This window comes from Octadecabacter sp. R77987 (assembly GCF_042466115.1).
Taxonomy (GTDB): Bacteria; Pseudomonadota; Alphaproteobacteria; order Rhodobacterales; family Rhodobacteraceae; genus SW4.
In genome coordinates, this window is sequence record NZ_JAXHBQ010000001.1 from 623,209 (window position 1) to 1,082,322 (window position 459,114).

Annotated in this window: 444 protein-coding genes, 9 tRNA genes, 13 pseudogenes and 1 riboswitch (2 of these 467 cut by a window edge); of the genes and pseudogenes, 198 read left to right on the forward strand and 268 right to left on the reverse strand. The window is 60.7% G+C overall.

What is annotated here, in order from left to right; translation table 11 throughout:
* Positions 1–4: the start of a DUF3971 domain-containing protein gene (locus SJY21_RS03105; RefSeq protein ID WP_377506050.1), read on the reverse strand. The gene continues 3,272 nt to the left of window position 1, outside the view; only the first 4 of its 3,276 coding nucleotides appear in the window; the start codon lies at positions 2–4; the stop codon falls past the left edge of the window.
* Between the two features lie 105 nt (positions 5–109).
* On the opposite strand from SJY21_RS03105, the gene bcp reads away from it, so the two are divergent.
* The 6 genes from bcp (at position 110) to SJY21_RS03135 (ending at position 5,318) form a co-directional block, all read left to right on the forward strand.
* On the forward strand, positions 110–583 hold the full coding sequence (bcp, locus tag SJY21_RS03110) for a thioredoxin-dependent thiol peroxidase (protein WP_377506053.1): 474 nt from the start codon (positions 110–112) through the stop codon (positions 581–583).
* A 48-nt stretch (positions 584–631) separates the two neighbouring features.
* Entirely contained in the window at positions 632–1,756 is a 1,125-nt protein-coding gene (locus SJY21_RS03115) for a trans-sulfuration enzyme family protein (protein ID WP_377506056.1), read from the forward strand.
* 16 nt (positions 1,757–1,772) lie between these two features.
* Complete coding sequence (locus SJY21_RS03120; RefSeq protein ID WP_377513130.1) at positions 1,773–2,576, forward strand: ferritin-like domain-containing protein; 804 nt, start codon at positions 1,773–1,775, stop codon at positions 2,574–2,576.
* A 188-nt stretch (positions 2,577–2,764) separates the two neighbouring features.
* Positions 2,765–4,084, forward strand: coding sequence for a DUF5930 domain-containing protein (locus SJY21_RS03125; RefSeq protein ID WP_377506059.1), 1,320 nt, complete (start codon positions 2,765–2,767; stop codon positions 4,082–4,084).
* Positions 4,074–4,574: a polymer-forming cytoskeletal protein gene (locus SJY21_RS03130; protein ID WP_377506062.1), complete on the forward strand. Its 501-nt coding sequence runs from the start codon at positions 4,074–4,076 to the stop codon at positions 4,572–4,574. The genes SJY21_RS03125 and SJY21_RS03130 overlap by 11 nt, the downstream gene beginning before the upstream one ends.
* Before the next feature lie 66 nt (positions 4,575–4,640).
* Positions 4,641–5,318 (forward strand): DUF4336 domain-containing protein, encoded by a 678-nt coding sequence (locus SJY21_RS03135; protein ID WP_377506065.1) that lies wholly within the window; start codon positions 4,641–4,643, stop codon positions 5,316–5,318.
* Here SJY21_RS03135 and SJY21_RS03140 read toward each other — a convergent pair.
* From SJY21_RS03140 to SJY21_RS03150, 3 genes are all read right to left on the reverse strand, one after another.
* A complete protein-coding gene (locus tag SJY21_RS03140) occupies positions 5,315–6,097 on the reverse strand; it encodes a DUF2189 domain-containing protein (RefSeq protein WP_377506068.1) in 783 nt (260 codons plus the stop codon). The two genes, SJY21_RS03135 and SJY21_RS03140, sit on opposite strands and share 4 nt — an antisense overlap.
* A 151-nt stretch (positions 6,098–6,248) precedes the next feature.
* The gene (gene prfB / locus SJY21_RS03145) at positions 6,249–7,376 is read right to left on the reverse strand and encodes a peptide chain release factor 2 (RefSeq protein WP_377506071.1); all 1,128 of its coding nucleotides are present in this window, start codon (positions 7,374–7,376) and stop codon (positions 6,249–6,251) included.
* 68 nt (positions 7,377–7,444) lie between these two features.
* Complete coding sequence (locus SJY21_RS03150) at positions 7,445–9,964, reverse strand: penicillin-binding protein 1A (RefSeq protein WP_377506074.1); 2,520 nt, start codon at positions 9,962–9,964, stop codon at positions 7,445–7,447.
* Positions 9,965–10,116: 152 nt separating this feature from the next.
* Between SJY21_RS03150 and SJY21_RS03155 the strand changes: the two genes are divergently transcribed.
* Complete coding sequence (locus SJY21_RS03155) at positions 10,117–10,731, forward strand: class I SAM-dependent methyltransferase (RefSeq protein WP_377506077.1); 615 nt, start codon at positions 10,117–10,119, stop codon at positions 10,729–10,731.
* Here the strand turns inward: SJY21_RS03155 and SJY21_RS03160 are convergent.
* A complete protein-coding gene (locus tag SJY21_RS03160) occupies positions 10,725–11,957 on the reverse strand; it encodes an N-acetylmuramoyl-L-alanine amidase (RefSeq protein ID WP_377506079.1) in 1,233 nt (410 codons plus the stop codon). The genes SJY21_RS03155 and SJY21_RS03160 overlap by 7 nt on opposite strands.
* 31 nt (positions 11,958–11,988) lie before the next feature.
* The gene (locus SJY21_RS03165) at positions 11,989–13,140 is read right to left on the reverse strand and encodes a pyridoxal phosphate-dependent aminotransferase (protein ID WP_377506082.1); all 1,152 of its coding nucleotides are present in this window, start codon (positions 13,138–13,140) and stop codon (positions 11,989–11,991) included.
* Between the two features lie 78 nt (positions 13,141–13,218).
* Between SJY21_RS03165 and SJY21_RS03170 the strand changes: the two genes are divergently transcribed.
* From SJY21_RS03170 to SJY21_RS03180, 3 genes are all read left to right on the forward strand, one after another.
* A complete protein-coding gene (locus SJY21_RS03170; RefSeq protein WP_377506085.1) occupies positions 13,219–14,538 on the forward strand; it encodes a M48 family metalloprotease in 1,320 nt (439 codons plus the stop codon).
* A gap of 13 nt (positions 14,539–14,551) precedes the next feature.
* Complete coding sequence (locus SJY21_RS03175) at positions 14,552–15,295, forward strand: DsbA family protein (RefSeq protein ID WP_377506088.1); 744 nt, start codon at positions 14,552–14,554, stop codon at positions 15,293–15,295.
* 63 nt (positions 15,296–15,358) lie between these two features.
* Complete coding sequence (locus SJY21_RS03180; RefSeq protein WP_377506091.1) at positions 15,359–16,123, forward strand: MBL fold metallo-hydrolase; 765 nt, start codon at positions 15,359–15,361, stop codon at positions 16,121–16,123.
* On the opposite strand, the gene SJY21_RS03185 is transcribed toward SJY21_RS03180, so the two are convergent.
* From SJY21_RS03185 to hemA (SJY21_RS03200), 4 genes are all read right to left on the reverse strand, one after another.
* On the reverse strand, positions 16,120–17,412 hold the full coding sequence (locus SJY21_RS03185; RefSeq protein ID WP_377506094.1) for a sensor histidine kinase: 1,293 nt from the start codon (positions 17,410–17,412) through the stop codon (positions 16,120–16,122). The two genes, SJY21_RS03180 and SJY21_RS03185, sit on opposite strands and share 4 nt — an antisense overlap.
* Positions 17,413–17,416: 4 nt before the next feature.
* A complete protein-coding gene (ispG, locus tag SJY21_RS03190; protein WP_377506097.1) occupies positions 17,417–18,541 on the reverse strand; it encodes a flavodoxin-dependent (E)-4-hydroxy-3-methylbut-2-enyl-diphosphate synthase in 1,125 nt (374 codons plus the stop codon).
* A 78-nt stretch (positions 18,542–18,619) separates the two neighbouring features.
* Positions 18,620–19,831 (reverse strand): helix-turn-helix domain-containing protein, encoded by a 1,212-nt coding sequence (locus tag SJY21_RS03195; protein WP_377506100.1) that lies wholly within the window; start codon positions 19,829–19,831, stop codon positions 18,620–18,622.
* A gap of 115 nt (positions 19,832–19,946) precedes the next feature.
* A complete protein-coding gene (gene hemA, locus SJY21_RS03200) occupies positions 19,947–21,170 on the reverse strand; it encodes a 5-aminolevulinate synthase (protein ID WP_377506103.1) in 1,224 nt (407 codons plus the stop codon).
* A gap of 290 nt (positions 21,171–21,460) precedes the next feature.
* On the opposite strand from hemA (SJY21_RS03200), the gene SJY21_RS03205 reads away from it, so the two are divergent.
* Positions 21,461–22,834, forward strand: a complete 1,374-nt coding sequence (locus SJY21_RS03205; RefSeq protein ID WP_377506106.1) for a dipeptidase — start codon at positions 21,461–21,463, stop codon at positions 22,832–22,834.
* Positions 22,831–24,138, forward strand: a complete 1,308-nt coding sequence (locus SJY21_RS03210) for a S41 family peptidase (RefSeq protein ID WP_377506109.1) — start codon at positions 22,831–22,833, stop codon at positions 24,136–24,138. Before SJY21_RS03205 ends, SJY21_RS03210 begins: the two co-directional genes overlap by 4 nt.
* Here the strand turns inward: SJY21_RS03210 and SJY21_RS03215 are convergent.
* From SJY21_RS03215 to SJY21_RS03225, 3 genes are all read right to left on the reverse strand, one after another.
* Positions 24,135–24,353 carry an RND transporter gene (locus SJY21_RS03215; protein WP_377506112.1) on the reverse strand — a complete coding sequence of 73 codons (219 nt, stop codon included), beginning with the start codon at positions 24,351–24,353 and terminating at the stop codon, positions 24,135–24,137. The two genes, SJY21_RS03210 and SJY21_RS03215, sit on opposite strands and share 4 nt — an antisense overlap.
* 197 nt (positions 24,354–24,550) lie before the next feature.
* Positions 24,551–24,627 (reverse strand) — tRNA-Asp (locus tag SJY21_RS03220).
* A gap of 32 nt (positions 24,628–24,659) precedes the next feature.
* Positions 24,660–24,736: transfer RNA gene (locus SJY21_RS03225), tRNA-Asp, on the reverse strand.
* 223 nt (positions 24,737–24,959) lie between these two features.
* Here SJY21_RS03225 and SJY21_RS03230 point away from each other — a divergent pair.
* Positions 24,960–25,721, forward strand: a complete 762-nt coding sequence (locus tag SJY21_RS03230) for a polysaccharide deacetylase family protein (protein WP_377506115.1) — start codon at positions 24,960–24,962, stop codon at positions 25,719–25,721.
* On the opposite strand, the gene SJY21_RS03235 is transcribed toward SJY21_RS03230, so the two are convergent.
* From SJY21_RS03235 to SJY21_RS03255, 5 genes are all read right to left on the reverse strand, one after another.
* A complete protein-coding gene (locus tag SJY21_RS03235; protein WP_377506118.1) occupies positions 25,718–26,656 on the reverse strand; it encodes a pirin family protein in 939 nt (312 codons plus the stop codon). The genes SJY21_RS03230 and SJY21_RS03235 overlap by 4 nt on opposite strands.
* 189 nt (positions 26,657–26,845) lie before the next feature.
* Positions 26,846–26,921, reverse strand: a tRNA-Val gene (locus SJY21_RS03240).
* 25 nt (positions 26,922–26,946) lie between these two features.
* A complete protein-coding gene (locus tag SJY21_RS03245) occupies positions 26,947–27,543 on the reverse strand; it encodes a histidine phosphatase family protein (protein WP_377506121.1) in 597 nt (198 codons plus the stop codon).
* 164 nt (positions 27,544–27,707) lie between these two features.
* Positions 27,708–27,782: transfer RNA gene (locus SJY21_RS03250), tRNA-Val, on the reverse strand.
* 19 nt (positions 27,783–27,801) lie between these two features.
* A complete protein-coding gene (locus SJY21_RS03255) occupies positions 27,802–28,266 on the reverse strand; it encodes an HU family DNA-binding protein (protein WP_377506124.1) in 465 nt (154 codons plus the stop codon).
* A 168-nt stretch (positions 28,267–28,434) separates the two neighbouring features.
* Between SJY21_RS03255 and SJY21_RS03260 the strand changes: the two genes are divergently transcribed.
* Positions 28,435–28,623 (forward strand): hypothetical protein, encoded by a 189-nt coding sequence (locus tag SJY21_RS03260; RefSeq protein ID WP_377506127.1) that lies wholly within the window; start codon positions 28,435–28,437, stop codon positions 28,621–28,623.
* 55 nt (positions 28,624–28,678) lie between these two features.
* Here SJY21_RS03260 and lon read toward each other — a convergent pair.
* Positions 28,679–31,091: pseudogene (gene lon, locus SJY21_RS03265) on the reverse strand (endopeptidase La).
* Positions 31,092–31,529: 438 nt separating this feature from the next.
* Between lon and SJY21_RS03270 the strand changes: the two are divergent.
* Positions 31,530–33,728 (forward strand): glycosyltransferase family 2 protein, encoded by a 2,199-nt coding sequence (locus SJY21_RS03270; RefSeq protein ID WP_377506130.1) that lies wholly within the window; start codon positions 31,530–31,532, stop codon positions 33,726–33,728.
* 87 nt (positions 33,729–33,815) lie between these two features.
* Complete coding sequence (locus SJY21_RS03275; RefSeq protein WP_377506133.1) at positions 33,816–34,178, forward strand: DUF1304 domain-containing protein; 363 nt, start codon at positions 33,816–33,818, stop codon at positions 34,176–34,178.
* Here SJY21_RS03275 and SJY21_RS03280 read toward each other — a convergent pair.
* Positions 34,175–34,561 carry an ester cyclase gene (locus SJY21_RS03280; RefSeq protein ID WP_377506136.1) on the reverse strand — a complete coding sequence of 129 codons (387 nt, stop codon included), beginning with the start codon at positions 34,559–34,561 and terminating at the stop codon, positions 34,175–34,177. The two genes, SJY21_RS03275 and SJY21_RS03280, sit on opposite strands and share 4 nt — an antisense overlap.
* A gap of 141 nt (positions 34,562–34,702) precedes the next feature.
* Between SJY21_RS03280 and SJY21_RS03285 the strand changes: the two genes are divergently transcribed.
* Positions 34,703–35,563, forward strand: a complete 861-nt coding sequence (locus SJY21_RS03285) for a hypothetical protein (RefSeq protein WP_377506139.1) — start codon at positions 34,703–34,705, stop codon at positions 35,561–35,563.
* On the opposite strand, the pseudogene tgt reads toward SJY21_RS03285, so the two are convergent.
* A pseudogene (gene tgt / locus SJY21_RS03290) lies at positions 35,560–36,691 on the reverse strand (tRNA guanosine(34) transglycosylase Tgt). The gene SJY21_RS03285 and the pseudogene tgt overlap by 4 nt on opposite strands.
* Before the next feature lie 106 nt (positions 36,692–36,797).
* Here tgt and SJY21_RS03295 point away from each other — a divergent pair.
* The 3 genes from SJY21_RS03295 to SJY21_RS03305 all read left to right on the forward strand — a co-directional run bounded on the left by SJY21_RS03295 (position 36,798) and on the right by SJY21_RS03305 (position 40,054).
* Entirely contained in the window at positions 36,798–37,160 is a 363-nt protein-coding gene (locus tag SJY21_RS03295) for an SUF system Fe-S cluster assembly protein (RefSeq protein WP_377506142.1), read from the forward strand.
* 86 nt (positions 37,161–37,246) lie between these two features.
* Positions 37,247–38,911 carry a DUF1800 domain-containing protein gene (locus SJY21_RS03300; RefSeq protein ID WP_377506145.1) on the forward strand — a complete coding sequence of 555 codons (1,665 nt, stop codon included), beginning with the start codon at positions 37,247–37,249 and terminating at the stop codon, positions 38,909–38,911.
* A 9-nt stretch (positions 38,912–38,920) separates the two neighbouring features.
* The gene (locus SJY21_RS03305) at positions 38,921–40,054 is read left to right on the forward strand and encodes a DUF1501 domain-containing protein (protein WP_377506148.1); all 1,134 of its coding nucleotides are present in this window, start codon (positions 38,921–38,923) and stop codon (positions 40,052–40,054) included.
* On the opposite strand, the gene SJY21_RS03310 is transcribed toward SJY21_RS03305, so the two are convergent.
* Positions 40,047–40,811 carry a GNAT family N-acetyltransferase gene (locus SJY21_RS03310; RefSeq protein ID WP_377506151.1) on the reverse strand — a complete coding sequence of 255 codons (765 nt, stop codon included), beginning with the start codon at positions 40,809–40,811 and terminating at the stop codon, positions 40,047–40,049. The genes SJY21_RS03305 and SJY21_RS03310 overlap by 8 nt on opposite strands.
* A gap of 40 nt (positions 40,812–40,851) precedes the next feature.
* On the reverse strand, positions 40,852–41,325 hold the full coding sequence (locus SJY21_RS03315; RefSeq protein WP_377506154.1) for an outer membrane protein assembly factor BamE: 474 nt from the start codon (positions 41,323–41,325) through the stop codon (positions 40,852–40,854).
* A gap of 82 nt (positions 41,326–41,407) precedes the next feature.
* On the opposite strand from SJY21_RS03315, the gene SJY21_RS03320 reads away from it, so the two are divergent.
* From SJY21_RS03320 to SJY21_RS03355, 8 genes and pseudogenes are all read left to right on the forward strand, one after another.
* Entirely contained in the window at positions 41,408–41,953 is a 546-nt protein-coding gene (locus SJY21_RS03320; RefSeq protein ID WP_377506157.1) for a YceD family protein, read from the forward strand.
* A 173-nt stretch (positions 41,954–42,126) separates the two neighbouring features.
* On the forward strand, positions 42,127–42,333 hold the full coding sequence (rpmF, locus tag SJY21_RS03325; protein ID WP_377506160.1) for a 50S ribosomal protein L32: 207 nt from the start codon (positions 42,127–42,129) through the stop codon (positions 42,331–42,333).
* A gap of 4 nt (positions 42,334–42,337) precedes the next feature.
* Positions 42,338–43,478: pseudogene (plsX, locus tag SJY21_RS03330) on the forward strand (phosphate acyltransferase PlsX).
* The gene (locus tag SJY21_RS03335; protein WP_377506163.1) at positions 43,475–44,446 is read left to right on the forward strand and encodes a beta-ketoacyl-ACP synthase III; all 972 of its coding nucleotides are present in this window, start codon (positions 43,475–43,477) and stop codon (positions 44,444–44,446) included. Before plsX ends, SJY21_RS03335 begins: the two are co-directional and overlap by 4 nt.
* A gap of 94 nt (positions 44,447–44,540) precedes the next feature.
* Positions 44,541–44,843 carry an integration host factor subunit alpha gene (gene ihfA, locus SJY21_RS03340; protein WP_377506166.1) on the forward strand — a complete coding sequence of 101 codons (303 nt, stop codon included), beginning with the start codon at positions 44,541–44,543 and terminating at the stop codon, positions 44,841–44,843.
* An 11-nt stretch (positions 44,844–44,854) separates the two neighbouring features.
* On the forward strand, positions 44,855–45,478 hold the full coding sequence (locus tag SJY21_RS03345; RefSeq protein WP_377506169.1) for a MerR family transcriptional regulator: 624 nt from the start codon (positions 44,855–44,857) through the stop codon (positions 45,476–45,478).
* An 81-nt stretch (positions 45,479–45,559) separates the two neighbouring features.
* Positions 45,560–45,636, forward strand: a tRNA-Pro gene (locus tag SJY21_RS03350).
* Positions 45,637–45,706: 70 nt separating this feature from the next.
* A complete protein-coding gene (locus SJY21_RS03355; protein ID WP_377506172.1) occupies positions 45,707–46,786 on the forward strand; it encodes a 2'-deoxycytidine 5'-triphosphate deaminase in 1,080 nt (359 codons plus the stop codon).
* On the opposite strand, the gene SJY21_RS03360 is transcribed toward SJY21_RS03355, so the two are convergent.
* From SJY21_RS03360 to SJY21_RS03395, 8 genes are all read right to left on the reverse strand, one after another.
* The gene (locus SJY21_RS03360) at positions 46,783–48,201 is read right to left on the reverse strand and encodes a GGDEF domain-containing protein (protein ID WP_377506175.1); all 1,419 of its coding nucleotides are present in this window, start codon (positions 48,199–48,201) and stop codon (positions 46,783–46,785) included. The genes SJY21_RS03355 and SJY21_RS03360 overlap by 4 nt on opposite strands.
* A gap of 63 nt (positions 48,202–48,264) precedes the next feature.
* Entirely contained in the window at positions 48,265–48,468 is a 204-nt protein-coding gene (locus SJY21_RS03365; protein ID WP_377506178.1) for a hypothetical protein, read from the reverse strand.
* 100 nt (positions 48,469–48,568) lie between these two features.
* On the reverse strand, positions 48,569–49,201 hold the full coding sequence (gene scpB, locus SJY21_RS03370) for an SMC-Scp complex subunit ScpB (RefSeq protein WP_377506181.1): 633 nt from the start codon (positions 49,199–49,201) through the stop codon (positions 48,569–48,571).
* Complete coding sequence (locus SJY21_RS03375; RefSeq protein ID WP_377506184.1) at positions 49,194–49,982, reverse strand: segregation and condensation protein A; 789 nt, start codon at positions 49,980–49,982, stop codon at positions 49,194–49,196. The genes scpB and SJY21_RS03375 overlap by 8 nt, the downstream gene beginning before the upstream one ends.
* Positions 49,975–50,979, reverse strand: a complete 1,005-nt coding sequence (gene nagZ / locus SJY21_RS03380; protein ID WP_377506187.1) for a beta-N-acetylhexosaminidase — start codon at positions 50,977–50,979, stop codon at positions 49,975–49,977. The genes SJY21_RS03375 and nagZ overlap by 8 nt, the downstream gene beginning before the upstream one ends.
* Positions 50,980–51,984 carry an SPOR domain-containing protein gene (locus SJY21_RS03385; protein ID WP_377506190.1) on the reverse strand — a complete coding sequence of 335 codons (1,005 nt, stop codon included), beginning with the start codon at positions 51,982–51,984 and terminating at the stop codon, positions 50,980–50,982.
* Positions 51,985–52,062: 78 nt separating this feature from the next.
* Entirely contained in the window at positions 52,063–53,805 is a 1,743-nt protein-coding gene (gene argS, locus SJY21_RS03390; RefSeq protein ID WP_377506193.1) for an arginine--tRNA ligase, read from the reverse strand.
* Positions 53,806–53,876: 71 nt separating this feature from the next.
* Positions 53,877–55,013, reverse strand: coding sequence for a deoxyguanosinetriphosphate triphosphohydrolase (locus SJY21_RS03395; protein ID WP_377506195.1), 1,137 nt, complete (start codon positions 55,011–55,013; stop codon positions 53,877–53,879).
* 92 nt (positions 55,014–55,105) lie between these two features.
* Between SJY21_RS03395 and SJY21_RS03400 the strand changes: the two genes are divergently transcribed.
* From SJY21_RS03400 to xth, 3 genes are all read left to right on the forward strand, one after another.
* Positions 55,106–55,432 (forward strand): HesB/IscA family protein, encoded by a 327-nt coding sequence (locus SJY21_RS03400; protein ID WP_377513132.1) that lies wholly within the window; start codon positions 55,106–55,108, stop codon positions 55,430–55,432.
* A 240-nt stretch (positions 55,433–55,672) separates the two neighbouring features.
* Entirely contained in the window at positions 55,673–56,014 is a 342-nt protein-coding gene (locus SJY21_RS03405; protein WP_377506198.1) for a hypothetical protein, read from the forward strand.
* Between the two features lie 106 nt (positions 56,015–56,120).
* Complete coding sequence (xth, locus tag SJY21_RS03410) at positions 56,121–56,921, forward strand: exodeoxyribonuclease III (RefSeq protein ID WP_377506201.1); 801 nt, start codon at positions 56,121–56,123, stop codon at positions 56,919–56,921.
* Here the strand turns inward: xth and SJY21_RS03415 are convergent.
* Entirely contained in the window at positions 56,918–58,063 is a 1,146-nt protein-coding gene (locus tag SJY21_RS03415) for an FAD-dependent monooxygenase (RefSeq protein ID WP_377506204.1), read from the reverse strand. The two genes, xth and SJY21_RS03415, sit on opposite strands and share 4 nt — an antisense overlap.
* A gap of 1 nt (position 58,064) precedes the next feature.
* On the reverse strand, positions 58,065–58,487 hold the full coding sequence (gene dksA / locus SJY21_RS03420) for an RNA polymerase-binding protein DksA (RefSeq protein WP_377513134.1): 423 nt from the start codon (positions 58,485–58,487) through the stop codon (positions 58,065–58,067).
* A 190-nt stretch (positions 58,488–58,677) separates the two neighbouring features.
* On the opposite strand from dksA, the pseudogene SJY21_RS03425 reads away from it, so the two are divergent.
* The 9 genes and pseudogenes from SJY21_RS03425 to SJY21_RS03465 all read left to right on the forward strand — a co-directional run bounded on the left by SJY21_RS03425 (position 58,678) and on the right by SJY21_RS03465 (position 66,094).
* Positions 58,678–59,516, forward strand: a pseudogene (locus tag SJY21_RS03425) (AAA family ATPase).
* A 369-nt stretch (positions 59,517–59,885) separates the two neighbouring features.
* On the forward strand, positions 59,886–61,250 hold the full coding sequence (locus SJY21_RS03430; protein WP_377506207.1) for a DUF2927 domain-containing protein: 1,365 nt from the start codon (positions 59,886–59,888) through the stop codon (positions 61,248–61,250).
* 11 nt (positions 61,251–61,261) lie between these two features.
* On the forward strand, positions 61,262–61,432 hold the full coding sequence (locus SJY21_RS03435) for a hypothetical protein (RefSeq protein WP_377506209.1): 171 nt from the start codon (positions 61,262–61,264) through the stop codon (positions 61,430–61,432).
* A gap of 4 nt (positions 61,433–61,436) precedes the next feature.
* Positions 61,437–62,621: a VWA domain-containing protein gene (locus tag SJY21_RS03440; RefSeq protein WP_377506211.1), complete on the forward strand. Its 1,185-nt coding sequence runs from the start codon at positions 61,437–61,439 to the stop codon at positions 62,619–62,621.
* The gene (locus tag SJY21_RS03445; RefSeq protein ID WP_377506213.1) at positions 62,618–62,977 is read left to right on the forward strand and encodes a hypothetical protein; all 360 of its coding nucleotides are present in this window, start codon (positions 62,618–62,620) and stop codon (positions 62,975–62,977) included. The genes SJY21_RS03440 and SJY21_RS03445 overlap by 4 nt, the downstream gene beginning before the upstream one ends.
* On the forward strand, positions 62,961–63,566 hold the full coding sequence (locus SJY21_RS03450; protein WP_377506215.1) for a DedA family protein: 606 nt from the start codon (positions 62,961–62,963) through the stop codon (positions 63,564–63,566). The genes SJY21_RS03445 and SJY21_RS03450 overlap by 17 nt, the downstream gene beginning before the upstream one ends.
* Positions 63,567–63,571: 5 nt before the next feature.
* The gene (locus tag SJY21_RS03455; RefSeq protein WP_377506217.1) at positions 63,572–64,195 is read left to right on the forward strand and encodes an MOSC domain-containing protein; all 624 of its coding nucleotides are present in this window, start codon (positions 63,572–63,574) and stop codon (positions 64,193–64,195) included.
* 31 nt (positions 64,196–64,226) lie between these two features.
* A complete protein-coding gene (locus tag SJY21_RS03460) occupies positions 64,227–65,372 on the forward strand; it encodes a M24 family metallopeptidase (RefSeq protein ID WP_377506221.1) in 1,146 nt (381 codons plus the stop codon).
* A gap of 35 nt (positions 65,373–65,407) precedes the next feature.
* A complete protein-coding gene (locus SJY21_RS03465) occupies positions 65,408–66,094 on the forward strand; it encodes a M48 family metallopeptidase (protein WP_377506224.1) in 687 nt (228 codons plus the stop codon).
* Here SJY21_RS03465 and SJY21_RS03470 read toward each other — a convergent pair.
* Genes SJY21_RS03470 through SJY21_RS03480 form a run of 3 tightly spaced genes read right to left on the reverse strand, consistent with a single transcriptional unit; the run spans position 66,084 to position 68,499 of the window.
* Complete coding sequence (locus SJY21_RS03470; protein ID WP_377506227.1) at positions 66,084–66,626, reverse strand: RSP_2648 family PIN domain-containing protein; 543 nt, start codon at positions 66,624–66,626, stop codon at positions 66,084–66,086. The genes SJY21_RS03465 and SJY21_RS03470 overlap by 11 nt on opposite strands.
* On the reverse strand, positions 66,623–67,819 hold the full coding sequence (locus SJY21_RS03475; protein ID WP_377506230.1) for an RSP_2647 family RNA methyltransferase: 1,197 nt from the start codon (positions 67,817–67,819) through the stop codon (positions 66,623–66,625). Before SJY21_RS03475 ends, SJY21_RS03470 begins: the two co-directional genes overlap by 4 nt.
* 41 nt (positions 67,820–67,860) lie before the next feature.
* A complete protein-coding gene (locus SJY21_RS03480) occupies positions 67,861–68,499 on the reverse strand; it encodes a DUF6778 family protein (protein ID WP_377506233.1) in 639 nt (212 codons plus the stop codon).
* A gap of 233 nt (positions 68,500–68,732) precedes the next feature.
* Between SJY21_RS03480 and edd the strand changes: the two genes are divergently transcribed.
* Complete coding sequence (gene edd / locus SJY21_RS03485) at positions 68,733–70,535, forward strand: phosphogluconate dehydratase (RefSeq protein WP_377506236.1); 1,803 nt, start codon at positions 68,733–68,735, stop codon at positions 70,533–70,535.
* Positions 70,536–70,609: 74 nt separating this feature from the next.
* Positions 70,610–71,251, forward strand: a complete 642-nt coding sequence (eda, locus tag SJY21_RS03490; protein ID WP_377506239.1) for a bifunctional 4-hydroxy-2-oxoglutarate aldolase/2-dehydro-3-deoxy-phosphogluconate aldolase — start codon at positions 70,610–70,612, stop codon at positions 71,249–71,251.
* Here eda and SJY21_RS03495 read toward each other — a convergent pair.
* Positions 71,248–71,520, reverse strand: coding sequence for a hypothetical protein (locus SJY21_RS03495; RefSeq protein WP_377506242.1), 273 nt, complete (start codon positions 71,518–71,520; stop codon positions 71,248–71,250). The genes eda and SJY21_RS03495 overlap by 4 nt on opposite strands.
* Positions 71,510–74,284: a glutamine-synthetase adenylyltransferase gene (locus SJY21_RS03500; protein ID WP_377506245.1), complete on the reverse strand. Its 2,775-nt coding sequence runs from the start codon at positions 74,282–74,284 to the stop codon at positions 71,510–71,512. Before SJY21_RS03500 ends, SJY21_RS03495 begins: the two co-directional genes overlap by 11 nt.
* Positions 74,285–74,364: 80 nt before the next feature.
* Between SJY21_RS03500 and SJY21_RS03505 the strand changes: the two genes are divergently transcribed.
* The 5 genes from SJY21_RS03505 to SJY21_RS03525 all read left to right on the forward strand — a co-directional run bounded on the left by SJY21_RS03505 (position 74,365) and on the right by SJY21_RS03525 (position 77,523).
* Complete coding sequence (locus tag SJY21_RS03505; protein WP_377506247.1) at positions 74,365–74,988, forward strand: transglycosylase domain-containing protein; 624 nt, start codon at positions 74,365–74,367, stop codon at positions 74,986–74,988.
* Positions 74,989–75,093: 105 nt separating this feature from the next.
* Positions 75,094–75,546, forward strand: coding sequence for a DUF2852 domain-containing protein (locus SJY21_RS03510; RefSeq protein WP_377506250.1), 453 nt, complete (start codon positions 75,094–75,096; stop codon positions 75,544–75,546).
* A 70-nt stretch (positions 75,547–75,616) separates the two neighbouring features.
* Entirely contained in the window at positions 75,617–76,078 is a 462-nt protein-coding gene (locus SJY21_RS03515) for a DUF2852 domain-containing protein (RefSeq protein WP_377506253.1), read from the forward strand.
* An 86-nt stretch (positions 76,079–76,164) separates the two neighbouring features.
* Complete coding sequence (locus tag SJY21_RS03520; RefSeq protein WP_377506256.1) at positions 76,165–76,617, forward strand: RDD family protein; 453 nt, start codon at positions 76,165–76,167, stop codon at positions 76,615–76,617.
* A 75-nt stretch (positions 76,618–76,692) separates the two neighbouring features.
* Positions 76,693–77,523, forward strand: coding sequence for an arginyltransferase (locus tag SJY21_RS03525; protein WP_377506259.1), 831 nt, complete (start codon positions 76,693–76,695; stop codon positions 77,521–77,523).
* Positions 77,524–77,725: 202 nt separating this feature from the next.
* Here the strand turns inward: SJY21_RS03525 and SJY21_RS03530 are convergent, their stop codons facing one another.
* The 6 genes from SJY21_RS03530 to SJY21_RS03555 all read right to left on the reverse strand — a co-directional run bounded on the left by SJY21_RS03530 (position 77,726) and on the right by SJY21_RS03555 (position 86,456).
* The gene (locus SJY21_RS03530; RefSeq protein ID WP_377506262.1) at positions 77,726–80,077 is read right to left on the reverse strand and encodes a TRAP transporter large permease subunit; all 2,352 of its coding nucleotides are present in this window, start codon (positions 80,075–80,077) and stop codon (positions 77,726–77,728) included.
* Positions 80,078–80,095: 18 nt separating this feature from the next.
* Positions 80,096–81,085 carry a TRAP transporter small permease subunit gene (locus tag SJY21_RS03535; protein ID WP_377506265.1) on the reverse strand — a complete coding sequence of 330 codons (990 nt, stop codon included), beginning with the start codon at positions 81,083–81,085 and terminating at the stop codon, positions 80,096–80,098.
* A 117-nt stretch (positions 81,086–81,202) separates the two neighbouring features.
* Positions 81,203–82,285, reverse strand: a complete 1,083-nt coding sequence (locus tag SJY21_RS03540) for a TRAP transporter substrate-binding protein (RefSeq protein WP_377506268.1) — start codon at positions 82,283–82,285, stop codon at positions 81,203–81,205.
* 296 nt (positions 82,286–82,581) lie between these two features.
* The gene (locus tag SJY21_RS03545) at positions 82,582–84,414 is read right to left on the reverse strand and encodes a calcium-binding protein (protein ID WP_377506271.1); all 1,833 of its coding nucleotides are present in this window, start codon (positions 84,412–84,414) and stop codon (positions 82,582–82,584) included.
* 176 nt (positions 84,415–84,590) lie between these two features.
* Positions 84,591–85,634, reverse strand: a complete 1,044-nt coding sequence (locus SJY21_RS03550) for a calcium-binding protein (RefSeq protein WP_377506274.1) — start codon at positions 85,632–85,634, stop codon at positions 84,591–84,593.
* Positions 85,635–85,652: 18 nt separating this feature from the next.
* Positions 85,653–86,456, reverse strand: coding sequence for a hypothetical protein (locus SJY21_RS03555; RefSeq protein ID WP_377506277.1), 804 nt, complete (start codon positions 86,454–86,456; stop codon positions 85,653–85,655).
* A 436-nt stretch (positions 86,457–86,892) separates the two neighbouring features.
* On the opposite strand from SJY21_RS03555, the gene SJY21_RS03560 reads away from it, so the two are divergent.
* Genes SJY21_RS03560 through ilvN form a run of 3 tightly spaced genes read left to right on the forward strand, consistent with a single transcriptional unit; the run spans position 86,893 to position 89,519 of the window.
* Positions 86,893–88,644 (forward strand): acetolactate synthase 3 large subunit, encoded by a 1,752-nt coding sequence (locus SJY21_RS03560; RefSeq protein WP_377506280.1) that lies wholly within the window; start codon positions 86,893–86,895, stop codon positions 88,642–88,644.
* Entirely contained in the window at positions 88,641–88,937 is a 297-nt protein-coding gene (locus SJY21_RS03565; protein WP_377506283.1) for a hypothetical protein, read from the forward strand. Before SJY21_RS03560 ends, SJY21_RS03565 begins: the two co-directional genes overlap by 4 nt.
* A 12-nt stretch (positions 88,938–88,949) precedes the next feature.
* Positions 88,950–89,519: an acetolactate synthase small subunit gene (gene ilvN / locus SJY21_RS03570; protein ID WP_377506286.1), complete on the forward strand. Its 570-nt coding sequence runs from the start codon at positions 88,950–88,952 to the stop codon at positions 89,517–89,519.
* A gap of 43 nt (positions 89,520–89,562) precedes the next feature.
* Here the strand turns inward: ilvN and SJY21_RS03575 are convergent, their stop codons facing one another.
* Positions 89,563–89,814, reverse strand: coding sequence for a hypothetical protein (locus SJY21_RS03575; protein WP_377506289.1), 252 nt, complete (start codon positions 89,812–89,814; stop codon positions 89,563–89,565).
* 319 nt (positions 89,815–90,133) lie between these two features.
* On the opposite strand from SJY21_RS03575, the gene SJY21_RS03580 reads away from it, so the two are divergent.
* The 3 genes from SJY21_RS03580 to SJY21_RS03590 all read left to right on the forward strand — a co-directional run bounded on the left by SJY21_RS03580 (position 90,134) and on the right by SJY21_RS03590 (position 92,730).
* Entirely contained in the window at positions 90,134–91,294 is a 1,161-nt protein-coding gene (locus SJY21_RS03580; protein ID WP_377506291.1) for an aromatic ring-hydroxylating dioxygenase subunit alpha, read from the forward strand.
* Positions 91,291–91,500, forward strand: coding sequence for a hypothetical protein (locus SJY21_RS03585; protein WP_377506294.1), 210 nt, complete (start codon positions 91,291–91,293; stop codon positions 91,498–91,500). The genes SJY21_RS03580 and SJY21_RS03585 overlap by 4 nt, the downstream gene beginning before the upstream one ends.
* Before the next feature lie 285 nt (positions 91,501–91,785).
* Entirely contained in the window at positions 91,786–92,730 is a 945-nt protein-coding gene (locus SJY21_RS03590) for a nucleoside hydrolase (protein WP_377506297.1), read from the forward strand.
* Positions 92,731–92,885: 155 nt separating this feature from the next.
* Here the strand turns inward: SJY21_RS03590 and SJY21_RS03595 are convergent, their stop codons facing one another.
* Positions 92,886–93,920 carry a LacI family DNA-binding transcriptional regulator gene (locus SJY21_RS03595; protein WP_377506300.1) on the reverse strand — a complete coding sequence of 345 codons (1,035 nt, stop codon included), beginning with the start codon at positions 93,918–93,920 and terminating at the stop codon, positions 92,886–92,888.
* Positions 93,921–94,000: 80 nt separating this feature from the next.
* Between SJY21_RS03595 and SJY21_RS03600 the strand changes: the two genes are divergently transcribed.
* Positions 94,001–95,182, forward strand: coding sequence for a phytanoyl-CoA dioxygenase family protein (locus tag SJY21_RS03600; RefSeq protein ID WP_377506303.1), 1,182 nt, complete (start codon positions 94,001–94,003; stop codon positions 95,180–95,182).
* Positions 95,183–95,389: 207 nt separating this feature from the next.
* On the opposite strand, the gene SJY21_RS03605 is transcribed toward SJY21_RS03600, so the two are convergent.
* Positions 95,390–96,232 carry a hypothetical protein gene (locus SJY21_RS03605; protein WP_377506306.1) on the reverse strand — a complete coding sequence of 281 codons (843 nt, stop codon included), beginning with the start codon at positions 96,230–96,232 and terminating at the stop codon, positions 95,390–95,392.
* A gap of 157 nt (positions 96,233–96,389) precedes the next feature.
* Here SJY21_RS03605 and SJY21_RS03610 point away from each other — a divergent pair, with 157 nt between their 5' ends.
* A complete protein-coding gene (locus SJY21_RS03610; protein ID WP_377506309.1) occupies positions 96,390–96,785 on the forward strand; it encodes a GNAT family N-acetyltransferase in 396 nt (131 codons plus the stop codon).
* Positions 96,786–96,856: 71 nt separating this feature from the next.
* The gene (locus SJY21_RS03615; RefSeq protein ID WP_377506312.1) at positions 96,857–98,248 is read left to right on the forward strand and encodes a YdiU family protein; all 1,392 of its coding nucleotides are present in this window, start codon (positions 96,857–96,859) and stop codon (positions 98,246–98,248) included.
* A gap of 60 nt (positions 98,249–98,308) precedes the next feature.
* Here the strand turns inward: SJY21_RS03615 and SJY21_RS03620 are convergent, their stop codons facing one another.
* The 3 genes from SJY21_RS03620 to SJY21_RS03630 form a co-directional block, all read right to left on the reverse strand.
* Positions 98,309–99,265, reverse strand: coding sequence for a DUF3179 domain-containing protein (locus SJY21_RS03620; RefSeq protein WP_377506315.1), 957 nt, complete (start codon positions 99,263–99,265; stop codon positions 98,309–98,311).
* An 85-nt stretch (positions 99,266–99,350) separates the two neighbouring features.
* Positions 99,351–100,037, reverse strand: coding sequence for a peptidylprolyl isomerase (locus SJY21_RS03625; protein WP_377506318.1), 687 nt, complete (start codon positions 100,035–100,037; stop codon positions 99,351–99,353).
* The gene (locus tag SJY21_RS03630; protein WP_377506321.1) at positions 100,030–100,536 is read right to left on the reverse strand and encodes a peptidylprolyl isomerase; all 507 of its coding nucleotides are present in this window, start codon (positions 100,534–100,536) and stop codon (positions 100,030–100,032) included. The genes SJY21_RS03625 and SJY21_RS03630 overlap by 8 nt, the downstream gene beginning before the upstream one ends.
* 127 nt (positions 100,537–100,663) lie before the next feature.
* Here SJY21_RS03630 and SJY21_RS03635 point away from each other — a divergent pair, with 127 nt between their 5' ends.
* Both SJY21_RS03635 and SJY21_RS03640 read left to right on the forward strand, forming a co-directional pair.
* Positions 100,664–101,839 (forward strand): phosphoglycerate kinase, encoded by a 1,176-nt coding sequence (locus SJY21_RS03635; protein ID WP_377506324.1) that lies wholly within the window; start codon positions 100,664–100,666, stop codon positions 101,837–101,839.
* Positions 101,840–101,923: 84 nt separating this feature from the next.
* The gene (locus SJY21_RS03640) at positions 101,924–102,817 is read left to right on the forward strand and encodes a fructose bisphosphate aldolase (RefSeq protein ID WP_377506327.1); all 894 of its coding nucleotides are present in this window, start codon (positions 101,924–101,926) and stop codon (positions 102,815–102,817) included.
* Positions 102,818–102,912: 95 nt separating this feature from the next.
* Here SJY21_RS03640 and SJY21_RS03645 read toward each other — a convergent pair whose 3' ends face one another.
* Positions 102,913–103,866 carry a helix-turn-helix domain-containing protein gene (locus tag SJY21_RS03645; RefSeq protein WP_377506330.1) on the reverse strand — a complete coding sequence of 318 codons (954 nt, stop codon included), beginning with the start codon at positions 103,864–103,866 and terminating at the stop codon, positions 102,913–102,915.
* A gap of 333 nt (positions 103,867–104,199) precedes the next feature.
* On the opposite strand from SJY21_RS03645, the gene SJY21_RS03650 reads away from it, so the two are divergent.
* Positions 104,200–104,829: a hypothetical protein gene (locus tag SJY21_RS03650; RefSeq protein ID WP_377506333.1), complete on the forward strand. Its 630-nt coding sequence runs from the start codon at positions 104,200–104,202 to the stop codon at positions 104,827–104,829.
* Between the two features lie 191 nt (positions 104,830–105,020).
* Here the strand turns inward: SJY21_RS03650 and SJY21_RS03655 are convergent, their stop codons facing one another.
* A complete protein-coding gene (locus SJY21_RS03655; RefSeq protein WP_377506336.1) occupies positions 105,021–105,857 on the reverse strand; it encodes a YdiY family protein in 837 nt (278 codons plus the stop codon).
* 131 nt (positions 105,858–105,988) lie between these two features.
* On the reverse strand, positions 105,989–106,924 hold the full coding sequence (locus SJY21_RS03660; protein ID WP_377506339.1) for a LysR family transcriptional regulator: 936 nt from the start codon (positions 106,922–106,924) through the stop codon (positions 105,989–105,991).
* A gap of 109 nt (positions 106,925–107,033) precedes the next feature.
* Between SJY21_RS03660 and SJY21_RS03665 the strand changes: the two genes are divergently transcribed.
* Positions 107,034–107,333, forward strand: a complete 300-nt coding sequence (locus tag SJY21_RS03665; RefSeq protein WP_377506342.1) for a septum formation initiator family protein — start codon at positions 107,034–107,036, stop codon at positions 107,331–107,333.
* Here SJY21_RS03665 and SJY21_RS03670 read toward each other — a convergent pair.
* Positions 107,323–107,814: a GNAT family N-acetyltransferase gene (locus SJY21_RS03670; RefSeq protein WP_377506345.1), complete on the reverse strand. Its 492-nt coding sequence runs from the start codon at positions 107,812–107,814 to the stop codon at positions 107,323–107,325. The two genes, SJY21_RS03665 and SJY21_RS03670, sit on opposite strands and share 11 nt — an antisense overlap.
* A 153-nt stretch (positions 107,815–107,967) precedes the next feature.
* Here SJY21_RS03670 and pdhA point away from each other — a divergent pair, with 153 nt between their 5' ends.
* From pdhA to SJY21_RS03690, 4 genes are all read left to right on the forward strand, one after another.
* Positions 107,968–108,978: a pyruvate dehydrogenase (acetyl-transferring) E1 component subunit alpha gene (gene pdhA, locus SJY21_RS03675; RefSeq protein ID WP_377506348.1), complete on the forward strand. Its 1,011-nt coding sequence runs from the start codon at positions 107,968–107,970 to the stop codon at positions 108,976–108,978.
* Positions 108,979–108,981: 3 nt separating this feature from the next.
* The gene (locus SJY21_RS03680; RefSeq protein WP_377506351.1) at positions 108,982–110,355 is read left to right on the forward strand and encodes a pyruvate dehydrogenase complex E1 component subunit beta; all 1,374 of its coding nucleotides are present in this window, start codon (positions 108,982–108,984) and stop codon (positions 110,353–110,355) included.
* A gap of 12 nt (positions 110,356–110,367) precedes the next feature.
* Complete coding sequence (locus SJY21_RS03685; protein WP_377506354.1) at positions 110,368–111,675, forward strand: pyruvate dehydrogenase complex dihydrolipoamide acetyltransferase; 1,308 nt, start codon at positions 110,368–110,370, stop codon at positions 111,673–111,675.
* A 120-nt stretch (positions 111,676–111,795) separates the two neighbouring features.
* A complete protein-coding gene (locus SJY21_RS03690; protein ID WP_377506357.1) occupies positions 111,796–112,131 on the forward strand; it encodes a carboxymuconolactone decarboxylase family protein in 336 nt (111 codons plus the stop codon).
* Between the two features lie 14 nt (positions 112,132–112,145).
* Here SJY21_RS03690 and SJY21_RS03695 read toward each other — a convergent pair whose 3' ends face one another.
* Positions 112,146–112,322 carry a hypothetical protein gene (locus SJY21_RS03695; protein ID WP_377506360.1) on the reverse strand — a complete coding sequence of 59 codons (177 nt, stop codon included), beginning with the start codon at positions 112,320–112,322 and terminating at the stop codon, positions 112,146–112,148.
* On the reverse strand, positions 112,319–113,146 hold the full coding sequence (gene cysE / locus SJY21_RS03700; RefSeq protein WP_377506363.1) for a serine O-acetyltransferase: 828 nt from the start codon (positions 113,144–113,146) through the stop codon (positions 112,319–112,321). The genes SJY21_RS03695 and cysE overlap by 4 nt, the downstream gene beginning before the upstream one ends.
* A gap of 85 nt (positions 113,147–113,231) precedes the next feature.
* On the opposite strand from cysE, the gene SJY21_RS03705 reads away from it, so the two are divergent.
* On the forward strand, positions 113,232–113,570 hold the full coding sequence (locus SJY21_RS03705) for a TraR/DksA family transcriptional regulator (RefSeq protein WP_377506366.1): 339 nt from the start codon (positions 113,232–113,234) through the stop codon (positions 113,568–113,570).
* A 136-nt stretch (positions 113,571–113,706) separates the two neighbouring features.
* Positions 113,707–113,895, forward strand: coding sequence for a hypothetical protein (locus SJY21_RS03710; protein WP_377506369.1), 189 nt, complete (start codon positions 113,707–113,709; stop codon positions 113,893–113,895).
* Here SJY21_RS03710 and SJY21_RS03715 read toward each other — a convergent pair.
* The 22 genes and pseudogenes from SJY21_RS03715 to fabD all read right to left on the reverse strand — a co-directional run bounded on the left by SJY21_RS03715 (position 113,853) and on the right by fabD (position 133,176).
* Positions 113,853–117,759: pseudogene (locus tag SJY21_RS03715) on the reverse strand (glycoside hydrolase/phage tail family protein). The gene SJY21_RS03710 and the pseudogene SJY21_RS03715 overlap by 43 nt on opposite strands.
* A gap of 3 nt (positions 117,760–117,762) precedes the next feature.
* Positions 117,763–118,191, reverse strand: coding sequence for a peptidase (locus SJY21_RS03720; RefSeq protein WP_377506372.1), 429 nt, complete (start codon positions 118,189–118,191; stop codon positions 117,763–117,765).
* Complete coding sequence (locus SJY21_RS03725; RefSeq protein WP_377506374.1) at positions 118,188–119,066, reverse strand: DUF2163 domain-containing protein; 879 nt, start codon at positions 119,064–119,066, stop codon at positions 118,188–118,190. Before SJY21_RS03725 ends, SJY21_RS03720 begins: the two co-directional genes overlap by 4 nt.
* Positions 119,063–119,695 (reverse strand): TIGR02217 family protein, encoded by a 633-nt coding sequence (locus tag SJY21_RS03730; protein ID WP_377506377.1) that lies wholly within the window; start codon positions 119,693–119,695, stop codon positions 119,063–119,065. Before SJY21_RS03730 ends, SJY21_RS03725 begins: the two co-directional genes overlap by 4 nt.
* Positions 119,696–119,706: 11 nt before the next feature.
* Complete coding sequence (locus tag SJY21_RS03735) at positions 119,707–120,369, reverse strand: phage tail tape measure protein (RefSeq protein WP_377506380.1); 663 nt, start codon at positions 120,367–120,369, stop codon at positions 119,707–119,709.
* A complete protein-coding gene (locus tag SJY21_RS03740) occupies positions 120,356–120,559 on the reverse strand; it encodes a rcc01693 family protein (RefSeq protein WP_377506383.1) in 204 nt (67 codons plus the stop codon). The genes SJY21_RS03735 and SJY21_RS03740 overlap by 14 nt, the downstream gene beginning before the upstream one ends.
* A complete protein-coding gene (locus tag SJY21_RS03745; protein ID WP_377506386.1) occupies positions 120,556–120,870 on the reverse strand; it encodes a gene transfer agent family protein in 315 nt (104 codons plus the stop codon). The genes SJY21_RS03740 and SJY21_RS03745 overlap by 4 nt, the downstream gene beginning before the upstream one ends.
* Complete coding sequence (locus tag SJY21_RS03750) at positions 120,870–121,286, reverse strand: phage major tail protein, TP901-1 family (protein ID WP_377506389.1); 417 nt, start codon at positions 121,284–121,286, stop codon at positions 120,870–120,872. Before SJY21_RS03750 ends, SJY21_RS03745 begins: the two co-directional genes overlap by 1 nt.
* A gap of 30 nt (positions 121,287–121,316) precedes the next feature.
* Positions 121,317–121,727, reverse strand: a complete 411-nt coding sequence (locus SJY21_RS03755; protein WP_377506392.1) for a DUF3168 domain-containing protein — start codon at positions 121,725–121,727, stop codon at positions 121,317–121,319.
* Positions 121,724–122,062, reverse strand: a complete 339-nt coding sequence (locus SJY21_RS03760; protein ID WP_377506394.1) for a head-tail adaptor protein — start codon at positions 122,060–122,062, stop codon at positions 121,724–121,726. Before SJY21_RS03760 ends, SJY21_RS03755 begins: the two co-directional genes overlap by 4 nt.
* The gene (locus tag SJY21_RS03765; RefSeq protein ID WP_377506397.1) at positions 122,059–122,658 is read right to left on the reverse strand and encodes a hypothetical protein; all 600 of its coding nucleotides are present in this window, start codon (positions 122,656–122,658) and stop codon (positions 122,059–122,061) included. Before SJY21_RS03765 ends, SJY21_RS03760 begins: the two co-directional genes overlap by 4 nt.
* Before the next feature lie 164 nt (positions 122,659–122,822).
* Positions 122,823–124,016, reverse strand: coding sequence for a phage major capsid protein (locus SJY21_RS03770; protein WP_377506400.1), 1,194 nt, complete (start codon positions 124,014–124,016; stop codon positions 122,823–122,825).
* A 30-nt stretch (positions 124,017–124,046) separates the two neighbouring features.
* The gene (locus SJY21_RS03775; RefSeq protein WP_377513136.1) at positions 124,047–124,598 is read right to left on the reverse strand and encodes an HK97 family phage prohead protease; all 552 of its coding nucleotides are present in this window, start codon (positions 124,596–124,598) and stop codon (positions 124,047–124,049) included.
* Positions 124,599–124,611: 13 nt separating this feature from the next.
* Positions 124,612–124,845 carry a hypothetical protein gene (locus SJY21_RS03780; RefSeq protein ID WP_377506403.1) on the reverse strand — a complete coding sequence of 78 codons (234 nt, stop codon included), beginning with the start codon at positions 124,843–124,845 and terminating at the stop codon, positions 124,612–124,614.
* Complete coding sequence (locus tag SJY21_RS03785; protein ID WP_377506406.1) at positions 124,835–126,022, reverse strand: phage portal protein; 1,188 nt, start codon at positions 126,020–126,022, stop codon at positions 124,835–124,837. The genes SJY21_RS03780 and SJY21_RS03785 overlap by 11 nt, the downstream gene beginning before the upstream one ends.
* 668 nt (positions 126,023–126,690) lie before the next feature.
* A complete protein-coding gene (locus tag SJY21_RS03790; protein WP_377513138.1) occupies positions 126,691–128,037 on the reverse strand; it encodes a DNA-packaging protein in 1,347 nt (448 codons plus the stop codon).
* Complete coding sequence (locus SJY21_RS03795) at positions 127,964–128,311, reverse strand: hypothetical protein (protein WP_377506409.1); 348 nt, start codon at positions 128,309–128,311, stop codon at positions 127,964–127,966. The genes SJY21_RS03790 and SJY21_RS03795 overlap by 74 nt, the downstream gene beginning before the upstream one ends.
* Before the next feature lie 184 nt (positions 128,312–128,495).
* Positions 128,496–129,656, reverse strand: a complete 1,161-nt coding sequence (gene mltG, locus SJY21_RS03800; RefSeq protein WP_377506412.1) for an endolytic transglycosylase MltG — start codon at positions 129,654–129,656, stop codon at positions 128,496–128,498.
* Entirely contained in the window at positions 129,657–130,916 is a 1,260-nt protein-coding gene (gene fabF / locus SJY21_RS03805; protein ID WP_377506415.1) for a beta-ketoacyl-ACP synthase II, read from the reverse strand.
* Positions 130,917–131,066: 150 nt separating this feature from the next.
* A complete protein-coding gene (locus SJY21_RS03810; RefSeq protein WP_377506418.1) occupies positions 131,067–131,300 on the reverse strand; it encodes an acyl carrier protein in 234 nt (77 codons plus the stop codon).
* 179 nt (positions 131,301–131,479) lie between these two features.
* Complete coding sequence (gene fabG, locus SJY21_RS03815; RefSeq protein WP_377506421.1) at positions 131,480–132,217, reverse strand: 3-oxoacyl-[acyl-carrier-protein] reductase; 738 nt, start codon at positions 132,215–132,217, stop codon at positions 131,480–131,482.
* A gap of 26 nt (positions 132,218–132,243) precedes the next feature.
* Positions 132,244–133,176, reverse strand: coding sequence for an ACP S-malonyltransferase (gene fabD / locus SJY21_RS03820; protein WP_377506424.1), 933 nt, complete (start codon positions 133,174–133,176; stop codon positions 132,244–132,246).
* Positions 133,177–133,325: 149 nt separating this feature from the next.
* On the opposite strand from fabD, the gene SJY21_RS03825 reads away from it, so the two are divergent.
* Positions 133,326–134,522, forward strand: a complete 1,197-nt coding sequence (locus tag SJY21_RS03825; RefSeq protein ID WP_377506427.1) for a cytochrome b/b6 domain-containing protein — start codon at positions 133,326–133,328, stop codon at positions 134,520–134,522.
* Between the two features lie 53 nt (positions 134,523–134,575).
* On the opposite strand, the gene SJY21_RS03830 is transcribed toward SJY21_RS03825, so the two are convergent.
* Positions 134,576–135,157, reverse strand: a complete 582-nt coding sequence (locus SJY21_RS03830; protein ID WP_377506430.1) for a YceI family protein — start codon at positions 135,155–135,157, stop codon at positions 134,576–134,578.
* Between the two features lie 573 nt (positions 135,158–135,730).
* Positions 135,731–136,363, reverse strand: coding sequence for a hypothetical protein (locus SJY21_RS03835; RefSeq protein ID WP_377506433.1), 633 nt, complete (start codon positions 136,361–136,363; stop codon positions 135,731–135,733).
* Between the two features lie 269 nt (positions 136,364–136,632).
* On the opposite strand from SJY21_RS03835, the gene rpsF reads away from it, so the two are divergent.
* The 4 genes from rpsF (at position 136,633) to SJY21_RS03855 (ending at position 140,261) form a co-directional block, all read left to right on the forward strand.
* Positions 136,633–136,986 (forward strand): 30S ribosomal protein S6, encoded by a 354-nt coding sequence (rpsF, locus tag SJY21_RS03840; RefSeq protein ID WP_377513140.1) that lies wholly within the window; start codon positions 136,633–136,635, stop codon positions 136,984–136,986.
* A gap of 26 nt (positions 136,987–137,012) precedes the next feature.
* The gene (rpsR, locus tag SJY21_RS03845; protein ID WP_093993249.1) at positions 137,013–137,240 is read left to right on the forward strand and encodes a 30S ribosomal protein S18; all 228 of its coding nucleotides are present in this window, start codon (positions 137,013–137,015) and stop codon (positions 137,238–137,240) included.
* An 11-nt stretch (positions 137,241–137,251) separates the two neighbouring features.
* Positions 137,252–137,890 carry a 50S ribosomal protein L9 gene (gene rplI, locus SJY21_RS03850; RefSeq protein WP_377506437.1) on the forward strand — a complete coding sequence of 213 codons (639 nt, stop codon included), beginning with the start codon at positions 137,252–137,254 and terminating at the stop codon, positions 137,888–137,890.
* Positions 137,891–138,302: 412 nt separating this feature from the next.
* Complete coding sequence (locus SJY21_RS03855) at positions 138,303–140,261, forward strand: bifunctional 2',3'-cyclic-nucleotide 2'-phosphodiesterase/3'-nucleotidase (protein WP_377506440.1); 1,959 nt, start codon at positions 138,303–138,305, stop codon at positions 140,259–140,261.
* A 246-nt stretch (positions 140,262–140,507) separates the two neighbouring features.
* On the opposite strand, the gene SJY21_RS03860 is transcribed toward SJY21_RS03855, so the two are convergent.
* Positions 140,508–140,984: a hypothetical protein gene (locus SJY21_RS03860; protein WP_377506443.1), complete on the reverse strand. Its 477-nt coding sequence runs from the start codon at positions 140,982–140,984 to the stop codon at positions 140,508–140,510.
* 276 nt (positions 140,985–141,260) lie between these two features.
* A complete protein-coding gene (locus SJY21_RS03865; RefSeq protein WP_377506446.1) occupies positions 141,261–141,737 on the reverse strand; it encodes a GbsR/MarR family transcriptional regulator in 477 nt (158 codons plus the stop codon).
* Between the two features lie 94 nt (positions 141,738–141,831).
* Here SJY21_RS03865 and SJY21_RS03870 point away from each other — a divergent pair, with 94 nt between their 5' ends.
* From SJY21_RS03870 to SJY21_RS03885, 4 genes are all read left to right on the forward strand, one after another.
* Positions 141,832–142,539, forward strand: coding sequence for an ABC transporter ATP-binding protein (locus SJY21_RS03870; RefSeq protein WP_377506449.1), 708 nt, complete (start codon positions 141,832–141,834; stop codon positions 142,537–142,539).
* Positions 142,536–144,899: an ABC transporter permease gene (locus tag SJY21_RS03875; RefSeq protein WP_377506452.1), complete on the forward strand. Its 2,364-nt coding sequence runs from the start codon at positions 142,536–142,538 to the stop codon at positions 144,897–144,899. Before SJY21_RS03870 ends, SJY21_RS03875 begins: the two co-directional genes overlap by 4 nt.
* A gap of 5 nt (positions 144,900–144,904) precedes the next feature.
* Entirely contained in the window at positions 144,905–146,137 is a 1,233-nt protein-coding gene (locus tag SJY21_RS03880; RefSeq protein WP_377506455.1) for an efflux RND transporter periplasmic adaptor subunit, read from the forward strand.
* Between the two features lie 275 nt (positions 146,138–146,412).
* A complete protein-coding gene (locus SJY21_RS03885) occupies positions 146,413–147,060 on the forward strand; it encodes a hypothetical protein (RefSeq protein ID WP_377506458.1) in 648 nt (215 codons plus the stop codon).
* 449 nt (positions 147,061–147,509) lie between these two features.
* On the opposite strand, the gene tig is transcribed toward SJY21_RS03885, so the two are convergent.
* From tig to SJY21_RS03900, 3 genes are all read right to left on the reverse strand, one after another.
* Positions 147,510–148,841 carry a trigger factor gene (gene tig / locus SJY21_RS03890; RefSeq protein WP_377506461.1) on the reverse strand — a complete coding sequence of 444 codons (1,332 nt, stop codon included), beginning with the start codon at positions 148,839–148,841 and terminating at the stop codon, positions 147,510–147,512.
* A 24-nt stretch (positions 148,842–148,865) separates the two neighbouring features.
* Positions 148,866–148,950 (reverse strand) — tRNA-Leu (locus SJY21_RS03895).
* A gap of 89 nt (positions 148,951–149,039) precedes the next feature.
* On the reverse strand, positions 149,040–150,092 hold the full coding sequence (locus tag SJY21_RS03900) for a Hint domain-containing protein (protein WP_377506464.1): 1,053 nt from the start codon (positions 150,090–150,092) through the stop codon (positions 149,040–149,042).
* A 202-nt stretch (positions 150,093–150,294) separates the two neighbouring features.
* Here SJY21_RS03900 and SJY21_RS03905 point away from each other — a divergent pair, with 202 nt between their 5' ends.
* Positions 150,295–150,762 carry a Hint domain-containing protein gene (locus SJY21_RS03905; RefSeq protein WP_377506467.1) on the forward strand — a complete coding sequence of 156 codons (468 nt, stop codon included), beginning with the start codon at positions 150,295–150,297 and terminating at the stop codon, positions 150,760–150,762.
* Between the two features lie 83 nt (positions 150,763–150,845).
* Here the strand turns inward: SJY21_RS03905 and SJY21_RS03910 are convergent, their stop codons facing one another.
* Positions 150,846–152,393 carry an NAD(P)H-hydrate dehydratase gene (locus SJY21_RS03910; protein ID WP_377506470.1) on the reverse strand — a complete coding sequence of 516 codons (1,548 nt, stop codon included), beginning with the start codon at positions 152,391–152,393 and terminating at the stop codon, positions 150,846–150,848.
* Between the two features lie 201 nt (positions 152,394–152,594).
* Between SJY21_RS03910 and SJY21_RS03915 the strand changes: the two genes are divergently transcribed.
* Positions 152,595–152,933 (forward strand): P-II family nitrogen regulator, encoded by a 339-nt coding sequence (locus SJY21_RS03915; RefSeq protein WP_148055727.1) that lies wholly within the window; start codon positions 152,595–152,597, stop codon positions 152,931–152,933.
* 36 nt (positions 152,934–152,969) lie between these two features.
* Positions 152,970–154,376: a type I glutamate--ammonia ligase gene (gene glnA, locus SJY21_RS03920; protein ID WP_377506473.1), complete on the forward strand. Its 1,407-nt coding sequence runs from the start codon at positions 152,970–152,972 to the stop codon at positions 154,374–154,376.
* A gap of 242 nt (positions 154,377–154,618) precedes the next feature.
* Here the strand turns inward: glnA and SJY21_RS03925 are convergent, their stop codons facing one another.
* Positions 154,619–155,314 (reverse strand): DUF3445 domain-containing protein, encoded by a 696-nt coding sequence (locus SJY21_RS03925; RefSeq protein ID WP_377506476.1) that lies wholly within the window; start codon positions 155,312–155,314, stop codon positions 154,619–154,621.
* A gap of 123 nt (positions 155,315–155,437) precedes the next feature.
* Between SJY21_RS03925 and dddP the strand changes: the two genes are divergently transcribed.
* Complete coding sequence (gene dddP / locus SJY21_RS03930) at positions 155,438–156,778, forward strand: dimethylsulfonioproprionate lyase DddP (protein WP_377506479.1); 1,341 nt, start codon at positions 155,438–155,440, stop codon at positions 156,776–156,778.
* Here dddP and SJY21_RS03935 read toward each other — a convergent pair.
* Positions 156,775–157,644 carry an endonuclease/exonuclease/phosphatase family protein gene (locus tag SJY21_RS03935; RefSeq protein WP_377506482.1) on the reverse strand — a complete coding sequence of 290 codons (870 nt, stop codon included), beginning with the start codon at positions 157,642–157,644 and terminating at the stop codon, positions 156,775–156,777. The genes dddP and SJY21_RS03935 overlap by 4 nt on opposite strands.
* Before the next feature lie 91 nt (positions 157,645–157,735).
* On the opposite strand from SJY21_RS03935, the gene SJY21_RS03940 reads away from it, so the two are divergent.
* Entirely contained in the window at positions 157,736–158,950 is a 1,215-nt protein-coding gene (locus SJY21_RS03940; protein ID WP_377506485.1) for an alpha/beta fold hydrolase, read from the forward strand.
* A 154-nt stretch (positions 158,951–159,104) separates the two neighbouring features.
* Here SJY21_RS03940 and SJY21_RS03945 read toward each other — a convergent pair whose 3' ends face one another.
* Both SJY21_RS03945 and SJY21_RS03950 read right to left on the reverse strand, forming a co-directional pair.
* On the reverse strand, positions 159,105–159,713 hold the full coding sequence (locus tag SJY21_RS03945; RefSeq protein WP_377506488.1) for a biotin transporter BioY: 609 nt from the start codon (positions 159,711–159,713) through the stop codon (positions 159,105–159,107).
* A gap of 67 nt (positions 159,714–159,780) precedes the next feature.
* A complete protein-coding gene (locus SJY21_RS03950) occupies positions 159,781–160,179 on the reverse strand; it encodes a DUF6314 family protein (RefSeq protein WP_377506491.1) in 399 nt (132 codons plus the stop codon).
* Between the two features lie 95 nt (positions 160,180–160,274).
* Between SJY21_RS03950 and purB the strand changes: the two genes are divergently transcribed.
* Positions 160,275–161,579, forward strand: coding sequence for an adenylosuccinate lyase (purB, locus tag SJY21_RS03955; protein WP_377506494.1), 1,305 nt, complete (start codon positions 160,275–160,277; stop codon positions 161,577–161,579).
* A gap of 55 nt (positions 161,580–161,634) precedes the next feature.
* On the opposite strand, the gene SJY21_RS03960 is transcribed toward purB, so the two are convergent.
* Both SJY21_RS03960 and SJY21_RS03965 read right to left on the reverse strand, forming a co-directional pair.
* Positions 161,635–162,282, reverse strand: coding sequence for an acyl-homoserine-lactone synthase (locus SJY21_RS03960; RefSeq protein ID WP_377506497.1), 648 nt, complete (start codon positions 162,280–162,282; stop codon positions 161,635–161,637).
* 115 nt (positions 162,283–162,397) lie between these two features.
* Positions 162,398–163,006, reverse strand: a complete 609-nt coding sequence (locus tag SJY21_RS03965) for an autoinducer binding domain-containing protein (protein ID WP_377506500.1) — start codon at positions 163,004–163,006, stop codon at positions 162,398–162,400.
* A gap of 146 nt (positions 163,007–163,152) precedes the next feature.
* Between SJY21_RS03965 and SJY21_RS03970 the strand changes: the two genes are divergently transcribed.
* Positions 163,153–163,644 carry an autoinducer binding domain-containing protein gene (locus tag SJY21_RS03970; RefSeq protein ID WP_377506503.1) on the forward strand — a complete coding sequence of 164 codons (492 nt, stop codon included), beginning with the start codon at positions 163,153–163,155 and terminating at the stop codon, positions 163,642–163,644.
* Positions 163,645–163,715: 71 nt separating this feature from the next.
* Positions 163,716–164,741, forward strand: coding sequence for a FliG C-terminal domain-containing protein (locus SJY21_RS03975; protein WP_377506506.1), 1,026 nt, complete (start codon positions 163,716–163,718; stop codon positions 164,739–164,741).
* Here SJY21_RS03975 and SJY21_RS03980 read toward each other — a convergent pair.
* Complete coding sequence (locus SJY21_RS03980) at positions 164,738–165,433, reverse strand: DUF1223 domain-containing protein (protein ID WP_377506509.1); 696 nt, start codon at positions 165,431–165,433, stop codon at positions 164,738–164,740. The two genes, SJY21_RS03975 and SJY21_RS03980, sit on opposite strands and share 4 nt — an antisense overlap.
* 250 nt (positions 165,434–165,683) lie before the next feature.
* On the opposite strand from SJY21_RS03980, the gene acnA reads away from it, so the two are divergent.
* The gene (gene acnA, locus SJY21_RS03985) at positions 165,684–168,452 is read left to right on the forward strand and encodes an aconitate hydratase AcnA (protein ID WP_377506512.1); all 2,769 of its coding nucleotides are present in this window, start codon (positions 165,684–165,686) and stop codon (positions 168,450–168,452) included.
* A gap of 95 nt (positions 168,453–168,547) precedes the next feature.
* Here acnA and SJY21_RS03990 read toward each other — a convergent pair whose 3' ends face one another.
* From SJY21_RS03990 to yajC, 12 genes are all read right to left on the reverse strand, one after another.
* A complete protein-coding gene (locus SJY21_RS03990; protein WP_377506515.1) occupies positions 168,548–169,906 on the reverse strand; it encodes a phosphomannomutase in 1,359 nt (452 codons plus the stop codon).
* Positions 169,903–170,439 (reverse strand): DsbE family thiol:disulfide interchange protein, encoded by a 537-nt coding sequence (locus SJY21_RS03995; protein WP_377506518.1) that lies wholly within the window; start codon positions 170,437–170,439, stop codon positions 169,903–169,905. The genes SJY21_RS03990 and SJY21_RS03995 overlap by 4 nt, the downstream gene beginning before the upstream one ends.
* Positions 170,432–170,632, reverse strand: a complete 201-nt coding sequence (gene ccmD / locus SJY21_RS04000; protein WP_377506521.1) for a heme exporter protein CcmD — start codon at positions 170,630–170,632, stop codon at positions 170,432–170,434. The genes SJY21_RS03995 and ccmD overlap by 8 nt, the downstream gene beginning before the upstream one ends.
* Positions 170,632–171,447 (reverse strand): heme ABC transporter permease CcmC, encoded by an 816-nt coding sequence (gene ccmC, locus SJY21_RS04005; RefSeq protein ID WP_377506523.1) that lies wholly within the window; start codon positions 171,445–171,447, stop codon positions 170,632–170,634. The genes ccmD and ccmC overlap by 1 nt, the downstream gene beginning before the upstream one ends.
* Positions 171,448–171,488: 41 nt before the next feature.
* Positions 171,489–172,145: a heme exporter protein CcmB gene (gene ccmB, locus SJY21_RS04010; RefSeq protein WP_377506526.1), complete on the reverse strand. Its 657-nt coding sequence runs from the start codon at positions 172,143–172,145 to the stop codon at positions 171,489–171,491.
* On the reverse strand, positions 172,142–172,756 hold the full coding sequence (gene ccmA / locus SJY21_RS04015; RefSeq protein WP_377513141.1) for a heme ABC exporter ATP-binding protein CcmA: 615 nt from the start codon (positions 172,754–172,756) through the stop codon (positions 172,142–172,144). The genes ccmB and ccmA overlap by 4 nt, the downstream gene beginning before the upstream one ends.
* 45 nt (positions 172,757–172,801) lie before the next feature.
* On the reverse strand, positions 172,802–173,155 hold the full coding sequence (locus SJY21_RS04020; RefSeq protein ID WP_377506529.1) for an Mth938-like domain-containing protein: 354 nt from the start codon (positions 173,153–173,155) through the stop codon (positions 172,802–172,804).
* Positions 173,156–173,159: 4 nt separating this feature from the next.
* Entirely contained in the window at positions 173,160–173,885 is a 726-nt protein-coding gene (locus SJY21_RS04025) for a TSUP family transporter (RefSeq protein WP_377506532.1), read from the reverse strand.
* 67 nt (positions 173,886–173,952) lie between these two features.
* Positions 173,953–174,927 (reverse strand): protein translocase subunit SecF, encoded by a 975-nt coding sequence (secF, locus tag SJY21_RS04030; RefSeq protein ID WP_377506535.1) that lies wholly within the window; start codon positions 174,925–174,927, stop codon positions 173,953–173,955.
* 4 nt (positions 174,928–174,931) lie between these two features.
* A complete protein-coding gene (gene secD / locus SJY21_RS04035; protein ID WP_377506538.1) occupies positions 174,932–176,593 on the reverse strand; it encodes a protein translocase subunit SecD in 1,662 nt (553 codons plus the stop codon).
* An 11-nt stretch (positions 176,594–176,604) separates the two neighbouring features.
* Positions 176,605–177,375 carry a hypothetical protein gene (locus tag SJY21_RS04040; protein WP_377506541.1) on the reverse strand — a complete coding sequence of 257 codons (771 nt, stop codon included), beginning with the start codon at positions 177,373–177,375 and terminating at the stop codon, positions 176,605–176,607.
* A gap of 17 nt (positions 177,376–177,392) precedes the next feature.
* On the reverse strand, positions 177,393–177,680 hold the full coding sequence (gene yajC, locus SJY21_RS04045; protein WP_377506544.1) for a preprotein translocase subunit YajC: 288 nt from the start codon (positions 177,678–177,680) through the stop codon (positions 177,393–177,395).
* A 169-nt stretch (positions 177,681–177,849) separates the two neighbouring features.
* Between yajC and serS the strand changes: the two genes are divergently transcribed.
* Positions 177,850–179,142: a serine--tRNA ligase gene (gene serS / locus SJY21_RS04050; protein WP_377506547.1), complete on the forward strand. Its 1,293-nt coding sequence runs from the start codon at positions 177,850–177,852 to the stop codon at positions 179,140–179,142.
* Here serS and SJY21_RS04055 read toward each other — a convergent pair.
* A complete protein-coding gene (locus SJY21_RS04055; RefSeq protein ID WP_377506550.1) occupies positions 179,139–180,365 on the reverse strand; it encodes a DUF2235 domain-containing protein in 1,227 nt (408 codons plus the stop codon). The genes serS and SJY21_RS04055 overlap by 4 nt on opposite strands.
* A 104-nt stretch (positions 180,366–180,469) precedes the next feature.
* Here SJY21_RS04055 and SJY21_RS04060 point away from each other — a divergent pair, with 104 nt between their 5' ends.
* Positions 180,470–181,171: a hypothetical protein gene (locus SJY21_RS04060; protein ID WP_377506553.1), complete on the forward strand. Its 702-nt coding sequence runs from the start codon at positions 180,470–180,472 to the stop codon at positions 181,169–181,171.
* Here the strand turns inward: SJY21_RS04060 and der are convergent.
* From der to SJY21_RS04075, 3 genes are read right to left on the reverse strand one after another with little or no spacing between them, the layout of a single operon-like run.
* Positions 181,168–182,628: a ribosome biogenesis GTPase Der gene (gene der / locus SJY21_RS04065; RefSeq protein ID WP_377506556.1), complete on the reverse strand. Its 1,461-nt coding sequence runs from the start codon at positions 182,626–182,628 to the stop codon at positions 181,168–181,170. The two genes, SJY21_RS04060 and der, sit on opposite strands and share 4 nt — an antisense overlap.
* 49 nt (positions 182,629–182,677) lie before the next feature.
* Positions 182,678–183,991, reverse strand: a complete 1,314-nt coding sequence (locus SJY21_RS04070) for a PQQ-binding-like beta-propeller repeat protein (RefSeq protein ID WP_377506559.1) — start codon at positions 183,989–183,991, stop codon at positions 182,678–182,680.
* Positions 183,992–184,014: 23 nt separating this feature from the next.
* The gene (locus SJY21_RS04075; protein ID WP_377506562.1) at positions 184,015–184,683 is read right to left on the reverse strand and encodes a hypothetical protein; all 669 of its coding nucleotides are present in this window, start codon (positions 184,681–184,683) and stop codon (positions 184,015–184,017) included.
* A gap of 211 nt (positions 184,684–184,894) precedes the next feature.
* Here SJY21_RS04075 and SJY21_RS04080 point away from each other — a divergent pair, with 211 nt between their 5' ends.
* Entirely contained in the window at positions 184,895–186,112 is a 1,218-nt protein-coding gene (locus SJY21_RS04080) for an efflux RND transporter periplasmic adaptor subunit (protein ID WP_377506565.1), read from the forward strand.
* A complete protein-coding gene (locus SJY21_RS04085) occupies positions 186,109–189,792 on the forward strand; it encodes an efflux RND transporter permease subunit (RefSeq protein ID WP_377506568.1) in 3,684 nt (1,227 codons plus the stop codon). Before SJY21_RS04080 ends, SJY21_RS04085 begins: the two co-directional genes overlap by 4 nt.
* A 4-nt stretch (positions 189,793–189,796) precedes the next feature.
* Here SJY21_RS04085 and SJY21_RS04090 read toward each other — a convergent pair whose 3' ends face one another.
* Together SJY21_RS04090 and SJY21_RS04095 are read right to left on the reverse strand one after the other, a co-directional pair.
* The gene (locus SJY21_RS04090; protein WP_377506571.1) at positions 189,797–190,126 is read right to left on the reverse strand and encodes a hypothetical protein; all 330 of its coding nucleotides are present in this window, start codon (positions 190,124–190,126) and stop codon (positions 189,797–189,799) included.
* Positions 190,123–190,422, reverse strand: a complete 300-nt coding sequence (locus tag SJY21_RS04095; protein WP_377506574.1) for a hypothetical protein — start codon at positions 190,420–190,422, stop codon at positions 190,123–190,125. Before SJY21_RS04095 ends, SJY21_RS04090 begins: the two co-directional genes overlap by 4 nt.
* Positions 190,423–190,573: 151 nt before the next feature.
* Between SJY21_RS04095 and SJY21_RS04100 the strand changes: the two are divergent.
* Positions 190,574–190,739: pseudogene (locus SJY21_RS04100) on the forward strand (DUF1328 domain-containing protein).
* A gap of 46 nt (positions 190,740–190,785) precedes the next feature.
* Here SJY21_RS04100 and SJY21_RS04105 read toward each other — a convergent pair.
* Together SJY21_RS04105 and SJY21_RS04110 are read right to left on the reverse strand one after the other, a co-directional pair.
* Positions 190,786–191,973: a multidrug effflux MFS transporter gene (locus SJY21_RS04105; RefSeq protein ID WP_377506577.1), complete on the reverse strand. Its 1,188-nt coding sequence runs from the start codon at positions 191,971–191,973 to the stop codon at positions 190,786–190,788.
* A 60-nt stretch (positions 191,974–192,033) separates the two neighbouring features.
* The gene (locus tag SJY21_RS04110) at positions 192,034–193,857 is read right to left on the reverse strand and encodes an ABCB family ABC transporter ATP-binding protein/permease (RefSeq protein WP_377506580.1); all 1,824 of its coding nucleotides are present in this window, start codon (positions 193,855–193,857) and stop codon (positions 192,034–192,036) included.
* A gap of 139 nt (positions 193,858–193,996) precedes the next feature.
* Here SJY21_RS04110 and SJY21_RS04115 point away from each other — a divergent pair, with 139 nt between their 5' ends.
* Both SJY21_RS04115 and SJY21_RS04120 read left to right on the forward strand, forming a co-directional pair.
* Positions 193,997–195,199, forward strand: a complete 1,203-nt coding sequence (locus SJY21_RS04115; protein WP_377506584.1) for an acyl-CoA dehydrogenase — start codon at positions 193,997–193,999, stop codon at positions 195,197–195,199.
* 66 nt (positions 195,200–195,265) lie between these two features.
* Positions 195,266–196,222, forward strand: coding sequence for a phosphoadenosine phosphosulfate reductase (locus tag SJY21_RS04120; RefSeq protein WP_377506586.1), 957 nt, complete (start codon positions 195,266–195,268; stop codon positions 196,220–196,222).
* Here the strand turns inward: SJY21_RS04120 and SJY21_RS04125 are convergent.
* Entirely contained in the window at positions 196,199–196,480 is a 282-nt protein-coding gene (locus SJY21_RS04125) for a hypothetical protein (RefSeq protein WP_377506589.1), read from the reverse strand. The two genes, SJY21_RS04120 and SJY21_RS04125, sit on opposite strands and share 24 nt — an antisense overlap.
* A 105-nt stretch (positions 196,481–196,585) precedes the next feature.
* Here SJY21_RS04125 and pyrC point away from each other — a divergent pair, with 105 nt between their 5' ends.
* From pyrC to SJY21_RS04230, 21 genes and pseudogenes are all read left to right on the forward strand, one after another.
* Positions 196,586–197,638, forward strand: coding sequence for a dihydroorotase (gene pyrC / locus SJY21_RS04130; RefSeq protein WP_377506591.1), 1,053 nt, complete (start codon positions 196,586–196,588; stop codon positions 197,636–197,638).
* 18 nt (positions 197,639–197,656) lie between these two features.
* Complete coding sequence (locus tag SJY21_RS04135) at positions 197,657–198,337, forward strand: orotate phosphoribosyltransferase (RefSeq protein ID WP_377506594.1); 681 nt, start codon at positions 197,657–197,659, stop codon at positions 198,335–198,337.
* A 194-nt stretch (positions 198,338–198,531) separates the two neighbouring features.
* Positions 198,532–200,022, forward strand: a complete 1,491-nt coding sequence (locus SJY21_RS04140; protein WP_377506597.1) for a replicative DNA helicase — start codon at positions 198,532–198,534, stop codon at positions 200,020–200,022.
* A gap of 59 nt (positions 200,023–200,081) precedes the next feature.
* On the forward strand, positions 200,082–201,356 hold the full coding sequence (locus tag SJY21_RS04145) for a hypothetical protein (RefSeq protein ID WP_377506600.1): 1,275 nt from the start codon (positions 200,082–200,084) through the stop codon (positions 201,354–201,356).
* Positions 201,353–202,156 (forward strand): hypothetical protein, encoded by an 804-nt coding sequence (locus SJY21_RS04150; RefSeq protein ID WP_377506603.1) that lies wholly within the window; start codon positions 201,353–201,355, stop codon positions 202,154–202,156. The genes SJY21_RS04145 and SJY21_RS04150 overlap by 4 nt, the downstream gene beginning before the upstream one ends.
* Positions 202,157–202,225: 69 nt before the next feature.
* Positions 202,226–202,585: a MerR family transcriptional regulator gene (locus SJY21_RS04155; RefSeq protein ID WP_377506606.1), complete on the forward strand. Its 360-nt coding sequence runs from the start codon at positions 202,226–202,228 to the stop codon at positions 202,583–202,585.
* Between the two features lie 4 nt (positions 202,586–202,589).
* Positions 202,590–203,588, forward strand: a complete 999-nt coding sequence (locus tag SJY21_RS04160) for an aldo/keto reductase (RefSeq protein ID WP_377506609.1) — start codon at positions 202,590–202,592, stop codon at positions 203,586–203,588.
* Between the two features lie 54 nt (positions 203,589–203,642).
* Positions 203,643–204,680 (forward strand): alanine racemase, encoded by a 1,038-nt coding sequence (alr, locus tag SJY21_RS04165; protein ID WP_377506612.1) that lies wholly within the window; start codon positions 203,643–203,645, stop codon positions 204,678–204,680.
* Entirely contained in the window at positions 204,677–205,453 is a 777-nt protein-coding gene (locus SJY21_RS04170) for an MlaE family ABC transporter permease (RefSeq protein ID WP_377506615.1), read from the forward strand. The genes alr and SJY21_RS04170 overlap by 4 nt, the downstream gene beginning before the upstream one ends.
* Complete coding sequence (locus SJY21_RS04175; RefSeq protein ID WP_377506618.1) at positions 205,450–206,196, forward strand: ABC transporter ATP-binding protein; 747 nt, start codon at positions 205,450–205,452, stop codon at positions 206,194–206,196. Before SJY21_RS04170 ends, SJY21_RS04175 begins: the two co-directional genes overlap by 4 nt.
* 354 nt (positions 206,197–206,550) lie before the next feature.
* A complete protein-coding gene (locus tag SJY21_RS04180; RefSeq protein ID WP_377506621.1) occupies positions 206,551–207,309 on the forward strand; it encodes a DNA repair protein in 759 nt (252 codons plus the stop codon).
* 39 nt (positions 207,310–207,348) lie between these two features.
* Positions 207,349–207,792, forward strand: coding sequence for a paraquat-inducible protein A (locus tag SJY21_RS04185; protein WP_377506624.1), 444 nt, complete (start codon positions 207,349–207,351; stop codon positions 207,790–207,792).
* 79 nt (positions 207,793–207,871) lie between these two features.
* Positions 207,872–209,238: pseudogene (radA, locus tag SJY21_RS04190) on the forward strand (DNA repair protein RadA).
* A gap of 20 nt (positions 209,239–209,258) precedes the next feature.
* Positions 209,259–209,819, forward strand: coding sequence for a CvpA family protein (locus SJY21_RS04195; RefSeq protein ID WP_377506627.1), 561 nt, complete (start codon positions 209,259–209,261; stop codon positions 209,817–209,819).
* Positions 209,820–209,938: 119 nt separating this feature from the next.
* On the forward strand, positions 209,939–211,396 hold the full coding sequence (gene purF / locus SJY21_RS04200) for an amidophosphoribosyltransferase (RefSeq protein ID WP_377513143.1): 1,458 nt from the start codon (positions 209,939–209,941) through the stop codon (positions 211,394–211,396).
* Positions 211,397–211,490: 94 nt separating this feature from the next.
* Entirely contained in the window at positions 211,491–211,748 is a 258-nt protein-coding gene (locus SJY21_RS04205; RefSeq protein WP_377506630.1) for a hypothetical protein, read from the forward strand.
* A 41-nt stretch (positions 211,749–211,789) separates the two neighbouring features.
* The gene (locus SJY21_RS04210) at positions 211,790–212,404 is read left to right on the forward strand and encodes a hypothetical protein (protein WP_377506633.1); all 615 of its coding nucleotides are present in this window, start codon (positions 211,790–211,792) and stop codon (positions 212,402–212,404) included.
* Positions 212,401–213,045 carry an SDR family NAD(P)-dependent oxidoreductase gene (locus SJY21_RS04215; protein ID WP_377506636.1) on the forward strand — a complete coding sequence of 215 codons (645 nt, stop codon included), beginning with the start codon at positions 212,401–212,403 and terminating at the stop codon, positions 213,043–213,045. Before SJY21_RS04210 ends, SJY21_RS04215 begins: the two co-directional genes overlap by 4 nt.
* A 99-nt stretch (positions 213,046–213,144) precedes the next feature.
* Positions 213,145–213,930: a 5'/3'-nucleotidase SurE gene (gene surE / locus SJY21_RS04220; RefSeq protein WP_377506639.1), complete on the forward strand. Its 786-nt coding sequence runs from the start codon at positions 213,145–213,147 to the stop codon at positions 213,928–213,930.
* A 20-nt stretch (positions 213,931–213,950) separates the two neighbouring features.
* Positions 213,951–214,568 carry a protein-L-isoaspartate(D-aspartate) O-methyltransferase gene (locus SJY21_RS04225; protein WP_377513145.1) on the forward strand — a complete coding sequence of 206 codons (618 nt, stop codon included), beginning with the start codon at positions 213,951–213,953 and terminating at the stop codon, positions 214,566–214,568.
* A gap of 53 nt (positions 214,569–214,621) precedes the next feature.
* A complete protein-coding gene (locus SJY21_RS04230) occupies positions 214,622–215,818 on the forward strand; it encodes a peptidoglycan DD-metalloendopeptidase family protein (protein WP_377506642.1) in 1,197 nt (398 codons plus the stop codon).
* Here SJY21_RS04230 and SJY21_RS04235 read toward each other — a convergent pair.
* Genes SJY21_RS04235 through SJY21_RS04250 form a run of 4 tightly spaced genes read right to left on the reverse strand, consistent with a single transcriptional unit; the run spans position 215,815 to position 218,344 of the window.
* Positions 215,815–216,654 carry an ATP-binding protein gene (locus SJY21_RS04235; protein ID WP_377506645.1) on the reverse strand — a complete coding sequence of 280 codons (840 nt, stop codon included), beginning with the start codon at positions 216,652–216,654 and terminating at the stop codon, positions 215,815–215,817. The two genes, SJY21_RS04230 and SJY21_RS04235, sit on opposite strands and share 4 nt — an antisense overlap.
* On the reverse strand, positions 216,651–217,541 hold the full coding sequence (tatC, locus tag SJY21_RS04240; RefSeq protein WP_377506648.1) for a twin-arginine translocase subunit TatC: 891 nt from the start codon (positions 217,539–217,541) through the stop codon (positions 216,651–216,653). Before tatC ends, SJY21_RS04235 begins: the two co-directional genes overlap by 4 nt.
* A complete protein-coding gene (gene tatB / locus SJY21_RS04245) occupies positions 217,538–218,101 on the reverse strand; it encodes a Sec-independent protein translocase protein TatB (RefSeq protein WP_377506651.1) in 564 nt (187 codons plus the stop codon). The genes tatC and tatB overlap by 4 nt, the downstream gene beginning before the upstream one ends.
* A 30-nt stretch (positions 218,102–218,131) precedes the next feature.
* Complete coding sequence (locus tag SJY21_RS04250; protein ID WP_377506654.1) at positions 218,132–218,344, reverse strand: twin-arginine translocase TatA/TatE family subunit; 213 nt, start codon at positions 218,342–218,344, stop codon at positions 218,132–218,134.
* 192 nt (positions 218,345–218,536) lie between these two features.
* On the opposite strand from SJY21_RS04250, the gene SJY21_RS04255 reads away from it, so the two are divergent.
* Positions 218,537–219,187, forward strand: a complete 651-nt coding sequence (locus SJY21_RS04255; RefSeq protein WP_377506657.1) for a helix-turn-helix transcriptional regulator — start codon at positions 218,537–218,539, stop codon at positions 219,185–219,187.
* Here SJY21_RS04255 and SJY21_RS04260 read toward each other — a convergent pair.
* Both SJY21_RS04260 and SJY21_RS04265 read right to left on the reverse strand, forming a co-directional pair.
* Positions 219,184–220,263 (reverse strand): ABC transporter ATP-binding protein, encoded by a 1,080-nt coding sequence (locus tag SJY21_RS04260; RefSeq protein WP_377506660.1) that lies wholly within the window; start codon positions 220,261–220,263, stop codon positions 219,184–219,186. The genes SJY21_RS04255 and SJY21_RS04260 overlap by 4 nt on opposite strands.
* A gap of 76 nt (positions 220,264–220,339) precedes the next feature.
* Positions 220,340–221,119: an SDR family oxidoreductase gene (locus tag SJY21_RS04265; RefSeq protein ID WP_377506663.1), complete on the reverse strand. Its 780-nt coding sequence runs from the start codon at positions 221,117–221,119 to the stop codon at positions 220,340–220,342.
* A 152-nt stretch (positions 221,120–221,271) separates the two neighbouring features.
* Here SJY21_RS04265 and SJY21_RS04270 point away from each other — a divergent pair, with 152 nt between their 5' ends.
* From SJY21_RS04270 to SJY21_RS04285, 4 genes are all read left to right on the forward strand, one after another.
* Complete coding sequence (locus tag SJY21_RS04270) at positions 221,272–222,267, forward strand: Hint domain-containing protein (RefSeq protein ID WP_377506666.1); 996 nt, start codon at positions 221,272–221,274, stop codon at positions 222,265–222,267.
* Positions 222,268–222,307: 40 nt separating this feature from the next.
* Positions 222,308–223,903 (forward strand): peptide chain release factor 3, encoded by a 1,596-nt coding sequence (locus SJY21_RS04275; protein ID WP_377506669.1) that lies wholly within the window; start codon positions 222,308–222,310, stop codon positions 223,901–223,903.
* Positions 223,903–224,517, forward strand: coding sequence for a hypothetical protein (locus SJY21_RS04280; protein WP_377506673.1), 615 nt, complete (start codon positions 223,903–223,905; stop codon positions 224,515–224,517). The genes SJY21_RS04275 and SJY21_RS04280 overlap by 1 nt, the downstream gene beginning before the upstream one ends.
* 137 nt (positions 224,518–224,654) lie before the next feature.
* Positions 224,655–226,085: a DEAD/DEAH box helicase gene (locus tag SJY21_RS04285; RefSeq protein ID WP_377506676.1), complete on the forward strand. Its 1,431-nt coding sequence runs from the start codon at positions 224,655–224,657 to the stop codon at positions 226,083–226,085.
* 124 nt (positions 226,086–226,209) lie between these two features.
* On the opposite strand, the gene SJY21_RS04290 is transcribed toward SJY21_RS04285, so the two are convergent.
* The 36 genes from SJY21_RS04290 to SJY21_RS04465 form a co-directional block, all read right to left on the reverse strand.
* Complete coding sequence (locus tag SJY21_RS04290) at positions 226,210–227,877, reverse strand: ribonuclease J (protein ID WP_377506679.1); 1,668 nt, start codon at positions 227,875–227,877, stop codon at positions 226,210–226,212.
* Positions 227,874–228,647, reverse strand: a complete 774-nt coding sequence (locus SJY21_RS04295; RefSeq protein WP_377506682.1) for a type III pantothenate kinase — start codon at positions 228,645–228,647, stop codon at positions 227,874–227,876. The genes SJY21_RS04290 and SJY21_RS04295 overlap by 4 nt, the downstream gene beginning before the upstream one ends.
* A gap of 11 nt (positions 228,648–228,658) precedes the next feature.
* On the reverse strand, positions 228,659–229,444 hold the full coding sequence (locus SJY21_RS04300) for a biotin--[acetyl-CoA-carboxylase] ligase (RefSeq protein ID WP_377506685.1): 786 nt from the start codon (positions 229,442–229,444) through the stop codon (positions 228,659–228,661).
* Positions 229,434–230,873 (reverse strand): NADH-quinone oxidoreductase subunit NuoN, encoded by a 1,440-nt coding sequence (gene nuoN, locus SJY21_RS04305; RefSeq protein WP_377506688.1) that lies wholly within the window; start codon positions 230,871–230,873, stop codon positions 229,434–229,436. Before nuoN ends, SJY21_RS04300 begins: the two co-directional genes overlap by 11 nt.
* Before the next feature lie 12 nt (positions 230,874–230,885).
* Positions 230,886–232,427, reverse strand: coding sequence for an NADH-quinone oxidoreductase subunit M (locus tag SJY21_RS04310; RefSeq protein WP_377506691.1), 1,542 nt, complete (start codon positions 232,425–232,427; stop codon positions 230,886–230,888).
* Positions 232,427–234,529 (reverse strand): NADH-quinone oxidoreductase subunit L, encoded by a 2,103-nt coding sequence (gene nuoL / locus SJY21_RS04315; protein WP_377506694.1) that lies wholly within the window; start codon positions 234,527–234,529, stop codon positions 232,427–232,429. Before nuoL ends, SJY21_RS04310 begins: the two co-directional genes overlap by 1 nt.
* Before the next feature lie 4 nt (positions 234,530–234,533).
* Positions 234,534–234,839: an NADH-quinone oxidoreductase subunit NuoK gene (nuoK, locus tag SJY21_RS04320; protein WP_148055801.1), complete on the reverse strand. Its 306-nt coding sequence runs from the start codon at positions 234,837–234,839 to the stop codon at positions 234,534–234,536.
* Entirely contained in the window at positions 234,836–235,246 is a 411-nt protein-coding gene (locus SJY21_RS04325) for a hypothetical protein (RefSeq protein WP_377506697.1), read from the reverse strand. Before SJY21_RS04325 ends, nuoK begins: the two co-directional genes overlap by 4 nt.
* 160 nt (positions 235,247–235,406) lie before the next feature.
* Positions 235,407–235,838: a hypothetical protein gene (locus SJY21_RS04330; protein ID WP_377506700.1), complete on the reverse strand. Its 432-nt coding sequence runs from the start codon at positions 235,836–235,838 to the stop codon at positions 235,407–235,409.
* Positions 235,835–236,440 (reverse strand): NADH-quinone oxidoreductase subunit J, encoded by a 606-nt coding sequence (locus SJY21_RS04335; protein ID WP_377506702.1) that lies wholly within the window; start codon positions 236,438–236,440, stop codon positions 235,835–235,837. The genes SJY21_RS04330 and SJY21_RS04335 overlap by 4 nt, the downstream gene beginning before the upstream one ends.
* On the reverse strand, positions 236,437–236,835 hold the full coding sequence (locus SJY21_RS04340) for a carboxymuconolactone decarboxylase family protein (RefSeq protein ID WP_377506705.1): 399 nt from the start codon (positions 236,833–236,835) through the stop codon (positions 236,437–236,439). Before SJY21_RS04340 ends, SJY21_RS04335 begins: the two co-directional genes overlap by 4 nt.
* Positions 236,832–237,326, reverse strand: a complete 495-nt coding sequence (nuoI, locus tag SJY21_RS04345; RefSeq protein ID WP_377506708.1) for an NADH-quinone oxidoreductase subunit NuoI — start codon at positions 237,324–237,326, stop codon at positions 236,832–236,834. Before nuoI ends, SJY21_RS04340 begins: the two co-directional genes overlap by 4 nt.
* A gap of 1 nt (position 237,327) precedes the next feature.
* A complete protein-coding gene (gene nuoH, locus SJY21_RS04350; protein ID WP_377506711.1) occupies positions 237,328–238,368 on the reverse strand; it encodes an NADH-quinone oxidoreductase subunit NuoH in 1,041 nt (346 codons plus the stop codon).
* A gap of 12 nt (positions 238,369–238,380) precedes the next feature.
* Positions 238,381–238,773 (reverse strand): hypothetical protein, encoded by a 393-nt coding sequence (locus tag SJY21_RS04355; protein WP_377506713.1) that lies wholly within the window; start codon positions 238,771–238,773, stop codon positions 238,381–238,383.
* Positions 238,770–240,791 carry an NADH-quinone oxidoreductase subunit NuoG gene (gene nuoG, locus SJY21_RS04360; protein WP_377506716.1) on the reverse strand — a complete coding sequence of 674 codons (2,022 nt, stop codon included), beginning with the start codon at positions 240,789–240,791 and terminating at the stop codon, positions 238,770–238,772. Before nuoG ends, SJY21_RS04355 begins: the two co-directional genes overlap by 4 nt.
* A 143-nt stretch (positions 240,792–240,934) precedes the next feature.
* Positions 240,935–241,330 (reverse strand): DUF5333 domain-containing protein, encoded by a 396-nt coding sequence (locus SJY21_RS04365; RefSeq protein WP_377506719.1) that lies wholly within the window; start codon positions 241,328–241,330, stop codon positions 240,935–240,937.
* Between the two features lie 99 nt (positions 241,331–241,429).
* Positions 241,430–241,918, reverse strand: coding sequence for a DUF3291 domain-containing protein (locus SJY21_RS04370; protein WP_377506722.1), 489 nt, complete (start codon positions 241,916–241,918; stop codon positions 241,430–241,432).
* A 9-nt stretch (positions 241,919–241,927) separates the two neighbouring features.
* On the reverse strand, positions 241,928–242,425 hold the full coding sequence (locus tag SJY21_RS04375; RefSeq protein ID WP_377506725.1) for a hypothetical protein: 498 nt from the start codon (positions 242,423–242,425) through the stop codon (positions 241,928–241,930).
* The gene (gene nuoF, locus SJY21_RS04380) at positions 242,422–243,705 is read right to left on the reverse strand and encodes an NADH-quinone oxidoreductase subunit NuoF (protein WP_377506728.1); all 1,284 of its coding nucleotides are present in this window, start codon (positions 243,703–243,705) and stop codon (positions 242,422–242,424) included. The genes SJY21_RS04375 and nuoF overlap by 4 nt, the downstream gene beginning before the upstream one ends.
* A gap of 36 nt (positions 243,706–243,741) precedes the next feature.
* Entirely contained in the window at positions 243,742–243,957 is a 216-nt protein-coding gene (locus tag SJY21_RS04385; protein WP_377506731.1) for a DUF5337 domain-containing protein, read from the reverse strand.
* Between the two features lie 63 nt (positions 243,958–244,020).
* Positions 244,021–244,911: a hypothetical protein gene (locus SJY21_RS04390; RefSeq protein ID WP_377506734.1), complete on the reverse strand. Its 891-nt coding sequence runs from the start codon at positions 244,909–244,911 to the stop codon at positions 244,021–244,023.
* 162 nt (positions 244,912–245,073) lie between these two features.
* Entirely contained in the window at positions 245,074–246,192 is a 1,119-nt protein-coding gene (locus SJY21_RS04395; RefSeq protein ID WP_377506737.1) for an NADH-quinone oxidoreductase subunit E, read from the reverse strand.
* A gap of 67 nt (positions 246,193–246,259) precedes the next feature.
* Positions 246,260–247,501 carry an NADH-quinone oxidoreductase subunit D gene (locus SJY21_RS04400; RefSeq protein WP_377506740.1) on the reverse strand — a complete coding sequence of 414 codons (1,242 nt, stop codon included), beginning with the start codon at positions 247,499–247,501 and terminating at the stop codon, positions 246,260–246,262.
* Positions 247,498–248,109, reverse strand: coding sequence for an NADH-quinone oxidoreductase subunit C (locus SJY21_RS04405; RefSeq protein WP_377506743.1), 612 nt, complete (start codon positions 248,107–248,109; stop codon positions 247,498–247,500). The genes SJY21_RS04400 and SJY21_RS04405 overlap by 4 nt, the downstream gene beginning before the upstream one ends.
* Before the next feature lie 24 nt (positions 248,110–248,133).
* Positions 248,134–248,667: an NADH-quinone oxidoreductase subunit B family protein gene (locus SJY21_RS04410; protein WP_148055816.1), complete on the reverse strand. Its 534-nt coding sequence runs from the start codon at positions 248,665–248,667 to the stop codon at positions 248,134–248,136.
* On the reverse strand, positions 248,658–249,023 hold the full coding sequence (locus SJY21_RS04415) for an NADH-quinone oxidoreductase subunit A (RefSeq protein WP_377506746.1): 366 nt from the start codon (positions 249,021–249,023) through the stop codon (positions 248,658–248,660). The genes SJY21_RS04410 and SJY21_RS04415 overlap by 10 nt, the downstream gene beginning before the upstream one ends.
* 110 nt (positions 249,024–249,133) lie before the next feature.
* A complete protein-coding gene (locus tag SJY21_RS04420; protein ID WP_377506749.1) occupies positions 249,134–249,628 on the reverse strand; it encodes a hypothetical protein in 495 nt (164 codons plus the stop codon).
* Complete coding sequence (locus tag SJY21_RS04425; RefSeq protein ID WP_377506752.1) at positions 249,625–250,290, reverse strand: glutathione S-transferase family protein; 666 nt, start codon at positions 250,288–250,290, stop codon at positions 249,625–249,627. Before SJY21_RS04425 ends, SJY21_RS04420 begins: the two co-directional genes overlap by 4 nt.
* Positions 250,287–252,200: an acetyl/propionyl/methylcrotonyl-CoA carboxylase subunit alpha gene (locus SJY21_RS04430; protein WP_377506755.1), complete on the reverse strand. Its 1,914-nt coding sequence runs from the start codon at positions 252,198–252,200 to the stop codon at positions 250,287–250,289. The genes SJY21_RS04425 and SJY21_RS04430 overlap by 4 nt, the downstream gene beginning before the upstream one ends.
* Positions 252,200–252,649, reverse strand: coding sequence for a hypothetical protein (locus SJY21_RS04435; RefSeq protein WP_377506758.1), 450 nt, complete (start codon positions 252,647–252,649; stop codon positions 252,200–252,202). Before SJY21_RS04435 ends, SJY21_RS04430 begins: the two co-directional genes overlap by 1 nt.
* Positions 252,649–254,199 (reverse strand): carboxyl transferase domain-containing protein, encoded by a 1,551-nt coding sequence (locus SJY21_RS04440; RefSeq protein WP_377506761.1) that lies wholly within the window; start codon positions 254,197–254,199, stop codon positions 252,649–252,651. Before SJY21_RS04440 ends, SJY21_RS04435 begins: the two co-directional genes overlap by 1 nt.
* Positions 254,196–254,906: a flavodoxin family protein gene (locus tag SJY21_RS04445; RefSeq protein ID WP_377506764.1), complete on the reverse strand. Its 711-nt coding sequence runs from the start codon at positions 254,904–254,906 to the stop codon at positions 254,196–254,198. The genes SJY21_RS04440 and SJY21_RS04445 overlap by 4 nt, the downstream gene beginning before the upstream one ends.
* A 3-nt stretch (positions 254,907–254,909) precedes the next feature.
* The gene (locus tag SJY21_RS04450; RefSeq protein ID WP_377506767.1) at positions 254,910–255,416 is read right to left on the reverse strand and encodes a lysozyme inhibitor LprI family protein; all 507 of its coding nucleotides are present in this window, start codon (positions 255,414–255,416) and stop codon (positions 254,910–254,912) included.
* A gap of 16 nt (positions 255,417–255,432) precedes the next feature.
* A complete protein-coding gene (locus SJY21_RS04455; protein ID WP_377506770.1) occupies positions 255,433–255,924 on the reverse strand; it encodes a lysozyme inhibitor LprI family protein in 492 nt (163 codons plus the stop codon).
* Between the two features lie 30 nt (positions 255,925–255,954).
* Entirely contained in the window at positions 255,955–257,118 is a 1,164-nt protein-coding gene (locus SJY21_RS04460; RefSeq protein WP_377506773.1) for an isovaleryl-CoA dehydrogenase, read from the reverse strand.
* A gap of 77 nt (positions 257,119–257,195) precedes the next feature.
* Positions 257,196–257,456 carry a hypothetical protein gene (locus tag SJY21_RS04465; protein ID WP_377506776.1) on the reverse strand — a complete coding sequence of 87 codons (261 nt, stop codon included), beginning with the start codon at positions 257,454–257,456 and terminating at the stop codon, positions 257,196–257,198.
* Between the two features lie 118 nt (positions 257,457–257,574).
* Here SJY21_RS04465 and SJY21_RS04470 point away from each other — a divergent pair, with 118 nt between their 5' ends.
* Both SJY21_RS04470 and SJY21_RS04475 read left to right on the forward strand, forming a co-directional pair.
* The gene (locus SJY21_RS04470; protein ID WP_377506779.1) at positions 257,575–258,243 is read left to right on the forward strand and encodes a helix-turn-helix transcriptional regulator; all 669 of its coding nucleotides are present in this window, start codon (positions 257,575–257,577) and stop codon (positions 258,241–258,243) included.
* Between the two features lie 214 nt (positions 258,244–258,457).
* Entirely contained in the window at positions 258,458–260,287 is a 1,830-nt protein-coding gene (locus SJY21_RS04475) for a calcium-binding protein (RefSeq protein WP_377506782.1), read from the forward strand.
* Here SJY21_RS04475 and SJY21_RS04480 read toward each other — a convergent pair.
* On the reverse strand, positions 260,284–261,483 hold the full coding sequence (locus SJY21_RS04480) for a DegT/DnrJ/EryC1/StrS family aminotransferase (RefSeq protein WP_377506785.1): 1,200 nt from the start codon (positions 261,481–261,483) through the stop codon (positions 260,284–260,286). The genes SJY21_RS04475 and SJY21_RS04480 overlap by 4 nt on opposite strands.
* A 93-nt stretch (positions 261,484–261,576) precedes the next feature.
* On the opposite strand from SJY21_RS04480, the gene SJY21_RS04485 reads away from it, so the two are divergent.
* Together SJY21_RS04485 and SJY21_RS04490 are read left to right on the forward strand one after the other, a co-directional pair.
* A complete protein-coding gene (locus SJY21_RS04485) occupies positions 261,577–262,356 on the forward strand; it encodes an MmgE/PrpD family protein (RefSeq protein WP_377506788.1) in 780 nt (259 codons plus the stop codon).
* Positions 262,357–262,363: 7 nt separating this feature from the next.
* Entirely contained in the window at positions 262,364–262,885 is a 522-nt protein-coding gene (locus tag SJY21_RS04490) for a hypothetical protein (protein WP_377506791.1), read from the forward strand.
* Here the strand turns inward: SJY21_RS04490 and SJY21_RS04495 are convergent.
* Positions 262,867–263,529, reverse strand: coding sequence for an HAD-IA family hydrolase (locus tag SJY21_RS04495; RefSeq protein WP_377506794.1), 663 nt, complete (start codon positions 263,527–263,529; stop codon positions 262,867–262,869). The genes SJY21_RS04490 and SJY21_RS04495 overlap by 19 nt on opposite strands.
* A 121-nt stretch (positions 263,530–263,650) precedes the next feature.
* Between SJY21_RS04495 and glmU the strand changes: the two genes are divergently transcribed.
* The 5 genes from glmU to SJY21_RS04520 all read left to right on the forward strand — a co-directional run bounded on the left by glmU (position 263,651) and on the right by SJY21_RS04520 (position 268,794).
* Positions 263,651–265,003: a bifunctional UDP-N-acetylglucosamine diphosphorylase/glucosamine-1-phosphate N-acetyltransferase GlmU gene (gene glmU, locus SJY21_RS04500; RefSeq protein ID WP_377506797.1), complete on the forward strand. Its 1,353-nt coding sequence runs from the start codon at positions 263,651–263,653 to the stop codon at positions 265,001–265,003.
* A gap of 2 nt (positions 265,004–265,005) precedes the next feature.
* The gene (gene glmS, locus SJY21_RS04505) at positions 265,006–266,826 is read left to right on the forward strand and encodes a glutamine--fructose-6-phosphate transaminase (isomerizing) (protein WP_377506800.1); all 1,821 of its coding nucleotides are present in this window, start codon (positions 265,006–265,008) and stop codon (positions 266,824–266,826) included.
* The gene (locus SJY21_RS04510) at positions 266,823–267,392 is read left to right on the forward strand and encodes a GNAT family N-acetyltransferase (protein ID WP_377506802.1); all 570 of its coding nucleotides are present in this window, start codon (positions 266,823–266,825) and stop codon (positions 267,390–267,392) included. The genes glmS and SJY21_RS04510 overlap by 4 nt, the downstream gene beginning before the upstream one ends.
* Entirely contained in the window at positions 267,389–268,072 is a 684-nt protein-coding gene (locus SJY21_RS04515) for a DNA alkylation repair protein (RefSeq protein WP_377506805.1), read from the forward strand. The genes SJY21_RS04510 and SJY21_RS04515 overlap by 4 nt, the downstream gene beginning before the upstream one ends.
* An 89-nt stretch (positions 268,073–268,161) precedes the next feature.
* Complete coding sequence (locus SJY21_RS04520) at positions 268,162–268,794, forward strand: nucleoside/nucleotide kinase family protein (protein WP_377506807.1); 633 nt, start codon at positions 268,162–268,164, stop codon at positions 268,792–268,794.
* Here the strand turns inward: SJY21_RS04520 and SJY21_RS04525 are convergent.
* Genes SJY21_RS04525 through SJY21_RS04535 form a run of 3 tightly spaced genes read right to left on the reverse strand, consistent with a single transcriptional unit; the run spans position 268,791 to position 271,705 of the window.
* The gene (locus SJY21_RS04525; protein ID WP_377513147.1) at positions 268,791–270,104 is read right to left on the reverse strand and encodes a TRAP transporter large permease; all 1,314 of its coding nucleotides are present in this window, start codon (positions 270,102–270,104) and stop codon (positions 268,791–268,793) included. The genes SJY21_RS04520 and SJY21_RS04525 overlap by 4 nt on opposite strands.
* Positions 270,101–270,649 (reverse strand): TRAP transporter small permease subunit, encoded by a 549-nt coding sequence (locus SJY21_RS04530; protein ID WP_377506810.1) that lies wholly within the window; start codon positions 270,647–270,649, stop codon positions 270,101–270,103. The genes SJY21_RS04525 and SJY21_RS04530 overlap by 4 nt, the downstream gene beginning before the upstream one ends.
* A gap of 21 nt (positions 270,650–270,670) precedes the next feature.
* Positions 270,671–271,705 (reverse strand): TRAP transporter substrate-binding protein, encoded by a 1,035-nt coding sequence (locus SJY21_RS04535; protein ID WP_377506813.1) that lies wholly within the window; start codon positions 271,703–271,705, stop codon positions 270,671–270,673.
* A gap of 178 nt (positions 271,706–271,883) precedes the next feature.
* Between SJY21_RS04535 and SJY21_RS04540 the strand changes: the two genes are divergently transcribed.
* The 6 genes from SJY21_RS04540 (at position 271,884) to SJY21_RS04565 (ending at position 277,923) form a co-directional block, all read left to right on the forward strand.
* A complete protein-coding gene (locus SJY21_RS04540; protein ID WP_377506816.1) occupies positions 271,884–272,543 on the forward strand; it encodes a Crp/Fnr family transcriptional regulator in 660 nt (219 codons plus the stop codon).
* A 59-nt stretch (positions 272,544–272,602) separates the two neighbouring features.
* A complete protein-coding gene (locus SJY21_RS04545; RefSeq protein ID WP_377506819.1) occupies positions 272,603–273,112 on the forward strand; it encodes a YeeE/YedE family protein in 510 nt (169 codons plus the stop codon).
* A 4-nt stretch (positions 273,113–273,116) separates the two neighbouring features.
* Positions 273,117–273,557, forward strand: coding sequence for a DUF6691 family protein (locus SJY21_RS04550; protein ID WP_377506822.1), 441 nt, complete (start codon positions 273,117–273,119; stop codon positions 273,555–273,557).
* Between the two features lie 12 nt (positions 273,558–273,569).
* Positions 273,570–274,454 (forward strand): MBL fold metallo-hydrolase, encoded by an 885-nt coding sequence (locus tag SJY21_RS04555; protein WP_377506825.1) that lies wholly within the window; start codon positions 273,570–273,572, stop codon positions 274,452–274,454.
* Positions 274,455–274,465: 11 nt separating this feature from the next.
* Entirely contained in the window at positions 274,466–276,139 is a 1,674-nt protein-coding gene (locus tag SJY21_RS04560; protein WP_377506828.1) for a TIGR01244 family sulfur transferase, read from the forward strand.
* A 62-nt stretch (positions 276,140–276,201) separates the two neighbouring features.
* Positions 276,202–277,923, forward strand: coding sequence for a SulP family inorganic anion transporter (locus tag SJY21_RS04565; protein ID WP_377506831.1), 1,722 nt, complete (start codon positions 276,202–276,204; stop codon positions 277,921–277,923).
* Between the two features lie 46 nt (positions 277,924–277,969).
* Here the strand turns inward: SJY21_RS04565 and ade are convergent, their stop codons facing one another.
* The 6 genes from ade to SJY21_RS04595 are packed head-to-tail and all read right to left on the reverse strand — an operon-like array spanning position 277,970 to position 285,012.
* Positions 277,970–279,664, reverse strand: a complete 1,695-nt coding sequence (gene ade / locus SJY21_RS04570; RefSeq protein WP_377506833.1) for an adenine deaminase — start codon at positions 279,662–279,664, stop codon at positions 277,970–277,972.
* A gap of 8 nt (positions 279,665–279,672) precedes the next feature.
* Entirely contained in the window at positions 279,673–281,019 is a 1,347-nt protein-coding gene (locus SJY21_RS04575) for a glutamine synthetase family protein (protein ID WP_377506836.1), read from the reverse strand.
* Complete coding sequence (locus SJY21_RS04580) at positions 281,012–281,830, reverse strand: ABC transporter permease (protein ID WP_377506839.1); 819 nt, start codon at positions 281,828–281,830, stop codon at positions 281,012–281,014. Before SJY21_RS04580 ends, SJY21_RS04575 begins: the two co-directional genes overlap by 8 nt.
* Entirely contained in the window at positions 281,827–282,723 is an 897-nt protein-coding gene (locus SJY21_RS04585; protein ID WP_377506842.1) for an ABC transporter permease subunit, read from the reverse strand. Before SJY21_RS04585 ends, SJY21_RS04580 begins: the two co-directional genes overlap by 4 nt.
* 9 nt (positions 282,724–282,732) lie before the next feature.
* Positions 282,733–283,869 carry an ABC transporter ATP-binding protein gene (locus tag SJY21_RS04590; RefSeq protein ID WP_377506845.1) on the reverse strand — a complete coding sequence of 379 codons (1,137 nt, stop codon included), beginning with the start codon at positions 283,867–283,869 and terminating at the stop codon, positions 282,733–282,735.
* A gap of 57 nt (positions 283,870–283,926) precedes the next feature.
* On the reverse strand, positions 283,927–285,012 hold the full coding sequence (locus SJY21_RS04595; RefSeq protein WP_377506848.1) for a polyamine ABC transporter substrate-binding protein: 1,086 nt from the start codon (positions 285,010–285,012) through the stop codon (positions 283,927–283,929).
* A gap of 98 nt (positions 285,013–285,110) precedes the next feature.
* Between SJY21_RS04595 and SJY21_RS04600 the strand changes: the two genes are divergently transcribed.
* The 5 genes from SJY21_RS04600 to SJY21_RS04620 all read left to right on the forward strand — a co-directional run bounded on the left by SJY21_RS04600 (position 285,111) and on the right by SJY21_RS04620 (position 291,258).
* A complete protein-coding gene (locus tag SJY21_RS04600) occupies positions 285,111–285,827 on the forward strand; it encodes a GntR family transcriptional regulator (protein WP_377506851.1) in 717 nt (238 codons plus the stop codon).
* A gap of 141 nt (positions 285,828–285,968) precedes the next feature.
* On the forward strand, positions 285,969–287,363 hold the full coding sequence (locus tag SJY21_RS04605; protein WP_377506854.1) for an aspartate aminotransferase family protein: 1,395 nt from the start codon (positions 285,969–285,971) through the stop codon (positions 287,361–287,363).
* Positions 287,364–288,671 carry an NAD(P)/FAD-dependent oxidoreductase gene (locus tag SJY21_RS04610; protein WP_377506857.1) on the forward strand — a complete coding sequence of 436 codons (1,308 nt, stop codon included), beginning with the start codon at positions 287,364–287,366 and terminating at the stop codon, positions 288,669–288,671.
* Positions 288,672–288,681: 10 nt separating this feature from the next.
* Positions 288,682–290,112, forward strand: coding sequence for an aldehyde dehydrogenase family protein (locus tag SJY21_RS04615; protein WP_377506860.1), 1,431 nt, complete (start codon positions 288,682–288,684; stop codon positions 290,110–290,112).
* A gap of 9 nt (positions 290,113–290,121) precedes the next feature.
* The gene (locus SJY21_RS04620) at positions 290,122–291,258 is read left to right on the forward strand and encodes a hypothetical protein (protein ID WP_377506863.1); all 1,137 of its coding nucleotides are present in this window, start codon (positions 290,122–290,124) and stop codon (positions 291,256–291,258) included.
* Here the strand turns inward: SJY21_RS04620 and SJY21_RS04625 are convergent.
* Genes SJY21_RS04625 through SJY21_RS04650 form a run of 6 tightly spaced genes read right to left on the reverse strand, consistent with a single transcriptional unit; the run spans position 291,243 to position 297,315 of the window.
* Positions 291,243–292,214: a Rieske 2Fe-2S domain-containing protein gene (locus tag SJY21_RS04625; RefSeq protein WP_377506865.1), complete on the reverse strand. Its 972-nt coding sequence runs from the start codon at positions 292,212–292,214 to the stop codon at positions 291,243–291,245. The genes SJY21_RS04620 and SJY21_RS04625 overlap by 16 nt on opposite strands.
* Positions 292,211–293,314 carry a GNAT family N-acetyltransferase gene (locus tag SJY21_RS04630; protein WP_377506868.1) on the reverse strand — a complete coding sequence of 368 codons (1,104 nt, stop codon included), beginning with the start codon at positions 293,312–293,314 and terminating at the stop codon, positions 292,211–292,213. The genes SJY21_RS04625 and SJY21_RS04630 overlap by 4 nt, the downstream gene beginning before the upstream one ends.
* On the reverse strand, positions 293,314–294,546 hold the full coding sequence (locus SJY21_RS04635) for a CoF synthetase (protein ID WP_377506871.1): 1,233 nt from the start codon (positions 294,544–294,546) through the stop codon (positions 293,314–293,316). Before SJY21_RS04635 ends, SJY21_RS04630 begins: the two co-directional genes overlap by 1 nt.
* On the reverse strand, positions 294,546–295,352 hold the full coding sequence (locus SJY21_RS04640; protein ID WP_377506874.1) for an MBL fold metallo-hydrolase: 807 nt from the start codon (positions 295,350–295,352) through the stop codon (positions 294,546–294,548). The genes SJY21_RS04635 and SJY21_RS04640 overlap by 1 nt, the downstream gene beginning before the upstream one ends.
* Positions 295,349–296,308, reverse strand: coding sequence for an NAD-dependent epimerase/dehydratase family protein (locus SJY21_RS04645; RefSeq protein ID WP_377506877.1), 960 nt, complete (start codon positions 296,306–296,308; stop codon positions 295,349–295,351). Before SJY21_RS04645 ends, SJY21_RS04640 begins: the two co-directional genes overlap by 4 nt.
* Positions 296,308–297,315 (reverse strand): 3-oxoacyl-ACP synthase III family protein, encoded by a 1,008-nt coding sequence (locus SJY21_RS04650; RefSeq protein ID WP_377506880.1) that lies wholly within the window; start codon positions 297,313–297,315, stop codon positions 296,308–296,310. The genes SJY21_RS04645 and SJY21_RS04650 overlap by 1 nt, the downstream gene beginning before the upstream one ends.
* A gap of 208 nt (positions 297,316–297,523) precedes the next feature.
* On the opposite strand from SJY21_RS04650, the gene SJY21_RS04655 reads away from it, so the two are divergent.
* Positions 297,524–299,398 (forward strand): alpha-amylase family glycosyl hydrolase, encoded by a 1,875-nt coding sequence (locus SJY21_RS04655; protein WP_377506882.1) that lies wholly within the window; start codon positions 297,524–297,526, stop codon positions 299,396–299,398.
* Here SJY21_RS04655 and SJY21_RS04660 read toward each other — a convergent pair.
* The 7 genes from SJY21_RS04660 to SJY21_RS04690 form a co-directional block, all read right to left on the reverse strand.
* Positions 299,395–301,017 carry an alpha-D-glucose phosphate-specific phosphoglucomutase gene (locus tag SJY21_RS04660; RefSeq protein ID WP_377506885.1) on the reverse strand — a complete coding sequence of 541 codons (1,623 nt, stop codon included), beginning with the start codon at positions 301,015–301,017 and terminating at the stop codon, positions 299,395–299,397. The two genes, SJY21_RS04655 and SJY21_RS04660, sit on opposite strands and share 4 nt — an antisense overlap.
* Before the next feature lies 1 nt (position 301,018).
* Positions 301,019–303,100: a glycogen debranching protein GlgX gene (glgX, locus tag SJY21_RS04665; RefSeq protein ID WP_377506888.1), complete on the reverse strand. Its 2,082-nt coding sequence runs from the start codon at positions 303,098–303,100 to the stop codon at positions 301,019–301,021.
* Entirely contained in the window at positions 303,097–304,530 is a 1,434-nt protein-coding gene (gene glgA, locus SJY21_RS04670) for a glycogen synthase GlgA (RefSeq protein WP_377513149.1), read from the reverse strand. Before glgA ends, glgX begins: the two co-directional genes overlap by 4 nt.
* Position 304,531: 1 nt before the next feature.
* Entirely contained in the window at positions 304,532–305,791 is a 1,260-nt protein-coding gene (glgC, locus tag SJY21_RS04675; RefSeq protein WP_377506891.1) for a glucose-1-phosphate adenylyltransferase, read from the reverse strand.
* Between the two features lie 35 nt (positions 305,792–305,826).
* Positions 305,827–308,010 (reverse strand): 1,4-alpha-glucan branching protein GlgB, encoded by a 2,184-nt coding sequence (gene glgB, locus SJY21_RS04680; protein ID WP_377506894.1) that lies wholly within the window; start codon positions 308,008–308,010, stop codon positions 305,827–305,829.
* Between the two features lie 11 nt (positions 308,011–308,021).
* The gene (locus SJY21_RS04685) at positions 308,022–310,436 is read right to left on the reverse strand and encodes a glycogen/starch/alpha-glucan phosphorylase (protein WP_377506897.1); all 2,415 of its coding nucleotides are present in this window, start codon (positions 310,434–310,436) and stop codon (positions 308,022–308,024) included.
* Between the two features lie 108 nt (positions 310,437–310,544).
* Complete coding sequence (locus SJY21_RS04690; RefSeq protein ID WP_377506900.1) at positions 310,545–312,155, reverse strand: alpha-amylase family glycosyl hydrolase; 1,611 nt, start codon at positions 312,153–312,155, stop codon at positions 310,545–310,547.
* A gap of 217 nt (positions 312,156–312,372) precedes the next feature.
* Between SJY21_RS04690 and SJY21_RS04695 the strand changes: the two genes are divergently transcribed.
* A complete protein-coding gene (locus SJY21_RS04695) occupies positions 312,373–313,281 on the forward strand; it encodes an MBL fold metallo-hydrolase (RefSeq protein WP_377506903.1) in 909 nt (302 codons plus the stop codon).
* Here SJY21_RS04695 and SJY21_RS04700 read toward each other — a convergent pair.
* From SJY21_RS04700 to SJY21_RS04765, 14 genes and pseudogenes are all read right to left on the reverse strand, one after another.
* On the reverse strand, positions 313,278–314,342 hold the full coding sequence (locus SJY21_RS04700) for a YeeE/YedE family protein (protein WP_377506906.1): 1,065 nt from the start codon (positions 314,340–314,342) through the stop codon (positions 313,278–313,280). The two genes, SJY21_RS04695 and SJY21_RS04700, sit on opposite strands and share 4 nt — an antisense overlap.
* A 64-nt stretch (positions 314,343–314,406) precedes the next feature.
* Entirely contained in the window at positions 314,407–315,630 is a 1,224-nt protein-coding gene (gene hemA, locus SJY21_RS04705; RefSeq protein WP_377506909.1) for a 5-aminolevulinate synthase, read from the reverse strand.
* 8 nt (positions 315,631–315,638) lie between these two features.
* Positions 315,639–316,070 carry a DUF302 domain-containing protein gene (locus tag SJY21_RS04710; protein WP_377506912.1) on the reverse strand — a complete coding sequence of 144 codons (432 nt, stop codon included), beginning with the start codon at positions 316,068–316,070 and terminating at the stop codon, positions 315,639–315,641.
* A gap of 79 nt (positions 316,071–316,149) precedes the next feature.
* A complete protein-coding gene (locus tag SJY21_RS04715) occupies positions 316,150–317,415 on the reverse strand; it encodes an FCSD flavin-binding domain-containing protein (RefSeq protein ID WP_377506915.1) in 1,266 nt (421 codons plus the stop codon).
* A 24-nt stretch (positions 317,416–317,439) separates the two neighbouring features.
* Positions 317,440–318,147 carry a c-type cytochrome gene (locus SJY21_RS04720; protein ID WP_377506918.1) on the reverse strand — a complete coding sequence of 236 codons (708 nt, stop codon included), beginning with the start codon at positions 318,145–318,147 and terminating at the stop codon, positions 317,440–317,442.
* Complete coding sequence (locus tag SJY21_RS04725; RefSeq protein WP_377506921.1) at positions 318,144–319,415, reverse strand: c-type cytochrome; 1,272 nt, start codon at positions 319,413–319,415, stop codon at positions 318,144–318,146. The genes SJY21_RS04720 and SJY21_RS04725 overlap by 4 nt, the downstream gene beginning before the upstream one ends.
* The gene (gene soxC / locus SJY21_RS04730) at positions 319,399–320,664 is read right to left on the reverse strand and encodes a sulfite dehydrogenase (protein ID WP_377506924.1); all 1,266 of its coding nucleotides are present in this window, start codon (positions 320,662–320,664) and stop codon (positions 319,399–319,401) included. The genes SJY21_RS04725 and soxC overlap by 17 nt, the downstream gene beginning before the upstream one ends.
* Before the next feature lie 14 nt (positions 320,665–320,678).
* On the reverse strand, positions 320,679–322,382 hold the full coding sequence (gene soxB / locus SJY21_RS04735; RefSeq protein ID WP_377506927.1) for a thiosulfohydrolase SoxB: 1,704 nt from the start codon (positions 322,380–322,382) through the stop codon (positions 320,679–320,681).
* A 98-nt stretch (positions 322,383–322,480) separates the two neighbouring features.
* Positions 322,481–323,338 (reverse strand): sulfur oxidation c-type cytochrome SoxA, encoded by an 858-nt coding sequence (gene soxA, locus SJY21_RS04740; protein WP_377506930.1) that lies wholly within the window; start codon positions 323,336–323,338, stop codon positions 322,481–322,483.
* Positions 323,339–323,363: 25 nt separating this feature from the next.
* Positions 323,364–323,693: a thiosulfate oxidation carrier complex protein SoxZ gene (gene soxZ / locus SJY21_RS04745; protein ID WP_377506933.1), complete on the reverse strand. Its 330-nt coding sequence runs from the start codon at positions 323,691–323,693 to the stop codon at positions 323,364–323,366.
* A gap of 15 nt (positions 323,694–323,708) precedes the next feature.
* Positions 323,709–324,125, reverse strand: coding sequence for a thiosulfate oxidation carrier protein SoxY (gene soxY, locus SJY21_RS04750; RefSeq protein ID WP_377506936.1), 417 nt, complete (start codon positions 324,123–324,125; stop codon positions 323,709–323,711).
* Between the two features lie 27 nt (positions 324,126–324,152).
* On the reverse strand, positions 324,153–324,626 hold the full coding sequence (gene soxX, locus SJY21_RS04755; protein ID WP_377506939.1) for a sulfur oxidation c-type cytochrome SoxX: 474 nt from the start codon (positions 324,624–324,626) through the stop codon (positions 324,153–324,155).
* Positions 324,627–324,734: 108 nt separating this feature from the next.
* Positions 324,735–325,299 (reverse strand): annotated as a pseudogene (locus SJY21_RS04760) (thioredoxin family protein).
* A gap of 13 nt (positions 325,300–325,312) precedes the next feature.
* On the reverse strand, positions 325,313–326,050 hold the full coding sequence (locus SJY21_RS04765; RefSeq protein ID WP_377506942.1) for a cytochrome c biogenesis CcdA family protein: 738 nt from the start codon (positions 326,048–326,050) through the stop codon (positions 325,313–325,315).
* Positions 326,051–326,096: 46 nt separating this feature from the next.
* Here SJY21_RS04765 and SJY21_RS04770 point away from each other — a divergent pair, with 46 nt between their 5' ends.
* From SJY21_RS04770 to SJY21_RS04780, 3 genes are all read left to right on the forward strand, one after another.
* Positions 326,097–326,504: a hypothetical protein gene (locus tag SJY21_RS04770; protein WP_377506945.1), complete on the forward strand. Its 408-nt coding sequence runs from the start codon at positions 326,097–326,099 to the stop codon at positions 326,502–326,504.
* Positions 326,505–326,595: 91 nt separating this feature from the next.
* Positions 326,596–326,931, forward strand: coding sequence for an ArsR/SmtB family transcription factor (locus SJY21_RS04775; RefSeq protein WP_377506948.1), 336 nt, complete (start codon positions 326,596–326,598; stop codon positions 326,929–326,931).
* 48 nt (positions 326,932–326,979) lie between these two features.
* On the forward strand, positions 326,980–328,035 hold the full coding sequence (locus SJY21_RS04780) for a YeeE/YedE family protein (RefSeq protein ID WP_377506951.1): 1,056 nt from the start codon (positions 326,980–326,982) through the stop codon (positions 328,033–328,035).
* Here SJY21_RS04780 and SJY21_RS04785 read toward each other — a convergent pair.
* The 9 genes from SJY21_RS04785 to SJY21_RS04825 are packed head-to-tail and all read right to left on the reverse strand — an operon-like array spanning position 328,032 to position 334,907.
* Positions 328,032–328,424 carry a CBS domain-containing protein gene (locus tag SJY21_RS04785; RefSeq protein ID WP_377506954.1) on the reverse strand — a complete coding sequence of 131 codons (393 nt, stop codon included), beginning with the start codon at positions 328,422–328,424 and terminating at the stop codon, positions 328,032–328,034. The genes SJY21_RS04780 and SJY21_RS04785 overlap by 4 nt on opposite strands.
* Positions 328,421–328,594: a hypothetical protein gene (locus SJY21_RS04790; RefSeq protein ID WP_377506957.1), complete on the reverse strand. Its 174-nt coding sequence runs from the start codon at positions 328,592–328,594 to the stop codon at positions 328,421–328,423. Before SJY21_RS04790 ends, SJY21_RS04785 begins: the two co-directional genes overlap by 4 nt.
* A 16-nt stretch (positions 328,595–328,610) precedes the next feature.
* Positions 328,611–329,585: an FAD:protein FMN transferase gene (locus tag SJY21_RS04795; RefSeq protein WP_377506960.1), complete on the reverse strand. Its 975-nt coding sequence runs from the start codon at positions 329,583–329,585 to the stop codon at positions 328,611–328,613.
* Positions 329,586–329,588: 3 nt separating this feature from the next.
* On the reverse strand, positions 329,589–330,812 hold the full coding sequence (gene nqrF, locus SJY21_RS04800; protein WP_377506963.1) for an NADH:ubiquinone reductase (Na(+)-transporting) subunit F: 1,224 nt from the start codon (positions 330,810–330,812) through the stop codon (positions 329,589–329,591).
* A complete protein-coding gene (nqrE, locus tag SJY21_RS04805) occupies positions 330,809–331,423 on the reverse strand; it encodes an NADH:ubiquinone reductase (Na(+)-transporting) subunit E (RefSeq protein WP_377506966.1) in 615 nt (204 codons plus the stop codon). The genes nqrF and nqrE overlap by 4 nt, the downstream gene beginning before the upstream one ends.
* Positions 331,420–332,082, reverse strand: coding sequence for an NADH:ubiquinone reductase (Na(+)-transporting) subunit D (locus tag SJY21_RS04810; RefSeq protein ID WP_377506969.1), 663 nt, complete (start codon positions 332,080–332,082; stop codon positions 331,420–331,422). The genes nqrE and SJY21_RS04810 overlap by 4 nt, the downstream gene beginning before the upstream one ends.
* The gene (gene nqrC, locus SJY21_RS04815; protein ID WP_377506972.1) at positions 332,082–332,876 is read right to left on the reverse strand and encodes an NADH:ubiquinone reductase (Na(+)-transporting) subunit C; all 795 of its coding nucleotides are present in this window, start codon (positions 332,874–332,876) and stop codon (positions 332,082–332,084) included. The genes SJY21_RS04810 and nqrC overlap by 1 nt, the downstream gene beginning before the upstream one ends.
* Entirely contained in the window at positions 332,863–333,648 is a 786-nt protein-coding gene (locus SJY21_RS04820; RefSeq protein WP_377506975.1) for an RnfABCDGE type electron transport complex subunit D, read from the reverse strand. Before SJY21_RS04820 ends, nqrC begins: the two co-directional genes overlap by 14 nt.
* Positions 333,645–334,907, reverse strand: a complete 1,263-nt coding sequence (locus tag SJY21_RS04825) for a Na(+)-translocating NADH-quinone reductase subunit A (RefSeq protein ID WP_377506978.1) — start codon at positions 334,905–334,907, stop codon at positions 333,645–333,647. Before SJY21_RS04825 ends, SJY21_RS04820 begins: the two co-directional genes overlap by 4 nt.
* Positions 334,908–335,036: 129 nt before the next feature.
* On the opposite strand from SJY21_RS04825, the gene SJY21_RS04830 reads away from it, so the two are divergent.
* Both SJY21_RS04830 and SJY21_RS04835 read left to right on the forward strand, forming a co-directional pair.
* A complete protein-coding gene (locus tag SJY21_RS04830) occupies positions 335,037–336,215 on the forward strand; it encodes a cytochrome C (RefSeq protein ID WP_377506981.1) in 1,179 nt (392 codons plus the stop codon).
* Between the two features lie 61 nt (positions 336,216–336,276).
* A complete protein-coding gene (locus SJY21_RS04835) occupies positions 336,277–337,434 on the forward strand; it encodes a cation:proton antiporter (protein ID WP_377506984.1) in 1,158 nt (385 codons plus the stop codon).
* On the opposite strand, the gene SJY21_RS04840 is transcribed toward SJY21_RS04835, so the two are convergent.
* Positions 337,427–338,341, reverse strand: coding sequence for a bile acid:sodium symporter family protein (locus tag SJY21_RS04840; protein ID WP_377506987.1), 915 nt, complete (start codon positions 338,339–338,341; stop codon positions 337,427–337,429). The two genes, SJY21_RS04835 and SJY21_RS04840, sit on opposite strands and share 8 nt — an antisense overlap.
* Positions 338,342–338,479: 138 nt before the next feature.
* Between SJY21_RS04840 and SJY21_RS04845 the strand changes: the two genes are divergently transcribed.
* Positions 338,480–339,328 (forward strand): hypothetical protein, encoded by an 849-nt coding sequence (locus SJY21_RS04845; RefSeq protein ID WP_377506990.1) that lies wholly within the window; start codon positions 338,480–338,482, stop codon positions 339,326–339,328.
* A gap of 6 nt (positions 339,329–339,334) precedes the next feature.
* Here the strand turns inward: SJY21_RS04845 and SJY21_RS04850 are convergent, their stop codons facing one another.
* Positions 339,335–339,856, reverse strand: a complete 522-nt coding sequence (locus tag SJY21_RS04850; protein ID WP_377506993.1) for a hypothetical protein — start codon at positions 339,854–339,856, stop codon at positions 339,335–339,337.
* Entirely contained in the window at positions 339,837–340,535 is a 699-nt protein-coding gene (locus SJY21_RS04855) for a response regulator transcription factor (protein ID WP_377506996.1), read from the reverse strand. The genes SJY21_RS04850 and SJY21_RS04855 overlap by 20 nt, the downstream gene beginning before the upstream one ends.
* A gap of 805 nt (positions 340,536–341,340) precedes the next feature.
* Here SJY21_RS04855 and SJY21_RS04860 point away from each other — a divergent pair.
* From SJY21_RS04860 to SJY21_RS04875, 4 genes are all read left to right on the forward strand, one after another.
* Positions 341,341–343,056 carry a hypothetical protein gene (locus tag SJY21_RS04860; RefSeq protein WP_377506999.1) on the forward strand — a complete coding sequence of 572 codons (1,716 nt, stop codon included), beginning with the start codon at positions 341,341–341,343 and terminating at the stop codon, positions 343,054–343,056.
* A 168-nt stretch (positions 343,057–343,224) separates the two neighbouring features.
* Positions 343,225–345,240: a type I secretion protein ATPase gene (locus SJY21_RS04865; protein WP_377507002.1), complete on the forward strand. Its 2,016-nt coding sequence runs from the start codon at positions 343,225–343,227 to the stop codon at positions 345,238–345,240.
* Positions 345,241–345,256: 16 nt separating this feature from the next.
* Positions 345,257–347,311, forward strand: coding sequence for a type I secretion system permease/ATPase (locus SJY21_RS04870; RefSeq protein ID WP_377507005.1), 2,055 nt, complete (start codon positions 345,257–345,259; stop codon positions 347,309–347,311).
* A gap of 1 nt (position 347,312) precedes the next feature.
* Positions 347,313–348,653 carry an HlyD family type I secretion periplasmic adaptor subunit gene (locus SJY21_RS04875; protein WP_377507008.1) on the forward strand — a complete coding sequence of 447 codons (1,341 nt, stop codon included), beginning with the start codon at positions 347,313–347,315 and terminating at the stop codon, positions 348,651–348,653.
* Between the two features lie 73 nt (positions 348,654–348,726).
* Here SJY21_RS04875 and SJY21_RS04880 read toward each other — a convergent pair.
* Positions 348,727–348,816 (reverse strand) — tRNA-Ser (locus SJY21_RS04880).
* Between the two features lie 224 nt (positions 348,817–349,040).
* On the opposite strand from SJY21_RS04880, the gene SJY21_RS04885 reads away from it, so the two are divergent.
* Genes SJY21_RS04885 through SJY21_RS04915 form a run of 7 tightly spaced genes read left to right on the forward strand, consistent with a single transcriptional unit; the run spans position 349,041 to position 355,436 of the window.
* On the forward strand, positions 349,041–349,922 hold the full coding sequence (locus SJY21_RS04885) for an SPOR domain-containing protein (RefSeq protein WP_377507011.1): 882 nt from the start codon (positions 349,041–349,043) through the stop codon (positions 349,920–349,922).
* Between the two features lie 22 nt (positions 349,923–349,944).
* Complete coding sequence (locus SJY21_RS04890) at positions 349,945–351,126, forward strand: D-alanyl-D-alanine carboxypeptidase family protein (RefSeq protein WP_377507014.1); 1,182 nt, start codon at positions 349,945–349,947, stop codon at positions 351,124–351,126.
* A 5-nt stretch (positions 351,127–351,131) separates the two neighbouring features.
* The gene (gene tmk / locus SJY21_RS04895; protein ID WP_377507017.1) at positions 351,132–351,758 is read left to right on the forward strand and encodes a dTMP kinase; all 627 of its coding nucleotides are present in this window, start codon (positions 351,132–351,134) and stop codon (positions 351,756–351,758) included.
* The gene (locus SJY21_RS04900; RefSeq protein ID WP_377507020.1) at positions 351,755–352,906 is read left to right on the forward strand and encodes a DNA polymerase III subunit delta'; all 1,152 of its coding nucleotides are present in this window, start codon (positions 351,755–351,757) and stop codon (positions 352,904–352,906) included. Before tmk ends, SJY21_RS04900 begins: the two co-directional genes overlap by 4 nt.
* An 8-nt stretch (positions 352,907–352,914) precedes the next feature.
* The gene (locus SJY21_RS04905) at positions 352,915–353,709 is read left to right on the forward strand and encodes a TatD family hydrolase (RefSeq protein ID WP_377507023.1); all 795 of its coding nucleotides are present in this window, start codon (positions 352,915–352,917) and stop codon (positions 353,707–353,709) included.
* Positions 353,709–354,506 (forward strand): MBL fold metallo-hydrolase, encoded by a 798-nt coding sequence (locus tag SJY21_RS04910; protein ID WP_377507026.1) that lies wholly within the window; start codon positions 353,709–353,711, stop codon positions 354,504–354,506. Before SJY21_RS04905 ends, SJY21_RS04910 begins: the two co-directional genes overlap by 1 nt.
* Positions 354,507–355,436 (forward strand): AEC family transporter, encoded by a 930-nt coding sequence (locus SJY21_RS04915; protein ID WP_377507029.1) that lies wholly within the window; start codon positions 354,507–354,509, stop codon positions 355,434–355,436. It begins immediately after the preceding gene.
* Here SJY21_RS04915 and SJY21_RS04920 read toward each other — a convergent pair.
* The 4 genes and pseudogenes from SJY21_RS04920 to SJY21_RS04935 form a co-directional block, all read right to left on the reverse strand.
* Positions 355,433–356,287, reverse strand: a pseudogene (locus SJY21_RS04920) (ABC transporter permease); the annotation flags it as partial. The gene SJY21_RS04915 and the pseudogene SJY21_RS04920 sit on opposite strands and share 4 nt — an antisense overlap.
* Positions 356,288–356,302: 15 nt before the next feature.
* On the reverse strand, positions 356,303–357,583 hold the full coding sequence (locus SJY21_RS04925) for an ABC transporter permease (protein WP_377507032.1): 1,281 nt from the start codon (positions 357,581–357,583) through the stop codon (positions 356,303–356,305).
* Between the two features lie 123 nt (positions 357,584–357,706).
* Positions 357,707–358,810, reverse strand: coding sequence for an extracellular solute-binding protein (locus SJY21_RS04930; protein ID WP_377507035.1), 1,104 nt, complete (start codon positions 358,808–358,810; stop codon positions 357,707–357,709).
* Between the two features lie 85 nt (positions 358,811–358,895).
* Complete coding sequence (locus SJY21_RS04935; protein ID WP_377507038.1) at positions 358,896–359,996, reverse strand: ABC transporter ATP-binding protein; 1,101 nt, start codon at positions 359,994–359,996, stop codon at positions 358,896–358,898.
* Positions 359,997–360,555: 559 nt separating this feature from the next.
* Between SJY21_RS04935 and SJY21_RS04940 the strand changes: the two genes are divergently transcribed.
* Positions 360,556–361,332 carry a hypothetical protein gene (locus SJY21_RS04940; protein WP_377507041.1) on the forward strand — a complete coding sequence of 259 codons (777 nt, stop codon included), beginning with the start codon at positions 360,556–360,558 and terminating at the stop codon, positions 361,330–361,332.
* Positions 361,333–361,409: 77 nt separating this feature from the next.
* Here SJY21_RS04940 and SJY21_RS04945 read toward each other — a convergent pair.
* Positions 361,410–361,496: transfer RNA gene (locus tag SJY21_RS04945), tRNA-Leu, on the reverse strand.
* 65 nt (positions 361,497–361,561) lie between these two features.
* Entirely contained in the window at positions 361,562–362,056 is a 495-nt protein-coding gene (locus SJY21_RS04950; protein WP_377507043.1) for a DUF2306 domain-containing protein, read from the reverse strand.
* A 98-nt stretch (positions 362,057–362,154) separates the two neighbouring features.
* On the opposite strand from SJY21_RS04950, the gene SJY21_RS04955 reads away from it, so the two are divergent.
* From SJY21_RS04955 to SJY21_RS04990, 8 genes are all read left to right on the forward strand, one after another.
* The gene (locus SJY21_RS04955; protein WP_377507046.1) at positions 362,155–362,922 is read left to right on the forward strand and encodes a LytTR family transcriptional regulator DNA-binding domain-containing protein; all 768 of its coding nucleotides are present in this window, start codon (positions 362,155–362,157) and stop codon (positions 362,920–362,922) included.
* A 6-nt stretch (positions 362,923–362,928) separates the two neighbouring features.
* Positions 362,929–363,591 carry a lipoyl(octanoyl) transferase LipB gene (lipB, locus tag SJY21_RS04960; RefSeq protein ID WP_377507048.1) on the forward strand — a complete coding sequence of 221 codons (663 nt, stop codon included), beginning with the start codon at positions 362,929–362,931 and terminating at the stop codon, positions 363,589–363,591.
* A 79-nt stretch (positions 363,592–363,670) separates the two neighbouring features.
* The gene (locus SJY21_RS04965) at positions 363,671–364,210 is read left to right on the forward strand and encodes a hypothetical protein (protein WP_377507051.1); all 540 of its coding nucleotides are present in this window, start codon (positions 363,671–363,673) and stop codon (positions 364,208–364,210) included.
* 49 nt (positions 364,211–364,259) lie between these two features.
* Positions 364,260–365,321 carry a hypothetical protein gene (locus tag SJY21_RS04970; RefSeq protein ID WP_377507054.1) on the forward strand — a complete coding sequence of 354 codons (1,062 nt, stop codon included), beginning with the start codon at positions 364,260–364,262 and terminating at the stop codon, positions 365,319–365,321.
* Between the two features lie 260 nt (positions 365,322–365,581).
* The gene (gene ctaD / locus SJY21_RS04975) at positions 365,582–367,255 is read left to right on the forward strand and encodes a cytochrome c oxidase subunit I (protein WP_377507057.1); all 1,674 of its coding nucleotides are present in this window, start codon (positions 365,582–365,584) and stop codon (positions 367,253–367,255) included.
* Between the two features lie 70 nt (positions 367,256–367,325).
* Complete coding sequence (locus tag SJY21_RS04980) at positions 367,326–367,880, forward strand: hypothetical protein (protein ID WP_377507060.1); 555 nt, start codon at positions 367,326–367,328, stop codon at positions 367,878–367,880.
* Positions 367,880–368,374, forward strand: a complete 495-nt coding sequence (locus SJY21_RS04985; RefSeq protein ID WP_377507062.1) for a DUF2244 domain-containing protein — start codon at positions 367,880–367,882, stop codon at positions 368,372–368,374. The genes SJY21_RS04980 and SJY21_RS04985 overlap by 1 nt, the downstream gene beginning before the upstream one ends.
* 104 nt (positions 368,375–368,478) lie before the next feature.
* Complete coding sequence (locus SJY21_RS04990; RefSeq protein WP_377507065.1) at positions 368,479–369,387, forward strand: DMT family transporter; 909 nt, start codon at positions 368,479–368,481, stop codon at positions 369,385–369,387.
* Here the strand turns inward: SJY21_RS04990 and SJY21_RS04995 are convergent.
* Positions 369,368–369,826, reverse strand: a complete 459-nt coding sequence (locus SJY21_RS04995; RefSeq protein ID WP_377507068.1) for a GatB/YqeY domain-containing protein — start codon at positions 369,824–369,826, stop codon at positions 369,368–369,370. The two genes, SJY21_RS04990 and SJY21_RS04995, sit on opposite strands and share 20 nt — an antisense overlap.
* A gap of 189 nt (positions 369,827–370,015) precedes the next feature.
* On the opposite strand from SJY21_RS04995, the gene carA reads away from it, so the two are divergent.
* Positions 370,016–371,173 (forward strand): glutamine-hydrolyzing carbamoyl-phosphate synthase small subunit, encoded by a 1,158-nt coding sequence (gene carA, locus SJY21_RS05000; protein WP_377507071.1) that lies wholly within the window; start codon positions 370,016–370,018, stop codon positions 371,171–371,173.
* An 82-nt stretch (positions 371,174–371,255) separates the two neighbouring features.
* A complete protein-coding gene (locus tag SJY21_RS05005; RefSeq protein ID WP_377507074.1) occupies positions 371,256–373,190 on the forward strand; it encodes a glycosyltransferase in 1,935 nt (644 codons plus the stop codon).
* Here SJY21_RS05005 and SJY21_RS05010 read toward each other — a convergent pair.
* Positions 373,144–373,797 (reverse strand): GntR family transcriptional regulator, encoded by a 654-nt coding sequence (locus tag SJY21_RS05010; protein ID WP_377507077.1) that lies wholly within the window; start codon positions 373,795–373,797, stop codon positions 373,144–373,146. The two genes, SJY21_RS05005 and SJY21_RS05010, sit on opposite strands and share 47 nt — an antisense overlap.
* 101 nt (positions 373,798–373,898) lie before the next feature.
* On the opposite strand from SJY21_RS05010, the gene SJY21_RS05015 reads away from it, so the two are divergent.
* Positions 373,899–374,543, forward strand: a complete 645-nt coding sequence (locus tag SJY21_RS05015) for a pyrimidine 5'-nucleotidase (protein WP_377507080.1) — start codon at positions 373,899–373,901, stop codon at positions 374,541–374,543.
* A gap of 41 nt (positions 374,544–374,584) precedes the next feature.
* A complete protein-coding gene (locus SJY21_RS05020) occupies positions 374,585–375,796 on the forward strand; it encodes a UbiH/UbiF family hydroxylase (RefSeq protein ID WP_377507083.1) in 1,212 nt (403 codons plus the stop codon).
* Here SJY21_RS05020 and SJY21_RS05025 read toward each other — a convergent pair.
* The 3 genes from SJY21_RS05025 to SJY21_RS05035 all read right to left on the reverse strand — a co-directional run bounded on the left by SJY21_RS05025 (position 375,784) and on the right by SJY21_RS05035 (position 377,874).
* On the reverse strand, positions 375,784–376,902 hold the full coding sequence (locus tag SJY21_RS05025) for an aminotransferase class V-fold PLP-dependent enzyme (RefSeq protein WP_377507086.1): 1,119 nt from the start codon (positions 376,900–376,902) through the stop codon (positions 375,784–375,786). The genes SJY21_RS05020 and SJY21_RS05025 overlap by 13 nt on opposite strands.
* 64 nt (positions 376,903–376,966) lie before the next feature.
* Positions 376,967–377,422 carry an Lrp/AsnC family transcriptional regulator gene (locus tag SJY21_RS05030; RefSeq protein ID WP_377507089.1) on the reverse strand — a complete coding sequence of 152 codons (456 nt, stop codon included), beginning with the start codon at positions 377,420–377,422 and terminating at the stop codon, positions 376,967–376,969.
* On the reverse strand, positions 377,419–377,874 hold the full coding sequence (locus tag SJY21_RS05035) for an Lrp/AsnC family transcriptional regulator (RefSeq protein ID WP_377507092.1): 456 nt from the start codon (positions 377,872–377,874) through the stop codon (positions 377,419–377,421). The genes SJY21_RS05030 and SJY21_RS05035 overlap by 4 nt, the downstream gene beginning before the upstream one ends.
* Before the next feature lie 132 nt (positions 377,875–378,006).
* Between SJY21_RS05035 and ilvC the strand changes: the two genes are divergently transcribed.
* Together ilvC and SJY21_RS05045 are read left to right on the forward strand one after the other, a co-directional pair.
* Entirely contained in the window at positions 378,007–379,029 is a 1,023-nt protein-coding gene (gene ilvC, locus SJY21_RS05040) for a ketol-acid reductoisomerase (RefSeq protein WP_377507095.1), read from the forward strand.
* A gap of 357 nt (positions 379,030–379,386) precedes the next feature.
* A complete protein-coding gene (locus SJY21_RS05045) occupies positions 379,387–380,286 on the forward strand; it encodes a DMT family transporter (protein ID WP_377507097.1) in 900 nt (299 codons plus the stop codon).
* On the opposite strand, the gene glmM is transcribed toward SJY21_RS05045, so the two are convergent.
* The 8 genes and pseudogenes from glmM to SJY21_RS05085 all read right to left on the reverse strand — a co-directional run bounded on the left by glmM (position 380,283) and on the right by SJY21_RS05085 (position 390,908).
* Entirely contained in the window at positions 380,283–381,632 is a 1,350-nt protein-coding gene (gene glmM / locus SJY21_RS05050) for a phosphoglucosamine mutase (protein ID WP_377507100.1), read from the reverse strand. The two genes, SJY21_RS05045 and glmM, sit on opposite strands and share 4 nt — an antisense overlap.
* On the reverse strand, positions 381,625–382,641 hold the full coding sequence (gene folP / locus SJY21_RS05055) for a dihydropteroate synthase (RefSeq protein ID WP_377507103.1): 1,017 nt from the start codon (positions 382,639–382,641) through the stop codon (positions 381,625–381,627). The genes glmM and folP overlap by 8 nt, the downstream gene beginning before the upstream one ends.
* Positions 382,638–383,565, reverse strand: a pseudogene (locus SJY21_RS05060) (dihydroneopterin aldolase). Before SJY21_RS05060 ends, folP begins: the two are co-directional and overlap by 4 nt.
* Positions 383,566–383,658: 93 nt before the next feature.
* Positions 383,659–384,336 carry a cell wall hydrolase gene (locus tag SJY21_RS05065; protein WP_377513151.1) on the reverse strand — a complete coding sequence of 226 codons (678 nt, stop codon included), beginning with the start codon at positions 384,334–384,336 and terminating at the stop codon, positions 383,659–383,661.
* Positions 384,337–384,514: 178 nt separating this feature from the next.
* Positions 384,515–387,094, reverse strand: a complete 2,580-nt coding sequence (locus SJY21_RS05070) for a putative PEP-binding protein (protein WP_377507106.1) — start codon at positions 387,092–387,094, stop codon at positions 384,515–384,517.
* Positions 387,095–387,124: 30 nt separating this feature from the next.
* Positions 387,125–389,458 carry a glycine--tRNA ligase subunit beta gene (glyS, locus tag SJY21_RS05075; protein WP_377507109.1) on the reverse strand — a complete coding sequence of 778 codons (2,334 nt, stop codon included), beginning with the start codon at positions 389,456–389,458 and terminating at the stop codon, positions 387,125–387,127.
* On the reverse strand, positions 389,458–389,955 hold the full coding sequence (locus SJY21_RS05080) for a DUF6446 family protein (RefSeq protein WP_377507112.1): 498 nt from the start codon (positions 389,953–389,955) through the stop codon (positions 389,458–389,460). Before SJY21_RS05080 ends, glyS begins: the two co-directional genes overlap by 1 nt.
* A 32-nt stretch (positions 389,956–389,987) precedes the next feature.
* Positions 389,988–390,908 (reverse strand): glycine--tRNA ligase subunit alpha, encoded by a 921-nt coding sequence (locus tag SJY21_RS05085; protein WP_377507115.1) that lies wholly within the window; start codon positions 390,906–390,908, stop codon positions 389,988–389,990.
* Positions 390,909–391,189: 281 nt separating this feature from the next.
* On the opposite strand from SJY21_RS05085, the gene SJY21_RS05090 reads away from it, so the two are divergent.
* On the forward strand, positions 391,190–392,899 hold the full coding sequence (locus SJY21_RS05090) for a trypsin-like peptidase domain-containing protein (RefSeq protein WP_377507118.1): 1,710 nt from the start codon (positions 391,190–391,192) through the stop codon (positions 392,897–392,899).
* A 23-nt stretch (positions 392,900–392,922) separates the two neighbouring features.
* On the opposite strand, the gene SJY21_RS05095 is transcribed toward SJY21_RS05090, so the two are convergent.
* Positions 392,923–394,521: a 5-guanidino-2-oxopentanoate decarboxylase gene (locus SJY21_RS05095; protein WP_377507121.1), complete on the reverse strand. Its 1,599-nt coding sequence runs from the start codon at positions 394,519–394,521 to the stop codon at positions 392,923–392,925.
* Complete coding sequence (locus SJY21_RS05100) at positions 394,521–395,969, reverse strand: TrkH family potassium uptake protein (RefSeq protein WP_377507124.1); 1,449 nt, start codon at positions 395,967–395,969, stop codon at positions 394,521–394,523. The genes SJY21_RS05095 and SJY21_RS05100 overlap by 1 nt, the downstream gene beginning before the upstream one ends.
* Before the next feature lie 133 nt (positions 395,970–396,102).
* Between SJY21_RS05100 and SJY21_RS05105 the strand changes: the two genes are divergently transcribed.
* Positions 396,103–397,140, forward strand: a complete 1,038-nt coding sequence (locus SJY21_RS05105) for a GSCFA domain-containing protein (RefSeq protein WP_377507127.1) — start codon at positions 396,103–396,105, stop codon at positions 397,138–397,140.
* Entirely contained in the window at positions 397,137–397,943 is an 807-nt protein-coding gene (locus SJY21_RS05110) for a hypothetical protein (RefSeq protein ID WP_377507130.1), read from the forward strand. Before SJY21_RS05105 ends, SJY21_RS05110 begins: the two co-directional genes overlap by 4 nt.
* Here the strand turns inward: SJY21_RS05110 and folE2 are convergent.
* The 7 genes from folE2 to SJY21_RS05145 form a co-directional block, all read right to left on the reverse strand.
* Complete coding sequence (gene folE2 / locus SJY21_RS05115) at positions 397,940–399,043, reverse strand: GTP cyclohydrolase FolE2 (protein ID WP_377513153.1); 1,104 nt, start codon at positions 399,041–399,043, stop codon at positions 397,940–397,942. The two genes, SJY21_RS05110 and folE2, sit on opposite strands and share 4 nt — an antisense overlap.
* A gap of 153 nt (positions 399,044–399,196) precedes the next feature.
* A complete protein-coding gene (locus tag SJY21_RS05120; protein ID WP_377507133.1) occupies positions 399,197–400,375 on the reverse strand; it encodes an aminotransferase class V-fold PLP-dependent enzyme in 1,179 nt (392 codons plus the stop codon).
* A gap of 47 nt (positions 400,376–400,422) precedes the next feature.
* Positions 400,423–400,500: riboswitch (SAM riboswitch) on the reverse strand.
* Positions 400,501–400,532: 32 nt separating this feature from the next.
* Positions 400,533–401,144, reverse strand: coding sequence for an inner membrane-spanning protein YciB (locus tag SJY21_RS05125; protein WP_377507136.1), 612 nt, complete (start codon positions 401,142–401,144; stop codon positions 400,533–400,535).
* 9 nt (positions 401,145–401,153) lie between these two features.
* On the reverse strand, positions 401,154–402,056 hold the full coding sequence (locus SJY21_RS05130; RefSeq protein WP_377507139.1) for an EamA family transporter: 903 nt from the start codon (positions 402,054–402,056) through the stop codon (positions 401,154–401,156).
* A gap of 6 nt (positions 402,057–402,062) precedes the next feature.
* Positions 402,063–402,965: a hypothetical protein gene (locus SJY21_RS05135; protein WP_377507142.1), complete on the reverse strand. Its 903-nt coding sequence runs from the start codon at positions 402,963–402,965 to the stop codon at positions 402,063–402,065.
* Positions 402,962–404,242, reverse strand: a complete 1,281-nt coding sequence (gene ftsY, locus SJY21_RS05140) for a signal recognition particle-docking protein FtsY (RefSeq protein WP_377513155.1) — start codon at positions 404,240–404,242, stop codon at positions 402,962–402,964. Before ftsY ends, SJY21_RS05135 begins: the two co-directional genes overlap by 4 nt.
* Positions 404,243–404,710: 468 nt before the next feature.
* Positions 404,711–405,355, reverse strand: coding sequence for a lysoplasmalogenase family protein (locus SJY21_RS05145; protein WP_377507145.1), 645 nt, complete (start codon positions 405,353–405,355; stop codon positions 404,711–404,713).
* 83 nt (positions 405,356–405,438) lie between these two features.
* Between SJY21_RS05145 and SJY21_RS05150 the strand changes: the two genes are divergently transcribed.
* The gene (locus SJY21_RS05150; protein WP_377507148.1) at positions 405,439–406,470 is read left to right on the forward strand and encodes an alkane 1-monooxygenase; all 1,032 of its coding nucleotides are present in this window, start codon (positions 405,439–405,441) and stop codon (positions 406,468–406,470) included.
* On the opposite strand, the gene xseA is transcribed toward SJY21_RS05150, so the two are convergent.
* On the reverse strand, positions 406,467–408,014 hold the full coding sequence (gene xseA / locus SJY21_RS05155; protein ID WP_377507151.1) for an exodeoxyribonuclease VII large subunit: 1,548 nt from the start codon (positions 408,012–408,014) through the stop codon (positions 406,467–406,469). The two genes, SJY21_RS05150 and xseA, sit on opposite strands and share 4 nt — an antisense overlap.
* Positions 408,015–408,082: 68 nt before the next feature.
* Between xseA and purD the strand changes: the two genes are divergently transcribed.
* On the forward strand, positions 408,083–409,345 hold the full coding sequence (gene purD, locus SJY21_RS05160; protein ID WP_377507154.1) for a phosphoribosylamine--glycine ligase: 1,263 nt from the start codon (positions 408,083–408,085) through the stop codon (positions 409,343–409,345).
* A 142-nt stretch (positions 409,346–409,487) separates the two neighbouring features.
* Here the strand turns inward: purD and SJY21_RS05165 are convergent, their stop codons facing one another.
* From SJY21_RS05165 to SJY21_RS05185, 5 genes are all read right to left on the reverse strand, one after another.
* The gene (locus SJY21_RS05165; protein WP_377507156.1) at positions 409,488–409,997 is read right to left on the reverse strand and encodes a CarD family transcriptional regulator; all 510 of its coding nucleotides are present in this window, start codon (positions 409,995–409,997) and stop codon (positions 409,488–409,490) included.
* Between the two features lie 239 nt (positions 409,998–410,236).
* Positions 410,237–410,572: a ferredoxin FdxA gene (fdxA, locus tag SJY21_RS05170; protein ID WP_377507159.1), complete on the reverse strand. Its 336-nt coding sequence runs from the start codon at positions 410,570–410,572 to the stop codon at positions 410,237–410,239.
* A gap of 46 nt (positions 410,573–410,618) precedes the next feature.
* Positions 410,619–411,029, reverse strand: coding sequence for an RNA-binding S4 domain-containing protein (locus tag SJY21_RS05175; RefSeq protein ID WP_377507162.1), 411 nt, complete (start codon positions 411,027–411,029; stop codon positions 410,619–410,621).
* On the reverse strand, positions 411,026–413,812 hold the full coding sequence (locus SJY21_RS05180; protein ID WP_377513157.1) for a helicase-related protein: 2,787 nt from the start codon (positions 413,810–413,812) through the stop codon (positions 411,026–411,028). Before SJY21_RS05180 ends, SJY21_RS05175 begins: the two co-directional genes overlap by 4 nt.
* Before the next feature lie 20 nt (positions 413,813–413,832).
* Positions 413,833–414,405, reverse strand: coding sequence for a tetratricopeptide repeat protein (locus tag SJY21_RS05185; protein ID WP_377507165.1), 573 nt, complete (start codon positions 414,403–414,405; stop codon positions 413,833–413,835).
* 53 nt (positions 414,406–414,458) lie between these two features.
* On the opposite strand from SJY21_RS05185, the gene SJY21_RS05190 reads away from it, so the two are divergent.
* Together SJY21_RS05190 and SJY21_RS05195 are read left to right on the forward strand one after the other, a co-directional pair.
* The gene (locus SJY21_RS05190; RefSeq protein ID WP_377507168.1) at positions 414,459–414,749 is read left to right on the forward strand and encodes an SCP2 sterol-binding domain-containing protein; all 291 of its coding nucleotides are present in this window, start codon (positions 414,459–414,461) and stop codon (positions 414,747–414,749) included.
* Positions 414,750–414,754: 5 nt separating this feature from the next.
* Entirely contained in the window at positions 414,755–415,702 is a 948-nt protein-coding gene (locus SJY21_RS05195) for an alpha/beta hydrolase (RefSeq protein WP_377507171.1), read from the forward strand.
* Here SJY21_RS05195 and SJY21_RS05200 read toward each other — a convergent pair.
* Entirely contained in the window at positions 415,681–416,448 is a 768-nt protein-coding gene (locus SJY21_RS05200; protein ID WP_377507174.1) for an HpcH/HpaI aldolase/citrate lyase family protein, read from the reverse strand. The genes SJY21_RS05195 and SJY21_RS05200 overlap by 22 nt on opposite strands.
* A gap of 110 nt (positions 416,449–416,558) precedes the next feature.
* Here SJY21_RS05200 and SJY21_RS05205 point away from each other — a divergent pair, with 110 nt between their 5' ends.
* The 3 genes from SJY21_RS05205 to SJY21_RS05215 all read left to right on the forward strand — a co-directional run bounded on the left by SJY21_RS05205 (position 416,559) and on the right by SJY21_RS05215 (position 420,137).
* Positions 416,559–417,428 (forward strand): amidohydrolase family protein, encoded by an 870-nt coding sequence (locus SJY21_RS05205; protein WP_377507177.1) that lies wholly within the window; start codon positions 416,559–416,561, stop codon positions 417,426–417,428.
* A gap of 97 nt (positions 417,429–417,525) precedes the next feature.
* Positions 417,526–419,337, forward strand: coding sequence for a M3 family oligoendopeptidase (locus tag SJY21_RS05210; protein ID WP_377507180.1), 1,812 nt, complete (start codon positions 417,526–417,528; stop codon positions 419,335–419,337).
* 584 nt (positions 419,338–419,921) lie between these two features.
* The gene (locus SJY21_RS05215) at positions 419,922–420,137 is read left to right on the forward strand and encodes a hypothetical protein (protein WP_377507183.1); all 216 of its coding nucleotides are present in this window, start codon (positions 419,922–419,924) and stop codon (positions 420,135–420,137) included.
* Positions 420,138–420,169: 32 nt separating this feature from the next.
* Here the strand turns inward: SJY21_RS05215 and SJY21_RS05220 are convergent, their stop codons facing one another.
* The 5 genes from SJY21_RS05220 to SJY21_RS05240 form a co-directional block, all read right to left on the reverse strand.
* Positions 420,170–420,436: a DUF4389 domain-containing protein gene (locus SJY21_RS05220; protein WP_377507186.1), complete on the reverse strand. Its 267-nt coding sequence runs from the start codon at positions 420,434–420,436 to the stop codon at positions 420,170–420,172.
* Entirely contained in the window at positions 420,429–421,412 is a 984-nt protein-coding gene (locus SJY21_RS05225; RefSeq protein ID WP_377507189.1) for a Gfo/Idh/MocA family protein, read from the reverse strand. The genes SJY21_RS05220 and SJY21_RS05225 overlap by 8 nt, the downstream gene beginning before the upstream one ends.
* Before the next feature lie 64 nt (positions 421,413–421,476).
* Entirely contained in the window at positions 421,477–421,746 is a 270-nt protein-coding gene (locus SJY21_RS05230) for a DksA/TraR family C4-type zinc finger protein (RefSeq protein ID WP_377507192.1), read from the reverse strand.
* Positions 421,747–421,798: 52 nt separating this feature from the next.
* Entirely contained in the window at positions 421,799–422,704 is a 906-nt protein-coding gene (rpoH, locus tag SJY21_RS05235) for an RNA polymerase sigma factor RpoH (RefSeq protein ID WP_377507195.1), read from the reverse strand.
* Positions 422,705–422,863: 159 nt separating this feature from the next.
* Complete coding sequence (locus SJY21_RS05240; RefSeq protein ID WP_377507198.1) at positions 422,864–423,901, reverse strand: RluA family pseudouridine synthase; 1,038 nt, start codon at positions 423,899–423,901, stop codon at positions 422,864–422,866.
* On the opposite strand from SJY21_RS05240, the gene SJY21_RS05245 reads away from it, so the two are divergent.
* The gene (locus SJY21_RS05245) at positions 423,900–424,199 is read left to right on the forward strand and encodes a DUF6476 family protein (RefSeq protein WP_377507201.1); all 300 of its coding nucleotides are present in this window, start codon (positions 423,900–423,902) and stop codon (positions 424,197–424,199) included. The genes SJY21_RS05240 and SJY21_RS05245 overlap by 2 nt on opposite strands.
* On the opposite strand, the gene SJY21_RS05250 is transcribed toward SJY21_RS05245, so the two are convergent.
* From SJY21_RS05250 to SJY21_RS05260, 3 genes are read right to left on the reverse strand one after another with little or no spacing between them, the layout of a single operon-like run.
* Entirely contained in the window at positions 424,183–425,235 is a 1,053-nt protein-coding gene (locus SJY21_RS05250; protein WP_377507204.1) for an ABC transporter substrate-binding protein, read from the reverse strand. The genes SJY21_RS05245 and SJY21_RS05250 overlap by 17 nt on opposite strands.
* Positions 425,205–426,584 (reverse strand): sensor histidine kinase, encoded by a 1,380-nt coding sequence (locus SJY21_RS05255; protein WP_377507206.1) that lies wholly within the window; start codon positions 426,582–426,584, stop codon positions 425,205–425,207. Before SJY21_RS05255 ends, SJY21_RS05250 begins: the two co-directional genes overlap by 31 nt.
* Positions 426,581–427,246 (reverse strand): response regulator transcription factor, encoded by a 666-nt coding sequence (locus tag SJY21_RS05260; protein WP_377507208.1) that lies wholly within the window; start codon positions 427,244–427,246, stop codon positions 426,581–426,583. Before SJY21_RS05260 ends, SJY21_RS05255 begins: the two co-directional genes overlap by 4 nt.
* Before the next feature lie 126 nt (positions 427,247–427,372).
* Between SJY21_RS05260 and SJY21_RS05265 the strand changes: the two genes are divergently transcribed.
* From SJY21_RS05265 to SJY21_RS05285, 5 genes are read left to right on the forward strand one after another with little or no spacing between them, the layout of a single operon-like run.
* The gene (locus SJY21_RS05265) at positions 427,373–428,332 is read left to right on the forward strand and encodes a Bug family tripartite tricarboxylate transporter substrate binding protein (protein ID WP_377507211.1); all 960 of its coding nucleotides are present in this window, start codon (positions 427,373–427,375) and stop codon (positions 428,330–428,332) included.
* Between the two features lies 1 nt (position 428,333).
* A complete protein-coding gene (locus SJY21_RS05270; protein WP_377507214.1) occupies positions 428,334–428,777 on the forward strand; it encodes a tripartite tricarboxylate transporter TctB family protein in 444 nt (147 codons plus the stop codon).
* Positions 428,777–430,309, forward strand: coding sequence for a tripartite tricarboxylate transporter permease (locus tag SJY21_RS05275; protein WP_377507217.1), 1,533 nt, complete (start codon positions 428,777–428,779; stop codon positions 430,307–430,309). The genes SJY21_RS05270 and SJY21_RS05275 overlap by 1 nt, the downstream gene beginning before the upstream one ends.
* Complete coding sequence (locus SJY21_RS05280) at positions 430,309–431,655, forward strand: acyclic terpene utilization AtuA family protein (protein WP_377507220.1); 1,347 nt, start codon at positions 430,309–430,311, stop codon at positions 431,653–431,655. Before SJY21_RS05275 ends, SJY21_RS05280 begins: the two co-directional genes overlap by 1 nt.
* Positions 431,648–431,950 (forward strand): DUF4387 family protein, encoded by a 303-nt coding sequence (locus SJY21_RS05285; RefSeq protein WP_377507223.1) that lies wholly within the window; start codon positions 431,648–431,650, stop codon positions 431,948–431,950. The genes SJY21_RS05280 and SJY21_RS05285 overlap by 8 nt, the downstream gene beginning before the upstream one ends.
* On the opposite strand, the gene SJY21_RS05290 is transcribed toward SJY21_RS05285, so the two are convergent.
* Together SJY21_RS05290 and SJY21_RS05295 are read right to left on the reverse strand one after the other, a co-directional pair.
* Complete coding sequence (locus SJY21_RS05290; protein ID WP_377507226.1) at positions 431,947–432,966, reverse strand: AbrB family transcriptional regulator; 1,020 nt, start codon at positions 432,964–432,966, stop codon at positions 431,947–431,949. The genes SJY21_RS05285 and SJY21_RS05290 overlap by 4 nt on opposite strands.
* 52 nt (positions 432,967–433,018) lie before the next feature.
* A tRNA-His gene (locus tag SJY21_RS05295) sits at positions 433,019–433,095 on the reverse strand.
* A gap of 140 nt (positions 433,096–433,235) precedes the next feature.
* Here SJY21_RS05295 and SJY21_RS05300 point away from each other — a divergent pair.
* Together SJY21_RS05300 and SJY21_RS05305 are read left to right on the forward strand one after the other, a co-directional pair.
* Positions 433,236–433,421, forward strand: coding sequence for a DUF6324 family protein (locus SJY21_RS05300; protein ID WP_377507229.1), 186 nt, complete (start codon positions 433,236–433,238; stop codon positions 433,419–433,421).
* Positions 433,422–433,495: 74 nt separating this feature from the next.
* On the forward strand, positions 433,496–435,535 hold the full coding sequence (locus SJY21_RS05305) for a hypothetical protein (RefSeq protein ID WP_377507232.1): 2,040 nt from the start codon (positions 433,496–433,498) through the stop codon (positions 435,533–435,535).
* Here SJY21_RS05305 and SJY21_RS05310 read toward each other — a convergent pair.
* Positions 435,516–436,001, reverse strand: a complete 486-nt coding sequence (locus tag SJY21_RS05310) for an MmcB family DNA repair protein (protein ID WP_377507235.1) — start codon at positions 435,999–436,001, stop codon at positions 435,516–435,518. The genes SJY21_RS05305 and SJY21_RS05310 overlap by 20 nt on opposite strands.
* Positions 436,002–436,115: 114 nt before the next feature.
* On the opposite strand from SJY21_RS05310, the gene SJY21_RS05315 reads away from it, so the two are divergent.
* The 3 genes from SJY21_RS05315 to SJY21_RS05325 all read left to right on the forward strand — a co-directional run bounded on the left by SJY21_RS05315 (position 436,116) and on the right by SJY21_RS05325 (position 437,109).
* On the forward strand, positions 436,116–436,433 hold the full coding sequence (locus SJY21_RS05315; RefSeq protein WP_377507238.1) for an ArsR/SmtB family transcription factor: 318 nt from the start codon (positions 436,116–436,118) through the stop codon (positions 436,431–436,433).
* Positions 436,430–436,849 carry an SRPBCC domain-containing protein gene (locus SJY21_RS05320; RefSeq protein ID WP_377507241.1) on the forward strand — a complete coding sequence of 140 codons (420 nt, stop codon included), beginning with the start codon at positions 436,430–436,432 and terminating at the stop codon, positions 436,847–436,849. Before SJY21_RS05315 ends, SJY21_RS05320 begins: the two co-directional genes overlap by 4 nt.
* Before the next feature lie 116 nt (positions 436,850–436,965).
* On the forward strand, positions 436,966–437,109 hold the full coding sequence (locus SJY21_RS05325; RefSeq protein WP_377507244.1) for a hypothetical protein: 144 nt from the start codon (positions 436,966–436,968) through the stop codon (positions 437,107–437,109).
* Positions 437,110–437,455: 346 nt separating this feature from the next.
* On the opposite strand, the gene SJY21_RS05330 is transcribed toward SJY21_RS05325, so the two are convergent.
* From SJY21_RS05330 to SJY21_RS05355, 6 genes and pseudogenes are all read right to left on the reverse strand, one after another.
* Positions 437,456–437,998 (reverse strand): HdeD family acid-resistance protein, encoded by a 543-nt coding sequence (locus SJY21_RS05330; protein WP_377507247.1) that lies wholly within the window; start codon positions 437,996–437,998, stop codon positions 437,456–437,458.
* Positions 437,999–438,024: 26 nt separating this feature from the next.
* Positions 438,025–438,339 carry a hypothetical protein gene (locus SJY21_RS05335; protein WP_377507250.1) on the reverse strand — a complete coding sequence of 105 codons (315 nt, stop codon included), beginning with the start codon at positions 438,337–438,339 and terminating at the stop codon, positions 438,025–438,027.
* A gap of 149 nt (positions 438,340–438,488) precedes the next feature.
* Positions 438,489–438,955: pseudogene (gene nusB / locus SJY21_RS05340) on the reverse strand (transcription antitermination factor NusB).
* The gene (locus SJY21_RS05345; RefSeq protein ID WP_377513159.1) at positions 438,952–439,458 is read right to left on the reverse strand and encodes a 6,7-dimethyl-8-ribityllumazine synthase; all 507 of its coding nucleotides are present in this window, start codon (positions 439,456–439,458) and stop codon (positions 438,952–438,954) included. The pseudogene nusB and the gene SJY21_RS05345 overlap by 4 nt, the downstream one beginning before the upstream one ends.
* Before the next feature lie 23 nt (positions 439,459–439,481).
* Positions 439,482–440,612 carry a 3,4-dihydroxy-2-butanone-4-phosphate synthase gene (ribB, locus tag SJY21_RS05350; protein WP_377507253.1) on the reverse strand — a complete coding sequence of 377 codons (1,131 nt, stop codon included), beginning with the start codon at positions 440,610–440,612 and terminating at the stop codon, positions 439,482–439,484.
* A gap of 325 nt (positions 440,613–440,937) precedes the next feature.
* Positions 440,938–441,539 (reverse strand): annotated as a pseudogene (locus tag SJY21_RS05355) (riboflavin synthase).
* A gap of 133 nt (positions 441,540–441,672) precedes the next feature.
* Between SJY21_RS05355 and SJY21_RS05360 the strand changes: the two are divergent.
* The 3 genes and pseudogenes from SJY21_RS05360 to SJY21_RS05370 all read left to right on the forward strand — a co-directional run bounded on the left by SJY21_RS05360 (position 441,673) and on the right by SJY21_RS05370 (position 446,291).
* On the forward strand, positions 441,673–442,959 hold the full coding sequence (locus tag SJY21_RS05360) for a capsule biosynthesis protein (RefSeq protein ID WP_377507256.1): 1,287 nt from the start codon (positions 441,673–441,675) through the stop codon (positions 442,957–442,959).
* A 166-nt stretch (positions 442,960–443,125) separates the two neighbouring features.
* Positions 443,126–444,258 (forward strand): annotated as a pseudogene (locus tag SJY21_RS05365) (polysaccharide biosynthesis/export family protein).
* Entirely contained in the window at positions 444,258–446,291 is a 2,034-nt protein-coding gene (locus SJY21_RS05370; protein ID WP_377507259.1) for a capsular polysaccharide biosynthesis protein, read from the forward strand. The pseudogene SJY21_RS05365 and the gene SJY21_RS05370 overlap by 1 nt, the downstream one beginning before the upstream one ends.
* Here the strand turns inward: SJY21_RS05370 and ribD are convergent.
* The 4 genes from ribD to SJY21_RS05390 all read right to left on the reverse strand — a co-directional run bounded on the left by ribD (position 446,288) and on the right by SJY21_RS05390 (position 450,011).
* Positions 446,288–447,340 carry a bifunctional diaminohydroxyphosphoribosylaminopyrimidine deaminase/5-amino-6-(5-phosphoribosylamino)uracil reductase RibD gene (gene ribD, locus SJY21_RS05375; protein WP_377507262.1) on the reverse strand — a complete coding sequence of 351 codons (1,053 nt, stop codon included), beginning with the start codon at positions 447,338–447,340 and terminating at the stop codon, positions 446,288–446,290. The two genes, SJY21_RS05370 and ribD, sit on opposite strands and share 4 nt — an antisense overlap.
* Positions 447,341–447,354: 14 nt before the next feature.
* Positions 447,355–447,822, reverse strand: coding sequence for a transcriptional regulator NrdR (gene nrdR / locus SJY21_RS05380; protein ID WP_377507265.1), 468 nt, complete (start codon positions 447,820–447,822; stop codon positions 447,355–447,357).
* A gap of 130 nt (positions 447,823–447,952) precedes the next feature.
* Positions 447,953–448,459, reverse strand: a complete 507-nt coding sequence (locus tag SJY21_RS05385; RefSeq protein WP_377507268.1) for a hypothetical protein — start codon at positions 448,457–448,459, stop codon at positions 447,953–447,955.
* A 4-nt stretch (positions 448,460–448,463) separates the two neighbouring features.
* Positions 448,464–450,011 (reverse strand): amidohydrolase, encoded by a 1,548-nt coding sequence (locus SJY21_RS05390; RefSeq protein WP_377507271.1) that lies wholly within the window; start codon positions 450,009–450,011, stop codon positions 448,464–448,466.
* Positions 450,012–450,092: 81 nt separating this feature from the next.
* Here SJY21_RS05390 and SJY21_RS05395 point away from each other — a divergent pair, with 81 nt between their 5' ends.
* A complete protein-coding gene (locus tag SJY21_RS05395) occupies positions 450,093–451,706 on the forward strand; it encodes a tetratricopeptide repeat-containing sulfotransferase family protein (RefSeq protein WP_377507274.1) in 1,614 nt (537 codons plus the stop codon).
* Between the two features lie 31 nt (positions 451,707–451,737).
* On the opposite strand, the gene SJY21_RS05400 is transcribed toward SJY21_RS05395, so the two are convergent.
* Positions 451,738–451,986, reverse strand: a complete 249-nt coding sequence (locus tag SJY21_RS05400; protein ID WP_377507277.1) for a hypothetical protein — start codon at positions 451,984–451,986, stop codon at positions 451,738–451,740.
* A gap of 137 nt (positions 451,987–452,123) precedes the next feature.
* Between SJY21_RS05400 and SJY21_RS05405 the strand changes: the two genes are divergently transcribed.
* The gene (locus tag SJY21_RS05405) at positions 452,124–452,627 is read left to right on the forward strand and encodes a hypothetical protein (RefSeq protein ID WP_377507280.1); all 504 of its coding nucleotides are present in this window, start codon (positions 452,124–452,126) and stop codon (positions 452,625–452,627) included.
* Between the two features lie 26 nt (positions 452,628–452,653).
* Here SJY21_RS05405 and rpoD read toward each other — a convergent pair whose 3' ends face one another.
* The 3 genes from rpoD to SJY21_RS05420 all read right to left on the reverse strand — a co-directional run bounded on the left by rpoD (position 452,654) and on the right by SJY21_RS05420 (position 457,636).
* On the reverse strand, positions 452,654–454,633 hold the full coding sequence (rpoD, locus tag SJY21_RS05410; protein WP_377507283.1) for an RNA polymerase sigma factor RpoD: 1,980 nt from the start codon (positions 454,631–454,633) through the stop codon (positions 452,654–452,656).
* Between the two features lie 131 nt (positions 454,634–454,764).
* Positions 454,765–456,711: a DNA primase gene (gene dnaG, locus SJY21_RS05415; protein WP_377507286.1), complete on the reverse strand. Its 1,947-nt coding sequence runs from the start codon at positions 456,709–456,711 to the stop codon at positions 454,765–454,767.
* 28 nt (positions 456,712–456,739) lie between these two features.
* Positions 456,740–457,636 carry a DMT family transporter gene (locus tag SJY21_RS05420; protein WP_377507289.1) on the reverse strand — a complete coding sequence of 299 codons (897 nt, stop codon included), beginning with the start codon at positions 457,634–457,636 and terminating at the stop codon, positions 456,740–456,742.
* 110 nt (positions 457,637–457,746) lie between these two features.
* On the opposite strand from SJY21_RS05420, the gene SJY21_RS05425 reads away from it, so the two are divergent.
* Positions 457,747–458,472 carry a leucine-rich repeat domain-containing protein gene (locus tag SJY21_RS05425; RefSeq protein ID WP_377507292.1) on the forward strand — a complete coding sequence of 242 codons (726 nt, stop codon included), beginning with the start codon at positions 457,747–457,749 and terminating at the stop codon, positions 458,470–458,472.
* Between the two features lie 392 nt (positions 458,473–458,864).
* On the opposite strand, the gene SJY21_RS05430 is transcribed toward SJY21_RS05425, so the two are convergent.
* Positions 458,865–459,114, reverse strand: partial view of an XdhC family protein gene (locus SJY21_RS05430; RefSeq protein WP_377507295.1) — the 3' end only. Its footprint extends 683 nt past the window's final position; the window shows 250 of its 933 coding nt (coding positions 684–933); its start codon lies off the right edge, out of view — the gene reads right to left on this strand; it ends in the stop codon at positions 458,865–458,867.

The window sequence follows — 459,114 nt, forward strand, 5'->3', positions numbered from 1 at the left end:
TCATGAAAACAGTGCATTGCGGCCTTTGGCGATGTTTATCCCTTTATATTCGCGTGTTGCGACCTAAAACAAAACACGAAACAACATCCCTGCGCAAAGGAGTGCTGAAATGTCCAACCCCACCCTTGAAATCGGCGATATCGCCCCTGCTATCACCCTGCCCCGCGATGGCGGTGATATGGTCGCACTGTCGGACTATGCCGGCCAGAATGTCGTGCTCTATTTCTACCCGCGCGACGACACCCCCGGCTGCACCAAAGAGGCTATCGGCTTTACCGACATGACCGCCGAGTTTGCCGCCGCAAACACAGTGGTGCTGGGCGTGTCCAAGGACAGCGTCAAAAAGCACGACAAATTCCGCGACAAACACAACCTTGGCGTGGCGCTGTTGTCGGACGAAAACGGCGATGTCTGCGAACGCTATGGCGTCTGGGTGGAAAAGAACATGTATGGCAAGACCTATATGGGGATCGAACGCGCGACTTTTCTGATCGACCCGTCGGGCAGGATTGCGCAGGTCTGGCGCAAGGTCAAAGTTCCCGGCCATGTGGATGCGGTGCTGGCGGCGGCGCGCGCGCTTTAGCTTGCGTCTGGTGCGGGATTTGCCGACATAGACCCAACGGAGGGTATCATGACAGGCAAAAACGATCTTGATCCGGCAACCATCGCGGCCCATGGCGGAAGCGGGTTGGTCCCCGACCTCAACATGGCCACGACCTATGCACGCGGCGCTGACTATGCCCTGCTGGACCCGGCCAATGTCTATGCGCGTGACCACAGTGACATCACCCGCCAATGCGAAAGCGTGTTGGCGCAACTGGAACAGGCGGAAACGGCGCTGCTGTTTCCCTCGGGCATGGCGGCGATTGCGGCGGTATTTCGCACGCTGCCTGCGGGGGCCGATATCGTGGCCCAATCGGGTATTTACTGGGGCACGACAGCGTGGTTGCGCGATTTCTGTGCGCGGCGCGACGTGGCCCTGCACGAGGTCGACACGGCTGACCCAGCCCAGCTTGAAACATCAATTGCGGCCCATAAACCGCAGATAACATTCATTGAAACGCCATCGAACCCGTGGCTGAAAACCACAGATATCGTCCGCGCCGCTGACCTGACACATGCCGCTGGCGGCTTGCTGGTCGTCGACTCGACCGCCGCAACACCCATCCTGTCACAGCCCCTGAATCTTGGCGCGGATATCGTCATGCATTCGGCTACCAAGGCGATCAACGGGCATTCCGATGTGCTGGCTGGCGTGCTGGCCACCAACGCGCCCGATGCGCCGATCTGGCAGGCCATCGCCACCGACCGCCACGATGCAGGCGCGGTGATCAACCCCTTTGCTGCGTGGCTGCTGCTGCGCGGGATGCGCACCCTGCCCCTGCGTGTGGCGCGGATGAGCGAAAGTGCCATGACCATCGCCAGCCATTTCGCCGCCCACCCGAAAATCGACGCCGTTTATTACCCCGGCCTGCCCGATCATCCCGGCCATGCAATTGCCGCGCGCCAGATGCATGGCGGCTTTGGCGGGCTGATGTCGATCCTTGTCAAAGGTGATGCGGCGGATGCCCTGCGCGCGACGGGCCGCCTGCAATTGTTCACCCGCGCCACATCGCTGGGGGGTGTCGAAAGCCTTGTGGAACACCGCCATACCATTGAACCGCACACCGGCATCCCGCCCAACCTGCTGCGCCTGTCCATCGGCATCGAGGATGCAGGCGACCTGATCGCTGATCTGGAGCAGGCCCTTGGTTGATCTGCCGCTTGCCGAAATGGCCGTTGCGGTGTTGCGCACGGCGGACGGGCGCGAAAAGACCGCCCTGTCGCGCAAATACGCCGCCCAGTGGCAGGCTGCGCGCGCCGCAGGCGAAACACCGGCCATCGGCGAGGCCACCCCGCCCATGCAGCCCGCACGCCCCGACCAGCCTGCGCTACTGGACCCGCGTGATGTGCCGCGCCGCAAGCCCGGCACACCGGACGGGCGCATCGCCATTTTGCACGCGGTCGCCCATATCGAACTGAACGCCGTGGACCTGCACTGGGACATCATCGCGCGCTTTACCGACACACCGATGCCCATCGGTTTCTATGACGACTGGGTCAAGTCGGCAGACGAAGAATCCAAGCATTTCAACCTGATGTGCGACTGTCTTGAAGCACAAGGCAGCCACTATGGCGCGCTGCCCGCGCACGCGGGCATGTGGCGCGCCGCCGAAGATACGGCAGATGATCTGATGGGGCGGCTGGCGGTTGTGCCGATGGTGCTCGAGGCGCGCGGGCTGGACGTGACGCCGGGCATGATCCGCATTTTCCAGCAGGCCAAGGACCAACAGGCGATTGATGCGCTCAACGTGATTTACGGCGAAGAAGTGCATCACGTGGCTTACGGGTCAAAATGGTTCCATTTCCTGTGCGGGCGGCACGATCTGGACCCGACGGGCGTGTTCCACGACCTTGTGCGCCGCTATTTCCACAGCACCCTCAAGCCGCCATTCAACGAGGAAAAGCGCGCCGAGGCAGGCATTCCGCCCGATTTCTACTGGCCCCTGGCCGGGGAAAGCAAACCGCGCGGTTAACCAATCGGGTCGCTTGCCCCTTGGTCAGTCGGCGCATTTTCGCCCATTGTGCCCGATATCCCACTGGATTCGCGTATTTTTGCGCAAATTTCTTGCAGCAGAGTCCCCACCCCGTTAACACCGTCTGGCATACCCTTGGGCTGGGGGGCTGGTGTGTGCTTTGGGACGGGAACTAAAGGGACAGACACGTGCGATCACGCCTCATTCAAAAGATGCATCGGGCGCTTGAAAAACGCTTTCCCGAAAAGCGGCTATTCTTGCGCTCGGATACGGAAACACGCTTCATTCGCCTGCGCTCGGAAACGCAATTGCTGGCTTGGGCCGGCGGGGCGATCACCCTTGCCTGGACAATCATCGCCACCGCGATCCTGCTGATGGATACCATCGGGGCAGGCAACTTCCGCGCACAGGCCCTGCGCGACCAGATGATCTATGAAGAACGGCTGAACGCCCTGTCGCTGGAACGTGACCGCCGCGCCGACGAGGCATTGGCCGCACAGGAACGCTTCTCGCTCGCGCTTGAACAAATCTCGCTCATGCAGTCGGAACTGCTCACCTCCGAGGACCGCCGCCGCGAAATGGAAACCGGTATCGAAGTCGTGCAGGCCACGTTGCGCCGCGCGATGCAGGAACGCGAAGCCGCCCGCGACGAGGCCGCGACCCTGACAGCCGCCCTTGAAGGTGACGGCACATCAATCGCCGCAATCACCGGCGGCAGCGAAACCGGCGGCACCGTTGATCTGCTGGCCGATGCCCTTGCCACCACCGCCGCCGAACGCGACCTGATCGCAGCGGATGCGCAATTTGCCATCGAACACGCGGCTGAAATGGAACTCGCCCTGCGCCTTCTTGAAGAAAAGAACGACGCGATTTTCCGCCAGCTCGAAGAAGCCATGACCGTGTCGGTTGAACCGCTTGACCGGATGTTCCGCGCGGCTGGCCTGAACCCCGATGATCTGCTGGCTGCCGCGCGCCGTGGCTATTCGGGCACCGGTGGGCCGCTGATGCCGTTCCAGTTTTCCACCCGTGGCGGCGACAACGATCCCGAAACCGAACGGGCCAATGCGATCCTTGGCGGGCTTGACCGTATCAACCTTTATCGCATTGCCGCCGAACGCGCGCCATTTGATATTCCGGTGCGGGACAACTACCGCTTTACCTCCGGCTTTGGCCAGCGCTGGGGCCGGATGCACAACGGCACCGATTTTGCAGCCCCCATCGGCACGCCGATTTATGCCCCCGCTGACGGTGTTGTGACTTTCGCAGGCTGGTCTTCGGGCTATGGTCGCATGGTCAAGATCCAGCACGAGTTCGGGATCGAGACGCGCTATGCCCACCAGAACCGGATTCGCGTGCAAGTCGGACAAAGAGTCTCGCGCGGGGACCGGATTGGTGATATTGGCAATTCTGGACGGTCAACTGGCCCGCACCTGCACTATGAAATCCGCGTAGGCGGACGCCCCGTAAACCCGATGATCTATATAAGAGCTGGACAAGATGTTTTCTAAAAGCAAAATCAACGAGCCGGGCCCAAGCGCCGGTGACACAAAAACACCATCGACGGATGCGGCAAAATCCGCAACGCCAAGCAGCGCGCCGTCGACGGAATTCAAGCCATCCGCGCCCAAGGCCAAGCCGCCTGCGTCGATCCTGTCAACGGATCTGCACATCAAGGGCAACCTGAAAACCAGTGGTGACATCAACATCGAAGGTCAGGTTGACGGCGACATCCGCGCCCACCTGCTGACCATCGGCGAAGGCGCAACCGTCAAGGGCGAATGCATTGCCGACGATGTGGTCGTGAACGGCCGCATCATTGGCACCGTGCGCGGCCTCAAGGTGCGTCTGACATCATCCGCGCGGGTCGAGGGTGACATCATCCACAAGACCATCGCCATTGAATCAGGCGCCCACTTTGAAGGGTCGGTGCAACGTCAGGACGATCCGCTGAACAAGACCGATGGCAAGACCCCCGCAAAGCCCGCGGACAAGGCCTAGGCGACCGACGACATTACCCAAAGGGCGCCCGAGCAATCGCGGCGCCTTTTTTGTGAGGGTTGCGCGATGATCCAACTTGGACCTGACATCTGGACTGCGCTTGGGCCGCACCAAAGCACGCTTGGTTTTCACTATCCAACCCGCATGGTGGTGATCCGCCTGGCTGATGGCGGGCTGTTTGTCTGGTCACCCATAGCCTTGACGCCCGCGTTGCAAAGCGCCGTGGATGCCCTTGGCCCCGTGCGCCATCTGATCGCCCCGAACACGCTGCACCATATGTCGCTGGGCGACTGGCAAGCGGCCTATCCCCACGCGTGCACCCATGGCGCGCCGGGGCTGCCGGCCAAGCGCAGCGATCTGGTGTTTGACGATGCACTGAACGACACGCCCTGCCCTGACTGGGCCGATCAGATTGACCAATGCGTTTTGCAAGGCAATGCGATCACGACCGAGGTCGTGTTTTTTCATCGCGCCAGCGCCACGGTTCTTTTCACCGATCTGATCCAGCATTTCCCGCGTGACTGGTTCTCGGGCTGGCGCGCGGTTGTTGCCCGTCTTGATCTGATGACAGCGCCCGAACCCAGCGTGCCGCGCAAGTTCCGCTTGGCCTTTCGCGATCGTGGCGCGGCGCGCGCGGCCCTTGCAACAATTACCACATGGCCCGCAAACACGCTTGTCATGGCGCATGGTGCACCCGTCAAGGATGCGCAGGCTGTTATCAAACGCGCATTTGGCTGGCTTTAGACCCGATCACACAGCGCGCGCCGGTAAAGGTGCCATGTGGCATGGCCCAACACCGGCAGCACGATCACCAGCCCCAGAAACATCGGCGCAAGGGCAATCAGTGACAGCACCGCGATGATCCCGGCCCAGACCAGCATCACCAGCAGGTTCGCTTGCACGGTGCGAAAGCTCAGGATCATGGCGCTGATGAAATCGATCTCTTTTTCCAGCACCAGTGGCAGGCTGACCACCGTGATCGAAAACAGCAGGAACGCCAGCACCGCACCCACGCCCAGTTCCACCGCGATCATGGTCAATCCGTTGGGTGTCAGAAACGCCTCCCAGCTTTGGCTGACGTTCGTCATGGTCGACAGCCCCATGAACAGGGCAAAAATCATGTGCGCAAGGAAGGTCCAGAACAGGAAATAGAACACGATGATCGCCCCGATCCACGGCACCTGGCGTGTGCGTTCGTTCCAGACCACACCCAGAACATCGCGCCAGTGCAGCGGTTGATCGGTCTCAAGACGGCGGCTGACCTCGTAAAGACCCACGGCGGCAAAGGGGGCGGCCAGCGGGAATCCCAGCGACGTGGCCAGCGTCCATGTCACATGCCCGGCCCCCAGCCACAGCATGAAAAACCCGCCCAGCACATAGACCGCGCTAAAGAACAGCCCGAATTGCGGCGCACGACGGAAATCATACATCCCCGCCTTGAGGACCACCCAAAGCTCGGACAGGGTCACTTGCCCGATATCGGGCAGTGGCGATGCGGCGATGTGGTCGCTGGCGTCGGACATGATATTCCCCTTTCGGAATATTTCGCCAGTGCCGCGGCCTCAAGTCAAGCATTAGTCCTTGGCGATAGGCTCTTGGCACGGAATCAAACCGCAGGCGCCCTGCCGCGTTCAGGCTCAAGACGGGAGATTGGTGGCTTGATTCCGGGCGTGGTTAGTCCTCAGCCGTGGCCTCGGCGCGGCTTTTGCCGCTCACATCCATCGCCAATGTCGCGGCCATGAAGGCATCCAGATCACCATCCAGCACGCCGGATGTATCGCTGGTTTCATAGCGGGTGCGCAGGTCTTTGACCATTTGATAGGGCTGCAAGACATACGAGCGGATCTGGTTGCCCCAGCCTGCATCGCCCGCATTTTCGTGCGCTTCGTTCACGAGCGCGGACCGTTTATCTAGCTCGATCTGATAGAGCCGCGATTTCAGCGCCTTCATGGCGATATCGCGGTTCTGGTGTTGCGACTTTTCCGAACTGGTCACGACGATGCCGGTGGGCGCGTGGGTGATCCGCACGGCCGAATCCGTGGTGTTGACGTGCTGCCCGCCTGCCCCGCTGGACCGGTAGGTGTCGATGCGGATATCAGCCGGATTCACCTCGATTTCGATGTTGTCATCGACCACCGGATAAACCTTGACGGAAGTAAAGGACGTGTGGCGCTTGGCGGCACTATCGAACGGGCTGATCCGCACCAGACGGTGCACGCCGCTTTCCGATTTCAACCAGCCATAGGCATTCGCCCCGCTGATCTTGTAAGAGGCCGATTTGATCCCTGCTTCGTCACCGGGGCTTTCGGATTGCAATTCAACCTTGTACCCCTTCTTTTCGGCCCAGCGGACATACATCCGCGCCAGCATATTGGCCCAGTCGCAGCTTTCGGTGCCACCGGCACCTGCGTTGATCTCGAGGAAGGTGTCATTGCCATCGGCCTCGCCGTCCAGCAGCGCCTCAAGTTCCTTGGTGGCAGCGGTTTTGGCCAGCTTGGCCAGCGCTTCTTCGGCCTCGGTCACGACCTCTTGGTCGTCCTCCATCTCGCCCAACTCGATCATATCAACCTGATCGGTCTTTTCCTGCGCAATGGTTTCAAAGGTCGCAATCGCATCAACCAGCATCTGCCGGTCGCGCATCAGCTTTTGCGCCGCGGCCGGATCGTCCCACAGGGTCGGGTCTTCGACGCGGGCATTGAATTCTTCCAGCCGGTGTTTCGCCGTGTCCCAATCCATCCGCTGTTTCAGCAGATCAAGGGACTTGTCGATCGCGGCAACGATGTTTTGCGTCTCGGCGCGCATGGGCTTGGTCTTTCCAGCAATGGGGTCGGGATGGGTGATAGCCCGCCCGCGTGGGACGGGCAAGCGGCCTAGTAAAGCCCGCCTGACGACAGCGTGCCAAAGGTTGCCTGCGGCCCCACCGTGGCTGTGCCGCCGGTTGATGTGGTGACTTCACGCGCGGACCGCACTTCGTCAAACAGGGGCAAATCACCGGCCATGGCGAAACCACCGTCAAAGGTGATGCCAAACACCGGCTCTTCGCCCGTGCGGAAACATTCGGCCACGACATTGTCGCCGCTGGCCCCGTCAGGCAGACGCGCACCGCTGAAACGGTCGATATTGATGAACTGGCATTCTTCGGGGACGTCGAAATTCCCGCCGCCATAGCGCTGGATCGCCTGTTGCATAAAGCTATTGAAGACGGGGCCGCACATGCCACCACCCGATGCCCCGCGCCCCATGCTGCGCGGCGTGTCGTAACCGATATAGCAACCGGCAACGATGTTGGAAGAAAAGCCAACAAACCACACGTCCTTGCCATCGTTGGTGGTGCCTGTTTTACCAGCAATCGGCACGGGCAGGTTGACGCTGCTGCGCGCCGTGCCGCGTTCGACAACGCCGCGCATCATGCTGGTCAGCTGATAGGCGGTGACGGCGTTCATCACCCGTTCGCGGTCTGACACAATCGCGGGCGCGCGGCCCGGTTCCAAAAGGACCGAGTTGCAATCGTTACAGACCCGCTGGTCGTGCTGATAGACGGTTGCGCCGTAGCGGTCCTGCACGCGGTCAACCAGCGTGGGTTCCACCCTCTCGCCACCATTGGCAAACATCGCATAGGCCGCGACCATGCGGAACAGCGTGGTTTCCTCGGACCCCAAGGATGCGGACAGATAGGCGTTCATGTTGTCGTAAACGCCAAAGCGTTCGGCATAATCGGCAATCACATCCATACCGACCTCCTGGGCCAGTCGCACGGTCATGACGTTGCGCGACTGTTCGATCCCAGTGCGCAAAGGCGTCGGGCCATAAAACCGGTCAGAGGCGTTCATCGGACGCCAGATTTCGCCGCCTGCGCGCACTTCGATGGGCGCATCCACGACGATGGTCGCGGGGGTGTAACCACTGTCCAATGCGGCGGCATAGACGAAGGGTTTGAACGACGATCCGGGCTGGCGATAGGCCTGCGTGGCGCGGTTCAGCTCTGAATGCTGGAACGAAAAGCCGCCCTGCATGGCAATCACGCGCCCTGTGTTCACGTCCATCGCCATAAAGCCGCCCTGCACTTCGGGCACCTGGCGCAGGGTCCAGCGAATAAAGCTGCCATCACTGTCAGCAGTCATCTTGCGCACATGGACAACATCACCAATCTCGAAATTCTCGGCGAAACTGCCACGCATCCATTCGATGTCACGGCGCGGCACAACCTGTTCGGGCTCGTCCGCGCCGATATCTTCGATCCCAAGGCGCAACTGTTCGTCACCGACCTCAAGCACAACAGCCGGATACCACTGGTTTTCCAGATGGATATCGCGGGCGATGCGCACGGACCGCAGTGCCGCGCGCCAGCTTTCTTCACTGCCCAATTCGTCGACGGGAATCGTCAGACCGGTGCCACGCCAGCGCCCGACCCCACGGTCAAACTGTTCCAGCGCGCGGCGCAGGGCTTCGGTTGCGACCTCTTGCATGTCGGGTTCCACGGTGGCGCGGATCGAATACCCGGCAGTGGTGAAGTAATCGGAATCAACGCCCAGTTCCGACACGATCTGGCGGCGCACCTGATCGGTAAAATAGTCGCGCGGTGGCACCGTAGAGCGGAAACTGGGGAAATCGCCGCCCTGCACGGTGCGCAGCGGATCGGCCAGCGCCTCGGCCAATTGGGCATCGTCGATATAACCGTTTTCGTGCATTTCCTCGAGGATGAAGGCGCGCCGTTCCAGCGCCGCCTCGCGGTTACGCACGGGGTGATAGCTATAGGGCGCCTTGGGGTGGACGGCCAGAAATGCGGCTTCGGCAATGGTCAGTTGCGCTAGCGGTTTATTGAAATAGCTTTGCGCGGCGGCCGTTACACCAAAACTACGCACGCCAAGGTCGATTTCGTTCAAATATAGCTCAAGGATGCGTTCCTTGGGCATGGATTCTTCGATCCGCGCGGCCAGAATGATTTCCTGAATCTTGCGTTCTGCGGTGCGGGACCCGTCCAGCAGGAAGTTCTTCATCACCTGCTGCGTGATTGTCGAAGCCCCGCGCAACTCGCGCCCGCCCGAGCGAACCGCATCATAAAGCGCACCCGCCATACCGCGCACATCATAGCCGGCGTGTTCATAAAAATTCTTGTCCTCGGCGGAAATGAACGCCTGTTTGACAATGTCGGGTATTTCCTCGGCCGGGCTGAACAGACGGCGTTCGGTGGCGAATTCGTCGATGATTTCGCCCTCGCCCGAATAGATCCGGCTGATGGTCTTGGGGGTATAGTTGGCCAAAGTCTCGTATGTCGGCAAGTCACGGCCATACATATAGAAAATCGCGCCAAGCGTCAGGGCGCCCATGGCCAGGCCAAGGGTGAGCATCGAAAAGATACCGCCCAGAACAGACATGATAAAGCGTAGCACTGCGCGCGCCCCCGTGATTTCACCTGCTTATATGGGCAAGCGGCAGGATGGTCAAAAGCCCAAAGCACCGGATCGGCCAATAAACGCCACTTGGCCGGACACATCTGCGTGCGCGCTTGCCAAATGCGCGCCATGCGCCCAAGTGCGGTGCCATGACACCTGATGATATCATCGCCACCTACGCCCGCATCGCGCCACACTGGGCGCGGCTGCGCAACCGCACCCTGATGGAAAAACGCTGGTTGGACCGGATGCTGGACTTTACGCCACTGCACGGGAAACAGCGGCGAATCCTTGATCTGGGCTGCGGTTCGGGCCAGCCGATCGCCAGTTATCTGATGGAACGGGGCGCGGCTGTCACGGGTGTGGACGCCGCTGTGCCGATGGTCGATCTGTTCGCCGCCAACCTGCCCGATGCCACCGTGCATCACGACGACATGCGCGGCCTTGCGCTTGGGGTGCCCTTTGATGCGATCCTTGCGTGGGACAGCTTTTTCCACCTGTCAGCGGATGACCAACGGGCGATGTTTGCCACCTTTGCGGCCCATGCCGCCCCGCGCGCCGCGCTGATGTTCACCAGCGGCGATACGGCGGGCGAAGTCATCGGCCAGGTTGGTGAAGAACCCGTCTATCACGCCAGCCTTGCGCCGGACGACTATGAAGAATGTCTCGCAAGGCACGGATTTGATGTGATAAAACACGTCGCCAACGACCCCGCCTGCGGCGGCCACACGATTTGGCTCGCACGTTTTACAGGCCGTTACTGACGCACCAGCGGGTCAAGCGCGGCCTCGGCTGTGGCCCAGCGTTGCACGGCCAGAACGATACCTGCCACAAGGTTGGCGCGCCCTTCGGGTGTCACAAGGGCAGCACGATCCCGGTCATTGGACAAAAAGCCGACCTCGACCAGAACAGACGGAAAATCAGCCGCATTCAGGACCGCCAGCACCGCCTCGCGGCGGGGGCGTGAATTGAGGGTTGCACCGGTGTCGCCCAAGCCCGCGACCAGCGCCTGCGCCAGTCGTTCGCCCTTGGGGGCGGTTTCAATGCGGGCAAGGTCCATCAGCACGGTCGCGACTGTGTCGTCCTGCCCGCTCAGGTCCAGCCCCGCCAGCAAATCGGCGCGGTCATGACGTTCGGCCATGCGTTGCGATGCTTCGCCTTCCGCCGCGTCTGTCAGCGTGTAGATCGACGCCCCTGTTGCATCATCGGCTTCCAACGCATCTGCGTGGAGCGAGATAAACGCATCTGCCCGTGCCGCGCGGGCAATGGTGATACGTTCCTCAAGCGGCACAAAGGTGTCACTGTCGCGGGTCAGCACCACATTGATATCGCCTGCACGGGTCAGGGCCTCGGCAACCTCGCGCCCCAATTGCAGCATCAAATCAGCCTCTTGCAGCCCGTCGCGCTCGGCACCCGGATCAATGCCGCCATGGCCGGGGTCGATCACAATCGTCAGAATGCCATCGTCCTGTGGTGGTGCGGCAGCACTGGTCGGATCAGCCGCCATCAGGAATTCCCAATCAGGGTCGTTGGGCGCGCCCGCAGTTGCAGTAAAACTGTCGGCATCCGTGCCCTCAAGCGTCACCGTGATATGCGCCGTGCCGTCGGTGGCGTCCACGGCCATGCCGGCGGCGCGAACCCGCAGGGGTTCGCCCAGATCAAGCACCATGCGTGACCAACCGGGGCGCAGCGCCCCAAAGCGCAAATCGCTGACCCTATCGGCATTCAATAACGCCGCGCGGGTCGCCCCGCGCCAGTCCACCTCGCGGAAATCCAGCACAAGGCGGCGCGGATCGTCCAGCGTGAACACGCGGTAAGGCACCGGCTGGGACAGGAACAGCTCAAGTTCCACGCCGCCCCAGGTATCGCGCACCTGACTTTGCGCCACGTCCAGACGGGCAAGGCCGGAAAATTCCTGCGCGACAGCCGGAAAGGCCAGCGCAATCGCCAGCACGGGGCCGATCATTCGGGATAATAGACGCGCCTGCATGGGTGTTCTCACCTGCTTTTGCCTGTTCTTATCACGCCTGCGCCCGCCCCACCATAAAGCGTTGCAGGCGCGCCATGCCTTCGCGCATGTCGTCACTGGAACGGGCATAGGAAAACCGCAGCCAGTGGTGGCCGCGCAGCGGATCAAAATCAAGACCGGGGGTGACGGCCACGCCCGCCTGATCCAGAATTTCGCTGGCAAAGGCGCGGGCATCATCGGTGAACGCGCTGACATCCACATAGACATAAAACGCGCCGTCCGGCGGGGCAAAGCGGGTGAATCCGGCCGCACGCAGGCCCGCCATCACGATTTCGCGGTTCGCTGCATAAACGGCGAGGTTTGCATCCAGTTCCGGCGCGCAATCCATCGCCGCAAGGGCCAGTTGCTGGCTGGCGTGGGGGGCACAGATGAACATGTTCTGCGCCAGTCGCTCGACCGTGCGCACGTGATCTTCGGGCACAACCATCCAGCCCACGCGCCAGCCCGTCATGGAAAAATACTTGGAAAACGAATTGATCACGTAAACTTCGTCGGTGACTTCAAGCGCGCTGACGGCTTTGGCCTCGTATGCGATGCCGTGATAAATCTCGTCGGATATGAACGCCGCCCCGCGCGCATCGCAAGCCGCCGACAAACCCGCAATATCATCGCGCCCCAGCATCGTGCCGGACGGATTGGCGGGTGAGGCCACGATCAGCCCGTCCAGTTCATGCGCAGCCACATCCGCCCCGACAGGCTGCAAACGGTTCGCCATTACGGTGGGAATCCCCACAGGTTCCAGCGACAAGGCGCGCAGGATCTGGCGATAGGATGGATAGCATGGCTCGCCCAGACCAACGCGCGCACCTGCATCAAACAGCGCCGTAAACGCGAGCAAAAACGCACCGGATGCACCGGACGTAATCACCACACGATCAGGGTTCAGATCAACGTCATACCAATCGCCGTAATGGCGCGCGATACGGGCGCGCAGGTCCGGCATTCCCAACCCGACAGTATAGCCCAAAGGCTGCGCCGTCATTTCGGCGGTAAGCTGCGCAATCGCACCGCGGGGCGCGCCCGTGCCGGGCTGGCCCACTTCCATGTGGATAATATGACGTCCGGCGCTTTCGGCCGCGCGCGCAGCCTCCATCACATCCATCACAATAAAGGGATCGACATCCCCACGGGTTGAGTTTCGCATGCCCTGCCCCTTATCCTGCCGCTGCTGGGATTGGCCCAGTCTTGGGTTCTGTTTGCCCTGCCCCAACCGGAGGCGTCAATGCACCTTTTCCGCCTTTGGCTGGCTGCCATGGTGATCGGCTTTGCCACAGCGCAGCCCGCGCGCGCCGTGACCCTGATCCGTGACGCCGACATCGAACATGCCTTGGAACAACTGGCCGCGCCGATCCTGCGCGCCGCTGGGCTGTCGCCGGGCAACGTGCGCATCCTGATCATCGACGATCGCAGCCTCAATGCCTTTGTGATCGACGGGCGGGCGATTTTCATCCATTCGGGCCTGCTGCTGAAACTGGAAAGTGCCGGACAGTTGCAATCGGTGATCGCCCATGAAGCGGCGCATATATCCAACGGCCATATCACGCGGCGGCTGACCAACATGCGCGCCTCGCGCAATACGGCGGCCTTTGGCATGGCGCTTGCGGCGGCAGTGGCCATGTCCACAGGGCGCGGCGATGCAGCGGCAGGCGTGGCGGCAGGCATCGCCGGATCAAGCCAGCGCAATCTGTTCGCCCATACCCGCGCCGAGGAAAGTGCCGCCGATCAGTCAGGCACGCGCTATATGCTGCGCGCAGGCGCTGACCCCAATGCCGCCCTTGAAGTGCTGGAAATCTTTCGCGGCCAAGAGGCATTGTCGATCGGGCGTCAGGACCCCTATGCACGCACCCATCCGCTGACCAGTGACCGGCTGCGCGCCCTGCGCGGGTTGATCGCCGCCAATCCGGCCACGCCCGCTGATCAATCAAGCGCGAATTACTGGTTCGCGCGCGCCCAAGGCAAGCTGTCGGCCTTTACACAGAACCCAAGCTGGACCCTGCGGCGCACGGGCAATGACACCAGCGCCGTCGCGCAGATGCGCCGTGCTGTCGCCTACCACCGCCAAGCGGACGCAGGGCGCGCCATCAGCATCATGCAGGCGCTGCTGGCCGCCAACCCCAACGATGCCTTTCTGCACGAACTGTTCGGGCAAATCCTGCTGGAAAGCCGCCAAGCCGCCGCTGCCGTCAACGCCTATGGCCGCGCTGTGAACCTTGCCCCCAATGAACCGCTGATCCTTGGGGGCTATGGCCGCGCCCTGTTGGCAATGGACACCGCCGACAGCACGCGCCGGGCCGTCGCGGCCTTGCAGCGCGCCCGTGATCGCGACCCGCTGGACGGGCGAATCCTGCGCGATCTGGGTCAGGCCTATGCGCGTGCGGGCCAGAATGGCCTTGCCTCGCTTGCCACGGCGGAACGCTATGCCCTTGCAGGCCGGATGGATGACGCCGCCCTGCACGCAACCCGTGCGGCAGATCAACTCGCCCGTGGCTCTGCCCCTTGGCAGCGCGCGCAGGATGTGATCAGTGCTGCCCAAACCCGATAACCGGAGACTTGTCTTGAAAAACGTCCTCAGCGCCCTTGCCATTTGCCTTGCCACCAGCACCGCCGCCTTTGACATGGAGGCGATGACCGACGCCGAACGCCAGACGTTCCGCGATGAAATCCGCGCCTATCTGCTGGACAACCCCGAAGTGCTGATGGAAGCCATCGGCGTGCTGGAAGCGCGCGAGCAGCAGGCGCAGGTCGCCAATGACGTGGAACTTGCCCGGACCAATCTGGATGCGCTGCACAATGACGGGCATTCGCTGGTCTGGGGCAACCCCGAAGGCGATATCACCATGGTTGAGTTCATGGATTACCGCTGTGGCTTTTGCCGCCGCGCCCATCCCGAAATCGCCGAACTGATTGAAACCGATGGCAATATCCGCATCATCACCAAGGAATATCCGATCCTTGGGGAACAATCCGTTGTCGCCGCGCGCTTTGCCGTAGCCACCAAGATTGTCGCCGGCGATGAGGCCTACAAAAACATCTCGGACGCGCTGATGACCATGCGCGCCGATGTGAGCGAGGACAGCCTGACCCGTCTGGCCGAAACATTCGCGCTTGATACGGACGCGATCATCGCCACCATGTCCAGCGACGAAGTCACCACTGTTCTTGAAGAAAACCGCCTGCTGGGCCAACGGATGAACATCAGCGGCACGCCAACCTTTGTCGTCGAGGACCAGATGCTGCGCGGCTACCTGCCGCTGGACCAGATGCAGCAGATCGTCGCGCAAATCCGCGACGAAGGGTAATGCCCGTATGACAACGGGCCGATCCGCGCTAGTTTGTTACTAAGCAAACAGCAGGAGGCCCAGATGATCACACGCAGACACGTTTTGAAAACCGGCGCCGCCCTTGGCGTCACAACCGTCCTGCCATTTCAAACCCGTGCTGCCGGACACGGCGGTGACATGTTTGAAACGGCCAACGGCCAGATCGGTATTCACCCGCTTGAACATGCGTCGTTCGTGATCACCGCACCGACGCAGACGATTTGTGTTGATCCGGTCGCCGCGACCCTGAAATACATGCCGTTTCCCCAGCCGGACCTGATCCTTGTGACCCATGAACACGGCGATCATTACCAACAGGCCATCATCGACGGCATTTCAACAGACGACACCCGCCTTGTGACCAATCCGGCGGTCCATGCGATGCTTCCCGGTGATGTCCAGACCCGCGCCACGGCGGTCGCCAACGGCGAACAGACCACGTTCCAGGACATCGCAATCGACGCGATCCCGGCCTATAACACCACGCCTGAACGGATGAACTTTCACCCGCAAGGCCGTGATAACGGCTATGTTTTGACGATCGACGGCTTTCGAATCTACATTTCCGGCGATACCGAGGACATCCCCGAAATGCGCGCGTTGCAAGATATTGATCTGGCCTTCGTCTGCATGAACCTGCCATTTACGATGGACGCATCCGCCGCCGCTGATGCGGTGCGCGCATTTGCCCCCACCTATGTCTATCCCTACCACTATCGCGGGCGCGACAACGGCACACAGGATCCGGCCGAATTTGCAGAGATGGTCGGCGATGCAGCACAGGTCAAAATGGGCGGCTGGTACTAATCGGGAAGTGCGGGAAAGTGCAGCACCACCGTCGTCCCCGCCCCTTCGCGAGAGGTCAGATCAAGCCGCCCGCCTGATTGTTCGACAAACCCCTTGGCCATCGACAGCCCCAGCCCCGATCCTTTGCCAACCGGTTTCGTGGTAAAGAATGGCTCGAACACATGGGCCATGTCGGCGCTGCTGATCCCGGTGCCATGGTCCTGCACCGTCAGGGTCACAGTTGGCACATCAAGCGCATCTGTGGTTTGCGCGAAAAAATGGACGATCCCGCCATCGGGCAAGGCATCGCGCGCATTCAAAACAAGGTTCAGCAAGACAGATTGCAGCTTGCCAACATCCACATTGATCTGCGCAAGGCCATCGGTGTGGCCGCGGGCCAACTGATGCCTTTCGCCCAAAAGGCGCATCACGAGGGGTGAAATGCCTTCGCATATCTCGCTGACAGTGGCTGGCCGCACGCTTAGGTTGGATCTGCGCGAAAACGCCAGCAGTTGGCTGGTCAGGTCGGCGCCGCGTTGGGCCGCGGCCTCGGCCTCTTGCAACAATGCCTCGTGTTCCACCGGATCAGTGACATGACGGCGCAACTCGAGGTTCCCCAGAACAACGGTCAGCAAGTTGTTGAAATCATGGGCAACCCCACCCGTCAGCTGACCAATGGCGCGCTGTTTGTCCGCCGCGCGCTGGCCTTCGCGTGCGGCATCAAAACCTTTGCGGAACCGTCCGATCTCCAGGGTGCAGGACACCGTGTAGATGCACAGGGCCACCAAAGTTGTCGCGATAACCGCCACCTCGGCCATGTTGGCATTGCGACTGACCTCGACCCAGATCATCACGACCACCGCGATGCAAAGCGCCCAAAGATCGGTTGAAAACAACGTGGGCTCGCGCGCCCGCTGCGAAATGGTGTTCAGCGAAAGCGAAAAGAACAACGCCAGCCCGACAAACTGCGCACCCCTGTCAGGATGGGCAAACATGTAGATGCTGATCGACACCAGGGCCGCATGGGTCAGCGTGCCAAACACCACGACCGACACGAACCGCCACAGGCCCACTCGTGCCGGCAGGCGCCCCGTATAAAAGACCTGCACGGCAAAGCTCAGCTCGTAGCAAAGAATGATCACCATCAGCGATAGATCACCCATCAGCCAGCTGGCAATCGCCCCCGACACGACAAGTATCGGAATGCGGAACCGCACTTCGGGATTGCTGAAACTGTCGACGCGTTTGATCGCCGTCAGGTCAAAGGGCAGGTCCGCGTCAGGGCGATTGAGGGGAACCTGCACCGTCACGAAATCAGGTCAGGGCCGTTTCATCAGCGGCGTCAATCTCGGCCGCGCGTTTTTCAACTTGTTCAACAATGTGTTCGACCATCTGGTCGTTATCCAGCTTGTGGCTTTGCTTCCCCGCGAGATACACCATTCCAGACCCTGCACCGCCACCTGTAAAACCAACATCCGTCATCAGCGCCTCGCCGGGGCCGTTGACGACACAACCGATGATGCTCAGGCTCATCGGTGTTTTGATATGTTCTAGACGTTTTTCCAGTTTTTCAACTGTTTTGATCACATCAAAGCCCTGACGGGCGCAGGACGGGCAGGAAATGATGTTCACGCCGCGATGGCGCAGGCCCAGTGATTTCAGGATTTCAAAGCCGACTTTGACTTCTTCGACCGGATCGGCGGACAGGCTGACGCGGATCGTGTCGCCAATCCCCATCCACAACAGATTGCCAAGGCCGATCGCCGATTTGATTGTGCCGCTGACCAGCCCGCCCGCTTCGGTTATCCCGAGATGGATCGGCGCATCGGTCGCTTCGGCCAGTTGTTGATAGGCGGCGGCCGACATGAACACATCGGACGCCTTCACGCTGATCTTGAAGTTGTGGAAATCGTTGTCTTGCAGGATACGGATATGTTCCAGCCCGCTTTCGACCATCGCATCAGGACAAGGTTCGCCATATTTTTCAAGCAGGTGGCGTTCAAGGCTGCCAGCATTGACCCCAATGCGGATAGAGCAATTGTGATCGCGCGCGGCCTGAATGACCTCTTTCACGCGGCTTTCGTCACCGATGTTGCCGGGGTTGATACGCAGGCAGGCCGCACCCGCCTGCGCCGCCTCGATCCCGCGTTTATAATGGAAATGGATGTCGGCGACGATCGGCACGGGGCTTTCAGCGCAAATCTCCTTCAACGCCTTGCTGCTGGCCTCGTCGGGCACGGAAACCCGCACAATATCGGCCCCTGCCTCGGCCGCCGCCTGCACCTGCGCAATCGTGCCCGCCACGTCCGTTGTCAGCGTGTTGGTCATGGTCTGCACCGCAATCGGGGCATCGCCGCCAACAGGCACATTCCCCACCATGATCTGGCGGCTTTTGCGGCGGTAGATATTGCGCCACGGGCGGATGTGGTTCAGGGACATTGCGCGGCCTTTGACTGTTTGCAGCCCACTACCTAAGGCGCAACCGCGCGATGGGCAACGGGGCGCGACACTTGGCCGTTACTGGGCGATTTGGACTTGGGCCACGTTCACGACAGTGGCCAGATCGTTGTCGGCGCTGATATCCGCAACCGCATAGGTTTCGGTCAGGCTATCGACCGACAGGGCGACATTGGAACTGACCGATCCGCGCGGGCCAACGGGGCCATAATGCGTGCCATTCATCGCGAAATAGACGGCGCCGCTTTCGCCAATGCGCAGGGTCGCTGGATCTTCGGTTTGTGGCACATCATAGGTGTCACCGGCGTTCATGATCGATTCAAAGATCACCGTGCCATCAGCGGCCCGCACCCGCACCCACGCGGGGCGCACCGCAACCAGTTGCACACCGGGGGCGGCCTCTTCGGTGACTTGGACACCTGCGGTCACGACCCCTTCGGGGCCGATGTCACGCGGGTCGGCACCAGCCACGAGTGTTTCGCTGTCCACATCGGCAAAGGTTCCAATCGAGGACGGGTCAAGTGATGCAATCGGTGCATCACGCGATTCCATCACAGGCACATCCAGTGCCTGGGGGCGATACAAGCGATCCAGCGCATCCGCAGATGGCAGCGCAATATCGGCAACCTGATCCATCGGTGCGGCAATTGACGGGCCTTCGTCGCCGCCGGCACCGGCCAGCGGATCAACTTCGGCAATCACGACGGGCGCGTTTTCGACGGGGGCCAGTTGCACGCGCTGCACTTCCTGCAGCACCGAATAGCCGCCATAGCCCAAGCCACCGATCAGCGCCACAAGCACTAGCACGGACCCGATAGCACCCGGTTCAATGCGGGAAAACATCGCCTCGCCCGCCGGAATGAACGGGGTGGCTGGCGCGGCGAAAATGTCCTTTTCGGCGCGGTTCAAGCGGTCTTCGCGGGTGGGTTTGACGGATGACGCATCCGCCGACATGCCGTGCGCCGTGGCAAAGCCGCTTTCGCCGCAGAACGTGTCAAACGCCCAGTCGGGATCCATGTTCAGGTAACGGGCGTAGGAGCGCACATATCCGGCGATGAAACCGGGTGTGTCGAATGCCGTTGGGTCAGCGTTTTCAATGGCGGCGATATAGGCTGCCTTGATTTTCAGCTCGCGCTGCACGTCCAGCAGGGATTTCCCCATGGTCGCGCGTTCGCCGCGCATCAGGTCGCCAAGCCGCAAGTCAAAGGCGTCAAATCCTTTGGATTCAACTTCTTCAATCGCTTTATTGCGTCTGAAGCCTCTGCGGATCATGCGCCGGTCCCGTTCCAATCTGCCCCATTCGTTGCAGAATCGAATCGACTGGATTCTGCGACTTATTGACCATTCTTAACATAGCCTTAGTCTTTGTGCACCTGCAGAAGACTCTTTAGCCTGCAAGCTCGGCGCGATTCAGCGCACAATGCGACCAAAGACCGTCCAGCGCTGTAACCAGTGCATCCAGCTCGCGCGGGCCATGCACGGGGCTTGGCGTAAAGCGCAGACGTTCGGTGCCGCGCGGCACCGTGGGGAAGTTGATCGGCTGCACGTAAATCCCGTGCATTTCCAACAACATATCCGACAATTTCTTGGTATGGATCGGGTCGCCCACGATCAAAGGAACGATGTGGCTGCCGTGATCAATGATCGGCAGGCCCAGCCCCTTGAGGCGCATTTTCAGCACCTTTGCCTGTTGCTGATGCTGGTCGCGCAACCCCTGATCCTGCTTGAGGTGCGCCACTGACGCTGCGGCACCTGCCGCCACAGCGGGCGGCAAGGACGTGGTGAATATGAACCCCGGCGCGTAGGAGCGCACCGCATCGGCCATCTTTGCGCTGGTGGCGATATAGCCGCCCATCACGCCAAAAGCCTTGCCCAGGGTGCCGTTGATGATGTCGATCCGGTCGGACAAACCATCGCGTTCGGCCACACCGCCACCGCGCGGACCATACATGCCAACGGCGTGCACTTCGTCCAGATAGGTCAGCGCGCCGTATTCATCGGCGATGTCACAGATTTCGGCAATCGGGCCAAAGTCGCCATCCATCGAATAGATCGATTCAAAGGCGATCAGCTTGGGCACTTCGGGCGGCAGCGCGGCCAGTTGCGCGCGCAGATCGTCCAGATCGTTATGTTTGAAAATCCGCTTGGCCCCGCCGTTGCGGCGAATCCCTTCGATCATTGACGCGTGGTTCAGGCTGTCAGACAGGATCACAAGCCCCGGAAACAGGCGCGGCAGGGTCGAAAGCGTGGCGTCATTGGCGATATAGGCGCTGGTGAACAACAGCGCGGCCTCCTTGCCATGCAGGTCGGCCAGCTCGCCCTCAAGGCGTTTGTGATAGACGGTCGTGCCGGAAATGTTGCGGGTGCCACCTGATCCCGCACCTGTGGCGTCAAGTGCTTCGTGCATGGCCGCCAGCACCTTGGGGTGCTGCCCCATCCCCAGATAATCATTGCCGCACCAGACGGTGATCGGCTGCTCGCTGCCATCGGCCTTGCGCCAGATCGCGTGGGGAAACTGGCCATTTTGGCGTTCGATATCAATGAACGTGCGATAACGCCCTTCCAGATGAAGGCGGGCGATGGCAGCATCAAGTTGCGCGTCAAAATCCAAGGTCGTTTCCAATTCTTGCAGCACGCGCGACAGGTGCCGCGCAGATTGGTCCTGTGGGTGATATAGAATCCTGCCCTGTCGGGCAACACGTTACAAATTGCCGCTCCTTGGAGGGCCTACCTTTCATAGGAAGGACAGCCCCCGACCGCGGGTGGGGGTGAAGCCCCCGCCCATGGGGGCGGTCGGGGGCTGTCCGGCGGTGCCGGACAAGTCAAACGCAACCCGCAACACTGGACACGCCACCGCCATACGATAGGGTCGCGCCAAACCCAAACTGCCGGAGGCACCCCATGTCCCTAACCCCCGTACTGTCGCGCATCGACGCCGATCTTGACGCCGCCCTTGACCGCCTGATGGATTTCCTGCGCCTGCAATCCATCAGCACCGATCCGGCCTTCAAGGCAGACGTGGACAAGGCCGCCGACTGGCTCGTGGCCGACCTGCAATCGCTGGGCGTGGATGTGACCAAACACAAGACGCCGGGGCACCCGATGGTCGTCGGCCACCTTGACGGTGACGGGCCGCACCTGCTGTTTTATGGCCATTACGATGTGCAACCTGTTGATCCGCTTGACCTTTGGGATACGCCACCGTTCGAGCCGCAAATCGCCGACACGCCCAATGGCAAAGTCATCCGCGGGCGCGGCGCATCCGATGACAAGGGCCAGTTGATGACCTTTGTCGAGGCCTGCCGCGCGTGGAAGGCCGTGCATGGCACCCTGCCCTGCAAGCTGACCTTCCTGTTCGAGGGCGAGGAAGAATCCGGCTCGCCTTCGCTGATCCCCTTCATGGAGGCGCACAAAGACGAACTTACCTGCGATCTGGCGCTGATCTGCGACACCAGCATGGTCGCCGCCGGTGTGCCATCCATTGCCAGCCAGTTGCGCGGGATGCTCAAGGACGAATTCACCCTGCACGGCCCCGCGATGGACCTGCATTCGGGCCATTACGGCGGCCCCGCCGTGAACCCGCTGCGCGAAATCAGCCGGATTATCGCCAGTTTCCACGATGATACGGGCCGCGTGACGGTGGACGGGTTCTATGAGGGCGTGATCGAGATTGGCGACAACCTGAAGCGCCAGTGGCAAAACAGCGGCTTTGACGAGGCCGATTATCTGGCCAATGCCGGCCTGACCCAAGCCAGCGGCGAGGCGGGATATTCCACGCTGGAACAACAATGGGCACGCCCCACATTGGAAATCAACGGGCTGTGGGGCGGTTATCAGGGGGCTGGATCAAAAACCGTGATTCCGGCGCAGGCCCATTGCAAGATCACCTGCCGCCTTGTGGGCGACATGGACCCGGACAAACTGCGTGACAAGGTACGCGCCCATGTGAGCGGCCAATTGCGCCCCGACACCCGCGTCACATGGGACAACGATCTGGAAGGATCAAAGGCCGCCGTGATGAACACCGACCGCCCCGAATTCGAGGCCGCCCGCCAGGCGCTGTCGGATGAATGGAACCGCGAGGCCGTGTTCAGCGGCATGGGCGGGTCGATCCCGATTGCCGGATTCTTCAAGGATATCCTTGGCATGGACGCGATGCTGGTCGGCTATGCCCAAGAGGACGACCGCATTCACAGCCCGAACGAAAAGTATGATTTGCAAAGTTTCCACAAGGGCATCCGCAGCTGGGCGCGCATTCTGGACGCCCTGGCGTGATCAAGCGGGCTCTGAACTGGGCGTTCTGGGGCATCGGCACGCTGGTGGCGCTGGTGGCGCTAAGCTGGCCGGTGTTCATGCCCGACCGCGCGGCGCGTGGATTGTGGGCAACGGACGGTTACGGGTTGGTGCTCGATATCGGGCCGTTCGGGCTGAATGTCTATGAGGTGAACAGCGCCACATGCCTGCTGTATCTGTCCGGTCCGGCCCATTCGCTTGCGCTGCGCGCGCTGGCGGACGCGGATTTCAGCGCCAATGACGGCGTGCTGACAATTAACGTGCAAGGCACCATCAATCCGATCACCGCCACGCCCATCGCCGCCCTGCCCGATCATTGCGGCACCACCCCGCAACCGGGCACCCCGCGCGAAAACTTTGACGCGCTTTGGACGGTCATGAACGAAAACTACGCCTTCTTTGACCTGCACGGGGTCGACTGGGCCGCGCGCTATGACCAGTTCGCGCCGCAGTTCACCGACGATCTGGACCTTGCTGCGACATTTGATCTGATGACGCAGGTGCTGTCGCCGTTGGACGACGGGCATACCTATATCATATCGCAATCGCTGTCGCGCGGGTTCAGCCCTGCAACCCACGTGGATTGGGCCGAGGAGCGCAGCGAATTTCTGGACGTTGCGCGCGCGCGCGGATTGAACAGCGTTGAAAACACCGGGCTGGAATATGCCATTCTGGAGGGCAATATCGGCTATGTCCTGATCCGGCATATGGGCGCGAACCCGGGGCTGCTGGGATCCGAGGACGGGCTGGCAGGTGACGGCTTTGCCGAGGTCGCTTTGGCTTTGGAAAACACCGATGCCATCGTGATTGACGCGCGCCTGAACCCCGGCGGGTCAGATGGTGTGGGCCTTGCCTACGGCGCATTTTTCGCGACCGAACCGGTGCTGTGCTGCACCAAGGTCACGCGCACCGCCAGTGGATACAGCGACCCGTTCACCATCACCGTGACACCTGCGGGGCCGCGCGCCCTGACCCAGCCTGTGATCCTGCTGACCAGCGGTTATACCGCCAGTGCCGCCGAAATTTTCACCATGGCGATGCGGGAATTGCCGCAGGTCACGGTTGTGGGCGAACCGACCGCAGGCGGGCATTCCGACATCATGGAAGCGCAGCTACCCAACGGATTCGTGCTTGGCTTTTCGCACCAGCGTTATTTCGCGGCCGACGGGAGCCTGTTTGAACGGGTCGGCGTGCCGCCTGATGTGGTGTCGCCGTTCAATGTGGCGGCCATGCTTGCGGGCGATGATCCGCAACTGGATGCCGTGCTGACGGACCTGCGCAACTAGGCCTTCACTGCCGCGCGCGCCACCTTGGCCAGCAGCAACAGCCACGGCGCGGCGTGCATCAGGAAATCAAAGATGTCGACGGGCCGGCTAAGCGTGCCCGCGAACAACATCTTCAGCTTTTCCCAGATATGCGGTTCGGGAAAGAACGGCGCAAGACCAAGGGTAAGTGCGGCGAGGATCGCAAGGTTCCACGGGATCTGATCTAGGAAATGCATGGTCTGCCCTTTCGTTTCCCATGACATAAGGGCAGTGGCACGGATAATCCATGCCGAAATTGGAATATGTTGTCGCATGCTCTAAACCCCAGCACGGAATCAAGCCGCAGGCGCCGTGCATCGACAGGCCGCCCCGCCGGGCTGGCGATGCACGGTGCGTGTCGCAATCCATGTAACACCATCAATCAAAGGAAAAGTGGCGCGGTTGACGGGGCTCGAACCCGCGACCTCCGGCGTGACAGGCCGGCACTCTAACCAGCTGAGCTACAACCGCGCATCACGCATCGGACATGTCAGGGGGCAGTGTGGCGCGGTTGACGGGGCTCGAACCCGCGACCTCCGGCGTGACAGGCCGGCACTCTAACCAACTGAGCTACAACCGCTCACTGCCCGCCCAAGGGTGTCCTCAAGCGTGACCTGCCTTCTAGGATGCACCTTGCACCCCGTCAAGCGCGAAGCGCACCAAAACATCGGCATTTTTCTTAGCCCGTCACCACAGCCCCTGACCCACATTTCATTGAGTGCAAAAAACCTTTGAATTGCAGCACGTTCTGCGCCATCTTGCATGTTGTCGCACGACAAATGCCACCCTGGGGAGGGTCACGAATGACGATATCTCGTCGGACATTTCTGTCCGCAAGCGCTGCCGCCATGACAGTCGCGGCCGGCCCCGTGCGCGCCACGCCCCTGATTGCCCTGCCTGATGATATCGTCGAGCGGGACGCGGCAACGATTACCGCGATCCGCACGCCCTCGCAGGTGGTGGCCATGACATTCGATGACGGGCCACACCCCAGCCTGACGCCGCGCCTGCTTGATATGCTGGCCGCGCGCAACCTGCGCGCAACCTTCTACCTGATCGGCAACCGTGTGGTGCAATACCCCGATATCGCCCGCCGTATCGCCGCCGAAGGCCACGAAATCGGCAATCACAGCTGGTCGCACCCGTTTCTGGACGGATATTCCGACAGCGCGGTGATGCGCGAGATTGATCGCACGACAGACGCCATCTATCAGGTCACAGGCCGCCCGCCCGTGACCTTTCGCCCGCCCTACGGCGCATTCAACCGCCGCCAGCGCCTGATGCTGCATGCCGCGCGGTCCCTGCCGACGGTGCTATGGTCGGTCGATCCGCAGGACTGGCGCCGCCCCGGCGCCAATGTGGTGGCCGATCGTATCCTTGGGCATTCGCATTCAGGGTCAATCATCCTGAGCCATGACATCCACCGTGGCACGATCGACGCGATGCCCCGCACGCTGGACGGGCTGACGCGGCGTGGCCTGCATTTTGCGACCATGTCACAGATGCTGGGCTGGCCCACATGGCAAAGCCGCAATTTCCGCCGTGTGGTGCAAGCCTCGGGTTAAGAGCGGCGTTCTGGCAGCGGGATATGTTCCTGATTATCGCCCGCGGGCAGTTGAAAGCGCCCGTTCGCCCAATCACCGGCGCGCCATGCTTCCTTGGCCGCATCGATCTTGTCGCGGCTTGAGGCCACGAAATTCCACCAGATATGGCGCGGCCCGTTCAAGGTGGCCCCGCCCAGCAACATGATCCGCGCGCCCTGATCGCCCGCACGCAGGCTGACCTGATCACCGGGGCGAAACACCATCATCCGCCCCGCGTCAAACCGCTGGCCGGCAACATCAACCGCGCCTTCCAGCACATAGGCACCGCGATCTTCGTGGTTGTCGGGCAGCGGGATCGCCGCGCCCGCCGCAAGGGTCGCATCCAGATAGAACATCTCGGACGGGGTTTGGACGGGCGCGGTTTCGCCGTAAGCCGTGCCAAGGATCAGGCGCACTTCCTTGCCCTCGCCCTCCAGCACCGGCAGATCGGCCGCAGACGCATGGATAAAGGTGGCCGGATCATCCTCGCGCTCCTCTGGCAGGGCGATCCAGCTTTGGATGCCAAACAGGCTGGCGGGCCGGTCATCATCATCCATCCGTTCGGAATGCGTGATCCCGTGGCCTGCCATCATCAGGTTGACAGCGCCGGGGGTGATCCACTGGTCGGTGCCCAGGCTGTCACGGTGATGAATGCGCCCCTGATGCAGGTAAGTGACCGTGGCCAGCCCGATATGCGGGTGCGGGCGCACATCTATCCCCTGTCCCGTCAGAAATTCCGCCGGTCCCATCTGATCGAAAAAGATGAACGGGCCAACCATCTGGCGCTTGGGTGCTGGCAAGGCACGGCGCACCTCGAATCCACCCAGATCACGGGCGCGTGGCACGATCACGGTGTCGATTGCGTCGACGGCGTCGCCCGTGGGGCAATCGGGATCAAGGGCGGGGTTCCAAGACATGCGCGTTCCTCCTGTTGCATCACGATATAGCGCATCGGGCGTGCGCACCAAGAGGCGCGGATGGAGGGGTGATGTGCAGGGATGCACAGCGGGTGGAATAAGTGGCGCTTGAACTGAGGGTTGCGCGAACGCGTTTCCAAAGTGAAACGCTGCCTCGCGCTCCACAAATTTGCTTTGCAAATTGGTGGGTGGTGGGTCGTGAGAGGCTCGAACTCCCGACATCTTCGGTGTAAACGAAGCGCTCTACCAACTGAGCTAACGACCCGTTGCGCCCTCTTAGCGCGGTCTTTTCAGGGCTGCAAGCCCTGCTGGCCAAGGGTTGTGTGTTCGCCGTTTGCCAGACGAAAGATCACCCCTTGCCCGCCGGGCAATTCATCAAGCCTTTCAATGCCATAGCCCATCGCAGCCGTGCGCAGCACACGCGATGTGATGCCATGGGTGACGACAATTGTCGGCGCTGTCACTGTGCGCAGGAAATCCTGTGCGCGGGTCCACATCGCATCGAACCCGTCCCCGCCCGGCGCCATGGCATAGAAATCCAGAAAATGGTCGACCGCGCGCGCGGCCGGCCACTTTTCTTCGATCTGCGCACGGGTCAGCCCGCCCCATTCCCCGACTGAAATTTCACGCAACCGGGCGTCAACCGTCACCTGACCAACAAATGCCTTGGCCACCAGATCGGCCGTTATGCGTGCACGGCCTTGCGGGCTGGAAATCACCGCGTGACTGTCTGCCGTCACCCCTGCGGCCGCCAGCATCCGGCCCATCGCAACAGCCTGCGCACGCCCCTTTGCGGTCAGCGGCGAATCCAGCACACCTTGCATGCGATGCTCGGCGTTCCATTCGGTTTCGCCGTGGCGTAGGATATAAAGCTCGGGCAGGTCCATCACTCACTCGCAAAAAAAGGCGCACCCTTTCAGATGCGCCTGGGAATTCTGGTGGGTGATAAGAGATTTGAACGCCTGACCTAGCGTGGCTTGCGCAGCAAACGCGCGTTTGGTCAGGCTCTCTACACCCTGCGACGGCCCCCGCTGGGCAGGCGCGCGAAAACTGGTGGGTGATAAGAGATTTGAACTCCTGACATCTTCGATGTGAACGAAGCGCTCTACCACTGAGCTAATCACCCGATGGCGGGCGTTCTAGCCCTACTCGGCAGCCTCTGCAAGAGGGTCATTGGTGGCGACGGTTTCGGCGTTCTGGCGCACCTTGACGATCATCATCTTGCCGTTGGGAAGATTCTTTTCGCGGTTCACTTTCAGTTTGCCCAAAGGATGCGCGATCATTTCCTCGCCCTGCGACAGGCTGCGGCCAAGAACGGCCAGCATTGCCTCGACCACGGGTTTGACGTCCTTTTTCTTCATGCCTGATTCCAGCACGACGCGGTCGATCAGTTCCTTCTTGCGCACGGTCGGGCCTGCCACGACGGGCGTGGCCGATGCCACAACCGTAGGTGTCGGCGCGGGCGCGGGTGCCGGCGTTGCCTTGATCGCCGCGGCCTTTGGCTTGGCAGCGGTTGTCTTTGCCTTGGACGTGGTGGCTTTCGCCGCCGTTTTGGTGGTCTTTTTTGCGGTCGTGCTCTTTTTGGCAGTTGTGGTCTTGCGGGTTGCCATGGTGGCCTCCAAGTGTTTCGACTATGGAAACAATAGCCTGTCACAACTGGCTTGGATACCGTGTTCACGTGTCAAATTGCCCAGTGTTGCATTTTCCAGTGACCGCCCGCTTGACCCCCCTGAATTTCGTTCCTAGCGTCAGTGCTGCAAAAACCTGGGGAGGGATAAATGCGCAAACTAACGATCATCAGCGCCATCGCGCTGTGTGTTGCAACATCTGCACAGGCGGGCGGCATGTCCGACCCGATCATGGAAATGGACAGTGGCGATATCGCGGCCACGACCACCGGATCGTCATCGCCCGACATGATCATCCCGCTGATTTTCGTGGCCTTTGTGGCGCTGGCCAAGTCCTGAACATGAAAAAGGGCGCCCGCGCGGGCGCCCTTTTGCGTTGTCCAGGGATCAGCCCTTAGTGGGCCACAGCCCCTGCCCCGTCATCGCTTGATTTCAATGCGGCGGCGGCGGCGGCCTCATCCTCGGCCTCTTGATCCCATTCGATCGCTTCGGGCTGACGGACCAGCGCGTGTTCCAGCACCTGCGACACGTGGCTGACCGGAATGATCGTCATCCCGTCTTTGACGTTGTCTGGGATATCCACGAGGTCCTTTTCGTTTTCCTGCGGGATCAGCACCGTCTTGATACCGCCGCGCAGGGCCGCGAGAAGTTTTTCCTTCAATCCGCCAATCGGCATGGCATTGCCGCGCAGTGACACCTCGCCGGTCATGGCGATATCCTTGCGCACGGGGATCTGCGTCAGCACCGACACGATAGATGTGACCATGGCCAGACCGGCACTGGGGCCGTCTTTGGGCGTTGCGCCATCGGGGACGTGCACGTGGATATCCAGCTTGTCGAATTTCGGCGGTTTCACCCCGATTTTCGGGCTGATGGAGCGCACATAGCTGCTGGCCGCGTCGATGGATTCCTTCATCACATCGCCCAGCTTGCCGGTGGTCTTCATCCGCCCCTTGCCCGGCAGGCGCAGCGCTTCGATATTGAGCAACTCACCCCCGACCGAGGTATAGGCCAGCCCCGTCACGACACCGATCTGATCTGTCTCTTCGGCCAGACCAAAGCGGAACTTCTTGACGCCAAGGAAATCGTCCAGATTGTCAGCGGTGACGACAACCTTTTCGGCCTCTTTCTTGACCAGCTTGGTCACGGCCTTGCGGGAAACCTTGGCGATTTCGCGCTCAAGGTTGCGCACACCGGCCTCGCGGGTATAGGTGCGCACCATTTCGCGCAGGGCATCGTCCGACAGTTCAAACTCGCGCGGCTTCAGCCCGTGGTTTTTCATCTGCTTTGACAGCAGGTGCTGCTTGGCGATCTCGACCTTTTCATCCTCGGTGTAGCCTGCCAGCGGAATGATCTCCATCCGGTCCAGCAAAGGCCCGGGATATTCGGTAGGAGTTCGCGGTGGTCAGGAACATCACGTTGGACAGATCATATTCCACCTCAAGGTAGTGATCGGCAAAGGTGGCGTTCTGTTCAGGGTCCAGCACTTCCAGCATGGCAGATGCGGGATCGCCCCGGAAATCCTGCCCCATCTTGTCGATTTCATCAAGCAGGATCAAGGGGTTGGTTGTTTTCGCCTTTTTCAGCGCCTGAATGATCTTGCCGGGCATGGACCCGATATAGGTGCGGCGGTGGCCGCGGATTTCGCTCTCGTCGCGCACACCACCAAGGCTGATGCGGATGAACTCGCGCCCCGTCGCCTTGGCGACCGATTTGCCAAGGCTGGTTTTACCCACACCGGGCGGGCCGACAAGGCACATGATCGGGCCTTTCAGCTTTTTGGAGCGTTGCTGCACCGCCAGATATTCGACGATGCGTTCCTTGACCTTTTCCAGCCCGTAGTGATCGGCGTCAAGAATTGCCTCGGCGCGGCCCAGATCTTTTTTGGTGCGCGATTTCACGCCCCATGGGATCGACAGCATCCAGTCCAGATAGTTGCGCACCACGGTGGCCTCGGCCGACATGGGTGACATGTTTTTCAGCTTTTTCAGCTCGGCCTCGGCCTTATCGCGGGCTTCCTTGGAAAACTTGGTCGCGGCGATCTTGTTCTCTAGCTCGGCAATCTCGCCCTCGCCCTCCTCGCCGTCACCCAACTCCTTCTGGATCGCCTTCATCTGTTCGTTCAGATAGTATTCGCGCTGGGTGCGCTCCATCTGCGATTTGACGCGGGTCTTGATCTTTTTCTCGACCTGCAGGACGGACATTTCGCCCTGCATCAGGCCGAACACCTTTTCCAGACGATCGGACACAGAAAGGGTTTCCAGCAGGTCCTGCTTTTGGCCCACTTCAATGCCCAGATGCCCTGCAACCAGATCGGCCAGCTTGGCCGGTTCGCTGGCTTCACCCACCGCGGCCAAAGCTTCCTCGGGGATGTTCTTTTTGACTTTGGAATAACGCTCGAACTCATTGGCGACCGAGCGGACCAGCGCCGCTGTGACGTCCTCGTCACCGGGCATTTCGGTCAGGTATTCCGCACTCGCCTCAAAGAAATTCGGGTTGTCGATATACTGGGTGATGCGCACGCGGCTGATGCCTTCGACCAGCACCTTGACGGTGCCATCGGGCAGTTTCAGCAGTTGAAGCACATTGGCCAGCACACCGGCCTTGTAGATGCCGTCACTTGCCGGATCATCGACACCGGGGTCGATCTGGCTGGACAGCAGGATTTGCTTGTCGTCCTGCATCACTTCTTCCAAAGCGCGGACAGACTTTTCACGGCCCACGAACAGCGGGACGATCATATGCGGAAACACCACGATATCGCGCAATGGCAATACGGGGTAGGACGCGCTGAGGGGCTCTTGCATGCTCTTATCCTTTTCTTGGCAAGACGTGATACCCCGCCAGGCGGCAACATCACGTCTCCTCTCTGGTTACTAGATGTGGGGGTATGCCCCATCGTTTCAACCATCAAGGCGCTTTTTATGCTGGGGGCCAGAGTGCCTATTGCACGGGGCCAGCGCAAGGCGCGATCACGGCATTTGTGGGAATAATTGGAACAATTTGCCGCGACGCGCCGTGTGCACATACAGGCGCTGCAACCATGCCGCTTGCCTCTAACTTCCTTAAAATGCTAAATATTTTGGATACATCTCGGGGGAGATTCGTAATGCCTGGTATCGAGGCCTTTTTGGCCCTGCTCGCTGTACTTTTTGGACTTAGTGGTTTGTTCACCTCCGAGACGGATGAAGAACCAGACGATGGCGGCGAAGACCCGATCAGCTAACGGGTGCTGACCAGACCTTATGGCGCGCCTTTCCATCATCCTCACGTTTTATGACGAAACAGCCTTTGTCGACATGGCAATCGGGTCGGTTCTGGCGCAGCCAATCGACGATCTGGAGTTGATCATCGTCAATGACAATCCCGACAGCTTTAGCGCGGACTACTTTGATGGCCTGAACCTGCCCGACACCGCTCAGGTGCTGCATCACCCTGAAAACAAGGGGTTGTCGGCGGCACGCAATACTGGGCTTGCGGCGGCCACGGCCCCATTGGTCGGGTTTCTGGATGGCGACGATTACTATGTCACCGACGGGTTGGCGCAGCAGTTGCAAATGGCCGAAAACAGCGGTGCCGATATCACCCATGCACCCTGCTACATCAGCCGCCCCGGTAGCCCAGAACTGGAAATTCTGCGCCGCGACAGGCTGTTGTTCAACGCGCCCAATATCGGCGCCGGTCTGCTGCATTTCGAGGAATCGCAATTCATCACATCGTCATGGGCCAGCCTGTATCGGCGCGATTTCCTCGACGCATTCAACCTGCGCTTTGACGAGGACCAACCGAAATTCGAGGACCGCTTGTTCGTGCTGCACACCGTCACGGCCGCGCGCAAGATCGCAACCCTTGGCATCCCTGCCCGCGTCTGGCGCCAGCGCGCCGGATCCATTTCCGTCACGCGCGCCGATCCGGTCATCCATCGCCTGCAACTGCAACTGATCGAAAAGTGCCTCACCCACATCCGCGCCGAAGTCGACGCCAAACGCCTGCCCCCGCGCTTTGAAAAACGCGAGCTGTTCAACACCGTCAGCCGCTTGATCTGGGACATGGATATCATCGACCCGATCGTCGCGGGGGCCGATCCGGCCTACGCCGAGTTTGCCGACCGGATCATGCGCCTGTTGGGCCACGAGAGCTTTGGCCACGCCATTTTCGACGACCCCGTGCTAACCTATGTTTCACGCGTCGGCATGCGCACGCGCCTGGGGTTCATCAGCCGCACCTTGTTCTTTGATCTGCACAAGGCCCTGCGCATTGGCGACTTTGCCGCCGCCCAAACGATGCTGAAAAACGCACGTGCAATCAAAGCACCCAAGCGCGCCAAACCGCCCGCCCCAGTGAATGCCGATGTGATCGTGCATTTCGGCATGCACAAGACCGGATCAACCTATTTGCAGCACCATCTGGTGCATTACCGCAAGACATTGTTACAAAATGGAATTCTGTTCCCGCACACTGGGATGCAGCCGGATCAGACCAACACGATCCGCCAAGGCGGATTGCCCGGTCACTTTGGCCTTGTGACCGGCCTGCGCGAAGCGGGGAAACACAATGTCTGGGCGAACCTGCGCCGCGAAGTGAACAAAAGCAACGCGCAAACCGTTGTTATTTCGTGTGAAAACATGCTGTTCCCGCTCAGCGGGGACCGCGACACGCTTTTGCCATTGCTGATGGAGCATCTGGGCATGTTCCGATCCATCCGTGCGGTCGCCTTCGTGCGCCGGCCCGATGTTTACGTCGAAGCGCTTTATAAGGAAATCGTCGCCAACGGGCGGCGCATGGGCAGCCGTTCCCTGCAGGAATTCATGGTGGATCACGGCGCACCGCTGACCGACCTGCCCGCCCTGTTCGCGCCGATCGAGGCCGCGACCGGACAGCCCGTGGCCTTTTGCGATTTCGACACGGCCGTGGGGGCAAACAGCCTGTGGCTGGACTTTGTGAACCTGTGCGGGTTGCCGCGCGACATGGCCGTCCTACCGGATGTTCCCCGCTATCCATCCGCCGGCCGCAACGGAACCGAAGCGGCACGTATCGTCAACACCCTGATCGACGACGAAGTGCAGCGCCAAAGGGTGCTGCGCGACCTGTTCATCGCGCTGCCACCCGAACCGGACGCGCAGACGATCCTGTCGCCATCCGAACGGCTGGCCCTGATTGACCAATTTAAGGGGGCATCGGCAAGCTTTGCCGCCGCGCGGGGCTATGCGCCCGATTTCGGAAAAATGCGCAAATCCGTGCCAAAACGCTGGAAACCGCCTGCAGGCATGGACACCCAAACGCTGAACGCCCTGCGTCAGTCGCGCCTGCGCGCCGAACGTCCGCCCGAACCGGCGCCATCACGGCGCAAACCGCGTAGCAACACAGACCCGACACTTGTGACACTGCGGATCAAACCGCGCCCATGGGTCATGCGGATGCTGAACTGGCGCCCGTTTCGCTAGGGCATCTTGCGCTTGACGGTGTTTTCGCTGGGCTTGCGCAATTGCACCCATTAGGCTGGCGCAATCCGCACGAAAGGGTTCACCGCCATGTCCATGCTCGCCCTGATCCTGATCGCGATGATCGCACTGTTGCACGCGTATATCTGCTGGTTTGAAATGTTCGCTTGGGAAAGCCGTGGACCACGGGTTTTTGCATCATTCCCCAAAGACCTGTTCGCCCCCACCAAGGCGATGGCGGCGAATCAAGGGCTGTATAACGGGTTTCTGGCGGCAGGGCTGGTCTGGTCCCTGCTGATTTCAGACGCCATATGGGCGCGAAACGTCGCGCTTTTCTTCCTGATCTGCGTTGCCGTGGCAGGCATCTACGGCGCAGCAACCGTATCGCGCCGCATCGCATATGTGCAGACGGTTCCTGCGGTTTTGGCCATCGCAGCGGTGTTCATTGGCTAAAACAACCCGTTGTCGTGTGCTGACCCATCAGTGATCACCTGAAGCACATCCCAGTGCTCGACGATCTTGCCCAGTTCATCAAAGCGAAAGATGTCCATCCCTGCGTAATCGTCACTTCCGGGCCAGATCTGGTGGCAGTGCAGCACCACAAGATCACCCTCGGCAATCGCCCGTTTGAAATGGGTGATCTTGCCGGGGTATTCGGCTGCCATGCGTTCAAAATAAGTGATAAACGCCTCTTTCCCGTCGGCCACATGCGGGTTGTGCTGGATGTAGTCGTCACCCACGTAGCGGGCAATGGCCTCGCGCGGCTGGCACTGATTGAACATCAAATCATAAAACGCGATTGCATTGGCTTTGTTCGCATCAAGGTCTTGGGTCATGTCGCCCTCCGTGAATGTGGTGCGGTGACCATAAGGCAGCGCACGGGGCGTGGCAAAAGCCCCCGATCTGCCCGATTTCCATCAAGTTACCGACACATGCCCGTGGGAAAACACGCCCAACCCAACGTCAGAAAGCCCGCCATGCTGCGCCTTTTAGCCCGCCGCCTTTATCGCGACCGTCGCCGTTACGCGGTGATGATCGTCTTTTTGTTCCTTGCGGGGGCAACAACATTCTGGGGCGTGCGCACCAGCCTGTTCAGCGTGCCAATGCCGCTGGTTGCCGGTCTGGCCTTTGTGGTGGGGATCGGCATCTTTGCGCCCATCTTGTCACTGCTCATCCCGCCGTGGCGCTTTACGATTGAAATCGCCGCCGTGGGCCTGTTCGCACTTGCACTGATCGGTCAGTTCATCCCCAGCCTGTCACTCCACGAGATCACGACCCGCGTCGCGATCTGGGCCTTTGTGGCGATGAACCTGCTGTCGCTGCTTTACACGACGCAATTTCTGGATCGCTGGTTTATGCGCAAGGATCACACGCTGACCGGACGCGCCAAGACCCGCCTGCCGCAACAGCGGGTCTGGGACGGGGTGATCGGCACGCCGCCCCATATTGATAAGCTGGCCAAGAACGATCTTGTTACCTTTGAAAATGTCGACGGTGACCCGATGCAGCGCCGTCTTGTGCAACGCATCAACGGCACGTCGTTGCTCGAGGAAATCCAAACGCTGGACCAGTTGGATGAACCGCGCCGGATCGGCTTTCAGTGGCATGTGCCGCAGTCCGATGATCCCGAAAAACATCGCGGCTATGCGCGCACGGAAATCACCGATACCGGCCGCAAACGTGTAATCACGCGCACCATGACACCCGCGCAGTATCCGCTTCGCGCGGCCCTGATGAACTGGATTGACGATACTTACGGGCGGATGCTGGACGACGATCTCAACGATCTTGAACGGCCCAAAGCCACTGCGCAAACGCCGCCGCCGCTGCCCGCCTAAAGCGGGTCGATATCGCCCTGCGCGCGGCCTGCTTGGAAATCAGCCTCCCAGGCGGCGAACCTCCCCGCCGCAATCGCATCGCGCATCCCCTGCATGATGTCCTGAAAATAGCGCAGGTTGTGCCATGTGAGCAGCATGCCTGAAATCATTTCCTGAGACCGGAACACATGGTGCAGGTAGGCGCGGCTGTAGTTGGAACAGGCCGGACAGGCACAGTTTTCATCCAAAGGGCGCGGATCATCGGCGTGGCGCGCGTTCTTGATGTTCAAGAACTCCGCGCCGCGTAAACGCCTGCCCCGTGCGCCCGCTGCGCGACGGCAGCACGCAATCCATCATGTCGATCCCGCGTTTCACCGCGCCGACAATATCATCGGGCTTGCCCACCCCCATCAGATAGCGCGGCTTGTCGGTGGGCAGTTGATCGGGCGCATAATCAAGACAGGCAAACATCGCCTCCTGCCCCTCGCCCACGGCCAATCCACCCACGGCGTAGCCATCAAAGCCGATGCCGGTCAGGGCTGCCGCACTTTCGGCGCGCAAATCCTGTTCGAGGCCCCCTTGCTGAATGCCGAACAGCGCATGGCCGGGCCTGTCCCCGAAGGCATCGCGCGACCGCTGCGCCCACCGCATCGAAAGCGCCATGCTTTCCGCGATGCGCGCACGGTCGGCAGGCAACGCAGGGCATTCGTCAAAGCACATGACGATATCCGAGCCGAGGAGTTTTTGAATTTCCATCGACCGTTCCGGTGTCAATTCGTGCCGCGACCCGTCGATGTGGCTGCGAAACGTCACGCCCTTTTCGGTCAGCTTGCGCAATTCGGCCAGTGACATCACCTGAAACCCGCCGGAATCAGTTAAAATCGGCTTGTCCCAGTTCATGAACCTGTGCAGCCCGCCAAGACGCGCGATCCGCTCGGCCGTAGGGCGCAGCATCAGGTGATAGGTATTGCCCAGCAAAATGTCGGCACCCGTCGCGGCGACGCTTTCGGGCATCATCGCCTTGACGGTGGCGGCCGTGCCAACGGGCATGAACGCAGGTGTGCGAATGTCGCCGCGCGGCGTGGAAATCACACCGCTGCGGGCCTTGCCGTCAGTGGCGTTCAGGGCAAATGCGAATGGTTTTGTCATGCCGTCCTCTTGGCGCACTGCGGCGGATTTGCCAAGGGGCCGCGACAGCCCTTTACGCGCGCGCCCCTAAACCCTATATGAACAGTCAGGAATACATGAGGCCCCAATGACCGACCAGGACACGCAAATCGAAGGCACCCCGCTGATCGCGCCCTCGACCACCGACCACCCGCTTTACGAGGATATCGTGGCGGCCTGCCGGTCTGTCTATGACCCTGAAATTCCTGTGAATATTTATGACCTTGGGTTGATCTACACGATCGACATCAATGAGGCCTCCGAGGTGAATGTCACCATGACACTGACCGCACCGGGGTGCCCCGTGGCCGGTGAAATGCCCGGCTGGGTCGCCGATGCGATCGAACCCCTGCCCGGTGTGAAACAGGTTGATGTGGCCATGACCTTCGAGCCGCAATGGGGGATGGAAATGATGAGCGACGAAGCCCGCCTTGAACTGGGCTTCATGTAATCGGCGATTGTCGGCCAGCCGTGAAAACTGCCCTTGGGTAAATTGCCAAACCCCTGCTAAACTGCGTCCAGTTTTGGGGTCGTGATGTGTTAACTCGGCGTGCGTTTCATCTGTCATTACTGGCGACAGCGGCCACCGCCGCCCTTGCGCCCGATGCCCTGCGCGCCCGCACGACTACCGCCGATCCTGTCGAAACCTTCCTTAATCGCCTGACGTTTGGCGCCACCCCGCTTGAACGCGCAATTGTCGCGGAACGCGGCACATCCGGCTGGCTGGAGGATCAGCTGAACCTGTCCGCCTATGACGATGCATTCGAGGCCGGACTGGCCCGCCAGACCCTGCGGATCGCATACGAGGCCGAAGATGATGACGGCGAGGGCAATTCATGGGGCGCACTGGACGAAATGCGCCCCCTTGGCACGCTGGCCGCCGATCCCGCCGACCTGTTGCACTTGATTGACTGGGAGCGCGGGTTTGCATGGGAAGAACGGGTGCGCCCCGCCAACGAGGTCATCGCCGCCTCGCTGACGCGCGCGGTGCACGCACCCGCGCAATTGCGCGAGGTGATGACGCAATTCTGGCACGATCATTTCAACGTCCACGCCCACAAGGACGAATACACCGCGATCTTTTTTCCAAGCTACGACAGGATGTTACGCGCCAACGCCCTGGGTAACTTTCGCGCCATGCTGGGAGCCGTGGCCACATCGCCGACGATGCTGGTTTATCTCAATAACGACGACAGCCGCGCCAGCCCTGCCAATGAAAACTATGCCCGCGAATTGCTGGAACTGCACACACTGGGGGCGGCCAATTACCTGAACGAACACGCAAACCGTTGGGACGAAGTGGAAAAGGACGCCAGCGGGCTTGCCGTGGGCTATATCGACGAAGACGTTTACGAGGTCGCGCGCGCCTTTACCGGCTGGACCGTGGGCGACGGGCGCTGGGTGGCTGACGGGCAGCACGCGCCGATGACCGGCAGGTTCCACTATGTCGACAGTTGGCACGATCCCTATCAGAAACGGGTGCTGGGGCGCGAAATGGCCCCCAACCGCGCGCCTTTGGCGGATGGCGAACAGGTGCTCGATGTCCTTGCCACCCATCCTGCCACGGCGCGGTTCATCTGCGAAAAGATCGCGCGCCGGCTTCTGGCCGACGATCCCGATCCGGCGCTGATCCAGCGCCTTGCCGATGTGTTCGTGACCCACGCGCAAGCCCCCGACCAGATCGCGCAGGTGATCCGCACGCTGGTGGCTGATCCCGCCTTTGCCGCGCCCCCGACCAAGCTGCGCCGCCCGTTTGAATTCATGGCGGCCCTTTACCGTGCAAGTGGCGCGAAAATCGCCGCACCCGAAGCCGCGTTTCACTGGCAGTTGCAGCGCGCGGGCTGGCAGCAGCACACCTATCCGCCGCCCACCGGCCACCCCGATCGCGCGCATGACTGGACCAGTTCGACTATGATCCTGCGGATGGTGGAAACAGCCGTTTACGCCCATGACGACTGGTTCGGCAACGCCACGACGCGGCTGTCGGACAAGCTGCCCGAAGGCGTGGCGACCTACGGCGATCTGATCACTCATTGGGACACGCGCATGTTCGGTGCGCCCCAAAGCGGCCCCGCGCCCTTGCTGGCAGGCATTGATGTGGCGGTGGACGAACCCTTGCCGATGGATGCGGGCAGCCGCCACGATCTGTCAGCGATCGTGCTGGCCTTCGCGGCGATTTCGCCTGCGTTTTTATACCGTTAGGGGGATGTGATGGCTGATCCGGTCCTTGTTGTGATCTTCCTGCGGGGCGGCGCGGATGCCCTCAATATCGTCAGCCCGACAGGTGACGCCGATTACATTGCCGCCCGCCCTGCCGACCTGCGCGTGGCGCGCGCGGGCGACTCCGCGGGCGTCAAACTGGGTGACGGGCTGGCGGACGTGGATTTCCGCCTGAACCCGCTGGCGGGCGAACTGGGCGAATTGTTCACCGCTGGCGACCTGTCGGTCGTGCACGCCACCGGCCTGATCGAGGCCACGCGCAGCCATTTTGACGCCGAGGCCCGCATTGAACGCGCCAGCACCGGTGTGGGCGATGGCGGTTGGCTGGGCCGCTGGCTGAACGCCACCAACCCCGCTGGCGCCCTGCCCGCCCTTGCCGTGGGCACGAACATGCCCGAATCCCTGCGCGGATCGCGTGCAGCCGTCGCGCCGGAGATCGAGGAACTGGCGCTGATGCCCGGTCACTGGCTGTCGCCTGCCCTGCGCGCGCGCCTTGCTGCAGGCTTTGGCGACCATGGCGATCTGGGCGCGACAACGCAGGACCTGCTGATGCTGTCGGACACGTTGCAAGGGCGGTTCTGGGCGCCCGATGGCGGCAATTATCGCGGCTACGCGGCAGATGTGGATTATCCCGAAAACGCCCTGTCCGGCCCGATGATGACCGTGGCGCAAGCCATCAAGGCCGATCTGGGGATGCGTGTGGCCACAGTGGATTATGGCGGCTGGGACACCCACGCCGACCAGAACGGCGCATTCAACGGGCTGCTGCGCGGATTGTCACAAACCCTCATGGCATTCTGGCGCGATCTTGGGCCGCGCCAGCAGGATGTGAGCGTGGTTGTAATGTCGGAATTTGGCCGCCGCCTGCGGTCCAACGCATCGGGTGGCACCGATCACGGGCGCGCGGGCGCGATGCTGGTGCTGGGGCCGCAAGCGCGCGGCGGGCGACTTTTGGGGAAATGGCCCGGATTGGCCAATGACGCGCTTGAAGAAGGGGCCGATCTGGCGGTGACAACCGATTACCGCGCGGTGCTGGCGGAAATCCTGTCAGGCCACATGAAAACCACTGACACCAGCGCGATCTTTCCTGATCTGACAGCCACGCCCGTGGGCCTGTTTACCTAGCGAGGGCGCGCAACGCGGCCGCGCGCGCAGGCGGCACCGCGTCAATTTCCAGCCCCGTAAACACATGCATCGTGTTCATCGTGCGATCAATCACCGCATGGTCACTGACCCAGCCACCCATCGCCAGATAGCTGCGCAAAAGTGACGGCATGGCACGCAGCGCAGCCAAGCGATCACCGACCTGCCCGCAGCTTTCAAAACCGACAAATTCAGGCGATTTGACGCGCGGGCGCCATTGTGCGGGGGCTGTGTGCCTGTCGCGCAGAACCGCAAAAGCCTCGCGCGCAGGGGTTGGATCAACGCCCACAAAGGACGAACACCCGAACAGCATTTTCACGCCGCGCGCGTCAACGATCCGCGCCAAGGCACCCCATGCCACGCGCAGAACATCACTATCGGCGGCATCGGGGGATATGCAAAAACGGCCAACCTCGACCATGGGGGCATCAAACGCGTTTAACCGTGATAAATCATAGAATTGCGCGGCATAGCTTGTGTGGATTTCAGCGCCGCTGGTCAGCGGCAGGATACGGAAACAACAGGCCAGCGCGCCACCATGATCCTCTATCATCACATGCTGGCAGGCCGCATCGAAAATGTCGCTGTCCACCCCGTCACCGGCCCCGCCCCGCGCCACAAAGCAGCGATAGCGCAGCGCCTGCGTGGCGCGCAGATCGGCGGCACCTGCAGCCAACCGCGCAACGTAGCGCCCCTTGTGCAAAAGAGCGGCGCCAACATCCTGTTTCAGGGTTTCCATATCACCAGCCTAGGCAGCAGCGCCCAAAGCACAAAGCGTCTTAACCGTCACCAAGGAACGTGCCCGCGTCAAAACGCCCGATATCGCCCATCAACTGGCGGATAAAGGTGGTGTCGCGCACGTTGTCTTGGGTCACGCGGCGTGACAAAGCCACAACCTGCCCGTCCTGCAACCCGTAGCGTTCGATGTTTTCAACGACACCGGCGCTGTCAAAGGTGATCGCCACAACTTCGCGTTCAATCTCGGCCGGGGCCATATAGGCAAAATGACGCCAGCGGCTTTGGACATAGTAATACCCGCCGTCATTCAACACGCCCCCCGCCGTGGGCGCGCCGATCGTTTCGGCAACCGTGTCGCGGGTATCGACGCCAACCAGAACTTCGGACAACTGCCCGTCATCAGGGGCAAAGCCGTGATTGCGGAACTGCGCCGTGCAGCCAACAACCGTGACCAATGCAAGGACGGACGTGCCGCGCAGAATGCGTCGTCGCAACGTTGCGCCTGTAATGCTCATGTGTGACCCCTTGCCTTGGCTTGTGATGCCTTTTATCCGGCTTACATCATGTCACGGCCCTTGTTCAAGAATGGATGCGCTTATGTCTGACCAGACGCCATCACAAATCCGCCTGTCGGACCTGCCCAACCGGCGCGAGACCCGCATTGCGCTGGAACCGGATGCGGCGGCGCGTGAGAAACTGGCCGCTGAGCTGGGGATCAGCGCGATCCGCAAGCTGCGCTTTGTTGGCACCCTGTCGCCTCTCGGGCGGCGCGACTGGCATTTGCAGGCTGACCTTGGCGCGACCGTAGTGCAGGCCTGCGTTGTCACGCTTGATCCGGTCACGACCCGGATTGATGAAACGGTGACACGGTCCTATGTGGCGCAGCTTGACCCGATCGAGGCTGCCGAAATCGAAATGCCCGAAGACGACACTGTGGAACAGGCGCCTGACATCCTTGATCTGGCCGCGGTCATGACCGAAAGCCTGGCACTTGCCCTGCCCGCCTATCCGCGCGTCGACGGGGCGAGCGTCGAAAACGCCAATTTTACCGAACCGGGCAAGGCGGCAATGACCGACGAAGACACCCGCCCCTTTGCGGGCCTTGCCGACCTGCGCAATACCCTGAAAAACAAGGGCGAATAGCCCGTCATCAGGGGGCTGGCAAAAATGGTTGCGCTTGCGCGGAATCGCTCTATGTTCGCGCCCTCTTTCATATGGTGACTTGATAGGCATGCCCAGATGCCCTAAGACGCCGGAATGCTGCGCCACGCGCGCGAAAACACGGGCCACGCGCCCCCGAAATCAAAGGTTGTGACATGGCTGTCCAGCAGAACAAAGTATCCAAGTCGCGCCGCAACAACCGTCGCGCACATGATTCACTCGTGGCCGCAAACCCGAATGAATGCACAAGCTGCGGCGAACTGAAGCGTCCGCACCATGTTTGCCCCTCTTGCGGCAACTATGGCGACCGTGAAGTCGTGGCGATGACCACCGAGGTCGATCTCGACGACGACGCGGCCTAGCCACATGTCCCCCGCCCTGACGACGGACAGTGATCCGCGCGCGGCCCACAGCGGGGACCACGGCACGCCAGTTATCTTAAGTGTTGACGCCATGGGCGGCGACAAAGGGCCTGCAACCGTCGTTGCGGGCCTTGCGCGTTTCCTGGGCGAAAACCCCGATGCGCGCGCGCTTCTGCACGGGCCAAAAGGCGAAACTCGAGGCGCTGATTGCCAAGAAACGGATCGCTGACCGCGTCACCGTTTATGACGCGCCCGATGTTGTCGCCATGTCCGACAAGCCCAGCAACGTCATGCGCCATGGCAAGCAAACCTCGATGTGGTCCGCAATCGAAGCCGTGCGCGATGGCGCGGCCGCGGTCTGTGTCAGTTGCGGCAATACCGGCGCGCTGATGGCGGTATCAATGCTGCGCCTGCGCAAGGCTGACGGCGTGAACCGCCCCGCCATCGCCTGTTACTGGCCGTCGCGCAATCCTGCCGGATTCAACGTGATGCTGGATGCGGGCGCCGATATTCGCGCCGACCAAGACGATCTGCTGACCTATGCCCTGATGGGCGCGTCTTATGCACGCAACGGCCTGGGTATTGCCCGCCCCCGTGTCGGCCTGCTGAACGTGGGCGTCGAGGAACACAAAGGCCGCGCCGAACTGAAAGTGGCACACGATCTGATTGCCAGCGCCGCCCCGCGCGGCGATTTCGAATATGTGGGATTCGTCGAAGGCGGTGATTTGCCCTCGGACCGCGTTGATGTGATCGTCACGGACGGATTTACCGGCAATGTGGCCCTGAAAACCGGCGAAGGCACGGCGAATCTGATCTCGGACCTCTTGAAAGAGGCCTTCAAGAAAACGCCGCTGTCGCGCATCGCCGCCTTGCTGGCCATGACCTCGCTTGGCCGTTTGCGCAAACGCATTGATCCACGCGGTGTGAATGGCGGCGTGTTTCTGGGGCTGAACGGCACAGTGATCAAAAGCCACGGATCGGCGGATGCCACCGGTGTCGCCGCCGCCCTGTCGCTGGCCTATCAACTGGCGCGCTCGGGCTTTTCGGAACGTCTGGCCGCACGGGTTGCAACGGCCGCCTCACTTGCCCAAGATACTACCGAGGAAGCGGCACCCAACGCCGCCAAAGGCAAGGGCAATACATGACAAGACGCGCCGTGGTCAAAGGCGTGGGGCATTACCTCCCCGCGCGGATCGTCAGGAACGCCGAATTCGAGGCGACGCTGGACACATCTGATGAATGGATCAAGGCCCGTTCTGGGATCGAACGCCGCCATTTCGCCGCCGAGGGCGAAACCACATCCGATCTTGCAACCCATGCCGCCAAGGCCGCGCTGGACCATGCAGGCCTGGCGGGCAGCGATATCGACGCGATCATTCTGGCGACCTCGACCGCTGACAATACCTTTCCATCCGCGGCCACGATGGTGCAGGCCAATATCGGCAACGAACATGGCTATGCCTTTGATGTGCAAGCGGTTTGCGCCGGTTTCGTCTATGCACTGGCCAATGCCAACGCGCTGATTGTGTCGGGTCAGGCCAACCGCGTGTTGGTGATCGGTGCGGAAACCTTCAGCCGGATCATGGATTGGACGGATCGTTCCACCTGCGTGCTGTTTGGTGACGGCGCGGGCGCTGTGGTGCTGGAAGGCGCGGATGGCACGGGCGATGCCGGTGACCGCGGCATTCTGGCCACCGATCTCAATTCCGACGGGCGCTTTCGCGACCTGCTTTATGTGGACGGCGGGGTGGCGACACAAAACACCGGTGTCCTGCGGATGCAGGGCAAGGAAGTGTTCCGCCACGCTGTTGAAAAGCTGGCGCAAACCGCCCACACCGCCCTTGATAAGGTCGGTCTTGGGGCGGATGATGTGGATTGGGTGGTGCCGCATCAGGCCAATATCCGCATCATTCAATCAACCGCCAAAAAGCTGGGCGTGGACATGGACCGCGTTGTTGTCACGGTGCAGGATCACGGCAATACATCGGCCGCCTCCATCCCGCTGGCCCTGTCGGTGGGCGTGGCCAATGGCCAAATCAAGCGCGGCGATCTGATCGTCACCGAAGCCATCGGCGGCGGGCTTGCCTGGGGTGCGGTCGTGCTGCGTTGGTAGCGATTACCGGCCTGTTAATTGCACGGGCCAAGCCCTTGATATTGACTCTGAAATTGCAACCCGCCTACAGTTCCCGCAAAACAGGGGGACTGACATGGCCGACAAGACACTCACGCGCATGGATCTGGCCGAGGCCGTTCATGCCGAGGTAGGACTTTCACGCAACGATTCCGCAGACTTGGTGGAAAGCGTGCTGACACATATTTCCGACGCGCTGGTGCGCGGGGAAACTGTCAAGATTTCATCGTTCGGGACATTTTCGGTGCGCGCCAAAGCGGCCCGCATCGGCCGCAATCCCAAGACCGGCGAGGAGGTTCCGATCCACCCGCGCCGGGTGCTGACATTCCGTCCCTCGCACCTGATGAAAGACCGCGTTGCCGCTGGCAACAAGGGTTAGGGGGCGCGCGCGTGGCAAAATCCCGCGAAGCGTTCCGCACCATCAGCGAAGTCGCCGACTGGCTTGATACGCCTGCCCATGTCCTGCGGTTCTGGGAAAGCAAGTTCAGCCAGATCAAACCGGTCAAACGCGCCGGTGGGCGGCGCTATTACCGCCCCGATGACATGGCGCTGCTGGGTGGCATCAAGACCCTGCTGCATGACGAGGGCATGACCATCAAAGGTGTGCAGAAATTACTGCGCGAACAAGGGGTTAAGCATGTTGCCGGTCTGGGGCAAGAGCCCGGTGCTGCGGTGGATGTGACGCCTGCGGAACTGGCTGGCGAACCGCCCGCGTCCGTGGTCGAAGCCGAACAAGCCCCCACACCTGCCCTTGATGCGGCCAACGCCGACCCGGACGACAATGTCGTGCCCATGGCCATGCCCCAGGCGGCACCTGGCCCCGCCCTGTCGGTCAACCTTGCGGCCGCGCCTGCCCCCTCGCCCGATCCCGGCGATGATGACAGCGATCTGCCCGCGCGGATGCAACCGCTGTTGCAGCGCGCGAACCGCGATGCATTGCACAGCCGCGCCGCAGAGATCGCCCCGCTTGTGGCCCGCCTCGAGGCCCTGCGCGACCGCATGGCGCGCAGCTAATCGCCGCCCCGTGCACCGGCCAAAAGAAATGACAATTCCGGCTTGCCCATGGGCCAAAATCCAGTATGAAGACGCCTTAGTCGGGCTATGGCGCAGCCTGGTAGCGCGTCCGTCTGGGGGACGGAAGGTCGCAGGTTCGAGTCCTGCTAGCCCGACCAACATAACCGCCCGTTCGCGCATCCGCGCGGCGGGCGTTTTGCTGTCACGCAGCTGAAGGGGGCAACATCCATGGCCAAATCCGGCGTTTTGTCAGACCGGCAAATGACAACGATGATTGCCGATGGTGCGATCAGCGCCAGCACGCCGATCACCGCTGGCCAAATCCAGCCCGCGTCGCTTGACTTGCGGCTGGGGGCCACTGCCTATCGCGTGCGCGCCTCTTTTCTGGCGGGGCGGTCGCGCAAGGTCAGCGACCGGCTGGCCGATTTCCAGATGCACGCAATTGATCTGTCCGATGGGGCGGTGCTGGAAAAGGGCTGTGTCTATGTGGTGCCGTTGATGGAATCCCTGGCCCTGCCCGCAGGAACGTCAGGGGCGGCCAGTGCCAAATCCTCGATCGGGCGGCTTGATCTGCTGACCCGCATCATCACCGATCATGGCACCGAATTTGATCGCGTGCCCGATGGCTATACCGGCCCGCTTTATGTGGAAATCTGCCCGCAATCCTTTTCCGTGATCGCCACGGCGGGGCAGATGCTGAACCAGATCATTTTCCGCGTCGGCAAGACCGTGATCAGCGATGAGGACCTGCGCGCGCTGCACGCCACAACCCCGATCGTGAACGGTGACGCTGTTATTTCCGATGGTCTGGGCTTTTCGGTTGATCTGAAACCGCGCGGTGATGATCTGGTTGGATACCGCGCCAAGCCGCACACGGGCGTGATTGATCTGGGCCTTTTGAACCACTATCACGCCGCCGATTTCTGGGAGGAAGTGCGCACAACCGATGGCTGGATCATCCTTGATCCCGGCGCGTTCTATATTCTGGTCAGCCGCGAGGCGATTGCGATCCCGCCCGATACAGCCGCCGAAATGGCCCCCTATCTGGCAATGGTTGGCGAATTTCGCGTGCATTACGCGGGCTTTTTCGATCCCGGTTTTGGCTGGGACGGTGCCGGTGGCCAAGGGTCACGCGGCGTGCTCGAGGTGCGCTGCCACGAGGCGCCTTTTGTGCTGGAGCATGGTCAGATCGTCGGGCGGCTGGTGTATGAACACATGTCCGAGGTGCCCGCCCAGCTTTATGGCCGCGAGATTGCCTCGAACTATCAGGGGCAAGGCCTGAAATTGTCCAAGCATTTCAAGACCTAGGCGCAGCGCGCATCGGGCCCGCCGTAAGCCACGACACAGTTGCGCCCCCTCCCCTTGGCCGCATATAGCGCCTCATCCGCACGCCTGATCGCAGCCCCGTTTGCGATATCACCGGGCAGGAACTGGCTCAGGCCCAGTGATGCGCTGACGGTGGTGTGCACATCGGCCGCACCGCCGCTTTTCAAAGGAATGCGTGAAATCGCCAGACGGACACGTTCGCAGATCGCAGCCAGGCGTTCAGGATCGTCGGTGTCAAGGATCAGCATGAATTCCTCACCGCCCCACCGGCCCAGAACATCGCCGTGGCGGAATTGCGGGCGCAGCACCTCGCCCACCTTGGCAAGAATGCGGTCCCCCTCGTCATGGCCAAGCTGGTCGTTGATTTTCTTGAAGTGATCAAGGTCGATCAACACGATCCCCGTGCCGACACCCGATCGGGTGAAGATGTCCCAGCGCTGCGCGAGCGTGTCATGCAACCCGCGCCGGTTCAGGATGCCGGTCAGCGGATCATGGGTGGCCATGCGCGCCAGCTTGCGTTCCGTCATGCGTCGCGCGCGGTCAACCCGTTCCTGAATGACACCGGAGTGCACCGCCGTGCCAACCATGCACCAGATGATCAGGCTGATGATCATTGTCTCGACGGGAACCATCCGTTCGGTCACGTGAAACATGCGGTGCAGCACGAACCCACAGGCCCATGGCACCAGAAAACCGACCATCATCATGATCCGCGTGCGTTTGCCCACATCGCCCAACAGCAAGGCCACCCGCACGAACGGGCGGTGCAAGTAAAGTGTCAGCACCGCAAGCGACAGCGGGATCAGCGACAAAAGTGTCGCCATGGACATATGCCCGTCAAACAGTTCCAGACCATAGCTCATCCCGACAAAGGCATTCAGGATCGCCGCGATTGCCACCAGATTGAACGTCAGCCCGATCCGCCCGAAATGCCGCCGCACGATCACCGATGCAAATAGCATCGTCAGGACAAAGGCCGTATCACTGCCCAATTCACCGTGCAGATTGGCGGCAAGTGGTTGGAAAACCCATGTTTCAAGACCGCCCGACAACAGGCTTTGCCACGCGGGAAAGAACCCTTCAAGGGTGCGTTCGCCAGCAATCAGCAGGCAGATGCCCGACAAGACATAGCGCCAGACCGGCGTGGGCTGATGATGGCGAAACGAAAGCACGCCAACCGAAAGCGACAGCAGCATCAGTGCGGTCAGCGGGTGTGTGGCCGGCCCATCCGCGATTGGGCGCAACAGCGCATCAACACCTGCGAAGGTTTCGATCAGGGCCAGAAAGGCAAGGATCAACGAACAGGCCGCAAGCGGACGGCGCAGCCGCAACCCCTGCCGTATCAACCGGAACCGGGCGGCATCGGCAATCGAGTAACTGGCTGAAAGACTGGTCAAATGGGCACCCCGACTGGAATTTGTCGGGGCGATAATTGCGCAACAGCCTTAAAATGGCATTAATCAGAAGCGGCCAATACGGCGCCCCATGCGCAGGGCCTGACGCCCGCGTTTGGTATTGTCGCGGGCCTGTTTGGCCTGCTGGCGTTCTTCCTTGGTCATATCCTTGGGGTCGCGGCCACGGTTGGCGGCCATGTTGATCCCCTTGTTCACGCCACGGTTCACCAGTTTGCGCAGGATCATGGAAATAATGCGGTCGACGTTCATATGCGCGTCCTTTGCTCTGCCTCGCGGGATACCTAACGCATTTCGCCCGGAATCCCAAATCACGAGACAGCTAGCAGTGGTTTTGGGCAATTTCGTGGCGTTATTCGTCCTCGAACAACTCGCTCTGGTCCTCGTCCTCGTCGCTTTCGCCGGTCTCGGCGCCGGGTGGCGGACGGTTTTCCAGCAATCCAGCCGAGCGCAGTTCTTTGAGCCCCGGTAAATCCCGTGCGTTTTCAAGGCCGAAGTGATCAAGGAATTCCTGCGTCACCACAAAGGTCACGGGCCGCCCCGGCGTCATCTTGCGCCGCCCGAACCGGATCCATTCCATTTCGATCAACTGGTCCACGGTGCCGCGGCTGACCGACACGCCGCGGATTTCCTCGATCTCGGCGCGGGTGACGGGCTGGTGATAGGCAACGATGGCCAGCGTTTCGATCGCCGCGCGCGACAGTTTGCGCACCTCGATCGTTTCTTTCTGCATCAGGAATCCCAGATCGGGGGCGGTGCGAATGGCCCATGCATCGCCGACCTTGATCACGTTCACGCCGCGCCCGTCATAGCGTTTGCGCAGATGCACCAGCGCCTCGGCGGGGTCACAGCCATGGGGCATCCGGCCCGCCAACTCCTTGATGGTGACCGGATCGGCGGTGGCAAACAAAATCGCCTCGACCATGCGTTCCTGTTCGGCCAGGGGCGGGGCCTCGAACAGGCTTTCTTCTTTGACTTCAACCATCTGTGGGCAACTTCTTACGTATCTGGATGGGGGCGAAAATCTCGCCCTGACGAATTTCGATGCGGCCTTCCTTGGCCAGTTCCAGACTGGCGGCAAAGGTGCTGGCCGTGGCCGAACGTTTCTTGGCGGGGTCCATTTCCCAGCCCTCGGGCAGGTAGGACATGATATCGGTCCACTCGCCCGCAAAGCCGATCAAGCCGCGCATCCGCCCCAGGGCTTCCTCCATGGTGAACACAGAATCGCGGTCCATGGTAAAGGGGCGGAAATCATCGCGGGTGCGGATGCGCGCATAGCCCTGCATCAGGTCCAACAGGGTCGCGGTATAGGTGACGCGGCGCACGCGGGCCACATCTTCGGTGATGCCACGGGCAAAGAAATCACGGCCCTTCTGGTCGCGCGCCATCAGTTTCGCCGCGCTTTCGCGCATGGCCTGCAAGCGTTCCAACTGGAACGCCAGATGCGCAGCCAGTTCCTCGCCCGATGGGCCTTCCTCGGCCGGATCAGGGGGCAACAGCAGGCGCGATTTCAGGAACGCCAGCCAGGCGGCCATGACCAGATAATCGGCGGCCAGTTCAATGCGCAATTCTTTAGCCCGTTCGATAAAGCCGAGGTATTGTTCGGCCAGTGCGAGCACGGAAATCTGGCGCAGGTCGACCTTTTGCGTGCGCGACAGCATCAGCAACAGATCAAGCGGGCCTTCATAGCCATCCACGTCAACGATCAACGCCTCGGCGGCAAGCCGGTCGTTCACGTCTTCCTGAAACTGGTCTTGCTCAGCCATGCGGCCCCTCGCCTAGAAGCCCGTTAAATTCGGCTTCCAAGGCGGGAATGTCAATCAGTGTTGGCGATTTACGCGTCGCAAGGGCGGCATCGGCGCGGGCCTGCGCGATGGGTGTCAGTTTGCCGCTGGCAGCGGCCACCTGTTCCATTTCGCGCGCATGGCCGTTGCAATGCAAAACCACGTCACATCCGGCGGCAATCGCACCGCTGGCGCGGGTCGCCAGATCACCGTCCAAAGCCTCCATCGACAGATCGTCGGTCATGATCAAGCCGCCAAAGCCGATGTCCTCGCGGATCACCTGCATCATCTTGGGCGATGTGGTGGCGGGGGCGGTCGGGTCGATGTCGTCAAACACGATATGGGCGGTCATGCCCATGGGAAGATCATTCAACGCCTTGAAGGGTGCAAAATCCTGCGCCTCAAGGTCGGCACGGCGCGCCGTGACGCGGGGCAAGTCCTTGTGGCTGTCAACGCGGGCGCGGCCATGGCCGGGGATGTGTTTCAAAACGGGCAGCACGCCACCGTCCAGCAGGCCATTGGCCACGGCACGGGACGCTGCAATCACGGTGTCTGCGTCCTGCCCGTAACAGCGATTGCGCAGAAAGGGATGCGTGTCAGCGTCAGCCACATCGGCCATCGGCGCACAATTGGCATCAATGCCAACGTCACGCAATTCATGGGCAATCAAAAGATAGCGCAGATACATGGCGCGCAAGGGGTCGTGCGCAAGGGCCATCTGATCCAGCGGCGGCAGGTATTCGCGCCAATACGGCGCGCGCATCCGCTGCACCCGCCCACCTTCCTGATCAATCAGAATCGGGGCGTCACGGCCCACGGTATCGCGCAGGTCAGCTGTCAGGCGGCGCAGCTGTTCGGGCGTGTCGACATTGCGTGCAAACAGAATGAACCCAAGCGGATCGCAATCACGGAAAAACGATCTTTCCCAATCAGTTACAGCGTGACCTTCAGGTCCGAAAATCACCGCACCCTGCGGCATTTAGCGGACCACGACAGGGATACAGGCGGCGTCTTCGGCAACCAATGCACTACAGAAACGACGCGCATCGGCCAGATCGGCAAAGCCCATGGCGCGCAGCCGGTAGAACGTGCGCCCGCCACTTTCGGCGCGCTGGATCAGGCGATCCTTGCCATCCATGTAATCGTTGAATTCGCCCGACAGGCGGGTCCATTCGCGCGCGGCAATCTCGGCGCTGTCAAAGGCGCCCAGTTGCACCAGCTTGGTGCCCGCGGGGATCACGGCCTCATTGACTTCGGCGGGCGCGCTTTCGGGGGCCTCGGCCACGGCGGGGGTCACGACAGCAGGTGCGAACCCGCCCTGGGGGCGCAGTTGCGGACGCAAGGACCGGGCCACGCCGGGCACAGAGGCGGCGACAACCGGCGCTTGGGGCGCGGGCGTTTCAGCTTGCACGACACCGGCCACGGCGACCTCGACCGGCGTATCCTCACCTTCTTCAAGGTCTGTCATCGGGGCGGCACCAGCGGCAATCTGATCGGCCAATGCAAGCACTTCCTCGACGGTAAGGGGCGTGTCGGGATCAGCAGGGGCGACAGTTTCCGCGTCTTCGGCGACAACGGCAACTTCACCCTCGGCAACGGTGCCAAGCGGGTCTTGGGGCATCACTTCGGCGGCTTCGGCCGTGGGCGTGACCTCAAGGTCTTCTTGCGGCAGCGCGGGCTGCGCAGGGGCTAGCACAAGCGTATCTTCGGGTGGCGCCACGCCACCCTGGGCCGGCACGGTGTTGACAGAAAGACCGGTGTGCAGGGCAATTTCCCCGCCGGGGTTTTCAGGCGCCGAACGCATCGGCCCTTCCATGGCGCGCACGACAGGCACACCCGTCACATCGCGCACCAGCAATTTGTAGCCCCAGACACCAACACCCACGACAAGCGCCAGCGACATCACCGCGCCTGCGTAATTGACCAGTTTGCCCGCACGCGGCGCATTGCCCGTGCCAGCAGTACCATAGGAAATCTCTGCCATATCGCCTCGCTGCCCGCTTTGGACAGCCCATTGGCGTCCGCAGGTCTCTCTTGCCTCACTCGCCCAGACGCGTGCGCTTTAGCGCATCTCTTCTGCTGGGGTCACGCCAAGAATACCAAGACCGGACGAAATAACAACGGCGACGGCGCGAATCAGCGCGATTTTGGATTGTGTTGCCGATGAATCACCACTTTGCAGGAAACGCAGGCTGGTATCATCATTGCCACGGTTCCACAGCGCGTGAAATTCCGACGCCATTTCATAAAGATAAAAGGCGATCCTGTGCGGTTCATTGGTGCGCGCAGCGATTTCCACAAGACGCGGGAACTCGGCGATCTTTTGCGCCACTTTCAGCTCGGCCGCATGGGTCAGGCCGGTCAAATCGGCCTCTGCCAGTGTGGCATCATCAACGGCGATCCCCTCCTCGGTTGCCTTGCGCAACACCGAGGCAATCCGCGCGTGGGCATATTGCACATAGAACACGGGGTTGTCCTTGGACTGTTCCGTGACCTTGTCGAAATCGAAATCAAGGGGCGCGTCGTTCTTGCGCGTCAGCATATGGAAGCGGGTCACGTCCTTGCCCACCGCATCGACCACATCGCGCACGGTGATGAACGTCCCTGCCCGCTTGGACATCTTGAAGGGCTCGCCGTTCTTGAACAGTTTCACCAGCTGCGTCAGCTTGATATCCAGCGGCACCTTGCCACCTGACAGCGCGGCAACAGCCGCTTTCATCCGTTTGACATAGCCGCCATGATCGGCGCCAAAGACGTCGATCAACTGGTCATAGCCACGCTGCACCTTGTCAAAGTGATAGGCGATATCGGGTGCGAAATAGGTCCACGCGCCGTCCGACTTCATGATCGGGCGGTCCACGTCATCACCAAATTCGGTTGACTTGAACAAGGTCTGTTCGCGTGGCTCCCAGTCTTCGGGCATCTTGCCCTTGGGTGGCTCAAGCGTGCCCTTGTAGATCAGCCCCTTGCTGTCAAGATCAGCAATCGCCGCTTCGATCAGCCCCGTGCCATAAAGCGACTTTTCACTGTAAAACTTGTCCATCGTGACACCAAGCGCGGCCAGATCGTCACGGATCAGCGCCATCATCGCATCGGTGGCAAATTCACGGACCTCTTCCAGCCAGACATCTTCGGGCTGGCCCACATAGGCATCGCCAGCCTTTGCTTTCAGCGCCTTGCCGGTGTCGATCAGATAGTCGCCGGGATAGGTGCCATCGGGGAACGACACCGCCTGCCCGTGCGCCTCCAAGTAGCGCAGATAAACAGACCGCGCGAGGACATCGACCTGCGCGCCGCCATCGTTGATGTAGTATTCGCGCGTCACGTCCCATCCTGCGAAATCCAGCAGGCTGGCCAGCGCATCGCCAAACACCGCGCCGCGCGTGTGCCCCACGTGCAGCGGACCGGTCGGGTTGGCCGAGACATATTCAACGTTGACCTTTTGCCCCTGCCCCATGGTCGCGCGGCCAAAGCCATCCGCCGCGAGGGCAGCGCGCACGATCCCTTGCCAGACATCGGCGGCCAGCCGCAGGTTCAAAAAGCCCGGTCCCGCGACCTCGGCGACAGTGATGCGCGGATCATCCGCCAGCAAGCCTGCCAGCGCATCGGCGATATCGCGCGGTTTCAGTCCCGCAGGTTTCGCCAGCACCATCGCCGCGTTCGTCGCCATATCCCCGTGCGCTGCATCGCGGGGCGGTTCGACCGTGACAGCGCCAGTTTCAAGACCCGCAGGCAGGCGCCCGTCCGCCACAAGCGCATCAAGACAGTCGATCACCAGCACACGGATTTCAGCAAAGAGGTTCATCGGGGCTATTCCTATTGTTCACAGGGCGGTTTACCACGGCCCCGCGCCGCGTCAACGCATGGCTTGCAGACCTAGCCGATCAGCTTTGCGTGGGTTTCCAACGCGAAGCGGTCGGTCATGCCGGCGATGTAATCGGCGACGATCCGTGCCAGCGCGACCTCATCCACCGCATCGGCCACATCCTTGCGCCACTGTTTGGGCAGGTGTTCGGGCTGCGTCATGAAATGCGGGAACAGGTCATTCACGACCTGCGTGACCTCGGCGCGCATCTGCACCACGGCGGGGGCGCGATACATGCGGGTGAACAGGAACTTGCGGATCACCTTGAGGTCGGCCCAAAGTGCTGGTGAAAACTGCACCATCATCCGGCCTGCATTGCGGATATCGGTGGCAGATTGCGGGTTCAGATCGGCCAGATTGGCGCGGCTCACGGCCATCACATCTTCGACCAGAATACCAAAAAACCGGCGCAGGGCCTCGTGACGGCGACGATAATAATTCAGGCCCGGATACTTGCCGTCCACTTCGCGGAAACAGTCGCCGACGATGGGCAATTCCAGCAGATCATCGGTGCCGAACAGTTCGGCGCGCAACCCGTCATGCAGATCGTGGTTGTTATAGGCGATATCATCAGACAGGGCCGCAACCTGCGCCTCGCCGCTGGCATGGGTGTGCAGTTCCAGATCGTGACGGGCGTTGTAGTCGGCCAAGGCATAGGGCACCGGATCACCCACCGGACCATTATGCTTGGCGATCCCTTCCAGCGTTTCCCATGTCAGGTTCAGCCCGTCCCATTCGGCGTAATGGCGTTCCAGATTGGTGACGATGCGGATGGCCTGCGCATTGTGATCAAAGCCGCCATAGGGGGCCATCAGGGCCGATAGCGCATCCTCGCCGGTATGACCGAACGGGGTGTGACCCAGATCATGGGCCAGCGCCACGGCCTCGGTCAGGGCACCGTCCAGCCCCAAAACACCGGAAATCGTGCGCGCGACCTGCGCAACCTCGATCGAATGGGTCAGGCGGGTGCGAAAATAGTCGCCCTCGTGTTCCACGAACACTTGCGTCTTGTGTTTCAGACGCCGAAAGGCGCTTGCATGAATGATCCGGTCGCGGTCACGCTGAAAGGGCGAACGAAACGCACTCTCGTCCTCGGGATAAAGCCTGCCCCGCGTCCCGGCGGGATTGCAGGCATAGGGGGCTGCCATGGCCGATGCCTCGTCTTGGTTTGTCGGGCGGTCTTGCCGCCCCTGCCTGTGGTTCCTATATTCAACTTGAACGCAAACCGATAGGCCCCCAGATGCTGACGATCCCGCCCAAAGTCACCCCCCGCGCCTTTGAACGCCTTGCCGAAATCGGCGCGAACGCCCAGGGCAAAGCCCTGCGCGTGGCCGTCGAAGGGGGCGGATGCAGCGGATTCCAGTATGAAATCGACCTTGATGACCCCAAGGACGATGATCTGGTGCTGGAAGGTGCGGGCGAAAAGGTGGTGGTGGATTCCATATCCCTGCCCTTTTTGGCCGATGCGGTGATTGATTTCTCGGAAGAACTGATCGGCGCGCGTTTCGTGATCGAAAACCCCAATGCCAGCAGTTCGTGTGGCTGCGGCGTCAGCTTTTCGATGTAGGCTTGCCAATTTGAACAAACCGGACGCCGCGCCTGACAAGGCTGCGGCGTTTTTCGTGTCTGCATGACCCCTTGGCAGATGAATGACGGGGAAGGCATTTCCGTCGGAAATCTTCTGTGCAAAACGGCCCTGATGGATGTGCAAAAACAAACCTTCTGAACTATTCAGTTCAGAAATTCCATAACTATATCAGTCTTGTCGGTGGCAATCATGCCACCCCCCAAAAAACTGGAGACTATCATGAAACGCACATCTATCGCCCTCGCCCTGATCGCATCCCTTGGTGTTGCCACTGTCGCAAGCGCGGCTGATTACAACTACTTCGCTCAGCAAGGCATCCAGGACACCTCCTCCAACATCGAGGTCGGCCTTGTGCGCGCCGCCAACGATGGCACCGTGCAGATCTTTAGCTACAACGGCGGCGAAACCGGTGCGCTGTTGGGTGAAACAGCGGTCCATGCAGGCGCGAACGCCAATGTGTCCGTCAATGTCGGCGCGCACCCCGTCACAAATGTGATCGCCGTTCTGTATGATGCCAACGGCAATGCGGTGGCCGATCAGGTGATCACGCTCGCCCGCTAATCCGTCTTTTTTCCAACTTTGGGGCCGGCACCGCACGGGTGTCGGCCCTTTGCCTGTTGTGCAACCGCGCCCTGTCGGTCAAAAATACCGCAAACAGGGGCCGCTCATGAAAATCGCAACATTCAATATCAACGGGGTCAAGGCGCGGATTGATGCGCTGGCGAACTGGCTGCGCGACAGCGCGCCGGACGTGGCCCTGTTGCAGGAAATCAAATCTGTCGATGCGAACTTCCCGCGCGAAGTCTTTGAAGACATGGGATATAATGTCGAAACCCATGGCCAGAAAGGGTTCAACGGGGTGGCGATCCTGTCGAAATTCCCGTTGGAAGATGTGGTGCGCGGCCTGCCCGACGCCACAGGCGCGGGGCGCGAAGGTGTTGACGACGAAGAAGCCCGCTGGATCGAGGCCACAGTCGTCGGCGACAAGGCTGTGCGCATTTGCGGGCTGTATCTGCCCAATGGCAACCCCGCTCCGGGCCCGAAATATGACTATAAACTGCGCTGGATGGAGCGCCTTCACGCCCGTGCCAAGGAACTGATGGAACGTGAAGAACCCGCGCTAATGGCTGGAGATTACAACATTATTCCCCAAGCCGAGGACGCAAAGCGCCCCGATGCATGGCGCGATGATGCGCTGTTTCGCCTTGAAAGCCGCGCCGCATTCCGCCGGATCGAAAATCTGGGCTTTACCGAAGCCTTCCGCGCCCGTGTGCAGGGCGATGGCCACTACAGTTTCTGGGATTATCAAGCCGGCGCCTATGATCGCAATGATGGCATCCGCATCGACCATTTCCTGCTGACGCCACAATGCGCCGACCTGCTGACAGATTGCTGGATCGAAGCCGAACTGCGCGGGCGCGACAAGCCGTCAGACCACGTGCCAGTTTGGATTAATATCGCCGCCTAAGCGGTTGCGTCATAACCATAAAGCCAGTCCATCCGCCCAAGGAACGCATGCGGTGCGACCCTGCCCATCGTGCGCAGGCCCAGATGGGCCACACGGCGCTGAACACCTGACAGGTGATAGTTTCGCGCGTTCGCGTTGGCGGCTGTGATGGCGCGCTGCACGCGGTCGCGCCGCTGCGCCTGATAGGCTGGCAGGGCCGTGGCCAGATCGGCGTGCGCCGCACATGTGGCGGCCAGCGCCCAGGCATCCTCGAACGCCAGATTGGCCCCCTGCGCCAGAAATGGCAGGGTGGGATGGGCCGCATCCCCAAGGATCGCGATGTTGTCCTGGTGCCAGACCGGTGCGACCGGATGGCGAAACAACCCCCACAGGCGCACATCCTCGACCTGATCCAGAATCGCGCGCAACCGCCCCGACAGCCCGCGAAAGGCCTGCCGCAAATTGCCAGCGTCATCATCGTGGTGCCAGCCTTCGGCGGCCCATTGCTGACGGGCCTGCACCGCCACGATATTCAGCCGCCCCCCCTTGAGCGGATAAGTCACGACATGCCGCCCCGGTGCCATCCAGATCCGCGCGACCGGATCGGCGTCCGCCATGTTCACAACCGCGCGCCATGCCACCTGCCCGGTAAAGAACGGATCATCCGCGCCATTCAGACGCACACGGATCTGCGAATTGATCCCGTCCGCGCCGACAATCAGATCGCCCTCGGGCAAGGTGCTGTCGATGCGCGCATCCGTGCGGATGTTTACGCCTGCGGCAACGCAGGCCTCCATCAGCAGGGATATCAGCGCCGCACGGTGGAAAAAACGGTATGGCGGGCCGTCAAGGCGGGTCAGATCGAAACGGGTCACGGGCCGCCCTGTGACCGCATCCATCGGTTCGACGGCTTGCGCGACAACACTATGTGCGGCCAGCGCATCATCAAGGCCAAGCGCCGACAGAACCCGCGCGCCGTTGGGCGTGACCTGAATACCGGCCCCCACTTCGGCGATGCGGGGTGCCTGTTCGAAAACCTGCACATCCGCGCCCTGGCGCGCAAAGGCCAACGCCGCCGCAAGGCCGCCCAAACCGCCTCCCACAACGCAAACGCGGCGGCCCTGATTGGAGCCGCCGCTTGTATGTGTTGCCAATTCCGTCACATCAATCGTCCCGATGCACCTTTTCGCGGCGCTCGTGGCGTTCTTGCGCTTCAAGGCTCATGGTGGCGATGGGGCGCGCATCAAGGCGCTTGAGGCTGATCGGTTCGCCAGTGATATCGCAATAGCCGTATTCGCCTTCTTCGATCCGGCGCAGGGCGGCGTCAATTTTGGCAACCAGCTTGCGTTCGCGGTCGCGGGTGCGCAATTCAAGCGCCCGATCGGTTTCTTCAGAGGCGCGATCAGCAATATCGGGAATGTTGCGGGTGCTGTCTTTCATGCCCTGCACGGTATCGCGGCTGTCTTCCATGATGTCGGCCTTCCAAGCAATCAGCTTGCGGCGGAAATACTCGGTCTGGCGGTCGTTCATGAACGGTTCATCTTCGGCGGGACTATAGTTGTCCGGCAGGAACACTTCGTTTTTCATTTTTGCTCCCTTGGTCAGGTCAGGCCCTGCAAGCGACTCGGAAATTGTCATCAGGTGCCCTCCTTTCGGCATGCTTTACCCCCTCGACAGCCCAGTGTCACCCCCCATGACGGCAAAATGATGGCGCTTGAACCGCGCCGCGGGGATGTTATCGTTAACGGCAAGTAACCGACGAAAAGGCTTGGATTTTATGCGTTTCACCGGAACGGACAGCTATGTAGCAACCGACGATCTGACCGTGGCCGTCAATGCGGCTGTGACACTCGAACGCCCGCTTCTGGTCAAAGGCGAACCCGGGACAGGTAAAACGGAACTGGCGCGTCAGGTGAGCGCGGCGCTTGGGTTGCGGATGATCGAATGGCACATCAAATCAACAACCCGCGCCCAGCAAGGTCTTTACGAATACGATGCCGTCAGCCGGTTGCGCGACAGCCAACTGGGCGACGAACGCGTCAATGACGTAGGCAACTACATCAAAAAGGGCAAGTTATGGCAGGCCTTTGCCGCCAAAGGGCGTGTCGTGCTGTTGATTGATGAGATCGACAAGGCCGATATCGAATTCCCCAACGATCTGCTGCAGGAACTGGATCGGATGGAATTTCACGTTTACGAAACCGGCGAAACGGTGCGCGCGGTGCAGCGCCCGATCGTGATCATCACCTCCAATAATGAAAAGGAACTGCCCGACGCATTCTTGCGCCGCTGTTTCTTTCACTACATCCGGTTTCCCGACATGGACACGATGCGCAAAATCGTCGAAGTCCATCATCCCGGCATCAAGGACTCCTTGTTGACTACGGCCCTCACCCAGTTCTTTGAAGTGCGCGACCAAGCGGGCCTGAAGAAAAGCCATCGACCTCGGAAGTTCTGGATTGGCTCAAGCTGCTGCTGGCCGAAGATTTGACCGCCCAAGACCTGAAACGTGACGGGGCCAATGCCCTGCCCAAGCTGCACGGCGCGCTTTTGAAAAACGAACAGGACGTGCATCTGTTCGAGCGGCTGGCCTTCATGGCGCGGGGCGGGCGTTAGGCGCGACACTACATCTTGCGCCCTTTGCGCCCTGACCCCCTAATGCGCCGAAAAGACTGAGTCTTTCCCGCCACGCTTAACCTTTAACACACCTTTGGCGCGCATATTCTGCGTGATTTTGCGCGTTGACCTGCGCCTTATGGACGGGTCCGAGGATGGCCATGGGAATGCCCCAATCTGTCCTAACTCGGGCCGCAGTCCGCGGGCAGGTTCGGACTGTGATTTGAGGAGAGCAGGTTTGACCAAGGCAAAAATGCCGGTTGCAAGCCATCCTACACAGTCAAACGCGAAGCGTGGCCGTGTGGTGTGGGGGACCGAAACAGCGACCATCGCCCCGTCTGTGGGCCAGCCATCCCTTGGGGGTGCCAAATGAACCGTTTGGCCCGCCGCCTGATGGCGATTTCTGTTGCGTTCATGACGGGCTGCACGCCTGTGCCGCAATCCGCGCCCCCTGCGCGCGCGCTTGGCATGGCCGATACATTGCCGCCGATGCGCACCTTTGCCGCACAGCGGTCGGCCCGCCCGACACGGCCCAATGCCGAAATCGCGCAAGACTTCCTTGATCTGTCCTTTCGCATGGAAAGCGGCCGCCCAATTGCCCGCATGACCCGTTTCGAGGGGCCGATTTCGGTGCGTGTCACCGGCGCTGTTCCTGCCAGCATGGTGCCCGATCTGCGCAACCTTCTGGGGCGTTTCCGCAGCGAGGCGGGGATTGACATCTTCATGACCGGCGCGCCGACCGCGTCCATCACCATCGAGGCCGTGCCGCGCGCCGAATTGCAACGTGCCGTGCCGCGTGCCGCCTGTTTCGTGGTGCCGCGTATTTCGTCGTGGGAAGAATTCAAGCAGGTGCGCCGCACCCCGCAAGTTGACTGGACAACCCTGCAACGCCGCGACCGCGCTGTTGTCTTTGTGCCCGCCGATGTGGCCCCACAGGAGATCCGCGATTGCCTGCACGAAGAAATCGCACAGGCGCTTGGCCCGCTCAATGACCTTTATCGCCTGCCCGATTCCGTTTTCAACGACGACAACATCCATGCCGTCCTGACCGGCTTTGATATGCTGATCCTGCGCGCCTACTACGCCGAAGAACTGCGCAACGGCATGTCGCGCGGTGAAGTGGCAACGCGGCTGCCTGCCATTCTTGCCCGCCTGAACCCCGGCGGCCAATCCGGCCCCGCAGCACCGCGCAATGACACGACCCGCAACTGGATCGTCGCGATGGAAACCGCCCTGTCCAGCGGCGCCACCCCGAACCGCCGCCGCGAGGCCGCGCGCGAAGCGATCACCCTTGCCCAGACATTCCGCTGGGACGGCACGCGCGACGGGTTTGCCCATTATGCCTACGGGCGCCTGCAGGTCGGCTATAACCCCGATCTTGCGCTGGCATCCTTTCAGGCTGCGCAGAACGCTTATGGCCGCAGCCCCCTGACCCAGATCCATTCGGCCCATGTTGCCGTGCAGATTGCCGCCTTTGCTTTGGCCGCTGGTGATGCCGATAGCGTGCTCAGCATCGTTGACCGCGCAATTCCTGTGGCCGCCGCCCATCAAAACGCCGCCCTTCTTGCGACCCTGATGATGTTCCGCGCCGAAGCCCTTGAAATGACCGGCCGTTATAGCGAGGCCGAAGCGGTGCGACTGGACAGTCTGGCATGGGCGCGCTACGGATTTGGCTCTGAACGCAACGTGCGCGCACGCCAACGCGAAATCGCGGGGCTGAACCCGACCAAATAAGGCTGACCCTCATGATCTTTCCCCTGACCGGCATTCTGATTGGTGCAATTACGGGGGCGTTCATGGCGAAACGGCGCGGCGGCAAGCCCGCCGATATGGCGCAATGGGCTGCGTCCCTTGGGCTGATCTGTGGCATCATCGGTCTGTTTTTGTTGGTCTTTATCGAACGCAGCTATAGCTGACGCGATGTTCCTGCCCTTCTTTGCCAATTTGCGCGACCATGGGGTGCCGGTGTCGTTGCGCGAATATCTTGGCTTTCTTGAAGGGGTCCACGCGGGCCTTGCGACCTATGACACCGAGGCGTTTTATTTCCTTGCCCGCACGATCATGGTCAAGGACGAACGCAATATCGACAAGTTCGACCGCGCCTTTGCGACCAGTTTCGCAGGGCTGGAAAGCATCAGTGCCGAACAGGTTCTGGACGCGGTCGATATTCCGCACGAATGGCTGGAAAAGCTGGCTGAAAAACACCTGAGCGCCGACGAAAAAGCCGAAATCGACGCCCTTGGCGGGTTCGACAAACTGATGGACACCCTGCGCGAACGCCTGAAAGAACAGCAAGGCCGCCATCAGGGGGGCAGTAAATGGGTCGGCACTGCGGGCACCTCGCCCTTTGGTGCTTATGGCTACAACCCCGAAGGCGTGCGCATTGGTCAGGACGAAAGCCGCCACCAGCGCGCGGTCAAAGTCTGGGACAAACGCGAATTCCGAAACCTTGACGACACCGTCGAGTTGGGCACCCGCAACATCAAGATCGCGCTGAAACGGCTGCGATCCTGGGCGCGTGACGGGGCGCATGACGAACTTGATCTGGATGGCACCATTCGCGCCACCGCCGAACACGGCTATCTGGATGTGCAAACCCGCCCCGAACGGCGCAATGCCGTCAAGGTGCTGTTATTCTTGGACGTGGGCGGCAGCATGGACCCGCATATCCGCGTGGTCGAAGAACTGTTCAGCGCCGCGCGGGCCGAGTTCAAACATCTGGAATATTACTATTTCCACAACTGCCTTTACGAAGGTGTGTGGCGCGACAACGCCCGCCGCTGGAGCGCGAAAATCCCCACGTGGGACGTGCTGCGCACCTACGGGTCTGATTACAAATGCATCTTTGTCGGTGATGCCAGCATGTCACCCTTTGAAATTGCAGTGCCGGGCGGGGCCAACGAACACTGGAACGAGGAAGCCGGACAGGTCTGGCTGACCCGCGCACGCGAACAATGGCCCAATCACCTGTGGATCAACCCCCTACCCGAACGCTACTGGCCCTATACCCAATCCATCGCCATGATCCGCGAACTTTTCGGCCCCGACCGCATGGTGCCGATGACGCTGGAAGGAATTTCACGCGGGATGAAGGCACTGACATGATCAAACGGCTGTGGCGCACGCAGAAGATTGCCCTGATCGCCTTTGTCATCGCACTTGGCGCACTGGGTTTTTTCGGATTCAAAACGGTATCCGCATGGCTTTACTGGAACGACCCTGCCCATCAGGATCAGCCGCTGGCAGGCTGGATGTCGCCTCGCTACGTGGCGATGTCCTATCAGCTCCCGCCCGAAGTGATTGGCCCTGCCCTCTTCCTTGAACAGGACGCCGCCCCGCGCCGCATTTCGCTTGACCGGATTGCCGCTGAAAACGGGCTGACCCTCGCGGAGCTTCAAGCCCGCATCGACGCCGCCGCAAAAGCATGGCGAGCCACCCAAGAGGATGGCAACGGTGGCTGATTTCGTTCTGGGATTGGTGGCGGACTACGGGGTGCGGATCGTCTTTATCGTCACCTTCCTGAGCTGTCTTGCCCTGCCCGTGCCTTCGTCGTTGCTGATGCTGGCATCGGGCGGTTTCGCGGCAACGGGCGATCTGTCGCTTGCAGCCGTAGCCGCGGCGGCGTTTTCCGGCGCGGTGCTGGGTGACAACACGGGCTATTGGGGCGCGCGTCGGCTCGGAATGGGCGCGCGCGGCTGGCTGACACGCAGCCCACGGCGCGCGCAACTGTTGACACGTGCAGCGCGGTTCCTGGGCGAACGCGGCGGGCCATCGGTGTTCTTTTCCTGTTGGCTTGTCGCACCCCTGGGCCCCTACATGAACTATGTCTGCGGGCTGACCGGATATTCCTGGCCGCGCTTTGCCCTTTGGGGGATCGCGGGCGAAATCGTCTGGGTCGGGCTTTATGTCGGGCTTGGTTACAGCTTTGCCGACAGTATTACCGCCGTGTCGGGCGTTTTGGGCAATGCGAGCGGGTTCGTCACCGCTATGGTGCTGGTGATCGGGTTGGGGTGGTGGCTGTGGCGGGCAAGCCGAAAGCCGGTGCGATGAGGGTCTTGGCAACATGTATTGGTGCTGCACAGCCGATTGCCACGAAATCGGGCATGACGGGGCATTTCAAGGTGCCGCAGGCCGGTGGTGTGACGGTGGGGGAAACCGGGCTGGTTGGTGACACGATCGTTGATCGCGCCAACCACGGCGGCCCGGATCAGGCGGTCTATATCTTTGGCGAAGGTGATCGGGTGTGGTGGGCTGACCATCTGGGGCGCGATCTTCCCGCAGGGTTCTTTGGCGAAAACCTGTTGGTCGAGGGGCTGTGCAGCGCCGATCTGGCCCTTGGCGATCTGCTGGTGATCGGTGACGTCACGCTGCAAATCACTGCGCCACGCATTCCCTGCGTCACCTTTGCCGCCCGTATCGGTGATCCAAAAGGCGTCAAGATGTTCCACAAAGCGGCGCGCCCCGGTGCCTATGCGCGGGTCTTGCAGGGCGGCGAGGTCGCGCCGCACGACACCGTAAGTCACATTAAATATGATGGGGAACACATTGGTATCGTTGAGAACTTTACCCAGTTTCTTGCGGGCTTCCCCGATCAAGCATTCCTTGAACGGCTGTTGCGCGTGCCCGCCCATTACAAGACGCATCAGTTGGCCAAGGGCCGGCTTGGCAATCGCACTTGACGCAACAGTGTTTTCGCCCGACCGTCACCCTATGACACTCCATTTTGACGCCGCCGAATACACCGCCCGCCAAGCCCGCGCGACACAGGCCGTGAAGGGCGCAGGGCTGGACGCCTTGCTGATGTTCGCGCCCGAAAGCCACCTGTGGCTGACGGGCTATGACACCTTTGGCTTTGCGATGTTTCAGGCGATGGTGCTGACGGCGCAGGGCGATATTCACTTGCTGACGCGGATGCCCGACTTGCGGCAAGCCCAATATACATCGACGCTGGCGGACGATCACATTCACATCTGGCCCGAATACGAAGGCTGCGATCCGGCGGGTGATCTGGCTGGATTGTTGACCGATCTTGGTATTAGCGGGCCGGTCGGGTTCGAAAGCGACACCGCGGGCCTGACCGACCGAAATGGCCAGCGTTTGCGGGCTGCCCTGCCCGATCTGCTGGATCACTCGGACCTGATCCGCGCCCTGCGCCGCATCAAATCACCCGCCGAAATCGCCATGCACCGCCGCGCGGCCAGCCTGTCGGATGATGCGCTGGATGCAGGGCTGGAGGCGACCCATGCCGGCGCGTTTGAAGGCGACATTCTGGCGGCAATGCAGGGCGCTGTTTTCAAGGGCGGCGGCGATTATGCGGGCAATGAATTCATCATTGGATCTGGCGCAGGCGCATTGCTGTGCCGTTACTATTCGGGGCGACGCCACCTTGATTCCAGCGACCAGTTGACGCTGGAATGGTCCGGCACCTATGCCCGCTATCACGCGGCAATGATGCGCACGGTGGTGATTGGCGCGCCCCAGGACGTCCACAAACGCATGCACGAGGCCTGCGCCGAAGCGATTATCGCCTGCGAAACCGCCATCAAACCGGGCGCACCGATGGGCGATGTTTACGCCGCCCATGCCAAGGTGTTTGACGCCCGCGGCCTTAGCCACGCGCGCTTGCAGGCCTGCGGCTATGGCATGGGCGCGGTCTATAACCCGATCTGGGTCGATTTCCCGATGTTTTACGAAGGCAATCCGCTGCTGATGCTGGCCGGACAGGTGTTTTTCCTGCATATGATCCTGATGGACAGTGACAGTGGCCTTGCGATGACGCTGGGCCATTCTGTGCTTGTGACGGATCAGGGCTGTAAACGCCTGTCGCGCCAGCCGCTTGCGCTGCTAACGCGGTGACTTGTTCCGTGCCCCATGCGCCCCATATCTAGCATATGTTGAAGTTCACCCCGATATTGTTGGCCGTTCTTTACGGCCTTGCGATGTATCGCTTTTCGGTCTGGCGCACTGCGCGCGAGCTGGATAGCAAATCGACTGAACTGGCTGATCCACACCTGAAAACGTTGATGGATCGCATGGCGGATGCCCTCGATCTGGCGCGCATCAAGGTGCATATCTATGAAGTCGACCCGGTGAACGGGCTGGCCGCCCCTGATGGGCGCATTTTCATCACCCGTGGTTTTTTCAACAAATATCGCGCGGGCGAGGTCACAGCCGAGGAAATGTCCAGCGTCATCGCCCATGAATTGGGCCATGTGGCGCTGGGGCATTCCCGCCGCCGGATGATTGATTTTTCCAGCCAGAACGCCATGCGCGCTGCCTTGATGATGGTGATCGGCCGCTTTGTGCCATTCGTCGGGCCGTTCATCGCAAACGGGTTGATGACCCTGCTGGCCGCGCGCCTGTCGCGTCAGGATGAATACGAGGCCGATGCCTATGCCAGCGCCCTTTTGGTCAAGGCCGGTATCGGAACTTCGCCGCAGAAGTCATTGTTTACAAAGCTGGAAAAGCTGACGGGCGCGCGCGGTGCCAAACAGGCCGCATGGCTGATGAGCCATCCCAAAACCGCCGAGCGCATCGCCGCGATCGAGGCCAACGAAGCAAAGTGGCTTAAGCCGTAAGCGCCTTGCCGAACCGTGGCAGGCGTGCCTTTTTCATCAGGGCGCGCATGGTCCAGTCCGACCCCGACAACCGGCGTGCTTCGGCCAGCACACGTTCGGCAACGGGGCGCACAAGGTCGGGGTGATCCGCCAGCAAATCGCGCAGGAAACCATCGGGATCACAACGGCTTAGCCCTTCTTCTTCAAGTATATTGCGGGGGAAATCCTTGGCGTTCATTGTCAGGATGGTATCGCACGACCCGGCAATTGCCGCGGCCAGAACATGCACATCCGCCGGATCGGGCAGCCACAACCGCGCCTCCAAACCGCCGTGCTGGGGAACAACTGCATCCGCAAAGCGACTGGAAAGTAACGATATTTCGCCCCGCGCGATCACTTCGCCTTCGGGGCCGATCTTGCGCGCCGCGCGCGCCCATTCTTCCAATATGCGGTCCGACCAGCGCACCTGAAACACCCCCGTTTCGGCCACGCCCAGCACAACCTCGCGCATGACCGTCGGATACAACACGCAGGCGTCGATCAGGACCCTCACAACCGGAACGTCAGCGCCTTGAGGTAGCCGCTTTCGGCCAGTTGCGGCAGCAACGGGTGATCCGGCCCTGCCGATCCGGTATTGACGATCACCCCGCGTCGCCCGCCACGGCCAATGCCGCGCGCAGATGCGTTGCGGAATTTCGTCAGATCCGCCGCGTGCGAACAAGAACACAAGACCAGATAGCCGCCATCCGCGACCAAGGGCGCGGCAAGGCGTGCGACCCGTTCATAGGCGCGCAATCCGGCCTCCAAGGCGTTCTTTGAGGGCGCAAAAGCGGGCGGGTCACAGATGACCACATCGAACTGCGCGCCTTCGTCACCCAATGCCGCCAGCACATCAAAGGCATCGCCTTGGCGTGTTTCAAACCGGTCCGCAACGCCGGATGCCTTGGCCCCTGCCGATGCCAGATCCAAGGCCGGCGCTGACCCGTCAACGGCCAGCGCCGAGGCCGCGCCATTGGCCAAGGCCGCCAGCGAAAAGCCCCCCACATGGCTGAACACATCGAGCACCCGTGCGCCGCGCGACAGGCTGGCGGCAAAGGCGTGGTTGGGGCGCTGATCAAAGAACAGGCCGGTTTTCTGCCCGCCCATCACATCGGCCATATAGGTCGCGCCATTCATCGGCACGGGGATCGCCGCGTCAGGTGCGGTGCCAAGCAAAACGGTGGTTTCTTCGGCAAGCCCTTCAAGGCTGCGGGCGCGCCCAGTGCCGTTCTTGATGATCGTCGTGACACCTGTGACCGATGCCAGCGCGGCGGCCAGTGGTTCAATCAGCGTTTCGGCCCATGCCGCGTTGGGTTGCACCACGGCCGTATCGCCAAAACGGTCGATGACAACACCGGGCAGACCATCGGATTCCGCATGGACAAGGCGGTAAAACGGCGCGTCATAAATGCGGTCGCGGTGCACCAAGGCCCGCGCAATGCGCGTTTCAAGCCAGCCCTGATCAATCACCGCATCGGGGGTCTGATCCAGCATCCGGAAAATGATCTTGGACGCGGGGTTGACGGCAACAACGCCCATCGGGCGACGCTCGCTGTCCTCCAGTGTGGTAATGGTGCCAGCGGCCATCCCCTTGGTGCGGCGGTCAAGCACGGCTTCGTTTGCGTAAACCCACGGGAACCCATGGCGCACGGCGCGCGCATTGGCTTTGGGTAACAGGCGGACAGGCGGAAAGGAGGGCTGCGTCATGCAGCCCTCCTACCCTGTTCGTTTGATCTGTGGAAGGGGCCTTAGCTGTTGCCAGCCGCGTGCCCGTCTTCGGCGGGGAATGCACCCACGGGGCCTGTCAGCAGATCGTTGAAAACCTGCGTCAGGTGAGTCGTGATCCGCACCTTCTGGCCCTGGCCCGTCTGATCGGCATGGATCGCCGCGCGTCCACCCAAAGCGGCCAGATCGGCGCTGATGCGCTGCGGCCCTTCGATGATGGCGCCGGTTTCGGCATCGCGGATGGTCAGGTCGAACTTGATCGAATGCACGCCACCCACCGTGTAGCGCGTGCGCTCGGTCAGGGAATGGAACCGGTGCAGGGTCACATCAACGATCACGGCGGTTTCACCGGCCAGATCGGCGGTGCCTGCCTCGATGGATGTCTGGAAGATCGCGGCGATCTGTTCACGGCGGTTGCCCAGGGCATCGCCACGCCACACGATATCGGCGATCGGGTAATAGCTGTTGGCCTCGGAAACACGCAGGTCATCGGGAATGGCAAAGCGGATGGCCTGCACGGAATAGTCACGCTGTTCCTGCACCTCGGGTGCTGCGACCTGTGCCACGTCCAGCGGCGCATTGCGCGTCACGGTTTCCATGTTCGCGCAACCTGCCACACCCAGTGCCAATGCGCCCAAAGCAATCATTTTCAACATTTTCATTTCGCTACCTCCGGGCTTTGCGCCCTTATGCGGTTTACCCCCATTAGGATGTTGTTAACTTCCCCCTCAAATCGGGCGGGAATGGGACAAGCGCGCGACGGTTTCAGGGAAATCACAGGGCGATTGCACGACACGCGCGATCGACTTTTGCGTCATTCTTGTCATGATTCCCGTGTTGTTAGCGCTAACTATTTATGGTAATGACCGCACAAACCTTGCGCAGAAAGAGCACCATGGCACTGAACCCCACCATCAAAGCCGTCACAGACCGCATCATCGCCCGCAGCGCAGGCCCGCGCGCGACCTATCTGGATCGTATGGCGTCTGCCGCAGCCGAAGGCCCGCGCCGCGCCCACATGACCTGTGGCAATCAAGCCCATGCCTATGCGGCGATGGGGAAGGACAAGGACACACTGGTTGCGGATCGCGCGCCCAACCTCGGGATCATCACGGCCTATAATGACATGCTGAGCGCCCATCAGCCGTTTGAAACCTACCCCGATATCATCCGCGAAGCCGCCCGCGCCGCGGGCGCCACGGCACAGGTTGCCGGTGGGGTTCCGGCCATGTGCGATGGAGTGACCCAAGGCCAGACCGGCATGGAGCTGTCGCTGTTTTCGCGCGATGTGATCGCACTGGCCGCCGCCGTTGGTCTGTCGCACAACGTCTTTGACGCGGCCGCCTATCTGGGGGTCTGCGACAAGATCGTGCCCGGTCTGGTGATCGCCGCCGCAACCTTTGGCTATATCCCCTCCGTGTTCATGCCTGCGGGGCCGATGGTCAGCGGCCTTCCCAACGACGAAAAAGCCAAAGTGCGCCAGCAATTCGCCAGCGGCGAAGTGGGCCGCGCCGAACTGATGAAGGCCGAAATGGCCAGCTACCACGGCCCCGGCACCTGCACATTCTACGGCACGGCCAACAGCAACCAGATGCTGATGGAATTCATGGGGCTGCACCTGCCCGGCGCATCTTTCGTCAACCCCGGCACCGACCTGCGCGAGGCGCTGACCCGTGCCGCGACTGCCCGCGCGCTGGAAATCACCGCATTGGGCAACAACTACACCCCCGTCAGCGAGGTGTTGGACGAAAAGGCATTCGTGAACGGGCTTGTCGGGCTGATGGCCACAGGCGGGTCCACCAACCTTGTGCTGCACCTGCCGGCCATGGCCAAGGCGGCGGGTGTGATCATCGACCTTGAGGATTTCGCCGATCTGTCCGAAGTGACCCCTTTGATGGCCAAGGTCTATCCCAACGGGCTGGCCGATGTGAACCATTTCCACGCCGCTGGCGGGCTTGGCTATATGATCGGCGAATTGCTGAACGCAGGGTTGCTGCACGACGATGTGCGCACCGTGGCGGGCGACGGGCTGTCGCTTTATACGCAGGAACCTGTGTTGAAAGACGGGCGCGTCAGCTACCGCGCTGGCACGCGCGAAACCCTGAACGACAAGATCCTGCGCCCTGTCAGCGATCCGTTCCACGCCCATGGCGGGCTGGTGCAACTGTCGGGCAATCTGGGGCGCGGCGTGATCAAGATCAGCGCGGTGGCCGAAGAACGCCACATCATCGAGGCCAAAGCGCGGATTTTCCACACGCAGGAAGCCGTCAAGGACGCCTTCAAAGCCGGTGAATTTACCGAGGACACCGTTGTCATCGTGCGCTTTCAGGGGCCGAAATCAAACGGCATGCCCGAACTGCACAGCCTGACACCAACGCTGGCCGTGCTGCAGGATCGCGGCCTGAAGGTCGCGCTGGTCACGGACGGGCGCATGTCGGGTGCGTCGGGCAAGGTGCCTGCGGCGATCCACGTTTGCCCCGAAGCGGCAGATGGCGGCCCGCTGTCGCTGCTGCGCGATGGCGACATGATCCGCCTTGATGCAACCAAGGGCACGCTGGAAACCCTTGCGGACCTTTCGGGCCGCACCCCCGCGCCCGCCGACCTTTCGGGCAATGGCAACGGTGTCGGGCGCGAGCTGTTCGACATGTTCCGCAAAAATGTCGGCCTTTCGGACCAAGGGGCCGGATGTGTCGTTTGACCGCCCGCTTACTTCCACATCAACTTTCGCCAAAGGCCCCGTTTGGCCAAACGCACAATATCAGGACCAAACCGATGACCCCGCAACATGCCTCTGAACTGACCTTGCAAACCTGCCTTCTGGCCCCTGTCGTGCCTGTGCTGGTGGTTGATGATGCAAGCATCGCAGCCGATCTGGCGCGCGCGCTGGTGGCGGGTGGCTTGCCCGCCCTCGAAGTCACCCTGCGCACGCCTGCCGCTTTGGACGTGATCCGCGAAATGGCAAGCGTTGACGGCGGGGTTGTGGGGGCTGGCACGTTGCTGACACCCAAGGACGTGGAAAACGCCAAGGCTGCGGGCGCGACATTCGGCGTGGCGCCGGGCGCGACCGACCGGCTGCTTGACGCCTGCGAGGCCAATGACCTGCCGCTGCTGCCCGGTGCGGCCACCGCCACCGAAGCCATGCGCCTGCTGGAACGCGGCTATAGCGTGCAGAAATTCTTTCCCGCCGAAGCGAACGGCGGCGCACCTGCCCTCAAGGCGATCGGCGCGCCGATCCCGCAGGTGAAATTCTGCCCCACGGGCGGCGTCGGCCTGAAAAACGCCAATGAATACCTGTCGCTGTCCAATACGGTTTGCGTGGGCGGATCATGGGTCGCACCTGCGAACCTTGTCGCCGCACAGGACTGGGCCGCGATTACGGCATTGGCCGCCGAGGCTGCGGCACTGCCGCGCTAATCACCCCGCAAGCGCCCTGCCCGCCCGCCGCGCCGCGCGGCGGGGGCGATGTCGGCCAACCCTTCGTGCAGGGTCAGCGTCATCGGATGATCTGCGGGTTGGTCGCCATATTGCGCCAGCATCGTGCGGATGCTGTCCTTGGGATCAGCCCCCGCAGGCAGTGACAGCGCCCAATCCAGGAAAATCGAGCGGCATTCCGGCGCGCCGATCCCGTCGATGCGAAAGGCCTCGCGGATCAGCCCCTTGGGGTCCAGCGGGTCACGCGCCATCTGTCGTTCCTTCCAGGTATCGCGCGATGATCGCGCCTGATGTTTCGGCGGCCTCGGCCATTGCGGCGGCAAGGGCGTCGGTGTTTTCCATGCCCGTTTCGCGCAGGATGAAGCGCACGCCGCCCTCGCCCAGGTCTGCCGGATCAAGCGCGCCGCCCGTCAAAAGACGTGCAGCGGCCTGCAAGCGCCAGAAAAGCGCGTAACCCTGCGCCAGCGCTGCGCTATCTGCGGCGCTTAACCAGCCAATTCCGGCCTGCAATTGTGCATCCAACCCGGTTTCGCCGCAGCCCGCGCGCAGACAGGCGGTTTGTGCCAGCAATTCGATGTCTTGCAAGCGGCCTGCGCCGATCTTGGCATCCCACGCGCCTTGCGGCGGTTTCGCGGCGGCAATCCGCGCACGCATGTCTGCCACATCGGCCAGCACAGTTTCGCCCGCCGCCTTGTCGGCCAGCACGGACAGGCGCGCAGCCTCGACGTCAGCCAAAAGATCGGGCGCGCCCGCGATGGCACGCGCGCGGGTCAGGGCAAGGTGCTCCCATGTCCAGGCCTCGGAACGCTGATAGGTTTCAAATGCGGTCAGCGATGTGGCCACCGGCCCCGCACGCCCCGACGGACGCAGGCGCATGTCCACCTCGTATAGCCGCCCCTCGGGCATCTGCGCCGACAGGGCCGTGACCAGCGCTTGTGTGAGGCGGGCAAAATAGGCGCGTGTCGCAAGCGGTTTCGGCCCATCGGATTCACCATTGCCATCCGCGTCATAGATCACGATCAGGTCCAGATCGGACATGGCATTCAGCCGTCCCGCCCCAAGCGACCCCATCGCGATCACGGCCGCGCCGCGCCCCTGCACCTGCCCGTGCCTGGCTTCGAACTGGGCCAGAACATGCGGCCACAACCCTGCCACGACCACCTGCGCCAGCTGCGCATACTGGCGACCCGCCGCGCCGCCGTCGATCAGCCCGCGCAGGTGATGCACACCGATGCGAAAGTGCCATTCCTTGGCCCAGCGGCGCGCCATGTCAAGGCGGCCCTCGTAATCACCCACCCCGTCAAGGGCCGCATCAAAACTGGCCTGTAAGCCTGCCACATCAGGCCAAGGCGCAAAGAAATCACCGCCGATCACCGCATCAAAGACGCTGGCGTTTTGCGACAGATACTGCGCCAGGGCGGGGGCGGTGGCGGCGATATCGACGATCAACTGCGTCAGTTGCGGATTGGCCTCGAACAGGGAAAACAGCTGCACCCCCGCAGGCAAGCCCGCCAGAAACCCGTCAAACTGCAACAGGGCCTCGTCGGGGCGGGCCGCCTCTTGCAGGCGCGACATGAGTTCCGGGCGCAAACGTCGAAAGATCCGCACAGCCCTGTCCGAGCGCAGCGCCGGATAGGTCAGCCACCGCGCTGTGATCTCCTCGCCAAAGTCATCCACGGGCGCGACATCAGCCTGTCCGGGGGCAAAGAACCCTTCGGTCAGGGTGTGGACCTCGTCAAGGCGGTCACGCAGGTCGCGTTCCAGATCGGCGCGCGCCATGCCCATAAAGGCGGCCAGACGGTCAAACCCTGCATCGTCCGGGGGCAGGTCGTGCGTCTGCGCATCGTTGATCATTTGCAGCCGGTGTTCGACCTCGCGGTGGGCGCGGTAATGGGTTTGCAGGGTCTGCGCGGTATCATCAGGCACCCAGCCCGCAGCCACCAGTGCATCCAGCCCGTCGCAGGTGCCGCGCGCGCGCAAGGACGGGTCGCGCCCACCGGCGATCAACTGGCGGGTCTGGGTGAAAAACTCGATCTCGCGAATGCCACCACGGCCCAGCTTCATGTTGTGGCCGGGCAAGGTCAGCTCACCGCCCAGCCCCTTGTGATCGCGGATCCGCAGGCGCATGTCGTGGGCATCCTGAATGGCGGCGAAATCAAGGTGCTTGCGCCACACGAAGGGGGTGAGAGTTTTCAAAAACCCCTCGCCCGCCGCGATGTCGCCCGCCGCCGCGCGCGCCTTGATATAGGCGGCGCGTTCCCATGTGCGCCCGACGCTTTCGTAATAGCGTTCGGCCGTTTCCATCGACAGGCAAACAGGCGTGACGCTGGCATCGGGACGCAGGCGCAGATCGGTGCGAAACACATAGCCGCCTGCGCCAAGGTCGGACAGGATCGCCGTCATCTTGCGGGTCACACGGATAAAGGCGGCGCGGGCATCATGGTAATCATCGGGATCAAAGCGGGTTTCATCGAACAGGCAGATCAGGTCGATATCGCTGGAGTAGTTGAGTTCATAAGCGCCCTGCTTGCCCATCGACAGGGCGACCATCCCGGCGGCGGTTTGCGCATCATCCTCGGTCATTCCCGGCAGTTTCCCGCGGGCGATTTCGGCGGCGACAAGACGGCGGATGCAGATATCAACCGCCCCGTCAGCCAGATCGGTGATCGCGCGGGTGACGGTTTCCAAGGGCCACACCCCGCCCAGATCGGCCAGTGCCACCAGCAGCGCCATGCGGCGCTTGGCGGTGCGCAAGCCCTGTTCCAGATCGGCGTGCGACAGTTGCACCACATCGGCCAGAATGGCGTCGCGGGCCGCTTCGGGCGTGTTGATATTCTCGGTCAGCCACGCGCCTTCCACGGCCACAAGCCCCAGCAAGTACGGGCTGCACCCTGCCGCCCCATGGATCAGAACGTGCAGGCCCGCGTCGATCCCTTGCACATGCGCCAACCCGTCCGCCCCACGGTCAGGATCGAATGCGCGGGGCGCGCGGGTCATGCGGGATGCAAATGTCATGGCGCCACCATGTAAGCGCACGCGGGGCTGGTCAATCGCCCAAAAGCTTGGCACGATGCGGCACGTGATGTGTGGGTGCTATGAGACCGAGAATTTTGCTAGCGCTGTTTGCAATCGTTGCTGCGATGGCGATGCTATGGGCGCTAGACGCGCAAGAGGATGTCCGCGTGTTGGTGCGTGACAACGGTCTTGATCCTGCAATCATCTTTCCACAAGACATCGTAACCCCGACATTTATTGCCGAGGACAGGAATTTCTACGCCTACCCCGCCATCGCATCACGTATCACAACCGATCTTGCGCGCCGCATCACGCCGCGCGATCCGGATGACGAAGCTTGGATGGCCGCGCGGGAACGCACGGTTGACGCCTTGGCCGAAGCATTCACGCACGATGAAATTCTTTCGCTTTTCATTCAGTCAACGGATTACGGCGGTAACTGTATCGGCATCATCGCCGCGCTTGACGGACGGCTGCACAAGACCCTCGCCACAGCGACAGTCGCTGATATGGTGACCCTGAGCACGATCATAAGAGCCCCATATGCCCTTGATGCGCCCGAGCAACGCGCGGCCCTGATTGAGCGCTATAACTACTTTGCGCAGATGGGCGAGGATGATGGGTATTGGGATAATGCCGGCGAACTGATTGCCGCTGGACCAAGCAACATCACGGCGGGTCCGGGTTGTCTGACTTCGGAATAATGTAAAAAACATTTACATGCCCTCTTGAAGGTTCCACAGACCCGCCCCATCTGCTGTAATGTGAAAAGCATTCACATCAACGCAAACACAGCATGGAGCACCCTGATGACCACCTCGTCCACCAACATCGACTATAACGCGCCCTACGCACGCGAAGTGCGTTCGGGTGGCTTTTTCGCCCGCACCGAGGCCTGGCTTGATGAGCGTGGCAAAGGTGCATGGATCGCCGCAATGGTCCTTGGCTTTATCGTTTTCTGGCCTGTCGGCCTTGCCCTGCTAGCCTATATGATCTGGAGCAAACGCATGTTTTCTGGCAAATGCGCCACACGGCGCCACGCACATTCCCATCTGCGCACGACGATGAAATCGTCCGGCAACACGGCATTTGACGCCTATAAAACCGAAACCCTGCGCCGCCTTGAAGAAGAACAGCAGAACTTCGAGAGCTTTCTTGAACGTCTGCGCGACGCCAAGGACAAGGCCGAGTTCGACCAATTCATGGAAGACCGTGCCAAACGACCGAGCGAAGACGACACCGACGAAGACGACGCCGCCTAGGTCGCGCACAGGGTGCCCCGTAATCGCGCGGCACCCTGTCACCACACCATCTACAACAGGGACAAATCCGATGACCATGACCGCCGAGAATTTTGATCTTTCCGCCCGCCCTGCCGATCCGGCGCCGATGCCGGTCGCGGTGCAGGTTCTGTCAACCCTTCTGTTCGCGGCCTTCGCCATTCCCGTCACGATTGTCGCGCTGAACGTGTTCTGGCCCGCCGGTATCCTGATCGCCCTGATCCTGGCATGGCGTGGCGGATTTGCCCCGACGGGCACGCCATCTGCCGCCCCGCGCAATCTGGATGAAGCGGTGAAATCGCTGGTGCCAACGACAGCACAAAAGGCCGCCGCGACCAGTTCCGGTAACGCGAACTTTGACGCCTACCGCGCTGATATGCTTGAGCGTTTGGAAATCGAGCAGCAGAATTTCGAAGGGTTCCTGACGCGTCTGCGCGATGCCAAAGACAAATCCGAATTCGACGATTTCATGGATGCGCGCGCCAAGCGCCCAATGATCGACGACGACGCCTGATCTGGCGCCTGATCCGGCACCTGATCTGACCCGCCCCTTGCACATGCGAGGGGCGTCAACCACATCTTTTACAAAGGACCAACCAGATGACCGCCGCCATGGCCCCGACCACAGCCCTGCCCGACCCGCAACGCTACCCCGAATTTTACGCCAGCGTGAACCGCAAACGCCTGGTGGCGTGGATCGCGGATGTGACGCTGGTGGTGATCCTTGCGCTGATCGCCACGCCGTTTACGGCCTTTACGGCCGTGTTTTACTTCCCTTTTCTGATGTTCGTGATCGGCTTTCTTTATCGCTGGTCCACGCTTGCGTCAGGATCGGCCACCTGGGGGATGCGCCTGATGGCGATCGAATTGCGCGAAGATGACGGGCTGCGCCTGTCGGGCCAGACGGCCATGCTGCACACGTTGGGATATTACGTGTCGATGGCGATGGCCCCGCTGCAATTGGTGTCGATCATCCTGATGGCCGTGAACCCGCGAAAGCAGGGCCTGAGCGATGCTGTTCTGGGCACGGCGATGCTGAACCGCATGGCCTGACCCGCCGAAAATGGCGGGGTTGGCGCGGCGATCATCCGTTGTTAACCTGCGCTGAACACTCGCGAACAGGATGATATGCGCCACACGCTTCCCATTGCGCCGCAGTTTTACGTGACGGCCCCGCAACCGTGCCCCTACCTTGACGGGCGCATGGAGCGCAAGCTGTTCACGGCCCTGCAAGGCGAAGGGGCCGAGCAGTTGAACGACAGCCTGTCAAAGCAGGGCTTCCGGCGTTCGCAAAATGTCCTTTATCGCCCGTCCTGTGCGGAATGCAGCGCCTGTCTGTCGGCCCGTATCCGCGTGGCCGATTTTGCGCCCTCGCGCAGCCAGCGCCGTGTCGACAAGCGCAATGGCCATTTGCAACGCCGCGCCATGTCGCCTTGGGCCACCGAAGAACAGTTCCAGCTGTTTCGCGATTATCTGGACAGCCGCCATGCCACCGGCGGCATGGCCGATATGGATCTGTTTGAATTTGCCGCCATGGTCGAGGAAACGCCCGTGCGCACCCGTCTGATCGAATACACCGACCCGGACGCGCCAGATGACGGCTATGACGGAATGGCAGCAGTGTGCCTGACCGATATTCTGGATGATGGCCTGAGCATGGTTTACTCGTTCTTTGCCCCGGAACGGCAAAAACACAGCCTTGGCACCTATCTGATCCTTGATCACATCGCCATCGCGCGCGAAATGGGCCTGCCTTATGTTTACCTTGGCTATTGGGTGCCCGGCAGCCCCAAGATGGACTACAAAGCCAAGTTCAAAGGGCTTGAGATTTACCGCAAGGGCGCGTGGCAGGACATTGGCGATCCCGCGCAATACGAAGCGGATACCCATCCCCTTTCGGTTGCACCGATTGCCGAACAGGTCGCGCAGATCAGCCTGCCGGGCAGCCGGAGCGTCTAGGAACGCGGGATCGGCGGCGCGCAACGCAAGCCTTGCATTGGCAGGCCGCGAGATGGCGATCAAATCTTGCTGGCTGGCACTTGATGGTCGCCAAGCACGGTCCCACATTTCAGCGTCGCACCCACATCAGCCAAATCGCCAGCCCGGCGGGGCGGCCTGACGATCCACGGCGGCCTGCGGCCTTCCGTGCGGGGTTTGAAACCTAGTTGATCAGGTTCGGCACAATCGTCACCACGCCGGGGAACAGGGTCAGCAATGCCAGCCCCACCACCTGGATCAGCACAAACGGCAGCACACCCTTGTAGATGTGGCCGGTCGTCACTTCGGGTGGGGCAACCCCGCGCAGATAGAACAGCGCAAAGCCAAAGGGCGGCGTGAGGAAGCTGGTTTGCAGGTTCACGGCGATCATGATCGTTACCCATTTCGGGTCCATCGTGCCGCCATAGATCACGGGGCCGACAATCGGGATCACGATGTAGATGATTTCAAGGAAATCAAGCACGAAGCCCAGCACGAACAGCACCAACATGACCACAAAGAACACCTGCCATTCATTGTCGAAACTGCGCAGGAACTGCTGGATATAGTGTTCACCACCAAAGGAAATCACCACAAGGTTCAGCATCTGCGAGCCGATCAGAATGGTGAACACCATCGACGTGACCTTGGCCGTTTCGCGCACGACCGGCGACAGGACACCGCCCGACAGCAGCACCCAAAGCGCATACCCCATCGAGAAACAGGCATAGAGGAACGCGCCAAAGGCGACGAGGTAGGCGATGTAATCTTCAACCGCCACCGTGCCCTGACCCAACCGCATGTCGAAGTTCACACCGACAATCAGCATCAGCGCAACAGCAGCGGTGCCCAGCAGGATGATGTTGCCCGACCGTTCCTGATCTTTCAGCTTGCGAAAGGCGGCCAGCATGATCGCACCACCGGCCCCAAGGGCGGCAGCCGGTGTCGGGTTGGTGATCCCGCCAAGGATCGAACCCAGCACCGCAACGATCAGCACCAGCGGCGGGAACACGACACGCAGCAATTCGTTCTGCGCCAGTCGTTTCACCCCGTCACGCAGACCGTAAAAGATGATCAGCAATGGAATGGCGATCAGGATCGTCGTCATGCCGGGCGATGTCAGCGCCCCGATAAACAACACATCAACCAACAGCATCAGCACCACACCGGCCGCGCCAATGATCAGCGGGCGTGGATCGGCGGCTGGCATCACGCCGCGCGCCGTTGTCAACACCAGCGCCATCAGCAACGCCAAAATCGCGATCCCTGTGCCGATCCAAGGTGCGTTGGCGACCTTTTCATCGACCAGCGCCTGACGTTCGTCGTCGGTAAACTGGTGGGCTTGTTCGACGCCCCCGGCTTCGTCAATCACCGCCTGTTGCGCCAGCGCGGTATCCCAGGCCTCTTGGCCGTGCAGTTCGATCATCGCGGCGGCGCAGTCCTCGCCCACATTGGTGCGCAGGCTCGCGGACTCGCCCGTGTCGGAATAAGTGTCAACGATAATGGATTGCGACCCGACCAGCCCGATATTGCCCATCAGGATCACGCCCACAATCAACCCGACGGGCGCAAGCACGAACCATGTCAGCCCTTCGCTGCGGGTCACACCGCTGCTTTGGCCGCCCTCGACGTGGACAGCGGGTGCATGGGTCGGGTTGAACAGCGCATACCCAAAGGCATAGGCCGCATAAAGGAATGCCAGCAAGATACCGGGCAACAGCGCCGCCTGAAACAGCGTCCCCACCGACACCACCGCCGGTTCGCCAAGGTATGTCAGCGCGTCTGTGCAGCCCGCGGCAATCGCGCGGGATTCTTGCGCGGCGGAATAGATATCCCCCGCCAAAGTGCCAAGCAGAACGATCACAATGGATGGCGGGATGATTTGACCCAAGGTGCCGGATGCCGCAATCACACCTGTGGCCAGTGACGGCGAATAGCCGTTGCGCAACATCGTTGGCAGCGACAGCAGGCCCATGGTCACAACGGTCGCCCCGACGATACCGGTTGAGGCCGCAAGGAACGCCCCCACAACAACAACCGACACGGCCAGACCACCGGGCAGCGGGCCGAAAACCCGGCTCATCGTGGTCAGCAGATCGTCGGCAATCCGCGAGCGTTCCAACGTGATCCCCATCATCACGAACATCAGCACGGCCAGCAGCGTTTCGATGGACTGCCCCGCCAGAACCCGTTCGTTCATGCGGTTGACGATAAAGGACACGTTGCGATCCAGTGCCATTTCCCAGCCCTGCACGAACACAGGTTCGGCAAGCCTTGGCAGGTCAGAGAACCTGAATACCGATATGTTTTCCGGTTTGACCCCTTCGGCAATCAGCGCGGCATATTCCGGCGTGCTTTTGTCAATCGCCTGATGGATCAGGTAGCCGCCACTATCCAGCGCGGCAATGATCGCAAACGAGATGACCGCAGAGCCACCGATGGAAAACGCGACGGGAAAGCCCGAAAGGATGCCTGCGAACAAACACAGGAACACGATAATCAGGCCAATTTCGACGCCATCAAGTCCGAAGATCATTAGGGTTCTGCCTTTGAATTAGTGAATTTCGGCCACGAGTTCGGCTTGCGCGTCACCCAAACTGTCTTTGTCGAGATACTTGCCTTCGCTGTCAGGCCCCTCTTTCCACTCAAGATACGAGCGGTAAAAGAACGCGACGGCCTGCAACATCACCATCAATGTGAAGGTCACAAGCAGCACCTTGAACAGGAAATAGGCGTTGAACCCGTTCGGGCTGAACCCGATGGTTTCCACGTTCCAGCGCAGGGCGCGCGCCTTGGTGATCAACCGCTCCAGCGTATCGGATGCCGACGGGTTGGGCACCACCAGATGGCGCCACATGAAGAACCAGCCATACATCCACGTCAGCACCGCCGCCGGGATCATGAAAAACAGACTGCCGAACATGTCGATCATGCGTTTCTTGCCGTGGCTGACGGCGGCATACACCAGATCGACCCGCACATGCCCGCCCTGCACAAACGTGTAGGTGGCGCACATGCAGACGATCAAAGCGTTATAAAACTTGAGTTCCTCGGCCCACCAGCTGACGTCTTTGGTAAAGACCGCGCCGAACCCAAGGCTGATTTCCGCGACCGCAAAGACCCGCTGCATAAAGATGATGACGATCTGTTGCAGCACCATCAACAGGCCGGCCCATGCAAAAAAGCGCCCGACCGTGTTGGCGAACCCTTCAAGGGCGCGCACGCAGCCCCACATGAAACGGTTGCGGAACAGCCCGACCGTGGTCACGATCAGGAACAGAACGAAGACCGCAAAGAACAGTTCGACCGAGGCACCGTAATAGATGAACCGCATCAGCGATTCCTTGTCTTCGGTGGTGTTGGCCCAGGACAGCCAGTCCAGCCACATGGCCGGATGGGTAAGGGCAAAGATGATGTTGTAAAGGGCTTCGATCAGATTGCCAAAAAACCAACCCAAGGCCCCGTAACCTTCGAGGGCGGTGATGTTCTGGATCAACCAGGTGTCATACACCGGCCAAAATCCTGTCAGGACTTCTTCTTCCATCTGGCTCGTGCCCCCAAAACTGGAAATTCAAGGTGCGCCACACAGCACGCTGGCTGTGGCTGCGCGAAACCAGCCCCCACCGTGGCGGGGGCTGGATTGATTGGCATCGCTTGCGGCTTAGCCGTTGATCCGTGTGCGTTGATCCGTAAAGGCCTGATCCGACTGGCGGATCCACGCCGAGGAGGACGCGACCGATGCATCAAAGCTGGCACGGATACGGGCATAAAGCTCGTCGCCCATGAACTCGTCCAGCGCCTCTTTCGCGCCAACGGCAAGTGCATCCCAAACGTCATTGGGGAACTGCATCACCTTGGTGCCACCGGCAACCAGACGATCAAGTGCCGCACCATTGTTGGCGTGCGACTGGGTCAGGCTCCACTGGTGGGTCGCCGCGGCTGCGCTGTCGACAATCGACTGATGCTCGGGGGACAGGCTGTCCCAGACATCACGGTTGAAGGATGCGGTCAGGGCCGACCCCGGCTCGTGCATGCCGCCTGTGTAGTAGAATTCACAGACTTCCTGCAGGCCAAGACGTTCATCGGCAAACGGGCCGATCCATTCGGCACCATCAATCGCGCCGGACGACAGCGCCTGATAGATTTCGCCGCCGGGCACGTTCTGCACGGATGCGCCTGTCAGTCCCAGCGCCTTGCCACCAAGACCGGGCATACGGAACTTCAGACCCTGAAGGTCGTCAGCCGAGTTGATTTCCTTGCGGAACCAACCGCCGGGCTGCGCGCCGGTATTCCCGGCAAGGAACGATTTCAACCCAAAGATCTGGCCCAACTCGTCGTGCAGTTCAGCGCCGCCACCGTGGTAATACCACGTTGCCAGTTCCTGCGCGGTCGCACCGAAAGGCACAGCCGTGAAGAAATAGAAGCCGGGGTGCTGGCCGCCAAAGTAGTAATCTGCCGAGTGGTAGATATCAGCCTGCCCTGCGGACACGGCGTCAAACACCTCGAAGGCGCCCACAAGCGAACCGGCGGGTTTTTTGTCGATGGTCAGCGCGCCACCGGTGCCTGCGTTGACAAGCTCGGCAAAGTGCACGGCCGCATCGTCGAACACGGCGAACCCGTCGGGGACGGATGTCACCATGGTCAGTGTGCGGTTGCCCTGCGCGTAAGCCGGTGCAGCCAGTGTTGTGGCTGCGGCAGCGGTGCCACCAAGCGCTGATGTTTTAAGAAAAGAACGACGATCCATTTAGGTCCTCCCGAGTGTGCAAAGTTCTGCCCCCCTCCCGGAGGCAAAACGTCCTAAGACTGGCCAAAGCCTAGCGACACACTGTCTTCATTTGAATACCCTAAATCGCCAACTTTGCCGAAATCGTAAAAAAATCTTACCAATTTGGCACTCTGATAGCGCCAACATGTCGCAGTTGCGCGGATCAGTACGAAAACGGCCTAAAAATAAGGCGCTTGTAACGGGAACGATTCGGAGGTGACTTTGCGTGACCTTTCCCGTCGGCGGCGGGGCACCATCGGCACCCCGCAAACGCCCTAGAAAATGAAGTCGGATTCGTTCAGGTCGTCGGCATCTGCATTCTCAAGCCGGATTGTCACATCGCCCGCCGCGATTACGGCGGCACTGTCGTCCTGGCTGAGGAAAATGTCATCGAACGTCAAACCCTCGAAACCGGTCAGCGCGATCTTGTCCGCGCCGCTGGTAAAGTCGGTGATCGTGTCACTGCCATCGCCTGCGCCAAAGCCGAACACGTCATTGCCCTGCCCGCCGGTCAGCATGTCGTCGTCGATCCCGCCTTGCAGCATGTCATCGCCGCTGCCGCCATAAAGCGTGTCGTCGTCATCCGCGCCATAGATCGTATCATCGCCGCTGCCGCCCCAGACGATATCCTGGCCGTTGTCTGTCACCAGATCACCGGCATCATCAGGCACGTTCAACAGATCGGGGAAGGACGGATCAAGACCGGCATAGATCGTGTCATTGCCAGCCCCGCCGCGGATCAGATCGGACCCTTCACCGCCGATGATCGTGTCATTGCCCGCGTTGCCGTTCAGCGTGTCGTCGTCAAAGCCACCGTCAATGAAATCATTACCCATGCCACCTGTCGCAAGGTCGCCGTCATCGCCGGTGATGATCGTGTCATGGCCCTGGCCACCGCGCACGATGTCGGCGTCGTCATCGGGATCATCATCCGCAGCAAACAGACCCGGATAGCCGCGATCAGGGCTGCCGCTGATGCCAAAGTCGTTCAGGTTGCCCGCGGTATTGATATAGTCGTTGCCCCAGCCGCCCGCGACACTGTCACTGCCTTCGCCGCCGTAAACCGTGTCCCAGCCACTGCCGCCCTTGATCACATCGTTGCCATAGCCGCCCAGGATTCGGTCGCTGCTGGCGCCGCCGTCAATTTCGTCATTGCCAAGCCCGCCATAGATTATGTCGCGGCCAATCCCGCCAAACAGCGTGTCGGCCCCCGCATCCCCACGGATGAAATCGTTCTGGCCGCCGCCATAGATGATGTCGTGACCCTTGTTGCCGTGCAGGCTATCGGCGCCCGCGCCACCAAAAAGGCTGTCGTTGCCGTCACCGCCATGCAGGTTGTCTTCGCCACGGTAGCCATAAAGCGTGTCATTGTTCTTGTCGCCGTAAACGCTGTCGTTGCCCATGCCACCGGAAATATGATCGTTACCTTCGCCACCCTGAAGATAGTCGTGGCCGGTGTGGCCCTTGATGAAATCATCGCCCTTGTTGCCCTTGATCACGTCATCGCCGGTATTGCCATGCAGGGAATCCCCGCCTGCGCCACCATGGATTTCATCGTCACCCGATCCGCCGGAAATAAAGTCGTGCCCGTCCTTGCCATAGATCAGGTCATCGCCATCGCGGCCAAATATCTGGTCCTTGAATGGGGTGCCAATGATTGCCGGATCGCCATCTTCCAGCAGTTCGATCTCGGAAAACGCGGCAATCGGTGTCAGCCCCACGTCGATCAGATTGTCGGCAACCGGATCAACCACAAGGTCCATCCGCACAATCGACCCTTCGATGTCAGTGCTGTCATATTCAACGGCAAAGCCAACCTGGCCTGCGCCCGGCTGCACGAAACTGTCGGCGGGAATATCGACCACCTGCAACAGGCTGTCAGCCGACATGCCCGGCCCGATCCATGCAAATTCATCCCCGTCGGACACGCGCACATGACCGTCCGCGCCGATGATCGTCAGCCCAAGGTCATAGGTATCTTCGTCAAACTCCGCTTGTTCCTGCCACAGGAACACTTCGGTGCCGTCGTCCAGTTCAATGGTGATTGTCGCACCAATCACCGCCCCATCCGCGATACGTGCGTTCACAAAATCAGCGAGTAGTGTCATAGTGTGCCCCCCCAGGCCTATGTGTCGCGCGAAATGGCGCAATCGTTAATCAATGATTAACAGTCACAGATCAGCAAGGGTTCGGCAAGTTGCCCTTTTAGCTTATCGCGATTGAAAGCCGTGCCTTATCAACTGTTTCCAATTCAGAAACGACACATCACCGCGAGTCGCCAGCGTCAAATCCCGAAGATAAAATCGTCCTCGCTCAGATCATCTGCATCGACACCGTTCAACCGGATCGTCGTTTCCCCCGCCTGAATGATCGCCACACTGTCCTCTTGCGACAAAAAGATATCGTCGAAGGTCAGGGCGGGCGGTGGCGGGACGTAATCGTCAAATTCCGCGTCCCCTCCCGCGCCGGGATAATCATAGACCTGGGACTGAAGCGCGATCTTGTCTTCGCCACTTGTGAAATCCTTGATCGTGTCAGTGCCGTTGTCGACTGCGTCCAAAGGTGCGTCCTCGGTCTCGCGCGTGCCGACAGCGAAAGAGAAGGTATCGTTGCCATCGCCACCGATCAGGAGGTCGTCGCCCGCGTCGCCGCTCAGGACATCGTCGCCTTCAGCCCCGATCAGGACATCATTATCGTCGCCGCCATACAGAAAGTCATCACCGCGCCCGCCGTGCATCCGGTCGTTGCCCGCGTCACCATAAAGCCGGTCAAGGCCGTCAAAACCCGACACCTTGTCGTCACCTTCGCCACCATCAACACGGTCGTCGCCATAACCGCCGTTCATATCGTCATTGCCCGCGCCGCCATACATGTCGTCGCGACCGTGGTTGCCACGGATGAAATCATCACCTTCGCCACCAAACAGCCCGCCATACGCGTCGGAACTGCCGCCAAAGCGTTCGTCATCACCATCGCCGCCGCGCAGATCGTCATTGCCCGCCCCGCCGTCCAGATAATCGACACCATCACGCCCGTTCAGGCTGTCATCGCCCGCGCCACCGAACAAACCGCCGGTGCTGACCACATCGCCGGTGCTTCCGCCAAAGTAGCTGTCGGTAATCCCGTCATCGCCCGCACCGCCATCAAGACTATCGTTGCCGTCACCGCCATTCAGTTCGTCGCGTCCGCCGCCACCTTTGATCGTGTCGTCCCCGCCCAGCGCGTCATAAACGTTATCGGCATCGTCCAGCATGACCGTATCATCGCCTTCGGTGCCTTGGTCAAAGACCAGATCGGCATCGGGCAGCAGGTCAATGACCCGTTCCAACGTGACCTGTTCGCCATCTTACAGACCTGTGTAGAACAGCGCCAGTTCGCCTTCGTCGGTGATCTGCGCGGCAATCTGGAGGTCGTCGAAATCCAAGGCTTCGCTGGCAAAGAAGGCTTCAAACGCCATCGAGTTGCCTTGCGGATCGTATTGCGTGATGTCCAATGTTGTCTCAAGGCCCGTTGCATTCTGGAAAATGCCCAGCGACTCGCCGTTGTCGAGCGCAATGAAATGCGCCTGCCAGCCGTCATTGCCGGACGCAAAGACCGCATCTGCCACAAGCACGCCGTTCTGCTCGGACAGAATGCCAAAGCTGCTATCGCCCTCGAACCCGTAGGCCACGCGCCCGTCGCCCATGACCTGCAAGACAAGACCGCTTTGGTCAGGTGCCACAGTGAATGCATCAGACGCGGTGCTGGTGTCGGTGGCCAGCACGTTCGCGGTGCCATCCCCCCCAATCTCGATCTGCAGGAATCCGGCGGGGTTGTTGCCCTGCCCGTCGATCGGCAAAAGCCAGCTATCCAGCCCAAGGCCGAACACCGCAGGCTGGGCGGTTTCTTCCACCGGATCGTCGGCGTAGATATCAAGGACCGTCGTCAGGCCGTAACCGGCGGGCAGATCGACGGGGGTGTCCGTAACCGTGCCATCGGCGGCGGTGTAACTGACAACAATACCGTCAGCCGTTTCGGCCACACTTAGCGATCCGCCATCGGCATCAAGGTTCGCCACATCCGGCGCAAGCAGATTGTTGACGTAGGTCTGCGCGCCGCCCGGAAATGCGGTGTCGGTCGCTTGCAGCGGTGTCAGGATATCAAAGGCCATGTTCTACCCCCATAGAAACTCGTTACCCGTCAAAATTGCGGGCCGATCCAGCAGGAGTCAATGAAATTGAAAGGTTTTTCTGCCTTGAACCGCGTTGCGGCCCGTCTTACGGATCGACTGTTTCCGGATCGAAAACAATCGGTGCGCGCGGGAGTGCTCAACACAATGCCCCAAGGGCGCCCGCCTGTAAGAATGTTGCGAAAAAGCGCCCTCAGACGAACTTTTCTCCAATCCGCCTGTTGACCCCCCTTGCCGCGCATGCATAAAGTCTGCGCACGCATATGAAGGACCCCAAGGAATGACACACATTCTAGTCGTCGTAGGAAAATCGCGCATGGGCCGGTAACGGTTTACCCAGACAGGTTCCCATGCGCCCCCGAAACCTCGGGGGCTTTTTTATGCCAAACGATAAAGACGTCAGAGATAGGAAAACACGATGACACGTCAAATGACCGGAGCGAAAATGGTAGTCCAAGCCCTGAAGGATCAGGGTGTGGATGTCGTCTTTGGATATCCCGGTGGTGCTGTCCTACCGATCTATGACGAGATCTTTCAGCAAAACGAAATCCGCCACGTCTTGGTGCGCCACGAACAGGGCGCGGTCCATGCCGCCGAAGGCTATGCGCGCGCGACCGGCAAACCCGGTGTGGCGCTGGTGACATCCGGCCCTGGCGCGACCAATGCGGTGACGGGACTGACCGATGCCTTGATGGATAGTATCCCGATTATCGTGCTGACGGGGCAGGTTCCGACCTTCATGATCGGGTCCGATGCCTTTCAAGAGGCCGACACCGTGGGCATCACCCGCCCCTGCACCAAACATAACTGGCTGGTGAAGGAAACCGACAAGCTGGCGGGCGTGATCCACGAGGCGTTTCATGTGGCCATGTCGGGCCGCCCCGGCCCCGTTTTGATCGACATCCCCAAAGATGTGCAGTTTGCCACGGGCGCCTACATGGAAAAAGCCAAACGCAAGAGCCACTACGCCCCGCAGGTGAAAGGCGATATCGACTCGATCACCGAACTGGCCCGCGCGATGGAAAAGGCGAAGCGCCCTGTGTTCTACACCGGCGGTGGCGTGATCAACTCCGGCCCTGCCGCCAGCCAGCTGCTGCGCGAACTGGTCGAGGCCACGGGCTTTCCGATCACCTCGACCCTGATGGGCCTTGGCGCCTACCCCGCCTCTGGCGACAAATGGCTGGGCATGCTGGGGATGCACGGGTTGTACGAGGCCAACATGGCGATGCACGACTGCGATCTGATGATCAACATCGGCGCGCGCTTTGATGACCGGATCACCGGGCGCATTGATGCCTTCAGCCCGAAATCCACCAAGGCGCATATCGACATTGATGCCTCGTCGATCAACAAAGTGATCCGCGTCGATATCCCGATCTTGGGCGATGTGGCCCATGTGCTTGAGGATTTGCTGAAGGTCTGGAAATCGGGTGGTCGCAAAACCAATGCCGAGGCTGTCGGCAAATGGTGGGATCAGATCAGGGAATGGCAAAAGGTCGACTGCCTGAAGTTTGAACAAAAGGGCAAGGTGATCAAGCCGCAGCATGCGCTGGCACGGCTTGAGGCGCTGACCAAGGACCACGACCGTTATATCTGCACCGAAGTGGGCCAGCACCAGATGTGGGCCGCGCAATATCTGGGCTTTGAAGACCCGAACCGCTGGATGACATCCGGTGGCCTTGGCACGATGGGCTATGGTCACCCCGCGTCGATTGGCGTGCAGATGGCCCACCCCGACGCGCTGGTGATCAACATCGCCGGTGAAGCGTCATGGCTGATGAACATGCAGGAACTGGGTACGGCCATGCAATACGGCCTACCCGTCAAACAGTTTATCCTGAACAATGAACGCCTTGGCATGGTGCGCCAGTGGCAGGAATTGCTGCACGGCGAGCGGTATTCGTCGAGCTGGTCTGAATCCCTGCCCGATTTCGTGAAACTGGCCGAGGCATTCGGGGCCAAGGGCATCCAGTGCCACGACCCTGCCGATCTGGACGATGCGATTATGGAAATGCTGAACCACGACGGACCGGTCCTGTTCGACTGTCTGGTGGAAAAGCACGAAAACTGCTTCCCGATGATCCCCTCCGGCAAAGCCCACAACGAAATGCTGCTGGGTGATGCAAGCACCTCTGGTGCGATTGATGCTAAGGGGAGCGTGTTGGTGTGATCAGGATATTTGGTGCATGCTTAGTTTCTTCACTTGCCAGCCTCTCCAGTTATGCCCAGGCCGACGTTTCATTTGATGACAAGGAAACGATCCTCGCGGAGTTTGTCAGGCAGTTGCCACGTGGGATGCTAGGTGTCCCTGATCAGTGGCTGGAGATGGAAACCGTCATTGGATGGGAAAAAATGATACTGCTTGTCGGCTACGCCAACAATGAAGCCGTATGCTCTCGAATGTTAGTCATCGCCAAACAAGACAGCCCCGATCGAAATTTCCGCTGCACGGCAGCCAACTAAAGGACTAGCCCCATGTCCCCACTCAAAATCAAAAAAGGCGCGACGAGTCATTCCGCCTATAACCTGCGCCCCACCTTCTCGGAGGTGATTGAACGGCACACGCTGGCTGTGGTCGTGGAAAACGAGCCCGGTGTGCTGGCGCGGGTCATCGGGCTGTTTGCAGGGCGCGGCTATAACATCGAAAGCCTGACCGTGGCCGAGATTGACCATGAAGGGCATCGCTCGCGCATTACCATCGTCACCACCGGCACGCCGCAGGTGATCGAACAGATCAAGGCGCAGCTGGGTCGGATCGTGTCGGTTTACGAGGTGCATGACCTGACCGTCGAAGGCGCCAGCGTGGAACGCGAATTGGCGCTGTTCAAGGTCGCAGGCAAAGGTGACGCGCGGGTCGAGGCCCTGCGTCTGGCGGATATCTTCCGCGCCAATGTGGTGGATAGCACCCTGGAATTGTTTGTCTTTGAAATCACCGGCACGCCGGAAAAGATCGACGCCTTTGCCGACCTGATGCGCCCGATCGGTCTGGTGGAAATGGCGCGCACGGGTGTTGCGGCACTGGCGCGCGGCGTGGATTTCGCCTGAAGGTGCAGCCCCCACCGCCGTCGCGGCGGGGGCGCATAATTCGTTAGCCGTCAGCCATTGGCATGAGGCCCGCATCTGTTGCAGCGGCCACTTCCTCGGCATCAAGCAGGCCGTCACCGTTGACGTCCATCACGGTGAACGTGTCCTCGGTCAGTTCGCCGTCAACCGCCTGAAGTTCGGGGAAGGAATACATCCCGTCCCCGTTCACGTCGATCGCCGCATCCATTTCCTGCGCAAAGGCAGGGGCTGCGAGAAGGACAAGGACGGGCGTCACGATCTTGAACTTGGAAGTCATTTCGTCGTCTCCTTTTAGGACATGGTTTGAAGACTGCATCGTCTTCATGGCCCAGATAAGGGTTTGCCCTGATCACATGCTATCAGGTGGTGCGAAAATGGCAAATCCGCGCGGCCTTGCGCGCATTTTGCACCCCGCCCCTTGCGCCGTTTCGCCGATCAAATTGCATCGGCCAGATGTGACCCATCCGCATGGGGATTTTGCGCAAGGCTTTGCCGAAACGATGTCGCGGTGGGGATTGCGCAAGTCGCGCACAGACTGCGCGTTTGCCCCGCTCTGCTGCTAAAATTGGCCATCTTTTGCATGAGGGAATCCTGCCATGGCCACGCATCCGTCTGATTTGTCCGCTGTCCGCGCGCCGCTTGAAACCGCGCACGGGTTGTCCAATGCCCACTACGTTGACCCGGCGATGTTCGAGGAAGAAAAGCACGCGGTCCTGTTTGCAAGCTGGTCCGGACTCGCCGTTGCAGCCGATGTGCCGGAAAACGGCGATGCGGTGCCGATGGAATTTGCCGGCATTCCGCTGCTGCTGATCCGCGACCGCGAGGGGCAGGTCCGTGTCTTTGAAAACATCTGCCGCCATCGTGGCATGATTCTGGTGAGCGAACCCAAAAAGATCGAGGGTGCGATCCGCTGCCCCTATCACAGCTGGTGCTATTCCACCGCCGGCAAGCTGGTCAGCACACCCCATGTGGGCGGTGCGGGCCACAACACCCACCCCGCCATCGTCAAGGACGATCTGGGGCTGAACGAGGTGCGCAGCCATATCTGGTTTGACACCGTGTTCATCAATATCGACGGCAAGGCCGACCCGTTTGAAGTGGTCCACGCCGATCTGCTGGACCGCTGGCGCGAGTTTGACCAGCCCATGTATCACGGCGGTGCGGACAGCCGCTTTGATCTGAAGGTTGAAACCAATTTCAAGCTGGCCGTGGAAAACTACTGCGAAAGCTATCACCTGCCGTGGATTCACCCCGGTCTGAACAGCTATTCCCGCCTCGAGGATCACTATCACATCGAACAAAAGGGCAAGTACTCGGGCCAGGGCACGCTGGTTTACCGCCAGTTGAAAGGGCCCGATGACATGGTGTTCCCCGATTTTGCGAACCTTTCGGACAAATGGGATACGGGCGCGGAATATGTCGCCATCTATCCCAACGTGCTGCTGGGTGCGCAGCGTGACCACACCTTTGTGATCATTCTGGAACCCAATACCCAGACCACGACCACCGAACATGTGCACCTGTATTACGCCGACCCGCAGGTCAGCGAGGACATGCGCGCGCGCAACGCCCATCTGTGGCGCGGCGTGTTCGAGGAGGACATTTTCGTGGTCGAGGGCATGCAAAAGGGGCGCGCTGCCCCATCCTTTGACGGCGGCCGTTTCAGCCCTGCCATGGACGGGCCAACTCATTGTTTTCACGATTGGGTTGCCGGTTGCATTCAGTCCCACCGCGCAAGGGCACAGGCGGCAGAATGAGCGATCTGGACGACCGTCTTCTGGCCGCCCACGCCCGCGACGACCGCCGCGCGCTTGTCACGCTTTACGGTGAGGCAGGCAGCGTGACCAATGACATCGACGCCAGCTGCTTTTACCTGACCCACGCCTATATCTATGCGCTGGAAATGGGCCACCCCGACACGGACGCGCTGCATGCGCGGCTGGCCGTGCACGGGCGGGTTTGACGGGGGCAACCAGTCCGCAAACACGTCGCAAGCCCACCGTGTGGAAAGGTTCCTCACGCCGTAGGTTCGCATTGCACCCCGGCGCGCATGCGCCAAGCCCGACCTCCCCCACGGGAGGGCTTTCCTGCAACGAACGCTGCGCACCACACACATGTTGCATTACAAACAACGGTCAAACCTGATTGCGTGGCCTCCCGAGGTCGGGCTTGGCGCAAGCGCGCCTCTTTCCACTGGCATCCCTTTCCTGTTCCTGATTTCCTGACCCCAACACCACAGGAGACCAACATGAGCGCACGCAAGATCATCATCGACACGGACCCCGGACAGGATGACGCGGTCGCAATCCTTTTGGCGCTGGCCTCGCCCGAAGACATTGACGTGTTGGGTGTGGTGGCCGTTGCCGGCAATGTCCCCCTGCCCCTGACCCAGAAAAACGCGCGGATCGTGTGTGAACTGGCGGGCAAGACCGATGTGCCCGTTTTTGCTGGCTGCGACAGGCCACTGCACCACACGCTGGTCACGGCCGAACATGTGCATGGCAAGACAGGGCTGGACGGCCCGCAGATGGCCGACCCGACTATGCCCCTGCAAGACCGGCACGGCGTAGATTTTATTATCGATACCCTGCGCGCCGAACCGTCGGGCACGGTCACGCTTTGCCCGCTGGGACCGCTGACCAATATCGCGACGGCGTTCCAACGCGCCCCCGATATCATTGACCGCGTGCAGGAAATTGTCCTGATGGGAGGTGGATTTTTCGAGGGCGGCAACATCACCCCGGCGGCGGAATTCAACATCTACGTCGATCCCGAAGCGGCCGACATCGTGTTTCGTGCCGGTGTGCCGCTGGTGGTGATGCCGCTCGACGTGACCCACAAGGCGCTGACCACGCCCGCTCATGTGGCGGCCTTTCGCAAGATGGACACGCAGGTGGGCCATATGGTCGCCGCATGGACCGACTTTTTCGAGCGCTTCGACAAGGAAAAATATGGCAGTCAGGGCGCGCCCCTGCATGACCCTTGTGTCATTGCCTATCTGATCCGGCCCGATCTGTTCCGCGGCCGCCACATCAACGTGGAAATTGAAACCCGGTCCGCGTTGACCCGCGGCATGACCGTCGCCGACTGGTGGCGCGTCACTGACCGTGGCCCCAATGCGCTGTTCATGAAAGACGTCGATGCGGATGCGTTCTTTGGGCTGTTGGCTGACAGGCTGGCACGCCTTGGGTGACGGCAGGCAAAGCCGCATCGGGGTAGCTGCGCACCTGAACAAGGCGCGCCCAAGGCCGCGCATTTCCAAGCCAAAGCGGACGCCCAACCCGGTACTAGAGTTTTCGGGTTTGCGGACGAATCGCCATTTCGCTGCGGCTGCGCAATCGTCCGCTTTTAGAGACGCCTGTTGAGAGGTGGAACATTCTCGGGAGTTACAACCTGAATATGAGTTGCGTTTGTATGAAGCGGTACGGACATGAGTTTGTGATGATGCAAGAAAGCTTGGAACGCGTTTTGCAAATCAACTCGAAGGTCATGGTGCAATACAAAGCTAAGACGCCCCTCTTCGATCAGCCGTCTGTTGTCGTTATCCAGATCATGAGCCACATAAACATCAGGCATTGACCCGTGATGTTCGAGGGCATTCAAAATCGCCGTGTTGCCGCCACCCATAGAATATACGGCACGTATTTGGCCCATGCCTGCGACAGCACCTTGCATGATGCGCGATGTTTCAAAATGTACGCCGCTGCCCCCACTTGCATCCATGATGCGCAGGTTTGGACACAGCTGGGCCAGCGTGGCCTTGAACGCCACTTCTCGCTCTTCCTCCCCCAAAAACCGATCATTGCTTCTGGAGGTCAGGACAGTTCCTTCAACGTCGCCGATTGTTTTCGCAATCAAATAGGCCGCCGTGCGGCCTGCGCTCTGATTATCAAGGCCAACATAGGCAAGCCGCTTCGTCGTGGTCAGATCAGTGACCAACGTGACCACAGGAATGCCTGACGCGATCAATTGATCCACTGCTGCTCTGATGTTCGGCAGATCACGCGCTTTGATGCACACGCCATGGCTGCCACGTTTGGCGATGCGCAACAAAGCCTCGGTGACATCATCTTCGCTCATAATCTCTTGCGCTTGAAACCTTGGACGGCACACGGCGCTTCCAAGACCTGGTAACACATGTTCAGTGGCGTGCTGTACTTCGCGGCTAAAGCGGGTTGGCGCTTCGATCAAAAAATCAAAAAACAAACGTCGCCCACGGGCGGCCAATTGTGCCTCTTGTCCTTCGAGTTCCGAAATGGCGGCGGCAACACGTGCCTTGGTTTGCGGACTGACATTCGCGCGATTGTGTATTGCACGGTCAATCGTCGCGGTGCTGAGCCCGGACTGTCTCGCAATTTCTTTGAGTGGAAACCTATGTGTCATTTGATGTGTTTCTGATGTCTTTTGGGGAACCAATCAAGGTTTCATTGCTGCACATTGAGTGAAACACAGGGAGACATTCAATGAAGAACCATATCGAAACTGATGCAGGATATTTCGATAGCGCGGCGTGTGATCTGAATGCATTCACCGTGCTTATCGATCGAACTGCAAACGCATCAACCGTTCCGAACGCAGACGACATCCAAAAGAATACCCCAATTTATGACATGTCCAGATTGCGCCCATCGCTTGAGGACAAAAATCGACGCCGGACAATTATGGCCGAGTGGGCGCGTGTCCTTCAGGCGGGCGCGGGTGTTCTGGTTCTGCGCGGGGCCTACGCCGATACTGTCGTTCTTGACGAGGCCACCGCGATCTACGAGCAGATAATCGCCACTGAAAAACTGGCAAGCGGCGGCGGCGGTGACCATTTCGCGGCGTCGGGGTCAAATGACAGGATATGGAACTCCTTGCAGAAACTCTGCGAAGAATCTCCGGGTGTATTTTTGCGGTATTTCGCAAATACCTCTATCGCCGCGGTGTGCGAGGCATGGCTTGGCCCCAACTACCAAATGACAGCACAGATCAATCTGGTTCATCCCGGTGGTGCGGCCCAACAAGCACACAGAGACTATCACCTTGGCTTTCAAACGGCTGAAATCGGTGCGGAGTATCCGGCGCATGTTCATGACCTCTCGCCTGCTTTGACCTTGCAGGGGGCTGTCGCGCATTGTGACATGCCGACCGAAAGCGGCCCCACAAAGCTGTTGCCATTCTCGCAGCTCTATCGCGCGGGATATGCCGCGTGGCGACGGGACGATTTTAGGGCGCTGTTTGAAGAGCGTTGTGTTCAATTGCCGCTTGCGAAAGGGGATGCACTTTTCTTCAATCCGGCGCTCTTTCATGCGGCCGGTGCAAATTCGAGCGGTGACATTCACCGCATGGCCAACTTGTTGCAGGTGTCGTCCGCCTTCGGGCGTGCCATGGAAACGGTGGATCGCGCAAAGATGTGCAAATTGCTTTATCCCCATGCGATGGCCGCACATCAGAACGGCACATTGGGCGTTTCAGACCTAAAGGCTGCAATTTCTGCGTCTGCAGAAGGATATTCATTCCCGACCAATTTGGACCGCGATCCCCCCAAAGGTGGGCTCGCGCCTGAAACCCAGCAAGCGCTATTTGAGCGTGCTCTGGCTGAGGGTTTTGATCTTCAGAAATTTGTAGCGGTTCTGGATGAGATGCGCATAAAACAATTGGCATAGCTTCAAGCTACCAACGAAAGTGCCTGGCGACTTCGCAAGGCGAGACTTGCAAAGCGGCCGTTCGCCGCTCTGCAGCAACTCAGTCACTTCGGGCTCAAACCTGCTCTTTGCTGCGCTTTGATCGAACGTCCGGTTCTTGGTGTTCAAGTCAATTGACGACGTCATGGTCAAAGTCATTTTGCCGTCCTTCATTCGCCCCAAAGGCCCTCAGTCGATATAACTGTCTGCCCGCAACCCCGCCCGTTTTTCATGAATTGGCAGGACGCGACCATAAAGCTGCATGGTCCGCGCGACGCTGCCCACCATGCCGGGTTCTTGCACATACGAGAATATTGCGACATAGCGCGGGCGATCCCCCTTGAGCGGCGCGACGCGGTGCAAGGAATAGCGCCCGCAAAACAGTTGCAGATCGCCCGGTTCCAGATGCAACACATGCACCCTGTCCGATGTTCCGTCCAGCACGCGAGCAACTTCGGCAAAGTTTTCGTCCTGCACCCGGATGCGCGGGGCATATTCGAACGCTCCGCCTTCCTCGGCATTCTGGATCGCCAGGGTCACCGTGAAATTGTTGGTGTCAAAATGCCAGGGAAACCCGTTGCCTTCGCCGGCCATGTTCACGATCACATCTGCCAGCGGGTCGGCGTAGCGATAGAACTTTTCCTCTTGCAGACAATCCTGAATGAACCGGTCAAACCCGTCGAAATCATGCACGGTGCGCAGCGGCCCGTCAGTGGCAAAATTATCGGCCGGGATGAACGCGTTGGAACGGTCAAAGAACTGGCGGCGCGGGTCATCGGCCGGCAGGTTCGGGTCGTCCTTGGTGAAATAGGCGTTAGTCTTGCTAAAGGACTTGTGGCCTTTGTCGGCTACGCTGTCGGCTTCTTGGGTCAGGGCTGCAATACCGGCAGGGGTGAGAAACCCTTTCAAGACAGCGCAGCCATCGCGCGCAAGGTCATCGCGCACTTTCGCCAGCACTTGGGTGCGCGCGGTGCCATCTTGGTTGATTGGATAGGTTGCAAGGTTGATATAGTCTGCGCCGATATGCTGCATCTTGCTCTCCTCTTTGCAGTCCATTGAAGAATTGCAGGTGGCGCGCGTCTTGTTCGGCGGCGACACGAAAATGGCGGAAACTGCGCGCATGCCCCGCCTGTCCTTTCCTGACGCGCGGCGTTAGTGTCGCACGGACGTCCCGCAAAAGAGCATCCAAATGTCCACCGCCATCCACCTTGCCACGCCTGCTGACCTTGACACCCTGCTGACGCTTGTGGCGCGCTTTCACGAGGAAATGGGCATCGCCAGCGATGACGCAATGCGCCGTGCCGGTTTGGCCCCGCTGCTGGAAGGATCGCCCCTTGGCGCGGCCTATCTGTTCGGCCCCGCCCGCGCGCCCATCGGCTATGTGGTGGTGACATTCGGCTGGTCGCTGGAATTTGGCGGCATGGACAGCTTTGTCGATGAAATCTACATCCGCCCCTCGGTGCGCAAGCGCGGGATCGGCACCGAAACCCTGATCGCCGTTGGCAAGGCGCTGCAAGGGGCCGGTGTCACGGCGCTGCATCTCGAGTGTCAAGCGCGACGATGCCGCGACCCAGCGCTTGTATGAAAAGGCAGGATTTGCCTTGCGCGATCAATACTGCCTGATGACACGGCGGCTTTAGCACCTATATCAGCCCCATGATACATATCCCCTTTGACAACAGTTACGCCGCCCTGCCCGACCGCTTTTATGCGCGCCAACCGGCGGTGCGGGTGGCTGCGCCCGCGTTGATCAAATTCAACCATGATTTGGCCCGCGATCTTGGCATCGACAGCAGCGGTTTGACTGACGCAGAGGCCGCCGCGCTGTTTTCCGGCAATGCCACACCCGAAGGCGCGGACCCGCTGGCGCAGGCCTATGCCGGCCACCAGTTCGGCGGGTGGAGCCCGCAACTGGGCGACGGGCGCGCGCTGTTGCTGGGCGAAGTCATCGCCCCCGACGGCACCCGCCACGACATTCAGCTGAAAGGGTCTGGGCGCACCCCGTTTTCGCGCAGTGGTGACGGGCGCGCATGGCTTGGGCCGGTCTTGCGCGAATACCTGATGAGCGAGGCAATGCATGCCATCGGCGTGCCGACCACCCGCGCGCTGGCTGCCGTGCGCACGGGCGAAACCGTGCAGCGCGAAACCGCCCTTCCGGGCGCCGTGCTGACCCGCACCGCGGCCAGTCATATCCGTGTGGGCACCTTTCAATTCTTTGCCGCACGCGGCGATCGTGATGCCCTGCAAACCCTGACCGATTATACCATCGCGCGCCACTTCCCGAAGGCCGGCGGCCCTGCCGACCTGCTGGAACAGGTCATGCAGCGACAGGCCGATCTGGTGGCCAAATGGATGGGGCTGGGGTTCATCCACGGGGTGATGAATACCGACAACGTGTCCGTCACGGGTGAAACGATTGATTATGGCCCCTGCGCGATGATGGACAGCTACCATCCCGACACGGTGTTTTCGACCATCGACCAACAGGGGCGTTATGCCTACAGTAACCAGCCAAAGCTCGCCCATTGGAACATCGCGCAATTTGCCACGTCACTGGTGCCGCTGATGCCCGATCAGGCGGCGGCGATTGACCGGTTCACCGCGATCATCAACCGCTTTCCCGATCTGTTTGCGGCAGCGCAACATGCGATCTTCAGCGCCAAGCTGGGACTGGAAAACGCCGACCCGCAACTGATCGACGACCTGCTGGCGTTGATGGCGCAGGACGGTGCGGATTTCACCAACAGCTTTGCCGCCCTGCCCCGTGATGATGCGCGCGACCAGTTCATCGACCGCACTGGCTTTGATGCATGGAAATCCCGCTGGCTGGATCAAAATCCCGACACCGCGCAGATGGCCCGAACCAACCCGCAAGTCATCCCCCGCCTGCACCGGATCGAGGCGGCCATTCAGGCGGCAGTCGCCGGTGATGACGCGCCGTTCCACGCCATGCTTGCGGCCGTGACGCAGCCCTTCACGGCGAACGAAACTTTCGCCCGCCCACCGACGACAGACGAAAAAGTCGCCCGCACATTCTGCGGCACCTAGGGCTTCTTTTGTTCAAAAATACCTCCCGCCGGAGGCGCATCTCTCGGCCAGGCGCGGCGGTTATTCCAGCATCCACGTCCCTTCGGGCCAGAAGGCATGAAAGGCAAAGGCGAACATGACGTCATGGGCCAGATCGTTGCCCGCCGCGTCGCGCACCCGCACGGTGCCCACATCACGCCCCGCCGCGATCCGGTCCGTATCAAGGGCGGATGCCTGACCGGCCTGCCACGACAGGACCACGCCGTCCTCGCGCAGTTCGCCCGCATCGGCGATGCGCGTCATCGGCCAGGCCCGATCACCCACACGGATCACGCGGGCCAGTGCGGGAATGTCATGGGGCGGCAATTCGCCGGAAAACAGGAAGGGGCGGAACGAACTGTCGTATTGCACATAGGGGTTTTCGCCGTAGGGGCGGCGTGCGTTCGGGCGCGCCATCACCAGCCCGTCGGGGTTGCGGGCCACAAACTGCGCCCAGCTTTCCATCCAGCTTGGCAGGGTTTGCAGCTCGGTTCCCGTCAGATCGCCCACAATCGCTTCGCCCACGGCCTGTTGCCACCAGCTTTCGGTCTGGCGGTCATACATCACCATATCCGACATGCGCAGCTTGCCCGACACGCCAAATTCCAAGACCCCCGCATCGGTGCGCCGATCAAAGGTGATGCCGGAATTGCACAGCGGGCAGAACGTCACCGCCACAGGCACATCGCCGACCACATCATTGACGATCTCGTGCCAGATCAAATAGCGGATCGGGTAGGCGCGCGGGGTTTGCCCGTCGATTTCCAGCGTGATCACCGGTTCGCGGTCTTGCAGCGTGCTTTCATCGGCCACCGCCAGAAAAGACGGGTCCGACAGCGCGGGAATCCCGTCCTTGGGCGGGCCGCCCGACATGATTTCGGTCCAGTCGGTGATGGTCGTGGTGGTGAAATCCGTGTCGGGCCATTCGCGCTCCCAGAATTCGGGGCTGGCGCTGGCCGTGCCGGCGATCAGGGTGAGGGCAACAGCAAACATGCGCATGGGCGGTCTCCTTTGGGTCAGGATGGCCGCACCGCCGCGCCAAAGCTACCCCCCTGACAGGAACGTGACAGGGGGGTGAGCGGGGTTATTGGATCACGCGCACCGCCGACATCATGTCGGGCGCACCGATCACGGCGCCATTGGCGCCCTGCCCGCGCTTGATCGCATCGAGCACGTCCAGACCGGACACCACCTTGCCGACGATGGTATAGCCGCCATCCAGATGGGACGCAGGCGCGAACATGATAAAGAACTGGCTGTTGGCCGAATTGGGGTCTTGCGAGCGGGCCATCCCCACCGTGCCGCGTTCAAACGACAGCGCGTCCGAGGCTTCAAGCGGCAGGTCGGGACGATCAGAGCCGCCCATGCCCGCCTGACGCATATCCTGCCCCATGCGCCCGAACTGCACATCACCCGTCTGGGCCATGAACCCTTCGATCACGCGATGAAACACCACCTCGTCATAGGCCCCTTCGGCGGCAAGTGCGGTGATCTGCGCCACATGCGCTGGTGCCACATCCTCGAACAGGTCGATGACAATGGTGCCGTTTGCTGCGCCGGTCACGTCGATCTCAAGGCCGATTCCCTGCACCGCCCCTGTTGCGGGTGCCGGTGCGGTCTCGGTCTCTGGTGCGGTCTCGACCTCGGGGGCGACGATATCGGCAACCTCCGCATCTGGCACGGGTGCGTCACCACGTGGCGAGATGACAAAGAAATAGGCCGCGGCCGCAAGACCCGCCAGCAAGACCGCAAGAACCGCGCGATTAGCCATCAGCGGCAACCTTGACGCTGATCATCCGGTCGGGGTTTGCGGGCGGTTCGCCCTTGGCGATGGCGTCCACGTGTTCCATGCCGGAAACGACCTGTCCGTAAACGGTGTATTGGCCGTTCAGGAAATCGTTGTCCTTGAAGTTGATGAAAAACTGGCTGTTGGCCGAATTGGGGTTGGCCGAACGGGCCGCGCCAAGGCTGCCGCGCGCGTGGGGAATTTTGGAAAATTCAGCCGGAAGATCAGCCAGATCGGACCCGCCCGTGCCGGCGCGACCGGGATTGTAGTCTTGTTCCATGTTCGCGTGCTGCACGTCGCCCGTCTGCGCCATGAAGCCGTCAATCACCCGGTGAAAGGCCACGTTGTCATAGGCACCCGCACGGGCCAATTCCTTCATGCGTTCCACATGTTTGGGCGCCACATCGGGCAGCAGGGCAATGGTGACGGTGCCGCCAGTCAGTTCCATCAGGATGGTGTTTTCGGGGTCTTTGATCTCGGCCATTGTGGCGCTCCTAAGCTGGTAATTCGCGCGGACACTATGCGCCCGCGCGCCGATTGCCAAGCGGTGCAGTTGACGCCGCGCGCTTGGGGGTTCACTTAGGCACAAACCCGCAAAACCGGAGGCTGATATGGCGTGGAAGACCCTTGATGACATGGACCTGAACGGCAAGCGCGTGCTGGTGCGCGTGGATATCAATGTTCCCGTCGAAGATGGCCGCGTCACCGACACAACCCGCATCGACCGGATCGTGCCGACGGTGGATGACATTCAGGCGGCGGGTGGCAAGGTGATCCTGATGGCCCACTTTGGCCGCCCCAAGGGCAAGGTCGTGCCGGAAATGTCGCTGGAACATGTCGCGCAGGCCGTATCGGACGTGCTGGGCCAGCCCGTGACATTCGTGGACAGCGATTACGCCGCGGCTGTTGCCGAGATGGATGAAGACGAGGTGCTTCTGCTGGAAAACCTGCGGTTCAATCCGGGTGAGGAAAAGAACGATGCCGATTTCGCCGCCCGTCTGGCCGGTCTTGGCGATGTCTATTGCAACGATGCCTTTTCCGCCGCCCACCGCGCCCATGCCAGCACCGAAGCCTTGGCGCGTCTGCTGCCAGCCTGCGCGGGGCGGTTGATGGCCGAGGAACTGGGTGCGCTGGAAAAGGCGCTGGGAACACCTGACCGGCCTGTCGTTGCTTTGGTTGGTGGGGCCAAGGTTTCGACCAAACTGGACCTGCTGGGCAACCTTGTGACCAAGGTTGATCATCTGGTGATCGGCGGCGGCATGGCCAACACGTTTCTGGCCGCCCAAGGGATCGACGTGGGCAAATCGCTGTGCGAACACGATCTGGCCGACACGGCGCGTGACATTCTGAAAAAGGCAGACGCGGCGGGCTGTGAAATCATCCTGCCCCGCGACATCGTCGTGGCCCGTGAATTCAAGGCGGGCGCGGCCAGCGAAGTGCTGCCCCCTGACGCCTGCCCTGCCGATGCAATGATTTTGGACGCCGGTCCTGAAACGGTCGCCTATATCAGCACCGTGCTGGACAACGCGAAAACGCTGGTCTGGAACGGCCCGCTTGGCGCATTCGAAATCGAACCGTTTGATGCAGCGACCAACGCCGCCGCGCGCAAGGCCGCCGAATTGTCCAAGGCGGGAAAGCTGGTATCGGTCGCGGGGGGTGGTGACACGGTCGCGGCCCTGAATCAGGCGGGTGCGGCGGATGATTTCACCTATATCTCCACCGCGGGCGGTGCCTTCCTGGAATGGATGGAGGGCAAGACCCTGCCCGGTGTCGCCGCACTGGGGTGAATGCGCGCAGTTAGCGCAACCGAACTTGCGAGGCATTGCCCCCTCGCCTAAACCAGATGCAACGCAACCCAAGGGGATCGAACCATGCCAAACCAGAGCCAAGCCGACAAAATCCGCAGTGGTCAGGGCTTTATCGCCGCGCTGGACCAAAGTGGCGGGTCAACACCCAAGGCGCTGGGGCTTTATGGCGTGAGTGAGGACCAGTTCAGCAATGACGCGGAAATGTTCGACCTGATCCACGCCATGCGCGCGCGGATCGTCGCCTCACCTGCCTTCAACGGCGACAAGATTTTGGGCGCGATCCTTTTTGAAATGACGATGGACCGCGAATTTGGCGGCAAGCCTGCCGCGCAGGCCTTGTGGGAAGATCAAGGCGTCGTGCCATTCTTGAAGATCGACAAGGGGTTGGAGGCCGAAGCTGATGGCGTGCAGTTGATGAAACCGATGCCCGGTCTGGATGATCTGCTGACCCGCGCGCATGGCTTGGGCGTGTTTGGCACCAAGGAACGGTCAGTCATTCAGGCGGCCAACCCCAAGGGTGTCGCGGCCATTGTCGCGCAGCAGTTTGACGTGGGCGCGCAGGTGCTGGCACATGATATGGTGCCGATCCTTGAACCCGAAGTGACGATTTCGATTGCCGACAAGGCCGAAGCCGAAGACCTGCTGCTGGCCGAACTGATGCGCCATCTGGACGCGGTGCCGGACGGGCAGCAAGTGATGCTGAAGCTGACCCTGCCCGAGGTGGACAACCACTATGCGCCGCTAGTCAACCATTCCAAGGTGATGCAGGTCGTGGCCCTGTCGGGCGGCTATTCGCGCGACGAAGCCAACGCAAGACTGGCCCGCAACAAAGGCGTCATCGCCTCCTTCAGCCGCGCCCTGACCGAAGGATTGTCAGCCCAGCAAAGCGATGACGCGTTCAACGCCATGATCGCCGAAACCATCGACAGCATCTACCGCGCGTCCATCGCCGGGTAAGGTGCGCTGGGGTCAAGCGCGCTTGAGAATTGCTGCCGCGGAGGCCTGTTTTGTGGCCAGTGTTACGGTTGCCGCGCGTCAAATGCAGGCTGCTTTCAAGCGAAGTTCTGTTGAGAGGCGCGATAGCCTTTCGGTGTCAGGCCCGTTTCACGTTTGAAGGCTTTGTAGAAGGTCGAGCGCGAGTTGAAACCAACCTCCAGTGCAACGGCGAGCACCGACGCATCGCCCGCCGCGATCAGCGGCTTGGACGCCTCTATCCGCCAGCGTGCAACAAAGTCAAAGAAGGTTTCGCCGATCTCTTGATTGAGGGTTTGTGACACCTGGTTTGGCAGCGCGCCCACCTGTTGGGACAGTTTTTGCAGCGACAAGCCGGGGTCAAGATATAGCGCATTTTTTCGCATCGCTGTTTCAACTCGCTCGGCCAGCTTTGCCGCGTGATCAGCCGTGAGTGCTGAGCGCGCATATTTGAGGTCTGGCGCGTCTTCCTCGGCTGCAAGGTTCAGGTCTGGCGGCGTGGCTGGGGCAAAAATGTTCAAGACCAACAAGCCGCATGCGATCAGAACAAGAAAAAGCTCCTCGATGAACAAGGCGCCATCGGCAAAGTTTTCGTCCGCCAGCGAAAACGCCCCTGCTGCCCAGATCAATACGAGCAGGACCATGACCACATTGACCCAACGTAAATCCCGCTTTTCGACATTCGAATAAAGTTGCCGGACATGGGCGCGGTATGCCGTGAGACGGCACAGTATCGCGACAAGGTATGCGAAGGACGCGATGAACCAGACCAAGATCAGCACAAACGTCGCCAGGGCGAGGATTGCGGGCAATATCCCCGCAGGCAATTCGCCGGATATCAACATGGTCACTTTGGCCTGCTTGGGGAGAATCCAGTAACCGATGCACACCGCGCCGCCCGCCAGCGGCAATGCCAGATCACGCCACGGGACATGCGCGGGCGATGGCGCGGCAGTCTTGGCCGCGATGAAGTGATAAAAGGCCGGCGGCAGCGCCAGCAGCATGACCAGCAACAGCGGCATGTAGTTGATCAACGCACCTTGGGCAAAGGATTGGACGATCGGAAGTGCGATCATTCCGATGAACGCAATATAGACCAGCCCAAGGCTGAGCCGTTCGCGCAGGCCGCCGTGTCGCAACACAACGCCAGAGAGCCCGGTGAGGGCAATGCCAAGACATAGTCCGGCAAGAGTTCAGAACAGCAACGTTTGCCATGTTCCTTATTAAGCCGGTTTCAACCAGATCATCAACGCAGCCACTGGTCCTAAAAATGCGCAACGGTATGTCCTCGCCGTCATGCGCGGACGACAGGACATCGTGAGGCTGCGTAAAGCTTGGCCAAATCAACAAAACCGAAAGGATAGGATATGGTCACTTTGGATGTAATCGCACTTCTGGCACATGTAACGCTTGGCACTTTGGCCGTCATCGTGGGCGCCATCGCCCTTGGATCGCGCAAAGGGCGCAAGGTTCATGTGAGCGCTGGCCGCGTTTTTGTCATCAGCATGGGGGTGGCATCGGTGCTGGGTGCGATCCTTGGGGCGCTCAAATACGAAACGTTCTGGATCACATTTCACGCAGGGATCCTTGGGGCGACCCTGGTGGCCAGCGGTGTCTTGGCTGTGCGCATCCGCGCGCGTGGCGCAAAAAGATGGTTCATCGCAATCGCCGTTCTAAATGCCCTCAATGCGGCCGCGCTTTTCGCCGCAGGCTGGCACGCCACAACATTGCCGGACGCGCGTTTGTTCGGCTTTGCGGCCGGGGATTACTTTTTCCTGTTTGGCATGGCGGCGATCGCCTTTGGTGGTGATGTGCGCATGACGATCGGGACACGGATTTCAAACAGACACCGGATCGCCCAGCATCTTTTGCGGATGTGCATCGGCTTTTTCATCGCGGCAGGATCGGCCTTTACCGGACCGGGGGCGAACGCGTTTCCGCAAGCCGTGCAGGACTCGGGGTATTGTCGCTGCCCGAACTGGCAATCGTGCTTTTGATGCTGTTCTGGCTCTGGAGAACACTGCGCCAGCCGCGGGCGTTGGTTGTCAGTCACTAAACGGCGCGATTTTATCGGCGAACACGTGACACCGTCTATCCATGCGAAAAAGGGGCGGATTTCTCCGCCCCTTTCCCGCTCAACTGGACCATGACATGCGAGGGCATGCCTCCTGGGAATGCAAGCCAGGGATTAGTTGAAGTTATAAACCACCGACATGCCGAATGTGTTTTCAGCGTCCTTGAAGCTGGTATCGGTCAGGTCGTTGAACCGGGTCGCATAGGATGTGCGCAACGACAGGGTTTCGGACAAGGCAACGTTCAGCGCCAGATCGTTGGACATGGTTGTCGCGTATTCCGAATAGATGATGTCGGTGTCATTGGACACAAACACGGTGTCGCTGATGCTGTAGAATAGGTTGCTGGACACGGATGCCGCAGCTTCTGACACTTCTGCACCGCCAACGACTTCGGCAACACGGTAACCGGGACCGGCCTGAACCGACCACTGGAAATCGTTGCTGTTATACAGGCGATAGCCCACACCGGCACCCACGAACAGGTCTTGGGTGTATTCGTCAGGTGTTGTTGTCAGGCGGTCCATGGACAGATCGGCCTGACCATAGGCAAAGAACGCAGGCGACAGGTCGCGGCGGTAGTCGATACCGGCCAGCAATGTGTTTTCGGTTGTGACGCCATTTTCTTCGCCAAAGGCGTAGGCCAGGTTGGTGTCAAAGCCGTTGACGCCGTCATACCAGCCATAGCGCATGCCCACACCCACGTCCGAGGATGTGTCGCCGTCATTGGATGTTGAGGTTAGGCGCAGGGCGACCGACCCATAGGTGCCCACAGCGCGGCCTTCGTTGCCGAAACGGCCGATGTCGCGCTCGGAATCTTCGGCAATCTGCTCTTCCAGATCGTCGATGGCGCCTTCGGCGGCACCTGCGTTGTCAAATGTCGTTGTCTGGGCCACAGCCGCAGAGGCAACGAATGCGCTGATCACGGCAGCGGTAAAGATATTCAGTTTCATAGGGTCTTCCTTTCCCAAAGAAGGTGTGACCCGCACTCTTTATGAGACGGGAGCATCTCTGCTGAGGGAGAGATAGGCGCGCCCTATGCATTAGTGAAATTCAAAATAATTGTGGTTTGCGCGAGTATTGCTTATTGAAGATGATCGTCGCCCAGAACCTCGACGATATGGTCCTCGCTGATGTCGCGCAGTGCATCGATCACGGACGCGCCTGCGGCCTCGGCCCCTTTGGCGATGGTCAAGAGGGTGGCGCGCGCGGCCTGCTTGATCGCGGGATCAAGGTCTTCGCGCCAAACCGCCCAGACCGGATAGGGAAAGCGCGGGGCGTCCGGCACAAGGAACATCCGCCCGCTATCAAGGTGCACCTTGACGTAACGCGCAGGCAAATAGGCCGCCGCACGCCGGTTCAGCACGTATTCGCCCGCCAGCGCCCCCAATGCAAACGTCAGGCCGGGGTTGGTAAGGTCGGGAAGTTCCTTGGCATGGGCCACCACAAACTCCGACCCCCAATCAATGAAAACATAGTCGTCATAAATCGTTTCCACCGCGGCATCGGGAAATGTTGCCACCATCACCAGTTCTTCGGCCAATATCTGTTCGGCCAGCAATCCCGGTCGCAGTTGCGGCATGTAAAGCAGCCCCGCCTGCATCACCCCTTCCATCAAAAAGCGTGTCAGACGGTCAGGCATCCCCAGTTCGGCGCGCACATTCAGGTCAGGCAACCGTGCCTGCAACGCATCGACCCAACGAAACCCCAGGCGCGGCCAAAGCGAATACTGCGCACCGATCGTCAGGCTGCGGGTATAGCCTTCGGGAATGGCGACCTGCTGGCGGGCTTCCTCCCAGACGCGGATCATCGACAGGGCGTATTTTTCAAACTCGCGCCCCGCGCTGGTCAGTTCCGCCCCTGCCCGTGAGCGTGTGAACAGCGGCTTGCCCAGTGAATCCTCAAGCCGCTGAATGCGCAACGACACGGCCGACTGCGTGACATATAGCCGGTCCGCCGAAGCCACGAACGACCCGGATGCGGCCACTTCAAGGAACGTCTTGAGCAGTGTGATATCCATGGGGCCCCCGAAACTTTTACATATTTATGAACGAGAGGGATTCACAAAGCGAATCAGATGTGCGAATCTGTGTCCAGTTACCCGTCAGAGGTGACAGTGAGGCAGACAAATGACCAGACGCACGCGCCCTGCCATGGGTGTTCTTCTATTCTTTGCCGGTATGGTGATGCTGGCGTTTTATTTCACCTTTGCCGCCGTGCAGGGGGATTATGGTGTGTTCAAGCGCGCCGAAATCGACGCCGAGGCGCGTGTCCTGCGTGATGAACTGGCGCTGTTGCAGGCCGATGTCGCGCGGCTGGAAAACCTCACCCGTCGCCTGTCTGACACTTACCTTGATCTGGACCTGCTGGACCAGCAGGCCCGCGATATGTTGGGAATGATCCGCGCCGATGAGATTGTTATTCGTTAAACGCTGCGTGAAACTGCAGATCACCCTTGGGTGGGTCGGCAAAACCCGCGATTTGCACGTGCTTTGACGGCATCCCCTGATAGGTGACGTCCCCGTCCTGCACAAATCCCAACCGCCCATAAAACGCCGGATCACCTGTGAGCGCCACGCCACCGCGCCCATAGGCCCCTGCCACCGCAAGCGCGTGATTGACCAATGCCGAGCCAATGCCGCGGCCCTGCATGTCGGGATGCACGGACACGGGGCCAAGGCCGAGGCATTTCGTATCGCCAATCCGCGCAGGTGACAGGGCGACATGGCCGATGATGGTTTTTCCCTGCACCGCGACCAGTGACAGCACCAGCGCCCCCGCACTGCGCAGCTTGGCGGGCAGGTCCGCCTCGTTCCCGTCGGCATAAGGCTTGCCCGCAAAGGCTGCCGCCGTCACTTGGGCAATCGCGGGTTCGTCACCTTCAGCTTCCTGTCGGATTTTCCATTTCATCCCCCCACTAAACACCTGCCATGCAGCCAGTGCAACGCGGGTTTTCGCGTGTCCGTTGACCTATGGTCAGATTGCCCCTCGTAAAATGGGTTCGGGTGTTGTAATAGATAGTTTAACGCTAAACTATATTTGCGTCACCGAAAGGGAGGACCCATGGCCGCCAAGAAATCTGCAAAGAAACCAAACGTTTCTGCCGAAGAACTGCTGGGGCATTACCGTGAAATGCTGCTGATCCGTCGATTCGAAGAAAAGGCTGGCCAGTTGTATGGCATGGGCCTGATCGGCGGCTTCTGTCACCTTTATATCGGTCAAGAGGCCGTTGTTGTCGGCCTTGAGGCCGCAGCGGACGAAGGCGACAAGCGCGTCACATCCTACCGCGACCACGGCCATATGCTGGCCTGTGGCATGGACCCCAAGGGCGTCATGGCCGAACTGACAGGTCGCGAGGGTGGCTATTCCGCCGGCAAGGGCGGCTCGATGCACATGTTCAGCAAGGAAAAGCATTTCTACGGCGGCCACGGCATTGTTGCCGCGCAGGTGCCGCTGGGTGCGGGTCTGGCATTCGCTGACAAATACCTTGGCAACGACCGCGTGACATTCGCCTATTTCGGCGATGGCGCTGCCAACCAGGGCCAGGTTTACGAGACCTACAACATGGCTGAACTCTGGATGCTGCCAGTGATTTTCGTCATTGAAAACAACGGCTACGCGATGGGCACATCTGTCAAACGCTCCACGAAATCCCCCTCCCTGTGGGAACGCGGTGCCGCCTATGGCATCGAGGGCGAAGAAGTAGACGGAATGGACGTGCTGGCCGTCAAGGCGGCTGGCGAAAAGGCCGTGGCCCACTGCCGCGCGGGCAAAGGCCCCTATATCCTTGAAGTGAAAACCTATCGCTATCGCGGCCATTCCATGTCGGACCCAGCGAAATATCGCACCCGCGACGAGGTGCAGAAAATGCGCGAGGAACGTGACCCAATCGATCACATCCGCGACATGCTGCTGACGGGCAAACACGCGAGTGAGGATGATCTGAAAGCGATCGACAAGGAGATCAAGGCGATCGTCAACGAAAGCGCCGAGTTCGCCAAGGAAAGCCCCGAACCGCAGTTGGAAGAACTGTGGACCGATATTTACGCCAAAGAAATTCCGCAGGAGGCTTGAACAATGGCTACTGAAATTCTCATGCCCGCCCTCTCGCCCACCATGGAAGAAGGCACGCTGGCCAAATGGCTGGTCAAGGAAGGTGACACCGTTGCAAGCGGCGACATCATGGCCGAAATCGAAACCGACAAGGCGACGATGGAATTCGAAGCCACCGACGAGGGTGTGATCGGCAAGATCCTGATCGCGGAAGGCACCGAAGACGTCAAAGTGAACACGCCCATCGCCGTGCTGCTGGAAGAAGGCGAGGATGCCTCGGCCGCTGACAGTGTATCGAGTGCACCTGCCGCTAAAGCAGACGAAGCACCTAAGGAAGAAGCGGCCCCCGCGGCCCAAGCCGCTGCCCCTGCCCCGGTGCAAGCCAACACATCGCCCGATTATCCCGAAGGCACGGCGATGAAGCAGATGACGGTGCGCGAGGCGCTCAATTCCGCCATGGCCGAAGAAATGCGCGCTGATGACACGGTGTTTCTGATGGGTGAAGAAGTCGCCGAATACCAGGGTGCCTACAAGATCAGCCAAGGCCTGCTGGACGAATTCGGTGCCAAGCGCGTGATTGATACGCCAATCACCGAACACGGCTTTACCGGCATTGCTGTGGGTGCGTCCTTTGGCGGTCTGAAACCCATCGTCGAATTCATGACCTTCAACTTCGCCATGCAGGCGATGGACCAAATCATCAACTCGGCGGCCAAGACATTGTATATGTCCGGCGGTCAGATGGGTGCGCCGATTGTGTTCCGTGGGGCCAACGGTGCCGCCGCCCGTGTGGGCGCGCAGCACAGCCAGTGCTATGCCGCGTGGTATATGCAGGTGCCCGGCCTGAAAGTGGCGATGCCCTATTCGGCAGAAGACGCCAAAGGGTTGCTGAAAACTGCGATCCGCGATCCGAACCCGGTGATCTTCCTTGAGAACGAACTGATGTATGGCCAGACATTCGATGTGCCTGATCTGGATGATTTCACCATTCCCTTTGGCAAGGCCAAGATCGAACGCGCCGGTGACGATGTGACCATCGTCAGCTTTGGTGTCGGTGTCGGCCATGCGTTGAAAGCGGCTGAAAAGCTGGCCGCGGATGGCGTCAGCGCCGAAGTCGTCAACCTGCGCACCCTGCGCCCGATGGACACGGCCACGGTCATCGCATCGGTGCAGAAAACCAACCGCTGCATCACCGTCGAAGAAGGCTGGCCGCAAGGCAGCGTCGGCGGCTATGTCAGCAACGTGATCATGCAGGAAGCGTTCGATTATCTGGACGCCCCCGTGATCAACTGCACCGGCAAGGACGTGCCGATGCCCTATGCCGCCAACCTTGAAAAGCACGCGCTGATCACTGTCGACGAAATCGTCGATGCTGTGAAGCAAGTGACTTACCGCTAAGGAGATCGCGCAATGCCAACAGAAATTCTGATGCCCGCCCTGTCCCCCACGATGGAGGAAGGCACGCTGGCGAAATGGCTGGTCAAGGAAGGCGATACCGTATCCAGCGGCGACCTTTTGGCCGAGATCGAAACCGACAAGGCGACGATGGAATTCGAAGCCGTCGATGAAGGTGTGATCGGCAAGATTTTGATCGAAGAAGGCAGTGAAGGCGTCAAAGTGAACACCCCCATCGCCGTGTTGCTGGAAGATGGGGAAAGTGCGGACGATATTGGCGAGGCCAGCGCGCCTGCCGCCGCCGACACGGTCAAGGAAGCACCCAAGGCCGAAACCGCCGCAGCCGCTGCAACACCTGCCGCTGCTGCCCCTGCCGCGCCCAAAGGTGACGATGGCAAGCGTATCTTTGCAACCCCGCTGGCGCGCCGGATTGCCGCCGACAAGGGGCTTGATCTGGCCAATGTCAACGGATCAGGCCCGCATGGACGCATCATCAAGGTCGATGTGGAAGCTGCCAAGCCCGATCAGGCTGCCGCCGCACCTGCCGCGGCTGCTGCGCCTGCCGCGGCCAAAGGCGCTGCGATGGCCGCTGGCCCAAGCACCGAAACTGTCATCAAGATGTATGAAGGCCGCGAGTTTGAGGAGGTCAAGCTGAACGGGATGCGCAAGACGGTTGCCGCCCGCCTGACCGAAGCGAAACAATCGGTGCCGCACTTCTATCTGCGCCGCGACATTCAATTGGACGCGCTGCTGAAGTTCCGCAGCCAGCTCAACAAGCAGTTGGAGGCCAAAGGCGTCAAGCTTTCGGTCAATGATTTCGTGATCAAGGCCTGCGCCTTGGCGCTGCAATCGGTCCCCGAAGCCAACGCCGTCTGGGCCGGTGACCGGACACTGAAGTTCACCGCATCCGATGTGGCCGTGGCGGTTGCCGTTGAAGGTGGGTTGTTCACACCTGTTCTGCAAGACGCTGAAAACAAATCACTTTCGGCCCTGTCGGCACAGATGAAAGACTTGGCCGGGCGCGCCCGCGATGGCAAACTGGCGCCGCATGAATATGTCGGTGGCAGCTTTGCGATTTCCAACTTGGGCATGTTTGGGATTGACAATTTCGACGCGATCATCAACCCGCCACATGGCGCAATCCTCGCGGTCGGCGCGGGCGTCAAGAAACCCGTGGTTGGTGCGGATGGCGAACTGGCTGTGGCCACGGTCATGTCCACCACCCTGTCGGTCGATCACCGTGTGATTGACGGCGCGCTGGGGGCGAACCTGCTGAACGCGATCAAGGAAAACCTTGAGAACCCGATGATGATGCTGGCCTAAAGAGCCCGCCCATTCCTGACAATCGCCCTCGTGTCACCACGGGGGCGTTTTTTGTTGATCTGGCGCAAGGCGTCACGGCGCCGTCCGGCCTAAGCCCGACCAAACAAACCGGAGAAGACCATGGACTGGAAAGCCGAACTTGCCACCACCAACGCCAACCTTGACGCCGTGCGCGCCGCACACCCTGACGCCACCAAGGCATTTGGCGGGATGCACGCCGGAACCATGCGACCGGGTGCGCTGGGGATGAAGGAAAAGGAGCTGATCGCCCTGTCCATCGGCATTGCCAAACAGTGCGGCGATTGCATCGGCTTTCACGTCAAGGCGGCGATCAAGGCGGGTGCCACGCGCGAGGAAGTGGTCGAGGCCGTGGGTGTCTGCATGATGATGGGCGGTGGCCCGTCGTTCATGTATGGGGCCAAGGCGCTGGAAGCGTTTGACCAGTTGAGTGTGTAAGTCACAGACCGGAATCAAGGCCGTAGGCCGCCGGTCTGATCGGCGGCCCGCCCGACGACGGGTCGGCGATTTGGCCAGCCGCGCGCCCCTTGGAAACGAACGATGTGTTTGGCCACCATAAAGTGCCATGTCAGCCACGTCAGATCGCCCACCCACGGGCCGCCAATCAGACCGACTTGCACTTGGGTCAATCGCGGGTCTGGTCCTCCGCCTTGTCGTGCAGCAGTTGATCCATCGACACGGACGGCTGATCGCACCCTGCCTCGCCCACGATCCGCGCAGGCACGCCCGCGACGGTCTTGCAGGCTGGCACATCCATCAACACGACCGACCCGGCCGCGATCCGGCTGCACGCGCCAACGGTTATGTTGCCCAACACCTTGGCCCCTGCCCCGATCAGCACACCGTCCTTGATCTTGGGGTGGCGGTCTTCTTCTTCCTTGCCGGTGCCGCCCAGCGTCACGGAATGCAGCATCGACACATTGTCGCCCACCACCGCCGTTTCACCGATCACGATGGAATGGGCGTGGTCGATCATCAGCCCCTTGCCGATGGTCGCGGCGGGGTGAATGTCGATCCCGAAAATTTCGGAGACGCGCATCTGCACGTAGTACGCCAGATCGCGCCGCCCCTTTTGCCAGAGCCAATGACCCAGCCGATAGGCCTGCACCGCCTGAAAGCCCTTGAAGAACAACAGCGGCTGCAAATACCGGTGGCACGCCGGATCACGATCAAGGATCGCCATCAGATCGGCGCGCGCTGCATCGGCCAGTTTCGGGTCATCCAGGTAGGCTTCGTCGGCAATTTCGCGCAACATCTGGTCGGACATTTCCGGCGAGGCAAGCTTCATCGAAATGCGGTAGGCCAGCGCACATTCCAGCGACCCGTGGTGCAACACGGACGTGTGCACAAGTCCGCCCATCAACGGCTCGTCTGCTATCGCGGCCTCGGCCTCTTTGCAGATACGCGACCAAACAGGATCGACTTCGCTTAGCTTTGCGCGCGGATTGGCCATGGTGATACCCTCACTTTCGTGTTTGTCTTAGACCAGATAGGCACCTTTGGCCAAGAATAAACCCGTGATCGACAGGGCCACAGAAATGAATGAAAGCGAATTGGCCAACTACCGCGCCGCGCTAAGGGCTGCACTGGCCGCACTGGACGGCGAAGATGCACTTGGCCGCGATGGCCAGAAAACCGTGACGCTGGATCAACAGGCAGTTGGGCGGCTGTCGCGGATGGACGCCTTGCAAAATCAGGCGGTGGCCAAGGCGCAAGCCGGGCGGCGTGCAACCCAGCGCCAGCGGATCACGGCTGCTTTGGCGCGGATGGATGACGGGGAATACGGTTATTGCAGCGATTGCGGCGATGATCTTGATCGCGCCCGTCTGGACGCAGACCCGACAGTGCCGCGCTGTTTGTCCTGCACCCGCGGCTAGGGTCGGCACGCCACGCATCCAAGGCACGCAGCAAACACGCCAGCGCCTCGCAATATGGGCTGTCACAGCGATCAGCCCGGCGCGCGCGGTCCCGTTTGGCCGCCGCTGACATCAGCGACCCCGTGCCAAACTGCGGATGCGCGCGCCCGGTTTTCTTGCGGGTGCAATCGGCCGTATGGGCCTGCGTGATCATCTCGGCGGCGATCTGATTCCAGATATCGGGCGGCTGCGCCAGAAGCGCCGCCACCGCATATTCCAGATCCCCGACCAGAACGCCACGCATCAGCTGTCGATCACCAGTGCACGGGCTGGCCCCGCGCCGTAACGGTCCGACACCTGTGCGACCTCGACGCGGTAGCCAGCCAAGGCACCGTCCGCCGCCGCCAGCGCCGCCGGATAGGTCCAGCTTGGCGTGTTGACCTGCACATCGCGCACCACGGCGCCGCCGACAATCACCTGCACGGTGTAAAGCTCGCTTGCCTCGCCCAATGGCACATCCAGCCCGTCCCAGGTATCGCCATCGACCCGCGTGCGCCGCACCCAGGTAAATGTCGCATCCGCCGCACCATCGCTGCGCAAATGCGCAACCGGATATGGGCGCAACCCGTTGCCCTGAAACGCATCAACACGGTAGCGATAGGCCGGATCGTCCATCGCCTTTTGCGCTGGACCATAGCGGAAATGGCGTGCGACACCGCGCGCCGCAGCGGCCAGTTCGATCTGTTCGGGCCGCCCGTCAAGCAGCACGAACCGCGACCCGACGGGCCAATCCGCAGGCATCACGCCATCGCTGCCCGCCTGCCCGCGCAAACGCAATCGCAGGTCATATGTATCCGGCGCAACAAGTTCCGCCTCGACGAACTGAAACACTTCCCAACTGTCCGCGCCGCCATCGCCAATCGCGGCAAGGTTCGCTCCCGCCAGCACATCCGCCGTGCTGCGACTGGTCAATGACCCCGACACCAGCTTGACGCGCAGCGCGGCACCACGATCCCAGCGCCCCGCAGGTGCGGCAAACATCGCCGTTTGCGTGACCCCGATGATCGACGCCTGCGACACCAAAGTGTTCAAGCCATAGTCACTATCCTGTGCCGCACTATACAGCGCGACAGACCCCGGCCACGGCACGCCCGTCATGGCCACATGGGGCGCGTGCGGCACTTCGTCTCCGCTCAGAAGCGGCAGATCAAGGAACATCGCCTCGACCGGCACAGGCGCCACAAACGGGCGCATCCCGATCACCGTGTCGCCACCATCATGGGCGCGGTAGGTTTCGGGTTCGATCCGCACCGCGTCGATCATCTGCTTGTCCGTCAGTTCGACCCGATCCACCCGATAAAGCGCGGCACCGCCCGCCCCATCAAGTTGAACAACATCACCAGCACCGACACCTGCGCGCGACGGCGGCAAGGCAAAACGGGCCGTGTCACGGGCCACGCGCGCCTCGCTCAGCCAGCGTTCGGCGATGCGGCGGCCCTCGCCCTGGGTCAGAACCAGCGGCAGCTCTGACTGCGAGACGCTTAGCGTGTCATCATCAGGGAAAACCGCCTCGCTCGCGCGGATTTCATAGTCGCCATCGGCTTCGATGAACCCAAGCCGGATACGGCCCGCCAGTTCGGCCACAGGTGCGCGTTGGCGTTCGATTGCGCTGTCAATTTCAGCTGTGACGGCCAGTTTCCCTGCCTCAAGTGGCACACCGCCCGATGCAATGCGGGTGATGAAATGCAGCACGCCGTCGCGTTCCACCGCATCAAAGCCGTAGGCCAGCATCAAAGGTTGCAAGGCGGCGCGCCCCGCTTCGACATCGCGCAACACAAAGCCCCGCACATGACCATAAAGTCGTGAAACATCAAAGGCTTCCACGCCGGACTTGATGCAAATCCGCGCTACAACCGACGACAAGGCCTGCGCCGATGCGCGCCCGTTGATCCAATGCCCTTTGGGGTAGTTCGCACCATCCGACCACAATTCCTGATTGGAAGGAAAGAACGGATAGGGCCGCGTATCCCACGCCCAAACATGCGTGCGCGACAGATCCACCATGCGGTAGCCATAGGTGGACGACAGCGGGTTGTTCGCCGGGTCGCCGTAATACGAATGCACCGCGCGCAGATATTGCATCTGCATAAGATCGTCGCGCAAGCCATTGGAATAATGCGGCAAACCGCTTTCCGATGATTTGGGATCATAGAACCGATTGGGTTCGTTCGCACCCTTGTCAATCGCACCACAGCCGATTTCGGTAAACCAGATCGGCTTGCTTTGGGGCACCCATTCGGTCGGTGTGTCACTGCGCTGACCATCAACTCGGTCGTGGTGCGCATTGCCCCACCAGCCCTGCAGGTCCTTGTAGCGCCAGACCCAGTCTTCACCCCAATGATCGGAAATGGGCGTGCGGATTTGCGCATCGCGCGCCTCGGGCGAGTGGTAATACCAGTCATAGCCTTCGCCGCCCGCGACGTTGCCGCGCAGGTAATCAAGGTTATAGATCGACCCCGCGCTCGCATCCGCGTGATCCTCGCCATCGCGCCAGTCCGACAGCGGCATATAGTTGTCGATACCGATGAAATTGACGTTCGGGTCAGCCCAAAGCGGATCAAGATGGAACAGCTTGTCGCCCGTGCCAACCGGTTGATAGCCATGGTATTCGGACCAATCCGCCGCGTAGCCGATCTTGCAATATGGTCCCAGAATAGAGCGCACATCCGCGGCCAGCGCGCGCATCGCATCGACAGCCGGAAACCCGCTTGCCCCGCGAATTTGCGTCAATGACCGCATCTCAGAGCCGATACAAAACGCATCAACACCGCCCGCCATCGCACAGAGATGCGCGTAATGCAGGATGAACCGGCGATAGGACCATTCCGGCGGACCGCTATAGCTGACAGTGCTGCCCGAAGGCGTGAAATCACCCGGCTGTGCGGCACCAAAAAACGCCGCAACCTCAATATCCGCCCCGCCTGTCTGATCAGGCGATCCCGCCTGCCCCGGCGCCGCCGACAATGTCACCCGCCCGCGCCATGGCAAGGCCGGCTGATCATCTGCGCCTGTCCAGGGGTCCGGCAAACCGTTGCTGCCAAGCTGATCCATCAGAATGAACGGATAGAACACCACCGATTTGTTGCGCGCGCTCGAGATCCTCGATCGCCTCGATCACCGACGCATCCGTCGGCGTGCCGCCATAGACCGGCCTGTCATCAACCTGCGGCGTCAGGTCCGCTGCCGAGCGCACCAGCCCCGACACCTCCCAAGGCATCGCACTTGGGTCGCCGTCGACAGACTCGACCTTGGGCCGCAGGGTGCAATCGCCACAGCGCAGATCATTGCCGAACCACGACACAACAAGCGACACCGACCCGCAGTTGGGCAATTCTTCTTCCATCGTCGCAACCGAGGTGGCGAAATCTGACTTGCCCGAGGGCGAGTTGATGTTCAAAGCTACCTGCGCGCCGAATGTGTCACTGCGATAGACCGGCGTCGTTGCCAACCCGTATTCACCCGTGCCCGGCACCAGCGCGACACCACGCACCGCCTGCGCCAGATCAGCCGCGCCATCGGGGGCCTGATCCGCGCCCCTGCGCACGACCTCGAATGTAAACTGCGGCACGCGGTTGCCAAATTGGGACAGGCTTAGATCCTCGAACACCACATAGGCTACGCCACGATAGGCCGGGGCCAGCCCTGTGCCCTCGACGGCCTCGATCTTGGGGTCGGGCAGTTGGTCGGACGTGCCTGCATAGACGCGCATGTTCAGATCATCGCGCGCCACCTCAACGCCATCCGCCCAAACGCGGCCCACACGGGTGATCTCGCCCTCGCAAAGGGCAATCGCAAGGCTGACCGAATAGGAAAAACTGGTCGTCGCGGGGCGTGGGGGCGCCCCCTTGCCACCGCCTGAACGGCGCACATCCTCTTGGAAACGGGTGGCCCAAATGACCTGCCCCGCCACGCGCATCCGCCCGAAGACCGCAGGCAGCGCCGCGCCTTCGCTGGCACCCGTCAGGCGAAACCGGTCAACGCGGCCGGTTTCAACAGGCTCGCTGCCCGCCCCCATCAGGCGCTGATCGACCATACGTCCAAGGGATGCCCCCGCCGCACGGCCAATCGCCGCCGCAGACAGCCCCAGAACCGACCCGCCAATGGACCCGCCAAGGGCCATGCCCGCCGCAGAAAGAACAATCGTCGCCATGTTTTATCCCCTTGTCGGAAAGGCAAACCGCGCCGCGATGCGCCGCTGCCAGGGGGCCGTCAGGCCGCTTTCGACCACGCCATGCCCCTGAAATGAATGAATAAACGCGGCATCAGCGCCAATGCGCGATTGGATGCCCAGATGTTTGGCGACACTGCCTGCACGCATCCGGAACACGATCACATCGCCCAATGCCACGTCAGGCGTCGCCACCAGCAAACGGCGACAGGCCGCCAACAGAACCTCGCGCCCCTGCGGTTCGTCCCAATCGGGGACATAGGGCGGCACAGGTTCGGGCAGATCACCCAGAATTTCGGCCCAGACCCCGCGGATCAGCCCAAGGCAATCACAGCCCGCACCCTTGGTCGCAGCCTGATGATGATAGGGCGTGCCGATCCAGCCGCGCGCGGTCGTAACGATTGCATCGCTCATCCGCGCAGGCTCCCGCCGGTGTTGTTGCCGCCCTGGGACGGGACACTCATCAACCAGTCCTCGCCCGGAATGTCCGGAAAGCCTTGAAAATTTACAAAGTTGTCGAACTTCAGCCGACAGGTTTCGCTGCGCTTGTCACAGCCCGCCTCGATGCGCAGCATGTCACCGGTGGCCACATCCGCGCGCAGTGGTTGCCACAGGGTCAGCACCCGTTGGCTGCCCTCGAACCGGTCGCGCTTGATCAGCCCAACCAACCCCTTGGCCGCGCCCGATGTCACCGTGAAACGCCCCCGCGTGAACCACTCGGGCGAAAAATCATCAAACCCCGCAAAGCGGAACTCTTGGGCGTTATCAACAATTTCCGCTGCACGTTCAGACAGGTAGCCCGCGGTATTCATGTCAAACCGGCAGGTGCCATCACCCAGCACGGCGGCACAGGGTTTCTGATAAACCCGCCCCTGCGGCTGGTTCAGCGCCTCGCTCAACCCGCGCAGATCGGCGTGGAATGCCCCACCCGCGCGGCGCAATTCGCCGATCGTGCCGCGAAACCGCAGCATCCGCGCCGACACATCGCGCCAGTTCACCAGCCACGCCCGCACTTCGGCCCCGTCAAAACGGCCCGCGTCGATATCGGCCTCGGTGATCGCGCTGTCCGACAGCACGCCCATGGCTTCGGTGTTGTCCACCGCCAGCCCCGTGCCCTGCGCAATCGCGCGCGCAGACATACCCGCATCAGGGCGAAAGCTGATCCCGTCAAAGTCCAACGCGCGGTCATGATCCGTAAAACCAAAGGTCACACCATCGCGGCGCACTACGGCCCAGCAACGGCAAACGGTTGTCAGCCCACCGGCCAGATGATCCAGCAGCGCGCTCATACCCGCACCTCGACCACCGGCACATCGGGCACATCACCCGCATGGAAGCTGGCCACCGAGGATTGAATGCGGTCGGTGTCAAAGCGCACCGGCACATCAAATTCGAACCCTGCGGTGATTTCGGCGCCAACATCGGGCGGATGCGCGAACGTGACCAATCCGGTGGTCAGATCCACGTCATAATCAATACTTTCCTGTTGCGGGTCACCACTGACCGCAACCTTGACCGTGCCTTCCACAGGTTTTCTGATCGGGCGGTCATAGATAATCCCGGCCGAACCATAGCACTTGATCAGCTGAAACGTGTCCGCAACCTCGTCACCCACCCCAAGTGGTTGATCCAAAGGCGAAACATCGCCCGAAGGCAGGCTGGATTTGAAATCGCCCCAGTCCTTCCAGCGAAACCCGTAAAGCTGCCCCTGACGCGCCTCGAAGAACGCGATCAGCGCTTCGACATCGTCCAAAGACCGCAGGCCAAGCCCCGCATCATAGCGGCGGCGTGAATGGGCCCATGGCGTGTTGCGTTCCTCGAACCCGTTATCAAGGGTGACAACTTCGGTGCGCCGTTCCGGCCCGCCAATGGACCCGAAACTAAGCGACGCCGGAAAGCGAATTTCGTGAAATGACATCTTTGTTCCCCTTACCGGTTACGCTGGCCACGGCCCAATGCGCGCGACATCTGCGCGGCAATCTGGCCTTGCGAGCGTTGAAAGCCCTGCACGTCCGGCGTGCTGATATTCATGGTGATATTGACGGCCCCGCCGCCGCCCGCCGCGCGCACACCCAAGCGGCCATCAGCCCCGCGTGACAGCGGCATGATCGCCTCCGGCCCTGCCTCGCCCATCAGGCCCGTGCCGCCGCGCATCGGGAAACTGACTGGCCCCGACAGCACACCGCCACGGGCAAAGGGCATCACGCGGCCCTGACTAAAGGGCGCGCCGTTTTCAAACGGCATCAGCCCCGACACGATCGAATTGACCCCGTTCGCCAGCAGCCCGCCAAAGTGATCGGTCACAGGGCGCACGGCAGCGTTATAGGTCGTGTCCACCATCGCCTTGGCAACGACGCCCAAGGCATCCGACAGCTTCATCCCGTCCAGCACCATCCCGTCAAAGGCGCGTTTCAGCCCGCCGGAAAAGCCGCGTTCCAGATTGCCCAGATCGCGGGTCGTCTGACCCAGCGTGCCCTGCATCTCGCGCAGCTGCCCGCCAAAAGCCGCCGTCATCTGGCTGGCATCCCCCAGGGTCTGCTCAAGGGCAGCCACTTCGGTATCCAACTCGCCAAGGCGTTCAATCTCGTCCATCTTTTGCTCCTTCGTCCGGGAATGCCCGGCTTAGTTCTTGCAGGCGGGCGCGGGCCATCGGTGCTTCCCCCGTCCCCGCGCCCAGCAAAATCAGCAATTCCGCTGGCGTCAGCGCCCAAAACTCCGCAGGGCGCAATCCCGCCCCGCGCATCCCCGCGCGCATCAAGGCGGGCCAGTCAAAGCCGCTCATGAGGGCGGCGCAAACGCACGCGCCAGCAATTCGGCAGCAACCTTGGCCGCGCCCACAGGCCCGCCGGCGATTTCCGCACTCAGCAGATCACCCGCATCACCGCGCCACCCGCCACCGCGCAGACCCGCCACAAGCAAGGCCATCACATCGCGGCTGGAAAACGCGCCACCCTCAAAGCGTTCAACCAAAGCGACCAGCGTGTTGGCACCAAGGGCGGCCTCCAGCTCGGCCAATGCCCCCAGCGTGAGCTTGCAAGTGCACGCGACACCATCAACGTGCAGCACCACTTCGCCCGCATAGGGGTTCGCCATCAGATCGCCGCCGTAAAGGTCAGCTGCCCTGCGGATGCCAGCGACATTTCATAGGTCGCCTCGCCATTGTGGGATCCAGCGTATTCAATGGACGTCACCTGAAACGCGCCTTCGACAGTGCCGAAATCGGGAATGATCACCTGAAAATCCGGCGTTTCCCCGTCAAAGAAGATCTGGCGCGCGCGTTCGTCCGTGGCTTCGTCCTTGAATACGCCCGACCCGCTGATGGCGGCACTTTTCACGCCCGCACCGCCCAGCAATTCGCGCCACCCGCCCGCACTTTCCAGGCTGGTCACATCAACGCTTTCGGCGTTGAAACTGATGCGCGAGGCGCGCAATCCGGCAGCCGTTTCAAAGAAACCGTTGCCTGTCATGTCGATCTTGATCAAAAGATCCTTACCGTTCTGGGCTGTCATATCCGTATCTCCGGTTGGTTAAATATGGCGCTACACGTCGTCGACGCGGGCGCGGAAAATCATGTTGATGCGGCGCACATCACCTGTGCCCACGCGGGCCGCCGTGGCCTTGTAGAAATTGCACGACACAAGCACGCCGCGTGCCAGTGTCAGGTCCGCATCGACCAGCGCATCTGACACGGCCGCCGCTGCCGTCTTGGCCGCCGCAAACCCCGCGCCATCGGTGACGATGGACACGGTGAATTCATGTTCTGCCCCGCCGCCCGTCTTGTCGGACCGGTCCCGCGCAATCTCGGGGCCAAGGGCCACATAGATCGACGGTAGCGTGCCCGTGGGCAGTGCGTCATAGATCGCCGTGCCGACCAATCCGGCCAGCGTCACATCCGCGACCAGCTGCTGGTAAACGGCCGTCTGAAGGGCCTCTGCCACGCCATAACTCATGTGACATTCTCCTCTTCTGCGGTGCAGGTCAGATAGCGCCCGCTTGCGTCCGCCTCGGCGACCGCCAAGATGTTGAACACGCGCGACCCGTCGCGAAACCGCTGTTCCGGCAAGGGGCGCGACGAAGCGCCCACCAGCCCCGCGCGCACGACGATGCGATAAGCAACCCGCGACAGCGGCACCGCGACACCGGCTTTCTCACGCCCCGTGCGCGCCGTGACTTCGGCATAATGCGTGCCAAGGGCCTGCCAGCTTTGGGTGTAACCACCCGCCCCGTCAGCCACACGCACCGGCGCCTCAAGCACCAGCCTGCGGTTCAGATGCGGCACCTTCATGAGCGGCCACCGCCGAACAGACGCACCGTGCGATAGCGTTCGATCAAGGCGCTGACACCAAAAGGCATGCACCCCCCACCAAACGCCGTTTCATGGCGATATTCGTGGTAATGGGCCGCCAGCATCATCACAGCCTGCGCCAGATCGGCCGGCAGATCGGACCAGTCAGGACCAAAGCCTGCAAGGAAACCAACCCGCACCGACCCCGCTAGCGGCACCGCAGGCAACATGCCCCCCGTGGCCACAAGACAGGGGCGCTGCATATCCGGCTCAAGCCGATAACCCGCTGCGCTGGCAACCGTTTCATCCCCAAGGCGCGAGATCGTGACAACCTCGGAAATGGCGCTGACGGGGGCGACAGGCAGGGCCTGCTGGCCCGTGTCGCGCCAGGCCGTCAGGGTCCAGCTAAACTCGCGCTCGATCAGGATCTTGCCTGTGCGCGCCTCGATTGCGGCCATGGCGGCACGCAGGAAACTTTCAAGCAGACCGTCCTGCAAACCATCGTCGGAAAACCCCGATCCAAGGCGTAGGTGGTCTTTGAACTGGGTGACCGGAAGTGCGCTTGGTGGCACTGTGGTCTCTTCGACTAACATCATGGAATTACTCCGCAAACCGGCCTGATTTCGTGATTGAACCCGGACACGCACCCCGCCGCATTGCTCGGACGGAAGGGAACAGCTAGACAACGCGCCTTTTGTTGGACACGTGTCCGGGTCATGCCGCCGCCCGAACGGGCAGCGACACCCCTCGCTCGGACGCCTTAGGCGACCGAGAACTTCAGCAGCTTGATCGCGGCATAATCGCTGATCCCGCCACCCACGCGCTTGGTTGCATAGAACAACACATGCGGCTTGGCGCTGAACGGATCACGCAGCACGCGCAGATCAGGGCGTTCGGCAACCGTGTAGCCCGCACCAAAATCACCAAAGGCAATGGCAGTCGCGTCCGAACCCACATCAGGCATGTCCTCGGCGATCAGCACCGGATAGCCCAGCAGACGCGCAGGCTCGCCCGCGGCCAGACTGTCGGACCACAGGAAACGACCATCGTTGTCTTTCAGCTTGCGCACGGCACCGGCTGTTTTCGAATTCATCACGAAAGACGCATTGGCGCGGTATTGCGCACCAAGGGCGTAAACCAGATCAATCACCGCATCGCCGGGGTTCACGGCGTCAAAATCGCCATCGGTGCCGGTGGGCACATAGCCCAGATTGCCCCAGGTCCATGTGTCGTTATCGACAGATGTGGCGGTCAGGAAACCGGCGGGCTTGTCGATGCCGTCACCATTGATGAACGCAGACGCTTCAGAACGGGCGAACTTGTCGGCGATCCGGCCAGCCAGCCAGCCTTCGATGTCGAACGCGCTATCGTCCAGCAGACGCTGCGATGCTTTTGGCAGGGCCGAAAGCTCGTGCAGCGGGATGGTGATACGGTCAATGACAGGCGTGCCGGTTTCAACCGACGGATCGGTTTCCGTGGCCCAGCCAGCGCCCATTTCGGTGTGATCGACCAGCACGTCATAGGATGTCGCATCAACGGCCACCACATTGGCAATCGCGCGGATAGACGCAGTGCTGCTCAGCACCCCATTGACGGTTTCGGATGTCTGCGGGTCAACCAGATAGCCACCATCGGCGGCCACGGCTGTCGACAGCGCCTTGCCTTCCATTTCCAGACCACGCAGCGCATCATCGTCACCCGAACGCAGATAGGCAGCGAACGCCTTCTGGTGGGGGGCTTCCATGCTTGCGGCAGCGGCCAGCGCGGGGCGTGCGCCCGCAGTCATTGTCTTGCGATCCAACTTGTTCATTCGTTCGTCCTGCTTTTGAAACTTGGCATGAATGCCGTCTGAGAAGTCTTTGAAGTCGTTCATGAAACCCGCCATCGCGGATTTCAGTTCTTTGGCCGGAGACACGTCTTCCCCGGCCCGAGATTTGGTCTCGGGTTTGCTCATCAATCTGTCCTTCGTGTTGATGGGTTTCGGCTAGTCGGGCATCGGCCCGCCCAGCAGGCTGCGTGCATCTTCAAACACCGCCGCCAGTTCGCGCATCGCGTCTGCCGCAGGGTCATCCCCCTTGGCGCCCACGCGCGCATCGGGAAGCATGGGGAAGGTCACAAGCGACACCTCCCAAAGCTCCAGCTCGGACAAGCGGCGTCCGCCCTTGTCGCCCTTGGTGGCGCGCACCGTGCGATAACCAATCGACAGTCCGTCAATCGCCCCCGCACCGATCAGCGCCGCCGCCTCGCGGCCGCGGGCCACATCCGTCAGAATGCGCCCCTTGACCCACAATCCCCTCGCGTCCTCGCGGACCTCGTCCCACACGCCAATCGGCTGGGACGGATCGTGCTGCCACAGCATCTTGACGCTGCCGCCCTTGGTTTTCAGCCGCGCAAGCGAGCCCAGATAAGCCCCCGCCTCGACCACATCACCGCCCTGATCACACTTGCCAAACAAGGACGCATAGCCGGAAATCACCGTGCCGTCGGTCACGTCAATCGTGCCGCCCAACTGGCAATACTTGTGTTCCAAATCCATCATTCTCTCCATCCTAGACAGGGGCGCTGATCAGATGCTGCGCACCTGCAAGCACCACCATCACCACCACGCCGAACACCGCGATCCATGTGCGCCGTTCGATCCGTTCCAACTGAGCCTCGATCCGGTCCACCTGGGCCTGAACCTGCGCCAGCTGCACGGTATTGAGCTGCTCCAGCGCCTCGATCCGCATGCCCGGCGCGCAGGCGAAACTTTCCAGACCATAGCGTCGCGGTTCATGTGCCATCGCCAACCTCAAGACTTGGCAGACCCAACAACGCGCGCTTTTCCGCGTCCGTCAGGAATGTGGCATCCCCCACACGGCGCCACTGCGCCTCGCGCTCGGCCCCCAAGGCCGGCACCTGATCCAGATCGGGACGCAACTCGGCCCACTCGCCTGTATAGTCAGACAGCCAATCACCCACAGCCCCCGTGACACGCTGCACCAACGGCAGCACAGTCAGACGATAAAACGCGCGGTTGGCCTCTTGGTAGTTGGCATAGGTCGCGTCCCCCGGAATGCCCAAAATCATCGGCGGCACACCGTAGGCAATCGCAATCTCGCGCGCGGCGGCTTCCTTGGTTTTCTGGAACTCCATATCGGACGGGCTGAAGCCCATCGGTTTCCAGTCCAGACCACCTTCCAACAACATCGGCCGGCCCGCATTGCGCGCGCCCTGATGCTGGCTTTCCATCTCGCTCAGCAGGCGGTCGTATTGATCTGCACTCAGCGCCGCCTGCCCGTCCGCGCCGCGATAGATGATCGCACCACTTGGGCGCGCCGCATTATCCAGCAACGCCTTGGACCAGCGCGACGCCGCGTTGTGCACATCAACCGCACTCGCCGCCGCCTGCATCGGGCTGAACCCGTAATGATCGTCCTGCGGGTGAAAGCTCTTGATATGGCAAACCGGCGCAGGGCCGTCCCCCAGATCAAAGCGGTGCTTGCGCCCGTTGACGTTGTATTCATAGGCCACGGGCCAGCCATCCGCGCCGGGCACAAGGCTCATCCGGTCACTGCGCAGCACATGCATTTCCACAGGCAACGCGTCACCCGCGACACCTTCAAGATAGGCGTTCCCGGTCAACAGCAACTGCCCATACAGCGCCTCAAAAAGTTCCGCACGACCCTGCGCGCCGTTCGGGCGGGCGATCAGGTCCAACAGTGGATGCGTATCATAACGGCGCGTGCGGTCCTGCAAGACCAACGGCAAAGCCGCCGCCGCCTCGGCAATCAGTTTCACCGCGCGAAAGCCAATCGGATTGCCCGTAAACCCCGTGCGGGTCAGCGACACCACATCACGCGGGCTCCAGGCCACACGCCCTGATGCGCCCCAGGCGGCAATCTTGCCCGTGGCAGACGCCTTGGCCTCGGGGGCCGTCTCCGCCTTGTCAGCGTCGGGGCGTTTCAGAAAATCAAACATCAATATCTCCTCGCTCCTGCCGCTTTGCCCGACAGTCCCTGCGTTCCATGAAAGGAAAATGCCGCGAATTGATTACGAAGCGTGAAAGGCACCGTACGGTGCTGTTGCGCCCACCAAACCGGTGACGTGTCTTTGGTAAACCAAGGTGGTCGGGTGCTACCTTGCTGACGTCCGAACGATCCATTGCGTGCGAAACGTCGCGCATCTTTTATACGACGCGGCTGATGTTCCAAAGTCCGCCAAGAAGCGCCCCCGCCGTAATACCCAAACGTCGTGCATGTCCGACCCAGACCCGACTTACGCGGCGGGCGGGATCAATGGCCGGAATGCGGACTTTGCTGCCGTTGCCAAACGTCAATAAGCAGGGCGGTCGGCGGCCCGTGGGTTGGCGATACAACGTTACCGCTTTGGCGCTTTATGGTGGCCAAGCACATCTTTCGGACCAGTATCATGCACGGTCGGCAAAATCGCCGACCCGTGGAGACGGGCCGACGATCGCCCGGCGGCTGCGCCTTGATTCCGGGCGGTCTGACTCCCGCTGCAACGGTCGTTCTGGGCTCAACCCGGCCTTCGCTGCGAAAGGCGCAATGGTCCGGTTCTTCGTTTTGTTGGGTTCATGATGCAAAGGCCAAAGTCAGCGGACGTTCGTCATTCTGAATAGCAAGGCCCTACTCCAGCACCCTTAACCGTGGCCGCCGCCAATGCGCCGCCGGATCAATCATCACCTCTTGCAGCGCCCAGACCAGCGCATCGACCCGATCGGGGCTACCGCTGCCATCAAACCCGCGTGCGCTCATCAGGCACATCTGGTCCTCAAGCGCATCCAAGCCCCGCGCATGAAACACCCGCCCCTGCTCATACAAGGCCGCCACCGGTTCGGCGCGCGCCACCTTGCCACGGCTGGCGCGCACCCCGCGATACGACACCATCGGATCAATCTGGCGCACGACCGATTCCACAAGATCACCGCCCTGATTGACCTCGGCCACCAAACGGGACGCACCATGCCGCTGCATCGCCGCCACGGCCGCGCGCGCCCATTCACTGGGGGAGGCCGCCGAAACGGTCGCATCCTCGATCACATAGGCGCGCCAGTCCTGCGGTGGCCCCTGCGTCACAGCGCCCACGACCACGATGCCGCAGGCATCCGACCCCTTATGCCCCGTAACAGGCGGGTCCACCGCCACGACAATCCGGTCCATCACAGGCAACCCATCCACCTGCGCGGCCTGCAACGCGGCCGATGTCCACAGCGCGCCCTCGGCCTCGGCCAGCAATACACCGTCCAGTTCCTGACGACCCAGCCGCGTGCCGGCATAGCGCGCCTGCACTTCTTCCAGGAAACTATCCGCCAGATAGGCGCGGTTCGCCTCGGTCGGCGCATGGGTGCTGACCGTGCTGGCACGCGCCAGCAAATCACGCAGCACGCCCACATTGCGCGGCGTTGTCGTCACGCAAGCGCGCGGATGATCCCCTAACCGCAAGCCGAACTGCAACATATCCCACGCCTCCTCGGCGCGCTTCCATTTGGCCAGTTCATCGGCCCAGACCGCATCAAACTGCGGCCCGCGTAAACTTTCGGGGTCATGAGCGGAATATATCCGCGCCTCGGCCCCGTTGGGCCAGACCAGCATCCGCCGTCCGGCAATCCATTCGGGACGGCGATCGGGTGGCGAACAGGCCAAAATCCCGCTCTCACCAAACACCATCACCTCGCGGGTCTGTTCAATCGTTTCCCCGATGAGGGCGACGCGCCGCGCCGCCCCCTTGTCTTGTGGCCGCGATCCTTCGACCATTGATCTGACCCATTCGGCACCGGCACGGGTTTTACCCGCACCACGTCCACCCAAAATCACCCATGTCCGCCAGTCCCCAACGGGCGGCACTTGGTGGTCCAATGCCCAAAACTCGAACAAATACGGCAGCGCCAGCAGCTCTGCCTCACTCAACGCTTCCAGAAAGTCCCTCTGCGCCGCAACAGGTGCTGAGGCGACCAAGGCGGCACCCGATCTGATGTCGGATGGCGTCAAAGTCGATCTCGTCAGGGCGTGTCCCGTCTCCATAGGCGTGTTCATATTTCAGCTCCAACTCTGAAAGACGCCCCATTTGTTTTTCCAACTCGCCCAGCTTGCCGTGCAAATTGTGCAGTTCGCTCATGTCGCCGTCTTCAAGGCGTTTAAGCATCTTGGTAAGCGTCGTATTGATACTGCGATAAAGCTGCCTAGCCTCCTCGACACGTTCAGCAGCAGTTCTTGCGTCGGCCTCGGGGCCGGCGGTGTTTTCAGTCATGTGATGATGATCCCTATTGGGGAATCCGCCACGCGAGCGAAACGCAAAACGGCCCTTGGGGGATTACCCAAAGGCCGCGTTATGCTTCTTCTAGCATGGCACAAGTTCTACACGGGACCGTGCGATCTGTCAATTGCAAGCGCGCCCTAAGCGCCCGCAATCATTACGTTTTGTTAACGCCAGCCTACTCTGCTGCCGCCGCCTCAAGGGCGCGATAAAGGGCCACGTTGGCGTTGTGTTCATCCAGCGTCACCGCAAAATTGTGCCCGTCCGCAGGGTTCAAGGTCTTGGCAACAAAGAAGATGTAATCGGTTTCTTCGGGGTTCATCACCGCCTCGATGCTTGCCCGCCCCGGATTGGCGATCGGGGTTGGTGGCAGACCATTGATGACATAGGTGTTATAGGGTGTCTCGGCGCGCAGCTCGCTTTGGCGCAAGCCGCGGCCCAAAATGCCTTCGCCATTGGTAATGCCGTAAATCACCGTCGGGTCGGTCTGCAACGGCATCCCCTGCAACAAGCGGTTTTCAAACACGCTGGCCACGGTGCCAACCTCGTCATAGCCGCCGGTTTCCTTCTCGACAATAGATGCCAGAATCAACGCCTCCTCTGGAGTTTCCAACGGCAACCCATCCACGCGATTGGCCCAGGCCTCGGCCAGAAACGCAGCCTGCGCCGCAATCATCTTCTCCAGAATCTCGGTCACATCATCGCCCGGCGCAAATTCATAACTGTCCGGCGCAAGCGACCCTTCGGCGGGCGTTTCGCCAATCTCGCCGGTCAGCACATCAATGCCATTCAGCGCCATCATCGCCTGCCAGCTGGTCACACCCTCGGCCAGAACCACACGATACTGGGTATCCCCCGCCTCGCGGACCGTGGCAAAAACGCTTGGTATTTCCTCACCCGCAGGGTCAAACTCGGCCAGTTCAACATAGCGGTTGGTTGCAGGATCAAGCTCGCGGATTTGCACCTGATTGCGCACAACACCGATGCGATAGACCACTTCGGTGCCGCAAGTGCTGCGCCCCGTCCCCGTCACGATACCCACGATATCTTCCATCGAGGCACCTTCCGGCACCAGAAAACTCCCCGCCTTCAACTGCGATGTGCGCTCGGAATAATCCGATCCCATGCGAAAAATCGCCGGTGACTTGATCGCACCCTGCTCGGCAAGCGTTTCACTGACGCGGCGCATGTTCGACCCGTCCGCGACATTGAGGCAAATCGCCTGATCAAGCGGCCCTTCAGCGGAATACTCGTTCATCCCCCAAAGAATGACGCCGCCCACAAGGAACAGCGCCACTATCAGAAACGTCAGCCCGTTGGCCGCGATATGCTTCCACATCTAACGGACTTTCCCGAACAGCACGCTGGCATTGGTGCCGCCAAACCCGAAACTGTTGGACAGGGCCACGTTGATCTCGCGCTCAACTTTTTTGTTGGGGGCCAGATCAACCTTCGTTTCAACGGCAGGGTTGTCCAGATTGATCGTTGGCGGGGCCACCTGATCACGGATCGCAAGGATCGCAAAAATCCCCTCAATCGCGCCAGCCGCGCCCAGCAAGTGCCCCGTCATCGACTTGGTCGACGACATCGTGACCTTGCCCGCGTGATCCCCCATCATCCGCTCGACCGCGCCCAATTCGATGGTATCGGCCATCGTGCTGGTGCCATGAGCGTTGATGTAATCCAGATCCTTGGGTTCCAACCCCGCATCCTCAAGTGCCGCGCGCATTGACCGCTCGCCGCCCTCGCCATCTTCCGATGGGGCGGTGATGTGATAGGCATCACCCGACATGCCATAGCCCAGCACCTCGGCGTAAATCTTGGCACCGCGCGCCTTGGCGTGTTCATATTCTTCCAACACGACCATACCCGCACCCTCGCCCATGACAAACCCGTCACGATCCGCGTCATAGGGGCGGCTTGCGGCCTTGGGATCATCGGCGCGTTTGGTGGATAGCGCCTTGCAGGCGTTGAACCCGGCAATGCCAATCTCGCAAATCGTCGCTTCGGCCCCGCCGGCAATCATCACATCGGCCGCGCCGTATTTGATGATCCGCGCGGCATCGCCCATGGCATGCGCCCCCGTGGAACAGGCCGTGACAACCGCGTGGTTTGGGCCCTTGAACCCGTATTTGATGGCGATCTGGCCGGAGATCAGGTTGATCAAGGCACCGGGAACAAAGAACGGCGACACGCGGCGCGGCCCCTTTTCCTTCATCATGACAGCGGTTTGCGCGATGGAATTCAGCCCGCCAATACCCGATCCTGCCAACACGCCCGTGCGATTGAACTGTTCCTCGGTTTCCGGCGCCCAGCCGGAATCCTCGACGGCCTGCTGCGCCGCAGCCATGCCATAAAGAATGAACGTATCTACCTTGCGCTGCTCCTTGGGCTCCATGTATTTGGCCGCGTCAAACGTGCCATCGCTGCCATCGCCATGCTTGACCTCGCAGGCATATGTGGTCGCAAACCCTTCGGGATCGAACTGCGTGATCGGACCGGCACCGGACTGGCCATCCAGAATACGTTTCCAGCTTTCTTCAACACCATCAGCCAATGGTGTGACCAATCCCAATCCCGTGACGACTACTCGGCGCATATTCTGCCCTTACCTTCTGGGTTTCATTGGCCCCGTGATACCGCAGGCGACTGCCAATGGGCAAGGGCAAGGGCACGGCGGATTCCTGCCCTTTACATACAAAAACGGCGCCCGATTGGACGCCGTTCCCGCAATTGTGTCTGCGAAAGCTTAGGACGCTTCAGAGATAAACTTGACCGCATCACCGAACGACTGAATTGTTTCGGCGGCATCATCAGGGATTTCGATCCCGAATTCTTCTTCAAAGGCCATGACCAGTTCAACGGTATCAAGGCTGTCCGCCCCCAGGTCGTCGATGAACGAGGCGTTTTCAACAACCTTGTCTTCTTCCACACCCAAGTGCTCAACTACGATTTTGCGCACACGATCTGCAACGTCGCTCATGTTTATTCCTTACATAGTGCTGGGCTTGCGCCCGTTTTGCGTTGCCCCGCAGGGCGGCTCTTGTACCCCGGCGTTGGGGCGAAACCGACTGCGCGCATGCGCGCCTTCCGGCAAATCTGCGCCCCCTTTAGCAGAGATTTCCGCCAAGGCAAACGCTTTCAATTCCCCGCTTGGGGTCATCACAACATGGCCATACCGCCATTCACATGCAAGGTCGCACCGGTGACATAACCCGCCTGCGGACTTGCCAGATAGAGTGCAGCCGCAGCAATTTCTTCTGGCGTCCCCATACGGCCCGCAGGGATTTGCACGTTGATTTTGTCTTTCTGCTCGTTCGTCAGCGCATCCGTCATTGCCGTCGCAATAAAGCCCGGCGCAATGCAATTTACAGTGATCCCGCGGCTGGCAACCTCGTAAGCTATAGATTTGCTCATTCCGACCATACCTGCCTTGGAGGCCGCGTAATTGGCCTGCCCCGGATTACCCGTAGTCCCAACGATGGACGAAATGTTGATAATCCGGCCCCAACGCGCCTTCATCATGCCGCGCATGACACCACGACACAGACGCATGGTGCTGGTCAGGTTTACCTCGATCACCTGCGCCCATTCTTCGTCCGACATGCGCATGAACAGATTATCGCGAGTGATTCCGGCGTTATTCACCAGCACATCAACCGATCCCATCGCTTCAATCGCCTGCTTGGGTAGGTTGGTCACGGCCTCGGCATCACTCAAATTGCACGACAGCACATGCGCCCGTTCACCCAGTTCCGCAGCCAAAGCCTCGAGCGGTTCAACCCGCGTGCCGCTTAGGCCCACCGTTGCGCCAGCCCCGTGCAACGCCTTAGCGATCTCGCCACCAATACCGCCAGACGCCCCTGTCACCAGCGCATTTTTTCCTGTCAAATCAAACATATGGTTTTCTTTCTTCATTCTCTACATTAAGCAAGCGCGGCGGCTGCTGCCACATCTTCGGGCCCACCTACGGCGCGGGTTTCAATGTCGCGGTTGATCCGCTTGATCATGCCGGACAGCGCCTTGCCCGCTCCGATCTCCCAGGCCTCGGTCACGCCCTGTGTGCCCATCCACATGACACTCTCGCGCCAGCGCACAGACCCGGTGACCTGTTCAACCAGCAATGCGCGGATCGTGTCCACATCGCTCACCGCTTCGGCGCGCACATTGGCAACAAGCGGCACCTTGGGCGCGGCAATCGCAACATCTGCCAAAGCCTGCGCCATCACATCAGCGGCAGGGGCCATCAGGGCCGAATGGAACGGCGCGCTGACGGGTAGCAGCAGGGCCCGCTTGGCACCCTTTTCCTTGGCGATGACCAGTGCGCGCTCAACAGCAGCCTTGTGGCCCGACACAACAACCTGCGACGGATCGTTATCATTGGCCGCCTGACAGACCTCGCCCTGTGCGGCTTCCTCGGCCACCGCCTTGGCTGTCTCGAAATCCAAGCCCAGTAGCGCCGCCATGGCGCCAACACCAACCGGCACCGCGTCCTGCATCGCCTTGCCACGTATCCGCAGCAGGCGGGCGGTATCCGCAATACTCAGGGCACCAGCCGCCGCCAGTGCGGAGTATTCGCCCAGCGAATGCCCCGCCACAAACGACGCCGCCGCGATCGTCACGCCTTCGGCCTCAAGCGCGCGCATCGCGGCCAGTGATGTGGCCATCAATGCAGGTTGGGCGTTGGCTGTCAGGGTCAGATCGGCAATGTCGCCCTCCCATATCAGCGTGGACAGCTTTTCGCCCAGCGCCTCGTCAACTTCGTCAAACACCGCGCGCGCGGCAGGATAGGCATCGGCCAATGCCTTGCCCATGCCGATGGTCTGCGCACCCTGCCCCGGAAATACAAATGCCCGCATCGCGGCCTCTCCCTTTTTGTTTTGTGAATACCTAGCCTGCCCGCGCCCACAGCACAAGAAAGTGCGCAGATGCACAGACCCGCACGCATGATCGCCGATTGCGCCAGCGTTCGGCGCAGGGTTCATTGGGGCAAATCAAAGGATACGCCATGCCCGCCACAAACACCGCCACCCGCTACGGATCTGTCACCAAGGGTTTTCACTGGCTTACCGCCTTGCTGATCGTCACCGTGATTCCCCTTGGGATATTCGCCCATGACGCGCCCTTTGCCACCGATGCGGAACTGTCGCGCAAGGCACTGCTGTTCTCGCTGCACAAAACCGTGGGCGTGACGATCTTTTTCACTGCCCTTGCGCGGATCGTCTGGGCGCTGACCCAGACCAAACCCGCGGGCCTGCATCCCGAACGGCGCGCCGAAACCTTTCTGGCGGACACCGTCCACTGGCTGCTTTATGCCTCGCTGGTGCTGGTGCCGCTGACAGGCTGGATTCACCACGCCGCCAGCACTGGTTTCGCACCGATCTTCTGGCCCTTCGGCCAGTCCCTGCCCTTTGTGCCCAAGGATGAATCCCTGTCCGCAACCTTTGCGACTTTGCATTTCCTGTTTGAACGGGTCATGGTGCTGTCGATCGTCCTGCATGTCGCGGGCGCATTGAAACACCACCTTGTCGACAAGGACGTCACCTTGCTGCGCATGTGGTTCGGGACCACCACAGGGGGAATGGCCGGTCCCAAACACGGGCTCTTGCCACTCCTTGGGGCGGCCGGCGTCTATGCCATCGCGTTGGGGATCGGCACATCACTGGGCTTTTTCGCCCCGCACAACGATGAACCTGCGCCCACAGCCCTGACCCAAGTCGCATCCGATTGGACAGTTCAGGACGGCACCCTCTCCATCACCGTCACCCAGTTTGGCAGCCCCGTCACGGGAACATTTGCCGACTGGACCGCCGCGATCACCTTTGACGAATCCGCCACGCAAGACGCGGGTGAGGTCACAGTCACCATTGCCATCAATTCGCTGACACTTGGATCCGTCACCGATCAGGCGATGGGCGCGGATTTCTTTGATGCGGCCACACACCCCACCGCGACATTCACCGCACCGATCACGCGAAACGCCGAAGCCTACAGCGCCAACGGCACGCTGACCCTGAAAGGGGCCAGCGCCCCTGTCGCCCTACCCTTCGCGCTGGTGCTGGAGGATGACACCGCAACCATGACGGCCGCCATAACGCTGGACCGGCGCACCTTTGGGATCGGTGACAACATGCCCGAGGAAAACAACCTTGGCTTTGCCGTTGATGTGAATATCGCGCTGACAGCCACGCGCACCACTCAATAAAAAAAGGGCCGCGCGATCTTCACCGCGCGGCCCCATTCGTGCAGGTGACGGGCTTACTCCGCCTTCATGGCCTCGATGGAAATCATCACGCTGACTTCATCGCCCACGAACGGTGCAAAGGCCCCGACATTGAAATCCGAACGCAGCAGCGTTGTCGTCGCATCAAAGCCCGCCCAGGGCTTTTCCGCCATCGGATGATTTCCCGCCTGGTTCAACACGGCGTCCAGCACGACCGATTTGGTCACACCATTCAGCGTCAGATCACCGGTGATCAGCGCGGTGTTGTCGCCCGTGACCTCGATCCCTGTGGATGTGAACGTCACCATCTCCTCGGCATCCGCGCCAAAGAAATCGCCTGACATAAAGTGCTCAAACCGCGCTTCCCAGCCTGTCATCATGCTGGTGACGGGCATGGACACCGTGACCGAGGACGCGGCAGGATCTTCGGCGTCAAAGGCGATCTCGCCCGCGAAACCGGAAAACATCCCGTAAGTCGTGGAATAGCCAAGGTGGTCATAGCTGAACACGATCTGGCTGTGGCTGGAATCCAGAACATAGGCTTCGGGAGCGGCCAGCGCGGGTGTCGCGAACATTGCTGTGGCAAGGGCGGCCGGGGCAATAAACTTGGAGATCATATCTGTGGTCCTTCGGGTTGGTTGAATTTCCAGACACCTACTGTGCCCGCGCGCCCGGACAAACTCCGCAAATCCGAACAGACCCTGTTCAAAAACAAAAGGGGCGGCCACCGGCCACCCCTTTGCAGTGGATGATGCAGCACTGAACTGAGTGCTGTTCAGGGCAACACGATGATAAATATCCACCTCCTGAAGATTTTTTCGAGAGGAGGATGCGACGATTGTCGGCTGTGCGGACTTTGCTGCCGTTGCCAAACGTCAATAAGCAGGGCGGTCGGCGGCCCGTGGGTTGGCGATAAGTCGGTGCCGCTATGGCGCTTGATGGTGGCCAAGCACATCTTCCGGACCGGCATCGCGCGCGGTTGGCAAAATCGCCGACCCGTGGGGACGGGCCGACGATCGCCCGGCGGCTGCGCCTTGATTCCGGGCGGGTCTGCCTCCCAAAGCAAGCGTCAGTTGGGGCTCGAAGCGGCCATTGCCGCTCCGAACCCCCTGCGGAGTCTAACATGCATCATTTACCGCAAGGGGCTGGCGGCCACTGGCCACCCCCTTGTTTCCAAAATGTCGATGCGATCAGGCAGCCGATGCAAATGTCGGCACGGCCTTGGGGTGATGATCAGGGCGCACCTCGTTGGTGATGATCAAATCACGGCCCAAACGGTTGCGCAGCGCGTCCAGTTCGTGCGTGGCGCCTGTGACGACTTCAATCGTTTCAGGCGAATTGCGATAGGCCATCAGCAGGCGGCTTTGGGTCACGCCACGGTCTAGATAGACCGCGCCGATTGCATCGAACCCGTAACGACCCACAAGGTTGCTGCGGCCAGCACGGTTGCGCACAACTTCGCGCACCTCGCCAAGGGCGGTATCAACCTGGATTTCGACCTGCGTGCCGCGGCTGGCAAAATTCAGCAGCATCAGAGACAGGCCCGCCATGACGATGGACGCGATCAGTTTCATGGTCACGACATCACCACCAAAAGCGGCACCTGGCATGATCCACAGGCCCAAGGCCGAAATCGCAAAGACCACAGCCATGAACCACGCAGCACCCTGCATGATCAATACACGGGTCGGCGTGCGGGTTGTCGGTTTGATGATATAACCCCAGTAGGTTTCGTCGACACTCACGGCATTGCGCGACGATGGCGCGCGGCCCACTTTCATGTCGGAACGGTCAAAAGCGTCAAAGCTTGGCATTGCAGTCATGTCTGTCACCCATCGTTTTTGCGTTGACCCTATGCTGGGTGGCAATCAGGGCAGAAACGGGGCAGACGCGCGGCGCCGAGAAGGTAATGTTTCGTTAAGGATTGGGCAAAGCAGGCCGCACATCACAACGCTTGCACCCGTCCCGCGCCCATGTATAAGGCCGCTACCTTTTGCAAAGTTTTATGAACTGCGCAGTCTCTCGTGGGTGGGGTGCAAAAGGATCACCCCCCGCCCTTTGAAATGCGCCGATATGAATGAATGGAGACCGCATGCCGCTGTATGAGCATGTTATGATTGCGCGTCAGGACCTGTCCAACACGCAAGCCGAAAGCCTGATCGAACACTTCGGAACCGTTCTTGCCGACAATGGCGGCAAATTGCTCGAGAACGAATACTGGGGCGTCAAAACGATGGCCTACAAGATCAACAAGAACCGCAAGGGCCACTATGCCTTCCTGCGCACCGATGCACCCGCAACGGCTATTCAGGAAATGGAGCGTCTGATGCGCCTGCATGACGATGTCATGCGTGTGCTGACCATCAAGGTCGATGCCCACGAAGAAGGCCCCAGCGTTCAGATGCAAAAGCGTGACGAACGTGGCGACCGCCGCGAACGCCGCTAAGTTAGATCAGGAAAGGACCATAACCCATGGCTACCAAACCATTTTTCCGTCGCCGTAAGTCTGATCCCTTTGAGGGCGATAACGCCCCCAAGATCGACTACAAAGACACACGCACCCTGCAGCGCTACATTTCCGAGCGTGGCAAGATCGTGCCGTCCCGCATCACCGCCGTTGGCGCCAAGAACCAGCGTGCGCTGGCCCGTGCCATCAAACGCGCACGGTTTCTTGCCCTGCTGCCCTACGCCGTGAAGTAAGGAGAAAGCACATGCAAATCATCCTACTTGAGCGCGTCGCGAAACTTGGCCAAATGGGCGAAGTCGTCTCGGTCAAAGAAGGTTACGCCCGTAACTTCCTTTTGCCCCAAGGCAAAGCCCTGCGCGTCAACGATGCCAACCTTGCCCGCTTTGAAGCCGAGAAGGCCCAGATGGAAGCGCGCAACCTTGAAACCAAGAAAGAGGCCGATGCGCTGGCTGCAAAACTGGACGGTGAAACCTTCATCGTGATTCGGTCTGCATCCGACGGCGGCAACCTCTACGGCTCTGTCACCACCCGTGACGCCGCCGAAGCCGCCACCGAGGCCGGTTTCTCGGTCGACAAGAAACAGGTCATCCTGCAAGGCGCGATCAAGGAACTGGGGCTGCACGCCGTCACCGTCTCGCTTCACCCCGAAGTCGAGTGCGAAATCCAGCTCAACGTGGCCCGTTCTGTGGAAGAAGCCGAACTGCAAGCCGCTGGTAAATCCATCGCCGAACTGGCCGCCGAAGAAGAAGCAGCCGCTGAATTTGAAATTCAGGAACTGTTCGACGATATCGGTGCCGCTGGCATGGAAGACTTTGGCGACGACGCCGCGGCCCCCGCGCCCGCAGCCGAAGACGAAGCCGCATCGGACGACGAAGACGCCTAGAGGCGCCACCGTCCCCAAGATCAAAGCCGCGCCATTACAGGCGCGGCTTTTTCTTTGGGCAATGTCCGATTTGAGCCCTAACGGGACATAGGCGCGCATGCGCCATGCCCGACCTCGGGAGGGGCTCGCGGTTTTGTAGTGGCCATAGTTTAAAAGTTAAACAAACGCTCCATGCACATCAGAAGTTGCAATATGCCCTCCCGTGGGGGAGGTCGGGCATGGCGCATGCGCGCCGGTTGCGATTGTTGTTTACAGTCGCGCAAACACGGGAATGTCCACTTCGTCTCGCAAACCAGCCATCTCCCCACTTGTGCGAAATCTGGCCGATCTGGCCGTGCCATGACAAATGCCATGCGCCTGTTACGGACACGGTGCTAAACTTTCCCCATCAATAACATTTGGGGGAAATACCATGCCACTTACACTCAACCGTCGCGGCTTTCTGGCTGGAACCGCAGGCTTTATCGCGCTGCATCCGTTTTCCGTTAGCGCACAGGCCAATCAGGCGCATCTGCGCATCATGGAGACGACCGACCTGCACGTGCATGTCTTTCCCTATGATTATTACGCCGACAAACCCGTCGATACGGTCGGCCTTGCCCGCACCGCGTCGATCATCGGCGATGTGCGCGCGGAGTCGACCAATTCGATCCTGCTCGACAACGGCGATTTCCTCCAAGGCAACCCGATGGGCGATTACATCGCCTATGAACGCGGCATGGCCGAGGGCGATACCCACCCCGTCATTCAAGCAATGAACACGCTGGGGTTTGACGCCTCGACCCTTGGCAACCACGAATTCAACTACGGCCTCGACTTCTTGATGAAGTCCGTCGCAGGTGCGCAGTTCCCGATTGTGTCCGCCAACGTCGCCAAGACCATGGGCGCCAGCCCCACTGCCGACGACACACTGGTGCCGCCCTACGTCATCCTTGATCGCACGATCACCGACGGCAATGGCGACGAACACCCGATCCGCATCGGGCTGATCGGCTTTGTGCCACCACAAATCATGAACTGGGATCGCAAGCACCTCGAAGGCAACGTGCAGGCCCGCGACATCATCGAAACCGCCCGTGCTTACGTTCCGCAGATGAAGGAACAAGGGGCCGACATCATCATCGCCCTTAGCCACTCGGGCATCGGATCAGCCGATCACACGGACGGGATGGAAAACGCTTCCGTGCCTCTCGCTGCCGTTGACGGGATCGACGCGATCCTGACGGGGCACAGCCACCTTGTGTTCCCGTCATCGACCTATAAGGACTACGCAGGCGTCGATGTGGCCGCCGGCACGCTGATGGGCAAACCCGCCGTGATGGGCGGGTTCTGGGGCAGCCACATGGGCCTGCTTGACCTGATGCTGGAACGTGATGGCGACAGCTGGCGCATCCTGTCCCACACCGCCGAAGCGCGGCCCATTTCGCGCCGCGAAGAGGACCGCTCGATCACGCCTCTGGTGGAAAGCAACGAAGCCGTGCTGGCCTCGGTCCAGACCGAACACGACGAAACACTGGCCTATGTGCGCCGCGCCGTGGGCATGACCGATGCGGCACTGCACAGCTACTTTGCGCTGGTAGCAGACGATCCATCGGTGCAGATCGTGTCCAACGCCCAAACATGGTATATCGCGCAGATGATGGAAGGCACCGAATACGAGGGCCTTCCGATCCTGTCTGCTGCCGCCCCCTTTAAGGCCGGTGGCCGTGGTGGCCCCGAATACTATACGGACGTGCCTGTGGGGGCTGTGGCGATCAAGAACGTCGCCGACCTTTACCTTTACCCCAACACCGTGCGCGCGGTGCTGGTCACAGGCGCAGACGTCAAGAACTGGCTGGAACGCAGTGCGGGCATGTTCAATCAGGTCGCGGCAGGCGCGACAGACGCGACCCTGCTCAACCCCGATTTCCCCAGCTACAACTTTGATGTGATCGATGGCGTGACCTATCGCATCGACCTGTCACAGCCGCCGATGTTTGACCGTGACGGTGCGGTGGTCAACGCCGATACAAACCGGATCGTCGATCTGATGTATGACGGCGCACCGATTGAACCGGATCAGCAGTTCGTCATTGCCACCAACAACTACCGCGCCAGTGGCGGCGGCAGTTTCCCGGGGGCAATGGGTGACACGGTGATCTTTGAAGGGCCGGATACCAACCGCGATGTGATCGTGCGCTATATCGTCGAACAGGGCACCGTCAGCCCGCGCGCCGATGGCAACTGGACCTTCGTGCCAATGCAAGACACCACGGTGATCTTTGAAACGGGCCCGGCGGGCACGGGCTATGCCAGCGATGTGCCGGGTGTGGCGATCGAAGAAGCAGGCAGTTCCGACAGCGGCTTTGCCCTGTTCCGCATCACGCTTTAGGCCACGAAAAAGGGCCATCGGCAGCCCGTGGGTTGGCGAAACAACCGCGCCGCTATGGCACTTTATGGCAGCCACGGTCATCTTCCGTCACTGCTGAGTGTGCGGTCAGCAAATCGCCGACCCGCCGGACGGGCCGCCGATCGCCCGGCGCCTGCGGCTCGATTCCGGGCCGGGTCAACACATGACCGCAAAAAAAGGGGCCGACCTGAGACAACAGATCGGCCCGACTTTTGGTTTCGATGAACCCTACCGCCGAAACGTTTCCAACGACAGAACCGCGTCACAGTATTCACCGTCATAGGTGCCGACCCAGACATCCAGAATGCCGTTCGCCGGACGTGTCAGCACGATACGCGGGTCAAGGTTGCCGTTGTCATCATCGTCATAATACCAGTTGGCCGACGAGGTGTTGATCAACAACGCGCTGTCACACCGGCTCACAACACTAATGACCAGCTGATAGCCCCCCATGCCCGACATCTCGAACGAAAAATCCGGTGCGGTGGTAAAATAGCCCGCGCCGGTATCCGTTCCCGGACGGATGTTTGGGCAGTTCCAGATATAGTTCTGGCCACCCGCCGTCACGCGGAACGTGCGTTCCTGATACATTTGCTGTCCGGTCACCCGATAGCTTTCCGCACCCCATTGTGAATAGTCGGGACAGGCCATTGCGGCGGTGCCCAAACTCATAAATGCAAACACAGCGATAAGAATACGTTTCATAATTTCCCCTCTCAGTCCAAAATATACGCCAAGCTAAGCCGAAATCTGCCGGTATCGCCAGACCTTAATTCGTGCGTTGGTGTCACATGTCGCCCGTTTCCACGCCAAAACCGCGGATCGCCAAGGTCCGGTCCGCGCGCAATGTCATGCAATGCCGACCAAAACCGCCCCCACAACAACCGTTGCGACAAGGTCTGTGCACGGGGTGATCATGGTCGCAATCGCCTGCTGGTGGATCAAGAGCCGCTTTCGTGGCGCAAACTAGTGGCCTTGCGACTAAACGCCTTTTTTCAAGGCTTGGGCGGTTGCGCTAAGCCCGTCATCCATTGCGCGATAAAAAGCGATGTAGCTGGCGACACGTTCGCGCGCCCCGGCTTGCGACAACGGGATTTCGTTCAATGTTTCCTTGATGTCCGCAGCCGCAAGGCGTGCCCGTGTGGCTGATGCTTCTACCATGTTCACAAAGGCATTCTCGACAACCTGAAAATAGTCTTGCCGGTCGCCTGCTTTGGCGACACGTTTGATCAACTGCTGGCTTTCAAGCATGCGAACGCTGGAACTGATACTGCCTCGGCTGACTTGCAGCGCCGTCGCAAGCTGACCGAAGGAAACCCGCTCGCCATCATAAAGCAGCAAGGCCAGAACACGGCCCGCTGTGCGCGGCAGCCCTTCGGATTGGGCAATCATCCCGATCTTCTCGATAAAGTCTGAACGCGCATCGTCAGCGGACTTGATCGGTTCGGTCTTTTTCACGTCACGTCTCCTGCCATGGCCAGTTGTTGACAAGCTAGCCCCACGCGCCTTATCTGTCCAGTATGTTCAGCCATAAATGAACGTCAGGATGACAATGGTCCGGAATACCTTTTCTACCAAAGGCATCACCAAGGTTTACGGTGAAGGGCGCTCGGCCGTTCACGCGCTGCGCGGCGTCGATCTTGAGATACCGCAAGGGGAAATTGTCGTGCTGCTGGGGCCATCGGGTAGCGGCAAATCGACCCTGTTGAATATCATCGGCGGATTGGACCGTGCGACCGAAGGAGACGCCTGCTTCCAGGATCAGAACCTATCGGAAATGAACGACAAACAACTGACCCGCTATCGGCGTGACCATGTGGGCTTCGTCTTTCAGTTCTACAACCTGATGCCAAGCTTGACCGCGCGCGAAAACGTCGAGTTGGTGACCGAGATTGCGCGTGATCCGATGGACCCTGACGAAGCGCTGGCGATGGTTGGTCTGCGCGAACGGGTTGATCACTTTCCCGCGCAGCTTTCGGGTGGCGAACAGCAGCGGGTCGCCATCGCGCGCGCCGTTGCCAAGAACCCCACAGTGCTGTTTTGCGATGAACCCACTGGCGCGCTTGACAGCACAACAGGTCGCGCCGTGCTGAACGTGTTGAAAGACGTGAACGAAAAGCTGGGAGCGACCGTTCTGATCGTAACCCACGCGGCTGCGCAGGCGGCGATGGCCGACCGGGTGATCCATTTCGCTGATGGGGGCATCCGCGAAGTCGTGGTCAACAAGGAAAAGCTGACCCCCGACGAGATCACCTGGTGAGCCCGCTTGACCATAAACTCCTGCGCGATCTGTGGCGCATGAAGGGACAGGCCTTTGCCATCGGCATTGTCATCGCAGTTGGTGTCGGCATGCTGGTGATGATGCAGGGGTTGGTAACTTCGCTCAACGAGACCCGCGCCGCCTATTACGAACGGTATCGCCTGGCCGAGGTCTTTGCGCCCGTCACCCGCGCACCCGACCGCATGGCGACACGGCTTGAATCCATTGATGGCGTCAGCGCGGTCGAACCGCGCGTGGTGGGTGCCGCCCTGATCGACGTGGCGGGGTTCGATCTGCCCGTGCAGGCGCAGGCGGTCTCCCTGCCCGATTTGCGCGCACCCCGCCTGAACGATGTCTTCCTGACCGACGGCAGGATGATCGACAGCGATCACGCAGACGAAATACTGTTCCTCGAGGCCTTCGCCCGTGCCCACGACATCCGCCCCGGTGATCAGATCAAGGCAACGATGAATGGCGCAAGACGCAGCTTTCAGGTTGTCGGTCTCGCGCAGGCGCCCGAGTTTCTTTATACGACGGCACCGGGCGAACTGATCCCCGACGATGCCCGTTTCGGCGTGATCTGGATGAGCCGCTCTGCGCTGGCGGCGGCCTATGACATGGGTGGCGCCTTCAACGAGGCACTTGTTTCACTCGCGCGTGGCGCAAACGTGGATGCGGTAATGGCCGCCGTTGATCGCATTCTTGATCCTTATGGTGGCACAGGTGCCTATCCGCTGGCCGATCAGGCCTCGAACCAACTTGTAAGCGAGGAAATCGGTGGGTTGGAGGCCGCCGCCGTGGGGGTGCCCCCCATCTTTCTCGCTGTGGCGGCGTTTCTTCTTTATATCGTGATCAACCGCATGGTGCAGTCCGAACGCGAAGAAATCGGCCTGATGAAAGCCTTTGGATACACCAACGGCGAGGTTGGCACGCATTATTTCAAACTTGTGCTGGCCATTGCCACCGGCGGTGCGCTGGCGGGCTGCCTGATGGGTATCGCTGGCGGGCGGGCGCTGATCCAGGTCTATGTCGCCTACTTCAAGTTCCCGTTTCTGGTGTTCCAGCTTGATCCGGCCTCCTTTGTCACCGGCGTCAGCGTCAGTATCCTTTCGGCCTCGGCGGGTGGCCTGCTGGTTTTGCGCAGCGTCTTTGCCCTGACCCCTGCCGCAGCCATGCGCGCGCCCGCGCCTGCCGATTACAGTCGCACAGGCACCATCGGTCACGCGCTGAACCGCTTTCTTGATCAACCGTCGCGCATGGTCTTGCGCCGCATTATGCGCCAGCCAGCGCGCATGGCCGGCGCGATGATCGGCATTGCCTGCGGCATGGCGCTCAGCGTGTCCATGATCACGATCTATGCGGGCTTTGACCGAACGATAGATCTGACCTTCAACGTCATCGACCGCAGTGACGTGACCGTGACCTTCACTCATGCCGCGTCCGAAACCACGATCTTCAATTTGCGGCGGATGGACGGTGTCTTGTTCGTCGAACCCGTGCGCCATGTGCCCGCCGTGCTGCGCAATGGCCTTGCAACACATCGCGGGGTGATCAGCGGTTTGACCGAGGGCGCGCGCCTCAGCCGCGCGCTGGACAGCGATCTGGTCGATCTTCCGTTGGGAAACGGTGGCATTGTTCTGTCCACCGCACTGGCAACAAAACTCGACATCCGGCCCGGTGACACGCTTGCCGTTGAAGTCCGCGAAGGCCGCCAGCCGGTGCTGCAAGTCCCTGTCACCGCCGTCGCCGAAAGCCTGCTGGGATCACCCGCCTACATGAACCTCGCCGCGCTGAACCGCACCCTGCGCGAACCCAACCGCGTCTCGGGCGCCTATTTGTCCATCGACGCGGCCTATGCTACCGACATCTACACTGCCTTGCAGGATATGCCGCGTGTTGCGGGCGTCAGCCTGAAAGCCCAGGCGGAAACCGCCTTCCAAACCCTGATGAACACCGGCGCGGGCGCAATCCGCTATGTCATGGGGGCCATCGCCTTCGTGATCACCTTCGGGATCGTCTATAATGCGGCCCGTATCGCCTATGCAGAACGGTCCCGCGATCTGGCCAGCCTTCGCGTTATCGGCTTCACCAAAGGCGAAGCCGCTTTCGTGTTGCTGGGCGAACTGGCCATCGTCACGCTGGTCGCATTGCCGGTCGGGGGTGCGCTTGGGTATTATCTGTCCTTCGGCATCGCTGCGGGATTTTCCAGTGAACTTTATCAGATCCCTGCGATCTTCGACCCGGCAAGCTATGGGTTTGCCGCGACGGTCGTTCTGGGAGCCGCCGTCGCGTCCGGCTGGCTGGTAAAACGCGATATCGACCGGGCGGAACTCGTCTCGGCCCTGAAAACAAGGGAGTAGCCGTCATGGCGAAAGCAAAGAAACGTTCCCGTCTGATCCTGACCACCGCAACCCTATTGTTGGTTGGTGGTGCGCTGACGGTTGCCTTCTGGCCGCAGCCAACGATGGTGGACATGGGCCAGGTCGCGCGTGGAACCATGCAGCTGACGATTGACGAAGAAGGCCGCACGCGGGTGCGTGACGCCTATGTGGTATCGACGCCTGTCGCCGGACAGTTGCAACGTGTCAGCGTGCAACCCGGCGATCCGGTCGTGCGCGGCGAAACCGTTGTGGCCCATATGCGCCCGACCAACCCCGCCGCGCTGGACGTGCGCACCCGTGAACAGGCACAGGCCGTTGTGACAGCCGCGCAAGCGGCCCTTCGCGTGGCCCAGGCCGATCTGAACGCCGCGCTGGCCTATCGTGATCTGGCCGACACGGAACTGGCCCGAACCCGACAGCTTGTCGAACGCGGCATCTCAAGCCGTGCGGCCTTGGACGGCGCGCAACAGGCCGCGCGCGTGGCAGAAGCAAATGTCGATACGGCAGAGGCGGCAATTTCAATGCGTGAAGCCGAAATCGCGAACGCCCAGGCCGAACTGATCAGCTTTGACGACCCCCGTCTGGCAGCTGCAATCGGAACGACCGACGATGATATTCCGCTCTTTGCGCCGGCAGACGGCCGCATTCTGCGCGTCATTCAGGAAAGTGAAACATCGCTGCCTGCCGGGACGCCCATCATGGAGATCGGCAACATCGAAAATGATCTGGAAGTGGTGGTCGAACTTTTGTCAACGGATGCCGTGCAGGTCACGGTAGGCGACCCTGTCATCATCGCCGATTGGGGCGGCCCGGCCGAGCTTGCAGGCGAAGTGTCGCGCGTCGATCCGTTTGGCATTACGCAGTTCTCTGCATTGGGTGTGGAAGAACAACGCGTCAATGCCGTCATTGCCTTCAACAGCCCGTCCAGGGACTTTACCGGACTGGGGCACGGGTTCCGCGTGGAAACCAGAATTGTAGTCTGGCGCGCCGAAGATACCTTGATCGTTCCCGCCAGCGCCCTGTTCCGCAGTCGCGATCTCTGGGCGGTGTTTGTCGTGGCCGATGGATCAGCGCAACTTCGCACCATCGAGCTCGGCCCCAACAACGGCATAGAAGCGCAGGTCATTAGCGGCCTGTCCGAAGGCGACCGCGTGATCCTTTACCCCTCGTCCGGCCTGTCTGACGGAACGCGCGTGGCGGAACGGGTGGTCAACTGAACAACCGAAATGGATTTCGCAGTGGCAATTGCGGCAAGGTGCGTGGCTTTGGGTGCGGTCGGTTCCGGCAGAAGTCTTGGTCGCTGACAGCGACGCAATCACACCAAAGCAACGCAATGAGCGCGCGTGCGCCAAGCCCGATCGCAATGATGCAATCCGGACCAGCCGCCCACCAGCCTTAACCATTTGTTCATCTATTTCTCGCGCCACGCGGATGCGGCGGCTAGAACCACCCTGCGGCCCGCATGCCGCATCGGGGGCAGATCGGAAATCGAATGAACAGGCTCCGGCTTGCGCTGGTCCTTTTGGCCTGCGCCCTGACAACGCCCGCGATTGCTGAAACGTCTCTGTCACTTGGCGGCGGCATCAGTTTTGACAAGCACGAATTCCAAGGCATGGGCAGCGGACCGCACTACAGCCTGACCGGGCAAGGCGGCACGGCATTTATTGAAGTGACGCGCCACAACGCCCTGACAGTGGCGGGCCGCCCCGTTGCCGCGAGCCTGTCCCTGCATCGTGACGCCCCCTCGGCCGTCGATACCGCCTCTGATGGTCGCGCCTGGGCCGCAAGCCTTGATCGCGGCGCCCAAATCCGCACAACCCGCACCCTCGTGACCCTCTCCACACCCGTTGTGCAGCAAGGCAACTGGTCGCTTGATCTGGGGGTCGGGGTCGGCCTTGCCCGCACTGATGTCACCCTGCGCCACGGCACCGCAACCACCCACCAGCGCGAGACCCTGCCTCACGCCGCCCTGTCCTTGCGCGCCGCACGCGCCAGCGCCGACGGCCGCGCCCGCGTCTGGAGCGAGCTGCGCTATCACACCAGCCCTGCCCTGACGCTGACCTTTGACGACGGCGAACAACGCCGCCACGAAATTAGCGGGCTTGAACTGGCCGCAGGTGTCACTTTTTTTATTGAGTGAAACAGGATTGGCGGCTCGTTACGACAGGAACAATGCCTCAGGGGGGCAAATGTCCGCTTTGAGCCCTAACGGGACATAGGCGCGCATGCGCCATGCCCGACCTCGGGAGGGGCTCGCGGTTTTGTAGTGGCCATAGTTTAAAAGTTAAACAAACGCTCCATGCACATCAGAAGTTGCAATATGCCCTCCCGTGGGGGAGGTCGGGCATGGCGCATGCGCGCCGGTTGCGATTGTTGTTTACAGTCGCGCAAACACGGGAATGTCCACTTCGTCCGCAAAGCGAGCGTTGCGAAAAACAACACTAGCTGCAAAAAGGCGGACAGATTGTTGGGATTTCATATCCCCTAGCTTGCTCGTCCAACTACCTGCCGCGACACGCCCGTAGCCCCTTTCACGAAAAAGGCCGCCCCCTTTCAGGAGCGGCCCAGATTTCGCTAAACGTCCGAGGATCACTCCTCCTCAAGCTTCTCGACAGCCTTTTGCAGATCGTCCTTGCTGGCATCCTTGTCGGTCACTTTGGCCTGTTCAAAGATGTGATCAACAACCTTGTCTTCAAAGATCGGTGCGCGCATCTGCTGTTGCATCTGCGGGTTCTGCTGCACGAACTCAAAGAACTGGCGTTCCTGACCAGGATACTGGCGGGCCTGGTTCATGATGGCTTGGGTCATTTCGGCGTCCGTGACCTGCACTTCGGCCTTCTGACCGATTTCGGCCAGCAACAGGCCCAGCTTCACGCGGCGCTCGGCCAGCTTGGTGTGTTCCTTGGTCGCTTCAATCTCGGGGTGATCATGGCCCTCGACATCGGGGTTTTCCTCGTGCCACAGCTGGTGTGCGATCTGACCCGCTTCGGCATCAACCAGCGACGGGGGCAGTTCAAACTTGACGGCCTTGTCCAGCGCATCAAGCAGCGCGCGCTTGGTCACGGCACGGGCCGCACCGCTGTATTCGGCTTCCAGACGTTCCGTGATCTGCACCTTGAGGGCTGCCAGATCTTCGGCACCGAACTGCTTGGCCATCTCGTCATCGACCTTGGCCGCCTTGGGTTCCTTGACGGCCTTGATCTTGCACTCGAATACGGCGGCTTTGCCGGCCAGATGCTCGGCCTGATATTCTTCGGGGAAGGACACTTCGACGTTCTTTTCGTCGCCTTCCTTCACGCCGACCAGCTGTTCCTCGAAACCGGGGATGAACGAATTGGAGCCAAGGGTCAGCGGATAATCTTCGGCTGCACCACCTTCAAACGGTTCGCCGTCAACCTTGCCAAGGAAGTCGATCACAACCTGATCGCCGTCTTTCGCCTTGGAGCCTTTCTTGCGGTCTTCAAAGTTCTTGACGGTCTCGGCCAGATTTTCCAACGCTTCTTTGACAGAAGCATCATCAGCCTTCACGACCATACGCTCCAGCTTGATCTTGCCAAAATCAACGTCGGGAACTTCGGGCAGCGTTTCATAAGAAACGTCAACGATCACATCGTCGCCCTCTTTCCAGTCGTCGTTTGTCATCTTCATTTCGGGCTGGGCCGCGGGGCGGTCACCGGACTTTTCCAGATGCTCGGACATGGCGCCATCAATGCTTTCCTGCATCGCTTCGCCAAGGATACGCGGGCCGAACTGCTTTTTCAGCAGCGCCATGGGCACCTTGCCCTTGCGAAACCCCTTCATCTCGACTTCGGGCTGGGCTTCTTTCAGCTTGTCGTTGACTTTCGCGTCCAGCTCGGCGGCGGTGACGGTGATCGTATAGCCGCGCTTGAGGCCTTCGTTCAGGGTCTCGTTGACCTGCATGTTATCGTCCTTTTCTTTGTCATCTGGTGCGGGTGAAGGGACTCGAACCCCCACGCCTCGCGGCGCCAGAACCTAAATCTGGTGCGTCTACCAATTCCGCCACACCCGCATATCTTTAAGGGGCAGGCAACGCCCACCCCAAACTTGCGCCGCTCTTAGCAAAGGCGCGCGCGGGATGCGAGAGGAAAAGAACGCCAATCAGGCGATAAGCAATGCCGCGTCACGCCCACCCAGCAACGGGCGGGCCGCAGGCAGCGGCGCGCGGGTCAGCAAATCGCAATCGGGGAACAAGAGCTGCAGTTCCGCACGACAATCGTCAGGCATTGACGCCATTATGACCGGGCCGGGATTGAAGCTTTCGGTGGCCAGCCCGTCCGAGATCAGCACCTCGTGGGCATCGCATTGCAGATGGATATAGGTGGTCGATGCAACCCCTGCCCGCCGCACGGTTGTGTCATTGATCAAATGCTTGGCCGCGACCAGCACCTGCGCCTCGCCAAATAACATCTCGGCGCGCCAGCCTTCAATCAGAATGCGGTGCTGCGGCGAGACCAGCATGTCGCGGTTCGGGTGATTGCGGCCAAAAGCATGGGCCTTGATCAGGATCGGGCATAATTCAGGGTGCAGGGCCATGCGCAGGCTGCTGACCGGCGAATGCCCGACCCAGCGCAAGGGCTGCGGGCCGTGATCCAGTGTTGTAACCAGATCACCGACAGCCAAATCCTGCACCGCGCGCGGACCTTCCGGCGTGTCGATCATCGTGTCGGGCGTGAAACAGGGGATCGCCAGATCGCCTGCCGCAACCGACGGCTGGCCATAATCCCCCGGCCCTTCGGCTGTGGCGACAACCGTCAGCGCAACCCCGACCGGCGGAAAAACATCAACAAAGGCGATCCCTTCGATCGTGGCATAGGCCGGCGACGAATTGTGAAAGTTCACAGCGATTGCCTGATACTCGATCCCAGTCGCGGGATCGCGCAGGGTCATCTGGTATTCGGCCTCGATATCGGTGTTCTTGCTGTAGCTGACACCGTCAAACGTCTGATTGCCGTCCAGCTTTTGCTGGGTGCCGTTATCGTCAAAGTTCGTGTTGTTGCCTTTGACGTCGATATTTTCCCAGTTGTTGGACGTGAGCGTGATCGACAGCCCCATCAGATGACTGCCATCGCCCTGCGTGACACCATCAAGCTGCCCGCCACCGGATACGGTGACGGACGCCTCGCCCAGCGCCCAGAAATCAAATTTTGCCATGTCAGTGCGGCCTGCTCGGCCCCATTTTTTGTTATGTCTTTGACTCTACTGGGGTTTACCCGTCCCGTCACGGAGTCATTTTGGCCACAGGACAGGTTGTTGCCCCGCAATCACACCAAAAAGGGCACGACAGTAACGTTTTCTTGCCATATTCTGCTGCAAAAGATTGAGGCAGATACAATCAGCTAGAGCGAGAAACGCCATGCACCTGGGATTTGAAGACACAAAGACAATCGCGCCTGTCAACACAACGGGCCTGACCGGCCTGATGACCGGCACAACCGTGATGACGCTGGACGGCGAAATTCCGGTGGAACACCTCACAATCGGTGATCGCGTGATTACCCGCGACAGCGGCATGGCCGTTCTGCTGAGCATCGAAACAAAAACCGTGGAAATCGCGCCGATCCACATCAAGGCCGGTTCGCTGGGCCATACCCGCCCCGACCGTGACATGATGGTATCCCCCGAAGCCTTGGTGCATATCCGCGACTGGCGCGCCGAAGCCCTGTTCGGCGAGGCCGAGGCGACAGTTCCCGCCCGCCGCCTGATCGACGGTGAATTCGTCAGCGAAGGTGCCAAGCGTCGCGTGAAACTGCACGAGCTGGTCTTTGATCGCCCGCATATCGTCTATGCGGACGGGCTTGAGGTTGCGACCACACCACACTGAAATTTATGAATTTTCTGCTGAACGCGCCGCCCCCAAGAGGGCGGCGTTTTGCCTGCGGCGCAGATATTTTTGGCAAGATGAGGTTAGAGTCCCAAGCCTCTGAAAACCTTGGGAAGTTCTTCGGGAACGTCTTCGGCGATCAGACCCGGGCCGAATGACAGCGCGCACTCCACATGCAGCCACGCCGCCGCTTGTGCCGCTTGCATCGCGCCAAAGCCGCGCGCCAACAATCCCGTGATGAAACCCGCCAGCACATCGCCGGACCCCGCCGTTGCCAGCCACGGCGCAGCGCGTGCACAGGTGGCGGAATTGACAACGCACCGCCCGTCGGGATCAGCAATCACCGTATCCGCCCCCTTGAACAGCACCACACAGCCCGCGCGCTTGGCGGCATCCCGCGTCGCATCCACCTTGGAATAAGCAGGGCCGGTTATGGCAGGCGCGTTCAGCTTTTCCGCGATATCAGGGAACAGACGGGCGAATTCACCGGCGTGGGGCGTCAGGACGCATGTGGCGTGCAACATCGCAAACAGTGACGCCGGATCGTCACCAAACGCGCTCAAGGCATCCGCATCCAGCACACAGGCGCGGGTATGCTGCACGTCCCGGACCTGATCCGGGACCTCTGGGGCACCGTTGCCTTGGCCGGGGTGCGAATGCCCCAGCGCCACCGCCACCAAATCCGCCGCGCGCTCCACCCCCAAGCCCGGCCCCAGACACAGCGCATTGATCCGATCGTCGCGCAACACATGCGCCAGGGCATCGCCGTCCTGCACCCCCGTCAGCATCACCGCGGTCAGGTGCGCGGCGCATTCCGCCAGCGCATCAGTGGGCGCCCCCACCGTCACCAGCCCCGCCCCGATCCGCAACGCGCCACGGGCCGCCAGACGCGCCGCGCCGGTCTTGGTCGCGGGGCCAGCAAGGATCAGGGCATGGCCGTGGGTATATTTATGCGCACCTGCAAACTTGGAAATGCCGGGCGTAGGACCATTGATGCAATGCGCAATCTCGCGCGGCGGCGTCGGGCAACCCGCAAGACCAATGTCCGCAATCACCACCTTGCCTGATCTATCCGGCCCCGCGGCCAGCAGATGCCCCGGCTTCAAGCTGTGAAATGTCACCGTAAGATCTGCGCGCGCGCCTGCCCCACTGCCCAAAACCTTGCCACTGTCCGAACACACCCCCGAAGGCAAATCAAGCGCAACCACCCGCGCTGTGCCCACCGATACCAGCCAGTCTTGCGCCGCCCCATCAAGGGCGCGGGTCAATCCCGTGCCAAACAGGGCATCAACGATCAGGTCGGCGTCGGTCTTTGCCGGCGGGTTGGTCGATACCGCGCCCATCTCGCACCAACGTTCGTAATTCACCTTTGCATCAGACGGCAGTTTCGCGGCGTCCCCGTAAAGACACACCGCCACCTCCCAGCCCCACGCCCGCAACAATCGCGCCACGACAAACCCGTCACCGCCGTTGTTGCCCGGCCCACACAAAACAACCGCGCGGTGCGCTGTGGCGGCCAGTTCCGGCCATTCGTCAAACACGGCATCCACGACCCCGCGCCCGGCCCGTTCCATCAGGTCCAGTCCTGTCACGGAACCGGACGCAATCGCCGCCTGTTCAGTGGCGCGCATTTGGGCAGCGGTCAGCAATTGGGTCACTTCTTTGCACTTTCGCGATTCAATTCCGCCCGATCAGTGGGCGATCTGCACAATTTTTAGGCACAGCCTGCATTTCGCCAAATGCCGCACCCTTCCCCCGACCCTACCCAATTGTGCCTCCCGACCGGAAGTGGTCTTTCGCCAGTAACGCAAGCATATCGGGAGTCGCGCGCCATGAAAAAGATCGAAGCGATCATCAAGCCTTTCAAGCTCGACGAGGTCAAGGAAGCCTTGCAAGAGGTCGGCGTGCAAGGCCTGTCCGTGGTCGAAGTCAAGGGCTTTGGCCGCCAGAAAGGCCACACAGAACTGTATCGTGGCGCGGAATACGTGGTGGATTTCCTGCCCAAGGTGAAACTTGAAGTGGTGCTGGCCGACGATCAGGTCGACGCCGCCATCGAAGCGATCATCGGCGCGGCAAAAACAGACAAGATCGGGGACGGCAAGATTTTCGTCTCGACCATCGAACAAGCCATTCGCATCCGGACCTCTGAATCCGGCGAAGACGCGCTTTAATTCTCAACCCAAACCTATCCAAGGGGACAGACCCAAATGAACAATGCTGACCTGATCAAGATGATCAATGACGAGGATATCGAATACGTCGACATCCGCTTCACCGACCCGAAAGGCAAGCTTCAGCACGTGACGCTGATCAAGGACGAAGTCGACGAGGATTTTCTCGAAGAAGGCTTTATGTTTGATGGCTCGTCGATTGCCGGCTGGAAATCCATTGACCAGTCCGACATGAAACTGATCCCTGACGCATCAAGCGCCTATGTTGACCCGTTCTATGCTGAAAAAACGGTCTGCATCCACTGCACCGTGGTCGAACCCGACACGCTGGAACCCTATGACCGCGATCCGCGCGGTACCGCCGAAAAGGCCGAGGCCTATCTGAAATCCACCGGTATCGGCGACACGTTCTATTGCGGTCCCGAGGCGGAGTTCTTCCTGTTTGACGACGTGCGCTTTGCCGTGACCTCGAACAAGGTGTCCTACGAAGTCGATGCAATCGACGCCGCATGGAACACCGACACCCAGTATGAAATGGGCAACACGGGCCACCGTCCGGGCGTCAAGGGCGGCTATTTCCCTGTGAACCCGATTGACGATGCGCAGGACATCCGCAGCGAAATGCTCTCGACCATGAAGCGCATGGGAATGAAGGTCGACAAGCACCACCACGAAGTGGCGTCTTGCCAGCACGAGTTGGGCCTGATTTTCGGCACGCTGACGCATCAGGCGGACGAGTTGCAGAAATACAAATACGTCATCCACAACGTCGCCCAGGCTTACGGCAAATCCGCGACCTTTATGCCCAAGCCGATCTCGGGCGATAACGGCACCGGGATGCATGTGAACATGTCGATCTGGAAAGACGGCAAGCCCTTGTTTGCAGGCGACAAATACGCCGACCTGTCGCAGGACGCGCTGTATTTCATCGGCGGCATCCTGAAGCACGCCAAGGCGTTGAACGCGATCACAAACCCCGCGACAAATTCATACAAGCGTCTGATTCCCGGTTTCGAAGCCCCCGTGCTGCGCGCCTATTCGGCCCGTAACCGGTCGGGCTGCGTGCGTATTCCATGGTCTGAATCCCCCAAGGCCAAGCGCGTCGAGGCCCGCTTCCCCGATCCGGCCGCAAACCCCTACCTGTGCTTTGCTGCCCTGCTGATGGCCGGCCTTGACGGTATCAAGAACAAGATCGATCCGGGCCCGGCATCCGACAAGGATCTTTACGATCTGCCACCAGAAGAGCTTGCAGAAATCCCAACCGTTTGCGGGTCGCTGCGCGAAGCGCTTGAAGCACTGGAAGCCGATCACGAATTCCTGCTCGCAGGCAACGTGTTTACCAAAGGCCAGCTTGAAGGCTACATGGGTCTGAAGTGGGAAGAGGTTTATGCCTACGAGCACACACCACACCCGATCGAATACAAGATGTATTACAGCTGCTAATTAGCTGACATATAACGGAAAAGGCGCCCCATTGAGGGCGCCTTTTTTATTGTGTGGCCCGACGTAGGTCGCACAAAGACAAGGCCGCAGGCCGCCTTGCATCGACAGACCGCCCCGCCGGGCTGGCGATTTGGTTGGCACAGGCGCGAAGCTGAAGGGAAGGACGTGCCGAGCAACCATTAACTGCCATACCTCAATGTCGGATCGCCACCCCGCGGTCCGCCGATGCACGGCTCGCAACGCTACAGCGCCACCACACTCACATGGATCGAAAACACCACCGAAGCCGTTTGCGGCAGGCGCAGCACGGTTTGGCGTTCGCTGCGTTCAAACTGTGCATCCGGCCCGCCAACGGGGCGCGGGTCGTCCTCGCGGCGCGGTTGGTGCAAGGCGGCTTCGTCATAGCGCAGGAAATTGGCGCGCCACAGGGGCCGCCCGACTTGCACGCCATCAAACAGCCGCTGCACACGGCGCGCGATATTGTCGTCGTATTCGGCAACCGGCACATGGATCGCGCCCAGCGGCTTGCCGATCTTTTGTGCCAGCGTCCAGCTTGACGGAAAACACAGCAGCGCCGCCGTCAACACATGTTCATCGCCCTGCTTTTGCAAGATACACAGGTCTTCCTGCACGATCTGGGACAGGGTCAGCAGCGGATCACCGCGATCAATGGCAACAGTCACCCCGTCTGGCCGCGTGACCATTTCACCCGATACGGCAAACCCGTCGGGCAAGTGGTCCACCACATGGCCCAGCAATTCATCCAAGGCTGCCCCCGCCCCGTCACAGACCGCAATCACAGAATCGCGCCGATCTGCAATCAGATCCGCCTTGAGCGCCAGTTGCGCGCTATAGGCATCATCAACGCGCAGCCAGTCATCGACAGGGCGCATTGCGGGCAACCGTGCCGCCGCCACTTCGCGCAGGTCCTCGGGCATCACTGACTGCAAGATCGGACGCAATAGATCGCGATTTGTCAAAAACGAACCTCCCGAATGTCGATTTCAGACCTGACACGGCCAAATCCCCGCCCCAGCATATGCGCATCAGGGAGGACTGCCATGAATACCCACTATCGCGATACCCGCAAGATCGACCCGACCCGTGGCGCCACCCTTGGCGACAACACCCCCAACGATGCCGACCGGATCGAGATTGGCCCGACCCAACTGGCCTTTGCCGAATGGGCTGCGGCGGGTCTGGAACTCCCCGACCTGCAGGCCCTGCGCGCCTATCGCCACAAACGCCTGACGCAGCATGTGATTGATCGCGACTATGGCGGCGTGCTGATGTTTGACCCGCTCAACATCCGCTACGCGACCGACAGCACCAATATGCAGCTTTGGAACACCCATAATCCGTTCCGCGCCGTGCTGGTCTGCGCCGATGGCTACATGGTGATCTGGGACTATAAAAATTCGCCCTTCCTCAGCACCTTCAACCCGCTGGTGCGCGAACAGCGCTCTGGCGCGTCGATGTTCTATTTCTCGAACGGTGACAAGAATGATCAGGCCGCCGATGCCTTTGTCCCCGAAATCATCGACCTTTTGCGCGAACATTCCAGCGGCAACATGCGCCTTGCCGTCGACAAGATCATGGTGCCCGGCTACCGCGCCCTGATCGGCGCAGGGATTGACGTGATGGAGGGCGAGGAACTGACCGAAAAGGCCCGCTCCATCAAGGGACCGGACGAAATCAAGGCGATGCGCTGCGCCAACCACGCCTGCGAAACCACCGTGCGCCTGATGGAGGATTTCGCGCGCGAAAACGCCGGCAACGGCACCACATCCGAAGATGATATCTGGGCCGTCCTGCACGCCGAAAACATCCGCCGTGGCGGTGAATGGATCGAAACGCGGCTGCTGGCATCGGGGCCACGCACTAACCCGTGGTTTCAGGAATGCGGGCCCCGCATCACCCAAAAGAACGAGATCATCAGCTTTGATACCGACCTGATCGGCGCCTATGGCATTTGCATCGACATCAGCCGCTCGTGGTGGATCGGCCCGCAAAAACCGCGCCCCGATATGGTTTACGCGATGCAACACGCTGTCGAACATATCCAGACCAACATGGAAATGCTACGCCCCGGCGTGAACATGCAAGACCTGTCACGCAATACCCATGTGTTGGACGACCAGTTTCAGGCGCAAAAATACGGCTGCCTGATGCACGGCGTTGGGCTGTGTGATGAATGGCCGCTGATCGCCTACCCCGACAAAATGGTCGAAGGCGCGTTCGATTATGAACTGCAACCGGGCATGACGCTCTGCGTCGAAGCTGCGGTCGGCGCGGTCGGCGGTGATTTCACGATCAAGCTGGAAGACCAGGTTCTGATCACCGAGGACGGCTATGAAAACCTCACGACCTATCCGTTCGATGATGCCTTGATGGGGCGTTAGGGCAACGCGATCCGCGCAACGACACCAAAATGGTCCGAACCCAAACGGGGCCGGACATCAACCGTGCCCACCGTGCCTTCGCTGGCCAGCACGTGATCAATCGCAATCGGATAGCCCAGCACCTCGAACGTGCGCTCCACATGACCGATGCGCTGCGTTCCCGTGGCGGCTGCGATCCGCGCCACGGATCGCCCCGAAGGCACCATGTTGAAATCCCCCCCCACCAGCGTCACATCCGCTGAATGGGCGGTGAGATCGGCCATCAGCGCATCCACATGTGCCGCCTGTCGCCGTGGCCAGGGCCATTGCAGATGCAGGCCAATGACACGCACCTGCAGGCCATTGCGATCAAACACCCCCGCCGCCAGCCCGCGGCTGCGATAACAGGCGTCACCCACCACAGGCCAGCGCGACAGCACCGCGACACCACCAACCTCGCCCACATCACAGGACAGTTGATAGGGGTAGTGCGCGCGCAGATCATCCAGCAGATGCCAGTTTCCGGCGCTGACTTCTTGCAAGGTCACGAAATCCGCATCTGATGCGATAACATCATCGACAAACCCCGCCCTGTCGCGTGTCAGATACAACAGATTCTTCTGATAGATCACCAGATCGGCGGGCTGATCCAGCCTGTCAGGCATCCCTTGGGCAATGTTTGACCCGATCAAGACCGCACAGACGGCAATCGCACCCTGCGCAATCCGCCAGCGCCAGACCGCAACCGCCAGCACCAGCAGCGCGCCAAGCATCGCCACACGAAACACGGCCAGCGAATCTCCGACCGGGTGAAGGTCGCCACCAAAGCTGGCAATCAACAGACCGCCAAGGGCCACAACACCGATCCGGGCGAAATCGCGCATCATCTTTCTCACCTTCCCGTGACGCAGCCGTCACATCCCTTGCCCCGCACCACGCCACCCGCCAGTTTGGGCAGGCACCAACGAAAGACCTGCCATGCCAACCGAACGCCTCACATTTCAAGGCCATTCCGGCCACACCCTTGCTGCGCGCCTTGATCTGCCCGACGGGCCGCACTTGGCCACAGCGCTTTTCGCCCATTGCTTTACCTGTTCCAAGGATATTCCCGCAGCGCGGCGCATTTCTGCCCGTCTTGCGGCGATGGGAATTGCGGTGCTGCGGTTCGACTTCACAGGGCTGGGCCATTCCAAGGGCGAGTTTTCAAACACAAACTTCACTACAAATGTGCAGGATATCATGGCAGCCTGCGCAGCTTTGGATGAACGTGGCATGTCGCCTTCGCTTCTGATCGGCCATTCGCTTGGCGGGGCCGCCGTCCTCAAGGCCGCACCGGACATGAAGGGCATCAAGGCCGTGGTCACCATCGGCGCGCCCTATGATCCCGCCCATGTCACCCATAATTTCGCCGATGCCCTGCCTGATATCATGACCCACGGCGTGGCACAGGTCAGCCTTGGCGGACGCCCCTTCAAAATCGGCCAGCAGTTTATCGACGATGTGGCGAACGGCGAACTTTTCCCCGCGATATCAAAGCTCAAGGCGGCACTCCTCGTGCTCCATTCACCCACTGACGACACCGTGGGGATCGACAACGCATCCGAGATTTTCCTCGCCGCGCGCCATCCCAAAAGCTTCGTGACGCTCGATAATGCCGACCACCTGATCACCAGTCCACAAGATGCGGAATACGCCGCCGATGTGATCGCCAGCTGGTCCAAACGCTACCTTGACCTGCATGCCCCCGCCCCGCCCATCGGCGTTCCCGAAGGGGTGCTGCGGGTCTCCGAGGCCGACCCGGCAGGTTTCTTGCAAGACGTCCAGTCCGGCCCGCACCATCACGCGCTCGCCGATGAACCGCTGGCTTACGGCGGCACCAACCGCGGCATGTCACCCTATGGCTTCCTTGGCGCGGGGCTTGGGGCCTGCACCTCGATGACAATCCGCATGTATGCACGGCGCAAGGGCTGGCCGCTGACCCATGTCAGTGTCGATGTCACCCACGACAAGGTCCACGCGCAGGACGCGGCAGCGCAGTCTGACGCCAAGGTGGACAGCTTCGCGCGCCTTATCACCCTCTCGGGCGACCTGAGTGACGCACAGCGGCAAAAACTGCTGGAAATCGCGGACAAATGCCCGGTGCACCGCACGCTGGAACGCAGCTCACACATCACCACAGACCTCGCGCCCTAACTTCTTTTGTTCAAAAATACCTCCCGCCGGAGGCGCATTTTTCAACACAGCGCGAACCGCGCCGCGATTGGCTCGGACCAGCCACATGTCACCGGAATAAAAACGGGGCGCAGCCAACGGCTGCGCCCCACAATTTCACAACAGTCAGAACTGCTTAGTTGCGTGCATCGCCAATCAGTTTCCAGATCATCGGGAACATCACCGCCGCCAGCGCCAGTTTCAGCGCATCAAACACGACAAAGTTGGTCAGACCCCACTGCATCACCCATGCTGCACCTTTGCTTTCAAGGAACAAATAAGCCATCCAGGGCAGGCCGAATGCATAGATAATCACATTGCCCAGCAGCATCGCCGCTGCCATCTTGCCAAAGCTGCGATCCCAGCCCGCGCGCGCCAGCATCGCCATGACGGCCGAAGCAACGACGAAACCAACCAGATAGCCACCCGTGGCGCCCATCATATAAGCGATCCCGTTCAGATCGGCCGAGGATCCGGTGAACACGTTAAACCCGATGGCACCCAGCGTCATATAGCCCAAAAGCGTCACAAGGCTCAGGCGCAGGCCAAAGGATGCGCCAATCGTCAGCACCGCAAATGTCTGCATCGTTGCAGGCACAGGCCACATGGGAAACCGGATTTTGGCGGCAACGATCAGCGCCGCAATCCCCAGCACAACCATCGCCACCTGTTTGATGCGCAGGGCATTGCCTGTCTGTGCGCCGAATGCTTCGCCTAAGACTTGTGTCTTCATCGTGAGGGCCATGTGCCGCTCTCCTGTCGGTTAATTGCGTTGCCCCTTAATTGCCCCAGCGGCGGCGTCCGTGCAAGCGCTAAGCGCTAACAGGGCGATAGACCGTGCGCATGATGTAGTCCTTGTTGGGGCCGGAAACCGCCCATTTAACCGTCCATTCCGGCCAATCCGCAAAATCATATGTCACCACATAGGTATCAGGGTCGCAGAAATGCGTCGCCTGTCCGCCAATCGCTGGAACCGCATGAAAAAACCGCCCGTCCTCAAAATGCACCGACAGATCGGCCTGCCAGTGATACGCCCTCTCGAACGCCAGCGCCTGCCCGCCCACCTCAATCTCGCCAGTCTCAAGGTAGGCCAGCCCGCCGCGCGCAGGCGTGAAATCCGCCGCGCCCCGCGCCCGCGCCACGGTGCCATCGGCGTGGGTAATCTCGCGCGTGAACTGCCACCTGCCCTCGAAATCCGCCAAGACCTGCATGTCATCCCCCGATTTGCCGCAGCGCAACCTTGTGGCCCGCGTCCGCGCCCCTTATGACCCAAGCCAACCCCGGACCCAAATCAAAAGGCTGCCCTATGATCCCCCGCTATTCCCGTCCCGACATGGTTCAAATCTGGGAGCCGGCGACGAAATTCCGCATCTGGTATGAAATCGAGGCCCACGCCCTTGATGCCATGGCCAATATCGGTGTGATCCCGCGCGAAAACGCCGATGCGGTCTGGAAGGCCAAAGACGTCGAATTCGACGTGGCCCGCATTGACGAAATCGAGGCCGTGACCAAACACGATGTCATCGCCTTCCTGACCCATCTGGCCGAACACGTGGGCAGCGACGAGGCCCGCTTTGTGCATCAGGGCATGACCTCCTCGGATGTGCTTGATACCTGTCTGAACGTGCAACTGGTGCGCGCTGCCGACATCCTGCTGGCGGATATGGACGCCCTGCTGGCGGCGCTGAAAAAGCGCGCGATGGAACACAAGATGACCGTGCGCGTGGGCCGCAGCCACGGCATCCACGCCGAACCCACCACAATGGGCCTGACGTTCGCGCGCTTTTACGCGGAAATGGATCGCAACAAGAACCGTCTGGAAAAGGCCCGTTGGGAAATCGCCACCGGCGCTATTTCCGGCGCGGTTGGCACCTTCGCCAATATCGACCCCGCCGTCGAAGACCACGTCTGCGAAAAACTGGGCCTGCGCCCCGAACCGATCAGCACCCAAGTCATTCCGCGTGACCGTCACGCGATGTTCTTTGCCACCCTTGGCGTGATCGCGTCCAGCATCGAAAATGTCGCCACCGAAATCCGCCACATGCAGCGCACCGAAGTGCTTGAGGGGGCCGAGTTCTTTTCCATGGGTCAAAAAGGCTCAAGCGCGATGCCGCATAAAAAGAACCCCGTGCTAACCGAAAACCTGACCGGATTGGCGCGACTTGTGCGTATGGCCGTTGTGCCGGCGATGGAAAACGTGGCCCTGTGGCACGAACGCGATATCAGCCATTCCAGTGTGGAACGCGCGATCGGGCCGGATGCGACGATCACCCTTGATTTTGCCCTGCACCGGTTGACAGGCGTGATCGACAAGATGCTGATCTTTCCTGATAACATGCTTGATAACATGAATAAATTTCCCGGTCTTGTGATGTCGCAACGTGTGCTGCTGGCCCTTACACAGGCCGGTGTCAGCCGCGAGGACGCCTATGCGATGGTGCAGCGCAACGCGCTCAAGGTCTGGGAAGAACGCACCGATTTCCGCGAAGAATTACTGGCCGACAAGGATGTTGTCGCGGCCCTTGGTGTCGATGCGATCAACGAGAATTTCAACCTCGATTACCACACCAAACACGTGGACACGATTTTCAAACGCGTCTTTGGCGATTGATCCCGCACCGCGCCTGTCTCACCCCCCGGAGGACAGGCCGGTCGATGCCACGCGCCTAAACGGCCGGCGCATGAACGGCTGCGGTTTGCGGACGGTGGGTCGCGCGGGGCAGCTCTTGCAGGGTGGGCATGGTCTGGATGCTCATCACAGCGTATTTGTGGCCATCGTCAGCGTTGACATAGGGGTCGCACATCAGGGCGGCGTCATAGCCCAGCTTGCGCAACACCCGCAGCAGCCACAGGTTTGACAGGGAAATCAGCGTTTCCGCACCTTCCCGTTCGGCCATCTGCACCAAGCCATCAAGAATCAGTGCCAGACAGGTCGTGCGCTCGCGCATGGATTTGACCTCGTCCGCGATCACCAGACGCGTGCATTCCCAGACTTTTGGATCGGCAATTTCTTCGTCCAGCATCTTGGGGATTGTGCCCAGCTTGCCCATCTGCGCATCGCGCAACATATAGGTGTGATCCCCCCAATGGGCCATCGTCGACATGGCGCGCGCACCCGCGATCACCTTGCCATCCTTCAATACCAGCGAATAACGCGCCAGCGGATTGTCGTATTGGTCCATTTCCACACTGTCGTTGTGGGGGATTGTCCAGCCAAGGTTATCGACAAAGAATTTCTTGCGCAGGGCAAGATAGTCGAAATAGGCCGACCCGAACTGATGGGCCGTTGACAATTCAAACGTGATATTTTCCATGATTACTCTCCTTTATGGAGAGTCCATTTAGCCCGCGCACCAAGCCGTTGTTAACCACAATCATACGTTGTGTCGTATTTCTGATGAATTGGCGGGGTGTTTTCCTTGCCAAATACTAGATCAGGCCAAATTCACTGGCCGTCGCGGCGGCCTGTGCGCTGGTCTTGGCGGCCAGTTTCAGCTTGGCGTTGCGCAGCCGTTGTTTGATCGCCCCTTCGGACACGCCAATCACATGGGCAATTTCCTTGAGACGCTTGCCTTCCTTGACCATGCGCAGCGCTTCGATTTCGGCGTTCGTCAGATTGGTTGGCGGCGCTTTGTCGTGGTGCAGCCGCGTCACATAGGCGCGCAGCACGGCGATTTCGGCTGAATTGAACTCGCGGTCGCCGCGCACGAATGACCCGAAAGATCGCTGCCCTTCGGCATTTCCGTCAAAACAGGCGATCGCGCAGCCAAACCGTAGCCCGAACGCATGGGCCTGCTGCATTACACGCATCGGATCGTCCAGCGCGATTTCGCTCCACCGGATTGCGCCAGTGTTGGTGTAAATCCAGCGGATCACAGGATCATGCAGCATGAAACGCTGGGTCGTATAGTGTTCGACCCAATCCGCGGGCAGCGCATTCTTTTCCTCAAGCGGAAACGCAAAACCGACGCGCAAGGCGATGTAATACCCTGCTGGCGCAATTGCAGCGATATCGGTCTGGCTGATCAGACCTGTCATATCGGGCTCCTTGGCGGGGTGGGAACTGGGAAATGGCTGTCAATTAGAATGCCAAACATCTACACACTATGTTACTGTGCCCCTTCGCGATACACTATTGCAATCAGGCTGACGCAGGCAACCTAAAAGCGAGTGCTGGCACGCTAATGGACCAAAAAACTGAAATAAAACGTATCCTTACGTCACTACAATCTGCAAGCCCTTCTGGGTTTGCGATTGCCTTTCATATCCGGTTCACGACACCCGATTTTCTGTTTCAGACCTATCCCAAGGCCTGGACTGACCGGTATTCCGAACAGGGTATGGTCATGAAAGACCCGATTGTGCGCTGGGGATTCGCCCAAAACGGTGCGATTCGCTGGTCCGAACTGGAAGCCGAGGATGAATTTGGCATCATCGAGCAGTCCCGCGGCTTTGGCATGAACTTTGGCATTGCCAGCGCGATCGAGGATGGTGGCAGCCGCAGCGTTGCGGGGTTTGCACGCTCCGAACGCGAATTCACCGACGCCGAAATCGCCAGTCTGGGTGACGCCCTTGCCGAACTTCACAAGCTGACCGCCAACAAGGACGGGATGAGCGATGACTTGCGCGACTACTTGCAGGAAATGTCGGTAAAATTCACCCATCCGAGTGCCTGACCCGCAGCGCTGATCACACTTCATTCATGAAATCATGCTGATATGGCGGCAGTTCCCCAATGGATGCCGCAATGACGCAAATCGACGAAACTGTTTCCCGCAGCCGCAAGGCGGCGATGGTTGTGCAAATGCTGTTGGCCGAGGGACAGCGCCTGTCGCTATCGTCCCTGCCCGAAGAAACGCAACTGCGCTTGACACGCGAACTGGGGGCGATGCGCACGATTGACCGCACAACCTTGCTGCAAGTCGCCGCCGAATTCACCCGCGATCTTGAATCGGTGGCCCTGACCGCGCCCGGTGGGGTTGAAAAAGCCCTGCACGCCCTTGATGGGCAGATCAGCCCTGCCACGGCCGCGCGGCTACGCGAAGAAGCGTCAAAATCCAATGGGGGCGATCCCTGGGCGCAGGTTATCGCCATGTCCCCGTCCGATTTGCGGGCCATTGCCACCGGTGAAGCGCTCGAAGTTTGCGCGGTGTTGATGTCAAAGCTGCCCGTGGCCAAAGCGGCCGAACTGATGGGCCTGATCCCCGGTGAACGTGCGCGCCGCATTGCCTTTGCAATCTCGCGCACCAGCGCGATTACACCCGATGCCGTGGCCCGGATCGGCGCGGCACTGGCCAACCAATATGCAGGCACGCAAGCGCCGGTCTTTGCGCAGCCGCCCGTGCAGCGTGTCGGCGCGATCCTGAATTCGGTCGCAGCCGCCACGCGCGATTCCGTGCTGGCCGGATTGGTCGACGAAGACGCCGGATTCGCTGATGATGTGCGCAAGGCCATCTTTACCTTTCCTGACATCACCACGCGGCTGGCCGCAGGCGATGTGCCCAAGGTCATTCGCAACGTCGACAACGCCGATCTGGTGACCGCCTTGGCCGCCGCGACGGCTTCGGGTGGTCAGGACGCGGAAAGCGCGGACTTTGTCCTTGCGAACATGTCGCAGCGCATGGCCGACAGTTTGCGCGAAGAAATGGGTGAACGCGGCAAGGTCAAGAAATCAGACGGGGAAAGCGCGATGAACGCCGTTGTCGCCGCGATCCGCGAGGCTGTGGACGCCGGCGAAATCACCCTTGTTTCGACCGAGGAGGAGGAAGATTAACGCAGTTGCGCCGCCGCCAGAATCCGGCCCGGTCCGCGTTCCTGCACGATCACAACGATCGGTGCATTCCCTGCAACATTAGCCTGCATATCAAGCGGTGCACGCCCGTCCCATTCGCCCACCGCGCGCCAGTCGTTGACGATATTGGCATAGGTGATCCGTTCACCGGCATTTTCGCCGCGGTGGATATCAACGCTTTCCTGCGGTGTGTAACGCACGACCTGCACGACCATCGCCGCGCGCTGTGTTGCTGCGCCGGAAATCTGCAACCGGTTGCCGCTGCGCGAAATCTGCAATGTCACGCCGCTGGGCCGTGCCGCATTGGCGCGTATGGCATCGGCCACATCCATCGCCTTGGCACCGACAACATGATCCAGCCCGCCGATGATGAACTGCGGCGTATAGATCGTGCGATGCCCGGCCGCCGCGCCGTAGCGTTGCTGGCGCGCGGTGTAGGCCGGATCGGCAAAGCTGTCGGCCCAGCCGATGTAATCCCAGTAATCCACATGCAGCGCCAGCGCGATCACCCCGTCGCGCCCCGCCAGATCATGCAGCATTTCATCCGCAGGCGGGCACGACGAACACCCCTGCGAGGTATAAAGTTCCACTACAACCGGATTATTCTGCGCCGATGCGACACCGCCAAGGGCCATCGTGACACCCCAGACGAGCAATATAAGAACCTTGCGCATGTCATCCCTTTGCATTGTGTTGCACCTGTCCTAACGCAGCCCCTTCGCGATGGCCAATCAACCAATTGCGAAGTGTGTGTCATCTTTTGCACGCCCCTGCGTCAGCGCAGCGCATCCCGCCACGGGATCCCCCCTTGGAAAAGATTGTGTGCAATGGTATACAAAAACCCGAACCGCCCCTTGAATGACGCTTTCCCTTGGGGCAAAAGCACCGCAAGACCCCAGCCACCTTGTTATGAAAGGGAGCCTTATGCCCATTACCGTTGGCCATGATTCCGCAAAAACCCGCAAGACCCTGACCGTTGGCGACCAGTCCATCGCCTATTACTCGATCAAAGCCGCCCAGGACGCAGGTCTTGGTGATTTCTCCCGCTTGCCCGCCGCCCTCAAGGTCGTGCTGGAAAACATGCTGCGCTTTGAGGACGGCAAGACCGTCAGCGTTGACGACATCAAGGCATTTGCCGAATGGGGCGCCAAAGGTGGCCAGAACCCGCGCGAGATTGCTTACCGCCCTGCCCGCGTACTGATGCAGGATTTCACCGGCGTTCCGGCTGTTGTGGACCTCGCGGCGATGCGCGACGGGATTGTTGCCCTTGGTGGCAAGGCCGAACAGATTAACCCGCTCAACCCCGTTGATCTGGTGATCGACCACTCGGTGATGATCGACGAGTTTGGCAATCCGCGCGCGTTCCAAATGAACGTGGACCGCGAATACGAACGCAACATGGAACGCTACACCTTCCTCAAGTGGGGCCAGTCGGCGTTCAACAACTTCCGCGTTGTCCCCCCGGGCACCGGTATCTGCCATCAGGTGAACCTTGAATATCTGGCGCAAACCGTCTGGACCGACGCGGACCAGAACGGCGAACAGGTTGCATACCCTGATACATTGGTCGGCACTGACAGCCACACCACAATGGTCAACGGCATGGCGGTTCTTGGCTGGGGCGTTGGCGGGATCGAGGCCGAAGCCGCTATGCTGGGCCAACCAATTTCCATGCTGATCCCCGAAGTCGTCGGCTTTGAACTCACAGGCCGGATGATGGAAGGCACCACAGGCACCGACCTTGTGCTGAAGGTCGTTGAAATGCTGCGCGCCAAGGGTGTTGTCGGTAAATTCGTCGAATTCTACGGCGAAGGACTTGATCACCTGCCGCTGGCCGACCGCGCAACCATCGCCAATATGGCCCCCGAATACGGCGCGACCTGCGGCTTTTTCCCGATTGACGGCGAAACCCTGCGCTACATGCGCAACACAGGGCGCGACGAAGACCGGATTGCATTGGTCGAAGCCTACGCCAAGGAAAACGGCATGTGGCGCGATGCGGATTACGCACCGATCTACACCAGCACGCTGTCGCTTGACATGGGCACGATCGTGCCGGCCATCTCTGGCCCCAAGCGCCCGCAGGATTATGTGGCACTGGATGCGGCAGCCAAGACTTTCGGGGAATATATCTCGGGCCAGCGCAAGGAATGGTCTGCCGATCAGGAAGACAAGGCCGACTGGTATGGCGAGGGCGGTGCCCAAGCGCCACGCGACATCCCCGGCGATATCGGCAAACACAAACGCGCCAAGGTCAAGGGCGAGGATTACACGATCCACGATGGCACGATCGTCATCGCCTCGATCACGTCCTGCACCAACACCTCCAACCCCTATGTGATGATCGGGGCCGGATTGGTGGCACGCAAGGCGCGCGCACTGGGCCTGACCCGCAAGCCTTGGGTGAAAACCTCGCTTGCGCCCGGATCGCAAGTGGTGTCGGCCTATCTTGAGGCCGCGAACCTGCAAGACGATCTGGACGCGATCGGGTTCAACCTTGTGGGCTATGGCTGCACCACCTGCATCGGCAATTCGGGCCCGATCCAGACGGAACTTTCCGAGGCGATCAACGACGGCGATATCATCGCCACCTCGGTCCTGTCGGGCAACCGCAACTTTGAGGGGCGCATTTCGCCTGACGTGCGCGCCAACTACCTTGCCTCGCCGCCACTTGTCGTGGCCTATGCGTTGGCCGGTGACATGAACATCGACCTGGTCAATGACCCGCTGGGGCAGGACAAGGACGGCAATGATGTCTATCTGAAAGACATCTGGCCCACGTCGCAGGAAGTCGCCGAACTGGTTGAAGCGACCGTCACCCGCGAGGCATTCCAAAGCAAATACGCCGATGTCTTCAAGGGCGACGACAAGTGGCAGGGCGTGGAAACAACCGACAGCGAAACCTACGACTGGCCGCCCACATCAACCTATGTGCAGAACCCGCCGTATTTCCAGGGGATGAGCAAGGATCCCGGCGTGATCACCAACCTTGAAGGGGCCAAAGTGCTGGCGGTTCTGGGTGACATGATCACGACCGACCACATTTCGCCGGCCGGTTCGTTCACAACCACCAGCCCCGCCGGACAGTATCTGACCGAACGGCAGGTGCAGCCGCGCGAGTTCAACTCCTACGGGTCGCGCCGTGGCAACCACGAGATCATGATGCGCGGCACATTCGCCAATATCCGCATCAAGAACGAAATGCTGGATGGCGTCGAAGGCGGCTACACCCTTGGGCCGGACGGCGAACAGACCAGCATCTTTGATGCAGCCATGGCCCATCAGGAGGCTGGCACACCGCTGGTGATTTTCGGTGGCGAACAATACGGTGCAGGATCATCGCGCGACTGGGCGGCCAAGGGCACTGCCCTGCTGGGCGTCAAGGCCGTGATCGCCGAAAGTTTTGAACGCATTCACCGCTCGAACCTTGTCGGGATGGGCGTTATCCCGTTTGAATTTACCGCGGGCGACACCCGCAAGTCGCTGGGCCTGACCGGTGAGGAAACGGTATCAATTTCCGGTCTGGATACGATCAAACCGCTGCAAGAGGTGCCCTGCGAAATCACGATGGCCGATGGCAGCGTCAAGAACATCACCCTCAAGTGCCGCATCGATACGGCGATCGAGATCGAATACATTGAACACGGCGGCGTGCTGCACTACGTGCTGCGCAATCTGGCCAAAGCGGCCTAGACACCGCCATTGATCAAGAAAACGGTCGCGCCCTTCGGGGCGCGACTTTTTTATTTGTGCCTCCGGCGGAGGTATTTCCGGCAAGATGAAATGCGCTAGAAACCGGTGATCATATCCGATATTTCGGCGACCTTGGTGTCAAGCAACGCGCGATCACCGCGAGTTTCCACATTAAGGCGCAGCAGCGCCTCGGTATTTGAGCGGCGCAGGTTGACCCGCCATTGCCCCATATCAAGGCTAAGGCCGTCAAGGCGGTCGACGTGATTTGCACGCGGCAGGTGGCGTGCCTCGAAGGCTGCAATCGCACCCTCCACATCGTTGATCTTGAAATTGATTTCACCCGATGACGGGAAGGCGGCGCGCATGTCGGCAACCATTTTTGACAGGGGCACATCGGAGCGCGCGACAAGTTCGGCCACCAGCAGTGCCGGGATCATGCCGCTGTCGCAATACATGAAACTGCGGAAATAGTGGTGCGCCGACATCTCGCCACCGTAAGCCGCATCGTGTTCACGCATCAGCGCCTTGAGGTGTGCGTGCCCCGTGCGCGACATGATCGCGCGCCCCCCCCCCGCCGCGACAACCGCCTGCGTGTTCCAGATCACCCGCGGGTCATAGACGATCCGTGCGCCCGGTTCCTTGGCCAGAAAAGCCTGTGCCAGCAGCGCCACCACATATTCGCCGTCAATGAACGCACCGGTTTCATCAAAGAAAAAGCACCGGTCGAAATCACCGTCCCAGGCGATGCCAAGGTCGGCCCGTTCACGCAGCACTGCGGCGGAGGTTATCGGCTGATTGTCAGCTAACAGCGGGTTGGGAATGCCATTGGGGAATGTTCCATCGGGCGTATGGTGCATCCGCAGCCAGTCCCACGGCACTTCCAGTGCGTCCGCAAGCGCGTCAAAGGTCGGCCCTGCCGCGCCGTTTCCCGCGTTCACAAGAATGCGCAGGGGGCGTAAACCTCCTGTGTCCACATAGCCCGCCACATGGGCGACATAGGCGGCGCGCGGGTTGGCCTGTTCACGCGCGCCCGGTTGCGCGGGGCCGAAATCATCCGCCTCGGCCAGCGCCTGAACTTGCGCCAGCCCTGTATCAGCAGCGATCGGGCGCGCGCCTTGCCGCACCATCTTGATGCCGTTGTAATCAATCGGGTTGTGCGAGGCCGTGACCATCAGTCCGCCATCCGCGTTCAGGTGATCGGTCGCGAAATAGACTTCTTCGGTGCCGCACAACCCGATATCAAGCGCGGTGCAGCCCTGCGCCATCAGCCCCGCAATCAGTGCATCTTGCAAGCTGGCCGAACTTTCGCGCACGTCCCGCCCTGTTACAAAGGTGCCCGGCCCGAACACCTGCCCGAATGCACGCCCGATCCGGTAGGCGATCGTGTCGTCCAGATCGACGCCAAGGCGCCCGCGCACATCATAGCTCTTGAAACAGGTGAGCGGTTTGGTCACCGCAAGGCCTCGTCCAGTGCAGGGCGCAGCCGGCCTTGAATTGCGCGCTGCGTCACCGGTCCGGCAACCCGCATGATGATCGTGCCGTCCCCGTCCACAAGGAACGTTTCCGGCACGCCATAAACACCCCAGTTCAGCGAGGTCGCGCCCTGGGGGTCCCCACCGACCGCGGTGTAGGGATCGCCCAGTTCATCCAGAAACGCCAGGGCATTGTCCGGCGCGTCCTTGTAATTGATGCCATAGACGGGGATCCCTTCCGCCGCGAGGGCCGCGAGGTTGGGGTGTTCCACACGGCAGGGCGCGCACCAGCTGGCCCAGAAATTCACCAGTTTGACCTCGCCGTCAGCCAGCACGTCGCTATCCAGCACAGGCAGATCACCAAGGGTGATCAGGGTCAGTGCGGGGGCCGTCTGCCCCGCCAGCGCCGAAGGAATTTCCTGACTGTTTTCGCGCTGCATTCCGGCCACAAACAGCCCCGCCAGCCCGGCGAAAACCAGCGGCGGCAGGATCATCAGGGGTGACAGTCTAGCCATCAGCGCTGTCTTTCGCATGGGCCTCGATCGCGGCCAGTTGCGCAGCCACCCGCCTGGCACGTCGGGCACTGAGCCAGACCAGCAGGCCCAGCATCGCAAGCGAGATGACATAGGAACTCAGCACTTCAAGCCCGTATTTGCCAAGGCCGAGAAAGTTGCTAATTGCGTCGATCAGGTTGGGAAACAGGTCCATCAGCCCCTCCTTGCGCGCGCTTCAAGGGCGCGGATACGGCGCACCCGGATTTCGGTATTGGTGCGCTGGAACACCAGTGCAACGAACAGCACCACAAAACCGATCATGCAAATCAACAGCGGCACGAAAAACACGTTCGATACGTTTTCCTCGCGCGCGGCGACTTCGATCACCTCTTCAGCGCCAAATATCGAATTCCACACGAAAGCAAAGAACCGCGCGATCACGTTGAACACCCATTCCCACAGGGACACGCTTTCGGCCTGATGCAGCCCCTGATTCCAGAACTGCACGGCGAACCGGGACAAAAAGGCAAAGACCGACCCGACAATGCACAGCACCGAAGTCAGATCGGCGGCGGTGTCGGGGTCGTCAATCGCCTCCCACAGGGCCATGTAGCCAAGGTAGAACAGGAACAGGATCAGGAAGGATGTCAGGCGCGGATCCCAGGCCCACCACGTGCCCCACATCGGCTGGCCCCAGATCGCGCCGGTCACCAAGGCAATCAGCGTCATCGTGATCCCGATGGGAGCGGCTGCACGCGCAGCCAATGCCGATACATGGTGCCGCCGGATCAGCCAGACCAAGGACGTGACCAGCATCATCCCCCAGACGTTGATCGCCATCATCGCCGCAGGCACGTGCAGATAGATGATCTTGACGGTCGATCCCTGCCGGAAATCGTCAGGCGTGAAAAAGAACCCCCAGACCAGCCCGACAATCAGGCACAGGGCCGCAATCGCGAAGGTCCACGGCAATATGCGCGTCGTGGTCGCGATGAACTTCTTCGGATTGGCATATTCCCAAAATGACATGTGATCTGATTACCTATCTGTCACGCCAGCCTCAAGCGTAATCACCGCAAGTTGACGCGCAGCGCCGCCGCCGTGGCAAAGGGTAGCAGCGCAAAGGCAAACAGCGTGATCCCCGAAAGCATGGCCATTGGCACGGTCGCCGACAGACCGTCAGCCCCAAGGCGCACCGCTTCGGCCCCGAAAATCAGTGTAGGCACATAAAGCGGCAGCACCAGCAGTGACAGCAGCAAACCGCCCCGCCGGATACCCACCGTGAGCGCCGCCCCGAATGTGCCGATCATAGACAGCGCGGGCGTGCCCAGCGCCAGTGAGCCCAGCAGATAGGGATAGGCAGCGGGTGCGAGGTTCAGCAGAAACCCCAGCGCAGGCGCGGCCAATGTCAGCGGCAACCCGGTGGTCAGCCAATGCGCAACGCCTTTGGTCAGCGCCACCCCTTCCAGCGGGATCGGCGAGGTGGCCAGCAAGGGCAGCGATCCATCCTCGTGATCCAGCGCGAAAATGCGATCCAGTGACAAAAGTGCGGCCAGCAGCGCCGCGACCCACAGGATGCCCGGCGCGATACGGGTCAGCACAGATGCTTCGGGGCCAACGCCAAAGGGCACCAGCACGATCACGATCAAAAAGAACGCAAGGCCAAGGCCAAAGCCGCCCCCTGCCCGCACCGCAAGGCGCAAGTCGCGGCGCAGCAGGGCGATCACAAAAACGCCTCGTCACTGCCGCCCGCAGTTGTTTCGTCTGCACGAAACGGCGTCAGGTCCAGTTCGGGGGCATCAAGGCCAAGGTCGATATGCGTGGCAATCACTGCGACACCGCCCTGTGCAAGGTGACGATCCCGCAGGAAATCGGCGAACATGCGCACGGAAAACCCGTCAAGCGATACAGTCGGTTCGTCCAGAAACAAGACCTTGCGTCCGATCACCCCAAGGCGCGCTAGCCCAAGGCGGCGCTTTTGCCCGGCTGACAGGGTATCGGCAGCACGGTCGCGCAGATCCTCCAGATCGAAGGTCGCGAAAATGTCGTCCGGCAAGGGGTGCCCGTGCACATCGGCCCAGAACGCCAGATTTTCAGTCACGCTCAACTGCGTTTTGATCCCGTCGGCGTGGCTGGCATAGGCGCCTTCGTCTTCGGGAAAAGTCACGCTGCCGGACAGCGGGGGCTGCAACCCTGCCAGCGTGCGCAGCAATGTGGTCTTGCCGCAGCCATTGGGGCCGCGCAGCACCAGCGCCTGCCCCGCGTCCAGCGCAAAGGACACGCCCGCCAGCACGGGCACGCCGCCGCGCGCGCAGGTCAGATTTTCAACAGATAACATCATGGAAAACGGCTTAGCCGATTGGCCCGCCACAGGAAAGCCGGATCACACCGGAATAAGGGCAAGCGCCACGCGCCGCCCTTCCGACAGCAGCACGTTATAGGTGCGGCAGGCGGCGGGTGTGGCCATCGCCTCGACACCGATACCTGCGTCCTCCAATGCGGCGCGCAAGTCTGCGGGGATATGGGCCGTGTCCGCGCCTGTGCCGATAAACACAACATCCACTGCGCCAACCATCGCCAGCAGCGGCGCGGTATCGCTGTATCCGCCCCAGCCCGCGACGCCCTTGGCGTCAACGATCACGGGGCCCTTCACGACCTCGCCACCGATGCGAAAGAAACCGGGGCCATACCCTTCGATGGGTTTGGCATTGTCATACTGGATTTCGTTCAGCCGCATCGGTTTACCCCCAGATCGGCAGCCCCGTCAGAACCGCCAGTGCAATCACGCCATATGCTGCCGACCTATACAGGCGCTCGTGTCGCGGATCAAACAGCGACTGGCCGAGCAGGGTTGTCGTGAAATAGGGGATCGACAGCAGCGCCGCGACCCAGACAAGCGCCCAGGCAACCTGCCCACCGAACATGAGATTGGCAAAGATCACCAAATCCAGCCCCGCGAGGAACAGGATCGTGTTGGCGCGGACCTCTTGGGCGCCGTGGCGGCTGGCCAGATAGGCAATGATAATCACCGGCCCCGTCAGTCCGGTCATCCCGCCAACCAATCCCGCAAGCGCGCCGATACCCAGCAATCCGGCCCAGCCGATCCGCCCGTCATAGCGCAGCCCCGTCATCAGCGACAACAGCGTGCCCCCTGCCACGCCCGCGACGATCCAGCGCACGATCACATCGTCAAGCCAGCCCATCGCCCAGATGCCGACCGGCACCGTCGGCAAGGCGGCGACCAACAGCAGCGCAACCTCGCGCCGGTTGCCCTGCCCCCATGCACGCGGCAACAGGGCGGAGGTGCTGGCCAAACCGGTCAGGGTAATCAGGATGATCACGTCCGATGCAGGCAAAAACCGCCCTGCCACGGGGACAAAGATCAGCGCCGTGCCAAAACCGGTAAAACCGCGCACGATTCCCGCGACACCAATCGTCAGGAACAACCACCAGAAACCTTCGATCACGACCGCGCCCCACAACTTTGACGCACCGACAGTGGCCCGGCGCCGGGGCGCACCCTAGCGCCAGAACCTAAGAGTCGATATTGCCAAATTGCGTGCCGCTGGTCGCGTCCGGTTTGGACCAGTCGCGTTTCACACCCAGCACCAACAACGTGGTCGAGGCAACAAAGATCGAACTGTAAGTCCCGACAATCACACCCCAGATCATCGCGAACACGAACCCGCGGATCACATCGCCGCCCAGAACATAAAGGGCGATCAGCGCAATCAGGGTCGTGGCCGACGTCATGAACGTGCGCGACAGGGTCTCGTTGATGGACATGTTCAACACGTCCTTGAGGCTCATCTTCTTGTATTTGATCAGGTTCTCGCGCACCCGGTCAAAGACAACCACAGTATCGTTCAGCGAATAGCCGACGATGGTCAGCAACGCGGCGATAATCGCCAGATCAAAGCGGATTTGCAGTTCGGAAAAGACACCGATGGTCAGGACAACATCGTGGATCAGTGCCACCACCGCGCCCAGCGCGAACTGCCATTCAAACCGCAGCCAGATGTAGATCAGCACCGCCGTGATGGCGAGGATCACCGCAAGCGCAGCCGTCTGGATCAATTCGCCCGACACCGTAGGGCCAACAGATTCGACGGAACTGAACGGCAGTTGCAGCCCTTCATCCACAGCCAAGAGCGCCTGCCCCACGGCGGTGATCATGTCGGTCGTGACGGACTCATGCCCCTCGGTCGCTTGAATGGTAATCGACACCACGTTCTGATCAGGGCCAAAGGTCGGATCGAACACTTCGGTGATCGACACATCCCCAAGGTCAAGCGGATCAAGGGCGGCGCGCAGCACACCCACATCCACAGCCGTCGTGCTTTCTGCGCGGATCGTTGTGCCACCGGAAAAGTCGATACCATAATTCAGCCCCTGGATCAGGAACGACACAAAGGCGATCACCACCATGACGCCGGAAATACCCAGCCACATCTTGCCGCGGCTAAAGAAATCCCAGTTGGTTTCTTTCGGAACTAATCTTAGACGCATCTGATCAAACCTCGATTGTCTTGGGACGGCGGCGTTCAAACCACATCACGATCAGCAGACGCGTGACGAAGATGGCCGTGAATACGGATGTGAGGATGCCAAGCCCCAGCGTGATCGAAAACCCGCGCACGGGGCCGGACCCCATGACGAACAGGATCACGGCGGTGATGAATGTGGTGATATTGGCGTCGATGATCGCCGACAGGGCCTTTTCGTAACCCAGATCAATCGCACGCGCCGGCCCTTTGGCGGTTTTGAGTTCCTCGCGGATACGTTCAAACACCAGCACGTTGGCATCGACCGCCATCCCGATAGTCAGCACGATCCCCGCAATCCCGGGCAATGTCAGCGTCGCGCCGATCAATGACAAGAGGCCGAAAATCAGCCCTACGTTCACCAGCAGGGCGATATTGGCAAAGACGCCAAACAGCCCGTAGGACAACACCATGTAAATCAGCACCGCACCAAAGGCGACGATACAGGCAATCGTGCCCGCATCAATGCTGTCCTGACCCAACTCCGGCCCGATGGTGCGTTCTTCCAGGAATGTTAGTTCGGCGGGCAGCGCACCGGCGCGCAGCAACACCGCCAGATTGGTCGATTCCTCAACCGTGAAACGGCCTGTGATAATGCCCGATCCGCCCGCAATGTGGCTTTGGATTGTCGGCGCGCTGATCACCTCGGCGTCAAGCACGATCGCAAAGGGCGAGCCGATGTTTTCAGCCGTGTAGTCCCCGAACTTGCGTGCACCCGTGGCGTTAAAGCGGAAATTCACGGCAGGGCGTCCGTTCTGGTCAAACGCCGGCTGCGCATCGACCAGTTCTTCGCCCGTCACGACAGCGGCGCGTTCAAGGATATAGAACACGCCTTCTTCGTCGATGCTTGGGATGATGACATTGCCCGATCCCGGCGCAGTCGTGCCATCAGTCGTGCGGCCCACAACCGGCTGGAATGTCAGTTGCGCGGTGGTGCCGATCAGGTCTTTGATTTCCTGCGCAGACCCCACACCGGGCACCTGAATAAGAATGCGATCCGTTCCTTGACGCTGGATTGACGGTTCGCGCGTGCCGACCTCGTCAATCCGGCGGCGGATGATTTCCAGCGATTGCTGCACGGTGCGCTGGTCGGTGGCGGCTTTTTCAGCCTCGCTCAGGGTGATGATCAATTCATCCCCGTCGGCCAGCACGTCGATATCGGCGGCCCCTGCCCCCGTCAGCGTGGTGACAGGTGTCGCCAAGCCGCGGACCAGTTCCAGCGCGCGGGCAATGCCGTCGACGTTCGAGATTTTGACGCGCAGGGTATCGGCAGGGCTGTCTTCGCGGGTGACAAAGCCCACCGTGTCACGTTCCGCGGCCAGCACATCGCGCACTTCCGGCCAGAAGGCATCCATGCGGGGGCCATACACGTCTTCAACCTGCACCTGTGCCAGCAAATGCGCCCCACCACGCAGATCAAGACCAAGGTTGACCAGACCAGAGGGCAGGAAGCCGGGCCAGGTGCCCGCCTCGGCCTCAAGCTCCGCCGATGTAATCCCCGCCTCGATCGAAGCGACAGCGTCATTGCGGGTCTCGACCCGTTCATAAAACCCGTTGGGCAGGGCCAGCAACAGGCCCACTGCCACGACCAACCAAATGGTCACGCGTTTCCAAAGATCAATCTGCAACATGCCTGTTCGTCCTACTCTGCCGCTTGGCCCTGACACAGATCACTGTCCGGTGCCGTCCCTGCGACCTCTTGAATGTTTTCAACCACAAGGTCCACCGGCAACGCACCTGACCGCAGTGTCATTGCCAGATTTTCCGCCTCGGTGGCCGTGAAATTTTCTGTGATGATGCCCGATCCGCCATAAATCGGCGACTGAATGATCGGCGCGCTTAACACACGGCGGTCATAAACAATCGCAAATGCCTCGCCCACATGATCGGTCGTGTATTGACCAAAGGCCGCGCTGCCAGCCTCGGTAAAGCGGAACGCAACAACCGGCGCGCCGTCCATATCGAAGATCACCTGCGCATCCGAGATCATCGCGTTGTCGATCACCGCCTCGGCCTCGAGCAGATAACCGGTGCCATCCGCATCCGGCAGGATCACCTGCGCATTATCGGCAATCGTCAGATCGGTGATCAGGCCCGTGGCCCGAACCTGCTGAAACGACAGCGCGCCGCGCACAAGGGCGGCATCCAACTGCACGGGATCAAACGTGCCGACTGGAAACCAAAGCTCGATCTTTTCATCTGGGGTCACAAGCGCATGGTCGGGTCCGGCTCGGTTCGCCACGACATCCATCGCCTTGATCGTTTCAAGATGGCTTGCCGCGCCAACGGGGCCAAGCGTCACGCGCGTCATGCCACAAGCTTGCAAGACCATTGACGGATCAAGCGGCGCAGCCAACGCCGCCCCGCCCGTGGCCATCAGACCCGCAACCATCAATGTCAAAACGTGGCGCACGCGGCGGCCCCCAAGACTTAGCTGTTGGCGGCTGCCGGTTCGGTCTTGTTCACGACTGTGGCGATGGTCGAACGCACGACGCGCACGTTCACGCCCTTGGCGATTTCCACTTCGACTTCGCCGTCATCCTTGACCTTGGTCACTTTGCCCAGAATCCCGCCTTGGGTCACGATCTGATCACCACGGCGCAGGGCCGCAACCATCGCCTGATGTTCTTTCAGCTTTTTCTGCTGCGGACGGATCAAAAGGAAATACATGATCCCGAAAATCAGGATGAGCGGGATGAATTGGCCAATGCCTTGCATGGGAACGTCCTTTGTCTGTGTCGCGGGCACCTCCCGCAAAGTCGCGGCACATTAGGTTGCGCCTGTCGGAATGGCAACGCTGCGCGTGGCAGTTTTCACTGTTCACAGCGCGCGTCCTTTGGGGCATATGGGGGCGCATAGCAAATTCGCAATCCTCAGGAGCATTCCGATGCACGACATCCGCACAATCCGCGAAAATCCCGCCGCTTTTGACGCGGCCCAATCCCGTCGCGGGGATGCGCCTGTATCGTCCGACCTGTTGGCGATGGACGAAGCGCGCCGCGCGAAAATCCAGGCCGCTGAAACCGCACAGGCCGAAGCCAATAAGGCCGCCAAGGAAGTCGGCGCCGCCAAGGGGCGCGGCGACGAGGCTGAATTTGAACGCCTGCGTGCGCTCGTGGCGGACAAAAAGGCCGAGATTGCGCGCCTGAACGACGAAGCCAAAGCCGAGGATGAACGCCTGACGGCGGCATTGGCCGTGATCCCAAACGTGCTGGCCGACGATGTGCCAGACGGGGCCGACGAAAACGACAACGTCGAGGTGACCCGCTGGGGCGAACCGCGCAACTTCACCTTCCAAGCCCTTGAGCACTATGACATTCCCGCCGTTCAGCCGTCGATGGATTTTGAAACCGCCGCGAAAATGTCGGGCAGCCGTTTCGTGCTATTGTCCGGTGCCGTGGCCCGTGTGCACCGCGCGCTGGCGCAGTTCATGATCGACGTGCACGTGGATGAAAACGGGCTGACGGAAACCAACCCGCCCGTGCTTGTGCGCGACGAGGCGATGTATGGCACCGACAAGCTGCCAAAGTTCGGCGGTGACAGCTATCGCACCGAGGAAGGCATGTGGCTGATCCCGACCTCCGAAGTGCCGCTAACCTATATCGCCGCCGGTCACGTGATCGAGGAAAACTATCTGCCACGGCGCTACACCGCCCACAGCTTATGTTTCCGCTCGGAAGCGGGCAGCGCGGGGCGTGACACGTCAGGCATGTTGCGCCAGCACCAGTTCGAAAAGGTCGAAATGGTCAGCGTCACCCACCCCGATGAATTGGACGCCGAACAAAAACGCATGCTGCGTTGCGCCGAGGACCTGCTGGAACGCCTGAACATCCCCTATCGCACGGTGATCCTGTGCGCCGGTGACATCGGATTCGGCGCGCGCCGCACCTATGACATCGAAGCCTGGTTGCCCGGTCAGAATGCCTACCGCGAGATCAGCTCGGTTTCGACCACGGGTGATTTTCAGGCGCGCCGGATGAACGCCCGTTTCAAACCTGCCGACGGGGGCAAACCGCAGTTCGTGCACACGCTGAACGGGTCCGGTCTGGCCGTGGGGCGCTGCCTGATCGCAGTGCTGGAAAACGGTCAGCAAGAGGACGGAAGCGTCACCCTGCCCGCCGTCCTGCACCCCTATCTGCGCGGCAAAACCCGCATCACAGCGAACGGCGAACTGGCCTAACGGGGTCGCGAAATCTGCCCAAGGCGGTGCGTGTTGCCGCCTTCGGCCATCACGCGCGCCGCGCGCATCCGTGCATATTGATCGTCCGGCATGTCGAACATCTGGTGATACACGCGATCCAGTGATTTGGGCCGGTAGCTGTCATCGGCCCGAAACCGGTCAATCGCCGCAACACTGACTTCAGACAAATCGGCCGGCCCTGCGCGGTCGCGTTCAATCAGGTTCAGCATTGCGCCCGACAATCCCACAGGCCCGAATTTGTTATCCAGCGGATCAAGCGGATCAAAATCATGCGCCACGCGATCCAGCGCTTGCCAGTCTATCGCCAGCCCCGCGTTTTCGGCCCCCATCGCCACCCAGTTGAGCGCAATCGACGACAGTCCGATCCGGTTGCCCCCGCCACCTACGGACCCGTGATTGCCCGCAAACCACTGCTGCATGTAGGTCGGCACGAAATGTTCATATTCTTCGTTCAATTCCGGCATGTTACCCCACGGATAGGACGGAAATGTGCGGCGCCTTTCGTCCAGTGCGATGGCGTGGCGCGCGGCCAGCACCATCGACGACAGTTTGGCGTCATGGAACCTGTATTGCCGGTTGAACCGGTCCGCAAAAGGCAAAAACGCGGGCAATCCCAACGCGCTGACCGTGTCCCAGACTCCAAGGTAGGCAATGCGCAGATCAATGACGCCCGCGCTACCCTTGCCGTGTTTGTCGCGCCAGGCCATTTCACGCAGGCTGGTGGCCGTGTCGGGCGCGAAATCCTCGCGCCATGCGTGGCTGTCGTCGGATCCGGGGTGCGTTGCCTTGTCGCGGGAAATGTAACGCGCGAGCGCTTCGGGCAGACGCGCAAGATGCGCGCGTGGCGCGATCCCGCAGGACCGGATCATCCCCACAAGCGAGCGCGCAGCAAAGGCCCCGCGCGAAAATCCGAACACGCAGATTTCATCGCCGGGCTCATAGGCGAACACCAAATTGCGATAGGCGTCGGCGATGATATCCGTCAGCCCCCAGCCCAGTGCACCACCCAGCGTGCGATCCATGCGCCGCGCAAGCGCATTGTTGCCCCGCCCCGATCCCACACCGGGCGAATAGATCACCATCTGCGGCATCCCGCCGTCCGCACGGTGACGCACACAGCGCGCAAGGCGCACTACATTGGTCGGATGCTGGGCGTCGGGGCGGTTCCACGTCCCGTCGATGAAAATGGCGATGCGTTTCATGGTGGCCCCCTTTGCCACAAGGTCGCCCGCGCCTTGCCCTTGGGTCAAGTCGGCAAATCCTGACTTTCCGTGAACCAAACCGCCCCCTTGCGCGTAAAAAACGTATGAAAAATTTGCACGCCCTCGCCACCCTGATCCTGACGATCACCTTCGTGATCTCGCCTGCCTTCACGGACCCGTTCATGGGCTTTCGCGAAGATCAACTGCCGATCCCGCAGACCGATCCGCCGGTGCAGCCCGCAGGCTATGCCTTTTCGATCTGGGGGCTGATTTACGGCTGGTTGGTGGTGTCGGCGGGGTTCGGCATCTGGAAACGCGCCGACGATCCGGCGTGGAACGCGATGCGCGCGCCGCTGATCATCAGCCTTGCCCTTGGCACGCCATGGCTGGCCATCGCCAATGCCAGCGCGATCTGGGCAACAGCGGTGATCTGGGGCATGGCCGGTTTTGCCATCGCCGCGCTGATCCGCGCGCCGCACGCAGACCGCTGGTGGGCGCAGGCCCCTGTCGCGCTTTATGCGGGGTGGCTGACGGCGGCGGGATTCGTTTCACTGGGCAGCACGGCCGCTGGATACGGCCTGCTGACCGACAGCTTTGGCTGGGCGCTGATCTGCATCGCGGGGGCGTCGATCATCGCGATTGCCGTGCAACAAATGCGCAAAGGCGCACCCGAATACAGCGCCGCCGTGATCTGGGCGCTGATTGGCATCATCGTTGCGGGTCCATCGGCGCTGGTCAGCACCGCCGCCTTGGTCGGCATTGCCATCCTTATCGCCCTGAACGTAGTGAACCTGCGCGCGGCCTAATCGCCGCGATTGCCGTATTTATCCAGATGTTTGGTCAGGCGTGACGGCTTCTTCTTTTTCTTGTCTTTATAGGGGTTTGCGTCTGACTGGCTGCGCATGTGCAGCCGGATCGGCGTGCCGGGCATGTCAAAATCCTCGCGCAAGCCATTGACCAGATAGCGGTTATAGCTTTCGGGCAGCTTGTCGGGCAGGCTGCACATCACCACGAAACCGGGCGGGCGGGTTTTCACCTGGGTCATGTAGCGCAGCTTGATGCGCCGCCCCGAAGGTGCGGGCGGCGGGTGCTGTTCCAGCATCCCCGTCAGCCAGCGGTTCAACTGCGCCGTGGTCACACGGCGGTTCCAGACCTCATGCGCCTTCATGATCGCCTGTTGCAACCGGTCAAGGCCGCGGCCCGTCTTGGCGGAAACCGTGATCAGCGGCGCGCCGCGCAACTGCGGCAACAGCCGTTCAAAGGATTCGCGCAGGTCTTTCAGCTTGTCCTGCTTTTCGTCCTCAAGGTCCCATTTGTTCACAGCAACAACCACCGCGCGCCCCTCGCGTTCCGCCAGATCGGCAATCCGCAAGTCCTGCTGTTCAAACGGGATTTCCACATCCAGCAGCACCACGACCACTTCGGCGAACTTCACCGCGCGCAACCCGTCACTGACCGACAGTTTTTCCAGCTTTTCCTGCACCTTGGCGCGTTTGCGCATGCCAGCCGTGTCGAAAATCCGCACCGGCACATCGCCCCATTCCGTCATCACCGAAATCGCGTCACGGGTGATCCCCGCCTCGGGGCCGGTGAGCAGGCGATCCTCGCCGATGATCTTGTTGATCAGGGTGGATTTGCCGGCGTTGGGGCGCCCCACAACGGCCACCTGCAAGGGGCGTGCCTTGGTCGGCACGCGCGGGCCGTCGTCGTCATCTTCTGAGACATCCACATCTGTTTCGGGCGCATCGGCGGCGGCGCGTTCGGCAAATTCCTCGGAAATCGGGCGCAGCATATCCAGCAATTCGCCCATGCCCTCGCCGTGTTCGGCGGACAGGCGCAGGGGTTCGCCAAGGCCAAGGGCATAGGCCTCGAGGATGGTATTGTCGGCGGCGCGCCCCTCGCCCTTGTTGGCGGCCAAAATCACATGCGCGTTTTTCTTGCGCAGGATTTCGGCGAACATCTGGTCGGCGGGCAAGACACCCACACGCGCATCAATCATGAACAGGCAGACATCGGCCATTTCAACGGCCCGTTCGGTCAGCTTGCGCATCCGGCCCTGGAGGCTTTCGTCCGTGGCTTCTTCCAGACCGGCGGTATCAATCACCGTGAAACGCAGATCGCCCAGACGCGCGGCCCCTTCGCGCAGATCGCGGGTGACACCGGGCTGGTCATCGACCAGCGCCAGCTTCTTGCCCACAAGGCGATTGAACAGCGTGGATTTGCCCACATTCGGGCGCCCCACAATGGCGAGTGTAAAGCTCATCTTCTACCGGCTCCGGTTGATCAGACGGGGGCGATACACCTTTCCGCGACTAACGGAAAGCCAGAAGTTGCCCGCGCTTGTTCACCACATAAAGGGTCTGGCCCGCGACAACGGGTGCGCTTGCGGCACCACCGGGCAAGGCAACCTGCCCGATCAAGGCACCGGTTTCGGGGTTGAACTGGCGCAAGGCACCATCCGAGGAGGCCACGATCAACCGACCACCGGCCAGCACAGGGCCGTAATGGGCATGCAGGGTTTTCTGGCGGCGTGTGCGCCCTTCGACAAACTGCGGCAACGCTGTGCGCCATAAGACGCTGCCGTCGCCAGCATCAAGACGCAGTAATTCATTCAGATCGTTGACCATGAACAGCGAACTGCCAGCCGCCCAGACAGGGCCGGTCGTGCCTTCTGTGGCGGTCCAGATGCGATCACCATTGGCGATATCCAGCGCCGCCACGCGGCCCGAGAAGTTGCCAACATATACCGTATCACCCGCAATCACCGGATCGCCGGAAATGTCCGATACAGTCGCGGCGGCACTGCCACGGCGCTGCCCTGTCACAACGGTGGACCAGCGGCGCAAGCCCCCTTCGGGGAAGGCCGCAAGGACCTCGCCTGACGGGAATGGGAACACGGCGATGCCATCGCCAACCGCAGCACCTGCCCCGCCCGAGAAGTTCGCGCCACCCGGTGTGCCGTTCAACTGCCAGCGGATCCGGCCGCTGTCCAGTTCAAGCGCCCAGACACGGCTGTCGCGCGCAACAACGTAAACCAACCCGTTGGCTACGGTCGGTGCCGCACCACCGGGGGCATCCAGATCCTGAGTCCAGACAACAGCGCCTGTCGCCGCATCCAGCGCGCTGACCTCGCCAAAGCCGGTGCTGACCAGAACGCGGTTGCCCGCCACGGCCAACCCACCACCCGATGCATCGCGGCTGTTGTCGGTCGGCGGGGTCAGATCGCGGGTCCAGGCCAGCGCGCCAGCCGTGGTAACGGCGGCGACCTGCGCGCCCGCGTCCAACGTATAGATCACACCACCGGCCACCACGGGATCGGCAGTGATGCGGGCGCGGCGCCCGTCGCCCTGCCCGATATTGACAGCAAAGACCTGCGTCAGCGCGCCACCAAGGGCCAGATGCCCACCGGGGTGCTGCGGTCCGCCATTGCGGTGGGTCCAATCGCCGTTTGTCGTGGTGGCTGGCATCGCGAAGGCGCGCAGTTCAACGGCCTCGTCGATCGCCGCGCCTGCCATCCCGTCACGTATATCAAGGCGTTCGCCCGACAGGATCACATCCTGTTCGCCACAGGCGGCCAGCACACCTAGGGCCATCGCCGCACCGATAAATCTTTGTCGTGTTTTCACGTTACTGCTCCGCCCGTCGTTACCTATTGGCCTGCGTCTGTCGCGCCGTCCAAATCGCCACCCAAGGCCACAATCAAGCTTTGCGCCCGATCACGCAAGCCCCGCGTGATTTCCGCATCCTCAAGAACCGCGTTGAGAGTTTCGATGGCTGCGGCGTTGTCACCGGCGGCCACATGCGTAAAGGCAATCTGTTCCAGCGCCAGCAGACGGAACGGCGCACCCGGCACGGCCAGCGCGTCCAGTGCCGCGCGGCGCGTGTCCGCATCCATCGTATCGGCCTGCAACATCAGCGACTTGAGGCTGGCCAGATCACGATAGATCGGCGCGACCTCTGGATCAGTGGCAATCGCGTCCAATTGCGCCGCAGCGCCCGCAACATCACCGGTTTCCTGCAATGCGGCGGCTTCAAGCAAACCTGCAACAGCGCCAGCGGGGCCAGCGACATCAATCGCAGCCAAGGCCGTGGCGCGATCTGCGGCATCATCGTTTTCAAGGGCGGCGAACACGGCATCACCCAGGGCCTGCGCGGTCGCCGCTTCGGATGCCTTGCGATATTCGTTGAACGCAGCACCGCCCACCAGCACCAGCACACAGGCCACGGCAATCCAGCCATAACGGCGCAAATACATGAACAACTGATCGCGGCGCACCTCTTCGGTGACTTCGTCGATAAAGCTTTCGTTGTTGCTCATTTTTTGTCCTCAAGCGCCTTGAATTAGCGCATGTCTTAACGCGAAGCATGGCCCCTTGCAAACCCCCCTGCAACAGCTGTCAGCAGTGTTCACGCTTCCTTTGGAAATTCTTGCAAATAAGACTAATCTAAACTAACCGGTTCAGAGTATAACCTGTAAGAATTCAAAACGGTGGTGCATTGCACCGCAACCGCACAACATCGAGGCCCGAATGAAACTGATGCCCATCCTCACCGCCATTCTGGTGACAGCCTTTTTGTTCTTGCTGGTGTTTCACCGCGATACGCTCCTGGCCTTTGCCCAGTCAGAGTCCGCACCCGAAACCGAAACGGTCGTGGAAACGGCTGAACCGGCGCGCACCGTGTCGGTTGTTGCCATGACATCCACCGCCCAAACCATTGATAGTGCCGTAATTATGCGTGGCCGCACCGAAGCGGCCCGACAGGTTGATGTGCGCGCCGAAACCACGGGTCAGGTGGTTTCCGATCCGCTGCGCAAGGGGTCGTTCGTCAACGCAGGCGACATCATGTGCGAACTTGATCCGGGCACCCGCGCCTCCCGTCTGGCCGAGGCCCGCGCCCGTCTGGGCGAGGCCGAGGGCCGCGTTCCCGAAGCCCAGGCCGCCGTTGTCGAAGCGCAGGCCCGCGTGCGCGAGGCCGATATCAACGTCAACGCCGCCCGCCAGCTAAGCGAGGACGGTTTCGCATCCGAAACCCGTCTGGTCAGCGCCGAAGCCACCCGCGAGGCCGCACTTGCCGGTGTGCAACGCGCCAATTCGGGCGTCATTTCCGCGCAGGCAGGGATTGAATTGGCCCAAGCCGCCGTGCAGGCCGCCGAAAAGGAAATCGAGAACCTGACGATCACAGCGCCCTTTAGCGGTTTGCTGGAAACCGATACCGCTGAACTGGGCAGTCTGCTGCAACCGGGGGCCGCCTGCGCAACCATCATCCAGCTTGATCCGATCAAACTGGTCGGCTTCGTGCCCGAAATCGACGTCAACAAGGTCACGGTCGGGGCCATGGCCGGTGCCCGCCTTGCGTCGGGGGCCGAAGTGGCGGGGCGCGTGACGTTCCTGTCCCGCTCGGCTGATGAAACCACCCGCACCTTCCGCGTCGAGATCGAAGTGCCCAACGCCGATCTTGCGATCCGCGACGGGCAGACGGCGGAAATCATCGTCGCTTCGGACGGGCAAAAGGCGCATCTTTTGCGCCAGTCGTCCTTGACGCTGAATAATGACGGCGCGTTGGGCATTCGCGTGGTCACGCCCGAAAACACGGCGCAGTTCCTGCCCGTCACCTTGCTGCGTGACACGGTTGATGGCGTCTGGGTTGCGGGCCTGCCTGAAACGGTCGATGTGATCATCATCGGGCAGGAATATGTGATCGACGGTGTCGCCATCGCGCCCACCTTTCAAGAGGTGGACGGATGATCAAACTGGTTGATATCGCCGCCTCCCGCGCGCGGATGGTCATGGCCTTTATTGTCCTGTCGCTGCTGGCGGGGGGCTTTGCCTATGTGGGCCTGCCCAAGGAGGGCGAGCCCGACATTGAAATTCCGGTCCTGTTCGTATCGGTCCCCTTCCCCGGCATTTCCGCCGAAGACAGCGAAACCCTGCTGGTCAAACCGATGGAATCCGAACTGTCCGATCTGGACGGTCTGAAAACCATGACGGCCACTGCCGCCGAAGGCTATGCCGGCGTCGCGCTGGAGTTTGAATTCGGCTGGGACAAGACCACGATCATGGCCGATGTGCGCGATGCCATGAACAATGCCGAAGCCCAGTTTCCCGACGGGGCCGATCAGTATTCCATCAATGAAATCAACTTTTCCGAGTTTCCGATCATCATCATCAACCTGACGGGCGATGTGCCCGAACGGATGCTTCTGGACGTGGCCAAGGACCTTCAGGACCGGATCGAAGGCATCGACGCCGTGCTTGAAGCCTCCCTCACAGGGGAGCGCGCCGAGATGCTGGAAGTGCTGATCGACCCCCTGCGACTTGAAGCCTATAACGTCACCGCTGGCGAATTGATCAACGTTGTGAACAACAACAACCTGCTGATTGCCGCAGGCGAAGTGGACAGCCCGCAGGGGGCGTTTTCCGTCAAGATTCCATCGTCGTTCGATGACGCGCTTGATGTTTACGGCCTGCCTGTCAAAACCAATGGCGACCGCGTTGTCACCCTTGGTGATCTTGCCGAAATCCGCCTCACGTTTGAAGACCGCCAAAGCGTTGCGCGCTTTGATGGCGTCAACACCGTGGCCTTGCAGGTGGTGAAACGGCGTGGGTTCAACTTGATTGATACGTCCGCGCTGGTGCGCGAGGCTGTGGCCGCCGAACAGGCCACTTGGCCCGAGGATTTGCAGGTTGCCGTTCAGGTCGGAACCTCGAATGACCAAAGCCGCAACGTGGCGTCAATGGTCAGCCAGTTGGAAGGCTCGGTGCTGACGGCCATCGCGCTGGTGATGATCGTCGTGCTGGCCGCCCTTGGCACCCGCCCCGCCCTGCTGGTCGGCTTTTCGATCCCGACATCATTCCTGCTGTGCTTTGCCCTGCTCGCGGTCATGGATATCACCATTTCAAACATCGTCATGTTCGGTCTGATCCTCGCCGTGGGGATGCTGGTGGACGGGGCGATTGTGGTCGTGGAATACGCCGACAAACGCATCCGCGAAGGTGTCGGCCCGATGCACGCCTATGTCGAGGCGGCCAAGCGCATGTTCTGGCCCATCGTCAGTTCCACTGCCACGACGCTTTGTGCCTTCCTGCCGATGCTGTTCTGGCCCGGTGTGCCGGGGCAATTCATGGGCATGCTGCCCGTCACGCTGATTTTCGTGCTCTCGGCCTCGCTGATCGTCGCGCTGATCTATCTGCCCGTGCTGGGCGGTGTCACAGGGCGGATGAGCCGGACATTCGGCTATGCCTCGGACGGGTTGCGCCGCATCGCGCCGTGGTGGCTGCGCGCGGTGTTGGTCGTGCCGTCGATGCTGCTGGTGTTTATCGGCGCGATGATGGTTCTGAACCCCGCCTACCTGTCTGGCGAGGCCGTGCAAACAGACGGTTTTGTCGCCTCGCTTCCGGGGATGATCGTGTTTTTCCTTGGGGCGATCGCCACGTCGATCACCGTTGGGTCCGTGCGCGTTCACCGTCAGGCCAAGCGCATCAAGGCAGGCTATCGCCGCTCGCCCTTTGGTTGGGTGATAAACGCGATTGCCGGCAACCCGATCATGCCATTGGTCAGTATCGGCGCGATCGGCTTTATCGTCGTCTCGGTCTTTGGCTACTTTGGCGCGAACAACAACGGCGTTGAATTCTTTGTCGAAAGCGAACCCGAACAGGCCATCGTCTACGTGCAGGCGCGCGGCAACCTGTCCCTGCCCGAAAAAGACGCGATCGTGATGATGGCGGAACAAATGGCGCTGGATACGCCCGGTGTGCAGACGGTGTTTGCCTTTGCCGGTGCGGGCGGGTTGAACCAGAACACTGCCGGTGCAGGTGGCCCCGGTGACGCCATTGGCCAGTTGCAGATCGAACTGATCCCGTGGGAGGACCGCCCCGATTATGCGCGCACTCACGAGGGCGAAATCACGCTGGAAGAACTGGACGGTGATGTCGTCATGGCGACGCTGCAAGCGAAACTGGACACAATCCCCGGTATCCGCACCGAAATCCTGAACCTGTCGATGGGTCCGGGGGCCGCGAAACCGCTGCACCTGCGCCTGACGGGCAATGATTGGGACCAACTGCTGGCCGCCACGGACGCCGCGCGCATCCTGTTCGAGGACACCCCCGGCCTGACAGTGATCGAAGACAGCCGCCCCCTGCCCGGTATTGATTGGGAAATCAGCGTCGATGTGGAAAAGGCGGGCCGGTATGGTGCCGATGTGGCCACCGTGGGCGGTATGGTGCAGCTGATCACCCGCGGCATCATGCTGGGCAGCTACACACCCGAAGGCGGCGATGAACAGATCGACATCCGCGTGCGCCTGCCCGAACAGGACCGTGTGTTGTCTACGCTGGATTCCTTGCGCGTGCGCACGCAGGCAGGCCTTGTGCCCCTGTCCAATTTCATCACCCGCACGGCCGTGCCGAAACTGGCGCAGATCAACCGCATTGATCAGGAACGCTATTTTGACGTCAAGGCGGGCGTGGAAAGCGACCTTGTAAAGCTGACCGACCCCGACACTGGCGAATTTCGCGTCACCACAGCTGCGGCGGCCGAGACTGACAGCGCCGTGCAAGACCAGATCGCCGATGGCACGCTGGTGCAGACGGTCGTGAACCCCAACGAACGTATCGCGGTGTTGACGCAGTGGCTGGAAACACCGGGCAACCTGCCTGCTGGGATCGGCTTTGAATGGACGGGGGATGCACAAGAACAAGAGGAAAGTCAGGCGTTTCTGATGACCGCCTTTGCCGGTGCCTTGGCACTGATGTTCATCATCCTGCTGGCGCAATTCAACAGCTTTTACAACTCGGTCCTTGTGCTGCTGGCGGTCGTTTTGTCCACCACAGGCGTGCTGATCGGCATGCTGGTGATGGATCAGGCGTTCAGTATCATCATGACCGGCACGGGGATCGTCGCCCTTGCGGGGATCGTGGTGAACAACAACATCGTGCTGATCGACACCTATCAGGAATACGAAAAATACATGCCGCGGACCGAGGCGATCACGCGGACAGCCGAAGACCGCATTCGCCCCGTGCTGCTGACCACGATCACCACCATGGCGGGCCTGGCGCCGATGATGTTCGGGCTTTCGCTTGATTTCATCAACGGCGGGTTCAGCATCGACAGCCCCACCGCGCTTTGGTGGAAACAGTTGGCCACGGCTGTTGTGTTCGGCCTTGGGATCGCCACGGTGCTGACACTGGTGTTCACGCCCTCGATGCTGGCGCTGCGGGTCTGGGTGACGACCTACGCGCGCTGGGGCGGGCAACTGCTGGCGAAACTGTCGCTGGGCCGTGGCAGCCGCGCGGCGCAGGACTGGGCGTTGGAACGCGATGCCAAACGGGTGCGCGCGCCGGAGATCCTCTGGGGCGAAGACCCGTTCACGAGCCCTGCCCCCGAAATGGTGCCCGATACCCCGCTCAAGGCGGCTGAATAGCGTCTTAGCGCGCCGCCTTGGCCGCCGTGCCGGTCTGAACACCTTGCAAGAACGCCTGCACCATTGCCGCGCCCTCTGCTTCGGCTTCGGGCCTGCGCGGGGCTGGTTTGGGGTCAGCGGATCGTGAAAGTCCGACCATGACAAGGCCAGCACCACTCAGGGACGTCCCGACGATGGTCAGCGCAAGCGGCCAGCCAACCAACTCGCTAAGCACGATCAATCCGGCGGTGGCCAAAAGCCCGACGCCGGACAATACCAACAGCGTGCCTGCACCACCGTAGGCCGCCCAGTCAAGCACCCGAGCAGCCTTTGCTTCGAAATATGCGGCGATCATTTGCGGCCGCCCATGAATCCGACCAGAAAGCCGAGGCCTGCCGCAACACCCAAGGCGACGCCGGGCCGTGCGGCAACAAAATCCTGCGTCTGGATGCCAAGGTCCTGCGCCTGCTTGCCCGCCTCACTTGCACGTGCGCGCGCGGCGGCTTTTGCGTCTTGGGCCTTTTGCGATCCGGTCTCGGCCAGAAGCGATGTCAGATCAGAAACATCCTCTTTGATGCGTTCGATCTGCTCCGCCAAATCCTTCTGGGTCACGGTGGCGTTCTTGACTTCATCTTTGGTTGTCGTCGCCATTGTACGATCTCCTTTCAGTCATGAATGATGACATTGGAGCTATGTGCCAAGGGCTTGGATTTCAAGTTTATCACTGGAAATATGCATTTTCCATCCCATATAGGGGGCGTCCCACGGCACAATTGCCGTGTCTGAAAAAAGGAGAACCATCATGCTCTATTGGGCTGCTACATTCCTTATCATCGCGATTGTCGCAGGCGTTCGTAGGCTTTGGCGGCATCGCCTCGGCTTCCGCCGGTATCGCGCAGATTCTCTTTTTCATCTTCTTGGTTTTGTTCGGCCTGGCCCTGCTGTCACGCCTCATACGGCGGATGTGACACAGCAGTAAAAAGGGGCCGCCCTGTCCTGGGGCGGCCGCTATGATCAGGTTGCAGCCGACGGTTGCCCCACCCGCCCCATGATCCAGAGCGACAGACCAAGTGCTGCCAGCGCGCAGAGCGCAATCGCGGCGACCATCGGCAGGGCCGTGCCGTTGAAGAACTGCGCCGACAGCACCATCATCACGCCGCCCACCAGCATTTGCAGGGTGCCACCAAGGGATGACGCGAGGCCGGCAATATCGCCGTGGTCATCCAGCGCCATGACCATCGTCGTCGGGATCACCAGCCCAAGGCAGGCATTGCCCAGCGCCAGCCCGGCGATGATCACATAAAGCGTGCCACCGCCCAGCGCGACAACCAGCGTCAACGCCGCCGTGATCAGCGCAAAGCCAATGATCGCATTGCGCATCACCGCCACCATACCAAAGCGCGCGCCCAGCGGACCCGCTGCCTGTGACGCACCGAAAAAGCCGATGGCGTTGACCGCAAACGCGATGCTGAAGCCTGTGGGTGTCAGCCCGAATTGATCGGTGTAAACAAAGGCCGCATTGGCAAGGAACACAAAGAAACTGGCCATGCCAAAGCCGCCGATCATCGTCAGCCCCATGAACACCGGATCGCGCAGCAAGACAAGCGCACCACGGCGCAGGTTTGCGAAATTGATCGGCACCCGCATATCTGGCGCAAGAGTTTCGCGAAACGCAAAGGCCGTGACCAGCAGGCTGGCCCCTGCCGCCGCGAACATTGCCCAAAACAGCAACCGCCAGCCACCGACCAATAGCAACCCGCTGCCCGCCAAGGGCGCCAGCATCGGCGAGACGGAGATCACCAGCATGACCATGGCCATCAGTTTGGTGCCCTCGACGCCGGTGTAACGATCCCGAATGATCGCGCGCGGCACGACCATCAGCACAGCCCCGCCCAGCCCCTGCATCGCGCGGAACGCAATCAACCAACCGATGCTGGGGGACAGCGCGCAACCCACTGTTGCCACTGCAAAAATTCCTAGCCCCAGATACAACGGCGGCTTACGCCCGACCTGATCGGACCACGGGCCATAGACCAGTTGGGCCAGACCAAAGGCGATGAAATAGGCAGTCAGCGTCATCTGTGTGGCCGCGACACTTGCCCCCAGATCGCCCTCGATCATCGGCAAGGCGGGCAGATACATGTCGATGGCAAAGGGGCCAACGGCAGACAAAAGACCAAGGATCAGGGCAAAGCGCAGCATCGTAACCTCTTAGGTGGGAACTGCCCTGCTACGCCGCAACGCACGACTTGGCAATCACCCTCAGGCGGCTTCTTCCTGTTGCTGCCTGTTCCACAGTTGGGCATAGCGATCCCCCTTGGCCAGCAGCGCATCATGGGTGCCTTCTTCGACGATCACGCCGTTTTCCAGCACGACGATCCGGTCGGCATCGGCAATGGTGGACAGGCGGTGGGCGATGGTAATGACCGTGCGGCCCTGCCCCATCGCCTTAAGCTCGGCCTGGATTTCCATTTCGGTTTCCGTGTCCAGCGCGCTGGTGGCTTCGTCCAGCAGCAGGATCGGCGGGTTTTTCAGCAGGGTGCGGGCAATCCCGACCCGCTGTTTTTCACCGCCTGACAGCTTGAGGCCCCTCTCGCCCACTGTGGTTTCGTATCCGTCGGGCAGGCTTTGGATGAAATCATGAATCTTGGCGGCCTTGGCGGCGGCTTCGATCTCGGACCGTGTGGCATCAGCGCGCCCGTAGGCGATATTGTAAAGGATCGTGTCGTTGAACAGCACCGTGTCCTGCGGCACCACGCCGATCTGGGCGTGCAGGCTGTGTTGCGTTACGTCGCGCACGTCCTGCCCGTCGATTTTCAACGCCCCGCCGTTCACATCATAGAACCGGAACAGCAGCCGCCCGATGGTGGATTTTCCCGAACCACTAGACCCGACAATCGCCACGGTCTGACCCGCGCCGACCTTGAGGCTGACGCCCTTCAAAATCGGGCGCGCGGCGTCATATCCGAACAATACGTCGTCCAGCTCCACTTCACCGCCTTGCACATTTAGAACATCCGCACCCGATTTATCAGTCACTTCGGACGGTTGCTCTAACAAATCGAACATCTGCCCCATATCGACCAAGGCTTGGCGAATTTCGCGGTAAACCGTACCCAGAAAGTTCAGCGGCATGGTGATCTGGATCATATAGGCGTTGACCATGACGAAATCACCGACCGTCAGCACACCGTTTTGCACGCCCACGGCGGCCATGATCATCACCGCGACCAGCCCGCCAGTGATCAGCAGCGATTGGCCAAAGTTCAGGAACCCAAGCGTGTAGTTGGTTTTCAGCGCAGCCTGTTCATACTGCGCCATCGCCCCGTCATATCGTGCGGCCTCGCGCGCCTCGGCGCCGAAATACTTGACCGTTTCAAAATTCAGCAGGCTGTCGATCGCCTTTTGGTTTGCGTCCGTATCCTGATCGTTCATTTCCTTGCGGATCTTCACGCGCCATTCGGTGACACGGAACGTAAACCAGACATAAAGCGCGATGGTGACAACCACGACGGCCAGATACCAGACATCGAACAGGAAAAACAAAACCACCGAAATCATCAGCAGTTCAAGGATCAGCGGGCCGATACTGAACAACAGGAACCGCAGCAGGAATTCCACGCCCTTCACACCGCGTTCGATGATCCGGCTTAACCCGCCGGTCTTGCGGGTGATGTGATAGCGCATGGACAGGCGGTGGATATGGGTGAATGTCTCAAGCGCCAACTGGCGCAACGCGCGCTGCCCGACCCGCGCGAATATCACGTCCCGCAACTGTTGGAACCCGACATTCATCAGCCGCGCCATACCATAGGCCAGCGTCAGCCCCACGGCCCCCATCGCCAGAAACAGGGCCGACGATCCACCGTCTTCACCGGCCAGACTGTCCACCGCGCCCTTGTAAAACAGGGGCGTGCCCACCGCGATCAGTTTCGCCAGAAACAGCACGACCAGCGCCATGACCACACGGCGCTTCACCCATGCCTGCCCGTCGGGCCACAGATAGGGAACAACCCGCCGGATCGTGCGCATCCCGTTCAGTTGTTCGTTGTTGAGGTTGGCAGCGGTTTTGGGCAGGCGGCGCATATTTCGGCTTTCTTCTGAACGGATAGGTTTAGATAGGGGCGCCATTGGCGAATGACCAGTCATGACCTGCAAGAGGGTCGCATTGCCCCTTCCCCTGCGAGCCGCTAGGACTTGGGCAAAGCACGCACAGGAGTTCCCGATGACCGCCCTTGATAAACCCGACCTTGGCCCGTTTGACTGGGCTGATCCTTTCCATCTTGAGGGTCAGTTGACCGAAGATGAACGGATGCTGCGCGACGCAGCCAACACATTCGCCCAGACGTCCCTGCAACCACGCGTTACAGCCGCCTACAGCAACGCAGAAACCGATGCGGGCATTTTCCGCGAGATGGGCGATGCGGGCCTGCTGGGCCTGACCATCCCCGAGGAATACGGCGGGCTGGGCGCGGGTTATGTCACCTACGGCCTTGTTGCGCGCGAGATTGAGCGGGTCGATAGCGGCTATCGGTCGATGATGTCGGTGCAATCGTCCTTGGTGATGTATCCGATCCACGCCTATGGCTCTGATGAACAACGGCAAAAATACCTGCCCGGTTTGGCCGCTGGCACGCTGATCGGCTGTTTCGGGCTGACCGAACCCGACGCAGGCAGTGACCCGGGTGGCATGAAAACCCGCGCGGAAAAGACCGCGACGGGCTACAAGATCAGCGGATCAAAGATGTGGATTTCCAATAGTCCTATCGCTGATGTGTTTGTGATCTGGGCCAAGTCCGATGCGCACGAAGGCAAGATTCGCGGCTTTGTTCTGGAAAAGGGCATGAAGGGGCTGTCTGCGCCAAAAATCGGCGGCAAACTGTCCCTGCGTGCCTCAATCACCGGTGAAATCGTCATGGACGGCGTGGAAGTCGGCGAAGATGCGCTGCTGCCCAATGTCCAAGGCCTCAAGGGTCCGTTCGGCTGTCTCAACCGCGCGCGTTACGGCATCAGCTGGGGCGTCATGGGCGCGGCCGAGGCCTGCTGGCACGCCGCACGTCAATACGGGCTGGACCGCAAGCAATTCAACAAGCCGCTGGCGCAAACCCAGCTTTTCCAGAAAAAACTGGCCGACATGCAAACCGAAATCACCTTAGGCCTGCAAGGGTCACTGCGGGTGGGGCGCCTGATGGAGGACCACACCGCCGCGCCCGAAATGATCTCAATGATGAAGCGCAACAACTGCGGCAAGGCGCTCGACATCGCCCGCCACGCCCGCGACATGCACGGCGGCAACGGAATTGCAGAAGATTTCCAAGTGATGCGCCATATGATAAACCTTGAAACGGTAAATACCTATGAGGGCACGCACGACGTTCATGCGCTTATTCTGGGGCGGGCGCAGACCGGATTGCAGGCCTTTTTCTAACGGTCGCAAAAAGGGCTATCCCCTTGCCAAGTTTCGCCGCAAATGGGCGCAACAAGGGGCCAGCCCGTGACAGGAAAGAGTGTGATGAAAGACGCTGCCAGCAAGTTTGATGCCGACCTCACCGATCTTGGCCAGGATGAATGGCTGGCCCAGCTTGAGGACGTGGCCGAGGAATACGGCTATTTTGAAAACCTTGGTCCCGATCACATGGCCGCCTTCATCGACGAAGGCACAAAACTGCTGGTGACATTTGAAACGGTCAACACCGCTCACAAGCTGAACCACGACGAAGAACCGATCGGGTTCACCTTTGTGCGCGAAGAAGGCTGGTCGCATCTGGCGATTCTGGCAACGAAAAACAGCTGGTTCCGTGACCGGTATGTTTACGGATATTTTGATCGGCTGGTCGATGACGGCTTCTTCGAGGACTTCGATTCGGTGCTGTTTTACGGTGCGGGCATGGGTGGTTACGCCGCTGCGGCCTATTCGGTTGCAGCCCCTGGCGCGCAGGTTCTGGCATTGCGCCCCTTTGCCACCCTTGATCCGCGCGTCACCGAATGGGACGACCGTTTTCGCAAGATGCGCCGCACGTCATTTACCGACAGATACGGCTATGCGCCTGATATGATCGACGCGGTGGACCGCGCCACAATCGTCTATGATCCGCGCCAGCAGTTGGATGCCATGCATGCGGCGATGTTCACCAAATCCAATGTCACGAAACTTCGCGTGCCAAATCTGGGCGATACGATTGAACGGGATCTGGCGGGGATGCACCTGCTGGCCCCCATGATCGTCGCGGCGATGGATGGCAAACTGACAGCGGCCGCATTTGCGCGCCTTTATCGCAAGCGCCAAAGCCACCTGCCCTATTTGCGCGCCCTGCTGCACATCACCGAAAACCGCGCGCGGCCCGACCTGACCCGCCGCGTCTGTGAATTTGTGCTGCGCGAGCGCCAGCGCCCGCTGTTCCGCCGCAAGCTGGAAGAACTTGATGCCCTAGCCGCGCCGGTCGGCGAGTAGTTTTTGCGCGCCCGCGACGATCCGGGCCGCAAAGTAACCCAACACCAGCCCGATCGCGATCCAGAACGGTGTGCCACTGTAAAACACCCGCGCCAGACCCCCGACCGCGACCAACACGACCATGAAGCTCAGCAAGCGATGCTCACTTTCCGCGACCGCAAAAAGCGGCGACACCAGCTTGGCCAATGGCCGCGCAACGGGGGCATCAAGGTAAGGCGTCACAAAGCCGCCAACGATTGCGATAATGAATCCGAACATGTCACTCTCCGTTTGTTGCACCCATCCTAGCACACCGGTCGCGCCGCGCGGGGGGAAAAGACACGCCCTCTGGTCAGAACGTCCACTTGGGTGTAATCGGTTCCCATGAGCCCAAAGATCATAGACCGCCTGACGATCCGCCGCCCAGACGATTGGCATTTGCACCTGCGTGACGGGGCGATGCTGCAAGGCGTGTTGCCCGAATCTGCCCGCCACTTTGGCCGAGCAATCATCATGCCCAATCTGGTGCCACCCGTTGTCACGGCAGCCCATGCCGCCGCCTACCGCGACCGGATCATGGCCGCCCTGCCCGATGGCATGGCGTTCCAACCGCTGATGACGCTTTACCTGACCGAAGACACCGATCCGGCCGATGTGGCCCGCGCCCACGCCGATGGCATTGCCACGGCCGTGAAACTTTACCCCGCAGGCGCAACAACCAATTCCGCCAGCGGTGTCGCCGATTTCGACAAGGTCCGCCCGGTGCTGGAAACCATGGCCGAGATCGGTATGCCGCTTTGTGTGCACGGCGAAGTCACCGACCCCGACATCGACATTTTCGACCGCGAGGCGGCGTTCATCGACAAGGTCCTGAAACCGATCCGCAAGAAAACGCCCGACCTGCGTGTCGTCATGGAACATGTGACCACGCAAAACGCCGTAGATTACGTGCGCGACAGTTCAAAAAATCTGGCCGCCACGATCACCACGCACCACCTGATCATCAACCGCAATCATATCCTTGCCGGTGGCATCCGCCCGCATTACTACTGCCTGCCCGTGGCCAAACGCGAAAAGCATCGTGTGGCGCTGGTGCAGGCCGCGATATCTGGCGACAAACGGTTTTTCCTTGGCACCGATTCCGCGCCCCACACCGATGCGCGCAAACTGCAGGAATGCGGTTGCGCAGGGGTGTTTTCGGCGACCAACACAATGTCATGCCTTGCCGAAGTCTTTGATGCGGCACGAAAATTGTCGCAACTCGAGGCATTTGCATCCCTCAACGGTCCTGCGTTCTATGGTTTGCCTGCGTCCGAGGACACGATCACGCTTGTGCGCGGGGCGCCCGTTGACTACCCCGCCCATATCGACACGGGCGAAGGCCCTGTGACACTTTTCAATCCCGGTTTTCCGCTGCATTGGCATGTGGAAACCTGACGCTACAGGACCGCGCAGATGATCCCGACAAGTTTCCCGACCAAAGACGAAATGGCGCGCCTGACAGCCCGTATGCTGCTGGAAATCGAGGCGATTTCGTTCAACGCGGACGAACCATTTACCCACGCCAGCGGCAAGCAGGCACCGACATATATCGACTGTCGCAAGCTGATTTCCTTTCCGCGTATTCGCACGACCCTCATGGATTTTCTGACCGTGACCGTCATGCGCGAATGCGGTTTCGAAGCCTTCGACAACATCGCAGGTGGCGAAACCGCCGGCATCCCCTTTGGCGCGATGGTGGCCGAACGCATGGCCCTGCCAATGACATATGTGCGCAAGAAACCAAAGGGTTACGGGCGCAATGCCCGCATCGAAGGGGTCATGACCGAAGGCCAGCGCGTGCTGCTGGTCGAGGATCTGACAACAGACGGAGGCAGCAAGCTGTCGTTCGTCGATGCAATCCGCGACACCGGCGCAACCTGCAACGCCACGGCGGTGATCTTCTATTACGGCATCTTTGACGGCGTCGAGAAAACGCTGGGCGATCACGGCGTGCAACTTCTGCACCTGTGCACATGGTGGGACGTGCTGGCCGAGGCCAAGGCACAAGGGCATTTTACGCCCGAAACCCTTGCCGAAGTCGAATCGTATCTTGGCGATCCCGCCGCATGGTCCGCCGCACGGGCGGGTGCGTAGAAAAAACTCGCCAATCTTTCCGCAAGGTTAACGCCCGCGCCCACCGCAGATGTTGACAGAACGCAGCGCGCAGGCGCAATATCTGGGCCTTGGCGGGTGCGGAAAAGCTATCCACAGAAACATACATTTTGCCCCCGCCGCGCGGGCGTTGTATCCGGTCCGGCACGGACAGGACGACCAGGGGCGAGGGCAGCATGAACGAGATCACCACATTCAACGCGACAGGTGTCGAAGGCGCGAACGCGGACTCCATGCCCCACTCGATCGAGGCCGAACAACAACTGCTGGGCGCGATCCTGACCAACAACGACATCTTTGACCGCATCGCCAGCATCATCGGCCCGAAACATTTCTACGATCCCGTCCACGCGCGCATATTTGAAACGGCCGCAAGCCGGATTGCCAAGAACAACCTCGCCTCGCCTGTCACGCTCAAGGCATTTCTGGAAGACGACGAAGGGCTAAAAGAACTCGGTGGGCCTGCCTATCTGGCGCGCCTTGCTGGCGCGGCGATTTCGGCCTTTGCCGCGCGCGATTACGCGCAGATGATCTATGACTTTTCGGTGCGCCGCGAGCTGATCCAGGTGGGCCGCGACATCGCCGCCAAGGCTGCGTCGGTCGACATCGACAGCGAACCCAAAGAACAGATCGTCGAGGCCGAACAGGAACTTTACCGCCTTGCGGAACAAGGCACCACGGAAAGCGGATTTCAAAGCTTTCTCAAGGCTGTAACGGACGCTGTTAATGTCGCTAACGCCGCCTATCAGCGCGAAGGTGGCCTTGCCGGTGTCGCCACTGATCTGGCCGACATGGACCGGATGCTGGGTGGTTTGCACAAGTCCGATCTGTTGATCTTGGCGGGTCGCCCGTCGATGGGCAAAACCTCGCTGGCGACCAATATCGCCTACAACGTCGCCAAAGCCTATAAAAAGGGCAAGCTGACCGATGGGTCCGAGGGGGCCGTGGACGGCGGCGTTGTCGGGTTTTTCAGCCTTGAAATGTCTGCCGAACAGTTGGCGGGCCGTATCCTCGCCGAAGCCTCGGAAATTTCCAGCCACAAGATCCGCCAAGGCGACATGGACGAGGTGGAATTCCGCCGTTTCGTCGATGCCGCCAAGTCGCTCGAGGCCTGCCCGCTGTTTATCGACGATACCGCCGCGATCCCGATCAGCCAGTTGGCCGCCCGCGCCCGCCGCCTGAAACGCACCCACGGGCTGGACCTGCTGATCGTCGACTATTTGCAGCTTGTGCGCGGCACCTCGGAAAACCGCGTGCAGGAAATCGGTGAAATTTCCATGGGCCTCAAGGCGATCGCCAAGGAATTGCAAATTCCGGTTATCGCCCTGTCACAGCTGTCGCGTCAGGTCGAATCCCGCGAGGACAAGCGCCCGCAGCTGTCCGATCTGCGTGAATCAGGATCAATCGAGCAGGACGCCGATGTGGTCATGTTCGTCTATCGCGGCGAATATTATAAAGAACGCGAAAAGCCCGCCGATCACGAGTTGGACAAGGTCGCCGTTTGGCAAGAGGAAATGGACCGCCTGCATGGCAAGGCCGAAGTCATCATCGGCAAGCAGCGCCACGGCCCCATCGGCACGGTCGAACTGTCGTTCGAGGCGCAATTCACCCGCTTTGGCAATCTGGTCAAACCTTGGCAGCAGGACAGCGGCGGCGGCAATTTCTGATTGCGCGTTGCATCTGGCAAGTTGCCCCCTAAACTGGGCCGACCCTGCTGGAGAGCCCCATGGACGACGACCAAGACCCCCGCACATCCGCCGCACAGGAACGCGGCGTGCGCTATGCCCGTGAACTTGAAAACCATCTGACATGGCTGGATACGATCACCGGCACTGCGCTGGGGATTCTGGCCGTGGCATCAGGGATTTACACCTATCTTGGTGTCTCGTCCCTGCTGGATGACACCGGCGCGCTCAGCTTTTTTGCGGCGATGGCCTATTCCGTGGCCGTGTCTGTGGCGATCTTCGTGTTCTGGTCCTACCTCATGCGCCTATTGCCTGCCGTGCGCACGGCAGGCGCGCGCATCGGCTTGCTCGCCTCCATGTTGCTAGGCAGTTGCGCGATCATCGCCATGTCATCCTGGCTGAATGCGGCTGCTTTGGCTGGTGCTGCCGCCGTGGAACAGCATTTGGCGAAAACCGTGCAAGATTATCAGGGCGCGCTGGAACGCGCCAATGCGGTGGCCGTGGCAGCGCAGGGGCTGGAGCGTGATGTGGCCCGCGTGCGCCAAAGTTTCGACGATCTGGGCGAACAAGAGGCCACGGGCCAGTTGTCTGGCATCGCGGGGCAAGGCGCCGTGTTTCGCCTCTTGCGGCAGAAATCCGATGAACTGGCCGGCCTTGAGGCGCAGATTGCCAGCCAGCAGCCGCTGGTTGACGCCGCCTTTGACGAAGGCAACGCGATCCTGTCGCGGATGCGCGCCCTGACGGTCGAACCCGGGCCCGTTGATGCACGCTCGGTCCAGTTTTCCGAAGATGCGGTGCGGCTGGCCAATATCATCACGCAATTGCGCCAACTGTCCGTCGCCCCGCTGGTCGAACGGGCCGCGCAAGACCTGTCGGCCTCGGTCGTGCTGCCGCAACTGGATGGCAGCACCGATGCCAACCGCCAAGACCAGCAGGCCACCATCACGGCGGTGCTGACCGTGCTGGGCCAGCGCGCCGAAACCCTGCAAGTGGCCGCGCAAGGCGTGCTGGGCATGGCCCCGCCGCAAGAGATTACCTATACGCCGATTTCAACGGCCGATGCGGTGATCAAATACGCCGAAAACTTTGTCCCAAGCTGGGCGGGTGCCATCGCGATTGATCTGTTGCCTGCCGTGCTGGTGTTCATCGTCATGGTCACCCAAGCCGCCATCAGGTCGGGCCGCGAGGGGGCCGCAAACGAGGACATGATGACACTGGCCGAATTGCGTACCGCCATCGTTGCACTGCGCGATGTCGAAGGGGTGATGGATCGCCCAACGCAGCCCGTTCCACCAGACAAACCCAAAGACACATGACCGCGCCGCCAGACCTGCCTACAGACGTGCAAGACGACAAGCCGTTTCAGGCCAAGCGGATCATTCAGGCCGTCTTGATTGTGCAACTGGGCATCGCCGCGATCCTGTTTGGCGCTGATCTGTTGCCAAGCCTTGGCCGTCTGATCGCGCCCTCGGATGCGCCCGCCCTGACTCAGCCTGCCAGCCCCGGCGATCAGACCCGCCGCTTTAGCCCGCGCGATGTGCCCACCCGTGCGCCCAATCCCGGCACGCGCCCTGTGCCAGCCAACACGGATATGCCCACCCGCCTCGCGTTTGAATTCATCACATGGGAGGACACCCCCGCCCTGACCCTGACAGGCGCGATCGAGGCAGGTGACGCGGAACGTTTCGCCGATGCGCTTGCCCTGAACGACGCGCCGCAGGTCGTGTTTCTGAACAGCCCCGGCGGATCGGTGTATGACGCGCTCGAAATTGGCCGCGCCCTGCGTGATCTCGATGTGACCACGCGGCTGACCGCCAGCGATATCTGCCTGTCCGCCTGCCCCTATATCTTTGCCGCAGGCACCGCGCGGATTGCCGAAGATGACGCGTGGCTGGGTGTGCATCAGCACTTCTTTGACGAAAACACCGTCCTGCCGGCCTTTCTGGCGGTCGAGGACATCCAGCGCGGTCAGGCCGAGGTGGTCGGCTATCTTGATGACATGGGCGTTGATCTGCGGATCATGCAGCCCGCCATGGCGACCCCGCCCGACGAGATTTACTTGCTGACGCCGCAGGAACGCACAGATTACAATCTTACCACACCCCTGCCGGAATGACTGCATAAACCGCTTGACCTGGAGTGACTCCAGCCTGTTATCGACGGTCCATCACGCAAAGGGACCGTCATGACAATCGCAGAAATCGCCGCGCTGTCGGGGCTAAGTATCGACACGATCCGGTTCTACGAAAAAGAGGGGCTGTTGCCCCCCATTCCGCGGGACGGACGCGGCTGGCGGGTGTTCACGCCGGATGCAATCGACTGGCTGGTCACGCTTGGCCGCCTGCGCCGCACCGGAATGCCGCTGGCGGATATGACGGCCTTTGCCCGCTCGGCCCACGGACCGGATGCAGAAACCCGTGCGCAGGAAATCATGCGTCGCAACCTGCTGGCGGCCCACGCCGCGCGGCTGGCCGGCAAACGCGCCGATCTTGACGCCTGCGCCGCCTACCTTGCGAAAAAAATCGCGATCTATGGAAAGGATTGACCCAATGCACAGCACGACAGACTGGAACGACACGCCCCTTCCCGCCCTTGGCATGGGCTGCTGGGCCATTGGCGGACCGTTTTACGCAGGCGACGATCCTGTGGGCTGGGGCGCGTCTGATGACGATACTTCGCGCGCGACGCTTCTTGCGGCCTATGATGCGGGGTTGCGGCTTTTCGATACAGCGCAGGCCTATGGCTGTGGCCATTCGGAAACCCTGTTGGGCGAGGTGTTGGCCGACAAACCCGATGCGCGGATCGTCACCAAGGTCGGAATCGGCATTGATCCGGCCACACGCCAGATCACCGGTCTTGTCACTGATCCCGCCGCGATCCGCACTGCCTTTGATGCCTCGCGCAAGCGCCTGCGCCGCGATGTGATCGACCTTGCACTGGTGCACCCGAACGAATTCTCCGTGGCCGAGGCCGCGCCGGTGTTCGACCTGCTGGCAGATCTGCACGCGCAGGGCCAGATCCGCGCATTCGGCTGGAGCACCGATTTCCCCGACAAGGCCCGCGCTTATGCGGACCGCGACGGGTTTGGCGCGGTGGAATACGCGGCCAACGTATTCTTTGCCGCAGAACAGATCAGCGCGGCGATGTCGGACATTAAGGCAACCGCGCTGATCCGCTCACCACTGGCGATGGGCCTGCTGGGCGGGCGGATCACACCTGATACCGAAGTGCCTGCAAATGATGTGCGCGCCCGTGAAAACGACAATATGGATTGGTTCACGGGGCGGCGCATGACCCCGCATTATGCCCATCGCCTTGCGGCGATCCGGTCCTGCCTGACAGTCGGCGGGCGCACGCTGGCGCAGGGCGCAATCGGCTGGCTATGGGCGCGTCACGCAGGCGCGATCCCCGTGCCGGGCATGCGCACGCCCGCGCAGGTCGCCGATCTGGTCGGGGCGCTGGCGCATGGCCCCCTGCCCGCCAACACCATGGCCGAGATCGAGCGCCTGATAGATCGCCCGCCCGAAGGCCCACCGCGCGCGCGATAAGGCAACTGACCCTTTGCCCTTGACCTTGCCCGCCCGCCTGTCAAAACAACGCCCATGAGCACAGGTTCCCTTACAGTTGATGTTGACGCCCTCGTGGGCAACTGGCGCGCGCTTGATGCGATGTCGGATGTTGAAACCGCCGCCGTGGTCAAGGCGGATGGCTATGGGCTGGGGGCTGCGAAAGTGGCGCGCGCCCTGGCCAAGGCCGGTGCGCGCAAGTTTTTCGTCGCCGTCGCCGAGGAAGGTGCCGCCGTGCGCCAGGCCCTTGGCCCCAATGCGGAAATCTGCGTGTTCAGCGGCCATATGCGCGGCGACACCGAAATGATCGCCGATCTGATGTTGACGCCGATGCTCAATTCCATCGGCCAGGTCACGCGCCATTTCGAAAGCCTGCCGGGCCATCCGTTTGGCATCCAGCTTGATACAGGGATGAACCGGCTGGGCATGGAAATCGGCGAATGGGCCGCGATTGCCGAGACGGCGATTGGGGCGGGGCCGACGCTGGTCATGTCGCATCTGGCCTGCGCCGATGACCCCGACCATCCGATGAACGCGCAGCAGCTGGCGCAGTTTCACCTGATGACCGATGGTATTTCGGTGCCGCGTTCGCTGGCAGCGACGGGCGGCATTTTGCTGGGGCCGCAATACCACTTTGACCTGACCCGCCCCGGTGTCGGCCTTTATGGCGGCGCGCCCTTTGGGGATGCGCGCGCCGTGGCCCATCTGGACCTGCCGGTCGTGCAAATCCGCGATGTGGAAGCAGGCGAAACCGTGGGCTATGGCAACAGCTGGACCGCCGCGCGCGACAGCCGCATCGCCACCCTGTCCACAGGCTATGCGGACGGGGTGTTGCGCGCCTTGTCGGACAAAGTGACCCTATGGCATGGCGATCAGCCCTGCCCGCTGGTGGGGCGTGTCTCGATGGACCTGATGGGCGTCGATGTGACCGATCTGGCCGAAGCACCGCAATCCCTTTCGCTGCTGAACGCCACCCAAACCGTTGATGACCTTGCCGCCCTTGCCGGCACCATCGGTTATGAAATCCTGACTTCCTTGGGGCCGCGTTACGCACGCCGCTATGCGGGCGGATGATGCGGTTTCTTGCCTCTCTCGGTGCGGCCGTGCTGGCGATGTTTGCCGCTATCGGGCGGGTCGTGATCTTTACCGCGCAGACCCTAAGCCACCTTGCGCGCCCGCCGTTTTACCCGCGCGAGTTCGGCCATGCCCTGATGCAGATCGGATATTTTTCCCTGCCGGTTGTGGGCCTGACCGCCTTTTTCACCGGCGGCGCGCTGGCCTTGCAGATCTACGCCGGCAGCGCACGTTTTTCAGCCGAGGCCGTGGTGCCCCAGATCGTGGCCATCGGCATGGTGCGCGAGCTTGGGCCCGTGTTGGTGGGCCTGATGATCGCGGCGCGGGTCACGTCCTCCATCGCCGCCGAAATCGCCACGATGAAGGTCACGGAACAGATTGATGCGCTTGTCACCCTGTCCACGCACCCGATGAAATACCTGACCCTGCCGCGCGTGCTGGCCGCAACGCTGATGATGCCGGTGCTGGTTGGTGTGGGCGATGTGATCGGCATTTTCGGCGGCTATGTCGTTGGCACGCAGCGGCTGGGCTTCAACGCCTCCGCCTATCTGCAAAACACCGCCGATTTCCTTGAGGTGCGCGATGTGGTGTCCTCGCTGGTCAAGGGGGCGGTGTTCGGGTTTATCGCGGCCTTGATGGGGTGTTATTACGGCATGAATTCCGCGCGCGGCGCGATGGGCGTGGGCCGCGCCACCAAAGGGTCTGTCGTGGCTGCCGCCGTGCTGATCCTGGCCGCGAATTTCCTTCTGACAGAGGCGTTCTTTTCAGCATGATCCGCCTTACCGATGTTCATAAATCCTTTGGCAGCAACCACGTGCTGCGCGGCGTGAACCTGCATGTGCCCAAGGGGCAGTCCATGGTCGTTATCGGCGGGTCAGGCACCGGCAAATCCGTGCTGATCAAATCGGTGCTGGGGTTGGTCACGCCCGAAAGCGGCACCATCGAAGTTGACGGCGCTGATGTCACGCAGGCAGACCGGGATGCGTTTCTTGCGCGTTTCGGCATGTTGTTTCAGGGGGCCGCCCTGTTTGACAGCCTGCCTGTCTGGCAAAACGTCGCCTTTCGCCTGCTGCGCGGATCGCTTGCGCAGCCTTGGGATCAGGCACGCGCTGTCGCCATCGACAAACTGCGCCGTGTGGGTTTGGACGCGGATGTGGCTGATCGCCTGCCCGCCGAACTGTCGGGGGGTATGCAAAAACGTGTTGGCCTTGCGCGCGCCATCGCCGCTGATCCCGAAATCATCTTTTTCGACGAACCCACCACCGGCCTTGATCCGATCATGGCCGGCGTGATCAACGACCTGATCCGCGAAATCGTCACCGAAATGGGCGCAACAGCCGTAACAATCACCCACGATATGACATCCGTGCGTGCCATCGCCGATCAGGTGGCGATGCTGCATGACGGCAAGGTGCGCTGGTGCGGCCCGATCAACGATCTGGACTCAACGGACGATCCCTATGTGCAGCAGTTCATCCATGGCCGCGCCGAGGGGCCGATTGCCGCAGTGCGGTAACGCCGAATCAGATGTGTTGCCGATCTGGCGACAATGCCGCCTGAAACCATGGGATTATCGCGCCAAACTGCCCTTTTGCCCCCAAGACCGTGGCAAAAATATGTGCACGACGTGCGACCTGCATCGCGCCTTTTACGGCACCACCCGATGACCCGAACCCCGCGTAAACCCCAATGGGATAAGCGGTTTTTCGCCGAAACCCGCTGTCGTGGTCGGCAATAATCACCCGCCCCACGCACCCGCGACAAAGTCACGAAACCGCAATTGCGGCACGGCACACGAATTTCCCCTTTGGCGACATATGGTTAATCGCTTATCCTAAGGCTTCACGTCAACGTCTGGGGGGACTGACCTGTGTCTGTACGATCTGCCATGTTCGGCATCCAACGCGCGCTCCACGGTGTCGCACTGTTCAGCATCATCGCCTTGGCGCTGGCGGTCGTTGGCTACACGATTGTCTGCGCGCTTGGCTTGGCCCCTTGGCTGACCTTTGAAGCACAGTTCGGCGCATGGCACGTCCCCGCTGCGGGCCAGATCGTGCAAATCGCCGTGACCTTTTTACTGGTGTCGCTTGCCTTTTTTATCCCCAGCTCGCGCCGGATCCTGACGCTTGAACACAGCCACCGCGACTTTAGCCTGTCGATGGATGACGTGGCCCGCGCCTATCACCTGTGCCACACGGCCGATCGCGCTGGTGTCTTCACCCTCAGTTCCGAATTTGACGCCGTGCGTGAACGCCTTGCCTACCTGCGCGATCACCCCGAACTTGGCACGCTTGAAAACGAGGTTCTTGAACTGGCCGCACAGATGAGCAAGCAATCGCGCCACTTGGCCGATGTCTATTCCGACGAAAAAGTCGCCCGCGCCAAAACCTTCCTGCGCCAACGTCAGGAAGAGGCCGAAAGCCAGCAACAAAAGATCGTCGAGGCCTTGCACGCCTGCCGTGAAATCCGCAAATGGTCGCAGCAGGTCGAACTGGAGGAAAGCGTGGTCGCCAGCCAGTTGTCACAGCTTGAAGAACAGCTTGAAGCGACCCTGCCCGCCCTTGGCTACAGCCTTGGTCGTGACAGCGCCAATGTCGTGCCTTTGGGTGAACGTCCGGCGGCCGAGTAGCCCTTGCGCAGGCGCGCCATCCCCGCCACATAGTTTCCCATGATGATCGCGCTGCGCTATCTTAACCTGATCCTGTTGGTCCTGTTCCCGGTTGCGTGGTTCGCGCCACTGATGCGCGCGGGCCTGCTGCCGCTGTTTGGCCTCTCGGAAATCAGCGTCATATCAGGCCTGCAGTCGTTGTGGGAAAGTGATGTCGCATTGGCCCTCCTCGTCACCGGATTCGCCCTTTTTGCGCCCTACCTGAAAACCATCGGCCTCGCGCTGGTGCATTTCGGCCTGTTGCGCCGCAAAGTGCTGCCGGTGCTGTCCTATATGGGCAAACTGGCGATGGCCGATATCTTCTTGATCGCGCTTTATATCGTCGTCGTCAAAGGCGTGGGCTGGGCCAAGGTCGAAACGGCGTGGGGCCTCTATCTATTCACCGCCTGCATCCTCGCCAGCATCGCCATTTCAACGCTCACCATGCGGGCCTTAAAAAAGTAACATCTCATCTTGCCAAAAATATCCCCGCCGGAGGCATCCGGCACTTGCCACACACGCGCCCTTGGGACAAAAGTAGAACATGGCAAAAGAACCTGCATTCACCTGCGCCAAATGCGCGGCCAGCTTCACCAAATGGTCCGGGCGCTGCGAAAGCTGCGGCGCGTGGAACTCCATTGAAGAATCCCAACCCCTGTCCGCCGCAGGTCCGGCCAAGAAAACCCTTGGCGGCAAACGCGGCAATGCGATCAAACTGACAGATCTTGCCACGCAAGAGGCCGAACCGCCCCGCACCATGTCGGGCGTCGATGAACTTGATCGTGTGCTGGGCGGCGGTTTGGTCGCGGCCAGTGCATTGCTGGTGGGCGGCGATCCGGGCATCGGCAAATCCACCCTGCTGTTGCAGGCGGCTGCGCGTTTTGCCCGCAATGGCCTGAGGGTGATTTATATCTGGGCGAGGAATCCGCGGCACAGGTGCAGATGCGCGCGCGCCGTCTGGGGCTGACAGAAAGCCCCGTAATGCTGGCCAGCGAAACCAACCTGCGCGATATCCTGACCACGCTGGAAACCGAAAAACCCGATCTGGCGATCATCGATTCGATCCAGACCATGTGGGCCGACAACGTCGAAAGCGCGCCGGGGTCTGTCAGTCAGGTGCGCGCCTCGGCCCATGAACTGACCACATTCGCCAAACGCAAGGGCATCGCTGTGGTCATGGTCGGCCATGTCACCAAGGAAGGCGCGATCGCGGGGCCACGCGTGGTCGAACACATGGTCGACACTGTGCTTTATTTCGAGGGCGAGCGCGGCCATCAGTTCCGAATCCTGCGCTCGGTCAAGAACCGCTTTGGTCCAGCGGATGAAATCGGCGTGTTTGAAATGACCGGCAAGGGGCTGGCCGAGGTCAAGAACCCCAGCGCGCTGTTTCTGTCAGAGCGGGGCAAGCCTGCACCGGGATCGGTGGTGTTTGCGGGGATCGAAGGGTCGCGCCCGGTCTTGTGCGAATTTCAGGCGCTTGTCGCCCCCTCGCCCCATTCCCAACCGCGCCGCACGGTCGTGGGCTGGGATGGCGGGCGTCTGGCAATGATCTTGGCCGTCCTCGAGGCGCGCTGCGGCGTGCCGTTCACGGGGTTGGACGTCTATCTGAACGTTGCCGGTGGCCTGCGCGTCACCGAACCGGCCGCCGATCTGGCCGTGGCAGCGGCACTGATTTCTGCGCGGGAAGACGCCGCTTTGCCGCCAGACTGTGTTGTTTTTGGCGAAATCAGCCTCTCAGGTGCCCTTCGCCCCGTGTCCCAGACCGAAAATAGATTGAAAGAGGCGCAAAAACTTGGTTTTACCCAAGCCATCACCCCGACGCAAAAGAAACGCAGCGGGGATGGCGGCCTGACCCTGCGCTCGATGGAGGACTTGCCCGCTTTCGTGGAACAGATATTTGGCGAACGCTAGCGCCGCGCAAGGAAAGACACATGGATAGCTTCACCATTATCGACGGCGTCGTTGCCATTCTCATCGTGCTGTCCGCGCTGCTGGCCTATTCACGCGGCTTTGTGCGCGAGGCAATGGCGATCGCCGGCTGGATCGGCGCGACGATCCTTGCCTTTATCTTTGCCGATCAGGTGCAGCCGTTGATCCGCCAGATCCCCGTGGTGGGTGATTTCATCGGTGACAGCTGCGAGTTGAGCATCATTGCCGCCTTTGCCGCCGTCTTTGCCGTGGCGCTGGTGATTTTTTCGATCTTTACGCCGCTGTTTTCCAGCCTCGTGCAGCGCTCGGCCCTTGGCGGGCTTGATCAGGGCGTAGGGTTCCTGTTCGGTGTCTTTCGCGGCATCCTGCTCGTTGCGGTGGCCTTTTTCGTCTATGAAACCGTGCTCACGGCGCAGGACATCGCAATGGTCGAAGACAGCCGCGCCAAGGCCGTGTTCGGCCGGATGACCGGCCAGATCGGCGACCGCGACCCCGAAGCCGCGCTGGGCTGGATCACCACGCAATACGAACAGCTTGTCGGTGGCTGCGGCGCGGTCGAGTAACAACCACACCAACGTGATAGTTTCGTGACACTGCCCGCCCAACCGACTAAGACGGGGGCAAGCGAAACCCTCGGATTCGGAGCTGCCCTCCCGTGCCAAGTGACAATCACGCGCTGCAAATGCCCCCCGCCCATCCTTTTGATGACGATAAACTGAAAGAGGAATGCGGCGTGTTCGGCGTTGTCGGCGTGGCGGATGCAGCCAACTTTGTCGCCCTTGGCCTGCACGCGCTGCAACACCGTGGCCAGGAAGCAGGCGGTATCGTGTCGCACGACGCTGACGCCGGTTTTTCGCAGGCCCGCCGGTTCGGCTATGTGCGCGACAGTTTTACCAGCCAGAAACTGATGGAAACCCTGCCCGGTGACATTGCCATCGGCCATGTGCGCTATTCCACCGCCGGATCAAAGGGGCAAACCGCGATCCGCGATGTGCAGCCGTTCTTTGGCGAATTTTCCATGGGTGGCGCGGCGATTGCCCATAACGGCAATATCACCAACGCCATTGCCCTGCGCCGCGAGTTGATCGAACGCGGCTCGATCTTTCAATCTTCCAGCGACAGCGAATGCATCATTCACCTGATGGCGCGTTCGATGGGCCGCCAGATTCCCGACCGTATGGAAGAAGCCCTGCGCAAGGTCGAAGGCGCATTTTCCGTGGTCGCAATGACCCGCACCAAACTGATTGGCTGCCGCGACCCGTTGGGTGTGCGCCCGCTGGTGCTGGGCCGGATTGGTGACGGCTGGGCGCTGTCGTCGGAAACCTGCGCCCTGGACATCATCGGCGCGGAATTTGAACGCGAAATCGCGCCCGGCGAAATGGTGGTGATCACCGCCAAGGGCGTCGAAAGCCACTTTCCCTTCCGCCCTGCCAAACCCCGTTTTTGCATCTTTGAACACGTCTATTTCAGCCGCCCCGACAGCATCCTTGGCGGGCGAAGCGTCTATGAAACCCGCGAGGCAATCGGCCGCGAACTGGCCAAGGAAGCACCCGTTGAGGCAGATCTGGTCTGCCCCGTGCCTGACAGCGGCACCCCCGCCGCCATCGGTTATTCGCTGCAAAGCGGCATTCCCTACGCGATGGGGATCATCCGCAACCAGTATATGGGCCGCACCTTCATCGAACCCACCGAACAGATCCGCAACATGGGTGTGCGCCTGAAACTCAACGTCAACCGCGCCCTGATCAAGGGCAAGCGGGTGATTTTGGTCGATGACAGCGTGGTGCGCGGCACGACCAGCCGCAAGATCAAGGAAATGATCCTTGATGCGGGCGCGGCCGAGGTGCATTTCCGCATCGCCAGCCCGCCCACCGCATGGCCCTGCTTTTACGGGGTAGATACGCCCCAGCGCGAAAAGCTGCTGGCCGCCACCATGTCCGAGGATGAAATGCGCGACCACTTGCAGGTCGACAGCCTCAAATTCATCAGCCTTGACGGGCTGTATCGCGCCGTCGGCGAAGCAAAAGGGCGTGATCCTAACCAGCCGCAATACTGCGATGCCTGTTTCAGCGGCGAATACCCTGTGGCGCCTTCTGACATGCTGGAAACGGGTTTCCAGATGAAAACAGCCGCCGAATAAGCGCATTTTCGCCGGTTTTTCCGGTGTTGCCGCGTGACTGTTGCTGCGCCGCAGCATCCCTGACATTTGCCCGCCTTCTTTGAAGGATGGACCAATGTCGAACCAAACCCCTGTCAACGTCGCGGCCCTTGCCCGCGCCGACACGCCGATCCCGCTGGACCGGGCCGTGCTGCTTGGCACGGTGCTGCGCGCCCAAGGGCCGCTGGCCCTGATCAGGCTGGCCAATGGTGACGTGCAGCGGATGACTTTGGGTGACACGCTGAACGGTGGCGAAATCATTGCCATTGACGAAGGGCGGGTCATTTTCGCACACGAAGGCCAACGCTGGACACTTGATCAACCGGGCCGCTAGACGGGGTTGCCGCCCCGCGCGCGGCGTCCTATTCACGGGGCATGTTTCGCAAGTCCAAACCCGTTTCAACGCCGACCCGCATCTTTGTGCTTTGCACGGGGCGTTGCGGGTCGATGACACTGTCGCGCGCCACCGCGCATCTGGACAATTACACCTCGGATCACGAGGCAAAGACCCACCTGACCGGCCCCGAGCGGTTCAATATCCCGGATCACCACATCGCAATCGACAACCGCCTTGCGTGGTTGCTGGGGCGGCTTGAGCGGGAATGGGGCGACAACGCCGCCTATATCCACCTCACGCGGGCGCCCGAAGCCACGGCGCAAAGTTTCGCCAAACGCGCCAATCAGGGCATCCTCAAGGCCTATCGCAACGATATCCTTGCCCGCTCAAAACAGCGCGCGCCCAAGACGAAACTGATCGAATATTGCCGCGATTACGTGGACACGGTCACGCAGAACATCGACCTGTTCCTGCGCGACAAGACCCACAAGATGGACATGACGCTGGAAAACATCGGTCCCGATTTCGACCGGATGTGCGACTGGATCGGCGCAACCGGTGATCTGGACGCCGCGCGCGCAGAACTGCGCGTGCAGCACAACGGGACACCGGCCAGCAAACCCCGCAAACCGGCGAAAAAGGGAACCCCATGAAAACCGCATTGATCACCGGCGCATCACGTGGCCTTGGCGCGGCACTGGCACTGGCGCTGGCCCGGACCCATCACATCATCGCCGTTGGCCGCACCACTGGCGCGCTGGAAGAACTTGACGACCGGATCAAGGCGGCGGGCGGGCAATCGACACTGGCTCCGATGGATATTTCCACCGATCCAGCCATGCAAACGCTCTGCCGTTCGATCTTTGATCGCTGGGGCAGCCTTGATCTTTGGGTGCACACGGCCATCCACGGCGCGCCCCTCGCGCCTGCATCACACATCGCGGAAAAGGACTTTGACAAAAGCGTGGCGATCAACCTGACAGCCACCTCGCGTTTGATTTCCTATGTGACGCCCCTTTTGGGCGAAAAGGGCCGCGCCGTGTTCTTTGACGATCCCCAAGCGGGCAATCCGTTCTTTGGCAGCTACGGCGCAACCAAGGGCGCACAGATAGCTCTGGCGCGGTCTTGGCAGGCGGAATTGGTGAAAACCGGCCCCGATGTGCGCATCCTGTCACCCAAGCCCATGCCAACGGGCACCCGTGCGCGGTTCTATCCGGGCGAGGACCGCGCGCCACTGGCCGACATCCGCGCCGAGGCCGCGCGGCTGCTGCCTGAAATCCTTGATCCCGCCTGAGTCCCACAGGCCACGCTTTGGGCCGTAAGTGCCGCGCAAGCGCGCGACCGCTTGCCGCCCTGCGCGCCCTCGCTTAGGTAGGGGAAAAGGGGCGAAACCATGCGTATTCTTGTAACAAATGACGACGGGATCAACGCCCCCGGATTGGTCGTGCTTGAAGCCATCGCGCGCGACATTGCTGGCGTGGGCGGCGAAGTCTGGGTCGTCGCGCCCGCCTTTGAACAATCCGGCGTGGGTCACTGCATCAGCTATACCCACCCGATGATGATCGCCGAATTGTCTGACAAGCGGTTTGCCGCCGAAGGATCGCCCGCCGATTGCGTGCTTGCAGGGCTTTACGATGTGATGTCGGACGGTGCGCCAGATCTGGTGCTGTCTGGCGTGAACCGTGGCAATAACGCCGCCGAAAACACGCTTTATTCCGGCACCATCGGCGCCGCGATCGAGGCCGCGTTGCAGGGCATCCCCGCCATCGCCCTGTCGCAGTTTTTTGGCCCCGACAATGCCAGCCTGGATGACCCGTTCGAGGCCGCCGTGCAGCACGGCACCGCCACCGTGCGTGCGCTGCTGGATCAGGGCATCTGGGACACCGAAGATTACCGCCTGTTCTACAACGTCAACTTTCCGCCTGTGCCCGCATCGGCCGTCAAGGGCCGCGCCGTCACCACCCAAGGCTATCGCAAGGACACGTTTTTCAGCGTCGAACCGCACCACGCGCCCTCGGGGCGCAAGTTTCTGTGGGTCAAGGGTGGCCCCCAGCATATCCCCACCGCACAAGGCACCGATTCCGCGGCCTGTCTGGACGGATATATCGCCATAACCCCAATGCGCGCTGATCTTACGGCCCATGACACCATCGCGACCCTACAGGAGCGTCTGGGGTGAGCCATACCGCCGAAACCAAAATGCAGTTCCTGTTCAAGCTGCGCTCAAAGGGCGTGACGGACAAGCGCACCCTGACGGCGATGGAAAAGACCGATCGTGCCCTGTTCGTGCGTGGCCACTTTGCTGATCGCGCCTACGAGGACATGCCCCTGCCGATTTCCTGTGGCCAGACGATCAGCCAGCCGTCTGTCGTGGGGCTGATGACGCAGGCGCTGAACGTGCAGCCGCGCGACAAGGTTCTGGAGGTCGGCACCGGGTCCGGTTATCAGGCGATGATCCTGTCCCACCTTGCGCGGCGGGTCTATACGGTGGATCGCTACAAGCGTCTGGTCACCGAGGCCCGCGCCATTTTCGACGCTGCCGATATCACCAATATCACCGCCTTTACCGCCGATGGCAGCCATGGATTGCCCGATCAGGCCCCCTTTGATCGCATCCTTGTGACCGCCGCCGCCGAGGACCCGCCCGGCCCCCTCTTGGCGCAACTGCGGATCGGGGGTATCATGGTCGTGCCCGTTGGCCAGTCTGACGCGGTTCAAAGCCTGATCCGCGTGACACGCACGGATACAGGCTTTGACTATGACGAATTGCGACCGGTTCGGTTTGTGCCTTTGCTGGAAGGTATCGGGCAGGACTGACGACAGAAAATAATGACGGCCCAAAAGGGTCGCGTAGATGAGGATTGCAGACCATGGCGACATTCACGCCCCGCCCCCTTACGTCCAAGGCCAAGCTGATGCTGGCCGGTTGCGCCATCGCCTTGGTGGCTGCCTGCGACGCCGATGGCAATTTCGACATTGACCTGCGTGATCTTGGCGGTGGCGGGCTTGATACCTCGGCGGCGGCGCAAAACATCACCGCGCGCCCGCGTCCCGACGACCGCGGCGTGATTTCCTATCCCAATTATCAGGTGGTCGTCGCCGAACGCGGTGAAACCGCGCGTATGGTTGCGGACCGCCTTGGTCTGAACGCCGAAGAACTGGCAAGCTATAACGGCATCAATCCCGATGTGCCGCTGCGCCGCGATGAAATCATCGCCCTGCCAAACCGTGTCGCCGAACCCTCGCCTGCAACCGGCGCGGTCATGACCGGCCCGATCCAGCCCTCGGCGATTGATGTGACAACCCTTGCCGGTGCCGCGATTGACCGCGCAGGCCCGCAAGAACCAGTGGCGCAACCCGCAACAACGCCCGCCCCCCAAACCGGCAGTGAACCGATCCGCCACCGTGTGGCGCGCGGCGAAACCGCCTATTCCATCGCCCGGCTTTATGATGTGCCGGTGCGCAGCCTGTCGGACTGGAACGGCCTTGGCGCTGATCTGGCCCTGCGTGAAGGGCAGTTTGTGCTGATCCCGGTTGCTGGCGCAACGCCGCCCGCGACCACACCTATGGTCGAAGAACCCGGCACCGGCAGCGCGACACCCGTGCCACCCAGTGCCGCCGAACCCCTGCCCGACGATGACACCACCGCAGCGGCTGCGCCCGTTGTTGCCCCGCCCGCGCCCGATCTGGGCGAGCGCACGACAACACCTGCCACCAGCGCGCCGTTCATCTATCCGGTGCAGGGCAGCATAATTCGTGAATATGCCCGTGGCCGCAACGAAGGCATCGACATCGGCGTGCCCGCCGGCACGCCCGTCAAGGCCGCCGCCGCCGGCACCGTCGCCGCTGTGACGACCGATACCAACGGCATCGCCATCGTCGTGATCAAACACACCGGCAATATCCTGACGGTTTACACCAATCTTGACGGCTTGCGCGTGTCCAAGGACGATAGCGTGACCCAAGGGCAAACCATCGCCACCGTGCGCGAGGGCAGCCCCAGTTTCGTGCATTTCGAGGTGCGTGACGGGTTGGAAAGCGTCGATCCGACAGATTACCTGCCCTAAATCTGGACGCCCTGACGTCCCGCCAGATCGGTGAAATACTGCCAGGCCACGCGCCCCGAACGGGATCCGCGCGTGGCCTGCCATTCAATCGCTTCGGCGCGCAGGGTTTCATCTGTGATTTCAACGCCGTAGGCATCGCAATAGCCACGGATCATCGCCAGATATTCGTCCTGATCACAAGGGTGGAACCCCAGCCACAGCCCGAACCTGTCTGACAGCGACACCTTTTCCTCGACCGCCTCGCTTGGCGAAATCGCGGTCTGGCGTTCGTTTTCAATCATGTCACGCGGCATCAGGTGGCGGCGGTTCGATGTGGCATAAAGCACGACATTCGCGGGCCGACCCTCGATCCCGCCATCCAGCACCGCCTTGAGGGATTTATAATGTGCATCGTCATGGCCAAATGACAGATCGTCGCAAAACAGGATAAAGCGTTCCGCGCGGCCCCGCAGCAGCGCCAGACAGCGGCCGATACTGGGCAGGTCTTCACGCTGCACTTCGACGATTTTCAGATGTTCATGCTCTGGATAAAGCGCGCCGTGTATCGCCTTGACAAGACTCGACTTTCCCATGCCACGCGCGCCCCACAAAAGGGCGTTGTTGGCAGGCAATCCACGGGCAAACTGCGCTGTGTTTTCCAGTAAGGTATCACGCGAACGGTTCACACCCACCAGCAGTGACAGGTCCACGCGGTTGACCTGTTGCACAGGTTCCAGTCGGTCAGGATCGGTGTGCCAGACAAAGGCAGGCGCAGCAGCAAAATCAGGCGCGGCAAGCGGTGCAGGCGCCATGCGGTCCAGCGCATCGGCGATGCGGCGCAGGACCTTTTTGCTCACGGCTCCGGCTCCTCTTCCAGCTCCTCGTCACCGAAATCCTCGTCAAACAGGCTTTCGCCCTCTGCGATGATGCCTTCCTCGCGGGCACGCTTGTCTTTGCCACGCTCGACACGCTTCACAAGTTGGATCGAGATTTCATAGAGACCGTAAACCACAACAAACAGAATGACCTGCGTGATAACATCCGGTGGCGTAACCAGTGCAGCAAGCAAAAGTATCCCGACAACCGCATATTTGCGCACATTCTTCAAACCTACCGAACTGACCAATCCAGCTTTTCCCAAGAGGGTCAGCAGCACTGGAAGCTGGAAACACATTCCGAAAGCGACAATGAACTTGATCGTAAGGTTAAGGTAAGATTGCGCCGAACCCTGAAATGCGATCGCGGCGATGCCTCCGCTTTCGACTTCAGTGTCACCGCTTAACGTCCCAGGTTGCTGGAAGCCCAAGAAGAAATCAAAAGCAAGCGGTGTAACGACATAGAAAGCAAACGATGCGCCAAGGAAAAACATGAACGGTGAAGCGATCAGGAAGGGCAGAAACGCGCCCTTTTCGTTCTTATAGAGACCCGGCGCAACAAAGCGCCACATTTGATAGCTGATTACTGGGAATGAAAGAATGAGGCCACCAAGAAGCGATATAGAAACTGCTACGAAAAAGCCCTCTTGAAGAGCAATCAGAATTAGCCCGCAATCCTCTTGTCCACGTGCTGCCATAGTTGAACAAAGCGGTTCGGTCAGGAAATTAAAGATTGGGTTCCAGACGGTAAAACAAATTACCATCCCAACAACGAAAGCCATCGCTGACCGCATCAGCCGCGTGCGCAATTCAGCCAGATGTTCGATCAGCGGGGCGCTGGAGTCTTCAATCTCGTCCGTCGCGCTCATGAGTCACCTTTGGGGGCTGCGGGCTTTTTCGCGGCAGGTTTCTTGGTTGCCGGTTTCTTGGCGGGCGTTTTCTTGGCTGCTGGTTTCTTGGCGGGCGTTTTCTTTGCCGCTGGTTTCTTTGCCGCTGGCTTCTTTGCTGCTGGCTTCTTCGCGGCCGGCTTGGCTGTTTCCGCCTCTGCCTCGGCCTCCTCGCGTGCCTTGCGCTCTGTGGCGGCCTTGGCCATCGCTTCGTCGATCTTGGCGCGGGCTTCCTGGCGTTCCTTGGACAGGGCCGTAGTGGCCGGACCGGCCTTGGCCGCCCCCATGCCGCTGGCCTCGCGAATTTTGTCGGCGCCGAATTTCTTGGGGTTGGCGGCCGCATTCAGGGTTTTCTGGATTTCGCTGACACCGGCCTGATCGGCGGCAGCGTTCATTGCGCTGGAAAACTCGCGCGCCATGCCCTTGGCCTTGCCCACAAACTGCCCGACCGTCTTGAACAGCACGGGCAAATCCTTGGGGCCGACCACGATCAGCGCCACGATGCCGACCACCATTAACTCGCTCCAGCCAAGGCCGAACATAGGCGTACCCTTTGCTTAGGTCACAGGCGCTCAGGCCTTGTCTTTGTCTTCCTCGGGGGTGACATCGCGGGCGGACTCGGCCTGCTCGTCAATCTCTTTGGTGGAATCATCCACGCCTTTCTTGAAGGCGGTGATGCCCTTGCCCACTTCGCCCATAAGCGATGAAATCTTGCCGCGGCCAAACAGAACCAACACGACAACGGCGATCAAAAGAAGGCCCGGTAGGCCGATATTGTTAAGCATGTGAAACTCTCCCGTAGGGGGCGGAATGTCCGGCCCAAGTCTAAGTCAGGCACTTAGATAAGCGCTGCAACGCGGCAATGGAAGCCCGAAAATGCGCGGCAAACCCCTTTTTTGCAAGGGTTTTGCTGATTTAGTGACAAAAACTTGTCAACTGTCAGTTTTCTGTCAAAACTTGCCTGAAAGGAGATCAAGATGCGCCGTGCCGACCAACTCATGCAGATCGTCCAGCTTTTGCGCGATGGTGACCTGCACCGCGCAGGCGACATCGCAAGCGCCACGGGGGTGTCCCTGCGCACGATCTATCGCGATATGGAAACGCTGGCCGCGTCCGGTGTCCCGATCGAGGGCGAGCGCGGCACGGGCTACCGCGTCACCGCCGCCATCACCCTTCCCCCGCTCAACCTGACCATGGCCGAGGTCGAAGCGCTGCATCTTGCCATCGCGGGCCTTGGTCAAGCCAACGATCCGGACCTGCGCAGCGCCGGGCAAAGCCTGTCAGCCAAAATCGGCGCCGTGCTGCCCGAAGACCGCAGCAAGGCCCCCGCCAGCTTTGGCTTTGCGGTCTATCCGTTTGCCGATGCCGCGCGTGGGTTCCGGCACCTGCCGATCATGCGACAGGCGATGCGCTCGCGCCAGAAACTGGCAATTACCCATGACGGCGCGGACCGCACCGTGCGCCCCCTCAAGCTGGATTATTGGGGCCGGTTGTGGACCTGCGTGGTCTGGTGCGAAACCACCAAGGGCTTTGCCGATCTGCGCATCGACCAGATCAGTGCCCTGCGCGTCCTGCCCAGTCTGTTCGTCAATGAAACGGGGAAATCGCTCGCCGATTATGCGGGCTAGGTGCGCGCAAACACGAAACAGCGGTCGCGCCGTATCATGATCCAAAGCGGCGTGCCGACCTGTGGCAGGAACACCGACGGGATCAGCGCCTTGAGCCGCGATCCGTCGTAATCCATGCGAAATTCCACAAGGCTTTCACTGCCCATGAAACGCGCACGTTCAACGACCCCGCGCGCAGGCGTGCCCTCGGCGATGGTCGGGTTGGGGCCGCGCCCGTCGCGATCAAAGTCGATCTTGATGTGCTGGGGGCGCGTGACGATATCCACCGCTGTGCCATCCGCAATCCCGGGCGCAAGAAACTGGCCAAAGGGCGTCTGCACCAGCGCGCCATGCACATCGCCCGAAATCACATTGATATCGCTGAAAAAACCTGCCGCCTGCTTGTCGGTCGGGGTGTTGTAGATGTTATAGGGCGCGCCCTGCTGCACGATCTTGCCATCGCGCATCAGCGCAATTTCATCGGCCATGCGCATCGCCTCGCCCGGTTCGTGGGTGACCAGCAGCACGGCGGTGCTTTCGTCTTTCAGCACTTCAAGGGTTTCATCGCGGATATCATCGCGCAGACGGTCATCAAGACCGGAAAACGGTTCGTCCATCAACATGATGCGCGGACGCGGGGCCAGCGCACGGGCCAGCGCGACACGTTGCTGTTCACCCCCCGAAAGCTGATGCGGATAGGCGTCCATGTGGCGCGTCATGCCAACACGGTCCAGCAGCGCGGCGACCCTTGCGCGCACCTCGGCCTGCGGCCCCTTCAGGCCAAACGCCACGTTGCGGCCAACGTCCAGATGCGGAAACAGCGCGAAATCCTGAAACATCAACCCGATCGAGCGCGCTTCGGGCGGCACGCGAAACACGGTGTCACAGACCAGCTTGCCATCTACATGGATCGACCCGCTGTCCTGCATTTCCACGCCCGCGATCATGCGCAGGGTCGTGGACTTGCCGCAGCCCGATGGCCCCAGCAAGCATGTCACCTGCCCCGGCATCACCGAAAGCGATACATCATCCACAACCGCGCGTCCGTCAAAGCTGCGCGCCAGGTTGGTGATCTGCAATCTGGGGGTCTGTGTCACACTGCCGCCTAATTCCGAGTGATCTTATCGGGTAATCACAGGGCGTGGTATCAACCCCCGCCCTGATCGGCAAGACTCAGAGTGTCGCATTCACCGCGCCGCCATCCAGCAAAATGTTCTGCCCGACGATGAATCCAGCGTGTTGCGAGCACAAGAATGCGCACATCGCCCCGAATTCATCCGCCGTGCCATAGCGGCGCGCGGGTATCGTCGCTTCGCGTTGCGCGCGGGCCTGATCCATCGAAATGCCCTGTTGCGTGCTGACGCCGGTATCAAGGCTGATCGCGCGGTCCGTGGCATGAATCCCCGGCAACATGTTGTTGATCGTCACCCCGTCAGGGGCAACCTGGCGCGATGTGCCCGCCACATAGCCCGTCAGACCGGCCCGCGCCGCATTGGACAGGCCCAGCACCGCAATCGGCGATTTCACCGACTGCGAGGTGATGTTCACCACGCGGCCCCAACCCTGTTTCTGCATGTCCGGCAGCAGCGCTTTCATCAGGGCAATCGGCGCCAGCATATTGGCATCCAGTGCAGCAATAAAATCGTCGCGATCCCAATCCGACCACATACCGGGCGGGGGGCCACCGGCGTTTGTGACAAGGATATCAACGCCCTGCGCCGCCTTCAGCACATCCGCCTGCCCCGTTGCGCTGGCGATATCCGCCGCGACCGTAACCACCTTGACACCGAACTCCGTGCGGATCGCATCGGCGGCAGCCTCTAGCGCGTCAACCCCGCGCGCGTTCATCACCAGATCGACACCTGCCGCCGCCAGCGCGCGCGCACAGCCCAGCCCCAAGCCCTTGGACGCGGCACAGACCAGCGCCCGTTTACCCTTGATTCCCAGATCCATGCTAAGCCCTTTTCAATTGCGTTGATCCTGCCTAAGTCGCCCTTGCATGTTTTGCAACAAACGCCGTCAACTGGTCCGGGATTTGACGCCTTTGCGCCGCATTTCCTTTTTAGGTTAATGGGGTTAGCAGGTTCAACAAAGTGAGTGTTTTCATGTCCAAGGCCAACCCGTCCGCGCCCCAGTCGTTGCAGGTCTATCCCGCAGCGCAGTTTCGCGTGACTGATGGTGTGGCCGAAGGCGATGCAATCACATTTGCCGACGAACTGGTAATGGACGACATCTATCAGCTGGCCGATGGCGCCGACCGCCTGCCTTTGATGGCGTTGATGACAGATGCGCCGACCCGTTTCATCCTGCATCAGGACACCCCGCAGGGCACGGCTGGCAATGACCTTTATCTAGATTGCTGCGTCACCCTGATGGCCCCCGACAGCACCACCATCGAAGCGCTGGTATTCGTCGAGGTTGAAGACGGCGATGTGGCCGATACCTATTTGCTGCCGCTTGCGACCCTGTCATCGGACACCAATTACCGGCTTGTTGGCGTTGACCGCCACGCTGCCACCAGCCGCTTTTCCGAAGTAGCCTGCGTGTCGTTCACGCGCGGCACCCGCATCACGCTTGCCTCGGGCGAACAGCGCCCGGTCGAGGATTTGCAGGTCGGCGACCGTGTCCTGACCCGCGATGATGGCCCGCAATCTGTGCGCTGGATCGGCCAGACAACCCTGCGCGCCGTCGGGGCATTTGCGCCGGTTGTGATCCGCAAGGACACGCTGTTCAACGCTCATGATCTGGTGCTGAGCCCCGACCACCGCATTTTCGTCTATCAGCGCGAGGACACCCTTGGCGCGGGCCGCGCCGAGGTGCTGATCAAGGTGCGCCACCTGATAAATGGCGATACGGTATTCCAGCGCGATGGCGGTTTCGTGGACTATTTCCAACTGCTGTTTGACGATCACCAGATCGTCTATGCCGAAGGGATCGCAGCCGAAACCTTGCTGATTGATCCGCGCACACGCGGCGCATTGCCGACCGGCGCACCTATCGACACGCACCGCGACCGCCAGCACAACGACTATGAAGTGACCGAAAGCCTGCTGACCAAACGTGACGCTGTTGCGCTGTTACGGCGGGCATCCAGCAGCTAGGCATCTTGCCCCCGCCACGGCGCCCCGCTATAGCCGCGCCATGACAAACCGCCCCGCCCTTCCCGCCGAAATTGCCCGCCGCCGGACCTTTGCGATCATCTCGCACCCGGATGCGGGCAAAACGACGCTGACTGAAAAGTTCCTGCTTTATGGTGGCGCGATCCAGATGGCCGGTCAGGTGCGCGCCAAGGGCGAGGCACGGCGCACCCGTTCCGACTTCATGCAGATGGAAAAAGACCGCGGGATTTCCGTGTCTGCGTCAGCTATGTCGTTTGATTTCAAGACTTTCCGGTTCAATTTGGTGGACACGCCCGGTCACTCGGACTTTTCCGAGGATACCTACCGCACCCTGACGGCCGTGGACGCCGCCGTGATGGTGATCGACGGGGCCAAGGGTGTGGAAAGCCAGACGCAAAAACTGTTCGAGGTCTGCCGGCTGCGCGACCTGCCGATCCTGACTTTTTGTAACAAGATGGACCGCGAAAGCCGCGACACGTTTGATATCATTGACGAAATTCAAGAAAATCTGGCAATTGACGTGACCCCTGCGTCATGGCCTATCGGGGTCGGGCGCGAATTTATCGGCTGTTACGACATCTTGCAGGACAAACTACACCTGATGGACCGCGCCGATCGCAACAAGGTTGCGGAATCGGTCGAAATCAACGGGCTGGACGATCCGAAACTGGCCGAACTGGTGCCTGCGCACTTACTGGAAAAATTCCTTGAAGAAATCGAAATGGCGCGCGAATTGCTGCCCGCCCTTGATCCCGCGGCGCTGCTGAACGGGTCAATGACGCCGATCTGGTTCGGCTCGGCCATGAATTCGTTCGGCGTGCAGGAACTGATGGACGGGATCGCCACCTATGGCCCCGAACCGCAACCCCAACGCGCCACCCCGCGCGAGATTTTGCCCGAAGAAACAAAGGTGTCCGGCTTTGTCTTCAAGGTGCAGGCGAACATGGACCCCAAGCACCGCGACCGCGTGGCCTTTGTGCGTCTGGCATCGGGACACTTCCTGCGCGGCATGAAACTGACCCATGTGCGCTCCAAGAAACAGATGGCGATTTCCAACCCCGTGCTGTTCCTCGCCTCGGATCGCGAGTTGGCCGAGGAGGCATGGGCGGGCGACATCATCGGCATCCCCAACCACGGGCAATTGCGCATTGGCGACACCCTGACCGAAGGCGAAGCCCTGCGCGTCACCGGTATCCCGTCATTCGCGCCCGAACTGCTGCAAGGCGTGCGCGCGGGCGACCCGATGAAGGCCAAACACCTTGAAAAAGCCCTGATGCAATTCGCCGAAGAAGGCGCCGCGAAAGTGTTCAAACCGACCTTTGGGTCGGGGTTTATCGTCGGCGTGGTTGGCGCGCTGCAATTCGAGGTTCTGGCGTCACGGATCGAGCTGGAATACGGCCTGCCCGTCCGGTTTGATCAGTCGCAATTCACCAGCGCCCGCTGGGTGCAGGGCAACAAAGCGGACGTCGACAAGTTCGCCGCCGCCAACAAACAACACATCGCCACCGACAACGACGGCGACGTGGTTTACCTGACCCGCTTGCAATGGGACATCGACCGCGTCGCGCGCGATTACCCCGATGTGAGCCTGACAGCGACCAAGGAAATGATGGTCTGATGCCCCTGCAAAACCGCGTGCAACCGGACGGGCAGATCATTGCCCATCCGGCGCGCGGCACGTTTACGGGCAATCGCGGGATCCTGCACACGGCTGATCGCCAGATGGGCGCGGCCCTGTGGAAACATCGCGCGTGGATTTGTTGCACGCTTGATTGGCAGGGGCGCAAGCGCACGGTGATGACGGGGCGCAACTGGACCGAACTGTTCTTTCTGGACGAGGCCGTGGCGCTGGCCGCCGGACACCGCCCCTGCGCCTATTGTCGGCGCGCAGATTACGCCCGCTATTGCACGGCGTGGGCGGGGGCATATGGCACACGAAACACCGCGCCGCAGATGGACGCCGCGCTGCACCGCGCCCGCACGATCCCCGGCGCGCGGGCATTGCGCCATGTCATGCACGATTCTGACGCCCTTCCCGACGGTGCGATGATCCTGCATGGCCAGCAGCCGCATCTGATCGCAGGCGCACAGGTCCACCCCTTTACCCCAGCCGGATACAGCGCGCCAAGCGCGCGGCCATCGGGGCGGGCGATATGTCTGACACCGCAACCCAACCTTGATGTTCTGGCCGCAGGGTATTCACCGAAACTGCATCACAGCTTTGGCACCTAACCTGCCCCGCTGCCTTATAAACTTGACGTTCTGCGCCGCAGCGCCTAAAGCATCCACAGATCGAACGCACCGGCAATCTGGCCGGGCGGGCCGCGCAGGTTTGCGGCCATAACAGCCGCAAAACGCGAAAGGGCTACATGACCAAATTTTCCGATCTCAATCTTGATCCCAAGGTTCTCAAGGCTATTGTCGACACCGGCTATGAAACGCCCACGCCCATTCAGGCGGGTGCGATCCCCCCCGCCCTTGAAGGTCGCGATGTGTTGGGCATTGCCCAGACGGGCACCGGCAAGACGGCTGCCTTTACCATGCCGATGATTTCGCTGCTGCGCCGTGGCCGCGCCCGTGCGCGCATGCCGCGCAGCCTTGTGCTTTGCCCGACACGGGAACTGGCCGCGCAGGTCGCTGAAAATTTCGATGCCTATGCCAAATATACCAAGCTGACCAAGGCGCTGCTGATCGGCGGCGTGTCGTTCAAGGAACAGGACCTTCTGATCGACAAGGGCGTTGATGTGCTGATCGCCACGCCGGGCCGCCTTCTGGACCATTTCGAACGCGGCAAACTGATCCTGTCGGATGTGAAAATCATGGTCGTGGACGAGGCCGACCGCATGCTTGATATGGGCTTTATCCCTGATATCGAACGCATTTTCGGCCTTACCCCTTTTACGCGCCAGACGTTTTTCTTTAGCGCCACCATGGCACCGGAGATCGAGCGGATCACCAATACGTTCCTGTCCAACCCTGCCCGCATCGAAGTGGCCCGCGCCGCGACGACCGGCGAAAACATCACCCAGGGCGTGGTCATGTTCAAAGGCAGCCGCAAGGATCGCGAAGCCACCGAAAAGCGTGCCCTGCTGCGCGCCCTGATCCAAAGCGAAGGCGAAAACTGCCGCAACGGTATCATCTTTTGCAACCGCAAGGTCGATGTGGATGTTGTTGCCAAATCCATGAAGAAACACGGGTTTGACGCCGCGCCAATCCATGGCGATCTCGACCAGTCACACCGCACCCGCACCCTGCAGGAATTCCGCGATGGCACCCTGCGCTTTCTTGTGGCGTCAGATGTAGCCGCGCGCGGGCTTGATGTGCCAAACGTCAGCCATGTGTTCAACTTTGATGTGCCCAGCCACGCCGAAGATTACGTGCACCGGATCGGGCGCACGGGCCGCGCGGGCAAGCTTGGCACCACGATGATGATCTGCGTGCCGCGCGACGAAAAAAACCTTGAAGATGTGGAACGCCTTGTGCAGTCAGCGATCCCGCGTCTGGACAATCCGATGGGTGGCAGTGCCCCCAAGGCCGAGGAAAAAGCCGAAGAACCTAAAAAGCGGACACGCACGCGGTCGCGCAAATCCGATGCGCCAAAGGATGACGCGCCAAAGGCGGAACCTGTGGCCGAAAAACCGGCCGAGAAGCCAGTCGAAAAAGCCGCTGAAAAGAAGGCTGACAAGCCAGAGCGCGGGCGCAGCAAACCCCGCAACGACAACAACAATCGCGCGGCCGGCATGGGCGACGATGCCCCCGATTTCATCGCGATGAGCTTTGACGAGCGGCGCAAGGGTTAAACGCAGCCAACGAACAAGACGCAGGGCGGGTACCGGATGGCCCCGCCCTTTTTGTTGTCCGTTTGCCCAAGTGCCAGACGGTCTGACCGGCGCCTGCGGCTTGATTCCGGTCTGTCGATAAACGCTAGCTCAACCGCGAAATCACCACCGTCACTTCGGGCTTTTTGCCGATCTCGGACATGGCCGATCCACGCGCGATCTTGCGCAGTTCTTTCTCCAGCGCGTCGTCACTGGCCAGCGTCTTGTCGGCGGCGCGGTTCATGAATTGCGATAGGTCCTGTTCCAGCACATCGACCAGCGGCGCGTTGTTGCGGCCCATTTCGGGCAGGCCCATGACTTCGCACCACGGATCGCCCAAGGGCTCGCCCTCCTCGTCGATAATCGTCGTGACAATCACATGGCCGTTCAGCGCCATGCGAATCCGGTCGCGCACGATCCCGTCCATCGCGCCGTACTGCACGGTGCCGTCCAGATAGGTGCGCCCTGTGTCGATGTATTCGGCGACGCGCGGGGCGTTGCCGGACAGATCAATCATCATGCCGTTCACGGCAACGACACCGGCCAATCCCTTGCCTTGCGCAATCTTCACGTGTTCGCGCAGGTGGCGGTGTTCACCGTGCATCGGGATCACAATCTGCGGTTTGACGATATCGTGCATTTCTTCGATGTCAGGGCGGTTGGCGTGACCCGACACATGATAAAGCCCCGAAGAATCGTCAATGATATCAACGCCCATTTCCGAAAACTGGTTCATGATGCGGATCACGCCGCGTTCATTGCCGGGGATCGTTTTCGAGCTGAACAGGAAGGTATCGCCTTCCTTCATGGTCAGCCCCATGTATTTGCCATTTGCCAATTGCGCCGATGCCGCGCGCCTTTCGCCCTGCGATCCGGTGACCAGCAGCATCAGGTTTTCGCGCGGCACGTTCAGCGCATCTTCGGGCGAAATGGTGCTTGGGAAATCGTGCAGGATGCCGACTTCGCTTGCGGCTTCGGTCATGCGGCGCATGGCGCGCCCCAACAGGCAAACCGAACGCCCCGCGCGATCTGCCGCCTGCGCCAGCGTTTTCAGACGCGCGATGTTTGACGCAAAAGTGGTCGCCACGACCATCCCCGACATCTCGCGCATCAGCTTTTCAATCTCGGGGCCAACGGATGCTTCGGAGCGGCCCGCGTGCGGCGAAAAGATATTGGTGCTGTCACAGACCAGCGCACGCACGCCGTCCTTGGACACCTTGCGCCACAGGTCATGATCAAAGGGTTCGCCAACAACTGGCGTTGTATCAATCTTGAAATCACCGGTGTGCAGCACCCGCCCGTCGGGGCTGTCGATCACAAGAGCACTGCTTTCAGGGATCGAGTGGCTGATCGGCAGGAACCCTACAGAAAACGGTCCCGCCTGCACCGTGTCGGGCCATTTGTTCACGACCGTCACGCTGTCATCGGAATACCCGTGTTCCGACATCTTGCGCCGCGCGATATTGGCCGTGAACGCACGCGCATAGACCGGCGCGCCAAGACGTTCCCATGTGTGGCCAACTGCGCCCACGTGATCTTCGTGCGCGTGGGTGATGAAGATCGCCTCGATCCGGTCGCGCCGTGCCTCGAGCCACGAAATATCGGGCAGGATCAGGTCCACGCCCGGTGTCGTGTCCATATCGGGAAAGGTCACGCCCAGATCAACGACAATCAGCCGTTCCTGATCGGGCTTGCCATAGCCATAGACATAGCAATTCATCCCGATCTCGCCCGCCCCGCCCAGAGGAAGGTAGATCAAACGGTTACTGCTCATGGATTATCCTTGTTATATTGGTGGATGACGGTCAGGCCGTGCATCGTCAGATCGTCTTCGATCACGTCAAACAGGTGGTCGCCCTGCGCAAACAGGGGCGCAAGGCCGCCCGTGCCGACAACCTTCATGGGGTGGCCGTATTCGGCCTTGATGCGCGCTGTTAGCCCTTCAATGAGACCGGTGTAACCCCAAAACACCCCCGACTGGATGCAATCGACCGTATTGGTGCCGATCACCTTGGCGGGCTGGGATACATCGACGTGCGGCAAGGCGGCGGCACCGGCGGCCAAAGCCTCAAGGCTCAGGTTCACACCGGGGGAAATCACCCCGCCGATATAGGCACCGTCTTCGGCGACCACATCGAAATTGGTGGCCGTGCCGAAATCAACGACCACCACAGATCCGCCGTGGCGATCAAAGGCACCGGCGGCATTGGCCAGACGGTCAGGCCCGGGGCGCACGCCCGCATCAACGCGCGGCGGCACCGGCAGCTTGCAGTCGGGCTTGCCAACAACCATGGGACGGCACTGAAAGAACCGCTCGCAGAACACACGCAGGTTGAACACCACGCGCGGCACGGTGGACGAAATGATCACATCCGAGATGTCGGGCGTAATGCCATAGTGCTGCACCAGCGTCGTGAACCACGTGAAATAGGCGTCCGCCGTGCGGCCATGGTGGGTCGAGGTGCGCATCGTGCACAGGAATTTCTGCCCGTCCCAGATGGAAAAGACCGTATTCGTGTTGCCGCAATCAATAGCCAGAAGCATTTGCCGCCCCTTTAGAAATATACATCAGCCGCCGCGATAGCAGTGCGCCCTTCGGGTGTCAAAAGCACGAGGTTTCCGGCTTCGTCCACGGTCTCGAACGTGCCGGTGATTTCCGCGCGCATGGTGCGTGCGGTGATCACATCGCCAAGGCGCGCAGCGTGGGACAGCCAGATACGGCGGATCGGGTCAAAACCAAGCTCGCGAAACAGGCGTTCCTGATCAGCAAAGTGACTGGCCAGCCAGAACAGGAAATCCTGCGGGCTGACACTGGCCCCATGTGCGGCCAGTGCCGTGGGCCGGAACGCACCCGCCTCGACCTGATCTGGTAAAGGGGCGGTGGCAAGGTTCACGCCAACACCGATTGACAGATAATCAACCTGCCCGCCTCGCCCGATGCTTTCCAGCAAGATACCCGCGACCTTGCCGCCCGATAGCAGCACATCGTTGGGCCATTTGTTGGCAAGCTGATCTGCGGGCACAGACATGGCAAGGGTCTGGCGCAGGGCCACCGCCATGAGGAACGACCGCAACGCCGCCTGCGCCGGATCGCAGGACACCCGCAACAGCAATGTCGCGGCAAAGTTCCCATCAGCCGAGGCCCAGGGACGGCCCCGCCGCCCATGTGCCGCCGTCTGGCGTTTTGCCATGATCCATGTGTGGCCCGCAGTGTCAGGCGCGATACGGCGCGCATGGGCCATCGTGCTGTCCACCTCGTCCAGCACGACACGCCCATAGCCCAAGGGCCAGAATTGCGCTGTTTCAGGTGTATCCCAAAGCGGGGTCAGATCAGTTGACAAGAGCCAACGACGCCGCTTCGGCCAGCGTTTCGATTCCGAACAAGTTCACGATCCCGACCAGCATGATCGCAGCGCTCACCACAAGGAACCCCCACAAGACCGGCGGCATCCCGCGATCCAGCGGTTCGTCCTGTTCCGCGCCGAAATACATGTAGAACACGATGCGCAGGTAATAGAACGCACCGATCACCGAAGCCACAACACCCGCCACGGCCAACCAGCCAAGACCCGCGTCATAGGCAGCGCGCAGCACGTAGAACTTGCCGAAAAAGCCCACCAGCGGCGGCACACCAGCAAGCGAGAACATCAGCAACAACACGGCCAGCGCCTTGAGCGGTTCAGCCTTGGCGTATTGGTTCAGCGACGCAATGTCGGTGACAGGGCGGCCATCACGTTCCATCGACAGGATGAAGGCGAATGTGCCGATATTCATCGTCACGTAGATCGCCATGTAGATCAGCATCGCCTGCACACCGAACGCGGTGCCAGCGGCCAGCCCCATCAGGGCGAACCCCATGTGGGCGATGGACGAATAGGCCATCAGACGTTTGATGTTGGTCTGCCCGATCGCCGCAATCGCACCAAGGAACATGGAAATCACCGACAGGAAGGCCACGATCTGCTGCCAGTCGCCGACGATCCCGCCGAATGCGTCATGCACGACACGGGCAAACAGGCCCATCGCGGCGACCTTGGGGGCCGTGGCAAAGAATGCGGTGACTGGCGTGGGCGAGCCTTCATAGACGTCAGGTGTCCACATGTGGAAGGGCGCGGCGCTGACCTTGAAGGCGAAACCGGCCAGCATGAACACCACACCAAACAACAGGCCCAAGGACACGCCACCATCTGCGGCAGCGATGATCCCGGTGAACAGGGTCGTGCCCGCAAAGCCGTAGGTAAGCGAGGCACCGTAAAGCAACAGACCCGACGACAGCGCGCCAAGCACGAAGTATTTGAGGCCCGCCTCGGTCGATTTCACGCTATCGCGGCGCAGGGATGCCACCACATAAAGGGCCAGCGATTGCAGTTCGAGGCCCATGTAAAGCGCCATCAGATCACCGGCGCTGACCATCACCATCATGCCGACAACCGACAGGGCCACCAGCAGCGGATATTCGAACCGCAAAAGGCCACGTTTGGTCATGTAGTCCTGCGACATCAGCAGGACGGCGGCGGCGGACAACAGGATCGTCACCTTGGCAAAGCGGGCGAATGCGTCATCGACGAACATGCCGCCAAAGGCGGTTGTCGTGCCTTTGCCGCCATAGCCGATCACGGCGGCCAAAAGCACGAACACCCCCGACGTCACCCAGACCATCAGTGGTGCGGTCTTGTCCTTGCCCGTGTAAACGCCAGCCATCAGGGCCAGCATGGCAAAGACCGCAAGCGCGATTTCGGGGAGGACGGTTTGCATATCAACAGAAATCATCCGTTCACTTCCTTAATTCTGAGCCAACTGGCTGGCGGCATCAAAAGCCGCCTGCGCTGTGTCCACACGCCCGATCAGCGCTTGCACGCTGGGGCCGATAATGTCTGTCACAAGGCTGGGATAGACACCCAGCAAAAGGGTCATCACCACCAATGGTGCAAAGATCAAACGCTCGCGGCGGGTCATGTCCGTGATGGAGCGCAGGCTTTCCTTGATCAGATCACCCATCACCACGCGGCGATAAAGCCACAGCGCATAGGCCGCCGACAGGATCACGCCTGACGCGGCAAACAGCGCCACCCAGGTGTTGGCTTGGAACACACCGACCAGTGTGAGGAATTCCCCGACAAACCCGGATGTACCCGGCAGGCCCACGTTGGCCATGGTGAAGAACATGAAGATCAGCGCATAGACCGGCATCTTGTTCACAAGGCCGCCATAAGCATCAATGTCGCGGGTATGCATCCGGTCATAGATCACGCCAACGCACAGGAACAGCGCGCCGGAAATGAAACCGTGGCTGATCATCTGAAAGATCGCGCCGTCGATCCCTTGCTGGTTCACGGCGAAAATCCCCATCGTCACGTATCCCATGTGGGCGACCGATGAATAGGCGATCAGCTTCTTCATGTCCTGCTGCACAAGGGCGACCAGGGACGTGTAAACGATGGCGATGGCCGACAGCCACAGCACCATGGTGCCCAGCACCTCGGTCCCGACAGGGAACATCGGCAAGCTGAACCGCAAGAAACCGTAGCCACCCATTTTCAGCAGGATCGCCGCCAGCACGACCGACCCGGCGGTGGGTGCCTGCACGTGCGCATCGGGAAGCCACGTATGCACCGGCCACATGGGCATCTTGACGGCAAAGGAGGCAAAGAAGGCCAGCCACATCAGGGTTTGCATGCCCCCGACCACATGAATGCCCAGCAGGCTGAAACTCTCGCTGCCAAAATCATGGGTCAGCAGGGTGACGATATCCGTGGTGCCCGCGTCTGTGAACATGGCGACCATTGCCACCAACATCAGCACCGAACCAAGGAAGGTATAAAGGAAGAACTTGAAGGACGCATAAATACGGTCCTTGCCGCCCCAGATACCGATGATCAGGAACATCGGGATCAGACCCGCCTCGAAGAAGACGTAGAACAGCACCAGATCCAGCGCCATGAACACGCCCAGCATCAGTGTTTCAAGGATCAGGAAGGCGATCATGTATTCCTTGACGCGGGTTTTCACATCCCAACAGGACGCAATCACCAGCGGCATCAGGAACGTGGTCAGCATGACGAAAAGGATCGAAATGCCATCAACGCCCATCTTGTATTGCAAGCCCAGCAGCCAGTCGCGTTCCTCGACGAACTGGAAACCGGTGTTTTGCGGGTCGAACCCGAACAGGATGAACAGCGACACAAAGAACGTCATTACGGTGGCGGCCATGGCCACCCATTTGGCGTTGCGCTGCGCGTCCTTGTCGTCACCGCGCAGGAACAGGGCCAGAATTGCGGCCGCCAGCAACGGAATGAACGTCACAATCGAAAGGAGGTTTTCCATCAGTTATACCCTCCGGTCAGCGTGACATAGGTGAGGATAATCGCGATCCCCACAACCATGGCAAAGACGTAAGTGAACACGTATCCGGTTTGCATCCGGCCCGCGAAACGGGTCAGCAGCGGGATAATCCCAAGGGCGACCCCGTTGATGCCGCCATCAATGACATTGCCATCGCCGCGCTGCCACAGGATACGGCCCACGGCCTTGGCGGGACGCACGAAAATGAAATCGTAAATCTCGTCGAAATACCACTTGTTGAGCAGGAAGTTATAGAGCGGACGCTGCACGTCCGCCAAACGACGCGGCAGGGACGGATTGACGATATAGAACCAGTAGGCGGTGATCAGGCCCAGCAACATCGCAACAAAAGGCGACAGCTTGACCCAGACAGGCACCTGATGGGCATCGTCCAGCGTGGTGTTTTCGGGGGCGACATAGATCGCACCCTGCCCCGGCTGACCGGCAAAGACATAGTGGGTCTCGCCGTGATCGTCCCCGGCCGCTTCACCGTGATCATCCGCAACGGCTTCTTCGCCATGATCATCGCCATGCGCACCCGCTTCGGCGTATTCCACACCGAAATACTGGCCCACATATTTTGCATTCCCGAAAAACGGCTTGTAAAACACCATCCCCGAGAAAACCGCGCCAAAGGCCAGCACGGCCAGCGGGATCAGCATCACCTTGGGGGATTCATGGGCGTGTTCGTGGGTGTGCTTGTCACCGCGCGGCGTGCCATAGAACGTCAGGAACATCAGCCGCCAGCTATAGAATGATGTGAACAGCGCTGCGACAACCAGCATCCAGAAACCATAACCACCGCCGCCCGCATAGGCGCTTTCGATGATCGCATCCTTGGACACGAAGCCAGCAAAGCCGACAGGAAAGCCGATATACAGCAGCGGAATACCCACGCCCGTGATCGCCAGCGTGCCGATCATCATCGCCCAGAATGTCATTGGCAGCTTTTTACGCAAGCCGCCGTAATTGCGCATGTCCTGTTCGTGGTGCATCCCGTGGATCACCGAACCGGCCCCAAGGAACAACATCGCCTTGAAAAACGCGTGGGTCAGCAGGTGGAACATCGCGACCGAATAAACCCCAAGGCCCGCCGCCACGAACATATAGCCAAGCTGCGACATCGTTGAATAGGCGATGACGCGCTTGATGTCGTTTTGCACAAGGCCGATCGTCGCGGCAACAAAGGCCGTGCTTGCGCCCATAAAGACGATGAAGCTTTGCGTTTCGGGGGCAAATTCCATCAGCGGCGACATGCGGCAAATCAGGAAAACACCCGCCGTCACCATTGTCGCGGCGTGGATCAGGGCCGACACGGGCGTCGGGCCTTCCATCGCGTCGGGTAGCCATGTGTGCAGGAACAGCTGCGCCGACTTGCCCATCGCACCGACGAACAACAGGAATGCAATCAGGTTGGCCGCGTTCCAGCTTGTCCACAGGAACGTCAGTTCCATTTCAGCCAGCCGCGGTGCGGCGGCAAAGATATCGTCAAAGCGGATGCTATCGACCGTAAAGAACAGTGCCATCATCGCCAGCGCCAGCCCAACGTCGCCCACACGGTTGACGACGAACGCCTTGATCGCGGCGGCATTCGCACTTGGCTTGCGGTAATAGAACCCGATCAGCAGATAGGATGCGAGGCCCACGCCCTCCCAGCCAAAAAACAACTGCACAAGGTTATCGGCCGTCACCAGCATCAACATCGTGAACGTGAAAAGGCTCAGATAGGCAAAGAAGCGGGCCTTATACTTGGCCTCGCCAAAGTTTTCGTCATGGGCCATGTAGCCGAAGGAATAAAGGTGGACCAACGCCGAAACGGTCGTGATCACGATCAGCATGATCGCGGTCAGACGGTCCATGCGAATGGCCCAGGATGTATCCAGTGTGCCCGACTGGATCCAGTTCATCAGGTGGATGGTTTCCGTCACACCGTCATGGCCAAGGAACACGATCCACGACAGGAAACACGACAGGAACAACAGACCCGTGGTCAGCCATTGCGCAGCCGTCTCGCCGATAACCTTCCAGAAGAAACCGCCGATAATGGCGCCAACCAGCGGGGCGAATAGGATGATGGTTTCCATGTATTTAGCCCTTCATCACGTTGACGTCTTCAACGTCGATGGTCCCGCGGGTGCGGAAGAAACAAACAAGGATCGCAAGGCCAATCGCGGCCTCGGCGGCGGCGACGGTCAGCACGAACAGGGTAAACACCTGCCCGACCAGATCACCCAGAAAGCTGGAGAACGCGACCAAGTTGATATTCACCGCCAGCAGCATCAATTCGATGCTCATCAGCAGGATGATCACATTCTTGCGGTTCAGAAACAGGCCAAAGATGCCAATGACAAACAGGGCCGCAGCCACCGTGAGATAATGTTCAAGTCCGATCATTGGATGACTCCGTCATTGTCTTCAAAGATGCGAGGGAGGACGTCGTAGTCCGCTCTTGCGGTACGATTTGGATATACAGCCAAACAGCCACAACTGGCTTCGTGGCGTTGCGAAACGTGAACCTGATCTGGAAAGTCATGCCTAAATAGATTCGAAAGCGTCAGAAGACTGTATTCGGTCGAAGAAACGAGGGCAGCCTCAAAGACCGCAAGTACTTCAGTTTCAACGTTAAACGAAACGTCGGGTGAGTTTCGTTTTGTTACCACCCTCAGTTCGTTGCCCTTCGCGCAATCCGTTACTGACAGAAAGGCGTATCCGCCCATTCCGGGAACTGACCAAAAACCCTCGAATGCCACATATCCACCGCCAATATCTCGATGCTCGAACTCGCCCGCGTGGTGGGACATTGTCAAACGATCGCAATCAGACAGAGCCACCGAGGCAGCCGAAGAGGCCAATCCCAACAAGATACCGGTCAAAACTGACAGTCTTAGGTTCGCGAATTGCATCACAGCCCCCACCCCGCTTTCACGTCGTTCACTTCCATCACATTGGCCAGACCGCGCATCATTCGTCCGTCCCGTAATAGATGTCACAGGCGCAATCGCCCATGTCGTTTTGCCCCAAACGCGCGGCGGCGCCGAGTGCGCCGAGCGCCTCGCCGATCTGGCGCAGGGTGTATTGGCCGCGGCCGTAAACCATTTCTTCGTAGATCGGCGTGACAGCGTCGATCTGATCCTCGCTATAAGCCACGATCAGGTAGTCGCCCGTGGTGCAGCTTTGCAAAATCGCCGTCTCGCCCGCGTCCGCATCATAAATCATCGAGGACACGAAACCGTTGCCCACATCGTTGGGATAGACATCAAACTGCCCACGCCCCATGTCGGTGATCTGCTGCGCGCGCGCGTCAAAGCTGCACGAAGGCGGCACCACGATCGCCTCGGCACGGCCACTGACAGCCAGAACGGCCAGCAGGGATATGAGCGCGGTTGTCTTCACAGCCCCTGCCCCGGTTTCACGTCTTTCAGTTCCATCGCCTTGGCCGGATCGCGCATCATCTGGCCGACGATATCCTGGCGCTTGATGTCCACGCGGTGGCGCAACGTCAGGACAATCGCGCCGATCATGGCAACCAGCAGGATCAGGCCGGCAAGCTGGAACAGCATGATATATTTGTCATAAATCAGCATGCCCAACGCTTTGGTATTGTGCATCTCGCCCGCAGGGGCGGCCACACGTTCCGCGAACCCGTCCGAATAATCCCACGCGCCAAAGGCCAGCGCCAGTTGCATCAGGATCACCACGCCGATCAGCAGCGCGAGCGGCATATAGCGGGTCATTTCCGCCTTGAGTTCGGCAAAGTCGATGTCCAGCATCATCACGACAAACAGGAACAACACCGCGACCGCGCCCACATAGACGATGATCAACAACATCGCGACAAATTCTGCGCCCAGCAGCACGAACAAGCCCGCCGAGGACAGGAACGCAAGGATCAGCCACAGGACCGAGTGCACCGGATTGCGGCTCACCACGGTCATCAATCCACCGGTGATCGTGCTGACTGCAAAAAGGTAAAAGGCCATCACAAGTGGTGTCATGTCGCGTCGTCCTTCTTCATGACCGCATTGGCCAGTTCCATCGCCTTGGTCATTGCCGGCACGCCGCCGAACATCCCCGCAAGGGCGATGGTCTCGGCGACTTCGGTTTGTGTCGCACCCGCTTCGATGGCGTGGCGCACGGTCAGTTTGATCTGCGCCTCGGCCACGGCCCCCTGAACGGTAAGCCCTTGCAGCGTCAGCAATAATTTCGTCTTGGCGTCCAGCCCTTCGGGGTTCATCCCCTTGCCCATGAATTGTTCCATCATGTCTTTGGGCATGGTCGGGAACATCCCTTCAAAATCACCGGCGGTGAATTTTTCCAGCGCTGGATTCATCGACTTGGCCCATTCCTGACCAGCCTTCATCATCGCTTCAAAGGGGTTTTCATCACTCATCGGTAGGGTGCGTCCAATTCGAGGTTGCGGGCAATTTCGGCTTCCCAGCGGTCGCCGTTGTCCAGCAGTTTTTCCTTGTCGTAATACAGCTCTTCACGGGTTTCGGTGCTGAATTCAAAATTCGGCCCCTCGACAATCGCATCCACGGGGCAGGCCTCTTGGCAGAAGCCGCAGTAGATGCATTTGGTCATGTCGATGTCGTAGCGTGTGGTGCGGCGCGAGCCATCATCGCGCGGTTCGGCGTCAATGGTGATGGCTTGGGCGGGGCAAATCGCCTCGCACAGTTTACAGGCAATGCAGCGTTCCTCGCCATTCGGATAACGGCGCAGCGCATGTTCACCACGGAAACGGGGGCTAAGTGGGCCCTTTTCATGCGGGTAGTTCAGCGTGGCCTTGGGCGAAAAGAAATACTTCAGCCCCAGCCCGAACCCCTTGGCAAAATCCACCAGCAGGAAGTATTTCGCAGCGCGGGTGTAATCCATCTGGGTCATATCAGCCTCCTACCGCCCAGCGGGCATAAGCGCCGCCGAACAATTCGAATTTCGCCAAGAAGCTTACCAGCACGACCCAGAAAAGCGACATCGGCAGGAAGACTTTCCAGCCCAGGCGCATCAACTGGTCATAGCGGTAGCGCGGGGTGATCGCCTTGATCATCGCAAAGATGAAGAAGGCAAACAGCATCTTGCCGATCAGCCACAGGATACCGTCGGGCAGGCCCGGAATGGGTGACAACCAGCCGCCAAGGAACAGCAACGACACCAGCGCGCACATCAGCACGACGGCCATCAATTCGCCGATCATGAACAGCAGGAAGGGCGTGGATGAATATTCAACCTGATACCCCGCGACCAGTTCGCTTTCCGCTTCGGGAAGGTCGAACGGCGGGCGGTTTGTTTCGGCCAAGGCACTGATAAAGAACAGGAACATCATCGGGAAGTGCGGCAGCCAATACCAGCTAAAGATGCCATATGACCCGTCCTGCGCGGCGACGATATCACCGAAATTCAACGACCCTGTGGAGATGATAATGCCGATGATGATCAACCCAAGGCTGACCTCATAGGAAATCATCTGCGCGGCAGAGCGCAGCGAACCAAGGAACGGGTATTTCGAGTTCGACGCCCAGCCGCCCATGATCACGCCGTAAACTTCAAGTGACGACACAGCCATCACATACAGGATCGCGACGTTCAGATCGGCGATCACCCAGCCGTCATTCCACGGAATCACGACCCATGCGATCACGGCCATCACAAAGGTGATCATCGGCGCGAGGAAGAACACAAACTTGTCCGCACCCGCAGGCACAACGATTTCTTTGACGATGTATTTCAGGAAGTCGGCGAAGGATTGCAGCAACCCGAACACGCCCACCACGTTTGGCCCTTTGCGCATCTGCACGGCGGCCCAGACCTTGCGGTCGGCATACATCAAAAACGCCAGCGCAACCAAAAGCGGGACCAGAACCAGCAGACATTGCCCGATAATCAGCAAGACAATCCCAAGGTTCGTCGTGGTAAAGAATTCAACCATAGTTCAGTCCCCTCAGACCGTCGGTATGCCGTTGGTGCCGCAATCTGCGACAGTCACTTCGGCGTCAATTGTGCGCAGGCCCCGCGGCAGGGCTGGCGAGATCGTGTAAACAGCATCCGCGCGCCAGATTCCACCCTGTTCGTCCACCTGCGTGCGCACGTGGCGGGCAAATCCGTAACCACGGATCAGCGCATATTGGGCGGCGGCACATTCGGCGTATTTGCTCACATCCTCGGCCCCGCGCGCGCCCTGCATGGCGACACGAAAATTCACCAGATCGCCATCCAGCAGCCGCGTTTCCACGCCCGCATAGGCGGGATTGAACGGGCCTTGGGCCACGGCTGGCGCATCCGCCACCGTGCAGCCGGCCAGTGCCACAAGGGATATGAGGCCTGCGCGGATCACTCAGCGGCCAGCGGTGCGGATTTGCGCGCTTTGGCGTTTGCGCTGAGTTCAGCCATCAGCGTGCTGGCCCGTGCAATCGGGTTGGTCAGGTAGAAATCTGTCACCGCATTGACGAAATCGGCCTTGCCCAGCTTTTTCGTCTTCAATGGCTGCCAGTCGTTTTCCGCCACCACGTCGATATCCGCCAGATGCGGGACGTCCGCGATCAGCGCAGTTCGCAGGGCTGCGAGTGAATCGTAGGGGAGTGTCGCGTCCAATTCGGCGGACAGCGCGCGCAGGATGGCCCAGTTTTCCTTGGCCTGACCGGGGGCAAAGCTGGCGCGCATGGCCAGTTGCGGACGGCCTTCGGTGTTCACGAACAGCCCGTTTTCTTCGGTATAGGCAGCGGCGGGCAGGATGATATCGGCGCGGTGCGCCCCGCGATCCCCGTGCGACCCTTGGTAAATCACAAATGGCCCAGCAGCCACGTCAACTTCGTCAGCGCCAAGGTTGTAAACCACATCGGCCCCGTCCACTGCAGCGGCCATGCCACCATCCGTCACAGCCCCTACATCCATCGCGCCCACGCGGGACGCGGCGGTGTGCAGGACCATCAGCTTGGAACCGGACGCTTCGCAAATTGCCATCGCAGCGGCCAGAACGGCTTCGCCATCAGCTTCGCGCAGCGCGCCTTGGCCGATGATCACCACAGACGGATTGTCCACGATGTCCTTGGTCGGCTTCGTGCCCATCAACTTGTCAAGCGCCGCGCGATCCGTGCCCTTGTGGTTGTAGTCATAGGTCAGATCGACAGGCGCGCCAATCAGATCGACGTTGCATCCACGGGTCCATGCCTTGCGCACACGCGCGTTCAGAACCGGTGATTCCAGCACAGGATTCGTGCCGATCCACAGGACATATTTCGCAGCGTCGATATCCTCGATCGCCGCGGTGCCGACATAGCCGCTGCGATTCCCCGCAGGCAGTTTCGCACCGTCAGTGCGGCACTCGACGTTGCCGCCCTGCCCCTCGATCATCTGTTTCAGCGCATAGGCGGCCTCAACCGGAGCAAGATCACCGACCAAGCCCGCAACGTTCTTGCCTTTCATCGCCGTAGCCGCAGCGGCCAGCGCCTCGGGCCATGTCGCCGCGCGCAGCTTGCCGCCTTCGCGGATGTAGGGCGTGTCAAGACGCTGGCGGCGCAAGCCGTCCCAGACAAAGCGTGTCTTGTCGGAAATCCATTCCTCGTTCACGCCGTCATGGTTGCGCGGCAAAAACCGCATGACTTCGCGCCCCTTGGTATCCACGCGGATGTTCGCACCAAGGGCATCCATCACGTCGATGCTTTCGGTCTTGGTCAACTCCCAAGGACGGGCAGTAAAGGCATAAGGCTTGCTGACCAGCGCGCCGACGGGGCACAGATCAATGATGTTGCCCTGCATGTTGCTGTCCAGCGTCTCGCCCAAGTAAGACGTAATCTCGGCATCTTCACCACGGCCGGTCTGGCCCATCTGGTGAATGCCTGCAACTTCGGTGGTGAAACGCACACAGCGGGTGCAGGAAATGCAGCGCGTCATGTGGGTTTCAACCAGGGGGCCGAGGTCCAGATCCTCGGTCGCGCGCTTGGGTTCGCGGAAGCGGGAAAAATCGACGCCATACGCCATCGCCTGATCCTGCAAATCACACTCGCCGCCCTGATCGCAGATCGGGCAATCCAGCGGGTGGTTGATCAGCAGGAATTCCATCACGCCTTCACGGGCCTTTTTGACCATGGGGCTGTTGGTTTTCACAACAGGGGGCTGGCCTTCGGGGCCGGGGCGCAGGTCACGCACCTGCATCGCACAGCTTGCGGCGGGTTTGGGCGGGCCGCCGACGACCTCGACCAGACACATGCGGCAGTTGCCCGCGATGGACAGACGCTCGTGATAACAGAACCGCGGGATTTCAACGCCCGCCTGTTCGCAGGCCTGTATCAGGGTCATTGCCCCCTCAACTTCGACCTCTTTTTCGTCAATGATGATCTTGCGCAGATCGGACATGGCACCTGTCCCCGTATTCCGGTTAATCCGGCACGGGCGCATACAAGGACGCCCCCGAACCGCAGTTGGAGGCGTTCTAGCGCGCCGCGCCCGCCAATGCCAGCGGGAAGCGGCCTAAATGTCAGGAAAAAACCTGTGCCAATCTAGCGCAACAAGCGTCCCACGGCGGTGCCCTGGCTGATCTGGTCCCGTGCCACGGTGCAATAGGTTTCGCCCTGCCCCGTCACCGCACCCAGTTCGGCAAGCCGCGCGCGCGCAATGCCTTCAAGGCGGGCTTTTTCGGCGCGATCATCCACATAGGCTTCGATTTGATCGTCGGTATAGCCAAGGCCGCGGGCATGGGACTTGAGACCGTTGAGATAGTTCAGCCCACGCAGCATCCGCACCGACACATCCGCGCAGTTGTCGCCCAGTTCAATGGCCATCCCTGCCGTGATCAATCCTTCGCGCACATGCGCCACATCGCGCAGCGGCGGATTGGCAAGTGCGGCCGTGGCGCTGATGGTCAGGCCAAGGGCAAGCGGAATTAAACGATTCATTTTTGCGTCTCCGATGGGGCGCCGATCTGCGGCACTGTCCCGATCCATGTCGGCCAAACCCCGTTGATATACAATATCAGCCGCGAAATCCCAATGTTTTCAGTGGTTTTTCGCTGATCTGCTGGCACGATGGGTTTTATACATCTGTGCCTCTTTCAGCCATTCCCAGCCAAAGGCCTCATCGCTGTCGCCATTTGCGCGGCGCATCTCAAGGCGCGCCAGCGCTTCGGCCAGCGTTGGCTTGTGCCCCTCTGGCACCCACCACATCACAAACTGCATATCCCCCAGAACCTCGAACCATTCGGCACGGCGCGCAAAGAACTGCTTGTGCAACGTGCCCCAGACGAATTTTTCGAGTGTTTCGACCGATTCCCACACCGTCAGGTTCGGCACATACTGCGGATCGCCATCAATCATGTTTTCGGTGTTGCCGACACCCGGTTCGCCTGACCCTTCCATCATCCACACGAACCCCGGCATCCGTTTGCCAAGGCCGTTGATACGGTCAAGGTTGTCCATGAATTCCGCAACGCGGGGATCATCGGTGGGGGCAAGCAAGCGGCCAACATTCAGTTCTGCCAGATGCATCGCGTCCTCCTAGGGGTTCAGGCGCCCGGCCATCCCGCGAATGGCGGCACCCAGCGGGCTGTTTTCAAGCGCCGTTTCATCATAAAGCGAGCACCAGACATCATCGGGGTCGATGTCACCGCTTTGCGTCTCGCGCGCCACTTGCGCGCTAAGGTCGGCACGCGCGCGCTGCACATCCGTGACCGCGCCGGAAACGGCGGCCTCGCGGTCCATTTCGCCGCGCACGCGGTCCGAGGAAAAGGCGCGCAACTGTTCAAACTGGGCGCGGCATTGTGGCTGTGCATCGGCGACCTGATCAGGATCGAAATCCTGCAGGAACGAACAATTGTCATAGAAAATCAGCGCCGTATCCGCCGCAGCCGCGCATGCGCGTGCATCGGCCAGGGCCGACTCGCGCGTGACACCTTCGGGGATCGGGGTTTTGGAGGGCCAGAGCAACACGACCATCAACAAGACGCCCGCAACAAACAGGCCGTATTGCATTGACGTAAATTTAAGCGTCTTCACTCGGCAGCAACCAATCCACGTTTATGCTTGATACGGTCTTCGATCTCGTCGCGGAAGTTCTTGATCAACCCCTGAATGGGCCAGGCCGCCGCATCGCCAAGGGCGCAAATCGTGTGGCCCTCAACCTGTTTGGTCACATCCAGCAACATGTCGATTTCGGCCACATCGGCCTCGCCCTTTACCAGTCGGTCCATGACCCGCATCATCCAGCCCGTGCCTTCGCGACATGGCGTGCACTGGCCACAGGATTCGTGCTTGTAGAACTTGGACAAACGCCAGATCGCCTTGATCATGTCGGTGGACTGATCCATGACGATCACCGCCGCCGTGCCAAGGGACGATCCCTTTTCCTTGAGCGCATCGAAATCCATCACCGCGTCGCGCATGTTTTCACCGCGCACGCATGGCACAGACGACCCGCCCGGAATCACGGCCTTGAGGTTGTCCCAACCGCCGCGAATGCCGCCGCAGTGTTTCTCGATCAGCTCCTCGAAGCTGATGCTCATCTCTTCTTCGACGACGCAGGGGTTGTTCACATGGCCGCTGATCGCAAACAGTTTCGTGCCCGCGTTGTTGGGGCGGCCCATGCCGGCAAACCAGTCCGCACCGCGCCGCAGAATGGTCGGCACCACGGCAATCGATTCGACGTTGTTCACAGTGGTCGGGCAGCCATAAAGACCGGCACCGGCAGGGAACGGCGGCTTCATCCGTGGCATGCCCTTTTTCCCCTCAAGGGATTCCAGCAGCGCGGTTTCCTCGCCGCAAATATAGGCGCCTGCCCCGTGATGCAGATACAGATCAAAATCCCAGCCGGACTTGGCCGCGTTCTTACCCAATAGCCCTGCTGCATAGGCTTCGTCGATGGCGGCTTGCAGCGCTTCTTTTTCGCGGATGTATTCGCCGCGAATGTAGATGTAGCAGGCGTTGGCGTTCATCGCGAAGGACGCGATCAGGCAGCCCTCGATCAGCGTGTGCGGATCGTGACGCATGATTTCACGGTCCTTGCAGGTGCCCGGTTCCGATTCGTCCGCGTTCACCACCAGATAGGCAGGGCGACCATCGCTTTCCTTTGGCATGAACGACCATTTCAGGCCCGTCGGAAAGCCCGCACCACCACGCCCGCGCAACCCCGAGGCCTTCATCTGGTCGATGATCCAGTCGCGTCCGTTCTGGATGATCTTGGCCGTCCCGTCCCAATGCCCGCGCGACTTTGCACCTTTCAGGGTGCGGTCGTGCATGCCGTAAAGATTGGTAAAGATACGATCCTGATCCTTGAGCATCCTGCGGGTCCTTTTGCAATCTTGCGCGCGTTGCGCCTACTTGCGGGTCTTTTGCCAGATTTTATACGTGACAACCAGAGACCAAATGAACCCCGCAAGCGAGAACAGGTAAAACAAAATCTCGTATCGGGGGGCAAGGCCCAGTCCGGTGACCAGCATTGGCGCAATGATCGCCAAAATGCCCGATGCCGCGATGACGATCGCCGCCATACGGGCCTGTCTGGCGATTGCGGGATCTGTTGGGCGTGTCACGGAAATCCTTGTCTGCCCCGCCCGATGTCGGGGCGGGGCAAATCCTAGGGTATGTTCAGCAGCTTACTTCTTGTAAGTGCCTTCTTTTTTGGCTTTCTCGGAAAAAGCGGTCTTGCCACCCTTGGCAAGGGTCTTGGCCTGCTTGATCCATTCGTCACGTTCGATCCGGCCCTTGAATTTCAGGCGTGAATCGACCCATTCGACTTCTTGTTTGCGCCAGCTGGCGACCTGATCAAAGTGGTAAAAGCCCAACTCGTTCAGGGTCTTTTCAAGGCCCGGCCCGACGCCTTTGAGCATCTTGAGATCGTCAGCACCGCCTGCGCGGGCCTTGGTCAGGGTTTCGGGCTTGCCATCAGCGGCGACAGGTTTGCGTGCCGGTTTCGCCGCGGCCGGTTTGGCGGCAGCAGGCTTGGCAGCTTTCGCGGCGGCGGGCTTTGCGGCAGGTTTGGCTCCCTTCGCGGCAGCAGGTTTCGCAGCCTTCGCAGCTGGTTTAGCCGCCTTGGCAGCAGGTTTCGCAGTCTTCGCAGCGGGCTTGGAAGCCTTGGCAGCAGGTTTCGCCGCTGGCTTGGCCGCTTTTGCGGTTGCCGGTTTCGCCGCCGCCTTCGGCTTGGCGTCTGCTTTGGGGGTCGCAGGGACCGAAGGCATCGCCGTGGTCGCCGATGTAGTTGCCGCACCGCCGGTTGCCAGTGCTGCAGGTTTGGTAGGTGCCGCTGTTGGTGGCGTCGCCGATGGTGCGGATGCGCCTGCAGTGCCTGCCCCGGCAGATGTGCTTACCGCGCTGCCCTTGCAAAAGAACGTTGCCAGCAGCCAGGCCAACCCGACACCGACAATGATGCCGATCAGCAGCGCCACGATAAAGGGCCACTGGCCATTGGCCCAGAAAAAGGCCAGCAGGCCCAAAATTGCGCCGATCACCCAGCACCAGGTCTTGCAGCTATTGTTCGTCGAAGCCATCTCGTCACATCCCTTGTGTATTACCGTTCACGCCGCAACGTTGTCGTGCGGCTTTATGCGCCCTGCTTAGCGTAAAAACACAAAGCAAGGTAGTAAAACCGCCCCACAACACCAAATATCGTATCAATCTGGCCACAATTGCCGCAAACGAGCGGATTTGCCTTACTTTTCAGCGGCCAGTTTCGATGCTTGGGCGACCCAATCATCACGTTCGATGCGGCCTTTGAATTTCAGGCGGGAATCAACCCACGCGATTTCGCCCGCGCCCCACTTGGCGATCTGGTCAAAATGCCAGAACCCCATGTCATTCAGGGTGCCTTCCAGCTTGGGGCCAACGCCGCTGATCCGTTGCAGATCATCTGCGCCGGTCTTGCGGGGGGTTCCCATTGTGCGGGGCTTCTTTTCGCTCGCGGCCCCCACGGCGGGCTTGGCAGCCGATGTCGCCTGCGCCTCCTGCTTGGTCACGCCGGTCTTGTCGGCAGGCACCTTGGCAGCGGGCTTGGGTGCGGCCTTTTTGGCGGCCTTGGCGCTGGTTGGCTTGGCGGCGGGCGGCTGTGTGCGACCCTTGGCCGATGTGGATATCCACGGGGTCAGCAGCGGCACTTCGGTGCCATCAATGCGTTTCACCGTATCACCAATATCCGTCGCCAGTTGCACGGATGCGTTATATTGATACCGCCCGCTGTCATTGTCTTTCAGGCTGGTCAGACCTTTTAGCGGTTCGGCGGCAAAACGCCCGTTCTGCGGACCGGGGGTTGGCACCTTGCCCGCCGCCAGTTCATCAATGATTTCGGACAGGCGCGCGGCGGTCAGGTCTTCGTAATAGTCCTTGCCGATCTGGGCCATGGGCGCGTTGGCGCAAGACCCCAGACATTCCACCTCTTCCCAGCTGAACTTGCCATCATCGGACAGGGCATGCGCCTTGTCGGCGATCTTTTCGCGGCAGACGGCGACCAAATCTTCGGCCCCGCAGATCATGCAGGACAGGGTGCCGCAAATCTGGATATGGGCAACGCTTCCAACCGGTTGCAACTGGAACATAAAGTAGAAAGACGCCACTTCGAGGCCGCGAATGAACGCCAGATCCAGCATGCCCGACACATGTTCGATGGCGGCGCGGGTCAACCAGCCTTCCTGCTCCTGCGCACGCCATAGCAGCGGAATGATCGCAGAGGCCTGACGCCCTTGGGGGTATTTCGCGATCTGCCCTTCGGCCCATGCCTGATTGGCAGGGGAAAAGGCGAAACTGGCAGGTTGGTCGTGGTAAAGGCGGCGAAGCATCAGTTGACTCCGGTCAGAAAAAGAAGGCGCAGATCAATGCGCGTCAAAACTTGGATTGCGGCGGTGATCACCGGTCAACCTCCCCGAACACGATATCCATCGTGCCGATGATGGCGGCCACATCGGCAAGCTGGTGCCCACCCGCCACATGGTCCATGGATTGCAGGTGCAGATAGCCCGGCGCGCGCAGTTTGGCGCGGTAGGGTTTGTTGGTGCCATCGGCCACCAGATAGACGCCGAATTCGCCCTTTGGGGCCTCGACAGCGGCGTAAACCTCGCCCGCAGGCACGTGGAACCCTTCGGTATAAAGTTTGAAGTGGTGGATCAGCGCTTCCATGGACGTCTTCATCTCGCCACGGCTGGGTGGGGTCATCTTGCCGCGCGCCATGATATCACCCTTTTCGACTTTCAGCTTGGCGCAGGCCTGACGGATGATCGACACGGATTGACGCATTTCCTCCATGCGGACCAGATAGCGATCATAGCAATCGCCGTTCTTGCCCACGGGGATCTGGAAATCAAACTCGTCGTAGCATTCATAAGGCTGCGCGCGGCGCAAATCCCATGCAAGGCCCGACCCGCGCACCATCACGCCACTATAACCCCAATCCAGAATATCCTGTTCGGTGATAATGCCGATATCGACGTTACGCTGTTTGAAAATGCGGTTTTCTGTCAGCAACCCGTCAAGGTTGACCATGAAGTTATCCATGAACTGATCGGCCCATGCCTCGATATCTTCCAGCAACCCTTCGGGCAGGTCTTGATGCACCCCGCCGGGGCGGAAATAGGCGGCGTGCAGGCGCGCACCACAGGCGCGCTCATAGAACACCATCAACTGTTCGCGTTCCTCGAAACCCCAGACCGGCGGCGTCAGTGCGCCGACGTCCATCGCCTGCGTGGTGACGTTCAGCAGGTGGTTCAGCACTCGGCCGATTTCGGAATAAAGGACGCGGATCAGGCTGGCGCGGCGCGGAACTTCGGTGCCTGTCAGTTTTTCGATGGCCAGACACCACGCGTGTTCCTGATTCATCGGCGCGACATAATCGAGGCGGTCGAAATACGGCAGGTTCTGCAGATAGGTGCGGCTTTCCATCAGCTTTTCAGTGCCACGGTGCAGCAAGCCGATGTGCGGATCGCAACGCTCGACAATCTCGCCGTCCAGTTCCAGCACCAAGCGCAAAACGCCGTGCGCCGCAGGGTGTTGCGGACCAAAGTTGATGTTGAAGTTACGGATCTTCTGCTCGCCCGTCTGGGCATCCACCGATCCGTCATCATAGGTGTTCACGCGGATATCGCCGTCCATCATTTCGCACCCTCTTTCGTCTTTTCATCACCCGGAAGGATGTATTCGGCCCCCTCCCACGGTGACATGAAATCAAACTGGCGGTATTCCTGCACCAGCGACACGGGCTCATAGACCACGCGCTTTTGCGCCTCGTCGTAACGCACTTCGGTATAACCGGTTGTCGGGAAATCCTTGCGCAGCGGATAGCCACGGAAACCGTAATCCGTCAGGATGCGCCGCAGATCGGGGTGGCCGGAAAACAGGATGCCGAACATGTCGAACACTTCGCGTTCAAACCAGTTGGCGCTGGGGTGCACATCGATGATCGATGGCACCAGATCTTCCTCGCGCACCTGAATGCGCAAGCGGATGCGGTGGTTCTGATACATCGACAGGAAGTGGTAAACCACGTCGAACCGTTTCGCGCGACCGGGGTAATCCACAGCCGTGATATCAATCAGGCTGTTGAACTTGCAGGTCTGGTCAACCTTCAGAAATTCGACGAAACCGGCGATATTGGCGGGTGCAACCTCGACGGTCAGTTCGCCGTGGGCCACGGCCCAGCTGAGCACGCAATCGGGGCGTTTCAGCTCAAGGTGGGTTCCAAGGTCGTTCATCGCTTCAGACATGAAGGCAGTCCTTTCCACGTCGCCCTAGCGGACGATGGTGCCAGTGCGGCGAATTTTGCGCTGAAGTTGCAGCAGGCCATAAAGCAGGGCTTCGGCAGTGGGCGGGCAGCCGGGAACGTAAACGTCCACGGGCACGATCCGGTCACAGCCGCGCACAACGCTATAGCTGTAGTGGTAATATCCGCCGCCATTGGCACATGACCCCATCGAGATCACATAGCGCGGTTCCGGCATCTGGTCATAGACCTTGCGCAGGGCGGGGGCCATCTTGTTGGTCAGGGTGCCAGCAACGATCATCAGATCGGACTGGCGCGGACTGGCGCGCGGCGCGATCCCGAACCGTTCAGCGTCATAGCGCGGCATCGAGGTGTGCATCATTTCAACCGCGCAGCAGGCCAGACCGAAGGTCATCCAGTGCAAGGACCCCGTGCGCGCCCAGTTGATCATGTCGGCGGTGCTGGTCACAAGGAACCCCTTGTCCTGCAACTCGCGGTTCAGGGTCTGGGTTGCAAATTCAGGATCACCGCCAGCGGTATTCGCGCCTGCCACTACACCCATTCCAACGCTCCCTTTTTCCATTCGTAGGCAAAGCCGATCGTCAGCACCCCAAGGAACACCATCATCGACCAGAACCCGACCATGGAAATATCGGCAAAGGCCACGGCCCAGGGGAACAGAAACGCGATTTCCAGATCGAAAATGATGAACAGGATGGCGACCAGATAGAACCGCACATCGAATTTCATCCGCGCATCGTCAAACGCGTTGAACCCGCATTCATAGGCCGACACCTTTTCAGGATCGGGATGGCGCACGGCGACCACGGCGGCGGCCAAAATCAGCACAAGGCCGATTCCAATCGCAAGCCCAAGAAAAATAAGGATCGGCAGGTATTCCCGAAGAAGATCGCTCACGGTGGCAGGCTCCTGTTCAATCGGACCGCACGATATCAGCCCGCATGTTGGGGTCGGGTTTATCCCTGCGCGCCCAAAGGGTCAACGGGCGCAGGGGCGTGTTTTGCGTTTCAATTGCATGAATTGCGCGCACCCGTAACCCTTTCCCATACCCACCTGCCCCACATGACCGCCAGAACGATGATCAGCAGCGCGCTGAACACCATGAACGCCAGTGGTTGCAACAGCCATGTCAGCCCGGCAAACCCTTCGTTCCAAAAGGGCGCGTCGTTTTCATAAGGTTCCCAGCATTGCGGCGAGGCCCATGCGTTGCTGATCGCGCTGAACAGTTTCCAGACCAGGAACGCCCCGCCAATCCAGAACCACGCGCGCCGGTCGTCCAACCCGCGCAGGATCATCCAGACCAGCGGCACGGACACCAGCAGCGACACTGCAAACGTCCCGCCCCGCACCCGATACATATTGGCGATAAACTCGTCCGTCAGCGGTCCGTAACACGCCTCGTTCACGCCAGTGGTGCGGCTTTGCATGGCCAGCGCGACCCAGATGATCGCGGCGGCTGCCAGCGACCACAGCACCAACTGGCCAAAGCTGGCGCGCGTCATCCTTCCCACGGGGGATAAAAGTCGCGCCGGTAAAGACGGCCTTCGTCGGGGGGCAGGCACAGTTGGAACGTGGGGCGTTCGGTGATGCGTTCATACCATTTCGCCACCTCGGGATAGGGATCAAGATGCACGAAATGGCGCGCCATATAGACCGCCTGCCCGACAGAAATATCGGCCGCGCTAAAGCCGCTGGTCAGCAGATAGTCGCGGTTTTCCACCGGCGTGGACAGCCGCCCTTCGATCAGTTCCAGACATTTGCCGATCCGTTTTGCCTCAAGCTGCATGACGGTTGGGCTGCGCATGTAATCCTCGCGCAGGATGATGTGTTGCTGGGTCAGCGCGGCCACATGCTGGCTGACGGTTTCGGCAAAATGCACCCAAACCAGCCAGTCCATCCGGTCCAGATCATCGACGTCACGGCCCAACGCAAATTCGTCAAACCGTTCGCACAGGTATTGTGTGATCGCGCCGGTTTCGGTCATCACCTCGCCGTCAATTTCCAGAACCGGAACGCGCCCCAACGGGTTGAGCGCGCGAAAGGCATCCATGCGCAGGGTCTGATCGAACGCATAAAGGGCAACTTCGAAATCAAGTTCCAATTCGTGCAGTAACCAAAGCGTGCGCATTGATCGGGTCTGGTGACAGTGGTGCAGGCGGATCATGTGCCCTCGCTTTCGCCCTCCAGCGTAACAAGCGTGGCACCGGCTGCAACCTGATCGCCCGGTTTGGCCGCCACTTCGGCCACAACCCCGTCGCGGGGCGCGCGCAGCACATATTCCATCTTCATCGCTTCAAGCACGCACAGGCGATCGCCCGCTGCCACGCTGTCACCCGCTGCCACGGCCACCGATTGCACGAGGCCCGGCATCGGCGCGATCACACGGTCGCCGCCCGCTGCGGCATCACCGGCGCGGGCCAGCGGATCGGGGATCGTAAACACATAGGTGGGCGCGCCGAAAACGGTGATCTGGTCGCCGTGGCGCAGATGGGCGCGCATCTTGGCATTTGGCCCGACAAGGACCGATTGATCACCCCAAGCCACCGTTGCAGTTTCAGCCTGCACCATGAGAGCCGCTGCAATACCTTCGCCATTCAAGCGCAGGTCAACCGCACGGGTCAGCGGCTCCCACAGGGTAAATCCCACTAGCGGCCCATTACCAAGATCGGCAGCAGCCAAAACCGCCTGCGCGACAACCTCGGGCGGCGCATCGTTCTGCGCCACCAACCCGTCAATGTCGCGTGCAATCAGGCCGGTATCCACGTTCCCCGCGCGAAATCCGGCGTGATCGGCCAAGGCCTTCAGAAAGGCGAGGTTCGTCACCGTGCCCGCCACCTCTGTCGCGCCCAAACCCCGCGACAAGGCACCCAGTGCCGCGTCACGATCAGGGCCATGGGTGATTACCTTGGCAATCATCGGATCATAAAACGGCGTGATCTTGTCGCCGGTTTCCACGCCGCTATCGGCGCGCACCCCGTCAGGAAAGGCCAGATGCGCCAGCGTTCCGGTGGCAGGCAGGAACCCGCCCGCCACATCCTCGGCATAAAGCCGCGCCTCGAATGCATGACCGGTGATGATCAGATCGTTTTGCGTGGCGGGCAGCCCCTGCCCTGCGGCCACGCGCAACTGCCAGTCCACCAGATCAACGCCGGTAATGGCCTCGGTCACGGGGTGTTCGACTTGCAGGCGGGTGTTCATCTCCATGAACCAGAACCCGTCCACGCGCAGCCCGTCCGACCCGTCAACGATGAATTCCACGGTGCCTGCGCCCTTGTAGCCGATGGCCTGCGCCGCGCGCACTGCCGCCGCGCCCATGGCCGCGCGCACAGCGTCGGTCATGCCCGGTGCAGGGGCTTCCTCGATCACCTTTTGATGGCGGCGTTGCAGGGAACAATCGCGTTCAAACAGATGCACGGCGTCCGCACCGTCTCCAAACACCTGCACTTCGATATGGCGGGGGTGCTGGATGTATTTCTCGATCAACACAGCGTCATTGCCAAAAGCGGTGCGGGCCTCGGCCCGCGCGCTGGCCAGCGCCTCTTGGAAATCGGCTGCCGTGTCGACCAGCCGCATCCCCTTGCCGCCACCGCCCGCCACGGCCTTGATCATCACCGGATAGCCGACCTCTGCGGCCTTACCTGCCAACAGCGCATTACCCTGATCGGTCCCGTGATAGCCCGGCACGACCGGCACACCGGCCTGTTCCATCAGCGCCTTGGCGGCGTCTTTGAGACCCATCGCGCGGATCGCCTCAGCGCTGGGGCCGATGAACACCAGACCCGCAGCTTCGACGGCTGCAACAAAATCGGGATTTTCCGACAGGAATCCATAGCCCGGATGGATCGCCTCTGCGCCCATCTCAAGCGCCGCCTTGATAATCCGGTCACCGCGCAGATAGCTGTCGGCAGGCGCGGCCCCGCCAATATGCACGGCGTGGTCGGCCATCCGCACATGAAGCGCTCCCGCATCCGCATCGGAATAGACGGCCACCGATTCCACGCCCAGCGCGCGGGCCGTGCGAATGATCCGGCAGGCGATTTCCCCGCGATTGGCGATGAGGATGCGGGTGAACATCACTCGTCCTTCACCGCCGAATACTTGCGATAGCGGTGGCGGTAGATCAGGTTCGGGCGATCCCCCTCGACCAGATAAAAGATCATGCCAACGGCGACCAACGCATCAGCCAGCAGCAGGAAACTGGGGTCAGTCCCGACATTGCGCGCAAAGGCATAAAGCGTGAACCCTGCCATGATGATCGCAACGATAATCGCCCAAGGCATCCGCGCCCAAAGGCCCAGGCCCGTGAGGATCGGCAGGGCCGCGCCCAACACGATCACCCCCAACGGATAACCCGCGGCACTGAACGCCCAAAGTTTGAACAGCCCCGTCACGATCAGATAGGCGATGATCAGATACAGGATCAACCCCAGATTGCCTTGCGGCAGTGCGCGGGCCTGCTGCGGCGTCACATTCACCCAAGGGATTCCGGAATAGGCATCGGGGCGTTCGTTGTTGTCGGTCATCACATCCTGAACACGCCGAAACGTGTCTCCTTGATTGGCGCATTGAGCGACGCAGCCAGCGACAGCGCCAAAACAGCGCGCGATTTGCGCGGGTCGATCACGCCATCATCCCAAAGGCGCGCTGAGGCATAAAGAGGGTGGGATTGCTCCTCGAACATATCCAGCGTGGGCTGTTTGAATGCCGCTTCTTCCTCGGGCGTCCATTCCCCACCGGCACGTTCGATCCCGTCGCGTTTCACGGTGGCGAGGACCCCCGCCGCCTGTTCGCCGCCCATCACAGCGGTGCGCGAGGTGGGCCATGACCACATGAAATTCGGGGAATAGGCGCGCCCCGCCATGCCGTAATTGCCCGCACCATATGACCCGCCAATCACCATGGTGATCTTGGGCACGGATGTCGTGGCCACAGCCGTCACCATCTTGGCACCATGGCGCGCGATACCTTCGTTTTCGTATTCGCGCCCGACCATGAAGCCGGTGATGTTTTGCAGGAATATCAGCGGGATACGGCGCTGGCTGCACAGTTCCACGAAATGCGCACCCTTTTGCGCCGCTTGCGAAAACAGCACGCCGTTGTTGGCGACAATACCGCAGGCCATTCCTTCGATGTGGGCGAACCCCGTAACCAGCGTGTCGCCAAACCGCGCCTTGAATTCGTCAAACTTTGATCCATCGACGATACGCGCAATCACCTCGCACACATCATAGGGCGTGCGCAGGTCGGCGGGGATCACATCGAACAGATCATCCATGCTTTTGGCAGGCGCATCGCCCGTTGGGCGGGGTTTGATCACGCCACCACAAGACGCCATCGCCTGACGCGCAAGCGCCAGCGCATGGGCGTCATCCTCGGCCAGATAATCGGCCACGCCGGACAGACGCGTGTGCACATCACCGCCGCCCAGATCTTCGGCTGTCACAACCTCGCCCGTGGCGGCCTTGACCAAGGGCGGGCCTGCCAGAAAGATCGTCCCCTGATCCTTTACGATGATCGACACATCGGCCATCGCCGGCACATAGGCACCCCCCGCCGTGCAAGACCCCATGACCACGGCAATCTGTGGAATACCCGCCGCCGACATCTGCGCCTGATTGTAAAAGATGCGCCCGAAATGGTCGCGGTCGGGGAATACCTCGTCCTGATTGGGCAGGTTCGCCCCGCCGCTGTCCACCAGATAAACACAAGGTAACTGACACTGCGCCGCAATCTCCTGCGCGCGCAGGTGCTTTTTGACGGTGATCGGATAATAGGTGCCGCCCTTTACGGTGGCATCGTTGCACAGGACCATGCAATCGACACCGTTGATCTTGCCGACACCTGCTATCAGACCACCACAGGGGGCTGCGCCGTCATACATGCCGTGCCCCGCCGTCGCGCCGATTTCCAGAAACGGGCTGCCCGCATCCAGCAGGTTCGCCACGCGGTCGCGCGGCAACATCTTGCCCCGCGCGACATGGCGGGCACGGGATTTTTCGCCGCCACCCAAGGCAGCGGTTGCGGCAGCTTCGGCCACAACTTCAAGGGCTTGGATGTGCGCATCACGGCTCAACTGCGATACTCCGGATTGTCGTGGTTCAAATCGACACCCTCGCCCAGTGCGCGCCTGTCATTGCCTTCGTTGGGGATACCACCGCGTAAAAGATGCGCCACATGCATCAGGTTCCACGACATGATCGTGGTGTTGCGCTGGGTGAACGCGTTGTCGAAACCGGCGCGCGTGCCGTCCAGGTCATCGCCATAAGACGGTCCCGGCCCCGCTTCGCCGATCCAGCCGCAATCGGCTTGCGGCGGGATGGTATAGCCCAGATGCGACAGGGCAAATCCGGTGGTCATCGCCACATGTTTGATGCCATCCTCGTTGCCGGTGACGATCGTGCCGCCGACCTTGCCGTAAAACACCGACTGGCCCTTGTCGTTCAACTCACCGCTCATCCCATACAGCCGCTCGATCAGCACACGGCAGACGCTGCTTTCCTCGCCCAGCCAGATCGGGGTGCCGATCACCAGAATATCGGCGGCCAGCACGCGCGGCCAGAGGGCGGGCCAGTCATCGTGGTCCCAACCATGTGCGGACATATCCGGATAAACGCCGGGGGGCACATCGTGGGACAGCATGTGGATATGATCGACGTGAACGCCTGCGGCCGCCATGATGTTGGCACTTGCGTTCAGCAGCAGCTTGGTGTGGCTTTCGTCGGGCTGTTTTTTCAACGTAGTGTTGATGAATAGCGCCTTCAGGCCTGTGTAATCCGTCATCCCTCACATCTCCTGAAACATGAACCGCAGGGCAATCGCGCGCTCGGCCGTCATATCAAGTGCGCAGCCTGTGTAGCTGAGCGTGCGCATCGACCCGGCGCCGAATTCCGTATAGGCTAACGCACATTCCGCATCACGAAAGGTAATCCACACGCGCTGCGCGTCCAGCAGCGCACCGGCGCGTACGGCGTATTCCGGCTGGGTCTCGCTGGCGTCCCAGCTGCGGGCGCGATCACGTGTCATGGCGTATTCGACATTCAGCAGTTCATCCCATGCAACGGTTTCCGCCCGCACGCAATTTGACATGCCGAAAGTTGAATAACCGTCCTGTTCGATGTCCATGCAGACGCCGGACTGCACCGCGATGCAGGCCTTGGCGGCATCAAAATCCGGTGCCGCATCAAAACACCCCGCGACCGGTTCCATGTAATGCGAAAGCCGCGCGATGTCGGGTGCCGGTTCGCTTTGGGCGGCACCTGCCACAAGGATCAGGGCGATCGCGGTTCTCACTGCAATTTCTCCATCATCAACGATACTGCCCCGCGATATAGTTCAGCTGAAAGAACTGCCGCGCGGTTTCGCGCATCATGCAGCCGCTAGCCGCAGGCCCGGCAGCAGACCCGAACGGCATCTCGCGGGCCAAGGCCACACCGCAGGTGTCATCACGGTACTTGATCCACGACCGCTGCATCTGGCGCACCGCATCGGTCAGCTGGTTGGGGGCATAGCCCACGTCCATTTCCTGTTCGGCTTGGACCAACCGCAACAGTTCGGCGTAGGTCCGGTTCAGGGTCGCATCCCAAACGGCCGTTTCGTTTTCCTGACACACGCCGATGATCATGTCTGCACCACCACCGTTGCGCTGAATACAGGCATCCGCCTGCCGCCCGACGCAGACCATCGGATCATCCTGAATGGCAAGGCAACGGTCGATCAAATGGGCATCAATCGCGAAGTCCTGCGCCGCGGCGGGCCAAGCGGCAAGGACAAACCCACACACCAGCCATACGCCTGCCATACGCTTTCCATACGCTTTCCATATGGCCATTTACCCCATCGCCCCCATCATCTCGCGGCCCACGAGCATGCGGCGGATTTCGCTCGTGCCCGCGCCGATTTCCATCAGTTTGGCATCGCGGAACAGGCGCGCGACGGGGGCGTCGGCCATGAAGCCCGCGCCGCCCATGGCTTGCACGGCTTGGTGGGCCTGCACCATCGCCTGTTCGCTGGCGTAAAGACAGCAGGCGGCGGCGTCCTGGCGGGTGACGGTGCCTGCATCGCAGGCCTTGGCGACCGCGTAAACATAGGCGCGCGCGGAATTAAGCGCGGTATACATATCAGCGATCTTGCCCTGCATCAGTTGAAAGCTGCCGATGGGCTGGCCAAACTGTTTGCGCTGCGCGAGGTAAGGCATGATTTCATCCAGACAGGCGGCCACGATCCCCGTGCCGATCCCTGCCAAAACAACCCGTTCATAATCAAGGCCCGACATCAGAACGCGCACGCCGCGCCCCTCCTCGCCCAGCACGTTTTCCATTGGAACTTCAACGGCTTGGAACACCAATTCAGCCGTGTTCGATCCGCGCATCCCCAGCTTGTCAAAATGCGGCGAGGTGCTGAAACCCGTCATGGATTTTTCAACGATAAAGGCGGTGATCCCCTTGGCGCCTGCCTGCGGATCGGTCTTGGCGTAAACCACCAGCGTGTCGGCATCCGGCCCGTTGGTGATCCAGTATTTGTTGCCGTTCAGGCGATAGTGATCATTGCGCTTTTCGGCGCGCAGCGACATGGCAACAACATCCGATCCGGCCCCCGCTTCGGACATGGCCAGCGCGCCCACATGATCACCGGAAATCAGTCCGGGCAGATACTTTGCCTTTTGTTCATCATTTCCGTTCAGCTTGATCTGATTGACACACAGGTTGGAGTGCGCCCCATAAGACAAAGCCACAGATGCGCTGGCCCGCGCGATTTCCTCGATGGCGACTGTATGCGCCAGATAGGACATGCCGGACCCGCCCAGTTCTTCGGGAACGGTGATGCCCAGCAGGCCCAGATCGCCCATTTCGCGCCACAGGTCGGCGGGAAAACAGTTGTCTCGGTCAATCGCTGCGGCGCGGGGTTTGACGCGATCCTGTGCCCATGAATGGACCATATCACGCAGGGCGTTGGTATCCTCGCCCAGATCGAACTGCATAGATGCGGTGAACACGGCATTCCTCGCGCTGCGGCTGGGTTAGCGGCGCTTATGAACGCCCCCTCAAGGCCTAAAGCCCTGCGCAGCGGTGGTCAACGACCTTTGCCATCCCCGGCCTGCGTGGCCAGAAGGGCGGCAATCCTGTCCTCGTGGCCATCTTCGGAAAAGGCAAAAAGGCAGCCAAGCAAACGTGTCACAACCTCTTGAAACGCAGCCTGCGCACGCCCTTCGGGGTCACCACCTTCGCCGCCTTGCAGGATTTCGTGGTAAAGGCGCGCCTTGCGCCGCAACTGACGGATTTCATCATAGGCGCGTGCCGCCACGGCCAGATCGCTATCACCTTGATCCGTCATTCTTATTCGGTCCCGCCACTGTTTACCCACACCCGAAACATAGCTGAAAGTGACCTTTAGTATAAAGCCATAAATGGACACCATTGCCTGAAAATTGACTTTAAGGTTAACGGGCAGGATGGACCCGATCTTGGACGCAATCGACAAGGCTTTGCAGCGCAAGGGCATCACTGCCGCTGCGGCCTCGCGGCTGGCCGTTGGTAACCCCTCCCTGATCAAGAACATGCGCGCCGACACGGGCACCGACAAACGCTATAACGCGGCCGCCCTGCAAAAGCTGGCGGCAGTGCTGGACCTTGAATTCTACTTTGGGCCTGAACGCGCGGCGCCGACAGTGCAAGCGGGGTTTGGCGAAGCGGCCACCACCAACCCCACCGGCCCGCGCGAAGCCCTGCGCGCCGGATTCCTGCCCATCCCCTATCACCGCGCCGCAAGCCCGCAGTTTCAGGGCACAGCGCCCGTGGCCCTGTCGCGCGCCTGGGTGGCCGCGCGCGATCTGGTCCCCGAACACCTGAGCTTTGCGCCCGTATTGGACGATGCCATGTCACCTGCGCTGCGCAAAGGCGCGCTGACGCTGATCGACGCCAGCCAGGTCACCCCCGACGGCCAGGGCATTTTCTGCGCGACCGACCGCGGGGTGCTGCATTACGCGCGCCTTGAAACCCCCGCGCCCGATCTGCTGGCCGTCACCCAAGACAACCGCCCCATGCGGGTGCTGCGCGGCGACGAAAAGGTGCCCTATCGGATTTTGGGCAAGGTCGTCTGGGTCTGCGACAGCGCGGCCTAGCCCGCGCCCGGTCACTTGCGCCACAAGGTAAGGCGCACCTGACTTGATCAGATGCTGAAATTTGCGCTAGCCTGACCCCATTAATGACCTGTGCGGCGAAATCCATGCCACACCCACTCACATTTTATAGCGCCCATTCGGGCAACAATTTCATCCCGGCTATGAACACGCGTTTGGCGTGCGATGCCCTATTTTAAAATAAGGAGTTTCCACCATGCCCACGTCCATTGGTTCACAGGTTACTGAATACGACATCTTCGACGGCGAATTTTATGTCCTCGAAGCAGATGACACCATTTTCTCGCCCGGTGATGGAATAACCTCCGATGCAGCGGCGGTCGAGATGGACCTGCTTGTTCTGGGCGACGTCTACGCCGAAGTAAGCGCGCTTGAAATCGGTGGGGAAAACTCGGACGTCATTGTCGGCGCCGAGGCCTATCTGGCGTCGCAATCGCAAGGCGTCATTTTTCTGACAACATCCGACGGGTCGTCCCTTGTTAACCACGGCACGATTATCTCGTTTGAAAATATAGGCGTTCAGGCAACCTTTACTGTCAGCGATGGTTTCGGCTTCCAGAATTACGGCAGCATCCAGGGCTACACCTACGGTGCCTATCTGGGGCTTGAAAACGGGATCGGCGTCAATCACGGCACGATTTCGGGGGCTGTGGGCCTCTATTTTGACGATGGTAACGCTGATTTCATCAACTACGGGGACATCATTGGCGATCCGCCCTCGAACACCGTCACATATACCGGAAACCAGGCTGCCGTCTATTTTGGCTCCTTCGCAAACAACATCAAATTCACCAATTACGGCACCCTCAGTGGCGCTGACACTGCAATCGAAAACAACAACGCGAACCTAATCACAATTAACAATCATGGCCTGATGGTCGGCAACGTCATGCTGGGCGAAAGCATTCAGACGTTCAAGAACCATGACGGGGGTGCGGTGACCGGAAACGTCGATCTGGGCGGTGCGAACGATGTGTATTTCGGCTATGGAACCGCAACTGTGGCGGGGTCGATCCTTGGCGGTGGCGGCGTCGACACGATCTATGGTGGCGATGGAATCGACACGATTTACGGCGGCCTTGACGGCGACGACATCAAAGGCCGCGACGGCGAGGATCTGCTGGCCGGCGACGAAGGCGATGACCTGCTGCGTGGCGGTGAAGGCGATGATTTCATGTATGGCGGCGACGATCGAGACACCTTGTTCGGTGGCGACGGCGAGGATTCCATGTGGGGCGACGATGGCATTGACGTGCTGCGTGGCGGCAACGGCAACGATGCCCTGTTTGGCGGCGCGAGCGGTGACGATCTGTTCGGCGGCGCGGGCGATGACACGTTGGACGGCGGCGCTGCGGCGGACGAGCTGTTTGGCGGCGAAGGCCATGACGTTTTGATCGGCGGCGATGGCAATGATGACCTGAAAGGCGGCGCAGGTGACGACGACCTAAGTGGTGACGGCGGCCAGGACGAAATCTGGGGCGGCGACGGCGACGATCTGATCGACGGCGGATTGGCCACTGACACGATCTATGGCGGCACCGGCAATGATGATATTCAGGCCGGCGCGGGTCTTGATCTGGTTTATGGCGGTGACGGCGACGATGTGATCAACGGCTTTGGCGGATCGGATGATATCTTTGGGGGGCGCGGCGACGACACGATTGATGGCGGCACCTTCAACGACGAAATCTATGGCGGCGATGGCAACGACACGATCGACGGCGAAGGCGGTGTCGATGTGCTGAACGGCGGCGCGGGCGATGATATGCTGACCGGGGGCCTTGCCGGGGATACGTTCGTGTTCAACATCACCAACGGCAACGATACCGTGACGGACTTTAACGCCGGCCTTGATTTTCTTGACCTGTCGGCCTTTAGCGCCGCGACAATCGGCGCGGTTCAGGCGGCGGGCACTGACACGAACGACGGTTGGCTGCTGGACCTTGCGGCACTGGGCGGCAGTGGCTCGGTTCTGGTCATCGGAACTGTCGAAGCCGATCTGACGCTTGGCAACCTGATCCTTTAGGGCGCGGCAGCCTGATAGACTGCGCTGACTTCGGCGCGGATGATCCGCGCGATCTGGGCGCAATCCTCAAGGCTAAAGGTCAGCGGCAGCCGCAGATCAATGATCCCCGCCAGCACACGGTCGCTGGCGGGCATTGGTGTGCTTGGGGCATAGCGCCAACTGTCATAGCGGCTGGTAAAACCCGCGGGTTCAGCCGCGCCAAACCATTTCAATTCGACCCCGCGATGCAGGCAGCGCGCGATCACATCGCGCACGGCCCCGGCTGACCAATCCAGCAGCAGAAACTGAAAGGACGAAGCGACAAAGTGTTCCTTTGCGGGGCGGTCAATCAGGGTCAGCCCCGATGTGTCAGCCAGCCCCTGTTCCAGCACAGAGTAGCGCGCATTCCACTTCGCTGCCTGGTCGTCCAGACGGCGCAACTGCGGACGCAGGATCGCGGCGCGCAGGTTGTCCATCCGCCCCGACACATTGGGCATTTCGTATTTGATATCTTTGAAGGTTTCGGGCGGGGGCGCTGCGCGGTGACGTTCAAACAGCATATAGCTGCCAGACAACATGATCGCGCGCGCCATGCCTTCGGCGTCATCAGTGACCAGCAAGCCACCCTCGCCGGAATTGACGTGTTTGTAGGTCTGTGTGGAATAGCAGCCAAAGCGGCCATGCCGCCCGCTGGGCACCCCGTTCCATGATGCGCCCATGGTATGCGCGCAATCCTCGATCACCGTCACGCCAGCCGCGTTGCACATCGCCATAAGCGCATCCATGTCACAGATATGCCCGCGCATATGTGACAGCAACAACACCTGCGCCTGATCCAGCTTGGCGGCCAGATCATCCAGATCAATCACCAGATCGGTCGTCACCCCCACAAACACAGGCACCGCGCCAAGGCTGGCAATCGCGCCCGGAACAGGGGCCAGCGTAAAGGCATTGGTCAGAACGTGATCGCCTGCTTTGACACCACAGGCACGCATGGCCGTGGTCATCGCATAGCCGCCCGATGCCACCGCAAGGCAGTATTTCGCCCCGACCTGCGCGGCGAATTCTTCTTCCAGCAGCGCAGCCTCGGCGACCTCCCCCGCAACGGTGTTATAACGGTGCAAACGTCCGCTTTGCATCACGGCCAGTGCGGCGGCGATCGCCTCGTCCGGGATCGGTTCCTGCTGGGTGAAGCTGCCTTTGAAAATCTCGCTCATGGCGCAACATTGCGGCGGGCTTTGGCGCGCGTCAATGGCTGCGATGTCGCAAACGAACATGCGCGCAGGCATGGGCGTGGCAAGGCTGGCCATATGACACCGCTTGACCTGATCCACGACCTGCACTGGGCCGCCCTGCCCGCCCCCGTGCAGGCACAAACCAAACTGGCGCTGCGCGACCTGATCGGCGTGGCCGCAGGGGGCATGGGCACGCGCCTGTCAGCCATGATCCGCGCCCATGCCGCCGACCAGTTCGGCGGCGCTCAACCGATGCTGTTTGATACCCGCAGCGCCAGCGCGGCGGGTGTGGCCCTGGCCACAGGCATGACGATTGACGCATTGGACGGACACGACGGGTTCAATCCCTCCAAGGGGCATATCGGTTGCCCCCTGTTCGCCGCGATGCTGCCCGTGGCGCATGAATGTGGCACGTCAGGGCAGGAATTCCTCGCAACCCTTGCCATGGGCTATGAATTCGGTGCGCGCGCCGCCATCGCGCAGCACGCCACCTGCGCCGATTATCATACATCGGGCAGTTGGGGTGCGGTTACGGCGACGGCGGCCTGCGCGCGCCTGATGGGGCTGACGCGCGACCAGACGCGCCACGCGCTGGGGATCGCCGAATACCACGGGCCGCGCAGCCAGATGATGCGCTGCATTGATCACCCCACCATGGTCAAGGACGGGTCAGGCTGGGGCGCGATGGCGGGAGTTCTCGGCGGCATATCTTGCCAAAAGCGGCTTTACCGGCGCGCCTGCCATCACGGTCGAGGACGCGCCGCAATACTGGGCCGATATCGGCACGCGCTGGTACGGGCTGGAACAATACTACAAACCCTACCCCGTCTGCCGCTGGGCGCAGGCCCCGATTGAAGGCGTCTTGGCCCTGCGCCGCGCCCATGGATTGAATGCCTCCGACGTCACGCGCATCACCGTCGAGACGTTTCACGAGGCGGTGCGCCTTGCCACGGCAACCCCGCAAACCACTGAAGATGCACAGTATTCCACGTCATTCCCCTGCGCCGTGGCACTGGTGCGCGGCGACGTCACGCCCGCAGACATTACCGATGATGCGCTGTGCGATCCCGAAATCCTGCGCCTGTCACAAACATTGGTCATGACCGAAGATACCGCCGCCAACGCCGCGTTCCCCAACACCCGCCTTGCGCGGGTGACGCTGGAATTGGCGGACGGGCGCGCGGTGCAAAGCGATTGGATGCAACCGCGCTGGGACCACACCGCGCCGCCCACACCCGATGAACTGGCTGCGAAGTTTCACACCTACGCTGGTCCCGTTCTGGGGGATGCGCGAACATCGGCGATTGATGCGGCGATCAGCGCGCTTGATACTGCGCCGCTGATCGCCCTGACTGATCTGTTGTTTCAGCCAATCAAACCCTGAACCATCGCGGGCAAGTCCCTGAAATGATCCAGCAAACCGTCCGGTTTCATCGCGATCACATCCGCCTTGGCAGGGCCGAACGTGACCAGAACTGACGGCACACCGGCATTGCGCGCGGTGCTGTGATCCGTCGCCGTGTCGCCAATCAAACAGCAGCGGGATACATCACCCCCGGCACGGCGCACCGCCTCGAACAGATGTTCGGGATCGGGCTTGCGCACTGACAACGTATCCGCCCCGATGAGCGAGGCGAACGCACCGCGCGCGCCCAGGCGCCGCAACAGGGTATCGGCCAGCCCTTCGGGTTTATTCGTTGCAATTCCAACGGCATAGCCATTTTCCCGCAGGGTTTCCACGGCCTCCATCGCGCCATCATAAAGGACGGTGTGCCTGTCGATATCACGGCTATATGCGTCCAGCAGCAGCGGATACTGGCGCAGGATTTCATCCTCGCCAAATCCGTCCACGCGCGAAAACCCCAAGGTCAGCATCGCCCGCCCGCCCTTTAGCGCTGTGCCCGCATCCACCACCGGATCAAGCAAATCGCCCAGGCCCAGTCCGCGAAAGCAACTGTTGGCCGCCGCAATCAGATCGCCGCTTGTATCGGCCAATGTGCCGTCCAGATCGAAAATGACGGTGCGCATCGGCCCCTCCGTTTGCGGTTTCACGCCATCTGTAACGATGCGTCACCTGATGTGAAGCCCTAACCCTTGCGTTGATACGGTGCCACGTTAGAAGGGGCGCAAAGAACTTGAGGGAAATGGCATGGCAACGGCACTGATTATCCTTGCAGCAGGCATGGGCACGCGCATGAACAGCGAAATGCCCAAGGTGCTGCACCAGATCGCGGGCGCGCCGATGCTGATCCACGCAATGAAATCGGGCGCGAGCCTTGAACCCGACCGCACGGTCATCGTGGCAGGCCATGGGGCCGAGGCCGTTGGCAAAGCCGCCCAAGGCTGGGACGCGCGCGCCGAGGTGGTCTTGCAGGCCGAGCAGCTGGGCACGGGCCATGGCGTGGCACAGGCCCGCAGCGCACTGGCGGACTTCGCGGGCGATGCGATTGTCCTTTATGGTGACACACCGTTCATCCGCCCCGAAACCCTGACAGCAATGGCCGCCGCGCGGCAGTTTCACGACGTGGTCGTGCTGGGGTTTGATGCGGCTGATCCGGGGCGCTACGGGCGGCTTGTGACAGCAGGCGATACACTGGAAAAAATCGTCGAGTTCAAAGAAGCAGCGGATGAAGAACGCGCCATAAGCCTTTGTAACAGCGGCGTTGTTGCAGCCGATGCCGCCACGTTGTTTGAACTGGTCGCCTTGGTGAAAAACGACAATGCCGCCGGTGAATACTACCTCACCGATATCGTTGAAATCGCGCGGGCGCGCGGGCTGTCTGCGACCGTCGTGCGCTGTGACGAGGCCGAAACCATGGGCATCAATTCGCGCGCCGAACTGGCCGTGGCCGAAGGCGCGTTTCAATCCGCGCGCCGGGCCGAGGTGCTGGCCGATGGTGTGACCTTGCAGGCCCCTGAAACTGTCTATTTCGCCCATGACACCGTGATCGGGCGCGATGCCGTGATCGAACCGAACGTGGTGTTCGGCCCCGGTGTAACGATCGAAAGCGGCGCGACGATCCGCGCCTTTTCGCACCTTGAAGGTTGCCATGTCAGCCGCGATGCGGTGGTTGGCCCTTATGCCCGCCTGCGCCCCGGCACGGAACTGGCCGATGGCGTGAAAATCGGCAACTTTGTTGAAGTGAAAAACGCGCAGATTGCTGAAGGCGCCAAGGTCAATCACCTGTCCTATATCGGTGATGCGACCGTGGGTGCCGCGACGAATATCGGCGCGGGCACCATCACCTGCAACTATGACGGCGTGTTCAAGCACCGCACGGACATCGGCGCACGGGTGTTTGTGGGGTCCAACACGATGCTGGTGGCGCCTGTCAAACTGGGCGACGATTCCATGACCGCCAGCGGATCCGTGATCACCCGCGACGTGCCCGCCGAGGCGATGGCCCTGTCGCGCACGCCGCAAGAAACCCGGCAAGGCCTCGCCAAGCGAATGTTCGAAAAGTTAAATTCCAAGAAGGCGAAAGCCGCTAAAGGAGCCTGAAAATGTGTGGTATTGTAGGTGTCTTGGGTAATCACGAGGCAGGCCCAATTCTGGTTGAGGCGCTGAAACGGCTGGAATATCGCGGCTATGACAGCGCCGGAATTGCCACTGTGCAAGACGGCCACCTTGATCGTCGCCGCGCTGTGGGCAAGCTGGTGAACCTGCAGGATGCGCTGGTCTATGATCCGCTGGCGGGCAAATCGGGTATCGGCCACACCCGCTGGGCCACGCACGGCGCACCCAACGTCAACAACGCCCACCCGCATCAGGCGGGCAAGGTCGCTGTCGTCCATAACGGGATCATCGAAAATTTCCGTGAACTGCGCGCCGAACTGGCCGAAAAGGGGATCACACACGGCACGGACACCGATACCGAAACTGTCGCCCTTCTGGCACAATCCTATATGGATCAAGGGCTTGCCCCCCGTGACGCCGCCGAACAAACCATTGCGCGCCTTGAAGGGGCTTATGCGTTGTGTTTCCTGTTTGATGGCGAAGACGACCTGCTGATCGCGGCGCGCAAAGGGTCTCCGCTGGCCATCGGCCATGGGGATGGCGAAATGTTCGTCGGGTCGGACGCCATCGCGCTGGCACCGATGACCGACCGGATCACCTATCTTGACGAAGGCGATTGGGCCGTTGTCACCCGCAATTCCGTGGAAATCCGCGATGCGGCGGGGCAATTGGCCAACCGCGACATGCGTGTGATCCAGATCGACACGGCAATGATCGACAAGGGCGGCCACAAACACTTCATGGCCAAGGAAATTGCCGAACAACCCACCGTTCTGACCGGCGCGTTGCGTCATTATCTGGCCGAGGATGGCAGCGTGACCCTGCCCGAACCCGGCCTTGATTTCACGCAGATTGACCGTCTGACCATGGTCGCCTGCGGCACGGCGTTCTATGCCTGCCTCACCGCGAAATACTGGTTTGAACAGCTGGCGGGCATCCCAGTCGAGGTCGATGTGGCATCGGAGTTCCGCTACCGCGAACCGCCGATCACCAAAGGCACAGTCGCCCTGTTTGTCAGCCAGTCGGGCGAAACGGCAGACACATTGGCGGCCCTGCGCTACTGCGCGGGCAAGGCGGAAAAGATTGTCAGTGTGGTCAATGTCCCCGAAAGTTCGATCGCGCGCGAAAGCGATTTGCCCCTGCCAATTCTGGCCGGTGCGGAAATCGGCGTGGCCTCGACCAAGGCGTTTACCTGCCAGTTGACGGTGCTGGCGATGATGGCGATCAAGGCGGCAACCGACCGTGAGCGGATCGACGCGGCCACGGCCACGCAGATGGCGGACAACCTGCGCGCAATGCCCGGCCTGATGAACGCCGCCCTGGGGATCGAGGCGCGCAGCCAGTCCATTTCGCGCAAGCTGGCCGAGGCCCGTGATATCCTGTTTCTGGGCCGCGGCCCGATGTATCCGCTTGCCCTTGAAGGCGCGCTTAAACTTAAGGAAATCAGCTATATACACGCCGAAGCTTATGCATCAGGTGAACTGAAGCACGGCCCCATCGCGCTGGTTGATGAACATGTTCCCGTCATCGTCATGGCCCCGCGCGACGCCCTGTTCGACAAGACCATCAGCAACATGCAAGAGGTCATGGCGCGCGGTGGGCAGGTCTTGCTGATCACCGACAAAAAGGGGGCCACCGAGGCCGGAGATGGCGTTTGGGAGACCATCATCATGCCCGAAGTCGATCCGTTCCTTGCCCCGATCCTTTACGCGATCCCGGCGCAATTGCTGGCCTATCATACGGCTGTCGCCAAGGGCACGGATGTGGATCAGCCGCGCAATCTGGCCAAATCGGTTACTGTCGAATGACATGGCCCGCCCCTGTCACGTTGTCGGGCGAACATGTGATCCTTGCGCCCCTGTCGCAAGATCACGCATCCGCATTGGCCCGCGCGGCGGCCGATCTGGGGCCGCTTTGGTACACGAGTATCCCCGCGCCTGACGGGATGACAGCCGAGATTGATCGCCGGTTGTCCCTGACCAATATGCAGCCCTTTACGGTGATGACGCCCGATGGCACGCCCGTGGGCATGACGACCTATATGAACACGGACGCCGTGAACAAGCGGGTCGAAATCGGATCAACGTGGCTGGGGCCAAGCGTGCAGCGCACGCCGCTCAATACCGAGGCAAAGCTGCTGTTGCTGGGCCATGCGTTCGATCATCTGGCGTGTATCGCCGTTGAATTTCGCACGCATCGCCTGAACACCCAGTCGCGCCGCGCGATAGAACGCCTTGGCGCGCAGTTCGATGGGATTCTGCGCGCGCATATGGTGCTGGCCAACGGCACGATCCGCGACACGGCCGTCTATTCGATCACCGCGCCCGAATGGCCCGTGGTCAAGGCGCATCTGACCCACCAGTTATCCCGTTGACACCAGAAGCCGCCCTTGATCAGTTGCGCACGACCGCGGATGCGGGCAAGGCCGTTGAAATGGCGCGGTATCACAAGGCCGACCGCCCCTATCTGGGCGTTGCCAACCCGGCGATTGATGCGGCTGTGAAAGACTGGCGCGCCGCGCTGGACGCCCCCGCCCGCGTGGCACTGGCCGATGGGTTATGGCGCAGCAATATCCACGAGGCCCGCATTGCTGCCGCCAAACTGCTGACCCAGGCGCGCATCCGCCCTGATGACAGCGCCGCGTGGAATTTGATCACCGCGTGGGTGCCGGATTTTGATGCTTGGGCTGTCGCGGATCATGCCAGCATCGCAGGGCAGAAACGTCTGGTCTGGCAGCCGGAACGGGTGCAGGAACTGGTCACCTGGACAACATCGGATCACATGTGGACACGCCGCGCCGCGCTGGTGATGACCCTGCCCTGGACCAAACAGAACAACCCCAAGCCGGATGAAATTGCCATTCGTGAACAGGTGCTTGGCTGGGTGGCGGGCTATGTGGACGATCCTGAATGGTTCATCCAGAAGGCCGTGGCGTGGTGGCTGCGCGACCTGTCAAAACACGATCCTGATCGCGTGCGCGGATTTCTTGAGCAATACGGCGCGCGCATGAAACCCTTTGCCCGCAAAGAGGCCGCGCGCAAGCTGGATGTCTGATATCGGCGGATATTCGTGCGGTGCCGAGTTTCCTCTCGCACGGCGCGGCGAGAACCAGTAGCTTGGGGGAAAACAGGATTGCCTCGCACATGATCAACGTCACCGCACAAGTGAACGAAATTGCTGAACGCGTCCACGACATGCGCGCGGGCAAAACCCGCTTGATGGTTGCCATTTGCGGCGCGCCCGCCAGCGGGAAATCCACCCTTGCCGCCGAGGTCGCGCGCCGTCTGACAGGGCAGAAATGCAGCGCCGCTGTGGTGCCGATGGACGGGTTCCATCTGGATAACGCCATCTTGCAAACGCGCGGTATTTTGGCCCGCAAGGGCGCGCCCGAAACCTTTGACGGGAACGGTTTCGTGCATATGGTCAATCGGTTGCGCGGCGGCGGGGATGTGGCCATCCCGGTGTTTGACCGCGCCCGTGACATTGCAATTGCCGGTGCCGAAATTGTGCCGCACGACTGTCAGGTCATTCTCGCCGAAGGGAACTACCTGTTGATGGAAACATCGCCGTGGGACCAGTTGCAACCGCTGTGGGATCTGACGGTGATGCTTGATGTGCCAATCGCCGATTTGCGTGCGCGCCTGATCCAGCGCTGGTTGTCACATGGCCTAAGCAGCCCTGCCGCCAAACGGCGCGCCGAAAGCAACGATATCCCCAATGCGCAGGCCGTGATCGACCATTCGCGTCCGGCTGATATCATCCTGAACCGCGCCTAGGGGATCGCAAAAAGCGTGATCGCCGGAAAGGCCACCAGCACCGCCACCCGCACCACATCGGACGCAACGAAAGGCAGCACCGCGCGGAATGTGCGCCCCATGGGCGTTGCCCCGTCGATCTTGTGAATGACGAACAGGTTCAGGCCCACAGGTGGCGTGATCAGCCCGACTTCGACGGTGATCAGCACCAGAATACCGAACCATATCGCAAGGTGATCAGGCGAAAGGCCAAAGTCCAAGCCACTGATCACAGGCCAGAAAATAGGGATCGTCAGCAGGATCATCGACAGGCTGTCCATCAGGCAGCCCATCACCAGATAGAACACCAGCACGATCAGCAGGACGGTCATCGGCGCAAAGGCGTATTGCGCCACCAGTTCGGTCAATTCCTGCGGAACCTGCGCCAGTGCAAGGAACCCGCGATAAAACGCGGCCCCCAGAATGATGAAAAAGATCATCGCCGTTTGCTTGGCCATGGCCAGCAGGCAGGCCCGCAGGCCCGCCCAGCCCAACCGGCCGGTGATGGCCGCAATCACCCCCGTGGCCAGCGCACCAATCGCCGCCCCGTCCGTGGGCGTGAACCAGCCGCGATAGATGCCGCCGACCACCAGCAGGAACACCAGCAGGACGGGCCAGACATCACCCAATGCGCGCATCCGGTCGCCCCATGGCAGGGCCGCGCGCGCGCCTGCGCTGTGCGGCACCACGCGCACGTAAATCGCGATCACCGCCATGTAACCAAGGGCCGCGATAATCCCCGGCACCACGGCGGCGACGAACAATTCGGCGATGTTTTGCTGGGTCAGCGTGGCATAGATCACAAGGATCACCGAAGGCGGGATCAGGATGCCAAGGGTGCCGCCCGCCGCCAGCGCCGCGCTTGCAAAGCCCCCCTCGTAGCCATAGCGGCGCAATTCCGGCAGGGCCACGCGCCCCATCGTGGCGGCTGTGGCCAGTGATGATCCGCAGATCGCGCCGAACCCGCCGCAGGCCCCCACGGCCGCCATTGCCACCCCGCCCTTGCGATGCCCCAGAAACGCCGCCGCCGCGCGAAACAGTGCCGCCGACATCCCCGAATGGGACGCAAACTGCCCCATCAGCAAAAAGAACGGCACCACCGTCAGGTCATAGTTGGCGAATGTCGTGTAGGTGTCCCCCTTGAGGCGGGCCAGCACCATGTTGGGCGATCCCGTGACCAGATACGTGCCGCCCAGCCCGCAGATCAGCATTGCCAGCCCGATGGGCGCGCGCAGGGCGATCATCAACAGGAACGCCGGGAACGACCATGCGGCCAGATCAAGCGCGTTCATCCCCGCACCTGCATAATGCGCCACGCCGCACAGTAAATGCCGACCAGTGCCGCGATCCAGGCGGCAATGCTGCTGGCGGCGTAAGACCACCAGACGGGAAACTGGATCAGGTAACTGGTTTCGCCATTGCCCAGTTTATCAAAGGTGCCGACGCTCAGGCGCGCAGCGATCAGGATGAGCGTCGCGGCAAGGATCACTTCCCAGAACGCAATCAGCACGCGCTGGATTTGCGGTGGAAACGTGTCGGCCAGAATATCGACCGTGGCATGCCCGCCGGTGATCTGACAGATCGGCAGAAAGGCAAAGATGGCAAAGGCCGCGCCCGCCGCGACCAGTTCGTAATCGCCCGTCAGCGGGCCAACGCCCGTGCCCAGCAGCCATGCGGCCACGCGCGGGGCGGCTGTTTCCAGCCAGTCCAGATGGGCGAACCCGTTGATCTGCAACCCAAGCACCGAAATCCCGACGATCCCGATCAGGCACAGCAGCACGGCCCCGCCAAGCAGGGCCATGGCCGTGGCCAGTGTCATCATGATCCGATGCAGCATCCCTGCCCCGATGGCGCCGCCCTATTGCGCGTCCGTGTGTTTGGCGATCAATGCGCGGGCCTGATCGACCAGTGCCGCGCCGTCGATGCCGCGGTCATTCATTTCACCGATCCATGTGTCCACGGTCGGCGCTGCCGCCGCGCGCCAGTCGTCCACCTGATCAGGGGACAGTGTGATGATCGTGTTGCCTTCGGCCACGGCGACGTCACGCACGGGCGCGTCAAACGCCTGGTGGGTGCGGCCGGCAAAGGCGGAAAACTCAAGACCCGAATTAGCGTCGATCACCGCTTTCAGATCATCAGGCAGCGCGTTGTAAGCATCCAGATTCATTGCGAAAACAAAGGCGAGCGTGTAGATCGACGCATCGCCGAATTCGGTGTGGTTGTCGACAAGTTCATGCACGCGCAACGCTTCGGTCACTTCCCATGGCAGGGCTGCGCCGTCGATCACGCCCTTGGACAGGGCTTCGGGCACCGCTGGCACGGGCATGCCCACCGCCGTGGCACCCAGCGCCTGAAACAGCATCGTCGTGGTGCGGGACGGTGCGCGCAGTTTCAGCCCGTCCAGATCGGCAATGTCGGTGATCGGGCGGTTGGTGTGCAACACGCCGGGGCCGTGCACCCACAGGGCCAGCACCTTTACGTCAGCGAAATCTGCATCCAGCATGTGCTCTTCGGCCAATTCCCAGAACGCACGCGAAGATGCCTCGGCGTTGGTCATCATGAAGGGCAGTTCCATGACCTCGGCATGGGGAAACCGGCCCGGCGTATAACCCGCTACCGTCCAGATGATATCGGCCACGCCATCGACGGCCTGGTCATAAAGCTGTGGCGGGGTGCCGCCCAACTGCATGGACGGAAAGCGCTGGATTTCGATGCGTCCGTCGCTGTCGGCCTCGACCTTGTCGGCCCAGACATCCAGAATTTCGGCGGGCACCACCGATGTGGCGGGCAGGAACTGGTGCAGGCGCAACGTGACCTCTTGCGCCATGGCAGCGCCAGCGAAAAGGGTTGCGGCAAGGGTGCTGCCCAACAGGGCGCGGCGGGACAGGGTCATGTGGATTCTCCGGCAGGTGACCAATTTGGCGCATATGTGCGGTGTCACGCGCTTATGTGCAAGCGCGCAAACGCCGCCCCACACGGCAAGCACGACACGCCCAGCGGCGGCCGGGCAGGATTGCACCCTGCCCGCACGGCCATTAAATGCATGGGATCACTCCCGAAAGGACACCGCAATGGATTGGATTTCGCGCTTTACCGGACTTGCGTCCCTTGAAACACCAATCCGCGATATTCTGACAGCGCGGGCCGTGATCGTGTCAGTGCCACGCGACACGGTGATCTTTGGCCCCGGCAAGGCGCCCGAAAACCTGTTGCTGCTGCTGGATGGCACGGTGCGGGTGCAACAAACCTCGGAACAGGGGCGCGAGATCGTGCTTTATCGTGTCCATGCAGGCGAAAGCTGTGTGCTGACCACGGCCTGCCTGCTGGCCTATGAAGACTACAGCGCCGAAGGGATTGCCGAAACCGATGTGCAGGCGGTCGCGATCCCGCGCACAGTGTTTGACGATCTGATTTCGCAGTCCAAGACCTTTCGCCAGTTTGTGTTTTCGGCCTATAGCCGTCGGATCACCGACCTGTTCGTCGTGATCGAGGAAATCGCCTTTCACCGTGTCGACATCCGCCTTGCCCAGCGGTTGCTGGAACTGGCAGGCTCGGATCAGGTGATCAATGCCACCCATCAACAGATGGCGGCCGAACTGGGCACCGCGCGCGAAGTGATTTCACGCCAGTTGCAGGAATTTCACCGCCGCGGTTGGGTCAGCCAGACGCGCGGCGCGATCACGGTGACCGATTTGGCGGGTCTGAACGGCCTTGCGCAAAGCGCCACTTGAAACCTGCCGCCACGTAAATACATTTCACTTATCTAATGTGTGACATTGTCACCGACGATATGCTTAGATTTCCGCATAACGCACCGGAACGGGCGATTCTGCCCGTGCCACGTGCCCCAGCTGCAACAGGACACCGACACATGACCGACTTTACACCTTATCAATCGCTGTTCGGGGGTGGGCTTATCGGCCTTGCCTCGGTTCTGCTGATGTTGACCCTTGGGCGCATCTTTGGGGCCACCGGCATTCTGGCCGGCTTTCTGCAACCCAACGACGGCCAGGACTGGGCATGGCGTGCCGCCATTCTGGCCGGCATGGTCACTGGCCCGCTGGTCTATCTGCTGTTCACCGGCGAAATGCCTGCAGTCGAAGTGCCGATCACCACGACGATGATGATCATCGGTGGCTTTATCGTCGGCATGGGCGTCACCTGGGGGGCGGGCTGCACGTCGGGCCACGGTGTTTGCGGCATGGCGCGCCTGTCGCGCAGATCCGTTGCCGCCACGGCCAGTTTCATGATTGGCACGGCGATCACCGTCTATGTCATTCGCCACGTGATCGGAGGATAACCAGATGCGTCTTCTTTCAACCTATCTGATCGGCCTTGTCTTTGGCGTTGGCATTTCGATTTCGGGCATGGCCAACCCCGCCAAAGTCCTGAACTTCTTTGATTTTGCAGGCACATGGGATCCCAGCCTAGCGTTTGTCATGGGCGGTGCGGTGATTGTCGCCTTCATCGGCTACCGGCTGGTGCTGAAACGCCCTGCCCCCGTGATGGACCAGAAATTCCACCTGCCATCCAACAGCAAGATTGACGCCAAACTGGTTGGCGGGAGCCTGGTATTCGGGATCGGCTGGGGCATCGCGGGCTTTTGCCCCGGTGGCGCCCTGCCTGCCCTTGGCACCGGCAATACAGACGTTTTCATTTTCACCGCTGCGCTGATCGCGGGCATCTTTGCGGCCAAGGGCCTTGGCGCGATGATGGTCAACCGCGCCGTCACCAAAGCACACTAACCGGAGGACACCATGAGCAACTATCCCATTCATATGGACGTCAAACCCGAGGTCGAAGCCTTTTTTGACGAAGCGACTAACACCATTTCCTATGTGGTCAAAGACCCGACCAGCAACGCCTGTGCCGTGGTCGATAGTGTCATGGACATTGATTACGCCGCAGGGCGGATCACCTATGACCACGCCGATATGATGATCGCCTATATCCGCGACAAGGGGCTTGATCTGCAATGGATCATCGAAACCCATGTTCATGCCGACCACCTGTCGGCCGCGCCCTACATCCAGCAGCAGCTGGGCGGCAAGATCGGCATCGGCGACCAGATCATGGTCGTGCAGGACACCTTTGGCAAAGTGTTCAACGAAGGCACCGAATTCCAGCGCGACGGCAGCCAGTTCGACGCCCTGTTCAAGGATGGCGACAGCTATCAGGTCGGCAACATGGACGTCACCGCGATCTACACCCCCGGCCACACACCTGCCTGCATGGTGCATGTGATGGGCAACGCCGCCTTTACGGGCGACACTCTGTTCATGCCCGACGGCGGATCGGCCCGCGCCGATTTTCCCGGTGGTGACGCTGGCACGCTGTTTGACAGCATTCAAAAGGTGCTGGCCCTGCCCGACGACATGCGCCTGTTCATGTGCCACGATTATGGCCCCAATGGCCGTGACATTCAGTGGGAAACCACCGTGGGTGATGAAAAGGCCCACAACATCCATGTGGGCGGCGGCAAATCGCGTGCCGAGTTCGTGAAATTCCGCACCGAACGGGACGCGGTTCTGGACATGCCCAAGCTGATCATCCCGTCCCTGCAAGTGAACATGCGCGCGGGCGAGGTGCCAACGGACAAGGACGGTAACCCGATGCTCAAAGTGCCTGTGAACGCCCTGTAAGGAGAGCCCCAATGGACCTGCGCGCCATCAATGCGACCTTGTCGGTCAGCCCGCAAATTCTGGCCCGTGATCTGCAAAAGATCGCTGATCAGGGCTATCGTGCGGTCGTGTGCAACCGCCCCGATGGTGAAGGCGCCGACCAGCCGACATTCGAGGAAATCGAAGCCGCGGCCAAGGCGGTTGGTCTTGAGGCGCGCTATGTTCCTGTCGTGGCCGGCAAGGTGCTGGACACGGACGCCGATGCCTTTGGCGCGGCGATGGATCAGCTTCCAAAGCCGGTGCTGGCCTATTGCCGCACGGGCACCCGCTCGGCCACGCTGTGGTCGCTGTCGCAGGCCACGACCCTGAGCGTGGCGGATATTCTGGCGGCAACCAAATCCGCCGGATACGATATGGCGGGCGTTGTCCGCCGGATCGTCAATGGCGGCAAGACGCCCACCGACCGCGCCGATGCGTCCTATGACGTCGTGATTGTCGGGGCCGGTGCGGCTGGGATCGCCGTGGCATCCAGCATTGAATCCCGCACCCTTGGACTGAACATCGCAGTGATCGACCCTGCCGATGTCCACTATTACCAACCCGGCTGGACGATGGTTGGCGGCGGCATCTTTGATGCGCAATCCACTGCGAAAACCATGGCCAGCCTGATCCCGCGCGGCGTGCACTGGATCAAATCCGCCGTGGCCGCCTTTGAGCCCAAGGACAACGCGGTGATCCTTGATGGGTGTCGTGTGGTGAAATACAAACGCCTGATCGTCTGTCCCGGCCTGAAACTGGACTGGCACAAGGTTGACGGGCTGGTGGATACACTGGGCAAGAACGGCGTGACCTCGAATTATCGTTATGATCTGGCCCCTTACACATGGGATCTGGTCAGCGGCATGAAACAGGGCCGCGCGTTGTTTACCCAGCCGCCCATGCCGATCAAATGCGCAGGTGCGCCACAAAAGGCGATGTATCTGTCCGGTGATCACTGGTTCCGTCAGGGTGTGCTTGATAACATCGACATCCAGTTCATGAATGCGGGTGGTGTGCTGTTCGGCGTCAAGGACTACGTGCCTGCACTGGAACAATACGTGCAGAAATACGGCGCCGACCTGAACTTTTTCCACAACCTTGTCGCCGTCGATGGCCCTGCCAAAACCGCATGGTTCGACGTGGCCAAGCCCGACACACCCGTGGAACGCATCGCGGTGGAATTCGACATGATGCACGTCACGCCGCCACAGACCGCGCCCGATTTCATCCGTGTTTCGCCGCTGGCGGATGCTGCCGGTTGGGTCGACGTGGATCAGGCCACCCTGCGCCACACCGAATACGACAACATCTGGTCACTGGGCGATGTGATGAACGCGCCCAACGCCAAAACGGCTGCCGCCGCGCGGATGCAAGCGCCTGTGGTCGCCAACAATGTGGTTGCCGATATCAACGGCAAATCCGCAGCGGCGCAGTATAACGGTTATGGGTCATGTCCGCTGACGGTGGAACGGGGCAAGATCGTGCTGGCGGAATTCGGTTATGGCGGCACCTTGCTGCCCAGTTTCCCGACATGGGTGATCGACGGCACAAAACCGACCCGCGCAGCCTGGTTGCTCAAGGAAAAGATCCTCCCGCCGGTCTATTGGAAAGCCATGCTGCGGGGCCGTGAATGGTTGGCCAAGCCGGAAAAAATCTCGGCCAGTTAACTCGCAATCCAGATCACTCCTGCTGGCGGGGCCGCGTGGCCCTGCCCCGATGAAAGCCGCCTATGTCCCGCCCCCTTGCCCGCTATTTGCCTATCCTTGACTGGGGTCGCACCTATGATCGCGAGGCCCTGTCCAATGACCTGATCGCCGCGCTGATCGTGACGATCATGCTGATCCCGCAGTCGCTGGCCTATGCGTTGCTGGCGGGATTGCCAGCGGAAATGGGGCTTTACGCATCAATCGCGCCGATCATGCTGTATGCGATTTTCGGCACCAGCCGCGCGCTGGCCGTTGGACCTGTGGCGGTCGTGTCATTGATGACAGCCGCTGCAATTGGCAACGTCGCCGAAGCGGGCACGGCGGGCTATATCGCCGCCGCGATCACCCTTGCGGCGCTGTCGGGTGGTATCCTGCTGCTGATGGGCGTTTTCCGGCTGGGGTTCCTTGCCAACTTCCTGTCCCACCCTGTGATTGCCGGTTTTATCACCGCTTCGGGCGTGCTGATCGCCGCCAGCCAGTTGAAACATATCCTTGGGGTCGACGCGGGCGGGCATACGCTGATCCACCTGATCGAAAGCCTGTGGCAACACCTGCCCGACACCAACCTGATCACGCTGGTCATCGGCGCAAGCGCCACCGCGTTCCTGTTCTGGGTCCGCAAGGGGCTGAAACCGATGTTGCTGGCGCTTGGCCTTTCCAAACGCATGGCCGATATCGGCACCAAGGCGGGTCCTGTCGCCGCCGTGGTCGTCACCACTGCTGTTGTCTGGCTGTTTGGGCTAGACGCACAGGGCGTTAAAATCGTCGGCGCGGTGCCCCAAAGCTTGCCGCCCCTGACCATGCCAAACCTCTCGCTTGATCTGGTGCAGGCCTTGTTCGTCCCTGCATTGCTGATTTCGATCATTGGCTTTGTGGAATCCATTTCCGTGGCGCAAACCCTTGCGGCCAAGAAACGCCAACGCATTGATCCCGATCAGGAACTGATCGGTCTGGGGGCGGCCAATATCGGGGCGGCCTTTACGGGCGGGTATCCGGTGACGGGCGGGTTTTCACGCTCGGTCGTGAACTTTGATGCGGGTGCGGAAACCCCTGCCGCCGGTGCCTACACTGCCATCGGGCTGGCCATTGCGGCCCTTGCCCTGACCCCGCTGATCTTTTTCCTGCCAAAGGCCACGCTTGCCGCTACGATCATCGTCGCGGTGCTGTCACTGGTGGATTTCGGCATCCTGAAACGCACATGGGGGTATTCGCGCGCTGACTTTCTGGCGGTGTTGACGACGATCCTGCTGACCCTTGGGTTCGGGGTAGAAGTGGGTGTATCGGCGGGTGTGATCATCTCGATCTTTCTGCATCTTTATACATCGTCCAAGCCGCATATCGCCGAGGTGGGGCTTGTGGCGGGCACCCAGCATTTCCGCAACATCAAGCGTCACAAGGTCATGACATTTCCCACCCTTTTGACCCTGCGGATCGACGAAAGCCTGTATTTTGCCAATGCCCGCTATCTTGAGGATTATGTTTATGATCGCGTGATAACGGACAAGAACCTGACCGATGTGGTGATCATGTGTTCGGCAATCAACGAGATTGACATGTCCGCGCTGGAAAGCCTCGAGGCAATCAATGCGCGGCTGCGCGATCTTGGCATGCGCCTGCATCTGTCCGAAGTGAAGGGGCCGGTGATGGACCGGTTGCAGCGCTCGCATTTCCTGGATGAGCTGACGGGCGACGTGTTCCTGTCGCAATATGACGCCCATCACCAGTTGGGCGCGGGTGGGTCTTGACCCACCTTACAGGCTGACGGGTAAGGTGGGTTTCAACCCACGCCCGTCAGGCGATAATCTCGAACTTGGCGACATCCACCAGCCCGCGATCGGTGATTTTCAGCATCGGGATGACGGGTAGCGCCAGAAAGGCCAGTTGCAAGAACGGCTCTTCCAGCGTGACGCCAAGGCTGCGCGCAGCTGTGCGCAAGTCCTCCAAAGCGGCGCGCACGACTTCAAAGGGTTCAAGGCTCATCAACCCCGCAACCGGCAGTGCGAGTTCCGCCAGCACCTTGCCATCCGCGACCACAACGAACCCGCCCTCAAGTTCGCCCAGCCGCGTGGCCGCGAGCGCCATATCCGCATCATTCACGCCGACACAGGCGATGTTGTGATGGTCGTGACAGACGGTCGAGGCAATCGCGCCGCGCTGCAACCCGAACCCCTGCACGAACCCCGTGGCGATATTGCCGTTGATCCCGTGGCGTTCCACCACGGCGATTTTCACCAGATCACGGGTCAGATCTGCCGCCTTGTCGCCGTCGGTAATGGCGATGTCGTAATGCAGGTGTTCGGTAATGATCTTGCCGGGCAGGATGCCGATCACATCGGTGTCGCTTTTGTTCGAGGTATTGCGAAAATCGCGCGCGGTGACGGCGGGCGCCTTGACCGACGCGCGCCCGATGGGTGGTGTGATTTTGCGTGCGTCAAACGCTGCCTGCCCCACCTGCACACCACCGCAGAACACGATCTGCGCGTCACAGTTTTGCAAACTTCCCAGCGCCACGATATCCGCCCGTTTGCCCGGTGCGATCTGGCCACGATCCTTGAGCCCGAACGCCTCGGCCGCTGACAGGCTGGCGGCGCGATAGATCGCCAAGGGCGGCACGCCGCGTGCAATCGCCGTGCGGATCACGAAATCAAGGTGGCCATGTTCGCCGATATCAAGCGGGTTCCGGTCATCGGTGCACAGGCACATGTAGGGCGATGTCCGTTCATCCAGCAGGGGCAGCAGCGCGTCCATATCCTTGCTGACAGACCCTTCGCGGATCAGAACGCGCATCCCCTTTTGCAGCTTTTCGCGGGCTTCATCCGCCGAGGTCGCCTCGTGTTCGGTGCGGATGCCGGCGGCGATATAGGCGTTCAGATCGCGCCCCGACAGCATCGGCGCATGGCCATCAATATGGCGGCCTGCGAATGCATCCAGTTTGGCCATCAATCCCGCATCACGGTGGATCACGCCGGGGTAGTTCATCACCTCGGCCAGCCCGATCACCGCCGGGTGGTCCATAAGCGGGATAAGATCATCGGCCTCGATCCGTGCGCCCGCGGTTTCCATATCGGTCGAAGGCACGCAGGACGACAGGTTGACGCGAATATCCAGCACGGTTTTCAGTGCCGCTTGCAGAAAATAATCAATCCCCGCCACACCCAGCACATTGGCAATCTCGTGCGGGTCGCAGATCGCCGTGGTGACACCCAAAGGCGTGACCAGACGGTCAAATTCAAACGGGGTGACAAGGCTGCTTTCGATATGCAGATGCGTGTCGATAAAGCCGGGCACCAGGGTCAGGCCCGTCACATCGACAACCTGTTTCCCTTCATAACCGGCACATGTTCCGACAATCGTATCGCCGCAAATTGCAACGTCCCCGTCCAGAAACGCGCCCGTCACCACATCAAACACCCGCCCGCCGCGCAGCACGATATCGGCGGGTTGATCCCCGCGCCCCTGTGCGATGCGGTCGGTCAGGTTGGACATGTCAAACCCTAAAGGCGGCTAAGGTAATAGCGATATTCCACCGAGGTAATGATCGAGGCCAGCGCGCCAATCTCGTCACGGCGAACGGCGGCATAGATATGGCGGTAATCCTCGCCAAAGATATCGGCGATGAAATCGGATCCGGCAAAGTATTCCACGGCTGTGGTCCAGTCGTGGGTCAGCACTTCGGATTCGCTTGAATTATCATCATCCAGCGGCAGTGGCAGCGGGCAGTCGTTTTCCAACCCGTAAAGCATGCCACCCAGCACGGCCGCCAGCACCAGATAGGGGTTCACATCCGCGCCGCTGATGCGGTGTTCCAGACGCGCGCCCATGCCGTTGACTTCGGGCAGGCGAATACCCGCGCCACGATGGTCCACGCCCCAATCGGGCGCCGATGGGGCAAAGCTATTAGGCTGGAACCGGCGGTATGAATTCATATGCGGCGCAAAGATCGCCTGCGCGTCGCGCATGGTCGCCAGCGTTCCGGCCACGGCCTTTTTGAGGGTATCTGACACCTCGTCTTCGACCAATGAGGCAAAGATGTTCTTGCCGTTCATGTCTAGAACCGAGGCATGCACATGCATCCCGCTGCCCGGTTCATCGGCGTAGGGTTTGGCCATGAACGTGGCCTCGAACCCGTGTTTGTCGACGATCGCCAGCACCATGCGTTTGAACAGCAGCGCTGTGTCGGCGGCTTCCAGCACGTTGTCGGTGTGGTGGAAATTCACCTCGAACTGGCCGGGGCCATATTCGGCGATGAGGGTATCTGTCGCCAGTCCTTGCGCGCGCGCGGAATCGAGGATTTCCGTCAGGATCGCTTCGGAGTGGTTGAGCACCTCAAGGTCATAGTTCTGCGCATCGGGCAGCCCTTCGGGCGGGGTTGGCGGATCGGTGCTTTCGTCACGTTTTTGCACGATGTAGAATTCAAGCTCGGTTGCAACAACGGGGGTCAGCCCCTTGGCGGCGAACCGTTCTGCCACGTCCTGCAGGTGATAGCGGGTCGACAGGGTGCTTAGCTTGCCCTCCTCGTCAACCATTTCCACCAGGACCTGGGCCACGTTGCCCTCGGCCCAGGGCATATTCTTTAGACTGCCCGCAATCGGGACGATCACCCCGTCAGGATCGCCGATCAGGATGCCAAGGCCCGTGGCCTCGACCTCGGTGCCAAGGATGTTGGGCGCATAGGTGGACAGCGGCAGCCGCACGGTGCCTTGTTCGAATTTGTTGACCTGATCGCCGGGCAACCACTTGCCGCGCAGCACGGCGTTGATGTCACACAGCATCAGCTCGATCCGGTCCGGTTCGCCGAACTCCTTGCAATAGGCCTTATACTCGGCCTCGAAATCAGTCATTTTGTTCCGCTTTCCGTTCGTCCGCTGCCCGACGGGTCATCGCGCGCTTGGAGACAAGTGAGGCCGTGATGACGCCGACCGTGACGATGCCGATCATGATCGTGGACAAGGCGTTGATTTCGGGCGTGACACCCAAGCGCACAGCGCTGAAAATCCGGATCGGCAAGGTGGTCGAGGACGGCCCCGAGGTGAAGGACGCAATCACCAGATCATCCAGTGACAGGGTAAAGGCCAAGAGCCAACCCGAAATCACCGCAGGCGCAATGATAGGCAGTGTAACGAGGCGGAAAGCATCAAACGGGCTGCACCCCAGATCAAGGGCGGCTTCTTCGACCGAGCGGTCGAAACTGGCAAGACGGGACGACACGACAACCGACACATAGCACATCGAAAATGTCGCATGGGCCAGCACGATCGTCATGACACCGCGGTCCAGCCCGATGGCGATGAACAGCAGCAGCAGCGACAGGCCGGTGATCACTTCGGGCATCACAAGCGGGGCATAGATCATCCCCGAAAACAGCGTGCGCCCCAGAAACCGCCCGCCGCGCACCAGCACATAGGCCGCCATGGTGCCAAGGATCGTCGCGAATGTGGACGACCAGAACGCCACCTTGATCGTGACCCAGGCCGCGCTCAGGAAGGCCTCGTTCTGGAACAGTTCGCCATACCATTTGGTCGAAAAGCCGGCCCAGACGGTCACAAGACGCAATTCATTGAAGCTGTAGATGATCAGGATGATCATCGGCAGATACAGGAATGCGAAACCCAGCGTCAGCGCCGTGGCATTGAACCATGAGAAACGTCTCATCCCTCGGCCTCCCGCTGTTTCTGCTCGTTGCGCTGGAACAGCACGATGGGCACGATCAGGATCAACAGCAGGATCACCGCCACCGCCGAAGCCACGGGCCAGTCACGGTTGTTAAAGAATTCTTCCCACAACACCTTGCCGATCATCAGGGTTTCCGACCCGCCAAGGATCGACGGAATGACAAATTCGCCCAGCGCCGGAATGAACACAAGGAAACAACCGGCAATAATGCCCGCCTTGGACAGCGGGATTGTCACCAGCCAAAAGGCCGACAGGCGCGAACAGCCCAAATCTTCGGCGGCTTCCAGCAGGCTTTCGTCCATCTTTTCCAATGCCGCGTAGATGGGCAGCACCATGAAGGGCAGATAAGTGTAAACAATGCCGATATAGACGGCCATGTTGGTGTTCAGGATCGCCAACGGCTGATCAATCACCCCAATGCCCAGCAAGATCTGGTTCAGGAACCCTTCGTTGCTGAGAATGCCGATCCACGCGTAAACGCGGATCAGGAAACTGGTCCAGAACGGCAGGATGATCAGCATCATCAAGGTCGGGCGCCATTCAGGCGCTGCGCGCGCCATGCCATAGGCAATGGGATAGCCCACCAGCAGGGTCGCCGTCGTCGAGATAAAGGCGATTTGCAGGCTTGAAAGATAGGCCTTCCAATAAAGCGCGTCACTGGCCAGAAACGCGAAATTCTCGAAATCAAGTTGGCTGAAAAAGTCACGTATCCCCGCCCAGCCTTGGGAAAAATCAAGCGTCGGCGTGTAGGGCGGAATGGCCAGCGCACCATCCGAAAGCGAGATTTTCAGCACGATCCCGAAGGGCACCAGAAACAGCGCGGCCAGCCACAGATAGGGCACGGCAATCAGGAAAATGCGGCGGAAATTCATGTCCCGCCCCTACTGCGTGAGGATGATACCGGCGGTGTCGGTCCACGACAGCCAAACGGTATCTTCCCAGGTGATGTCACGGCGCGAAATGCGGCGCGAGTTGGTCGCCTGTGCCTTGACGACATTTCCGGTCGGCAATTCGACGTGATAGGTGGACACGTTGCCAAGATAGGCAATGTCCAGAACCTTGCCCTGCATCGCATTGGCCCGGTCGGCCGGACGTTCCGCGGAAATCGCCACCTTTTCGGGACGGATCGCGTAATAGCCGCGTGTGCCCTCGGTGATGCGCTGTTCGGCATGGCCGATGATGGGCGCCTGCCCTTCGGCCCAGTGGATGTGGTGCACATCGCCTTCTTGCGGGCTGACGTTGCCTTCGATGATGTTCACGTCACCGATGAAATCGGCCACGTAAACGGAATTGGGGTTTTCATAGATGCGGTCGGGCGTTTCGATCTGCACAATCCGCCCTTCGTCCATGACCGCGATGCGCGAGGCGACAGTCATCGCCTCTTCCTGGTCGTGGGTCACGATCACGAATGTGGTGCCGGTCTTTTCCTGAATATCCATCAGTTCAAACTGCGTGTCCTGACGCAGCTTTTTGTCCAGCGCGCCCAGCGGTTCGTCCAGCAACAGCAGTTTCGGTGCCTTGGCCAGTGACCGCGCCAGCGCGATCCGCTGGCGTTGCCCGCCCGACACCTGATGCGGTTTGCGCCGTGCCAGTTTTTCCAGCCGGGTCAGACGCAGCATTTCGTCAACCCGCGTGGCGATCTGATCCTTTGGCATCTTGTCGCGTTTCAAACCAAAAGCGATGTTGTCATAGACCGACAGATGCGGAAACAGCGCGTAGGACTGGAACATCATGTTCACAGCGCGTTTGTTGGGGGGCAGTTTGCCCACGTCCACACCATCAATGCTGATCTTGCCGGTCGTGGCGTTTTCAAAACCCGCCAGCATCCGCATCATCGTCGTCTTGCCGCAGCCCGAAGGGCCAAGAAGCGCAAAGAACTCTTGCGGGTAAATATCCAGCGTCAGGTCATCAATCGCAACAAAATCACCAAAGCGCTTTGTCACATTTTCAAACTTGATCAACGGCTTGGCGCTTGCATCTTCCCAAGGGGCAAAGACGTCTTTTTCATTTACGGGCATGTTGGCAGCCTATTCTAAAGGTGCCCGGACCAGCAGTTGGTCCGGGCCAGGGTCAGTTTAGGTGCCTGACTTGATGCGTGTCCACATCCGTGTGACCACGCGCTGCACGCGCGCATCATAGGGGCGTGTCGTATAAAGGTTTTCCAGCGTTGCCGCGTCAGGATAGATTGCCGTGTCGCCAATCACGTCCTCGACCAGAAACTCCTGCGAGGCAAAGTTGCCGTTGGCGTAGTAAACATAGTTCGACGCGGCTGCCATGTTCTGCGCATCCATGATGAAATCAAGGAACTTGTGTGCGCCTTCGGGGTTTGGCGCATCCGCCGGAATGGCCATCATGTCAAACCACATCAGCGCCCCTTCGGTCGGCGCATTATAAGCGATTTCCACGCCATTCTCGGCCTCGGCGGCGCGATCACGGGCTTGCAGGATGTCACCGGACCAGCCGAAAGCGACGCAGATGTCACCATTGGCCAGTGCGTTGATGTATTCCGAGCTGTGGAATTTGGTCACATAGGGCTGCACGGCGGCCAGCACCGGTTCGGCCAGCGCGATCACATCAGGGTCCTGGCTGTCGGGGTCTTCACCGATATAGGCCAGCGCGGCAGGGACAAGTTCGACAGGCGCATCAAGGAAATGAACGCCGCAATCGGCCAGCTTTTCCATATTGGCCGGATCAAAGATCAGCGAGAGCGAATCCATGGGGGCATCTTCACCAAGCGCTTCGGTCACCTTGCCGATGTTCACGCCAAGGCCGGTCGTGCCCCACATGTAGTTGATCGCATACAGGTTGCCGGGGTCATACTGGTCGGTGCGCGCCTGAATGACGTCCCACAGGTTGCCCGAATTTGGCAGCATGTCGTAATCAAGCGGCTGAAAGGCACCGGCGGTGATCTGGCGTTGCAGGAATGTGCCCGATGGCACAACGATGTCATACCCCGACCCGCCCGCAAGCATCTTGGTTTCAAGCACTTCGTTCGAATCAAACACGTCATAGATCAGGTCGATACCGGTTTCTTCCTCGAACTGGGTCAGCAATTCTTCGTCGATGTAATCGGACCAGTTATAGACGCGCACTTCTTCGGCGCTGACTGCACCGGCAGCGATAACCGCAGTGGCCGCGATCGACAGCATATACTTGTTCATTGTGGTTCTCCCGTTGAGATTCCGAGGGGCTTGTGCCCTTTCACTTTGCAAATGTGATCAAATTTGGCACCATAATGCAATATCGTTGTTTAGGCAGTTTGGCCGCCCGCACCAAAGCGCAGACCCATGCACAGGATTTCAGCACGCCGATGAAAGACCAATCCGAAGCCACCAAGGCGAACCCGCCCGCTCATGAACTGACCTACCGCGCCCTGCGCGATATGGTTCTGTTCGGAGAGCTTGCACCGGGCCAACCCGTCACCATCCAGGGCCTTGTTGCCAGCCTTGGCACGGGCATCACGCCGGTGCGCGAAGCAATCCGCCGCTTGACGGCCGAGGGCGCACTGGAAGCCAAGGGAAACAGGCGAATTGCGGTGCCCGTTCTTGATCTGGGGCAGTTGGACCAGCTGTCATTTGCGCGCGCGCAGATCGAACCACATCTGGCAGCCTTGGCCACGGCGCAGATGACCAAGGGTCTGATCGACCAGCTGACACAGATTGACACCGCCTTGAACAGCGCCATCCAGCAGGGCGATATCCGTGGCTATCTGGAACACAATCACACCTTTCACAGCGTGCTTTACGATGCGGCCGATGCGCAGATTCTGGCGGGCATGGCAGCGGGCCTTTGGCTGCGGGTCGGACCTTCCCTGCGGGTGGTCTGCGGGCGAATCGGCACGCAGAACCTGCCCGACATGCACGACGCCGCGCTTCACGAGATGCGCGCGGGAAACCCGGCAGGTGTGGCAGCCGCCATCGCCGCCGACATCGCGCAAGGCCACGAACATATTCGCGCGGACCTTTCTGCGCAATAATTTGATCAAATTTCATTGACAGCACCCGACCAACCCATATCATCGCTCCAAATTGCCGGACGCGCGCGGTGTGACGTGAAATCTGCACCCTGCCAGACGTGATCAAATCACGATGCGCCGATACATCAGAAAGGGATTGCGATGAACATGATCACCAACCACATGCCCACTGCCGAACTTCAGGCGCTGGACGCCGCCCACCACATGCACCCCTTTACCGATAATGGTGAACTGGCCACCAAGGGCGCGCGGGTGATCACGCAGGCCAAGGGCGTGACGCTGACCGATAGCGAAGGCAACCAGATGCTGGACGCCATGGCGGGCCTGTGGTGCGTCAATGTCGGCTATGGCCGCGACGAACTGGCCGAGGCCGCCGCCCGCCAGATGCGCGAACTGCCCTACTACAACACGTTTTTCCAAACGACCCATGTGCCCGCGATTGCCCTGTCCACGAAACTGGCAGAACTGGCACCGGACCACATCAACAACGTCTTTTTCGCCGGATCAGGATCCGAAGCAAACGACACGAACATCCGCCTTGTGCGCCACTACTGGCAGGTGATGGGCAAGCCAACGAAACAGACGATCATCGCGCGTCACAACGGCTATCACGGATCGACCCTCGGCGCGTCCAGCCTTGGCGGCATGTCGGGGATGCACGCGCAGGGCGGCGTCGTGTCCGGTGTCCATCACATCGACCAGCCCAACTGGTATAGCGAGGGCGGTGACATGTCCCCCGAAGACTTCGGGCTGGAACGCGCCCGCCAGTTGGAAAAGGCCATCCACGATCTGGGCGAAGACAATGTCGCCGCCTTTATCGCCGAACCGGTGCAGGGTGCGGGTGGTGTGATTGTCCCGCCCGAAACCTACTGGCCCGAAATCCAGCGTATCTGTGATGCCCACGACATCCTGCTGATCGCCGACGAGGTGATTTGCGGTTTCGGGCGCACGGGCCGTTGGTTTGGCAGCCAGACAATGGGCATTCGCCCCGACATCATGACGATCGCCAAGGGGCTGTCGTCGGGCTATCAGCCGATTGGCGGATCGCTTGTCGCCGATCATATCGCCGATGCCATCGCCAATGTCGGTGATTTCAACCACGGCTATACCTATTCCGGCCATCCGGTTGCCGCCGCTGTTGCGCTAGAAAACCTGCGCATCCTTGAGGAAGAAAAGATTGTCGATTACGTGCGTGACGACATCGGCCCCTATCTGAAATCCAAGTGGGAGGCATTGGCCGATCATCCGATGGTGGGCGAGGCCCGCATTGTCGGCATGATGGGGTCAATCGCCCTCACGCCTGACAAGGCAAACCGCGCGCCCTTTGCCACGGATGCTGGCACTGTCGGGTATATCTGTCGTGAACATTGCTTTAACGGTGGGTTGGTCATGCGTCATGTGGGTGATCGGATGATCATTTCCCCGCCGTTGGTCATCACCCGCGACGAGGTGAATACCCTGATCGACCGCGCGGTGATTGCGCTTGATAAAACCTACGCCGAGATCAAGGCCCATGGTATGAACGTGGCGGGCTGAATGGCGCTTGATATCCTGACAGCCAACGACCGGCAGGGGGAATACCCCGCGTCCTATTACGCGGCTACCGCCACGCCCCTGCCCCCGTTTGACGCGGCCAAGGGTGCGTTGCGCGCGGACGTTTGCGTTGTTGGTGCCGGGTTCACGGGGCTGTCGGCGGCGCTGCATCTGGCGCAGGCCGGATTTGATGTGGCACTGCTTGACGCACACCGCGTCGGCTTTGGCGCATCGGGGCGCAATGGCGGGCAGGTCGGCGTGGGCCAGCGTGTGGGTCAGGACGATCTGGAAGGCATGGTCGGCAAGGACCGTGCGCGAGCGCTTTGGGATTTATCACTGGATTCCGTGGCGCTGGTGCGCGACCTGATCGACACGCACAAAATGGATTGCGGCTGGACCAGCGGCATCATCGAGGCCGATCATCGCGCCCGATACGTGCCCCACACCCACGCCTATGTGGACAAGTTGAACACCGAATACGGCTATGACCAGATCCGCGCGCTGGAGCGCGATGAACTGCGCGAACTGGTCGGATCGCCCGCCTATCATGGCGGCGCTTTGGACATGGGCGGCGGGCATTTGCACCCCTTGCGCTATGCCTTGGGGCTGGCGCGGGCCTGCGTGGATGCGGGCGTGCGGATTTACGAAAACACCAAGGTAACAGGCGTGACACAGGGCGCCCCTGCAACCGTCACCAGCACCGATGCCGTGATCAGCGCCGATCATGTTCTGTTGGCCTGTAATGGTTATCTGGGCGGGCTGGATGGCCAAGTGGCCGCGCGCGTCATGCCGATCAACAATTTCATCGCCGCGACCGAACCCTTGGACGAAACCACCGCGCGCGGGCTAATCCGCGACAATCACGCCGTGGGCGACAGCAAATTCGTGATCAACTATTTCCGCCTGTCCGAAGATCGCCGGATGCTGTTTGGCGGCGGCGAAAGTTATGGCTACAAGTTCCCGCGCGACATTGCCGCGCTGGTTCGCAAGCCGATGACGCAGATTTACCCGCAGCTGCGCGACGTCAAGATCGACTATGCCTGGGGCGGCACCCTTGGGATCACCATGAACCGGATGCCGCATTTTGCGCGCCTGCACGGCAATATCCTGACCGCCAGCGGCTATAGCGGCCACGGTGTTGCCATGGCAACCTTGGGCGGGAAACTGGCCGCATTGGCGATGCAGGGACAGGCCGAACAGTTCGATCTGATGGCCGATGTCCCGACACAGCGGTTCCCCGGCGGCATGGCCCTGCGCGCCCCCCTGCTGGTGGCGGCAATGCTGTGGTATAGTTTACGCGACAGGTTCTAAGGAGGCTGGCATGACCATCCAAGACAAACGACATTTCTACATCAACGGCGCATGGGTCGATCCCGTCGCACCCAACGACTTTCCCGTCGAAAACCCCGCAAACCTTGATGTGCTGGCGATGATTTCCATGGGCAGCGAGGCGGACGTGGACAACGCTGTTGCCGCGGCGCGCGCGGCCTTTGACGGGTTTTCGCGCACCAGCAAGGATGATCGCATCGCCCTGCTGGAATCTATCCGCGCGGTTTACAAGCGCAGGATCAGCGAATTCGGCGATCTGATCAGCGCCGAAATGGGCGCGCCCCGCGATCTGGCGCACGGGTCGCAAGCGGGTGTCGGTCTCGGCCATCTGGACGGGGTGCTGGACGCGCTGAAACGGATGGAGTTTTCCGAGGTCAGCCCCAATGGCGACACCCTGCTGCACGAGGCCGTGGGTGTTTGTGGCCTTATCACCCCGTGGAACTGGCCGATCAACCAGATCGTCCTCAAGGTGCTGCCCGCGCTGGCCGCAGGCTGCACGATGGTGCTGAAACCCAGCGAGCTGACACCATTGGATGCGATGCTCTATGCCGAAGTGCTGGAAGAAGCAGGCGTGCCCAAGGGCGTGTTCAACCTTGTGAACGGCGAAGGCCCGGTTGTGGGCGCGGCCCTGTCGCGCCACGAAGGCGTTGACATGATGTCGTTCACCGGATCGACGCGGGGCGGCACCGCCGTCAGCCGCGATGCGGCCGCGACCGTGAAACGCGTCAGTCTTGAATTGGGCGGCAAATCCCCCAACCTGATTTTTGCCGATGCTGACGTGGACACGGCCGTGCGCGAAGGCATCACCGCCTGTTTCCAGAACACCGGACAGTCCTGCAACGCCCCGACCCGTATGCTGGTGGAACGCACGGTCTATGATCGCGCCGTGGAAGTTGCGCGGGACGCAGGCGCGGCACAAAAGGTCGACACGCCGGACAAGGCAGGCGACCATATCGGCCCGCAGGTCAGCCAGTTGCAATACGACCGCGTGCAAACGCTGATACAGGCAGGCATCGACGATGGTGCAACCCTGCTGGTTGGCGGCTTGGGCAAGCCCGAAGGGTTCAACATCGGCCACTATACCCGCCCGACGATCTTCAGCGATGTGACCAACGACATGGTGATCGCGCGCGAGGAAGTGTTCGGCCCCGTGCTGGCGATGATCCCCTTTGCGGATGAAGACGACGCCATCAAGATCGCCAACGACACGCCCTATGGTCTGTCCGCCTATGTGCAGACCGGCGACCCTGATCGTGCCACGCGGGTTGCCGCGCGGCTGCGCGCGGGCATGGTGCATATCAACGGGTCGGACATCAACTGGGGCAGCCCGTTTGGCGGCTACAAGATGTCAGGGATCGGTCGCGAGGGCGGTGCCCACGGCATCCATGATTTTCTTGAGGTCAAGGCGGTGTCGCGTCCCTAAGGTGGGGGCATGAACCACACTGTTCTGATCACCGGCGCCCGCGCGCCCACGGCCTTGCATCTTGCGCGCCTGCTACATGATGCGGGCCAGCGCGTGATCTTGGCCGACAGCCTTGCGCATCCCTTTGCGGCGCGCAGTGTCGCTTGCGCGCGCTACGTGCAGCTGCCCGCACCGCGTTTTGATCTGGCAGGCTACACGGCAGCACTGCGTGATCTGATTGCGCAGGAAGGCATCAAGTTGGTAATCCCGACTTGCGAGGAGGTGTTTTATCTGGCCCAGATCTGGGAACAGATGCCCTGCCCGCTTTTTGCCCCACCGATGGACCGTCTGCGCGATGCCCATGACAAATATACCTTTGTGAGGCAGGCCGCGGCCAAGGGGCTGGACGTGCCCGACACCCATTTGATCCGGTCGCGCGATGAATTGGTCGCCCTGCGCGATGTGGCAGGGGATTTCGTTTTCAAACCCGTCTGGTCGCGCTTTGCCTCGCAAGTTCTGATCCGCCCAAAAGCGCGCGCACTGGACGCAATCACCCCCACGCCCGCCGCGCCCTGGGTCGCCCAAGCCTTTGTTTCTGGGCAGGAAATCTGTGCCTACGCCGCGGCCGTGGATGGCAAGCTGACGGCACTCTCACAATACACAACGCCTTACCGCGCGGGTCAGGGGGCGGGAATATACCTGCGCCCTGTTGATGATCCGGCGGTGCGGAATTTCGTGCAGACCTATGTGGCTAAAACGGGCTGGCACGGGCAGATATCGTTTGATTTCATCCGCACCGCCGATGGCATGGCCCTGCCCCTTGAATGCAATCCGCGCGCGACCAGCGGGGTGCATTTCTTTCGTGATCCCAAGGGCTTCCTTGGCGCAATGGATGGGATACCGATCGCGCCTGATGTGACCTCGTCGCAGACCCTGCCACTGGCCATGTGGGTTTACGGGTTGCGCCCCGGCACCCTACGCCATTTCTGGCGCGACCTGCGTGCCGCTGACAATTTCCTTGCGTGGAAAGGCGACCCGGCCCCCTCGCGCGGGCAATGGCGTGCCTTTGCGGAGATCATCGCGATTGCCTTGCGCGACCGGATCAGCCTGCAAGCCGCATCGACCCGCGATATCGAATGGAACGGACCCGATCAAAGTGCGATCTGATGGGTGCTGGGCGGGGCTGGCAACCGCCCGTCGATGATTGCGGCGATGTCGTTGCGCAGGAAATCCAGCGGCCCGACAACCGCGCGTGCATCCGGCGAAAGGGCGGCATTGTCACTGGCGGATCGCAGCACACGACGGTCCTGTTCCAGCGCCAGTTTGAACATGGGCCGGAACGCCAACGCCTTGAGGTAATCCAGCAGCCCCCCGCGCGGGCCGACCAGAAACCCGACCCCTTCGACGGTGCGCGCATCGACTTGACGCAGGTGAAACGTGGTCGCCAGCGCCAGCCCCTTGGGCCCCCAGTATTCCAGCTCGGCGATGCCGGGATGGCGATAGCGGCCTACGGTTTTGACCCGCTGCCCTTCCAGCAATTTCGACACGGCCCCCTGCTGTTTATCCTCGCCGGTATAAACGGCCTCGACCCAGCCTTCGCCGCCCTGCACGGCCACATCGACCACTTGCCGTTTCGATGACAGCCCGCGCAGCAATCCCTTGTGGGTGTAGTGTGTATGGGTGGCGTCCAGAATGTTTTCAGCCGCGTCAATCAGTGTCGATTGCGTGGAACTGCGCACTCTGCGCACAATCACATCCTGACCTGCCATTGCGTGGGTATAGGGCGGATCGGCAGGCGCGCCAGCGCTGACGAAAATCGCGCCTTCGGCCTCGACCACACGATAGGTTTTCACGCGGTAACGTGGCGTATCACCCAAGTGTCCGGGGATCGCGGTGCACTGCCCGTCCCCGCCAAAACGCCAGCCGTGATAGGGGCACTCGATCTCGCCATTCACCACGCGCCCCTTGGACAGTTCCACCAGACGGTGCGGGCATCGGTCGGTCATGGCAGCCAACCCATCATCCCCGCGAAACAGCACAATTGGTGCGCCGTCCAGCATCACGCGCAGGGGTTTCGTGGTTACATCGCGCGACAGCGCAACCGCTTGCCAGTGATCGCTCATAGCTCGAACCTTTTCAAAAGGGGGATACCGATACCCGCCAGAATGCCCTGCATCGCGCGGATTGCGGCACGTTGGCGGCGGGGCAAATGGCGCGCATAAACGGCACTGTATTCGATGGCCGGCATGGCACCACGGCGGCGTTTGAACGCGCCCGCCCCCGCACTCATGTTGAAAAACAACCCCCGCGCAATCGCGTGATCCTGCGCCATGGCCATGACCATCCGGTAAAGCCCGGCGCGCAGGGTCAGCGTGGTGTCATATCCGACAATCGGCTGGGTCAGCGTGCGGCCGTTTTCAAACAGCCCCGTCACCGCGACAAGCCTGCCCTTATCATCGCGCAACCCACGCAGTTGCAGGATCCCGCGGGCGTGCATATCCGCCAGATAGCGGGCGGTGTATTGCGGGTTCAGGGGCGTGTATTTGTCAAGGTAGAGCATGTTATAAAGCTGCTCGGCGCGGGCGTAATCGGTGCTGGTGAAACTGCCATCCTCGGCCAGATGATAGGGCGTTTTGCGCAGCAAAGTGCGGTCGGCCTTCATGTTGTTTTGCATCTTTTGTGTGCCGCCATCGGCTGGAAAGATATAAAGCTGGCGGGCGGGCAGCATGATGAACCCTTCACTGCGCAGCGCCGCAATGCTGGCCCCATCGGCGATGTCATTGAGCGAGCGGATCACCACCGCGCGGGTCGGGTTCCGCGCCACCATTGCATCACGAATTTCCGCCGCCAAAGTGCGATCAATCAACGGCACCGGATTGGTTGAGTAAAGCCAGTTGTTCACCTGCACCTGATGGTCCAACCCGCTGGCGCGCACCAACGGCGCGCACGCACGGATCAAGCCCACGACACCGGTTTGCACCAGCGGTGCAGACATGAAATTGCGCGTTTCATCAATGGCATAGGCGATATAAGCCGTGCTGGGGCAGTTGATATAACAGGTCGCCGACCCGCGATCATTATGGCTGACCGGAAAGCAACGCCCGCCGATGTCCTCGGCTGACATCGACACCACCAGATTGCGGATCAGGTCGCGGTTGGGCGCACTGTTGAACATATCCACAAGGGCCGTCACCTTGGCTGCATCATTGGCCACACGGTCCATTATGCCGCCCCCTTGATGCGTTCCACGCGGCGCAGCTTGCGCACAGGATCAAGCGGCAGCGGGCCACGTTCCAGCCTGACCTGCACGCCTGTGCCGCGCGCATCCAGCAGGTCGCACACCGCCGTCAACGCAGCCGCAGCGGCACGATCATCCAGTTCATCACGCAGGGTCAGAACCACCGTGCCGCCCCGTTGCACCAGCCGGAAATCATCTATGCGGCGATCCGCGTTCAGCGCCGCATTGCGCAACACATCCGGCGTGACGATCACCCCGCCGTCAAAGCGAAACACATCATCCATCCGCCCGACGATTTCAGCGACCGCTTGCAGGGGCGAACCACAGGGGCACGGGCGATCTGCAAGGCGCAACAAATCGTTCATCCGGTAGCGCGCCATGATCTGCGTGGTGCGGCGAAACGTGGTGATCAGGGGGCTGACCAGCCCATCACCTACCGATTCAAATTCGAACTTGGTGCTGTCCTCGGCCAGATGCAGGGTGCCGTGGGCACAGCTGACCCCCAGCAACCCTTCGGTCGCCATGTAGATCTGGCGCAGGGGGCCGAACGCGGCCTCGATCACCGGCCTGTCAGGCGGATCAAGGGTTTCGGCAGCGGCGAAAACCCGGCGCGGTGCAAGCGCAAAGCCGGTTTCGGCAAAATGTCGCAGGATTTTCGGCGGCGCGACAATGACCGTCGGAGCGAAACTTTCGATCTGCGCGCGCCAAGCATCCGGCCCTTCGCTTAGCGCAAAGAACCGCAGATCAATCCGGCCAGAACGGCGCGCACTGTCGTAAAGCGTGGTGGTTTGCGGCAGGACAATCGCCACGCGCTGACGCCGCCACAACATATCCGGCATGGCCTTGGCCAGCAGCGTGCCAAGCCAGCGAAAACTTTCGACTTCCGAGATCACAAACAGCCCGCGATTGCCGCTGGTGCCGGTGCTGGCGCCAACGATCAGACCCTTGGGCGCAGGCGCGCCCTTGACGATTTTCCAACCCTGACCGGCATCAAGTCCCACAGTGTTGAACGCGGCGAAATCGCCCATGACGGTTGCCTTGTCGATCACCGGAAGGGACGCGAAATCAGTAGCTTGCTCATAGAACTTCACGCGGCGCACATCGCGTGACATCCAGCGTGCAACCGCATGATCCTGCCAGCGCACAAACGCCCCGCGCGACCGGCGGCGCGACACCCAGCGGGTTTGCACAAAGGCCGATATGGCATGACGCAACATCACTGTGCCGGGCCGTCATAAAGCATCGGTGCCGGGTCATGACACAGGCCAAATTCGCCCCCCTGCGCCACAAAATCACGCAAGCGCCGCGCGGTTTCAAGCCCCGCAGCATGGTCATCCGAAATCAGACGCGCCGGAAAGCCGGGGGCGGCGTCTTGCATGATCGCCGCGCGCACCCATGCCGCATCAACAGCATAAAGAAACGGGCGCTCAAGATCGGGAAACAACAGACCGAAATGGCCCTTGGCATGCCCTGGCAACGGAACCGTCAAAACGCTGCCGTCACCAAACATATCGCCGCCCCTGACACCGGCGCGTTCAATCACTTCAAGCCCAGCCACGTCCGCCATCCGCGCATCAAAATCCGGTGGCAGGAGTTCCGCAAACACCCCGTGGCGCATATTCGCAAGGTAGCCGCGTGCGCGCACAGCGCCATAAGCTGCAATGAACCGCGCCTGCGGAAAATCGCGCAGGCCCGACACATGATCAGCGTGGAAATGCGTGACAATGACCAGCCCGATGTCAGCAGGCCGCAAGCCAAGGCGCGCGAGGACCGCATCAGGTTGCCCCGTGGCCAAGAGCTGCGGGCGCAAAGCGGCCCCATAGGCGCGCAAACCCAGTGACCTGCCCTGCGCGCTGACAGCGGCGGGCGTATAGCCTGTGTCGATCATCACCCAGCCTGCGACAGGATGCTGGAACAGCCCCCAACGGACCGGCAGGCGCAGGCGCGCAAAGTGCGCGCCCGCCTGCACGAACCGCCGGTTCGCAGGCACCATGGCCGCGTTGAAGAACCGCGGAGTTATCATGCGCCTTCCCCGAAAGTGCGATCCAACCCTTGGGCGAAGGTCACCTGGGGTTGCCAACCCATGACACGCCTTGCCGCTGAAATATCCAGACTTTGCGCATAGGCGAACAGGCCCAAACCATAGCGTGTAACAAGCGGTTCGCGCGGGGTGCTGCGCAGGTGCGCGACCCCCTCGATCAACCGCGCCGCCTGCATCATCGGCCACAGCCTTGCCGCGCGCCAACGCGGCGTTATGCCAGCCCGCGCGCAGGCTTGATCAACGATATCGCGCACTGCAATCACCTCGCCGCCTGACACATTCAGCGTGGTGCCTTGCGCATCGGGTGCATCCAATGCGGCCAGAATGGCACTCACCACGTCATCCACATGAGTCAGATCAATGCGCGCCGCACCGTCACGAAACAACGGCAAGGGGCGCGCCTTGGCTGCGCGCAAGACCCGTGGCAACAACGCCGTGTCGCCCGCGCCGTAAATGCCGCGCGGGCGCAGGATCACGGCCTTTGGCAGATGCCTTCGGATCAGTGTTTCGCCCGCCGCCTTGGTCGCGGCGTAGTGGTTCACGGGGGGCGGCAGCGGCGCATCCTCGCGTTGATCCAGCTGATCGGCAAAAGCAAACCCCACGGTCGGCGAGGAGATATGCACCACCCGTTCAATCCCGCGCGCGGCGGCGAAATCGGCAATGTTTTGCGTGCCCGTCACATTCGCAGCGACAAAGGCCTGTCGGCGACCGAATGGCGCAGACAGGGCGGCGCAATGTACGACTGCGTCAATGTCGGGAATGTCGGAAAGGGGCTGCGAAATGTCATGGGCGACCATCTGAAACCCAAGGTTGCGCAAGGCGGCGATCCGGTCGGGATCTCGCCCGATCCCGACCGCAGGGGTACCCGATTGGGACAGTCGCGCCAGCAGCGCACCACCCAGAAACCCCGTCGCCCCCGTGACCAGAACCCGATCCATTATGCAACCTCAAGCGCGAGGCCGCCAAACGACACTCCCGCAGATGTGCCCAGCAACAAAACCTTGCCGCGCATCCGCCCGTCACGCCGGGCAACATCCAGCCCAAAAGGGATCGAGGCGGCAATCTGGTTGCCAACTTCGGCGGCGATATTGACGACACGGTCAGCCGCAAACCCCGTTTGACGGATCATGTGGCCCAGCGCAAAGGGGCTGGCCTGATGGGGCACGATCAGGTCCACGTCATCCACGCCCCAACCGGCCCGCGCCAGCAAATCATCGACAAAGCCGCGGAAATGCACCGACGTGAGCCGGAACAACCTGCGGCCATCCATCTGGAAACGCGCATGGGCCGCGAATTCATCCGGCGTTTCGTGAAAATCGAACCGTGTGCCGCCCGCCCCGATCGCACAGTCGTCATAGCCGCTTGGAAACGTGCGCATCAGGGTCGCGACAACACCACCCGCATCGGCGCGGGTGATCACAGCCGCGCCTGCCCCGTCGCCAAACAGAGCGGCGATTTCCGGCTGGCTGTCCCAAGGCAGCGCACGCGATGCGATTTCGGATGAAAACACCAGCGCGGCTGACACGCGCCCCGTGTCCACCGCCATCGCAGCCTGTTCAAGCGCCGTGACAAAGCTGAGGCAGGTTGCGTTCACATCGAACCCCGCCGCCTGACCGTCCGCAAAACCCAGGCGCTGCATCACCAGCGGGGCTGTTGCGGGAATTGGTTGATAGGGCACGGCCTGCGCCCCGATCACCAACCCGACCTCGCTGGCCGTCAGGCCAGCATTGGCCAGTGCGTTTGTGCAGGCCGTGACAGCCAGATCAACCTGGCTTTCGCCTTCGCAGACATGGCGCATGGCCACGCCTGTCGCCGTTTCAAGGTGGCCGCTTTCCAATCCAAGGCGCGCGTCCCAAGCGGATGATGGAACTGCCTTGTGTGGCAATGCCCGCCCTGTTCCTGCAATCTTGATCTGCATATCGGCGCTTTCCGGTCGTTGGTTCATTCGGGGCAAGCTATTGCGCCCCGCATCCCGTTCAAATAGCGGCTTTCCATACCTTGAACAAGGTTCAAAAGTAATTATCCCCTCTTTTCAATGCTTAATGTTGTGCGCAAATCCGGTGTCATATCGCGGATTTTCATGGGCAAAGCGGCTGGATTCCCCTAATGTGACGCGCTAACAGGACTGAAATTTCGCGCAGAAAGACTTGTTCGTGGCCAAAGCAGCGACCCGCACAGACATGACCACCGCCGCGCTGTTTGCCCTGCGTTGGGAGCGTGGTCAGCGTGATCTGATCGGCCCGCTGACGCGGCTATATGGCGGCGTGATTGCCCCTGAAACGCTGCTCGATCGCACGCGCGATCTGCTGCAAAAACACTGGCGCGCGCGCCCTGCCGATCTGCGCCGCCTTGATCTGGTCCGCGATCTGAACCCCGACTGGTTCCTGTCGCAGGATATGGTCGGCTATGTGTTCTATATCGACAAATTCGCAGGACGGCTGAAAAACCTGCCCGCACATATCCCCTACTTGCAAGACCTTGGCGTAACTTATGCGCATATGATGCCCTGCCTGATGCCGCGCGCGGGGCAATCGGACGGGGGCTATGCGGTCAAGGATTACCGCCGCATCAATCCCGATCTGGGCAGCATGGCGGATTTCCAGTCTGCCAACCTGTCCCTGCGCGCGGCCGGAATCAGCCCTTGCATCGACATGGTGCTGAACCACACCGCCAAGGAACACGAATGGGCGCAAAAGGCGCGCGCGGGCGATCCGTTTTATCAGGCGTTCTACCGGATGTTCGATGACGACACGCTGCCCAAACAATACGAACGAACGCTGGTCGAAATCTTTCCCGCGCAGGCACCGGGCAATTTCACCTACTACCCCGATATGGGCAAATGGGTCTGGACCACCTTCAACGAATATCAATGGGATCTGAACTGGGAAAATCCCGAAGTGTTCCTCGCGATCCTAGATACGATCCTGTTTCTGGCCAACAAGGGCGTCGAGGTGTTCCGCCTTGATGCGGTCGCCTTCATGTGGAAACGGATGGGCACAGGCTGCCAGAACCTGCCCGAAGTCCACGACATTTTGCAGGCGCTGACCCAAGCCACCCGTGTCGCCGCCCCGGCTGTCATCCACAAGGCCGAAGCGATTGTCGGGCCCGCCGATCTGGTGCCCTATCTGGGGACGGGACGCCATGCGGGGCGGGTTAGCCAGCTGGCCTATCACAACAGTCTGATGGTGCAGTACTGGTCGGCCCTTGCATCCGGTGACACGCGGTTGATGACCCATGTGTTGCGCAGCCATTTCCCTGAAAGCTTCCGGCGCGCCAGTTTTGCCACCTATATCCGCTGCCACGACGATATCGGCTGGGCCATCACCGAGGAAGACGCCGCCCATATCCCGCATATGTCCGCCCCGGCGCATCGCAACTTTCTAGCCGATTTTTATGCGGGCAGCTTTCTGGGTAGCCCTGCGCGCGGTGCGGATTTTCAGGCGAACGCAGCAACCGGAGACCGCCGCACCAACGGGTCATTTGCCAGCCTTGCGGGGCTGGAATCTGCGCTGGAAAGTGGCGACCAAGCGGCAATCGACACTGCCATCGCGCGGATCAGATTGGGCCATACCCTGATCGCGTCTTTTGGTGGTATCCCGTTGATTTATATGGGGGACGAATTGGGATTGTTGAACGATCACAGCTATCTGGATGACCCGACCCGCGTGGATGACGGGCGCTGGATGCATCGCCCCGCGATGGATTGGGACAAGGCGGGCGATCTGGCCGGTCAAAGCGCGCCGCATGCGCGCATCTACCACGATTTGCACCACATTCTGGCGGTGCGCAAAGCCACGCCGCAGCTGGCCGCGCAAAACCCCACGCGGATCGTTGACAGCGGTGTTGCGGGTGTCGTTGCCTATGTCCGCCAAGGCGATGATCGCAATGTGACTTGCCTTTGCAATTTTACCAACCAGCCGCAGATGGTGACTGTCGACGGAGGTGACAGCACCGATCTTCTGACCGGCGACACCCATGGCGGGACGGTCACATTGCACCCCTTTGGCAGCGTCTGGTTGCGCGCCTAGGTGATCACATCGGGGCCTGTGCGCCCGGTTATTTCGGCCAGTTGCGTGACCGACAAGACCGCTTGGACCAAAGGCGCAAGGGCGGCGGCCGTATCGGCAAATTCTACCCCTGCCCCATCAACGGCCCGTTCCAGATACACGCGGATTGTCGCGCCTTCGGTGCCGGTGCCTGACAGGCGGATCACCGCACGGTAGCCTCCGTCAAACCACAGCCGCAATCCTTGCCCTGCGCTGTGCGATCCGTCGACCGGATCGTCATAGGCGAATTCATCTGCGCTCGTCACGGTCAGTTCGCCGTGAACCTGCCCCTTCAAGGTATTCATGTTGTCGCGCAGGCGCGCAACCATTGCATCGGCGGCGTCACTGGCCACAGCCTCGTAATCATAGCGCGAATAGAAATTGCGCCCGAATTCCCCCCAGTGATCGGCCATCACCTCGGCTACGGATTGCTGGCGCACCGCCAAGATATTGAGCCACAACAGCACCGCCCAAAGCCCGTCCTTTTCGCGAATGTGGTTTGATCCGGTGCCGGCACTTTCCTCGCCACAAAGGGTGGCTTGACCGGAATCGAGAAGATTGCCAAAGAATTTCCAACCCGTGGGCGTTTCAAACAGCGCGATTCCCATGGCATTTGCCACACGGTCCACCGCCCCGCTTGTGGGCATCGAACGGGCCACGCCCGCCAGCCCGCCGGAATACCCGCGCGCCAGATGGGCGTTGGCCGCCAGCACGGCCAGACTGTCAGACGGTGTCACATAAGCACCGCGCCCGACGATCATGTTCCGGTCCCCGTCCCCGTCTGACGCCGCGCCGAAATCGGGGGCATTTGCACCTGTCATCCGGTCCATCAATTCATGCGCCCAGACCGGGTTTGGATCAGGATGGCCGCCGCCAAAATCCGGCAAGGGCGTGGCATTGATCACCGACCCTTCGGGTGCGCCCAACGTCCCCTCCAAAATCGCGGTGGCATAGGGGCCGGTGACCGCATGCATCGCATCGAAACACAGCGTGAAACCACCCGCGAACAAGGCGCGGATCGCGTCGAAATCAAACAGGGTTTCCATCAGCGCGCTGTAGTCGCTCACGGGGTCAACCACGCTGACAGTCATTGTCCCCAGCGTGGAGCCCCCCCGCACGCCAAGGTCAACATCGCCCGCATCAAGCATCTGATATTGCGTCAGGGTTTCTGTCTGCGCGAAAATCGCATCCGTGACGCTTTCGGGCGCGGGGCCACCGTTGGCACCATTGTATTTGATGCCGAAATCTTCATCTTCGCCACCCGGATTGTGGCTGGCCGACAGGATCAGCCCGCCGTCCGTGTCATTCAGCCGGATCAAATGGGATGCAGCGGGCGTGGACAGCAACCCGTTTTGCCCGACAATGACCCGCGCAACGCCATTAGCTGCAGCCATCTTCAAGATGATCTGGATCGCCTGAACGTTATAAAACCGCCCGTCCCCGCCCACGACCAAGGTCTTGCCTGCGACCCCGCCAATGCCGTTGAAAACCGCCTGCACGAAGTTCGCCAGATAATGCGGCTGCATGAACACCCGCGTCTTCTTGCGCAGGCCCGATGTGCCGGGTTTCTGGCCCGCGAATGGTGTGGTGGTGACGATCATGTCAGTCTCCTTTCGGGGCCAGTGCAAGGGCGACAACAGTTTGCCCCTGCACACGGATGAACCCATCCGTCACGGGCCAGTTCGCGGCAGACGGGTGAAACGTATCAATCTGGCAGACCCATTCATAGCCGTCCTGCGCAGGTGGCACGACCGCATCCTGCGCATCACCATCGCGGTTGAAAACCATGAACACAGGTGCAGGATCATCACCACCCGCTGGCATTTCAGCCGCGCCGCGCACGACAAGGGTAAAACTGGCCAATCCGGGATCGCGCCATTCCAGCGGCTCTCCCTGAAAGTCGCTCCAGACCACATCGGGCAGGTTGTCTTGGGCGCGGGGCGCACCGTGCAAGAACCGTTTCTGATGCAACGCAGGGTGCGCGGACCGAAACGCCGAAAGGCGCGCAACGAAATCTGCCAAGCCCTGATCGCCCCCCGCCCAGTTGATCCAGCCAATCGGGTTGTCCTGACAATAGGCGTTATTGTTTCCGCCCTGCGAATTGCCCATTTCATCACCCGCCAGCAGCATCGGTGTGCCTTGGGACAGGAACAGGGTTGCCAGAATGTTGCGCTGGCGTTGCGCGCGTTTTGCGATGATCGCAGGATCGTCGCTGGGGCCTTCAACGCCGCAATTATCACTGTAGTTGGCGTGATGCCCGTCCTTGTTGCTTTCCTTGTTGGCCTGATTGTGGCGGCGGCTGTATCGGGTCACATCAGCCAGCGTGAACCCGTCATGCGAAGTGACGAAGTTCACCGATGACGCGGCCGACCGTCCTGCCCGATCGAACCTTTCGGCCGTCCCAAGCAAGCCTGCCGCCAAGTCTTGGGTGGCGTGATCATCGCCGCGCCAGTAGCGGCGCAGGGTGTCGCGGTAGCGGTCATTCCATTCAGCGAACCGGTACGGAAATTCGCCCAATCGATACCCGCCCGGCCCGATATCCCAAGGTTCGGCAATCAGTTGCACCTGTGACAGCACCGGATCCTGCAACAGCGCGTCAAAGAACCCGCCACGCGGATCGAACCCGTGATCTTCGCGCCCCAGCGTCGTGGCCAGATCGAACCGAAAACCCGACACACCCATGCATTCGACCCAAAACCGCAGGCTATCCATGACCATGCGCAACACGAACGGATGTGACAGGTCCAGCGTGTTCCCCGTGCCGGCATCATTGGCGTAATAGCGCGGCTGGCCCGCGTTCAGGCGATAGTATGATGCGTTATCAAGGCCGCGAAAGCACAAGGTCGGACCGTTCTGATCGCCCTCGGCTGTGTGGTTGTAAACCACGTCCAGGATCACCGATATCCCAGCGCGGCGCAGCTTTGCAACCATTGCGCGAAAGCCCTTGATACCGTCAGGTCCAAAGTAACGAGGTTCGGCGGCAAAAAAACCGATGGAATTATAGCCCCAGTAGTTGGTCAGCCCGCGCCCCTGCAGAAAGGTTTCGTCAACCAGGGCATGGACCGGCAGCAGTTCAACCGACTTGACCCCAAGCCGTTGATAATGCGCGATCATCGCGTCACTGGCGATCCCCTCGTAGGTGCCGCGCAGGGTATCGGGAACGGACTGGCATTCCTGCGTCAGGCCTTTGACATGGGCCTCGTAGATTAGATCGCACGGGGTGTCGGGCAGCGGGTCAGGTGTGACGGGCGCAAACAGCGCTGGATCGGAAACCACCGATTTTGGCACATATGGCCCACTGTCCTCAGTACCCAATGACAGGTCTTTGGCCGAATTTGCCGGATCATAGCCGAACAACGCATCGACCGGCTGCCAGCTCCCGTGCACCTCGCGGGTATAGGGATCAAGCAGCAGTTTGTGCGGATTGAACCGGTGCCCCTGTTCGGGCGCAAAGGGGCCATGCGCGCGGAAGCCATATAGCGTGCCGATCGCCAAATCGGGCACGAAACCATGCCACACCGGACCCGACTTTTCGGGCAGGGGAATGCGCGCTGTTTCGGTTTGTCCGTCAGGGGAAAAAAGGCACAGTTCAATCTTGCTGGCGTGTTCGGAAAACACGGCGAAATTCACGCCCGCACCCGTATGATGCGCACCCAAACGGTGCGGCGTGCCAGCGCTGATCATACAAGCCCCTGATAAAGCGCCATATAATCGCGCGCCGATTGATCCCAGCCCACGGGATGCGCCATCGCGCGGCGCATCATGTCCGCCCATCTGGCGCGGTCACGAAACAGATCGCAGGTGCGCAGGATCGCTGCCGCCAACCCCGCGACCGTCACGGGCGAAAACTGCACGCCCGTGGCACAGCCCGTCGACAGCGCGGCAGGGTTCGCATCAATCACCGTATCAGCCAGCCCGCCCGTGCGCGCAACAACCGGAATCGTGCCATAGCGCAGTCCGTAAAGCTGCGTCAGCCCGCAGGGTTCAAACCGCGACGGGATCAGGATCGCATCGGCCCCACCCTGCATCAGGTGCGACAGGGTTTCGTCATATCCGATGATCGTGCCGACCTGCCCGCCATAACGGCGCGCGGCGTCAACAAAGCCGGTCTCGAACCGTTTGTCGCCGGTGCCCAGCACCGCAAGACGCGCGCCCGCGCCTGTCAGAACAGGCAAACATTCAAGCAACATGTCCAGCCCCTTTTGTTCGGTAAGGCGGCTGACCACGCAAAACACCGGCGCATCGTCGCTGGCATCAATCCCGAAACGGGTGCAAAGCGCGGCGCGGCTTTGTGCTTTCTTTTTCAATGTCTTGGACGTGTAAGGCACAGGCAGGGCCGCGTCATCTGCCGGATTCCAGACATCCAGATCAATGCCGTTCAGGATACCAGTCAGATCAGCCTTGCGGGCGTTCAGCACCCCGTCCAGCCCCGCACCAAATTCAGGCAGCATCAATTCGCGGGCATAGGTCGGGCTGACGGTGGTGATCTTGTCGGCCATGGCCAGCCCGCCCTTCAGAAAGCTGACCTTGCCCCAGTATTCATAGCCATCCTGCGTGAACAGCGCCGGATCAAGGCGCAGCGCAGCGATACAATCGGCGCCGAACACGCCTTGAAACGCGATGTTATGCACCGTCAAAACAACCGGTGGTGTCGGCCCATCCTGCGCGCGCAAATACGCAGGCACCAGCCCCGCCTGCCAGTCATGGGCGTTGACCACATCGGGTTGCCAACCGTCCAAGGCGCCTGTTGCAATCTGCGCACCAACCCATGACAGCGCACCAAAGCGCAGGTAATTGTCGCCCCAGTCGTTACCATTGCCATCCAGATAGATATTGCCAGCCCGGTCAAACAAATGCGGCGCATCCAGCAGCAGCAGGTTCAGCCCCGCTTCCTGCACCGCAACCACACGGGCCGGGCCGCCGAACAGATCGTCAAACGTCAGAACCCTTGCACCTTTGGCCACTTGCGCGGCCAGTGCCGGATAGGCCGGCAGCAGAATGCGGACATCCCCACCCAAAGGTGCCAGCGATTTCGGCACAGCGCCAATCACATCGGCCAGGCCGCCGGTCTTCACGAAAGGCGCACATTCGGACGCCACAAAAAGGATATTCACGTCAGCTTTCCAGTGCATCAATCATCGGTTGGGTGATCAGGCAAATGCCGCTGTCCGTGCGGCGGAACCTGTCATCATCGGCCTTGGCATCCTCGCCGACAATCAGCCCTTCGGGGATTTTCACGCCGCGATCAATCACCACGTTTTTCAACCGCGCATTGCGCCCGATTTCGACATAGGGCATGGCCACGACCCCTTCGAGTTGCGCAAACGAATGGGTGCGCACGCCGGTATACATCATGCAGCGATAAAGGTAGGAGCCGGAAATGATACAGCCCCCCGCCACCATCGACGAAACTGCGTGGCCGCGCCGCCCTTCTTCGTTGTGAATGAATTTCGCAGGCGGCGTGAGTTCCGAATAGGTCCAGATCGGCCAGTCGTTGTTGTAAAGGTCCAGTTTCGGTTCAAAATCCGTCAGGTCCACATTGGCCTGCCAGAACGCATCGACCGTCCCGACATCGCGCCAATAGGGTTCCTTTTCGATGCCGCTGCGCACGCAGGACCGGCTGAAGGGATGCGCCACCGCCAGACCATCACGCACGATCTGCGGGACGATATCACCGCCGAAATCATGGCTGGAGTCAGGATCATCGCGGTCCTTTTCCAGCAGTTTGCACAGATATTCCGTCTCGAACACATAAATACCCATGCTCGCCAGCGCCATGTCCGGGTTTTCGGGCATCGCAGGAGGGTCTTTTGGCTTTTCGACGAAATCAAGAATCTTGTCGTTGCCATCAACCTTCATCACGCCAAAGCCGGTTGCCTCCATCCGCGGCACTTCGATACAGCCCACAGTCACATCCGCACCACTTTCGACGTGGTGTTTGATCATGATGGAATAATCCTGCTTGTAGATGTGATCACCAGCCAGAATGATGATATACTTGGGGCCATATCCACGAATAATATCAATGTTTTGCGCGACGGCGTCTGCCGTGCCCTTATACCAGTTTTCATCGTTCATTTGCTGGGATGCGGGCAGGATATCAAGGCTCTCGTTCCGCTCGGCGCGAAAAAAGCTCCAGCCGCGTTGCAGGTGACGGATCAGGGAATGCGCCTTGTATTGCGTCGCCACACCGATGCGGCGAATGCCGGAATTGACAGCATTGGACAGGGCAAAGTCGATGATGCGGGTCTTACCGCCAAAATACATCGCCGGTTTGGCACGAATATCGGTCAGTTCATACAATCGGCTGCCGCGCCCCCCTGCCAGAACAAACGCCATGGATTGCTGTGCAAGCCGTTGTGTTTCGTTTTCCATCCTGTCCTCCCTCAAAGGCGCAATCGCGCCGGAAACTACGCCTCCCAGCGCAGCATGATCGTGCTAAGCGGCGGCAATGTGAGTGACAGTGATTGCCCCCGCCCGGATGCCGCGACCAATTCGGCATCGACCCCGCCCAGATTGCCACGCCCGCCGCCGCCATAGGGCGTTGCGTCGCTGTTGAATATCTCGCGCCAGTGGCCGGTTTTCGGCACACCCACGCGACGGCCCGTGCGTTCAACCGGTGTCATATTGCAGACGACCAGCACCGGGGCTTCGCCGTCTTTTCCATGGCGCAGCCACGCAAAAACCGACTCCTCGGAGGCGTTTTCTTCAACCCATTCAAAGCCTTCGGGCTTGCAATCCAACTGGTGCAGCGCGGGGGTGTCGCGGTAAACGTGGTTCAGGTCACGCACCAGATTTTGCACACCACGGTGCAGATCATTCTCCAGCAGGTGCCAGTCAAGGCTGGCATTGTGGTTCCACTCCGCGCCTTGGGCAAATTCGCAGCCCATGAACAACAGCTTCTTGCCCGGATGCCCCCACATGAACCCGTAATAGGCGCGCAGGTTGGCTAATTTGTCTGCCCCCTGCCCCGGCATTTTATCCAGCAGCGACCCTTTGCCGTGCACGACTTCGTCATGGCTAAGCGGCAGCATGAAGTTTTCCGAGAACCCGTAAACCAGCCCGAATGTCATCTTGGAGTGGTGATATTTGCGGTTGATCGGGTCTTCGGCCATGTAGGACAGGGTGTCGTTCATCCAGCCCATGTTCCATTTGAATCCGAACCCAAGGCCGCCGCCCGATGTCATCCCCGTCACGCCGGGAAAGGCGGTGGATTCTTCGGCGATCGTGGTGATGCCGGACACTTCGCCGTATGACACTTCGTTGACCCGTTGCAGAAAGGCGATCGCTTCAAGGTTCTCGCGCCCGCCGTGTTCGTTGGGAATCCATTCGCCTTCCTTGCGCGAATAATCCCGATAAAGCATCGACGCCACAGCATCGACACGCAGCCCGTCGATGTGGTGTTCTTTCAACCAATACAAGGCGTTGGCCATCAGGTAGTTCGACACTTCGCGCCGCCCGTAGTTGTAAACCAGCGTCTGCCAATCGGGGTGAAACCCTTCCTTGCGGTCAGCGTGTTCATACAACGGCGTGCCGTCGAAATTGCCCAGCCCGTGCGGGTCTTCGGGAAAATGGCCCGGCACCCAGTCAAGGATCAGGCCGATGTCAGCGGTGTGACAGGCCGCCACAAAGGTGCGAAACTCGTCCGGCGTGCCAAAGCGGATCGTCGGCGCGTAAAGGCCCACCGGCTGATAGCCCCACGACCCGTCAAACGGGAATTCGGACACGGGCATCAGTTCGATATGGGTGAACCCCATGTCACGCGCGTAATCGACCAACTGCGTGGCAAATTCCAGATAGGACAGCGGGCGGTTGCCATCCTCGGCCACCTGCTTCCACGATCCCAGATGGACCTCGTAAACCGATATTGGCTGATCGGTGCGATGGGCCGCCGCGCGGCGCCTCATCCATGCATCATCGGGCCAGTCAAACCCGCGCAGGTCGCGCACGACGGATGCGGTTTTCGGCGGATGTTCCGCGCCAAATCCGAACGGATCAGCCTTGGCGGGCAGAAGGTTGCCCTGCTGGTCATGCAGTTCGTATTTATACGCCTCCCCCTCGCCCAAGCCCGGCATGAAGATTTCCCAGACACCCGTCTGGCCGCGCTGGCGCATGGGGTTGCGCCGCCCGTCCCAGCCATTGAAATCCCCAATCACGGACACGCGGCGCGCATTGGGGGCCCAGACGGCAAAATGCGTACCCTGCACGCCTTCGTGGGTCATAACATGGGCACCCAAAACCTGCCAAAGCGCACGGTGCGCCCCTTCGTTGATCAGGTGTTCGTCCATTTCACCCAAGACCGGGCCGAATGCATAAGGATCACCCTGTTCCCATGTGTGGCCGTTTTTGGCGATCCGAAACCGATAGGCAAAGCGGGTCTTGCGGCGCGGCGCGCGCCCTTCCCAGACGCCGCCAGCAACATGTGTCAGATCGGTGATCTTGCGGCCCGTTTTGGCATCAAGTGCCGTCACGCTATCCACCTCCGGCAGAAACGCGCGCAGGGTCAGAACCCCGTCGACCGCGTGCAGCCCCAGCACCGAAAACGGGTCTGAATGGGTGCCTGACGTGATACGGTCGATTGCGGCCTGATCCATGACTTCCCCGATTATTTCAACAGCGAGCGCGTATCCCAGATGTCCTTGGCATAGCCCTTGATCGTGCGATCAGACGAGAACCAGCCCAGCCGCGCGGTGTTCAGCGCCGCCATTCTGGACCAATGTGGCACATCGCGGAACGCGGCGTCCACTGTGCGTTGCATGTCGTAATAGGTGTCGAAATCAAGACTGACGCAGAAGTAGTCGTGATCCCAGATGTTTGTCAGCAACCCTGCATAGCGCCCCGTGTCGCCGCCCGAAAACCGCCCTTCGGCCATCTGCGCAAGCACGCGCATCAGGCGCGGGCTGGCCTCGATTGCGGTGCGGGCATATCCGTGCATGCTGCGGCGCTCGGTGATTTCGGCGGCGGTCAGGCCGAACAGGAAAAAGTTGTCCGCCCCCACGTGCTCGCGGATTTCCACGTTGGCCCCGTCCAGCGTGCCGATGGTTGGCGCGCCGTTCAGGCCCAGTTTCATGTTGCCGGTGCCCGATGCTTCCTTGCCGGCCGTCGAAATCTGTTCCGACAGATCGGCGGCGGGGATCAGCACTTCGGCCATGGAGACGTTATAGTTTTCGGGGAAAACCACCTGCAAATAATCGCGTGTGGCCGGATCGTTGTTGATGGTCGCGGCCACATCGTTGATCAGGCGGATAATATCCTTGGCCACGGCGTAACCCGGTGCCGCCTTGCCGCCGAACACCTTGACGCGGGGCGTCCAGTTGGCGTCGGGATTGTCGCGGATGTCGTTCCACAGGGCGATGGTTTCAAGGATATTCATGAACTGGCGCTTGTATTCATGGATCCGCTTGATCTGGATATCAAACATCGCGTCGGGGTTCAGCGCAGCCCCGCCCCGTGCCACCAGCCAGTCGGACATGGCCACCTTGTTGGCGCGTTTGGCAGCGCGGAATGCGTCTTGAAATGCGCTGTCGTCCACATTGGCTTCAAGCCCTGAAAGCCGTTCCAGATCATCGACCCAACCGGTGCCAATGGTGTCGGTTATCAGCCCGCTCAGGGCGGGGTTGCAGGTATAAAGCCAACGCCGGGGTGTGACGCCATTGGTTTGGTTCACGATCCGGTCGGGAAAAGCCTGATGTAGCCCCGCGAACACGGTTTCCTTGACCAGTCCCGTATGCAGCGCGGAGACGCCATTGACCTTGTGCGCCATGGCAAAGGCCAGTTCGCCCATGCGCACGGTGCCATGTTCGATGATGTGAATATCATCGGTCACAGGGGCCAGCACGCGGGCCTGAATCTCCTGAATGATCTGGTAGTGGCGCGGCAGAACCCGCGAAAACAGGTGTTCGGGCCATGCCTCGAGCGCCTCGGGCAACAGGGTGTGGTTGGTATAGCCAAGACAGGATTGCGCCGTGGCAATCGCCGCGTCCATATCGAACCCGTGCAGGTCCACAAGAATGCGCACCAGTTCCGGCCCGGCAATCGCAGGGTGCGTGTCGTTCAACTGGATCGCCACGAAATCGGACAGTTTGCGCAGATCGTGCCCTTCCGATTTGAAACGGCGCAGAATGTCGCGCAGCGATGCAGCGGTGAAAAAGTACTCCTGCTTCAGGCGCAATTCCTTGCCCTGGTCGGTCGTATCATCGGGGTAAAGCACCCGCGAAATTGTCCGCGCCAAGGCCTCGGGCGCACTGGCGCTGATGTAATCGCCGCGATTAAAGCTGTCCAAATCGAACAGCACCGTGGGTTTGGCCGCCCACAGGCGCAGGGTGTTGGCCCATTTCTTCTGCCAGCCGACGATCGGCGTGTCATAGGCCAGCGCGATCACGGTTTCACCGGCGTGCCACACGGATGCGCCATCCTGTTCTGCCACATGGCCACCAAAACCGATGGGATAGGCCACTTCGGGGCGTTCAAATTCCCAGACGTGGCGCTGGTTCAGCCAGCCTTCGGCAGTTTCAATCTGCTGTCCATCCTGAAAATGCTGTTCAAACAACCCGTGTTCATAGCGGATACCGTAGCCGTAGGCGGGGATTCCAAGGGTCGACAGGCTATCAAGGAAACAGGCGGCCAGACGGCCAAGCCCGCCATTGCCAAGTGCGGCGTCGGGTTCATCGGCAACAATCCTGGAATAATCCTGCCCCAGACCCGTCATCGCCTGCGCAGCAAGGTCTTCGACCCCCATGTTGACGGCCACATCCTCGATCAGGCGGCCGATCAGGAATTCCATCGACAAGTAATAGACACGCTTGCCCTTGGCCTCGTAGGTGGCTTGGGTGCTTTTGAACCACGGATCAACCACCATATCACGCAACGTAAGCGACAAGGACATGCGCCAGTCATAAGGCGTTGCGTGCGCTGGGTTTTTCCCGACGGACGTGCGCAGGTGCGACAGGATTTGCGCCTGAAACGCCTCAAGATCGGGAAGGGAAATATCAGTGGCGGCGGTCATATGGGTATCAAGCATGCTCGTCTTTTTCTAAAGGCCCGCACGGAATCGTGCAGGCTGATAGCGCTATCAGTATCGTAAGCGGCGCAAAACAGCACCCGCCTATTTTGCAGGGCTGCCTTGCGGTTACGCAACAGTATGGTGTTGCAGCCGTGCAATCACAAAGCCGCTGCCGGACAATGCAACTCTTGTGCCATTCCGTATTTCGGCATTGCGCTGCAGGATCGGATCAGCCGCAACGGGCAGCGTGAATTCAACCTCGGACGCCGACAGATTGAACACACAGACCAGACCCTCGCCGCGCGCAAATGCCAGAACCGGTTCGTCCGAAGGCAAGAATGTGGTGTTGCCCTCGCGCAGGTCAGGCTCGGCGCGGCGCAGGGCCAGCATGTCCTTGTAGAACCCATGGACCGAGTTTTCATCCGCCAGTTGCGCTGCAACCGCACGGCTGGATTGCGCAGGTTTGACGGGTAGCCACGTGGCATTTGCATCCGAAAACCCTGCATTGGGTGCGTTTTCATCCCAGACCATCGGTGTGCGACAGCCATCGCGGCCCTTGTCTTCGGGCCAGAACATCAACCCCTGTGGATCGGTCAGTTCGTCGTATGACAGGTCCGTGTCGGTCTGGCCCAGTTCTTCGCCCTGATACAGGCAGATCGACCCTTGCAGCGACAACAACAACGCACCAGCCTGTTTGGCGAGCGCATCCTGATCAACCGCCTTGGAAAACCAGCGCGACACGTGGCGCGGCACATCGTGGTTGGAAAACGCCCAGCAGGGCCAGCCGTCCGGTGCATCCTCGAAAAACTCGGTGATCAGATCGCGAAAGTGACCCGCGCTGAATTTCGGGCTTAGCATCTCGAACGAATAGGCCATGTGCAGGCGATGATTGGTCGTATATTTCCCCATGATCTCAATGGCGTGGTGGCTTTCGCCGACTTCACCCACAAGGGTGCGGTCATCGTATTCGTCCAAAAGCGCACGCATGCGTTGCAGAAACACCAGGTTCTCGGGCTGGTTCTTGGAAAAGATGTGATACTGCATCCCGTAGGTGCTGTGCGCGGTGCGGGATTCCGGTTTGAAATCCGCCGGATCGTCGCGCAACAGTCGATCGTGGAAATAGAAATTCACCGTATCAAGGCGGAAGCCGTCCACCCCCCGATCCAGCCAGAACCGCATCGTATCCAGCATGTAATCCTGCACCGCCGGATTGTGGAAATTCAGGTCGGGCTGCTGTTTCAGGAAGTTGTGGAAATAGTATTGCTTGCGGCGCGGCTCCCACTCCCATGCGGGGCCACCAAAGATCGCCTGCCAGTTGGTGGGCGGTGTGCCATCGGGTTTGGGATCGGCCCAGACATACCAATCGGCGCGCGGGTTATCGCGGCTGGACTTGCTTTCCTGAAAGAACGGATGCTGGTCGGATGAATGGGAAATCACCTGATCAACGATCACCTTGAGGCCAAGTTCGTGTGCGCGTGCCACCATCGCGTCAAAATCCGCCAGCGTGCCGAACGACGGGTCGATATCAAGATAATCGGACACGTCATACCCCATGTCGGCCATGGGCGAGGTAAAGATCGGCGAGAGCCAAATCGCATCAACCCCAAGGTCGGCGATATAGTCCAGCCGCTGGGTGATCCCCTTGATATCACCCACGCCGTCGTTATCGCTGTCCTGAAAGGATCGCGGATAAATCTGATACGTGACGGACCCGCGCCACCAGTCTTTGCTCGCCATTGGTTTTCCCTTTGCCAGATTGCGGGCAACCCTGCCCTGCCGGTTATGCTTGCGCTAACATGCGTTGCCGCCTGCATACGCAGAATTTCGGGAATGGAAAGGTCGCGCGCCGTCTTTTTTGCGGGGTTGTTGCCCTGTGCCTGCCCATCCCTTTGATTGACATGCTACCGGGTTTTTCTTTACACATTCTATTAACTGAATACGTAAAGGTGGCACCATGACCCTCACGCGGCGACGTTTCACAACCCTTGCAGCGGCGGGCATCGCCAGCGGTTTCGCACCCCTGCGTGCAAGCATGGCGCAGACCAGCCTTGGCGTGTTTACCCTGACATCGCTGTCGGATGGTGCACTGACGCTGCCGCTGTCTATGACGCTGGAACATGTCCCCGACGATCAGCGCGCGGCTGTCACGCAACACTATGGGTTTGGCGACACCCTGACGCCACCCTGCAACGTCACGCTGCTACAAACCGACACCCGCAACATCCTGTTTGATGTCGGTGCCGGCCCCGAATTCATGAGCAGTGCAGGCTTCTTGCTGGATGCGCTTGACGCCGCCGGCCTTGGCCCGGATGACATCACCGATGTGGTGTTCACCCACGCCCACCCTGATCACATCTGGGGGCTGGTGGATGATTTCGACGATCTGCTGTTTGCCAATGCCAGTTACATGATGGGTCAAGCCGAATGGGACTACTGGACCGATCCCGATACCGTGAACACAATCGACGCAGGCCGCACGACCTTTGCCGTCGGGGCCGCGCGGCGTCTGGCGCGGATCGCAGATCAGGTGACATTCTTTGGTGACGGTGCGGAAATCCTGCCCGGCGTTGCCGCGCGCGCAACCTTTGGGCACACACCGGGGCACATGGCGTTCGAGGTGCGCCAGGGAAGCGAGGCGATCATGATCCTTGGCGATTGCATCGGCAATCATCACCTTGCGTTTGATCACCCCGACTGGAGATCCGGTTCGGATCAGGATGCCGATCAAGGTGTTGCCACGCGTGTGGCCCTGCTGGACCAGCTTGCCCATGAACAGATGCAAATCCTGGGCTTTCATCTGCCCGACACGGGGATCGGGCGGGTTGAAAAGGCGGGCAGCGCCTATCGCTTCGTGCAGGACTAAACCACAGCCGCCGCAGTGCCGCGCCCCTTGCGCAGCAGCGTGTGCGTGGCCACGGCACCGATCCACATGCAGCCCACGGCAACCCATGCTGTCAGCGAAAAGATCGCGCCCCCCGACATGCCCGCACCAACCGCGCAGCCACCCGCCAGCATTGACCCGAACCCCATCAGGACCGCGCCGATCATGTAGCGTTCCATCGGCGTGTCCGCGCCAAACCGTTCGATGTGAAAGCCCCCGGTCAGAACCGCAGCCGTGCCCGCGCCAATGAACACGCCCGGCACAAGCCCAAGCCCGAAACCCAGCGGCGGATTGGGCGCATTGACCAGCGCCATCAACGTATCTGTCGATGGCCCCGTGAATGTCACCGATGTGATCCCCACCACCTCGAACGAGGCCTGCGCCACCTGATAGGTGCCGACCCAGCCCCCTGCGACCGCAAGCCCGACAAAAGCGGCACTTGTGATCCATGACAATGCAACGCCCTTGCGCGACGCGAATACCAACGCAGCCGACAGGCACAGCGCAGCCAATGCAGCTGCGATGGGCGCCGTGATCCCGACCAAGGCCAGCAGATCACGCGATGTGCCCCCCGGCACGGCCCACAGCGTGGACAGTGTTTCGCGCACGGGCGCCAGAACACCGGTCAGCGAGGCCTGCGCGACGATCGTCAGCACCAGCCCTGTCAGCATCGCGCGCAGGTTTCCTGTGGCTGACAGAACCAGCAATCGGCTGGCGCATCCGCGCGCAAGGATCATGCCGATGCCAAACATCAACCCGCCAATGACCGCGCCGGACATGCTGCCGACATTGGCAAGCTGGCGCGCATCAACCACGTTCAGCCAGCCCAGCGTGATCGCCAGTTGCACAGCAAACAAGGCCGCAAAAAAGGCCACCAGCCAGATCGCAAAACGCCCGCCCCATTGCCCGTCGGCAACTTCGACCGTGGCGGCACGCAGACAAAACCGCGACTGATAGGCCGCCGCGCCAAACACGATCCCGACAATCAGGCCCAACGCGGTCAGGATCGTTCCTTCGCCAAATGTCTCTAACAGGTTTTCCATATCAGACCCCAGTTTTGCCTGACCTAGCACAGCCGCAAAAGCCCGCCTTGCGCGAGATCAAACCCTACTGCGCCGCCATGGGCAAACGCGCCAGTTGGCACTGTGCCCAGAGTGTTTCCAGCGCGCCGACCAGGGCGTCGATATCGGCCTGGCTATGCACGGGCGACGGGGTGATGCGCAGCCGTTCGGTGCCTTTGGGCACGGTCGGATAGTTGATCGGCTGGATGTAGATGCCGAACCGGTCCATCAGCACGTCCGACAGGTATTTGCATTTCACCGGATCGCCCACCATCACCGGAATGATGTGGCTGGGGTTGTCGATATGCGGGATTCCCGCCGCTTCAAGGCGTGCGCGCACCTGTGCCACACGGGCCTGCTGGCCTTCGCGTTCGATATTGGATTGCTTGAGGTGGCGGATCGAGGCACAAGCGCCCGCCGCCACGGCAGGTGGCAGGGCGGTCGTAAAGATGAACCCGCTCGCGAACGAGCGCACAAAATCGCAGACCGCGGCACTGCCCGCGATATAGCCGCCGACCACGCCAAAGGCCTTGCCCAGCGTCCCTTCGATCACGGTGATCCGGTCCATCAGCCCTTCGCGTTCGGCAATCCCGCCGCCGCGCGGGCCATACATGCCCACGGCGTGCACCTCGTCCAGATAGGTCATCGCGTTGTATTTGTCGGCCAGATCGCAAATCTCGCGGATCGGGGCGATGTCCCCGTCCATCGAATAGACGGATTCAAAGGCGATCAGTTTTGGGCGGTCCAGCGGCTGCGCGGCAAGTTTCGCCTCCAAGTCGGCCAGATCGTTGTGTTTCCAGATCTGACGCTCGGCCCGTGAATGGCGGATGCCTTCGATCATGCTCGCGTGGTTCAGCGCGTCCGACAGCACAAGGCAGTTCGGGATTTTCGACGCCAAAGTGCCAAGGGCCGCCCAGTTGGAAACATAACCGCTGGTGAACAGCAACGCGTCTTCCTTGCCGTGCAGATCGGCCAGCTCGCGTTCCAGCAAAACGTGATGATGGGTCGTGCCAGAGATGTTGCGGGTGCCGCCTGCGCCCGCGCCGACCTTGTCGAGCGCATCGTGCATCGCGTCCAGCACCTTGGGGTGCTGGCCCATCCCAAGATAATCATTGGAACACCAGATCGTGACAGGGCGCACCACATCACCCAGATGATTGGCCGCCCGCGGAAACGCACCCCGCTCCCGCGCAAGATCGGCAAAGACGCGGTAGTTGCCTTCGTCGCGCAAGCTTGTCAGCTGCGCGTTAAAAAAGTCGGTGTAGTTCATCGGCGGTTTTATCCTCCAAGGGCGTCTTGAACAATCTCATCCAGCAACGCCTGAACCTTTTGCATTTCGCCCTCGGGATAGTTGCGATGGCCAATCATGACCTCGCCATTCCGTTCGGTGACAAAGATACCGTAGGGGCAGTGGGCGATGTTCATGTGATCGGCTTCCATCACCTCACGCGACAGGGTTGCCGAGCAGAACAGAAAGATATCGGCGCCCGCAAAGATTTCGACGTCGCTGCCAACGTCAGCGCCCGTGCGGTTCAGCATGTCGCCCGTGTGGCTGACGTAATCAATCACCAGACCCTTGCCGACAATCGCGGTTTCCACCGAAAACGTGGCGTCCTCAAACGTCCCATCAAAGGGATAAACACTCGCCTCTTGGGCAGTGGCAAACGAACTGACAAAGCCCAAACAGGCCGCAAGTAGAAAACGTTTCATTTCAAGTCCTCCATAGTGACACCGCAGTCTAACGCGGTGTCGATGATCGGGCCTTGCGCGAAATCAAGGCCCGATGCGTTTAGCCGAACATGTCAGCGGCGATGCCATCATACCAACCCAGCGATTCCTCGTAGGTGGCCTGGCGCACCTCGCTGCTTTCACCGGTTTCGCTGATGAACCCGTCGACCTTGGCGATCTTTTCGTCCGTGGCCTCGTATGTGGCGCCGACTTTGACACCGTCATTGGTATCAATCAGCGACCAGCAGGTATTGGCAAAGCGCGCGGGGAACACTGTTGATCCGGTCAGCGCACCGCGCACCGCGTTGGCGCAAACTTTGGCTTGGGAATTGGCCGAAAAACCGGATTTCGGCATGTCACCCTGCGCACAGGCATCGCCCAAGACGTGGATGTTTTCATCCATCTTGGAAGACAGATCAGCCGCATTCACCGGCGCCCAGTTGCCTTCGGTGATGCCGGCAAGTTCGGCGATCCGGCCTGCTTTCATCGCCGGAATGACGTTGCAGACATCGACGTCGGTCACTTGGCCGTCGATGCTTAGGGTCATGGCTTCGGGGTCGACTTCGACATTGGCACCACCGAAATCAGGACCGATCCGTTCGATCATGCCAGCGTAGTGGGTGTTCCAGCCTTCCTCGAACAGGCCTTGCTTGGAAAACGCCTCTTTGGGGTCGGCGATCAGGATTTTGGCGGTCGGGTTTATGTCCTTGAGCATATGCGCGACCATGCTGATCCGCTCGTAGGGGCCGGGGGGGCAGCGGAACGGGTTGGGCGGCGCGACCATCGCATAGGTGCCGCCCTGTGGCATGGATTCGATCTGCGCGCGCAGCAACTCAGACTGCGATCCGGCCTTGTAGGCATGGGGCATCCTGTTTTGCGCGCTGACATCCCAACCGGGCACCGCGCCATCGACGAAATCAATGCCGGGCGACAGGATCAGGCGATCATAGGGGATGGTGTAACCGCCAGCTGTGGCCACGGTTTTTGCGTCACGGTCCACGCCAACGGCCCAGTCGTGCACAACATTGATCCCGTAGTTTGCCGCCAATCCGCCGTAAGAATGGCCAAGGCTTTCGATCGTGCGAAAGCCACCCAGATACAGGTTCGAGAAAAAGCAGGTGTAATAGTGGCGCGAGGGTTCGATCAGCGTCACGTCAATTTCACCATTGCTATCTTTGGCGATATAGCGCGCGGCCGTGGCCCCGCCTGCCCCGCCACCAACGACAACAACTCGCGGTCGCCCGTGTGCAGCGGCCCTGACCATGGGCGCGGCAAGCGCACCGGTTGCGGCAATCGTTCCAAGAAAAGCGCGTCTGTTGAATTTCATGTCTTCCTCCCTAGGTGGCACCGATTATTCGATGTCTTCGAAATACGCAGCGAGCGCTGCAATCTCCTCGTTTGACAGGCGCTGCGCCATCATCTGCATGACAGGGTGCGTGCGCACATTGTCCTTGTAGGCATGCATTGCGGTGACGAAATACGCGGCTGGCCAATTGGTGATGCTGGGAATGCCCGAGGCGTCACCACTGGCCTGATGGCAGGATGTGCATTCGCCTGACAGGTATTCCCCGTAAGCCGGATCGCCCACAATCGCGAGGATTTCAGGCGCGACCTCGTGGTCAACCGCCACAGCCGTTGGTGCGGATTCGGGGATGTTGATCGGACTGGCCGAAAAGGTGCGTAAATAGGCGACGATATCATCGCGGTCTTGCTGATCGGACAGCCCTGCAAAATTCATCCGCGTGCGCGAGACAAGCGCGCGCGGGTTTTCGAGATAGGCATCCAGCGTGTCAAAGTTCCACGTCAGCCCGTTTGTCGCGGCCCGCAGCAACCCTTCGGAATAGCGGAAGCCCTCGGCGTGGGCGGCCGCGCGGTCAAAGATGCCATTCAGGTGCGGACCAACGGCATGTTCAGCCCCTGCCCCGACCTGGTGGCAGCTTGCACATTTCGAAAACAGTTCGGCCCCGCGTTCAGGATCGCCGCCCGCGTCGGCATTTGCAGCGCCCGTGCCAAGCACGCACATCACAAATGCAAACGCTGGGAGGGCGAACCGGGTCATGGCGATGAAACACTTTCAATATAGGCGATCAATCCGTCGATTTCGGCCGCGTCACGCACCCCGCGGAACACCATCTTTGTGCCGGGCCGCGCGCCGCGCGGATCCGTGAGGAATGCGGCGAAACTCTCGGCATCCCACATCTCGCCTGCGGCATTGGCTTCGGCAAATACCGTCGAATACCGGAAACCCTCGACCGCACCGACCGTGCGGCCCAAAATGCCGTTCAGCTGCGGACCGGTGCCATTGCGGGCATCCTCGCCCACTTGGTGACACGCGCGGCACTGGCGGAATGCCCCTTCGCCCGCTGCGACAAGCGCGGGGTCAAGGTCTGCTTCAACCGCTTCGGCCACTTGCGGCGCGTCGGTCGCCATTTCGCTCTCGATTGGCGTTTCTTCGATCACCTCTTGCACGGCGGCCTCTTCTTCGGCGCCCTCTTCTTCCGGGGTCACGTCAAGGAATGTCGCCCGCATCGTGATCTCGACCGTCTCCTTGCAGTTTTCCATGCAAGGCTCGCCGCTCCACTGCGCATACTCCCGCTCGGCGCGGTCATCGACAACAAAGCCGCCAGCATTGGGCATTTCGACATCAAGGAAGTTTTCGTGGCTCAGCTCGAAATCATCATCGACAAGGTTATTGGAGTAGAGGATGTAGGCGACGATGGCATAGGTATCATCGGCGCTTAGGCTACCTGCGTTGCCAAAGGGCATTGAACGATGGGAATAGTCCCACACCGTCGACAGGTAAGGCCAATATGACCCGACAGTCTTGACCGGGTCGGCATTTGCCAGCGTGTCAAACCCGCCAGCCAGCACCGGCCAATTGTCCACGCCTTCGGCAAAATCGCCGTGGCAGGCTGCGCAGTTCTCGACGAACAGCTCTTCACCTGTCCAGACGTCGCCACTGCCTTCGGGCAAACCGCGCCCGTCCGGCAGAACATCAACGTTCCACGCGGCAACCTCCTCGGGCAGGGCTGCGCGCCCAAGATTGTAAGCAGCCTCGGACGCTGGCGCAGGTTCGGTCAACCCGCCGCCACTTGCAACCGCGGCTTGCAATGCGTCACGCTCGGCCAAAAGCTGCGCGATCTGGTCTTGGGCGTCTTGCGCCTGCGCAAGGGCACCCGTGACCGAGGCGTCCTTCTGCGCGAGTTGCGTTTCAAGGCTCGCCACCGTCTGGTCCTGATAGGTCCGCGTCGACAGGCCATAGGCCAGTGCAATCAGCATCGCGGTGCCACCCAGTGCGGGAAGAAATAAGTTAAGAGACTTCGACATTCTCGGCGATCCCTTCTTCGTTCACAAACCAGGTTTGGATGCAGTTGTTGTGATAGACCGAGTTTTCGCCGCGGCTTTCGCGGAGCTGGTCCTTGGTCGGTTGGACATAGCCGGTTTCGTCAATGGCACGTGATTGCAACAGCATCGGGCTGCCGTCCCAATCCATGTCCAGATAGAAGCGGGTCAGCGCCTTGGCGTCGCCCTGTTTGCCCAGTCGTGCGGTCTGCCAATTGGCACCGCCGTCGATTGACACATCAACCCGTGTGATCTTGCCGTGGCCGGACCACGCAAGGCCGGAAACAACCAGTGGTCCGGTGCCATGTGTGATCGGCATTTGCGGGCTTGGGGACGTGATGACGGATTTTGCATCCATGACCCACGTCCATTTTCGCGCAACGCCGTTCTCGTAGACATCGGTGTATTTTGACGTTTCTTCACGGCTTTCCACGGCGGCGTCGGTCACTTCGATCCGGCGGATCCATTTGACCCACATGTTGCCTTCCCAACCGGGAACGACAAGGCGCACCGGATAGCCGTGCTCCATGCGCAGGGCCTCGCCGTTGGCTTTGAAGGCCACCAGCACATCATCGAGCGCCTTTTCCATCGGGATCGAGCGGCCATTGGACGAGGCATCCGCCCCTTCCACATAGACCCATTTGTCGGCAGACATATCGGCACCGGCCTCGGCCAGCAGGGTGCGCAGCGGCACGCCGGTGTATTCCATGTTGTGAATCATGCCGTGGGTGAATTGCGCGCCGTTCAACTGCGCGCCAGCCCATTCCATGCCGGTATTGGCGGCACATTCGCAGAAATAGACGTGGTTTTCGCGCGGCAGGCGTTCCAGATCGGCGTAAGTAAAGACCAGCTCGCGATCAACAAGACCGTTGATCATCAAACGATAGTCGTCCTTGCTCAGCTCGATCGCGCCAGAATGGTGGCGCTCAAACGCGCAACCCTGCGGTGTGATTGTGCCGTCCAACGCGTGAATAGGCGTAAAGTTGATCGACGAAATCGGCGATGCGGTCAGCCATTCGACGTTGCGGCGCACCACGTCCGCTTCAAAACGGATGGGCAGACCATAGGGCGTTTCGTCGACGCCGACCCCAAGATACGAGGCCCAGTCCTGCAACTCGGTGATTTTCGGATCGGGCACGTCTTGCGCAACCGCCTGGCCTGCGACCGCGCCAGCGGCAACTGCGGCGCTGCCGCGCAGAAATGCCCGGCGGGATGTTTTTGCGAAATCATCCATTCTTACTTGCCTCCTTATGCGCCGACCACGTCGACACTTGTATTCGGTGCCACGCTGACGGTGCCTTTGTTCTTGATGTAATTCTCGACCACGTCCCAGATCGGCGGGCCTTCGGTCCCTTCGTTGACCGATGCCCAGCCTGCGACCACGTAGGTCTTGGCAGGGTCCAGCGTTTCGCCGGATTCGAGCAGCGTCAGATTGCTGATCCGTTCGCCAATCGGCTTGTTGATGTCGATCCGGTAGCCCATGCCACCAACACGCACCATGTCGCCACCCTGCTGGTAATAAGGGTCTTCGTTGAACAGGTTATCGGCCACGTCTTCCATGATGGTATGAATGAATTCACCTGTCATTTCAGTGCGGTAGGCATTGGGATAGGTCATCGAGGTGACGTTCCACAGGTCTTCGCGGGTGATGTCCTGCCCCGGCAGAATCGACGGACCCCAGCGCACGCCGGGGGACATGGCGATATCGGCATCACGTTCCTGGATCAGCGCGTCACAGATCAGGTCATCCCACGATCCGTTAAAGTTGCCGCGGCGATAAAGCAGCGTGTCGTCAGCCGTTTTGCCCAAGACTTCACTCAGCTCGGCCTCGAATGGCGCACGCTGTTCGTCGATGACAGCCGCCACGTCGGCATCGGGCGCGATCACATCGGAAAAAATCGGGATCAGCTTGTGGCGAAAGCCCATCATGCGGCCATCGCGCACGTCCAGATCGACGCGGCTGACGAATTTGCCGTTCGACCCCGATGCGATGATGATCGTGTCGTTGATCAGCACCGGTTCAGGCAGCGCATCATGGGTGTGGCCCGCAAGGATCACATCAATCCCTGTCACACGGCCTGCCATCGCCTTGTCCACATCAAAGCCGTTGTGCGACAGGCAGACCACCAGTTCGGCCCCCATAACGCGCACTTCATCGACCATTTCCTGCATCCGCTGGTCACGGATACCAAACGAGTATTCAGGGAACATCCAACCGGGGTTGGCGATGGGCATATAGGGGAAAGCCTGCCCGATCACGGCGATCTTCACGCCGCCCCGTTCAAAGAACTTATAGGGCTGGAAGTCTTCCGATGGTTCATCCCATTCGGCGTCAAAGATGTTCTGGCCAAGCGCTGCAAACGGCAATTCACCAACAATGTCGCGCACGCGATCCGACCCAAGCGTAAATTCCCAGTGGAATGTCATCGCATCGGGCTTGAGCATGTTCATGACATTGACCACGTCCTGCCCTTCGGTTTGATAACAGGTGTAGGACCCATGCCACGTATCGCCGCCATCCAGCAGCAAGGCGTCAGGGCGCGCGGCGCGGATCTGGTTCACGACCGTTGCGACACGATCCATCCCGCCCATCTTGCCATAGCTTTGGGCAAGCGCGGAAAAATCGTTGTATGTCAGGGCGTAATGAGACGGGCTGCCGTCGTCGATACCATAAGCGCGGCGGAAATCGGCACCCGTGATATGGGGCACAGCGCCCTTGTTATTGCCGACCCCCAGATTGATTTCCGGCTCGCGGAAATAGATCGGTTTCAGCTGCGCGTGAATATCGGTGACATGGATCAGCGACACGTTTCCAAAGGTCTCGAACTCCAGCAGTTGATCCTGGGTCAGCGCCTGCTGCGCGGCCAAACGGCCCCAGTTGCCAAACCCGGACGTGCCGATGATTGCACTGGCGGCCACGCTGGCCTGTAGAAAATCGCGCCGTGAGATCATGTGCTTACCTCGGTTCCCAGCCATCACATTCGTAAAGCTGAATATATTAAGTGAAAGAAAGCCCGCGAACGCAGATGCGCCGCGGGCCTTCCCGTGTTCTAGTTGCGGACCGACGGACCTTCGACCGACAGACCGTTGCCGCGTGACGCCACGTATAGTTCAAGCGCGACAAATTCGGGGCTGCCAACCGCATAGGTTTCCGCGCGCGTGTCGCGAATGCAGCCACGGAAACGCGAATGCACACCATTCAACCGTGCATTTTTCAAACGATAGGTCGGAAAGCCGTTGATCATGCCCATGCTAAGATGGTCAGCGCGGATCAGGTTGCCGTAGTTCTGCTCGTGACAGGATGCGCAGGACAGATCAAGCTGACCGTTACGGGTATAATACAACTCGCGCCCCAGCTCCCATGCGTCCTGTGCCGGACCGTCTATCGCAACATCCACCGACATCCCGCGGGACACTGATGCCAAAAGCGCCGTCATGTTCAGCATTTCGTCCTTGTCATAGGCCCATTCTTCGGCGCCCATCTGTTCCGTGCGGCACCCGTTGATCTGCATTGTCATGGTGCGCACTTCACCGGCGCCTTCGTTCCAGCGCGGATAAACTGCGCTGATTCCGGCCATATCTTCGGGTGCGCCATGGCAGCTTGCGCAGGACTCGCCTGCTTCGCCTTCGACGGTATTCCACGATTCAATCGCCGCCTCGGTAAAGATCATGCCGGGGTTCTCGAAATCATCCATTTCAAAGGCCTGGGTTTCCGTCGAGCGGAATACCCATCCCGACATGATCTCGCTAATCCCGGTCCCGTCCATGTGGGCGGGTGCCGGTGCGCGCACCGTGATTTCGATTTCACCGTTGATGACCAGATCGGCATCTTCGTCAGCCATTGCCGGCCCAAAGGGGACGGCCATAGCGAGACACACGGCACTTGCGGACAGTAGTGTTTTTTTCATTTTCGCCCCTCCCTGGACAAGTAACCTAGTTGACTGCGATGTCTTTGCTGTCGGTGTAGATGTCGCCATCGTCGTCATACCAGGTAAAGACAAAGGTGCCGCTTTCCGGCACAACCGCTTCGAATTCCAGAAACGGGTTCGTGGAAATGGCGGGTTCAAGTGTCACATCAATCACCATTTCACCGTCAAATTCGCAGGTGAAGCGGTTGATGATCGACCGTGGAATGACGTTGCCGTCACCGTCTTTGCGCTGGCCCGATTCCATCGGGTGCGAGATCAGCGTCTTGATCGTGATCGTCTCGCCAGCGGTGGCGTCGCGTGGAACGCGGACGCGGGGTGTTACGTTATCTGCCATGTGTCGTTGCTCCTGTTAGCCGCCGCAGCCGCCGATTGTGACTTTCACCTCTTGCGAGGCCTGAACGAACGACCCGTCGGGCATTTTCGCGATTGCGACAACGTCCTGCGTTCCGGCAAGGCGGATCCGCGTCGAGGCGTGCTGCGCGCCCGCCAGCGGGCCAAAGTTGAACGTGCCCACGGCGGGTGTCGGGTTGCCGGTGGCAAGCACCATGATTGAAACGGCACCGGGTGCGTCGACTTCGATTGGCACCGTGTTGCCGTTTTCAGCGATTTCCGGCGCGATCAACGTGATCCCGCCTGTGCCGACTTCGGCGCCACCCGTGAATGCGGCGATGTCAGCGTCGACATCTGCGAATGCCTTGAATGGCACGACAGCCGCGAATGCGGTGCCCATCGCCATCAAAAGCGTCTCTCTGCGTGTAAAGCTCATGCTGTCTCCTGTAGCGTCTGGCTGCGTTTAGTAGTCTTGCAGCGTCATGAGGTAAGCGACCACATCTTCGATTTCCTGCGCGGTCAAGATCGGGTCAAGCGGACCTTCGGCGGCCTTGCCGGTATAGCCGTTGCCGGGGCGGTTAAAGCCGTCGACCATGTAAAACGCGGGCATGACCGTGTCGGGGAAAACCATCTTGGCGTTGGCCACGATGCCGCGCAAGTCAGCCTCCTCCCAACGTGCGCCAGCCCCGTCAAGCGAGGGGCCGACTTCGCCGTGGAACGGATAGTCGTCAAGCGCTGTGACCTGATGGCAGGCAATGCAGTTGCCCTTGCCGCGGTTGACCATAATTTCAAGTCCGGCAGCAGGGTCGCCAGCTGTTCCGGACACGGACATTTCAACCTGCCCGTAATCGCCAAACGCGACGTCACTTGGCGCGGTTTCAGCCATGGCGAGCGTGCCAAAGCTCGCGGCGAATGCCGAAAGTAAAATCCTGTTCATGGTCTCTCCCTGGGTCTTCGATCCTCTTGGCATACCGTAGTCCACCAATTCGCAGACTCGCAACATAAAAAATCAACTATTTGAATATGACTATGTGAAGGCCGATTTTTACTCAACGATTCCGCGTTCTTGCAGGATTCGTGCGTGGTAACGTTGAAATGTTTCGTCGGTCAGGTAGTGGCCTTCGCGAATCCAGTTGAGCAGATTTCAGAGTCGTCCACTTGCCGAATGCACCGGGCATCGTGACGATTGCAGCCTGACTGGCGGTGGCATCCTCGGCCACCTCGGGCGGGAAGAACATCAGTGTGGGTGTGAACTGCGCATTCCAGCGCCGCACGATATCTTTCTCGGCCATCACTTCGCCGTCAAAATCGGTGACTTCGACATCACCGAACATGTTGATTTGCACGACGAAAAAACTGTCATGCAGGGCGGCATTGATTTCGGGGTCAGGATAGACTGTTTCATGCATCCGCGAGCAGTATATACAGCCACGTTGTTCGATCATGACCAACAGCGTTTTGCCTTGGTCATTGGCATCTGCCAGATCCTCGCGCAGGTCTTTGAACGTTTCCTGGATCCAGTCGGCATCATGCAGCCCGTCATCGCCAAGTTCGGCCGCAAACAGCGGCGTTGCGATCAGGGCAAGGGCGGCAAGTGTGGTGCGGAACATGGTCAAGTCTCCTTTATCCGATGGTTGCAAAACTTGGGAAGGTTTCGATCAGCCACTGGGCGATGTAGTTGACCGAATTGGTGGCAATCAGAATGGCAAAGAGGATCAGCATCACGCCCATCGCCTTTTCCACCATGCCCAGATATTTCCGGTTGCGCTGCGCCCAGCCCAGAAACGGGCGGGCAAACAGCGCCGCGACAATAAACGGCGAGGTCATCGCGATGCCGTAAACGAACAACAGCGCCCCACCCTCCCAGATATTGCCCAAACTGCCGGCCATGAACAGGATCGACGCAAGCGCCGGACCCACGCAGGGCGTCCAGCCAAAACCGAATGCTAGCCCCATCAGGTATGCGCCCAGGATGTTGGAAGGTGCTGCCGTGCTTTCAACGCGGGCTTCGCGGTAAAGCAGCGGGATGCGCACGACTCCAAGAAAATGCAGACCGAACAGCAACAGAATTGCCGCCGCCACATAGCTAAGCTCCTGCTTCCATTGCCCGAACGCGCCACCGACCGCTGTCGCACCCATGCCCAGCAACACAAAAATCGTCGTCACCCCAAGGGCAAAGGCGATGGCCGAAATCACCAGTTTACGCTGGGTGCCCGGTGGAAAATCATCCTCGCCGCGCAGTTCATTCATGGAAATGCCCGCCATATAACTAAGGTAGAACGGCACCATCGGCAGGATGCAGGGCGTAAAGAATGACAAGAGCCCGGCGATCACAGCGCCGAAATAGGTGATCTCTTGCATGTCGGGATTCCTTGAAACGGATATTGATTCACATTACGATACGTGAATGCATAAGCGTTTGACTAGCCTTTTTCACATCGTCGCGCTGGGCTTGGTCATGGCGCTGCCCATGGCTGCACGCGGCGAAACGATCCTGATGATGGCTGAGGAACCCGGCTGCATCTGGTGCGCCGCATGGAACCGCGATGTCGCCCCGATCTACGACAAGACCGGCGAAGGTGCCGCCGCCCCGCTGCGCCGTGTCGATATTACCGACCCGATCCCCGATGACATCACGCTGGAACGCGCCATCAATTTTACGCCGACCTTTGTCTTGTTGATTGACGGCACCGAAATGTCACGTCTTGAGGGATATCCGGGCGAAGATTTCTTTTGGGGACTGTTGGGAATGATGCTTGAGCGCAATGGCGTCGCCTTTGAATTGCGCGGCGACACGCAACCGCGTGCGCAGTGACACAGTTTGTGATTTTATTCCTGCGCGCCCTCGTCAGGAAGTGTGGTTTTCTATAAGCGAGGCGCAATTTCATGGGGATCGGACACGATAGATGAGTTTGCCAGTTCTAGACGACAGCCTGAGCGAAGCTGAAATCGACCAGATGGTCGAGAACGCAACCAATGCGACGAATTTCCTCAAGGCGATCGGTCACGAGGGGCGTTTGCTGATCCTGTGCCACCTGGCGACGGGTGAAAAGTCCGTGGCCGAGCTGGAACGCCTGCTGTCGGCCCGTCAGGCGGCCGTGTCCCAGCAACTGGGTCGACTGCGCCTTGAAGGGCTGGTGCAACCGCGCCGCGATGGCAAGGCGATCTACTACAGCTTGACGGATGATCGCTGCAAGCGGATCATATCAGTTGTTTACGATCTGTTTTGCAAGACGGACTGACCTGCCAGCAATTTGTGTATGGTCGGCCCTCAAACGGGAGGATTCACCATGCTTGATGCTTGGGGTGACGGCAATGTCGCAGCACTTGCAGGCGTGTTCGGGGGTATCCTGCTGGGCCTTGCCGCACGGCTGGGCCGGTTTTGCACGTTAGGTGCGATCGAAGACTACGCATATGGTGGCAACGATGTGCGGATGCGCATGTGGGTGCTGGCGATTGGCACTGCTGTTTTGGCCACATTCGCCTGTGTTGCGCTTGGCTGGGTCACGCCCACATCGTCGTTCTACATCAACCAGACCACCGCCCCCCTTGCCGCAATCGCGGGCGGGCTGGTGTTTGGCTACGGGATGGCCATGGCCGGCAACTGCGGCTTTGGCGCGCTGGCGCGGTTGGGTGGCGGCGATCTGCGCTCGTTCGTGATTGTCGTGGTGATGGGGCTGGCGGCCTATGCCACCATTTCCGGCCCGTTTGCATGGCTGCGCGTGTTGATCTTCCCGCCACCGGGACCGGCAGACACGCCACAAAGCATCGCCTATCTGATCAGCAATGTCAGCGGCTTGCCTGTCTGGGCGATTGGCGTTGCCATCGGTATCGGCTTGATCGCACTGGCCCTTGGGGCCGCATCAATTCGCGCCAGCAAGGCCGCAATGTTCTGGTCCGTGGTCGTGGGGATCGCGATCACCAGCGCTTGGGTTTTCACAAGCTGGATCACGGCCAACGGATTTGATGGCACACCCGTTGTGTCGCACACCTTTTCGGCCCCGCTGGGCGAAACGATGCTGTATGCAATGACCGCCTCGGGGCAGACACTCAGCTTTGGGATCGGATCGGTCGCGGGTGTTTGGACGGGTGCATTCATCGGCAGCCTGATCAAGGGCCATTTCCGCTGGGAAGCCTGCGAGGACCCGCGCGAATTGCGCCGCCAGATTTTCGGCGCGGCGATGATGGGTGCTGGCGCGGCTGTGGCTTTGGGCTGTAGCATCGGTCAGGGCCTGTCGGCATTTTCGCTGCTGGCCTTTTCGGCCCCGCTGACCTTTGCCGCGATTTTCGTCGGCGCGCGATTGGGGCTGAAACACCTGATCGAAGGCTTCGCGCAGACGACCTAGCCAATGCGCAGCAAAAGCGCCAAAACATCCGCCCGATGCACAAGCCCTGCGATTCTGGTCCCGTCCATCACAGGAAAAACACGGTGGGGATGTTTCAAAAACATCTCGGCCACGGCAACAACATCGTCGTTCAGATTGACGCTGACCACATCGCGCGACATCCGGTCGGCAACGCGCCCCGTCCATTCCTGATAGTAACTGGCGTGGAGGGCGGGTTTGAAACAGTCCTTTTGCGTCAGGATCCCCTCAAGGCGGCCATCCGCGCCAACCACAACGGCGGCCGCTGCGCGCGCGTCAACCAGCAGTGTCGCCGCGCGCCGGATTGCCATTTCGGGTGTCAGGGTTGGCGTATCATCGCGCAGGATGTCCGCCACACGGTATTGCGTCATTTCGCACCCTCCCCGGCGATGCGGCGCAGCGGGCAATCCTCGCAGCGGTCCTTGCGCAGGCCCGCCGTGGCACCGCAGCTTGTTTTTACCGGACCACGCCCCAAGGTCAGCCCCAGCCCAAGCCCGACCGCAGCAAGGCCAAAGACAAGGATCGCAAACAGGATTTCCATCAGGATCGGTCCTTTCTCATGACAACTGGCCCGCGATCTGGCCTGTCACAACCCGTGTCATCGCACTGCCATCCTGCACCAGAAACAACGCTGAAATGCTGTTCGCCCGCGCCAGGTCGGGCCCGCCCGTTGCCCCTGCCGCAAACAGCGCCGTGGCCCAACCATCAGCCGTCATCGCATCATCGGCAAGGACTGTGACAGACAACAGCCCTGCATCAGCGGGGGCTTGCGCGGCGGGGTCGATAATGTGGCCATAGGTGTGTCCGTTCAGAACAAAGCTTTGCGTGCGCAGGCCCGATGTCGCAACCGCCTGTCCCTGCTTTAGCCGCAGGGTCGCGGCAGGCGCATGGGCGGGCCGCGGATGTTGCACTGCAACCTGCCAGTCACGTCCCGATGGGTGCTGACCCAGCGCGCGCAGTTCGCCGCCAAGATCAAACAGCAGATTGTCAAACCCTGCGCGCCGCGCCAGATCGACTGCCCCGTCAAGCGCGCGCCCTTTGGCGATCCCGCACAGGTCCAGCGTCAGATCATCGCGCGTCTTGCCAATTGATGCACCGCCAACCTGCAAACCCCGCCAATCAGGTGTCGCACCACCTGCAATCGGGCCAAATCCCCAACGCGCAACCAGCGGGCCGACCGTGGGGTCGAACGCGCCGTTGCTGGCATCAGCAAGTGCCAGCGCCGCACGGGTGACATGCAGGGTTTCGGGATCAACGGCCAAAGCCCCTGCCTCCATGGCGTTGAACCGGCTTAATGCGCTATCGGCGCGCCAGGGTGACATCTGCGCATCAATCGCGGCGAACAAGGCGTCAATCTGCGGGCGCAACCCTTCAAGATCGGCCGCCAATGCCCCGCTGATCTGCCATGTTGTGCCAAAGGCTGCGCCTGCTATCCCCCCCGTGGTCGCCCCTGCCATACGCGGCAACACAACGGCTGCGCCAATCATGCCAAGGGCGGCGCGGCGTGTCGCAAGAAACTGTCGCTCAACCATGTCCTAGCCTCCAAAGTCGTCAAAAAAGATCGCGCGCGGTTCCACACCCAGGCGTTCAAGCGTTGCCAGCACGGCCGAGATCATCACCGGCGGGCCACACAGATAGTATTCGCAGTCTTCGGGTGCGGGATGCTTGCGCATGTCATCCCCCAGCATTTCGTGAATGAAACCTGTCGCACCGGTCCAGCGATCACCCGGCGCGGGGTCCGACAGCGCAGGCGTCCAGGCAAAGGTCTTGTGCGCCCTTGCCAGTGCCGCGAACTCGTCGCTATAAAACAGATCGGCCGCCGTGCGCGCACCATAGAAAAAGCGGATGTTTCGGGTCGTCCCCTTGCCAAGCTCCTGATGGATCATCGCCCGCAAGGGGGCCATGCCCACACCACCGCCGACAAAGATCATATCGCGCTTGGTCGGCTGGATATGGAAATCCCCGAACGGACCCGATGCAGTGACCGCGTCACCCTTTTGGAGCGAAAACAGCCACGAGGACACGATGCCCGGCGGAATATCCCCTTCGCGCCCGGCAGGTGGCACGGCAAGACGGATGTTGAACACAGCTTTCCCTACATCCTGTGGCCGGCTGGCAAGCGAATAAGCGCGGGTGACGTCCGTGTCTGATGTGACCGACAGCGCCTGCCAACCATTCATGTCCCATGCATCCTGAAATTCCGGCGCGATGGTCAGGGACTTGAAATCAAGCTGGTAGGCGGGTGCCGTGATTTGCATGAAATCGCCCGCGCGGAATGTGCCGGGCTGGTCGGCAGGCAGATCAAGCACGATCTCGCGGATCAGGGGCGCCAACATGCGGGTGGACGCGACGGTGCAGGTCACGCCGCCCCCCGCGCTAAGGATGTCATCAGGGACCGTCACAGCGCAATCCCCGCGCAGCGTGGTCTGGCAGGCAAGACGCACATGGGCGCGGCGTTCCTTGGGCGACAGCACGCCGCGTTCGGTCGCTTGCGGTTCGCCTGCGCCCGCGCCCGTCACGGTCACGCGGCACAACCCGCAGGTGCCCGACCCGCCACACGCTGCGGGAATACGGACCTCGGCATTGTGCAAAACATCCAGCAGTTTATTGCCGCGCTGTGTGGCGATATGCATCGTGTCGTTCACGCTCACATCAATATTGCCCTGCGGCACCAGCTTGCGCCGCACGACCAGCAGGCCGATGGCCAAGCCCACCACAAGGGCCGCAATAATCAGACTGCCGATCAGGATTTCCGTCATGGCGCAGCCGCCATCTGTGCAAAGGACGCGAACCCAAGCGACATCAGCCCTGTCAGAATGAACGCGATGCCCAGCCCACGCAGACCCGTAGGCAGATCAGCATAAGACAGCCGCGCGCGGATCGCGCTTAGCATGACAACGGCCACGGCAAAGCCAAAGCCGCTACCCAGCCCGAAAATGGCCAATTCCCCAAGGGTGTAGTTGCGTTCGACCATGAACAGGCTGCCTGCAAGGATCGCGCATTGCACAGTCAAAAGGGGCAGGAACACACCGAATGCCGCGTGGATGGCAGGGAAGAACCGATCCAGCAGCATTTCCAATAGTTGGACCGTCGCGGCGATCACGCCGATGAAAGCAATCAGCGCCAGATAGGACAGATCAAGATCGGGATAGCCTGCCCAGCTCCATGCGCCGGGTGCCAGCAGCCACTGATAAATCAGGTGGTTCAGCGGCACAGTCACCCCCAAGACACCCGTCATGGCGATGCCCAGCCCCAGCGCGCTTTCGCTGCGGCGCGACAGGGCCAGAAAGGTGCACAGCCCCAAAAACAGGGTCAGCGGCATGTTGTCGACAAAAGCCGCGAACAGGAAAAAGGACCACGCTTCGTTCATTCCGCAGGCCTCGCAACGGGCGGCGTATGATCAGGTGGTTCTGCCTGTTCGGTGCGCAGGCTACGCACCGCCCATACAAGCCCGCCAAGCAGAAAGAAGGCCGAAGGGGCCAGCAACATCAGGCTGAGCGGTGTGAACCAGCCGCCTTCGTCCGCAAGCGGCAGAACCTGCGCGCCAAACAGTTCTCCCTTGCCAAACAATTCGCGGATTGCCCCGATCACGATCAGCACCAGCGAATAACCAAGCCCGTTCCCGAACGCATCAACCATCGACGGGACAGGCGCGTGAAAGCGCGCATAGGCTTCGGTCCGCCCCAGCACCAGACAGTTGGTGGTAATCAGACCGACATAGACCGACAGCGCGCGGCTGATATCGGCGAAATAGGCCTGCAAGATCTGGTCGATCACGATCACCAGCGAGGCAACGATGACGATCTGCACGATCAGACGGATCGTGTCGGGGATATGGCGCCGGATCACGCTGATAATGCCCGCCGCCAGCGTCAGCACGACCGTCAGCGACACCGACATGGTAAGCGCCGTGGCCAGTGTCGTTGTCACCGCCAGCGCCGAACAGATGCCCAAAATCTGCAAGGTCACAGGGTTCTGCCTGATCAGCGGCGCGGTCAGGGTTGACCAGAATGACAGACGTTCGGCCATCAGAATTCCCCGCGCCCGATCGCATCAAGCAGCGGGCCATACCCCTGCGGTCCCAGCCAGAACCGCATCATCCGTGTCACGCCATTGCTGGTGCGGGTAGCCCCTGTAATGCCGTCCACCTCGAACTCGGTCGTGGCCGTGCCCCGCGCCACATTAAAGCGCACATCGCCACTATCATCGCGCATTAATGTGCCGGGAAAGCCCGCCTGCCATGACGGGTCTTCGATCCGCCCTCCCAGACCCGGCGTTTCGGAATGTTGGGTCACGGCGATGCCCGCGATGGTGTTCATGTCACCGTGCAGCGCGACGATTGCATCAATCCGCCCACCATAACCTTGGCCGGCAACTGGCAGCAGGATCAGGGAAATATCCGCGCCCTCGCGCAGCAAAAAGACCTGTGCGTAATTGGGCCGCTGGCCAAGTCCGGCAAGATCGTCGCCTGCATCCAGAACTGACCAGTTCGCCTGATCGGCAAGGGCCGCCTCAAGCGTTTCAGTGGTCACATCTTGGGCGGCGCGCCCGCGATCAAGGTCAATCACGACGGTGGACAGGGTGCCGCCCGATTGTTCCAGCAGCGCCGACATTCCCGGAATGCCGCGCACCAGATCGCTGATGCGCGCCTGTTCTTCGGCGGCGCGGTTGGCCGTCTGGATCGGGCGCAACACGACCGTTGCACTGCTGACCAGCACAGCACAAACGGCCGACACAAGAAAGGCCACAATCACCGTTTTCGTGCGGCTTTCGTTGGGAAGCGCAAGCAAACGGCGCCACGGGTTCCAATCAGTTCCGGCCATGACGTCTCCTGCGGTTTGCGATCCAAAGGGCGACCGCGATTTCATCCAAAAGGGGTGTTGCCAGCGAGGTCAGCAGCGCCGCCGCGACCGCGATTTGCACAGGTGCCGCCCCGCCCCAGCCTGTTGCGAATAACAGCACAAGGCCGCCATAAACCGCGCCGTTCAGCCAGCGGCCAAGTCCGGTTGCCGCACTGGTGACGGGATCGGCCACCAGCAGCACCAGCACCAATCCGGCGATGGGCAAAACATCACCGTCAAGCGGAACGCCAGCGCCGTAAACACCGACGCCAACCAACAGTGCCCCCGCGAGAACGGCGAAGGGCAAGACACCCGTGGCGATGCCGATCAACGCCGCCGGGATTGCCGCCCAGATCACCGGATCGTCAAAGCCGGGCCAGCCAAATCCGGGAAATCCGAAGCCCAAAAAGGATAGTGTCACGGTCGCGGGATTAACCACGTTGCGACCCCAGCCGCCGAACACAAGCTCGCCCATGACCACGCCAAAGCTGATCCCCAGCACAAGGCGCAACACGCCCAAATCTTGCGGGGCCAACATCGCAACGGCAAGCGCCGTGATCAGCGCGGCCAAAGACGGCGGTTGCGCGCGCGCCAGCATGAAAATCAGGTGCCAGACGGCCATCACCAGCACAGCAATCCCCAAGCGGCCCAGCGCCTCGGCCCCGCCGTAAAGCAGCCAAAACAGCGCCAGCGGCAGGTAGGTCGCCAGCAGCATCAATGCCACGGTTTCACGATCCCACAACCCCCGCGTCATACTGCAAACTCCGTGCGAATACGGTCAAGCATGCCGCGCAAAAGGTCGCTCAGATGGGCCTGCCCGCCCAGCACATAGTCGGCCAAAGCAAGGTCTTCCTCCAACAGCGACAGCACTCCCAGTTTCATCGCGGTTTCGTCGTCGCCCGCGCTTAGGGCACGCACGAAAGCCACAGCCGGGAGCGCGCCGCCAAAGGCCTGCGTCAGGGCCGCAGTCGGGATCACCGGTTTGGGCAGGGCCGATTGCGTCAGCGCCGCCTTGAACCAATGTGGTGCACTGCCCTTTTGAACGCGCGGCAAGACCGTAACCTGCCGGTGGCGCGGCGCGAGCCAATGGGCCTCGTGCCCGTCAAGCGGCGAACCCGACAGCAATACATGCGCGCCCGGTTCGACAGCCCGTTGGGTCAGTTCGCGCAGGTCCGCCCCGGCTTGGGTATGGACCAACCTGCTGTCGCGCAACCCCGCGCCCGCAATACGCACAAGGCGCGTCATCGGCAAAACGCCGGTATCCAGCAGATCACCCAAGGCCGCCACATCTTCGGCGTGGATATCCCAGACGGGCGCGTCAATCGACGCGGGCGCAAGCGCGTGAACACGCATCCCCGCCGCCCCTTGCGGGTGGCGCATGCCGGTATCGACAATCTGCACCCTGTCGGGTGTATCAAGGCGCGCGGCACCTGTGTGCTGGCACAGGAAAACGGGGCCGTCCGTCAACAGGGTCAACGCCTGCAGACCGCGCGCAAATGCCGCCTGCCGCCCCGCCAGCGCAAGCTGTGGATCGGGCGCAAAGGGGCGCGTATCAGCGGCCATGACAATGATCGCGACCGGACGTTCATCCACGGCAGGCATCCCGCCAAACGGACGCCTGCGCAACCACGGCCACAGGCCAGCTGCCTGCATCAATGCGCGCAAACCTGTGTCTGTCGTGGCGTCTTTGGTGGGGTGTTGCACCACATCACCACCCGTTTCGGCAAAAAGCACAATCTCGGCAAGTTTGCGCCCCGGCTGCAGCGATATCCGCGCAACGCGCCCGGCCATGGGCGCGACAAACTGCACAGCGGGTGCATCGCGCAAACAGGCAAGCGGCGCGCCCTGCGCAACCAGTTCGCCTTCTTCCACAAGTGACGTAACCCGCAACGTCTGACCGACCGAAGTGCGAATCCCGGCCTCTTGGGTGATCACCGTTTCAGGCGCGGACGCATCAACGGGTGGCGAACGGAATTGCGGTGTCAGGCCTGAACCGAACATGAGGAGCAGCATAGGTTCTCTCTTGCGTTACCCCTTTTTTTACAGGGAAAACCGCCAAAGTGTTACAATATGTCTCTGTTACGATAACAGGTTTGTGATTATAATAAAGCGACACATTACCACAGGAGCGGAGACTCACTCATGAAGTATTTCTCGCAGATTTGCGCCAGTATTTTGGCCCTGACTTTGGTGTTGATCCTTGTCTTTGATGCACGCGGTGTTGTCAGCCAAAGCGCCGATGATGATATGGCCGAGGGCGCGGAGACGATCCCGTTTGCCCTGCCACAAACCGGACCTTTCACTCCGGCAGATATCAAGATCGACAATGACGAGGCGATCACCAACTGGTTTCGTTCGGCCCATGCCGACGCCGCCGCCGAAGCCTTTCGGCACTGGGACGAGGACGAGGAAATCGCCCCCGCCTGCGCGACCTGCCACGCGGGCGAAGGGTTCCGCGCATTTCACGGTCTTGACGGAAGCGAGCCGGGTGTTGTCGAAGCGCCAATTGATGTGGGCGGTGTCGTCGATTGCGGCACCTGCCACAACGCAGGCCTTGCCGAGATCACCGAGGTCGCCTTTCCATCCGGGCTGATGCATCCCGTTCAGGGCGTCGAAGCGTCCTGCATGACCTGCCATCAGGGGCGCACTGCGGGTGTCACCGTGCGCGCGGCGATCACCGACATGGACGAGGACACACCAAACGCCGAATTGCGTTTTGTGAACCCACACTACGCCACGGCTGCGGCCACATGGTTGGGCGGATACGGCGGCGCTGGCTATCACTATGACGGGCGCGACTATTCCGGTCGGTTCTTTCATGCGCGTCCCGTGTCCACCTGCAACTCCTGCCACGAACCCCACACTTTGGAGGTCGCGTTTGAACCCTGCCTGACCTGTCACCAGGGTGACAGCCCGCAGGACATCCGCATCGCACGCCAAAGCTATGATGGCAGCGGTGATACCTCGGTGGGTATTCGCTCGGACATTCAGGCCAATGCCGCGCTGCTTTTGGACACGGTCAAGGCCTATGCATCCGATGTCGCGGGCGCGCCGATGGTTTATGACGGCAACCGGTATCCTTACTTCTTTGCCGATGTGAATGGTGACGGGGTTGCCGATGAAAGCGATGGGCGCGCCGTGGCCTACAGCGGTTGGACGCCGCGCAGTCTGCGTGCCGCCTATAACTGGAAGCTGGTCACAGCCGATCCGGGCAACTATGCGCACAACCCGCACTACGCGCTCGAGCTGCTATACGACTCGATCGCGGATCTAAGCGGCCCCTTGGGCATCGACATGGACGCTCTCAACCTGCTGAGATAACGCGATATCCGCGTGGCCCGAACCGGCCACGCGGGACACCGCCGCAAAGGGACCGCACGGGATGGATCATACGCTCTTGTTGATCACGCTTGGCGTGCTTTTCCTTGGCGGGCTGGTGGCAGATCAGGTCGGGCGCTACACGCGGCTGCCCCGTGTCACGCTGCTTTTGCTGCTGGGTCTTGCGGTGGGGCCTGCGGGCCTTGGCCTGCTGCCCGACGCATCTGCGCAGTGGTTTGCCCCTATATCCGATGTTGCGCTGACGATGGTTGCCTTCCTGCTGGGTGGCGAATTGACCCGCGAGAATCTGGCGCGCCACGGGCGGGCGATTACCGCGATTTCCCTAAGTGTCGTTCTTGCGACGACCGCGATTGTCTGGGTGGGTCTGTCCTTGATGGGGATGGATCCGCGCCTTGCGCTGATCCTCGGGGCGATTGCCACGGCAACCGATCCGGCCGCAATCGCCGATGTGATCCGCCAGTCCGGTATCCGCAACGGATTCAGTGAAACGCTTAGCGGGATCGTCGCGATTGACGATGTTTGGGGCTTGATCATGTTCAGCCTCTGCCTTGCACTTGTCGATCAATCGGGTGGCTGGGCCGGTCCTCTGATTGGTGCAGGGCGTGATATTGGCGGTGCAGTTTTGCTGGGGATATGTATCGGTGTGCCTTCGGCGTTTCTGACGGGTCGGCTCAAGGCAGGTGAACCCCTCCAGACCGAAGCCATCGGCGTTGTCTTCCTGACGGCTGGCATCGCAATCTGGCTCGAGGTGTCGTTCCTTGTGGCGGGCATGACGGCAGGTGCGTTGATCGCAAATCTGGCACGCCACCACGCGCGCGCCTTTCACGAAATCGAAAACATCGAATGGCCGTTCATGTTGCTGTTTTTCATTCTTGCCGGTGCTTCACTAAAGGTGGACGCCCTGATGTCGATGGGCTGGATCGCGCTGACCTATATGGCGCTGCGGATCGTGTCACGCATTGCAGGGGGCGAAATTGGCGAACGTCTTGGCCGCGTGCCCGCCACCCATGCCCATGCCTATGGTCCTGCGCTGATGCCCCAGGCCGGTGTTGCCGTGGGCATGGCGCTGGTCGCCGCCGAAACCCTGCCGGAATGGGAGGCCTTGATCATGACCCTGACGATCGCCGCGACCGTATTCTTTGAAATTGTCGGCCCGCCTGCCACATATTTTGCACTGCGCCGCGTTGCACGCGCTAGGTAACTTTGCTGCGCGCCAGATAGATCGCCAGCAGAATGCCGGAAATCGCGTGCCAAATCCCCCAAAACGCGGCGACAACAGCCATCCCGCCCAAGCCGCTGAAAAACCCGAAGATCAGGATCAATCCAAGGCCGGAGTTCTGGATGCCAGTTTCGATCATAACGGCGCGGCGATCAAAGCGGGACAGGCCCATCACTGTCGCCGTCACATAGCCACCACCCAGGGCAACGGCGTTGTGCAACAAGACCAGCAGCGCCACCGCCCCGGCAAATTGCAGGAACAACGTCCAGTTCGCCGCCAGCGCCAGAACCACAAAGGCAACGAAAATCCCCATCGACAAAAACTGCAACGGCGTGCGCAACCGTGCCGTCACATCGGGGCGTTTCATGTTCAGCAGCACACCAAGGCACAATGGCAGCACCAGCATGATCCCGACCGTCACGGCAACCGACACCGGATCAATGGATGTTTCGCGCAGGATCGCGCGGGTTGGTGCATAAAGGCTGCCCCAAAGCGCGATATTGAACGGTGTCAGAAAAATCGCTATGACGGTCGCGAAGGCCGTCATCGACACTGAAAGCGCGGCGTTCCCGCCCGCGCGGTAGGTAATGAAGTTTGAAATGTTCCCCCCCGGACACGCCGCAACTAGCATCAACCCCAGCGCAATCGACGGCGGCGGCGTGGTGATCAAAACGATACAAAAAGTCAGGGCAGGCAGGATCAGAAACTGCGAGAACAACCCCGTCAGCAAGGATTTGGGCGCGCGGATCAACCTGTTGAAATCCGCCAGTTTCAAATCAATCGCGATGGAAAACATCACGATCGCCAGAACCGCATTCAGAACTTGCAGGCTTGTCGGCGAAAAATTCAGCATGACCGCGTCAATGCCGGTCACATCCTGTCCGTTCATGGTGTTCCCCTGCCCTTACCCACGCATTGCACCCTGCTCTTGCCACAGGGCGCGATGTGGCCATGATAGGTCAAGGCCACGCGAACCCCTAACAATTATCCAAAGCACACATTGATTAAATCCAACAGCACCAACCCGATGGACGAACTTTTGCGCGCGCGGTTGCGCATTCCCCATGGAGCCGGGCTGCGACTGCGGGCATTGCGCGGGCTGATGTCGTCGGTGGATGCTGTCAATCGCATCGCCACGGGGCAGTCATTCTTTGCACTGCGCGAAACCGAACAGGTCCTGATTGATCTGGACGGGCGCACAGGGCGCGATCTTGTGACGGCATTGCTGGCGCGAAACGGCGGGACGGATTTACGGGCTCACGGGCTTGAACATATCCCCGCACGAGGTGCCGTTGTCATCGGCGCCACCCACCCTATCGGCACCTTTGATTTCATCGCCCATGCGGGTGTCTTGCTTGATCACCGTCCCGACCTCAAGGTCGTGGCCAACCGCGAGGCCGAACGCTTTCTGGGCGCGGACCGGATCATCGCCGTCGATCTGGACCGCAAGGATAACGTGCTGACCGCGCGCCACACCCGCGAGGGGATGCAGGCGCATCTGGACGCCGCTGGCGCATTGCTGGTGTTCGGATCGGGGCGTGTGCCGGATATGGCTTGCGGGGTCCTGATTGAACCACCGTGGCGGACAGGCATAACGCGCATGTCAGCAGCCAGCGGCGCGCCGATCGTGCCTGCATCAATCAACGCACGCAATTCGCGACATTACTACCGGACGCGAAAACTGGCGCGCATCCTGTCTGGCGGAAACGATGATTTCGGACGCGCCGTGGCATCCCTGCGCTATGCGTCGGAACTGTTTGCCAAACTTGGCGGCGCATATGACCTGCATTACGGGCCACCCCAACCGCCCGGCACGGCCCCCGCCGATCTGCAAAGGCTGGCTGAAGGGTTGGTTGCGGGACTTTACCGGCCCTAGCGCGGGCTACTGCGGGTAGCCGAAATCGCTGACGGCCTGCCAGATGTCACGGTTGATCGCGCCAAGTTCGGTGATGGCCGCCTTGATGTTGTCAGCTGCCTCGGCGTCCAGATCGTTGATCTGCCCCATCATCAGCTTGTCCTTGCGGTCCGCGATCCGCATCAGGATCGAGCGCGGATTGCCCCCTTCGCTGTCAAAGGCATAGATGCAATGGTTATAGCGATTGCGCAGGGCCGATTGGTTCTGAATCCGCTTGGTCAGTGCCAGCGTCCGGTCGCGTTCCGCCGCTGCGACACGATCAAGTTTGGACAGCCGTTCAACCATGTCGATCCGCGCGCGCGATGTGTTGAGTGTCAGAAAAACGACTGTGGCGATGTCCTTGTCCATGCCCGACAGGCCCGCGATCAGATGGATCAACAGGCTTTCGGTATTGGTCCAGGTGTAGTTCAGCTTGCCGATCAGCAGCAGGAAATCGTCGAAATCGATTGGGGCTGTTTGCCGGTCCATTTCAATGACCGGTTTGCCCATGGCCCAAGAGCCAGACCGCCGCTTCGGTCCGATTATGGACGCCAAGTTTTGCGATGATGTGGTGCATGTGCAGCTTGACGGTGTGCTGCGACAGCTTGAGTTCATCGGCGATGGTCTTGTTTTGCTTGCCTTCCGCCGCCGACCGCAGCACCTGCATTTCGCGTTCCGTCAGATGCACCGCCGCGGCATCTTCGGCGTGGTTTTCTGGTGCCGGCGGCGACTTGGCAACCGGAGCCTTAACCACCAGATCGGCTGGCACGTAGTTTTCACCGCACACCAGCAGCCGCAGCACCGAAAGCCAGCTGTCCACATGCAGTTTCATCGGCAGCAATGCGACCTGACCCAATTGCGGGCTGTCACTGACAACGTCAATCAACCGCCGCGCGATGGTGTCATCGCGAAAGGCCATGACGATATTGGCAGACGGGAATCGCGCACGCATTTCGGGCATGACCTCGGTTAGTGCGTCCATCATGGTTTCATCAATGATGATGATACAAACGGACGCAGCCCGGTTGTCGCTGATGAACAGCAGTTCGTTCAAAGATGCGGCGCGCGAGAACCCCAAGCAAGGCATTTCCATATCCGCGAGCCGCAGCACGGTATCCGAAAAATCAAGCGGACTACCGACGAAAATACCGCTTTCGGTTTTTTCGTTCGATTCAGAACCAATAAACATCTCAAAGACCCCCCCAAAGAATCTAATTGATTAGTGTTTCAAATTGCAGCGTCAGTTCAGAAATCACTTTCCGGTTTGACGCCTTCGACTGAAAAATGTTGCATCATCACCCGGAACAAGAAATGACATCGCTTTGTAAATAGTTGGTGTCATTCAGGGATGCGTTATGGCGCGAAATACTGCCATTGAAACTCCGCATCCCTACACTTGATTACTCTTTATTCACTGCGACCAGAATAAGCCGCGAAACGGTATATTGCCAGTCAGGCAAACCATACCAATGGCTTACGCTAACACATCTTTCGGCTAATGTCCGCCTATCTAAAAAGACATGCGGTCTAGGCAACTGATCACACAGTGTTTTTCCAAACCTAATCCCCCCTGATCGAATCGATATGTTTGCGGTAACGCAATTCTGGCCTTGTGCCAAATTTCCAAAACAAAACAAATATTTAACGGCAAATTTCGCACCTAAACCCTTTGTCTAGCTATTCGGTCGCCCCACTTTTGGCAAAGCTAGAAGGGTCACGCAATTTTGAGGTGGCGGTGATCGCAAATCGCGGTTGTCAGGGCCGCAGACCGGCAGGGGAATTACCCCGGATCGTCCGGTTCCAGCCCATGAAAACGAATCTACTTTGGGGGGACTGCTTATCGAAAAATAGCACAGCCAATTGCGGGTGAACCTTGGACCGAAGTTTTTCGTCCGACGGCCCGACAAACCAATCAAAATTTCAAAACACATCTGCACGTTGATCGCTTTTGATAGAGTGGCGATCCCGTAGATGTCATTTACGGAGATACCAAAATGTCTGGTAAGAACAACAATTTCATTTTCCCACCCATGGGTGGCGGTGGCCATCAGGACCAGGAGCAGGATCAAGACCAGCTTCAGGCGCAGGCCGAACTTCAGGCCCAGCTTCAAGCGCAGGGTCAAGGCCAGGGCCAACACCAGTCGTCCACCAGTGATAACGACAATCACAACGGGAACGGCAATGGCAACGGCAACCTGAATGGCAACGGAAACCTGAACGGAAACGGGAACTACAACGCCAGCACCAACACAAGTGCCAGCGCCAATGGCAACGGCAACCTGAATGGCAATGGCAACCTGAACGGGAACGCCAACCTGAACGGCAACCACAATTCCAACACCTCCGATACGACCGTCCACGTGGGCGTCGACATCGGCATGACAGGTTGGGAACCCACCGATGACGACTTTGCCGACATCGATCTGGGCCAAGGGTCCACCGCGGGCGATTTCATCATGGCCAAAGGCAACATCGACTACAGCCCCGGCGATGACGTGAATGTCAGCGACTTCCTGAACGACGCGGTCTTCGGGTTGGGCAACGATGCGGCCACGGTGAACACGCAGACCAACAATCTGGTCGACAATGATCACCTTGGAAGCGTCGACAACAACGGCACGATGCACCAGATCAACACCTCGATCGGTGGCACCGCTGAAGCCGACGATGGCATCGGTGCAGATGCTGATGGCGGAGATGCTGACGGATGGGCTGACGCCAATGGCGGTCAGGCGCATGGTGGTATCGGCGGGGGCGGGATTGCTCTGGCAGCCGGTGGCACAAGCGGCAACGGCGGCAACGCAAACGCCACAGGCGGAGCCGGTGGTAATGGCGCAAGCGCCACAGCTGTCGGCGTAGGCCTTGGCCTTGGTGGTGCATCGTCCGGTGCAACCTCGACTGCCGGTGACGGTGGACACGGCGCATCACTTGCGGCGGGCATGGGCTCTGGCCTTGGTCTGTCGGGTGCGCTTGCCGATGGCGGCGACTCCGGGAATGCCGGTGGCGTTGGTGCAGGACTTGGCGCAGCAGGCGCTGGTGCTGACAGCAGCAACATGGGCGATGCCGGTGCGATCGGTGCGGGTCTTGGCCTGCTTGGTCTTGGTGTCGCAGGTGCCAACAACGGCTCCACCGGAATGGCTGACGCCGATGCAAATGCCGGCGGAATTGGCGCTGGTCTGGGCGCAAGCGGTGACGGTGGTGCAGCCGGTGCAATTTCTGGCGGCATGGGTGCCGGCATGGGCACCGGAACATCCGGCAACGTCGGCGCAGGTGACGGCGGCAACGCCGGTGCACACTCTGGCGCGTCCAACCACACGGGCGGCAACGGTGGCCACAATCAAGCCGCTGGCGGTGATGGTGGTTCCGGCTACGGCGGCCAGGCTTGGGGCGGTGATACCGGCCACGGCTTCGGCGGTAGCGCAGCAGCTGGTGGCGCACACGTTGGTGGCGGCATGGGCGGCGCAGGCGGACACGCAGCCGTCGGTGGCGGCGGTGACGGCGGCAACGCCGGTCAGTGGGGCTCGGGCAACGGCGACGACGGTTACGTCACCGGCGAGAGCTTTGCTTCGGCCGCGTCGCAGATCGACACCTCGGCGTTCAACCAGACCATCGTGCAAGGTGCAAACGTGCTGGGCAACACTGTCGATATGACAGTTGTCGGCGGCTCGTTCAGCTCCAGCTACATCGGCGACGATGGCGATGGCGCATAGGCGCTAGTTAAACACCCGTTCGGGCCCGGCACTGTCGGGCCCGAACACACACAACAGACGATTTATGGCCAAGTTCTTTTTTATGACGACCAAGCCCGCGTGACGATGAATTTTCCATGAACTCACGCGCGGATCACCATTAGAAGTCAAAGCGAGGCTGCGATGTTAATGGACAAAGTGACCGAAATGGTCGCGCATATGATCGGCATTTTTCACATCACGCTCGAAGAAGAACGGATGCGCGATGTCTATGACAAGTTCAAGGCGCTGGCCGCCAAGGATCCTGATCTGAATGACACGGATGCTGTGGCCCTGCGGTTCAACGCCAAATACGACCTTGGCGATTTCAATCCCGGTCTGGTCTATGTCCCCCTTGCACCCGAAGGTCCGTTTGTTGGCGCACCTGATCCACTGTTCTTTGATGCAATGTTCCCTGTCTGGTATCAGTCGCCGTTTTTCGGATTGGTATCGCACTCGGTGCCCGCCGCATTTCCACTTTATGGCGCGGGCCGGCCGCTTCTGACGCTGGAACCACCCGCAAGCGTTGTGACGCTGACCTATCAAACCGCTCATCTTTACGACAACGATGTATTGCGCATGACCGATACCGGGATGGAGTTCGTTGACCCCGCCGTTTTTCTGGCCGAGTTGCAGCAATACGAGATGATTGCCGCTGCCATCGCAGCCCCTGTCACGGCCAAGATGATCGTCCCTGGTGACACAGCAACCGAAGATGCCATTGCCCTGCATACCCATGTTGGCGCTGTCGCGGCGACCACACTTACAGGTGTTGCGGCCACCGTGTTGCACGGTGTCGATGCCATTGGCTTGCATGTGAACGGTGAATTGGCCGAAGACGCGCCGGACCTTGAAGAATTGATGCCTGCTTTCATGGTCGAGGACGACCCAGAGGCGGCAAACGATGCGACAGTTGATAGCGCCGGTGACCACGAATTCCCCGACCCGTTCGAGGGGCTGGGCAGTGGCACCGACGACAGCATGTTTGACGTTGATGACGGTCATCTAGTCGTGACGGGGGCCAACCTTGTCGTCAACGAAGTGGTGATTTCGTCCGCTTGGCTGGACGCGCCGGTCATTGCCGTGATGGGTGACGTAGTGAATCTGGACGTGATCTCGCAGGTCAATGTGCTGGTCAATCATGACCTTGGCAGCATCGGCGAGGTTGCCGGATCCGTGGCAATGAACGCAGCAACCTTTGATTTCACAAGCACGGCCCCGGTGCCCGAAGACGGTGCCGAAAGCACGGACGACGCGGCCAATCCCGTCCTGCCGTGGAACTGGGCCGTGACACGGATTGATGGCGATCTGATCAGCGTCAATCAGGTGTCGCAATACACATTCCAAACCGACAACGACATTGCCGAAATCAGTTTCAGCGCCGCCAACACCTATATCGGGCTGGGCGACAACACGGTGATCAACCTTGCCGACCTGTCCGAACTGGGCTTTGGCTATGACCTGATCATTGTCGGCGGCAGCATGATTTCGATCAACTGGATCAACCAGATCAACGTGATGATCGACAACGACACGATGACCTATTCAGGCATCGCGCCCACCACGATGCAGGGTGGCGACAACCTTCTGTTCAACGGCGCAACGATCAGCAGCCTTGGTGTTGATGCCTACGGCGAGATGCAGGGTAACTTTGCAAGTGCCGCCGAAGACTTTGCCGCAGGCGGCACGATTGGCGAAAGCGTTGCGCACGACAGCGTCTTTGAAGGCATCGACATCCTGCGCGTCCTGTATATCGAAGGCGATTTCACGACGATCAACTGGATTGAACAAACCAACGTGCTGGGCGACAGCGATCAGGTGCATCTGGCACTTGATGATTTCGCAGCCCAAACTGGTGGCGAGGTCAATGTGGTCGCAGGGTCAAATGCCGCGATCAATCTTGCGGGCATCACCGACTATGGCGTTGATTCAAACGTGATGGTGGGCGGCGATGTTTACGACGATGCCCTGCTTTATCAGGCCGAATTGATCGACACCGATGCGGATCCGCTGGGTGTCAACATGCCCGCCCTTGCATCCGAAGCGGTCGTATTTCTGGCCGATGACATGCTGACACCTGACAACGGCCCCGTCGATGTGCCGATCACGGCGACCTCTGCCGAAAGCAATGCTTCGTCTGACATGATGCAAACGATGCTTGCCTGATAGGATATTTCATAGAATGACTTTTGATGACCCCAAGCGTTTCGAACGCGCCGCGCCCCACTCACAGAGCGACGAAGTAACCAGCCCCCAGGCTGCGAAGTCCCCGTCCGAGGCGCGGCGCACAGACCCCCTGCCCCTAACCCCCGACCAGCGCGCCGAACCCGAACAGCAGACGATGTTTGAAAGCAAACGCACATCGGCCAAGGGCTTGGGCGGCGAACAGATCGAGGGCGATACCGGTCCGATCATGAAACAGGCCGGTGGCGGCCAGCCCCCCAGCACAACCGGTGGAGGCAAAGGTGGCGGCGGCGGCGGCGGCGGGTCGCAAAGTTTTCACAAACGCGCGGCCCCTGATCAATTCCTGCAACAACTGAATGCGGGCACCCGCGTGGTCAAACGCAACCTTGGCTTTGTCATGTTGCTGACCTGCGCAACAAACCTGCTGGTGCTGGCGATTCCGATTTATCTGTTCCAGATTTCCGACCGTGTGCTGACCAGCCGGTCGCTTGATACACTCGTGATGTTGACGATGGTGATTGTCGGCGCGGTGGTGATGCAATCCATCTTTGACGCGGTGCGCCGCTTTATCCTGATGCGCACAGCCGTCGAGGTTGCGGTGCGCCTGGGCGCGCCAGTCCTGAGTGCCGCCGCGCATGCATCCCTGCAAGACAACGGGCGACAATATCAGACATTGGGTGACTTGCAGCAACTGCGCGGGTTCCTGACATCGGGCACCTTGATTTCGTTTCTGGATGTGCCCTTTGCGCCCTTGTTCATCCTCGCGATCTTCCTTGTGCATCCACATTTGGGGATGATCGTGATCGCCACCTCGCTGGTGCTGATGGTCATCGCCCTGATCAACCAGAAGGCCACCGCAAAACCCTTTGCCGAGGCCAATATCGCGCAAAGCCATGCCAACATGCACCTCGATTCCATGACCCGCAACAGCCAGATCATCAATGCGCTGGCCATGGTCCCCGAGGCGGTGGCGCTTTGGGGCAAGGACACTGCCAATTCCCTGCGCGCACAGGTCAAGGCGCAGGATCGCAATATCGCATGGGCCGCCGTGTCGCGTGCCGCGCGCTTGCTGACGCAGATTGCCATGCTGGGCTGGGGCGCATTTCTGGCCATTCAGGGCGAAATCACCGGCGGGATGGTGATTGCAGCGTCGATCATCGCCGGTCGCGCGCTTGCCCCGATTGAAGGCTCCATCGAAGGCTGGAACGGCTTTATCCTGTCACGCGGCGCCTATGATCGGGTGAAATCGCTGATGCACAATTCGGTGCAGCGGTTTGAAAAGCTCGTGCTGCCAAACCCCGAAGGGCGGCTGAATGTCGAACGCCTGTTGTTCGTTCCCGCAGGCACCAAACAGGTGATCCTGAACGGGCTGACGTTTTCGCTGAACCCCGGCGATTCACTGGGGGTGATCGGCAATTCGGGCGCGGGCAAGACCACGCTGGGCAAGATGCTGGTCGGGTCGATTCTGCCAACGTCCGGCAATGTGCGCCTTGATCTGATGGACCTGCGCAACTGGGATACCCGCCAGCTGGGCGAAAACATCGGTTATCTGCCGCAAGACGTGCAGCTGTTCCCCGGTTCGATCAAGGCCAACATCGCGCGGATGCGGGCCGATGCCAAGGACGAAGACGTCTATCACGCCGCGATGCTGGCCGATGTGCACGACATGATCGCGATGCTGCCACACGGCTATGAGACCATGGTGCAGGCGGATGGATCGCCCCTGTCGGGTGGTCAGAAACAGCGTATCGCACTTGCGCGCGCCTTTTTCGGCAACCCGCGGTTTCTTGTGCTCGATGAACCGAACTCGAACCTTGATACGGCGGGGGACCGCGCCCTTGCCACCGCGATCAAACATGCGGGCGAACATGGGATCACCGTGGTTGTCATCACGCAAAAGCCGTCCCTGCTGTCGGTGGTCGATAAAATCATGCTGATGGCTGACGGCAATATCGCGATGTTCGGCCATCGCCAGCAAGTGCTGGAACAACTGGCACAGCGCAACGCGGGGGGGAACTTGCCGCCCGCCCAAGGTGGTCAGGGGGGCCAATAGCATGACCAATGTGACGATCTATGCCGAACCCGCTGAATGGTATGCCGATGTGCCCCGCTCGGTCACCAAACACATCACATTCGGGATCCTGCTGTTTATTCTTACATTCGGGGGGTTCGGGGCATGGGCCCTGCGCGCGCCCCTTGCCGCCGCCGTCATCGCGCAGGGCAGCTTTGTGGCCACGGGACGCAACAAGATCGTGCAGCACCTTGAGGGCGGCATCATCCACGAAATCCTGGTCGAGGAAGGCGACACCGTCGTCGAAGGACAGCCCCTTTTGCTGCTCGATGAAACCGCGGCCCTTGCCACCGAACGCGAGCTTTTCCTGCGCCAGGTTCGTCTTGAAGCCATGGAGGCGCGCATTCTGGCCGAACATGGCGGCGCAACAGCGCTTGTCTTTCCCGCCCATATCGAAGCGCTGCGCTCGGATTACGCCATCGCGTCGATGCTTGATGCGCAAAAGGTCACATTCGATGCGGCGGCGCGCCAGTTGCACAACGATATTTCGCTTCTGGAACAAAGCATCGAAGCATTGACCGTGCGCGCAACGGGCTATGACTACCAGCTGATTTCCACGCGCACGCAGCTTGACATCCTGCGCGAAGACATGACCGCCAAGGAACAGCTGCTTGAGCGCGGTCTCATTCGCCGCTCGGAGGTGAACACGATCCGGCGCGCAATGGCCGAGGCCGAGGGGCAGATCGGACGTCTGACAGCCGAAATCGACGAAATCACCGAAGTCACCCAGCGCTACGAGGCGCAGATCGCCCAGACGATCAGCGAACGCCAAGGGGCCGCACTGGATGAACTGCAGGTGGTGCAATCGGAACTGGAAAGTGTGCGCGAACAGGTGCGTCGCGCCGAAAACATCCTTAGCCGCTCCGAGGTTGTCGCGCCCGTCTCTGGCACGATCGTCACCCTGCACTACCACACGGCGGGCGGCGTGATCGAAAGCGGCAAGGCAATCGCCGAAATCCTGCCCGCAGGCGAACCGCTGATCATCGAGGTCAGCATCCCGCGCACCGAAGTGGACGTTGTGCAAAAAGGACAGGAAGCGACCGTGCGCCTGACCGGATTGAACGCGCGCACAACGCCTGTTCTGCTGGGCGAGGTGTTTTATGTCTCGGCCGACAGCATTGTCGATCGCAGTCAGGAAATGGCGCAAGAAGTGTATGTGGCGCGCGTATCCGTGCCGCCTGAACAACTGGACCGCGTGCGCGGCTTTACCCCGACCCCGGGCATGCCCGCCGAAATCATGATCCAGACCGAGGAACGCACCTTTTTCCAGTATCTGATGAAGCCCATCAGCGACAGCATGAACCGCGCCTTCCGCGAGCAGTAATCGCCGCGCGATGATACGAAAACCACACGGTTTTCCGGCCCTTGTTGCTCGGTCATCATCAAAGGGGTGTGGGTGGCGGAGACTCAGGGATTCGAACCCTGGGAGGACTTTCACCCTCGTCGGTTTTCAAGACCGGTGCATTCGACCACTCTGCCAAGTCTCCGTCGGGCGCACCCTTAGTATGGTTGGCGCGATTCGGGAAGGTCAATCAAAGTGCCATCACGACTTGGGGAAATCCGCCGATCGGGCTGCCGCAAGCCTTTCAAAACACACCATGCAACGCTATTGTCGCCCGTAACGGGACAGGTTTTTGCTGTTCCCGAACGGGCATTAACGGCCGGTCAACGGTCACGCGCTTGAAAACAGGTGCAAACAAAGGGGCAAGTCATGTCGGGCAAACCATTCAAACGGCTGATAAATTTCAAGTTTCCCGCCGCCATTGCAGTGGCCTTGACGATCGCCGGTTGTGACGACAACGGGCAATTCATTTTTGCAGGTGGTGGCGCAGAGCGCGCCGGAGAAACCGGCGAGGCAACAACCCGCAGCGTCGAATTGGTCGAACGTGACGTCGAAGCCCCCGAAGTTTTCCAAGTCACCGAACCCGGCTTGTGGGACGGTCGCCCCTCGCTTGGCGGGGTTTGGGTCGCCCACCCTGACGTGCAAGACCCCGAGCGTGTCATCATCCGCAACGATGCCAACGGCACCTTTGTGATCGGCGCACTTTTCCGGCGTGAACGTGACAGCAACGGCCCCGCCCTGCAGGTGTCCTCTGATGCGGCAACCGCGCTTGAAATGCTTGCGGGTGCACCTGCTGATCTGAACGTCACAGCGCTGCGCCGCGAGGAAGCCCCCGTGGCCCCCACCACCGACGCCGTGACCGATTTCGCCGAACCCAGCGATATTGCCGCCGCGCCGATCGAAGAAACACCGCTTGATCCCATTGCCGGTGCCGCCGCCGCAATTGATGCCGCAGAAACCACAGCCGCAGCGGCCCCCGCGCCGGTTGCCGCCCCTGCCCCGCGCGCGCCCTCTGACCTTGAAAAGCCCTTCATCCAGATCGGAATTTTCAGCATCGAGGCCAATGCCACGGGCACGGCCGACCGGATGCGCGCCACGGGGATCGTGCCGACCGTGCTTGAACAGGAAAGTCAGGGACGCCCGTTCTGGCGCGTCATCGTTGGCCCGGCCAGTTCGGCTGCCGAACGCGCCGAACTGCTGGAAAAGGTCAAGGCACAGGGCTTTTCGGATGCCTATTTCGTGACCAACTGATCGAACCGAAAGGATGCGCAAAATGCTCGCCCGTTTGACTGTCCATGGATTGATCGCTGCCGGATTTCTGGCGGCCGGCACTTTGTCGGCTGCGGCCCAGTCCTTTGAAACCCGCGCAGGTGCGGCCTATGTCATCGACCAGACAACCGGCACCGTCTTGCTGTCGAAAAACGCCGACGAGCCGATCCCGCCTGCGTCCATGTCCAAGCTGATGACGATCTACATGGCCTTCGAGGCCATTGCAGCGGGTAATCTTTCTGTTTCGGAAGAACTGCGCGTCTCGCAGCACTGCATGGACTATACCGGATCGACGATGTTTCTTGATACGACCGACCGTGTCAGTGTCGAGGATCTGTTGCGCGGAATCATCGTGCTGTCTGGAAACGATGCATCCTGCGTCATCGCCGAGGCCCTGTCGCCCAACGGGACCGAGGCCGGTTTCGCACAATCCATGACCGTGCGCGCCCAAGCCATGGGCATGATGCATTCGACATTTACCAATTCCAACGGCTGGCCCGCCGCGGGCCACCGCATGTCGGCCCATGATCTGGGCGTTTTGGCGAACCGGCTGATCCTGGATTATCCGACGTTCTATCCGCTTTTCGCCGAGCAGGAATTTGACTATGACGGCGAACACCCCGCCAATACCCGCAACCGCAACCCCCTGCTTGGCCTTGGGATTGGCGCGGATGGATTGAAAACCGGCCATACTTCGGAAGCTGGTTACGGCCTTGTCGGTTCGGCAAAACAGGGTGATCGCCGGATCGTGTTTGTCCTGTCGGGCCTTGATACCGCCCAAGCCCGCGCAGAAGAGGCGGAAAACATTGTCAACTGGGCCTTCCGCCAATTCACCCAGCGCGATGTGTCGCGCGCTGGCACCCGCATTGCCGAAGCCGAGGTCTGGATGGGCGAAGCCCCCCTAGTTGGGCTGACGCTGGCCGAAGACCTGTCGTTGCTCGTGCCCACGATCGCAGCGGCTGACCTGCGTGCCGAGGTGGTTTATACCGGTCCGATCACTGCTCCGATTGCCGCTGGCGATCAACTTGGCGAACTGGTTATCACGCTTGACGGCCTGCCAGAAACCCGCCTGCCACTTGTTGCGGAATCCGATGTGGCCAAGGGCGGCTTTTCCACGCGTTTGCGCACGGCCTTTCAGGTTGTTCTGGGCAAGCTGGGCGTTGGCGCCCCCGCGACCGAGGCCTAGGCGCAGTGGCCACGCAGGGGTTGTTTGTCACATTTGAAGGCATCGACGGGTCGGGCAAGTCCACGCAAACCCGTCTGCTGGCCGACCGGCTGCGCGACCTTGGCGGCGATCCTGTCGTGACCCGCGAACCGGGTGGCAGTGCCGGCGCCGAGGAAATCCGCCAGCTTGTCCTGACCGGCGATCCTGACCGCTGGTCAGCCGAAACCGAACTGCTATTGTTCAATGCCGCGCGGCGCGACCATCTGGAAAAAACGATCCTGCCCGCGCTTGATGCGGGGCGCACCGTGATCTGCGACCGCTTTGCCGACAGCACCCGCGTCTATCAGGGTGCCACGCGGGGCGACCTGCGCGCCACTGTCGATCAATTGCACGCATTGATGATCGGGCGCGACCCGGACCTGACGTTCATCATCGACATGGACCCGGCCCAAGCCCTGCACCGTGGCCTTGCCCGCAAATCCGGCGAGGACCGTTTCGAGGATTTCGGCCTTGGCTTTCAGGAAACCCTGCGCCACGGGTTCCTGTCGCTGGCCCATAGTTTTCCCGAACGTTGTGTGGTGGTTGATGGCGGGCGCGACCCGGCGCAAATCGCCAGCGAAATCGCCGCCCATGTGGCGATGCGCACACCATGAGCGGCGAACAAGACCCCCCGCGCCCAGACCAGATCACAGGCGCACCGCACCCGCGCGAAACCCAGACGCTGTTCGGCCAATCGAGTGCCGAAGCAGATTTTCTACATGCCTACACCACAGGCCGGTTGCATTCGGGCTGGTTGATTACGGGGCCACAAGGTGTGGGCAAAGCCACGCTGGCGTGGAAGATCGCGACCTTCCTGCTGGCCGAACCGCCCGCTGATGCGGGCCTTTTTGACGAAACCCCACCGCCCCCCACATCGCTGGCTGTATCGCCGGAAAACGCGGACGCCCGCCTTGTGCAATCGGGCGCGCACCCACGGCTTTATGTGTTGCGCCGCGTGATGAACAAGACCGAAACCGCGCTGCAACAGGACATTACACTGGCGGCCCTGTGTGGCCATGACGATGGGCCCAACACGCTCAAGGCGTTCCTGCACATGCGCGCAACCGAAGGTGGGCGGCGAGTCATCATCATTGACTGCGCCGACGAGATGAACCGCACCGTCGCCAACTCGATCCTCAAGGAACTTGAAGAACCCCCCGCGAACACCACTTTCATCCTTGTTTCGCATCAGCCCTCGGGGCTGTTGCCGACGATCCGGTCGCGCTGTCGCGTGCTGCGCTGCGCACCCCTGGGGCACGACGATATGGCCGCGGCCCTGCATCAGGCCGGCATTGATGTGCCCAACGCCGAAAGTCTGGCGACGCTCTCGGGCGGGTCGGTCGGCGAAGCGGTGCGCCTGTTGCAGCACGATGGACTGGCGCTTTACGGGGATTTGGTAAAGCTGTTTGGCACCCTGCCCGATGCGGACCGCCAGATCGCCCTTTCACTGGCCAATTCCTGTGCAGGCAAGGGGGCCGAGGTGCGCTTTGCAATGACCCTTGATCTGGTGGATCGGTTCCTGTCGCGCACGGCGCACGCCGGCATTTCCGGCCCGCCCGCGACCCAGGCCGCACCGCACGAAGCTCTGTTGCTTGCGAAACTCTCGCCCACGGATCGCGCGGCGCGGATGTGGGCGCAACTGGGGCAGGATCTTACTGCACGCTCGCGTCACGGGCGGGCGGTCAACCTTGACCCTGCGGCGTTGATCCTTGATATGATTTTCAAGATCGAAGCCACGGCAAGAAAGGCCGTCAAAGCCTGAAGGCGCCTATGACCACCCTTGTTGACAGCCACTGCCATATCGACTTTCCCGATTTCGACGGGGAACACGCGGCACTGATCGCGCGCGCGGCCGATGCTGGCGTCACGCGGATGGTCACGATTTGCACCCGTCTGCGCAATGAACCGACTGTGCGCGCACTGGCCGAAACCTACGATCCAGTCTTTTACGCCGCGGGCACCCACCCGATGAGTGCGGCCGACGAACCGATGGCAACTGTCGATGAACTGGTGGCCATCGCACAGCACCCGAAGATGGTCGGGATTGGCGAAAGCGGCCTTGATTATCACTACACCGCCGAAAGTGCGGATGTGCAGAAACAATCGCTGCGCATCCATATCGCGGCGGCGCAGGAAACCGGCCTGCCGCTGATCATCCACAACCGCGCATCCGATGATGACATGGCCGAAATCCTGACCGAAGGGTTCAAGGCCAAGCCGTTCACTTGCGTCATGCATTGCTTTTCCAGCAGCGCCGAACTGGCGCGCGCCATGCTTGACCTAGGGTTCTATCTGTCCATGTCCGGCATCGCGACCTTCCCCAAAAGTCAGGACCTGCGCGACATCTTTGCCGCCGCCCCGCTGGACCGCGTACTGGTGGAAACCGACAGCCCCTATCTTGCGCCCAAGCCCCACCGTGGGCGGCGCAACGAACCGGCCTACACGGCCGACACCGCCCGCATCGGGGCCGAGGTGTTGGGCGTGGATTTCGACACTTTCGCCGCGCAGACCACCGCGAACTTCGACCGGCTGTTTACCAAGGCCGCAAACTGGAAGGCGGCGTAATGGCCACGCTTGAATTTCGCATTCTGGGCTGTGGATCATCGGGCGGCGTGCCGCGTCTGGGCGGGCATTGGGGTGATTGTGACCCGACCAACCCGCGCAATGCGCGCACGCGCTGTTCCGCGCTGGTCAGCCGCCACGACACAAACGGTACCACCCGCGTGCTGATCGACACCTCGCCCGATCTGCGCCAGCAACTGCTGGCCGCCGAAGTAGGCGAATTGGACGCGGTGATCTACACCCATTCCCACGCCGATCATGTGCACGGACTGGATGACTTGCGCATGGTTGTTTTCAACATGCGCCAACGCCTGCAAGTCTGGGCGGACGGCGAAACCGGCAACCAGCTTCTGGCCCGCTTCGGCTATGCCTTTGTGCAGCCCAAGGGATCGTCATATCCGCCGATCTGCGAGCTGAACACAATCACCGGCCCCACCACCATTTCCGGCGCCGGTGGTGATATCACCCTGACGCCATTCGAAGTGGAACACGGCAACATTGACGCGCTGGGGTTCCGGATCAACGATCTGGCCTACCTTCCCGATGTGTCCGACATTCCCGATGATGTCTGGCCGATGCTGGACAAACTTGACACCTGGATCGTCGATGCCCTGCGCCGCGATCCGCACCCGACCCATGCGCATCTTGCGCGCACGCTGGACTGGATCGCACGGGTCAAGCCGCGCCATGCGGTGCTGACCAATATGCACATTGATCTGGATCACGACACGATCGCGGCCGAAACGCCCGAAAACATAACCCCCGCCTATGACGGCATGACCCTGCGGTTCGACGTCTAGATGGGTGATCTGACCAGCGTCATCCTGCCAGTCTTTATCGTTATCGGGTTCGGCTATCTGGCGGTCTGGCGCGGGTTGTTCAGCGATGCGGGCGTCGATGGCCTCATGGTGTTTACCCAGAAATTCGCGATACCCGCCCTGCTGTTCCGTGCTATTTCCACACTAGATCTGGGGCCGAACTTTGATCTGTCTTTGCTGGCCAGCTTTTACACCGGCGCGCTGGCGGGATTCATCGTCGGGCTGATCGGGGCGCGGCTGCTGTTCAACCGCAGTTGGGAGGACAGCGTGGCCATCGGCTTTTGCTGTCTGTTTTCCAATTCGCTGTTGCTGGGTCTGCCGATCACTGAGCGTGCCTATGGGCCGGACGGGCTGACCGCGAATTACGCGATTATCGCGCTGCATTCGCCGTTTTGCTATGGCGTGGGTATCACCGTGATGGAGATCGTGCGTGCGCGCGGCAAACCGATGCGCACCCTGCCCCGCACCGTGGCGCGGGCGATGTTTTCAAATGCGCTGATCATCGGCATCGCCCTTGGGTTCGCGGTAAACCTTGGCAATATCCCGCTGCCTGGAGTGCTGACCGAAGCGCTTGATCTGATGGTGCGCGCGGCCCTGCCTGCGGCCTTGTTCGGGCTTGGCGGTGTGCTGTATCGCTACCGCCCCGAAGGTGATTTGCGCGCGATCCTGTTTGTCTGCGCCGTGTCACTGTTGCTGCATCCGGCGATTGTCTGGAGCATGGGCGGCATGACCGGACTGGCGCGCGATGCATTGCGCAGCGCCGTGGTCACGGCCGCCATGGCACCGGGCATCAACGCCTATGTGTTCGCGAACATGTATGGCGCGGCGCGGCGCGTGGCGGCCAGCGCCGTGCTGATTGGCACGGGGCTGACCATTTTCACGGCGCTGTTCTGGCTGACCGTCCTGCCCTAGCTGGGCGACATCCCCCGCAGACGTTCGGACCGGCGGCGCAGCAATTCCACAGTCGTCAGCAAGCAGATCGAGATCACAACAAGGATCGTCGCCACGGCCAGAATGGTCGGGCTGATCTGTTCGCGCAGGCCAAGGAACATCTGCCACGGCAGGGTTTTCTGACCGGCCGAACCGACCAGCAGCACCACGATCACTTCATCAAACGAGGTGATGAACGCAAACAACCCACCCGAAATCACGCCGGGCAGGATCAGCGGCATCTGCACGCGGAAGAACGTGGTCACTGGGTCCGCACCCATATTGGCCGCCGCACGTGTGAGCGATGTATCAAACGACGAAAGCGTCGCCGTCACCGTGATAATCACGAAGGGAATACCAAGGGCGGCGTGCGCCAGCACCACGCCCATGAACGTGCCTTGCAGGCCGATATTGGCGTAGAAAAAGAACATGCCCGCCGAGGTGATGATCAACGGCACAATCATCGGTGAAATCAGCAGCGCGGTGATCTGTCGTTTGAAGGGCACGTGCGGCTGGGTCAGCCCGATTGCGGCCAAGGTGCCGAACGAAACGGCGATCAGAGTAGCCAGCGGTGCGATCCTGAATGAATTGCCAAGGGCTTGAAGCCACGAATAATCACCGTTCGCCCCAAGAAAATCACGGTAGTGTTTCAGCGAATACCCTGCCGGATCAAACCGCAGCATTTCCGGCGTGAAGGTGAAAAAGTCCTGTGCGTTGAACGACAGCGGAATGATCACCAGCACCGGAAAGATCAGGTAGAAAAAGATCAGCCCGCAGATCACGCGGAATGCGTAGAACCAGATGCGTTGCCCAAGTGTGGCATAGGGTTGGAGTGTGGTTGCCATGATCTATCCCAACTTCACGTTATCGACACCGACAAGTTTGTCGTAGATGTAATACAGGATCAGCACGACCAGCAGCATCAGCGTGCCAAGTGCGGCGGCCAGCCCCCAGTTCCCCGAACTTGAGAACTGATAGTAGATCCGGTTCGAGATGAATGTGCCGTCGGCCCCACCCACCAGTTCAGGCGTGATGAAATAGCCAACCGCAAGAATGAACACGAGCAGCGCCCCCGCCCCGATCCCCGGCGTGGTCTGCGGGAAATAGACGCGGATGAATGCGGTGGTATTTGTCGCGCCCAGCGATTTGGCCGCGCGCAGGTAGGACGGCGGGATCGTCTTCATCACCGAATAAAGCGGCAGGATCATGAAAGGCAGCAAGATATGCGTCATCGCGATGATCACACCCAACTGGTTGTTGATCAGTGATAATCGTTCGGCAAAGCCCAGCGCGATCCAGAAATCATTGATCACCCCTTGTTGTTGCAGCAGGATTTTCCACGCCGAGGTGCGCACCAGCAATGATGTCCAGAACGGCAATAACACAAGGATCAGCAACAGGTTGGACGTGCGCGCCGGCAGGTCTGCCAACAGCCACGCCACCGGATAGCCCAGCGCCAGCGTGCATACCGTAATCACAAAGCTAAGCCAAAGCGTGCGCACCATCAGCTTTTGATAAACCCGCTGATCGGGGTCCTTCATCGTGATGCCTTCGGAGGTGCGTTGCGCATCCACCGCCGCAAGGAAATATCCGCCGGTGTAATACCCTGAATTGGCCTGAATCGTGGCCCAGTATTCGATGTTGCCCCAATCGTCGTCGATATCCAGAAACGCCTCGCGGAAGGGGCCATCGGTTTCGATATCCCAACGTGACACGGGGCGGCCCGACTTGCGGAACAGCGACGACATGCCGGGGGTTTCATAGTTGAAACGGCGGCCCAACTGCGTGTGATTGCGATCCTCGAATGCGGTGGCAAGGTCGATGGCCATCGCACGATAGACCGCTTCGGGCGGCATTTCCCCGCTCGCGGGGTCCCAGTCTTCAAGGGTTTGCACCACATTGGGGATGATATCGGGAATATAGGACGTACCGGCCTTGTTCTGGACCGAGCGCAACAGCATTTCGCCAATCGGAAGCACGAAACTGATCAGGATGAACAACAGCAAAGGGGCGATCAGCAGCAGCGCGCGGGTTTTTTGCGCCCGCAGCGCCCTGCGCAGGCTTTGCTTGAGCGGCGTGCCGTCTGCGGCAAGCACGAGTCCGTTTGCATCGGTGTGGGTCTCGGCCATCTGGGTCCCCTGTCGGTCTTGGCGCGCCGTGTTTGGCGTCATTGTCTTGTCTTGGAAAAACGGCGCGCCGTTTATCAAAAACAAGGATGGCGAGGGGCCGCAAAGCCCCCCGCCGAAATCAGATTACTGCAGCAACCATGCCTGGAACTGTGCGTCCAGATCATCGCGGTAGCTGGCCCACCATTTGTAGTTGAACAGGAAGGTGTTCACAGCGTTGGCTGGATCGGTTGGCATGTGTGGTGCCATAGCGATACCCAGCTCGGCGTGGTCACCAACCAGTGGGGCAGACGACTGACGTGCAGGACCGTAAGAGATATACTTGGCCTGATCAGCAAGACGCTGGGTGTCGGTGGCAAAGTAGATGAAGTCCAGCGCGCGGGCTTCACGTTCGGGCGAAAGGCCAGCAGGGATGATCCAACCGTCAAGGTCGAACATCTGCCAATCCCACAGCATGCCGATCGGCTGGCCCTGCTCTGCAATCGCGGCGAACAGACGACCGTTGTAGGTCGAGCCCATCACGACTTCGCCATCCGCCAGAAGCTGCGGTGTTTCCGCACCGGCAGACCACCAGACCGTGCTGTCCTTGATGGTGTCGAGCTTGGCAAATGCGCGCGCCACACCTTCTTCGGTTTCAAGCACGTCATAAACGTCGGCGATGTCCACGCCGTCACAGATCAGCGCCCATTCAAGGTTGCCGATCGGGCGCTTTTCAAGGGCGCGCTGGCCGGGGAACGCTTCGGTGTCGAAGATGTCACAGACGCTTGTGGGCTGGTCGATCAGGTCGGTGCGATAGCCGAATGTCGTCGAATAGACAATCTGCGGAATAAAGCAGTCGCTGACGATCAGGTCGCCAAAGTCCTCGGACGCGGGCGTGCCATCGGGCGCAGGTGCCAGCTGTTCGTCGGCGTTGATTTCCAGTGCCAGACCTTCATCGCACAGGCGCATGGCGTCTGCGGCGACAACATCAACCACATCCCATGTCACGTTGCCCGCTTCGGACATCGCGCGCAGCTTGGTCACAGCCTCGGCCGAGCTTTCGTCGGTGATGATCGTCACGCCTTCGTTCATTTCAGTGTAGGGCGTGAAATAGGCGTTCGTCTGGCTGGACTGATAGGCGCCACCCCAGCTGACGATGGTCATTTCGCTGGCCATGTGGCCTTCGGCAGCGGCCATCGAGCCTGCAACGGTCAGCGCCGTTGTTGCCATAAGTGCTTTGGTGAATTTCATTCGTATTCTCCCGTTAGTTAACCCGGTTAAGAACTGTCGGGGGTGCCTCCGGGCGGCGGCATCCCCGTATGTTCGCGCACTGACCTTAGGCGTCGAGCGCGCGGCAATCTTGTGGCAACCAGCCGATGTCGATCTGGGTGCCCGGTTCAAGGCGGACCTGATCAGGCGCGTTGCGTGTCTTGATGATGAAATCATCCATTCCGGCAACCTGCAAACGAGTGCGGAAAATATCGCCCATGTAAACGAACTCCAGCACCTCGGCCTTGAGGGTATGGGCGTTCTTTTGAAGGCGCGACTTGTCGATCTCGACCCGTTCGGGGCGGATCGACACTTTCGTGCGCTCGCCGACTTTCGTCACATTGACCGGCTTGGCGTCGATGATATCGCCGCTGTCCAGTTTCACGGAACAGACATCACCCCTGATTTCGGTGACGGCACCTTCCATCGTGTTGTTCTCACCGATGAACTGCGCCACGAAGCTGTTTTCCGGTTCCTCATAAAGCTTGTCTGGCGGGGCCAGCTGCTGAATGCGGCCATCATCGAACACGGCCACACGGTCAGACATTGTCAGGGCTTCGGTCTGGTCGTGGGTCACGTAAACAACGGTAATCCCCAGACGGTGCGCCAGATGGGTAATCTCGAACTGCAAGGTTTCACGCAACTGCTTGTCCAGCGCGCCAAGCGGTTCGTCCATCAGCACCAGTTCGGGTTCAAACACCAGCGCGCGCGCCAGCGCGATCCGCTGCTGTTGCCCGCCCGAAAGCTGGGCCGGACGGCGACCGGCGAAATGGCCCATCTGCACCATATCCAGCGCGCGCTTGACCTTTTCTTCGCGGTCGGACTTGCCGATCTTGCGCACTTCAAGCGGAAACGCGAGGTTTTCACCCACCGTCATATGCGGAAACAGCGCATAGTTCTGGAACACCATGCCAATGCCGCGCTTGTGCGGTGGAATGTTGTTGATCGACACACCATCAAGGCGAATATCGCCATGCGTTGCGGTTTCAAACCCTGCCAGCATCATCAGGCAGGTTGTCTTGCCGGACCCCGATGGCCCAAGCATTGTCAGAAACTCGCCCTTGGGCATCGACAGGTTAAGGTCTTTTACGACAAGCACTTCGCCATCGTAGCTTTTCTGAACGCGGTCGAATTCAACGAACGCGTTTTCGGTTGTGCCATCGGCCAACACGCATCTCCCCGTTTGCCGGCGGATTGTTCCACCTTGTCAGACGTAAGACAAACAAAGCCACCGCCACATTGCAACTGGAAAGAAAAAATGTTTCCGCAAACATGGTGCACGCGGGTCAATATGCAAATAATTTCCCGTTTGACGGGCGAAAGTGAAAGATTTTCGCGTCAATGCGGGACATCCGACCGCAAGCCGCGAATTTTTCGATGTGCCATACCCCCAAAAGATCGGCCTGACACCTGCAAATGCGGCCCACCCAGGCGAATCTTACGGGATATCACACAGCACAGCGCGGACCCTTTGTTGCGAACCATTGTTTGATCGTTCTGACGCGCCACACAGGTAAATGGGTTCATCACAATGCGTGCGGCTTTCCACGCATGGCAAATCAGCCACAGGGTGCGCGCCGCGACCCGGCCCGGCTTTAGTATTCTGTCCAATTCGATTATCTTGGAACTGCTTACTAAGTGAAATTTTGTTCAAATTTTTTTGGGGAATTAAAATGACTTTCAAGTCCACGCTACTTATATCGACGGCCGTTGCGCTTGCATCAACGATGGCTCAGGCAGAACAATACGGCACCCTTTCATTCGGTTTTGGCTCGGCGGACATCACCGATAACGGCAGTCCCGAAGGCACCGGAACGGGCATCGCCCTTCAGGGTTTTGTCGGCTTTCAGGCTGACAATGGCATGCGCTACGAACTGGACTACGGCGTGCGGTCGGAATCCGGCGATGGCGGCTATGACGGGCTGTTCTCAAGCCGGATGATCGCCCTGCGCGCCGCGCGCGCGTTCGGCGCAATCGAGGCCGAAGGTATTATCGGTCAGGTCTTTGAAGAGGCCGGGGACGGCACTGCGACCCGTCAGTTTGCCTTGGTCGGCGGCACCTACGACGTTTCGCCACAAATCTATGTGCAGGGCGCGCTTGGTTACCTGTCGCCAGACGAGAACGGATCGGATGGCAACGACGCCGTAAGGGACCTGACCACCTTTTCGATCTCCGGTGGTTACGATATTTCGGACCGTCTGAACGTCGAACTGGGCTATACCTACGGCGAAGGCATCATGGACGGCGACGACGATCCGGCAACAATCCAGTCGGCATCGCTGGGTGTGCGTTATGATCTGAACATCGACGGCATGTCGGTCTATGGCCGCTACATCGCGGGTGATTATTATCAGGGTGGCGAAGACGACACCGCCATCGAACAGCGCATCGAACTGGGCGTGACGATGGCCTTTGGCGGCGACGGCGCCGCGCGCAACGCCCGCCGCATCGACATCCCGCGCTATGATGACTGGATGGCAGTCACCGGCAGCGTTATCGAATAAGCTGGTCCCGGGAATGCGATGTGATCGGGGTGCCTTCGGGCGCCCCTTTTTCTGTTTCACGATGTTCAAGGGGGCAATGGTGCGGTCGGAGGGACTCGAACCCTCACTCTTGTTACAGAACAGCGACCTCAACGCTGCGCGTCTACCAATTCCGCCACGACCGCAAGTCAGGGCTTGGCGGGTCTTTAGACAATGCTGCACCACACCGCAAGAGGGCTTGTGACGCAATTCAGACGGCAGGCTGCGCGCGCGATTGCCACACCCCTGTGGCGCGCATGATCAGGGCAACACCGCCCAGCGCGATCACGCCCCAGCCCAGCACGCCTGCCCCGTCAAAGAACACGATATTCATCGCGCGTCCGGGCAGAAAGTTCGCCAGCCCTGCAATCAGCAGGCCATTCCAGTAAAGGCTGCGCAGAACCGCCTGATGGGCGGTGATGCGGCGCGCGAGGATATGGCGCATGCCGCTGTAAACCGACCAGTAGGTCAGCAGGGCAAAGCCGTGGATCGGGCTGAACGGGCCGATCACGGCGAAGGACGAAATGAACCACGACGATGTCGCAACCGTCAGCATCGCCACAATCCATGCATACCCTGCGATCTTGTGGACCCGGTCGCGGCGGCGGCGATACAGCACCAGCGGCCCCAGCAGGATCGAAATCAAGGCGGCGATCACGTGGATTTGGATTTGCACAGGGGCGTCAGTCAGCGGCGCAAGTGTCATGGCGGTTCCTCGTTGGCAGTTCGGTCTGGATTGCCTATGTCTTGTCAGGGTCGCGGCAACGCGCCCATGCCCGATACGCAAACACACAGGAAACCTTCGTGAACGACAGCGTCCCGCATTCCACGCTTCGCCAATGGCGGGCGCATTTCAGCCATCCGGCCACATGGGTCGTGTTGGCAGGGATCGCGGCGGTGCTGGGCGTGGCCGGACCATTCGGCACCGAGGACCGCTTGCGCCTTGGGCCGCGCGTTATCTATTGGCTCGTGACGGTCTCTGCCACATATGCGCTTGGATATCTGGCGACGAACTGGGTGCAGCGCCACCTTGGTCCGCGTCTGTCGCCGGTTCCGGCCACGCTGGCGGCGGCCGCGCTGACGGGCTGCGCCGTGCTGATCGCCGTGCTGGGGATCAACCTTGCCACCTTTGGCTATTGGCCCGGCTGGGCCGAGGCGGTGCCGTTTTTCGTCAATGTCTTTGCGATTGCCCTGATCGTCACCATTGTCCTGCAAGTGGTGGATCGGCAGATGACCCCCGCCGCGGCCACCGCCGCAACGCCGCCCCTGCTCGACCGCCTACCGCCTGACAAACGCGCCCCGCTGGTCGCCCTATCGGTCGAGGATCATTACGTCCGCATCCGCACGACCAAGGGCGAGGATCTGGTGCTGCTGCGCCTTGGCGATGCCATACGCGAGGTTGGCGCGACAGCGGGCATACAGGTGCATCGTTCCCATTGGGTCGCCGTCGATCAGGTCAGCGCAGCGCACCGCAAGGGCGACCGCGCGATCCTGACAATGACCCACGGGCCGGACATCCCCGTCAGCCGCCGTTATGTCCCTGCAATCAAGGAGGCGGGGCTGCTGCCCTGAACGCCCATGGTCGAATGGATCACAACGACAGGCCTGACCGATTATGCCACCGCCGTGGATTTCATGGAGACCCGCGCCGCCGCCATCGCCGCGGGCGAGGCCGAGGAATGTATCTGGCTGGTCGAACACCCGCCCCTTTACACCGCCGGCACCAGCGCCAAACCCGCTGACCTGACCGACCCCGACCGCTTTCCTGTCTACGACAGCAAACGCGGCGGGCAATATACCTATCACGGACCGGGCCAACGCGTGGCCTACACGATGCTGAATGTTGCTGAACGGGGCCGCGACGTGCGCTGTTTCGTGCGCGATCTTGAGGCATGGATCATTGCCGCCCTCGCCGAATTCAACGTGCAGGGCGAAATCAGGCAGGGCCGCGTGGGTGTCTGGGTGCAGCGCCACGACAAACCCCTGACCGCCCTTGGCCAACCCCAAGAGGACAAGATCGCCGCCCTTGGCATCCGCCTGCGCAAATGGGTCAGCTTTCACGGGCTGTCGATCAACGTCGAACCGGACCTTGATCATTTCAGCGGTATCGTCCCCTGCGGGATCACCGAACACGGGGTGACATCACTGGTCGATCTGGGCCTGCCCGTGACGATGGATGACGTGGACGTGGCCCTGCGCAAGACGTTTGATCGGGTGATGACCGCGCGCAGCTGCACCTGACCGGCATTTGGTGATTACCCGAAACGCTGCTAGAATGACGGATCGGCGCGTGGGGGCGTCGGGTGATGGGGGACCAATAATGCAAAACTTGACGATGATCCTTGGGGTCGCACTTGCCCTTGGGGCAAACACGGCTGTCGCGCAGGACACCGAGACAAAAAACACGCTGGACGTGACCGTACCGGTCAGCCTGTCCGACCTGACACAAGACGTTTTTGCCGTGTCGGTCGCTTGTGAAGTGCGTTCGGGCGATGGCGAACCCTTTGGGCTTGGCCAGACCTTTCTGATTGACGCGGTCGACCCGACGGAACAGGAGCGACGATACAATCTCGTCAGCGAGAACGATGACTTTTTCAATATCGTGACCACGCTCGAGGGGTATTCCGGCGATGTTGTCGTCACCGTCGAGGCATTTCCCGGCTACTACATCGACGCCTGGGCTTCGGGAACGTGCAGCCTGGATATCATGTCGGCTGACGACGAGATGGAAGAATCCCTCGAGAATCCGTTTCCGCCGCCCCGAGAATTGCGGCGAGTCCGGTGGGGTGAGCGTTGCCCATTGCCGCTTTCCCGGTTCCGAAGGGCGAGTCGAAGTCACCTTTCAGCGCGAAGGGCTTAGCTTTAACGAGGATGGCACCGTGATCCTGCCCGACAGCGGGGCCGAATAGGTGTCACCGCGGCTCTTGCGGGCGCTGACCGCATCTGCGGTCTGGATCACGCTGGCCAGCACAGGCAGCGCCCAGACCGACACGCCTGCCCTGACATTCACCGGATGGAAAGCCGCCACTGCACAGGCCACGTCACCGCTGGCCTTCCGCGGCTGGGCCGGTGACACAGTGGTCACGGAGGGGCTTGCATTTGCGGGCTATGGCGCCGAAGGCCCGGCGCAAACGCGGGCACTGACCTTTGTCGGCTGGGCCGCGCCTGACGCAGAAACAGCACAACTGGGATTTGCGGGATGGGGCGACAGGCGCGACACATCGACCGCGCAACTCAGTTTCAACGGCTGGCGCAATACTGCACCGCCACCCGGCGGACCATTGGCGTTTGCGGGTTGGGCCGCGGCCCCTGATCCGGTTGCCGCTTTGACATTTGCAGGCTGGGCGGCCCCCGCGACAACCACGACCGACAGCATGGCGCATCGCGGCTTTGGATACACAGGGTTTGCCGCCACCGCCCCGCTGGCATTCACCGGATGGCGCGCACCACGCGTTGCGCAAAACGCAAGCAACCTGCGCTTTCACGGCCTTGGCCCGCCCATCATCGTGACCGAGGATTTCGCCGACGGCGCACAAGGCTGGGCAGCCAATGACGGCCCAGACGCGCTACGGGTGGACCGCACGCAAGCGCTTTGCCTGATTGACAACGAACGCGGTGATCTGACGGTGGACCTGCCACCCGAATTCCTTGGCGACTGGGGCGGCACCGGCGGCCATTTTGCCTTTCGTGCCTATTACACCGGCACGACACAATGGCCCGTGGTTATCACTCTGCACAGCCCGCACGGCAGCGCGATTAGATATGAAAGCCTAAGTTCCTACAATGACTTGCCGTTCGAAGACATCAGCGTGCCCATCGGTGCGCTTTGGTGGGAGGAAGACGGCGACTGGTCGCAAATTACCCGCACGATCACCCGCGTGACTCTGAACCTTGATATCAAGGACGGCTATGGCGGCGCTAACGAGATTTGTATCGACGATGTCGAACTGTCGAAATGGCCGCGCGGCTAGCGCATCGCATTTGATCTAGCGCAAAGTCGCGCCTGCCAGAATCGTTTTACAAACCCACCATCGGCACCTGCCGCAGACACAGATCACACCCCGCAACATCCCCCCAGTTGCTGCGGGGTGTGCCTGCGCCAATTTTACCCACCATTTCCGGTGCATCCATAGTTGCCGAACCCTGCGCCACGCACTAGAACAAGTATCAATACAGCGGCATGCGTGCGACTCGTGCCGCCTGAAACGCAGTCAAAAACGGGGAGTGCCACATGGCAGACGCAGCCATCCACGGGCAAGAACATCACGACGAGCGCGGATTCTTTACCCGCTGGTTCATGTCCACCAACCATAAAGACATCGGGATTCTTTACCTGTTTGTGTCCGGTGCGGTTGGTTTCATCTCGGTGCTGTTCACCGTCTATATGCGCATGGAGCTCATGGAGCCGGGCGTGCAATACATGTGCCTTGAAGGCGCACGCTTTACCGCTGCCGCGGCCAGCGAATGCACCCCCAACGGCCACCTTTGGAACGTCATGATCACCTATCACGGCGTGCTGATGATGTTCTTCGTGGTTATTCCCGCGCTGTTTGGCGGTTTCGGTAACTACCTGATGCCATTGCAAATCGGCGCGCCTGACATGGCGTTCCCGCGTCTGAACAACCTGTCGTTCTGGATGTTCGTGGCCGGTGTGTCGCTTGGCGTCGCCTCGCTTCTGGCGCCCGGTGGCAACGGGCAATTGGGCTCGGGTGTGGGCTGGGTGCTTTATCCGCCGCTTTCGACGAACGAGGCCGGCATGTCGATGGACCTTGCGATCTTTGCGGTGCACGTTTCCGGTGCCTCGTCGATCCTTGGTGCGATCAACATGATCACCACCTTCCTGAACATGCGCGCGCCGGGCATGACCCTGCACAAGGTGCCACTGTTCAGCTGGTCGATCTTCGTGACCGCATGGCTGATCCTTTTGGCCCTGCCCGTTCTGGCAGGCGCGATCACCATGCTGCTGATGGACCGTAACTTTGGCACGGCCTTCTTTGATCCGGCCGGCGGCGGTGATCCGATCCTCTATCAGCACATCCTGTGGTTCTTCGGTCACCCCGAAGTTTACATCATCATCATCCCCGCCTTCGGGATCATCAGCCATGTCATCGCGACCTTCAGCAAAAAGCCGATCTTTGGCTATCTGCCGATGGTTTACGCGATGGTTGCAATCGGTGTTCTGGGCTTCGTCGTCTGGGCGCACCACATGTATACGGTCGGCATGTCGCTGACCCAGCAATCCTACTTCATGCTGGCGACGATGGTCATCGCGGTGCCCACGGGTGTGAAAATCTTTAGCTGGATCGCCACCATGTGGGGCGGTTCGGTCGAGTTCAAGACGCCAATGCTTTGGGCCTTCGGCTTCCTGTTCCTGTTCACCGTGGGTGGGGTGACAGGGATTGTTCTGTCGCAGGCCGGCGTCGATCGCGCCTATCACGACACCTACTATGTGGTCGCGCACTTCCACTATGTGATGAGCCTGGGTGCCGTGTTTGGTATCTTTGCCGGTATCTATTTCTACATGCCCAAATTCTCGGGCAAGATGCTGCCGGAATGGGCGGGCAAGATCCACTTCTGGGCGATGTTCATCGGTGCCAACGTGACCTTCTTCCCACAACACTTCCTGGGTCGTCAGGGCATGCCTCGCCGCTACATCGACTACCCCGAGGCCTTCGCCTATTGGAACTATATCAGTAGCTGGGGCGCCTTCCTGTCGTTTGCATCCTTCGTGTTCTTCATCGTGGTGCTGTTCTACGTGCTGATCTTTGCGAAACGCACAGCACCGGCGAACCCATGGAACGAATATGCGGACACGCTGGAATGGACACTGCCATCCCCGCCGCCTGAACACACCTTTGAAACCCTTCCCAAGCAAAGCGATTGGGACAAGGGCCACGCCCACTAACTGGGCCTGAGGCTACAAAATATCGGGGCCTCGGCGGAAACGCCGGGGCCTTTTTCGTAAGGGGCGATAGATGCTTATTCTCTGGCTTGGCATCATGCTGGCGGTGCCCGTCTGGCTGCACTGGCGCGGCACTGGGGCGGCAGGACTGTCGCTGGGCGTCGCCGCGATTTACGGATTGATCGCCGCCGGTGTCTGGCTCGTCACGATCCTGCCACCGGATGCGGCGCAAATGGTCCTGCGGACGGTCACGCTTTCGGATCAGGACGTCGATGGCAGCTATCACGATACCTATTATGTGGTCGCAAACGGGATGGTTCTGTTCACCCCCGCCCTGCTGTTTGGCGGAATCGGCTTTATCCTGTGGGTGCTGACCCGCTGGGACGCGCTGCGCCACCAACGCATTGCAAAGACGTTGTTCTGGGTGCTGCACTTGTCGGTCCTTGGGCTGCCATTGGTCGATACAATCTTCGTCCGGCGCGGCATGCGACGTCGTTTCATCGACTATGAAGAAGCCATGGCCCTGCCCATCGCCATCCAAAACACCCTCGCAGGGGTCGCCGCTGCAACGTTCTTGACGATCGTCGCACTGATGCTCTGGTCGGCCATCGCGCGGTTGCGCCGCTGATGCCCTATGAATGGATCACACCACGCGGGGCGCCGGATGCACCACAGGCAGAACTGCATCTCTGGCCCTACCGTTCACTGTTGCGCCGCGATTTCGTGGTCTTCATCGCGGCCACAGCGGCGCTGATCACACTGCCCCTGCTCGCGGTCCTTGGGTCTCCGGTGGTCTGGGCGCTGCTGCCGTTCCTGCTGGCAATGCTGGCGGGCGTCTGGCTTGCCCTGAACCGCAGTTACAGCGACGGCGAACAGCGCGAAGACCTGAAAATCTGGCAGGACCGCGTCACCCTGACCCGCCACACCCCGCGCAAACCCACCCAAACCTGGGAGGCAAACCCCCATTGGGTGCGCGTTGAAATGCACGAAGTTAGCGGCCCCGTCCCCTTTTACCTCACCCTCAAGGGCGGCCCGCGCGAGGTTGAAATCGGCGCATTCCTAAGCCCGCCCGAAAGGCGCGCCCTGCTGGGTGAATTGCGCCGCGCACTGGCCAATTCCTGACGCCCCACTTCTTTTGTTCAAAAATACTCAACGCGACATCTGCCAAGGGCGATAACCGCATGTTTCGGGTCGCAACACCGCGACCCCGCGGCTAGCGTCACCCCATGACACGCAGCATCCCAACCCGCACATGGATCGAACTTGCCCTTCTGGGTTTGATCTGGGGCGGCAGCTTTCTTGCGATCCGGCTGGCCCTGAACGAAGTCGGCTTTGTCACATCCGTCGCCCATCGCGTGTTCTGGGCCGCGCTGATCCTGTGGGGTTACGTGGCCGTGGCCCGCCTGCCTGTGCCGCGCGATCCGCGCATCTGGGCCGGATTCCTGCTCATGGGACTGCTCAACAACGTGATCCCGTTTTCGCTGATGGCCTGGGGGCAGTTGCACATCCCCACAGGTCTCACATCCGTGTTCAACGCAGGCACGGCGATTTTTGGCGCGCTGCTGGCAGCACTGATCCTGGCAGACGAACGGCTGACCCTGCGAAAATCCATCGGCATCGCGCTAGGGTTTGCAGGCGTTGCGGTAGCAATCGGGTTGGACAGTTTGCGCGATTTCGACATGCGCAGCCTTGCGCAACTGGCGGTGATCGGCGGCACGATATCCTATGCCTTTGCCAGCATCTGGGCGCGGCTGCGCCTTACGGGGCTATCACCACAGGTGGCGGCCGCGGGGATGCTGACGGGATCGTCGCTGGTGATGGTGCCTGCGGCCTTGCTGATCGACGGGATGCCGCGCTTTGACATCGGCTGGCAAGCTGCGGGCGCAATTGCCTATTACGTGATCTTTGCGACAGCGGGCGCATATCTGCTTTACTATCGCATCCTTGCCTCGGCAGGGGCCGCCAACACGATGATCGTGACCCTGCTGATCCCGCCTGTGTCGATCGTGCTAGGCGCGGTGGTGCTGAACGAGGTGCTGTCCCCCAATGTTTACGCCGGCCTTGCAATGCTGGCGCTGGGCTTGATCGTGTTGGACGGACGGGTGTTGCGCCGCCCTAACCCAAGCGGTCCTTGACCATCGGGCCGACGCGGCCAAAATCCATCTGGCCGGTGTATTTCTTTTTCAAGATCCCCATGACCTTGCCCATGTCACGCACGCTTTGTGCGCCAACCTTGGAAATGGCAGCATCAATTGCTGCCGCACTTTCATCCTCGTCCAACTGACGCGGCAGGAATTCCTCGATGATGCCGATTTCCGATTGTTCCTTTTCGGCCAGTTCCAGCCGCCCGCCTTCTTCGTAGGCGCGCGCGCTTTCCTGGCGCTGCTTGACCATCTTGCCAAGGATTCCCAGCACCTCATCATCCGTGACTGCATCATCATCACCCGTGCCACGGGCGGCGATTTCACGGTCCTTAATGGCGGCATTGATCAAACGAAGTGTCGACAGGCGGTCGGCATCTTTTGCCTTCATCGCCTCTTTCAGGGCCGTTGAGACCCGTTCACGCATTTCCATCGATGGTTCCCTGATGTGAGCGGTAACAAGACTGCGACATTACCGCGACAATTGCGCGCTGACAACGGGCCGCGTCGCAACGTCAAATTGGCCCCCATACGCGCCGATCAACCCTTGACCCGCCCCTGCCCCAACCTTAGGTATCGCCAAGTTTGGCCCGACTATGGGCGCATCGGGGGATCTGTTGCCATGACCAGTCAATCCAGCAAACCCACAGCCTGCCTTGTTCTGGCAGACGGCACGGTGTTCTACGGCAAAGGGTTCGGGGCCGCCGGGCAAACCATTGCCGAACTTTGTTTCAACACCGCCATGACCGGCTATCAGGAAATCATGACCGACCCATCCTATGCCGGTCAGGTCGTGACGTTCACATTTCCCCATATCGGCAATACAGGCGTCACCCCCGAAGACGATGAAACCGCCGATCCGGTCGCGGCGGGCATGGTTGTCAAATGGGACCCGACCCAATCCAGCAACTGGCGCGCGACCGAAGAACTGACGGTCTGGCTGGAACGGCGCGGGCGCATCGGCATCGGCGGCGTCGATACCCGCCGCCTGACCCGCGCAATCCGCCAGCAGGGCGCGCCGCATGTGGCGCTTGCCCATGATCCCGAAGGGAACTTTGATCTGGATGCACTTGTGCAGGCCGCGCGCGGCTTTGCCGGCCTTGAAGGGCTTGATCTGGCCAAGGATGTGACCTGCGCACAATCCTACCACTGGAACGAAATGCGCTGGGCCTGGCCCGAAGGCTACAAGCCGCAGAACGCCCCAAAATACAAAGTCGTCGCGATTGATTACGGCGCAAAACGCAACATCCTGCGCTGCCTTGCCAGTGCCGGTTGTGACGTGACTGTCCTGCCCGCCACGGCCACCGCGCAGGATGTGCTGGCCCTGAACCCTGACGGCGTGTTCCTGTCCAACGGCCCCGGCGATCCGGCGGCAACCGGCGTTTATGCCGTGCCGATGATCAAGCAGGTGCTGGATACAACCGACCTGCCGGTTTTCGGGATTTGCCTTGGCCATCAGATGCTTGCATTGGCCTTGGGCGCAAAAACCATCAAGATGAACCACGGCCACCACGGCGCCAACCACCCCGTCAAAGACTACGACACCAACAAGGTGGAAATCACCAGCATGAACCACGGCTTTACCGTGGACAGCCAGACCCTGCCCGAAGGTGTGCGCGAAACCCATGTGTCGTTGTTTGACGGCTCCAACTGTGGAATCGCCATGGCCGACCGTCCGGTTTTCAGCGTGCAATACCACCCCGAAGCCAGCCCCGGCCCGATGGACAGCTACTATCTGTTTGAACGCTTCGCCGCAGCGATGGCCGTGCGCGCGGCATAATTTGCCCGATCACAATCATATTTAACGGCCTGTTAACCACCCCTGCCCCAAGGTGAAATCCGGGACAGAAACGGTGTAGGCAATGGCACTGAAATCAGACGCGACCGTGGGCCATGCCCGCGCCAAAAATGCTGCGCCTAACCGCGCGCAACGGCTGGCACAGCCCTTGTCGGTGGGGGAGGTGTTGCAGGCACAGGGGCTGATATCAGCGCGCCGCCTGTTGCAGGAAACCGACCGCGCCAACACCGCGGCGGTGCGTGTTTCCGATGTGCTGCGCAACCAGCTCAACCTGCCCGCCGATACCGTGGCGCGCGCCGAAGCCGAGGCCGCAAAAACAACGCTGGTTGATCCGACCCGTGAACAGATTGACCGGCGCCTGATTCACAAACTGGGTGTTGCGGTTTGCCTCAAACACGGGCTTTTGCCGATCCGCAACACCGGCGGCAGCACACTGGTGCTGACCACTCGCCCCGACCTTTTCCCGCGTCATCGCGATGCCCTGCGGGTGCTGTTCGGCCCGGTGCGCATGGCTGTCACGACCGAACCGCTCTTGCATCGGGCAGTCAAACTGGCCTGTGACATGCCCTTGATCCGACAGGCGGAATCGCGTGTGCCTGCCGCCCAAAGCTGCCGCACGTGGAACCGTCGCACAGCGCGCAACTTCGGGCTGGCGGCATTGTTCGGCCTGCTGGCCGCAGCGCTACATTGGCCGGCGGCAACCTTTGGCGCGCTGTGTGCCTGGGCGGTGCTGACGCTGGTTCTCAATACCGCGCTCAAGGCGACGGCAGGTGTGATGCATCTGCGCGCCCGCGCCCCCGAAAACACACCCGCCAACCCGACACCCGCGCGCCTGCCCGTTGTCACAATCCTTGTGCCGCTGTTTCACGAACAGGACGTGGCGCGCGCGCTGATCGGTCGGCTTGCGGCGCTCGATTATCCGCGCGAATTGCTGGATGTCTGCCTGATCCTTGAAGAAGACGATCACATGACGCGGGCCGCCGTGGCCCGCGCCACGCTGCCGCCGTGGATCAGGCCGATCATGGTGCCCTACGGGCTGTTGAAAACCAAACCGCGCGCCTTGAACTACGCCCTGAATTTCGCACGCGGCACGATCATCGGCGTCTATGACGCCGAAGATGCCCCCGCCCCCGACCAGATTCGCAAGGTCGTTGAACGCTTTGCCCAGCGTGGTCCGCAGGTCGCCTGTCTGCAAGGGGTGCTGGATTTCTATGACTGCGAAACCAACTGGCTGTCACGCTGCTTTGCCGTTGAATACGCCACGTGGTTTCGCGTGATGTTGCCCGGCCTGCAACGTCTGGGACTGGTCATTCCCCTGGGTGGCACAACCCTGTTCATGCGCCGCACGGTTCTTGAGGAACTGGGTGGCTGGGACGCCCATAACGTGACCGAAGATGCCGATCTGGGCATTCGTCTCGCACGGCACGGCTATCGCACCGAATTGATTGCATCCGTGACCGAGGAAGAACCAAACGCCCGCGTCTGGCCTTGGGTCAAGCAACGGTCGCGCTGGCTCAAGGGCTATAGCATCACCTATGGCGTGCACATGCGTAACCCCGGGAAATTGCTGCGCGAACTGGGGGCGTGGCGGTTCTTTGGGGTGCAACTGTTGTTTGCCGGAACCCTGTCGCAGTTTATCCTCATGCCGGTCTTGTGGTCGTTCTGGCTGGTCGCCTTCGGGTTGCCGCATCCGCTGGTCGGGGTGCTGCCCACATGGGCATTCTGGGGCTTGGGTGGCGTGTTTCTGCTGTCGGAACTCATCAACATCGCGGTGTCGATGGTGGCCGTCAAAAGTGCCGGAAAGCCACGCCTGATGAAATGGACACCCACGCTGCACGTCTATTTCCCGCTGGCCGCAATCGCCGCATACAAGGGTGTGCTGGAACTGGCGACCCAGCCCTTTTACTGGGACAAGACCGAACATGGCGTTCTCAAGGGGCTGAACGAAACGGCTACTCTGCCGCCTCGACCTTCTCGGCGTCCAGTTTCAGACGGGTAACAAAGGCCTTCGAGATGTGATCGCGCAGCGCTGCCGCCGCCGCATCGCCATCCCCCGCCTCGATCGCCGCGACAATGGCGGCGTGTTCTTCAAGCGTGCCTTCGGGACGCCCCGCCGCCGACAGGGATGTTGTCGCCAGCAAGGCCATGGAGCGATGCACCAGATCAAGCTGCTGCACCAGAAACCGGTTATGGCTGGCCAGATGGATCTGCTTGTGAAACCGCTTGTTGGCACGGCTCAGCGCCGCCGGATCATCCACAAGGGCGCGGTCGGCCTCAAGCATGTCGCGCAGCACGCGCACTTCCTCGGGGTTGGCATGGCGCGCCGCCAGTCGGGCCGCCAGCCCTTCCAATTCACCACGCACAACATAAAGTTCGGCCAGCTGGTTGTGATCCAGTGACGCCACGATCAGGGATCGGCCATCGCGCGTCAGCAGGCTTTGTGTCTCAAGCCGTTGCAATGCCTCGCGGATAGGCGTGCGCGAGACGCCGAACCGATCCGCCAGTTCATTTTCAACCAGTCGATCACCGGGGCGATAAAGCCCGGTATCAATCGCCTCGAGGATCAGGGCATAGGCGTCCCTTTGCGGGGTGTTTGGATCAGGCATGCGGCTCACTTGTGTTCAATCTGCATACCCTACCCCCGCGCGGCCCCGCCAATCAAGGCAAAGCGATTGCGACCCCGCGCCGCGCGCCCTAGGGTCGCGCCATGGTTGCAGCTTCGTTTTCACATGTGCGCGCTTGGGTCTTTGATCTGGACAACACGCTTTATCCGCCCGGCGCCCGTCTGTTTGACCAGATCGAGGTGCGCATGACCGCTTGGGTGCAGGCAGCACTTGGTGTGGATGCCGCACGCGCAGATCACCTGCGCGAACACTACTGGCGCACATACGGCACGACACTGGCGGGGCTGATGGCCGAACACGATGTCGATCCCCTCCCCTATCTGGGCGCAGTCCACGATATTGACCTGTCCCACCTTGAAAAAGCGCCCGATCTGGCCGCGCATATCCGCGCCCTACCGGGGCGGCGGATCGTCTATACCAACGGCAGCGAACCCTACGCGCAGCGGGTGCTGGCGGCGCGTGGTCTGGACGGGCTTTTCGATTCAGTTTACGGCGTCGAACACGCCGGTTTCCGCCCCAAACCCGAACAGGCCGCGTTCGAGGCCGTTTTTGCGCTGGACGGGCTGGATGCGCGACAGGGCGCGATGTTCGAGGATGACATGCGCAACCTTGCCGCGCCGCACGCCATGGGGATGCGCACGGTGCATGTGGCTCCTGCCCCCCATCCGGCCGATCACATCCATCACCACACCGATGATCTGACCGCTTTCTTGTCGCAGTTGGTCTGACACCCCTTTCCCCGCCCTGAACACGGGCCTATGTCTGGGCCATGGACCGGCAAGACACTGACATCCTGATTTCCGGCGGCGGGGTTGCGGGGCTGACGGCCGCCGCGGCCTTTGGCAGTGCGGGGTTCCGCGTGATCTGCGTCGATCCGGCCCCGCCCGTGACCGAAGAAGGCGCTGCGGGTGCCGATCTGCGCACCACCGCATTTCTGCAACCGGCCCGCGATTTGCTGGACCGCGCGGGGCTGTGGGACCGGCTTGCGCCCTTTGCCGCGCCCTTGCAGGTGATGCGGATCGTTGATGCGGGCGGCGAAGTGTCCGAACCGCGTGTGACGCGCGATTTCAACGCCGCCGATATTTCCGACGCGCCGTTCGGTTGGAACCTGTCAAACTGGTTGCTGCGCCGCGAAATGGTCGCGCGGCTGGGCGAACTGGACACGGTCGATTTTCGCGCAGGTGTCGGGTTCAAATCCCTGCTGACCCGCGAGGGCGAAGCGCTGGTGACATTGTCAGACGGCGCGCAGGTGCGTGCGCGGCTGGTCATCGCCGCTGACGGGCGTGACAGCCCCGTGCGCCACGCCGTGGGAATAGACGTAAAGACAACGCGCTATGGCCAAAAGGCGGTGACCTTTGCCGTGACCCACGACGCCCCCCATGACAACGTTTCGACCGAGGTGCATCGCACCGGCGGCCCCTTCACGCTGGTCCCCCTGCCCGATCTGGATGGCAAACCTTGCTCGGCCGTGGTCTGGATGGAACACGGGCCCGCGGCGCAGCGATTGGCCGCGCTCGACACTGCTGCCTTCGAGGCCGAAGCCACTGCGCGCTCCGCGGGAACCTACGGCCCCCTCACACTTGCGTCACGCCGCATGGTCTGGCCGATCATCAGCCAACGCGCTGACCGGATGTCGGCCGAACGGGTTGCCCTCGTGGCCGAGGCCGCGCATGTGGTTCCGCCCATCGGCGCGCAGGGGCTGAACATGTCGCTGGCCGATATGACATGTCTGCTGGACCTTGCACTGGAGCGCCGCGCCGACCTTGGCGATCGCAAAATGCTGGATGCCTACCACGCCCGCCGCCACCCCGAAGTGGTGCTGCGGGTCAAAGGTGTCGATGCGCTCAACCGCGCATCAATCGCCGGATCGCCGATGCTGCGAGACCTGCGCGCCAAGGGGATCGAGGCGCTTTATTCCGTCGCCCCCCTGCGCAAGACGCTGATGCAAATGGGGCTGGGTGCCAAGGGTCACAACACCTGATCGGCCACCGCCTTGAACCGTGCCAGCGTGGCGTCAACATCATAGAGCTTATCCAGCCCGAACAGGCCAATACGGAACGTCTTGAAGTCGGCGGGTTCATCACATTGAAGCGGCACACCGGCGGCAATCTGCATCCCCAGCGCGGCAAATTTCGACCCGTTTTGCACATCGCCATCGTCCGTATAGCTGACCACGACTCCGGGCGCGCCAAAGCCATCCGCGGCCACGGATTTGATGCCTTTGGCGGAAAAATACGCCCGCACCCCGTCCCCCAGCGCCCATTGCGCCGCGCGCAGACGGTCAAAGCCGAAATCGCGGCTTTCCACCATCGTGTCACGGAATGCGCGCAGGCTGTCAGTGGGCATGGTCGCGTGATAGGCATGGCCGCCGTTTTCATAGGCCTGCATGATCGAATGCCACTTTTTCAAGTCCAGTGCGAAACTGTCCGAAGCGGTTTTCTCCATCCGTTCAACGGCGCGGGCCGACAGCATGACCAATCCGGCGGCAGGCGTGGATGACCAGCCCTTTTGCGGCGCGGAAATCAGCACATCCACACCCGTGGCGGCCATATCGACCCAGACACAACCGGACGCGATACAATCCAGCACCATCAACGCGCCAACTTCGTGTGCGGCAGCGGCCAATGCGGTGATGTAGTCATCGGGCAGGATGATCCCCGCGCTGGTTTCCACATGCGGCGCGAACACCACATCCGGCTTGGCGTCGCGGATCGCCGCTGTCACTTCGGCAATCGGCGCGGGGGCAAAGGGCGCGCGGCTGTCGTTACCGGTCTGGCGGGCCTTGAACACAGTGGTTTGTGCCGTGAACTGACCGGCATCGAAAATCTGGCTCCAGCGATAGGAAAACCAGCCGTTGCGCACGATCAACGCGTGGGCATCACGGCCAAACTGGCGCGCCACAGCCTCCATCCCGTAGGTGCCGCCACCGGGCACAATCGCCACCGCGTCGGCCTTATAGACATCTTTCAGCATCCCGTTGATGTCATTCATGACACCCTGAAACGCCTTGGACATATGGTTCAGGCTGCGGTCGGTAAACACGACACTGAATTCCATCAGGCCATCGGGATCAACGGGGCTGGACATGATTTTGGCTCCTGTTCTTGGGTTGCGCATATCTTAACGTCCGTGCGCGGCAGCGAAAGCGGATTCACAACGGCCCCGCCAAACGCTCCTCGCTGAGCAGCACATTCGCCTCGACGTTTCCCACACCGGGCAATGTCATCACGCGGCGGCGCAACACGCGCTCGAAATCCGCCAGATCGCGGGCGACAACCCGCAGGCGGTAATCATAAAGGCCCAGCACATGTTCAACCAGTTGCACTTCGGGAATCGCCGTCACGGCGCGTTCAAAATCTTCCAATGAAACCTGCCCCTTGGTCGCCAGTTTGACACCCAGAAACACCGTCACACCGAACCCCAGCTTTTCCGCGTCCAGCGCCACGCGCCGCCCCTTGATCACGCCGCCGTCACGCAGCCGTTTGATACGCCGCCACGTGGCCGGCTGGCTTAGGCCGATCCGCCCGCCCAAAGCGGCGGCCGATTGCGTGGCATCGCGCTGCAAGGCGCGCAGGATCGCGCGGTCCGTGTCATCCAGATCAATCACAGCGGCAGGCTTTCATCATCATAAAGGGTCGCGACGGTCATCAAGGCCTCGATATCGGCCATGTGCGGCAGCGCCAGAATGCTGTCACGATAGATCTGCTGGTAATGGCGCATGTCGCGGGCAATGACCGATAAGCGCACATCGACACGGCCCAGAAAGGTCTGGATTTCAGTCACTTCTGCAATCCCGCGCGCCGCCGTCAGGAAATCATCAAAGGCACGCGCCTGTGTCTTGTCCAGCGTGATGCGCAGCGACACCGTCACCCCGTAGCCAAGTGCGCGCCAGTTGATCACTGCGTGCTGACCCGTCAGGATACCCTGTTCGTGCAACCGCCCCAGACGGCGCTGCGCCTTTAACGCGGAAACGCCTGCACGCGCCGCCAGATCGGCCGCGGTCAGGGTCGGGTCGGCCTGCATCTGGCGCAGCAGGCGACGATCAATGTCATCAAGCATGATAATCCCGTGATTTTCCAAAAAAACGCATAACAACTTCATCTTGGCCAATACAACTCAAAAAACACCACTCGCCAACCACGCAACAGGGGTGCATAAGCACGCCAATGCAACTCAACAAAGGATAAACCCATGCGCGTTTATTATGACCGTGACTGCGATGTGAACCTGATCAAGGACAAGAAAGTCGCGATCCTTGGCTATGGTTCCCAAGGCCACGCCCACGCCCTGAACCTGCGCGATAGCGGCGCGAAAAACCTTGTCGTCGCCCTGCGCGAAGGCTCTCCCAGTGCGAAAAAGGCCGAAGGCGAAGGCCTCAAGGTCATGGGCATTGCCGAGGCTGCAGCCTGGTGCGATGTGATCATGTTCACCATGCCCGACGAATTGCAGGCCGAAACCTACAAGAAATATGTGCATGACAATATCAAGCCGGGTGCCGCGATTGCGTTTGCCCACGGGTTGAACGTGCACTTTGGCCTGATCGAACCCAAAGAGGGCGTCGACGTTATCATGATGGCCCCCAAGGGCCCCGGCCACACCGTGCGCGGCGAATACACCAAAGGCGGCGGCGTGCCCTGCCTGATCGCCGTGGACACCGACGCATCCGGCAAGGCGCATGAAATCGGCCTGTCCTATTGTTCGGCGATCGGTGGCGGGCGTTCCGGCATCATCGAAACCAACTTCCGTCAGGAATGCGAAACCGACCTTTTCGGCGAACAGGCCGTGCTGTGCGGTGGTCTGGTCGAACTGATCCGTATGGGGTTCGAAACGCTGGTCGAGGCAGGCTACGAGCCGGAAATGGCCTATTTCGAGTGCCTGCACGAGGTGAAGCTGATCGTCGACCTGATCTATGAAGGCGGCATCGCCAACATGGATTACTCGATCTCGAACACGGCCGAATACGGCCAGTATGTATCGGGCCCGCGCATCCTGCCCTACAACGAGACCAAGGCGCGGATGAAGGCAGTTCTGACCGACATCCAGACCGGCAAATTCGTGCGTGACTTCATGCTGGAAAACGCCGTGGGCCAGCCCACGATCAAGGCGTCACGCCGTTCCAACGACGAACACCAGATCGAACAGGTCGGCCAGAAACTGCGCGACATGATGCCGTGGATTTCCGCTGGCAAGATGGTGGACAAAGCCAAGAACTAGGGCCGTTCATATCCCACGCCATGGGCCGCCCGCTTCGGGCGGCCTTTCTCGTTTTGACCCGCCTTCGTGTTTGTTCTTCTGGATAACCAAACGCCAGACGGTCTGATCGGCGGGCCGTGGGTGGGCGATGCACCATAGCTGTCTGGCGCTTTATGGTGGCCAAATGCATCTTCCCCGGCGGTATCGCGCAAGGCTGGCCAAATCGCCGACCCGTCGGGCGGGCCGTCGATCAGACCGGCGGCCTGCGGCCTTGATTCCGGCCTGCAGGTGCAATGCGACAGGCGCCGGGTATTTCCAGATCGCCCTGCCCGCCCATTCCACCTAGACAACCCACCGCGCCTCTGGTCCAAAGCATCCATGACAACGCACCCCACCCTTTCAAACTGGCTGTCCATCGCCGCACTTGGCGTGATCTGGGGCGGCACATTCATGGTTGTCGCCATGGCGCTTGAAGGGTTCGGCCCGCTGACGGTTGCCTGCGCGCGCACCACGCTGGGGGCGCTTTCCCTGTTGATCCTGATGCGGGTCATGGGGCGCCCCATGCCAACGGGGCGCAGCGTGTGGGGTTATCTTGTCATTATCGGCGCGCTGAACACCGCCCTACCCTTTGCCCTGCTGTCATGGGGGCAGCAATATGTGCCCTCGGCGTTTGCGGGCATTTCCATGGCCGCCCTGCCGCTGTTTGTTCTGCCCCTTGCGCACCTGTTCACCGACGAAAAGATGAGCGCGCGCAAGACGATCGGTGTGATCATCGGATTTACAGGTGCGACCGTGTTGATCGGCCCCGGCGTGTTCCGGATCGGCCAGGGCATTGAACCGCTTGCACAACTTGCCTGTATCGCGGCTTCGCTATCCTATGCGGTCAGTTCGGTTTTGACGCGGCGCTGCCCGCCTGTCGACAGCATTTCAATGGCGGCTTTGACGCTTGTTGTGGGGTCCGCCTGCCTGATCCCGGCGATGCTGGTGATCGAAGGGCTGCCCACATGGCCCCAAGGGCGCGCGGGCTATGCGATCATATTTCTTGGCTTGGTGCCCACCGCCTTTGCCGCCCTGTTGCGGGTGCAAACAATCCGCACCGCCGGATCGGTGTTCATGACGCTGGTGAATTACCAGGTTCCGCTTTGGTCGGTTGTGTTTGGCACGCTGGTGCTGTCCGAAGTCCTGCCGCTAAGGTTCTTTGCCGCCCTCGCACTGATCCTTGCCGGCTTGCTGGTCAGCCAATGGGCAGGGCTGCGCCGGTTGTTCGCGCGCCGCTAAGCTGCTGTAACAGCAGAAATTTCCGCAACGATCCCGTCAACGACCTGGGTCAGCAGCCCGTCATCATCACATTCGGCCATCACGCGGATCAGCGGTTCGGTGCCGGACTTGCGGATCAGGATACGGCCACGGCCCTGCACCGCAGTCTCGGCGGCGGTAATCGCAGATTTTACAGACGCCGCACCCAGCGGGTCCTGCCCGTCATTGAAGCGCACGTTTTTCAGCATCTGCGGCACGGTGTCAAAATTGCGCGCAAGGGCGGATGCCGGTGCGCCTGTTTCGATCATCGCCGCCAGAAACTGCAAGCCCGCCGCCAGACCATCACCTGTGGTGCCATAGTCCGTCATCACGATATGGCCGGATTGCTCGCCACCCAGATTATAGCCGCCGCTGCGCATCTCGGATACGACATGGCGGTCGCCCACAGCGGTGCGTTTAAGGTGCAAGCCTTTGCTTTCAAGAAAGTTTTCCAGCCCGAGGTTCGACATGACAGTGGCCACAAGCGTATCATGGGCCAGCCGCCCCTGCGCCGCCCAGCGCGTTGCAAACAGCGCCATGATCTGGTCGCCGTCCGCCACAACGCCCTTTTCGTCGATGATCATGATCCGGTCGGCGTCTCCATCAAGACAAATGCCAACATGCGCGCCGTGTGCCACGATGGTTTCCGCCGCCGCACGCGTATTGGTCGATCCGCAACCTTCGTTGATGTTGAACCCGTTCGGGCTGACCCCCACAGGGATCACTTCTGCCCCCAGCTCCCACAGGACTTCGGGCGCAACGCGGTGTGCCGCACCATTGGCGCAATCAATCACGACCTTGAGACCATCAAGCCGCATGCCGTGTGGAAAGGTTGATTTCAGCCGCTCTGCATAGCGGAAACGCCCGTCATCAATGCGTTTCGCGCGGCCGATATTGTTGGGCTGCACCGGCAGGATGTCACCGGCAATCAGTGCCTCGATCTCGGCCTCGGCCGCGTCCGACAGCTTGAACCCGTCAGGGCCAAAAAACTTGATGCCGTTGTCGTGGTGCGGATTGTGGCTGGCGCTGATCATGATGCCCACATCCGCGCGCATGGAGGTTGTCAACAGCCCCACGGCAGGCGTCGGAATTGGCCCCAGCAACAACACGTTCATGCCGGTGCTGGTCAAGCCCGCCGTTAGCGCGTTTTCAAACATATAGCCCGACAGCCGCGTGTCCTTGCCGATCACGACACGGTGGCCATTGCTGCCGTCATTGCGGAAATACCGCCCCGCCGCGGCGCCGATTTGCAATGCGTTTTCCGCGGTCATCGGCCATTTGTTTGCCGTGCCACGTATCCCGTCGGTTCCGAAAAGTTTCTTAGCCATCAGATGCTTGCCCGCTCATTGCCATGTGCAGGTTCAGCGCCTGCCTTGTTTCTTTCGTATCATGAACGCGCAAGATTTGCACGCCCTGCGCCACACCGTGCAACGCCACCGCCACCGATCCCGCCACCCTGTCCTGCGCATCGGGCGCATGACCAAGGGTGCCGATAAACCGCTTGCGCGATGCGCCCAGTAAAATGGCGCAGCCAAGGCTATGATAGAGGGAAAGTCCGCGCAAAAGCGTCACGTTATGTTGCAAGGTCTTACCAAAGCCGATGCCGGGGTCGATGATGATCTGGTTGCGCGCAATGCCAGCGGCTTCGGCCATGGCGATACGCGCCTCAAGGAAATCGTAAACATCCAGCAATACGTCATCATAGCGTGGATCGGCCTGCATGGTTTCGGGATCGCCCTGCGCATGCATCAGGCAGACCGGCACCTGCGCCTTTGCCGTGACATCGGCCAAAGCCGGATCATAAGTGAACGCGGCCACGTCGTTGACCATGCTGGCTCCCGCCGCGATTGCCGCCTGTGCCACCGGTGCCTTGCGCGTGTCGATAGATATCGGCACGGCGCTGCCCGCACGGATGGCGGCGATCACCGGCGCGGTGCGGGCCACTTCATCGTCCACACAAACTTCGGCAGCACCGGGGCGCGTGCTTTCGCCACCGATGTCCAGAATATCCGCGCCCACCGCTTCCATCGCGCGGGCATGGGCCAAGGCCGCCGCCGGATCGTCAAACAGCCCACCATCGGAAAAGCTGTCAGGCGTGACGTTAAGGATGCCCATGATGCGCGGGGTATCCAGCGCCAGCCCCGCCACATCGGCACGCGGCGTAGTCAGGCGATCACGCACCGCGGCAGGCACGTCCTGCGCCAGCACAAGGCGGCCGCCCTGTCCGCGTTCCAGAACCTCGACATGGGTAAACCACAGCCACCCGCCCGCCAGCGTCAACGCGCCATCGGGGCGGTGCGGATCGCTGTGCAGAATGGGGCGGTAATAGCTGGTCAAAGGCGGGCCTCGGTCACGGCGGTGGCGCGGGTCGGGACGCTGGCGCTGGGCGCGTCCGCCCCGACCACCAGCAGTTCCGCCGCTTGCAGTTCACCGGCAAACCAAGCGGCAAGTGCGAGGGCATCACGCGGGCTCGCACTGGGGCCATCAACGGCATCCAGCACGATCTTGGATGGTGCCCAAACACAGAATCTGGCCGTTTTTCATGGCCCAGTCCAGTTCGGTCCGGGTGCCAACGACCACGCAGCGTTTGTCGCGCCCCGCCAGCACCCATGCGTTTTGTTCAATGGCCAGCAAATCAATCCGGCGCTGTGCCATGGCCGCCCCCGCCTGCGGGGCTGCGACATCGCTGGCCCCTACGCAGATGATCAAGGGCGCATCGCCAGCCAGCTGGTCGATCCATCCGGCCAGATGTGGCGCGGCAATCGCCGCGTTGCTCAGGAACAACAGGCGGGGATGGGGCACATCAACCAGTTCCACACCCGCAGGCATCGCCCCGTCTGCACTGCGCACAATTTCCACACCCAAGGCACCGGGGCCACGGTCCAGCTTTTCGATCCGCACAAAAACGCGCAGGGCTTGGGGTTCCAGAAGGATGCGTTCGGCCACACGCGCGGCGAGGGTCTCAAGCAGGTTCAGACGTTCGGCCTGTAACTCGAACTGAATGGCCTCGGTCACGCGATCATAGGACAGGATGCGATCCACATCGTCATCCACGGGGCCGCGCAGGGGTTCGACCTCGACCACCACATTGAAACTGATCCGCTGCAAGGTGCCGCGTTCGGCCTGAAAGGCGCCGATTTCAACTTCGGTCACGTAATCGCGCAAGGATATCCGGTCGCGCAGGCCATCAGCCCCTTCGGGCGCGGTTGCTTCGGCCCTTTCCGATGGATGGGCAAAGGCAAGGCGGGTATCCGATGGCATGGCGCGATCCTTATCAGCAGCAGCACTTGCCGCATACTAAGCCGCGCGCCCTATCGCAAGCGCAGGGATGCGCCGCCCTTGGGCCAATCGCGACTAGTTGGACGCGGTGCGCGTCGGCTGACGATAGAAATAGTGCGACCCGATGCTGGCTGTGCGCGGGAACCGGCGCGCCCATGACGGGCTGACCGCCTTGGTGTGATAATGGGTCGCGCCCGCGGTCAATTCGCGCGGCGCACCATCAACCATCAGGCGGGCAACCTTGCCAACGCGCGCCCAAGCGGCGGGTTCGTGGATCGTTTCGGCGTTGCCATCGCAAGTATATGTGAACTGGCAGGCATAGCGACGCCCCGTTCCCTGATTGACCACAGCACAGATCGAATTGGGGTAAGCCCGGCTATCGACACGGTTCAGGATCACTTCGGCCACGGCAAACATGCCACGCACGCTTTCGCCGCGCGCCTCGAAGTAAAGCGCCTCGGACAGACATTCCCATTCGGCACCACCGCTGGCGCGGGGTTGGCCGGCCAGAAACGCACGATCATAGGATACGACCAAAGGACCGGTCTGAATGTTGCGGGCTTCGGCGGGGGGTGGGGCCGTGAGGGCCGCCATACGGGACGACGGGACGACACGCAGGGCTTCGCGTTCCTGCCCAAGCACCGCCCCAAGGCGGCTTGCCAGCAGATCGTCAGCTTGCGCAGTGGCACCTGTCAGTGCAACCAAGGCAGCCAAACCAGCCGCGCGTGTCAATCGTCCCAATACGGTCCGCATATCCCATACCCAATATTCCATGCGGTCCAGCCCCGCACAGGCAGGGGGCGATCTAGGCGAAAATAAGGCATCGGTCCACCCTTGGGGCGGCAGTGTTGCGCCCTGACCGATGCCCATCGGCAACGGATCGCAAACCACACACAACCCCTAGAAAGATAGGCGCAAATCGCCCCTAGCCCTAGATTGTTTCCGATTTGGAAATAGCGAGTTGAGCGGCGGATAATCGCGCAACAGGCACACGAAACGGTGAACAGGACACATAATCGAATCCCCGCGCACGGCAAAACGCAATCGCGGCACGGCTTCCGCCATGTTCGCCGCAGATCGACAAAACGATGTCTTTGTTGCCTTTGCGCCCACGTTCCGCCCCGATCGACAGCAGTTCGCCAACACCCTCAACGTCCAGCGTGTGAAACGGGTCTTCGACGTAAACGCCCTGGCGCACATAGGACGACATGAACCGCCCCGCATCGTCGCGCGACAACCCGTATGTCATCTGGGTCAGGTCATTCGTGCCAAACGACATAAAGGCCGCGTGCTGGGCAATGTCCTCGGCGCGCAGTGCCGCACGCGGGGTTTCCACCATCACGCCCAGCCGATAGCTGAAATCGACACCGGTTTCCGCCTTGACAGCCGCCGCGACCGCATCAATGCGGGTCTTGACCAGTTCCACCTCGCGGACCGCGCTGACCAGCGGGATCATCACTTCGGGTTCGACAGGGGCGCCCTTGCGTGACGCCGCGACTGTTGCCTCGAAAATGGCACGGGCCTGCATATCGTATATTTCTGGCACGCTGATGCCCAGCCGCACGCCCCGCATCCCCAGCATGGGGTTGTATTCCTCAAGCGCGGCAACGCGGGCCATGACCTCGGAGAGGTGCAAATCCAGCCCTTCGGCCAGATCGCGCATGCCTGCCTTGTCGGATGGCAGGAATTCATGCAAGGGCGGATCGAACAGGCGAATGCACACCGGCAACCCCTGCATGATCTTGAACAATTCAACGAAATCACTGCGCTGCATGGGCAACAAACGCTCAAGCACGGCGCGGCGATCATCTGCATCATCGGCAAAGATCATCTCGCGCATGACGCCCAGACGGTCGCCGTCAAAGAACATGTGCTCGGTGCGGCACAAGCCGATCCCCTGCGCGTCGAAATTGCGCGCGGTCTGGGCATCGGCAGGGGTGTCGGCATTGGCGCGGATGCCGATATCGCAAAACTCCTCGGCCCATGTCAGCAGCGTGCGGAACCAATCATCGAGGGCCGCCTCAAGCATCGCCGGCTCACCGGACAGAATATCGCCCGTGGTGCCATCCACGGTAATGACGTCCCCTTCGGCAAAGCTGCGTCCGTCCGGGGCGATGATCGCGTGTTTCTTGGCGTTGATTTCCAGATCGGACGCGCCCACGACACAAGGCAAACCCAACCCACGGCCAATCACCGCCGCGTGGCTGGTGACACCGCCGCGCATCGTCAGCACACCATTGGCCGCATGCATTCCGCGAATGTCCTCGGGTGTGGTTTCACGGCGCACCAGAATGCAGGCCTCGCCACGCGCGGCACTGGCCTGCGCCTCGTTTGATGAAAACACGATCCGGCCCGTGGCTGCACCGGGACTGGCGGCAATCCCGCGCACGATCAGGTCGCGCTTGGCGCCCGGATTGACCTGACGGTGCAGCATTTCCGACAGGGCCGAAGGCGGCACACGCATCACGGCCTCTTCGCGCGGGATCACGCCATCATTGGCCAGATCAACCGCAACCCGCACCACCGCACGTGACGATCGCTGCACCCGCACCCCGTCCAGAATAAGCAACTGCCCGTTCTGAATGGTGAATTCGATCTGCATTTCCTCGCGCAGGTGCTTGCGCGCCAAGCTGCCAAAGCGGATCAGTTCGGCAAAGGCATCGGGGCAGATATCTTCAAGCGATGCACCCCGCTTGTCCTTGGTCAGATAGATCGCGCGATCCTTGTCGCTTAGGGCATCGCGGCCCTGCGCCTGGCTTTGGTAGCGGCCAATCACGCTGGGTGCGCCGGTCGTGGCATCGACAAACTGCACAACCCCTGCGCCGCATTCCCCTGCACCAACCCCCAGCGCCATTGCCTGCACCACCAGCCCAAGGCCCGCATCCGCAGGTGCGCCCTTGGCCTGACGCAAAAGGCGGGCTGTCGTGCCTTCCCATGCGCGCGCCATACTGCGCAACACCTCGGCCAGCTGCTCTTGCGGGTCTTGCGGGAACTCCTCGTCGGTTTCGGCCTCGTAGGTGGCCAGAAACTCGCGCAGGGTATCGCCGTTGGGAGTATCGGGCAGGTGGAACGATTCAGGGTCCAGACGCGCCACATGTTCGGCGTAACACTGGATAAACCGCAGATACAGCGCGGCGGCGGCCGTTTCGCCCATGGTGTCGCGCATGGCGGCGTAGCGCGCATCATTCATCCCGATATTGAGGATCGCACCCGGCCCGCCCCAATCGGGGTCCTGGCTGCTGGGGCGCACGGACACCAAAGGCGCATCACCAAAATGCGACAGGATTTTCGCCACATCGGGCATCCGCCCCATGGCGATACCGTGCACCGCCTGAAACGAAATCGCGACAGTGGTCGGCACCGGCATATCAAGGCGCACCAGCCGTTGCAGGCATTTCGCGCGCCCGCCATGCACCGTTGCATCCATGGATGCGGTCGGTGTGATCAACGTCACTTCCTTGAGGGTCACGATTTTCTGCACTGCGGCACCTACTTTGTGTGGGCGCAGCATAGACCTGCCGCGCCCTATCACAAGGGAAACCTAGCCCTCAATGACTGTCAAATCAGCCACTGCGGCACAAATCGTGCGAATCCGGCTAAGCAGGTTCAAGCGATTGCGCCGCACCACCGAACTGTCTGCATTGACCTGCACATCGGTAAAGAACGCATCGATCGGCGCGCGCAAGGACGCCATCGCCGTCATCGCCGCGCCGAAATCCTCGGCCTCCATCGCGGGGGTGATGGTTTTTTCGGCTTTGTCGAGGGCGGCGAACAGCGCTTTTTCGCTGGCGTGTTCAGCAAACTTCACATCCGCGCCGAACGAATACTCAACCCCGTCCTTTTCTTCGGCTTGGGTCAGGATGTTGTTGGCGCGCTTGAAGCCCTGCAACAGGTTCTCACCGTCATCCGTTTGCAAGAATGCCTGCAAGGCCCGCGCACGGTTCACCAGCAAGGTCAGATCATCGTTGGCGGGCATGGCAAGACAGGCGTCGATGACATCGTGGCGGATGCCCTCGTCACGCAGGAACACCTTGAGCCGGTCGTGGAAGAAGGAAAGGAGGTCGGCGGGAGCATCTTTGAGATACTCAACATACCTTTCCAGCTCATTTCGTGCTTTGGCTTCTGCCTCAGCGATTACTGGCAACTCCTGTTCCAGATCGTCCCTAAGGCCGCCCAATAGGGAACCTACATAATTTGAATCCGCAAGTTTTTCTTGGATTCGAGCGACTTCATTTTCGATATTTGCGTGAGCTCCAGAAAGTGCTTCCAACCAGTGCTGTTTTGCAAGACCCTTCTCGATGGTCAACTTGGTTGACAGTCGCTTTCCATTTTCCAAAACCAACCGAATAACCCCCAGCGCCGCGCGGCGCAGCGCAAACGGGTCTTTCGACCCTGTGGGTTTTTCATCAATCGTCCAGAAGCCTGTCAACAGGTCAATCTTGTCGGCCAGTGCTACGGCCACGGACACAGGCGCGGTGGGCACGTCGTCGGTGGGGCCAAGGGGGGAATAGTGTTCTTCGCACGCCGCTGCTACCGCCGGATCAAACCCAGCCTCGGCACTGTAATAACGCCCCATAAGCCCTTGAAGTTCGGGGAATTCATAGACCATTTCCGATGACAGATCAGCCTTGGCCACACGTGCGGCCTGTTCGGCCAGCGCCGCATCGGCCCCGACCAGTGGCGCGATGTCCTTGACCAGCGCGGCAATGCGTTCAATCCGCGCGGCCTGAGATCCCAGCTTGTTGTGAAACGTCACGTTTTCAAGGGATTGCAGCCAACTCTTCATCCCGTCCTTGGCGACACGCAGATCGTTCTCCCAGAAAAACTTCGCATCCGCCAAACGGGCCGACAGCACCTTTTGATTACCCGCCAGAATGGTCGCGCCCTGATCGGCGGTTTCGATATTGGCCACGGTTACAAATTTCTCGATCCGGCCTGATTTCCCGTTGCGCACGGAAAAGAACTTCTGATGCTCTTTCATAGAGGTTTGAAGGACTTCCGGCGGCAAGTTCAAGTAATCCGCGCCAATCTCGCCCAGCAAAACGACAGGCCATTCAACCAGCCCCGCGACCTCGGCCAGCAGGCCATTGTCCGCGACCACCTCAAGCCCTTGGGCAAAGGCCTGATTGGTGGCCTCGTGCCAGATCATCTCGGCGCGTTCATCCGCGCGCAGGATCACCTTGGCGCGTTTCAGCTTGGCCTCGTAATCGTCAAATCCGGTGACGGAAAAAGCATCCGGCCCCATGAACCGGTGCCCGCGTGTGGTGTTGCCAGCCACGATCCCGTCCACATCCAGCGGCACGACTTCGGCCCCTGCCTCGTCAGATAAAATGCACAGAATCGAATGCAGCGGACGCACCCAGCGCAAGGCGCCCGCGCCCCAGCGCATGGATTTCGGCCATGGGAAATTGCGGATCGTCGTGTCCAGCACCTCGGCGACAACGGCACTCGCTGCACGTTGGGGGTATTCTAGGGTGGCGAAAAGTAGCTTTTTCCCTTTGACCTCTCTCGCTATTATAAACGAGGCACTATCCTCGGAATAGATTCCCTCGCCCGCCTTCAACGCCTCAAGTTTCTCGGCATACCATGAGTTTGGCGCTTCCCAGCCGATACTACGCATGAACCCGAATACGGCACTCTCGGGTGCATCAACAGGCGGTCCTTTGCGCTCGTTCTTAATCTTTGGTGTGAAGTCCGACAAACCGGACACTGACAGCGTCAATCGGCGCGGCGTGTGAAACGCAGCCGCGCCCGCATAGGTCAAGCCAGCCTCAACCAGCCCGTCCGTGACCAGCTTTTGCAGATCGGCGGCGGCTTTGGCCTGCATGCGCGCAGGGATTTCCTCGGAGAACAGCTCAATCAGAAGATCAGGCATTACTGGACCCTTTCCGGTGCAGGTGGGCAGCCTTCGGGGGCCGGATTGCCATCAAACACGGTTTCGCCGCAGGCGTTGATCTGGTGCCAGGAAAACCCGCGCCCGTCAGGCATGATCGCCACGATCCGGTCAATTCCGTAGCTGATGTTTTCGACGCCCATGAATGCGATGGCATCGCCACTTTCTAAGGCTTCGCCAATTTCGCGGGCATCAAAGCAGTCAAACCACGATGGCGCGACAAGCGGTTCAGCCTGCGGCAGGATCGTGTAGGTTTCCGTCAACATCGCCTGCGACAGCGGCGTATCAAAGCAGGCGCGAAACCGGATCGGGCTGCTGTCGCTGTCAATCGCCTTGAAGTTTTCGAACAAAATTGGCTCGGATTGGCCCGAAATTACCGAAACAAGTTGCACTTCTCCAACATCTTCGGTCGTAACCTTGTCGTAGTAGGCATAGACCTGAAGATAATACATGGCAAAGCCAGCGATAATGGCAGACATGAGAATTCCTATGATTGCGATACGGATCGGGGTCATGCGGCAGCGCCGCCCGCTTCGGTTTGCACAAAGGCATCGGCGCAAAGCTTTGTCAGCGTGCGCACCCGCCCGATATAGGCCTGACGTTCAGTGACAGAAATCACGCCGCGCGCATCCAAAAGGTTAAACAAATGCGAGGCCTTGATCGCCTGATCATAGGCGGGATGCGCCATGATGATTTTCGCACCGGTTTTCGGGTCAACGGCAGGGGCGTCCAGAATACGCTGGCATTCGGCCTCGGCATCCTCGAAGTGGCGCAACAGGGTGTCTGTATCGGCCACGTCAAAGTTCCAGCGCGCGTATTCCTGTTCGGTTTGCAGGAAAACATCGCCATATTTCAAGGCGATAGGCGCATCCGGGTCGTTGAAGGGCATGTCCATCACGTGATCGACGCCCAGCACATACATCGCCAGACGTTCCAGACCATAGGTCAGTTCGCCCGATACAGGGTGGCAATCGTGCCCGCCCACCTGCTGGAAATAGGTGAACTGGCTGACTTCCATGCCGTCACACCAGACTTCCCAGCCAAGACCCCAAGCGCCCAGCGTTGGCGACTCCCAGTCGTCCTCGACAAAGCGGATATCGTGCAGCGCGGCATCAATACCGATGGCCTGCAACGACCCAAGGTAAAGGTCCTGCAAATCCGGCGGGCTGGGTTTGATCAGCACCTGATACTGATAATAGTGCTGCAAACGGTTCGGGTTTTCGCCATAGCGCCCGTCCGTGGGGCGGCGCGAGGGCTGCACATAGGCCGCGGCCCATGCCTTGGACCCCAAGGAACGCAAGGTGGTCGCAGGGTGAAACGTCCCTGCCCCGACCTCCATGTCATAGGGTTGCAGGATCGCGCAGCCTTTGGCGGCCCAATAGGTTTGCAGCCGCAGGATGATCTCTTGGAAACTGCGTGGTTTGTCGGCCATATCCGCCCTCGTCAAAGCTTTGCGCGTTCAATAGGCGCGCAGGCGGCGCGGGTCAATCAGACAGCGCAGGCGATCCAAAGGGCAATCCCGATCAAAACCGTTCAGATTCTTGATGCACGCAGGCCGTGGTCTGCTAATGTCTGCGCCAATCCGCAGGGCGCGGGCCATGGGACAACAGATTCAACGGGTTCGGGACAAGTATGAGAACGGCACTTTCAGCACTTCTATTCACAACATTCATTTCCAGCAGCGCATATGCACAAGACATCGTTTGGGTCCAGGTGGAGGCCCAACCAACCCTGAACGGCGCACAAAGCCGCGTGCGCGCCTATGCGGGCAGTCTTGAGAACGTGAACGGGTATTATCTTGGGTCCGGCTGGTATGGCATTGCCCTTGGCCCCTATACCCCCCAAGACGCCGAAACCGTGCTGCGCGACCTGCGCAATGCCGGTGCGATCCCGCGCGACAGTTTCATCGCCGACGGTAGCCGCTTTCAACAACAGTTCTGGCCCGTGGGTGTGGGCGCGGCAACGGCCGCGCAACCGATACCGGGCAATGACGTTGATAATGATGCGGAAATAGCCGAAACAACTGAACCTGAGGTTCAGGAACCCGATATTGCGGAAGTCATCGAGGTCGAACCCGATCCGGTCCCCGTTCCCGATGAGACCGTCCGAGAGGCCCGCGCCAGCGAAGCGGAACTTGACCGCGAAGCCAAGCAATTGCTGCAAGTGGCACTGAAATGGGCCGGTTATTACAATGCGGCGATCGACGGGTCTTATGGCCGTGGCACCCGCGCGGCGATGTCCGCCTGGCAGGAATCCAAGAATTTCGAGGTCACGGGCGTGCTAACCACCCTGCAACGCGCCGAATTGCTGAATGATTACAACGCAGTCCTTGAAGGGATGAACCTGCAGACCGTGCGCGACGATGCCAGTGGCATCGAAATCAGCATCCCCACCGGCGTGGTTGAATTTGCCGAATACGAACCGCCATTTGCCCGCTTTGATCCCAAGGGCGAGGTCGACGCCCGCGTATTGCTGATTTCACAGGAAGGCGATCAGACTCGCCTTTTCGGGCTTTACGAAATTCTGCAAACCCTTGCGATGATCCCCGCCGAGGGTGAACGAAGCCGCACTGATCGCTCTTTTGAAATCAACGGCATCGACGATGAAATTGCCTCCTATACCTTCGCGCGGCTGGACGACGGGCAGATCAAGGGCTTTAGCCTGATCTGGCCTGCGGGCGACGAAGAACGCCGCACGCGAATTCTGGATGAAATGAAGGCCAGCTTTAACACTGTTGACGGGGTGCTTGATCCGGCCATCGCCGCGCCTGATGAAGATCAGGCGATCGACCTGATTGCCGGTCTGGAAATCCGCAAGCCACGTGTGGCCCGTTCCGGTTTCTTTATCGACGCGCGCGGTGACGTGCTGACAACCGTCGAGGCCGTGGATGAATGTTCGTCCATCACGATCAACGCCGAATATGACGCAGCGGTCGTGCACCGCGACGACGCGCTGGGGATCGCCGTTGTGCGCCCTGATACGGCCTTGGCCCCTGTGCAGGTCGCCCAATTGCAAACCGGTGTGCCGCGCCTGACGTCGGATGTGGCCGTGGCGGGTTTTCCCTATGGAGGCGTGTTGTCGACGCCGTCCCTGACGTTTGGCACGCTCGCTGACATTCGCGGGTTGAACGGCGAGGAAGAAGTGAAACGCCTCGCGATCTATGCCCAGCCGGGTGACGCGGGCGGGCCGGTCTTTGACAACGGTGGTGCGGTGCTGGGGATGCTTTTGCCCAAGGTGCCGCTGAACGGACAGATCCTGCCGCCCGAAGTCAGTTTTAGCGTCGATGCCGACCAGATCATCGCCTCTTTGCAGGGCGCCGGGATCAGCCTGCAAACCACTGACAGCGTTGCCTATATGACACCGGAAATGATGACGTTGATGGCCGCCGATGTGACCGTGCTGGTCAGTTGCTGGGACGACTAGGGTAGCCTGGGTCAAGACCCAGGTTACGCCCCGGCAATATCCGATGTGACATAGATCAGCGTTGGCCCATCTGCGGCCAGCGCTTTGGTCACATCTTTTTGCAAGGCATCCAGAGATCCGGGCGCGGCCGTATAGGCCCCATAGGCCCGCGCCAGCATAATGAAATCGGGGTTGCGCTGGATCACCGCGTTGGGCGCAATCTGTGCGCGCACCATGCTCGCCTCGATCTCGCCCAGCTTGCCGTTGTCCCAGACGATGATCGGCAGGGGCAGGCCCAGTTCCACGGCCACGCCCAGTTCCTGCAGCGTAAACTGAAAGCCATAGTCACCGGCAATCGCCACCGTTGGCAGCCCTCTGCGCGCCACAGCCCCACCAATCGCCGCAGGCAGTGCATACCCCAGCGTGCCAAACCCATAGGGATGGTGCCAGTGGCCCGCGCGCGCCATCGGCCAGATTTCCTTGGCGGCATAGGCGAACTGGGTCATGTCGGAATAGATCATGGTGTCGGCGGGCAAGGCCGCGCGCAAGGCATCGGCAACAGGGACGATCCCGGGGCGCTCAGTCATGATTTCGGCGCGCCACATGTGGCGCTGTTTGGCCACGGCCCCTGCATCCCAATCGGTGGCGCCCGTGTCAGGCAATGCGGCGCCCAGATCGGCCAGCAATGCCGCACAATCCCCAAGGACCGTCACGTCAGCGCGGTGCCGATCACTCAGCACCTGCGGGTCGATATCGACGCGCACCAATGTGCCGGAATGGCCCAGCTTGTCGCGCCAAAGGTCAACCTCGGACAGTTCCGTGCCAAGCGCGATCACCAGATCGGCCTGCCCGATCATATCGGCACTGGACCCGCGCGCCAGATAGGCACCGAAATGCAGCGGTGCATCGGCCGGCACGATCCCGCGCCCCGCATAGGTGGTCAGGCTGGCCGCCTGCCATCGCGCCAATAGCGGTGCTGCGAAATCAATCCCCTTGGCCCCGCCGCCAAAGATAAACAGCGGGCGTTTCGCCGCCCGTATCTGCGCTGCCAGATCCGTGACCTGTGTGCCAGACGCCTTGGGAAGCGGCGCGGTTGGCAAAGGTGCCGGATCATGACCCGCGGCCCGCGCTTGCAACAGCGGTATTGGCACGCTGATATGCTTGGGTCGGGGGCGCGCGCTTTGGAATTCCATCAACGCGCGATCAATCAGCGCATAGGCTGCATCGGCCGTGCGCGCCGTTTCGGACCAGTCACAGACCGTGCGCGCCGCCCCTTCCTGATCCTTCATCTGGTGCAACTGGCCGCGTGTCGCCGCCGTTTCACCCAGACAGCTGGAAATCGCCAGCACCGGCACCGAATCCGAATAGGCCTGCCCCAGTGGCGTCAGGGTATTGCACAGCCCCGGTCCCGTGATCACATAGGCCACGCCGGGCCGCCCCGTGGCGCGCGCATAGCCATCGGCCATGAACCCCGCGCCCTGTTCGTGGCGCGCAAGGACATGTGTAATTCCTGCCTCCTCGATCCCGCGATACATTTCCTGATTGTGCACCCCCGGAATGCCGAAAATCACATCCACGCCGCGCGATTTCAGCATATGCGAGATTTGCGCACCTAGAGGGCGTTCAGGGGGGCTTTCAGACATCAAACTCTCCAGAATTGCCAAGTGAGCATCGTAAAGACGACCATCACCTCAAGCCGTCCAACCAGCATGGCGATGGACAAAATCCACTTTGCCGCATCGTTCAGGCCCGCGAAGTTGCCCGCCGGTCCGATTTCGGTTCCCAAACCGGGGCCGACATTGGCCAATGCGGTGGCCGCGCCGGATATCGAGGTGATGAAATCAAGGCCCGTCAGCCCCAACAGCACCGCAATCACCCCCATCGACACAAGGAAAGCCACAAAGAACGCCATGACCGAATTCAACACATCCTCGCCCACAGGACGCCCGTCATAGCGCGGCGTAAACACCCCGTGGGGCGAGTGGATCTTGCGCACCTGCGCCTTTATCGACGTGAACAGCAACTGATACCGGAACACCTTGATCGAACACGAGGTCGATCCCGCGCAGCCACCGATCAATCCGATGAAAAAGAACATCACCACAGCGAACGATCCCCAAGCCATGTAATCGGCGCTGGCATAGCCCGTGCCTGTCATGATCGAGGTGACGTTGAACAGGGCCTCGCGAAAGGCGATTTCCTCGACCCCGTGAAAGGTGCGCCATAAGAACAGGGTCATCACCACGACAATCACAAGGATCACCGTCAGGAACACCCTGATCTGGCTGTCGCGAAACAGCGGCTGCGCGGTGCCGGAAATCAGCTGCACGTAACGCACGAACGGTAGCGCCGCGAGCACCATAAAGACCGAGGCCACATAATGCGCCCCGCCACCAAAATGCCCGAACGAGTTGTCGTAATTGGCCATGCCCCCCGTCGACACCGTCGTCATCGCGTGCACAAGCGCATCAAAGGCATTCATCCCCGTGGCCGCATAGGCCAACGCGCAGGCCAGTGTTATCCCGACATAGACCACAGAAATATTGCTGGAAATCTCGGTCGCGCGGGGCAGAATTTTTCCCATTGTATCAAAGGCTTCGGAGCGGAAAATTTGCATCCCGCCGACCTTGAGTTCGGGCAGGAACACCATCGCCACAACGATGATCCCGATCCCGCCCAGCCACTGCAAGACGCCGCGCCACAGCTTTAGTCCATCCGGCAATCCATCCAGCCCGACAATCACCGTTGATCCGGTCGTCGTCAGCCCCGACATGGCCTCGAAAAACGCATCTGTAAAATTCGCCTCGGTCGCGCCGATCATGAACGGGAGCGAGCCGAACAATGGCAGCGTAAACCACACCAGCGTGGTCAGCATGAACGTCTGGCGGATATTGAGCCCCGAAGACACGCCATTGGCGCAGGACAGCGCGATAAACCCGCCACACAGCACCGTAATGACCGAGCTTTCCAGAAACGCGGGCCAATGGCCGTTGCCCGCGACCAAATCGGCAAGCAAAGGGGCCAGCATCGTCACCCCAAGGGCGCAGACCAGCAAGCCAATAACATATCCCACGGGGCGTATATCGAACATGGCGCAGGGTTGGCCTGCCCGCCCGTGGCTGTCAAGCGCGACTCGCCTTTGTCTGGTCCGCGCCCCGGTGGACCCGCCTGAAATTCAATGGTAAATTCCACACAGAGCGCCTTGTCGCCGCCGGGAGAATTCTGTGTCGCACCCTTACGAAAACCTTCCTTCACAGGCATTTTGGCGCACGGGCACGACGGCAGACGGCCTGGCGCAACTGCATGTGCCAAAGTTCCTTGTGAGCGCGAAAACGCGGGTCGCGACCGCCGGAAGCTGCTTTGCGCAGCATATCGCGCAGGCCTTGCGCGGCGCAGGCGTCAACGTGCTTGATGCCGAACCGCGCCCTGTGACAATGGACGAAACCATCTGCAAAACGTTTGGCTACGGTCTGTTTTCAGGCCGCTATGGTAATATCTACACCGCCCGCCAGATGGTGCAGCTGTTGCAGGACATGACAGATGGCGCACCCGATCCGCGATTTGTCTGGGCCAAGGGCGCGCGCTTTGTCGATGCGTTTCGCCCCACCGTCGAACCTGAAGGGTTGGAAACGGTGCAAGAGGTGCTGTTTCACCGTGGATACCACCTTGCACGCACGGCACAGATGCTGCGCAACACGGATGTGTTCATCTTTACCCTTGGCCTGACCGAATGCTGGGAAGACATCGAAACCAAACGTGTTTTCCCCATGTGTCCGGGCACGGTCGCAGGCACGTTTGACGCCAACGCGCACCGTTTTCGCAACTTTACCCACGCCGAGGTGCTGGCCGATCTGGTGCGGATGCGCGACCTGTTGCTGGGCTTTAACCCCGGAATGCGGGTATTGCTGACGGTGTCGCCTGTTCCCCTGACGGCGACCGCCGCGCAGACCCATGTGGTGCCCGCCACGACCTATTCCAAAGCCGTTTTGCGTGCCGCCGCGGGCGAGGCTGTCGCGAATTTCACGGATATCGACTATTTCCCGTCCTATGAAATCATCACGTCGCACGCAGTTGGCGGCCCATGGTTTGGCGACAATAAACGCTCCGTGCGCCCCGAAGGTGTCGCGCAGGTGATGCAGGTTTTCCTGGCGGCACACGGCCTTGCACCACAACTTGTTACCAACACCCCTGCCCCCGCAGCGCAGGACGATGAAGACGATCCGGTTTGCGATGAACTGCTGCTGGATGCCTTTGCCAAATGACAAAACGCATCGTCATGTTCGGCAACTCCCACCTTGCCGCCCAGAAATTTGCCTTGCGCGACACGCCTGATGCATGGCCTGACATGAACATCACCTTTGTTGGCGCGCACAAGAACCAGCTTTTGGAAACCGATATCACAGATGGCATCCTGCGCCCGGCCTCCGAGGCGGCCATACGCACATTTGCGACCTTGAATAAGCTGCAAGACCTTGATCTTGCAGCATGTGACGCGGTTGCGATTTCCGGATGCCAGATCACCTTCAATCTGGCTTCGGTGCTTTATAAGGATGCACGCTGGCTTGGTTTGCCCTCGCTTGCCGCGTTGCAAGACCCCGCACAGATGCGCGAGCGCCTTGTGTCACCCAGCCTGTTTGATACCTGCCTGCGGGCCGAAGTCGCAAAAACGATCGGCGCGCGCCTTGCTGAAAAAATTCGCGATGCGGCGCCCGATTTGCCGATCTATGTCCTAAGCCAGCCACGGGTTGGCGAACGTGTGTTGCTGGGGGGCAAGAAGCTGACCACCGGTCACTTGCGCATTTTGAAAAAGGGGGACGGCGCGGCCCTGTCGGCGCGCTTTGATCGCGTGGTGACAGATATGCTGGCTGAAACTGGCATCACGTTTCTGGCGCAGCCTGATGACACCCGCGCCCAGCACATCCTGACGGCTGAACCATTTACCAACGGCGCGATGCGGCTTGCCCGCGAAGATCGCCACAAGCAACCCAAAGATGACATCCTGCATGCAAACGCCGCTTACGGGGCGGTAACGCTGACACAGTTGCAGGCGGCCCTGACGGCCTAGCCCACGTGGAAAAGGGTCGCGAACAGCTTGGGGTCAAGGCTGTCGGCGGCGAATGTGTCGCCCTCGGTCAAGACCGACACGGCGTCATGGCTGTGCAGGCTTTCCTGATGGCTGGCGACCACACGGAAATCGCGAATGCGTTGATCCTGTTGCAGTTTTTCGCAAAACGATCGCGCTGCATCCTCGACGAAAATCGGGTTGGCGGCGTTCAGTTCGGCAAAGGCCTGTTCATCCTCGCGTTTGACCATGACTTGCGTTTCGGTCGGAACAGCCGCGCGGCAGATATCAATCAGATCCTCGAACCACAGGCAGGGCGCATCCTGCTCCAGTTCCACGGAAATCCGCGCGACAGATCGCTGCGAATGGGGTGTCGCCAACTGCCCGCGAAACTGGCGGGCATGTTCGGATAGTTCCAGCGAACAAGGGCAGGTGCTGGAATAAACGTAATCCAGATGCACGATCTTTTTCGCGACACCCTTCTGTTCGATCAACTCCAGCGCGATGTCGTAATACTGGAACCCCTCCAGCCCCGACCGCAGGCTTTGCACCTGCACGGGGAAGGAAAACCGCATCTGGATACGGGCGTCAAAACTGTCCAGATCGGCCTTGTAGGCCTCAAGCGCGCGTTCGATCACCTCGAAACTGAATGTCTCGCCCGCGTGCTTGTAAAAGGTGCGCATGATGCGGGACATGTTGATGCCCTTCTTTTCCGCCTCAAGGCTAACAGTGCCGGTCACGCTGGTTTCCAGCGTCAGGTCGCCGTTGTCACGGGTGTGGAACCGGATGGGCAGGCGGAAATTGCTGATCCCGACGTGCTGGATTTGCCGCTGTGCTCCGCGGATCAGACTGGATGGGCCGTTTTGCAAATCAGGCAGCATGGCGCGATAGGCCTCGTCCACCGCGAAATCTTCGGGATAGGCGCGCGCCAAAGCCGGGTAGTTGGGCAATTCCGATCCGGGGATCAGGCGCGACACCAGCGGATCAAGGGTCGCGACCTCTTCGGCGCTGGCATCCGCAGCCCAGCGGCGCAACAATGCCAGCGCATCCTCGGCCTCGGCACGGCTGGGCGTGCGGTCCATATCGGGCTGGTGAATGTTCATGGCGTCCCCCTTTGACGTGGTGCCGTTGATACGGGCGTCACGTGACAGTTTTCCAACGAAGTCATTCAGATTACGCTGAAAAGCATCTTTTGGATCAGTCATATCTGGGCCTTTCACGCAAGAAGCAGCAGCCTAGCACGCAGGCGCGCGCTTTCACACCTTATCAAGTGCTGCCAGCAAATCGGCAATCAAATCATCGGGGTGTTCCAGCCCCACTGACAGGCGCACCAACCCCATGGAAATGCCCAAAATGTCCTTTTGGTCCTGTGGCAGGCGTTGATGGGTCGTGGTTGCAGGGTGCGTGACGATGGATTTGGCATCGGCAAAGTTGTTGGAAATCGTGAAAACCTCAAGCGCATTCAGGAACTTGAAACAGGCGTCCCGCCCGCCGGCAATTTCAAAGGCCAGCACGGTGCCGCCGCTGTCGGCCTGCGCCAGCGCCAGCGCCTGTTGCGGGTGATCGCCGTGGGTCGGGTAGCGCAGGGTTGTCAGTTTCGGATGGCCCGCCAAGGCATTGGCCACCTGCACCGCCGCTGCCGCCTGCGCGCGCACCCGCAAATCCAGCGTTTCCAACGCCTTGAGGTGGGTCCAAGCCGCAAAAGGGTTCATCGCCCCGCCGGTGTGTTTGACATAAGCCTCGATCGGTCCGCGGATCAATTCACGCGATCCGCAAATCGCCCCGCCCAGCACCCGGCCCTGCCCGTCGATGTGTTTTGTCGTGGACACAAGCGCCAGATCGGCCCCGCAATCGCGCGCATAGGAATAAACGGGCGTGGCCATGGCATCATCGGCCAGCACCAGCGCGCCGACCTTGTGCGCGGCCTTTACCACATGGCGCATATCGACCACTTCCAGTGTCGGGTTTGAAATGCTCTCAAAGAACACCAGCCGCGTGTCGGCGCGAATGGCTGCGTCCCATGCCGCGTTATCCGTGCCGTCCACCAGCGTGATTTCAACGCCGAACCGCGCAAGGATGTCTTCAAGCACATAAAGGCAGGATCCAAACAGCGCGCGTGATGAAACAACATGATCGCCCGCTTTCAGTAGTGCCATCAGCGCGCCACTGACGGCCGACATGCCGGAATTGCAGGCAAAGCAGTCTTCGTAACCCAAAAGGGCCGCTAGACGGTCCTCGAACATGCGCACGGTCGGGTTGCCGTAGCGGGCATAGATGAATTCGTCGTCACCTGATTTCAGGAACCGTGCTTCGGCGTCCTCGGCACTCGGATAAACAAACCCTTGGGTGAGAAAAATCGCCTCGCTCAGCTCGCCATACTGGCTGCGGCGCGTGCCCGTGTGCACTGCCTTGGTGCGTTTATCCCAGTCTGCCATGTGTCTGTCCCCTTGGCACAAAAAAACCCGACACCGGTCAGGTATCGGGCTGTTCATCCCTCACCCTTTTAGCGGCATGTTTAACGTGGCCCGCAATCCGGTAACAAATCGCCACATCGCGTCATTACGCCCAGTGCGGCGTGGGGTCAAGAACACGTCAGTCGCTTTTGCTTTCATCCGCTTCGATCAGGAAATGCTGTAGCGCGTATATCTGCGACCACATGAACACGATCAGCGCAGCCGGAAAGGCAAAGGTCTCCAGCGTGACCCATGTCGCCTCGCTCATCGTGCGCCAGATCACTTCGTTGGCCACGGCCATGGCCAGAAACATCCAGACGATCCGGCGGGTAAAGATCATCCAGCCCTCCATCTGCATGGGCAGGAATTCCCCCATGACATATTCCAGAAACGAGCGCCCGCGCAGCAGACCAAACCCGAGGATCGCAGCGAAAACACCATAAACGATCGTCGTTTTCATCTTGAAGAATGTCTCGTCATTGAACCACGCTGTCAGGCCGCCGAAAAAGATCACCATGAAGGCGGTAAACACCTGCATGCGGCTGATCTTGCGGGTCAAGGCCCATAGCACCGCCATCGCCCCCAGCAACAGCGGGATCAGCACCAGCGCAGCGACGATAAAGCCGGAATAATCAGTGCCGGCAAAGGTATATGTCTCGTCCTTGATCCAGATGTAGATCAGGAAAAAGGCGATTGTCGGCCCCAGTTCAAGGGTCTGTTTCAGGACGGGGTTGATTTTGCGTTCTGTCATGTCAGCCTTTTATCCGCCCATTTCCACAATAACAGCCCCCAAAGCGATCAGGCCCATCAGGAACAATCGCCGCGGGCCAACCTTTTCGCCCAGGATGAACCAGCCGATCAGCGCCGCGAACACCGTCGAGGTTTCGCGCAGCACCGCCGCCTCGCCCACCTTGTCCAGCCGCGTGGCCAGCATGACACCGCCAAAACTGACCCATGCTATGACCGCCCCCGCCGCCCCGCGCCGCAAAAGCGACCCGATGCCACCAGGTGCGCCGTAACGGCGCACACGTGCCCAGGCGATTAGCGGGAAATCCAGCGCCGTGATGAAAAAGAACCACGCCAGAAAGGTGAACGGATTGGCCGACTGGCGGATGCCCCAGGCATCGTAAACCGTATAAAGCGCCACCGTCATCCCGCCCAGCAATGCCCAGACCAGCCCGATCTGCAAACCGCGCCGATCCAGCGTTTCCTCGCCCAGATTGCGCAGGGCAAGCAACAGCATAGCGCCCGAAAGGCAGGCGACTCCGGCCCATTGCGCAGGCGTGAAATGTTCGTGAAACAGCACCGATGCGGCCAGCACCGTCACCAGCGGCCCCGTGCCGCGAATGACCGGATAGACGACCGTATAGGCGGCGCGTTCATAGGCCATCGCCACTGTCACCTTATAGGCAAAATGGATGACCAGCGCGCCTGCAAGAATGGCAAAGGTCTGCCCGTTCGGCCAGGGCACGACAAACAGTGCAACAGGGGCCGATATCACGACCAGCCAGCCGTCGATTGACCCGCGCATCAACCACGGATCGTGCTTGCCCTTTTGCAGCGCCCCGAACACTGCATGCGCCATGGCCGACACCAGCGCCAGCACCGTTGCCAGCTGCGCGCCCTGCGGCGTGCCCGCGATACTGACCAGCCAATCGCCCATGTTTGCCTAGTCCGTCTGCCCCGTGGCAGGGGACCAGTCAGCACCAAGGGTCATACCGTCAAGCAGCACCGCAAGGCCGCCGTTTTCAACGGTATCAACCCACTCCATCGCTGCGAAGACACCGACCTGCATAAGGCCAAATCCGGCCTCGGAATCCAGTGACAGCTCAAGCCGCCCCTTTGGGCGCGGCAATTCACCGGCAAAGCCGGTGATTTCCGCACGGCTCGCATCATCCACAAACCCGTCTGGCAGTTGCGAGATCAGGTCGAACGCCGCCGCGCGCTGCGCATCAGGGCTGCCGCGCATCGCCATGTCGCCGCCAAATCCAAAGGGGTTTTCATGCTCGCCCGAAAGCGTCATTTCAAACAACCCCGCCTTGAACGCGACCGATCCCATGCTGACCTGCATCATCGACTTGGACGACAGGAAAACCCGTTCAAACACCATCGACCCTGCGATCAAATCGCCCGCATCAGACCCGAATTCGGCCCGTTCAACGATCACCTGACCCGAATTCGGGAGTTGGCGCAACACGGCCCACAACCGCAACGACGGGCGCGCGGTGTTTACAACACCGCCCTCCAACTCGTCGGGGTCCAGCCCAGTCACGGCAAACTCCAGCGCCAGCGGCGGGATGCCCTCATTGATAAAGCGCGCGATGTCTTCGGCGCGCCACGTCATGTCGTCAAAGCGCGACTCGCCGAATACCGGATCGCTGCCCCGCACCGCGCACCAGCCCTGCGGCGTCACCCGCACCGATGCCCCAAGACGGCGGTCGGTTGTGTCGCCTTCGTTCATCAACAGGTTGAAGGCCTCCCAAGATTCGCTGCAATCGGACATGCTCATCCGGCCAAAGGCGCCGGCCTGCGTTCCTGCCAGCAAGGCGGCTGTGATCAGTAGCTTTTTCATTGGTCCAATCCCGTCAATGCGGCGGCAAATTCCTGTGGATCAAAGGGCGACAAATCATCAATTTGTTCGCCCACCCCAATGGCATGGATCGGCAGGCCGAATTTATCCGCCAAGGCCACCAGCACGCCGCCCTTGGCCGTGCCGTCAAGTTTGGTCATGACAAGGCCGCTGACATCGGCCAATTCCTGAAACACCTTGACCTGGTTCAACGCGTTCTGCCCCGTTGTCGCATCAAGCACCAGCAGGGTGTTATGCGGCGCATCGGGGTCTTTCTTGCGGATCACGCGCACGATTTTCGACAGTTCTTCCATCAGGTCGGCGCGGTTTTGCAAACGCCCCGCCGTGTCGATCATCAACAGGTCCGCGCCATCGGCGGCGGCCTTTTCCATCGCGTCATAGGCCAGCGAGGCCGGATCAGACCCTTCGGGCGCTGTCAGAACCGGCACGCCCGCGCGATCCCCCCAAACCTGTAACTGTTCCACAGCGGCGGCGCGGAATGTGTCACCGGCGGCGATCACCACGGATTTTCCAGCGGCGCGGAACTGGCTGGCCAGCTTGCCGATGGTCGTGGTCTTGCCCGAACCGTTGACGCCGACCACCAGAACCACCTGCGGTTTCTTGGGGTAAAGCGGCATGGGTCGCGCGACCGGTTCCATGATGCGGGTCACTTCGGCGGCCAGCAACTCTTTGATTTCCTGCACGGAAAGCTTCTTGCCAAAGCGCCCTTCGGCCATGTTCGCGGTGACGCGCAGGGCCGTGTCGACGCCCATGTCAGCGGTGATCAACAGCTCCTCGAGGCGTTCCAGCATATCATCGTCCAGCTCGCGCCGGACCACGGTTTTCTTTTCACCACGCCCAAGCAAACGACCAAAGATGCCAGCCTTTTTGGCGGGTTCGTCGGGCGTGTCATCAAGCAGATCAACGGCGGGTTCCATGGGAACGGGGGCAGGCTCTTGCGGCTTTTCAGCCTCTTGCGCAGCAGCCTCCTGCGCGGCGCGGGCCTCGGCAGCGGCGCGGGCTTGTTCGGCGGCCAAGGCTTCCTCGGCCAGTCGCGCTTCTTCAGCCAAACGTTTTTCTTCGGCCAAACGGGCAGCTTCTGCCGCTTGGGCCTCATCGGCCAATCGTTTTTCCGCGGCAGCACGGGCGGCAGCGGCTTGTTGTTCGGCCTTGGCAGCGCGTTCGGCCTCGGCGGCGCGTTCGGCTTCCTCGCGCGCAGCCTTTTCAGCCCGCAACCTTGCTACTTCGGCGGCGTCTGCCGCGGCTTGCGCCTTGGCCAAGGCCTCGGCTTCGGCCTTGTCCTTAGCCGCCTGCGCCGCTTCCCGTGCGGCCGTTTCCGCGGCAAGCCTTTCCGCCGCGACCCGCTCGGCCTGTTCTGCGGCAATCCGTTCGGCCTCGGCCTTTTCTGCGGCAACCCTCTCGGCCTCAACCCTTTCGGCTTCGGCCCGTTGTGCAGCGTCGCGCGCCGCCTCTCGCGCGGCCCGTTCCGCCTGTTCGCGCGCCGCGTCCTCGGCGGCAACGCGCGCAGCCTCAGCCGCCTCAGCCGCCTCTATGGCAGCCGTATCAACCTCTTGCCCGACCTCGACTTCTTCTTCCTCGCCACCGTCCTCGACGATGGCATCCAGCCCCTCCTCGATCTTGGACGAGGATTTGAACAGCTTGTCTTTCAGCTTTTTGAAAAAGGACATGGGAACCCTTGGACTAACCTTGCCCGTTCCACCTAATCCCCCCGCGCCCGATATGGAAGCCTAGGCCAGCGCAAATACCCAGCAAAACAGCGCCTGCGCGCCCCAATATGTCGCCCAAACCACGTAAGGCGTGCGAAAATGGGCCCGGTGGCCCTGCGGGATCAGGAACAATTCAGCCGCCAGAACCGCATCCGAGATGATGAAAAGCAGCGCGGCGAACATGGCAAATCCAACCACCGGCAGGGCCAGCGCAGCCAATCCCATGGCGATAATGATGCAGAGATAAATCATGACCGGCATACGAAGCGCGCCCGTGCGCGGCCACAGCAAACGCGCCATCACGGCTGCAAAGGCAATCAGGGCCACGAAGACAGAGGCGCGCCAACCCTGCACGATCAGCGCCAGATCAAACCCCACAACCTGTTGAAACAAAACAACATAAGCCAGATGCGCAATAGCAAACGCCGCGACACCGCCCAAGAACCATCGCTCCCCGTGGCGCGACAAGCAGAAGTCGCCAAGCGCACCAAGCGCAAGAGCCGCGATCAACCAAACCGGCCCGCCCGCAGCCAAAGCAGCCATCGCTAGCAATGCAACTGATGCTGTCTTGACCAGTGATTTCACCCAGCTTGGCCCGCGCGCGCAAAACCCCAGCCAGAACATCAGCGACAGGCCCGCCGCCACGCCAAATGCCAGTTGTGCCATCCCTGCCCCCAAGGTTGCGCAGACCCGCCCTAGGCCCGCCATTTTCCTGTGCTATATCATGGGCAACCAAATCAGGGGCCGCAATGTCACGCCAGATGATCCTTTTTACCGCCGTCACCCTGACGGCACCCGCATTGATTGCCGCCGCCGCCCTTTTCGGGGGCTGGTGGGCCGTTGCAGCACTGGCCTATCTCACCGCGATCACCGCATCACTGGACGAATTCGTGCACTACGCCAGCGCACCGGGAGGCGCGGACCGCGAATTCCCCGAGGCCGACAGGCTGTCCGTGGCGCTCGCGCTGGCGCATTTCGCCCTGCTGGCGCTGATGATCGTGACCCTGACGCGCGACTGGCTGAACCCCTTTGAGAAGCTGGCGACCTTTGCCGCCGCCGGGTTGTTCATGGGCCAGGTCAGCAATTCCAACGCCCACGAGTTGATCCACCGGTCCTCAAGGGTCCTGCACACACTGGGCAAATGGGTCTATATTTCGGTGCTGTTCGGGCATCACACATCCGCGCATCCCCTGGTGCATCACGTGCATGTGGCGACCCGCAGCGATCCCAGTTCCGCGCGGCGCGGCGAAAGCCTCTACCGGTTCATGTGGCGGGCATGGCGCGGATCGTTCCGCCAAGGGGCCACCGTGGAAAGCGCGCGTCTGGAACGCGCCGGCAAACCCCGCTGGCAGCACCCCTATGTGACATATATCCTTGGTGCAGCTTTGATGCTGGCCGCCGCCGCCGTGATCGGCGGGCCATGGGGCATCCCTGCCCTGCTGGCGCTGGCCGGTTTCGCGCAAACACAGCTTTTGATGTCGGACTACGTGCAGCACTACGGGCTGACGCGGGCGATTGGTGGTAATGGCAAACCTGTGCCCGTTGGTGCGCGCCATTCCTGGAACACGCCGCATTGGTTTTCATCCGCGCTGATGCTGAACGCCCCGCGTCATTCGGACCACCACGCGCACCCAGCGCGGCCCTATCCCGCACTGGAACTGCCCACCGATGCGCCGATGTTGCCTCGTTCGCTGCCTGTGATGGCGTGCGTTGCGCTGTATCCGCGCCTTTGGCGGCGCGTGATGGACCCGCGCGCCGATGAATGGGTGGCGAAGCCCTAAAACAAACTGCCCTGATCAGGTGGCGGGTCTTTTTTCGCTTTGCTTTGTCTCGGCGTCTTGCCCGACAAATCATAGCGTCCATCCGCAAATTCGATCTCAAGCGCCTGCGCCGCCCTGGCCGATTTCACACCCGTCACCACATCACCATCCCCACGCACGACCGCATAGCCTCGCTTGAGGGTCTCGCGATAGCCCAGCGTTTCGCGCAGGCGGTCCAGCCCATCAAGGCGCGTGCGGCGGCGATGTTCCTGTGCAACGGCCGCGCGTGCCATCCGGCCTGTCCAAACCCGCAAGGCATCCGCCCGCGCCGCCATCATCTGCACCACCGCATCAGGGCGCAATCGCGGGGCGAGGCGCGCGAAATCACGCGCACTGTCGCGGGTCACACGCGCCAGGGCCGGGGCCAGACGCGCGCCTTGCGCCGCCGCCGTTTCGCGGGCACGATCCACGCGCGCCGCCAGCAGTGACGGACGCAATGCACCGGACACTTGTGTCAACCGCAACCCGCGTTTCTGGACCACACCGCGTAGCGCTGCGTCCAGTTTTTCATCCCAGTAATCAAGACGTTGGCGCGCCTGTTCTACCAGCATATCGGGCTTGGGCAGCGCGCGGGCCAAATCACGAAACCGTTGATCACGCGCCGCAATCCCGCCCGTCAATGCGCGGGTCAAACGCGCGTCCTGATCACCGACCCAGGCCAGCAATTCCATGCGCACCGGCACGGCCAGTTCCGCCGCCGCTGTTGGCGTCGGCGCGCGCCGGTCGCTCACGTAATCAATCAGGGTCGTATCGGTTTCATGGCCCACTGCCGAAATCAGCGGGATGTCCGACGCCGCCGCGGCACGGGCGACGATTTCCTCGTTGAATCCCCAGAGATCCTCGATCGACCCGCCGCCGCGCGCGACGATAATCAGATCAGGGCGCGGCAGGCTGCCCCCCGGCGTCATCGCGTTGAAACCGGCAATCGCACGGGCCACATCGGGCGCACATTGCTGACCCTGCACCGCCACAGGCCAGACCAGCACCTTGCGCGGAAACCGGTCGCGCAGGCGATGCAAAATATCGCGAATGACCGCGCCGCTGGGTGATGTGATCACCCCGATCACTTCGGGCAGATAAGGCAAAGCGCGCTTGCGCTCGGCCGCAAACAGCCCCTCGGCCTCAAGCGCCTTCTTGCGCTTGTCCAGCATCGCCATCAGCGCGCCGACCCCCGCTGGCGCGATGTCTTCAATCACCATCTGGTATTTCGACTGGCCGGGGAATGTGGTCAGCTTGCCGGTGGCGACAACTTCCATCCCCTCCTCGGGCTGCGTCACCAGGCCCTGCGCGCGCCCCTTCCAAATGACGCCCGACAGCACCGCGCGATCATCCTTGAGGTCGAGATAAACATGCCCCGAACGCGGCCGCGACACGCGCCCGACCTCGCCCTTGACGCGCACGAAACCGAATTCGCCCTCGATCGTGCGCTTCACGGCACCCGAAATCTCGGACACCGTGAATTCGGGCGCATTGCCCGCCGCTTCGGGATCGTCGATCAGGTCCATGCTTTGCCTTGTGCTGCTTTGCCCGCGACCTTAGAACGCCGATCAACCAAGGGAAAGCGGGGGCATCCATGAATATCCTGATTTTGGGCGGCGGCGGTCGCGAACACAGCCTTGCGTGGGCCGTGAAACAGAATCCGAAATGCGACCGACTGATCGTCGCGCCCGGAAACGCGGGTATCGCGCAGATCGCCGAATGCGCCGATATCAACATCAACGATGGTGACGCGGTTGCCACTTTCGCCGCCGAAAATACCATCGAATTTGTCATTATCGGACCAGAAGCACCCCTTGCCGCCGGTGTTGCCGACCGTTTACGCGATGCGGGGCTTACAGTTTTCGGACCTTCTGCCGCTGCCGCCCAGCTTGAAGCGTCCAAGTTCTTTACAAAATCTGTTTGCGACGCAGCAAAAGCCCCCACCGCGGCCTATGCGCGATTTGTGCAAGCCGCCCCGGCCCGCGCCTATGTCGAAAAACAGGGCGCACCCATCGTGATCAAGGCAGATGGCCTTGCCGCAGGCAAAGGCGTGGTCGTGGCGATGGACCTTGCCACCGCGCTGGCCGCAATCGACGACATGTTTGGCGGCGAATTCGGCGATGCAGGCGCCGAAGTCGTGATCGAAGAATTCATGGAGGGCGAGGAAGCCTCGTTCTTTATCCTGTGCGACGGCGAAACCGCCCTGCCCATCGGCACCGCCCAAGACCACAAACGCGCCTTTGACGGCGATCAAGGTCCAAACACCGGCGGCATGGGCGCCTATTCCCCCGCACCTGTCCTGACAGATGAAATCGCCGCCAAAGCCATGAACGAAATCATTCGCCCCACACTGGCCGAAATGGCAGGGCGCGGCGCACCCTATCAGGGCATCCTTTATGCCGGGCTGATGATCAAGGACGGCCAACCCCGGCTGGTCGAATACAACTGCCGCTTTGGCGATCCCGAATGTCAGGTGCTTATGATGCGGCTGGGCGCGCAGGCACTTGATCTGATGCTGGCCTGTGCCCAGGGGCGGCTGGCCGAGATACAGGTAAACTGGGCGCAAGATCACGCGCTGACGGTGGTCATGGCCGCGAATGGCTACCCCGGTGCTTACGAAAAAGGCAGCGTGATCAATGGGCTGGACAACCTGCCCGAAGATTCATACCACATGGCCTTTCACGCGGGCACCACGGAAAAAAACGGCCAGATCACCGCAAGTGGCGGGCGCGTCCTCAATATCACGGCGCGGGGCGATACGCTCGAACAGGCGCACGCGCGGGCCTATGCGATGATCGACCAGATCGACTGGCCCGAAGGGTTTAACCGCAACGATATCGGCTGGCGCGCGCTTTAACTTCTTTTGTTCAAAAATACTCTCGCCGCCCCCGCAACCGGCGCACCGCAACAACAGGCGGGCTCACGCTGCAACACAGACACGTAAAAACAGCAAAAGCCGCGCACTTGGCGCGGCTTTTTCATTTTCCAAACCGGTCGGATCAGGCGGCGCGGCTGATCAGCACGTCGCCGATTTCCTTGGCCGCATCGCCTTCGTCACCGTTGCCAACGGCGGCAATCTCGCGGGTCAGACGCTCAAGCGCGGCTTCATAAAGCTGGCGCTCGGAATAGCTTTGCTCGCGCTGGTCATCGGCACGGTGCAAATCGCGCACCACTTCGGCAATCGCGATCAAATCGCCCGAATTGATCTTTTGCTCGTATTCCTGCGCGCGGCGCGACCACATGGCCTTTTTGACCTTGGCCTTGCCGCGCAGGGTTTTCATCGCATGCGCCACGATATCGGGCGACGACAGCCCGCGCATCCCCACTTCGGTGGCCTTGTTTGTGGGCACCCGCAGGGTCATCTTGTCTTTTTCGAACGCAATGACAAAAAGCTCCAGTTCAAAACCGGCAACTTCGTCCTTCTCGATTGACACAATCTTGCCAACCCCATGCGCCGGATAAACGACGAAATCATTGGGGCGGAATTCATTTTTCTTCGACTTGCTCATGGGCGTCCCTTCCAGACATCTTGACCCGAGCCGACAAAAAACCCGCAAGTGACAGCGTCACCAGCAGGTGTTTGAGGCGCAGATAAGATCAATAATCGTGCAGCATTGGCGATACCATATCACAAAAAACAGCCCAAACAAAGCGCCGCAATGCAGCAACCGGTGAAATACCATGTTTTTCAGGGCGCTTTGCGGCAATTTGAACGTCACGTCACACCGCAGCGCGGCGAATCGCGGCCTTAGCCGCCCTCGCCCGGTTTTTCCGAGAACAGCTCGATCTTGCCCGGCTTGCCATCCATTTCATCGGCACCGGGAAGCTGGTCTTTCTTGGTGATGATGACCGGCCACATTTCGGAATACTTGCGGTTGAACTCGACCCATTTTTCCATGTCGGGTTCGGTATCGGGGCGGATCGCATCGGCGGGGCACTCGGGTTCGCAAACGCCGCAGTCGATACATTCGTCAGGGTGGATCACCAGCATGTTTTCACCCTCGTAGAAACAATCCACAGGGCAGACTTCGACGCAGTCTGTATATTTGCAGGCAATGCAATTGTCGTTGACGATATATGTCATGGCACGTCTATCCTTCTTTGCCGCCTAGCTAGTCCAGACGCGTCTCTCATTCAAGACGGGATGACCCCATGTCGCGCTTGAGGGACGCGAGGTTTGCGCGTTCCTTGCGATTGTGGCGGCCCTTCCCTTCATACCGCGGATGCGCAGGACCAGCGTTCTGCGCCTTGACCTCGTCCACGACAGGCGCGGGCGACAAATCCTCATATAGCGCTTGGGCTTCGGGTGCTGGCCCACGACGCGCACCGATCGCGATAATTTTCACGACCTTGACATCTTTTTCCTTGGCGAATGTCAGCACATCGCCCGCCCCGACCATGCGCGCGGGTTTGCTGACGGGCGCGCCATCGACCCGCACCTTGCCTGCGGCCACGGTTTTGGTGGCCAGCCCGCGCGTCTTGAAGAATCGCGCGTGCCACAGCCATTTGTCGATCCGGATCGTGTCGCGTTGATCGCTCAATCGGTTTTGAAACCCGACAGGGCGGCGGCAAAGGGGTTGTCCGGATCAATCTTCTTTTCCGGCTTGGGTGGTCGGGCCGATACGGATTTCGGGCCGCGGTTTTGCGGCTTGCCCCCGTCGGATTTGCCGCGGGGTTTGCCTTTGGCGCGGGGTTTGTCTCCTTGCGGGCGGCGGCCCTGATTGCGCGGTGCGCGCGCGCCCCATGTGAAGGTATAGAACACCTCCATTTCCGGGGCGTCTTCGGCCAAGCCTGTATCGTCGGGCATCTCCGCAGGCGCGTCAGCTGGCACCTCGGCGGGTTGTTCGGCGGGTGTTTCATCGGGCTGCGCCGGCGTTTCCACCGGCGTTTCCACGGGCGCTTCCTGTGGCGCAGGTTCGGGCAGTTCCCTGGGGTCTTGCGCGGCCTTTACCTTGACGCGTTCGCCCTTTTCTGCGGCATATCCCAGACCCTGCATCAGACCCGCGAATTGTTCCAGCGTCATGCCGGTGATCGACAGCATATCCGCTTTGGCCTCGAACCCTGCGCGGGTGTTTTCGCCCCGCAGCATATCGGCCAGGCGTTCCAGCATATCAATGCGGATCGCGCGTTCACCCGCAGCGCGATAACCAGCCATCGTGTAATACCCTTCTGGCGCATCCTTGACCGATGGCACAGTCACCAGACCGGGGGGCGGGCTTTCTGGAAATTCCTGCAAGCTTTTGGCAAGGCTCCACAAAACAAGGCGAAGACGGGTCGGCGCGGGTTTCAAAAGCAAGGGCATAAAGATCGTGAACTGACCAAACCGGATGCCGTGTTTGCGCAGCGCGCCGCGCGCATCCTGATCCAGCGCCTTGACGTCCTCGGCCACCTCGGCGCGGGTCAAAAGGCCGAACCCTTCGATCATGCGGAACGCAAACCCACGTGCCAGACCGGTGAGGGTTTCGTCACGCTGCATGTTGATCATCGGTTCAAATGCGGTGGCGATCTTGCGGTCGATAAAGTGCTGCAAACGGCGCTGCACCTTGGCGGCCACATCCGCGCCCGCCTCGTCGTCGACAAATGCCTGCGCTGCGGGTTTCAGCGGGTCGGCGCCAGCCACCAGCTTGCCCACCGCATCACTGCCCCACATCAGGCCGCCCTGTTCAGTGAAATCAATCTCGGTGTCGGGCGCGTTATAGAACCGGTCCGCGCGCAGATGGAAATGCGGTGCAAGCGCCTGTTCAGACGCTTGGCGCAGTGTTTTCGCCTCGTCGGGGCTGCCGGATTTGTCCTGACGGAACCGGAAACCTTCCAAACGTCCGACGTATTCGCCCTCGACGCTCACTTCACCTTTGTCGTTCACCTCGGCCACAAGGCTCTCCTTCTGCTTGAGCCGGCGAAGCAAGACAGATGTCCGCCGGTCCACAAATCGTTGGGTCAGCGCCCCGTGCAGGGCATCCGACAAGCGGTCTTCTACCGCGCGCGTCGCCTCACGCCAATGGGATTCGTCCCCGACCCAGCCTTTGCGCTGCGCCACATAGGTCCATGTGCGGATATATGCCAACCGTTTGGACAGGGTATCAATGTCGCCGTCACTGCGATCAATGCGTTTGACCTGCCGCGCGATCCAGTCGTCAGGGACACGGCCCGACTGGTGCAGGAAGTTGTAGATCTGGGTCAAAAGGCCTGCGTGTTCACCGCGGCTGATCCCGCGGAAATCGGGGATGCGGCAGACATCCCACAGCAGTTTCACCGATGGCCCGTCACTGGCACGGGCGCACACCTCGGCGTCACCGGCCAGCGATTTTAGCGCCGCCAGATCGTCGCTTTCGCGCACGCGGGTCAGTAGATCATCATCTGTGCGCATCTCAAGCGTCTGGATCAGCCGGTCAACACTGCCAAATTGCAGCCGCGCGTTGCGCCACTGCAGCTTTTGCACGGGGCGAAAGGTGTGGTTGGTGATCGCGTCGATGACATGCTGATCCGGCTCCTCGGCCTCGCCCGTCACGCCGAAACTGCCGTGCGACATGTGCCGCCCTGCCCGTCCCGCGATCTGCGCCAGTTCTTCGGGGGCCAGCGGGCGCATCCGCCGCCCGTCAAATTTGGTCAGCGACGAAAAGGCAACGTGATTGATATCAAGGTTCAGCCCCATGCCGATGGCATCCGTGGCCACCAGATAGTCCACATCGCCGTTTTGATACATTTCCACTTGGGCATTGCGGGTGCGCGGCGACAGCGCGCCCATCACCACCGCCGCCCCGCCCTTTTGACGGCGCAGCAGTTCGGCGATGGCATAGACGTTATCTACCGAAAACCCGACTATGGCGGCGCGTCCGGGCATCCGGCTTATCTTTTTGGAACCTGCGTAGGTCAGTGTCGACATCCGTTCGCGACGAATGAATTCCGCTTCGGGCACCATGACCGAAATCGCATGGCGCATCGTGTCTGCGCCCAGAAACAGCGTTTCGTGTAACCCGCGGGCGTGCAGCAACCGGTCGGTGAACACATGTCCCCGCTCAAGATCGCCACAAAGCTGGATTTCGTCAATCGCCAGAAAATCACAGCCCATCCCTTCGGGCATCGCCTCGACGGTGCAGACCCAATAGGCGGCGCGCGGCGGCACGATGCGTTCCTCGCCCGTCACCAGCGCCACGACAGACGGGCCGCGAACGGCAACGATCCGGTCATAGACCTCGCGCGCCAACAATCGCAGCGGCAGGCCGATGACGCCCGTGCGATGGGCCAGCATCCGTTCAATCGCGTAATGGGTCTTGCCGGTATTCGTCGGGCCAAGAACGGCCGCAATGCGGGCTGAATCATGCATAGGGGCCATGCGCAGACGCGTTAAAGCGCCTGTCCCTCGAATTTCCGGGCCAGCCGGTCAATCGCGATGCCAACTTCGGGGGCCATCGGATGGATCGCCTGCACCTGACGATAAACCTCGAGCGCTTCGTCCTCGCGCCCCATTTCCTCAAGCATGAAACCAAAGCCCAACAGCGCCCCGAAGTGACGCGGGTTCAGCACCAGCGCCTGGCGCAGATCGTCAATCGCGGGGCCGATCAACCCCAAGGTATAATAGGCATTGGCCCGCGCATTATAGGCTTCGGCAAAATCCGGCGCATGATCAACCAGCGCTGTCAGATGCTCAAGCGCAACAGCCGGTTCGCCCGCCTCAAGCGCGTCTTGCCCGCGCTGCAACAACAGGTCCATGGCCGGTGATCCGCTCTTGCTCCATTCTTCAAAGATGCGATCCTCGATCCACTGGAATGTCGCCTCATCCGCCTGTTTTAATTGCTCTAACAGCTCGTCCAGACGCGCCTCGTCGGCGGCCAAAGGTAAGGAAACCCCGACTACCATCGCGAATGCCGTAACGATACATTTGAAGCTGCGTGTCATCATGCCCATAGTGTAACGCACACAGCGCCCGTGACCAGAGGCGTTCGGGCAAACTGACAAAGGATGACAGAAATATGAGCGACGTTGTGACCAAGGCCGTAGCGGCCCTGAACGAAAAGATGGACGGCGCGGGCTTTGACGGCACCGCGAAATTCGACATCGAGGATGAAGGCAGCATCATCATCGACGGATCGGGCGCGCGCGCCGGTGACGACGACGCCGATGTGACCCTGTCAGCCAGCGCCGAAACATTTCAGGCGATCCTTGAAGGCGAACAGAATGCCACCGCCGCCTTCATGACAGGCAAGCTGTCGGTTGACGGCGATATGGGTCTGGCGATGAAACTCGCCGGCGTCTTGGGCTAAGCGACATGGAGCAGGCCCCTTTCTTTGCCGATATCGCGGACGGCCCTGACGGCGGTGTGGCCCACTGGTTGCGCTGTGCTGATGGCCACCGGATTCGCGTCGGCCACTGGCCGCTGGCATCGGCCAAGGGAACGGTCCTGCTTTTCCCCGGCCGCACGGAATACATCGAAAAATATGGCCGCGCGGCGCGTGATCTGGCGCAGCGCGGCTATGCTGCGCTGGCAATCGACTGGCGCGGTCAGGGCATCGCCGACCGCGTGCACGACAACCCCGCCGTGGGCCATGTGGGCCGCTTCGAGGATTACCAGCTTGATGCCCAAGCCGCCGTGGCCCACGCCCGCGCCATTGGCCTGCCCGAACCGTTCCACCTGATCGGCCATTCCATGGGCGGCTGCATCGGGCTGCGTTCTCTTTACGAAGACCTGCCTGTGGCAACCGCGTGTTTTTCCGCGCCCATGTGGGGCATCCAGATGGCGGCCCCGTTGCGTCCGCTGGCATGGGGGCTGTCCACGGTCAGCCGCTCGCTGGGGTTCAGCCACGCTTTTGCGCCGGGGCAGGTATCTGACAGCTATATCGAAAAGGTGGATTTCAGCGAAAACACGCTGACCAGCGACCGCGACATGTTTGATTACATGAAAGCCCAGCTTATCGCCCACCCCGAATTTTCACTGGGCGGCGCATCGCTGCACTGGCTGAATGAATCCCTGCGCGAAATGCGCGGGTTGTCGCAACGTGCTTCGCCGAAACTGCCTTGTGTGACGTTTCTGGGCAGCGAAGAACAGATCGTCGATCCCGACCGGATCGTTGCGCGGATGCGCAAGTGGCCACAGGGCGAACTGGTGATGATCCCGCACGCCCGCCACGAAGTGATGATGGAAACGCCCGAAACGCGCAAACTGGTGTTTGATCAGGCCTGCGCGTTGTTTGACGCTCATGCGTCCGTGATGGCGTGAACGGCGGCGGCGGCGCTGGCCGCGCCCTGCCGCATCCAGGTATGTTCTGACGCGACAACGAACACGTTCATCCCGTAGGCCGCCCATTCCTGCGCCTTGGCCCCGTCGGGCACCCAAGACACATAGCCTTTGCCATGCGCCGCGCAGGCCTTACCGATCCGCTCTAGCGCCTTTGGCAAATCCGGGTTGTCCTGACTGCGATGACCATAGCCCACCGACAGGTCCGCAGGCCCGGCAAACAGTGCATCAATCCCGTCAATCGCGGCGATACCTTCGCAGGCTTCAACACCCGCGGGTTCCTCGATCTGGGCAATCACGATGGTCTGGGCATCCTGATCCAGCACATCCCCCATTGCGCGCGTGGCAAATCCGGCCCAGCGCGTCGACCCGGCAAAGCCACGCCCGCCATCGCCGAAATGCGCCGCCTTGGCCAGCTTTTCAGCCTTTTCCACGCTGTCCACATGCGGCACGACGATCCCGACCGCCCCTGCGTCCAGCGCCATCAGCACGTTTTCCTCAGACGCCGACGATATCCGCACCAATGCGGGAAAATCCATCGCGCGGCACACCGCCAGACAGGCATCCAGCCGCCCACGATCAAAAGCCGCGTGTTCGCCGTCAAGACAGATGAAATCAAGGCCCGAGCGCGCCAGCACCTCGACCACCGTCACCTCGGGTGTTTTCACGAATGTGCCGGCAAGATTGTCGACCGCCAGAATTCGGTGCCTCAATTGTGCTGTGCGCATGTGGTCCTCCTGCTTTGGCACAAGGCAGCACAGACAACGGGCCAGCGCAACGGGGCAAATGCTGGACGCGCGCCGCAATTTGCGAAACAAACGCGCCAAAAGGACATGCCATGCCCCACGCCACCCTGCCCCCGCCCGCAACCGCGCCGCAGACTAAAGCCCCTGCAGGGGCCTGCGATACACATGTTCACCTTGTCGGCGCGCCTGCCGATTTTCCGCTTTGGGAAGGTCGTGTCGAAGACCCGGCACCGGGCCCCGATTTCCAAGGCTACCTTGATCTGTATCGCACGCATCTCGACACCTTGGGCTTCACCCGCGGCGTCATCGTCCATTCGATCCTTTACGGCGCGGATAACAGCGTCACATTCGCCACCCTGCGCGAAATGGGGCGCAATTTCAAAGGGGTGGGCCTGCTGCCCGACACCGCCACCATGGCCGACCTTGACCATTTCGCCACCAACCAGATGGCCGCCCTGCGCCTCAATTACGTCCACGGCGGGATCCTCACATGGGAGGGCGCGCGCAAACTTGCACCCGCACTGGCAGATCGCGGGCTGCATATCCAGATGCTGCTGAATGCGCATAAGCATATCGCCGACATCGCCGCCGATATCGTCGCCCTGCCCTGCCCGCTGGTGATTGATCACCTTGGCTGGCCCGACCTGTCCGCAGGGATCAACGAACCCGGCTTCCAGACCCTGCTGCGACTGGTGGGCACAGGGCGCGCCTACGTCAAACTCTCCGCGCTCTACCGGCTGTGCGACGCACCTTATGACACCGCCGATGCCCATGTCGCAGCATTGGTTGCCGCCAACCCAGCCCGTTGCCTCTGGGGCAGCGACTGGCCGCACCTGATGCTGGCCGATGCGAAGATGCCCCACGCCAGCGCGTTGCTTGATGCCTTTCACCGCGCTGTACCGGACCCGGACCACCGCCAGCAAATTCTTGTCACAAACCCGGACACCCTGTTCTTCCGCTGACTTCTTTTGTTCAGAAATACTCCCGCCGGAGGCTCCAGCGGTTTCAACCCGCCGCCCCCGCGCCTATGTAGATGCAAACCCAAGCAAAGAGGCCCGCATGAAAACCCCGACCTATGACGCGCAACACAACGGTAGCACCCCCTTTGGCGACCTGCCCGAATGGGATCTGACCGATCTTTATCCCGCCACGGACGCCCCCGAACTGAAACGCGACATGGATTGGATCGAACAGGCCTGCACCGACTTCGCCCGCGACTACGAAGGGAAACTGGCCGGTTTGGACGCCGATGCCTTGCTCGAAGCGGTCAAGCGCTATGAACAGATCGACGTGATCACGGGGCGGCTGATGTCCTTTGCTGGCCTGCGCTATTACCAGCAGACCACGGACGCGGAGCGCGCCAAATTCATGTCCGACATGCAGGACAAGATCACCGCATTCACCACCCCGCTGGTGTTCTACGGCCTTGAATTCAACCGGCTTGAGGATGATCAAGTGGCCGCGCGCCTGTCCGAAAACGCCGATCTTGCCCGTTACAAACCGGTGTTTGACCGGATGCGCGCCATGCGCCCCTATCAACTGTCCGACGAACTGGAAAAGTTCCTGCACGATCAATCCACTGTCGGGGCCGCCGCGTGGAACCGCCTGTTTGATGAAACCATCGCCGGCCTGACCTTCACGATCAACGGCGACGAATTGAACATCGAAGGCGCGCTGAACCTGCTGACCGAACAGGACCGCAACAAGCGCGAGGCGGCGATGCGTGAAATCGCCCATGTCTTTGGTGACCACCTGCCCACCTTTGCGCGCGTTCACAACACGCTGGCCAAGGAAAAAGAGATCGAGGACCGCTGGCGCGGCATGCCCACACCGCAGACCGGCCGCCACCTTGCCAACCACGTGGAACCCGAAGTCGTCGAGGCCTTGCGCAACGCCGTGGTCGCCGCCTACCCGCGCCTGTCGCACCGCTATTACGCGTTGAAAGCCAAATGGTTAGGCCTTGAAACGATGCAGGTCTGGGACCGCAACGCGCCCCTGCCGATGGAAAGCGAACGGCTTGTTGACTGGACCGAGGCCCGCGCCACAGTCATGGATGCCTACGGCGCTTTTGACCCGCGCATGGCCGAACTGGCCAAACCCTTCTTTGACAAGGGCTGGATTGATGCAGGCGTGAAACCGGGCAAGGCACCGGGCGCTTTTGCGCACCCCACGGTCACCACCGTGCACCCCTATGTGATGCTGAACTACCTTGGCAAACCGCGTGACGTGATGACGCTGGCACACGAGCTGGGCCACGGCGTGCATCAGGTACTGGCTGCAGGTCAGGGTGAACTCCTGTCCTCGACGCCGCTGACACTGGCCGAAACCGCGTCTGTCTTCGGTGAAATGCTGACGTTCCGCAAACTGCTGGAACAGGCCAAAGACAAGGACGAACGCAAAGTCCTGCTGGCAGGCAAGGTCGAAGACATGATCAACACCGTCGTGCGCCAGATCGCGTTTTACGACTTTGAATGCAAACTCCACGCCGCCCGCGCGCAGGGCGAACTGACGCCGGATGACATCAACGCGCTCTGGATGTCCGTGCAGGCCGAAAGCCTTGGCCCCGTATTCGACTATGCGGAAGGCTATGAACGCTTCTGGGCCTACATCCCGCACTTCGTCCACTCGCCGTTCTACGTCTATGCCTATGCCTTTGGCGATGGCCTCGTGAACGCGCTTTATGCGGTTTACGAGGAGAGCGGCGAGAGCTTTAAGGACAAATACTTCGACATGCTCAAAGCGGGCGGATCAAAGCACCACAAAGACCTGCTGGCCCCCTTCGGGCTAGACGCTTCGGACCCCGCGTTCTGGGACAAAGGCCTGTCAATGATCGAAGGCTTCATTGATGAGTTGGAGGCGTTGGAGGAGTGATCCCGAGGCGCTTTATACTACTGGCATCATCCGCGACTGTGCTCCTGATCTTGTTCTGGGTCGTCACTCGAAACACTGAGGATCAACCGCGCATCGTTGACCTAAGCGGGATGGCTTTGGAGGTTTTTGATCCCTGCATAGATGCGGTTATTGCAAATAGGCGACTGACTGAGGCTGAATTCGTTTCAACTCTCCAGTCCATTGCAGGGCCTGCACAGGCTTCTTTGAGAATTGGTCTGAATGATAATTTCGCCTGTCAGGTGACGATTCCTGAACAGAACTATGAGCCACGAGTACTACGCGAACGCCTAGAAGCGATAAAGGTATCAAACTTCGATGGCCGTGCGAGAAACTGCTACTGGCGGGCTGCTCAAACACAAGGCCGACTTTCGACAATCTTGACTTGCCGTATTGAGGTTGAATCTGACCCCGCAAATAACTTCGAAGTTGGCCTCGGGTTCTCGGCACAGGGGCTGGCTGCCTTTTGGGTGCGACCGCTGCCTATGCTTACAAGAGATGCGGACGGACACGCACGCATCAGTACCGATCGGCCCTAGCTTCATGCGGTTGGGGCTAACAACACCATGAAACACTCAATCCGAAACCGTATCAGACGCGCGCAAGTCCGTGTCCGCCAGCGGGTGCCTGCGGGCCTGCGCCTATTGCTGGGGATCGTGCTGATCTGCTGCGGCATCGTCGGCTTTCTGCCCGTTGTCGGCTTCTGGATGATCCCGCTGGGCATTGCCGTGGCCGCACTTGATGTGGTGCCGCTTTGGCGTTGGGTTAAGGCGCGGCGCTAAAGAAGTTGGCAAACGGGTGGGGCGTTGGACTTTCAGTCCAACTCCGTCCAGGGCCAGGGTTTCACCTCGCTTGCGGCCGTCTGATACCGCACGGCTTTGGCCATCCAAACACCCAAAGTCGTGCCAAATTCAGCCAGCGTTTCATTGGGTTCGCGTTTGTTGAACACCATGATGATGAATTGCAAAACGGTGATCACACCCAGCACGGTTTGGGACGCCGACAGCATCACCGCGATCACGATCATCCAGACCAGTCGCATCCAGATGCTTTCAAAATCGCTTTCGTTTTCGTCATTCATTGCCTTGTCCCCCCTTGGCAAAGACAGCGTCGATCATCGCCTGTGTGCCGCGCGCCTGTTCCAGAGGCCAGGCATAATCCGCGCCACTGCGGATCGTTTCGCCAAAGGCCTCGACCTGATTGATATAATGATTCGCGTTTGGAAAGCGTTCAACCCGCACCGCCAGCCCGTCCTGATGCAGTTCCACCCGCGCCTCGCCAAACACTTGCGGATTGAACGGCGCGGTCAGTTTCACGATCCCCTGATCGCCAACAAAGGCCATGTCCTGAATGGGATGCATCCGCATGGAATTGACCCAATGCGCGCTGAACCCGTCAAAGCGGGCGGACACCCGCGCCACCACATCCACGCCGTTTTCAAAGGTCAGATCGGCATGGGTAATCGCCAGAGGCTCCTGCCCCGTCACCCAGCGCGTCGCGCCGTAGGTATAGACGCCGATGTCAGGGATGCCGCCGCCACCCAGCTCCGGCTTTTGGCGCACGTTGTCGGGATCGGCGGCATTGTTATAGCAAAACGTCCCCTCAACGTGCATCAGCCTGCCAATCGCGCCGGTGCGCACCAGTTCGCGGGCACGCTGCCACTGGGGATGATGCACGATCATATAGGCTTCGGCGATATGCAAGCCTGTGGCGTCACGCAGGGCAATCAGATCGTCGATATCGCTGGCCTGCATGGCGATGGGTTTTTCGCACAGCACGTGTTTGCCCGCCTTTAGCGCACGTTTGGACCATTCCACATGCAAATGATTGGGCAGCGGAATATAGACCGCGTCGATGTCGGGATCGGCCAGCAGGGCGTCATAACTGCCGTGGACCCGCAAGTCGGGCACATAGGCGGCAAAGCCTGCGCTTTTTTCAGGCGATGTGCTGGCAAGTGCCGCAAGCTGCGCACCACGGGCGGCGTGAATGGCCGGCCCCATCTGTTCGCGGGCGAATTTGGAAGCCCCCAGAATGCCCCAGCGAATGGTCTTGCTCATGTGATACGCCCTCTTTGATCAGGTCTCAAATCTTGCAGGGCGCGCCACGATTGGCAAGGTGGCGTTACTTCAACTGGCTGTCTTTTGACCCGCGCCGGTTGATCCCGCCGCGCGCCTTGTGGGCACCATCGCGTTCCTGCTGGCAGTCAACGCACAACTTTACACCGGGCAAGGCCGTGCGGCGTTTTTCGGGGATTGGTTCGTCGCATTCCGCGCAATGGGTCAGGCTTTCGCCGACGGGCTGGCGGCGCGCCTTGAGGCGGGCCAACTCGTCGCCGATCGAGGCTTCGATCTGTTCGCTGACTGCGCCATCGCGCGCCCATCCGCCTGCCATCTGACCCCCCATGTGAAAACCCCCGCCAGTTTCCGGGCGGGGGGCGTTCAAATCAAGCGTTTTCCAGCATGCCCTTTTCGCGGGCCAGCTCGCGCATCCGTTTTTGCAGCTTTTCAAAGGCGCGCACTTCGATCTGGCGAATGCGTTCGCGGCTGACATCATATTGGCCCGACAGGTCTTCAAGCGTTACCGCCTTGTCCTGCAAACGGCGCTGCACAAGGATATCCTTTTCGCGTTCGTTCAGCACATCCATCGCCTCGGCCAGCAGTTCGCGGCGCGATTCCAGCTCGTCGCGTTCCTCGTAGTCGCCCGCCTGATCAGCGCTTTCATCCTCAAGCCAGTCCTGCCATTGCATTGTGCCTTCGCCTTCGGACCCGACAGTAGCGTTGAGCGAGGCATCCCCGCCCGACAAACGGCGGTTCATCGAAATCACTTCATCCTCGGTCACGCCCAGATCATGGGCAATCCGTTCGACGTTTTCAGGGCGCAGATCGCCTTCTTCCAATGCTCCAATGCGGTTTTTCGCCTTGCGCAGGTTGAAAAACAGCTTTTTCTGCGCGGATGTCGTGCCAAGTTTGACCATCGACCACGAGCGCAGGACATATTCCTGAATGCTCGCACGGATCCACCACATGGCATAGGTCGCCAGACGGAACCCCTTTTCAGGGTCGAAACGCTTCACGGCCTGCATCAGGCCCACGTTGGCTTCGGAAATCACCTCGGCTTGCGGCAGGCCATAGCCGCGATAGCCCATGGCAATCTTGGCCGCCAGACGCAGGTGCGATGTGACCATCTTGTGCGCCGCTTCAGTGTCTTCGTGATCCACCCAGCGCTTTGCCAGCATGTATTCTTCTTCCGGCTCAAGCATCGGAAACTTGCGGATATCCTGCATATAGCGGTTCAAACCTTGCTCTGGCGACGGGGCCGGCAGGTTGGCATAGCTGCTTACATTACTCATTCTTGTCCCTCCCAATGTTTACGGGCTTAACATCTATTTGGTGGCGCTAACGATCCGTTTCAAGACCGTGTGCCGCAATTTGTTAAACGAGATATGAACATCGCTCCGTCGGATTGCGAGGAATGTTTCTGCGCGCTCACGCACATGCGATTGCGTGTTTCAGACCGGTTTGCGCAGAATGTCATGCAAGCCGACCATATCAGCAGGCAAAGGCGCAGTAAAATGCAGGTTTTCACCGCTCACCGGATGCACAAACCCCAGACTGGCCGCATGAAGTGCCTGACGCGGGAATTCGCGCACCGCCTGCACTGCATCTTCGCGCACGGCCTTGTTGGACAGCTTGCGCTTGCCACCATAGGTCGGATCACCGATCAGCGCATGGCCCACATGGGCCATGTGCACGCGAATTTGGTGGGTGCGGCCGGTTTCCAGCCAGCATTCAATGAGCGCCGCCACAGGCGTCACACCGAAGGTTTCTAATATCCGCGAGCGTGTGACCGCGTGCCGCCCGCTGTTCCAGACGACGGCCTGACGCTGGCGATCATGTTTATGACGGGCCAGTTGCGTTGAGATTTTCAGGATATTGCCCGCCTCGAAATTGGTCCCCCGCACGCCGCGCAGACGTGGATCATTGGCATCAGGCGCGCCGTAACACAGGGCGTGATAGTGGCGCACGACGGTGTGCTTTTCAAACTGCGCGGCCAGCCCGTGATGGGCCTTGTCGGACTTGGCAACGACCAACAGCCCGCTGGTATCCTTGTCGATCCGGTGCACGATACCGGGGCGTTTTTCGCCGCCCACGCCCGACAGGCTGTCGCCGCAATGATGCAACAGCGCGTTGACCAGCGTGCCACCGGGCGATCCGGGGGCCGGATGCACGACCATGCCCGCCGGTTTGTTGATGACGATCAGGTCGGCGTCCTCGAACACCACCTCCAGCGGGATGTCCTCGGCGCTGATATGGCTATCAGCAGCCACTTCGACGGTCACTTCAATCGCATCGCCCTCGGCCACCTTGGCGCGTGGGTCCGTCACAACCACGCCGTTCACCGTGACCTCGCCTGCCGGGATCATCCGCGCAAGACGCGAGCGCGACAGCGATGCCGCGTCTGGCACATCCCGCGAAAGCGCCTTATCAAGGCGTGCAGGCGGGTCAGCCGCGATCTGGAAACCGACAATCTGGCGGGACGCACCCATGGAACATGCTCCTGAAGAAACGCAACTGCCTGCCAGCCTGAAACTGCTGCGCGGCATGGTCTTTGTGCTGACCGGCGTGATGATTTTGGGCTTCATAGTGCTGATCGGGCTGTTTGTCATGCGCTTTGGTGGCGATCCGGTCGCCCTGCCCGACCGCGTCACATTGCCCGCCGGTGTAAATGCCACCGCTTTCACCCAAGGCAGCGACTGGTTCGCCGTGGTCACGGACGCCGACACCATCCTGATCTTTGATCAGGGCACGGGTGCCCTGCGCCAGACGATCACGGTTGATCGCTAGGTTGCTGCACCGCCGCGCGCCATTCATCCAGGAAGCGCTGGCGTTTCAACGGATCGACAAATACCAGCAAGCCCGGCCCCAGACGGATCGGGCGCAAGTGCGGCCCTGCCGCCAATGCAGCCTCGTCAATTGCTGGCAATCCGGTTTCGCTGGCGATGATGCGCTGTCCGTCCACTGACAACATGAACCCCAGGAACGCGCCGCCCAGTTCTGGCGACGGGGCCTGCTGCGGGATCAACGCCGTGCGCAGCAATGTCAGCGTGAAATCCTCCAAAGCCACAATCGTCGCGTCCGCGTCCGCATCCAGCCGCGCCTCGGCGTAGCTGCCCAGCACGTTATAGGCCATGACCAATTCGCCTGCCTGCAAATCCGCGATCATGTCACCCGATGCCGCATAAAGGCGCGGGTGCATCCCGCCCATGACTTCGGCCAGCCGCCAGAAGGTATCGGACTGGCGTGCATCCTGCGTGGCAAACAGATAGCCCGCCCCCGATTGGGTCGGATCATAGGTGCCAATGCGGCCTTGAAAGACATCCGCGTGATCGCGCATCAGGTTGATCATGTCCTGACGGGTGCGCGGCATGGGCAAATCGCCCAACCCCGCGCGCGAGACAATCAACACGACCGGTTCCTGCGTAAAGGCAAACAGCCGATCCTGCCACATGGCCCAGACCGGCCAATCCAGCGCCCCCGCCCCGCGCCAGCTTTGTGCAAATCCGTCGTTTGCCAGCTTCATCTGCAAATCCATCGCCGAAGAAATCGCCAGATCATAACCCGCGTCTTCCTCGTAAAGGGCGCGGTAAACTTCGCGGCTGCTGGCCACGGTATAGCGGATCGACACATCGGGGCGCGTCACCTGAAAGGCGTGCAAAAGCGGTGCGAAAATGACCGTGTCGGTGGTGGACAGGATCCGCAGTTCGCCGCCAGTGCCATCACCGGGAAACAGCGTGTCCTCCTCGATGTCAAAGGCACTGACCAGCGCTGCCCAACAGAACAGAACAACGCTCAGGACAGCGGGAATTGCAAGATTGCGCATGCGCCACCCCCTTCGCGGTTCACAATATCAAAGGTGCCGCCTTGGGCATGGGCGACCTCTTGGACGATGGTCAGCCCAAGGCCGGACCCGACGATATCACCCACATTTTCGCCGCGCTGAAACCGCCCCGTCAACGCCTTCGCGCCCGACAGCCCGCGCCCACGGTCCAGGACACAGATGCGCGCCGCCCCGTCTGCGGTCGTCAGTGAAATTTCCACTTGCGTGTCGGGCGCGCCGTATTTGATCGCATTATCAATCAGGTTGCGCAGCGCACTTTCCAGCAACAACCGATCCCCTGTGACAGAAACGGGCGTGTCCGGCACATCCAGCGCAATCGCGATTTCGCGCAGGTCGGCGGTGGGTTCAAAGGTGCGGGCGATATCGCGGGTCAGCGCGCCCAGATCAAGGCGTTCATCAGTGCGCTGGTCCGTGCGATAAACAACAGTCGCGTGATCCAGCAGCTGGCCGGCGGATCGCGCCGATCCATCGACGGCGCGCACAACGCTGCGCAGCGCGGCGCGGGTCGCGTCATCATCGGTCTGGCGCAGGGCGATTTCCGCCTGCGCGCGCACTGTCGCAAGGGGCGTGCGGATATGATGCGCGGCTTCAGCGATAAAGGTTTCAGTGCGCGACAAGGCCCCGCCCAGACGGGTGATAAAGCCGTTCAGGGCGGTGACAAACGGCGCCAGTTCGCGCGGCACATCGCGGTGGATCGGGCGCAGGTCCTGCGGGCCGCGCCGCCCTACGGCCTCGGCCAGCCGGTTGACCGGACGCAACACCGTGCCTGCCGTAACAATGGACAGCAAGGTCGCCACGACAAAGAACCCCAGCCCCAGCGCCGCCGCACGGTTTGCCATGGTCGCGACGATCGCCGCCTGCCCCTGCCGCGTCTGGCCAACCAATATCACCGTTTCCACAGCGCGCCCGTCCACCAGCACCGTGCGCGACACAGCGGCGATCCGCAACTCGACGTCCCGAAAGCTGCGTGTGTAATAGCGCGGCTCAAGGGTGGCCGCGGCCCCGTCGGGCGGTGGCAGGTCATCATAGCCGGTTATCGTCTCGTCCCCGACCATGACACGGTAAAACACGCGGTCCTGACCAATCGCGCCCAGCATGGAAAATGCCGTGTAAGGAATATCGACCTCGATCCCGTCCTCGCCGCCGCGAATTTCCTCGGCGATGGTCGTGGTCGCCGCGCCCAGGATGCTGTCTTGCGTGGTTTCGACAGCGGCGTCGGCCACGGTGCGCACCGACAGATACAAAAGCCCCGACAACAGCGCCGCAACCACCACCAGTTGCACCACAAGTCGCTGGCGAATTGATGGGGCGGGACGGCGCGCGCGACTCATGTCTGGGTCAGCCGGTAGCCGACACCACGCACCGTTTCGATCCGCGCCGCACTCCCCTCAAGTTTGCGGCGCAGGCGACCGACATACACTTCGATGGCATTGTCGCTGACAGATTCGGCGTAAGAAAACAGCCGGTCATAAAGCTGCGCCTTGGAAAAGATGCGGTCGGGCGCGGACAGCAAGACCTCGAACAGGCGCAATTCGCGGTTGCGCAAATCGCGCGCTGTCCCGTTCACTGTTACGGTCGCGCTCAGCGGATCAAACACCAGATCGCCATAGCTGCGCATGGTCTGTGCCACGCCCGAACGGCGGCGCAAAACTGCGCGAACACGCGCCTCTAACTCGGCGAAATCAAAGGGTTTTGTCACATAATCATCCGCGCCGCTATCAAGCAATGCAACCCTGTCGGACACCGATGACCGCGCCGTCATGATGATCACCGGCGTGTCGCGTTTGGCGCGCCTGTGCGCGGCCAGAAAATCACGCCCGTCACCGTCCGGCAGCATGATGTCCAGCAAGATCAGATCATAACTCGCCGATCCCAGATGATCTTCGGCGCTTTCCAGGGTCGCCGCCCAATCAACCCCGTGGCCATCCATACTCAGACGTTGCTGGACCGACTGCGCGAGGTCGGCATTGTCTTCGACCAACAAAAAACGCATCGCCCCCCCTTTGCCTATTTTCCGCCCGTGACAGGTTCGTGTCAGGTTGAAGCGAAAACCTGACCGTCTGCAAGGGGCCGTCGCAATCGGAACGGCCCCGCAACGATCTCTGGGAGGAGACACACCATGAAAACCACTTTCAAGGCGCTGTTCACCGGCGCCATCATGACCCTTGGCACATCCGCCATGGCGGCCGAGTGCATCGCGCCTGCCAACCCCGGCGGCGGCTGGGATTTCACCTGCCGCCAGATCGGCAAGATCCTGTTTGATATCGGCGAAGTCGACAGCCCCGTGCAAGTCACGAACATGGCGGGCGCAGGCGGTGGTCTGGCCTTCAGCCATGTTGTGACGGAACGCAGCTCGGACGCTGATCTGATCATCGCGGCCTCATCGGCGACCACGACCCGTCTTGCACAAAACGCCTATGGCGGTGCGACCGCCGATCAGGTGCGTTTCGTCGGGGCAATCGGTGCCGATCCGGGCGTGATCGTCGTTGCCGCTGACAGCGAATTCCAGACGCTGAACGATCTGGTCGAAGCCGCACTGGCCGATCCGGGTTCGGTTGCTTTTGCCGGCGGCTCTGCCGTTGGCGGGTTTGACCACCTCAAGCCGCTGCAAATCCTCAAGGCCGCCGGCCTCGAAGACATCACGCAGATCAAATACATCGGTGTGGACGGTGGCGCAGACGCGATCACCCAGACTGTCGGTGGCTTTACCCAGGCGATGACAGGCGACATGTCTGAAATCGTCGGCTTTATCGAAGCGGGCGAAGTGCGTGTGCTGGCCGTTCTGACCGAAGAGCGCGTGCCCGGCTTCGAGGACATCCCCACCGCGATGGAACAGGGCTATGACGTGGTCGCCGTGAACTGGCGTGGCCTTTACGTGCCAAAGGACATCTCGGACGAGCAGTTCCAGGTCTGGGCCGATCGTCTGGCCGCTGTTGCTGCAAGTGACGAATGGCAGCAGGCCATGATCGACAACGGTCTGGCACCGTTCACCAAAGTTGGTGGTGACTTCCAGTCGTGGATTGACGGTGTCGTGGCCTCGACCGAGGAACTGTCCCGCGAAATCGGTGTGATCCAGTAAGATGGCACGCCTGTCAGACCGCATTTTTGGTCTGGCCATGATTTGTGTGGCGCTCGCGTATATCGCGAGCGCCCTGCAAATTCAGGTCAGCTTTCTTGCCGATCCGATTGGCTCCAAGGCCTTTCCGATCGGTGTGGCATCCATCGCCATCATCTGCTGCGTGGTGATGATCCTGCGCCCCGACGAAGAACCGGGCTGGCCCGCGATGTGGACGGTCGTGTCGATCTTCATCTCGATCGGATTGCTGGTGGTCTATGCCTATGCGCTCAAACCGCTGGGTTTCCTGATCCCGACAGCCATTGTCGCTGGCGCGCTAAGCTATCAGATCAACCCCAAGCCCGTCTTGGCTGCCCTCACGGGGCTGGGCCTGTCGGTCGGGTTGTTCGTGCTGTTCAAATTCATTCTTGATCTGGGCCTTGTGGCCTTTCCAAAGGGGTGGTTCTGATGGAACTCGTCGACAACCTCGCGCTTGGCTTTTCCATCGCACTGTCGCCCTACACGTTGATGCTAGCGGTGCTGGGGTGCTTTATCGGCACCATTGTCGGCGCGCTTCCGGGGCTTGGCCCCAGCAACGGTGTGGCGATCATGATCCCGATCACCTTTTCGCTGGGCCTTGGCGCGGTGCCTGCCCTCGTCCTGCTCACGGCGATCTACTACGGCGCGATGTATGGCGGGCGGATCAGTTCGATCCTGCTGAACATTCCCGGCGATGAACCGGCCCTGATGACCACCCTTGACGGCTATCCGATGGCCAAGAACGGGCGTGCCAGCGATGCGCTGGTGATTTCCGGTGTGGCCAGTTTTGTCGGTGCCTTGCTGGCCACAATCGGGTTGATGCTGCTGGCCCCGCTTCTTAGCCGTGTGGCCTATGAATTCGGCCCCGGTGAATACTTTGCGCTTTATCTGCTGGCCTTTGCCACGCTGGGCGGCATTTCCAGCAACAATCAGGCCAAGGCGGCGCTGGCCTCCTGTATCGGCCTGATGATCGCGATGATCGGCCTTGATCCGAACTCGGGCCTGCCGCGCCTGACGGGCGGCAACCTGCACCTTTATGACGGCATCGACTTTCTGGTCGCCATCGTCGGGCTGTTCGCCGTGTCCGAGATTTTCTTTTTCATCGAAAGCCACGGGAAATCCTCGGCTGTGGGGGTGCTGGTGGGCAAGGTCCGCGTGCCATGGGGTGATATCTGGGCGACCCGCTGGACCATGCTGCGCTCAAGCTTTGTGGGATTTTTCGCAGGCGTTCTGCCCGGTGCAGGGGCCAGTCTGGGCAGTTTCATGACCTATATGATGGAGAAATCCATTTCGGGTGAAAAAGGCGGTTTCGGCACAGGTGTGCCCAAGGGTGTCGCCGCCCCCGAGGCTGGCAATAACGCCGCCGCCGGTGGCGCGCTGGTGCCGATGCTGACGCTGGGTGTACCGGGGTCGGGCACGACTGCTGTGCTGCTGGCCGTGCTTGTCACGCTCAACATCACGCCGGGGCCGACGCTGTTTACAGAACGTCCCGATGTGGTCTGGGGGTTGATTGCCTCGCTTTTGATCGCAAACTTTGTGCTGCTGTTCATGAACGTGCCGATGGTCAAAATCTTTGTGCACGTCTTGCAGGTGCCTCCCGCAATTCTGTTGCCTGGTGTGACGATGATCAGCTTTGTCGGCATCTATTCCCTGACAGGCAGCTATTTTGACCTGTTGCTGGTCGTTGCCTTTGGTGTGCTGGGCTATCTACTGCGCAAACTGGATATACCAACTGTGCCTGTCATTTTGGGCATCCTGTTGGGGCATCAGATGGAAAAACAACTTCGCGATGCAATGGTCCTGTCGGACGGCAGCGCATGGGGGCTGATCTATACCAGACCCAGCGACCCGACCGACCTGTCGCTGATTGCACTTGGCCTGTTGATTGCCGCAGTCTTGGGCTTTTTCGCGCCGATCTTCCTGCGCAAGTTCATCAAGAAGCCCCAAGCGGTGACCGACTGATGGTGCGCATTCTGGTGCCTTCCGGTGCCCTTGGGTTGGGCTATGACAAGGCGGCGCTTGATCGTGCTGTCGCGGCCAAACCCGACCTGATCGCAATCGACGGCGGATCAACGGACAGCGGCCCATCCTATCTGGGGCGGGGCGTGTCAAAATACGCCCGCGCCGCGACCAAGGCCGAATGGCGCGGGCTGATCGAAGCGCGCGCCGTGGCGGGTGTGCCACTGGTGATCGGCACGGCTGGCACCTGCGGGGCCGATAGCGCCGTGGATTGGCTTTATGACATCACCGTGGAAATTCTGGCCGAACTGGGCCAATCCGCCAAAATCGCCGTCCTGAAATCGGGCCAACCCGCCGCGCGCATCAAGTCCGCACTGGCAGCGGGCGACATCACGCCGCTGCCCCACGCGCCCGCCATCGACGCGGGCGTGATCGACGATTGCACCCACATCGTGGCCCTTGCGGGGGCCGAACAGATCGCGGCTGCGCTGGACACGGGCGCGGATATCGTCATCGCGGGGCGCACCACCGACACCGCCATCATCGCCGCCCTGCCGATCTTGCGCGGCTGCCACACAGGGGCCGCGTGGCACGGGGCCAAGGTTGGCGAATGCGGCGCGCTTTGTGCCACCAACCCGCAGTCGGGCGTGATTCTGGTCGATTTCGACGACACCGCATTTGTCGTTACCCCGATGGCCGATGGCGCGCATGCCACGCCCCACACGGTCAGCGCGCATATGCTTTACGAAAACTCCGACCCGTTCATCCTGTTTGAACCGGGCGGGCATCTGGACGTGACAGGCGCGAAATACACCGCATTGGACGATACCCGCGTGCGCGTTGAAGGCTCCGTCTGGGTGCCTTCCGATCGCTACACGGTCAAGTTGGAAGGCGCGCGGATCACCGGCTATCAAACCGTGATCATGGCCCTGTTGCGCGACCGCCGCTATGTGGCGAACGCGAAGGCGTGGTGCGATGATATTGCGGTGAAACATGCCGCCAAAGTGACGGATCGTTTGGGCGAGATCGACTATCGGCTGGACCTGCGCATCATCGGGCAGGACGCCACCCTTGGCGCGCTGGAAAACCGGCCCGCCGACCTGACCGAAGCAGGCGTGATGGCCATTGTCACCGCCCCCGATCAGGCCACCGCCAACGACATTGCCAAACTGCTGAACCCCTACCTGCTGCACCATCCCCTGACGCAGGCCGAGGAACAGCCGACATTTGCTTTCCCGTTTTCCCCCGCCGAGATTGACCGCGGGGCGGCCTACGAATTCTGTCTCAACCACGTGCTGACGCTGCGCGATCCGATGGAGGCGTTCACGCTAGAGGTGCGCGATGTCTGAACTGGGCCAGATCGTCGAAAAGGTGCGCAGCAAGAACGCGGGGCCGTTCTGGCTGACCGTGGATATCTTCTGCGGATCGCCGGACGCCTTTGCGCGGGTGCGCGATGGTGTCTCAACCGACCGCATCGCGCAACTGTTCCAAACCACGCCCGACCAGATCAAACGCTTTGATATTCCTGATCTGAACGTGGTGAAATTCAGCCTGCCACGCCCTGCGATCCAAGGGACTGTGGCCGACCGTGATATGCACGGGGCAAGCTGGGCAGCTTTGGTCGCGGAACTGGACGTGAATTAACTGCGCCGCGCCAGTTTGCTAAGGAATGGCGCGCCCAAGATCACGAACACGATCCTGATCAGGTGATGCGCCACGACAACCGCCGCATCCGCCCCTGCGACCAGCGCGACAATCGCCATTTCCGCCTGCCCGCCGGGAGAAAAGGCCAGCAAGGCTTCGGTCACGGGCAGCCATCCCATCTGGATCACAGCAGCCGCAAACACTGTCGAAATCACCAGAATGATCAGCGTATATCCGACCCCCGCTGTCACATCGACGCGTAATTCGCGCCAGCTGATACCGGCGTATTTCACGCCCACCGTAAAGCCGATGAAAAACTGCGCCGCCTGTATCGCCTCGGCGGGTGGGCGAAAGTGGATGATGCCCGACAGCGACAGTGCCGCCGTCAGGAACAACGGACCCAGAATCGATGCACCAAACATCCCGATGGCCTTGGCACCCTGCCAGCCGACCAATCCGGCGGCGATCATGATCGCCAACTCCAAAGGCGGCACAGATGTGAACGGCGCGCCCACCGGCGCGTTCAAATCCGCCCCGAACCAATAGGCAAAAACAAATGGCAGCAGCGTCACCACGATCAACACGCGGGTGGCGTGGATCAGGGACAGCGCGCGCACATCGCCGCCCGCTTCCTCGCCAAACAGCAGCATATCCTGCAATCCGCCGGGCATCGCCGAATAGAACGCAGTGGCATGATCAAACCCGAACATGCGGCGAAAGAACGGATAGCCCACAGCGCCGATGCAGATCACCAGCACCGGCATCAGCGCCAGCGTCCAGATCATCGTGCCCAACTGGCCAAACAGCGCCGGTGTGATCGTCGCGCCCACGGCAACACCCAGGATCGTGCGCATGATCGTGCTGGCACGGGGCGCACCGCGCAACGGAACCCCGATCAGCGCCGCGATCAGACACCCCAGCATCGGCCCAAGCAGCCACGGCAGCGGCAGATGAAGCACTTTGAAGGTGCCCACACCAAGACCCGAAATCAGCAATGTGGTCAGTAAGGGGGGCATGACCCGCTCCGGCGAATTGCGCCAGACGAACGCCGATCCAGCAAAGTGGGGATGGTACCGCCTCCCCGGCTTGAACGGGGGACCCCTGGTTCCACAAACCAGTGCTCTAACCAACTGAGCTAAGGCGGCACACGTGGGGGATTTAGCGCCCCAGCCCCGCGATTGCAAGCCACCAGTTGCGCCAATTGTGCAGCCGTCTGCGCAGCGCGCCTCTTGCCAATCCTGTCCGCCCCGCGCTAAGCCATCCCCACACCAGACCGGAGGCCACCATGGGCATCGACACCGAACGCGACATCGAAGCCAACCTGCAAATCGGCCCGACCGATCACGGCATGGTGCGCATTTTCGTCGAAGGCAACGGCATCGAAATCCCCATGGACTTTGACCCCGACGAAGCCGTCGAAATCGCCGAAGAAATCATCACCGCCGCCAAAGCTGCGCGTTTGATCAAGTAAAAGGCTGACGTGAGGGGAAGTTACCCCTTGCCAGCCCCCCCTTGGCCCTGCCACCTTGAATGGCGGGGGACGGGATGTTTCGACTATTCAAAACAGGCGAAGCCTTGGGCAATTTCTCGACGATCCTGATGGGGGCGTCGATTTTTGCGGTTTCGGCAGGCACTGGCGTTGTTCCCCCGCCCGGCACGGTGCAAACCTCGCTGGGGGCGGGCAACCTGATCGCCCATCTGTCCGACGAAAAACGCAAAAGCGCCGAACACGTGCTGGCGCAATTCCGCAAGCAAATCGAAAAAGACTGGCAGGCATGGGCACCCCGCGCCAGCCACGCCACCGATGACATGCGCGAAAGCGCGCTGACCAGCTTTGATGCGGTCCTGCCCCTGATCAAACTGCGCCCCGCCGAGGTGGTCGCACAGCGGCTGGACGGCGAACGCATGGCCGACCTGTTGCTGGAAAAGGCCGAAGCCGCCTTGCCCGCCGTCTATGCCAACCGCAATCCTCGCGACCACGAGGCCGCGTTGGCACGCAAGTTCCTGTGGAACCTGACGTTCAAGGCCTACAGCTATCTGGTGACGATCCCCGAATACACAGCCAAGATCGCGCCGGCCCTTTGGACGGACCTGCTGAACCAGCTTGACCGGGTCGAGGCGACCCTTGCCACCCGTTTTGATCGGGTCGAGGCGCTGTTGCTTGACCAGATCCGCACCAGTGAACAATCCGCCAAGGCGCGCGAAAGCGGGATCAGTGACACGGCCCTCATCGGCCTTGCCAAACGCATCGCCGCCGACATCGACAACCCTGCGCAGGCGTTTCGTGAACTGGCCAAGGCGGTGGAAATCGCCATTTCCGTGCAAGCGGGTGCGAGCGACGAAGATGACGCCATCGCCGGTGCCGCCCGCCTGTCAGCCGAAGGTGCGCATGATCAGGCGGTGCTGGGGCTAAACGCCGCCATGGCTGCCGAGGAAACCGCGCACAAGACCCGCATGGTCCGGCTGCTGAATGCGGGGCTTGCACAGGATATGCTGGCACGTGACGCCGTGTCGGCCGCCGCGCGTCTAGTCAAGATCGCCGATATCGAGGCCGGTGGCCACGCCGATTTCGACACCATCGGCAAGGTCTGGATGGAATGGTATCTAAAGGGGCGCGATGGCGGCGCGATGATTGATCTGGCCGTGGCAGGCGCCTTGGCCCAGGCCATGCAGGCCCGCGCCTCTGACCGCACACAGGCTGGCACCGCATTGAATTACCTTGGCATAATCTTGCACACCCGCGGCGAGCGCGAAGCGGGGCCGCGCCATCTGCTAGGGGCTGTTGCCGCATTCGAGGAGGCAATCAGCAACTGGCCCAAGACCTCGCAACCCGAACTTTGGGCCAAGGCGCAGATGAACCTTGCCAATTCGTTGCACGCGCTGGCGATCCGCGAACCGGGCAATGACCGGCTGACCCGCGCGATTGCCGCATATGATCACGCGCTGGAAATCCGGCGCGCCGACACCCGGTCCCCTGCGTGGGCAATGACGCAGATGAACCGCGCAACCGCCCTGCGCACCCTTGGCGAATGGGAAGAAAACCGCGACATTCTGGCGGAATCCCTCGCAGCAATCGAAACATCGCTGCAACTGCGCAAACGCAAGGTCCACGAAGGCCAATGGGCGATGACCGTGCTGAACCGGGGGATGACACGGCGCGCCTTGGCGGCGCTCGATGGCGATGCCCTGCTGATGCAGGACGCGCTGAACGACATTATCGCCGCCGCCGATTGCTGGAGCGGGGATGACGCGCAGTTCTATCGCGCCACCGCCACCCTGCAGGAAGGGATCGCGCGCCGCTGTCTTGGCCCGCTTATGGGTGAACCCGCGCAAATCACCGATGCGCGCCGTTGTTTCGCCAATGCCGCAACCGATTTCGGCGTCGATGATGCCCCGGTCGACCGCCTGACCGCCCTTGGCCAAGACGCATTGGCGCTGCTACACGAGAACACCGATGCGGGCCTTGATCAACTTGACGAAGTGATGAACGCCCTGTCCGATGTGGGCCATTTTCGCGGCGCGGCCCTTCTGGCGCGGGATCGCGACAGGCTGCTGAAAGCGCCCGCTATGGCTGCGCAAGGCTAAAGGCAATGCTGGGGCGCGGATCGCGCAGGGCTTGCAACCGCAGCGCCGTGGTGCGCGCGAATTTCTGCACCATCACCTTGCGCCGTGCCGGTGCCAGTTTGCTTTCCGGCCCCATCCGCAGGATTTCCGCGTCATAGGCATCGGCGATGATCAGCCCTGTGTCGTCGGGCAAAAGATCAGTTGGAAAATCACTGTCGACCGCCCAGAAAAAGCGGTCGCACCACGCCAGATAACCCTGCCATTTGCTGTCGGACTGGTAATCCGCGCGGCTGGACTTGCACTCGATCACCCAGACCTCGCCCCTGGGGCCAAGCGCCATGACATCGACACGCAGGCCGGGTGCGGGCACCAGTTCCTCGACGCTGACGAAATTATGGCCCAGCAAGTGCCGGCACACCCCGCGCGCAAGGCGCTGTCCGGGCTGCATCGCCTCCAAAAGGGTATCGGTGGTGACATCCTGCTGCATAGACGCAAACATGAACAATAGGTGAACATCGGTCAAGAGGCAGAAAGGATGCTTGACATAATACTATTTGGTATCATATTTAAGTGAAACCTTTTTGTATCATATGAGACGCCGATGACCAACAACCAACCTATCTTTCGCGCCCTCGCCGATCCGACCCGTCGCGACATCCTGTTGATGCTACGTGGCGGTGAAAAGACAATCGCGCAAGTCGCCGAGAATTTCGACATGACCCGCGCCGCGGTCAAAAAGCACCTGACCGTGCTCAGCGATGGCGGCCTTATCCAGGTGCGTCCAAAGGGGCGCGAGAAACTGAACGCGCTTGACCTACAGGGCATGGCCCCCGTCCTTGATTGGCTCTCGTTCTTTGATGCCTTCTGGGATCACCGCCTTGCAGCCCTTAAGACTGCCATCGAAAAGGAATCGAAATGACCACGAACTCCCTCACCAAAACGATCTTCCTGCGCGCCGACAAGACAACTGTCTGGGACTATCTGACTGACCCTGAAAAACTGGGCATTTGGTTTCACAAACCCAAGAACACGCTGACACTAGGTGAATCATTTGAAATGTTCGGCACCGAGAGCGGCGATAAACTGCTTTGGGGCACGGTGACAAATGCGCGACCTCATGACCTACTGGAATACACCTTCACGATCCCGCACATGCCCGACACCATCAGCACCGTCACATGGACGCTTGAATCTGTGGCAGGTGGAACGCGCTTGTCGCTTAACCACCAAGGGCTTCCCGGAACCGAGGACATGTTTTACCTGTCGCTCGCACTTGATAGTGGCTGGGATGGTCACTTTGTGCGCTTGCGCAACGAATTGCAACCGGGCGACTAACCGACACAACTTGGTCGAAATCGTGACAAGTGACCCTGCGTCACGCCATTGCAGCGTCACACTCCTGCCGCGCTTGCCCGTCACAAGTCCCCCAACACCAAAAGGGGATACCTGCCATGACACTGTTTCAAGACGTTACATTCTTTCAAGTCACCCTAAGCCTGCTTGCCGTTGGCGTGCTCGAACAGCTCGCACAGTTCCTGCCTAAGGATATCGTCGGCCCCAACGGCTGGCTGTTGCGCAACGACGCGCAGGGCTAACGACACCCCTTGCCGGATCGCGCAAAGCACCCTACCTAAAGCAGTGGCGGGTTTCTGCGCTTCACGTCGCCTGGGATAATTCCAGTGGCCTTACGCAAATCCGAGGTGGCTGGCGCTGTCGTGGCCCTGGCTTCGTTACCTGGCTACCACCTGTACATACAGGTCCTCGGGAATACATACCCTGACGGATGCCGCGGTTCCCGCCACCAACCGCACCCAATTACAATCCAAGACGGGCGATCGTCGGCCTGTGGGTTGGCGATAAGACGTTGCCGTTTGGCACTTTATAGCTGCCGCGTTCATCTTCGTTCACGGTATCGAACGTGGCTTGATTCCGGGCATGGTGTTATTGAACTGCGCGCGACAACGCCCAGAACGACACACCCGAAGTCAGGAAATTGATCCCGACCAGCAGGCCGATGGCCCATGAGGCCGTGCCGGGCAAACCGATCAGCAACAACAGGCCAACAACGCCCGCCGCAATGCCACTGGCCACAAGCCAGCCCCAGCCGCGCATGGGCCGGGTGCGCAGCCCGATCGCCGTTTCAAACCCGCCCTGAATCAGGAAAACAATGGCCAATAACACGGTCAGCCCGATCAATCCGGTCAGCGGGAAAAACGCCAGATACACACCGGCGGCAAGGTGCAACACCCCCACCAACCCGCTGAAAATCGCCGACGACCAGTCGCGCGTCTGGAAGGCATAGAAAAACACCGCCCCGCCCGTCAGCAACAGGAACCAGCCGATCATCACCTTGATCGCGATGCTGGCAAACAGCGGAAACAGGATCGCCAGCACGCCCAGAACCATCAGGATCAGGCCAAGCGTGCGAAACCGTCTGGCGTGGCGGGCAATAGCTTCATCGTGGCGAAAATCTGGATCGCTCATGACATATCTCCTGTATTTTCAGTAATTTAGTGGCGATCAACCCGCACAGGCACCGGCACATGCAGGCCAACGCGGCCATGGTGGCCCTTGTCGTCGTCATCATCGTCCTCGCCCATGTTCATGATGGCGATACCGAACTGCACACCGGCAAAAACGATCCCGTTAAAGACCCAGAGCATCAGCGCCGCAACAATGCCGATGGATGATCCCGACACAAGCCGCCACAACCCGCCCACATCAAAGGCAAACAGCATCCCGACAAAGATCGCCGAAGCGACAAAGCCTATGATGCAATGCTTGATATACATCTGGATCAGATTTGGACCGTTGCGCTGTGACATGGCTGCACTCCTTGTGGGTCAAGGGTAGTCCTGTGCGCTGTGCAATTCCAGTGGGGGTGGCGGGATGACGCGGCGGGGTGGCCAGAATTGGCCGAATATGGTGGGAACCGCTGGCCAGGCGCTTGCGGCTTGGCCCCGGAATTCCCGCCCTAGAACGCGTCGGGTTTCGCCTCTGGGCCATGTGATCAAGCACGCCGTTCACGAATTGCGGCTCCTTGCTTTCGGGAAAAAACGCACGCGCCACATCCACGTATTCGACAATAGCAACCTTGGGGGGTGTGTCCTTGCCAATCATCTCGGCGCCGGCGGCGCGGAACAGGGCGCGCAGGGTCGGATCAATGCGCCCGATGGGCCATTTTGCGACCAGCGCGCGGTCGGTCATCTGGTCAATCTTGGCTTGATTGTTGACCGCGTCCTGCATGATCGCGCGAAAGGTGTCCACATCGCCCTCGGCCATCTCGTCTCCCTCGTAAACGGCGCCAAAACGGTGGTCCTCGAATTCGCGCATGACCGCATCAACGGTCTGGCCCGACTGTTCCATCTGGAACAGCGCCTGCACCGCATAGAGCCGACTGGCCGAACGCATCTTGCGTTTCTGGTTGCCTGAAATCGTCATGCTGTCGTCTTGCCACCCGCCAAAAGAATATCGCTGGCAAAGCCGACGCTTTGACCAGAGTTGCCCCACTTACGGGTCAGCGCAATCAGGTGCAAGGCCGCAGCCGCAGCGCCGCCCCCCTTGTTCTGGTCCTTGGGGTCGGCGCGCACGGCGGCCTGTGCATAGTTTTCCACCGTGAGGATGCCGTTACCGATACAAAGCCCTTGCAAACCAAGCAGTTGCAAGGCGCGGCTGCTGTCGTTGCAAACGGTGTCATAGTGGGTCGTTTCACCACGAATGACACAGCCCAGCGCGACATAACCGTCAAAATTGCTCAGGCGTTCGGCGATGCCGATGGCCGTGGGAATTTCCAGTGCACCGGGCACATGCACGATGTCATGGCCCGCGCCCACCGCATCTAATTCAGCGACCGCACCGGCGATCTGGTTATCGCTGATGTCCTTGTAATAGGGCGAGGCGACGATCAAAACCTTGACGGGTTTATCAAATTCCGCGCGGGGCATGATGTAATGGGACGGTCCAGCCACTAGCTTATCTCCGAGATTTTGCGGGTGCCGACAATTTCCAGCCCGTAGGCGTCAAGCCCGACAACCTTGGGTTTGGGCGAATTGGTCAGCAAGGTAATTTGCGACAGACCCAGCGAGGACAGGATTTGCGCGCCCAGCCCGTATTGGCGCAGGGTCTGGGGCGAAACTTCGTCGGCGGCGGCCAGTTTCATGTGCAGATCACGCAGCAGCACCAGCACGCCGCGCCCTTCGGCGGCGATCAGGGTCATCGCATCGCCAAATTCGCGCGCGCGCCCCTTGCCACCGGTGCCCACCACATCCAGCAGCGGGTCCATCGCATGCATCCGCACCAAAACCGGATCGTCGCCGGAAATATCGCCCTTGATCAGCGCCAGATGTTCGGCCCCTTGGGTTTCATCCGTGAAAATGCGCAGGGTCCACTCACCGCCAAATTCGCTTTGGATCACCTGCTCGTCGCGCACTTTCACAAGGTTGTCGTGGCGGCGGCGATAGGCGATCAGATCGCTGATCGTGCCGATTTTCAGGTTGTGCAACTGGGCAAAGGCCACCAGTTCGGGCAGGCGCGACATGGTGCCATCTTCGTTCATGATTTCGCAGATCACGCCGCTGGGGTTCAGACCGGCCAGACGGGCCACATCAACAGCCGCTTCGGTATGGCCAGCGCGCACCAGCACGCCACCATCGCGGGCGCGCAGCGGGAACACATGGCCCGGCGTGGCGATATCGGCAGCCCCTTTGGTGCCGTCAATCGCCACGGCCACGGTCAGGGCACGGTCATGGGCGGAAATGCCGGTGCTGACGCCTTCGCGGGCCTCGATACTGACGGTAAAGGCCGTTTCGTGGCGGCTGGAATTATAGGTCGACATGAGCGGCAAACCCAAGGCATCAATCCGCGCGCCGGGCATGGACAGGCAGATCAGTCCGCGCCCGTGTTTGGCCATGAAATTAATCGCGTCAGGCGTGGCCATCTGCGCGGGGATCACCAGATCGCCCTCGTTCTCGCGATCCTCGTGATCGACAAGGATGAACATCCGGCCGTTGCGGGCATCGTCAATGATTTCCTCGACGCTGGAAATGGCATCACGCCAGTCTTCCTCGACGGGTCCGGGCTGTTCAAAGGCTTGGGTCATGGGATCATCCTTGGCAGTTGCGCGCTTGCTAGCGGTTTGCGCGGCCCAAGGAAAGGGGGCGTGGGTCAAGACCCACCTTACGGGGCGTCGCGGAAGGTGGAAATCGGGTTCACGCCCGGAATCAAGCCGAAGGCGCCGGGCGATCGGCGGCCCATGGGTCGGCGATATGCCAGCAAAGCGAACTTCGGTCAGGGAAGATGAACGCGGCTACCATAAAGTGCCATAGCGGCGCTGTCAGATCGCCAACCCGCGAGCCGCCGAACACCCTTTGCCTAGGCCAACAAGCGCGACACCCCGTAAGGTGGGTTTCAACCCACCCGCCCCGCTAGTCCCATTCGCGCAGCCGCGCGACATAACGCGCCATCGTGTCGATCTCGAGGTTCACATGATCGCCCAGCACCACCGCGCCCCATGTGGTTGCCTGTTTCGTATGCGGGATGAAATTGATGCCGAAATCCGCCCCATCCACCTCGTTCACGGTCAAGGACGTGCCATTCAGCGCCACCGATCCCTTGGGCGCGATGAACCGCGCCAGATCACCGGGTGCACGCAGGGTCACGCGGGTGCTGTCGCCCTCCTCGGCCAGGCCGATCACCTCGGCCACGCCATCCACATGGCCCGAGCGATATGCCCGCCCAACTCGTCACCCACCTTCAAAGCGCGTTCCAGATTGATCCGCTTGCCCACCGGCCAGCCGTTGCGGCCGATGTTGGTCTTGCTGACGGTTTCGGCGGATATTTCCACATCGAACCAGTTTTGCGGGGTCTTGCCCAGCGCGATCACCGTCAGACACACCCCGTCACAGGCAATCGACGCACCAATATCAATGCCCGCGATGTCATAGGCTGTGCCGATCCGCGCGCGCAGGTCGCCACGCTGTTCCACCTCAAGAACTTCGCCAATGTCGGTGATGATGCCGGTGAACATATCTTCCCCTTGTTTGCTTGGCCCAGACCTAGCCAATTGCCCCCGACTGGGCAAGGTCCGAGCGCGCGCCTTAATGTTGCCAAATCACAGGTTTACCAATTAGGAACTGTATCAGAGGATTGTGGGCGGTATCGTGACCCAGGACACCACCAGACGCTTTTTGTTCCTACAGGGGCCGCACGGGCCCTTTTTCCACCGGCTGTCGCGCATGTTGCGCGCGGCGGGGGCGCAAACGTGGCGCGTGGGGTTCAACGCCGGTGATCGCGCGTTCTGGTTCACGCCCTCCACCTACATCCCCTTTCGCGGCACGCCTGATGAATGGCCCGCGACCTTCAAGTCACTGATCACGGACAGAAAAATCACCGATATCGTGCTTTATGGCGATACCCGCCCGATCCACGCACAGGCCGTTGCTGAGGCCAAGGCGGCGGGCCTGACGGTGCATGTCTTCGAGGAAGGCTATATGCGCCCCTATTGGGTGACCTATGAACGGGGCGGCACCAACGGCAATTCCCGCCTGATGGATATGACCATACCGCAGATGCAGCGCGCGCTTGAGATGTCCGATCTGGACGTCCCAGAGGCACCCGCCCATTGGGGCGACATGCGCCAGCACGTCTTTTACGGCGCGCTTTACCATTGGTTCGTGATGTTCCGGAACGGCGATTATCGCAATTTCAAACGGCACCGTGAATTGCCCGTGGCCCGTGAAACGATGCTTTACACCAAACGTCTGCTGCTGATGCCGCTGATCGCGCTGGACCGGATCATCGCCACCGCGCGGATCAAATACGGCGGCTTTCCCTATCACCTGGCCCTGCTGCAACTGGAACATGACGCCAGTTTCCAGATGCACAGCCCCTTTACGCGGATGGAAGAATTTCTGGATCTGGTGATTTCTGGCTTTGCCAAGGGCGCGCCGCAACACCACCACCTTGTTTTCAAGGCGCATCCACTGGAAAACGGGCGTTCGCCGATCCGCAAGATCATTCGCCGACTGGCCCGCGAAAACGGCGTCAAGGCCCGCGTGCACTATGTCCGAGGCGGCAAACTGGCCCGCCTGCTTGATCACGCGCGCACCGCCGTCACCGTCAATTCCACCGCCGCGCAGCAGGTGTTGTGGCGCGGGATCCCGCTCAAGGTGTTTGGCAAGGCGGTCTATGCGAAACCGGAATTTGTCTCGACCGATCCGCTGCCCGACTTTTTCGCGCAGCCCGGCCGCCCCGACAATCGTGCCTATAAGGATTACCGCCGCTTCTTGCTGGAAACGTCACAAGTTGCGGGCGGGTTCTATTCGGCGCGCGGGCGCCGTCAGCTGATGCGGCAAGTGGTCGACCTTATGCTTGCGCCCGACGATCCCTATGATGCGCTGCGCTCGGGCACCGCCGCACCACGCCAGCAGTTGCGCGTTGTGACGTGACAGCCACAAGGGGTTGCGATACCACCTGACAATCGCGGCAGCATAGCAACAGTTGCGTCCACCAATCCGCCAACCACAAGACCTATGGCTAGCAAAGCCGCCACGATTCCAGTAGATTAAAAGAAAAACTGAGGCAGTTAATAACAAGGTCGAGGAGACCGGAGCAGTGAAAACCCTAGTGACGCGCCTGTCCAAGGGCGTGGCCATCGTGGCAGTATTGGGCCTTGTGTCCTCCTGTGGCTTGCCGCGGTCCGGGCCAAACAAAAACGAAATCTTCTCGGGGTCGTCCTCGAGGACGGCGACGCATTCGTGCTGACAGTCAATGATCGGGTCAACCGCATCGCAGGTGTGACCCCTGCGTTGGCATTCTCGGCAGGCTTTCGTGACGCAGCCCTTGTCGGGTCTGACACGATCCGCCCCGGTGATGTGCTGGGTCTGACGATCTGGGAAAATGTCGACGATGGCCTGTTGGTCCCCACAGGACAGAACGCAACCGTGCTGGAAGAAGTGCAGGTTGACGGCGCAGGCTTTATCTTTGTGCCCTACGCCGGCCGCATCCGCGCCGCGGGCAACACCCCCGAAGCGATCCGCCGGTTGATCAGCGAAAAACTCAACGATGAAACGCCCGACCCGCAGGTGCAGGTGCGCCGCTTGGCCGGTGACGGATCAACCGTATCCATCGTCGGGGCCGTCGGCGCCCAAGGCGTCTATGCGATTGAGCGCCCCACCCGCACGTTGTCGGCCATGCTGGCGCGCGCCGGTGGCGTTGTCGTGGAACCCGATATTGCCCAGGTGACAGTCGTGCGCGGCGATCACAGCGGCTCGATCTGGTTTGAAGACCTGTATGATCACCCCGGCCATGATATCGCCCTGCGCGGCGGTGACCGGATCATTGTCGAACAGGACACCCGCACATTCACCGCCCTTGGCGCGACAGGCACGCAAAACCGCGTGCCCTTTGAAAGCCAGACCATTTCCGCGATCGAGGCCCTGGCAACGGTCGGTGGCCTTTCCAGCGCCGTGGCTGACCCGACAGGCGTATTCGTGTTCCGCAACGAACCCGAAGAAATCGCCCGTCAACTGGTCGGCCGCAACGATCTGGTCGGCACGCAGCGTGTTGTCTATGTCCTTGATCTGACACGACCAAATGGCATGTTCATGGCCCGCGATTTCGCGATCCGTGACGGCGATACCGTCTATGTGACCGAAGCGCCGTTCACGCAGTTCAACAAGGCAATCGCCGCAGCAACGGGTTCGCTGAACTCGGCCAATGCGGTTCAGGGCCTTGCTGGCAACTAATGGCTGACACCCAAATCCGGGCCGCCGCGGGGGAAACCCTGCGGCGGCTTTACGTTTATAACGGCGGTTTTCTGACCCAATCGCGCGTGCGCCGTATCCTGACACTGGCCGGATACGACATCCGCCTTGGCAAACCCTCCGGCAAGGATATGGTCGGCGTCTGGGGCCAATCCCCCACGTCAGGGCGGGGCGAAGCCGTGGCCAACCGCACCCAAACGCCCGTCTTGCGGGTCGAGGATGCATTCCTGCGCTCGGTCCTGCCGGGGCGCAGCGGTGAACCGCCCCTTGGCCTGCATCTGGACAGCCACGGTGTGCACTTTGACCCATCCACCCCCAGCGATCTGGAACTGATCCTGCGCGATGATCCACTGGATGACACCGCCCTTTTGAACCGCGCACGCGACTGCATGGGCGAACTCCAGCGCCTGCACCTGTCCAAATACAACGCCTTTGACCCTGCCACCCCTGCCCCCGAACCGGGCTATGTGGTGGTGATTGACCAGACCCGCAATGATGCCTCGGTCAAGGCAAGCGGCGCTGATCTCAATACCTTCCGAGAGATGCTGTATTACGCGCAAGAGGAACACCCAAGCGCGCGCATCCTGATCAAGACCCACCCCGAAACCACAGGCGGGCATCGCGATGGCTACTTCACCGTTGATGACTGCACCGACCGCATTTCGCTATTTGACACGCCCGTGTCCCCTTGGGCGCTGTTTGAAGGGGCCGTGGCTGTTTACACCGTGTCCTCGCAAATGGGGTTCGAGGCGATCCAGATGGGCCATAAACCCGTGGTCTTTGGCCAGCCGTTCTACATGGGCTGGGGTCTGAGCGATGATCGCAAGCCGCTGGATCGTCGCCAACGCAAGCTGACCCGCGCGCAGCTTTTTGCCGGGGCGATGATCCTTTATCCCACATGGTATGACCCCTACCGCGACAGGCTTTGCACGCTGGAGGTGGCGATTGAAACGCTGGCGGCACAGGCCCGCGCCTGGCGTGACGATCATCAGGGATGGGTCGCCGCAGGCATGCGCCTGTGGAAACGCGCACCGCTGCAAAAGGTGTTCGGCCAGCACCGCCGCATGGTGTTTGAAAACGATCCCGCCCGCGCCGTGGCACGCGCCGCCAAAGACGGACGCGGGCTTATGGTCTGGGCCGGAAAATCTACTGGCCACGATGGGGCCGTGCAGGTCGAAGATGGTTTTCTGCGTTCGCGCGGGCTGGGCGCGGATCTGATCGCGCCGTTGTCGCTGGTGCTTGATGATCTGGGCATTTATTACGATCCAAGCGAACCCAGCTGCCTTGAAGACCTGATCAACGCCAGCGCCGACCTGCCCGAAGCGGCCCGCGTCCGCGCCGACCGGCTGATCGCCCGCCTGACGCAAAACCGGCTGACGAAATACAACCTGTCGGCGCAAACCACCCTGCCCGCCGGCCTGCCCGCAGGGCGGCGCATCCTTGTGCCCGGTCAGGTCGAGGATGATGCCTCGATCCGGCTTGGCGCAGCGGATGTGCGCACCAACCGCGACCTGTTGCTGGCCGCCCGCAAGGCCAATCCGGCAGCGGTGATCCTCTATAAACCCCACCCCGATGTGGAGGCAGGCCTGCGCGATGGTGCGGTCCCCGATGCGGGCGACATTGCCGATGCCGTGCTGACGCAAACCGACCCGATCACCGCTTTGGACGCGGTGGACGAGGTCTGGACCATGACATCAACACTGGGGTTCGAGGCGCTGTTGCGCGGCAAGCGCGTGACCTGTCTGGGCACGCCGTTTTACGCCGGATGGGGGCTGACCGATGACCGCGCCGCCCCCGTCACACGCCGCACGGCCTTTCCTGATCTGACGGCCCTGACCCACGCCGTTCTTATTGATTATCCACGGTATTTCGACCCGCAGACCAACCTGCCCTGCCCTGTCGAGGTGGTGGTTGAACGGCTGGCCAATGGCGATCTGCCGCGCCCGTCGCGCGCCAATCGGGCGCTGGCAAAACTCCAAGGGTTATTTGCAAGTTACGCCACGTTTTGGCGCTAGGCGCGCTGCCAAGTGTGCATCAAGTCAGCACCGATGCGCCTGTGATCCACCAGCACGAAACGCGGCGCATCACCGAGCCGCTTTACCCCCAGCGCGCCAATCGCGGGCGTCCCGTCAGCCCCAAGCGCCACTCCGGCGCTGAAACCAACCAACTGGTCCACCACATCCGCCTGCACCAGTGATGCCGCAAGGCTGCCCCCGCCTTCGCACAACACCCGCGTCAGGCCCGCCGCGCCCAGTTGCGCCATCACGTCCGCCGCTGACCCACAGGGCAGCATCACCGCCCCGCGCTTTTCCCACGCAGCGACATCCTTGTCCGCCACATCACCCCCGTGGCAAATCCATAGCGGGGCCACGTCCAGACTGCGCAGCAATGCGCTGTCCACCGGCAGATCAAGCCGCCCCGAAACAACCACCCGCACCGGCTGGCGGGTCACGCCAATGCCGCGCACGGTCAGGGTCGGGTCATCCGCGCGCGCAGTGCCCGCACCAACCATCACCGCGTCATGACGCGCGCGCAGGGCGTGCACCGCGCGGCGCGCATCGGCCCCCGTGATCCACTGGCTTTCGCCTGTGGCCGTGGCAATGCGCCCGTCAAAGCTGGACGCCAGTTTCAGTGTCAGAAAGGGGCGGCCCGCGACCACACGCGCCAAAAAACCCGCATGATCGGCGCGCGCCTGATCGGCGCAAACATCGGTGATCACCTCGATCCCCGCCGCCTGCAACGCTGCAATCCCCCGCCCCGCCACACGCGGATCGGGATCGCCCAGCGCGACCACAACACGCGCCACGCCCGCCGCGATCAATGCTTCGGCACAGGGGGGCGTCTTGCCATGATGGGAACAGGGTTCAAGGGTGACATAGGCGGTGGCCCCGCGCACCGCATCGCCCGCCTGCGCCAGTGCAATCGTTTCCGCGTGCGGACGTCCGCCATCCGCTGTCCAGCCGCGACCAACCACACGGCCATCGGCCACAATCACACAGCCAACAGCCGGATTGGGCCAGACCCGCCCCATGCCGCGCCGCCCCAAGGTCAGGGCGTGCGCCATGTGTCGGGTGTGGGTCACTCGTCCGGTTTGGCGTCTGGGCGCAGTTCGCTGACGAATTTGTCGAAATCGTCTGCGGCTTGGAAGTTCTTGTAAACGCTGGCAAATCGCACATAGGCAACCGTGTCGATCCGCGCGAGGCTTTCCATCACGATCTCGCCGATGGTGCCGGACGGAATATCGGTTTCGCCCATGCTTTCCAGACGGCGCACGATGCCGCTGATCATCTGGTCCATGCGTTCGGGTTCCACGGGGCGCTTTTGCAGCGAAATGCGGACCGAGCGTTCCAGCTTGTCACGGTCGAAATCTTCGCGTCGTCCGTTGGATTTGATCACCACCAGATCGCGCAATTGCACGCGTTCATAGGTGGTAAACCGCCCGCCACAGGCCGGGCAAAAGCGCCTGCGCCGGATCGCAACGTGATCTTCGGCGGGGCGTGAATCTTTCACTTGTGTGTCGACGTTTCCGCAAAAGGGGCAACGCATATTCTGTCCTCGTCTCTGCCTCTGGGGTCTTTGCCCCATTTATTGGCACCACTATAGGGGCAACAGCAGGTCTTGGGTAGCCCGCAATTTACGCCCCAAGATGATGGGGCATCAGCGTGACCTTTGGGATTCAGTTTTGCCCGATCCACTCCCAGCCACCGCCCAAGCTCCACTCCAGCCCCGCTGCGCGCTTGCCGCGCGACAGGGCGTCGGTCCACGGGAACACTACCGTTTCCGGTATGCAGGCCCCGCGTGTCACGAAGCTTTCGCCGACATACACCTCGAACCCACCCAAGGCGGTGCTGATAATTTCATCCGTCGTTTCAGAGGGTTCGCGGCTTACCCCACCAAAAACAACGTAAAAGTAATCGCCGCGCTCGAAACTCACTTCTTCCCAGATCGTGCTTCCCGCACCGGGCCATGGGCGATAATCCAGAGCACGAATGCTGACCCGCATCGCCAGTTCCGGCACCTGCCCCGCAGGCCCGTAGGCGTAAAGCGCATCGCCACCGTCAACGCAGACCTCAAGCTGCTTTCCGGTCTCAAGGATCGTGCAGGACAGGAACGTGTCGCCCTGCGGTGGGCAATCGGCCAGCACAGGGGCCGCCAAAAACAGAAACGGAAAAACACGCAACATCAAATCACCCCGATGGAATATGCCAGCCAAAGCCCCGTGGTGTTTCCACGTATTCGGGCCATTTGAAATCAATGGGCGGATCGTAGTCACACAGCGGCGGCGTGTCACCTTCAGCCTTGCGGCGGGTAAACTCTGCCATCGCAGCATTGCGCGCCTCTGCGTCCTCAAGCAGGCGCAGCGCAGATAGCGCCAGCACCTTGGCAGCGCATTGCACCATCGGATCAATCGTCGCTGGTATCCCGCCCAAGGCATTCATCGCCCAGGCCGGATAGGGGCCACCACGCAGGGCCGGACGGGCAATATAGAACCGCGCGGTGGGGGCATGCCATGTCATATCGGTATAGTCATCAGACGTGGAATTCAGTTGTGAAGGCGGCAGATCGCGGCGCAGGATCGCCTCGGCCTCTTGCGGGGACATCAGTGTTTCACATTCCGGTAGGATCGGATCATCCATCCCCGTCACGCCGCAGTTTTCCTGCACCTGCCGCATGATATCCTTGGCCGCCGCATCCCAAGCAGGCGCGCCAACTGTTTGAATTTGATCCCAGACCATGCCCGCCATCGCGTGATTGGCCAGCCCGTGGCGCGATTTGCAGACCCAGTGGCGTTCAACCCGACAGCCCGTTGCCGCCGCCGCACTTTGCGCCGAAGCATCCAGTTGCGCCGTTACCCGTTCGGCCATCGCAATCGTCGGCACGCGCATCATGTATTGGATATCAGCCAGCGTTGCGGGCAGGTTGTCGGCGGTCGCCTGCCCCGTCGACAGGATGCTTTCGGAAATCGACCAGCCCCCCTGATGGGACAGCATGGAATCCCGCAAGAACCGCGCCGATTGATACATCATCACCAGCGCATCATTGGCCCCCGGCGCGCGCACGTCGCTGTGGCTTTGCGGGATCGGGGCGCCATCTCGTGCGCCCCACGTTTCAGGCGCGTCACAGATAAACCGGTATATCATCGAATAAGCGGCACCACAGTGCGTGTCCCAGCGCACCGTATTGCACATGGGCAGCATATAGAACGGATGGAACGACAGCATCCCCGCCAGCCCGTCATAATATCCCTTGGCCGCATGGATCGGTTTGGACCCGCGCACCTTTTCCGCAGGTTCACCGGTGAAGCGCAAGCCACCCTTGATCCCGTGCTTTTCCATCGCCGCCTTGGTGGCCAGCAGCCCGCCAAGGCCCGCCATGCCCAGCGCCGAATGCGGGTCGGTGTGGCCGCCCGCGGCATAGTCCAGCCCATCGCGGGGCGCACGCATCACATCGGCGGCCTGACAGTTGGCTGGCACCGCATCGTATTCCGCATACATGCCCACCACGGGGCCAGCGCCATTGGACCACTGCGCACAAAACGCCGTCGGCATCCCGCCGCTGCCTTCCTCTACGTCGAACCCTTCGGCGCGCAGCCGGTCCACATACCACGCCGCCGAACGGTATTCACGCCACGCCGTTTCGCCATAGCCGAAAATCGTCGCACAGCCTTGCGAAAGATCATCCGCCGCCCCCTTCACATGGGCAATCGCACTGGTTTGGGCGTCTGTAAGGGGCATGATCTGTCCTTTATGGTCACGCAGCAAAACTGCCCGCACACCCGTGGCTTTGCAAGGCTACCTTGATTGCCGCGCCCAGACATGGTTTTTCACGAACCAAGCAATCGCGAGGGCAAGATGGCCGGCACACCCAATACAATCTCGACGCAACTGAACGCGCTGGTCAAAGCGGGGCGCGTGAACGATGCGGTGCGCCTGCTGGAAAGCGAGCACAAGAAACGTCCGCGCGACGAGGCCGTTCTTGTGGCGCTTGCGCAATTGCACAACCGCGTCACTCATGATTTCACGCGCGCGCAAATCGCCGGAGAACGGGCAGTCAAGGTGATGCCGAAATCCGCCCGCGCCCATCTGGAAGTCGCCGAAGCCGCCTGCAAGCTGAAACGCTTTGACACGGCGTTGAAGCACCTGAAGCGGGCACGCGCCTTTGCCCCGCGCAACCCGGATGTCTTGTATGTCGCCTCAAGCATCTATCACCAGATGGACCGCCACGAGGATGCAATTTCGGCCGTGCAAGCCTCGCTTGCGATCCGCCCCGACCATTTGCAATCGCGGCTGCAACTTGCAACCGTTTACCGTGCGGCGGGCCAGATGGAAGACGCGCGCGCCCTGTGCCGCGAGATTTTTGCGCAAAAGCCCGACAATCTGATGGTGCACAGTATCTATGGTCTGACCGGCAAGATGGCCGAGGACGATCCGATGTATCACCACTTGCGTGACCAGATCGTGCCAAACATCGCCAAACTGTCGCAACGTGATCAGGCCAAGGCGCTGTCGATGCTGGCCAAGGCGCGCGACGACATGGGCGCGCATGACGATGCATTCACGCTTTATGCCCGTTCAAAACAGGCTGAAAACCTGCTGCATGAAGGTGCGAACTATCACCGCTTCGTCAGCGCCCAGATTGATGCAGTCACGCCTGCCGCCTATTTCGGCACAGGCGGTTCGCAAGATGAAACGCCGGTTCTGATTGTCGGTATGCCACGGTCCGGCAGCACTTTGCTTGAACAGGTGCTTACATCACATCCAATGATCGCGGGCGTCGGGGAAAGCTCCGTCCTTTCCAACATGATGCGCGACCTCAAGCTTCCCGAACATGACGGACCGGCCCTTGCACGCATGACCAAGGGGCTGACGCAAAAAGACAGCGAAATCCTGGCCCAGAGATATCTCAGCGAAATGCGCAAAGCTGCCCCAAAGGCACAACGGATCGTTGACAAGAAACTGCACAACTTTGAATTGCTTGGTGTTTTTGCCCGCATGTTCCCCAAGGGCCGTGTCCTGCACGCGCGCCGCGATCCTATGGACAACTGCGTGTCCTGCTACATGCAGCCCCTGTCACCGTGGCACAGCTATACCCGCGACCTTGCCGATCTGGGCCGCTACTACTGCGAATACGACCGTTTGATGAAACACTGGGCCACCGTTCTGCCCATCGAAATCATGGATGTGCACTACGAAGATACCGTGGCCGACACCGAAGGCACCGCGCGCCGCGTCATCGACTTTCTGGGGCTGGACTGGGATCCCGCCTGTCTTGATTTTCAAAACAGCGCGAACCGCGCGCGCACACTATCGGTCTGGCAAGTGCGTCAGCCGGTTTATAAAACATCCATGCAACGCTGGCGGCGCTATGACGCGCATCTTGCACCACTGAAATCGGAACTGGCGCGGTTTTACCCCGATGGATTGGGGTGACTGCCGCGCGGCGCGCGGCAGTCCGTAACGCTTAGGCGGCTTTCGCCACCTCTGGGTTTTCGACAACCATATAGCCGTTCTTTTCCAGCGTTTTCAGCATCCGCATGCCAAGGCGCGTCTGCTCCTTGCGCACGGCGGTCCATGCGTCCTTCAATTCTTCCTTGCTGGCTTCGGGGTTCGCTTCTTTGTAAAGCGCAAGCCACTGACCGCGACCAAGTGTGCGACCGACCCGACGGCGCTGGCGTTGCTCGTCTGTGAGCGGGGTTTTTGCGTCTGCCATGGTTATATCCTTCATGGAGGGTGTCCCCTTATGTCCGGGGGTGATGGTTGATCCATCAGAAGCCAACATAAGCCAACACCTGGCCATTTCAGCGCAAGACCTTTGCCAAAACAGCATTTTCCGGAGTTTTGAGTCTTTTGCACAACAGCCCTTATGGCTGGCCATTGGCGCGGGTTTTGGGCAAACATGATCCCGACACGAACGAGGCTGACATGACCACACGACTGCTGGCACTGATCCTTGCGCTTGGTGCAAACGCCGCAACTGGCGAACCCATCGCCATCATGACCGCGCAAGAGGTCCGCGATGAATTGTTCGGCGTGCATATGTTCGGGGTCACGGACACGCTGGGCTTTGACTGGGACGAATGCATCGAACCTTCGGGGCTGACCGTTTATCGCACCGTGAACGCGGACGACCCGCAGCCCTATTCACAGCAAGGGTTGCTGGAAGTCGACACCTTGGGGCAGGCCTGTTTTTCCTACCCACCCAACGGCGATCCAGCGCCATCGTGCTTTCAGGTCTATCGCAACGGCGATGGTTACATCTTTGCCAGCGGATTTGGCAGCGGGCGTTACATCACCACCCGCGTGTTGCGCGATGTGACTAGCTGCCCCGAACCGGGCGCGTTGTTGGGGTAAGAACGGGCGCCGCAGCGCCCGAAATCCTACTGATCGAGGAAGCTACGCAACTTGCGACTGCGCGACGGGTGCTTCAACTTGCGCAGCGCCTTGGCTTCGATCTGGCGGATGCGTTCGCGGGTGACGCTGAACTGCTGGCCGACTTCTTCCAGCGTGTGGTCGGTGTTCATCCCGATGCCAAAGCGCATCCGCAGCACACGTTCCTCGCGTGGGGTCAACGACGCCAGCACCCGTGTGGTGGTTTCCTTGAGGTTTTCCTGAATGGCCGAATCCAGCGGCAGAACCGCATTCTTGTCCTCGATGAAATCACCCAGCTGGCTGTCTTCCTCGTCGCCAATCGGGGTTTCCAGTGAAATCGGCTCCTTGGCGATCTTCATCACCTTGCGGACCTTTTCCAGCGGCATTTGCAGCTTTTCGGCCAGTTCTTCGGGGGTCGGTTCGCGGCCGATTTCGTGCAGCATCTGGCGGCCTGTGCGCACCAGCTTGTTGATCGTTTCGATCATGTGCACCGGAATGCGGATCGTGCGGGCCTGATCGGCGATGGAACGGGTGATTGCCTGACGGATCCACCACGTCGCATAGGTGCTGAACTTATAGCCGCGACGGTATTCGAATTTATCCACGGCCTTCATCAGACCGATGTTGCCTTCCTGAATAAGATCAAGGAATTGCAAGCCGCGGTTCGTGTATTTCTTGGCAATGGAAATGACCAGTCGCAGGTTCGCCTCGACCATTTCCTTCTTGGCCTGACGGGCCTCTTTTTCGCCCTTTTGAACCTGCTGCACGATGCGGCGGAATTCGGTAATATCAACGCCGACATACTGGCCGACCTGGGCCATTTCAGCGCGCAGGTCCTCGACCTTGTCGGTGGAGCGTTCAATAAAGGCCTGCCAGCCGCGACCGGCCTTTTCGGCCATATCCTCAAGCCAGTTGGGATCCAGTTCGCGGCCACGGTAAGCCTCGACAAATTCGCGGCGGTTGATGCGGGCCTGATCGGCCAGTTTTACCATGTTGCTGTCGATCTGCATGATCCGGCGGTTGATGCCGTAAAGCTGGTCGATCAGCGCTTCGATACGGTTGTTGTGAAGGTGAAGCGAATTCACCAGTTCCACAATTTCCGAGCGCAGCTTCTGGTATTTCTTTTCGGCCTTGTCGGTAAAACTGGAGTCTTCGTTCAGCTGCGCCGAAATCCGCGCGTCCTGCATATCCGACAGTTTGGCAAAGTCACGCGCGATCAGGTCAAGCGTTTCCAGCACGCGCGGTTTCAGCGCGGCCTCCATCGCGGCGAGCGACATATTGGCCTGCTCGTCGTCATCCTCGTCGTCGTCATCCTTGGCGATCGGGTTGCCGTCTGCGTCCAGCTCGGGCTTGTCATCTTTTTCGTCGTTGCCAGCTTCGGCGCCGTCAACCACGGGCGCCGTGCCCTCGGCATCATCATCCAACTGGTCGCCAAATGTGGTTTCAAGGTCGATCACGTCGCGCAGCAAAATGTCCTCGGACAGCAGTTCGTCGCGCCAGATCGTGATCGCCTGGAAGGTCAGCGGGCTTTCGCAAAGCCCGAGGATCATCGTGTTGCGGCCGGCTTCGATACGTTTGGCGATGGCGATCTCGCCCTCGCGCGACAGCAGTTCAACGCTGCCCATTTCGCGCAGATACATCCGCACCGGATCGTCCGTGCGATCCAGCTTTTCGTTATCGGCCCCTGCCAGCGCAATTTCGCGCGGCCCGCCGGTGGTGGCGACGTCACGGCCCTTGCCGTCGTCGTCGACTTCTTCGCTTTCTTCTTCCTCGGTGACCTGAATGCCCATTTCCGACAGCATCGACATCACGTCTTCGATCTGGTCGCTGCTGACCTGTTCTGGGGGCAGCACGGCGTTCAGCTGATCATAGGTGATATAGCCACGCTCGCGCGCCTCGGCGATCATCTTTTTGACGGCCGCCTGGCTCATATCAAGGGAAATGTCACCTTCGTCCACTTTGCGGTCATCGTTGTCTTTCGCGGCCATGTGGGGCTCCTTGCGGCAGGGCTGACGCCCGTGGAAGTGATTCGGTGATTCGCCTGTGTCCGAATCAACCTGTTGCGGGGGTGATTCGCAAGGCGATACCCCCTGATTCTTTTGATCTGTTGCCAGACCCGCTACTTAGGGCGCGCACGACCCTTTTCAAAGGTGATCTGCTCCAAAAGTCGATCAAATGCGCTGCGTTCGTCCTTGTTCAGCAGCGCACCGTTCGCACCGGTGTCGAATTCGGCGCTATCGTCATCGTCCAGCTTGCCCGCGCGGTTCATCGCATCGCGTGATTGCGCCAGTCGGGTCGTCAGGCGTTCGTCGGCAACATCGGATGACAGGTCTTCAATCGCCTCCTGGATTTCGTGCAGATGGCCGCGCCGCGCACTTAATTTGGCCAGTTCTTCGGCCAGACACATCTTGGCAACCTCACCATTGTCAGGGCGGCGCACAGCCGGTGATATGGCCACATGGGCTTGGGTGAACAGCTTTGCAAGAGCATCCGGCCCGATTTCGGCTTCAATCGCGGCCCGCACATCGGGCGCTTCGCCGTGGCGCAGGATCGCATCGCGGATGATTCCGTGATCGGGGCCGGAACATCCCATCCGTTCAACCGCCCCCCAGAACCCGCCCAAGACCTGCGGATTTGCGATCAGTGTCGCCAGAATCACCGCCTCGCGCAGGTAATCCTCACCTGTGCCGCCAATCGCCAGCAGTGACGCTTTGGTGCTTTGGTGTGGCACGCCGGGTGGCTGCCATTTGCCGCGACCGCCCTTTTGCGGCGCATCGCGGCGCGGGCTGAACAACTGCCAGCGCATATCCTTGATCGCCTGGCCATAGTGGTTGCGAACCGATGGATCGCGGATCAGTTTTATCTTGTCGCGCAGCGCCTTATCCAGCGCCGCCTTGCGTTCTGGGCTGTCGAAAACGCGATCCTCGGTTTCGCGTTGCCACAGCAATTCAACCATCGGCATCGCCTTGTCCAATGCCGCACGCATCGCCCCCGCCCCCTGCCCGCGTATCAGATCATCGGGGTCTTGCCCTTCGGGCATCAGGGCAAAGCGCAACGACTGCCCCGCCTCAAGCAATGGCAGCACCAGATCAATCAGGCGCATCGCCGCGCGCAGGCCCGCCGTATCGCCATCCAGCGCGATGATCGGTTCGGGCGCGACACGCCACAGCATCTGCAACTGGTTTTCGGTGATCGCCGTGCCAAGGGGGGCCACAACCGCGCCAAAGCCCGCCTCGGACAGCGCGATCACATCCATATAGCCTTCGGCGACGATCAGCGGCTGGCCCTTGCCCGCCGCCTCGCGGGCGGGGCCGTGATTATAAAGGCTGCGGCCCTTGTCGAACAATTCCGTTTCCGGCGAATTCAGGTATTTCGCCTTGTCGTTGGGGTCCATCGCGCGGCCACCAAAGGCAATGCAGCGCCCCCGCGCATCGCGGATCGGGAACATGATGCGGTTGCGAAAGGTGTCATAGGGCTTCTTGCCCTGCTGGCTGTCCTTGGCCAGCCCGCAACCCATAATCAGATCTTCGGTGACACCCTTGCCCGTCAGATGATCCCACAACCCTTGCCAACCATCGGGGGCAAAGCCGATTTCCCAGCGGTCCAGCCAACCCTCGGGCTGGCCGCGCCCTGCCAGATAATCGCGCGCCGCTGCACCGCCGCCGGTTTTCAGCTGAAGGCGGAAAAACTGAACCGCCTGTTCCATAACATCGGCCAGTTGCGTCCGGCGATCCGCCTTTTGCTGCGCTTGCGGGTCACGTTCCGGCACGGGCATCCCCGCCTCGCGCGCCAGTATTTCCACCGCCTCCATGAACCCGACATTTTCGGTTTCGCGCACGAATGAAATCGCATCGCCCTTGGCATGACAGCCAAAGCAGTAATAAAATCCCTTGCGGTCATCCACATGGAAAGACGCGCTTTTTTCCTGATGAAAGGGGCACGGCGCCCACATGTCACCCTTGCCCTGATTGGACTTGCGCGTATCCCACATGACCTTGCGCCCGACGACCTGAGAGATACTCAGCCGGTTGCGCAATTCATCAAGAAAGCCGGGTGGCAGCGACATGTTACCCCAAAACTGACAGCGTTGATTCCTACTTGGTTGCAGGAACGGGCGGCGTCACTATACGCCGTGCGCGCGCCTCGCGCCATGTGATAAAACTGACCGAAGCCATGATCACGGCCCCGCCGAAAATCACCCAGCCATCAACCCCTTCGTCAAACACCAGCGCCCCCACCGCCACGGACCAAATCAGTTGCAAGAACGTCACCGGCTGCGTCACCGTCAAGGGCGCCGCGGCAAAGGCCAGCGTCATGCAATAATGCCCCGCCGTGGCAAAGCAGGCGACCAAAAACAGCCAGCCGATGTCGGTCCACGTGGGCGTGACCCAATCCATCAAGGCGAAGGGAAACAGCCCGATGGTGACCGTCACCGACAACATCCCGACAACCACGGGGGCGGATACTTCGCCGGACAGGCGTTTCGCGACCAGATACCCAACGGCGAACGCCAGCGCGGTAAACAACATGGCAATATGGCCAAACTCGACCGCCCGCAATCCGGGTCGCAGGATGATCGCAGCCCCGATCAGCGCCACGACAACAGCCGCCAAGCGGCGTGGCGGCAAAGCCTCGCCCAGAAACAGCGCCGCGCCGATGGTCACATAGACGGGCGTCAGATAATTCATCGCCGTCACCTCGGCGAGGGGGATCTGCGTCATCGCGTAGAACCACAGGATGACGGCCAGCGTGTGCACAACCCCGCGCAGGGCGAACAGTTTCACCTGCCTGCGCGTCAGATGCGCCGCCAGAATGGGGCGGATCATCGGCAGCAAGAACACGAGCCCTAAAGCATAGCGCAAGAACGCAGCCTGCGCAGGTGGGATCGCACTTCCCACATGTTTCACAATCGCCGTGACCGCGACAAAATTCAGACCCGTCAAGACCATCCAGACGATACCGATCAGCGGGGATTTTGCGGGCGCATTCATCCTTGCAGATGATCCCACTAAACCCCCGCCTGCAAGAGGGTCAGTAATTCCCGACTTGCCTTACCGCACTGCCTTGGCGACAGTCGCGGGTAGCAACCAAGGGGATTGTCATGTTTGCAGCCGAAATCACCGCCATTGCCCGCGGGCTGGCCTGCGCCGCCACGGTTGTGGCCCTTGGCAGTTGCCAGATGGAACCGGCCAGCCAGACACCGCAAGAACGCGGAGCTGCGGCCATCGCCGATTGCGTGGCGACCAGTTGCGCGACCCTGAACCTTGATAGCATCAACTTGCCCGACTACAGCGCCCTGTCCGGCATGACCCACCTGGGCGCGGTGATGATCAGCTACACGGGCTTTGATGATCTGTCCGTGCTGACACCGTTAACCGCGCTTGAGGAAATCCACATCGGCCACACGCCCGTGACAGACCTGTCCCCACTGGCCGGTTTTCCCAACCTGCGCCTGCTTCACATGCAGGGTGTGCGCACAGATGACTACCGCGTGCTGCGCCAGTTGACGGGACTTGAGGAACTGGCAATCGGGCGCACGCCGATCCCGAATGTGGTTTTCGCACGCGACATGCCCAACCTGAAACGGCTCGACATCAGCAACTCGCAGGTGCGCGACCTAAGCGCCCTGCGCAATCACCCTAGCCTCGAAGTGCTGAATATCGACGCAATCCCGACCACAGACCTGTCAGTCCTGCTCACTATCCCGAACCTGCGCGAAGTGACGGTCGGAAACCCCGAATTCTCGCCCGGACTGGCTGATGAAATCACCCGCCTACGCGCGGCAGGGATCAACGTGACATTTGAAGCGGTGATGGTGGTTTGCTAAGTCGGAAGGCGCGTTTGGCAAAGCAACCAGCCCGCACCAAGCGGACATTCAAGCACTTTGCAGCGAAGGCCGGCAATGAGCCCACTGCGGACTCATCGAGAATTTACCGCGCGCGCGCAGAGAAACCATCGCTGCAACCCCGCAAATACCGTCGCCACAGCGCGGCGAGACAAGCCGCCGTTCGGGCAAGCCGCAGTGTTGTTTCCTGGGCGCATGAGCAAGGTGCGGGGCTTTGCTACCGTTGGGCGAAACTGGCTTTACGATCGCTTTGCGTTCTAACGAGCGATTTAGGTCGGCACTTTCGATAGGCGATCCGGTTTAGGCCATTCCCCTTGCCAAGGCGCTTTTCAGCGGTCTAGCGGTGATTAACTCGCACCTACGTTTGAGCAGGTTTACGACGAACGCTCCAACGAAACGATCTCGGCAAGCACGGAAATGGCGAGCGTTCTGGAATCCCGCGCCGAGTTGATGAGTCCAATTGGTCCCCGAATTCGCGCAAGTTCATCGTGCGAAACGCCCGCCGATCTGAGCGCCATATCCCGATTGTCGCGGGCACGCGCACTCCCCTGTGCACCGATATAATATGCCGGAGTTGTAAGCGCGCGCTTGAGGATTGGCGGCTCCCAATCATGGTCGTGAAAG

Coding starts and splice junctions, on each gene's coding strand:
- SJY21_RS05265 (WP_377507211.1), top strand. CDS start 427,373: ATGAAAACCACTTTCAAGGCGCTGTTCACCGGCGCCATCATGACCCTT.
- SJY21_RS03255 (WP_377506124.1), bottom strand. CDS start 28,266: ATGGCAACCCGCAAGACCACAACTGCCAAAAAGAGCACGACCGCAAAA.
- ilvC (WP_377507095.1), top strand. CDS start 378,007: ATGCGCGTTTATTATGACCGTGACTGCGATGTGAACCTGATCAAGGAC.
- SJY21_RS03825 (WP_377506427.1), top strand. CDS start 133,326: ATGCCCGCCACAAACACCGCCACCCGCTACGGATCTGTCACCAAGGGT.
- SJY21_RS05400 (WP_377507277.1), bottom strand. CDS start 451,986: ATGGCAGACGCAAAAACCCCGCTCACAGACGAGCAACGCCAGCGCCGT.
- SJY21_RS04545 (WP_377506819.1), top strand. CDS start 272,603: ATGCTTAGATTTCCGCATAACGCACCGGAACGGGCGATTCTGCCCGTG.
- edd (WP_377506236.1), top strand. CDS start 68,733: ATGGCACTGAACCCCACCATCAAAGCCGTCACAGACCGCATCATCGCC.
- SJY21_RS05310 (WP_377507235.1), bottom strand. CDS start 436,001: ATGCAGCAGGATGTCACCACCGATACCCTTTTGGAGGCGATGCAGCCC.
- SJY21_RS04615 (WP_377506860.1), top strand. CDS start 288,682: ATGACCATCCAAGACAAACGACATTTCTACATCAACGGCGCATGGGTC.
- SJY21_RS04840 (WP_377506987.1), bottom strand. CDS start 338,341: ATGAACGGACAGGATGTGACCGGCATTGACGCGGTCATGCTGAATTTT.
- SJY21_RS04390 (WP_377506734.1), bottom strand. CDS start 244,911: ATGGCTTCGACGAACAATAGCTGCAAGACCTGGTGCTGGGTGATCGGC.
- SJY21_RS04410 (WP_148055816.1), bottom strand. CDS start 248,667: ATGGGTGTAGTGGCAGGCGCGAATACCGCTGGCGGTGATCCTGAATTT.
- SJY21_RS04445 (WP_377506764.1), bottom strand. CDS start 254,906: ATGACGGATTACACAGGCCTGAAGGCGCTATTCATCAACACTACGTTG.
- soxC (WP_377506924.1), bottom strand. CDS start 320,664: ATGGATGATTTCGCAAAAACATCCCGCCGGGCATTTCTGCGCGGCAGC.
- SJY21_RS05245 (WP_377507201.1), top strand. CDS start 423,900: ATGGAACATGCTCCTGAAGAAACGCAACTGCCTGCCAGCCTGAAACTG.
- nagZ (WP_377506187.1), bottom strand. CDS start 50,979: ATGCCGCAGGGTGCGGTGATTTTCGGACCTGAAGGTCACGCTGTAACT.
- SJY21_RS03710 (WP_377506369.1), top strand. CDS start 113,707: ATGCGCGCGCCCGGTTTTCTTGCGGGTGCAATCGGCCGTATGGGCCTG.
- SJY21_RS03385 (WP_377506190.1), bottom strand. CDS start 51,984: ATGGCAGAGATTTCCTATGGTACTGCTGGCACGGGCAATGCGCCGCGT.
- SJY21_RS04930 (WP_377507035.1), bottom strand. CDS start 358,810: ATGAAATTCACCAAAGCACTTATGGCAACAACGGCGCTGACCGTTGCA.
- SJY21_RS05220 (WP_377507186.1), bottom strand. CDS start 420,436: ATGAATGACGAAAACGAAAGCGATTTTGAAAGCATCTGGATGCGACTG.
- SJY21_RS05085 (WP_377507115.1), bottom strand. CDS start 390,908: ATGGCCGACAAACCACGCAGTTTCCAAGAGATCATCCTGCGGCTGCAA.
- SJY21_RS04940 (WP_377507041.1), top strand. CDS start 360,556: ATGGCTCAGGCAGAACAATACGGCACCCTTTCATTCGGTTTTGGCTCG.
- SJY21_RS04860 (WP_377506999.1), top strand. CDS start 341,341: ATGTCTGGTAAGAACAACAATTTCATTTTCCCACCCATGGGTGGCGGT.
- SJY21_RS05345 (WP_377513159.1), bottom strand. CDS start 439,458: ATGCCCCGCGCGGAATTTGATAAACCCGTCAAGGTTTTGATCGTCGCC.
- SJY21_RS05225 (WP_377507189.1), bottom strand. CDS start 421,412: ATGAGCAAGACCATTCGCTGGGGCATTCTGGGGGCTTCCAAATTCGCC.
- SJY21_RS05305 (WP_377507232.1), top strand. CDS start 433,496: ATGTTTCGACTATTCAAAACAGGCGAAGCCTTGGGCAATTTCTCGACG.
- SJY21_RS05165 (WP_377507156.1), bottom strand. CDS start 409,997: ATGAGCAAGTCGAAGAAAAATGAATTCCGCCCCAATGATTTCGTCGTT.
- SJY21_RS04255 (WP_377506657.1), top strand. CDS start 218,537: ATGCGCCGTGCCGACCAACTCATGCAGATCGTCCAGCTTTTGCGCGAT.
- SJY21_RS04995 (WP_377507068.1), bottom strand. CDS start 369,826: ATGGAAATGCGTGAACGGGTCTCAACGGCCCTGAAAGAGGCGATGAAG.
- SJY21_RS05390 (WP_377507271.1), bottom strand. CDS start 450,011: ATGCCCCTTACAGACGCCCAAACCAGTGCGATTGCCCATGTGAAGGGG.
- SJY21_RS04365 (WP_377506719.1), bottom strand. CDS start 241,330: ATGAATCGTTTAATTCCGCTTGCCCTTGGCCTGACCATCAGCGCCACG.
- SJY21_RS03285 (WP_377506139.1), top strand. CDS start 34,703: ATGCTGCGCCTTTTAGCCCGCCGCCTTTATCGCGACCGTCGCCGTTAC.
- SJY21_RS04400 (WP_377506740.1), bottom strand. CDS start 247,501: ATGATGGACGGCGATATCCGCGTGAACACCTATGATGACGGATCGGTG.
- SJY21_RS04310 (WP_377506691.1), bottom strand. CDS start 232,427: ATGGAAAACCTCCTTTCGATTGTGACGTTCATTCCGTTGCTGGCGGCC.
- nqrC (WP_377506972.1), bottom strand. CDS start 332,876: ATGGCCGGAACTGATTGGAACCCGTGGCGCCGTTTGCTTGCGCTTCCC.
- SJY21_RS03600 (WP_377506303.1), top strand. CDS start 94,001: ATGAAGAACCATATCGAAACTGATGCAGGATATTTCGATAGCGCGGCG.
- SJY21_RS04820 (WP_377506975.1), bottom strand. CDS start 333,648: ATGACGCGGGGGTTGTGGGATCGTGAAACCGTGGCATTGATGCTGCTG.
- SJY21_RS03170 (WP_377506085.1), top strand. CDS start 13,219: ATGCACCTTTTCCGCCTTTGGCTGGCTGCCATGGTGATCGGCTTTGCC.
- SJY21_RS04195 (WP_377506627.1), top strand. CDS start 209,259: ATGGATAGCTTCACCATTATCGACGGCGTCGTTGCCATTCTCATCGTG.
- SJY21_RS03160 (WP_377506079.1), bottom strand. CDS start 11,957: ATGCAGGCGCGTCTATTATCCCGAATGATCGGCCCCGTGCTGGCGATT.
- SJY21_RS03270 (WP_377506130.1), top strand. CDS start 31,530: ATGGCGCGCCTTTCCATCATCCTCACGTTTTATGACGAAACAGCCTTT.
- tatC (WP_377506648.1), bottom strand. CDS start 217,541: ATGAGCGCGACGGACGAGATTGAAGACTCCAGCGCCCCGCTGATCGAA.
- SJY21_RS04775 (WP_377506948.1), top strand. CDS start 326,596: ATGAGTTTGCCAGTTCTAGACGACAGCCTGAGCGAAGCTGAAATCGAC.
- SJY21_RS04115 (WP_377506584.1), top strand. CDS start 193,997: ATGACCGCCCTTGATAAACCCGACCTTGGCCCGTTTGACTGGGCTGAT.
- SJY21_RS05260 (WP_377507208.1), bottom strand. CDS start 427,246: ATGCGTTTTTTGTTGGTCGAAGACAATGCCGACCTCGCGCAGTCGGTC.
- argS (WP_377506193.1), bottom strand. CDS start 53,805: ATGAACCTCTTTGCTGAAATCCGTGTGCTGGTGATCGACTGTCTTGAT.
- SJY21_RS05070 (WP_377507106.1), bottom strand. CDS start 387,094: ATGCTGCGCCCACACAAAGTAGGTGCCGCAGTGCAGAAAATCGTGACC.
- dnaG (WP_377507286.1), bottom strand. CDS start 456,711: ATGTCGCTGCCACCCGGCTTTCTTGATGAATTGCGCAACCGGCTGAGT.
- SJY21_RS04555 (WP_377506825.1), top strand. CDS start 273,570: ATGAGCAACTATCCCATTCATATGGACGTCAAACCCGAGGTCGAAGCC.
- rpsR (WP_093993249.1), top strand. CDS start 137,013: ATGGCTACCAAACCATTTTTCCGTCGCCGTAAGTCTGATCCCTTTGAG.
- SJY21_RS03545 (WP_377506271.1), bottom strand. CDS start 84,414: ATGACACTACTCGCTGATTTTGTGAACGCACGTATCGCGGATGGGGCG.
- glgB (WP_377506894.1), bottom strand. CDS start 308,010: ATGGATCAGGCCGCAATCGACCGTATCACGTCAGGCACCCATTCAGAC.
- SJY21_RS03320 (WP_377506157.1), top strand. CDS start 41,408: ATGTCTGACCAGACGCCATCACAAATCCGCCTGTCGGACCTGCCCAAC.
- SJY21_RS05190 (WP_377507168.1), top strand. CDS start 414,459: ATGAGCGACGTTGTGACCAAGGCCGTAGCGGCCCTGAACGAAAAGATG.
- SJY21_RS03165 (WP_377506082.1), bottom strand. CDS start 13,140: ATGCGAAACTCAACCCGTGGGGATGTCGATCCCTTTATTGTGATGGAT.
- SJY21_RS03660 (WP_377506339.1), bottom strand. CDS start 106,924: ATGGATATCACACTGCTCAAGACGTTCCTTGAAGTGGCCGCATCCGGG.
- SJY21_RS04645 (WP_377506877.1), bottom strand. CDS start 296,308: ATGGATCGGGTTCTGGTCACGGGGGCGACGGGGTTTCTGGGTGGTGCG.
- SJY21_RS05240 (WP_377507198.1), bottom strand. CDS start 423,901: ATGGGTGCGTCCCGCCAGATTGTCGGTTTCCAGATCGCGGCTGACCCG.
- ihfA (WP_377506166.1), top strand. CDS start 44,541: ATGGCCGACAAGACACTCACGCGCATGGATCTGGCCGAGGCCGTTCAT.
- SJY21_RS04715 (WP_377506915.1), bottom strand. CDS start 317,415: ATGAAATTCAACAGACGCGCTTTTCTTGGAACGATTGCCGCAACCGGT.
- SJY21_RS03960 (WP_377506497.1), bottom strand. CDS start 162,282: ATGGAAAATATCACGTTTGAATTGTCAACGGCCCATCAGTTCGGGTCG.
- SJY21_RS03335 (WP_377506163.1), top strand. CDS start 43,475: ATGACAAGACGCGCCGTGGTCAAAGGCGTGGGGCATTACCTCCCCGCG.
- SJY21_RS04150 (WP_377506603.1), top strand. CDS start 201,353: ATGACCGCGCCGCCAGACCTGCCTACAGACGTGCAAGACGACAAGCCG.
- SJY21_RS04370 (WP_377506722.1), bottom strand. CDS start 241,918: ATGCATCTGGCAGAACTGAATGTTGGCCGCTTGCTTGCCCCCACCGAT.
- SJY21_RS04510 (WP_377506802.1), top strand. CDS start 266,823: ATGACATGGCCCGCCCCTGTCACGTTGTCGGGCGAACATGTGATCCTT.
- SJY21_RS04720 (WP_377506918.1), bottom strand. CDS start 318,147: ATGACCCGGTTCGCCCTCCCAGCGTTTGCATTTGTGATGTGCGTGCTT.
- glyS (WP_377507109.1), bottom strand. CDS start 389,458: ATGCCTGATCTTCTGATTGAGCTGTTCTCCGAGGAAATCCCTGCGCGC.
- SJY21_RS05095 (WP_377507121.1), bottom strand. CDS start 394,521: ATGTCTGAAAGCCCCCCTGAACGCCCTCTAGGTGCGCAAATCTCGCAT.
- SJY21_RS03530 (WP_377506262.1), bottom strand. CDS start 80,077: ATGATCTTCGGACTTGATGGCGTCGAAATTGGCCTGATTATCGTGTTC.
- SJY21_RS03205 (WP_377506106.1), top strand. CDS start 21,461: ATGTCCCTAACCCCCGTACTGTCGCGCATCGACGCCGATCTTGACGCC.
- SJY21_RS04090 (WP_377506571.1), bottom strand. CDS start 190,126: ATGATCGCCGCATATTTCGAAGCAAAGGCTGCTCGGGTGCTTGACTGG.
- SJY21_RS03560 (WP_377506280.1), top strand. CDS start 86,893: ATGACACGTCAAATGACCGGAGCGAAAATGGTAGTCCAAGCCCTGAAG.
- SJY21_RS04780 (WP_377506951.1), top strand. CDS start 326,980: ATGCTTGATGCTTGGGGTGACGGCAATGTCGCAGCACTTGCAGGCGTG.
- SJY21_RS05255 (WP_377507206.1), bottom strand. CDS start 426,584: ATGAGTCGCGCGCGCCGTCCCGCCCCATCAATTCGCCAGCGACTTGTG.
- SJY21_RS04295 (WP_377506682.1), bottom strand. CDS start 228,647: ATGCTTCTGGCTATTGATTGCGGCAACACGAATACGGTCTTTTCCATC.
- SJY21_RS05200 (WP_377507174.1), bottom strand. CDS start 416,448: ATGCGCACAGCACAATTGAGGCACCGAATTCTGGCGGTCGACAATCTT.
- SJY21_RS05010 (WP_377507077.1), bottom strand. CDS start 373,797: ATGCCTGATCCAAACACCCCGCAAAGGGACGCCTATGCCCTGATCCTC.
- SJY21_RS04710 (WP_377506912.1), bottom strand. CDS start 316,070: ATGAAACGTTTTCTACTTGCGGCCTGTTTGGGCTTTGTCAGTTCGTTT.
- SJY21_RS05080 (WP_377507112.1), bottom strand. CDS start 389,955: ATGTCTGCCATTATCGCTGGCTTTGCCATGTATTATCTTCAGGTCTAT.
- SJY21_RS04160 (WP_377506609.1), top strand. CDS start 202,590: ATGCACAGCACGACAGACTGGAACGACACGCCCCTTCCCGCCCTTGGC.
- SJY21_RS04660 (WP_377506885.1), bottom strand. CDS start 301,017: ATGATCGTCACCACCACACCATTCGCGGGCCAGAAACCCGGCACATCG.
- SJY21_RS04915 (WP_377507029.1), top strand. CDS start 354,507: ATGGGTGATCTGACCAGCGTCATCCTGCCAGTCTTTATCGTTATCGGG.
- SJY21_RS04620 (WP_377506863.1), top strand. CDS start 290,122: ATGAACCACACTGTTCTGATCACCGGCGCCCGCGCGCCCACGGCCTTG.
- SJY21_RS04590 (WP_377506845.1), bottom strand. CDS start 283,869: ATGCCCGTAAATGAAAAAGACGTCTTTGCCCCTTGGGAAGATGCAAGC.
- SJY21_RS04845 (WP_377506990.1), top strand. CDS start 338,480: ATGGACGAACTTTTGCGCGCGCGGTTGCGCATTCCCCATGGAGCCGGG.
- glmM (WP_377507100.1), bottom strand. CDS start 381,632: ATGGCTAAGAAACTTTTCGGAACCGACGGGATACGTGGCACGGCAAAC.
- ccmD (WP_377506521.1), bottom strand. CDS start 170,632: ATGGACCTGTTTCCCAACCTGATCGACGCAATTAGCAACTTTCTCGGC.
- purB (WP_377506494.1), top strand. CDS start 160,275: ATGATCCCCCGCTATTCCCGTCCCGACATGGTTCAAATCTGGGAGCCG.
- SJY21_RS04925 (WP_377507032.1), bottom strand. CDS start 357,583: ATGGCCGAGACCCACACCGATGCAAACGGACTCGTGCTTGCCGCAGAC.
- SJY21_RS03690 (WP_377506357.1), top strand. CDS start 111,796: ATGGACTGGAAAGCCGAACTTGCCACCACCAACGCCAACCTTGACGCC.
- xth (WP_377506201.1), top strand. CDS start 56,121: ATGAAAATCGCAACATTCAATATCAACGGGGTCAAGGCGCGGATTGAT.
- SJY21_RS04055 (WP_377506550.1), bottom strand. CDS start 180,365: ATGAAACGCATCGCCATTTTCATCGACGGGACGTGGAACCGCCCCGAC.
- SJY21_RS05015 (WP_377507080.1), top strand. CDS start 373,899: ATGGTTGCAGCTTCGTTTTCACATGTGCGCGCTTGGGTCTTTGATCTG.
- mltG (WP_377506412.1), bottom strand. CDS start 129,656: ATGTGGAAGCATATCGCGGCCAACGGGCTGACGTTTCTGATAGTGGCG.
- SJY21_RS03995 (WP_377506518.1), bottom strand. CDS start 170,439: ATGGCTAGACTGTCACCCCTGATGATCCTGCCGCCGCTGGTTTTCGCC.
- secF (WP_377506535.1), bottom strand. CDS start 174,927: ATGCGTCTAAGATTAGTTCCGAAAGAAACCAACTGGGATTTCTTTAGC.
- SJY21_RS04475 (WP_377506782.1), top strand. CDS start 258,458: ATGCCCACGTCCATTGGTTCACAGGTTACTGAATACGACATCTTCGAC.
- SJY21_RS05135 (WP_377507142.1), bottom strand. CDS start 402,965: ATGAAAAAGCTACTGATCACAGCCGCCTTGCTGGCAGGAACGCAGGCC.
- SJY21_RS04795 (WP_377506960.1), bottom strand. CDS start 329,585: ATGGTTGAGCGACAGTTTCTTGCGACACGCCGCGCCGCCCTTGGCATG.
- SJY21_RS03375 (WP_377506184.1), bottom strand. CDS start 49,982: ATGGCTGAGCAAGACCAGTTTCAGGAAGACGTGAACGACCGGCTTGCC.
- SJY21_RS03860 (WP_377506443.1), bottom strand. CDS start 140,984: ATGAAACGTATTCTTATCGCTGTGTTTGCATTTATGAGTTTGGGCACC.
- SJY21_RS05330 (WP_377507247.1), bottom strand. CDS start 437,998: ATGAGCGATCCAGATTTTCGCCACGATGAAGCTATTGCCCGCCACGCC.
- SJY21_RS04095 (WP_377506574.1), bottom strand. CDS start 190,422: ATGGCGACGACAACCAAAGATGAAGTCAAGAACGCCACCGTGACCCAG.
- SJY21_RS03925 (WP_377506476.1), bottom strand. CDS start 155,314: ATGCCCGAGGACCTGCGCGAAGTGGCGGCGGCACGGTTGCCCGCAATG.
- SJY21_RS04835 (WP_377506984.1), top strand. CDS start 336,277: ATGGATCATACGCTCTTGTTGATCACGCTTGGCGTGCTTTTCCTTGGC.
- SJY21_RS05120 (WP_377507133.1), bottom strand. CDS start 400,375: ATGGCAGACTGGGATAAACGCACCAAGGCAGTGCACACGGGCACGCGC.
- SJY21_RS05300 (WP_377507229.1), top strand. CDS start 433,236: ATGGGCATCGACACCGAACGCGACATCGAAGCCAACCTGCAAATCGGC.
- soxX (WP_377506939.1), bottom strand. CDS start 324,626: ATGAACAGGATTTTACTTTCGGCATTCGCCGCGAGCTTTGGCACGCTC.
- SJY21_RS05270 (WP_377507214.1), top strand. CDS start 428,334: ATGGCACGCCTGTCAGACCGCATTTTTGGTCTGGCCATGATTTGTGTG.
- SJY21_RS03655 (WP_377506336.1), bottom strand. CDS start 105,857: ATGAAACTGAATATCTTTACCGCTGCCGTGATCAGCGCATTCGTTGCC.
- SJY21_RS03980 (WP_377506509.1), bottom strand. CDS start 165,433: ATGCGCAAGGTTCTTATATTGCTCGTCTGGGGTGTCACGATGGCCCTT.
- SJY21_RS04770 (WP_377506945.1), top strand. CDS start 326,097: ATGCATAAGCGTTTGACTAGCCTTTTTCACATCGTCGCGCTGGGCTTG.
- soxA (WP_377506930.1), bottom strand. CDS start 323,338: ATGAAAAAAACACTACTGTCCGCAAGTGCCGTGTGTCTCGCTATGGCC.
- SJY21_RS03835 (WP_377506433.1), bottom strand. CDS start 136,363: ATGACTGCAATGCCAAGCTTTGACGCTTTTGACCGTTCCGACATGAAA.
- ade (WP_377506833.1), bottom strand. CDS start 279,664: ATGTCCAACCTGACCGACCGCATCGCACAGGGGCGCGGGGATCAACCC.
- nuoK (WP_148055801.1), bottom strand. CDS start 234,839: ATGATCGGACTTGAACATTATCTCACGGTGGCTGCGGCCCTGTTTGTC.
- SJY21_RS03280 (WP_377506136.1), bottom strand. CDS start 34,561: ATGACCCAAGACCTTGATGCGAACAAAGCCAATGCAATCGCGTTTTAT.
- SJY21_RS05215 (WP_377507183.1), top strand. CDS start 419,922: ATGAAACACTCAATCCGAAACCGTATCAGACGCGCGCAAGTCCGTGTC.
- glgC (WP_377506891.1), bottom strand. CDS start 305,791: ATGGAAAACGAAACACAACGGCTTGCACAGCAATCCATGGCGTTTGTT.
- SJY21_RS03295 (WP_377506142.1), top strand. CDS start 36,798: ATGACCGACCAGGACACGCAAATCGAAGGCACCCCGCTGATCGCGCCC.
- SJY21_RS04585 (WP_377506842.1), bottom strand. CDS start 282,723: ATGAATTTCCGCCGCATTTTCCTGATTGCCGTGCCCTATCTGTGGCTG.
- SJY21_RS04280 (WP_377506673.1), top strand. CDS start 223,903: ATGCCCCTGCAAAACCGCGTGCAACCGGACGGGCAGATCATTGCCCAT.
- SJY21_RS03720 (WP_377506372.1), bottom strand. CDS start 118,191: ATGAGCGATGCAATCGTTACGACCGCGCGCGGCTGGATCGGCACGCCC.
- SJY21_RS04990 (WP_377507065.1), top strand. CDS start 368,479: ATGACACGCAGCATCCCAACCCGCACATGGATCGAACTTGCCCTTCTG.
- SJY21_RS04790 (WP_377506957.1), bottom strand. CDS start 328,594: ATGGAAATCCTGTTTGCGATCCTTGTCTTTGGCCTTGCTGCGGTCGGG.
- xseA (WP_377507151.1), bottom strand. CDS start 408,014: ATGGACCTGATCGACGATCCCGAAGCGGCGGGCAATGCGCCCGAATTC.
- SJY21_RS03505 (WP_377506247.1), top strand. CDS start 74,365: ATGAGACCGAGAATTTTGCTAGCGCTGTTTGCAATCGTTGCTGCGATG.
- SJY21_RS03515 (WP_377506253.1), top strand. CDS start 75,617: ATGACCATGACCGCCGAGAATTTTGATCTTTCCGCCCGCCCTGCCGAT.
- SJY21_RS04950 (WP_377507043.1), bottom strand. CDS start 362,056: ATGACACTTGCGCCGCTGACTGACGCCCCTGTGCAAATCCAAATCCAC.
- SJY21_RS03585 (WP_377506294.1), top strand. CDS start 91,291: ATGAGCGATCTGGACGACCGTCTTCTGGCCGCCCACGCCCGCGACGAC.
- SJY21_RS05130 (WP_377507139.1), bottom strand. CDS start 402,056: ATGGGCGATTGGCTGGTCAGTATCGCGGGCACGCCGCAGGGCGCGCAG.
- SJY21_RS03780 (WP_377506403.1), bottom strand. CDS start 124,845: ATGGCACATGAACCGCGACGCTATGGTCTGGAAAGTTTCGCCTGCGCG.
- SJY21_RS04625 (WP_377506865.1), bottom strand. CDS start 292,214: ATGAGCGATCACTGGCAAGCGGTTGCGCTGTCGCGCGATGTAACCACG.
- SJY21_RS03575 (WP_377506289.1), bottom strand. CDS start 89,814: ATGACTTCCAAGTTCAAGATCGTGACGCCCGTCCTTGTCCTTCTCGCA.
- glgX (WP_377506888.1), bottom strand. CDS start 303,100: ATGATCAGCGCTGGCACGCCGCACCGTTTGGGTGCGCATCATACGGGT.
- SJY21_RS04650 (WP_377506880.1), bottom strand. CDS start 297,315: ATGAACCAACGACCGGAAAGCGCCGATATGCAGATCAAGATTGCAGGA.
- SJY21_RS03465 (WP_377506224.1), top strand. CDS start 65,408: ATGTTGAAGTTCACCCCGATATTGTTGGCCGTTCTTTACGGCCTTGCG.
- SJY21_RS03935 (WP_377506482.1), bottom strand. CDS start 157,644: ATGATGCGCGATTTCGCCCGGATCGGTGTTGTGGCCCTTGGCGGTCTG.
- SJY21_RS03745 (WP_377506386.1), bottom strand. CDS start 120,870: ATGGCGAACCCCTATGCGGGCGAAGTGGTGCTGCACGTTGATGGTGTC.
- SJY21_RS04140 (WP_377506597.1), top strand. CDS start 198,532: ATGAACGAGATCACCACATTCAACGCGACAGGTGTCGAAGGCGCGAAC.
- SJY21_RS05230 (WP_377507192.1), bottom strand. CDS start 421,746: ATGGCAGGCGGATGGGCGCGCGATGGCGCAGTCAGCGAACAGATCGAA.
- SJY21_RS03480 (WP_377506233.1), bottom strand. CDS start 68,499: ATGAAAATGTTGAAAATGATTGCTTTGGGCGCATTGGCACTGGGTGTG.
- SJY21_RS03555 (WP_377506277.1), bottom strand. CDS start 86,456: ATGGCCTTTGATATCCTGACACCGCTGCAAGCGACCGACACCGCATTT.
- SJY21_RS04850 (WP_377506993.1), bottom strand. CDS start 339,856: ATGGGCAAACCGGTCATTGAAATGGACCGGCAAACAGCCCCAATCGAT.
- SJY21_RS03520 (WP_377506256.1), top strand. CDS start 76,165: ATGACCGCCGCCATGGCCCCGACCACAGCCCTGCCCGACCCGCAACGC.
- SJY21_RS04565 (WP_377506831.1), top strand. CDS start 276,202: ATGTCCCGCCCCCTTGCCCGCTATTTGCCTATCCTTGACTGGGGTCGC.
- SJY21_RS03405 (WP_377506198.1), top strand. CDS start 55,673: ATGAAACGCACATCTATCGCCCTCGCCCTGATCGCATCCCTTGGTGTT.
- SJY21_RS04405 (WP_377506743.1), bottom strand. CDS start 248,109: ATGTCTGAAGCGATGAACGACCTTGGAACCCACCTTGAGCTGAAACGC.
- SJY21_RS03510 (WP_377506250.1), top strand. CDS start 75,094: ATGACCACCTCGTCCACCAACATCGACTATAACGCGCCCTACGCACGC.
- SJY21_RS04910 (WP_377507026.1), top strand. CDS start 353,709: ATGGCCACGCTTGAATTTCGCATTCTGGGCTGTGGATCATCGGGCGGC.
- SJY21_RS04810 (WP_377506969.1), bottom strand. CDS start 332,082: ATGGCCGAACGTCTGTCATTCTGGTCAACCCTGACCGCGCCGCTGATC.
- yajC (WP_377506544.1), bottom strand. CDS start 177,680: ATGCAAGGCATTGGCCAATTCATCCCGCTCATCCTGATTTTCGGGATC.
- SJY21_RS05045 (WP_377507097.1), top strand. CDS start 379,387: ATGACAACGCACCCCACCCTTTCAAACTGGCTGTCCATCGCCGCACTT.
- SJY21_RS04695 (WP_377506903.1), top strand. CDS start 312,373: ATGACCCTCACGCGGCGACGTTTCACAACCCTTGCAGCGGCGGGCATC.
- SJY21_RS05100 (WP_377507124.1), bottom strand. CDS start 395,969: ATGTTCGATATACGCCCCGTGGGATATGTTATTGGCTTGCTGGTCTGC.
- ccmC (WP_377506523.1), bottom strand. CDS start 171,447: ATGTCATTTTGGGAATATGCCAATCCGAAGAAGTTCATCGCGACCACG.
- SJY21_RS04205 (WP_377506630.1), top strand. CDS start 211,491: ATGTCGAACCAAACCCCTGTCAACGTCGCGGCCCTTGCCCGCGCCGAC.
- SJY21_RS03215 (WP_377506112.1), bottom strand. CDS start 24,353: ATGCATTTCCTAGATCAGATCCCGTGGAACCTTGCGATCCTCGCCGCA.
- SJY21_RS03940 (WP_377506485.1), top strand. CDS start 157,736: ATGCCAACCGAACGCCTCACATTTCAAGGCCATTCCGGCCACACCCTT.
- serS (WP_377506547.1), top strand. CDS start 177,850: ATGCACGACATCCGCACAATCCGCGAAAATCCCGCCGCTTTTGACGCG.
- SJY21_RS03620 (WP_377506315.1), bottom strand. CDS start 99,265: ATGCGCATGTTTGCTGTTGCCCTCACCCTGATCGCCGGCACGGCCAGC.
- bcp (WP_377506053.1), top strand. CDS start 110: ATGTCCAACCCCACCCTTGAAATCGGCGATATCGCCCCTGCTATCACC.
- SJY21_RS04335 (WP_377506702.1), bottom strand. CDS start 236,440: ATGACACCACTTGTGATGGCCTTTTACCTTTTTGCAGTCAGCACGATC.
- SJY21_RS03810 (WP_377506418.1), bottom strand. CDS start 131,300: ATGAGCGACGTTGCAGATCGTGTGCGCAAAATCGTAGTTGAGCACTTG.
- SJY21_RS03880 (WP_377506455.1), top strand. CDS start 144,905: ATGGCGAAAGCAAAGAAACGTTCCCGTCTGATCCTGACCACCGCAACC.
- SJY21_RS04785 (WP_377506954.1), bottom strand. CDS start 328,424: ATGACGCAATACCGTGTGGCGGACATCCTGCGCGATGATACGCCAACC.
- SJY21_RS04765 (WP_377506942.1), bottom strand. CDS start 326,050: ATGCAAGAGATCACCTATTTCGGCGCTGTGATCGCCGGGCTCTTGTCA.
- SJY21_RS05195 (WP_377507171.1), top strand. CDS start 414,755: ATGGAGCAGGCCCCTTTCTTTGCCGATATCGCGGACGGCCCTGACGGC.
- SJY21_RS04465 (WP_377506776.1), bottom strand. CDS start 257,456: ATGACGGATCAAGGTGATAGCGATCTGGCCGTGGCGGCACGCGCCTAT.
- folE2 (WP_377513153.1), bottom strand. CDS start 399,043: ATGAACATTCACCAGCCCGATATGGACCGCACGCCCAGCCGTGCCGAG.
- SJY21_RS03605 (WP_377506306.1), bottom strand. CDS start 96,232: ATGCAGCATATCGGCGCAGACTATATCAACCTTGCAACCTATCCAATC.
- SJY21_RS04290 (WP_377506679.1), bottom strand. CDS start 227,877: ATGAGCAGTAACCGTTTGATCTACCTTCCTCTGGGCGGGGCGGGCGAG.
- fabF (WP_377506415.1), bottom strand. CDS start 130,916: ATGCGCCGAGTAGTCGTCACGGGATTGGGATTGGTCACACCATTGGCT.
- SJY21_RS04550 (WP_377506822.1), top strand. CDS start 273,117: ATGCGTCTTCTTTCAACCTATCTGATCGGCCTTGTCTTTGGCGTTGGC.
- SJY21_RS03775 (WP_377513136.1), bottom strand. CDS start 124,598: ATGGATTTGGAACACAAGTATTGCCAGTTGGGCGGCACGATTGACGTG.
- der (WP_377506556.1), bottom strand. CDS start 182,628: ATGAGCTTTACACTCGCCATTGTGGGGCGCCCGAATGTGGGCAAATCC.
- SJY21_RS03885 (WP_377506458.1), top strand. CDS start 146,413: ATGAACAGGCTCCGGCTTGCGCTGGTCCTTTTGGCCTGCGCCCTGACA.
- dksA (WP_377513134.1), bottom strand. CDS start 58,487: ATGAAAAACGAAGTGTTCCTGCCGGACAACTATAGTCCCGCCGAAGAT.
- SJY21_RS04525 (WP_377513147.1), bottom strand. CDS start 270,104: ATGAACGCGCTTGATCTGGCCGCATGGTCGTTCCCGGCGTTCCTGTTG.
- nuoH (WP_377506711.1), bottom strand. CDS start 238,368: ATGGTTGAATTCTTTACCACGACGAACCTTGGGATTGTCTTGCTGATT.
- SJY21_RS03120 (WP_377513130.1), top strand. CDS start 1,773: ATGGCCGTTGCGGTGTTGCGCACGGCGGACGGGCGCGAAAAGACCGCC.
- nqrE (WP_377506966.1), bottom strand. CDS start 331,423: ATGAACGAAGCGTGGTCCTTTTTCCTGTTCGCGGCTTTTGTCGACAAC.
- SJY21_RS04595 (WP_377506848.1), bottom strand. CDS start 285,012: ATGAACAAGTATATGCTGTCGATCGCGGCCACTGCGGTTATCGCTGCC.
- soxY (WP_377506936.1), bottom strand. CDS start 324,125: ATGAGCTTTACACGCAGAGAGACGCTTTTGATGGCGATGGGCACCGCA.
- SJY21_RS04875 (WP_377507008.1), top strand. CDS start 347,313: ATGACCAATGTGACGATCTATGCCGAACCCGCTGAATGGTATGCCGAT.
- secD (WP_377506538.1), bottom strand. CDS start 176,593: ATGTTGCAGATTGATCTTTGGAAACGCGTGACCATTTGGTTGGTCGTG.
- SJY21_RS04075 (WP_377506562.1), bottom strand. CDS start 184,683: ATGAGCAACAACGAAAGCTTTATCGACGAAGTCACCGAAGAGGTGCGC.
- SJY21_RS03750 (WP_377506389.1), bottom strand. CDS start 121,286: ATGACAGCCCAGAACGGTAAGGATCTTTTGATCAAGATCGACATGACA.
- SJY21_RS04125 (WP_377506589.1), bottom strand. CDS start 196,480: ATGTTCGGATTCATTATCGCAATCGTTGGCGGCTTTGTGACGCCTTAC.
- SJY21_RS03595 (WP_377506300.1), bottom strand. CDS start 93,920: ATGACACATAGGTTTCCACTCAAAGAAATTGCGAGACAGTCCGGGCTC.
- tig (WP_377506461.1), bottom strand. CDS start 148,841: ATGCAGGTCAACGAGACCCTGAACGAAGGCCTCAAGCGCGGCTATACG.
- SJY21_RS04725 (WP_377506921.1), bottom strand. CDS start 319,415: ATGTCGAAGTCTCTTAACTTATTTCTTCCCGCACTGGGTGGCACCGCG.
- SJY21_RS04900 (WP_377507020.1), top strand. CDS start 351,755: ATGAGCGGCGAACAAGACCCCCCGCGCCCAGACCAGATCACAGGCGCA.
- SJY21_RS04145 (WP_377506600.1), top strand. CDS start 200,082: ATGGACGACGACCAAGACCCCCGCACATCCGCCGCACAGGAACGCGGC.
- nuoN (WP_377506688.1), bottom strand. CDS start 230,873: ATGATTTCTGTTGATATGCAAACCGTCCTCCCCGAAATCGCGCTTGCG.
- SJY21_RS05290 (WP_377507226.1), bottom strand. CDS start 432,966: ATGCCCCCCTTACTGACCACATTGCTGATTTCGGGTCTTGGTGTGGGC.
- SJY21_RS05320 (WP_377507241.1), top strand. CDS start 436,430: ATGACCACGAACTCCCTCACCAAAACGATCTTCCTGCGCGCCGACAAG.
- SJY21_RS03580 (WP_377506291.1), top strand. CDS start 90,134: ATGGCCACGCATCCGTCTGATTTGTCCGCTGTCCGCGCGCCGCTTGAA.
- SJY21_RS03475 (WP_377506230.1), bottom strand. CDS start 67,819: ATGACGCAGCCCTCCTTTCCGCCTGTCCGCCTGTTACCCAAAGCCAAT.
- SJY21_RS05125 (WP_377507136.1), bottom strand. CDS start 401,144: ATGACAGAACGCAAAATCAACCCCGTCCTGAAACAGACCCTTGAACTG.
- nuoI (WP_377506708.1), bottom strand. CDS start 237,326: ATGACCCAGATGGATTACACCCGCGCTGCGAAATACTTCCTGCTGGTG.
- SJY21_RS04870 (WP_377507005.1), top strand. CDS start 345,257: ATGACTTTTGATGACCCCAAGCGTTTCGAACGCGCCGCGCCCCACTCA.
- SJY21_RS05150 (WP_377507148.1), top strand. CDS start 405,439: ATGTCACGCCAGATGATCCTTTTTACCGCCGTCACCCTGACGGCACCC.
- SJY21_RS03195 (WP_377506100.1), bottom strand. CDS start 19,831: ATGATCCGCAGAGGCTTCAGACGCAATAAAGCGATTGAAGAAGTTGAA.
- SJY21_RS04575 (WP_377506836.1), bottom strand. CDS start 281,019: ATGACTGATTTCGAGGCCGAGTATAAGGCCTATTGCAAGGAGTTCGGC.
- SJY21_RS04480 (WP_377506785.1), bottom strand. CDS start 261,483: ATGAGCGAGATTTTCAAAGGCAGCTTCACCCAGCAGGAACCGATCCCG.
- SJY21_RS04520 (WP_377506807.1), top strand. CDS start 268,162: ATGATCAACGTCACCGCACAAGTGAACGAAATTGCTGAACGCGTCCAC.
- SJY21_RS03725 (WP_377506374.1), bottom strand. CDS start 119,066: ATGAGCGCGCTGCTGGATCATCTGGCCGGTGGGCTGACAACCGTTTGC.
- rpmF (WP_377506160.1), top strand. CDS start 42,127: ATGGCTGTCCAGCAGAACAAAGTATCCAAGTCGCGCCGCAACAACCGT.
- SJY21_RS04170 (WP_377506615.1), top strand. CDS start 204,677: ATGATGCGGTTTCTTGCCTCTCTCGGTGCGGCCGTGCTGGCGATGTTT.
- lipB (WP_377507048.1), top strand. CDS start 362,929: ATGGTCGAATGGATCACAACGACAGGCCTGACCGATTATGCCACCGCC.
- ccmA (WP_377513141.1), bottom strand. CDS start 172,756: ATGTTATCTGTTGAAAATCTGACCTGCGCGCGCGGCGGCGTGCCCGTG.
- SJY21_RS03625 (WP_377506318.1), bottom strand. CDS start 100,037: ATGGCTAATCGCGCGGTTCTTGCGGTCTTGCTGGCGGGTCTTGCGGCC.
- SJY21_RS03910 (WP_377506470.1), bottom strand. CDS start 152,393: ATGCGCGCCACTGAACAGGCGGCGATTGCGTCCGGTTCCGTGACAGGA.
- SJY21_RS04275 (WP_377506669.1), top strand. CDS start 222,308: ATGACAAACCGCCCCGCCCTTCCCGCCGAAATTGCCCGCCGCCGGACC.
- SJY21_RS05020 (WP_377507083.1), top strand. CDS start 374,585: ATGGACCGGCAAGACACTGACATCCTGATTTCCGGCGGCGGGGTTGCG.
- SJY21_RS03965 (WP_377506500.1), bottom strand. CDS start 163,006: ATGACAGGTCTGATCAGCCAGACCGATATCGCTGCAATTGCGCCAGCA.
- SJY21_RS03140 (WP_377506068.1), bottom strand. CDS start 6,097: ATGTCCGACGCCAGCGACCACATCGCCGCATCGCCACTGCCCGATATC.
- SJY21_RS04340 (WP_377506705.1), bottom strand. CDS start 236,835: ATGAGTGATGAAAACCCCTTTGAAGCGATGATGAAGGCTGGTCAGGAA.
- SJY21_RS04640 (WP_377506874.1), bottom strand. CDS start 295,352: ATGATAACTCCGCGGTTCTTCAACGCGGCCATGGTGCCTGCGAACCGG.
- SJY21_RS03355 (WP_377506172.1), top strand. CDS start 45,707: ATGGCCAAATCCGGCGTTTTGTCAGACCGGCAAATGACAACGATGATT.
- carA (WP_377507071.1), top strand. CDS start 370,016: ATGACCAGTCAATCCAGCAAACCCACAGCCTGCCTTGTTCTGGCAGAC.
- SJY21_RS03450 (WP_377506215.1), top strand. CDS start 62,961: ATGGCAACGGTGGCTGATTTCGTTCTGGGATTGGTGGCGGACTACGGG.
- SJY21_RS03650 (WP_377506333.1), top strand. CDS start 104,200: ATGGTCACTTTGGATGTAATCGCACTTCTGGCACATGTAACGCTTGGC.
- SJY21_RS05385 (WP_377507268.1), bottom strand. CDS start 448,459: ATGTTGCGTGTTTTTCCGTTTCTGTTTTTGGCGGCCCCTGTGCTGGCC.
- SJY21_RS03900 (WP_377506464.1), bottom strand. CDS start 150,092: ATGGCAAAATTTGATTTCTGGGCGCTGGGCGAGGCGTCCGTCACCGTA.
- SJY21_RS05025 (WP_377507086.1), bottom strand. CDS start 376,902: ATGTCCAGCCCCGTTGATCCCGATGGCCTGATGGAATTCAGTGTCGTG.
- SJY21_RS03705 (WP_377506366.1), top strand. CDS start 113,232: ATGAATGAAAGCGAATTGGCCAACTACCGCGCCGCGCTAAGGGCTGCA.
- SJY21_RS05315 (WP_377507238.1), top strand. CDS start 436,116: ATGACCAACAACCAACCTATCTTTCGCGCCCTCGCCGATCCGACCCGT.
- SJY21_RS04700 (WP_377506906.1), bottom strand. CDS start 314,342: ATGGAAAACCTGTTAGAGACATTTGGCGAAGGAACGATCCTGACCGCG.
- SJY21_RS03685 (WP_377506354.1), top strand. CDS start 110,368: ATGCCAACAGAAATTCTGATGCCCGCCCTGTCCCCCACGATGGAGGAA.
- SJY21_RS05425 (WP_377507292.1), top strand. CDS start 457,747: ATGTTTGCAGCCGAAATCACCGCCATTGCCCGCGGGCTGGCCTGCGCC.
- SJY21_RS04690 (WP_377506900.1), bottom strand. CDS start 312,155: ATGGCGAGCAAAGACTGGTGGCGCGGGTCCGTCACGTATCAGATTTAT.
- rplI (WP_377506437.1), top strand. CDS start 137,252: ATGCAAATCATCCTACTTGAGCGCGTCGCGAAACTTGGCCAAATGGGC.
- dddP (WP_377506479.1), top strand. CDS start 155,438: ATGAATACCCACTATCGCGATACCCGCAAGATCGACCCGACCCGTGGC.
- SJY21_RS05335 (WP_377507250.1), bottom strand. CDS start 438,339: ATGTCACAGCGCAACGGTCCAAATCTGATCCAGATGTATATCAAGCAT.
- cysE (WP_377506363.1), bottom strand. CDS start 113,146: ATGGCCAATCCGCGCGCAAAGCTAAGCGAAGTCGATCCTGTTTGGTCG.
- SJY21_RS03540 (WP_377506268.1), bottom strand. CDS start 82,285: ATGGATCGTCGTTCTTTTCTTAAAACATCAGCGCTTGGTGGCACCGCT.
- SJY21_RS04250 (WP_377506654.1), bottom strand. CDS start 218,344: ATGCTTAACAATATCGGCCTACCGGGCCTTCTTTTGATCGCCGTTGTC.
- SJY21_RS03635 (WP_377506324.1), top strand. CDS start 100,664: ATGGCGTGGAAGACCCTTGATGACATGGACCTGAACGGCAAGCGCGTG.
- SJY21_RS03430 (WP_377506207.1), top strand. CDS start 59,886: ATGAACCGTTTGGCCCGCCGCCTGATGGCGATTTCTGTTGCGTTCATG.
- SJY21_RS04185 (WP_377506624.1), top strand. CDS start 207,349: ATGATGATCGCGCTGCGCTATCTTAACCTGATCCTGTTGGTCCTGTTC.
- SJY21_RS03440 (WP_377506211.1), top strand. CDS start 61,437: ATGTTCCTGCCCTTCTTTGCCAATTTGCGCGACCATGGGGTGCCGGTG.
- nuoL (WP_377506694.1), bottom strand. CDS start 234,529: ATGGAAACCATCATCCTATTCGCCCCGCTGGTTGGCGCCATTATCGGC.
- SJY21_RS05005 (WP_377507074.1), top strand. CDS start 371,256: ATGGCACTGAAATCAGACGCGACCGTGGGCCATGCCCGCGCCAAAAAT.
- SJY21_RS04635 (WP_377506871.1), bottom strand. CDS start 294,546: ATGTTGCGTCATGCCATATCGGCCTTTGTGCAAACCCGCTGGGTGTCG.
- fdxA (WP_377507159.1), bottom strand. CDS start 410,572: ATGACATATATCGTCAACGACAATTGCATTGCCTGCAAATATACAGAC.
- SJY21_RS03275 (WP_377506133.1), top strand. CDS start 33,816: ATGTCCATGCTCGCCCTGATCCTGATCGCGATGATCGCACTGTTGCAC.
- SJY21_RS04135 (WP_377506594.1), top strand. CDS start 197,657: ATGATCCCGACAAGTTTCCCGACCAAAGACGAAATGGCGCGCCTGACA.
- SJY21_RS04080 (WP_377506565.1), top strand. CDS start 184,895: ATGAAACTGATGCCCATCCTCACCGCCATTCTGGTGACAGCCTTTTTG.
- prfB (WP_377506071.1), bottom strand. CDS start 7,376: ATGCGCGCCGAGACGCAAAACATCGTTGCCGCGATCGACAAGTCCCTT.
- SJY21_RS05210 (WP_377507180.1), top strand. CDS start 417,526: ATGAAAACCCCGACCTATGACGCGCAACACAACGGTAGCACCCCCTTT.
- SJY21_RS05420 (WP_377507289.1), bottom strand. CDS start 457,636: ATGAATGCGCCCGCAAAATCCCCGCTGATCGGTATCGTCTGGATGGTC.
- SJY21_RS05275 (WP_377507217.1), top strand. CDS start 428,777: ATGGAACTCGTCGACAACCTCGCGCTTGGCTTTTCCATCGCACTGTCG.
- SJY21_RS04905 (WP_377507023.1), top strand. CDS start 352,915: ATGACCACCCTTGTTGACAGCCACTGCCATATCGACTTTCCCGATTTC.
- SJY21_RS04560 (WP_377506828.1), top strand. CDS start 274,466: ATGGACCTGCGCGCCATCAATGCGACCTTGTCGGTCAGCCCGCAAATT.
- rpoH (WP_377507195.1), bottom strand. CDS start 422,704: ATGAGTAATGTAAGCAGCTATGCCAACCTGCCGGCCCCGTCGCCAGAG.
- SJY21_RS04435 (WP_377506758.1), bottom strand. CDS start 252,649: ATGACCGACAACAACGAACGCCCCGATGCCTATTCCGGAATCCCTTGG.
- SJY21_RS04325 (WP_377506697.1), bottom strand. CDS start 235,246: ATGTCCCACCACGCGGGCGAGTTCGAGCATCGAGATATTGGCGGTGGA.
- SJY21_RS03435 (WP_377506209.1), top strand. CDS start 61,262: ATGATCTTTCCCCTGACCGGCATTCTGATTGGTGCAATTACGGGGGCG.
- SJY21_RS04580 (WP_377506839.1), bottom strand. CDS start 281,830: ATGAGACGTTTCTCATGGTTCAATGCCACGGCGCTGACGCTGGGTTTC.
- SJY21_RS04605 (WP_377506854.1), top strand. CDS start 285,969: ATGAACATGATCACCAACCACATGCCCACTGCCGAACTTCAGGCGCTG.
- SJY21_RS04540 (WP_377506816.1), top strand. CDS start 271,884: ATGGATTGGATTTCGCGCTTTACCGGACTTGCGTCCCTTGAAACACCA.
- SJY21_RS04060 (WP_377506553.1), top strand. CDS start 180,470: ATGAAAAATTTGCACGCCCTCGCCACCCTGATCCTGACGATCACCTTC.
- SJY21_RS04395 (WP_377506737.1), bottom strand. CDS start 246,192: ATGCTTCGCCGCCTTTACCACGACCAACCTGCCAGTTTCGCCTTTTCC.
- SJY21_RS03760 (WP_377506394.1), bottom strand. CDS start 122,062: ATGAAGGTGCCGCATCTGAACCGCAGGCTGGTGCTTGAGGCGCCGGTG.
- ilvN (WP_377506286.1), top strand. CDS start 88,950: ATGTCCCCACTCAAAATCAAAAAAGGCGCGACGAGTCATTCCGCCTAT.
- SJY21_RS04210 (WP_377506633.1), top strand. CDS start 211,790: ATGTTTCGCAAGTCCAAACCCGTTTCAACGCCGACCCGCATCTTTGTG.
- SJY21_RS03755 (WP_377506392.1), bottom strand. CDS start 121,727: ATGAGTTATGGCGTGGCAGAGGCCCTTCAGACGGCCGTTTACCAGCAG.
- SJY21_RS04455 (WP_377506770.1), bottom strand. CDS start 255,924: ATGGCAGGCGTATGGCTGGTGTGTGGGTTTGTCCTTGCCGCTTGGCCC.
- glnA (WP_377506473.1), top strand. CDS start 152,970: ATGAACAATGCTGACCTGATCAAGATGATCAATGACGAGGATATCGAA.
- SJY21_RS04175 (WP_377506618.1), top strand. CDS start 205,450: ATGATCCGCCTTACCGATGTTCATAAATCCTTTGGCAGCAACCACGTG.
- SJY21_RS03230 (WP_377506115.1), top strand. CDS start 24,960: ATGACGATATCTCGTCGGACATTTCTGTCCGCAAGCGCTGCCGCCATG.
- SJY21_RS04085 (WP_377506568.1), top strand. CDS start 186,109: ATGATCAAACTGGTTGATATCGCCGCCTCCCGCGCGCGGATGGTCATG.
- SJY21_RS05280 (WP_377507220.1), top strand. CDS start 430,309: ATGGTGCGCATTCTGGTGCCTTCCGGTGCCCTTGGGTTGGGCTATGAC.
- SJY21_RS03115 (WP_377506056.1), top strand. CDS start 632: ATGACAGGCAAAAACGATCTTGATCCGGCAACCATCGCGGCCCATGGC.
- SJY21_RS05370 (WP_377507259.1), top strand. CDS start 444,258: ATGGCTGACACCCAAATCCGGGCCGCCGCGGGGGAAACCCTGCGGCGG.
- SJY21_RS03395 (WP_377506195.1), bottom strand. CDS start 55,013: ATGGCAGCCCCCTATGCCTGCAATCCCGCCGGGACGCGGGGCAGGCTT.
- SJY21_RS03830 (WP_377506430.1), bottom strand. CDS start 135,157: ATGATCTCCAAGTTTATTGCCCCGGCCGCCCTTGCCACAGCAATGTTC.
- SJY21_RS04495 (WP_377506794.1), bottom strand. CDS start 263,529: ATGCGCACCGTCATTTTCGATCTGGACGGCACATTGGCCGATACAAGC.
- SJY21_RS04230 (WP_377506642.1), top strand. CDS start 214,622: ATGGCGACATTCACGCCCCGCCCCCTTACGTCCAAGGCCAAGCTGATG.
- SJY21_RS04155 (WP_377506606.1), top strand. CDS start 202,226: ATGACAATCGCAGAAATCGCCGCGCTGTCGGGGCTAAGTATCGACACG.
- SJY21_RS04535 (WP_377506813.1), bottom strand. CDS start 271,705: ATGACCCTGTCCCGCCGCGCCCTGTTGGGCAGCACCCTTGCCGCAACC.
- SJY21_RS03855 (WP_377506440.1), top strand. CDS start 138,303: ATGCCACTTACACTCAACCGTCGCGGCTTTCTGGCTGGAACCGCAGGC.
- SJY21_RS05180 (WP_377513157.1), bottom strand. CDS start 413,812: ATGCATGATTCAGCCCGCATTGCGGCCGTTCTTGGCCCGACGAATACC.
- SJY21_RS03535 (WP_377506265.1), bottom strand. CDS start 81,085: ATGGAAGAAGAAGTCCTGACAGGATTTTGGCCGGTGTATGACACCTGG.
- SJY21_RS03525 (WP_377506259.1), top strand. CDS start 76,693: ATGCGCCACACGCTTCCCATTGCGCCGCAGTTTTACGTGACGGCCCCG.
- SJY21_RS03975 (WP_377506506.1), top strand. CDS start 163,716: ATGACGCAAATCGACGAAACTGTTTCCCGCAGCCGCAAGGCGGCGATG.
- SJY21_RS03905 (WP_377506467.1), top strand. CDS start 150,295: ATGCACCTGGGATTTGAAGACACAAAGACAATCGCGCCTGTCAACACA.
- glmU (WP_377506797.1), top strand. CDS start 263,651: ATGGCAACGGCACTGATTATCCTTGCAGCAGGCATGGGCACGCGCATG.
- SJY21_RS03615 (WP_377506312.1), top strand. CDS start 96,857: ATGATACATATCCCCTTTGACAACAGTTACGCCGCCCTGCCCGACCGC.
- rpoD (WP_377507283.1), bottom strand. CDS start 454,633: ATGGCCGCGAAAGACAACGATGACCGCAAAGTGGACGAAGGTGACATT.
- SJY21_RS03180 (WP_377506091.1), top strand. CDS start 15,359: ATGATCACACGCAGACACGTTTTGAAAACCGGCGCCGCCCTTGGCGTC.
- nuoG (WP_377506716.1), bottom strand. CDS start 240,791: ATGTCCGATCTGCGCAAGATCATCATTGACGAAAAAGAGGTCGAAGTT.
- SJY21_RS03970 (WP_377506503.1), top strand. CDS start 163,153: ATGGACCAAAAAACTGAAATAAAACGTATCCTTACGTCACTACAATCT.
- fabG (WP_377506421.1), bottom strand. CDS start 132,217: ATGTTTGATTTGACAGGAAAAAATGCGCTGGTGACAGGGGCGTCTGGC.
- SJY21_RS03500 (WP_377506245.1), bottom strand. CDS start 74,284: ATGACATTTGCATCCCGCATGACCCGCGCGCCCCGCGCATTCGATCCT.
- scpB (WP_377506181.1), bottom strand. CDS start 49,201: ATGGTTGAAGTCAAAGAAGAAAGCCTGTTCGAGGCCCCGCCCCTGGCC.
- surE (WP_377506639.1), top strand. CDS start 213,145: ATGCGTATTCTTGTAACAAATGACGACGGGATCAACGCCCCCGGATTG.
- nqrF (WP_377506963.1), bottom strand. CDS start 330,812: ATGACGGAAATCCTGATCGGCAGTCTGATTATTGCGGCCCTTGTGGTG.
- SJY21_RS03870 (WP_377506449.1), top strand. CDS start 141,832: ATGGTCCGGAATACCTTTTCTACCAAAGGCATCACCAAGGTTTACGGT.
- SJY21_RS04105 (WP_377506577.1), bottom strand. CDS start 191,973: ATGCTGCGCTTTGCCCTGATCCTTGGTCTTTTGTCTGCCGTTGGCCCC.
- SJY21_RS03460 (WP_377506221.1), top strand. CDS start 64,227: ATGACACTCCATTTTGACGCCGCCGAATACACCGCCCGCCAAGCCCGC.
- SJY21_RS03945 (WP_377506488.1), bottom strand. CDS start 159,713: ATGGCCCTCACGATGAAGACACAAGTCTTAGGCGAAGCATTCGGCGCA.
- SJY21_RS04890 (WP_377507014.1), top strand. CDS start 349,945: ATGCTCGCCCGTTTGACTGTCCATGGATTGATCGCTGCCGGATTTCTG.
- SJY21_RS05285 (WP_377507223.1), top strand. CDS start 431,648: ATGTCTGAACTGGGCCAGATCGTCGAAAAGGTGCGCAGCAAGAACGCG.
- SJY21_RS03305 (WP_377506148.1), top strand. CDS start 38,921: ATGGCTGATCCGGTCCTTGTTGTGATCTTCCTGCGGGGCGGCGCGGAT.
- SJY21_RS04865 (WP_377507002.1), top strand. CDS start 343,225: ATGGACAAAGTGACCGAAATGGTCGCGCATATGATCGGCATTTTTCAC.
- SJY21_RS03765 (WP_377506397.1), bottom strand. CDS start 122,658: ATGATGTTAGTCGAAGAGACCACAGTGCCACCAAGCGCACTTCCGGTC.
- SJY21_RS04985 (WP_377507062.1), top strand. CDS start 367,880: ATGCCCTATGAATGGATCACACCACGCGGGGCGCCGGATGCACCACAG.
- SJY21_RS03680 (WP_377506351.1), top strand. CDS start 108,982: ATGGCTACTGAAATTCTCATGCCCGCCCTCTCGCCCACCATGGAAGAA.
- SJY21_RS03260 (WP_377506127.1), top strand. CDS start 28,435: ATGCGCAAACTAACGATCATCAGCGCCATCGCGCTGTGTGTTGCAACA.
- purD (WP_377507154.1), top strand. CDS start 408,083: ATGAATATCCTGATTTTGGGCGGCGGCGGTCGCGAACACAGCCTTGCG.
- SJY21_RS04420 (WP_377506749.1), bottom strand. CDS start 249,628: ATGACGCGCGCCAGCTTTGGCCAGTTGGTGCTGTGGTCGCTGGCAGCC.
- SJY21_RS03670 (WP_377506345.1), bottom strand. CDS start 107,814: ATGAAATGGAAAATCCGACAGGAAGCTGAAGGTGACGAACCCGCGATT.
- SJY21_RS04825 (WP_377506978.1), bottom strand. CDS start 334,907: ATGCTGCTCCTCATGTTCGGTTCAGGCCTGACACCGCAATTCCGTTCG.
- SJY21_RS04630 (WP_377506868.1), bottom strand. CDS start 293,314: ATGGACCGTGTGGCCAATGATGCAGCCAAGGTGACGGCCCTTGTGGAT.
- SJY21_RS03735 (WP_377506380.1), bottom strand. CDS start 120,369: ATGGACGAGATTGAACGCCTTGGCGAGTTGGATACCGAAGTGGCTGCC.
- SJY21_RS03400 (WP_377513132.1), top strand. CDS start 55,106: ATGCTGACGATCCCGCCCAAAGTCACCCCCCGCGCCTTTGAACGCCTT.
- fabD (WP_377506424.1), bottom strand. CDS start 133,176: ATGCGGGCATTTGTATTTCCGGGGCAGGGTGCGCAGACCATCGGCATG.
- SJY21_RS03155 (WP_377506077.1), top strand. CDS start 10,117: ATGACACCTGATGATATCATCGCCACCTACGCCCGCATCGCGCCACAC.
- SJY21_RS03740 (WP_377506383.1), bottom strand. CDS start 120,559: ATGAGCGGCTTTGACTGGCCCGCCTTGATGCGCGCGGGGATGCGCGGG.
- SJY21_RS05035 (WP_377507092.1), bottom strand. CDS start 377,874: ATGCTTGATGACATTGATCGTCGCCTGCTGCGCCAGATGCAGGCCGAC.
- SJY21_RS03950 (WP_377506491.1), bottom strand. CDS start 160,179: ATGCAGGTCTTGGCGGATTTCGAGGGCAGGTGGCAGTTCACGCGCGAG.
- alr (WP_377506612.1), top strand. CDS start 203,643: ATGAGCACAGGTTCCCTTACAGTTGATGTTGACGCCCTCGTGGGCAAC.
- rpsF (WP_377513140.1), top strand. CDS start 136,633: ATGCCGCTGTATGAGCATGTTATGATTGCGCGTCAGGACCTGTCCAAC.
- SJY21_RS05110 (WP_377507130.1), top strand. CDS start 397,137: ATGACAAAACGCATCGTCATGTTCGGCAACTCCCACCTTGCCGCCCAG.
- SJY21_RS04530 (WP_377506810.1), bottom strand. CDS start 270,649: ATGCTGCATCGGATCATGATGACACTGGCCACGGCCATGGCCCTGCTT.
- eda (WP_377506239.1), top strand. CDS start 70,610: ATGACCCCGCAACATGCCTCTGAACTGACCTTGCAAACCTGCCTTCTG.
- hemA (WP_377506909.1), bottom strand. CDS start 315,630: ATGAACTACACCGACTTTTTTAACGCGCAGCTGACAAGCTTGCGCGAC.
- SJY21_RS04885 (WP_377507011.1), top strand. CDS start 349,041: ATGTCGGGCAAACCATTCAAACGGCTGATAAATTTCAAGTTTCCCGCC.
- SJY21_RS03445 (WP_377506213.1), top strand. CDS start 62,618: ATGATCAAACGGCTGTGGCGCACGCAGAAGATTGCCCTGATCGCCTTT.
- acnA (WP_377506512.1), top strand. CDS start 165,684: ATGCCCATTACCGTTGGCCATGATTCCGCAAAAACCCGCAAGACCCTG.
- SJY21_RS04610 (WP_377506857.1), top strand. CDS start 287,364: ATGGCGCTTGATATCCTGACAGCCAACGACCGGCAGGGGGAATACCCC.
- SJY21_RS04485 (WP_377506788.1), top strand. CDS start 261,577: ATGACACCGCTTGACCTGATCCACGACCTGCACTGGGCCGCCCTGCCC.
- pdhA (WP_377506348.1), top strand. CDS start 107,968: ATGGCCGCCAAGAAATCTGCAAAGAAACCAAACGTTTCTGCCGAAGAA.
- SJY21_RS04225 (WP_377513145.1), top strand. CDS start 213,951: ATGCAGTTCCTGTTCAAGCTGCGCTCAAAGGGCGTGACGGACAAGCGC.
- SJY21_RS04830 (WP_377506981.1), top strand. CDS start 335,037: ATGAAGTATTTCTCGCAGATTTGCGCCAGTATTTTGGCCCTGACTTTG.
- nuoF (WP_377506728.1), bottom strand. CDS start 243,705: ATGCTCAAGGATCAGGATCGTATCTTTACCAATCTTTACGGCATGCAC.
- glmS (WP_377506800.1), top strand. CDS start 265,006: ATGTGTGGTATTGTAGGTGTCTTGGGTAATCACGAGGCAGGCCCAATT.
- SJY21_RS04965 (WP_377507051.1), top strand. CDS start 363,671: ATGCAAAACTTGACGATGATCCTTGGGGTCGCACTTGCCCTTGGGGCA.
- ribB (WP_377507253.1), bottom strand. CDS start 440,612: ATGACCCAAGCCTTTGAACAGCCCGGACCCGTCGAGGAAGACTGGCGT.
- SJY21_RS04265 (WP_377506663.1), bottom strand. CDS start 221,119: ATGGATCTGGGAATCAAGGGTAAACGGGCGCTGGTCTGTGCCGCGTCC.
- ribD (WP_377507262.1), bottom strand. CDS start 447,340: ATGGCGCACGCCCTGACCTTGGGGCGGCGCGGCATGGGGCGGGTCTGG.
- purF (WP_377513143.1), top strand. CDS start 209,939: ATGCCCCCCGCCCATCCTTTTGATGACGATAAACTGAAAGAGGAATGC.
- pyrC (WP_377506591.1), top strand. CDS start 196,586: ATGAGCCCAAAGATCATAGACCGCCTGACGATCCGCCGCCCAGACGAT.
- SJY21_RS03245 (WP_377506121.1), bottom strand. CDS start 27,543: ATGGACCTGCCCGAGCTTTATATCCTACGCCACGGCGAAACCGAATGG.
- SJY21_RS04855 (WP_377506996.1), bottom strand. CDS start 340,535: ATGTTTATTGGTTCTGAATCGAACGAAAAAACCGAAAGCGGTATTTTC.
- SJY21_RS04270 (WP_377506666.1), top strand. CDS start 221,272: ATGTCCAAGGCCAACCCGTCCGCGCCCCAGTCGTTGCAGGTCTATCCC.
- SJY21_RS05065 (WP_377513151.1), bottom strand. CDS start 384,336: ATGCGGACCGTATTGGGACGATTGACACGCGCGGCTGGTTTGGCTGCC.
- SJY21_RS04470 (WP_377506779.1), top strand. CDS start 257,575: ATGGACCCGATCTTGGACGCAATCGACAAGGCTTTGCAGCGCAAGGGC.
- SJY21_RS04020 (WP_377506529.1), bottom strand. CDS start 173,155: ATGCGGCTGAACGAAATCCAGTATGACAATGCCAAACCCATCGAAGGG.
- SJY21_RS03665 (WP_377506342.1), top strand. CDS start 107,034: ATGACCAGACGCACGCGCCCTGCCATGGGTGTTCTTCTATTCTTTGCC.
- SJY21_RS03365 (WP_377506178.1), bottom strand. CDS start 48,468: ATGAACGTCGACCGCATTATTTCCATGATCCTGCGCAAACTGGTGAAC.
- SJY21_RS04685 (WP_377506897.1), bottom strand. CDS start 310,436: ATGCTTGATACCCATATGACCGCCGCCACTGATATTTCCCTTCCCGAT.
- SJY21_RS03640 (WP_377506327.1), top strand. CDS start 101,924: ATGCCAAACCAGAGCCAAGCCGACAAAATCCGCAGTGGTCAGGGCTTT.
- ctaD (WP_377507057.1), top strand. CDS start 365,582: ATGGCAGACGCAGCCATCCACGGGCAAGAACATCACGACGAGCGCGGA.
- SJY21_RS03310 (WP_377506151.1), bottom strand. CDS start 40,811: ATGGAAACCCTGAAACAGGATGTTGGCGCCGCTCTTTTGCACAAGGGG.
- SJY21_RS03235 (WP_377506118.1), bottom strand. CDS start 26,656: ATGTCTTGGAACCCCGCCCTTGATCCCGATTGCCCCACGGGCGACGCC.
- SJY21_RS03495 (WP_377506242.1), bottom strand. CDS start 71,520: ATGGCGCGTGACCCGCTGGACCCCAAGGGGCTGATCCGCGAGGCCTTT.
- SJY21_RS04425 (WP_377506752.1), bottom strand. CDS start 250,290: ATGATCCGCCTGCACCACTGTCACCAGACCCGATCAATGCGCACGCTT.
- SJY21_RS04215 (WP_377506636.1), top strand. CDS start 212,401: ATGAAAACCGCATTGATCACCGGCGCATCACGTGGCCTTGGCGCGGCA.
- nrdR (WP_377507265.1), bottom strand. CDS start 447,822: ATGCGTTGCCCCTTTTGCGGAAACGTCGACACACAAGTGAAAGATTCA.
- SJY21_RS03135 (WP_377506065.1), top strand. CDS start 4,641: ATGATCCAACTTGGACCTGACATCTGGACTGCGCTTGGGCCGCACCAA.
- SJY21_RS05205 (WP_377507177.1), top strand. CDS start 416,559: ATGCCCCACGCCACCCTGCCCCCGCCCGCAACCGCGCCGCAGACTAAA.
- SJY21_RS05325 (WP_377507244.1), top strand. CDS start 436,966: ATGACACTGTTTCAAGACGTTACATTCTTTCAAGTCACCCTAAGCCTG.
- ispG (WP_377506097.1), bottom strand. CDS start 18,541: ATGTCCCTGAACCACATCCGCCCGTGGCGCAATATCTACCGCCGCAAA.
- SJY21_RS05145 (WP_377507145.1), bottom strand. CDS start 405,355: ATGGCACAACTGGCATTTGGCGTGGCGGCGGGCCTGTCGCTGATGTTC.
- SJY21_RS04980 (WP_377507060.1), top strand. CDS start 367,326: ATGCTTATTCTCTGGCTTGGCATCATGCTGGCGGTGCCCGTCTGGCTG.
- SJY21_RS03785 (WP_377506406.1), bottom strand. CDS start 126,022: ATGTTTGATTTTCTGAAACGCCCCGACGCTGACAAGGCGGAGACGGCC.
- SJY21_RS04285 (WP_377506676.1), top strand. CDS start 224,655: ATGACCAAATTTTCCGATCTCAATCTTGATCCCAAGGTTCTCAAGGCT.
- SJY21_RS03795 (WP_377506409.1), bottom strand. CDS start 128,311: ATGACTGAAAACACCGCCGGCCCCGAGGCCGACGCAAGAACTGCTGCT.
- SJY21_RS05250 (WP_377507204.1), bottom strand. CDS start 425,235: ATGCGCAATCTTGCAATTCCCGCTGTCCTGAGCGTTGTTCTGTTCTGT.
- SJY21_RS03610 (WP_377506309.1), top strand. CDS start 96,390: ATGTCCACCGCCATCCACCTTGCCACGCCTGCTGACCTTGACACCCTG.
- SJY21_RS03730 (WP_377506377.1), bottom strand. CDS start 119,695: ATGTCATTTCACGAAATTCGCTTTCCGGCGTCGCTTAGTTTCGGGTCC.
- SJY21_RS03315 (WP_377506154.1), bottom strand. CDS start 41,325: ATGAGCATTACAGGCGCAACGTTGCGACGACGCATTCTGCGCGGCACG.
- SJY21_RS03130 (WP_377506062.1), top strand. CDS start 4,074: ATGTTTTCTAAAAGCAAAATCAACGAGCCGGGCCCAAGCGCCGGTGAC.
- tatB (WP_377506651.1), bottom strand. CDS start 218,101: ATGTTCGGCCTTGGCTGGAGCGAGTTAATGGTGGTCGGCATCGTGGCG.
- SJY21_RS05395 (WP_377507274.1), top strand. CDS start 450,093: ATGGTTTTTCACGAACCAAGCAATCGCGAGGGCAAGATGGCCGGCACA.
- soxZ (WP_377506933.1), bottom strand. CDS start 323,693: ATGGCAGATAACGTAACACCCCGCGTCCGCGTTCCACGCGACGCCACC.
- SJY21_RS03590 (WP_377506297.1), top strand. CDS start 91,786: ATGAGCGCACGCAAGATCATCATCGACACGGACCCCGGACAGGATGAC.
- soxB (WP_377506927.1), bottom strand. CDS start 322,382: ATGATCTCACGGCGCGATTTTCTACAGGCCAGCGTGGCCGCCAGTGCA.
- SJY21_RS04110 (WP_377506580.1), bottom strand. CDS start 193,857: ATGCGCCGCCTGCCCAAAACCGCTGCCAACCTCAACAACGAACAACTG.
- SJY21_RS03915 (WP_148055727.1), top strand. CDS start 152,595: ATGAAAAAGATCGAAGCGATCATCAAGCCTTTCAAGCTCGACGAGGTC.
- SJY21_RS03630 (WP_377506321.1), bottom strand. CDS start 100,536: ATGGCCGAGATCAAAGACCCCGAAAACACCATCCTGATGGAACTGACT.
- SJY21_RS03770 (WP_377506400.1), bottom strand. CDS start 124,016: ATGAGCAAACCCGAGACCAAATCTCGGGCCGGGGAAGACGTGTCTCCG.
- SJY21_RS04430 (WP_377506755.1), bottom strand. CDS start 252,200: ATGTTCACCCGCATCCTCATCGCCAATCGCGGGGAAATCGCCTGCCGG.